This window comes from Celeribacter neptunius, assembly GCF_900113955.1.
Lineage (GTDB): Bacteria > Pseudomonadota > Alphaproteobacteria > Rhodobacterales > Rhodobacteraceae > Celeribacter > Celeribacter neptunius.
The window spans coordinates 1-394,197 of sequence record NZ_FORH01000004.1; the positions used below are offsets into that span (position 1 = coordinate 1).

Sequence of the window (394,197 nt, forward strand, 5' to 3'; positions counted from 1 at the left end):
TACCGAAGACCGACAAACAGTGAAGCTGACACTCCATAATCGAACCCGAAAGTCCTAGGAGTGCGATATACAGACGTTCTTGTCGTTAAGACCAAACCGCCCACATATCTCTTCGTTCATCTATCAATTTCAAAGAGCAAGAGACAAAAACCAGACCAGTGCGCCCTAAACTTAACGGCGCGCCCGCCCAGATCTACCTCAGATTTTCTTCCAGACCCTCCTTCAAGAACCTCGCTTCCGCGCCATCCCGTCCGTCCGATCCGTCCCGCCGTGCGCCTCAGCGCCGCCGGTGAAGGGGGTTCTAAGGCCAGTAACACAGACCCGCAAGCGGTTTTTGAAGGAAAAATGACGGTCGCGGTATATTTTACAATAAGTAATTGTTTTTGAATGATTTATTTTGTTATTTTTTTCATCTACCCGCGCATCAGAGCACCATTCGCGCGTTGCCTTGCCGCCGCCAGCGCAATGAATGCCTGTTACCCACAGGAGATCACGCAACATTTGGTATGGAGCGAGCAAATCACCCCAAATCACCTCCGGAATCAGCGGTGATTTGGGGTGCGCGCGCGAGTCAGGCTTTGGACAGAGTCGCAAATACCGATGTCAGAGCGCGCAGGACTTGCGACGGCGAAGCAGACCCAGAGCGGCAACGCCGCCGAGCAACAGCGGCGCCCCGGCCGGCAATGGCACGGCGGGCAAGCTCGTGGCTGTGAAGTCAAGCGCCTCGAAGACGGCAGAGGCGTAGATGGAACTTCCGGAGAGCGCCCCGAAATCGACCACGAAGCTCAAGGTCGACCCGGCCTCCAGAGCAATCGGAGTGCCGCCGAAGTCGTAGGTTTCATCGCTTGCCGATGCGAACATGAAATCATCGATCAAAGAGACCCCGTCGCGCGCGATGTCAAAGGGCAGCTGCCCGGCATATCCGGTCAGGGAATGACCATGGCCGGAAAGACTCTCGACGGTGATGTCCTGATCGGCCGTGAAAGCGACGGAATACATGCCATTGCCAGGCACGCCGAAGCCGAGCCCGCCGCCAAAGGCCTGACGATAGCCATCGACTCCTCTTGCCGTGGCAGAGAAAGAAAAGAGAACGCCGTCGGTGCTGTAGGTGGTGGCGCCGATCCCGTCGAAGGTCGAAGCGAAGGCGCTGTCGGAAAAGTCGATCGTGGCGGCCTGCGCGCCGGCGGCGAAGGACAGAAGGGCGGCGCTCAAAACGATATGTTTCATTGGGTACTCCATAACTCGTAAACATGTGCACATTGCACAGGATGGAGTTTGAAGCCGCCGCCCCCGCTGTCAAGACATCCTGAACCGCTTTTGCGGCACCTTTCGGGGAAACCTGACCAAAAGGACAAGAACCGCGATCAAAAGATAGGCAAGGGGTTCAATCTGCCAGCCCTTGCGCAGCATCACGAAATGCACGCCGCCCAGAAGCACCGCCGGATAGACCAACTTGTGCAGCCTGCGCCAGTTCTTGCCGAGTTTGCGGATCGCGGCATTATAGGAGGTCGCGGCCAGCGGGATCATCAGGGCGAACCCCGCCATGCCGATGGTGATATAGGGACGCTTGTAGATATCCGCGATGATCTGGCTCGGGATCTGCACATCGAGCACGATCCAGACGAGGAGATGCAGCGCGATATAGAAGAAGGCGATGAGCCCCAGCGCACGCCGGAACTTCAACAGGTTCAGCCCGAGATATTTGCGCAGCGGCGTCACACAGAGCGAGGCGATCAGGATCTGCAGCCCCAGAAGCCCGATCTTGTGCTCCATCGCTTTCACCGGATCGATGCCGAGCCGGCCGGTCACCGCCGCATAGAAATACCATGCGGGCGGCAGAAGAGCCGCGAGATAGAGCGGCCAGGTCGGGACTTTGCGCAGGGCGCGGTTGAGCGCGTCGATCATCAGTAGTTCTTCGACAGGTCCATGCCGCGATAGAGATCGCCGACCTGCTCCTCATAGCCGTTGAATTTCACCGTGGCGATGCGCGAGGCAAAGACCCCCGCCCCGATCCGCCGTTCGCTGGCCTGAGACCAGCGCGGGTGGCTGACCTCGGGGTTCACATTGGAATAGAACCCGTATTCGCGGTGGTTCGTGGCTTTCCAGGTGTTCACAGGCTGCTTTTCCTGCAACGTGATCTTGACCACCGATTTGATCGATTTGAAGCCGTATTTCCACGGCACCACCAGACGCAGCGGCGCGCCGTTCTGATTGGGCAGTTCCTTGCCATAGAGCCCGGTCGCCATGAAGGTCAGCGGGTGCATGGCCTCGTCGAGCCGCAGCCCCTCGACATAGGGCCAGTCGAGAATCGGACTGCGTTGGCCGCGCATTTCCTCGGGGCGGAACAGGGTTTCGAAACGGACATATTTGGCGGAGGGTTGAACCCCCGCCAGTTCCAGGAGCTGCCGCAGCTCGAAACCGTTCCACGGGATCACCATCGACCAGGCCTCGACACAGCGGAACCGATAGACCCGCTCGTCGATATCCATTTTCGCAAGGATGTCGCCGAGACCGTAGGAGCCGGGACGCTCCACCAGCCCGTCGATCTCGACCGCCCACGGATCGGTGGTCAGGGCCGAGGCATAGCGCGCCGGGTCGTCCTTGCCGGTGCCGAATTCGTAGAAATTGTTATAGCCGGAGATCTCCTCGAAACTGTTCGGCTCTTCCGTGGTATCGAAACCCTTGATGTCGAACTGCGGCATTTGCTGCGCGCGCGCACCGGAGGCGGCCATGAGACCGGCCCCGGCCATGCCGGCCATCAGGCTGCGGCGGTTGAGATAGCTGCGTTCCGGTGTGATCTGCGAATGAGGCAGGCTGTGGCGTGTGGTCATGGGTCTCTCTCCCGGGGTCGTCCGTTTGCGTTTCCCCGAAGGTAAACCGCCGGCCCCGCGCCACAAACCAAACTCATCTCACAACTGCGTTGGAACCTTGTAACTTTCGGCCCAGGGCGCATCCTCATCGTATTGATGATCCTCGCGATGATAGCTCGGTACGATCCGGTTCAGCGGAATCGACGTGCCGTCGGCCTGCACGATCCGCACATGGCGCCGCCGCATCTGCCGCGGTTCGAGCACCCCGACCGAATGGGCAATCATCTCCAGCTCTTTCTCTGTGGCCTTGGCATAGGCCGCGACCTTTTTATACTTGTCCTGCACCACGAGACCGGCCTGAAGATGCGGGTCATGGGTGGTGATGCCGGTCGGACAGGTGTTCTTGTTGCATTTGAGCGCCTGGATACAGCCCAGCGAAAACATGAAGCCACGCGCCGAGGTGACGAAATCCGCCCCGGCGCAAATCGCCCAGGCCACATCCGCCGGGTTCACCAGCTTGCCCGCCGCAACAATGCGGATACGATCATGCAACCCGAACTTGTCGCGCAGATCAACGATACGGATGAGCGCTTCCTTGATCGGCATGCCGACAAGATCGATCAGCGGCATCGGCGCCGCGCCAGTGCCACCCTCGCCCCCGTCGATGGTGATGAAGTCCGGCGCGCTTTCCGGGCCGCGTTTCTCGATCAAGGCAAAGAATTTCGCCCAGGGCCGCGAAGAGCCGACGACGAATTTGAATCCGACCGGCTTGCCGGTGACGTCACGGATGTGATTGATGAAATCCAGCAGATCCTCGAAATCATCCACCTCACGGTGACGGTTCGGCGAGACCCCGTCTTCGCCCGGACGCAGACCGCGAATGGCGGCGATTTCGGGCGTGATCTTGGCGGCGGGCAGGATGCCGCCCTTGCCCGGCTTGGCCCCCTGGGAGAGTTTGATCTCGAACATCTTGACCTGTTCATGCGCGGCGATCGCGCGCAGCTTGTCATCGTCGAGATTGCCGTCCGCATCGCGGATACCGTATTTCGCCGTGCCGATCTGATAGACCAGATCCGCGCCACCTTCGAGGTGGAAGGGCGACAGCCCGCCTTCACCGGTGTTGAGCCAGATCCCCGCCTCTTTCGCGCCTTTCGAGAGCGCCTGAACCGCGGGTTTCGAAATCGCCCCGTAGGACATGCCGGAAATGTTGAAGATCGACTTGGCGGTATAGGGCACCCGACAATGTTGACCGATCACCATCGGATCGGTCTGGGTGAACTGATCATCGAGCGGCGGAAAGGCCGCGTTCATGAAAATCGGTGTGCCCGGCAGCGCCAACGAGCGGGTCGAACCGAAGGCGACCGTATTGCCCTTGCCGTCGGAGGCCCGGTAGATCCAGTCCCTCTGGGCCCGGTTGAACGGCATTTCCTCACGGTCCATGGCAAAGAAATACTGGCGAAAGAATTCGCCCAGCGTCGAGAACCAATGTCGGAAATGGCCAATCACCGGATAGTTGCGCAGGATCGCATCCCGGGTCTGCCGCTTGTCGATCACATAAAGCGCCAACGCGATCAATGCGATCACGCCGATTGCCACCACGAAGATCAGCGCCAGAACCTGCAGCGCCATCATTGCCCAATGCCAGAAGGTCATATGTGCCTCTCACCTTTGCACGTCCGTTTGGCCCGACCCTGACAGATGATCGCCAGAACACAACCGTAATTCTGCGCCCGACGGGGGGGAAATATTCGGCTGGCTCCACCGGACTGCCGATCCTGCAGCGCAGCGTGACAGCGGCGGGAGAATGTGCCTAGGCTCGACATATAAAAAGGGAGGAATACATCTATGTTACGCACACTCGCCGCCTGCGCGGCCCTCACACTCATGTCCGGAACTGCGATGACCGACGCGGCCCGCGCCGAAGGCGTCAGCCACAAGATCGCGATCCATGTCGACGACAGCGACATGCGAGTGATGAACATGGCGCTGAACAATGCCGAGAACGCCCGCAGCTATTTCGCATCGATCGGGGATACCGTCGAACTCGAACTCGTCGCCTATGGGCCGGGACTGCAGATGTTCGTGAAAGACCAGAGCCCGGTGGCCGCACGCATCGCCGCCATGTCTCTCGAATTCGAGGAAATCCAGTTTTCCGCCTGCGGCAATACGATCAAGAACATGGCCAAGAAGCTCGGCCATGAACCGGTTCTGATCGAAGAGGCCGAGGTGGTGCCCTCAGGCGTGGCGCGTCTCGTAGAGCTGCAGGAAGATGGCTACAGCTACATCCGACCATAATTACATCCGGCCATAATAAGGAAAGGGCGACCTCTCGGGGCCGCCCTCCTTCATTGTTTCGACGCTCTTTTAGTGAACGACCGCGTCATCCGGTTTCGGCCGATGCGAGGCGCCACTGCGCTCGCCGATGATCAGCCCGTCGCTGCCGGAAGAGACCGGGATCACATCGCCGTCCTTGACGTCGCCCGCCAGCAAAAGCTCGGCCAGCGGGTCCTGCAAGGCGCGCTGGATCACGCGTTTCAGCGGACGAGCCCCGAACACCGGATCATAGCCCTCGTCGGCCAGCCAATGTTTCGCGCCATCGTCAATCGCCAGCGAGATATTACGTTTCGCCAGACGTTTCTCGAGAAGCGCCAGCTGGATCTCGACGATGCCGCCCATGTCGTGACGGCCCAGACGGTCAAAGATGATCGTCTCGTCCAGACGGTTGAGGAATTCCGGGCGGAAATGCGCCCGCACCGCATCCATCACGTCACGTTTGGCCGCCGAGCTGTCAGCGCCATCCGGGAGCTGGCTCAGCGCCTGCGCACCCAGGTTCGAGGTCAGGATGATCAGCGTCTGTTTGAAGTCCACGGTACGGCCCTGACCATCGGTCAGCACACCATCGTCGAGGACCTGCAACAGCACGTTGAAGACATCCGGGTGGGCCTTTTCGACCTCATCGAACAGCACGACCTGATAGGGCCGGCGCCGCACGGCTTCGGTCAGAACCCCGCCCTCGTCATAGCCGACATAGCCCGGAGGCGCGCCGATCAGACGGGCCACCGCGTGTTTCTCCATGAATTCCGACATGTCGATGCGGACCATCGCGCTGTCGTCATCGAACAGGAACTCGGCCACGGCCTTGGTCAGCTCGGTCTTGCCGACACCCGTCGGCCCGAGGAACAGGAAGCTGCCCAGCGGACGGTTCTCGTCATTGAGCCCCGCGCGCGCGCGCCGCACCGCATTGGCGACGGCATGGACGGCGGCCTGTTGACCGATGACGCGCTTGTGCAGCCCGTCTTCCATCCGCAGGAGCTTGTCACGCTCGCCTTCGAGCATTTTCGACGTCGGAATCCCGGTCCAGCGTTCGACCACCTCGGCGATCTGTTCCGGACGCACGGCTTCCTCGACCATCAGCTCGCCATCGGCTTCGGCCTCGGCGGCTTCGGCTTCGGCCAGTTGTTTCTCGAGCTGCGGAATCACGCCGTAGCTGAGCTCACCGGCCTTGGCCAGATTGCCTTCGCGCTTGGCGATTTCCAAAGCGGCGCGGGCTTGATCAAGCTGTTCCTTAAGATCCCGCGCGCCTTCGAGTTTCTGGCGCTCGGCTTCCCATTTCGCGGTCATCGCATCGGATTTCTCCATGAGATCCGCCAGTTCTTGCTCAAGCTTGGCAAGACGATGCTTGGACGCCTCGTCATCCTCTTTCTTCAGCGCTTCGGCTTCGATCTGCAATTGCAGGATCGAGCGATCCAGAGCGTCGAGTTCCTCGGGCTTGCTGTCCACTTCCATGCGCAGGCGCGAGGCGGCCTCGTCCACCAGGTCGATCGCCTTGTCCGGCAGGAACCGGTCGGTGATATAGCGATGGCTGAGCGTCGCCGCCGAGACCAGCGCACTATCAGAGATCCGCACCCCGTGGTGCAGCTCGTATTTCTCCTTGATGCCGCGCAGGATCGAGATCGTGTCCTCGACCGTCGGCTCCTCGACCATCACCGGTTGGAACCGCCGCGCCAGAGCCGCGTCTTTTTCGACATATTTGCGGTATTCATCGAGCGTGGTGGCGCCGACACAATGCAACTCGCCGCGGGCCAACGCCGGTTTGATCAGGTTGGCGGCATCCATCGCGCCGTCGGATTTACCGGCGCCGACGAGCGTGTGCATCTCGTCGATGAAGAGAATGATTTCGCCAGCGGCGGCCTCGATCTCTTTCAGGATGGATTTCAGACGTTCCTCGAATTCACCGCGGTATTTCGCACCGGCGATGAGCGCCCCCATGTCGAGCGCCAGAAGACGTTTGTTCTTCAGGCTCTCGGGCACGTCGCCGTTGATGATGCGCAGGGCAAGCCCCTCGGCAATCGCGGTTTTACCGACGCCCGGCTCACCAATGAGAACAGGGTTGTTCTTGGTGCGGCGCGAGAGCACCTGCATCGAGCGGCGAATTTCCTCGTCACGGCCAATAATAGGGTCGATCTTGCCCTCTTCGGCGGCCTCGGTGAGATCGCGCGCATATTTCTTCAGCGCCTCATAGCCCTCTTCGGCAGAGGCACTGTCGGCGGTGCGGCCCTTGCGAATGTCATTGATCGCGGCGTTGAGTTTCTGCGCGCTCACGCCGCCCTGATCCAGCGCCTCTTTCGCGGCGGATTTGGTGATCGCCAGCGCGGTCAGAAGCCGTTCGACCGGCACGAAGGAATCCCCCGCCTTCTTGGCGAGTTTCTCGGCCTCGTCGAGGACCTTGGCGGTTTGTTGATCGAGATAGGTCTGGCCAGCATCGCCGGAGACCTTCGGGATCTTGTTGACGGCGGCCTCCACGGCCACACGCACGGCCTTGGCATCGCCCCCTGCATTCGAAATCAGGTTGGCGGCAAAGCCTTCTTCATCGTCGAGCAAAGCCTTCAAAAGATGTTCGGGTTTCAGAGCCTGATGGCTTTCCCGCATCGCAATCGTCTGCGCAGCCTGAAGGAACCCGCGCGACCGTTCGGTGAACGTCTCCATGTTCATACCGTCTCTCCTTTTCCAAAGCGCCCCATGAGATATTTCCGTAAATCGCGACGCCCGCTCTGCGGCACGTCCCCTGGCTGGGGCCTCCAGACCTAGATGGGGATTGAACCCCCGGGCGGCAAGATCACCTGTTGCAAAATTACGACAAATTTTGCCCCTCCCGGATCGCACCAAAGCGTCCCCTACCACAGGCAAGCCCACAGACAAGATCGAGACAAGACAGTCTGGGCCTTGACCCTTTCCCCGCTTTGCGCGCATGGAAGGGCCAAGCAGAGAAAGGAAGCCAGATGACCGCCACATCCCCCACATCCCATAGTGATGACCGCCTGATCGTTGCCCTCGATGTCCCGAATGTGGTGATGGGGATGGAGCTTGCCACCCGCATCGGCGATGCCGCATCCTTTTACAAGATCGGCCTGGGCATGCTGACCGGCGGCGGGCTGGCGCTCGCCAATGAGCTCAAGCAGGAACATGGCAAGAAGATCTTTCTCGACATGAAATTCTTCGACATCGGCGCCACCGTGGAAAACGCGGTGCGCGGCGTGGCGCAATATGACATGGATTTTCTCACCGTGCATGGCGACCCTTACGTGGTGAAAGCCGCCAAGGAAGGCGCCTCCGGGTCGGACATGAAAATCCTCGCCGTGACCATCCTGACCTCACTCGACCGTACCGATCTCGACGGCGCGCTGATCAAAGAGGGCGAGATCCGCGATCTGGTGCAGGAACGCGCCGGCAATGCCTTTGCCGCCGGGGCCGATGGTGTCATCGCCTCGCCGCAGGAGGCCGCGATGATCCGCGCCCTGCCCGAAGCGACCGGCAAATTGATCGTCACCCCCGGGGTGCGCCCGGCCGGTGCGGCATTGGGCGACCAAAAACGCGTCGCAACCCCGGCCCAGGCCATTCGCGACGGGGTCGATCATATCGTCGTGGGGCGTCCGATCTGGCAAGCCGAGGACCCGCGCGAAGCGGCGCTGCGCATCCAGCACGAGATCGCCAACGCGACGACCTGGAACAACTGATCAGAGCCCGAGCTCACAGCCCGAGCGCCGCGAGCGCCCGGGTCAGCCTTTGGCGCAGCGAGATCACCGCATCTTCGCGGGTGATATATGTGCGGGCCGGCATCCAGTCCCAGCGCTGGCCTTCGTCGCCCAGACGGATATGGGCGTCGGACAGATCCTCCCAACGCGCGACAAAGAAATGCACTTTCATCGTCGGATCGGAATAGCCCTCCTCGATCACATGGTAGATCACCTGCTCCGGGGCGATCTCGACAGAGAGCTCTTCGAACAATTCCCGCGCGGCGGTTTCAAAGGGCGTCTCATCGCCCTCGCGCCCGCCGCCGGGCAAATCCCAGTGATTTGGATAGGGAATATCCGGAATATCGTCACGCAGCAGGGTCAGGACATGATCACCGCGCAGAATCGCGATCTTCGCCCCATTAAACGGAGTCCCGTCAAAGGGGCGAAGCGCCTCAGACATCGTCGTTGATGTCCTTGTCCCAGACCTTCACCTGACCTTTGCGGATGCCGAAGATCTGCCGCATGGCGAACCAGCCAAGCAGTGAGAAGACGGCAAAAATCAGCATCAGAACGGCGATATTCGAGCCGAACAGGCCCAGCGCCAGCAAAAGCGCAACGATCCCGGCGCCAAGACCGAAGCCCAGGAAAATGAACCCGGGGGCGAGCACCTCGAGCCCCATCAGCGCGATGGCGGCCACGGCCCAGACCCACCACTGCTGCAACAGCGAGATTTGATCGATGGTCACGCTGTCCATCAGGATTTCCCACCAAAGAGTTTGAACGCGTTGCTGAAGGCCTCAAGCGCCGCGGCCGGTACGACGATGGTCTGTTGCCCCTGCCCGCCGCCAAGCGCCGTCAGAGCTTCAACCTGTTTCAGCGCCACCTGGTATTGCGCGGATTCGATGCCGTGATCGGTGATCGCCTCGGCCACCACGGCGGTGGCATAGGCTTCCGCCTCGGCCTGGACGCGACGCGCCTTGGCGGCCTGTTCCGCGGCATAGAGCTGGGCATCGGCATTCAACTCGACCGAGCGTTTCTCGCCCTCGGCCTCGGTCACGGCGGCCCGACGGGCACGCTCGGCGTTGAGCTGTTGCAACATGGCGGCGCGGGTCGCTTCGTCGAGATTGACGTCGAGCACCTCGGCGCGGGTCACCTCGATCCCCCAATTGTCCACCGCATCCTCGACCGAAGCCTTGATGGTGGAGATCAGTTGCGAGCGATTCGATTGCACCTCGTCGAGTTCCATTTTACCGATCTCCGCGCGCACGATGCCGGCCACGGTGGTGGCGATCGCGGCATCAACGTCTCTGATCCGGTAAACGGTCTTTTCCGGTTCGGTGATGCGGTAGAACACCGAGGTTTCGACCTTGACCAGCACGTTGTCGGAGGTGATTGCATCCTGCAGCGCATTCGGCAGCTGACGTTCGAGAATCGAGATCTTATGCGCCACCACATCGATCAGCGGCACGATGAAATTGATCCCCGGGCCAAGCACCGTGCGCAGACGCCCGAAGCGTTCGACCACGAATTTCTCGGACTGCGGCACGATCCGCACACCCTTGAGCACCAGCAGGATCACAAAGGCGGCCAGCGCCAGGGTGACAATATTGCCGCCCGTCAAAAACTGAATTGGATCAATGGAATTCATCGGAAACCTTCCCCCGGAACTGATATTGCAGGGCAAGGATAGCCCCTCATTTCAGATGGGTATAGGATATGAGCGTATCAAGGAAGTGAATGATGCCTGCGCTTTGTCGTGACTGTCTCGCCACATTCGATCACGGGACGCGCTGCCCGTCCTGCGGGCGGCCGCGGGTGCTCACGCATCCGGAGCTTTTCAGCCTGTCGATCGCACATATGGATTGCGACGCGTTTTATGCCTCGGTCGAGAAACGCGACAATCCCGAGCTTCGTGACAAGCCGGTGATCGTCGGCGGCGGCAAGCGTGGCGTGGTGACCACCGCCTGTTACATCGCCCGGATCAAGGGGGTGCGCTCGGCCATGCCGATGTTCAAGGCCTTGGCGCTCTGCCCCGAGGCCGTTGTGGTGCCGCCACGGATGGAGGCCTATGTCGCCGCATCCCGCGAGATCCGCGACATGATGGCGGAGCTGACGCCGGATGTGGAACCTCTGTCGCTCGATGAGGCCTTCATGGATCTCACCGGCACGACAAAGCTCCATGGCCACCCGCCCGCGGTGATGCTGGCGCGGCTGGTCAAACGCATGCGCGAGGAACTGCATCTCACCGGCTCGATCGGCCTGTCGCATAACAAGTTCCTCGCCAAGATCGCCTCGGATCTCGACAAGCCGCGCGGGTTCTCGGTGATCGGCGCAGCGGAGACGATGGATTTTCTCTCTGAGAAACCAGTGTCGCTGATCTGGGGCGTCGGACGGGCAACGCAGGCCGCGCTGGACAAGGCGGGGATTCGCACATTCACCGATCTCAGACGCTGGGAGAAAGACGATCTCCATCACCGGTTCGGCGCCATGGGCGACCGGCTCTGGCATCTGGCGCGCGGCCAGGATGCGCGCCGCGTCTCCGCCGACCGGCCGATCAAATCGATCTCCAACGAAACCACGTTCAACGAGGATATCGGCATGCTCGAGCCGCTCGAGGGGCATCTCTGGCGACTGGCGCAAAAGGTCTCGGATCGGGCCAAGGCGCGAGAGATCGCGGGCCGGGTGGTCACATTGAAGCTCAAACGCGCCAATCACGCGACGCTGACCCGGCGTGTGACACTTCACGAGCCGACCAATATCGCCGACCGGATGTACCGCAATGCACAGGGCCTGCTCACCCAGGCGATGGATCAGGGGCCGTTTCGACTGATCGGCATCGGCATCGCCGATCTGCTGCCGGCAAGCCAGGCCGATCTCTCACCCGACCTTCTGGACCCGGATGCGGTCAAACGCGCAAAGGCGGAACAGGCCGGCGACGAGATCCGGCGCAAATTCGGAACCGATGCCATCGTCAAGGGACGGTCTCTCAGGTAGGGCGCTCGGGTAGCAGGGCTGGCGCGTTACTCCGCCGCCAACGGCAGGGTCTCGCGACCGATCTCGCTGATCGTCTTCGCCGCCGCCGCGATCCGGGCGCGAAACGCGCCGAAATCCTTGCGCGGCTCCAACGTGCGCTCATTCATATAGAGCGAGCGATCGATCTCCACCTGAATCGCATGGCATTTGCGCGAGGGCTGACCATATTGCTGGGTCACGAAGGCCCCGGCAAAGGGCACGTTGCGCGACACGGTGAAACCCTGGGCCCGAAAGGCCAGCTCGACCTCCGCCGTGATCCCCGGCGCGGCCGAGGCCCCGTAACGATCCCCGATCACGATATCCGGACGTTTGCCACGCCCGGTCTGGATCGCGGCCAGCGCCTCGCGCGGCATGGAATGGCAATCGATCAGAATCGCCTGGCCGAAAAGCGTCAGCGATTCGTCGAGCACCGCTTTCAACAGGTGATGATACGGCGTCCAGACCGTGTTGATCCGGGCCTGCGCCTCCTGCCGCGAGATCTTTCCACGATAGATATTGCGCCCCCCGGCCACCACCCGCGGAATGACGCCCAGCCCGGAGGCGATGCGCGGATTGAGTCCGACCCGCGGCACATCGGCGATCAGCGCCGGGTCGAGCTCATCGCTGCGCCGGTTGAGATCGACCCAGGCACGGGGATAGACGGCCGAGAGCAACAGGGCGCCAAAGCGCGGCACATCGGAGAACAGGCGATCGACATGGGCGTCTTCGGACGAGCGCAATTGCAACGGATCGAGCACGGCCGCCGCCACCATCTCCGGCGGGTAATACCGGCCGCTGTGCGGTGAGGCAAAGACCACCGGCGATGTCCGCTGATCCGGTCTTTGCAACAGATAGGGGGTCTTGCGCATCGGCTCTCCTCTCACCTTGAAAACTATAGAGGGTTTTCCGCCAGATCGAAGAGATTTCCTTGCGTTGAAGCTGTGGTAAAATACAGGGCTGTCGCCCCGGTCTTTCCGGCCATTTTGACACCGGCTTTGACAAGAAACATGCCAAGCATCGATTTTCTCTCTCAAAAGCCCTTGAACAATCATCCGACTCCTTTTATACGCCTGCGAACTGACGCGGGAAATGCCCCGCGTCTTGTTCTTTCCACCGCGATGGTGCGATCGATCAGGGCGCGAATTTCCTACGGACGGACGGGCGTATAGCTCAGTGGTAGAGCACTTCGTTGACATCGAAGGGGTCACAAGTTCGAACCTTGTTACGCCCACCATCCGACCGGTCAGAATGGTTTTAACTGGCGCACGCAGGCGCCGCGACAAGGAGAAAGAACATGAAAGTTCGTAACTCGCTCCGCTCGCTGAAAAACCGGCACCGCGACTGCCGCGTCGTGCGCCGTAAAGGCCGCGTGTACGTGATCAACAAGACGCAGCGCCGTTTCAAAGCCCGTCAGGGCTGAGATCAGCAGCGATCCAATGAAAAGACCGCTTGGGGCAACCCAGGCGGTTTTTTTATGCGCCCGCCCTTACGCGCGGCGGCGTCTTGCCCCGTGTTTGCGCAGGGTCATGAGCCAGAGATGGACCATGGCACCGGCACAGAACACCAGCACAGCAAAGCCGATGAGCCCGGTCATCCCGAACCGGTCGACCAGCCAGAGCAGGAGCGGCGTGCCGATGAGATTGCCGGCATTGCCGGTCTGCGCCAGCGCGCCATTGGCCAGCGACTGATCCTCGGGCGTGGTGTTGAGCATGGGAATCGAGGCAAAGCTGCCGGATTGCACCAACCCCAGGGCGCCGAGCATCGCCACCGCGACCCAGGCCCGCGCCGGCCCGAGGCTCTCGCCGAAGCTCAGGCACAAGGCCAGAACCGCGGCAAGGACAAAGCCCGTGATCAGCACCGTCACCGGCGAGACATGGCGCAGCAAGCTGATCCCCAGCGTCATCGACACGGAGAGCGCCGCCAGAGGCATCACCCCGGAAATCACCCCGCGCTGCGCATCGGGCAGGAAATCCGGAAACACCGTGACGATGGCGACGAAAGACATGGCGTAGAACAGCCAGCCCGCCGCCGGCGCCGCGATAGAGGGCGAGGAATAGGCCGCGACATGTTTGGCGATGATCTCGCGCAGCGTGAGCGGCGGCAGCCTCTCTGTCCGCGGGCGTATCGGCAGGACACGCGACAGAATCAGCGCCATGATCCACAAGAGCAGCCCGTGCAGGATCATGAGCATCGGCAGGCCAAAACTCTGGGCCAGCGGCAGACCGAGCCAGGAAAACAGCGCGAAAGCCACGGCAAACACCGTGCTCCAGAGCGCCATCGCCGTATTGCGCCAGGAGGGCGGCGCGATCTGGCCGATCAGGGTCGGGGCGGCCACCACGATCATCAGATGCGCGGCGCCTTCCAGCGCCCGGCTGATCAGCATCAAACCGAATCCCGGCAGGCTGGCCTGCAGGAGCGAAAGCGCACCGCCAAAGCTCAGAGCCAGCAAAAGAATGCGACGAAACCCGAGGCGCGACAGAATCATCCCGGAGAACAAGCCGAAGATTAGACCCATCAGGCTCAGCGCCGAGACCAGAAAGCCGAGCGTGGGGCCGAACCCCGGATAGGCCTCGCGAAACAGCGGAAAGGTGACCGCGACCTTGGCGAATTGCCCGGCCGCCAAGACCCCCGCCAGCCAGAGCAAAAAGATGGTCAGCCGCACAGAGCGTCCCGGATCGGTCTCAGATGATGTTGTCATGGGGCGAAAATGCGTGGCGCCCTGCCCCGAGGCAAGGCGCATTCATGCACAGCCGATCCGCCGGGCCAACGGGCGGCCCGGCCTCGGGAGCCGTCAGACCTTGCGATAGATCTCGTCTTCGATCTCGGAAGTGTCGACCCCGAGGCTTTCCAGCGCATCTTCGAGGTAATCGGCCAGAAGCGGGATTCCCATCAGGTATCTTTCGGTCGGACCGATGGCCTCCTGTTTCGCGGTCTCATAGGCCTCGTCATAATCATCGAACGTATCGCGTCCGATCCACATGAGGGCGACAAGCGCGGCTTTCTCATCCTCGTTGAGATTGCGAATGAAACTCGTGAGTTCGCGCTCGGTTCCGTCCGAGGGGCGGGATTCAAGGATCGTGTCGGCATCGGCATCGTCCGTCGGGCGATCCCAACGACCAACTTTCACCCCAAGCTCGCGCGCGCGCACGATGACAAAGGCAACTTTGTGCGGGCTGATGTCCATGGTGGTGTCCTCCAATCAGGTCTGACTGAGTGTGTATCTTACACACAGATCGGCACATGACCTAAGTCAAAGAATCGGGATCGCAGGGCACTGTCTTACGATTTTTGCACAAGGACCGCGGGAGATTGTGCGGAAGACGGCTCGGGGGTGGCCTCCGCCAGTTCCTCGAAATCGAAATTATCCAACCGATGCGCCCGCTTGCCGGCCTTCTCGGCAGAGATCTTGATGTCTTCGAGATCCTTCGCCGCCTGGCCGAAATGCCGGTCGAGATTGCCGACGCGCGTGCCCAGACGTTCGACATCGGCATAGAGCATCGACAGCTCCTTGCGAATGGCCCCGGCCTGTTCGCGCATGCGGGCATCCTTGAGGATCGCCCGCATGGTGTTGAGCGTCGCCATGCAGGTCGTGGGCGAGACAATCCAGACCCGTTTCTCGAACCCTTCGCGCACCAGTTCCGGGAAATTCGCGTGCAACTCGGCATAGACTGCCTCGGAGGGCAGGAACATCAGCGCGCCATCGGCGGTTTCGCCCTCGAGAATGTATTTCTCGGAAATATCCGCAATGTGCTTCTTCACCGCCTGTCGCATCAGTTTCGCGGCCTCATTGAGTTCCCATTGCGTGTCGGCGCGCCGGAGCGCCTCATAGGGTTCCAGTGGAAATTTGCTGTCGATGGCAATCGGACCCGGCGGATTCGGCAGGTGGATGAGACAATCAGCGCGGCGACCATTCGAAAGCGTCGCCTGCAAAGTATAGCTGTCTTTCGGCAGCGCCTTGCCAACGATATCGTTGAGCTGGATCTCACCAAACGCCCCGCGGGTCTGTTTGTTCGACAGGATGTCCTGCAGCGAGAGCACATTGCCCGAGAGTTTCTCGATATTGGCCTGCGCCTTGTCGATGGTCTCCAGCCGCTGCTGCAATTCGCCAAGGCTTTTCGCCGTGCGCTGCGCCGAGCCCTGCAGGTTGACGTTCATCGCCTCGGACACCGTCGCGAGGCGCTTTTCCATCAGCTCGAGCATTTTCGATTGCGACGCCACCTGGGCCTCGGAGACATGGGTCAGCCCACCGGCGAGTTGTTGTTGCCCGTCCGAGAGCATCTGCACCCGCTGGCCGAGCTGATTCATCTGCTGCGCAATCGGCAGCGCCATGCGCGCCGCCTCGCCGGAGCGTTTCAGCACCGTGAGGAGCAGAATGAAAAACACCAACAGGATCGCGCCACCGATCACGGCGGCCAGGGTCAGCGGATCATTGAAATCGAGGGTCATGTGCGTCCAAACAGGCGTTCGATGTCGGAGAGCTTCAGCTCGACATAGGTGGGGCGGCCGTGGTTGCACTGGCCGGAATGCGGTGTCGCTTCCATTTCGCGCAGGAGCGCGTTCATTTCATCGGCCTGCATGCGGCGGCCCGAACGGATCGAGCCGTGACAGGCGACGCGGCTCAGCACCGCTTCGATCCGCGCCTGCACCGTGAAACTGTCGCCCAAGTCCGCCAGCTCATCGAGAATGTCCTCGATCATCGCCTTGGCCGCGACGCGACCGAGAATCGCCGGGGTCTCGCGCACGGCGATGGAACCGCCCCCGAAAGGCTCGATCACCAGACCGAGCTTGGCCAGATCCTCGGCCATCTCCAAGAGCATTTGCGCATCATTGGCGGAAAGATCGACGATCTCGGGGATCAGCAGCGCCTGCGATTTGACGCCGTGTTCGGCCATCTGATGTTTCAGCTTTTCATAGACCAGCCGCTCATGCGCCGCATGTTGATCGACGATGACGATGCCGCGCTCGGTCTGGGCGATGATGTAATTCTCATGCACCTGCGCCCGCGCCGCGCCCAGGGGCAGCGCCTCGGTCTCCGGCTGGGCCTCGACCTGTTCCATGCGGGCAGACGGCTGGGACATTTCGGCGAAACCCGGGGTTTCCATCGGCGCCGGGCGTTCCGGCGCCTGCCAGTCGTAGCTTTGCTCCATCACCTCTTGCGACGGGCGATAGGGGGCGGAATAGCTCGAGCCTAGCGACGGCCCCGTTGAAGCCCTGTCCATCTGATAGACGCGCGGCGGCTCCGCCCCGGTCGGCTCGGGCCGCATCGCGCCCAAGGTGGCATTGGCCACCGTGGTCGAGGCGCGGTGCCCGGCCCCGGCCAGCGCATGGCGTAGCGCCGAGACGATCAGCCCGCGGGCGATCCCCGGCTCGCGAAACCGCACCTCGGATTTCGCCGGGTGCACGTTCACATCCACCAGATGCGGGTCGCAGGTGATGAAGAGACAGGCCGCCGGATGTCGGTCGCGCGACAGGAAATCGAAATAGGCGCCTCTGAGCGCGCCGACCAGAAGCTTGTCGCGCACCGGACGGCCATTGACGAACAGGAACTGCGCCACGGCGGAGCCGCGCGAATAGGTCGGCAGCGCCGCGTAACCGGTGAGCGTCAGCCCCTCGCGTTCGGCATCGATGGCAAGCGCATTCTCGGCGAATTCCTTGCCCAGAATCGTGGCGAGCCGTCCATGCAGCGCGTCGAACATATCGCCCGATTGCGGATCGGCACGGAAGGTCACCCGACCTTCGCCGCCGCCCGAGACATCGCGCAGTGTGAAGCCGACATAGGGCTCGGCCATGGCGAGGCGTTTGATCACATCCGTGATCGCCTGCGCCTCCGCCCGGTCGGTGCGCAGGAACTTGAGCCGCGCCGGCGTGGCGTAGAACAGATCGCGCAGCTCGACGACCGTGCCCCGGCTGAGCGCGGCGGGCTTCACCGGCTCCATCTTGCCCCCCGAGACAGAGAGCGTGACGCCGTCGGCACCGGGGGCGCGCGAGGTGAGTTTCAGCCGCCCGACAGCCCCCAGCGAGGGCAGCGCCTCGCCACGAAACCCGAATGTGTGGATGTCCAGGAGATCCGAACCGTCGATCTTCGACGTCGCATGGCGCGAGAGCGCCAGCGGCAGGTCGTCAGCGGTCATGCCACAGCCATCGTCGGTCACGCGAATGAGCGTTTTGCCACCATCGGCATAGTCAACCTCGATCCGGCGCGCGCCGGCATCGATGGCGTTTTCGACCAGTTCCTTGACGGCGGAGGCAGGCCGTTCGACCACCTCGCCCGCGGCAATACGGTTGATCGCGCCCTCGTCGAGCTGACGAATGGTGGGACGCGGCGTTTCTTGGCTTATTTTGCGGCTCGGGGAATTCATGCCACTAGGAGTAGCATGAGATTTCCCGATTCGACCATGAGGAAATCCGGGGGAAATGCACCCCCGGATCGCAGGATCCCTCAGTTGGTCTGCAAGCCTTCGGGCTGACCGACCACGACGAATGTGAGCTGTTTCGGGTCATAGATCCGCTTGATCGCCGCGTTGACCTGATCGAGCGTCACCGCATTCACCATGTCATTGCGGGTCTTCATATAGTCCTTTGACAACCCGTCCATCTGCATGCCGACGAGGATGCGCGCGATCGGGCCATTGCCGTCGAATCTGAGCGCATAGGCCCCGGTCAGATAGGTCTTGGCCATGTCGAGCTCATCCTGGGTGAGGCCGGTTGCGGCGAATTTTGCCCATTCGTCCTTGACCACATCGATGGCCTCGGCAACCGAGGCATTGCCGGAAGAAAACTGCCCCATGACCAGTTCGGAATGATCGAAGGCGACGAGGTACGCACCGATGCCGTAGGTCAGACCGCGTTTCTCACGCACCTCATCCATCAGCCGGGATTCGCCATGACCACCGAGGATCTCATTGGCGATATAGGCCGGGATGAAATCCGGGTCGTCACGGGTGATGCCTTTCTGGCCGAAGAGGACGACGGATTGCGGCGTCTGGAACGGCACCACGGTAAGATCTCCCGGCAGGGTCGGTTCGACCTGCGCCGGCAGGTCCGGCCCGTTTGCCGGCAATTCGCCCAGAAGATCGTCGAGCAGGTTCGACAGCTCTTCGGCGGTGATATCGCCGACCGCCCCGACATAGAGCCGGTCGCGGGTCATCACCCGATCCTTGGCCGCGAACATATCCTCGCGGGTCAGCCCGGCGACGCTCTCGGGTGTGCCATTGTCATTGCTGCCATAGGGATGGTCACCAAATGTCTGGGCATAGAAGGTCTCCGAGGCGATATCGCCCGGATCGGTGGCCTGCGAGCGCAGGATCGACATGACCTGCCCCCGCACCCGATCCACCGCATCCTGATCGAATCGCGGCTGCATCAGCGCCGCGCGCAACAGCGCCACCGCCTGATCGCGATTCTCGGTCAAAAACCGCGCCGAGATGGTCACCGAATCCATATAGGCATCGAAACTGTAGCTTGCCGCCAGATCGTCACGGGCATTGGCAAAGCCTTGTGCGTCGAGATCGCCCGCGCCCTCTTCGAGCGTTGCCATCATCAGATTGACCTCACCGCGTTTGCCGGGGCGATCCATCGCGGTGCCACCGCGAAACCGGATTTCCAGCGCGGTGAAAGGGATGGAATGTTCCTCGACCAGCCAGGCCTTGATCCCGCCGGGGGTCTCGATGTCCTGGACCTCGACCGCGGCCAGAGCCGGCAGGGTGAGCATGATCAGCGCGGCGGCGGCGATAATGAAGCGTTTCATCCTTCGGCTCCTTCCGTGACCGTATCCGTTGCGGCAGCCGGGCTGAGCCAGCCGGTGACCGCCCGACCGCGGTCAAAGACCTCTGCGGCGGCCGCCATGACATCCTCGGGCGTCACCGATTGCAGAATATCGGGCCAGGCTTCGACATCTTCGAGCGTGAGCCCGATGGCAAGCTCGGCACCATATTGGCGGGCCAGCCCCTCGATATTGTCCTCGGCATAGATGCGGCCTGCGCGCAGCTGGGTCTTGAGCCGCTCGAACTCCGTCAGATCGACGCCGTCCTTGAGGAATTGCGCCAAAGTGGTATCGAGCGCGTCTTCGGCCTCTTGCATCGAGACCCCGGGCGTCGGCACCATCACCAGGTTGAAGGTCGTGTCGTCGATCGCCGCCCCGTCATAATAGGCCCCGACATAGATCGCCTTGGCGTCGTCGAATGCGAGATGGCGGGCGAGATAGGAGGTGGTGGAATTGCCCCCCAGAAGCGAGGCGAGAATTTCCAGTGCCGCAGCCGTCTTCTGATCTCCCGGATCGCGTTCGGGCGCGAGGTAGCTGCGGGCGATCGAGGGCTGCGAGACCCGCGGGTCGGACATGGTCAGCCGCCGTTCGGCGAGCTGCGGCGGCTCCTGCGGACGCGCACGCGGCGCCAGATCCGGCGTGGGTGCCACCGGGCCATAATATTGCTTCGCCAGGTCGAAAACCTCATCCGGATCGACATCGCCGGCGACCACGAGGATGGCGTTATTGGGCGCATAATAGCGGTGGTAGAAATTGAACGCATCGTCGCGCGACAGCTGTTCCATCTCCTGTCGCCAGCCGATGATCGGGATGCCGTAAGGATGGTTGAGATATTGCGCCGCACGGGTCTGTTCGCGGAACAGCGCGCCCGGATCGTTGTCGGTGCGCTGGTTGCGTTCTTCCAGAATGACCTGACGCTCGGTTTTCACATCGTCCTCGGTCATCTCGAGATCGCGCATCCGGTCGGCTTCCATCTTCATCATCAGCCCGAGACGATCCGCCGCGATGCGCTGATAATAGGCGGTGTAATCCCAGGAGGTGAAGGCGTTGTCGGAGCCGCCGTTGCGGGTCACGGTCTCGGACAGCTCGCCCGAGGCCAGATCGTCGGTGCCCTTGAACATCAGATGTTCGAGGAAATGCGCGATGCCGCTTTTGCCGGCCGGTTCATCGGCGGCACCGATCTTGTACCAGACCGTATGGGCCACGACCGGGGCGCGGTGATCCTCGAGCACCACGACCTCCATCCCGTTGTCCAATTGATAATGGCTGACTTCGGCGGCCAGGGCCGCGGTCACGGGGGTCACAAAGACAGAGGAAGGCAGCGCGACCAGCGCCGCCATCAATGCGTTTCTCATAAGGGCACCTTTGTCGATCACATCAGGCTTCAGTCAGATCATAGTTGCGCCAAAGCGAAGCACAGCACAACCGACATGACGGGGAAGTGAAGCGGTGCGAGCGCCCTCCCTTTGGGCGCGGCATCCGACGCGCCCGGAGAGCGTCTTTCGGGGCCGAGTTACTCTGCCGGGGCAGAGGGCACGGTCACCCCCATCGCGCGCAGACGCAGCCATTCCTCATAGGCATCGAGGGCAAAGCGCTTGTAAGCGCGCTCATAGCTACCGCGACCGGTGCGACGTCCTTCATCCGCCTTGGAGAGATCGGCACGAATCGCCGGATCGACGCCATAGCGCGAGGCATAGGAGACGATGCCCCCATCGACACCGCCTGTCGGCACCCGCCCGCCGAGCGCCACGATGGCATCGGCCTTCGGTGTCGCATCGGTCAGATTGGCCCCGCCCGGGGTCGGCGCCGGCAGATCGGTGTAATTCGCCGGTTCCTGCAGCGGTTTGCCCGGGACGATGGAGAACTCATCCGGCCCGGTCTTGACCCGGTTGGGCGTGCGCGGACCGCTCTGGCCACAGGCCACGAGAGCGCCCAGTGCCAAGAGGCACACACCTGTCCGGAGCACATTCGAGACCATGAAACCTTCCCTTCGCCTGAGCGTTGCGCCAAATCGCGTCAGAGCATGTTTAGACCAGACGACAGCCGAGGTCACGCCCGGTTTTTACGCTCGCCGGTGAAAAGAATGAGACCGAAAGCACCGGCGAAAATCATGATATCGGCAATATTGAAAGAATAGGGGTTGGAAAAGCCGCAACACGACATGTTGAGGAAATCCGCCACGGCGCCATAGGCAATGCGATCCACGGCATTGCCAAGCGCACCACCGATCAGGAGGCCGGCACTCAATTTGCCGAGCCAGGACATCGGCTCGCGCCGCACCCAGATCAGGATACCCGCAGAGATCGCCACGGCGAGCACCACCCAGCCCCAGCGCAACAGGTCGCCATGACCGGACAAGAGCCCGAAATTGGCGCCGCGGTTCCACGCCATGTGGAACACGAGATAGGGGGGCAGAACGTCGATCTGCCCCACCGTCTTGAGATCCATGACCTGGACCACGGCCCATTTCGAGAGCTGGTCGATCACGAATGTGATCAGCGCTGCAAGTGCCGTGATCCGCATCTGTACCTCCTAGTGACGGAAGTGGCGCATGCCGGTCAGCACCATGGCCAGACCCGCCTCATTGGCCGCGTCGATCACCTCCTGATCGCGCATCGAGCCGCCCGGCTGGATGACACAGGAGGCACCGGCGGCGGCCGCTTCGAGCAGACCGTCGGCGAAGGGGAAGAACGCATCGGACGCCACGGCGGAGCCCTTGGTCAGAGGTTCATCGAGCCCCATGGCCTCGGCCATGCGTTCGGCTTTCTTGGCGGCGATCAGGGCCGAGTCGAGACGCGACATCTGACCGGCGCCGACACCGACGGTGGCCTGATCCTTGACGTAGACGATGGCGTTGGACTTGACGTGCTTGCCGACTTTCCAGGCAAACAGCAGGTCTTTCATCTGTTCCGGGGTCGGGGCTTTCTCTGTGACGACTTTCAGATCGTCCATGCCGATGAACCCCGCATCCTTGTCCTGGAACAGGTAGCCGCCAGCAACCTGACGGATCGTGTTCGGCTTCGCCAGAACATCCGGCAGACCCTCGGTGGTCAGCAGACGCAGGTTCTTCTTGGCGGCAAAGATTTCCTTGGCCTCGTCGGAGGCACCCGGCGCGATGACGACCTCGGTGAAGATTTCGGTGATCGCCTTGGCGGTCTCGGCATCGAGTTTCTGGTTCAGCGCCACGATGCCACCAAAGGCCGATGTGCGGTCGCAATCGAACGCCTTGTTATAGGCTTCAATGAGAGTCGCACCTTTCGCCACACCGCAAGGGTTGGCATGTTTGATGATCGCCACGGCCGGGGTCTCCGCCGGATCGAACTCGGCGACCAGCTCAAACGCCGCATCGGTGTCGTTGATGTTGTTGTAGGACAGTTCCTTGCCCTGATGCTGCACGGCGGTGGCAACGCCCGGACGCTCCGAGCCGTCGACATAGAAGGAGGCGGACTGGTGCGGGTTTTCGCCGTAGCGCAGGGTTTGCTTGATCTGACCGGCGACAACGCGACGACGCGGGGCCGCCTCACCGATGGCATCGGCCATCCAGTTCGACACGGCGGCATCATAGGCGCCGGTGCGGGCGTAGGCGATCTGCGCCATTTTCTGACGGAACGCATAGGAGGTCTGGCCGTCGTTGGCGTCGAGCTCGGCGATCAGCGCGTCGTAATCTTCGACATCGACGATGGTGGTGACGAACCCGTGATTCTTCGCCGCCGCGCGGATCATCGCCGGACCGCCGATGTCGATGTTCTCGATCATCTCGTCATACGCGGCACCACGGGCCAGCGCGGCTTCGAACGGGTAAAGGTTCACAATCAACAGGTCGATGCCACCGATCTCATGCTCTTCCATGGCTTTGACATGTTCGGCATTGTCGCGCAGCGCCAGAAGCCCGCCGTGCACACGCGGGTGCAGGGTTTTCACGCGCCCGTCCATCATTTCCGGGAAACCGGTGACATCGGCCACGTCCTTGACCGCGAGCCCCGCATCGCGCAGCGTCTTGGCCGAACCACCGGTGGAGAGCAGTTCGACGCCCTTGGCAGCGAGCGCCTTGCCCAGCTCGATGAGGCCGGTTTTGTCGGATACGGAAAGAAGCGCGCGCTTCACGGGATAAAGATCGGTCATGGTGGCAGTCCCCAGATGATCGAGCAAAGAGGCTCGATGGCAGTCGTTCAGCTCAGGGTCTCGTTGTCCATCTCAAGGTCGCGGAGCGTCGTCGGCGTCTCCTGCGCCTTGGCCAATGTCCAACGGACACGGGTCGCATAATCCATTGCCGCCGCAGATAGAACCACTTGTTTCGCCGCACGGGGCTTTAATCGGTTTTTTTCCAGATAAACTGAGCGCTCGAGGCTCAATTTCGCGCGACCATCGTGCCGGAACACCCAGATCTCGCCGGATTTGAGCGCCAGCGACACCGCGGTGCCGCCCATGTCAAGCTCCGCATCGACATCCGGATGCAGGTGGAACCGCACCTGAAACGGGATGCCCTGGAGCTTGAGCCGGTCCATCATCCGGTCGAATTGCCGCTCGTCCTCGGCGGTGATCGTCGCCAGCGTGTCCTCGCCGGCAATGCCGCGCCCGTCTTTCGACAGTTCGATCTGGCGGATATGGGTGAGCCCATGGGTCGGCGTATAGCCGTTGTGACCGGCGACAAAGCCGCCGCCATCATCCCCCGCACGCAGTTCGAGCCGCACATCGTCGGGCACGTCCACGAGCAATTCGCGCAGATGCCCGCCGATCATCTTTTTCGGCCCGAGCCGCGATGACGAGAATCCTTCGATCCCCAGGGTCGAATGCGACGGCGTCGCCCGGCCTGCACGGCGCCAATCGGCCCCGAAACTGCTGCCGGCGCCGCAATTGACGATCAGCGGCCGACGTCCCGAGGTCAGTTCAAACGCCAGAGTCGAGGCATGGGCATTATAGGAAGCTTCCTGACGCGGCGGCGGCGCGGCATCGACGATGATCGAACTGCGCCCGGCCGAGAGCCGCAGAAACCCCATGTGAAGCGCCTGCCCCGGCGGCGTCTTGTTGCCCGAACTGGCCAGCGCGTGATCGAGCCGCCCCTCGGCGCCGCGCCCGCCGCCATGGAACCGCGCCAGCCCGCCGTCGGAATGGCGCAGCGCCCGCAGGGTCGGCGCAATGCGCTCGATCGCCTCGAGATGCGCCGTGTCGGCGATTTTGCCAGCTTCCGAGAGCGCCGCCGCCGCCCAGGTCAGGAGCGTGAAGACTTCCAGAAGCTCTTCCGGATTGCGGGTCGGAATGCCGCCCTCTTCGTCAATCTCCGCCGCGCATTCATGAGCCAAGGCTTTGACCGCGGGGGCGACATGCTCCTCCATGCCGACCAGCGACAGACCGGCATAGATCAGCCCGGTGAGCGCCTCGAACCGGGGCAGGCCGGGGCTCGCTGTCTGCCAGCGCCGCGACAGGAAAATCGTCTGCTGCCCGAGCGTGCGGTAAAAGGCGTTGGAAACCTCGCTCTCCTGGCCGGAGAGGAAAAACAGCGCGTGATGAATCCAGCGGATGAGCCGTCGCCCGGTCAGATCCGGGGTCCAGCCGGGACCTGTGCCGCGCGCGTAGCGCTCCATCCAGAGCTTGATCCAGTCCTGCGCCCGATGCCGCGCATTGAAATCGCCCACGGCCGCCAGATCGTCGAGCCAGGCAAAACCATGAATTTCCTCGACAAATCCGGATGCGGGGGCTTCGAGATCCCAGATCGACGTATTCGGCGCCTCGACCAGATAGCCGGCGAACAGGAAATTGCCGCCGATGAGTTGCCGCCCACGGGCAAAGGAGCCGATGGATTTCGGTTCCGGTTGCGACACGAATCCCATGGCCGGTTTCGCACGCGCGGCGCGCCACGCATGATACCTGTTCATGCGGCGAATATTTCTTACGCGCCAATCCTCGCTCTGCGACATGCCGGGCCTGCCCCACCCTGTTTTCCGGGTCATTTTCGTTTGCCCTGAAAGATAGCGAGCGGGAGGACCGCTGTCATTCGGAAATGCCCGCTCAAGCCCCGGGTCTCAGCACCGTGATGAAGAATCCATCCATGCCGCCGAGATCGGGCCAATAGTCGGGCCGGGTTCTGAGCCCCTCTTCGCCGATCCAGTCGGAATCAATCCCCGGGATGCGCAGTGCTTCGAGATCGACGGTCAGGCCGGGGTGACGTGCCATCGCGTCGCGCACCTGTTCCTCGCCCTCGTCGATGAGCAGGCTACAGGTGCAATAGACCAGCTTTCCGCCCGGTTTAAGCATCCCCAAAGCCCGGTCGATCAGATGTTCCTGCAACTCGAAAAGACCCGGAAAATCCGATCCGTCTTTCACATGCGGCAAGTCGGGGTGCCGACGGATCGTGCCCGTCGCCGTGCAAGGCGCATCGAGCAGGATCGCATCAAACGGCCCGCCCTCGTATTCCAGCGCATCGCCGACGGCAATTTCCGCCGACAGGCCACAGCGAGCGAGGTTTTCCCGCACCCGCGCCATCCGCGATTCGGAAATGTCGAGCGCGGTGACCTCGGCCCCCATGGCCGCGAGCTGCATGGTCTTGCCGCCCGGCGCGGCGCACATATCGAGCACACGGGCGCCTTTCTCGGGCGCAAGGATTCGCGCCGGCAGGCTGGCGGCCGCGTCCTGCACCCACCAGTCGCCTGCCGCGAACCCGTCGAGCTTGGTCACCTGTACCGCGGCATCCAGACGGACCGAACCGGTGGGGAGCACCGTGCCGCCGAGCTTTTCGGCCCAGCCTTCGGCATCCGATTTCACGGTTGATTTCACGGTCAGATCCAAGGGCGCACCCTTGGCCTGTGCCGCCTCCATCGCCGCCACGCCGGCCTTGCCGAAATCCGCCACCAGCGGCTTGCGCAGCCATTTCGGCAGCATCGGCGCCGGCAACCCGTCCCATTTCGCCTTTTCCGCGTCGATCTTGCGCAGGACCGCATTGACCAGCCCTTTGAAATGGCTGGATTTCGGGCGCTCCTGCATCAGCGTCACATAGGCGTTCACCACACCGTGAGCGGCCTCCTGCATGGCGCAGATCTCGAACACCCCCATGCGCAGGGCATTCATCACATGCGGCGCGGGGCGTTTCGAGAGATGCGGCCCGAGCATGCGGTCGCAGCGATCGATGACGCGCAGCGCCTCGGTCACGAGCCGCTGGGCGCGGGCGCGATCCTCGGGCGAGAGATCTTTCGTGCGATTGAGCAGCACTTCGGACAGGAGCCGTTTCTCCACGAGCACGGCGTCCAGAAGGGCCAGAGCGGCCCGGCGGGCGGCAAGCCCGGCGACATCAGATGATCTTGTTTTCATGGTCCGACCCCGTATATCAGTTGGGGAAGCCGGACAAGAAAATCCGAAGGACACACCAAGGACATGGCCATGAGCGATCAGCCCGTACATAAGACCGAGGAACGCGACATCTCGCACCTGCCCGCCGCTGCCCAGCGCGCGCTTCAGGAGGCAGAAGACCGCCGCAAGGCCCGCGAAGAGGCGGTCAAGGCGATGCCGACCGAGCTTGGCGGGCGCGACGGGCCGGAACCGGTGCGCTATGGCGATTGGGAGAAAAAAGGCCTCGCCATCGATTTCTGACATCGACCGTCAGGCAACAAGGAAAAACCCGCGTCCTCTCGAACGCGGGTTTTCTTTTGCTTCATCTGTCGCTCGGCTCAAAGGCCCAGCACATCCAGCATGTCATATTCGCCGGGTTTCTTGCCCTGCCCCCAAAGCGCGGCTTTCAAGGCGCCCTTAGCAAAGAGCGAGCGATCGGAGGCGACATGGCGCAGGATGATCCGCTCTCCCTCGCCCGCGAACATCACATCGTGCTCACCGACGATATCGCCGCCACGGATGGCAGAGAAGCCGATGTCGCCCGGTTTGCGAGCGCCAGTGATGCCGTCGCGCCCCGAGTCGCGCACCTCCTCGAGCTTCACCCCACGCCCCTCGGCGGCGGCCTCGCCCAGCATCAGCGCGGTGCCCGAAGGCGCATCCACCTTGCGGTTGTGATGGGCTTCGATGATCTCGATATCGTAATCGGCGTCCAACGCGGCAGAGACCATTTTGGTCAGCTTGGTCAACAGGTTGACGCCAAGCGACATATTGCCGGCGCGGATGATCGTGGCATGGCGCGCGGCGGCGGTAATCTTTGCGAGATCTTCCTCGGTCATGCCCGTGGTGCCGATGACATGGACGCAGCGGGCCTGCGCCGCGAGCCCGGCGAATGCAATGGTCGCGGCAGGTGCGGTGAAATCGATCACCGCCTGCGCTTTCGCGAAAGCGTCCAAGGCGTCATCCGTGACGGTGACGCCCAGCGCCGCCCCGCCCATGGCCTCGCCGATATCGCGCCCGATCCAGTCATGGCCCGCGCGCTCGACCACGCCGACAAGTTTGCATTTGTCAGAGGCCACAACGGTTTTGATCAGCATCTGGCCCATGCGGCCGGAGGCGCCGGTGATGACAATGCCGGGAAGCTCGCTCATGTCTTTGGTCTCCTGAAATATCCTGCGGGCGAGCTTTAACCTGTGCGCGGGGTTTTGGCAAAGCCCGCTTGCAAGACTCTCTTTGGAGGACTATCTGGCCCCCATGGCAAAACGTTCTCATTCCGGCGGCCCCTCGGGGTCGCACCGTACCCTTCGCGTGGGCGAGGCCATCCGGCGTCGCCTTTCCGAAATCCTGAGCCGTGGCGAAATCCACGACCCGGATCTGACAGCCCTGTCGATCACGGTGGGTGAGGTGCGCGTCAGCCCGGATTTGCGGGTGGCGACGGCCTATGTGTTGCCTCTGGGTGGCAAGGACGCGGAAGAGGCCTTGCAGGCGCTCAGACGGAACCGCGGCGAGATCCGGCACCAAATGGGCAAGGCGCTTGGTATCAAGCACACGCCGGAGATGCGCTTTGCGCTCGACGACACATTCGACCGGATGGACGCGACGCGGCGGATGTTCGCGGATGAGAATGTCCAGCGCGATCTGCACAAAGACGATCGCGAAAGCGACGAGGAAGAGTAATGGCCCGACGCAAGAAGGGGCGCGCGGTTCACGGCTGGCTGGTCGTGGACAAGCCCGCCGGCATGACCTCGACCGCCGTTGTGAACAAGGTGCGCTGGGCTTTCGATGCGCAAAAGGCCGGCCATGCCGGTACGCTCGACCCGGAGGCGACCGGGGTTCTGGCCGTGGCGTTGGGCGAGGCGACCAAGACCGTGCCCTATATCACCGAAGCGCTGAAATGCTACCGCTTCTCGGTGCGTCTCGGACAGGCGACCAACACCGACGATGCCGAGGGCGAGGTGATCTCCGAGAGCGATGCGCGCCCGACAGATGACGAGATCGACGCGGCTCTGGCGCAGTTCGAAGGCGATATCATGCAGGTGCCGCCGAAATTCTCCGCCGTGAAGATCGACGGGGAACGCGCCTATAAACGCGCCCGCGACGATGAGGATTTCGAGATTGCCGCCCGCCCGCTCTATGTCGACGAGCTGAAATTCATCGAACGCAAGGATGCGGATCACGTCATTCTGGAAATGGTCTGCGGCAAGGGCGGCTATGTCCGTGCGATTGCCCGCGATCTCGGCGAGGCTCTGGGATGCTACGGCCATGTCGAATGGCTGCGCCGGGAATGGTCCGGGCCCTGGGATGCCGACGAGGGCGTGTCGCTCGCGGAAATCGAAGAGCTGGCAAAAACCCCGGAGATCGACCAATTCCTGCGCCCGGTCGAAGAAGGTCTCGCCGATCTCGACGAGGTGATGTGCAGCCCCGATGGTGCGATGCGTCTGAGAAACGGCAACCCCGGCATGGTCTACCCGGCCGATGGCGTCGAATATGGCGACGAGGTCTGGGGATCGTTCGAGGGCAAGCCGGTCGCCGTGGGCCAGTACAAGGGCGGGGAATTACATCCCTCGCGCGTGTTCAACCTCTGAACCCGCCATATCTTGCCCTGATCGCTTGAAAGCTCGGGGTAAAACCGGCATTCAAAGCCCATGATCACACGCACCCATACCAAGGGCGACGCGCCCTCCACCGCCGTCTACTCCGATTGCGAACACTACCGTTATTCTCTGGTCCGGACCTGGGAGCCCGAGGGGCGCAAGGCGCTCTTCGTCATGCTCAACCCCTCGACCGCCACGGAAGTCCAGAACGATCCGACGGTGGAACGCTGTGAAAGACGGGCGCGGGCCCTGGGCTTCGGCGCCTTCTGTGTGACCAATATCTTTGCCTGGCGCGACACCGATCCGAGAAAGATGCGCGCCGCCACCGATCCGGTCGGGCCGGAAAATGACGCGGCGATTGCGGATTGGGCGCAATGGGCGGATCAGATCGTTTGTGCCTGGGGCACCCATGGCGCGCATCTGGGTCGCGGCGCGGCGGTGGAGACGCTGCTGCGCGGCACCGGGCGGGATCTCTATCACCTCGGCCTCTCGAAAGCCGGGCATCCGAAACACCCGCTCTATATCGCCTATAGCCAACAGCCGGAGCTCTGGCCCTGATCGGACTGGATCGGATCAGGAGGTGAGCGCGGAAGGGCTGATCTCGACCAGAACATCGTCGACGGTGGCATGGGGCGAGCCGTAGAGCACCGCGACCACATCGCCATTGACGATCACCTGGCTCGAGGCCCCATCCACGGTCTGGCTCACCTCGACATCGAGCGTGCCGGTGTAACTGTCATTCGGATCGAGCGTGATTCGCAGGAAATCTTCGCCCTCGGAGAAATCGGTGATCTGGGCATGGCCGACGCCGGCATTGGCGTCGTAATAGAGCCAGAACGTGTCATCCCCCGCACCGCCGGCTGCGGTGTCCTCGCCATCCATGATCAGCGTGTCGTCGCCATCGCCGCCATAGAGCCGGTCGGCCCCATCATCGCCCGAGATCACATAGTCGGAGCCCGTGTCATCGCCGGCGTAAATCAGATCATCGCCGGCCCCGCCCGCGAGATAGGCCGTGCCGTCGCCGCCATAGATCACGTCATTGCCATCGCCGCCATCGACAATCGCCGCGTCATCGCCGGTGGCGATCACATCGTCCCCGGCCCCACCGGTGACGAGATTGAGCGTGCCTTCGGTGTCGATATGTGCCGTGCCGCCCTCGTCCAGTGTGAGGGTGGCATCCGTGCCGCCCTGCATCGTGTCATCGGCCAGGACCAGCGTCTCCCCCGTATCGGAAAGCACATGCTCAACGGTCTCGCCGGTGGTTTCGCCCGTGGCCGCGGGAGTGTCATCGTCATTCGGCGCGATCGCGCCGAAATCGCCCAGCTCGTTCAAGGCATAGAGCGTCGTTTCACCGCTCTCGGGATCGAATATCGAGACCGAAATATCATCGGCGGGCAATGTATCATGCCCCAGGAAGGACAGGATGGTTTCGTCCTCGTCGGTGGCATAGGAAAGCGAGGTGCCGATCTCGGCCCCCTCCGCGTCGACCAGCGGCTCGACGATGAATTCGCCGGCGCCGCCATCGTTGACGTTCAAGGTGACGTGGTCGACATCCGCCTCGAAATCCGCGAACAAAGTCTCGCCGGAACCGAGCACGACCTCGTAATCATCCCCCGTCCCGGCATCGGTTTCCGCCGCATCCGCATCATCGACGGTCTCGCCGGTTGCAGTGTCGTCAGAGAGGAGATCGGTCTCGCCTTCATCGCCGGATGCATAGTCGAGCACATCGCCCGCGCCCTCGGCCGCCTGGCTGTCGTCGAAAGCCGCGTTCCCGGTCTCTTCGGACGCGTCCTCCTCCTCCGGCGTCTTGTCACCAAGCGCTGCGATATCTCCGATTGCGAATGCTGCCGGAACCAGTCCCAAGAGCGCCAAGGCCCATAACATTTGCCCACACCTCACACAAATCCATCCAAGTGTACCCTAAATGTTCTCTCTAGTTTGGAAAGGTAAATCTCCGGACAAGTTAATCTAAATATCTGTTAGGAAACATTAATTTTCAATCTCCAAGATTCGGTGTAGAAGGGAGTCGGGGGAGCGGCCCCCAATGACACCACAGCAAAGAGGCAGCCATGGCGGAAGATCATTTTTCGCAGGATATCAAGGACCTGAAGGCGGAATTGGAGCGGCTGAACGGGCATCGTTTCATCCGGGTTCACAATTCCACCTGGCGGTTGGTCTGGTTTCAGTTCCTGCGCGGGCTGGCCTTCGGTTTCGGCTCCGTGGTGGGCGCCTCGATCGTCGTGTCGATCGTCGGCTTTATGCTCAACCAGATGGAAGTGGTGCCGATCATCGGCGACTGGGCGAAACAGCTGGCCGGTGAGATCATGCAGGATGCGCAGCAGATGGGCGCGGGTCAGTAAGACCGACCACAAGACCACCAAGGCGGGCATCCGCGCAGACAAAAGGCTTTCTTTTCCACAAGAATCCGGTTAAACGCGCGCATTCCTTGACCCCATGTCAGGGAATGACTCTCCAAGGGCCCTGCTGGACGACATCCCGGCTTGCGCCATAACCCTTTGTTTTCGAAAGGAGACCCCGATGTCGATCACTGCTGAAGAAAAAGCCCGCCTGATCAAGGAATTCGGTACCAAAGAAGGCGACACCGGTTCGCCCGAAGTTCAGGTTGCCATCCTGTCCTCGCGGATTGCCACGCTCACCGAGCACTTCAAAACCCACAAAAAAGACAACCACGGCCGTCGCGGCCTGCTGATGATGGTTGCCCAGCGTCGTAAGCTGCTGGACTACGTCAAAGGCAAAGACCAGGCACGCTACCAGTCCCTCATCGAACGTCTGGGCCTGCGTCGCTAAACTCTTTTCGCAGCGCAGATCCGCTCTGCAAAGCGATGTGTGTTTGAAGATCCTCCGGGAAACCGGAGGATTTTTGCTTTTCCGGGCACCTTGGTCGGGAAGCTCGCCCAGACCTCGATACCAGACGCTCAACGCGCCTTGTCGATCTGACGGATAAGATCGGCCAGTTTCTCTCCGATCACCCGGGAGCCCTTCTTCGACGGGTGGATCATGTCCACCCCGTGAAAGCTGCGGTCCCCCTCGGGCACGAGACGCGACAGGTCGAGGAAATAGACCCCGTCACTCTGCGCCGCCATGGCGGACACCCGGGCTTCGAATTCGTCGCCCAGATCGCGGCAGGCATCGATCATGGAATCGACGCCGGGGCTGCGCAGATAGCCGAGATAGACGACATTGGCGCCGGTCTGACGGATCTGATGCACCAGTCTCGGGATCTCGCCGCGCGTGCCGTCGGCGGCAATCATCCGCGCCATTTTGCGGTCGCATTTGTGACAGCCGCAGCCGAGCCAGAGATCGTTGCCACCGCCATTGATCACCACCCAATCGACCTTGTCGCCCCGGTACTGTTTGGAGATCTTCATCCCCATGGCGCCGGTGATCGGCAGGCCATAGATGATCCGGGCGCCGCCGATGGCGCGATTTTCCACCGGCTCGCCCAGAACAACGGAGAGCACATCGGCGATCGAGGCCCCCGACACCCCGTGCCAGGCCATCATCGAATCCCCCAGCGTCAGAATGCGTGCGGTCGCAGCCGCCGACGCCGCCGGAGCGCCCTGGCTCTCCTGCGCTCCGTGTGCCGTCTCTGCCGTCTCTGCCACCTGTGCGGCCTCGCCGGCCCTGAGCGGATCTCCGATCAGGCTCACCGCCAGGGCGAGCACCAGGAACAGGGTCGAAAGCCCCCCCGGGAACCGCCCAGAAAACAGCCCAGCAAACCGCGACGGCATCGGGAAAAACGCGGAGGACAGTTTTGGCCACACGCGACGCTTGCGGGATTGCACGGCAGTCACCTCATCTCTCAAATGCGGCGGGACCGGAACAGGTGTTCCCCACCACAGGGTCTTGAATTGCTAAGCCCGGCCGCCGGTTCAGACGGCACAGCCCCCGGAAATCATGCCGGGTCTCATGGTCGCCGCCGGATCATCTCTGGAATTCCACCCCGCGAGCGCCGAGAGAAATACCCGGGATCGGCCGGAAAATCCCCAATGCTTTGCGGCGCACGAAGTCTTTTACAAAACCCCGGAATTCCTGTATGGGCCAGTGCATCTGAGACGTAACGCAAAGACCCCGGCGTTGTGAATAGAAGATATGGGGTCGGCGGCAATGGGGCCGCCACGCAAACGGGAGACGCGGGAGGGCCCGCGAGTGCTCCCAAACAGGATACGCTGAATGTTCAACGAAGTTAAAAAATCGATCCAGTGGGGCGAAGAGACCCTCACGCTGGAAACGGGCAAGGTTGCCCGCCAGGCCGATGGCACCGTCATCGCCACCCTTGGCGAAACCTCGGTGATGGCCAACGTCACCTTCGCCAAGCAACAGAAAGAGGGCCAGGACTTCTTCCCCCTCACTGTTCACTACCAGGAAAAATACTATGCCGCCGGCAAGATCCCGGGCGGCTTCTTCAAACGCGAGGCACGCCCGACCGAGAAAGAGACGCTCACTGCGCGTCTGATCGACCGTCCGATCCGCCCGCTGTTTGTCCCCGGCTTCAAAAACGAAGTTCTGGTGATGTGCACCGTGCTCAGCCACGATCTGGTCAATGACCCGGATGTGGTGGCGATGATCGCCGCCTCTGCCGCCCTGACCATCTCGGGCGCGCCCTTCATGGGTCCGATCGCCGGTTGCCGCGTCGGCTTCGAGGATGGCGAATACATCCTGAACCCGACCGTCGATGACATGCAGGGCCTGCGCAACAATCCGGACCAGCGTCTGGACCTCGTCGTCGCCGGCACCAAAGACGCCGTGATGATGGTCGAATCCGAAGCCTACGAGCTGACCGAAGAGGAAATGCTCGGCGCCGTGACCTTTGCCCATGAGCAGATCCAGCCGGTCATCGACTGCATCATCGATCTCGCCGAAGAAAGCGCGAAAGAGCCGTTCGAATTCTCCGCGCCGGATTATTCCGCACTCTTCGAAGTGGTGAAAGCCGCCGGTGAAGAGCAGATGAAAGCCGCTTACGCGATCCTCGACAAACAGGAACGTGTGGCCGCCGTCTCTGCCGCCAAGGAAGCGATCAAAGCGACCCTGACCGAAGAGCAGCTCGAAGACGCCAACCTCGGCTCCGCGCTCAAAAAGCTCGAATCCACCGTGCTGCGCTCTTCCGTTGTGAAAGAGGGCAAGCGGATCGACGGTCGTGCATTGGATCAGGTGCGCCCGATCACCTGTGAGACCGGCCTTCTGCCGCGCACCCACGGTTCCGCCCTGTTCACCCGCGGTGAGACCCAGGGCCTCGTGGTCACCACGCTCGGCACCGGCGACGATGAGCAGATCATCGACGCGCTGCACGGCAACTTCCGCTCCAACTTCCTGCTGCATTACAACTTCCCGCCCTACTCGGTCGGTGAGGTTGGTCGTGTCGGCTCCCCGGGGCGTCGTGAGATCGGTCACGGCAAACTGGCATGGCGCGCCCTGCAGGCCGTTCTGCCCGCTGCCACCGACTTCCCCTACACGATCCGCGTGGTCTCCGAGATCACCGAATCGAACGGCTCCTCCTCGATGGCCTCCGTCTGCGGCGGTTCGCTGTCGATGATGGACGCCGGTGTGCCGCTCAAATCCGCCGTGGCCGGTGTGGCCATGGGCCTGGTGCTCGAAGACGACGGTGAGTTCGCCGTTCTGACCGACATCCTGGGCGACGAGGATCACCTCGGCGACATGGACTTCAAAGTGGCAGGGACCGAGAACGGCATCACCTCGCTGCAGATGGACATCAAGGTGCAGGGCATCACGCCCGAGATCATGAAGCAGGCTCTCGCTCAGGCGAAAGAAGGCCGCATGCACATCCTCGGCGAGATGAACAAGGCGCTTTCGGGTGCCGGCGAATTCTCCGCCCACGCCCCGCGCATCGAGACCATGCAGATCCCGACCGACAAGATCCGCGAAGTGATCGGCTCCGGCGGCAAGGTGATCCGCGAGATCGTCGAAACCTCCGGTGCGAAAGTCGACATCAACGACGAGGGCATCATCAAGATCGCCTCCGCCAATGGTGAGGCGATCAAGAAGGCTTACGACATGATCCACTCGATCGTGGCCGAGCCGGAAGAAGGCGTGGTCTACAAGGGCAAGGTCGTGAAACTCGTCGATTTCGGCGCGTTCGTGAACTTCTTCGGCAAACGTGATGGCCTTGTGCACGTGTCTCAAATCGAGAACCGTCGCCTGAACCATCCGTCCGACGTGCTCAAAGAAGGTCAGGAAGTCTACGTCAAGCTTCTCGGCTTCGACGATCGCGGCAAGGTCCGCCTCGGCATGAAAATGGTCGATCAGGAAACCGGCGAAGAGGTTGCTCCGGAGAAAAAAGAGGACTGATCCTCACTCCATGGAAATAAGAAAGCCCCGCTTCTGGCGGGGCTTTTTGTTTGGCCCTGTACGAGGGGCCGATCGCATGGGTCTCAGCTCTCCAAATACCACCGTTTCGCCGCCAGATCCTCGACGCTTTCGGCCTCGATCTGATCGACCTTGCGCATCACGCGGCGGTAGTGGTCCTTGGCGTCCTGGGTCATGTTCGAACCACGGGTGATCTTGGACATCAGCTCGGCATTCGAGCGGGTGTAATAGTGGTTCAGCTGGATGTGTTTTGCCGAGTAGAAAGACGGTGTCTTCCGGTCGCCGGCGGAGAGCCGATGCCCCCTGTCATTCGCGCTGCGCGTCGATCCGTCCGTCTCGATCGAATGCACCTTGATCGCGGTGACATGGCAAGGGTCCACGATCATCTTGAAGTTGCACATGCCCTTCAGGGGACTCATCGGGTCCGGGTGACGGCGGGTGTAATTGGCGATGATCCCGCCCTCCGGCGGGTCCTCGAAACCGTTGCGGCCGAACATGTGCCAAGGCAGGGAAATATTCACCTCGCCCTCGAGATGCGCGAGGCAGTCGAGCAGCGTGCCCCCGGATTTCGGCACCAGGAATTCGTCGACGTCGATAAAGGACATCCAGCGGAACTGATCGCCGAAATTGCGCACCGCATGGGCATAGGCCAGAACCTGATTGTGGATCTCGGCGCCGGTGACGCCATCGCGAAGCTTCTGGTTCCACGGGATCACCGTGACGTTCTGAACCCCGACGGCCGCGACCAGTTGCACCAGCGTGCTGTCGGTCGAGCCATTGTCATAGACGTAGAAATGCCGCACCCCGGCCTTGCGATGGAACCGCGCCCATTCGGCGATATGGTCCTCTTCGTCGCGCACGATGAGCACGATCGCCAAGCCCTCCCGATCCGGCAGGGCCTTGGGCGGGTCAAGCGCGATACGCGAGATCGATTTTGTGCGGCGCAGGAAGGAAAACATGAAAAAACCCCATTCGCGAACAGCTTAGAAAAGTTTTCCGTCCGCGAACAGGGTGATTTTTAGCGAGCGTTAACGCTTACTTCGGGTCTTTGACGAAGCGCAGATAGGGCAGTTTCACTTCGACGTCGCCGAATTTCGCGGCGGCTTCATCGTCGGTGAGCGACAGGGCGGCGATCACGTCCTGACCCGTGGTCCAGTTCGCCGGCGTGGCGAGCGGCACACCATAGGTTTTCTGCAGACCGTCGAGCGCGCGCAGCACTTCGGCGAAGTTGCGGCCCACCGACATCGGGTAGGTCATGATCAACTGCACTTTCTTGTCCGGCGAGATGATGAAGACCGAACGCACGGAAGCGGAATCCGCGGCGGTGCGGCCATCCGGCAGATAGGCTTCGGCCGGCAGCATGTCGAAGGCCTTGGAGACGGCCAGATCGGTGTCGGCGATGATCGGGAAACCGGCTTTGGCGCCCGCGAAACCTTCGATATCGGCTTTCCATTCGACGTGCTCTTCAGCACCATCCACGGAGAGGCCGATCACCTTGGTGCCGCGCTTTTCCCACTCAGCCGCAAGTTGTGCCACGGCGCCGAATTCGGTGGTGCACACCGGGGTGAAATCTTTCGGGTGCGAGAACAGGATGGCCCAGCTGTCACCGATCCAGTCGTGGAAGGTGATCTCGCCCTGATCGGTCATGGCGGTGAAGTTCGGGACGATGTCGTTAATGCGAAGACCCATGGTCAACTCCTTTGAAAAAGTGCGTAGTCCAAGAAGTTAGATACATTCTAAATTCTGGATTTCCACCCTGTTTCCGGTAACCGCGACAAATTTGCTCGGGTTTACCCGCCTGGGCGTTTCTCAGAACGGGCATTTCGCGGTAAAGGACAGGCCGGCACCGCCATCCGGATGACGAAAGCGCAATTGTTCGGCATGGAGCATCAGCCGCGGGGCGTTCCGCGCCGCGCCCGTGGCATAGAACGGATCGCCCATGATCGGGTGACCGATGGCCAGCATATGCACGCGCAGCTGATGCGAACGTCCCGTCTTGGGCATGAGGCGCACTCGCGTCTGATCGCCCTCGTAACGCACCACACGCCAATCGGTAACGGCGGGCTTGCCGGTCTCGTGACAGACCATCTGTTTCGGCCGGTTCGGCCAGTCGACGATCAGCGGCAGATCCACCGTGCCGGTCTTTTCGGCGATATGGCCATGCACCCAGGCGACATAGGTCTTTTTGGTCTGACGTTTCTCGAATTGCAGCCCGATATGGCGCTGTGCATGCGGCGTCATGGCAAAGACCATGACCCCGGATGTGTCGCGATCGAGCCGGTGGATCAGAAGCGCCTCGGGAAAAGCCGCCTGAATCCGCGACATCAGGCAATCGGCAAGATGCGCGCCCTTGCCCGGCACGGAGAGCAGCCCCGAAGGCTTGTCGACCACGAGGATCTCATGATCCATATGCAGGATCTTCAGCGGTTCTTGCGGCGGATTATAGGCGTCACTCATGGCGGGCGGATATCACGCACGGGTCACATTGGCAAAGACCGTATCGAGGATCCCGGTGAGGGCCAGGGCATCGTCTTCGGTGAAGGCGTCCGGCAGATCGCTGTCGAGATCGAAGACGCCCAAAAGCTCCCCTTTTGCATTTTGCACAGGGAGGACCAGCTCGGACCGGGTCGAGGAGGCACAGGCAATATGGCCCTCGAAAGCCTCGACATCGGGCACGAGCTGCACCGCACGCGTGCGGGCACAGGCGCCGCAGACCCCGCGCGAAAACGGGATCACAAGACAGCCATGCCCCCCCTGGTAAGGCCCTATCTTCAAGAGATCTTTTTCGACGGTCCGGTAGAATCCGGTCCAGTTGAAGCGGCGATCCGACTGATGCACTTCGCAGGCGACGGTGGCCATGAGCGCGATTTCATCCGTCTCCCCTGCGCAGAGGGCCGCAATCCGCGCCGACAGGCCAGCATAGTCACACATTATTTTCTCCACTTTCCTGATCTCAAAAACCCATTGGTAAGATTTGGCCCCTAGGATCAAGCCCAAGAGAGCAACAAAGGTACGACATATGAAACTGGAGCATCAGGATTTTGATGACGTAAGAGTCGTAAGCGTCGGTGAAAACCGGATCGACGCGGCCTGCGCCATTCAATTCAAGGATGAAATGCGCGCCCTCAGCGACAGCGGTCCGGCCCGGATCGTTCTCGATCTGGGCAATGTCGAGTTTCTCGACAGTTCCGGGCTGGGCGCGGTGGTGGCCGCACTCAAGGCCGTCCGCAACGGCCAGCAGCTTGAACTGGCGGCGCTGCACCCGACGGTGCAACGCGTGTTTCGCCTGACCCGCATGGACACGGTCTTCAAGATCCACACCAGTGTCGCCGACGCCGTAGAGGGGATCGCGAATGCGTCATGAGGGCAATCTCAATTCCCTGCGGAACTGGGAGAAGGCCGGACATCCGAGAGACAATGAGTTGAGAATCATCATCCCAGCATCATTAGGCGCGGTCAGACGTGGCCTCGAGAACATCAAGACCGGGCTGGCGCCGTTCGGTTTCTCCGCCGACGAGCTGTCGAGCCTCGAGATCGTGCTGGCGGAAGCGCTCAACAATATTGTCGAACATGCCTATACGGAGGCCGACAATGGGCTGATCGAAGTCAGCCTGACGCAAATCCCCTGTGGCCTGGCCTGCACCATCATCGACAACGGCAAGATGATGCCCGGCGGTGAGCCGCCGCTTGGCCTGCAGGCCAATCTCGACTGCGACCGCGCCGATCTGCCCGAGGGTGGCTTTGGCTGGTTCCTGATCCGCGAACTGGCGCATGAGCTGGACTACCAGCACATCGATGGCCAGAACAAACTGAGCTTCCGCCTGGCGATCGGCGAGATGAGCTGAACGCCCGCGGGGGTTCCAAGACGACTCTGCCGCTCAGGCGCAGAGCAGATCGTGCAATCAATTCATCTGAAAATGCAGCGGATAGGCGCCGTCCTCGAACGGGCCGAAGAGATCCGAGAGATCGGGATGCTCGACCGGCATGCCGGAATAATCCGCCACCAGATTCTGTTCCGAGACATAAGCCACGTAATAGCTCTGATCGTTTTCCGCGAGCAGATGATAAAACGGCTGATCCTTGTCGGGGCGCACATCCTCGGGAATGGCGGCATACCATTCCTCGGTGTTCGAAAACATCGCATCCACGTCAAAGACCACACCGCGGAAGCTGTGCTTGCGGTGGCGGACAACCTGTCCGAGATGATATTTGGCGCGTGTCTGCATCATGATGACATTGCAACCCCCATATATGGTTAGTAGACCGTAAAAACGGCGCATGTCCACGGGGGACGGCCAATCAATCGGGAAACAGACTGTGAACCTTGTTTTGACAGTGCTCGAAATCGTCGCGCCGGTTTTCATCCTGGCGCTGATCGGATTCACCTGGGTGAAGACGGGGCATGAGTACCGGCTGGAGTTCGTCACCAAGCTCACCATGACGCTGTCGGTGCCGGCGCTGATCTTTACCGCGCTGGTCAAGGCCGAGATCGACCCGACGGCGCTCACCGCGCTCTCCCTGGCCTCGGTCGCGGCCTATGGCGGGGTGACGATCGCCGCCTGGCTGGTCACCAAGGCCCTGCGCCTCGACACCCGCACCTATCTGGCACCGCTGATCTTTGGCAACACCGGCAATCTCGGCTTGCCGCTGGCGCTTTTTGCCTTTGGCGAGGCGGGGTTGAGCTATGCGGTGGTGGTGTTTGCCGCGATGGCGCTCTGGTCGTTCACCTTCGGGGTCTATGTCACGGCGGGCGGTGGCTCTCCGGCGAAGGCCTTCAAGGAACCGCTGGTCTGGGCGACGGCACTTGGCGGGTTGTTCCTGTGGCAGGGCTGGACCCTGCCGGAGGTGGCGATGAACACATTGGGGCTTCTGGGCCAGATCGCCATTCCGCTGATGCTGATCACCCTTGGCGTCGCCGTCGCCCGGCTGCATCCGCACGGGCTCGGCCGCGCCGCGCTGATGGCTTTGGGCAAGGCCGTGCTCTGCGCCGGCATCGCCGCGCTGGCCGGATGGTATTTCAATCTCGATGCCGTGCCTTTCGCCGTTCTGGTTGTGCAAATTGCAACGCCGGTGGCCGTCACCTCCTATATGCTGGCCGAAAAATACGGTGCGGATTCCGATGCGGTGGCAGCGCTCGTCGTCTCCTCGACGCTTCTCTCCGTGATCTACCTGCCGGTGCTTCTGGCGCTACTGATCTGACCCTGATCGGCAGTCCGCCGCACAGATTTCGATCCACGCGCAATAATCAGACATGAAAATGTCATCGCATCGATACGCCGATGCAACAAAGCCATCCAACAAGATTGACAGCGTGAACCCCTCGCCATCAGTCTGAAATGGTTGATTTTTGGAGATATTGCATGATGCGCCCCAGCCGCTTTGCCACCGCCGCGCTCGCCCTTTTTGCGGCACTTCCCCTGTCTGCTCAGGATGCACCGCTCGACACGCTGCCGACGCGCGACCGGCTGGCCTGGATGGCGGCGGCAAAGGCCGAGGGGCGCAGCGGCACCGCGCATAAAACCGCCGCGGTCGATGCCCGCCCCGCCGTGGCCGGTGAGGTGATCGTGTCCCGCATTGCCGGTCAGGGCACCGAGACGCAATCACCGCCGGCCGAAGCCGGCGACTGGGTGGTCCGCAACCGCTGTGATGCCAGCGGCAACGAAGAGATCCTCGTCTCCGCCGCCAAATTCCCGACCCGCTACGGCACGGCCCAGTCCGCGCCGGACGCGCAAGGCTATATGGAATTCCACCCGACAGGCGCTGAGATGATCTATGCCATCGTGCCCGCCCGCGACGGGGAGTTCGCCATCGAAGCCCCCTGGGGCGAATTGCAACGGGTTCTGCCCGGCGATGCGATGGCTCAGGTGGCAACCGACCCGAACGACACCTATCGGATCGAAAAGCGCGCCTTCGAGTGCACCTACGAAATCATCACTGCTCCGCGCAATCCCTAAGCCCCGCCCCGTAAGCTCCGGCGCGGCGGGCCCTCCGGTCGATTTCCCAGGCAGGGCCTGTGCCTTCCGCCTGCGGGCCAGCCTTCGTCCCCGACAAGAAACCGCAAGCTGCGCCATCTCGCCTCGGGCCTGTTCACGGGAAAGCCATTTCACAGGGCGTTGAAATCCGCTAATATCGGTCAAAATTCAGCGAGAGGCAGTTATGAGCAGACGTCTTCGCGCATTGGCATTGTTTCTTCTGGTGGCGGCCTGCGGCAGCGGCAATTTTTCCGCGCCCCGTAACCTCGACAACGCCTGCGCCATCGTATCCGAACGCCCGAAATATCTTCGGGCGATGAAGAATACCGAACGCAAATGGGGCATTCCGGTCTATGTACAGATGGCCACTTTCTATCAGGAAAGCAAATTCATCGGCGATGCCCGCACGCCGTTTCAATACGTTCTGAACGTGATCCCGATGGGGCGTCAAAGCTCGGCCTATGGCTATGCACAGGCGCTCGACGCGACGTGGGATGAATATCGCGATACCGAAGGCGGGCGTGGCGCGCGGCGCGACCGGATTCAGGATGCCACCGATTTCATGGGCTGGTACATGAACGGCTCGACGGAAATGCTCGGCATCTCCAAAACCGACGCCCGGGCCCAGTATCTCGCCTATCACGAAGGACGCGCCGGCTATCGCCGCGGTTCATACAACGCGAAACCCTGGCTCCTGCGTGTATCTTCCGAAGTTGCCGCACGGGCCAGCACCTACCGCAGCCAGCTCACCGCCTGCGGCAAGATCTGAGGCCCAAAGGACCGGCGCCATATGAGTGGCGCCCGGTCAGCCCCGGTCAGTCGAGCGGCGTACCGCGCCGCTTGGCTTCCGAACGGATGTTGAAGCTGCTGTCGGACACAGAGCCACCGAGCGTCATACGCGTCAGCTGAACCGTCGTGGTGCCGCCGCCCTGATCATGGATGACCCAGGCCTTCAAGACCGGCGTCGGACTGAAGATCAGATCGATATAGCCATAGTCCGGATTGTCCGGGTCCTGTGCCCGCACGATGGTGTCGCCGTTTTCCTCGCGATGCGACATCACCATTTTTGCGGCATTCAAATCGACATTGCGTTTCAGGATCACCGACAACGGTGTCTGCGACAGCGGGAAGCGTTGCGGCGGTTCGTTCGAGCCGGGATCGAAAATGCCCACCTGCCCGCCGGTCACCAGCACCAGCGCGTCATCCGCACCACCGTATTGGAGCCGCATCCGCCCTGGGCGCTTGATCGTCAGCTTGCCGGCGGAACGCGATCCGTCGTCATTGGTCTGGGTGAAATCCGCCTGCACCGTGCCAAGACCGTTGAGATAGTTGGACAGGGTCGAAAGAGACAGCTTCTCGGCCGCCGCGGGGACGGCCATGGTGAGAGCGACAAGGGCGGGCGCAACTGCGGCGAAAACTCGTTTCATGACTTGAGATATAAGCCGCCCTCGCGCCGCTTTCACCTCTCATCTTCTCACATCACGCGGAATTTTCGTGATGAAACATTTGCCTGCCGGCCCCGGTCGGTGCCGTACAGGCATTTGATATTGCGGCTTATTGCTCGGGCACCAGAATTTCGCGCTTGCCGACATGGTTGGCCGAAGACACCACGCCCTCATCCTCCATCTGCTCCACCAGACGCGCCGCCTTGTTATAGCCGATCGCCAGTTTGCGCTGGATGTAGGAGGTCGAGCATTTGCGATCCTTGATCACGATGGCCACGGCCTGATCGTAGAGCGCATCCTCGCCGCCAGTGTTGCCACCTGTGAGGCCCAAGACCGCGTCGATATCGCTTTCCTTGTCGGAATCCGGCCCCTCGACCACGCCGCCGACATAGTCGGGCGGACCATAGGCCTTGAGATAGGAGACGATCTTTTCGACCTCTTCGTCGGAGACAAACGGCGCGTGGCAGCGCTGGATCTTGCCGCCGCCGGCCATGTAGAGCATGTCGCCCATGCCCAGAAGCTGTTCCGCGCCCTGCTCGCCCAGAATGGTACGGCTGTCGATTTTCGAGGTGACCTGGAAGGAGATCCGGGTCGGGAAGTTCGCCTTGATCGTGCCGGTGATGACATCGACCGAGGGGCGCTGTGTCGCCATGATCAGGTGGATGCCAGAGGCCCGGGCCATCTGCGCCAGACGCTGGATACAGGCCTCGATCTCCTTGCCCGCAACCATCATCAGGTCGGCCATCTCGTCGACGATCACGACGATAAAGGGCAGTTTCTCGGGCTGGAACTCTTCCGTCTCGAAAATCGGATCGCCGGTCTCGTCGTCAAAACCTGTCTGCACGGTGCGCGAGAACATCTCGCCTTTCGAGAGCGCATCCTTCACCCGGCCATTATAGCCGTCGATGTTGCGCACGCCCATTTTCGACATTTTGCGATAGCGGTCTTCCATCTCTGCGACCACCCATTTCAAGGCCACCACGGCCTTTTTCGGATCGGTCACCACCGGCGACAACAGATGCGGAATGCCGTCATAGACGCTGAGTTCGAGCATTTTCGGGTCGATCATGATCAACCGGCAGTCTTCCGGCGTCAGACGATACAGAAGCGACAGGATCATGGTGTTGATCGCCACGGATTTACCGGAGCCGGTGGTCCCCGCGATCAACAGGTGGGGCATCTTGGCGAGGTTGGTGACGACCGGATCGCCACCGATATCCTTGCCCAGCGCCAGAGGCAGCGACAGCTTGCCGTCGCCATAATCGCGGGTCGAGAGGATCTCGCGGAAGGACACCATTTCACGATGATCATTCGGCAGTTCGATACCAATCACAGACCGCCCCGGCACGGTCGACACACGGGCGGAGAGCGCCGACATCGAACGCGCGATGTCGTCGGCAAGACCAATGACCCGCGACGCCTTGAGACCCGGTGCGGGTTCGAGCTCGTACATGGTCACAACCGGGCCCGGACGGACCGAGACGATCTCGCCCTTGACGCCGTAGTCATCGAGCACGCTTTCCAGCATGCGGGCGTTTTCCTCAAGCGCCTCATCCGAGAGCGTGTGGCGCACGATGTTGGTCGGGTTCTCCAGAAGCGACAGCGGCGGCACCTCGTATTCCGCCTCGCTCGGGTCGAATTTCAGGCTTGGCTGGGCTTCCGCCTGCGCCTGTTTCGACGGCGTCGGCGCCTTGCGCACGGGATGTTGCACCACGCGCTTCGGCTCCGGCACCGAGGGAGCCGCCGGCTCATAACGGGCCGGTTGCGGGTCGATATACTCGGGAACGTCCAGTGCCTCGTCGGCATAGGGGTCTGCGGGCTCTGCGTGGAAATCCTCGTCCGCATACTCCGCATAATGCTCCGGGACATAGCTGTCCCGCATCGGCTCTGCACCGAGTTCGGCCGGATTGGTGTCCAAAATCATCGGCGCCGGGCCTTTGCGATATTTTGCAACCGCCTTCTGGGTCGCGGTCAGAGGCGGTTCCGTCCGGGCGCCGGGCACGGTGCCACGCGGCACCGCACGGGCACGGGCGCTGATCGCCGAGGAGATTTTCGAGCGAATGCGATCGCTCTGGCCATCGCTCATATCGACATCGGGGGCGAGATCCGGCTCGATCAACTCGGGTTCCAGCTCCTCCGGCGCGCTGCGTTTCAACAGGCTCGGCATTTTCGACAGCAGCGAGGGTTTGACCTCGATTTCCGCAGAATTGGGCTCTGTTTCCGGCATCGGCGCCCGGATCACGCGGGAGCCATTCTGGGCCTCGGCTGGCTGCAATTGCGCGTCCAGCATGGCCTGTTCCTCGGCCAGAAGCCGGCGTTCCTCACGTTTGGCCGCGGCATTCTTGGCCATGCGCTGGCCCATGATGACGGAGCCCCGCGCGCCCTTGCCCATGAGATGCAGGACCAGCGCATAAAGCGACACCAGCCCCCAGAGCAGGAAACGACCGATGGATTTCAACTCGCGCAGCGTAAACCCGAGCGCGAACAGGGCGAGCGCCAGAGCCCCGAAAAAGGCGAGAAGCGCCAGCGCCTTGAGACTGAAGGCAGCGCCCAGCGGCAGGATCTGGATCAGCGCGGCCAGCACGGTATCGCCGAACAACCCGCCAAAGCTCTGCGGCGCGCTCGAGGCATGGGTCGAGGCATAGACCGCCGCCACCGCGATGGAAATCGGCACGAATACGGCCCGCGACAGGGCACGCTCCGCCCCGCGGTGCAACACGAAGCGCAACCCCCAGCCAGCAAATCCGATGGCAAAGCCCCAGGAGGCCACGCCGACGATGATCATCAGCGGAGAGGCGATCGCCGCCCCGAAATGCCCCAGGGCATTCTTGACCGGAGAATCCGTCGCCGAGAGCCAGCTCGGGTCCTCGGGCGAATAGCTGCCCAGCATCACGGCAAACAAAAGCCCGACGAGGATAAGACCGAGACCGATCAATTCCTTGCCGCGTCGTTCCAGGAGAACCTGCGTGTTTCTGTCGAAAAGCGGATCGCGACCACGTGCCTGATAGGATGCCATGCCTGCCTCTTACTTATCCGTACAAACAGTCGCGGAGCAGAGTGAGCCCGCGCTGTGTCTCTTCTTTTGGGGCCACCAGAGCGACCCGGATGTAATGTTTGCCGGGGTTGTCCCCGTTCACCTCGCGCGACAGATAGGCGCCGGGCAGGACCCGCACACCGGTTTCCGTCCAGAGTTTCATCGCCGCCTCTTCGCCGTCATTCACCGGCAGCCAGAGAAAGAATCCCGCCTCGGGCGCTTCGGCGCCCTGAATGCCGGAAAACACCGCGTCGGCCATGTCGAATTTTTCGACATATTGGGCGCGCGAGGCGATGACGTGATCTTCATCGGCCCAAACCCGGGCGGAGACCGCCTGAATCGGACCGGGCAGCGGCGCGCCGGAATAGGCCCGGAGCCTCCAGATGCGCAGCATGTTCTGCGGCCCGGAGGCCACGAAGCCCGAGCGCAGCCCCGGCAGGTTCGACCGTTTCGACAGCGAATGGAAAATCACCACGCGCTCCGGGTCCGCCCCCATCTCTTGCGCCACTTGAAGCGCGCTGACGGGCGGCTCTCCCCGGTAAATCTCGGAATAGCATTCGTCCGAAAACACTTTGAAATCGTATTTTTCCGCCAGGGCGATCAGATCGCGCAAATATGCCCGCGGCGCAATCGCCCCCTGCGGATTGGAAGGCGAACAGACATAGGCAATGGCTGTACGCTCAAGGATTTCGGGCGGCAGGCTGCTGTAATCCGGCAAAAACCCGTTATCGCGCGTGGCCGGCACGAAGACCGGCTCCGCGCCGATGGTCACGGCAGACACGGCATAGACCTGATAAAACGGGTTGGGCGTCAAAACGACCGGCTGTTTGCCGTTCTTGGTTTCCGGACACAGCGCGATACAGGCATTCATCAGCCCCTCGCGGGTGCCGTTCAGGGCCATGATCTCGCTCGCGGCATCGACGGTGACGCCGAAACGACGGCCGAGCCAGCCGGAGATTGCCCCCAGAAGCTCATCCGTGCCGTTGTTGTTCGGGTATTTGGCAAAGCCTGCGATGTTCTCGGCCAGCACCTCACCGACGAAAGACGGCATGGCATGGCGGGGTTCGCCGATGGTCATGTGCATGACCTCGCCGCCCGGCGCATGCGCGTCGAGAAGGCTCCGCAAACGCGGAAACGCATATTCCGGCAGGTTGGAAAACCGCTCAGGGAACGTCATGAAACTGCTACTGCCTCGTATTTCCGGATCTTTTGCCCGGGTGTTTGAGGTCAAGATAACCACGAAGGCCGATTTGGTCCAGCGAAAGACGTGCGCCTGCGCGCGGTTGTGACTTTTACGCCAAAGCGATCAGGAGAGAACCTGCTCCGCCGCCGCGCCGAGCCGCAGCAGAGCGGCCTCCTGCATCGGTGGCGCCTGCAGGATGATCCCGCAGGACGGCACACCGGTGGGAAGCGTCAGCGCGCACAACCCCATCAGGTTGCCGACCCGGGTGTTGCGCAGGGTCAGGAGGTTCTCGGTCACGTAATACTCCGCGTCCGTCAGCAGCCGCTCCGCCTTGGGCGGCAGGTTCGGCGCGGTCGGCAGGAGCACGGCGTCATAGCCCGCGGTCGCCCTGAGATACGCGGCCCGCAAATGTGTCAGCTTTTTCCAGCCGGCGACGAAATCTGCCCCATTATATGCGCCCCCCCCGCGGAAACGTTCGAGGATGCGCGGGTACATCGCGTCCGGCCGGGCCTCGATATAGTCGCGCCATTCGGCATAGGCCTCGGTGGTGAACAGGATGGCGGACAGATCCATCGCCTCGGTGACGGCATCGATAGGCGCCTGGACCACCTCGGCACCGGCGTCGCGGAATTTCTCCACCGCCGCCTTGAACGCCACGCGAGGCGCGTCGCGAATCTCGTCAAACACCACATTGTCGAGCACCAGAAGCCGCTTGCCTTTGAGCGTCGCTCCTTTGAGATCGGGGGCGGGAGAACCGTCGAGAATGGCGAAACTCTCCGCCGCATCCTCGACCGTCTTGACCAGAGGCCCGATGGTGTCGAAAGCGGCGGCCAGCGGTACCACACCGTCGAGCGGGATGCGCCCGGCGGTGGTTTTCAACCCCACGAGATCGTTCCAGGCCGAGGGGATGCGCACCGAACCGCCGGTGTCCGAGCCGATGGAACCGGCCGCAAGCCCGAAGGCCACGGAGGCCGCAGCACCCGAGGACGACCCGCCCGGCACGGCGTCCAGATCATTGATACAGGGTGGCGTGGCGGTGATCGGGTTCAGCCCCAGCCCGGAGAAGGCCAGTTCGGACATATGGGTCTTGCCCAGCGCCACGAGACCGGCCTGTGACGCCCGACGCAGCACCTCGGCATCGCGAGTCGGGATGCGGTCTTGCAACAGGGCGGAGCCGGCCTCGGTCGCCACCCCCGCCGTGTCGAACAGGTCTTTCCAGGACACCGGCACACCGTCCAGAAGTCCACGCCGCACACCGTTCTCGGCCCGCGCATGGGCGGCTTCGGCCTCGGCCATGGCGCGATCCTCCATCATCCGGGCGTAGATCCGCTCGGCGTAGGGGTGCACCCGCGCCTTGTCGAGATAGGCCGCCGCAAGATCGCGCGGATCGATCTCTCCCGCGCCGATCGCACGTCCCAGATCGCACATGCTCATCTCGGTATATTCGGCCATTTTGTCGCTCCCGTTCGCGCAATGTCAGTCGCAGTGCCTATCACCGCACCCTTCACCGCGCCAAGCTAGCGGCGCAACAACGCATGGACAATCCCGTGTGACGCGTCATATTGCGGCGCAAGCGTTTCACGAAGCGCGGCAAGGAGGCTTTCATGACCCAAGCGACAGATCTTCTCATCGTTGGCGGCGGGCTCAATGGTCCGGCTCTGGCGCTGGCGGCGGCCAATGCCGGGCTCACCGTGACCCTGATCGATGCGCTGCCGAAAACCCAGCGGGTCAGCGATCTGTTCGACGGGCGCGGCTATGCGCTCTCTCTGGGCTCGCAACGCCTGATCTCCGCCATCGGCATCTGGGACAAGCTGCACAGCCACGCCCAACCGATCCTCGACGTGAAGGTCACCGATGGCAAACCCGGCGAAGGCCCGGGACCGTTCATGCTGGAATTTCGCGACGGCGAGATCGACGAGAGCCCGATGGGCTATATGGTCGAGGACCGCTATTTGCGGCAGGCCTTTCTCGAGGCCTTGGACGCGCATGACAGGATCACCCAGATCGAGGGCCATGTGGTGGCGCAAGAGGTCGACGCCCATGGCGCGACACTGACGCTGGCGGACGGAACCCAACTCACGGGCAAGCTCATCATCGGCTGCGACGGGCGCAAATCCGGCACCGCGGAACGCGCCGGGATCAGCCGCACCGGCTGGGGCTACGGTCAGACCGCGCTGGTCTGTGCGATCCAGCATGAGCTGCCGCATCATGGCTGCGCGCATCAATATTTCCTGCCCTCCGGACCGCTGGCAATCCTGCCGCTGCCCGGCAATCAAAGCTCGATCGTCTGGACCGAGAAAGACAGGCTTGCGACCGAGATTCAGGCGCTCGATGACGACGATTATCTCGCCGTGCTGCGGCCGCGCTTCGGCGATTTCCTCGGCGAGATTTCCTTGGCCGGCAAACGCTTTGCCTATCCGCTCAACATCACGCTCGCGAATGCGTTCTTTGCTCCCCGCGTGGCGCTCGTGGGCGATGCGGCACATGGCATGCACCCGATCTCGGGTCAGGGGCTGAACGCCGGTCTCAAGGATATCGGCGCGCTGACCGAGGTGCTGATCGAGGCGCATCGGCGCGGCGAAGACATCGGGCGCGAGGATGTTCTGGCGCGTTATGCCCAGTGGCGGCGCTTCGATGTCGCCACGATGGCGCTGATGACCGACAGTTTCAACAAGTTGTTTTCGAACGACAATCCGGTATTGCGCTTTGCCCGCGACCTCGGCATGGGGATGGTGAATTCGCTCACCGGCCTGCGCCGCGCGGCGATCCGCGAGGCGGCGGGCGTCAATGGCGACGTGCCGAAACTCTGTCGTGGCATCGCGCTCTGAACGCGAAGCGTTTCAACGCCAAGATGATAGGGCCGCCGCGAACGTGCAGCGGCCTTTTTCATGCGACAGCCCGGGGCTCACTCTTCCCGGCGCTCACTCTTCGAGCGTGCGGGCCTCGTTCACCAGCATGATCGGGATGCCGTTGCGGATCGGATAGGCGAGCCCGGCGGTTTTCGAGATCAGTTCCTGCGCCTCGGCATCATAGGTCAGCACCCCATGGGTCTGCGGGCAGACCAGCGCCTCGAGCATCCGGCGATCGAACACCTGTTCCTGGGTCACACTCTTGTTTGTGCTGCTGTTTGCCGTCGTCATCACATCATATCCTCATTGGAGCCGCCATAGAGGGCGAACTCCATGAGGGTTACCAGAGTTTCGCGGCGGGTGGAAAGACATGGCGCCTCCAAAAGCGCCTGTTTGTCCTCTGGCGCGAAAGGACAGAGCATGGACAGCGAATTGATCAGCAACTCGTCATCCGCGTGACCGAGACTGCTCCAATCCGTCTGCAGCTCTTCCTCGCAGAAATAGCGTTTCAACAGCGACATGAAAGCCGTGCGTTTCAGCCCCGGGTCCGCCTCGGCCGGGCCAAGATCGGCGTGGAAATCGCGCCAATCGACGGTGAATTTGCGGTAGGGCGCAAAACCCGTGGTCTCTTCGCCCAGGCGGAATCGCGAGATCCCGGTGAGCGTGACCATGTAGCGCCCGTCCTCGGTCTCGGAAAAGGCGGTCAACCGCCCGGCACAACCGATCGTGTTGAGCTTGCCTGCGCCACCGCCGGAACAGGGCTGCACCATGCCGATGAGCCGCGTCGAGGTCTTCATGCAATCTTCGAGCATCTGCAGATAGCGCGGTTCGAAGATATGCAGCGGCAACCGCGCCCGGGGCAGCAGAAGCGCCCCGGGAAGCGGGAAGATCGGGATGGATTGCGGAAGATCGGCTGCGCTCAACATGGCTCTAATCTAGAGCAGGCGTGCGATCAGGCAAATAGCATCGAGGACAGCTTGCGCCGGCCGTTGAGAACGATCGGGTCGGAGGGCTTGAGACTGTCAAAGATTTTGAACAGTTGCTCCTTGATGGCACCGTCGTTCCAGTCGCGATCGAGTTTGAATGCGGCCAGAAGCGTTTCCACCGCCTCTTCCACCTTGCCATTGGCGTGCTGCGCCACGGCGAGATCCAGACGCGCCTGCATGTCACTCGGGTCGGCCTCGACCTTGGCCATCAGATCGGCCAGCGGACCGGCGTTTTCGGCTTCGCGTGCCAGCGTGATCTGGGCATGGACGGCCTCGACCGCGGCATCCCCCGACACGTCGGCGGGGACCCCGTTGATCACGGCTTCGGCCTCATCGACCTCGCCCTTGGCGAGATGGCATTTTGCCAGACCGGCATAGGCCCCGGCCAGCTTGTCGTCCTCCTCGAGGATCGCGGCATAGGTCTGGGCCGCATCGTCGATCTCGCCCGCCTCGAACATTTCATCGGCAGCGGCGACGGCATCGGCGAGGCTTTCGTCGACATTGAGCGCGGCGATCTTGGTCACGAATTCCTTGACCTGCGAGGGCGGAAGCGCGCCCTGAAAGCCGTCGACCGGCTGGCCCTTGAAAAAGGCATAGACCGTCGGGATCGATTGCACCCGGAGCTGACCGGCGATGCCCTGGTTCTCGTCGACATTGACCTTGGCCATCTTGACCGCACCACCGGCAGCCTCGACCTCGGCCTCCAGAGCCGGGCCGAGCTGACGGCAGGGGCCGCACCACGGGGCCCAGAAATCGACGATCACCGGGGTCTCCTGCGAGGCGTCGATCACCTCCGCCATGAAATCGGCTTCGGAGACATCTTTCACGAATGCGCCATGGGCGGCGCCATTGGTTTGACCGAGATCCATATCGGTTCTCCTCTATCTGCTTGCTTGCCGCATATATGCGCCTTTGCGCATGGTTTTTAAAGCATTTCGCGAACAGATGTCGCATCGATTGCTGCAAAACCCGTTTGCCGCCACCTCATCCATCCCGGTTGTCCCGGTGTCGTCCTTACAGATCGAACGTGGCAAAGACCGGCGCGTGATCCGACGGCTGTTCCCAACCGCGGGCCTCGCGCAGGATCTTTGATCCATGCCCGGCATTGGAAATATCCGGCGTCGCCCAGATGTGATCGAGACGACGGCCCTTGTCGGCGGCATCCCAATCCTTGGCGCGATAGGACCACCAGCTGTAGAGCAGCCCCTCGGGAATATCCTGACGGGTGATGTCGACCCAGCCCCCGGCCTCCTGGGTCTCGGCCAGATGGTCCACCTCGATCGGCGTGTGCGAAACGATTTTCAGAAGCTGCTTGTGATTCCACACATCATCCTCGCGCGGGGCGATGTTGAGATCGCCCACGAGGATGGATTTTTCCGGCTTGTCGGCACGAAACGCGTCGCGCATCTCGGTCAGGTAGTCGAGCTTCTGACCGAATTTCTCGTTGATCTCGCGATCCGGCTTGTCGCCGCCCGCCGGCACGTAGAAATTGTGGATGGTCACGCCGTTCTCGAGCTTGCCCGCGATGTGACGCGCATGGCCGAGAGAGGCGTAATCCTCGGCCCCGGCCTCGACCATCGGGATTTTCGAGAGGATCGCGACGCCGTTATAGCCCTTCTGCCCGCGCGCCACCATGTGGGTGTAGCCCAGCGCCCGGAAGCCCTCCATCGGGATTTTCTCCACCGGCGATTTGCACTCCTGAAGGCACAGCACATCGGGGGCTTCCTGTTCCAGAAGCTTCAGCACGATCGGTTCGCGCAGCCGCACGGAGTTGATGTTCCAGGTGGCGAGGGTAAAGGGCATGGGCAGGTCTCCATTGTGTCAGGCGCGAGCATAGTCATCCCCGCGCCCGACGACCAGCCGGGTTTTGGCATGCCCCCTGTTCTTCAATCGTATTGCACGACTTCGAATTCGATGCCGTCGTGATCGCGGAAATAGAACCGCCGCCCCGGCTCGTAATCGGCGTGGTTGACCGGGGTGAACCCGGCCTCGGAGACCCGCGTTTCCACCGCATCGAGATCGCCGACCACCACGGCCAGATGGTTCAATCCGTTGATATGGGTGTAGCTGTCACCGCCCTTTGTCGGCGCCTCTTTCGGGCCGTAGAGCGCGATATAGCTGTCGGGTTCGCCCATATGGATCGACCGGCCCTGATGGATCGCGCCGCCTTGCCAACGGATGTTCCAGCCGAACACCTTGTTCATCCAACGGGCCGTCCGCTCCGGGTCGGACACCGTGATATTGGCATGCTCCAAACGTACGTGTGTCATGATTTTCTCCATCATTGCGTTTTGATGGCAAGCGGTATAATTTCTAAACCTAACTTTAGGTCAAGGTTTTTCTGAGGGGACGATGCCCGCACATGAACTCACCATCGGACAGGTGGCCAGCCGCACCGGGCTGAGCGTCTCGGCGATCCGCTATTATGAGAAAGAGGGGCTGGTCTTTGCCCATCGCAACGCCGGCGGTCAGCGCCGGTTTCCACGCAGCGCGCTCCGCCGTCTGTCCTTTGTCATCGCGGCGCAGAAATTCGGCTTCACCATCGCCCGCATTCGTGACGTGCTGTCGGAACTGCCGGAGGATGAGGCGCCCAGCGCCAAGGCCTGGCACGCGGTCGCACTGGAATTTCGTGCCGATCTCGACCGCAAGATCGCCGCACTCGAAGCGCTGCGCGACAATCTCGAGGGCTGTATCGGCTGCGGCTGCCTGTCGATGAAGAATTGCAAGATCTACAACCGCGACGACGAGGCCGCCCGCGAAGGCCCCGGCCCGCGCGTCTTGCGCGGGATCTAGCCCCCCCTGGCGGGACACGAGCGGGACCGGCGCGCGCGGCCCGAAAAAGCCCGGCGCAACCGCCGGGCCATCTCTTTTGCAACCGCTGGGAAACCCGGCTCCAGCTCAGGAGGCGAGACGATAGCCGCCAGCCTCGGTCACCAGCAGACGCGCATTCGAGGGATCGGGTTCGATTTTCTGCCGCAACCGGTAGATATGGGTCTCCAGCGTGTGGGTGGTCACCCCGGCATTATAGCCCCAGACCTCGTGCAACAGCACATCGCGCGGCACCACGCCTTCGGTGGCGCGGTAGAGGAATTTGAGAATATTGGTCTCTTTTTCCGTCAGGCGGATTTTCTTGTCCTCATCGGTGACAAGCATCTTCTGCGCCGGTTTGAACGTATACGGCCCGAGCTGGAACACCGCCGCTTCGGATTGTTCATGGGTGCGGAGCTGGGCGCGGATGCGCGCCAGAAGCACCGGGAATTTGAACGGCTTGGTGACATAGTCATTGGCGCCGGAATCAAGCCCGAGGATCGTGTCTGCATCAGTGTCATGCCCGGTCAGCATCAAAATAGGCGCCTTCACGCCCGATTTGCGCAGGCGTTTGCACAATTCGCGGCCATCCGTGTCCGGCAGGCCCACATCGAGGATGATCAGGTCGTAATGGCCTTCCTTCGATTTCTCGACCGCCCCGGCGCCACTGTCGGCTTCGAAGACATCGAAATCCTCGGTCATCACAAGCTGCTCGCTCAGAGCTTCACGCAAATCGTCATCGTCATCGACGAGCAGGATTTTCTTGAGAGTGGCCATCACATGGACCTCCTTGGTTTGTGCATTGAACGTGATGTGCGCCCGACCATGGCCGGAAACAAGATTTGCAACAAAACGCTCACGCAAGCGTGTCAACACCCCCGGAAATGTTTCACTTTGTGACAGAAATGGCTACATGAGAGGCCTGTTATCACATTCGACCGAAGACGGATCGCCCATGAGCCTCGCCCCCAGCCTTTCCGAGATGATCGCCCGCGCACGCTCCGACATGCGCATGGGGGTGCCTGTGGTGCTGCGCTCCGGGGCCGGCGCCGCATTGGCCGTGGCCGCCGAAGATGTCTCGCCCGAGCGGCTTTCGGATCTGCGCAACCTCGGCACGCCCTATCTGGCAATCACCGCCCGGCGGGCAGAGACCCTCTCGGCCCGGGCTTACGATGGCGATCTGGCCCGTTTGGCGCTGCCCTCCGACGTCGATGTCGACTGGATCGAAGCCGTGGCCAATCCGGCGGATGATCTGACCCACCCGATGAAAGGCCCGTTTCAATCGGCACGGGGCGGCGATGCAATCTGTGCCCGGGCGGCGATTGCGCTGGCGAAATCCGCACGGCTCCTGCCCGCCGCCGTCATGGTCGATGTGACCAACGCGCTGGAGATCGCCGCCACCCACGGGCTGACCGTCCTGCCGGTCGAACCCGCCCTGCCGCATATGGCCGATCTGGCGCCCTTGCAGGATGTGATTCACGCCCGGGTGCCTCTGGTGGCCTCGGAGAAATCCCGCGTGCATGTGTTTCGCCCCGATGACGGTGGCGAGGAGCATTTCGTGGTCGAGATCGGTCGCCCGGATCGCGCGAAACCGGTTCTGGCGCGGCTGCATTCCGCCTGTTTCACCGGCGATCTCATGGGATCGCTGAAATGCGATTGCGGACCGCAGCTCAACGCCGCGCTCACCCAGATGGGCGAAGAGGGGGCGGGCATCCTGCTGTACCTCAATCAGGAGGGCCGCGGCATCGGCCATGCCAACAAGATGCGCGCCTATTCACTGCAGGATCAGGGCTTCGACACGGTCGAGGCCAATCATCGGCTCGGCTTCGAGGATGACGAGCGCGATTTCCGCATTGGGGCGGCGATCCTGAAAGAGATGGGGTTTTCCGCCGTGCGGCTTCTGACCAACAATCCGAACAAGATCGCCCGGATGGAAGATCAGGGGATCAAGGTCACCGAACGCGTGCCACTCAAGGTGGGTGAGAATCGCTACAACGAAGCCTATCTCGCCACCAAGGCGCGCAAATCGGGGCACCTTCTGTAATGATCAAGGCCACTGACATCGTGGTCACCCGCTGGGGCGCGCGCTTCATGGGGCTGCGTTTCCCCTGTGCCATCGGCAAGGGCGGCATCACCGACAATAAACGCGAAGGCGACGGCGCCAGCCCGCGCGGCATGCATCATCTGCCGCGGCTCTATTACCGCGCCGACCGCATTCCGGCGCTTGACGGGGAAAAGATCAAACCCGGCGATCTCTGGTGCGATGCCGGCGATCATGCCGATTACAATCATCTGGTGCGCGCGCCTTTTAAGGCGAGCCATGAGAGAATGCGTCGCGCCGACCGGCTTTACGATCTGGTGCTGATCAGTGATTGGAACTGGCCCATGGCGACGCCCGGCAAGGGCTCCGCCATCTTTGTCCATCGCTGGCGCAAACCGCGCCATCCGACCGAGGGCTGCGTCGCCTTTCGCGCCGATCACCTGCGCTGGATCGCGGAACGAGTGAGCCCCGCAACCCGGCTGATCATTCGTTGAGAACAGCCTCTCAAAACCTGCCCGACAAAAGTCCGACAGAAATCCGACGCTTTGCCGACCACGCGACTCCTCAGGAATAATCCCGTTCGCCAAAGATCGCGGAGCCGACCCGCACATGGGTCGCGCCTTGGGCAATCGCGCTCTCGAAATCGCCGGACATGCCCATGGACAGGCCTTTGAGGCCGTTGCGATGGGCGATCTTTTTCAGAAGCGCGAAATGCAAAGACGGCTCTTCCTCGGCGGGTGGGATACACATCAACCCCTCGATCACGAGCCCCAGATCGCGGCATTCCTTGATGAACCCGTCCGCATCGGCCGGTAAAATGCCAGCCTTTTGAGGTTCTTCTCCAGTGTTCACCTGAATGAACAGCCGCGGGCAATGCCCCAGCTCCCCGGCCAGACGGGCGATGGTCTTGGCCAATTTCGGACGGTCCACCGTGTGAATCACATCGAACAATTCCATCGCCTGGCGCGCCTTGTTCGTCTGCAAAGGCCCGATGAGATGCAGCTCGACGCCCTCGAATTTCTCCTTGAACCCGGGCCATTTGCCCGCGGCTTCCTGCACCTTGTTCTCCCCGAAAACCCGATGCCCCTGTTCAAGAACAGCCTCCACCCGATCATTGGGCTGAACCTTGGAAACAGCAATGAGAGTCACACTCTCCGGCGCCCGCCCGACACGTTTTGCTTCCGCCACGACGCGATCCCTGATCTCTGCAAGCCCCATATCTGCCTCCTATATGCACATGCCCCACTCATTATGGGTTTCTTAGGATGTGGCCCGCATGCTGTGCAACAGGTGTGTGACCAAGTTGCATCATTTTCCGAGAGAGCGCACCCGCATCCCCGCCTTTGCTTGACCCAAAGCGCGCTTCGGCGCATTCCAATGCCCATGTGTCGGGTAAGCCGGCATGCCTGATATTCATAAAATTCCACGAGGGAAAAAAATGAAAAAGATCCTTCTTTCTTCCGCAGCCCTGACCCTGCTCGCAGGCGCCGCTGCCGCTGAAATCACCTGGTCCGGCTCCGCCACCATCGGCTACAATGACGACTACTCCGACGGCGTCTTTGTTGACTCCGACGTCGACATCAACGCAACCGCCGAACTGAACAACGGCTGGACCGCGTCCCTGACCTACGGCATCGAGCTCGACAACTTCGACAACAACGGTGCCACCGACAACTACTGGTCCGAAGACGAGAACCTGACCATCTCGGTTTCTAACGACATGTACACCCTGACCTACGGTGACACTGAGTACGCTGCTGTTTCCTACTGGAATGGCGTGTCCGACATGGCGTTCGACGGCTTCTCCGAAGTTGACGACGAGCAGGTTCTGAAACTCGACGCCAAATTCGACATGTTCTCCGCTGGCCTGTCCACCGCTGTTGACCGTGATGGTCAAACCTACCAGCTCGGCTTCGGCGCAACCGCGACCCTTGGTATGGTTGACCTCTCCGTTGCCTACCAGGAAGAAGATGCCGCTCCGGCCACCGGCGACATCGCTGCTAACGGCGACTACAACGGCAACGAAATCTTCGGCATCTCCGCTGGCACCTCCTTCGGTGGCGCAGACATTCTCGTTGCTTACGCGAAAGACAACACTGCTGATGAAGATTCCATCGGCATTCAGGTTTCCTACCCGGTTGGCCCGGTGACCCTCACCGGTTACTACGTGTCTGAAAGCGTTGCTTCCGCAACCTACGGTGACGACTACACCTACGGTCTGACCGCCGCTTATGCTGACGGCCCGATCGAAATTCTCGCCCACTACGAATCCGCTCGCGGCGAAGAAGAGTACAACCTCGAAGGTTCTTATGACTTCGGCATGGGTCTGGTTGTGACCGCCGGTTACATCGATGGCGATGACGACACCGACAACGACTTCGCCTCCTACATCGTGGCTGAGTACGACCTCGGTGGCGGCGCGTCCTTCCTCGCTTCCTACGCCGATGCGAACTCCACTGCTGCTGAGATGACCGACGACATCGACACCGGTCTTGGCGGCTACGAGCTGTACTCCGGCGCCACGCTGGCTCTGTCCCTGTCCTTCTAATTCATAGAAGTTCAGAACAAATTGGAGGGGCCGCTCGTCAAGAGCGGCCCTTTTCTTTTGCCACTGCCTGCGCGACAGAGATTTGCGCTTAGCTCTTGTCCCTCGCCGTCCCGGTGGCTACGGTTGCCGCGATATCTTGCGAGGGAGCCATCGATGTTTCGCCCACCCTATATTCTGGTCACGACCGTGGCCGCTTCTCTGACGCTTTCGGGCTGCGGTGCTTTTGACAGCCTTGGCTCCGTCGGGGACAGCCTCGGCTCCCTGCCCTTTTCCGGCGGAAAATCGGAAACCGTCGTGACGACGGATGGCGAAACCCAGGCGGTCGACACGAAATCCACCGGTCAGGTGGTCGAGATCCCGAATGGCGAAACCATCGTCATCGAACAGCCCAAGCGCCGGACAATCTTTGGCGGCGGGCGTGGGTCCGTGTCCGACACGGTTCAGGTCAACAAATACATCTGGAACGCCGCACTTGATGTGCTGTCCTTCCTGCCGGTGCAGGAAGCCGATCCGTTCACCGGCGTGATTATCACTGGCTATGGCACACCGCCGGGTGGCGGGCGCGCCTACCGCGCGGTGATTCACGTCACCGACCCGGCGCTTGATGCCCGGACCCTGAACATCTCGCTCTACACCCGTGGCGGAGCCGTGAGTCAGGAGACGGTAACAGCCGTCGAAGACGCGATTCTGACCCGTGCACGACAGTTGCGCACCGGGAAGTGAACGCAAGGAAACAAGGCCTCTGGACCCCGGAGAGCCAAGGATTTATGACGACGCCGGGCCTTTACGATGCCCGGCGTTTTTCTGAAAGCGTTTCCACATTTCGTTGAAGCACAGCGACATGTGGAAACGTCTAAGACAATAGGATGTTGCACGCGTTTCCAGCCCCGTCGTGTTCCGACATACACTGGAAACGCTCTGACGAAGGAAGAGAACATGAGCCGCTACGCGCCCAGCGAGATCGAACCGAAATGGCAGGCCGCCTGGAATGAGGCGGATGTGTTCCTCGCCAAACGTGACGAGAGCAAGCCGAAGTATTACGTGCTCGAGATGTTCCCCTACCCTTCGGGCCGCATCCATATCGGTCACGTGCGCAATTACACCATGGGAGACGTGGTGGCGCGCTACAAATCCTCGACCGGGCATAACGTCTTGCACCCGATGGGGTTCGACGCGTTCGGCATGCCGGCGGAAAACGCGGCGATGGCCTCTGGCGGCCACCCGAAGACCTGGACCTACGGCAATATCGACACGATGGTCGATCAGATGAAGCCGCTGGGCCTTTCGATCGACTGGACCCGGATGTTCGCCACCTGCGACCCGGAATATTACGGCCAACAGCAGGCGATGTTCATCGACATGCTGGAAAAGGGGCTGGTCTATCGCAAGAACGCCACGGTGAACTGGGACCCGGTCGACATGACGGTTCTGGCCAACGAACAGGTGATCGACGGTTGCGGCTGGCGCTCCGGCGCGCCGGTGGAACGCCGCGAGCTGACCCAATGGTTCTTCAAGATCTCGGACTATTCCGAAGACCTATTGAACGCCATCGACACGCTGGATGACTGGCCCGACAAGGTCAAAACCATGCAGCGCAACTGGATCGGCAAGAGCCGCGGGCTGCAATTTGCCTTTTCCATCGTCGACGCGCCGGCGCATCACGACCGGATCGAGGTCTACACCACCCGTCCTGACACGCTGATGGGCGCGTCTTTCGTGGGCATTTCCGCCGATCACCCGCTGGCCAAGGAGTTGGCCGCCGGGACCCCGGAGATTGCCGCGTTCTGTGAGGAATGCCGCAAGGGCGGCACCACCGAGGAAGCCATCGAGAAGGCTGAGAAGCTCGGCTACAACACCGGGTTGACCGTGCGCCACCCGTTCGACACCTCGGTCGAGCTGCCGGTCTATATCGCCAATTTCATCCTGATGGATTACGGCACCGGCGCGATTTTCGGCTGTCCGGCGCATGACCAGCGCGACTTCGACTTCGCGACGAAATACGACCTGCCGATCACCTTTGTGTTCGAGCCCGCCGAGGGCGAACTCGACACGTCGGAGGCCTATACACCGCTCAAATCCGAGAAGGTGAACTACACCCGCGGTTTTGCCGGCGAGGCGCTGCAAACCAGTGAGGAGGGCGTGAACAGCGCCATCGATTTCTGCGAGGCCAATGGCGTCGGCCACGGCGTGACCAAATTCCGCCTGCGCGACTGGGGCCTGTCAAGGCAGCGCTACTGGGGCTGCCCGATCCCGGTGGTGCATTGCGAAAGCTGCGGCGTGGTGCCGGAGAAGAAAGAGAATCTGCCGGTCGAGCTGCCCTTTGACGAGGATGGCAAGGCGATCGATTTCTCGGTGCCGGGTAACCCGCTCGACCGGCATCCGAGCTGGCGCAATTGCGCCTGCCCGAACTGCGGTGGCGCGGCGCTGCGCGAGACCGACACGATGGACACATTCGTCGACTCGTCCTGGTATTACGCCCGCTTCACCGCGCCGCGTGCCACCACGCCAACCGTGGCCGAGGATGCCGAGTATTGGATGAACGTCGATCAGTATATCGGCGGCATCGAACATGCGATTCTGCACCTGTTGTATTCGCGCTTCTTCGCCCGGGCGATGAACGAGACCGGGCATCTGCCGGAGAAGAGCCGCGAACCGTTCAACGCGCTGTTCACCCAGGGCATGGTGACCCATGCGATCTACGAGAATGCCGAGCGCAAGGACGAGAACGGTCGGTCGATCTATCATTACCCGGAACAGGTCGAGGAACGCGACGGCGGGGTCTTTGTGCGTGAGACCGGCGAGAAGGTGAACGTGATCCCCTCCGCCAAAATGTCCAAGTCCAAGAACAACGTGGTGGACCCGGTGGCGATCATCGAACAATACGGCGCCGATACCGCGCGCTGGTTCGTGCTCTCTGACAGCCCGCCCGAGCGCGACGTGGAATGGACCGCCTCGGGCGCCGAAGCCGCGAGCAAGCACCTCGCCCGCGTCTGGCGTCTGGCCGCCGAGGTGGAGAACGCCCCGGAGACCGGCACAGGCGACGAGGCGCTGTTGCGCGCCACGCATAAGGCGATGTTCGAGGTCACCCAGGGCATCGAGAGCTTTGGCTTCAACAGCTCGATCGCGAAACTCTACGGTTTCACCAACACCGTGTCGAAATCCAAGGCCGGTCGCGAGGCGAAACGTTTCGCGCTCAAGACCATGGCCCAGCTGATGTCGCCGATGACCCCGCATCTCGCCGAGGATATGTGGGCCATGCTCGGAGGCGTTGGCCTGATCGCGCAAGCGGCCTGGCCGGTCCCGGATGAGGCGATGCTGGTCGAGGATACGGTGACGCTGCCGATCCAGATCAACGGCAAACGCCGCGACGAGATCTCGGTGCCGAAAGACATGCCGAAGGAAGAGGTTGAAAAGCTCGTCCTCGAGAGTGATGCTGTGAAAAAGGCGCTCGATGGCGGGTCGCCGAAAAAACTCATCGTCGTCCCGGGCCGCATCGTCAATGTCGTCATTTGATCGCCGCAAATTCCTGATTTCCAGCGCCTCTCTCGGGGCGCTGGCAAGCTGCGGCTTCACCCCGGCCTATGCGCCGGGTGGACGGGCCGCCGCGCTCAGAGGCCGGGTCGAAATCGATGTCCCGAGTGATCGCGAAAGCTACACGCTGGTCAACCGGTTGACCGACACATTCGGCACACCCTCGGACCCGCTCTATCGCCTGAGCTACAAGGTCGCGACCGCCCAGAACCAGATCGGGATCACCCGCGATCAGGAAATCACCCGCTACCATATTACCGGTCAGGTCAGTTACACGCTGCTCGATCTCGCCAGTGGGCAGGCGCTGATGTCGGACAAGACCTCGGGTTTCACCGGCTATTCCGCCACCGGCACAGCCATCGATTCGCTCACCGCCTCGCGTGATGCCTATGCCAGGCTGATGGTGATCCTCGCGGATCAGATGGTCAGCCAGATCATCGCAAAAACGAAACGCTGAGCATGAAACTCGCCGCCCGTGATGCCATTTCCTATTTCGCCAAACCCGATCCGGGCAAGGCCGGCGTACTGCTCTATGGGCCCGACGCGATGCGGATCGCACTCAGGCGTCAGGAGGTGATCGAGGGGCTCATCGGCAAACAGGGCGAAGAGGAAATGCGGCTGACCCGTATCTCCGGCGCCGAACTGCGCAAGGACAAGACGCTCCTGATGGACGCGCTCAAATCCCAAGGCTTCTTCCCGGGGCCACGCGCCGCCTTTGTCGAGGATGCCACCGATCAGGTCAGCGAGCTGGTCAAGGACGCGCTGTTCGACTGGCAGCCGGGCGATGCCCAGATCGTCGTCACCGCCGGCCAGCTCAAGGCCAGCTCGAAACTGCGCAAACTGTTCGAGGGCCATCCCTCGGCCTATGCCATCGCCATCTATGCCGACCCGCCCTCGCGCGCCGAAATCGAAGCCACTTTGGCGAAAGCCGGGATCAAGGATATCTCGCGCGAGGCCATGGCGGATATCGAAGCCCTGTCGCGGGTGTTGGACCCCGGCGATTTCCGCCAGACGCTGGAAAAGCTCTCGCTCTACAAACTGGGCGACGCCACCCCCGTGTCGAGCGAGGATGTTCAAAACTGCGCCCCCGCCACCACCGAGGCCGAGGTGGACGATGTGCTCAACACCGTGGCCGAGGGCAAAGCCCAGGAGCTTGGCCCGCTGATGCTGAAAATCGCCGGACAGGGCATCGACCCGGTCGCCCTGTCGATTTTCACCATGCGCCATTTCCGTGCGCTGCATGCCGCCGCCTCCGATCCGGGCGGGGCCGCATCCGGCATCGCCCGTGCGCGCCCACCGATCTTTGGGCCGCGACGCGACCGGATGACCCGTCAGGCCTCGAATTGGGGCATGTACAAGCTCGAGACCGCATTGGACATTCTCACCGAAACCGACCTGACCCTGCGCTCTGCCTCGAAGGCGCCCGCCATGGCAGTGATGGAACGGGCGCTCATTCGCCTTGCCATGCTTGCGCAACGCCGCTGAGCGAAAAGCCATATTGCCCTCCGGCTCATCCGACCCACATTGGATCGAAAGGAGCCGCACATGATCCCCTATTCCCTTCTCGATCTCTCCCCCGTGCCCGAGGGCGTCTCGACCGCCGATGCGCTGAAACATTCCGTCGATCTGGCGCAACATGCCGAAGGCTGGGGTTTTACCCGCTATTGGCTGGCCGAACATCACAACATGCCGGGCATCGCCTCCGCCGCAACCGCCGTGTTGATCGGCCATATCGCCGGGCACACCAAAACCATGCGGATCGGTGCCGGCGGGATCATGTTGCCGAACCACGCGCCGCTGCAGGTGGCCGAGGCCTTCGGCACGCTGCGCGAGCTCTACGGTGACCGGATCGATCTCGGGCTCGGTCGTGCCCCGGGCACCGATATGCCGACCGCACGCGCGCTCCGGCGCAATCTCACACCGGGGCACGCCAATGGCGAGACCTTCCCACAGGATGTGCAGGAGGTCATGGCCTATCTCGGCGACATGCCCGAGGACGCCGCCGTACGGGCCTTTCCGGGCACGGGCACCCATGTCCCGGTCTGGATGCTCGGTTCCTCGACCTATGGCGCAGAACTCGCAGCGCTTCTGGGCCTGCCCTATGCCTTTGCCTCGCATTTCGCGCCGGCGGCCTTGGATCAGGCGGTGAAGATCTACCGCGATCTCTTCCGCCCCTCCGAATATCTCGACAAGCCGCATTTCATGCTCGCCACCAATGTCTTTGCCGGCGAGACGGAAGAGGAGGCAATCTATCTGCGCAGTTCGATGATGCAGACCTTCGCCAACCTGCGCATGGGCAAACCCGGCAAATTGCCCCGGCCGGTCGAAGATATTGCCACCGTCGTGCCCGCGCGGTTCCTGCCCGCGCTCGAAGCGATTTTCGAGGTCTCCGCGACCGGCACGAAAGATATGATCGAAACAAAGATTCAGTCTCTAATCCAGCGCTATCAGCCCGATGAGATCCTCTTTGCCTCGAACATTCATGACCATGGGAAACGTCTGAAGAGTTTCGAGGTGGCGGCCCAAATCACGCAAGGGATCTGAGCGCGCCCTCGGCGGCCAGGCGTCCGGTGGCGAGGCAGGCGGTCAGCAGATAGCCACCGGTCGGCGCATCCCAATCGAGCATCTCGCCCGCGAAAAACCAGCCCGGGCGGGCTTTGGCTTCGAGATCACCGGTCAGCGCCTCGAAACGCACCCCTCCGGCGGTTGAAATCGCCTCGTCCATCGGCCGCAGCTCCGCGCCCGTGATCTCCAGCGCCTTGAGGCTCCGTGCCAGATCCTTGGACTGTGGCCCTGCAAATTCCATCAACAGCGCCAGCTTTTCCGGCGGCAGCCTGAACGCGCGTTTGAGAAACTTACTGAGGGTTTCTTTCGATTTACGCTGGATTAGGGTCTGTTTGACTCGACCTTCCGACCAATCCGGCAGCAGGTCGATCAGCAAGGGTGCGCCCTCGCGCAGCCCGCGCGACACGGCATAGATGCCACCGCCCTCAAGACCACGGGCCGAGATCACGCATTCACCCCGGCTCTCATAGGCCCCTGCGGTCACATGGATACCTTTGACCGGTGTCCCGAAATGCCGGGTCATATGCGACGACCAATCGATCGAAACGGCGACATTGGACGGCGCAAAAGGCGCCACATCAAGCAGAGGAGACAGCAGCTCCACCCAGTCACCATTCGACCCCAATCTGGCCCAACTTGCCCCTCCGAGCGCAAAAATCGTGAGACGTGGCTTGAGCTGTTTCACCCCCTTCGGGGTTTCAAAGCCAATTGTGGCGTCAGCCGAGATCATCCGCCAATTGCGGCGCAGCTCGACGCCTTGCGCCGAGAGGCGCGCCAGCCAGTTGCGCAAGAGCGGCGAGGCTTTCATCGCTTTCGGAAACACCCGCCCGGAGGAGCCAGTGAACATCTCCTGTCCCAAAGCCTCGGCCCAGGCAATCACCTCCTCTGGCCCGAAGCCTTCCAGCGCATCGCGCAGGGTCTCGGGGATCGGTGCATAGGCGGCCAGGAATCGCTCCATCGGCTCGCTTTTCGTCAGGTTCAGACCCGATTTCCCGGCCATCAGGAATTTCCGCGCCGGCGAAGGTTTGGCCTCCGCAATCACCACGTGATGACCTGCTGCCGACAGGATATCCGCCGCCATCAGCCCGGCAGGTCCGGCACCGACGATCAGGACTTCGATGGCTTCGATCTCTGTACTCACGGGTGGATCAGCGCCTTGATCCCGGCGATATGTTCCGGGCTCGCAGCCAGTGCCGCTTCGGCCAGAGAGGCCACGGCCTCGGCCTGCTCGGCCGCTGGCACGAGACGGTCAACAAGACCCCAATCCAGCGCATCTTGCGTCAAAATCTTTTGCCCGGCCATCAGGATCATCTTCGCGCGCGCCGTACCGATCAGCGCCGCCATGCGTTTCGGATCGGAAGGCTGCGGCAGGAAGCCCAGTGCCATCACCGGGTAAAAGAATTTCGCCCCCGGATCGGCCATGCGCATGTCGCAAGCCAGCGCCATGCCGAACGCGCCCCCCGCCAGAGTCCCGTTCAAAGCGGCAATGGTCAGACAGGGCAGCGCAGCGATCTTACCCGAGAGCTCCTCCCAGAGCGGCGAGGTGGCGAGCCCGGCACGCGCCTCATCGAGATCGGCGCCGGCGGAAAACACTTTTCCCGCCCCGGTGAGCACCAGCACCTTGGCCTGCCCGGCAGCTTCGTCGACGATCTCGATCAATCGAGCCAGCATGTCGGAGGTGAGAGAATTGGCCTTTTCAGGCCGGTTCAGGGTCACAGTCCAGAGATCGCCATCGCGGCTCAGCTCAATCATTCGATCAATCCAATCTTGCGGCGCAGATCATCGTCGCGCAGTTGCAATTCCTCGCCCAGATGCGCGTCTGCCTCAGCCCCGCACATCCAGAGCAAGGCCCGGGCCGGCCATTCCGGCGGGATATGATCGGACCAGTCGAGCTGGCTCACCGCATTCACGCCGGAGGCCTTGATCTCGCGTTGCATCTGGGTGGCGACCGTTCCCGGAGACAGGCCCATGGCGCGGATGCCATGCCCCCGTTCTTCGAGATCGAGCATCTCGGTGAGCATGGCCGCACCGGCTTTCGAACTGCAATAGGCACTCCAGCCCTCGATGCCACGATGCGCCGCGCCGGAAGACACCGTCAGAACCGTGCCAGCACCACGTTCGACCATGTTGGGAACGATCCGGCGCATGGCGTAGAAGACGCCTTTGACATTGATGTCGATGAGCTTGCTCCAAGCCTCCGGATCGGCCCCGGACAGGGGCGCGATCGGTTCGATGACACCGGCATTGTTGATCAGGATATCAATCTGCCCGAACCGCGCCTCAACGGCGCTCGCGGCCGCATCGATGGCTTCATAGGAGGAGATGTCACAGGGCACAGCCAAGGCCTTGTCACCGATCTCGCTCGCAAGTGTGGTGATCGCTTCCGCACCGCGGGCGATCAGCGCCACATTGGCGCCCTCCGCGGCAAACAGACGCGCACTCGCCGCGCCGATACCGCGGCTCGCCCCGGTGATAAACACGGTTTTCCCATTGAGTTTCGGCATCATAGCGCTCCCTGTCCTGGCCCCTCATCATCCTGCGAGAGCTTATGCGTTGAATGCCAAAGGTTCCAGTCTTGACCCTCGCCGGAAAGCACGAAACTGTGTCGGCAAATTTTCCGAGGAGATTTCTCATGCGTTCCCAGTTTTTAGCCGTCGCGCTGACCACCACCTGCCTTGCCGCGGCCCCCATCTATGCCGATATCAGTCCCGAAGAGGCCTGGCAGAGCTATCAGGACATGATGTCGAGCATGGGCATGGCGCCCACCGCCGAGGTCAGCCGTGATGGCGATACGCTCGTCGTGCGCAACATGATCTATTCGATGCAGATGCCCGCTCCCGGCATGTCCAATGTCTCGACGGCGCCGGAGGTTCGGTTTCAGGAACGCTCGGGGGGCACCGTGGCGCTTTGGTTCACCGAACCCGTGACCACGATCGTGACCGCTCCGCTCGATCCGGAACTCCCGGATGAGACACTCGAAACCCGGTCGAGCATCTCCTATGAGGGCGAGGTGGTCATTTCCGGTACAGCGGAAGATCAGCTTTACACCCTGGATGGCAATTCGATGGTGATGTCGACCGCGCCGATGGTGATCGATGGCAAAACGATGCAGCCCGGATTGACCGCAACGCTGAGCGGCGTATCCGGCACCTATTCGCTCCGGAAGGAAGACGATGCCCTTGCCTCGGAGATGGATATCAAGGGCAGCTCTCTGATCTATGACATCGACCCGGTCGAAGGCGAAGACGGCACCGTCGAGATCGGTTTCGAAGCCCATGATCTGGCCATGACCGGGACGGTCAACATGTCGGCGCAGATGAGCGAGGATGTTTTGGCAGCCCTCTTCGGCCACAGCGATCTCGATATTCAGATGGGGCTTGGCACCAGCGCCATGTCCCTGAAAGTCCTGGGCGACACCCCGGAGAGCAACATGGATGTTCAGGCGAACACGGGAGGCTCGACCCTCGATATCTCCGTCCATGGCGGCACGGTGGGATATGATGCCACCGCCAATGACATCAACCTTACCCTTGCCGGGGCACAGATCCCTGGCGGCGCAGCGGAAATCACCCTGAAGAGCTATTCCGCCGGCTTTCTCTTTCCGCTCGCCGCCTCGGATGCGCCTCAGAGCTTTGAGGGCAAGATCGGTCTCGAGGCGCTGAGCCTGCCGGATATTGCCTGGATGATTGCCGATCCGACCGGACAATTGCCGCATGACCCGGCCACGTTCCGTCTGTCGCTGAACGGGACATTGACCAGCGGCATCGATCTCTTTGATGCCAAGGCGCTTTCCGCACTCGAAGGCGGTGAAACAAACCTGCCGATCGACCTGAAGACGCTGAACCTCGCCGAGATCTACCTGGCGCTGGCGGGCGCTTCGATCTCTGGCGAGGGCGCGGGATATGTGCTCGACAAAGAGCCCGCGACGCCGGGCGGTTTGCCGCCTTTCGCCGGCACGCTGTCCCTGGACCTGATCGGCGTGACCGATCTCATCGACAAGCTCTCCTCCACCGGCATTCTGCCGCCGGAACAGGCGATGTCGGCACAGATGATGCTCGGCTTGTTCGCACGTCCGGGCGACACGCCCGGCGAACTCGTCTCCGAGATCGAAATGCTTGAGGACGGCAGCATTCTGGCCAATGGGCAACCGCTACCGTTCTGAACGAAGCACGGGCCGCTTGCGCTTTCGCGACAGGCGGCCTAGTTGCATCAGCGAGATGACCAAGACGATTTAGGAGGAGCACCATGGCCCGGAACCTAGCAGAGCTGACCGAGGCGCTTCTCGATGCCGCGAAAAAGGCCGGTGCCGAGGCCGCCGATGCACTGGCGATCGACGGCACCTCGCTGTCGATCAATGTCCGGCAAGGCGCGCTGGAACAGGCGGAACGTTCCGAAGGCGTGGACATCGGGCTGCGGGTGCTGATCGGGAAACGGCAGGCGTCTGTGTCGGCCTCCGACACCCGCCCCGAAACTCTCGCCACCATGGCCGAACGCGCCGTCGCCATGGCCAAGCTCGCCCCCGAAGACCCGACGGCCGGATTGGCGGACCCGTCGCAGATCACCGATCAAACCGATACCAGCGCGCTCGAGCTTTTCGATCCCTCCGAGGAACCCTCGCCGGACATGCTCAAGGACGATGCCCTGCGCGCCGAAGCGGCTGCCGGGGCCTTCGACGGCATTTCCCAGATCGATTCCGCAGCAGCCGCCTATGGCCGTCGTCGCATTCATCTCGCCGCCACCAACGGGTTCAGCGGCGGGTATGCCCGTTCGGACCGAATGATTTCCACCGTCGCGATTGCCGGCGAAGGCACCGGGATGGAGCGGGACTATTGCGGGGAAAGCCGGATTTTCGGCACCGACCTGCCGTCGCCCGAAGAGATCGGTCGCATCGCCGCCGAGCGGACCCTGGCCCGGATGAACCCGCGCAAACCCAAGACCGGCGCCTACCCGGTCCTCTATGATGAACGCGTGTCCTCCTCGCTGATCGGGCATCTGCTCTCGGCGATCAACGGCATGGCAATTTCCCGCGGCGCGAGCTGGTTGCGCGATGCCATGGGCGAGATGGTCCTGCCCGAGACGCTTTCGGTGATCGAGGATCCGCATCGTGCGCGCACCTCCGCCTCGCGGCTGTTCGATGCCGAGGGGCTGGCGACACAAAAACGCGCCCTCGTCGAAAACGGGGCACTTAAAAGCTGGGTGCTCGATCTTGCGACGGCCCGGAAACTGGGGCTCGAGAGCACCGGCAATGCCTCGCGCGGTGTCTCGTCGCCGCCCTCTCCGAGCGCCGGCAATATCGCCCTGACCCAGGGCAGCAAAAGCCGCGAGGATCTGATCCGCGAGATGGGCACCGGTCTGCTGGTGACCTCGATGATCGGCTCCTCGATCAATCCGACCACCGGCGATTATTCGCGCGGGGCGAGCGGGTTCTGGGTCGAAAATGGCGAAATCGCCTATGCCGTCAATGAATGCACCATCGCAGGCAATCTGCGCGAAATGCTGATGACGCTGATCCCGGCCAATGACGCGCGTCCGCATCTGAGCCGCGTGGTGCCTTCCTTGCTGGTGGAAGGGATGACACTTGCAGGCGACTGACGATCTCGAACTGTTGATCGAGGCCGCGCGCAATGCCGGCGAGATTGCACGGCCCTATTGGAAGGCAGATCCGCAGGTCTGGGACAAAGGCGGCGGGCAAGGCCCGGTGACCGAGGCCGATCTCGCCGTCGACCGGATGCTACACGAATATCTGCTCTCCGAACGCCCCGATTATGGTTGGCTCTCCGAGGAGACGCTCGACACGACATCGGAGCGTTTGGGCAAGAATCGGGTCTTTATCGTCGATCCGATCGACGGCACCCGCAGCTTCATCCATGGTGATCAGAACTGGGCGCATTCACTGGCCATCGCCGAAGACGGCGAGGTGATCGCCGCCGTGGTCTTCCTGCCGCTGCGGGATCGCCTGTTTTCCGCCGTCAAAGGCGGTGGGGCGGAGCTGAACGGAGAGAGTTTGCGCGCCAAATATCGCTGTGATCTCGACGGCGCCACCGTCTTGGCGCCGCGGCAACATCTGAGCGATGAGCATTGGAAGGGTGGTTCGCCGAAATTCATCCACAATTTCCGCCCTTCGCTGGCCTATCGGCTCGCGCTGGTGGCGCAAGGCCGCTATCACGCGATGTTTTCCTTCCGAGCGACCTGGGAATGGGATGTAGCGGCGGGCACGCTGATCCTCTCCGAGGCCGGCGGGCAGGTCACCGACCTCAAGGGGCGCAAGCCGCAATTCAATCAGCCGACACCGCAGCTTGACGGCTTGGTCGCGGGATGCCCCGATCTCGCCGATGGCATCCTCGCGCGCCTGAAATAGACCCCAAAGCGGCTGAACTTAGCTATATTCTGCCATATCCTCGGCCACGGCCCGGGTCATCGAGGCAATGATATCCGGGTCGGCGGAATGCACCCGCGACCAGTTCGGGATGAAAGGCGTCTCCATCGGATTGTCCAAGAACACAGACCCCGCGAGGATGATGTTATTGGCAAAGAGCTCGACGGCTTTCTCCTCGGCATGGCGATCGACATGCAGCCCGTTCATCCGGGCATCGTTGAAATAGGTCTCGATGAGATCGAGCGCACCGCGATAATAGGTGGCCTTGATCGAGCGAAAGATCTCTTCGGAAAACACCGTGCCATCGGCGGCGAGCTTGCGATAGAGCGCCTTGCAAATGTCGACCGACATGCGTGACAGGCCGGTCTTGGCGTCTTCTTCGCTCAGGTCCTGATGCTTGTGATCGTAACGGTCGGAAATTTCGACCTGACAGACCGCACGCGGGCTGAGGTTACGCCAGGCCTCGGAGAGAAGCCCGATCTCGAGCCCCCAATCCGAGGGAATACGCATATCCGGCAGGATCGAGGTGCGCATGGCAAACTCGCCGGCGAGCGGGTAACGGAAATCGGCGAGGAAATCGAGATAGTCGCGCGGTCCCAGAACCTTGGCCAGCGCCTGAATGATCGGCGAGACCAGCAGCCGCGTCACCCGGCCATTGAGCTTGCCATCCGCGACCCGCGGGTAGAAGCCCTTGGACATCTGATAGGGAAAGGTCGGGTTGGCCACCGGATAGACCAGACGCGCCAGCATTTCCGCCGAATAGGTCACCACATCGCAATCATGCACGGCGACCACCGCGCTGTCGGCACGCGAAATCGTGTAGCCCATGCAGAACCAGACATTGCGACCCTTGCCCGGTTCTGACGGCGACAGATCGAGCTCTTTGAGCCGCGCATCTACAGCTTGAAGGCGCGGACCGTCATTCCACAAGACCACGTGATCAGCTTTGAGCACCGAGAAGAACTTCAGCGCATGCCGGTATTGTTCTTCTGTGGCGCGATCGAGCCCGATCACGATGCGATGGATGAAATCCACCTTGTTCAACTCTTCGAGGATGTTGGGCAATGCCTCGCCCTCAAGCTCGGAAAACAGGGACGGCAGGATCAGGGTGATTTTCCGACTGCTCGAGAAGGCGTTCAGCTCGCGCTTGAGATCCTCCTCACCATTGATGCGCAGATTGTGAAGCGTCGCGACATGCCCGCCTTGGTGGAAATCAGCCATTTCTCAGCCTTCCTTCTCTTCTTCGTATTCCTGTGCGATGCGCTCCAGCACCGCGAGGCGCCAGCCTTCCGGCCCCGGTCTCTGCGTCCGCGTGATCCGCCCGCTCTTCTCCCCTGGCAGTGCGGGGATACCCGGACCGTGTGAATTCCTGACGACAACGCCATGGTCGGCCATGGCAATCATTTCGACATCGTTCGGCGCATCGCCCAGCGCCATGGTGACCGGATGAGACCTATAGTCGGCGGTGATTTCCGCCATCCTGTCGGCCTTGGTCGCCCCGAAGGACAGTGTCAGATAGCGCCCGCCCTGACGCGCCTCGATCCCTTTCGCCTGCAAAGCCGCTTCGAAAGCGCGGCGCCCCGCGTCAGATCCCGTCCACAGGCCCGGTTCGGAAAACTGGCGACGCGCCGCCAGTTCAGCCTGCGCGGGGGACAGCCCGGTGTGCTGTGCCACCTCGGCAACCGACCAATCGGAAAAGCCGGTGAAACCCTGACGCAGCGCTGCGGGCAGTTCCGCCAATGCCGCCCGGATCTTCTCATGCGCACTCCGATCGTTCAGTGCACCGGCGCCGGGCGCGAGAACGCCCGCGCCGTTTTCCACGATCGCGGGCGCATGATCGAAGCCCATCTCGGCGCGCAGCTCGGCGATTTCCGCCGCGGTTTTCGAACTGGCCAGAATCAATGGTATTCCCAGCGCTCTCATCCGCCCCAAGGCCGGCTCCGCTGCGGCCCAGGAATAGCTGTCATGATCGAGCAAGGTGCCGTCGAGATCCGAGAATACGATCAGGCGCGGCCCGGACGGGCGTTGGGGTGGCTGGTAGTCCGTCGTCATGCAACCATGATGACCGCTGGGCGTGCGAAGGAAAACAGCTGATCTGAAAAAATCGTGCACATCTGCTGCAAATTGCCCAAGAATTAAACAACATCCGCTGGCCGCTTGACCCCCCTCGCGATTGGATTAGGTTGCAGCCACACCATCCGGAGAGATTTCATGGCACAAAGATTGCACCTCGTGTTTGGCGGCGAACTCATCGACCCGTCCAAGACCGTGTTCCGTAACGTCGATGACATTCACATCGTGGGGATTTTCCCCAATTACGAAAGCGCGCACAACGCCTGGAAAGCCGAGGCGCAACGCACGGTGGACAATGCCCATATGCGCTATTTCATCGCCCATCTTCATCGCCTTCGCGACGAGGAACAAGACGCCTCGCCGACCGAAGAGCTTGGGGCATGAGGTAGAGGCCAGATGGCCCGACCCTTTCCTTTTCTGCTCTATTCCGGCCTGACCCGACGCAGTGCGCGTCGCCATCTCGACCGGCTGGACCGTCTGGTCACAGCCGGCGAGGTGACGGAGGAGATGCGCAATGCGCGTCTAGCCCAGGGCCTGCCGAAACGTCCGAAAGGACCGCTTCTTTGGCTTCATGCGGCGACCGCTTTCGCGCTGCGTCCCGCGAGCGAATTGTTTTGCCGCATTCGGGATGACCGCCCCGATCTCAACGGGCTCATCACCCTGGGCCACGGGGTTGAGCTGCCTCCCGGGCTGTCGCTCGACGGCGGGTTGCTCGCCGCCACCCCGGAAGACGATCCGAATATCGTGCGACGATTCCTGACCCACTGGGACCCGGATGAGCTGATCTGGATCGGCGGCCGGTTCCGTCCGACCCTGTTGCGCGCAGTTGAAGAACGCGGCCTGCCCGCGATCTCCATCGACGCCCCGAAAAGCCCCGCGACGCTCGACACCCATATCCCTGTGCCCGGTTTGCGCTCCGCCGTGCTGAATTGTTTCGATCATGCGATCACCGCCTGGGAGGAAACCACGATGATGTGGTATCGGGCGGGATTTGGCTCTGATCAGGTCGAAAAACTCGGTTTTCTCGAAGAGGGCGGTATCGCCCCTTCGCTCGACGAAGAGGAGCTCTCCCGGCGCCTTGAAGAGCTCAAAACCCGCCCTGTCTGGTTCGCCACACGTATCGCCACGGCCGAAGTCGGTGACGTGATCCGGGCCCATAAACGCGCGCTTCGCCGCGCGCACCGGCTGTTGCTCGCCGTTTCTCTGAGCGACAACGCCCCGCTGGAAAGCGTGCGGGCACAATTCGAGGGCGCAGGCATCGATGTCATGGTCCTGGGTCAGGACAGCCCGATTTCGGAATCCGTACAGGCCGTGCTGCTGCCTCCGAGCGGCAATGAGCGCAGCCAGGACGGGCTCTGGCATCGCATTGCGCCGATCAGCTTTCTCGGTCGTTCCATCGCCCCTTTTGGCGGCGTCGATCCTTATCCGGCTGCAGCCATGGGATCGGCCATCCTGCATGGACCCCATGTTGAGAGCTACGCCACGGCCTATGCGCGCCTGACCTCAGGCAAGGCCGCGCAGGACGTGCGCGACGGCTATGAGCTCGGTGACGAGGTCAGACGGCTCATGGCGCCCGATCAGGCGGCTCTGATGGCCAGCTCCGCCTGGGAGATCTCCTCTACCGGCGCCGAGGTCACCGATCGGGTCGCCGATCTGGTACAGGATTTCCTCGACCTGCGCGAAAGGCTGGACGCATGAAACCGCCACTGTTCTGGTCCAATTCGGCAGCGGCTCCGGGCTGGCAGGCATGGCTGTTGTCGCCGCTTGCACGGCTCTACGCCCATGCCACCGCCCGCCGGGTCGCGCAAAGCGGATATCGCGCCCAATGCCCGGTGATCTGTGTCGGCAATATCAATGCCGGCGGCACCGGAAAGACCCCCACGACCATCGCGCTGGTGCAACATCTCATGGCCCGGGGCCATCGCCCGCATGTGGTCTCGCGCGGCTATGGTGGCCGGCTCGAAGGCCCGGTTCGGGTCGAGGAAGGCCAGCACAGCGCCGGTGAGGTTGGCGATGAACCCTTGTTGGTTGCCGCCTTTTGTCCGGTCTGGGTGGCCAAGGATCGGGCCGCCGGGGTACGCGCGGCCGAAACCTCCGGGGCGGATGTCGTCATCCTCGATGACGGAATGCAGAACCCCACGGTGCAAAAGGATCTGACCCTGGTGGTCGTGGATGCCTGGCGCGGTTTCGGCAACGGCTGCGTTATCCCTGCCGGCCCGTTGCGTGAACCTGTGACCAAGGGGATGGCACGTGGCGATGTGCTGATCTCCATCGGGGACGCTCGCGCGCAGGCGCGATTTGAAGCGAATTGGGGCGGATCAGTCTCGATATCTCATCTGAAAGCAGAATTGAAACCCCTGCAAATGGGGTTCGAATGGGACGGTCAGAACGTCCTGGCCTTTGCCGGCATCGGACATCCGGAAAAGTTTTTTCAAACCCTGACCGGGCTCGGCGCAAACCTGTTGCGCGCCGAGGCGCTTCGGGACCATCAGCCCCTGTCGACATCTCTGATGACACGGCTCGAAATCGACGCCCTCGCGCTCGATGCCCAGCTCGTGACCACAGAAAAAGACGCGGTGCGTTTGCCCCGCGCCTTTCGCACCAAGGTGATCACATTGCCAGTCAGGCTCGAGATCCCCGACTGGCGTTCAATTGATGCGCATCTCAGCCGTCTCGGGCTGGATTAGAGCCTCATTCGGAGGTCTTGACCTCTTCCGCGGCATCTGTGGTCTCGGAGGTTTCTGCGGCAGGGGCGGAGATCTCCGCGAGCTTTTCATCGAGGATCTCTTTCAGATCCGCGTAGCTCATGTTCGAGTGAAGCTCGCCGTCGATCACCAGGCTCGGGGTGCCCTTGATGTCATATTCGGCCATTTCCGCGGTGAACTTGGCATAGAGTTTCTGGGCCATGTCACCATCATTGAGGCAGGTATCGAGGTTCTCATCCGTCAGCCCGGCGCGTTTGCCGATCTTGCGCAGGTTCTCGACGATTTCCATCGTGTCCTTGCCGCCGGCAATCCAGTCTTTCTGCTCGTCATAGAGCATTTTCTGAATGCCGAAATAGCGCATATCGCCACCGCAACGTGCGACCATGGCGGCCCAAAGGCCAAATTTGTCGAAATAGACTTCGCGGTAGACGAAGCGCACCTTGCCAGTGTCGATATAGTCTTTCTTCAGCTGCTCGAAGACGGCCGCATGGAAGGTCGCGCAATGCGGGCAGGTGTAGGAGGCGTATTCGATCAATTCGATGGGTGCCTCCGAATCGCCCAGCACAAGATCCGGAATATCGCTCGTGTCGACCGGCGCCGCATCTTCGGCCCAGGCCGGGGTGACGATGAATCGCGTCATGGCAGAAGGGTCAAGCGCAAGGCCAAGCCCGAGGCTCGCCATAGCCGTTGAGATCATGAAAGTGCGGCGGTTCATTTGTCTTCCTTTGTTTGATTTTTCTGCCGGGTCAGAAAGGTCCCGGCGAATGTTTCGAGAGCACGGCGCAGAGCCTCATCCTCGACCCCTTGCGACAGGCTGCGTGCCGTCTCGCGGGTCTCGGCGGAAATTTCCGGCTTTGGCGCGGGTTTCGGATCGGAAAAAGCAACCTGCCCCTTGGCAAAGCCGATCGGCGCCGTTTGCGTCACATGGATACGGCTGATCGCGTTATAGCCATAGACGGCATTCACCCGGTCGCGGATTTTAGGCAACTCGGCCTGCAGCATCGGCGCATAGGCCCCGGTGGTCAGAAGCGTGAGCGTGGCGCCGAAACCACCCTTGGCATAGGAGACCTTGACCGGTCGGGACATGGCGGCGGTGGCCTCGCCCACGATGTCTTCCCAATGGGTCAGCAGACGGGATTCGGAAAAACCACGTTCTTCCGAGACCTCGCGAATGCGGGACTGCATCAGGCCAGAGGCCCTCTCGAACCCCCGTTTCCGCCGTTTCCCACCTGTCTGCGTCTCTGCCATCATCCTGGACCTTGGTTCCTTCCGGGGTTTCCCGCTGGTCTATCTCCATCTTCTGCCTATTTTAGAGGGCGCGACGCAAGGCGCCAGAAGAAAGCAGATGACGGGACCTAAAGATTGCGTGACGGGATGAAACAAGACGGCAGCTCGGCAGCCTTGCTGGCGTGGTATGATGCGCATGCGCGGGAGCTGCCCTGGCGGATTTCTCCGATGGAGCGGCGGAACGGCGTTGCCCCGGATCCCTATCGGGTCTGGCTCTCGGAGATCATGTTGCAGCAAACCACCGTGGCCGCGGGGAAATCCTATTTCGAGCGCTTCACCGATCTCTGGCCGACGGTCACCGCGCTGGCCGATGCCGAGGATGAGGTGGTCATGGGCGAATGGGCCGGCCTCGGATATTACGCCCGGGCCCGCAATCTGCTGAAATGCGCCCGGGTCATTCGCGATGAGCATCAGGGAATATTCCCGCGGACTCGGGTCGAGTTACAGGCACTTCCGGGGGTCGGCCCCTATACATCCGCCGCGATCTCCTCGATCGCTTTCGACCAATCGGAAACCGTGGTGGACGGCAATGTCGAACGGGTCGTCTCGCGGCTGTTCCGGGTCGAGACCCCGCTGCCGACGGCGAAGCCCGAGCTCACCGAGTTGGCGACACGCCTGACGCCCTCCGAACGCCCCGGCGACTATGCCCAGGCGATGATGGACCTCGGCGCGACGATCTGTACACCGAAATCCCCGGTTTGCAGCCTTTGCCCCCTCCAAGATTTTTGCGAGGCGCATGCCGCCGGGGATGCGTCTCGATTCCCGCTGAAACTGCCCAAAAAGCCCAAACCCACCCGCCATGGTCACGCCTATGTCGGACGCAGTGCACGCGGCGAATGGGTGTTGCAAAAGCGCCCCGAGAAAGGGCTCCTGGGCGGTATGCTCGGCTGGCCCGGCACCGAGTGGCAAGACCCGCATCCCAAACGGGCCCCCTATGAGGGCAACTGGCAAGAGGTCGGCGAGGTGCGTCACACCTTCACGCATTTTCATCTGATTCTGACGGTTCATGCCGCGGCGGATGTCGAGCGCACGCCGGACAGCCTGACACTGCGCGGTCAGAACGCCTTTCGCGCCTCGGATTTGCCAACTGTGATGCGAAAGGCATTTGACCTTGCCTACGCCAAGTTGGAAGGTTGACGCAGAACGCGCGGGCATTTTGGAGAGTGTAATCCTATGAACATGGCCCAGATCAGTTTCAGAAACGCGATGCCCTTCTGGCTGTCGCTCACAGTGGTTCCCTTTCTCTGGCTCGGCGCTTTTGTCGGAGGTTGGACCGTGCTCATCGTGCCGCTCTATGCCTGGTACATGTTCGGGTTCCTCGACGGGCTTCTCGGTCTCAACACCGACAATCCAGACCCGAACACGGCGGAAAGCGAGCTTTTCTGGTATCGCGCCATCACCATGATCTGGTTTCCGGTACAGGCGGCGAATATCTTTGGCCTGATCTGGTTCGTCACCCATACGGATCATCTCTCGATACTTGAAACCGTGGTGCTGTTTTTTGGCCTCGGCGTCTCTTCCGGCTCCACGGGCATGGTCTATGCCCACGAGCTGGCGCATCAGCGCAACAATCTCGAACGCTGGCTTGGCGATCTGTTATTGGCTTCCGTGCTCTATTCGCATTTCCGCACCGAGCATCTTCTGGTGCATCACAAACATGTCGGCACGCGGCGCGATGCGGTGACGGCGCTCTATAACGAGGGGTTCCATCGCTATTTCTTTCGCGTCCTGCGGGAATGTCCGCGCTCGGCCTGGGCAGCGGAAAAGGCGCTTCTGGCGCGCAAGGGGCTCTCGCCCTGGCACCCGCGCAACCCGCATTTCCGCTACTGGGTCCTGCAACTCTTGATGCTGATCGCAGCCACGCTGATCGGCGGGGTTCCCGGACTGTTGCTTTTCATCTGGCAGGCGATCGTGGCGATCTGGCAGCTCGAGCTGACCAATTACGTCGAACATTACGGGCTGACCCGCCGGCACTTGGGGGATGGCAAATACGAACATGTGATGCCGCATCACAGCTGGAACGCGGCGCATATGGCAACGAACTGGCTGTTGATCAATCTTCAGCGCCATTCGGATCACCATTACAAACCGGACCGGCGTTTTCCGCTGTTGCAGAATTACGATGAGAATGAAGCCCCGCAGCTGCCCTATGGCTACACTGTGATGGGGGTCGCGGCGATGGTGCCGCCCCTGTGGCGCCGGATGATGAATCCCAAGGTGAAACAATGGCGTAAACGCTATTACCCGGATCTCGCGACATTCGAGGATTGGGAGCCTTACAAGAACGGCACCAATCCGTTGCCCCGCTTGTAACCAGACCGACCGGCCACGAAAAAAGCCCCGCTGATCAGGCAGCGGGGCAGTATATGGTGCCGCGTAGTCAGGCCGCAGGCACCAGGCGGTAACTTTGAATTTCGAGAAATCGTGCTGTCGGACTTCTGGCGGACAAAGGTCGGACTTCCGTCGGACCTTTGTCCCAGTTTCCCAGCGTCGCGCTTATGGCATCACTTATTGCATTTCCGCGCGGATCTGTTGGCGGAGCACGTCGATCGGGACGTTCTTGCCATCGCGTTTGAAGGTCCAGTAGGTCCAGCCATTGCAAGAGGGCGCGCCTTCGAGATGGGCGCCGACCTGATGGATCGAACCTTTGACATCGTTGGACACCAACGTGCCATCGGCGCGCACCTTGGCGGTGCTGCGCCCGTTCATCGAGACGAGCTCTTCGCCCGGGCGCAGCATGCCACGCTCGACAAGCTGACCGAAGGGCACGCGCGGCTCGGCGCGTTTCGAGGTGGAGACGCGCAGCGCATCCTTGTCGAATTTGCGCACGGAGGCGATGCGCTTCTCGGCGACCTTGCGGTATTTCTCTTCGCGCTCGATGCCGATGAACTCGCGGCCGAGCATCTTGGCCACAGCACCGGTGGTGCCGGTGCCGAAGAACGGGTCGAGGATCACGTCGCCCGGATTGGTGGTGCCGAGTACGATACGGTGCAAGAGGCTCTCGGGCTTCTGCGTCGGATGCGCCTTGTCGCCATTGTCGTCTTTCAGACGTTCACCGCCATTGCAGATCGGCAGCACCCAATCGGAGCGCATCTGAATGCCTTCGTTGAGGGCTTTCAGCGCTTCGTAATTGAAGGTGTATTTCGCGGCTTCGTTCTTCGACGCCCAGATCAGGGTCTCATGGGCGTTGGTCAGGCGCTTGCCGCGGAAATTCGGCATCGGGTTGGATTTGCGCCACACCACGTCGTTGAGAATCCAGTAGCCCTGGTTCTGCAACTCGGCGCCGAGACGGAACACATTGTGATAGGATCCGATCACCCAGATCGCACCATTCGGCTTGAGGATGCGACGCGCGGCCTTGAGCCAGTCGCGGGTGAAATTGTCGTAGACCTTGAAACTGTCGAACTGGTCCCAGGCATCGTCGACCGCATCCACTTTGGAATTGTCGGGACGATGCAGGTCGCCGCGCAGCTGCAGGTTATAGGGCGGATCGGCAAAGATCAGATCGACGCTCTCCTCAGGAAGAGCGTTCATGACCTCGATGCAATCACCGGCCAATATCTCATTGATCGGGAGCGAATTCGCCCCCTTGCGGATGGTTTTATTCATGTTCTGCCTCATATCGCGCCCCTTGTGGGACGTCGTTTTAACGCGCCGTTTTCGGCGTCATTTATGGGGTCAAAGATGAGTCATCCGGGATTCCCAGTCAATTTCTTTTTCGAATCAGCCACTTACGTTTTTATCTTGATACAAGATATTGTGGACGGGTTTGAAGGAACGTCTATGGTGTGGGGTCACACCGAAATTTCGGAGCCCGTCGAGATGCGCTTTGGTGCCGTAGCCGGCGTTTTTCTCCCAGGCGTATCCCGGATAGTGTTGCGCCAAATCCACCATCAGCCGATCACGCCATGTCTTGGCGACGATCGAGGCCGCAGAAATCGAGAGCGAGCGCGCATCGCCTTTGACGATCGCCTCGGCATCCAGCCCGAAGGCGGGCGGGATTTTGTTGCCATCCACGAGCACATAGTCGGCCGCCTGTTTCAGCCCGGCCACGGCACGTTCCATGGCACGCAAAGAGGCCTGTAGAATATTGATTTCGTCGATCTCCTCGACCGTGCAGGAGGCGATGGAAACATCGGCCACCGCGAGGATTTCGTCGTAAAGAGATTCGCGTTTCTTCGCCGTGAGTGCTTTCGAGTCGTTGAGCCCCTCCGGAATGCGCGCCGGGTCGAGCCAGACGGCGGCGGCCACAACGGGTCCGGCGAGCGGGCCGCGCCCGACCTCGTCCACGCCGGCAATGCGGGCATAGCCGCGCCGGGCGGCCGCTTCTTCAAAGGAATAATCGGGGGTCGGTTTGGGATCTGTGTTTGCCATACCCCTGTGAAGCCGAAGCCTCTGGCCGGTGCAAGGGGAAAGCGGCGCCAGAAAAAGACGGGTGGGACGCATGACCCACCCGTCCAGTGACGCGGCACATCGGGACATGAAGCCGCGCATCTGCTCGATTATGAAAACTCAGTCATGCGACCGCGTGGAAATGCGGGTGCTGTTGCGATGGTTCCAATCGGAACGATCGGCCTGGCGATTGGCGGTGACGCGATAGCCGAAGTTGCTCAGGCAGGTGACATCATATGCGTCGCGCCAGTGGCTATCGGTCCTGACCCGGGTTTCGCAGGCGCGCGGCAGGTCCACGTTGCGACGGGCCTCGCGCTCGATACAGGTTTCGAAGGCGACAAGACGTTGCGATCCGCTGCGGCCGGCGCTCAGAACGCATTGGTTCGGAATGCTCTGGCCGGCATAGCGGTCGCGATAGCGGTCCTGCTCCCGGTAGCGATCCCGGTCCTGAACGCGCGGCTGCGGTTGCGGCGCAGGCGCCCGACTCACGGTCGCCTTGTCCTTTTGATCCTCGATCGCCTTGCCGATGACGAAGAGCGTCAGAAGCCCGCCCAGCGCGAGGGCGGTATCTTTCTCCGAGGCCCGAGCGGGAGCAGCGGAAATTCCAGCCGTTGCGAGGGAGAGCGCCAAGAGGCCAGCGGTGAATTTGGTCAGTTTCATCCTGCGTCCTTTCAGGTCCTGGACCCCGGGGCGGGGCACATGAGGTGATGGGACGGTGATGCGGCAGGGGGACGAAATCGCTCAATAACAGCCGGATGTCATCGGATAACAGGCGATGATCTCGGCTTTGCTATTGAATAGCAGCGGCCAAACTCACAGGATCGCGAGCATGAAACAGCATCTTCTTCTCCCGTTTGTCTTTGCAATGGCCGCCCTGCCGGGACTGGCCAATGCCGCCTGTTACGCCAGCTACAAGGCGAAGCAGGACGATCCGCTCAAACTGCATTTCGGCGTCGCCGAGGTGAGCGGCGCGCAATGTACCAAAGACGCAGCCGCCGCATCGCTTGGTCCCCGCTTGGCGAAAGAGGGCTGGCAACTTCTGCAAATCGTCGCGATGATCCCGGAAGAGAAACTGGACGAGGTCAAAGCCGATGCTGGCGCCTATTTCCTCCGATACTGACAGCCGCAAGGTCTCGCGCGTGGCCATCCTCGGTATCGTGGCGATTGTCGCGATCCTGTTGGTCGCGGCCGTGTTGTTGTTCGTGAACCTGCCGGATGCCAATGCGTTCAACGCGCGGGTGGAACAGATTTTCGTCGAGAACGATCTGACCACCCAGGCCGAAATCAAGCTGTTGGAAATCCTGGCACAATCAGGCACCAGCTTTGCCGAGACGCTGACCTCCTACCGCATGGTGATTTTCGTGCTGCTGGTCTTTGCCACGGCGCTTCTGGTCGCAGCGCTGGTGTTTCTGGTGACGATCATTGCGCTCAACCGCCGGATGTCGGAAATCGAAAAACGCGGCATCGAGGTCTCGTCGCTGCTGATCTCGCGCGCCGAGAACACCGTCTATCTCAACAACATGGAATTCAAGCTGACGCCCGCGGCGATCGAAACCCTGTCGGTTCTGGCCGAAGCGAGGCTCGACGATGATGTCATGTCCGGGGCAGAGATCGAAGCGGTGATTTCCGGCCGCAATGCCTCTGACTGCGACGAGGCCGCCGGCGCCACCAGGATCAAACGGCTGCGCGACACGCTGGGCAATCAGATGGTCAGCGAGTTGCTGGTGAAAAACATCGCCCGCAAAGGCTATATGCTGTCCTGCCCGCGCGACGTGATCAAGATGGTCTGAAGAGAGGGTCGAGGTTCCCCGCCGCCGGCTCCCGAGCCTTGCCTGCTTGACCCAAAGTCACCCTGAAGACCCGGCTGAGATTCGCAGTCTATTAAGGGATCTGTGCGAACTATACCCCGATTTCTCTTTGGAGTTCGCATATGAACATCTCTTTGAAGACCGTCTCGGGTCAGCTCATCCTCGCAGCAGGTGTGATCATCTCAGTCATCGTTGTCGGCATCACCGCCTTCAACGGCTGGCGCACCTCGGAGAAGGTGAACAGCCGGATTCTGCAACAGGCCACCGATCGGGCCGAGTGGGCCGCGGATCAGGTCAGTTTGCTGGTGACCGAAGCCACGTCGACGGGCCTGGCGCTGAGCGGTATGATCGAAGGCTATATCGGGACGGATCAGGCGCAGGGCGCCGAGATCATCTCGATGCTCGAAGATGTTCCGATGCAATTCGACAATCTCTTTTCTTCCTGGATGTCCGTCATTCCCGGGAGCGCGGCCTCGACCCTGATCCACGGTGAGGAGGGTTTGAACCCCGCCGGTTTCTTCACCCCCTACTGGACCAAGAACGCTTCGGGCGGTCTCGATTTCCAGACGTTCGAGGTCGACGAGTCGCAGGAATGGTTCGCCGAGCCGGTCCGCACCGGCAAGAGCCTGATCACCGAACCCTATCGCACGAACGAAGGTCGGTTGATGACCTCCGTCTCGGTGCCCGTGCGCCACAATGGTGAAATCATCGGGGTCGCCGGGGTCGATATCACGCTCGCGCATCTGACGGATCTTCTGACGAATATGAAGATTTTCGGCGATAGTCGGATGGCCCTGGTCGACAGCAACGGCAAATGGCTCACCCATCAGACTCCCGAGCGGCTGATGCAACTCTACGAAGGCGTCGGCACGCAAGAGGTCAAAGCCGCGCTCGGTGACGGCCAGGTGCGGATCATCCGGGGACTGCCGGATGGCGTGACCCGATTGGTCTACCCGTTCAGCGCCAATGGCATGAACCGCACATGGGCCATGATCCTCGATGTCCCGCGCGACGTCTTCGCCGCCCCGGTTCGCCAGGAGGTCTTGCTGAATGTTGTCACCGGCGTGCTGATCCTAGTGCTGACCTTGGGAACGATTTTCATCTCGTCGCATCGCAAGGTGCGCCTGCCGCTGGCCGCGATGCTCGAGGATGTGAATGCGCTGGCTGACGGCAATTACGAACAGGACGTCTCCGGCACGGAACGTCGCGACGAGATCGGCACCATGGCGCATTCGCTCGAAAGTCTCCGGCAGACGCTCTATGCCAATCGCGGCCTGGAAAAAGAGCAACAGCGCCTGCGGGACGAGGCCGAACAGGCCCGGGCGCACCGTCTGGCCGAAGAGGACCGTCAGCGTGAAGACGCCGCAGAACGTGCCCGTCAGGAGCAGATCCGCGAGCAACAGGCCCGCGACGCCAAAGAGGCCAGCCGGCAACAGGAAGAGGCCGAGCGCGCTGCGCGTGCCGCCGAATTGTCCCGCGTGATCGATTTCCTCGCAAATGCGCTTCAGGGCCTGGCCGAAGGCAATATGGATGTGAAGATCGCCGAACGTTTCAACGCGGCATACGATCCGCTCCGGATCAATTTCAACCAGACCGTCGATCAGCTTTCCGAGCTTGTGTTTTCCATCGGCAACGCCACCGGTGAAATCAACGATGGCGCGCAACAGATCACCGGAGCGATCTCCGACCTGTCGCGACAGACCGAAGGCAATGCCGCCACGCTGGAAGAGACCGCGACCGCCTTGAACGAATTGACCGCATCGGTGCAATCCGCAGCACAGAATGCGCATCAGGCCAACACGCTGGTGAGCGAAACCTCCAAACAGGCACAGAACACATCGAAAGTGGTCGAAGATACGGTGATGGCGATGGAAGAGATCAAGTCCTCGTCCACGCAGATCTCGAAAATCATCTCGGTGATCGACGACATCGCGTTCCAAACCAACCTGCTGGCGCTCAATGCCGGCGTCGAGGCCGCCCGCGCCGGCGAGGCCGGTCGTGGCTTTGCCGTGGTGGCCTCCGAAGTGCGCGAATTGGCACAGCGCTCCTCCGGGGCAGCGCGCGAGATCAATGATCTGATCGTCAAATCGGGCAATCAGGTGCTCAACGGAGTCGAAAAGGTCACGACAACCGGCGAGTCCCTGCAGGCAATCTTCCAATCGATTGCGACAATTTCCGATCTCATTCGCGATATTGCCGCCTCGTCGAACGAACAGGCCTCCGGCATTTCCGAAATCAACGAGGCCGTGAACCAGATCGACCGGGCGCAGCAGCGCAACGCGGCGACATCGGAAGAGACCACCTCCGCCTGCACTATTCTGAGCATGCAGGCAGATGCGCTTTCGGATCTCGTGGCGAAATTCCAGACCGGCAAATCGAACCCGGCCGTCAGCTCTGGGCTGGGCTGACGCCAAAACGCGGACGTCGGCCCATCGGGATTTCCTCGGGCGACAAGGGGCGGACCCCGTCAGGCTTCGCCGCCCCGCCGCGGTAGGCCTGGCGATCCCGCCAGAACGGGGCGAGCCAGGAAGTTACAGCGAGCTCAAGGGAACAGTTCCAAATCGCGCCATCACAAATCCCAATGGCTTACACGGCGCGGTTCCCATTTTGTGGCTCACCTTTTGTGGCTCACAAGGATCGCTGCAGTGTTCTTTGCCGTATCACTGCGTTCTTTGAGAGGATGTCCGGATCAGGAGCCTGATCAGGCATATCTGGATGACAAAATGCGAATAGAGATCCCCTAGATCAAAGCGGTCATGACCTCCGCTGCGATCTCGAAAGAGCGGATGCGCGCCGCTTGATCATGGATCATCCCCGTCACCATCAACTCATCAGGCTGGTAGCGCTCAATCAGCGCCGTGATCTGCGCATGCACCGTGTCGCGCCCTCCGACTGCCGCGCAGCTGAGCATGCGGTCCACCTGAGACCGCACCGGAGAGGGCATGTTGGTCACGTTTTCGAGTGACGGCTTGGGCAATTTACCCCGATTGTTGGTCACAATGTTGGCAAAGGCCTGCAGCTGCGATGATCGCAAATACGTCGCCTCCTCATCGCTCTCGGCGGCGCAGACGCTGGCCGCCATGACCGCATAGGGTTCGGCGAGCGCGTCCGAGGGCTGAAACGTGCTGCGATAGACATGCAGCGCTTCGCCCAGCATGTCCGGGGCGAAATGTGATGCGAAGGCGTATGGCAGACCGAAATGCGCGGCGAGTTGTGCACCGTAGAGGCTCGACCCCAGAATCCACACCGGCACGTGGGTGCCCATACCGGGAATGGCCCGCACCGGCGCGCGTTCGGGCATATCACCCAGGTAAGAGATCAATTCCTGCACATCCTGCGGGAAGGTGTCGCCCTGTTGCATGTTCCGGCGCAGCGCGCGGGCGGTCAACATATCCGTGCCCGGCGCCCGTCCGAGGCCCAAATCAATCCGACCGTTGTTCATCAAGGACAGCGTGCCGAATTGCTCAGCCACCATCAGCGGGGCGTGGTTGGGCAACATGATGCCTCCCGCCCCGACCCGCATCGTCTTGGTCGCCGCTGCGATCTGACCAATCAGGACCGCCGTGGCGGAGCTTGCGATGCCGATCATGTTGTGATGCTCAGCCACCCAATAGCGGTGATACCTCGCCTCTTCCGCCGCCACGGCAAGGGCCACGCAATTGGCCAGCGCCTCATCGACACCATGGCCTTCGGCAACTGGGGCAAGATCGAGGAGCGAATAGCGTTTCATGATGGATGTCCTGACGTTTTCATTCGGTGTTTCATTCATAAGCGTTGTGACGAAACCCGGTGTCGCAAACAATCGCACGCCGGGTCTGCGGGATCTCTCAACCGCGCGTTTCAGGTCGTGAGCGGGGCAATGTCGCGAAACGCCTCCAACGCCTCCGGGTTGGCCAGCGCGCCGATATTCTTGGCCGCCCGGCCTTCGATGACATCCCGCACGGCCAGTTCCGAGACCTTGCCGCTTTTGGTGCGTGGAATATCGGTGACCGCGAGGATCAGTGCCGGAACGTGGCGCGGCGAAGCCCCGCGCCGGATCGCGGTCTTGATCTCACGGATCAGCCCATCGTCCAACACAGCCCCCGCGCCCATCACCACGCATAGCACCACGCGCACATCATCCCCGGTCGACTGACCGACAACGACGGCCTCCTCGATCTGGGCAAAACGCCCGACTTCGGCATAGATTTCCGCCGTGCCGATCCGCACCCCGCCCGGGTTGAGCGTTGCGTCCGAGCGCCCGTGGATCACATAACCGCCGCCGTCGATCTGCTCGGCGAAATCGCCCTGGCACCAGACGCCGGGAAAGCGGTCGAAATAGGCGGCTCGGTATCGCGCGCACCCTGCGTCATTCCAGAACCCCAGAGGCATAGTCGGAAACGGCTTGGTACAGACCAGTTCGCCTTTTTCACCGGGGACAACCGGCTTGCCCGCATCGGACCAGACCTCGACAGCGAGGCCCAGCCCCGCCGACTGGATCACCCCGCGCGCAACGGGACGAGTCGGGTCCCCCAAGACGAAGCAGGACAGAATATCCGTCCCGCCCGAAATTGACGCCAAATGCAGGTCGGGTTTCAGCACCTGATACACGTAATCATACGCCTCGCCCAAAAGCGGCGCACCGGTGGAGAGCATCGTGCGCAATGCGGAGAGGTTATGATCCGGCCCCGGAGCGAACCCGGCGGAGCGCAACCCGTCGAGATATCTCGGCGAGGTCCCAAATTGCGTCATTCTCTCGTCGCGGGCGTAGTCGAACAGCACGCCCGGGCCGGGATGGAATGGCGAGCCATCGAACAGCAAAAGCGTCGCCCCCCGCGCCAATCCGGACACCAGCCAATTCCACATCATCCAGCCCAGCGTGGTGAAATAGAACATCCGATCGCCGGGGCGCAGATCCACATGCAGCGCGTGTTCCTTGAGGTGCTGCAACAACACGCCGCCCGCGCGGTGCACGATGCATTTCGGTGCGCCGGTCGTACCGGAGGAAAAGGTCACATAGAGCGGGTGGTTGAACGGCATCGGCACGAACTCGCAAGGCTGCGCCTCAAAAGCAGCCTCGAAAGCATCGAAACTTGTGGCCTTTGGCAGCGCTGCGGCGGTGGCCTCTGCGGTCCCGAGATAGTCGATGATCACGCAGGCCTTGACCGTCTCAAGCCCGGCCATCGTCTCGGCAAGCTTGTCGGCAATGGCAAAGGGTTTGCCCGCATACCAATAGCCATCACAGGCAAAGAGCACCTTTGGCGCGATCTGACCGAACCGGTCCAGGATGACACGTGGCCCGAAATCGGGTGAGGCCGAGGCCCAGACCGCCCCCAGCGAAGCGGTGGCGAGCATGGCGGCGACCGCCTCGGGCCGGTTCGGCAACAGACCCGCGACCCGATCCCCCGGACCGACGCCCGCGGCCCGCAAGGCCAGTTGAAGCCGCGACACATGTGCCTCCAGATCGTCCCAGCTCCAGCGCAGCGCAGATTTGTCCTCTCCTCGAAACACCAGTGCATCGCGGCGCCCGTCGTCGGGCCGCGCCAGATGCAACAGGTTCTCCGCAAAGTTCAGCGTGGCGTTGGGAAAAAAATCCGAGGACGCCATGTCCTCTCCGACCAGATAGGGCCCGTCGCCCTTATCGCCGATGACGTGAAAAAAGTCCCACAAGGCCGACCAGAACCGCGCCGGGTCTTCGAGCGCGCGGGTTGTCAGAGCCTCGGTGTCCGACAGGTCTGCGCCGGTTTCATGGGCAAAATAGGCCCGAAATCGTGCCATTTCGCTCTCATGGGCGCGGTCATCGCCCGGCTCCCAAAGGATATTTGACATCAGCGTGTCTCCGCTTGGGCGGCGCGCCGATCAGGCGACCGCATCGATATAGGCCTGCCAGATCAGCACGAAGCTGACGAAAAACAGGATCAGGGTGATGATCAGGTTGAAGGCACGCGGATCGACGTAGCGCACCAGCCGCGATCCGGCCCAGCTTGAGGCCACAGCCAGCGGGATGAAGAACAGGCTGAGATGCACGGTTTCCCGATTGTAGAAGCCCAGGGCGGCGAAACTCGGAAGCTTCATCAGGTTCAGCGCGGCAAAGAACATCACGCTGGTGCCGACATAGATCTCTTTGCGCAGGTGCTTGGGCATCACGTAGATCTGGAACGGCGGCGACCCGGCATGCGCGATGGCACTGGCAAACCCGCCCGCGGCCCCCGCCCCGATACCGATCAGCGTGTCGTGGCGGGGCTGGGCCGGAATATCGGGCAGCCCCCGTGACATCAGCACCGCCTGCCAGATCGAGAACAACAGGGACACGCCACCCAAGGCCGCCTTGATCACCCATTCCGGCACGCTCGACGCCAGAAGATAGGCCGCGAGCACCCCGATGATACCACCCGGGATCATCTTTTTCAGGATCGTCTTGTCGAATTCGAACCGGTAGAGATAGACCGCGACCACATCCTGCACGATCATGATCGGCAGCATCAGCGCAACCGCCGTCAAAGGGTCGCTGAAGGCCGCCACCAGGGGCGTGCTGACCATGCCGATGCCGGCGAAGCCGCCCTTGGACAGGCCAAGTATGGTCACGGAGATCGTCAGCACGATCAGGAATGTCAGATCAGGCGTCATGTTCTGTCTTGACCGCAATCCGACGCGGATGCGTCAGGACAGCCCCCTCACACAGTGCGGCTCAACGAGAAAAGTCGAGATTTCCGCAATGAATTCCTTGGCATGCATCATCGTCGTGTTGCCGATGTCGGATTGAAAGGCGCTGTCGATCGTCTCGCCGTCCGGGAACCAGAGCTCGACCATCCCGTCGACCATCATGTGCCCGTCTTCGTCGCGCGGCCCGTCAAGCACGAGGTTCTGGCGATAGCCCGCAAGCCCCGGCAGGCGTTTGACCAAAAGGCCGTGCAACTCGAACCATTGCTTTTGAAACTCCTCGCTCGACACATCCGGGCGTTTGCGCAGGATCGACATCCGCTTGAGCCCCTGCCCCAGGACGGGCGGTTCGACCACGGTGTTTTGCAGGCAGAGGATCGACTGCATCTCCGCCACCAAAGGCCCCGGCAGCCCCATGGACAGGTTGAAACTGCCCATCGAGGCCGCCGTCATACTGGCGGAAATGTCGGGAAAGAAAAACTGCGTGATCGCATCCAACTCCACCCCGCCACGGGCGTAAGAGATGCCCTTTTGACTGTTGTCGACAACGCGGTTGAACACGCCCCCCAGACAGAGATCGCCGACACCGCGGCGCATGGCCTCTTCGTTGTCAAAGTAGCTGGTCTCGGAAAGATCGGTCGCGGTCTGGATCAGACCCATTACGGTAATCACGAAAGCACCTCGTTTGGTCTCGATTGTCTAGGAGGTGGGCCGCCCGAACAGGGGAGCGGACGGCCCGCTGGGATCACGGCCGACCGAAATACTCGGGGATATGACGCACCGCGACAGCAATGATAATGGCCAGCGCCTGCACGAGGAGCTGCACGGAGGTTCCCGCACCGAGCGCGAGCACCATCTGGCCAAGCTGGGTCATGAAGAGGGCGGCGACACCGCTGGCGATCACGCTGCCGCGCCCGCCGTTAAAGGGCGTGCCGCCGACCACCACCGCCGCGATGGCAGGCAGGAGGTAATCGACACCGGCGGTTTGCGAAGCAGAGCCGATGAAACCAGTGAAGAGCATGCCCGCGACGGCGAAACACAGCGAAGCGATGGCATAGGTCGCCACCTGATAGCGCAGGATCGGGATACCCGCCGCCGTCGCCGCCGCCGGATTGGCGCCCACCGCGACAAAGCGACGGCCCGGGATGGTGCGCTTGGTCACGATGCTGATCACGATAATGAAAAGCATGGCGAGAATGAGCGTCATCGGCACACCGAAGAGCTTCGCATGCGAGAACTCGGCCAGCTCGGCAGGCGCGGTCATCGGGCTACCGCCGGACACGGCGCGCACGGCCCCCATCAGGATGGCATTCGTTGCCAGCGTCGTCACGATCGGCGTGATGTTGAGTTTCGCCACCAGCAAACCGTTGACGATGCCGATACCCAAGGCGATGGCCAGCGTCAGCGGCACCGCCAGAAGTGTCGAACCGGTGGTAAACCCGATCTGGGCGAACAACAGGCCGGCGATGGTCATCATGCCCGGCAGGGACATATCGAGACCGCGTTGCTGGATCACGATGGTCATGCCCACCGCCGTGATCGCGAGGATCGCGGCAAACGGCAGCATCGAACTGATCGCGGCAGGGCGCACAACGCCCGGCGCAACAAAGCTGCACAGGATGAAAAGCGCAATCGTCCCACCCCAGATCCACGAAAATTCATTGAAGACCGTGGACTTGATCTGTTGGCCAAAGCTGGGCTGGGTCATGGTTTTTCTTTCTGTCGTCAGGGTCATGGTCATGCCTGCACCACTTTCTCACGGCTCTTCGAGTAGAGCGCCACGGAGGCGAGGATGAGGAACCCGAGGAGATATTGCTGCCATTCCTGACTCAGGCGCAGGAAGACGGTGACCGAGTTCACCTGGGTGATGAAAATCGCGCCTAGAAGTGCGCCGATGAAGGACCCGCGCCCGCCAAAGAGGCTGGCGCCCCCGATCACCACCGCCGCGATGGAGCCCAGCGTGTAGCTGATGCCAGCGCGCGGATCGCCGATGCCGACCTGTGCGAACATGGTGATGGCGGCGAGACCGGCAAAGATCGAACAGCCGACATAGGCAATCAGGCGCACCATGACCGGACGAATCCCGGCGGTGCGCGCCGCTTCCTGACGCGACCCGAGACCGCGCATCGAAACGCCGAGGCTACGCCGGAACAGCACATATTCCATGACCAGCGCCAGCACGACAGCGGCGATGAAGGTCACGGGCACGATGCCCACCTTGGTGTTCAGCGCGTTCATCAACTGACCGTCCAGCATGCCTCCGGGCACCGGACGCAGGAACAGGGACACCGCCTGAACCGCCATGAAGGTTGCGAGCGTGGCCACCATCGGGTGCAACCGCAGCCCCTCGACCAGCAGCCAGTTCACAAAGCCGACCACGGCCGCCACGACCAGCACGAGCATCCAGCCCAAGGCCTGATCCCCGCCCGCCGCGCCCGAGAGCAGGAAGAACGAGGCGACCACCTGCACCAGCCCCATCGTGGGCCCGACCGACAGGTCGATGCCACTGACGAGCATCAGGAATTGCTGGCCATAGGCGACGATCGCCAAAGTTGCAGCAAGCGTCATCATGTTCGAAAGGCTGCGCGGCGAGAGGTAGTACGGGTTCCACGCCCCGGCCACGGCGCCCAAGAGCGCAATCGCGAGGCCGACCATGATCAACGGCGCGCTGTTGCCCGCGGCCCATTTCCAGAAGGCGCCCAAGGATTTGTGATGCTTGTCACGCTGCTCGGTGGATTTGAGCACCGAGGCGGTGATGTTGTCCTCGGTCACACGATCGCCTGTGAGCATTTCCACCACGCGCCCGCGCGAGAAAATCGCCACATGATCGGACAGCCCGGCGACCTCCTGTTGGTCCGAAGACACGAGGATGACGGCGACACCGGCGCGGGCCGCCTCGCGGATCACGCGGTAAATCTCCGCCCGCGCGCCAACATCGACGCCCTGGGTCGGTTCATCGACCAAAAGCACTTTCGGCTTCATCGCCAGAACACTCGAGAGCACAACCTTTTGCTGATTGCCGCCAGAGAGCGACTGGATCGGGGTTTCGCCGTTCGGCGTCTTCACCGCGAATTGCCTGATCGCCTCGCGGGTCCGCCCCTGCTCAACACGGCTGCTGACCAGGCCCAGACGGGTGTCCTCATGCGCGCTGCGGATCGAGAAATTCTCGCGGATCGACAGTTCGGGAAAAATCCCCTCGCGATGGCGATCACCCGGCAGGTAGCTGATGCCAAGCGCCTTGGCGCCCTGGCTCGACCGGATCTGGATGTCCTTGCCGCTGAGCGTCAGATGGCCATGGCCGCGATGGATGCCCGCAAGCGCGCGCATGAATTCGCGTTGCCCGTTGGCGTCGATCCCGGCAAGGCCGAGGATCTCGCCCGCCCGCACCTGAAGCGAGACATTGGAGAACCCCGGACCGGAGAACTCCTGCGTCGCCAGAACCGTTTCGTGATGACCGGGGGTGGCCTTGTCGGGGAAGGTCCGGTCGAGATCGCCACCGACGATCAGAGAAACGATCTGATCTTCGTTCAACTCGCGGGCGGGATAGGTCCCCTGCCCCTCACCGTCGCGCAGCACCGTCAGACGGTCGGCGATGGCCTGCACTTCGCGAATGCGGTGCGAAATATAGACCACAGAGGCACCCCGCGCCGTCACCTTACGCACGCGATCAAAGAGACGTTTGACGTCCTCGGTCGCGAGGTGTTCGGTTGGCTCGTCGAGCACAAGAACCTTCGGCTCACATTCCAGCGCCTTGACGATTTCGACGATGAACCGCTGTTCCGGGTTCAGCGTCGTGATGTGATCGCGCGGGTCGATGGAGACATCGTCGCTCCAATGCAAAAGCAGCTTGCGCGCCCAGTCATTGAGCCCCGACAGGGAGGGTCTGCGCGCATGGGGCAGGCCGAGATAAAGGTTTTCCGCCACCGACAGATCCGGCATCAAGGCGGGTTCCTGGCGCACAATCGCCAGACCCAGCTCACGCGCCAGATCCGGGTCCGCCGACACTTCAGTGCCGTCGATGCGCACCGTGCCTTCGGTCGCCTGCAAGGCCCCGGAAGCGACGCCCATCAGCGTGGATTTGCCCGCGCCGTTTTCCCCGACCAACCCGTGCACCTCACCCGCCCGAACGTCGAACGTGATCTCGTGCAGCGCGCGAACGCCCGGGAAATGCTTGGAAACGCCCTGCATCTCCAGCAAAAGCTTCTCGCTTTGCATAAATTTCCTCCCCTGTACGTGACGCCCGAATGCGTGCCACGCGCCCTGCTCGCCGATGCGAGAGGGTCGCCCAAGCGAGCCGGTGCGTCTTCTCCTTCCGAAGGTGTTCCACGACTGGCGTGATCACCAAATTCTCCTCCCTTAAAATTTCCCTATAGCAAATAGATTTGTCAATATAATATAGCATGTGGAATGATATTTTCGCCGAATACAGAGAATTATTCTTAGGAATCAGGCCTTTAATTTCCCCAAAACAGCTTTGCCTATGATCATGTTGCGCCCGCAAAGAGAGTTTTTACTTGGCATCATGCATAAATTTGCTTAAATCAAACTTATTCGCTATTTCCAAATATGAGATTCTGCGAGGAGCAGAGCCTGTTTGGACAACCTTTAGGGAGGGATCATGGAGGGAATCACAGGAGCGGTTGCCGTCGTCACCGGCGCGGCGCAGGGCAATGGGCGCGCCATTGCTCTTGGGCTCGCGGGCCAGGGCGCCAAAGTTATCGCATGCGACATTCAACAAGAGGCCGTTGCCAAAGTGGCCCAGGAGATTGTTGATGCCGGCGGAGAGGCCATCGGCGTCGCACTCGACATCACAGATCGCGCGAGCTGTCAGGCCGCCGCCGAGGCGACCCGCGCCGCCTTTGGTGCCCCTGCGTCGATCCTGATCAACAACGCGGGCATTATTCGCCGCACCCTGCCGGACAGCGACACGTTCGAGGCCGACTGGGACGCCGTGATGAATGTCAACGCAACCGGCCAGATCAACATGGTGCAGGCACTCCGGACCCAGCTCATCGAGAGCAAGGGCCGCATCGTCAACCTCGGCTCGATCATGTCGGTGGCGGCCAACCCGGGCCTCGTCGCCTATGCCGCCTCGAAAGGCGCCGTGCTGCAGATGACCCGCGCCCTGGCCCATGATCTGGCCGAGCACGGCATTCGCGTGAATGCGCTCGCGCCCGGCGTCATCGAGACCCCGATGACCGTCGCCACCCGCGACAACCCCGAAGCCATCGGCCGCTTCATGGCGCATACGCCCATGAAACGTCCGGGCAAACCCGAAGAACTCGTCGGACCGGTGCTGTTTCTCGCTTCTGACGCATCCAGCTACGTGACCGGGGCATTGCTGCCGGTCGACGGCGGCTATCTCGCCGCCTAACGGAGGACCCCATGAAACATCAAGAAGTAGATGTCCTTGTCGTCGGCTCTGGCGCCGGCGGACTTTCCACCGCCGTCTCTGCGGCCCATCGCGGTCTCAAGGTGATCGTGGCCGAAAAGGAATCCGTCTTTGGCGGCACCACGGCGCGCTCCGGCGGCTGGAGCTGGATTCCCAACAACGCCCCCGGCAAACGCGCGGGCGTCGAGGACAGCGTGGACAAGGCCCGCGCCTATCTCAAGCACGAAACCGGCGATCATTACGATTCCGCCAAGGTCGAAGCCTTCCTCGAAGCCGGCCCGAAAGCTGTCGATTTCTTTGAAAACAAGACCGCGCTGCAATTCGATCTCGGCCCGACATTCTCGGATTATCACCCGACGGCCCCCGGCGGCCTCGACGGCGGTCGCTCGATCGTGGCCCGGCCTTTTGATGGGCGCGATCTTGGCAAGGAAATCAAACGCCTGCGTCCGCCCCTTCGCGAAATCACCGTGCTCGGCATGATGATCGGCTCGGGCAAGGAATTGCTGCATTTCTTCAACGTAACGCGTTCGCCGATCTCGGCCCTGTTCGTCACCGGGCTGGTGGCGAAATTCGCCCGCGACGTGACCTTTCACGGCCGCTCCATGCGTCTGATGAACGGCAACGCCCTGATCGCGCGTCTGGCGAAATCCTGTTTCGACAAGAATGTGCCGATCTGGACCTCTTCACCGGTGAAATCGCTTCTGCGCAATGACGACGGCAGCATCAAAGGCGCCATCGTGAACCGCCCCGACGGTCCGGTGGAGATCATCGCCCGCAAGGGTGTGGTTCTGGCCGCGGGCGGCTTTCCGCAGGATGCCGTGCGCCGCAAGGAGCTTATGCCGCATGCGCCCTCGGGCCACGAACACGTTTCCCCCGCCCCTCCGGGCAACACCGGCGACGGGCTGCGTCTGGCGGAAAGCGCCGGCGCGTCGATCAAGACCGACCTGCCGAACTCCGCCGCCTGGGTGCCGGTCTCACGCCCGCCGATGGGCAACGGACTTTTGGGCACCTTCCCGCATTTCGTGGACCGCTCCAAACCGGGTGTGATCGCCGTGACCCGCTCGGGCAAACGCTTCGTAAACGAGGCGCAGAGCTATCACGACTTCTGTCAGGCCATGGTCAAGCGGTGTCGCGAAGAGGATGGCCCCGACGGCGAGCTGGCCGCGTGGTTCGTCGCGGATCACCGCACCTTCCGCAAATACGGTCTCGGTTTCGCGAAACCCGCGCCGGTGCCCTATAAATCGCTGATCAAACAGGGCTATCTGATCCAGGGCAAGACCATCCGTGATCTGGCCGAACAGATCGGTGCCGATCCGGCGCAGATGGAGCGCACGGTGGCCGAGTTCAACAAACATGCCGTCAAAGGCGAGGACCCGGAGTTCGGCAAGGGCTCGACCGCTTACAACCGCTCACTCGGCGACCCGGATCACAAGCCGAACCCCTGCGTGGCGCCGGTCAAAAAGGGCCCGTTCTACGCGGTGCGCCTCTATGTCGGCGATCTCGGCACTTTTGCAGGCATGAAGACCAACGAGTACAGCCAGGTGCTCAGCGAAGACGGCAAGCCCATCGGTGGCCTTTATGCGGCTGGCAACGATGCGGCCTCGATCATGGGTGGCAACTACCCGGGTGGCGGCATCACCCTCGGGCCGGCTCTGACCTTTGGCTATATCGCGGCACGCCATATGGCCGGCGCGAACAGCTGACGCCGCCAAGCTACCTCCCACAAAGCCCCGCCGAAGACATTCGGCGGGGCTTTTTTTGTGTTCTGCACGTCGCCAGGGCAAACACGGGAACAAAAAACAGGCGCAGTCTCCCGCGCCTGTATGCTCCGCACAAAGCTATCTGAAGCTCAACTGTCTTCAAATTCCTTGGCATGCAACCAGTCGGCATGTTTCGGCGCTTTCTTGGTCTTGCTCCATTCTTCGAGCATGTCCCATTTCACCGCATCGAGACGTTCGAGGTTCTTGTCCTGCTCCGGGTTCGGCGCCGCCAATTCGACACGATGGCCGTTCGGGTCGAAGAAATAGATCGAGTCAAAGATCGTATGATCCGTGACCCCCAGAACCTCGACGCCGTTGGCTTCGAGATGCTCCTTGAACTCGACCAACGTGTCGCGATCCTTCACCTGGAAGGCGATGTGCTGCACCCAGATCGGCGTGTTCTCGTCGCGGCCCATTTCCGGCTTCGTCGGCAGTTCGAAAAACGCGAGGATATTACCGTCGCCCGCATCGAGGAAAAGGTGCATATAGGGGTCCGGCTCGTGGGTCGAGGGCACCTGGTCCTCGGCGATGGCGAGGATGAAATCCATATTCAGCATCTTGGTGTAGAATTCGACCGTCTCCTTGGCGTCTTTACAGCGGTAGGCGACGTGGTGAATGCGTTCGACTTTCATGGTCCGATCTCCATTAGTTGCATATGCAACTAATTTACAGAAGCGCCCCGTCGCCCCATTTGACACAGATCAATTTGCCAAAAATAAATCAGTTCGCATTTAGCAAATAAAAAACGGCACCCCGGCCCGGGATGCCGTTAGAAATTTTGTTAAAACAGGCGGTTCTGGAAGGGCCTGCCGACGATGTCGCCCCCCCCCCTTACCCAGAGCTCCGCCCACTCGGCGCTCGGACCGTCCACAGGACGGTCCAGTCACACCTCAGCCCTGAAGCTCTTCCCACATCTCGCGGTCGCGCTCTGCGGTCCAGACGCGCGGCGTGTCGATGCCACGCGCTTCGTCATAGGCGCGCGCGACGTTGAACGGCAGGCAGTGCTCGTAGATCGCGTAATCGCCGAACTTCTCGTCACAAGAGGCGCGCACAGCATCCCAAGCCTCTTTCAGAGAGCCGCCGCGCGCCACGATCCGGGCGACAGGTGCATAGGTGCTGTCGACGAAATCGCGGGTTGCGGCAATCGCCTTGCTCACCATCTCTTCGCCAACCAGCGCGTCGCCACGGCCCGGCGCGATGCTCTTCGGCTTATAGGCCGCGATGGCGTCGAGCGTGCCACCCCAGTCGCCGAAATGCCCGTCGCCGCAGTAGCAGGCCGAGTGATATTCGACGATGTCACCGGTGAACATCACCTCCTGATCCGGCACCCAGATCACCGCATCGCCCGCCGTATGCGCACGGCCCAGCGTCATGATATCGACCCGGCGTTTGCCGAGGTACACGGTCATCTTGTCACGAAACGTCGTGGTCGGACGCGTCAGGCCGGGGATTTCCTCATGGCCCTGAAACAGGCGCGGGAAGCGACCGAACTCGCTGTCCCAGTCTTCCTGACCGCGCTCTTCGACCATCCCGGCGGCTTTTTCCGACATGATGATCTCGCGCGCGCCATAGGCGCTGGCGCCCAGCACCCGCACGGCATGATAGTGGGTCAGAACAACGTGGCTGATCGGTTTATCGGTGACCGTGCGGACACACTCGATCACCTTGCGGGCGAGACGCGGCGTGGCCTGGGCCTCGACAATCATCACGCTCTCGTCGCCGATGATGACGCCGGTGTTCGGATCCCCCTCGGCGGTGAAGGCATAAAGCCCCTCACCCACCTCGGTGAAGCTCACCGTTTTTTCTTCCAAGTCACCTTGGCTTGCGAATGCTTTCGCCATGTATTTTACTCCTAATGTTTTCAGTGCGTTATCGGACGAGCCGGTTTCAATGTGCCGATACAGTCGCCAAAGCCGATCTGATATCCGTCGCCATGGGCCGCGCCCGTGAGCGTCAGTGTGTCGCCATCCTCGATGAAGCTGCGAGTCTCGCCGGTGTCGAGCGTCAGCGGCTCCTTGCCGCCCCAGCTCAGTTCCAACAAAGAGCCACGGTTGCCCTTTTCCGGCCCGGAAATCGTCCCGGAGCCCAAGAGATCGCCCACCCGCATCGGGCAGCCCGAGGTGGTGTGATGCGTGAGCTGCTGCGCGGCGGAATAGTACATCTCATTGTAATTCGTGCGGCTGATGACCGTCGGCGCCTTGCCTGCAGGGGCCATCGTCACCTCGAGATCGATGTCATAGAGCATCGGTTCCGGTTCCTTGAGATAGTCGAGCAGCGGCACGTCGCGATCCGGCCCGGAGGTGCGGAACGGCTCCAATGCGGCAGCGGTGACGATCCACGGGCTGATGGTGGTCGCGGTGGCTTTCGCCTGGAACGGCCCGAGCGGCTGATATTCCCAGGCCTGAATGTCGCGCGCCGACCAGTCGTTCAGCAGGACATAGCCGAAGATCGCGTCATAGGCCTCGGAAATGGAAATCGGACCGGTCGAGGGCGTGCCGACGATGGCGCCCATTTCCAGTTCGATATCAAAGCGTTGCGAGGGGCCGAAGCGCGGCATCTCGTCGTTCGGGCCTTTGAGCTGACCGTTCGGACGCACCACCGGCGTGCCGGAGAGCACCACAGACGAGGCGCGGCCGTTATAGCCGATCGGAATGTGCAGCCAGTTCGGCGGCAGGGCGTTTTCCGGGCCACGGAACATGGTGCCGACGTTGAACGCATGGTGACGCCCGGCGTAGAAATCGGTGTATTCCGTGACGTTGAACGGCATGTGCAGCGTGGCATCTTTCTGCGCCACGAGATGCGCTTTGAGGCGGCTCTCGGCCGCCGCGCCTTCGGCCAAAAGCCCGGTCAACTCGGCGCGCAAACGATCCCAGGCAGGCTTGCCCAGCGCCATGAACGCATTCCAGCTCCCGGTCTTGAGCGTCCCGTCAAAGCCCAGCACACCGGCCTCTTCGAGCGCCGCGAGATCGAGGATCATCTCGCCGATAGCCGTGCCACAGCGGGGCGCACCGCCTTGGATCGAGAACGCGCCATAGGGCAGGTTGTTGAGCGGGAATGGGCTGTCGGCGCTGTTCGCGCTGTCGACCCAGGAGCGTTTCAAGTCAGTCATTTCAAGTCCTTCGTCCATTTTCGGCCGTCAATTTGCGTCGGGCTGCGCCTCGGGGCGTGCCGCGGCAAAAGCAGGAAGCGCGAGGCAGCGCGCTTCGATCTCGGTGAGACGCGCGAAGGGCGTCAGATCCGCCCCCCAACGATGCGCGTTGTAAAGCTGTGGCACGAGGCAGATGTCCGCGAGCCCCGGCGTGTCGCCAAAGCAGAACGGCGTGTCGGGCCGGATCAGCGCCGCGAAAGCCGCGAAGCCCTGCTCCATCCAGTCGTTCATCCAGGCGACGGTCTCGTCCTGACTGTGGCCCATCTGTTTGAGCCTTTGCACGACCCGCAGGTTGTTGACCGGATGCACATCCGTCGCCAGTCCCAAAGCCGCCGCCTGTACCAAGGCGCGCTCAAACGGGTCGTCGGGCAAAAGCGCCGGCTCCGGGTAGGTCCGGTCCAGCCACTCCAAAATGGCCATGGATTGCGTCAACACGCGCCCATCGTCCAGAACCAGCGTCGGCACCCCACGCGCAGGATTGAGCGTGGCGTAACCCTCCGCCCGTTGCTCCCCCGCGACGAGGTTGACGGGGATCGGCTCGTATCCGACCCCCTTCAGATTGAGCGCGATCCTGATCCGGTAGGAGGTCGTCGAGCGCCAGTAGGTGTAGAGCTTCATTTCGTCCCCGGCGTGCCGTCGAACTTCTTCTCGAGACTGTCCCAACAGTCGATGTAATCGTCCTGGAGCGGCGCCTCCTTGCCCGCGAATTCGGTCAGATGCTGCGGGAAGCGGGTCTCGAACATGAAGGACATCGTGTTCTCGAGCTTCTCCGGCCCGAGGTTCGAATTCGACGCGCCTTCAAAGGCGTTCTTATCCGGCCCATGCGGCAGCATCATGTTGTGGAGCGACATGCCCCCCGGCACAAAGCCTTGCGGCTTGGCGTCATACTGACCGTAGATGTTGCCCATCAGCTCGGACATGATGTTCTTGTGGTACCACGGCGGGCGGAAGGTGTTCTCGGCCACCATCCAGCGGTCGCGGAACAGAACAAAGTCGATATTCGCGGTCCCCGGCACCCCAGACGGCGCGGTCAACACGGTGAAGATCGACGGGTCCGGGTGATCGAACAGGATCGCGCCGACCGGGCAATAGGTCCGCAGATCGTATTTGTAGGGCGCGTAGTTGCCATGCCAGGCGACCACGTCGAGCGGGCTTTGCGCGATCTTCGTTTCGTGGAACTGGCCGCACCATTTGATGGTCAGCGTCGAGGGCACTTCGCGATCTTCATAGGCCGCCACCGGTGCCTTGAAGTCACGCGGGTTCGCGAGCGCGTTGGCGCCGATGGGCCCGCGCGCGGGAAGCTCGAATTTCTGACCGTAGTTCTCGCAGACAAAGCCACGGCACGGCCCTTCGAGCACCTCGACGCGGTAGACAAGACCGCGCGGAAGGATAGCGATTTCCTTGGGCTCGAGATCAATGATCCCAAGCTCGGTGGCAAAGCGCATCTTGCCCTCTTGCGGCACCACCAACAACTCGCTGTCGGCGGAGTAGAAATAGGCATCTTCCATCGACTTGGTGACGAGGTAGACATGCGCGGCCATGCCGACCTGGGTGTTCACATCGCCCGCCGTGGTCATCGTGCGCATCCCTGTGAGCCAGGTCAGCTCTTCGCCGGTCTGCTCCACCGGGTCCCAGCGGTACTGCCCCAAGGAGGTCACATCCCCCAGAACATGCGGCGCAGATTTCCAGTAGGGCAGATCGATCCGCTCATAACGCGCGGAATGTTTCACCGACGGGCGGATACGGTAGGTCCAGGTGCGTTCGGGCGGGTTGGCGGTAAAGGCCGTGCCGGAAAGCTGTTCGCCATAGAGCCCGTAGTTGCACTTCTGCGGGCTGTTCATCCCCTGTGGCAAAGCGTTTGGTAACGCCTCGGTTTCGAAGTCGTTGCCAAAGCCCGGCATGTAACCTTCATGGGTCCCGGTCGTGCTGGTGGCGCGGATCATGCCTTTAGGCAAATCAAATGCAGTCATGGTCAGATTCCCTGTTCAGCGTCTTCTCGTATCTCATCACAAAAACGTTGCACACGCAACTAATTCGACGAATAAATTCTCCATAGACGAATTTAATTCATATTTTTGGCAGACTCCCCGGATTGCCTCACCCGTCGTTCTTTTGCACTTGCGCCCACCGCCCGGATCAAAACACTAGGGGCATCCCTCCGATGTCAGACAGGCGACGCAGTGACCTCATCAAGCCCCACACAGACCTCCGCATCCTCCGAGACCGAAGCCCGTTTCGAGCTCGAAACCTTCCTGCCCTTTCTTCTCAACAAGGCGGCGGAGGCGACCAGCCAGGCGTTTCAACCGGCCTATCGCGAGGGCTATGGCCTGTCGCGCATTCAGTGGCGCGTCCTCGCCATCACCGGTCGCTATGGCGCCATCACCGCGCGCGACATCTGTGCCATCGCGCATGAGGAAAAGAGCAAGGTCAGCCGCGCCGTCAGCACCCTCACAGAGGCGGGTCATCTCACCAAGACACTCGGCGAGACGGACAAACGCACCGAAGTGCTCGCGCTGACCGAAAATGGCACCGCGCTCTTCGAGGCGCTTGGCCAATCTGCCCTGCAATTCGACCGCGACCTGAAAGCCGCACTCACTCCGGAGAAAGAAGCGCAGTTTCGTGCACTCCTGTCCGATCTGGAAGCTGCATTGGCGGCGCGCGCGGGACGGCAGGACAGCTAGCTCACGCCCCGCGCACCCCTGCCACATCACGGCGCCCCCCGAAGAGGCGCCGCGGCAGATCAGCCGAGATTGACCGCCACCGATTTGGTTTCGGTGTACATCTCGATCGCGTCCTTCCCCATTTCACGCCCCCAGCCGGACTGTTTGTAGCCGCCCCAGGGCATGTTGGCGTCGCTCTGGTTGTGGGTGTTGATCCAGACAATCCCGGCCCGGATCCGCGCCGCGAATTTATGCGCACGCGACAGGTCCCTGGTCCAGATCGACGCGCCCAGACCGTATTCGGTGTTGTTCGCCTCGCGGGCTAGGTCCTCGATATTGTCATCGCTGAATTTCATCGCACTGATGACCGGGCCGAAGATTTCCTGTTTGTAGACCGTCATATCGGGCGTCACATCACGCAGAAGCGTCGGCTTGAGGAAATAGCCCGCCCCGTCAGCTTTGCCGCCGGTGACAACCTTGGCACCCTCGGCGACCCCGGCGTCGAGCAGGCCGGTCACGCGGGTGTATTGCTTCTCCGAAACAATCGGCCCCATGTTGGTCTCAGCATCGAGGCCGTGACCGAGCTTGAGCTTCTCGGAATAGGCCGCAACACCTTGGAGCACCGCCTCATAGACGTCCTCGTGGATGTAGAGGCGCGAACCGGCGGTGCAGGCCTGACCGCTGTTGAGGAACACGGCTTCGGCGACGCCCGGAATGGCGGTTTCCAGATCGGCATCGGGGAACACAAACACCGGGCTCTTGCCCCCCAGCTCGAGGCTGACGCGTTTGAGATTGCCGGCGGAGGCGCGCACGATGGCCTGCCCGGTGGCGGTGGAGCCGGTAAAGCCGATCTTGTCGACATCGTTGTGATCGACCAGCGCGGAACCCACACGACCATCGCCGGTGACAATGTTGACCACGCCATCGGGAATGCCAGCCTTGCGGCAAATCTCGACAAAGCGCATGGCGGAGAGCGGCGTGTCTTCGGCGGGTTTGACGATGACGGTGCAGCCGGCGGCCAGCGCCGGCGCCAGTTTCCACGCCAGCATCAGGAACGGGACGTTCCACGGCAGGATTTGCGCCACCACACCCACAGGCTCGCGAGTGGTGTAAACATGCCAGTCGCCGTCCATGTTGACCGGCAGGGTCGCGCCATCGATCTTGTTGGCCCAACCTGCGAAGTAACGGAAATGATCCGCGCCAAGGCTGATATAGAAATTCTTGACGATACCGTAAGGCGAGCCTTCGTCGAGCACGTCGAGCTCGGCCAGTTCGACCGAGGCCTCGTCGATCAGCTCAGCCACCCGCCACAGAATCTTCATCCGCTCATTGGGTTTGAGGCCCGACCAGCGGCCGTCGTCAAAGGCGGTGCGCGCGGCGGCGACAGCCAGATCGACATCGGCGGCGGTGGCGTCGGCGACATTCGAAATCACCTGACCCGTGGCCGGATCGACAACATCGCGCCGCCCGCCTTCAACCGCATCGCGGCTCTCACCACCAATGAAAAGCTGGTGCTTCTGGCCGAGGAACGTGCGGGTTTCCCCGCTGACATGATCCAGGACCGCGTCCATAGAGAAAGGTTTGTTCATTTCGTGTCTAGCTCCAAAAGAGAGGGTGACCCGATCGCAAAAGGATCGGGTCTTTGGGTGTGCTCAGACCGCCAAGGGCTTAGCGGTTGAAGAGAGAAAAGAGTTTCTCTTCATCCATCAGAGAGGACAGATCCGCGTCCGGCGGGGCGATGTCCGAACATTTCGGCACAATGTTCTGGGTGCTGTCGGCGTAGACATAGGGCACCACGCCAAGCGGCTCGTCCCATTCGATGCCATTATGCGCAGCAAGAGCGGCGCGCAGCGCAAAGCGCACGTCGCCGGTCGACCCATCGACCGCGAGGTAAGGCCATGCGGTGCCATCTTCGAGGCCGGCATTGTAGAGACAGCTCAGCTCATTGCTGGTCGCGATGGTCGCCATGGCCGGCACTTCGACGCCCGCCTGGTTGAAAGCCTTGATCGTCGCCAGCGTGGTCACACCAAAGTCCGACGCGATGCCGTCGATGGTGTCGCCATACTTGGCGATGAGACCGGCCGCCGCCTTTTGCGCATCCGCCGGGTTCCAGTTGGTGGAGATGAAATCATCGTCCAGCAACTTGAGACCCGGATGGTTGGCGAGACCCTCTTTGAAGCCTTTGAGGAAGGAACTGGAAGAGGACGCGCCCGGAGGCCCACCGAGCATCAGCACATTACCTTCGCCATCGAGCGCCTTGGCCATCCATTCGGCATATTGATTGCCGATCGCGATCGAGTCCTGATACGGGTTCACGGCGTAATCCACACCATCCGTACCGGGAAGATCGGTGAAATAGGGCACCATGGTCGTGCCATTGCCATTGGCCATGCGGTAGGTCGGCATCGCCGCCTCGCCGAAATCGGTGAAGGCAAGGATGATCTCATAGCCCTGCGTCGCATAGCCGTTGATCGCCGCATTATAGGTCTGTTGGTCGCCGCCGGCATCCGTGTGGTCCTCGGCCGTCACATTCGGGCATTTCGAGGCTTCGTCCTGAAGTTCGGCAAAGGTGATCTTGCGCCAGGTGTCGCCGCCCCAGCCATCGACCAGCGCCACGCGGATCGGATCGGACCCGCAAAGCTCGGTGATATCGCCACCCTGATCGACGCGGATCGTGTCTTGTGCCATCGCCATCGAGCCCAAAAGCGCGACAGCCGCAGCCGTCCCGGCCAGGCGCGCAAATTGCGTAAACTTGGTTGTGCGGGTCATGATTTCCTCCCTAGACCTACAGTATGATGCTGTATTCTTGCCCCTCACCTGCGGGTCTCATGCCCGCATCAGGTGAGAGGTATTCTTGAGGCCTTTGACGGGCCTTTTTGTCTCAGGCCGCAGCCAGGATCATGTCGGATGCTTTTTCCGCGATCATGATCGTCGGCGCATTGGTGTTGCCGCTGGTCAGCGTCGGCATGACCGAGGCATCGACCACGCGCAGGCCGCTCAGCCCGTGCACGCGCAGCTCGTCATCGACCACCGCCATATCGTCGGAGCCCATCTTGCAGGTGCCGACCGGGTGGTAGACGCTGTTGCAATCGCTGCGGATATAGTCGTCGAGCTCGGCATCCGACTGCATGTTGACACCGGGCGCATATTCTTCGCCGCGGATCGCGTCGAACGCCGGCTGCGCGATGATCTCGCGGTGCATCCGAAGCGCATCGCGCAGCACCCGCAGATCGTCCGGCACCGACAGGAAGTTCGGGTCGAGCTCCGGCAGCTGGAACGGATCGGCGGATTTCGCCATCACCGTGCCACGGCTCTGCGGGCGGGAGATGTTGAAATACGGCATGCAGCCTTCGACATTGATGATCTCACGACCGTGGTCGCGGTACATGATGTTGTTGAAGTGGGTCTGTACATCCGGCGCAACGAGGTCTTCGCGCGTCTTAAGAAAGGACATGACCTCCACACCATGACCGGCGACCGGGCCTTTGCCGGTGGTGTAATATTGCAGGAGCGCAATCGCCGCGGCGTAGGGTTTGGTCTGGCCCAGAAGCGACACCGGTTTCGACAGGCCTTGTTTCACCGTGCCCGCAAGGTGGTCCTGGAGGTTGCGCCCGACACCCGGAAGTTCATGTACCGTGTTGACGCCGATGCGGCTCAGGTGCTCGGGATCGCCGATGCCGGAGATCTGGAGCAGATGCGGCGAGTTGAACGCGCCGCCGCAGAGGATGACCTCTTTATCCGCATAGATCGTCTTTTTCTGGCGGCCTTGGACGAATTCGACACCAACCGCGCGCCCGCCCTTGACGATGATGCGGGACGCCATCGCCTTGGTGTAGAAGGTCAGGTTTTTGCGCTTCTTGATCGGGGTGATGTAACAGCGCGAGACGCTCGAACGAATGCCGTCGCGCACGGTGCCGTCACAGGGACCGACGCCGTATTGTTCGCCGCCGTTCAGATCCTCATTATAAGGAATCCCCATCTGGATGCAGGCATCGCGATAGGCGACGCAGGGCTCGGCCTCGATCGGGTTGCGCGTGGTGGCCAGCGGACCGTCATAGCCGTGGACCTCCTCATCGCCGCCGCCGCCCCAGTTCTCGGCCCGGCGGAAATACGGCAGGATGCTTTCGTAATCCCAACCCTTGTTGCCCATTTGCGCCCAATGGTCGTAATCCGTGCGGTGGCCGCGGGTGTAGATCATGCCGTTGACCGTGGTACAGCCACCGATACTTTTCGCGCGCGGCACGAACATCACCCGGTTGTTCACGTGTTTTTGCGGCACCGTATGATAGCCCCAATCGAGCTGCAGCGTCTGCATCAGACGGAAATAGCCCATCGGCATATGAATCCAGGGGCTTTTGTCCCAATCGCCGGCCTCGATGACGGCCACTTCAACATTCGGATCTTCGCTCAAACGATTGGTGAGCACCCCGCCGCCGGAGCCGGCGCCAATAATAATATAGTCGGGCATGAAACTGCCTCCTCCACCTTGGCGCCTCTCTCAGACACCAGCCTTCCCTTGCGTCCAGGCACCACAGCGCCCAGCGTCCTCCACATTAGGTTTGTCATGTGCTAATTGTTTAGTCAATCATAAATTATTTTCGCGCAAGATATCCCGCACTCACACCGGACCAAAATCGCTCCTGCAGCGGCCCTCTCTCCGACTTCAAATCCCCTATACGGGGTAAGAACTCGGAGCGAATCGCATGAAACCCGCTCAACGAAGCAGAGAAAAACGTTCTGGTATTGGAGGCAAAAACCATGGAAATCCGGAGACTTGCCGCGCGTGCAAAGGTCCAATTGAGAGCCTTTTAGCGCCGTGATACACACAGGTGTCTTGCGCGATTGAGCTTCGTCGAATTAGACTAATACATATGCAAATATCAAACTTATGCCCAAGATAGGGGCAAACAATAAGAGCGGGAGGGCTCTGGTATGGCCGAGGGTTCGAGGGGTATCCAGTCCGTAGAGGTGAGCGGCCGCATCCTGCGCGCTTTCGTGAAAACCGCCGAGCCGATGATGCTCAAGGATCTGGCCGAGCTGGCGGATCTCAAACCCGCGCAATGCCACGCCTATCTGACCAGCTTGAAAAATGTCGGGCTGGTCCATCAGGACTGGGCCACCGGCCATTATTCTCCCGGCCCGTTTGCACTGCGCCTCGGTGTCAGCTGGCTCAGAGGCAATCCGCAAACCGCCCGCGCCATCGAAGGGCTCAAGGCGCTGACCGAGACCTTCGGGGTGATGTCACTCATCACTGTCTGGGGCGAGCTCGGGCCCACCATCGTGCACACCTATGCCGGGCTGACCCAAGCCACATTGAACCTCAGGCAGGGGTCGATCTTTTCCGTCACAGGCACCGCGGCAGGACGGCTGTTCGCCGCCTATGGCACCGCCCCGCAAATCATGGAACTGGCCGAATCGGAGATTGCACGGACATCACAGAATCAGGCGATCGGCGAACACATCAACCGTGACGCTTTCGCAGAGCGGCTCAAGGAAGTGCGCGAGCGGGGCTACGCCCTTGCCGAAAGGCGGCCAATCCCCGGGATCAACGCCATTGGCGTACCTGTATTTTCGGAAACGGGAGAGCTGGCCTTTACCATCTCCCTGATCGGCAAGGCGGAAGCCCTTGCCACGGACCCGAACTCCGAAGCGCTTGCCGGCCTGCGCGCCCTGGCCGGGCAGCTCACCCCCGAGAACATCAATAAAGAGGTAATCGCATGAGCCTTGCCACCACGAAACGTCGCGGCGCCGAGCACAAATCCGAGGGTCGGGGCGTCCAGTCCATCGAGCTTGGCTCGCGCCTTTTGCAGGCGCTCTGCCAGGAAGCCGAGCCAATGATGCTCAAAGACCTCGCCAAGGTGGCAGGCTTTGCCCCGGCACAGGCACATGCCTATCTCGTCAGTTACAAAAAGATCGGTTTTGTCGAACAACACCCGGAAACCGGACGCTATTCGCTCGGCCCCTTTGCAGTGGACCTCGGCCTCACCGCCATGCACACCACCGACCCGATGGAACTCGCGCATGACACGGTCCAGGAACTCTCCGCCGCGACCTCGCTCAACGTGGCGCTGGTCGTCTGGGGGTCGTTTGGCCCGACCGTCGTCCAGGTTCAGGAAAGCGGCAGCCAGATCAACATGAACACCCGCCCCGGCACAGTCTATTCCATGTCCGGAACGGCAAGCGGCCTCGTCTTCTCCGCCTTCTTGCCGGAAAAAGAGGTGAAGGACTCCGTGGCACGGGAAAAGCGCGACCCGTCAGGTTCTGGTCGCGTTGGCGTCTCACGATTCGTTCCACGGCGCGAAATCGAACAAATTCGCGAACAGGGATTCGCGACGGTGGACCCCCCGCCCGTTCCCGGTATTCACGCCTATTCCGCACCGGTTTTTGACCATACCGGCCAAATCGTCTTGGCCATCACCATCATCGGCCAGGATCACTACCTCGAACCGAGCGCAGAGTCGGATTTCATCCCTGCTCTCCTTGAGGCAACCCGGACGCTTTCGGTCAATCTGGGACATCGAATCACCTCCTGATCCCAGCGCTTCTCAAAGGCGGAGCCACTGCGACACGGGCTTGCCGCCAACGGGAAGCAAAAGGTCGAGCGCGCCCGGAGCCGCCGTACAGATCAGATCGGACCCGTCTTTTTAGACAAGACTCCGCACACCGCGCGCGTCACACCACGCGCTCACAACTTCATGTACAACCACGGTTTTGGGACATTCGGCCGCAGAGCCGCCGCTTGACATTGCGGCTTTAGGCGCGCCGAAAACTGGCGCCCACGCAATTAACTCATTGCAAGCTTGTTTGCCATTAACTAACCTTAAAGCCAGGGAACGCGGATCGGAGGAGACCGCCCCGAAACGCAATGGGAGGAACCATCAATGAATTTCATCAAGACAGTCGTCGCAGCGACTTTGGCGGCGGGCCTGACGGCCGGCGCAGCCAGCGCCGACACCTATGAGCTGCAAAGCACCTTTGGCCTGAACGTTCCGTCGATCGGCCCGAGCCCGCAAAACTTCGCCCGCATGGTCTCGGCCATGACGGACGGGGAGGTCGAAATCAACGTGCATGGCGCAGGCGATTTCGTACCGCCCTTCGAAGTGTTCGGCGCCGTCAGTTCCGGCGCGCTCGACATGGGGTTCGACTGGAGCGGCTATTGGAGCCAGCAAATCCCGGTCGCCAACATCGTCGGCTCGATGCCCTTCGGCCCCTCGCCCGAGATCGCGCTTGGCTGGATGTATTACGGCGGCGGTCAGGAGATCATCCAGAAAGCCTATGACCCGTTCAACGTGCATTTCCTGCCCTGCCACCTGGTGATCGCCGAAGCGGGTGGATGGTTCAACAAGGAGATTACCAGCCTCGACGACTTCCAGGGTCTCAACATGCGCATCGCGGGCCTTGGCGGGCTGGCGCTGGCGAAACTCGGCGCCAACACGCAAACGGTGCCGGCGGGCGAGATCTATCTCAGCTTGGAGACCGGTCGCCTCGACGCCGCCGAGTTTTCCGCCCCCTCGCTTGATGTCGGCATGGGCTTTCAGCGCGTGGCGAAATACTACTATTTCCCCGGCTGGCAACAGCAATCCGCCTGGGATTCGATCATCGTGAACAAGGCGGTCTGGGACGATCTGGGCGAAGAAAACCAGACGATCATGGAGGACGCCTGCCGCGCCAACATCGCCTTTAACCTCGCCGATCAGGTGAACACCCAGGCCCCGGCGATCGCGCAGATCCGCGAAGCCGGTGCGGAAGTGCGCCGTTTCCCCGATGAGGTGCTCGTCGGTCTGCGCAAAGCCGCCTACGAGGTGATGGATGAGCAAGCCGCGAAAGACCCGCTCTTTGCCGAGGCTCTGGAATCGCTCAAAGCCTACATGGTGAGCGTGGGCGAATGGCCCGAGCTCCAGAACTTTCCGCCCGCAAGCGAATAAGCTCTGACGAAATTTCGGAGGGCACCAAGACCTGAGCGCCCTCCGCACCGCATCGCCAAACGCGCCAAAAGACGCGTAGGATGCAACGTTACGCACAAAAATGGGGCCCGATATGTCTCGGATACTCTCCTTTGCCCGCGCCTTGCTCAGCTTGCCGGGCAAGATCGTCGCATGGCTGATCATCCCGCTGATCCTCTCCATCGTCCTCTCGGTCATCGCCGCCCGCTTCGGCTGGTCGACGCTCCTGGATTGGGACGGCAGCATCCCGCTTTTCGGAGAAGCACTCACCGTCAACAGCCTCGTTGACCTGCAATGGTACATCTTCTCGTTGATCGTGCTTTTCGGCGGCGTTTGGGCCTATTTCGACGAACGCCATGTCACCGTCGATTTCATCGCGCTTTCGCTGAAACCCAGAACCCGCGCCTATATCACGCTGTTCGGTGATCTCTTCCTGCTCTTGCCGCTTTGCATCCTCGTGATCCGCTACGGCTCGGATTTCGCCGCCATCGCCTGGCGCACCGGCGAAGGTTCGAACCAGGGCGGCCTGGCTGCGCATTGGCTGATCAAGGGCGCCCTGCCCACAGCCTTTGGCCTTCTGGGTCTCGCCGCACTGACCAATGCCCTCCGAACGCTGTGCGAACTGCGCAAAGGCACCTTCCACGAAACGGAAATTCACCATGATAGCTGACTACATCTGGCCCATCTCGATGCTGCTCGCACTCGTGCTCTTGTTGTTCAGCGGCTATGCGGTGGGCTTTGTCCTCGCCGGTGTCGGCATCGCCTTTGCGCTTCTGGCCGATGTGCCAACCGTGTTCCTGTCGATGGGGGTTCAGCGCATCTATTCGGGCACGTTGACCAACTGGCTTCTGGCCGCCATTCCCTTGTTCGTCTTCATGGGGCTGATGCTGGAAAAATCCGGCATCGCCGAACGGCTGATGCGCTCTCTCGCAGCACTCGCCGGACGCCTTCCGGGGGGCTACGCCTTTGCCGTGGTGGTGATCGGCGTCGTCATGGCCGCCTCTACCGGGATCATCGGCGCCTCTGTCGTGCTGATGGGGATGATGTCCCTGCCCGCCATGCGCGCGGCGGGCTATGACATGCGACTTGCGACCGGGCTTGTGGCAGCGTCTGGCACGCTGGGCATCCTGATTCCGCCCTCGATCATGCTCATCATCTTGGGCGATCAGCTCCGCGTGCCGATCGGCGATCTGTTCATGGGCGCGATCTATCCCGGCCTGATCCTGTCCGGCCTCTATTTCACCTATATCGTCCTCAACGCGATCTTTCGTCCCTCGCATATGCCCGCGCCACCGCAAACCGACGGTGTTCCGGTGCTCCACGCGGTGCTGTCGCTGGCGCGCGATCTGGTGGCACCGATGCTTCTGATCCTTTCCGTTCTGGGCACGATCATCACCGGCGTGGCGACGCCAACAGAATCCGCCGCCATCGGCGCGCTTGGTGCGACGCTTCTGGCCGCGCTCACCGGCGGGTTCAGCTTTGGCGCCTTCCGCCATGCGGTCTTTGAAACCACGAAAACCACCGCGATGATCGCCTTTGTGATGATCGGCGCGACCGTGTTCAGCCTGGTGTTCCGTCGCCTGGGCGGGGATGCGATGGTCGCCGATCTGTTCCATTTCGAGAACGTCAGCCCCTATGTCACCCTCGCCATGATCATGGCGCTGATCTTCGTGCTGGGCTTTTTCCTCGATTGGGTCGAGATCAGCCTCGTGGTGATCCCCATCGTCGCCCCCATCGTGGCCAGTCTCGATTTCGGCATGCCCACCTCCGACGTGATCCTGTGGTTCGCCATCGCGCTGGCCGTCAATCTCCAGACCTCGTTTCTCACGCCCCCCTTCGGCTATGCGCTCTTCTACCTGCGCGGCGTTGATCCGACGATCCCGATCGGCACGATCTATCGTGGTGTGATCCCCTTTGTGCTGATCCAGATGGCGGCGCTCATCCTCGTGATCGCGATCCCGAGCATCGTGCTCTCCCTGCCACATTCCATGCGATAGGCCCCTTCATGACCTCTTCGACAGACACAACCGCTGACTTGCTGCAGCCCCTCACCCTGCGTGGGCGGACCTTCAAGAACCGCATCACCATCTCGCCCATGTGCCAACATGCGGGCAAGGATGGCTATGTCACCGACTGGCACCTCGTGCATTACGGCAAATTCGTCCTGGGCGGCGCCGCTTTGGTCCTGACCGAAAGCACGGCGGTGGCCTCGGATTCGCGCGTCGGCGTGGACGATCTCGGCATCTGGTCCGACGATCACATCCCCGGCCTGAAGCGTCTTGCCGAGTTTGCCCATGACAATGGCGGCATGATGGGCGTGCAACTCGCGCATTCCGGACGCAAAGCCTTTTCGCAGCCGCTCTGGCATGGCGGTCAGGCGATGACCCCGGCGGAAATCGACGCTGCCGGCATCGACTGGCGCAGGGTCGGACCGAGTGCCATTGCGGCGAGTTCCGAATGGAGCACGCCGGAAAAACTCAGCATCGAAGACATCGCCGAGATCCGTCAGCAACACGTTGACGCCGCGCGGCGCGCCGATGCCGCCGGGATGGATGTGGTCGAGCTGCATTATGGCCACGGCTATCTCGTGGCGAGTTTCCTCTCGCCCATCGGCAACACCCGCGACGACGCCTATGGCTGCGACCGCGCCGGCCGGATGCGGATCGCCATCGAGATCGCCCGCGACGTGCGCGCGGTCTGGCCCGAGGACAAACCGCTTTTCGTCCGCCTGTCCTGTGTCGATGGCGCCGAGGGCGGTTGGAACATGGACGATACGGTGGTTTTGGCCGAAGAACTCAAAGCCGTCGGCGTCGATGTCATCGACTGCTCCTCAGGCGGGCTGTCAGAGACCACCCGGCGCAGCAACGTGCCCCGCGGTTTCGGTTTTCAGGTGCCTTTCGCGGAGCGTGTCCGCCAGGAGGTCGGCATCCCGACCCAGGCCGTGGGTCTCATCACCTCCCCCGCGCAGGCCAATGCCATCGTCGCGGAGGGCAAGGCGGATCTCGTCGCCATCGGCCGCGCCGCTCTGGAAAACCCCTATTGGCCGGTTCAGGCGCAGCGCGCGCTGAGCGAGGGCGAAGGGTTTGCGACCTGGCCGGAACGCCACGGCGCCTGGCTCGACAAACGCGAACCCGTGCTCCAGCAGCTAATCGCGGAACAGGACGAGCGCGCGGAGGGAGACCCGACATGATCGCCAGATTTGGACTTTTACAGAAAGCGCCAGACCTCTCGGAAGAGGCGTTCGATGCGCATTGGAAAGAGGTGCACGGGCCGCTGGCCTCGAAAATGCCCGGGCTGCGCAACTACTGGCAGCACCGCGTGGTGGACAAGGAACAATTCGGCATTTCCCACGCCCGCGGGCCCTGGGATCTCGACGGGATGTCAGAGCTGCATTTCGACAGTCTGGAGGCGATGAAACAGGCCGTCGCCGCCCCGAGTTTCGCCGATGCTCTGGGCGATGAGGACGGGTTTCTGGCCGATGTGCATCTTGTCGCCTGCGAAAAGCATGTCGTCGTGCCCTTTGACGCCAAAGGCGGGCCTTTCGTGAAACGCATGACCTTGCTGCGCAAACTGGACGGCATGTCGGACGAACAATTCCGCCACGAATGGCTCAAGGTTCACGCCGACTGGGTGCGGCAATGGCCCGATGTTCTGGGCTATACGCAGAATATCGTTGTGGACCGCTATCACGCCTCGCGCGAGGACAGTGCGGATTACGCCGATGTGCCCGTCGATGGCATCGTCGAATTCTGGTTCCGCGACACGGAGACCGCTGCAAAGCTCTACGCCAGCGACATCGTCACTCGGACGCAGGAGCACGCCAAAGAGTTCCTCGCCGAGATCACCCCCTATTTCGTGCAGACCCGCCAGATCGTCTGACCGGAAAAACCAAAGCACAAAAAAGGCCCCGCTCTCGTCAGCGGGGCCGTTCTTCTTTTCCCGGATGGAGTTTTATTCCGGGAATTTGCTCATCAGATGCTCTTGTACCAGTGCCAGAATGGCCGCCTCATCCGAGCGGTCGATCTCGGCAAGCCGGGCCGTCCAATCCGCTTGCAACTGGGTATACTGATCGAACACCGCTTGCGGATTGTCGACCGTGCTCGCCTCCGCGATCAGGTTTTCGATCACGCCCGCCTTGAAGTCGGCAACATGGGCCGACAGATCCTCGCCCGCGTCATGCAGCACGATGCCCCGGCCAACCGCATCGTCGAAGGCCGCTTGCGCATCGGAGGCGAATTGCATTTGTGTGCGCACCAATGCCAAAGCCATCTCGTCCTTGAGAAGCTGCTTTTGCTCGGCGCTGAAGTCCTCCCACGTGTCCTTGGCAATGACCCAATCCGCGCCGGTCACAACGCCAAGCGAGATGGTCGTGATGTCGCTCACCACCTCGTTGAACGAAGCGCTGACAAGGTTGGTCGGATCGGCCACGATACATTCGAGCGAGCCGCGCTGCATGCCGCTATAGGCGTCTCCAATCGGCACCGACACCGCCGTGCCACCAAGGGAGTCGACCAGAGAGGTGAACGACGCCCCCGCCGTGCGCATCCGCATGCCCTTGGCCTCTTCCAGCGTGGTCACGGGCTGGTTGCACATGAAATGATAGACCGGCGTCGAAAACGCCCCGGTGAAGATCACGTCGAACTTGTCCCATTCGGCCAGCGCGGCAGGATCGGTGAAATTGAACTCCGTATAGGCCAACGCCACGGCGAGGGAATCGTCGCTCACAAAGCTCGTGTTGTTCAGAAGCGCCTGAACCGGCAGCTCTGCAGGCATGTAGCCCGGGTAGACAAAGCCGAAATCGGCCACCCCGTCGCGCACCCCTGTCAGGGTCGTCTTGGCCGGGAGAAGTGCGCCGCTGTAATGCACCTCGACGTCGATCTCGCCCCCCGTCGCCTCACGCACCCGGTCGAACAGGCCGGCATAGGCGTGAACGGATTGCGGGTAGCTCGGCGGCAACCAGGTGCTCGCCTGATAGGTCTCGGCAGAGGCGCTCATGGTGAGCGACGTGAGCGCCAGAACCGCAGATGCGGCCAGTTTCATAGATGTTTTGTGCATTGCTTCCTCCTCTTGAGCAATTGCGGGTGAATTCAGTTCGCCATCTCAGTTCGCCACGGCGGGCAGCCAGAGCGACAGGATCGGAAAGCCGATGATCAGGGCGAGGGTGACAAAATCGGACAACAGAAATCCGAACGTCCCGCGGAAGATCTGGCCCAGCGTGACCTCATCGCCCAAAGCGCCTTTGACGACGAAAATGTTGAGCCCCATGGGGGGCGTGACCATGCCCATCTCCAAAAGTTTGACCGCAATGACGGCAAACCAGATCGGATCGATGCCGAAATGCTGGAGCACGGGCGTCAGGACCGGCAGGGTCAAAAGCATGATCGACACAGGTTCGAGAAAACAGCCCATGACCAGATACAGCAAAGAGATCGCAAGGATCACGCCGAGCTGGGTCTGGAACTGGGTCGCGACGAGATCGGAGAAATAGCCCGCGATCCCGGTCAGCCCGAGCATGCGCTGAAACAGCGCGGCCCCCACCACGATGATGAAGATCGAGGCCGTGCCAGTCGCAGTTCGCCGGATCGCATCGGCAAAGCTCACCCGGGTCAGGGACCGGCGCACCAGCGCCAAAAGAATGGTCAAAGCCGCGCCCACCGCCCCCGCTTCGGTCGGGGTGAACAACCCGACAAAGATGCCACCGATCACGCAGAGGATGATGAGCGGCAAGGGCCAGACATCGCGGAAGGCTTCACGACGCTCGGCCTTGGAAATCTCCTCGGTCGCCTTGGGCGCGAGGGACGGATTCAGCCAGACCCGGATGGTAATGTAGAGAATGAACACCACCGCCGACAAAAGCCCCGGAATAAGACCCGCGAGGAACAGGCTGTTGATCGATTCCGACATGGTGATGCCATAGACGATCATCAGCACGGAGGGCGGGATCAGCGCGCCCAAGGTTCCGGCCGCCGCGACCGACCCGGTGGCCAGCCCCGGGTGGTAGTTCATCCGCATCATCTCCGGCACGGCGGTGCGGGAAAAGGCGGCGGCGGTCGCCACGCTCGATCCGCTGGCCGAGGCAAAGAGCGCCGCCGAGATCACTGTGGCCGAGGCCAGCCCGCCCGGCATCCAGCCCAGCGTGATGCGGGCGGATCGAAACAGGTTCTTGGTCAGGTCCGACGAGGCAGCAACATAACCCATCAACAGAAACATCGGGATGGCCGACAGGTTCCAGTCCCCCACCATCTCAAACGGCACGGCGGTCAGGATGCCCAGGCCCGCCTTGAGACTTATCGCCACGGAAATCCCGCCGAAGGCCACAACCCCCATCGCGATCCCCACGGGCACGCGAATGGCCACGAGGAAAAGGACGAGTGCGGTGCTCAGCGCACCAATCAATTCACGCTCAGACATCTCACACCGGCTCCGAATAATCGTGGGTGGCCGCTTTCGAGCCGGACACGAGCGCCCGGACGGCCTGTTCAAGCTTGGCCAGCGCCGCAAGCGCCGCGACGAAAAGACCGAGCGGCATGAGAATGCGCGCGGGCCAGATCGGCACATTCCAGGTGCCGGTGACATATTCCTTGATCTCAAAGGCCTCGACGGCGACCTTGAAATAGAGCCAGCCCAAAAGGACATAGAAGCCGACCGCGAGAAGATGCCCGACGATGTCGAACACATCTTTCACGGCGTCCGGCACCTGATCGCGCAGGATGTCCACCGCGATGTTTTCATCCAGAAGCTGCAACAGCCCCAGCGGCAGAAAGATGGTCGCGACCATCAGATATGAGGCGACAATCGTGTCGATCCCCGGGATCGCGACATTGAACACCGCGCGCCCCAACACATCCGCCACGACCAGCACCAGCATCGCGAGAATGCCAACCCCCGCGAGGCCGATCATCGCCCGGCTGATCCAGTTTACGAACCTTTGCATCGGCTCCCTCCCTTCCTCAGCTTGCGGACTGGCCGGAAGCATGCAGCCCGGCGATGTATCCGAAGGTCATGCCCGGCCCGAGTGTGATCCCGCCGCCGGAGTAGTTGCCGCCCAGCACACTCGACATGTCGTTGCCCGCCGCATAGAGCCCGGCGATGGCCTGACCGTCCTCATCGAGCACACGGGAGTTGCGGTCGGTGCGAATGCCGCTGAATGTCCCGATGGTGCCGGGAATGACGCGCACCGCGTAGAACGGCCCTTGCGCAATCGGCGCGAGACAGGGGTTCGGCGTGACACTCGGGTCACCATGGAACCGGTTATAAGCCGTGCTGCCGCGTCCGAATTCCGTATCCGTCCCCGTCGGCACATCGGCGTTGAACCTTGCCACGGTGTCCGTGAACGCAGTCGCCTCAAGCCCTACATTGCGCGCCAACTCCTCAAGCGTCTTGCCGGTCATCAGATAGCCCGACTTGATCGAGGGGCCGAGCGGCAGAGGCGCGGGTTTGACATGGCCGAGACCATATTTGCGAATGGTCCGGTGATCGCAGATCAGGAAGCCTTCGGCAGGTTGCCCGTCCGGCGTCGCCCGCTCCAGCCCCTGCACGAAATCATGATAACTGTTCGCCTCGTTGACAAAGCGGCGCCCATTTCGCGTGACGGCGATCACACCGGGTTTGCCCCGGTCGATGAAATGCGGGAACGGCCCCTTGGTGCCATCGGGACGCGGCACAAGGCTCACGGGTGCCCAGGCCCCGGCATTGGGGTAATCCATCTGGGTCGCGGCGCCGATCCTTTCGGCAAGGGCCACACCATCGCCAGTGTTGCCCGGGCTGGCCGCAGAGACATGTTCGCCCTCATTGGCCACATGTTTGTACAGCTTTTTGCGTCGCGCCACGTCCTGCGGAAAGCCGCCACAGGCCAGAACGACACCCTTCTTGGCCTCGATCCGGCGCAGCCCCTGCGGGGTGAGGACGACCGCGCCGGTCACCGCCCCTGTTTCGTCGCGCAACAGTTCCTTCACCGGGCTGTCGAGCATGACCTCGACCCCGAAATCACGGGCCGACCGATAGAGCCGCGCCGCCAAAGCATTGCCGTTGGTCAACAATTGCGACCGCCCGGTCAGCGCCTTGTCCAGGCCGAATTTGGTCAGGCGGCGGCTCACATAGGCAAAAGACACCGGCGATTGAAACGCCCGGTAAAAGTGCCAAAGCTCCTTGCCAGAGCCGATGGCCAGACCGAAGAGGGTCAACTCCTTGCGCGGCGGGCGCAGCTTTTCGATGTCTGCTCCGAGGATCGAGGCCTTGACCGGTTTGGTCAGGATCGAGCGCCCGCCCGGCACACCGCCCGGCGCATCGGGATGATAGTCGGAAAAGGCGGGCGAAGCCTCGAACCGCACATGGGTGTTGCGCTCCATGAAATCGATCATCTCAGGTCCCGCATCCAGAAACGCTTCGGCGCGCTCGGCATCGAAATAATTGCCGGCCTCGTGACGGATATAGGCGTTGGCCGCCTCTTTCGTGTCCTCGACACCGGCCTCTTTACTGACCGGGTTGTTCGGCACCCAGAGATAACCACCCGACAGCGCGGTGGTACCGCCAAAGACCGGCTCTTTCTCGGCCACGATGACCTTGAGCCCGTGTTTTGCCGCCACGATCGCGGCACTCATGCCGCCCGCGCCGGAGCCCGCGACCAGAAGATCACAGGACAGAGTTTGCATAGCCGTATCGGCGAGAGGTGCGTTTTGCATTGTACCACTCCGGTTTGAGAATTGAATTTTGAAGATCGGGGCGATCAGTTGGTCAGGTAACCGCCATCGACCGGCAGCATGACACCCGTGACATAGCTGGACAGCTTCGAGGCCAGGAACAACACGGGGCCGACCAGTTCCTCTGGCGTCCCAACACGTCCCATCGGCGTGTGGGACATGAACCGCTCCATCGCCTGCGCATTGGCACGCGTGCCCTCGGTCATGGGCGTCGCGATAACGCCCGGCGCGATGCCGTTGACACGAATGCCACGGCCAGAGAGATCACAGGCCAGTGCCTTGGTCAGTTGAATGACCCCACCTTTCGAGGCCGCGTAACTGGCGGAATTCTTGTAGGCCACGAATGAGGCAATCGAGCCGAGATTGACGATGCGACCGGCCGTGGCCTCCAGTTGATCCAGAAGCGCGACCACCATATGGGCCGAGCCCTTGAGGTTCACGGAAAGCTGCGCATCGAGATCGTTCAGAAAGCTCGGCTCCTCCGGGGCGGTGCGTCGGGTAATGCCCGCGTTGTTCACAAGGATCGACACGTCGCCAAAGACCGCTTTGGCCTCTTGTGCAAAACCCGCGCAGGCATCCCTATCGGAGACATCAAGCGCAAAGCCCCGCGCCTTGCCGCCCGTCGCCTCAATTTCGGCGGCGACTGCTGCGGCTCCCTTCCCGTTCATGTCACACAAAAGGACCGCAGCCCCCGACTCGGCCAGCCCTTTGGCAATGGCGGCACCATTGCCCTGCGCCGCGCCAGTGACCACGGCAACTTCCCCGTCCAGCAGGCCTGGAACACGTATATCCATAAATTTTCTCCTCCCGATCCCACCGCGCTCAATTGCATTGAAAGAGCGTCTTGTAAGATTTATTACGTATTACGTAGCAAGCAACGCATAGAGAAATGTTGCATGCGCAACGAGTATGTGTCAACACTCTTTTGGAGACCTCAAGACGCCCCGGCGAGGAACGGAAGATGGACGGACAGTCAACAGCCTTGGATAAGCCAGGAAAATCGGCCCGCGGTGGCGTTCAATCCGTTGAAGTGGCAGGGAAACTCCTGCAGGTGCTGTTGCAGTCGGACGGTCCGATGAAACTGGCCGAGATCGCTGCAGAGGTGGAAATGCCCTCAGCCAAGGTGCATCGCTACCTCGTCAGCCTGATCCGCACCGGCTTTGTCCAGCAATCCAAGGAATCGTCGAAATACGACCTCGGCCCCATCGCGTTTCAGCTTGGGCTCAAGGGATTTGCCCGGTTTGAACCGCTGAAACTGGCAGAGTATATGTTGCAGGAACTGGTGGAGCTGGTCGGCGAAACCGCCGCCCTCGCCGTCTGGACCGCCAAGGGCGCGACGATGATCCGAGTCATCGAGGCAAGGCATGATTTCGCCACCACCATCGCCCCCACCCATCATTGCCCGATGACCTTTTCCGCGACGGGTGTGCTGTTTTCCAGCTATGAGGACGAGGTCCGCACCGAGCCGCTGATCGAGCGCGAGTTGGAACAGAACCGGATCAGCGGCCGCCCCAACTCGCCCCTTGATCGTGCGGAGCTGGACGCCATGATCGGCGCCACGACCGCACGCGGCTATTCTTGCATGACGGATGGCGGCGGCGATGGCTTTGGGGCGGTGAGCGCGCCGGTGTTCGATGTGACCGGCAAGCTGGTGATGGCGGTCACCGTCTTTGGTCGCAGCAACCGTGTGGATGCCACGGCGGATGGCACGCTGGCCCGGATCGTGGCGCGGACGGCGGCGAAAATCTCAGCGGCCTTTGGCTATGTCACACCGTAACCGCGCGGCTCAGGTGTCAATGCCCTGAAGGTCCATTGCCGAGCGGGGCCGAGCCAAAGGATCCTCATCCAGCGCAGCATGCATCTTTTCCATGACCGCGTAGAACATCGCCAGTTCCTCGGGCGAGATGGTTTCGAGCAAGGCGCGCTCGACCTGCATCGCCTCCGGCAGGATGCTGTCGAGTGCCTCCACACCTTTTGCCGAGAGCGAGATCTCGACCAGGCGGCCGTCTGAGGCCCCCGGCACCTTCGCCACAAGACCCGCGTTTTCAAGCCGTGTGACGGCGCGGCTGACCCGCGATTTTTCGAGGTTCACGCAGTTGTGGATTTCCCGCACGGACACCCTTTCGCAGCGATTCAGGTGCACCAGAACGCGCCATTCGGCGACCGACAGGCCCAGCGGCTTGTCATAGGCGACCGAAACGCGCCGACTTGCGCGCTCTGACAAAACCGCCAGCCGATAGGGAAGAAAGGCCGAGAGATCGAACTCAACAGACTGCATCGCAAAATCCTCACTTATTGCACCGACAATGATATTGACTTTTGTTGCGAGCGCAACAATCAATGGACTCATTGCACTTGCAACGAATCAACAAAAGGGAGGACGCGCGGTACCAGAACGGAACGCGCGTCACGGGCGGTGCAAGACAGCGCGCGTCAGCCCCGCCCCGTCCCCGCCTGTGGAGACGCGCGAAGGATGAGGGGCAAAATCAGGAGGAGGAAACATGTTCGACGACAGATACGCACTGGCCCACAAGGTCTACCCCTATGAAAAATCGCCGGATCAGGACCTGCCACAGGCCGTCCGCCACCCGGTCGTCGTGGTCGGCGGCGGTCCGATCGGGGTCGCCACGGCGCTCGATCTGGGCCAACAAGGCATTCCCGTGGTGATCCTCGACGATCACGAGGGCATTGGCATGGGCAGCCGGGCGATTTGCTTTTCGAAACGCACGATGGAAATCGCAGACCGCTATGGATGCGGCCAGCCGATGCTCGACAAAGGCGTGATCTGGAACCTCGGAAAAGTGTTTCACCGTTCCGAAAAGGTATTCGAGTTCAACCTCTTGCCGGAAAAAGGCCACAAATACCCGGCCTTCATCAACCTGCAGCAACCGTATTTCGAACACGACATGATCGACCGTTTGCGCGCGCTCCAGGCCGAGGGTGCCCCGATCCAGCTCCGGGGCAAAAACCGGGTCGATGCAATCGAGGTCAAAGACGACCATGTCGTGCTCGACGTGATGACCCCGGACGGCCCCTACAAAATAGAGGCCGACTGGCTCGTGGCCTGCGACGGGGCCAACTCGCCGCTACGCACCATGCTGGGCCATGATTTTTCCGGCAAAGTCTTCGAGGACAGTTTCCTGATCGCCGACATCAAGATGAAAGAAGGCGCCGAGTTTCCGACGGAGCGTTGGTTCTGGTTCGAGCCAGATCACGGTCAGGGCGCCTCGGTTCTGTTGCACAAACAACCGGATGACGTCTGGCGCGTGGATTTCCAGATCGGCTGGGACGTGGACCGCAAGGAAGAGTTGAAAGAAGACAACATCCGCCGCCGCCTCGACGCCTTTCTCGGCCGGGACGATTATGAAATCGTCTGGTCCTCGATCTACACGTTTCGATGCAAGCGCATGGAGCGCTTTCGCCACGGCCCCGTCTTTTTCGCCGGGGATGCAGCGCATCAGGTCTCGCCCTTCGGCGCGCGCGGGGCAAATTCGGGGATGCAGGACGTCGACAATCTCGGCTGGAAACTGGGTCTCGTGATCCAAGGTAAAGCGCCCGAAGCCCTGCTCGACAGCTATTCCGAAGAACGGGTCTATGGGGCGGATGAAAACATCCTGAACTCGACACGGTCGACAGATTTCATCACGCCAAAATCCGAGATCAGCAAGACCTTCCGCAATGCGATCCTCGGCCTCGCGCAACAGACGGCCTTTGCCCGCCCGCTGGTCAACTCCGGTCGTCTTAGCGTGCCCTGCGTCTATGACGGCTTGTCGTTGAACGGTCCCGATGCCTTGCCCGGCGGCCCGGAACAGACCCGCGTCGGCGCGCCGATGGTGGATGCGCCGCTCGATGATGGCCAGGAGGAGGGCTGGCTGCTCGACCGCATCGGCGGTGCATTTCAACTCATGACAATCGACGCCGACGCGCCCGAGACTCTGGAGATCGACGGCATCCCGGTGACCCGTGTCACGCTGACCGCCGAGGGCCATCCCGAGCTTGCAGCACGGTATCTGGGGGAGGCCATCTCCGCCGTCTACCTGATGCGTCCGGATCAACATGTGGCCGCCCGTTGGGCGCGCTTCGACGAGGACGCGCTGCGCGAGGCGCTCAAGATTGCAACCGCAAAAGCCTGAGGAGGAGCCGCAGATGACCACAGTGAACACTGCCCCGAACATTGCCAAACCCGACGATTTCTATGCCCGGCTTCTGGCCGCGCATGAGGGAAAATCCAAAGCCGAGAGCGACGAGATCAACGCCCGCCTCGCCCTGATCCTGAGCAATCACATCGGCGATATGGAGGTGCTTGAGGAAGCAATCGAGCTGGCCTCCAGAGCTTGATCCTGACGATGTGCCCCCATTGGCGGGGCACATCACAATTCAAAACGATTGCCCGACACAGGCGGGTTGGGCCGCCGGCCGCGCGCGCCACAATACCAACAACACGGAAGGTGCTGGCGATCCCGACAGGATTCGAACCTGTAACCTGCCCCTTAGGAGGGGGCTGCTCTATCCAGTTGAGCCACGGGACCGCACGGCCTTCTCTTAGCCGGGCGTGAGGTCCCGGCACAAGAGGCAAGGTCGTTTTGTCAAAGGAAGCGGTTCCGCGACGGCGCGCGCGCAGGGCGGCATGTGGCACGTGCGTAAGACTGGAAAGCGCGTAAAACAGGAAAAGGGGGAGCGTTTTGGCCCACCACTCCCCCTTTTGACATCCGAAGCAGCGGGACCGCACAGGTCACGACCACTCCGGAGATTTGCATACGGCCCGCCCTCAGCCTCCCTGAAGAGGCGCGAAAAGAGCCGTTAGCGATAACATAACCGCATTGCAACACATGGACAAGGTGGTTTTATGATGTAAACTGAGGCACATATTAAAGCATGCAGGAGGGTACGGTCATGTCGCAGGGTTCCGGGAAAACGCCAGCCAAAAGGCCATTGACCCTACGTGACGTGTCAGAAGCCTCCGGCGTCTCGGAAATGACCGTCAGCCGGGTGTTGCGCAATCGCGGCGACGTCTCGGAAGCGACACGGACAAAGGTGCTCGAGGCCGCGCGTGAACTGGGCTATGTGCCCAACAAGATCGCCGGCGCTCTGGCCTCCTCGCGGGTCAATCTGGTCGCGGTGATCATCCCCTCGATGTCGAACATGGTTTTCCCCGAAGTCATGACCGGGATCAACGAGGTGCTCGAGGGCACCGAATTGCAGCCCGTCGTGGGCATCACCAATTACAAGCCGGAACGCGAAGAGGCGGTGCTTTATCAGATGCTGTCCTGGCGCCCGTCCGGCGTGATCATCGCGGGGCTCGAGCATACCGAAGCCGCCAAGGCGATGATGGGTGCCGCAGGCATCCCGATCGTCGAGATCATGGACACGGATGGCGAGGCGGTCGACTCGGCCGTGGGCATTTCGCACCGCCGTGCCGGTCGCAAGATGGCCCAGGCGATCATCGACGCCGGTTACAAGCGGATCGGCTTTCTCGGCACCAAGATGCCGCTGGATCACCGTGCCCGCAAACGCTTCGAGGGCTTCACCGAGGTGCTGGCGAAGGCCAAGCTCGAGATTGCCGACAGCGAATTCTATTCCGGTGGCTCCGCACTCAAGAAAGGGCGCGAGATGACCGAGGCAATCCTCAAGCGCAATGAAGAGGAACCTCTGGATTTCCTCTATTATTCCAATGACATGATCGGCGCTGGTGGGTTGATGTATTGTCTCGACAACGGCATCGATGTGCCGGGCGACATCGGGCTTGCCGGGTTCAACGGTATCGAATTCCTCGACGGCTTGCCGCGCAAGCTGGCGACGATGGATGCCTGCCGGGTCGAGATCGGTCGCGCCGCCGCCGAGATCATCGCCAAACGGGTCGAGGATGAGAAGGCGCCGACGGGCGAGATTATCACGCTCGAACCCTCGCTCGACTATGGCGAAACTCTGAAGCGGAAAAAGAAACCGCTCTGATCCGCGGGCGTTCCGGTAAGATTATTCATCCTCGCACAGGCCATCGTGACTGGAAATGTCGCGCTGAAAGCCTTATTGAACGGCAACCCCGTGCCGCTGGCCCCGTGCCCGCGACGCGGGCCAAGTGACGTTACAGAAACGAAAGCCAACACCATGCCCCATTACAGATCCCGCCGCTCCACCCATGGCCGGAACATGGCCGGTGCCCGCGGCCTTTGGCGCGCGACCGGCATGACCGACGGAGATTTCGGCAAGCCGATCATCGCGGTCGTGAACTCGTTCACCCAATTCGTGCCGGGCCACGTGCATCTCAAGGACTTGGGCCAGATGGTCGCGCGTGAGATCGAAAACGCCGGCGGTGTGGCAAAGGAATTCAACACCATCGCGGTGGATGACGGCATCGCCATGGGCCATGACGGCATGCTCTATTCCCTGCCCTCGCGCGAGGTGATCGCCGACAGCGTGGAATATATGGTCAATGCGCATTGTGCGGATGCCATGGTCTGCATCTCCAACTGCGACAAGATCACCCCCGGCATGATGATGGCGGCGATGCGGCTCAATATCCCGGTGATCTTCGTCTCCGGCGGGCCGATGGAAGCGGGCAAGGTGCAGATCGGCGATCTCGATCGTGCGGTCGATCTGGTCGATGCCATGGTCGCCGCCGCCGATGACCAGTACACGGATGAAGAGGTCGATGCGTTTGAGCAGAATGCCTGCCCGACCTGCGGCTCCTGTTCCGGCATGTTCACCGCCAACTCGATGAACTGTCTCGCCGAGGCGCTGGGTCTCGCTTTGCCGGGCAACGGTTCGACGCTCGCCACCCATGCGGATCGCAAGAACCTGTTCCTGGAGGCCGGGCGCAAGATCGTCGAGATCACCAAACGTCATTATGAGGGCGAGGAACAGGGGCTCCTGCCGCGCGAGATCGCGACGTTCGAAGCCTTTGAGAATGCCATGTCGCTCGACATCGCCATGGGCGGGTCCACGAATACGGTTCTGCACCTTCTGGCGATTGCCCATGAGGGCGAGGTCGATTTCACCATGCAGGACATCGACCGGCTGTCGCGCAAAGTGCCCTGTCTCTGCAAGGTCGCGCCGAACATTCACAACGTTCATATGGAAGACGTGCACCGCGCGGGCGGCATTTTCTCCATTCTGGGTGAAATGCAGCGTGGCGGCTTGCTCCATGGCGATGTGCGCACGGTACACAGTGACAGCATGGCGGCAGCGATTGCCAAATGGGACATCACGGTCGCGAACAACCCCGAAGCCGAGCAGCTTTTCAAGGCAGCGCCCGGCGGCGTGCGCACGACGCAGGCGTTTTCGACCGAGAACCGCTATAAGGAGCTCGACACCGACCGTGAAGGCGGGGTGATCCGCTCCTGTGAACATGCGTTCTCGAAAGACGGCGGTCTGGCGGTGCTGTTCGGCAATATCGCCGAGCGCGGCTGTATCGTGAAAACCGCGGGCGTCGATGACAGCAACCTGACGTTCAGCGGCAAGGCGCATGTGTTCGAGAGCCAGGACGATGCGGTCGAGGGGATTCTCACCCGCAAGGTCGAGGCCGGCGAGGTGGTGATCATCCGCTACGAGGGGCCGCAGGGCGGGCCGGGGATGCAGGAAATGCTCTACCCGACTTCGTATCTGAAATCCAAAGGTCTGGGCAAGAAATGCGCGCTCTTGACCGACGGGCGGTTCTCCGGCGGCACTTCCGGGCTCTCCATCGGCCATGTCTCGCCGGAAGCGGCGGAAGGCGGGTTGATCGGTCTGGTGGAAGATGGCGACATCGTCGAGATCGATATCCCGAACCGGACGATCAATCTCGCGGTCGATGACGCCACGCTGGCGGCACGGCGCGAGGCCAAAGGTGCCCTGCCATGGAAACCGGCGGCAGAGCGCCCGCGTGCGGTGTCCACCGCGCTCAAGGCCTATGCCATGTTCGCCTCCTCGGCGGACAAGGGCGGGGTGCGCATCCTGCCGGACTCTGCCAAGTAATTCGGGCCGAGCAATCCGGGCAAGTGATCCGGTTAAATAAGGCTCTGATCCAGCCGAAAAGACACCAGACGCCGCTCCATTCGGGGCGGCGTTTTTGTCAGCGCCGCGCGGTGATCACCGCCTGATCAAGACTGTAAAGAACCAGCGCGCCGGTCTCGTCGATATCGAACCGATCGACGGATTGCAGAGCCGAGAGATAGCGTGTCTCCTGCGCCATCAGCGCCTCAGGACACATCATTCTGGTGCTGGCCAGAGGGCCAATGTCGAGCCCCTCGCCGGTCAGCCCCATCTGCCCCATGTAACGGTTGCAGCTTGCCTTGCCCGATAGATGACCATCGGCACCGACCAGAAGCGTTGTCTGACTGTTGTCCACCACCCCCTGCCCCATGATGTCTTCGATGCGCCATTCGCGCCCGGTCAACAGGTCCATCGTATTCCCGGCACAGCCGCGCAGGGTCGTGCCCTCGAGATCCAGCATGACCTGTTCCGGGTAGGGCCGCCCGGTCATGTCGTCATGGCAGAGCGCCTTTTCGACGGTGATCTCCATCTCCGGCAGGTCGTACCACAGCGCGCCGTCGCGCAGTTCCGCCTCCGGCGGGGTCAGTTCCAGCTCCCGTGTGCCATACTCCAACAGAGCTTTAAGCCTTCCGTCCGCAACGGTGATAAGCCAGCCCGGCTCATTGCCACGCGCCACCCATGGCCGTTGCGTCAGGGTACAGGATTGGGACGCGCCCCCGATCTCGAGGCTGGCCGCATCGCCCTTGATCCAGAATTCGACATCCCCCTCACCGCTCACATAGCGCGCACCGGAGGCTGAAATGGCCTGTGACAGGGGGATCTGATCCTCTCCGAGGGCGAGCACAGCCACCTCTTTCGCGAAACCGACAACGCCATGCTGCGCATCGCAGGCGACCCTGGTCGAAAACCCGAAGGGAACCTCCGCCACGGCGGGCGCGGCAAGCAGAGTGAAAATAAGGATATGCGAAAAACGGACCATGGGTCACCTTCCTGTCAAACAATGCCTTGAGGAGGACAGGCGGCCCGCTCGCTGTCAACCAACGTTCATGCGAGCAATTGCGTGTCCGACTTGCCAGTGATCAGAGCGCGAAGGATCGCGCCCTCCTCCTGCGGCGTCGCGAAAGAGACTTCGGTGAATTGCTCCGTCCGGCCCATATGCGGGTTTTCCATTAGGATCACATGCTCACGACCAATCTGGGCCTGCAAATGCTTTTGCACCTGGGCATCGCCAGCGGCACGCAGACGGGCCGCACGCTCCTTGATCGCCTTGCCATTGACCTGACGCGGGATTTTCGCGGCCGGTGTGCCCTCGCGTTTCGAGTAGGGGAAGACATGGAGCCAGGTCAGATCGCAATCGGTCACCAGTTTCAGCGAGTTTTCGAACTGCGCCTCGGTTTCGGTCGGGAATCCGGCGATGATATCGGCGCCAAAGGTCATCTCGGGCCGCAGCTTGCGCGCCTCTTCACAGAATCGGATCGCATCGTCGCGCAGATGCCGCCGGGCCATACGTTTGAGGATCAGATCATCGCCATGCTGCAAGGAGAGGTGCAGATGCGGCATCAGACGCGGCTCGGTCGCGATCGCCTGCATCAGCATCTCGTCGGCCTCGATGGAATCGATGGACGAGATCCGAAGGCGCGGCAGGTCCGGCACGAGTTTCAGAATGCGCATCACTAGATCGCCCAGGCGCGGCGTCGCCGGCAGGTCCGCGCCCCAGCTGGTCAGATCGACCCCGGTGAGCACAACCTCGTTGAAGCCCTTGTCCACCAGACGCTTGATCTGATCGACCACAACCCCGGCGGGCACGGAGCGGGAATTGCCGCGCCCGTAAGGGATGATGCAGAAGGTACAGCGGTGATCGCAGCCGTTCTGCACCTGAACATAGGCGCGGTGACGCCCGAATCCGTCGATCAGGTGACCCGCGGTCTCGGTCACCGACATAATGTCATTGACCTGAACGCGTTCAGTGTCGCCGATGAAATTCGGACCCATGCTCTGCCATGTCTCGGGCTGCATCTTTTCCGTGTTGCCGATCACCAGATCGACCTCGCCCATGGTGGCGAAGGTCTCCGGCTCGGTCTGGGCGGCACAGCCGGTGACGATGATCTTCGCCTCCGGATTGTCGCGGCGAAGCTTGCGAATCTCCTGACGCGCCTTACGCACCGCCTCGGCCGTCACGGCACAGGTGTTGACCACCACGGCATTCTCGACGCCATTGGCTTCGGCCAATTCCTTCATCGCCTCGGTCTCATAGGCGTTGAGGCGACAGCCCAGTGTCGCAAAGATTGGCGGATTGGCGGACATCAGACGCGCTCCAGAAAAGACGTGTCGAACTCGGCCTTGAAAACGAGCTGAGTCGGGCCGGTCATCCAGACACCGTCATCGCGCCACTCCAGCGTGAGCCAGCCGCCATCGACCTCCATCCGCACTTTCTTGTCGGTGAGCCCGCGCAGCGAAGCGGCCACGGCGGTGGCACAGGCGCCGGAGCCACAGGCCAGCGTGATCCCGGTGCCGCGCTCCCAGACCCGCATACGAATCTCGTCACGCGACCGGATCTCGGCGAATTCCACATTGGTGCGCTGCGGAAACAGCGGATCGAATTCGACCTTGCGGCCCCAGCCGGGCACATCCACCGCTTTGATGTCCTCGACAAAGAACACCGCATGGGGATTGCCCATGCCGACGGCCACGGGTTCGCCCTCGAGCGGCAGAAATTCCGTATCGACCGGGTGCGACAGCGGAACCTCGTCCCACATCAGCTGCGGATGCCCCATATTGACCGAGACCTCGTCGCCCATATCGCGGGCAATGAGAATGCCGCGCTCGGTGCGGATCGTCACCTCGTCACGCCCGAGCTCATCAAGCATCAGTCGTCCGACACAGCGCGTGGCATTGCCACAGGCCCCGGCCCGCGAACCGTCGGAATTCCAAAAATCGAGATCGATATCCGCCGCCTCCGAACTGCGAATCTCCGCAAGCTGGTCGAATCCCACGCCGCAATGGCGATCGCCGATGGCTTTGGCGAGATCGGGGGTGACCACAGCATCGCGCCCCCGTGAATCAATGATCACGAAGTCATTTCCCAGCCCGTGCATTTTCAGAAAGGGCAGGTTCGGAGGGGGCGTCTGTTGTTGCATGGCCGGGCATATAAACCTTGTTGCGACCTTTTCCAAGAAATTCTCTTTTCTGCTTGACGCCCCCGCTCAGCAACTGTAGTTCCCCCCGCACAGCCTCTCGGGGCTGACAGAGAGTGGGCCGTTAGCTCAGTTGGTAGAGCAACTGACTTTTAATCAGTGGGTCGCAGGTTCGAATCCTGCACGGCTCACCACTTTCTTCCAGTAAGATCAAATGGTTAGGGGCAAAGACGCCCTATCACATCAGTTCCTGCTTTCTTTTCCGGAAGCAATAAGGAAGCATGCACAGGGAAGAAGCTGTGTGGCGAGGGAGCAACGGTGCCTCCATCTGGAATTCAGAGCGGCAGATACTCTGTCGCTCGACCGCGCTTTCCAAATTCTCAAATGACTATTTCGAGCGTTGTCTTGAATGCGCTCTTATTGAAGTTGATCGGAGTCGCTTCCTTGTCCGTCCTCAAGTTGGACCGGGTTCTAGTCGGCGGTGGAAGAAAAAACCGTGACCGGTGAGTAGAATTAACGACAAGCCATAACTGTTGCGCCCCCGCAACATAGTAACCATTTTGCTCAATCTGCGGAAAGATCGTTTTCTTGCAACCCATACTTGTCCGTATACAATCCATACTAATTCGTATAGTCGCATAAGTGGGGCCGTATTTGGCCCCTGTCATGTTCGTTTAGATTTATGCTGGTTACTCTTAACGCACAAAACGTTCCCAGTTCATGGGAAGAACACTCGCGGGGGATCAAATGAACCTTAAAACTCTGAAACTTCAAACCTGTGCGCCCTTGGCCATTTGTACTCTGATCGGTACGTCGGCATTCGCCGGATCGTTCGACACGGTGCCGGTGATCGATGTCACCGGGGACGGCTATGTTTTTGCCGATCCTGCGGAGGGCATTCTCGAACCCGGCATTCAATCTTTCACGGAGGAGCCGGGCGCGGAATATTCCAACACAGGGAATTCAAATGGTATCTTGAACTGCCTCATGGCCTATAATCCGGACCTTGAAGGCTGCGATGCCCCGCGAGGCTCCGGCAAAAGGATCAAAACCCGCCTGACTGGCTCTGACGGTATGGATATTCGCCTGAGTACGCAAAGCACGGGCGACGTGACCGAATATTACGTGTTCGGCAAGACGTCCAACCTCGCCGGCGCCCGCATGCTGGGCTTTCAATTTGAACTCGGCACCGGCTCAGGCAGCGACTTTGTCGCTTTCGATACGACGGACCCGACTTATGCCGCCTTGTTTGATGTTGAATTCACCGACGGCAAATTCAATCTACCGGACGGCTTGTTCGGCAATGGCGGAAACGAGAGCGACACCGGTTTCTTCGACGACACGTCGGCGGTCATGAGTACGGATCAGTTGACGGCCGCGCTGATCGAGCTTGGCGCAATTTCCAGCAGCAGTACATATACGGACCTTTTCGGCGACGGGTTCTTGGACGATACGCAAGTCCCTGACGGGTTCTTTTTCGATATGTCGAGCTACGATGAGACCGCGGACGAGCCAGCACTCATCGCTTGGTACAATGTCAGTGCCGGTGCGTGGGTCTACGGCAATGTGGATGCAGATGCGATCACTGCACTGGAAACCGAGCTGGGTATGTCTGTCGGCTACTCTGCCGAAAGTGAACTGTCCGACGAAGTCGTGGCGGCGATGCAAGCCAACGGCCTAATCAGCGTCGATATCATCGAAGATCTGCGCAACATGAACCTGAACTTCATGATCGAGCTTGGCGATGTTGACGGCAATGAGGTCACTCTACGACTCGTTCCGGTCTTCTCCGATATCGTCAATGAGACCTACACAGAATATCAGTTCAAGGTTGCGGGTATGCTCGATGGCGCGGCTGAGATCCCTTACCTCGATCTCGGTAACGCTGCGCTGTATCAGGCTGCGGTCAGCGAAATCCTTGCACTCGATGAAGCGGATCAATTGGCCGCACTGGAAAGTGTCGGCTTTAGCTTCCTCGGCAGCTTTAACTCGCTCTCCTACGAATTGGGCCGCGCAATGACGGCAGCCATGCCGGAGGGTGGGGTTAATCGCAGTTCCTCTGGGGCAACACTTTCGACAAAAGGCATGCCGAACGGCTGGTCGCTCGGAGAGAATGTCTCTGGCTTCGTGACGGCACGGGGGGGAGCAGCCAGTTATGACCGTACGACCAATGGGACCGGCTATGACGTCGACACTTATGCCTTTGCTGCGGGGGCCGAATGGCAGCTCGATCCGACCTTGAGCTTCGGCGTCATGGTCGGCGGCGGTACGGGCAAGGCTGACGCGCAGTCCGGACTTGGCTCGGTTGACGCAGACGCCCTGTCGATTGCAGTTTTCGGACGCAAAGCCTTTGGCGAAGGCGGGAGCATCAGCGCCGTCCTTGGCTATCAGGACCTGTCTTTCGATAGCACGCGCAACGTATTGGACGAAACAGCCGTTGGCGAGACGGACGGTTCTCAGATTTTCGCCGCACTGAAAGCGAAATACCTGTTCCAGAATGGTGCTTTCACTTATGGACCGCGGGCCTCGGTTGAATATTTCAAGCAGAAGGTTGACGGTTTTGAGGAAACTGGCGCCGGAGCGTGGAACCTTGCCATTGGCGATCAGGATGGCGATGTGGTCATCGCTTCTGTCGGCATCATGGGCGAATATGCCCTACCGCAGTCCACGCAAGAGACCCTGTTGACTGGTGCGCTCTCGCTGACCAGTACGTCTGGTGACGATCAGTTGATTGAGACAGGTTTCGTTGGTCTGCCCTCGACCACTGTGCCCGTCGATGGGTTCGATGATCAGTGGATTGATTTGGAACTTGGCTTCTCCAGCGTGCTTAGCGCAACTTCCAGTGCGCAAACCACATTGCGTGGCGGATATCATGGTTCCTTTGGTGACGATTATGAGAGCCACGCACTTCAGCTTTCCGTGAATTTCCAATTCTGATTGAGTTCATCAGAGAGAGAACAGGAGACAGCGCATAAAATATGCGCTGTCTTTTTTCTTTCTGCACGTCAACCATTGACGATCTCTCGCGTTTCTAAAGACTATCAAACATCTATTGCATTGAAAAATGCTACCCACCCACATCACCCGACAAACCGATACCGTTCCTTGGCCTTGCTGAGCTTGTTCGCGGCGCGCTCGGGGTCGGCTTGGATTTCCGTCCGTAGCCGCTCGCCCATATCCTGCATGTAGCCCTGTAGATCGTCGCTCTCGACGCCCTCAAGGGCCGCTAGGGTGGTGCAATTGCCCAAGGCGAGGGCGAGGATCATTTTGATTTGATCGGCCTTGTGCACCTCCTTCACGGCGCTGGCGCCCACATGGCTGCGCAACTCGGTCAGGTCTTCGTCGGCGTCCACCTTGGCTATGTCCCAAATCTCATGGTTCGGCCAGCGGGCGCGGTTCGTGTCTGTCGGGTCGGGTTCGCAGTAGCGGATTTTCTCAAAGGCTTCCGCGATCACGTCGCCGAATTTGGCGTCGAAATCCTCCCATGTGGTGATGCCCCAGCGGTCTTTCATGATCCGCTTGCCCGCCCGCACCTCCACGCGCCAGATCCGGCTCTCAGAACGGTCTTTCGGGTCCAGAGGCGGCAGGCCCTCGGCTTTACGGGTCTCGTTCCAGATGTCCCACCAGATCGGCTTGCGCTTGTCGGTGACTTCCAGCCGCTTGTCGTAGATGGTGACCTGTCGCCCCGGCATTTTGCCAACGGTGACGGAGGTGAACCGCCCGGATTTGCCATTGCTCAGCGTGTGGTCCTCCGGGGTCAGGTGATCGGCGCGGTTCGAGTGGCTATGGATCACAAAATTCTCCGGCGTCAGCTCAAAATCCGGGGCCAGAATATCGACGCAAAAGTCGGTGCGCCCGATGCTGACCTGACGCGGGCCATAGCGCACGCCCAGCCGTTCCAGCGTGTTCGCGATGTGGGTCCGGACATAGCCCAGCCCTCGGGTGGCGAGCATGAGCGAGCCGACAACAATGCGGATGCCCCAAGGATCGCGGGCATTGGGCTTCTTGAAGAACCATGTGACCGGCAGAGGCCCGCTTTGCAGGATAAAGCGATAGCCCTGCACGCCATGGGGCAGCAGGTCAAATTCCGCCCCGCCATAGCTCACAGCGCGGCTCTCTCGGGCGTCCTCGGCCTCTTCGCGGATCGGGTCGAGATATTCGAACAGCTCGGGCGGAATATTGGCCTCAATCGACAGTTCCAGACGGTCAAAGCCACGGTGAAGGATGTTCATTGTTTTACTCTTTCTCTTTGGCGGACGGTATTTCCAGAGGGGGGTGCTACAATCACCCCCCTCATTCGGCGGATGCCGCGCGTAATTTCTAAAGTTGTTTTGGAAGTGCGGGCGCTTGCGCGCCCTTTAACGGTGCCTCCGGCGGGGCAGCGATTGTTTTGGGGCCGGGCTGAACGCCCGGCGCTCCAATTAGCTGTTGGCCGCAAGCTGCTTTGCGATCCAGCTTTCGGCCCGTTCCGCGCATTTGGAGAGGTTCAGCAGGTCATTGTGACCGAAGCTCGCGGTGTTGCGCCAATCGCCCTCTTGCGTCTTGTAGGCGCGCGTCAGATCGACGGAATAGAACCCGTCATTGTTCCAGATGGTGGCGGTGATCAGGCCGATTTTGAACCTGTAAGCGGGTTGATTGGACATGGTGATTTCCTTTCTGTGCCAAGTCATTTCAGGGGCGGCAACGGGTATAGAAAGGGCGCGAGGTGACGGTGTCGCCCCGCGCCCCTAGAGCCATCCGGCCCCAAAATCCCGCTCGTTGCTGCCAACTCCGAACGGGCAAAACTCTCGTGATTTAGGAAGGTGCGCTGGTCGTGTTGGCGACGCGCTTGGCGCTGATCCAGTCTTGCAGGTCGCGGCGCGTGTAGCGCACGGAGCGGCCCGAGACCTTGATGAACAAAGGCCCGCCCCCGCGCACACGCCAGTTCTGCAAGGCGCGCACGGAATAGCACAGGTAGCTGGCCGCGTCCTTCTCGTCGATCAGGCGGTCGTAGTAGTCAGGATCAAGTTGTGTTTGCATGTTGCCCTCGCTGCATGTCGTTGCGTTGAGAACAATATGAGGCGTATTGCGAATCGCTTCTAATGGCGGAAATGGACGCGTTTTGCGCCATTAACGCCATCGCCTTATTTTCTTAGGTTAAACGCGCGTCTGGCCGTGTCCCCGAGCACATGGCTGGTCGGGTTTTCCTGCCCGTACATCGACCAGAAAACGAGGTGCAGGAGATCGAAGAACGGGCCGTGATAGACTTGAGCGTCATCAATCCCGTTCCAATCGTCGAAGCGATAGCCCGTCATCGGCTCCTGCCCGGTGTATTTTTTGAAAACGTATCCGAGTTCCTTGATCGTGTCGGAAAGGGTCTCGTTCTGTTTGGGTTTGCCTTTGGGCTTGTCGTGAACGCGCCTCGCCTCGTCGAGAATATCCGAGAAGGTCGCGAGACGATCTATCAGGAGATGAATGTGGTAGCCGCCGAAGCTCAGGCCTTCGTAGTCTTCCGGTAGGGTCGCTTCGAAATCTTCCGGCTCGACGCCGGTGCTGGCGGCGTCAATTTCCCAAACGATATGGTCGTGCATCTCGTCCAGTTGGTCTTGCAGGCTGGCAATCGTCTTTTCGAGCTTGCGATAGATCGGCGTCCGCGTCTTGGCGTCGAGTGACACCTTTTGATCCGGGCCGGGGGAATAGAAGCTCATGGCCTCGGCAAGGTCGGCCTCGAAGGTGGCGGGGCAGTCTCCCTCAACACCGAGTGTCCGCCATGCTTTCGCAAGGTCCAGACGCGCGAAGGCTGCGGCCCGCTCCGCGATACGTCTGCGTCCGGCGTCTGAGAGGTGAATGTCGTCGTCCATTGGTTTTTCTCTGGCTGCTCTCGATACGTTCGCTACGTAATGCAACCGGCGGCAGAATACCCGCCCGTATCGTAGCGATACGTTACGTTAGGCATGAGCCGGGCGAAACGCCCGATACGTAGCCTATCGAACCACACGCAACGCGGGGCCGTCCTGCCTGTCCCTGCTACGTACCGCACGAGCAAGACGCGCGGCGACAGACCCGGCAGCTTTTTGAACCGCGTCATCGGCGAGGTGCGCATAACGCAAAGTTGTGGTCAGGTTTTTGTGGCCCAAAATCTCCTTCAGCGTGAACGGGTCGATCCCGTCTTTCATCGCGACGGACGCATAGGTGTGACGCAGATCGTGGATACGCACGTCATTCAAACCGGCCCGTTCCCGAATGCGCCGCCACGGCTTTTGCAGGTTCACCAAGGGCTGCCCCTCAACATCGCCCAAGATCACGTAGGGATTGCCCTCTTCTCGCGGCAGTTCCATCAGAATCTCGTAGGCCTCACGGGGGAGGGGGATGCGCCGCCGCCCGGTCTTGCTGTCCGGCAATTCCAAATGGTGGCTCGTCACATAGTCCCATCGCAGCGTCAGAATCTCGTTGAGGCGACATCCGGTGTAAATCAACAGGAGGATTGCCGAGACTACGTAGACGCTCTCTGAGCCTTCTTCCAGCGACTCTGCAAGGACTTCACCAAGACGGATTTGCTCATCGTCGGAGAGATAGCGTTTCTTTTCTTCCTCGCGGAATTTCTTGATCCGTCGCGCGGGGTTCGATCCGGCCTGACGCAAGCCCCAGTCTTCGGCCAGATTGAAGAGTTTGGACAACATGCTGGCGGCGCGATTGGCCTGATAAGGCGTGTCCCGCAATTCGTGGTGAAACGCGACCACGTCGGCGCGACTTACTTCGGCGATTGCGATAGGGCCGAGTTTGGGCCGAATGAAACGCCGGATAATGCTGTGATAGTCGCGGGCAGTCGTCGGCTTGCAATGCTGATCCACATATTCTTCCAGAAAGCGATCACACAGCCCCGCAATCGTCGGAGCATGACGTTTAGCACGTCGCTGGGCCGAAGGGTCTTCCCCGCGTGCAACAGAGGCTAGAAGCTGCTTGGCCTCATTGCGCGCTTCCTCGGTCGTCAAAACACCATGCTGACCGATGGTGACGCGCCGTGTGCGGTGACCGGCACGATATTGCACGAGGTAGGTCTTCTTGCCGGAGGGATAGACCCGAATGCCAAAACCGCGCATGTCACGATCCCAGACAAAATAGTCCGCTGTTTCGACCTCGAGCCCTTCCACGGACCGTTTCGTCAGTTTGAACATTTCCAGAACACTCCCTGCTTCCGTTTTGCTTCCGGAAGCTATACGGAAGCAAATTGCGGTGAATTATGGCGTAACTGATGAAACGCCGGAGCGGTCGAGTTCAAGATAAATAATTGTTTATAATGCATTTTTGGAAATGCAGCGCAAACTGGCGAAATGCGTGAAAATCGCTCTGGCCGTTCTTTTAATCAGTGGGTCGCAGGTTCGAATCCTGCACGGCTCACCACTCTTTCCTCAAAACGCTGAAATCCACCGCCGCGCAATCGCGAAGGCGGGTCACCCGTCGGTCTGGTGCGGCCTGACAATCAGAATTCCTTAGTGATTTCGATGGGTTTCGAGATTGCGCACCGAATGCGCATCGGCTCGCGACATGTTAGCGAGCATAGATAAATCTGAGATATATCTTAGATGTCCCTGAGAGGCCACACCGCGACAGATCGCGCGTCTTCACAATCGATTGAATGCTAGACGCAAGGGCAATGGCTCGCTAAAAGCGCCTGCGAAGGGCTGCGGGAAACTGCGGCCTCTCAAGCATTGGCCGGGGAGACCGGCTTGAGAAAATGGAGAATTGCCGTGTCCCACGTAGACGAACACGAAGGCACCCGCCGCGATTTCCTGTACTACGCCACGGGTGGCGCAGGTGCAGTAGCCGCAGGTGCCGCAGTCTGGCCGCTGGTCAACCAGATGAACCCCTCCGCCGACGTTCAGGCGCTCAGCTCGATCCGGGTTGATATCAGTGGTGTCGAGACCGGCACGCAGCTGACCGTCAAATGGCGCGGCAAGCCGGTGTTCATCCGCCGCCGTACACAAGAAGAGATCGACATGGGCCGCGCGGTTCCGCTCGCCGATCTGGTCGACCAGAATGCAGAGAACGCGAACATCGCCGCCGATGCGGACGCCTCCGATCAGAACCGCACCCTGGACGAAGCCGGCGAATGGCTGGTGATGATGGGGGTTTGCACCCACCTCGGCTGTGTGCCGCTGGGCGATGGCGCCGGTGACTTCGGCGGCTGGTTCTGCCCTTGCCACGGGTCGCATTACGACACCGCAGGCCGCATCCGCAAAGGACCGGCCCCGCGCAACCTCGATATCCCGGTCGCCGCCTTTGACGGCGACACCGAGATTGTTCTGGGCTGAGGGAGGAACTTATGTCTGGTATTCCGCACGACCATTACGAACCGAAGACCGGTATTGAAAAGGCGATCAATTCCCGCCTGCCGATCATCGGCCTGATCTATGACACGCTCATGATCCCGACCCCCAAGAACCTCAACTGGATGTGGATCTGGGGCATCGTCCTTGCCTTCTGTCTCGGACTTCAGATCGTCACCGGCATCGTCCTGGTGATGCATTACACGCCGCAGGTCGACCTGGCCTTTGCCTCGGTCGAACATATCATGCGTGACGTGAACGGCGGCCATATGCTGCGCTACCTGCACGCCAATGGCGCGTCGCTGTTCTTCTTTGCCGTCTATCTCCATATCTTCCGCGGTCTCTACTACGGCTCCTACAAGACGCCGCGCGAGATCACATGGATCATCGGCATGATCATCTATCTGCTGATGATGGCCACCGGTTTCATGGGCTATGTTCTGCCCTGGGGTCAGATGTCCTTCTGGGGCGCGACCGTGATCACCGGCCTGTTCGGCGCCATCCCGTTCATCGGCGAGCCGATCCAGACCTGGCTTCTGGGCGGGCCGGCCGTGGACAATGCCACGCTGAACCGCTTCTTCTCGCTGCACTACCTGCTGCCCTTCGTGATCGCGGGTCTGGTGATCGTCCACATCTGGGCCTTCCACCACACCGGCAACAACAACCCGGCGGGTATCGATGTGCGCAAAGGCTCGAAAGCCGAAGCCGAGAAAGACACCCTGCCGTTCTGGCCGTATTTCGTGATCAAGGATCTCTTTGCCCTGGGCATCGTCCTGATCGGGTTCTTCGCGGTTGTCGGCTTCATGCCGAACTTCCTCGGCCACCCGGACAACTATATCGAAGCCAACCCGCTCTCGACCCCGGCACATATCGTGCCTGAATGGTACTTCCTGCCGTTCTACGCGATCCTGCGGGCCTTCACCGCGGATGTCTGGGCCGTGCAAGCCGTGTCCTTCCTCACCGGCGGCATCGTCGATGCGAAGTTCTTCGGTGTGCTGGCGATGTTCGGTGCGATCATCGCAATGGCTCTGGTTCCCTGGCTGGACACCTCTTCGGTGCGCTCCGGCAAATACCGCCCGAGCTTCAAATGGTGGTTCTGGCTGCTGGCCGTGGACTTCGTCGTGTTGATGTGGGTTGGCGCCATGCCGACCGATGGCATCTACCCGTATATCTCGCTGATCGGTGCGACCTACTGGTTCGCCTACTTCTTCGTGATCCTGCCGCTTCTGGGCGTGATCGAGAAACCGGCGCCGTTGCCGGCCACGATCGAAGAAGATTTCGCGTCGCATTACCCCGGCGCGGCTGAGTGAGAAAGGAAACAGGGACTATGATCAAGCAACTTACCCTCTCCGCCCTCACCGTTCTGGGCCTGACCGCTGGCGCGATGGCATCCGAAGGCGGCAGCACCCATGACGTGGACTTCTCCTTCGAAGGCCCGTTCGGCAAATACGACCAGATGCAGCTTCAGCGCGGCCTTCAGGTCTACACCGAAGTGTGTTCGGCCTGTCACGGCATGAAATTCGTGCCGATCCGGACGCTTGCCGATGAAGGTGGCCCGCAGCTCCCCGCGGAGCAGGTCCGTGCCTATGCGGCCCAGTTCGCGGTGAATGACGAAGCCTCGAACATGCATCTCTTCGACTATGACGAAGGCGCTGCGCGGCCGTTGACCGAGAATGACCATTTCCCGGCCAACAATTCGCAGAACGCGCCGGACCTGTCGCTGATGGCGAAGGCCCGCGCGGGGTTCCACGGACCCTACGGCACCGGGATCAACCAGTTCGTCAAAGGCATTGGTGGCCCCGAGCACATCGTCGCCATCCTGACCGGCTACACCGGTGAGGAGAAGACCGAAGCCGGCACCACCTATTACGAGAACACCGCGTTTTCGACCGGCTGGATCGCCATGGCCCCGCCGCTCTACGGTGAGGACGTGGAATATGCCGACGGCCATTCCAACGAGATCCACCACGAGGCCGAAGACGTCGCGGCCTTCCTGATGTGGGCCGCCGAGCCGAAGATGATGGCGCGCAAGAAAGCCGGCTTTGTCGCCGTGGCCTTCCTTGTCGTCCTCACCTCGCTTCTGTTCCTGACGAACAAGAAGCTCTGGGCGCCGCACAAAGGCAAAAAGACCACGCTCTGAGTGAGCTCAGTCTGACCAAACAGAAAGCGCCCCGGTTCCGCCGGGGCGCTTTTTTCATGCGAGGAGCATTGCCGGGCTCAGCTGCCGAGATAGTCCGTCAAACCCTGCGGCGGATCGGCCTTCATTTCGGCCCAGACGCGCGGCGGCTGGCAGAGGCCACCCTCGACCCAGATCACCAGATCGGCGAAGCGATCCACGTCGGCAATGTCATGGGTGACCATCAGCATGGTGGCAGACAGCCGGTCGGAGACCTGGATCGCCTGATCGATCATCTCGCCGCGCATGGCCGGCCCCAGGGCCGAAAACGGCTCGTCCAGGAGGATCAGCGGCTTTTCCTGCACCAGCACACGCGCGAGCGCCACACGGCTCTGCTGCCCGCCCGAAAGCTCGCCCGGACGACGCGCCTCCATGCCTGACAGGCCGACCGCCGCCAGCGCCTCGGCAACCCGTGCTTTCTCCGCGCGGCTCAGGCGCAGATTGGGACGGATGCCCAGCCCGACATTCTCGGCCGCCGTCATATGCGAAAACAGATTGTTGTCCTGAAACAGATGCGCGATCGGGCGTTGATGCGGCAGGGCCCGGGTCATGTCCCGCCCCTGCCAGCGGATCGCCCCCCGATCCGGCGCTTCGAACCCGCCGATCAGCGATAGAAGCGTGGATTTCCCGGCGCCGGACGGGCCAATCACCGCGACGCGCTTGCCCACCGGAATGGTGAAATCGGCAGAGAGGGTGAAGTCGCCAAAGCTCGGATCCCCCTGTGTCAGGCTCAGATGATCGAATTCAAGCACGGCGGCGCCCCCAGAGATCAAAGATGTAGAACAGGCTCAGGCTCAGCCCCAGAAGCAGCAAGGCCGCCCCCATGGCCTGATCCATACGGTATGACCCCATGAGTCGGTAGATCTGCAGTGGCAGGGTCGCCGCCTCGGGGCGGGCGAACAGGGTGATGACCCCGAGATCCCCCATCGAGAGCGCCGCCGCCAGACCCGCGGAAAACCCGATCGGGGCCTTGAGCCGTGGCAGAGTCACCAGCCGCAGCCGCGCCCAGCCGGTCAGACCGAGACTGTCGGAGAGGCGGCCATAATCCCGCTCGACAGCCGCCAGCGCCGGGCTCAGCGCGCGCAGGATGAAGGGCAGGGACATCACCGCATTGACCAAGGCGGTGATCAGGAGCGCCCACTCCGCCGGATCGGTCACGGCGAACAGGACGATATAGAGGCCGGTGCCCATCACCAGCGGCGAAGCGGCGATGGAGGACATGCCGATCACCTCCAATCCACGCCAGCGCAGGGCCGACAGCGCGAGCGCGAGCGACAAGAGGATCGCCAGACCGGCAGAACCCAGAGCGGTTGCGAGCGAGCGCAGCGCGGCGGACCAGACGGAAGCCGGCAGATCCGAGATCCCCGCCGTGCCCCGGAGGAGGATCGCCAGGAGCGGCGTCAAAAGGAACAGGCTGACCGTCCCGATCCAGAACAGATCAAATGCGAGACCGCGGATCGTGCGGGCATCGAAGCGCTGCACCACCCGGTCCAACCCGCCCTGCCCCATTTGCGGCACACGAAATCTGAGCGAGGTCAACGCAGCCACGACGCAGATCAACACCTGAATCAGTGCCAGAAGCGAGGCTTTGCCCAGGTTGAAATCGTATCGAAACGCTTCGTAGATCGCGAGCTCCACCGTGGTCGCTTTTGGCCCGCCGCCAAAGGTCAGGGCCACGGCGAATGAGGTCGTGCAAATGAGAAAGATCACCGTGAAAGCCCCCGGCACGATCTCTTTCAGCATCGGCAGCTCGATATGACGAAAGATGTCGCCGGGGGCGAAATGCAGCGCCGAAGCCAGCCGAAACCGCTCCGCCGGGATCGCGCCCCAACCTTGCAATAGAAGCCGGGTTGCCAGCGGCAGGTTGAAGAACACATGCGCCAGTACGACGCCATGAAATCCGTAGATCGAAATCGGCTCTAATCCGGCCCAACTTAGCAAAACCGAGACAAAACCCGTCTTGCCGAACACGGCGGTCAGACCGAGGATCGCAACGATGGTCGGCAGGATGAAAGGCGCCCCCAGAAGGGTGATCAAGAGACCCCGCCCCGGGAAGCTCCGGCGCGCCAGCGCGCGTGCGGCGGGGATGGCGAAGAGCACGGAAAGCGCGGCGGAGAGCGCCGCCTGCACCACGGTGAAACGCACCGCCAGCCAGTCGAAACGCGAGAGGGCAGAGAAGCTTTCCGCCCGCAAGGCCACGGCGCCCAATGTGCCGAGGCTCAGGGCGGCGACAAGCGCCGCCGCGAGAAGCCCCGGCCAGAGCGACCGAAGGCGGTTTATTGCGAAAACGCGCTGCGCCATTCGGTAATCGCCTCATCCCGCAGGGCGTCGGCCGCATCTTCATCCAGGAAGATCGCCTTTTCCGGGTAGTTGAGCTCCGAGAAGGCCTCCGGCCACTGGTCCTTCGGCAGGGCCGCCGGATAGGACCAGTTGGCGGTCGGAATGATTTCCTGGAAGGTCGGAGAGAGGATGAAGGCCATGAAGGCGTCGGCCAACTCCGGCTGATCGGTTCCGGCCAGTTTTGCGGCGGATTCGACCATGAAATAGTGGCCTTCCTCAAAAAGTGCCGCGGATTTCGTGTCGTCCTCTTCGGCGATGATGTGATAGGCGGGCGAGGTCGTGTAGCTCAGCACCATGTCCACCTCGCCATCGGTGAACAGACCATAGGCTTCGGACCAGCCCTTGGTCACCGTGGTGACCTTCGGCGCAAGCTTGGCCCAGGCGTCTTCTGCCTCATCGCCGAAGACTTCCCTGCCCCAGAGCACCAGGGCCAGCCCGGAGATCGAGGTCCGCGGGTCCTGGATGGCAATGGACCAATCCTCGTCGGAATTCACCAGCTCATGGAAGGATTTCGGCGGGTTTTGGATCTTTGTATTGTCGTAGATGAAGGCCGTGTAAGACCAGTTGAACGGCAGGAACGTGTCATCCGTCCAGTCGATCGGCAGGGTCAGGGGCGAAAGATCCTGACCATGCGGAGCGAAAAGCCCGGTCTCGCGGGCTTTTTTCATGACGTCGGAATTGAAACCGATGGCCACGTCGGCCTTGGTGCGATCGCCCTCGAGCAAGAGCCGGGGCAGCAGGTCGCCGGTGACATATTCAATCTCGCACGCGCATTCGTCCTCGAAGGCCGCCTTGATCGCCGGACCCGGGCCCCATTCGGAGGCGAAATAATCGGGGGCATAGATGGTGAGAGGATCTGCTTGCGCAGTGGTTGCGGTCAGCAGCGCCGCAAATGTAAGTCCATATTTCATGGCTCGCTCCATATGACATGGGCGAAGAAAAAGGGCAGCGGGTCTGCAAGGATAAGCCAGATCAGCCGATACCTTCCCTCCGCCGGTGTTAGCCGGTTCAGGTTCAACGGGTTCGCATGGCGCATCTCAGCCGTGTCGGGCACGGGCACCCCGAGGTGAGGGCCAACTTAGCGTGGATTTCGTGCGGTGCAAGACCCGGTCTTTTCGAAGCGGCCCGGAGAGGTTATGGAGAGACGATCAGGGAGACGCCATATGAGCATGAACACATTCGGACATCTTTTCCGCTTCACCACCTGGGGGGAAAGCCACGGCCCCGCTTTGGGCGCGACCGTCGATGGCTGCCCGCCCGGCGTGGAGATCAATGAAGAGATGCTTCAGGTCTGGCTCGACAAGCGCAAACCCGGCACCTCCAAGTTCACCACCCAGCGGCGCGAACCCGATCAGGTGGAAATCCTCTCGGGCGTGTTCGAGGGCAAGACCACCGGCACACCGATCCAGCTGATGATCCGCAACACCGATCAGCGCTCCAAGGATTATGGCGAGATTGCCCAGGCCTTCCGCCCGGGTCACGCCGACATCACCTATTACCAGAAATACGGCATTCGCGATTATCGCGGCGGTGGCCGGTCTTCGGCGCGCGAGACCGCGGCACGGGTCGCCGCCGGCGGCATCGCCCGGGCGGTTTTGGCCGAATTCGTGCCTGATCTCGAGATCAAAGGCTATATGACCCAGATCGGTCCGCATGGCATCGAGGGCGCACGCGACATGGCGGAGATCGACAACAACCCATTCTGGGTGCCCTCGGCCAAGACGGCGGAGACCTGGGCCGACTACCTCGGCGAGATCCGCAAAAAAGGCTCGTCGGTGGGCGCGATTGTCGAGATCACCGCCAAAGGTGCCCCGGCCGGGCTCGGCGCGCCGATCTATGCCAAGTTGGACACGGATCTCGCCGCGGCGATGATGTCGATCAACGCGGTGAAAGCGGTCGAGATCGGTGAGGGCATGAATGCCGCCTGTCTGACCGGCGAAGAGAATGCCGACGAGATGCGGATGGGGCCGAATGGACCTGAGTTCGGGTCTAATCACGCCGGCGGCATCCTTGGCGGGATTTCCACCGGGCAGGATCTGGTGGTGCGTTTCGCGGTGAAACCGACCTCGTCAATCCTGACCCCGCGCAAGACCGTCACCAGATCGGGTGAGGACACCGATCTGATCACCAAGGGCCGCCATGATCCCTGCGTCGGCATTCGTGCCGTGCCGGTGGGCGAGGCGATGATGGCCTGTGTCATCCTCGATCACCTGCTGTTGCATCGTGGCCAGGTCGGCGAGGGGCTGCGCGGCAAAATTGGCTGATATCCTCACCATTTTCGGGATCACTTTCCCGATTTTTGCCATGGTCGCGATCGGCTATGGCACGGTCGCCAAAGGCGTGTTTCGACCCAAGGACATGGGAGTCCTCGGCGGATGGGTGATGAATTTCGCCTTGCCGGCGCTGGTCTTTGGCGCGATCTCCTCACGCCCGATTTCCGAGGTGGTACATCCGGACTACATGGTCATCTATCTCCTGACCGGGATTCTGACCGCCGGAATGACCTTTCTCTGGTTTTCCGTCAGCACCGACCCGAGCCGTCGGGGTGTGGCGATGATGATCTCTTATTGTCCGAACACCGGGTTTATCGGCTACCCGATGTTTCTCATCCTGGCACCGGATCACGCAGGCATCATTCTGGCGATGAACTTCCTCGTGGAAAACATCATCTTCATCCCGCTCGCGATGATGGTGATTGATGCCGGCAAACCGCAGGATCAGCGCCAGAAGAATCTCATCCGACAATTTGCCGCCATGCTCAAAGGTCTGATCAAACGTCCCTTGATCATCGCCATCCTTCTCGGTTTCCTCATTTCCGCCATGGGCCTTAGCCTGCCGGAACCACTGCGCCATCTGATCCAGCTCATCGCCAATTCCGCTTCGGCCGTCGCCCTGTTCGTCATCGGCGGCTCTCTCGTGGGCCTGTCGTTTGAAGGCAATCTGCGGCTCGCCAGCCAGGCCGCTGTCGGCAAGCTGCTCGTCATGCCACTCTTCGCGGCCCTCGTTATGTTCGTGATGCAGCGCGCGGGCATCACGCTGGACCCGGATTTCCGCACAGCCGCTTTCGTTTCCGCAGCACTTCCCACCATGGCTGTCGCGGCCATTTTCGCTCAGGAAGTCGGCCGTGGTGCATTGGCCTCCCTCTCGATCCTGATCAACACGCTCGGCGCTTTCATCACACTCAACCTGGTGTTGCTTTTGGTGGTTTAGAGCCGCTTTTTGATCCTGAACCCGCGCATGAAAAAAGGGCCGCCCAAGCGACCCTTTCTCAAACCAGGCGACCGGTTCAGCCGTTGACGCTGTCTTTCAGCGCTTTGGCGATGGTCATCTTGACGACCTTGTCCGCTTCTTTCTTCATCTGCGCGCCGGTCTGCGGGTTGCGAACCATACGCTCGGGGCGTTCACGGCAGTAGATTTTGCCAACACCCGGAAGGGTCACGGCACCACCGGCGGACACTTCTTTGGTGATGATGGCGGTGACAGCTTCGAGAGCGGCACCAGCGGATTTCTTGTCAGAACCCATCTCTTCTGCGAGTGCAGCCACGAGCTGGGTCTTGGTCATCGGTTTCGTCATGTCTGTATACTCCTCGTACATCCCCCATGGATTAGGGGGTTATTGCGCATTTCTAAGCGAATATTGAGGGGCCGCACAACGCCTAGTGTAACGATCCAAGGCATTTTCGCGCATTTTGGGCGAAAAAGCTCCGTTCAAAGGAAGGCAGTTTCCTCGAAAGAGCGCAATTTCCGGCTGTGAATGCGTTCGATCGGCATCTCACGCAGGATTTCCATCGACCGAATTCCGATCAGCAAATGCCGCGAGACCTGTGATTTGTAGAAATCCGAGGCCATGCCGGGCAGTTTCAGCTCGCCATGGAGCGGCTTGTCGGAGACGCATAGAAGCGTGCCATAGGGGACGCGGAAACGGAACCCGTTGGCGGCAATCGTGGCGCTTTCCATATCGAGTGCGATCGCCCGCGATTGGCTCAGGCGTTGCACCGGGCCGGATTGGTCCCGGAGCTCCCAGTTGCGGTTGTCGATCGTCGCCACCGTGCCGGTGCGCATGATCCGTTTCAGATCGTAGCCACCCAGCTCGGTGATCTCCTCGACCGCCGCCTCGAGCGAGGTCTGGATCTCGGCCAGCGCCGGGATCGGCACCCAGACCGGCAAGTCATCGTCGAGCACATGGTCTTCGCGCAGATAGGCGTGGGCCAGAACGAAATCGCCCAAGCTCTGGGAATTGCGCAACCCGGCGCAATGGCCGACCATGATCCATGCATGCGGGCGCAGCACGGCGATATGGTCGGTCGCGGTTTTGGCATTCGACGGGCCGACGCCGATATTCACCAGGGTGATGCCGGAGCCATCTGCACGCTTGAGGTGATAGGTCGGCATCTGCGGCATTTTCGGCGAGGACGGGATCGCAGTGTCCGCATCGGTGATCTCGACATTACCGGTCGAGACAAAGCTCGTATAGCCGCTCGTCGGGTCGGCGAGCTGGGTACGGGCATAGGCCTCGAATTCCGACACGTAGAACTGGTAGTTGGTGAACAGCACATGGTTCTGGAAATGGCAGGCATCCGTCGCCGTGTAATGCGACAGGCGCGCCAGCGAGTAATCGATGCGCTGTGCGGTAAAGGGCGCAAGCGCGCCGGAGCCGTCCTCATGCGCATAACCGAACCCGTTGACGATATCGTCATGGGTCGTGGTCAGATCCGGCACGTCGAAAATATCACGCAGCGGATAGGCCATGGCGCCTTCCTGCGGCACGGTGATATTCTCGTCATTGGCGACCGCGAAATGCACCGGCATCGGTGTTTGAGAGGCACCAATCTGCACCTCGACCCTATGGTTCTGGACGATCTGGGTGATCTGTTGTCGCAGGTAATTGCGGAACAGGTCGGGCCGGGTGATAGTGGTCGAATATTCACCGGGTTTCGCCACATGGCCAAAGGACAGGCGGCTGTCCATCGCGGCGTAGGATGTCGTGATCACCCGGATTTCGGGGTAAAAGGCCCGGTAGCGCGCCGTCGGCGTGTTGCCGCTGGCGATCCAGGAAAACTTTTCCGTCAGGAAAGAACAGGCCTCGTCATAAAGCTCTTCGAGATAGGCGACCGCGGCGGCCGGGTCGGAAAACATCCGGGCCTCGCGCGCGATCGGTGTTTCAAGGGTCAGGCTGTTGAGCGCGTTATTCATTTTTATATCCTCTGATCAGCTTGCGGATCTTCTTTGGCATCCCTGCTCATTTCCGCTTGTCATCTCGTGGTGACCTCGTCACTCAATTGAGACCATGTCAGAGAAATGCGCAAGAGAGGCGACAGGGGGAAAGAAATGACAGAGGCGAGATTGTTTTCCTTCGGCCACGGCTACAGCGCGCAGGCCCTCGCACAGCGCCTGATCGCGAAAGGCTGGACCGTTTTCGGCACCACGCGCCATGCGGAGAAAGCCGCCGCCATTGCGGCAACTGGCGTACAACCGGTCTGCCTCGAAACAGATCCAATTCCAGCGGAACTCGGCCAGGCGACGCATCTTTTGATCTCCGCCGCACCAGATGTGACACGCGACCACGACGTCGATCCGATGCTCCGCGACTATCGCGAGGCGCTGATCGAGGCGGCCCCCAATCTGCAATGGGTGGGATATCTCTCGACCACGGGCGTCTATGGCGATCATGGCGGAGGCTGGGTGGAGGAGGACACGCCGCTCACCCCGAGCACGACACGCGGATCAGCCCGGGTGCGCGCCGAGGAAGAATGGCAGAGATTTGCGCAGGATTTGGGTCTGAATCTGTCGGTTTTTCGTCTCGCGGGCATCTATGGTCCCGGGCGCGGCCCCTTTGCCAAGGTGCGCGCCGGCACCGCCCGCCGGATCATCAAGACGGATCAGGTGTTTTCCCGCATCCATGTCGAGGATATCGCTCAGGTGCTCGAAGCTTCGATGGAACGACCCGAGGACAGCGGGATCTATAATGTCTGCGACGACCTGGCCGCCCCACCCGAAGATGTGATCGGTTACGCCGCCGAGCTACTCGGCTTGCCCATCCCACCGGCGGAAGATTTCGACACGGCCGAAATGAGCCCGATGGCACGCAGTTTCTACGGCGAGAGCAAGAAGGTGCGCAACGACCGGATGAAACAAAACCTTGGGATCGAACTCATCTACCCGGATTACAAGAGCGGGCTGAAAGCGCTTCTTGCGCAGGATCAGGGTCTTATTTCAAAAGATCAATAGCTGCCCTGCCAGTTGCGGCGCTGGTCCCAAAGCGTCACCGCATAGAGCAACACGCCGGCGAGTGTCAGCGCCGCCCCGACATAGCCCGACGAGGGAAACCCGTAGCCGCGGGCGATATAGATCGAGGCGACGAAGGGGCCCAAAGCATTGGCCGCATTGAAAGCCGCATGGTGCAGTGCGGCGGCCAAGGATTGCGCATCACCCGCCACAGTCATCAACCGGGTCTGCAACAGGATCGGCAAGCCGTTGGCAATGCCCATCGCCAGCACCAGCGCCACCAGGGCATAAGCATGCCCGGCCACGACGGGATAGAGCATCAGAAGCACGATATTGGCGAAAAGCATCACAAAGACCGAGAGGTTGAGCGCGCGATCCGCGGCCCAGCCGGCCAGCAGGGCCCCGAGGGTCATGCCACCGCCCATGATCGCCAGATAGATCGGAATATTGCCGTCGCTGATCTTGGTCACCTCGATCAGCGTCGAAGCCAGATAGGTATAGAAGGCAAAGAAACCGCCGAAACCAATCGCCCCGGTCAGCAATGTCAGAAGCACCTGACGATTCTTGAGCGCACCGAGTTCCTGCAGCGCGTTCGAGCCGGAGCCTTCTGTGGTTTGCGGCGCGAAGATCAGGATCATCATGGCCGTCGCAGCGGACAGGACCCCGACCAGGGCAAAGGCCCATCGCCAACCGACGGTCTGCCCGAGCACATTGGCGAAAGGTACGCCGACAACCGTGGCAATGGTCAGCCCGAGCATCAGCTTGGCCACGGCGCGACCACGTTGACCGGGTCCGGCCAAGGAGGCGGCCATCAGTGCCGCAACCCCGAAATAGGCGCCATGTGGCATACCGCTCAGGAAGCGCGCCAGAAGCATGGTCGGATAGCTCGCGGCCAGTGCCGACAGGATATGGGTCAGGCAGAACATCAGCATCAACCCGATGAGGACAAGCCGCCGCTCGATTCTGGCCGCGGCTACGGCGATCAGCGGCGCTCCAACCACCACGCCCAGCGCATAGGCAGAGATCAACCGGCTGGCCGTCGCCTCATCGATCCCAAGCCCCTCTGCCATGAAGGGCAAGAGGCTCATGGTGGCGAATTCGGTGGTGCCAATCGCGAACCCGCCCATGGCGAGCGCAAAAAGGACAATACCCGGTCGCGAGCCGGTGTGGGTGGGGGTCGCCACGGCCATGGTTGGATAATCCTGTGAGGAGTGTTCGCTTTGACTCATCCCCCATTCGGGGATGAGGATCAATATCGCAATCGCGCGGCTTTGCTCATATCCGCCTTGCGCAAACGACAGAGCGGAGAGCGGCGGAATCCACGATCAGGCGCGTTTGCTGGACAAATCCGCCACACCCAGCACGGCCAACACCTTGGCTTCGATATCCGGCACATTGAGACCCGCGGTCGCGTACATCGCCTCGGGGCTGGCCTGATCGATGAACGTGTCCGGCAGGGTCATAGAGCGGAATTTAAGCCCATGATCGAACACGCCCTCTTCGGCGAGAAAATCGGCCACATGCGAGCCGAAACCGCCGATTGCGCCCTCTTCGAGCGTGATCAGCGCCTCATGGTTCGCGGCCAGATCGCGGATCAATCCGTGATCCAGAGGCTTGGCAAAACGCGCGTCCGCGACGGTGCAGGAAATCCCCTTGGCCGCGAGGTTTTCGGCGGCTTTCAAGGCGGGTTCGAGACGCGTCCCGAAGGAGAGAAGCGCCACGCGGCTCCCCTCACGCACGATCCGGCCCTTGCCGATCTCGAGCACCTCGCCATGTTCCGGCATCTGCACGCCGACGCCTTCGCCACGCGGGTAGCGGAAGGCGATCGGACCGTCGTTATGCGCGGCGGCGGTGGCGACCATATGGACGAGTTCCGCCTCATCGGCGGCGGCCATGACCACCATGCCCGGCAGGTTGGCCATGAAAGCGATGTCGAAAGACCCGGCGTGCGTCGCGCCATCGGCACCGACGAGCCCGGCACGGTCGATGGCAAAGCGCACCGGCAGGCGCTGGATCGCCACATCATGCACGACCTGATCGTAGCCGCGCTGCAGGAAGGTCGAATACATAGCACAGAAGGGTTTCATCCCACCGGCCGCGAGACCGGCGGAGAAAGTCACCCCATGCTGCTCGGCGATACCGACATCGAAACAACGCGCCGGAAAGCGTTCGGCGAAAAGATCGAGCCCGGTGCCATCCGGCATGGCCGCAGTCACGGCGACGATCTTGTCATCGCGTGTCGCCTCGTCGATCAGCGCCTTGGCGAAGACCTTGGTATAGGAGGGCGCGTTGGACTTGGCCTTTTTCTGTTCGCCGGTGACCACGTCGAACTTGGCGGTCGCGTGTCCCTTGTCCGGGCGTCCCTCCGCCGGGGCATAGCCTTTGCCCTTTTTGGTGATCGCGTGGATCAGGATCGGCCCGGTGGCGCGCTCCTTCACGGTGCGCAGCACATTCAGGAGCTGGTCCATGTCATGACCGTCGATCGGCCCGACATAGGAGAAGCCGAGCTCTTCGAACAGCGTGCCGCCAATGGTCATGCCCTTGAGCATTTCCTTGGCGCGTTTGGCGCCTTCCTGGAACGGATGCGGCAGGAGCGACACCGCCCCCTTGGCAGCGGCTTTCAGCTCCTGGAACGGTTCACCGGCATAAAGACGCGTCAGGTAAGACGAGAGCGCACCGGTCGGCGGGGCAATCGACATTTCATTGTCATTGAGGATGACGATCAGACGCTTGCCCAGATGGCCGGCGTTGTTCATCGCCTCGAAAGCCATACCTGCGGACATGGAACCATCGCCGATCACCGCGATCGCATCGCCGATTCCGTGTTCCGGTGCACCACCGAGATCGCGCGCCACGGCAAAGCCCAAAGCGGCCGAGATCGAGGTGGAGCTATGCGCCGCGCCGAACGGGTCATAGGGGCTTTCCGAACGTTTGGTGAAGCCGGACAGCCCGCCCTCTTGCCGCAGTGTCCGGATGCGGTCGCGACGACCGGTGAGGATCTTGTGCGGATAGCATTGGTGCGAGACGTCCCAGATCAGCCGGTCTTTCGGCGTATCAAACACCGCATGCAGCGCCACGGTCAGTTCGACCACGCCGAGCCCTGCGCCAAGGTGACCACCGGTGACAGAGACCGCGGCAATGGTTTCCTGACGTAGCTCATGCGCCAGACGTTTCAATTCAACGTCGGACAGCGCCTTGAGATCGGCGGGGACATTCACGCGATCAAGGGTCGGAGTGGCTGGTCGGTCGGACATGGCGTCTCGCTTTCTCAGGTTTCCCGCGAAATAACGAAACGGGCGAGGTCCCGCAAGGACTCTGCCCGGGTTCCATAGGGGCTCAATGCCGCACAGGCGTCATCGACCAAAGAGCTAGCACGCATCTTGGCGCCCTCAAGCCCCAGAAGCGACACGAAGGTCGCCTTGCCCGCATGGGCGTCCTTGCCGACGGCTTTGCCGGTTTTCTCGATATCGCCCTCTACATCGAGAATATCGTCCTGGATCTGGAACGCCAGGCCCAGCGCCTTGGCATAGGCGCCGAGCGGCTTCGGGTCACCGCCGCCGAGGATCGCACCGGCGCGCGCGGACCATTCAATCAGGGCGCCCGTCTTGTTGCCTTGCAGCTCGGTGATCTCAGCGAGATCGAGCGGACTTTCGGCAGTCTCTGCGGCGATATCCTGCGCCTGTCCCAGCACCATGCCGGAAATGCCGGCGGACCTGGCGAGAGAGGCGATCAATTCGACCCGAACCTGGCTCAAAACGTCCATTTCAGGCCGGGTCAACAGCTCGAACGACAGGGTCTGTAGCGCATCGCCGACGAGCACGGCCGTGGCCTCGTCCCAGCGTTTGTGCACGGTCGGCTGACCCCGGCGCAGGTCGTCATCGTCCATACAGGGCAGATCGTCATGCACGAGACTATAGGCATGCAGCGCCTCGATCGCGGCGGCGGCCCAGACCGATTGCGCGGCGGGGATGCCATGGAGGCTCGCCCCCTCCATCACCAGAAAGGCCCGAAGCCGCTTGCCGCCCTGAAGCGCATAGCGCAGACCTTCCTCGACCGGCATGGCGCCCAGCGGCTCCAGAACCGTGTCGAAACAGGCGGAAACCGCCTCTTTACAGCGCTGCAGATGGTCCTGCATCAGACACCTTCGGCTTTGGTCGTCCCGGCGGCGGCGCCATCGGGCCCGACGGTGATCTTTTCGACCTTTTCCTCGGCCTCTTTCAGCTTGGCCTCACAATGCGCCTTGAGCGCAGCGCCGCGTTCATAGAGCGCGATACTGTCCTCGAGCGCGACATCGCCCCGCTCCAGCTTGCTCACGACCTCATTGAGTTCGGCCATGGCGGTTTCAAAGGACATCTCGCTGACCGGTGTCTCGCTCATCTGTCTCTCCCGATTGCTTTGCCCCCTGCATATAGGAAAATGGCGGGGATTGACCAGTTCGAGTTTCCGGACAATCCGCACGTCCCGCTGCGCTCCGGGCGGGTTATTCCGGCGTCAGCATATAGCCCGCGCCGCGCACGGTTTGCAGATAGCGAGGCTGACGCGGGTCGTCCTCGAGTTTGCGCCGCAGACGGGTGATTTGCACATCGACAGCGCGCTCCTGCGCCTGACCGCCATCGCGGCCCAGTCGTTCGACCAATTCGCCGCGCGATACAGGTTCGCCGGAGGCGGCGACAAAAATCCGCATCAATTGCGACTCGGTGCCGGTCAGGCGGACAACCTGATCGCCCTGCCACAGCTCGCCGCGTTCGACATCGTAGCGAAACCGCCCGAGATGCAGGAATTTCGGCCCGGCTTCGGTCTCTTCCACCTGCGGCATGCGCCGCAGCACGGCATTGATGCGCAACAGCAGCTCTTTCGGCTCGAACGGTTTCGGCAGGTAATCATCGGCGCCAGCCTCCAGCCCCAGGATGCGCTCCTCGGTCTCACCCTTGGCGGTCAGGAGCATGATCGGCGTGGCGATATCCTGACGCAGCGCCTTGGTCAGGCTGATGCCGTCCTCGCCGGGCATCATCACATCCAGAACGATGAGATCGAATTCCAACCCGGCCAAAAGCCGGCGTGCATGGGCGGCATCGCGGGCCGCTGTGACGCAAAACCCATGACGGATCAGGAATTTCTGCAACAAACCGCGGATGCGCTCATCGTCATCCACGATCAGAAGATGGATCTCTCCGCTCACCCTTTACTCTCCCCTGTTCGTCATGGCGTTGAAATACGCCGCCTGGTCCGGGTCCATCATCGCCTCCAGCACGCGCCGGAACCCCGCCACGGCCTCATGACCCGCCTCCCGATAGGCCACCCGCATCCGCGCCCGCTGCGCCTCCGACAATTCCGCCTCGAGCGCCGTGCCGGTCTCCGAGAGGTAGAGGTGACGTTCCCGTTTGTCTTGTACGCCAATTCGGCTCTCGACCAAACCATCCTCGATCAAAGTGCGCAACACCCGGTTCAGCGACTGTTTGGTGACACCCAAGATGCCGAGAAGGTTGTTCACATTGGTCCCCGGTGCCCGGCCGATGAAATGCAGTGCCCGGTGATGCGCCCGACCATAGCCGTATTTCTCGAGAATACGGTCCGGATCGGCGGTGAACCCGCGATAGGCAAAGAACATCGCCTCGATGCCTTTCCGGAGCTGCTCGTCCGTCAGAAAGAGCAGCGCCTGCCCGCCTTTGGTTCCGCCAGCCTTGCCGTCCGCCATATCCGCCTCATTTCTCAAAATGCATAATTTACACTCACTTTAAGTCAGCCATGTTGACATTCCAAGATTGAATTGATAGCGAAACCGGGATTTCGCGCAACAATCGTCCCAAATATCGCCAGATCGCGCAATTTCATGAAAGCTACGGCGCCTGCGGGACAGGACAGAAAAGGAGAGCCCCATGGCGGGTAGCTACGAAGATCGTGACGGCTATATCTGGATGGACGGCGCGCTGGTCGATTGGCGCGACGCCAAGGTGCATATCCTGACCCACGCCATGCATTACGCCTCCTCCGTGTTCGAGGGCGAGCGTTGCTATGAGGGCAAGATTTTCAAATCTGTCGAACATTCCAAGCGCCTGCTCGAATCCGGCAAGGCGCTCGACATGCCGATCCCCTACACGGTCGAAGAGATCGAAAAGGCCAAGTACGATGTGCTCAAGGCCAATGGCTGGGACAATGCCTATGTGCGCGTGGTGGCCTGGCGCGGCGCCGGCGAGGACATGGGCGTTGCCGCCAACAGAAACCCTGTGCGCATGGCCGTCGCGGCCTGGGAATGGGGCGCTTACTATGGCGACGCCAAGATGAAGGGCGCCAAGCTCGATATCGCGAAATGGAAACGGCCCTCGCCGGAGACCATTCCGACCGCGGCCAAGGCCGCCGGTCTCTACATGATCTGCACCATGTCGAAACATGCCGCCGAGGCGAAAGGATGTTCGGATGCCTTGTTCATGGATTATCGCGGCTACGTGGCCGAGGCGACCGGCGCGAATATCTTTTTCGTCAAGGATGGTGAAGTGCACACGCCGATCCCGGACGCCATCCTCAACGGCATCACCCGTCAGACCGTGATCGGCATGCTGAAGGACAAGGGTATCACCGTACATGAGCGCCGGATCATGCCCGAGGAGCTCGACGGGTTCGAACAGTGTTTCCTCACCGGCACCGCGGCCGAGGTGACGCCCGTCGGCCAGATCGGGGAGTATATGTTCGAGGTCGGTGCCCTGACCCGCGACATCGCCACCGATTACGAAAAGCTGGTCCGCAGCTGACAATGGTGCCGCTCTTGCGAGAGGGGGCGGCATTTCGCAAATCGCTTTAACCTAGAACTAAGAGCTTTCTGCCAACTTCCTCCCGTGTGTTGGCAGGAGGCTGTCCCTTGGTTAGAAAAGATACGATCGTCATCGGTCTCATCACGGTGTTCATTGTCACCCCGGCAGTGCTTGCCCTGACCGCCTATTTCATCACGAAAAACCCGTCTTTGCGGCCTCTGGGCATTACCGTCGACCGACTCTCCGAAGCCGGTCAGCTGGAAAACAACGGGTTGATTATTGCCGTGGTGGACATCGGCAGCGAGTCGCGAAAAGCGTCGAGCAAAACACAATACGAGGCCGCCATCGAAAAGGCGTTTAACCAGCTGAACGCCGAGGTTCGGGTGAAGTTCCGCACCATTCCTGGCAGCAATGTCAATGTCACCTATCTGGTCGGCGAAAGCCGTATCGGCCCTTTCCCCGCATCCCGCGCCTCCGAAGGCATCCTCCCGGCGATCGAAGCGGAAAAGATGGTCGTGGCCCATCGCAAGGCCACGGTGAAGGAACAGGAACGACGCGCCACCGTCCGGCGCGATGGTTTCTGGGACTGGGTCTTCGACTGAACTCCGACCCTCACCTCTTCGCCCTCAAAGCGCGTCGGCACGTTTGCGCTTGGCCGCGCTCAGGCCCAACGCGCGCTCTCTCAGGATGATCACCACCCCGGCCGAGATGACGATGCTCGCCCCCAGCAACATCGGCAGGGTCGGCACATCGCCGAACACAACGTAGCCAATGACCAGGGCAAAAACCATCGAGGCGTAATCGAAGGGCGCCAGCAGCGAGGCATCGGCGTAGCGATAGCAGGAGGTGAGAAACACCTGCGCCAGCCCGCCGATCAAACCGCCAAGTGTCAAATACAGCGCAACCAGAGGGCTCGGCACCACCCATTGACCCAGAGGCAGGGTCATCAGGCCTGCAACGGTACAGGACATCGAGAACCAGAACACGATCGAGCTGGTGGATTCGCTGCGCACCATGTTGCGGACATGCAATTGCACGATCGCGGCCAGACAGGCACCGCCCAGCGCCACCATCGCCCCGAGCTGCTCGCGCGGGTCCGGCGTGCCGTTGAACACGGTGATCCGTGGCATCAGCACGATGATCACCCCGACAAGCCCCGCGAAAACCGCGGAGAGGCGGAACAGACGCACCTCTTCCCCGGCAAACATCGCCGCAAAAATCACCAGAAGCAAAGGCGCGGCATAGCCGATCACCGTTGCTTCGGGCAGCGGCAACAGGGCCAGAGCGTAGAAGTTGAGAAACATCGCACTCGCCCCGATCATGCCGCGCCAGACATGCCCCATGGGGGATTTGACCCGCAACCCGGAAAGAAAACCCTGCTTGCTGCGCGCCAGCCAGATGAAGATCACCGGCAGGGCGAAAAACGACCGGAAAAATACCGCTTCACCGGGGGGCACCTCGTCGCTCGCCGCTTTGACGAGGGCGGCCATGACGACAAAGCACACGACCGAGGCAAGCTTGAGGCCAATGCCCCGAAACGGCTCCATTCTCTGCTCTCCGAACTGGATGGGAACGGGCCTATGGTTTCATTCACGAGAGAGACGCGCAACGGCCCATTCAGCGGCATCACGCACGACGGCATCCGCATCTTCGCACAGAGAAACCGCCACGTCGCGCAAATCCGATGAGCCCGAATTGCCGATGGCGTAGAGCACATTGCGGACAAAGCGATCGCGTCCGATACGTTTGATTGGCGAGCCGGAGAATTTCGCCCGGAACGCCGCATCGTCCAACGCGGCCAGCTCGCGCAAGGACGGATCGCGCAGATCGTCGCGCGCGGCGTAGCGCAGCTCCTGCGCCGCCACCGCGAACTTGTTCCAAGGGCAGGCCGCGAGACAATCGTCGCAGCCATAGATCCGGTTGCCGAGTTTGGAGCGAAGCTCAGGCTCGACCGGCCCGTGATGCTCGATCGTCAGATAGGAGATACAGCGCCTAGCGTCGATCTGGAACGGTGCCGGAAAGGCATCGGTCGGACAGGCATCAAGACAGGCACGGCAAGAGCCGCAATGCTCGTTTTCCGCCGGATCTGGATCGAATTCATGGGTGGTGAAGATCGCGCCCAAGAAAAACCAGCTGCCGAGATCGCGAGACAGGAGATTGGTATGCTTGCCCTGCCAGCCAAGCCCGGCCTGCATCGCCAACGGTTTCTCCATCACCGGCGCGGTGTCGACGAACACCTTGATCTCCGTCCCCTCGCCCGCCTGTTCAATGAGCCAGCGCCCGAGCCGTTTGAGCCGTTTCTTGACGATGTCATGATAGTCACGATTGCGGGCATAGACCGAAATTGCGCCGGATTCGGGTCTGCTTATAACCGCCATCGGATCTTCATCCGGGGTATAGCTTTCGGCCAGCATGATCACGGATTTCGCCTCTGGCCAAAGCGCCGCCGGATCGCCGCGCCAATTCATCCGCTCGGCCATCCAGCCCATCTGACCATGGCGGTCCATTTCGACGAAGCTTTCGAGCCGAGCCATGGCGCCGGGCAGGATCGGACGACCGAAAGCCGCCTTGGAGAATCCCTCCTCCAGGGCGCGGGCCCGCACGGACTCCTTGTCCGGTCCGGTCGCTTTGTCGCTGTGAGGCGTATCTAATCCAGCCAAATTGATCCCTTTCGGGCCAGTCTATCTCAGAAATCGAGATCGGTATAATGCGCCGGCGGCGGAAAACCCGAAACCTGATCCGCCAAGAGAGAGCGAAACGCCGGGCGCGATTTGATCTTGGCATACCAGTCCTTCACCACCTCGTGGCGGTTCCAGTCGACATCCGAGATATAGTCGAGCGAAGACAGATGCGCGGCGGCGGCGAAATCCGCCAGAGTCATCGCATCACCTGCGAGCCAGCGCCGGCGATCCAGCAGCCAGGCCATGTAATCGAGATGATATTTGATCGCTTTCGAGCCGGCTTTGACATTGGCCGCCACCGGGTAGCCGGTCTTCATCAGTTTGCGATTGACCCGCTCGTAAAGCAGTTTCGAGGTGACCTCTTGATGAAACTTGTCATCGAACCAGCAGACCAGCCGGCGCACCTCATATTTTCCTTCGGGATCCTTGGGCATCAGCGGCGGCGACGGGTAACGATCTTCGAGATACTCACAGATCGCCGCGCTTTCCGCGAGATGCATGTCATCGATCCGCAAGACCGGCACCTTGCCGGCCGGGTTGCGGCGCATGAAATCCGGGTCTTCTTCCCAATAGCGCTCTTCGACGAGCTCGACCTCGAGCTTCTTTTCCGCCAAGCACAGGCGGACCTTGCGGCAAAAGGGAGAGAGGGGGACGTGGTACAGTCGGATCATGCTGGCTACTCGCGGGTTTTCTCTCTACTTGCCGCATGCGCTCCGGCAGTTCAATCCTCGAAACAGGCGCTTCGGCCATCTCGCGCGATTGTGGCCGCGCCATCGACGATCTGAGCGGCTCTTCGCCGCACGAAAGGCCCGGGCGTGCCTGCATTGCGATCCTTTGGCGCCGGCAGGACGGCGGCCAGTTGTGCCGCCTGCCGGGCCGTGAGTTCTTCCGGCCCGACCCCGAAATAGTGGCGCGCCGCCGCTTCCGCGCCAAAGATCCCTCTATCGAATTCAGCAACGTTCAAATAGACCTCCAGGATCCGCCGCTTGCTCCAGGTCAGTTCGACCAGCGGGGTGATCAGCGCTTCCAGGGCCTTGCGGGGCCAGCTCCGCCCCTGCCAGAGAAAGGCGTTTTTCACCACTTGCTGCGAGATGGTCGAAGCGCCACGCTGTCCCCCCTCGGAGATCGCCGCGCGGATCGCTGTGAGATCAAACCCCCAATGGTTGCAGAAATTGGCATCCTCGGCCGCCACAACGGAGCGCGCCAGAGCCGGCGAAATGCGCTCCATCGGGGTCCATTGATAGTCGACCCTGACGCCCTGACGCCCGCTTTCCGCCAGCATGTAGAAGGTCCCGGGCAGCGGCAGAACGGAATAGGCGAGAATCCACAGAAACAGCAGGGCAACAATCACCAGAACAGCGCGGATCGCGCGTCGGCGCAGGCGCCGGAACAGGCCCGGGCGCGCCGCCTGCGGTTTCGGTTTTGTTTTTCGCGTGGTTTTGCGTGCCGTCTGTTTTGCCATGGAACTGAGGAACCACGGGCCCGGCACTGAGGTCAAGCCCGTGCGCTATCCTTTGCAGCTCCTGAATATGAAAAAGCCCCCGGGGTCGGGGGCTTTTTGCTGAATTCGGGTCGAAACCGGTGCTTCGATCACTCGGCCGGGATGGCGCCCTTTTCGAGTGTCAGCGGCACCGGCAGATGCACCAGCATCTCTTTCGGGCAGACCTGAAGGAAGTTGGATTTCTCCTCTTCCCAGTTGCTCAGGATGTCCTTGGCCTTGATCGAATTGGTCTCATTGGCGTGACGTTCGATCAGGGCTTTCAACTCACCTTCCCAGTGATCCACGGTGACCGGGCAGGTCACGAGGGTCTCCGGGTTGATCAGGTTGAGCGAGGTGCCTGCCGGATCGTAGAGATAGGCCATACCGCCGGTCATGCCGGCACCGAAGTTGGCACCGATCGAGCCGAGGATCACCGCGATACCGCCAGTCATGTATTCACAACCGTTGGAGCCACAGCCCTCGATCACCACTTTCGCACCGGAGTTGCGCACGGCGAAACGTTCGCCCGCGCGGCCCGCCGCGAAGAGATAGCCATCGGTGGCACCGTAGAGCACGGTGTTGCCGATGATCGTGTTCTGATCGGCGGTGAGCGGCGAATGCATCGGCGGACGCACCACGACGGTGCCGCCCGAAAGGCCCTTGCCGACATAGTCGTTGGCATCGCCGGAAACCTCGATCTTCAGACCCGGGGCGGCAAAGGCGCCCAGAGACTGACCGGCGGAACCGGTGAGTTTCACCGTCAGGTGATCGGGTTGCAGGCTGTTGCGCATGCCGAATTTCGACACGATATGCGACGAGGTGCGGGTGCCGATGGTCCGAAGCGTGTTCTGCACCGCATAGGAGAGCTGCATCTTCTCGCCATCGTTGAGGAAGCGCGCGGCATCCGAGACGATTTGCGCATCGAGCGTCTCCGGCACCGCGTTGCGCGGCTTGGAGCGGTCGTAGACGATCTTGTCCGCGCCATCGACGGAGATCAGCAGCGGGTTCAGATCGAGATCGTCGAGATGCGCCGAGCCGCGCGAGACCTGGGTCAGAAGATCGGCACGACCGATCACCTCGTCCAGGGACCGTGCGCCGATGGAGGCCAGAAGCTCCCGCACTTCCTGAGCGTAGAAGGTGATCAGGTTGACGACCTTGTCGGCATTGCCGGTGAACTTGTCACGCAGGCGCTCGTCCTGGGTGCAGACACCCACGGGGCAGGTGTTCGACTGGCACTGACGCACCATGATACAGCCCATGGCGATCAGAGCCGCGGTGCCGATGCCGTATTCCTCGGCGCCGAGCATGGCCGCCATAACCACATCGCGACCGGTGCGCAGACCACCGTCGGTGCGCAGCGTCACACGATCGCGCAGGTTGTTCATGGCGAGCACCTGATGCGCCTCGGTGAGACCCATTTCCCAGGGCAGACCGGCGAATTTGATCGAGGTCGCCGGAGAGGCGCCGGTGCCACCATTGTGACCCGAGATCAGGATGATATCCGCTTTCGCCTTGGCCACACCGGCAGCGATGGTGCCGACACCGGAGGAGGCCACGAGTTTCACCGTCACCTTGGCTTTCGGGTTGATCTGTTTCAGGTCGTAGATCAGCTGCGCCAGATCTTCGATCGAGTAGATATCGTGGTGCGGCGGCGGCGAGATCAGGGTCACACCTTTGGTCGAGTGACGCAGCTTGGCGATGAGGTCGGTGACCTTCATCCCCGGCAGCTGACCGCCTTCACCGGGCTTGGCGCCCTGAGCGACCTTGATCTCCAGCTCTTCGCAATGCAGCAGGTATTCCGCCGTCACGCCGAAGCGGCCAGACGCCACCTGTTTGATCTTCGCCGAGGCGTTGTCACCGTTGGGTTCCGGCGTGAAATCATCGGGGCTCTCGCCGCCTTCGCCGGAGTCGGATTTCGCACCGATACGGTTCATCGCAATCGACAGCGTGCGGTGCGCCTCGGGCGACAGCGCGCCCAGCGACATGCCCGGGGTCACGAAGCGTTTGCGGATCGAGGTGATCGATTCCACCTCTTCGATCGGCACGGGTTTCCCCAAGGGTTTGAAGTCCAGAAGATCGCGCAGATGAATCGGCGGGTTGGCCTGCATCTTGGCGGAATACTGTTTCCACATCTCGTAGGACGCACGGTCACAGGCCGATTGCAGCATGTGCATCGACTGGGCTTCCCAGGCGTGAGTCTCGCCGGATTTGCGCGACTTGTAGAAGCCGCCGATCGGCAGGGTGTTACCACCGAGCCAGCCCTGTTTGTGCACGGCTTCGAGTTTCTTCTGGATACCACCAACCCCGATGCCGGAAATCCGCGAATGCATGCCCGGGAAGAAATCCGCCACCATGGCGCGCGACAGGCCCACGGCTTCGAAGTTCAGACCACCGCGGTAAGACGAGATCACCGAGATCCCCATCTTCGCCATGATCTTCAACAGGCCGGCATCCACCGCCGCACGGTAGCGGGACATCGCCTCGGACAGGGTGCAATCCAGGAGACCACGCTCGATCCGGTCGGCGAGGCTGTCCTCGGCCAGATAGGCGTTGACGATGGTGGCACCACAGCCGATCAGCACCGCGAAATAGTGCGGGTCGATACATTCGGCAGAGCGCACGCCAAGCGAACAGAAGGTCCGAAGCCCCTTGCGGGTCAGCCAGCTGTGCACGGCAGAGGTGGCGAGGATCATCGGCATGGCGATTTTTTCTTCGCTCTGCTTCTTGTCGCTCAGGATGATGTGACCACCGCCGGATCGCACGGCTTCCTCGGCCTCGGCCCGGATACGAGCCAGCCCGTCGCGCAGTGCGTTCGGCCCGCCATTCACCGGGAAGGTACAATCGATCTCGGTCATCGGCGCATTGAAATGCGATTTCAGATCCTCGAATTGCGCGTTGCCGACAAAGGGGCTTTCCAGCACGAGAATTTCGGTCTGGGAGCTGTCTTCATCCAAGACGTTCTTGAGGTTGCCAAAGCGCGTCTTGAGGCTCATCACGCGATATTCGCGCAAGGAGTCGATCGGCGGGTTGGTGACCTGAGAGAAGTTCTGACGGAAGAAATGCGAGAGCGGGCGGTATTTCTCGGAGAGCACGGCCGAGGGCGTGTCGTCGCCCATGGAGGCGAGCGCCTCTTTGCCATCCTCGGCCATGGGCGCGAGGATCTGTTCCAGCTCTTCGATCGTGTAACCGGCAGCGATCTGACGTTTTTTCAACTCGGCGCCGGTGAAGATCGGCTCTTCGGTCAGGCCGGATAGCTCCTCTTCGAGATCGACGATCTTGCCAACCCATTCGCCAAAGGGCTGGGCATTGGCCAGGCGGTCCTTAATTTCGGTATCGTGGTAGAGCTTGCCCTCGGACATATCGACCGCGAGAAGCTGACCCGGGCCCAGCGCACCTTTTTCGACCACGGTGGCCTCATCGGTCGGCACCATGCCGACTTCGGAGCCTGCAATCACCAGACCGTCACCGGTGACGACATAGCGCATCGGGCGCAGACCGTTGCGGTCAAGCCCGGCGCAGACCCAGCGGCCATCGGTCATGGCGAGCGCGGCGGGACCGTCCCAGGGCTCCATCACGGAGTTCACATAGGAATACATGTCGCGCCAGGCTTCCGGCAGTTCCTCGGCGTTTTTCGACCAGGCTTCCGGCACCAGCATGGTTTTCGCCATCGGTGCCGAGCGACCAGCGCGCACCAGGACCTCGAACACGGCATCGAGCGCCGCGGAGTCGGATGCCCCCTGCGGGATGATCGGTTTGATATCCTCGGCCATCTCCCCGAAGGTGGTGGAGGCCATGCGGATCTCGTGCGATTTCATCCAGTTGCTGTTGCCCTGAATGGTGTTGATCTCACCGTTATGGGCCAGCATGCGGAACGGCTGGGCCAGCCACCATTGCGGGAAGGTGTTGGTGGAATAGCGCTGGTGATAGATCGCGAAAGCGGATTCGAAACGCTCGTCCATCAGGTCCGGGTAGAACACGGCGACCTGTTCGGCGAGCATCATGCCCTTGTAGATGATCGAGCGGCAGGACAGCGAGCAGATGTAAAGTTCACGCACGCCGGCGGCCTGCGCAGCTTTCTCGATCCGGCGACGGATGACGTAGAGCTCACGTTCGAAGGTTTCCTCATCCACACCCTTGGAATTGGAAATCAGGATCTGTTCGATCTCCGGGCGCGTGGCGTTGGCTTTCTCACCGAGGCATTCGGTGTTCACCGGCACATGGCGCCAGCCATAGATGTAATAGCCCATGCGCAGGACTTCGGTTTCGACGATGGTGCGGCAGGTTTCCTGCGCCCCGAAATCCGTGCGCGGCAGGAAGACCTGACCCACGGCCAGAAGCTCGTCTTCGCGGGCAACGTGGCCGGTGCGACGGATCTGATCGCCAAAGAAGTGATGCGGGATCTGCACATGAATGCCGGCGCCATCGCCGGTCTTGCCATCGGCATCGACGGCACCACGGTGCCAGATCGCTTTCAGCGCGGTAATGCCGTTTTCCACGACCTTGCGGGATTTGGACCCATCGACGGAGACCACGAGGCCCACACCGCAAGAGGAATGCTCATCCTCTTCGCGAAACAGCGAGTGCTCGGTCATCCATTCGCGTTTGGCAGCTTCCTGTGCCGCCCAGCTTTGGTCAAACTTGGTCATATCGGTACCTTTCAGATCAAAGGCGGAGGAGACCTCTCCCCTCCTTTACAAATCAGATTATTCAGCGGCCACGGCGGCGGATTGGTCGATATAGTCGATCATCGCATCGGCGGCTTCGCGACCATCGCGGATCGCCCAGACCACCAGAGAGGCCCCGCGCTGAATGTCGCCACAGGCATAGACACCTTCGAGCGAGCTGGCATGGGTCTTGAAATCGGCCATGATGGTGCCCCAGCGGGTCACTTCCAGGCCTTCGACACCCCAAAGCTGCGGCAGCTCTTCCGGCTCGAAGCCCAGCGCCTTGATCACCAGATCGGCCTCTTCGACATAGTCGGCACCCTCGATCACCTCGGGGGACTGACGACCGGAGGCATCGGGGGCACCGAGGCGCATTTTCTGCACCATCACGCCGCTCACCGGATCGCCGGCAAAGCCTTTCGGGGCGGAAAGCCAGACGAACTCGACGCCTTCTTCCTCGGCGTTCTGGGTCTCGCGCTGCGAGCCGGGCATATTGGCGCGGTCGCGACGGTAAAGACATTTGACCGAGGTCGCGCCCTGACGGATCGCGGTGCGGACACAGTCCATGGCGGTGTCACCGCCACCGATCACCACGACCTTCTTGCCCGCGGCATTCAACTCGCCGCTCTCGTATTCCTCGACCTCGTCGCCGAAACCGACCTTGTTCGAGGCGGTGAGATAGTCGATCGCCTTGACGATCCCCTCGGCCCCGGCCCCCGGCCCTTTCAGATCGCGGGATTTGTAGACGCCGGTGGCGATCAGCACCGCATCGTGCTTGCCCCGGATCGCATCAAAGGAAATGTCTTCCCCGACATTGCAGTTCATCACGAATTCGACGCCCGAATCCTCGAGCTGTTTCACGCGACGCAGCACGATGTCCTTTTCGAGCTTGAACCCGGGAATACCGTACATCATCAGCCCGCCGGCGCGGTCGGAGCGCTCGTAAACGGTGACCTTGAGACCGGCACGGCGCAGACGGTCGGCAGCGGCCAGGCCGCCCGGACCGGAGCCGATGATGCCGACGCTTTCCTCACGCTCGACCGCCGGGGCGAAGGTCTCGACCCAGCCGTTTTCCCAGGCCGTGTCGGTGATATATTTCTCGACGGAGCCGATGGTCACCGTACCGTGACCGGAATTCTCGATCACGCAATTGCCTTCGCAGAGACGGTCCTGCGGACAGATGCGACCGCAGATCTCCGGGAAGGTGTTGGTCGCCTGAGAGATCTCATAGGCCTCTTTCAGACGGCCCGTCGCGGTCAGACGCAGCCAATCGGGAATGTTGTTGTGCAGCGGGCAATGGGTGTGGCAGTAGGGCACACCGCATTGCGAACAGCGCGAGGCTTGCTCTTCGGCTTTCGCCTCGACGAATTCGCCATAGATTTCGTGAAAATCGTCTTTCCGATCTTCTGCGGACCGCTTTTCCGGCATGTCCCTGCCTACGGTCACAAATTTGAGCATCGGCTCTTTCGCCATGACACCACATCTCCGAAGGTTGGTATTGAGTTGTTGCCTCATTATAAGGACTCTCCGGAAAAGAAAAGTCAGAAAAGCTGTCCTATTTTTCGTTTTTTCCAGGGCGCTCGTCACAAGATCGGGGCGCACACAAGGATTTTACGACAGCATTGCTTACCTATATGCTTTCTTCTTATTGATTTCAAAAACGTTTATGTCTTAGCGTATCTCAGGTCACTTCGGAGTTCCCATGAGCCTCTTTTATCTCTTAATCGTCGCGATTGTTCAGGGGATTACCGAATTCCTGCCAATCTCCTCTTCCGGCCACCTGATTCTCCTGCCCTATCTGCTCGGCACCCAGGATCAGGGGCAGGCCATCGACGTCGCCGTCCACATCGGCACTTTGGGCGCCGTCATCCTGTATTTCTGGCGCGATGTGAAAGTCGGGCTGGCCGGGTTGCCGCGCCTGATGACCGGACGCACGGATACGCCCGGCTCAAAGCTTGCCTTCCTGCTCGTCATCGCCACCATCCCGGTCATCCTGATCGGGTTGATCCTGAAAGAAACCGGCCTGTCGGACATGATGCGCTCGCCCGCCGTGATCGGCTGGACCATGCTGATTTTCGGCCTCGTGCTCTATTGGTTCGATCAGAAGAGCCCGGCGGAAAAGACCGAGACGGATTGGAACATCAAGGATGCGATCAAACTCGGGCTTTGGCAGGCGGTGGCGCTGATCCCGGGCACCTCACGATCCGGCATCACCATCACAGGCGCCCGCGCCATGGGCTATACCCGTCATGACGGTGCAAAGATTTCCATGCTGATGTCGATCCCGACGATCATGGCCTCCGGCATTCTTCTGGGGGCCGAGGTGATCGGCGAGGCGAATTGGGCCATGATGAAAGATGCGGCCATCGGCGCAGTCTTTGCCTTTGGCGCGGCACTTCTGGCGCTCACATTGATGATGCGCCTGCTGCGCTCGGTGAGCTTTACGCCCTATGTGATCTACCGGGTGATCCTCGGGGTGGTGCTTTTGGGCATTTCCTACCTCTGATGCCCGACAACCATCCCCGCAAAACAAAAGCGCGCCCAGATGGGACGCGCTTTTTTGATTTCCTATCCGCTGGCTGATCCGCCCGGCGAAACTCAGGTTTTGCCGAGCTGTTTGCCGCTTTCGCGAATCGCGTCGTACTGACCGGAGGGGCGATAGACCCACATGTAATCCGGCAGAACCGCCTGCAATGCGGTGGGCTTGATCCCGAGATCGGCAAAGCTCTTGGTCCCTTCGGACACCACATTGTCAACTTTCAGATTGGCCACCTGATCGCGGGTCAGGATCGAATTGTGGAACAGGCCAAGCGTGAGCGCCTGCGCCACACCGAAGCCGGTCGCCATCAGCTTGCCGATCCAGAACGGCAGGTTGATCACGATGCGCTCGCGGTGCACCGCTTTCAGCACATCGCCCATCAGGCCTTTGAGCGTATCCACATCCGGACCGCCCAGCTCGTAGATGCCAGCACCGGCCTGGCCCAGCACGGCTTTGACGGCGGCCTGGGCCACATCATCGACATAGACCGGCTGGAATTTCGTATTGCCGCCGACCAGCGGCACAACCACGTTCTTTTCCGCCATCTTGCCGAAACGGTTGAAGAACCCGTCCTCAGTGCCGAAAATCACCGAGGGGCGCAGGATCACGGCACTCGGGAAGGCGGCAAGGATCTTGGCCTCGCCCTCGGCCTTCGTGCGCGCATATTCGGAGGCGGCATTGGCGTCGGCGCCAATCGCCGAAAGATGCACGAGCTGGCCCACACCCTCTTCGGCGGCGATGCGGGCGATGCGCCCGGCGCCTTCGGCCTGTACGGCGGCAAAGCTGTTCTTGCCGCGCTCGGTCAGCACGCCCACACAGTTCACAACCGCGTCAGCCCCTGCCATCGCGGCACGCACGGAAGCGTCGTCACGAATATTGCAGAACACCGGCTCGACCTGACCGACCGCGCCATAAGGTTTTACATGAAGCGACTCATTCGGACGGCGTACGGCAACGCGGACGCGCCAGCCCTCCTTTGCCATACGACGGGCGATATACCGCCCGACAAAGCCAGCGCCGCCATAGATGGTGACCAGTTTCGTCATCTGCATCTCCAATGCCAAATTGCCGCTATTGCTTAGCTTTTAGAGCAGAAATGAACAAGACGCTATTGCAGGAACAAAAAACCTTTCAAATGGCCGTTGACACCGGCCGCAAGGCCTATTACATCGCGGCCTCACGACATCGTGCCCAGATGGCGGAATTGGTAGACGCGCTAGCTTCAGGTGCTAGTGTCCGTATGGACGTGGAGGTTCGAGTCCTCTTCTGGGCACCACTATCCCCCTCATATCTCGATGAAACCGAAAGAAAACAGGTATCTAGCCTGTTTTTGGGACCATTTACTGGACCGCTTTCAGGACCACTTTGAGATCTGCTCGGTAAATTTTACGAGCATTTTGTAGCGCCTCTGGTTATGTTTCGCGCGAATAAGTGAGATGGATCAGATGGCCGAAAAGCTACCCAAATACGTCTTCAAGCGCCCCAATGGCAGTTACAGATACAAGCGCAATGTTCCCAAGGACTTACGCAGAGTTATCCCGAAGGCCACTGTCTACCGCAAGCTCGGCAATACCTATCAAGAGGCAATAGCAGCACTGCCAGTCGCTCATGCCGAAATCGAAGCTCTTTTTGACCGAGAACGTCGGACTTCCGATGAACACCGCGCCGCAATGCTCGTTCGAGAACGTTTGGGCAAGTCGACCTATAATGCTTATCGAGATGGCGTTATCGATATCTACTGGCAGGAATACGACGATCTTTTGGAGCTCGCAGAAGACACTGAGGGGAACGTCCCGCCTGGCGTGACTAACGCTTTGAATAGGGCAAGATATATAAAGCCGTCAGTCACGTTCGATCAGGCGCTCAGAGAGTACGAAGAGTTTCTGCGTGAAGACGGGAAAGACGATAGCGGCCTCAAAGCTCGTATGGCGCGGATAAAGCGAGATCTTATTATTTGCCTTGGCGACAAGCTGTTCGAACAAGCTGATCTCAAATTGATTACCCGAGCGAACGCAAATGCCTTTCGCGACATGTTGCTCGCACGAATGTCCCCTAACTCTGTCCAACGCAACGTCGGTGTCGTCAAAGCAGCCCTCAACCATGCTATCCTTGAACACGACCTCGACATCAAGAACGTGTTCCAGGCCCTAAAGATCAAAGGGGCGGGCAGCAGCAAAACAGATCGCCTTCCAATCACGGACGAACAGCTCAGAGACATCTGGCCCGCCTTCAAGAGCAGCACCACTGCACTATCCCTGTTGCTCCTCCTCACCGACACTGGAGCACGGCTGTCGGAAATCACGGGTTTAGCAACTGGAGACATCGATCTAGAGGCAGGTATCCTTCATATCAGAGAGAACAGTTTCCGTAGCCTTAAGACCAAGACATCAACCCGAGACGTTCCGCTCTCCCAGAGAGCCACGGACTGCCTCAGAGAGCTTACTAAGAGCATGCCGGATGGGTCTCCCATCTTTTCGAGATATGCCGTTCCTCGCGGCAATGACAAAGCCTCTGCCATGCTAATGAAGCGGCTTCGAAGTGTTATCTCGGACAAGAAGATCACGATCCACTCTCTGAGGCATCGAATGAAGGACAAGCTTCGAAACACGGGCTGTCCCGAAGTGCTCTCGATGGCCATTTTGGGACACAGCACCAACACCGTGGCAGCGAATTATGGTTCGGGCTATGCGATCCAAACCATGAGGGATGCGATGGCAAAGGTTTGGCCAAGCACGCCCAGTTAATCCAGCAAATTCAGGCGATGGCAAATCGACCAAAACAGTCAAAACTGCCGTCATATAACTTGTTGTTTTTAACCATATAAATATTACCTCCGACTATAGGTAGAAGGCTATTGATGATCACAGTCAAAAGAAATGCTTGATTATTGATATGCCCTCAAATCGAAGAAGAGGATGGGGCGCACCCATACCCTTACCTATTACCTATTACCTATTACCTATATATTGTTATTATTTATCAATTACTTATGAGGAAATATGAATCATTCAACAAGCTATATTGACCCGAAATTCTTCAACGCAAACCTCTCTCAATACCAAGGCTACCACCTCCAAGTATTTCGTGCAGGTCGCGCCAAGATTAGTCTGCAGGCCGAAACCCAACAGAAGCACGAATATTTTGCACAGCGGCCCAAAAGGGACCTTGAGGGCTACGGACGTCAAAAAGCCCGTTCACGCGATAATTCAAAGGAACATTTTCGGATCGTTGATCGTTTGCTTGCCGATAACACCGATGCGAAGGTGTATCGTCTGTATGCTAAAGGAAACAATAACGAAACGGCAGACAACGCGCATCTGATTGCGTCGGTGGCGAAGAAAACCATTTGGCTCGTCATGGGAACTATCACACATCGCTGGATCGTGCTCTCAGCGGTTGTTGAATGGCTTGTTTCTGGGAAGGGCGCGCGCACAGGTGAGCAGAGCCTATTTAACGAATACATGCCATCGTACGAGCACGACTGGCAGGATGCTTCCTTTCTGCCCGAAGACTACAAGCATGAAATAAGAGACAATGTCTTTGAACTTAACCCTCAGCACTCTAGCAGAACCAATACGACGCAGGGTAGCTATGAAGTCGACGAGAACGGAACCATATTTTAGGCGCTCCCGCATCTATAATATGGCTGTCTCACTTTGAATATAGATGTATATTTTCAATATGATAACGTAAAATCTTACCAGAGATTCGATACCTAAGCGTCCTGCAGACATTGATTAAGTGCAGCACCCTTTGGCTGTGTGCTAAACACCAAAGGCTGTGAGTGTGATCGACCACACCACGTCTTGCAACACAAAAGCAGAACCAAGTCGATTGCACCTCGCATTGCCCAGCAAACTGAGAAACTTCGGGCATCTATGATGGTAACCAACCATCATGGAGACAAACAATGTTTACCTCATTCACGCTGCTCGCACTTGCGGGTGGCGCTTTTCGCTTTGGCACGGGCTTGCTTCTCGCCCGCAAGTGGAACCTCACCATCAGCCTACCTCAACTGTTTGCTGTGGGGCTCGTTGTCCTTGCGGCTCTACCTGACCTCATCAAACCCCTGCCCTTCCCCTTTCCTCTCGGACTGACCTTGGGCTTCGTCCTTCCGGACCTGATCATTGCGAGGCGCTCATGACAATCAATGACACCTTGCTCACTCCCGGCGCAATCGTCGTAATCGCCGGTTTTGACGACATCCCCTCACACCTCTTCCAGATCGATGAAGTCTACGAAGATGTTGTGACCGGCATTGCTCTCACTGGCCCGCTTGAGGGCGAATACGGAGAGCCGGACAAGAGCCTAATCCAGCGGATTTGGCCAAATGACACACAAGAGGCCTCTCAGGGATCATCGTAAACCCTGAGCCCCTCTGATCTTTCTCGGAAAATCTCACATCAGACACAAAACCGGGGCGTTTGCCCCGGAAAGGAGACCCTATGTCTGCCAAGATCAAGTATGCCTATCTGCGGCACAACACATGGATTTATCGCAGAACCTACCCCAAGCCTCTGCAACCTGTCTTGGGCTCCGCGCTCAAGCGCTCCCTTCGCACCTCTGACGCTAGAACCGCCCAGTCCCGTGTGAAGGACCTCAACGCCACCTATGACCGCATTGTCATGGAGGCAGAGAATCAACTCAAGGAAGCCAACCAAGAGCCCTCCGATCGGCTCGATGTCACTTTGCCCCGCTTCAAGCGTCTCAGGCTCATTGGCGAACAGGAGGTGGGAGCGCTTGCCTCTACCTATCTGGCTGCCGCTTATCAGCGCTTGCGTCCCGGCAGCTACAAGTCGGTTCGCTTCGCCATGGAGTTGCTGTCCTCGCATCTGGGAGCGCAGAAGATCGGGGAACTCTCACCAAGCACCGGACGGGAGGTACTTGCTCTCATTGGGCAGCTCTCTCCCAACATCCGCAAGTATGCGGAGGCACAGGGTCAATCCCTGAGCCAGTTGGCAGAGCTCTCTCAGACCCTCGAGGGAATATCCCTGACCCCGCAGACCCAGAGGCGGATCTGGGAGCAGATGTCTGCCTTCCTAGACTGGTGTGTAGAGCAAGGCGAAAGCGATACCAACCCGTGGGAAAAGCTCAAGGTCAATGCGCCACCCGAGCCGGACCCGCACCGGGTTCTGACAGATAAGCAGGTCGTCATATTGCTGGCGGAGAAAGACAGGGCACTTCACGGTGCCCTTCTTTTTGGCCTACTCACAGGTCTTCGCTCTGGTGAAATCTGTGGTCTCATGGCTGAGGATGTCACGCAGAAGGGCAACCTCGGGTGGTTTGTCATGGTCAGGCCCAACGCGGTTCGCTTGCTGAAGTCAAAGGCGGCGGAACGGGAAGTGCCTCTTCATCCTGTCCTGGAACAGTATCTGGATGGATCTTACGGACGACAGGGGCGGCTTTTCCCGAGCCTCTCGGTCGATCGGGTGGTGAAGTCTTATGCCAAACTCCGGTCACTGCATCCCGAGCTCTCCGGTACAGTGTTCCACTCCACCCGCAAGTGGTTCGTCACCCAATGCGAGCGCACAGGTGTGCCTGAGCACTTCACAGCAGCACTGGTGGGGCATCAGTCGGCACGGTCACAAAACCGGCTCACCTACGGGCTCTACTCTGCCGGGATCAATGATGAACAAAAGCGAGAGATCATCGATCAACTGCGGCTACCAGTGGAGGTGTCGCCATGACTCCCCGCCCCCACATCATCCCCGATATCGAGGCCTTCGAGGAGAGAGCTGCCATTGCCGAGTATGATGGGTGGCTGTCACGCAAACAGGCTGAAGACCTCGCGGCCCGCGCTCAAGGCTTCGTGAGTGCTGATCAGTATTGGGAAGTTCTCGCCGACTATGTCATCAACAGACGCTTCACGTAGATGGATCATGCCCCCGTCCGGTTGCCTTCATTGGCGATTGGGCGGGGGAAAGCCTTTGAATATCTCTTTTCACCCACTATGCTGCTTTTCGGCATAAAGCGTTTCAGTCATGGGGCTTCAATGTCCGCCAATTCAGGCATTCGCTGCGTCAGTGCGATTGGAGACTGCTCGAAGTCACATTGCTCGGGAGGCCCTGCTTTAGATGGCTTTGCATTACGCGTCCGTTTCGTCATCGTGCGCCCCAGTCTTAATTGTAGCAGTCACATATTGGAGACCCCATGACCTTTAATCTCAGCTTCCCGACACAGAGCGCCAATTTCGCCAATATGCAGCTACACGCAGGTGAATTGATCTTCGTATTGGGCGCGAATGGCACTGGCAAGTCGAGCCTTATGCATCTTTTCGCAAGCCGCAATCAGAACAACGTTCGCAAGATATCTGCTCATCGGCAAACGTGGATGAACTCGAATGCCTTGGACATGACGCCCGCGAACAAGTTACAGACTGAGGCACATCTTAAGACGGATGACCGCAGGCAGGAATCTCGCTACAAAGACCCCTACGGGGCGCAACGGGCAAGCATGACTGTATATGAATTGATCAACGCGGAAAACGTTCGTGCAAGGTCGATAGCTGCTGCAGTTGATGCGAACGATAGCGAAGCTGTTAACGAAGCCAAGAAGGTCGAAGCCCCGATTACCGTCATTAACGAACTGCTACGTGAGTCGAATATCCCGATCAAGATTACAGTTCGTGCAGATGAACGGGTAATGGCGAGCAAGGACGGCGGCCCAGAATACAGTGTAGCTGAGTTGTCAGATGGAGAGCGCAATGCTCTCTTGATTGCGGGCAACGTGCTGACTGCGCCTAAAGGAACTCTGCTGATCATCGATGAACCAGAGAGGCACCTACATCGTTCGATTATTGCTCCACTGCTGAGCCTGCTATTTGAACAGCGCTCTGACTGTGGGTTCGCCGTCTCTACGCATGACCACGATCTGCCTCTCGAAGTGCCCGGAGCTAGAACGCTTCTAATTCGTGCGTGCAGCTTCAATGGCCAACATGCGCAAATTTGGGAGGCTGATGAACTGCCTGCGGAGGCGCCGATCGACGATGTCCTCAAACGCGATCTTCTCGGCTCGCGTCGGAGGATGTTGTTCGTCGAAGGAACCGAAAGCAGCTTGGATAAGCCCCTCTACAGCTTGATCTTTCCCATGGTGTCAGTGATTCCGAAAGGTAATTGCCGAGAAGTCGAGAACGCGGTTTCCGGCAGTCGTTCTGGTGAAAGCTTCCACTGGCTTAGAGCGTTCGGTATCGCTGATGGTGACGGCTACAATGAAGAACAGATTGAATCTAAACGACAACGAGGCGTATATGCACTTCCGTTTTATTCCGTTGAAGCCATATATTTCCACCCTGAGATAATAAATAGGATCGCTGCTCGAAAAGCGGAAGTGGATGGTAGTGACGCAGTCAAGGTTGCAGAGCAAGCCATCTTGGGTGGCGTCATAAGCGTTTCTGATCACACTGACCGCCTCAGCAAAAACGCTGCAAAGAAGGCTGTGCGCAAACTGATCATGGATCAGCTTCCGAATGATGACGATCTTCTTAACGGACAAGAAATCACATTCACGAATTGCGGCCCTCAAATTCACGCAACGAGGAAAGCAGAACTTGATGCTGCGGTCGAAGACAATGACTGGATCACGATTCTTAATCGGTGTTCCATTCGGGAGTGCGGGGCGCGCAATAGCATCATCGAGGCACTTGGGTTCCGTACGATAGCTGATTATGAGAAAGCTGTACGTCATTTGCTTGTCGTCGATGATGATGCGCTCACGTTTGTGCGTGGCCTATTCGGACAACTTCCCGCAGACTTGGAAATTTGATCCTAATTTGCACCGGACTTGGCCATATCGGCTTTTGCAAGAGTGAGAGATCCTGTTGGCTTCTGCAGCGAACGTTCGCATCTCGCGCAAATAGGATATTTACTCGTATTGTGACGACAATCTTCTCACAACCCTACGATCCGATAAGGTCCATTATGAGAACAAGTCTAAAATAAACGTGTTCCAACTAGTCCTTGCGATACCATCGCATATTTTGAGCATCACGACCCTCGTCACTGATACGCCCCTCTAAAAATGAGGGGATTACCATCTCAAGCCCACTACTGAGGACACTCTAAGTCGAGGTCCATGCGAAAACCTAGATCACTCGGTGTAAATTGGCAGGAAATCGTTGCTAAAGGTGTGCCCAATACCTGCTCGTAAAACACCTACTGCTTGCTCTGCAGGTTGTCTGTGGCGTAAGCGAGACAGTTCATCTGATGACACAGCCCTAACGACGTGGAAATAGCATGTCGCAAACTAAAGTTGGTTATACTTTATTGTTTCCCATTCCTTAATGACCGAGATTTCAGCCGCCGGTTGCTCTGGCAATCCCACTATGGATATAATCTGAAACAGCGGCTATATCTGGGCTAGGCTGCTGCAACTTCATCTCTGCTTCTTCGAGACGGTTTTTGAGCAGTTGAATCCTCGATTCTAATAGAGACACTGCTTCATCAGTGTCGACCTCAAGCTGGCTAAATGCGCTTCGTGCCTCACGCCCAGCAAACCCCTCAACGACATACAACTGCCCATCGACGGTGAGATTGAACACTTGTTCGAAAGACACCTCACACTGAATGCCTTTCCACTCAGCAGTGCTAAAGCCGAGGATGCGTCCGGTGTAGCGCACATCAAATTCGTCCACTTTACGTGCGGAATACGCCTCAACCGCTTCAATACACGCTAAAATATTTCCAGCATCACCGGCTCTTACGGCACTTGGACTTGCCGAGATGACCCCAGCAAGAAGTGGAATGACAATGAAAGCTTTCATCTTTTCCCCAAAGAATAGATTTGAATATGTGGCTACAGTATTGCACCCGCACATACTGTCGGCGCAACCCCCGAGAGTGTTGGGTGGTTTGTAGAGGTTGCCTTCGCCGCTTAAGCATGAAGAAATTCGGCGCATAAATATAGAGGTATATTTGGACCATTTTTAGGACCACTATCTCAAAATTATATATCATAAGTACCTATGAATAAATAGAATATTAAAGTTTTCGATTGCCTCTTCTGGGCACCATTACCCCCCCTTGATATCCGATGCTCTGACACGAAGATCTCGCGAAACGAGGGGCCGGTACCCGCGTGCGCAGACTTGACTTACAGCCCCGCCGATTCCCATATGAGAGCGGCATTGCCAGATCAGAAAGGCGAGGACGGGCCGCTGTCATTCGAATTTTCCAACCATGTCATCGGCCACCTCGCCGGGACTCGACCCGGCCCCGGCATCAGCGATGGTGATCTGGCCCTGTCGCCCATGCGCGCCACGCGTCGCTGAGCCATGGCCTCCGACCCACAGACGACTCATCGAGCAATGCCGCGCCCCAAACCCCGTGCCTGGCCGAAATCTCTGATTCTGCTTCTCATGCTCAATATCCTGCCTGAGCTGGTGTTCGATCTTTTCGTCCTCAGCTCTCAGGATGGATTGGCGGCCATCCTGCGGACGCGTCTCTATCAATATCTGGCGTTTTGGCCCAGCCTTCTGAGCGGCGCGCATGCCGGTTACCCCGGTCAGGCTCTTTTCATGTTCCTGACCTATGGGTTCCTGCATGCCGGGCTGGCGCATCTGACGATCAATATGATCACATTGGTCTCACTGTCCCGTCCACTACTGGAATCCCTCGGCTCACGCCGGTTCATGTCGCTCTACCTCATCGGGATCATAGGTGGAGCCGGCGGCTACGCGCTGCTCGCGACGCAGCCACAACCCATGGTCGGCGCGTCGGGCGCCCTGTTCGGGCTGGCCGGTGCGCTTCTTTGGGAACGCGCCGTCGAAGACCTGCGCGATCTCGGGCTTTGGGAGACCCTCAGGGGGCTCGCATTCCCGCTCCTGTGGCTCGTTCTGATCAATGTCGTGATGTATGTGGCCTTCAACGGGCATCTGGCCTGGGAGGCGCATCTGGGGGGCTGTATCAGTGGCGCAATTGCCATGGCCTGGCTCATGCATCGGCGCAAAGCACAGGGCACCGATTGAGCCCCGCGCCCATCGCGCGACGATAGCAGGTAATCGATACCCCGGCTGTGGCTTCTCAGAGCACGAAATGCACTATTCCGGAATGTACTCCGGAAGCTTTTGCAGCGCCTGCGCCATGAAGGTCTGCATCCGCTGCTCCGCCTCCTGAACGGTCTCGCCTTCGCCGATCTTGGTCACGAAACGCACAATGCCACCATCCGTACGGCCTTTGGTCAAACCGTCGCGCAGCACGGTCAGCTTGGCCGCGAAGTCATTGGTCATCCGGACACCACGCTGTTCGAACCAATAGTAGACCAATTGCTGTTCAGTTTGCTTTTCGATGATCGCACGGTTGACGGTAAAACTTCCGTAGACCGTGTTCGGGAAGCTGACCTGGGCTTTCTCCAAAGAATGAATTTCCCAGCCGCCGGACGGCAGACACACTTCGGGTGAGTGAATGCCCTGCCCTTCGGTCTGGCTCGCATACCAGGCCGAGAAAAACTCAACCGGTTCCCTTTGGTCCGGGCTGGTATAGAGGCTCATGATATAGTCATTGGCGCCCAGGACACGTTCGACATCGTCATCGAGGATCATGGTCTGGCCACGCCAATTCTCGATCGTGCGCGGGAAAAGGGCAAAGACCTCCCGGACCAGCGGCGGGGCGTCAGGCCGGAGAGCCGGCACCAACACGGCCGAGGCCGCGGTGATGAGCACAGCAGCGACCATCGGAACCACGGAAGCGCGCAGCCGGAAAACCCGGCCCAGATGCGGCCCCATCCCGCCGAAGTCGAAATCCACGGTTTCGCTCAGGGTCTTCGGGTTGGTGGTGAACCGTTGCAGGAGCATTGCGAACAGAAACAGGATCGCGACACAGGTTCCGAAAATCACCCAACCTTCGAAATAGTGCAAAAATCCCTCGGCCTGTCCGATGCCGTAATAATTCACCAGTACACCGATCATGCCGATCCGGAAGGAATTCATCAGCACGGCCAGCGGCGCGGCCAGTGCAAAGATCAGGACCTTGTGCGCATAGGGACCCCGATAGAGAATCGCCACGAGATAGCTGAACGACAGGATCGGGAAGAGATAGCGCAGCCCGGAACAGGCTTCGGCCACCAAGAGCTGATAGGGGCCAAGATCGATGACATTGCCATCAAGGAACACCGGGATGCCGAAGAGGTTGATCACCCAAACGCCGAACTCGGAAGACACACCCTGAAGAAAGGTGTTCATTTTCCAGTACATGTATTGTGGCAGCGGCAGCATGAAAACGAGGTGCAGGACCGGAAGCTGATGTCTCTTGCCTTGAGCCCAACCCATGAAGACCAGAACGACGCCCGAGACCCAGATCACAAAGCCATAGGTCACGACATCCGGGATCTGCGCCAGATTGCCGATGATCGCCACCAGAGCGGCAAACAGCATGACGGCAAGGCCGGGACCTCTCTTAAGCGCCCCCTCCGCCGGACGCGGATGATGGTCCCGCAGCTCGCGCAGGAACAGGTAGAGTGAGATCAGCGGGATCAGCGGCCCGTGACTATATTCCGGCGTAATCCAGGCCCGCCCCAACGACACGAAGCCGAGCCAGAACAGCGGGATCGACACGAGGACGAGCCCTGCGAGCCAAAAGAAGCCACTCCGCACGAATGGCGCTTGCTGGGTATTCTCCGGGGGGAAGGTATCGACGGAAGTCATAGGGCACTCTTTAATAGGTTCAACGGTACGTGGACTGGATCATGCAATCGAATCTATCATGCGGCGAGAGGAGGCCTCGATCAACTCTGCGTCAGAGATCTCCCGATCAAAGGCGACCTTGCCAGCTGCGACCGATGTTAAAATAGACAGCTTCGGATGTGGCGCGATCGCTTCCGGTTTCAGATCGCGTCGTCGAGCTGAGACCCAGCGAAAGTTGCCAGTTCTTGTCGAGCTGATGATTCAGCTGCACGCTGGCAGAGAAGCTTTCCGTGTCGTCATCCGTCAGAAGACTGTTTTCGTCGGCATAGACACCCGCCAAGGACAGCGACGACAGCGGCGACAATGCGAGATCGAACCCCGCCACGGCCGCGGTCGTCACGACGACATCGTTGTCCGACGTGTCGGTCACCGAGGAATTCAGGGAAAGGCCCAGTTGTGCCGTCGACGTGAGCCGGGCGTCATAGCTCAGCCGCCCGGTGAGTTGCGTGTCGAAATCATCGGAAAAAGTCGCACCGACATCCAGGCTCAGCTGGCTCGTTTTTGTCGGAGAGATGGCGAGGCCAGCACTGAGACTATAGCGCTCGCTGGTGTTTTCCGGGTCCGCATAGGCGAGCGAGCCCCGCAGCGAAAGAGCGTCAGACTGAATGGCGGTCAGGCTCAGGCCGAAATTGGTCGTCGCAGCGGCTGCCGTGCTGTCGGATTTCCGATGTGCGTAGGACAGCTGACTGTCCAAGCGAAGGGTCGGCGTCAGGTCGAAATGCGCGTTCAGGGCGGATGTCCAGTTCGAGCTGTCTTCCAAACCGGAGGAGCTGACATTGGAGTATTTCAGCTCGTTCCCCGACAGGGTGACGCCCCAGCCGAAGGCCTGATCCTGATCGAATTGGGCGGTCAGACGGTACGAGATATTCTCGCGCGTCCCGGTGCCCTGCAGGCTGGCAAGGTCCTCCGGAACGACAATCACGCCATCCTCATCGGCCACAAGCTCGGCGGCATTCAGATAAGAAATGTCGTCCGTGAGATATTGCGCATAGGCGCTCAACTCTGCACGCGGGGCAATATGCGCGTAGCGCAGCACCGCGTTCTTGCGGTCCAGCGAGAATTCTTTATTGGCGCTGTCCACATCTCCGAACGGATAGTTCAGACGGCCGGCGGCAGTCAGGGAAAACGTCGACTGGCGGCTCACGGAATGCAAGGTCGCACTCAAATCCGTCTTCAGCAGATAGCGCACGTCGCTATCGTCTGCGGTCAACGTCGGGTTGCGCGTGGCTTCAAAGCCCTGGCGCAGGCTGAACTCTTGCGTCAGCCCACCCCGTTCCTGACCCAAGGCGGGCGAGATCGCAGCGATACAGATGACTGCCGTTGAAACGCTTGTCCGAAGCGAATTAGACCGTTTCTTCATTTTCGTGCCCGCCCCCTGCAGCTTCGGTTACTCGAACAACCGACGCGCCGGCACCACGATGACATCGCCGTCCTGCATTTCGGAAAGAGCAACGCCGGCTTCGCCGTTCAGAACCCGTTTGTAGTTCAGTTTTGCGACCGTCTCGCGACCTTCAACAACACGGCGCAGCTGGACGCGTTTCTCCGCGGCAAAGTCGGTGAACCCACCAGCCTGGGACAGAGCCTGAAGCAGCGTCGAACCGCCGGCGATGCTCAGCATGCCCGGGTTGTTCACTTCACCGATGACGTAGATATCGATCGTCGAGGGGGTCGCGACCGTATCCGGACGCAGCTGCAACAGGGAAACAACCACGGTCGGGCGGGTTGCAAAGTTGCTCGCGAGACCGTCTGTCACGCGGCGCTGTGCTTCCGGAATCGAGGCACCGGATACGCGAATGTTGCCGGCCAGCGGCAAGGAGATCCGACCATCGGGGGCCACCAGAACCTCGCGGTTGATGGTGGAATCTTCGAGCACTTCAACCCGCAACAGATCGCCCGAACGGATACGATAGCCCTGGGCGTTTGCCATGGAAGCGAAAGTCGTCGCAACCAGGATCACGAGCGAGGCGAGAATAGAGAAATAGCGTGTAGATGTCATTTTATAACGTCCAGACTTCAAAGGATTCACATCATGCATCCGCACAATTGTGCATTGCGGTTTCAGTATCACAGAACAGAAATTCACCCTAGGTAAACGATAGGGTTTGGCCCTGTTATGTGGCTTGTAGGCGACAGTTATTGGCTCGCCTCGGCGGCAAGCATGTCATATTTGGCTTTCGCCATGTCAAGTTTCTGCACATTTTGCCCGCCTTCGGCGAGACGGAAGCCACGTTCATATTCGGCCATGGCCTCGTCTTTGCGATTCGCCGCCGTGTAAGCTTCGGCAAGATTGAATGCGACGGTCGGATTATCGGGCAAGCCACGCGCCGCAGCTTCGAGATTCAGAACCGCCTCGCTTACCCGCCCCTGACGCAGCCTGACATATCCGACCGTATCAAGGATGGCCGGGAAATTGCTGGCGGAGAGGACATTCGCGATCTCTGCCGCTTTTGCGAGAGAGGCTTCATCGTCCTTATAATAGACAAGCATGCTGGCATAATTGTTCGCCACGGTCAGGTTGTTGGGATTCAGCACGTAGAGCTTTTCGTAACTTGCCAGAGCCGCATCGATGTCGCCCTCCTGTTCGAGCTCAAAGGCACGCAACAGAACCAGCTGCTCGGAATCCGGCTTCCGTTCAAGCGCAGACGAAAGCAGCGCCTGCGCCTCTTCCTTTCGGCCATCCTGCTGCAACAGCGCGTAGAGACGTTGGATAACGACGATCTGATCCGGCTCTGCCGCGGACAAGGCCTTCAGAAGCTCAATTGCCTCCCCCATCTTGCCTTGCAAAGAGAGCAGATTGGCTTCGATCACTTTCAAAGCGATCGTTTCGGGGAAACGATCCTGAAGCTCCTTGAGATGTTTGGACGCATCCTCATAACGGCCCGACATCACCTCGATCCGCAGGATTTGCAGCTCGCCGCCAAGCTCATCGACACCCTCACCATTCTCATCGAGCGAATTCCGCAAGAACGCGAGGCTGTCGTCGACGCGATTCTCCTGAAACAGAATGTTGGCTTGCAGGTTTCGTATCAGCTCGGACGCCTCCGGGTTCTTGCTGTCGACCAGGCGATTGAGCAAGGCACGGGCACCATCGAGATCACCGCGCTGAAACTGCAGTTTCGCCAGCTGCGAAACCAGCGGCATATTGTTGATATTCCTGGCGACACTGTCTTGCAGCACACGTTCGGCCGCGGCCAGGTTGCCGCGCGCCGCCTGGAAATGCGCATAGGGAATCGCCGCTTTCGGCGACGAATCGCTGACTTCGACCGCCTGCGCCAAACGCTGTTCGGCAAGCTGCTGATTGCCAAGCCGCTGTTGCGTCTCTGCCAACATCAGCATGGCATCGACGTTGCGCGGCGCCTGGCTTAGCACGGTCCGCAGATCCGTCACCGCATCGGTGAGCTCACCGGCCCGGATAAAGCGGGAGGCCCGCGTCAACAGCGCGTCAATATAATAGGGGTCCGTATCGAGAATCTCGGTGAGCAACGGCGTGGCGCTGTCGGGGTCACCGAGATCCGTATACATTTTGACCAGTGCCATGCGGCCATCGTTTTTCTGACCCTCGTCCTGAATGGCCTCGACAATGCCCTTCATCACCGAGACGTCTCGATCCTGACCGTTGGTGAAGCGAAGATACGCGGCCTGAGCCGCATAGCGGCGGCCAAGATCGGTTCCCTCGTTTGCGGTTGCCAGACGGTCGATCTCCTCGAGCGCGACATCGTCACCCTGAGTTTCGCGCAGCAAACGCACCAAGGTCGCATGACCCTCAAAGGGCGCATCGTCTGCCCCGGCCCGTTCCCGCAGAAAGGCTTCGGCTTCGGCCATTTCATTGCGCGAGAAATACCACCCCAAAAGCAGATCTGCGGCCTGCTCGCTTTCCGGGAAGGTATCATACATCTTGCGCAGACGATCACCGACGAGCTCGTCTTCCCCTCCGGCATCCAGTGCGCGCAGCTCCGCCATCATCAAGGATTGCGATCTCGGATGACGCGCGAGGAGGCGCTGAACATAGGGCAATGCGCTGGCGGGCTCCGGGCCCGTGGACGTCCAGTCGATCATCAAGCGCAACGCCGTATCCAGATCCGGATCCTTTTCGAGCAGCGCGCGGGCCTCTTCGACCTGACCAGCCGCGGCAAGCATGTCATCGCCCTTCTTGGCCTCAAAATAGGCCAGGATCACCCCGAGGGCCTGCCCCCGCAGATTGTCCGGTTCCAGCTCCAGTGCCTTTTGACCATGGCGCTCTACCTCATCCCATGAATTTGTGTCGAGCGCGATTTCCGCGAGGCGCCGCCGGATTTCGGCATCGTTCGGATGTTGCTCCGAGAGGATATTAAACTGCGCATAGGCGCGCGGAATATCGTCCTCTTGCAAAAGCAGCTCGCCATAGAGCTCACGGGCTTCGCGATGGAATTTGTTGTTCTTGAGCGCATTGCGCAGCTCGATAATGGCGCGCGACGTGTCGCCTTCGTCCCGAAGCTCCAGCGCTGACGCATAGAATTTCTCCGCGCGCTCCTCTTTATCAATACAGCCCGTCAAAACCGACGCGCACACAAGAAACAAAATTCCAACACGGACAATCACGACACCGACCTCTCAAAAGACACCCAAACGGTGTTCATTTAACATATATGAGCCACGAGGACACGCAGTTTGTCTGGCCTGACGATGACGCTGAAACCGCTTTGCAGGTGCGGAAAAGGGGGTCGGGCGCGTTTCTCTGGTCATATGCGAGCCGCCCGCCGCACTGGATTTCACACCAATGTCGCGGACAATCAAGTGAAACGAGAGCTGTTGTCCATAAGATGTTATATTTCAGGCATTTTCATGCTTGAACACCAGTCAATTTCTAAAAACATTGCCTCAGTATTTTAGGGTTCATATACTCACGGAGGGAGGATAGAGTGACCGTGCACCAACGCAGCAATGCGTGCACGGACTTTGGGTATGAGAGTAGGTTAATGAACTTTTCCTTGCAAAACGTGCTGGATCACTTTGGCTTGTCCGGGCGCCCCTTCACGCTGGTACCTGATCCAGGTTTTTTCTTCATGTCAGAGCAGCACAGGTACGCACAGGCGTCGCTTGCTTATGGCATCATGTCCAGAGCCCCGATCACGATGCTCACCGGCGACATTGGCGCCGGCAAGACGCTTATCTTGCGCGATCTTCTCCTGAATCAACAAGATGAAGATATTACGGTGGGTCTCGTCGCCAACGCCGCGCCCGCCGATCGGGTCGAAATGTTGCGCCTCGTGCTTTATGCCCTGGGTGAGGACGTCCCCGAGACAGACAGTTACGCGAAGCTCTACGCGCAACTTGAGGCCTTTTTGGTCGACAGATACCGCGCCGGCCAGCGCGTTGTGCTGATATTTGATGAAGCGCAAAATCTCGATCGCGATTCGCTCGAGCATTTGCGCATGCTGACCAATATCAACTACGGCGAGCATGAGCTTGTTCAGCTGGTCCTGATCGGCCAACCGGATCTGCGCGACATGATCGCCCGTCCGGACCTGCGTCAGTTGGCTCAGCGGATCTCGGCCAGCGCCTATATCTCGCCGCTGTCGAAAGATGAAATCGGCGCCTATATCGAATACAGGCTACAGGTGGTCGGTCGCGAAGACCCGCTTTTCTCGTCCGACACCTATGAGATGATTTACGATCACACAGGCGGCGTTCCGCGCCTGATCAATCAGCTCTGCGATTACGGGCTGCTCTATGCCTTTGGCGGCAACGAGCAAATCGTGACCTGCGAAACGCTCGCTTCCGTCGTAGAAGACAATTTTCTGATGAGCGGCGAACGCGCCGTTCCGCTTCGCGCCTTGCCATGAGGCAAAAGCCCCCTTCGAACGCACAATACAGTACTGAGGCCGAGTGATGGATTTTTCTTTTTATTGGCAGTTGTTCAAGCGCCGTCTGCCGCTCGTGATTGTCTTGGCGATCATCGGCGCCATTGCCGGGGCGACACTGGCCCTGCGCATGCCGACAATCTTCAATTCGCGCGCGGTCTTGATCGTGCAAACCGCGCAGATCCCCGACGAACTGGCCGCAAGTACCGTGCGCACGGGCGAGATGGAAGCCCTGCAGATCATTCGGCAGCGTATCCTGAGCCGCGAGGTTTTGCTCGATCTGGCCAACAAGCTAAAGATCTACGACTCCAACACGCTCATGGGGCCGGATAGCAAAGTCACCAATATGCGTGACCGGATCACCATCGAAACAGAAGGCGGGCAACGCACACGGTTTGGTCCGCGAGACGCAACCATCATGCAGGTTGGCTTTGCCGCCGACAACCCGAAGCTGGCCGCAACTACCGCAAATGAGCTCGTCACGCTGATCATGCAGACCAACCTGGAGATGCGGACGGATGTCGCCCAGCAAACGCTGGATTTCTTCTCTCAAGAAGTTGATCGCTATGAGGCACAGCTCAACAAACTGAGCGCGCAGCTGCTCGACTTTCAGGAAAACAACCTCGGCGCCCTGCCCGACAGTCTGGATTTCCGTCGGGATCAAATCGCGCGACTGCAATCGAATCTCGAGGATTTGAAACGCAGCGAGGCCACACTCCAGGACCGTCGCGCACAGCTTGTGAGCCTGTTCGAATCCACCGGGACCACGCAGCTTGACGCCGCGAAACGGCAAATTCAGGCCTTGCCGCAACGCACGCTGCGCCCGGCCGAACAGCGGCTCGCACAATTGCAGGCGGAATATGAGGCACAGGTCGGTGTCCTGTCCGAAAACAACCCGCGCATGGTCTTCCTTCGCAGTCAGATTGAATCCGCCAAAGAGCGCGTTGCCGCGCTGCCGCCGATTGAAGACGGCAACACCGGCGAAGAAACCGCGAAAGAACAGGCCTCCTCGGTTTTCAACATTCAACTGGCCGATATTGACGCGCAGATCGCCTATGTCGAGGACCAAAAGCTATCGACCCAGGAGCAGATCACCGATCTGAACCGTTCGATCGAAGCCACACCGGGCAATGCCGTGACCCTTGCCTCGCTGCAACGCGCCTATTCGGCGGCTCAGGAACAGTACAATCAGGCAGTGTCCAACAAGGCGCAAGCTCAGACCGGCACCATCATTGAATCGATGTCGCGCGGTCAGCGCATCAGCGTGATCGAACAGGCGGTTCCGCCCGAAAAACCGGCGAGCCCGAACAGGCCGCTGATTTCGATCGCAGGTCTGGGGGCGGGTGCCGGGCTTGGGCTGCTGATCATTCTGATCGGCGAGCTTTTGAACAAGACCATTCGCCGACCGGAAGATCTCAAGAACCAGCTCGGGATCGAAACCTTCGCGACAATTCCCTATATCATGACGCCCAATGCGATCATTGCCCGCACGGTTCGAAGCCTTCTCATCGCTGTTCTGGCGGTCTGCATCGTCAGTGCCGCGCTCTGGTTCGTGAACAGGAACGTCACGCCCCTTCAACCCCTTCTCGAACGTCTCCTCTCGGCAGCGTCGCTGATCTAACGGTAAGGTAGCACCATGGAACGACTTCAAGCAGCGATCGAAAAGGCACGTAAAGGTTCTCCGGGAGGCGGCCAGCGAGGCCAGAAACATCAGAGCCTGCAAGAGAAATGGAACGCCTTGGAGCCACTTTCTCTCTCCGCGCCGACGCTCAAGAAGAATCTCATTTTCGCCCATGAAGCCACGCATGAGGCCGTATCGTTTGATATCCTGCGCACCCGTACCTTGCGGTTCATGCAGCAACGCGGCTGGACCCGGGTGGCGGTGACCTCTCCCAGCCCCGCCTGCGGCAAAAGCACGGTGTCGCTCAACCTTGCCTTCGCGATGGCGCGTCAGCAGAACACACATACGATCCAAATCGAACTGGATATGCGGCAACCCAGCCAGGAAAGGCTGCTCGGGCTGGCCAAGAGGAACACCACGACCACGTCGAGCAACGACTTGGAGGAATTATTGTCCGGCGAAACGCCTTTCTCGCAAGTGGCGCGCCGTCACGGTGACCGTTTGGCTCTGGCCACCAATGGAAATGCGGTTTCCAATGCCTCTGACCTGCTCCTCGGCCCGCAGGTCGGCGATGTGCTTCAGAAGATCGAAGACGAGTACAAACCCGATATCATGATCTTTGACATGCCGCCCATGCTCGCCAATGACGACATGATCGCCTTCACCCAGCATGTCGATTGCGTCTTGCTGATTGCCGCGGCCGAAAACACGACACTGGAACAGATCGAGCGCTGCGAACGCGATCTCGCTGAGCAAACCAATGTCTTGGGCGTGGTCCTGAACAAATGCCGTGTGACGCCCGCGGATGGGCGCTACGGCTACAACTATTCCTACGGTACTTGAGACGGCGCCGCTGACGATCGGCGGGCCCCGTTCTCAACTCAATAGTGCCACGCGGGCGTGAGCCTGGCGCGCTGTCGCGGTTCGCGCACCCTCATGCAAGTTCTCGGATCCGACAATGAAAAAGGGCGACCCGAAGGCCGCCCGAATTCTTAGGTCGCAAAACGTCTGGCTTAGGCAGCAGCAGTCGTCTTGGAGCGACGGCGAGTAACGCCAGCCACGCCCAGAGCGGACAAAAGCAGAAGCGCACCAGCCGGAAGCGGCACGGCCGAGAAACGTGCGCCGATTTGCTCACCGCGGCTGAGCGCATCGTAGAACACGGTCAGGGTCGCGGTTTGGCCTGCGGCCATGGCAACGGCAAACGGAGCGGTCGCGGAGATGACTTCGGTGCCGAAGTCGATGCTGTAACCGGTCAGAGTGCTGCTGAAATATTGTCCACCAAAGTCAAAGACCCAAGTGCTGGCAGCGTCGTTGGTCACGTCGAAGGAGAAGCTGCCAGCAGCTTCGTCATCGATCGCCACGGCAACAACCCGGCCGGTCTTGTCGGTCATGTTGAACGTGTCGCCGGGGGCGACACCTTCGCTGTAGAAGGAAAGTGCAGAGGCGGAGATCGGTGCAAGGGCAAGTGCCATTGCGCAAACCGCGCCTTTCAGGAATTTGTCCATAATAATCTCTCGTCAGGATCAGAGGTTGATGTTTGTAAGTTTGGTATTATTCATTATTAACCAGTTTTTTGCCGCTCAAGGCAAGGAATACATGGGTTTTACGAACTTATTAACCCTAACGCGTATCAAAAATTAGGATGTTTTTCGCGTTTTGAGATGAAATCATGGACAATCTGACATTTGAACCGAAATGTTTACTGAACAAGGACAGTGGGCATGTTGCTCTGCAGCATTTTGAACCGAATCGTTTGATCTGAGGGCATATCCTTGCGCGGCCTCATGCCGTGTCGCGCGGTCCCGGACTGCCAGAAACGTTCTTCCCAAGCTTCACGTCACATCCGTGCCGGTCTTCCACTCATGGCCGTTGATCTGCACAGCCGTGCCCGCGATGACGCGATAGGCGTCGGCAATATCCGGCGCAGAGCCATCGGCACTGCAGCTATTCCAGAAGGCGGCGTGACCGAACGCGCCGGTATAACGCCCATTGAACAGCCGGTAGACGGATCGTGCCAGAACACCGTTGCTCACGATCCCAGTCGCGGACCACAAAAGCGCCCCCGCCCCATCGCGCAACCACATCTTGCCATCAGCCGGGTCGGAGAAGTCCACTGCGAAGGTGAGCGTCGTCTCGACGCCAAAGGTCACGGTGTGAGCATTGATTACGATGAGGCCTGTATCGTTCGAGGCCCGCGCCCGCACACGCACCCGGCCGTCCGTCTCGTGCAAGGACAGGCTGACCGGATCAAAAGTCCCGTAGCCGATCAGAACATTGAATGTCGCATTTCCCGCAAAACCTGCGACCGGCGTGAAGCGGATCTGCATCGTCAACTTGTTGTCCACGCCAGACCACGGGGTCGCGGTGCTGTCGGGGTAGAAATTATCCACGAACTCGGTCGCCGTCGCCGCGACAGTGACGCTGCCGCCCGGCAGCGCGAGCGGGTTCGCAAAGACCGTTTCCCAATCCATCACCGGTTCGAGCGCGATCCCGGGGTTGGTATCCCCGGCGGCGTTGTAGGCGCCGCCAAAGCTCATCGGCACCATCGGCCAGCGCTTCCAGATTTCCCGGGCAATGTCGTCGATATAGGTGATGACGCCAGAGGCGCCGCCCATGCCGAAGCGCAGCGTATCGCCAATGCCAAAGGCGCCATCCGGGTGATAGACGCGGATCTTGCCTGCGACAATTTCGGCCGGCGCCGGTCGCCCGGACACTTCGAACCCCGCCACCTCCGCTGAAGCATCGCCCTCCAACAGCGCTACGGTGGAGAGCGTCTGTCCGATGTCGATCTCAATATGCGCGCCGGTTGGTTCCCACGTCACATGCCCGGCCTCGATCTTGGGCGGTGTCCATGCCGACCAGCCGAGCATCTGACCGATGATGTAGGCATTTTGCTGCGCCCAGAGCGGCAGGCCCTGATTGTTGTCGAGCTTGCCGGGATGAGCATAGTCCGACCACGGGATGATCGAGGCCGCGTCACCGGTACGGTAAAGCAGCGGGGAAGCCCCTTTGGGCCAGAAATTGCCCGGTGCATAATCCTTGAACATCGCCATGCTTTGGCGGGTCATGCGCTTCAAGGCCATCGGACCGATGAGCGCGCCGGTCTCGTCAATTTCGGCCGACTGAAACACCTGCTGCGGCCCATCCGGGACACTGGCAGCGGTTTCCGTTGCAAACAGATGTGGTCCATAATCCAGGACAGGCACATCCGGATCGAGATCGGCCCAGTAGTGATCATAGGTGATCGTGTCGGACCCGTGCTCGGCGGAATAGGTATCGCCCGCCACCATTGGCGTCCCATCTGGCAGCTTCTTGGTGAAGAACCGCCCGAAGGTCTGCGCGTAATCCGTGCCCCAGGTCCCGGGACCTGCCGTCCAGTCGAGCGCGACCCATCCGAAACCGGTGATCTGCCCCCCCGTACCCTTGTTGATCGTGTCGAGATCGTAGGACCACGACCGCGACAGATCCGCATCATTGGCCAGCTGCATGAGTTTGGTCGCGCCCTTGGTCTGGAACACCACGGTGAAATGATCATCGGGGCGCATATCGCTGAGCGCGTTTGCCATGGCGGCCACCGCCGGGCTGTGCGGGGTCGCGTTTCTGACCACCGTCCATTCGACCGGCTCGGTCTCGGTGTTCGGGCGCCACGCCACACGAACGCGGCCTTCGGAGGCGACAACCGGGGGGGTAAGCGCGGCCTGCTGGTTGCCGTCGCCGATGCGCTGATGCTCGGACTGACCGATAATGACCATGACATGGCCGACGGCGCAGACCGTGGTCATGTGCGCTGCGGGCTGGCTCGTGCCGACAACCCGCACCTCGATCTGGTAGCGCGAGGCATTGCGCGGCAGGAGCATGTTGCCGCTCCATGTGGTCGCGCCGGAGAGTGCCGTCCCGACGTTCTGCCAGGCCGTGGCGCCAGAGCCGTCAACATAGGTCGCGCGGGCTTCGATGGTCGCATCCGCCGTGATCGCTCTGGTGCCGTCGCTCTCGGTCACACCGCCGGAGATTGGGATCAGGGCAGAATTGCGATCCGTCCGCCCGGTCCCGCGCACCACACCGCTGTCAAAGACGAGATCGTCGGTCGGGAAGTCAATGAGCGTCGCGAGGCGGGAGTTGACCGGTTGCGGCGGGGTGATCGGCCCTCCGGCGCTCAGCATCGCCTGGCCCAGTCCCAGCTGCAGTGCCAGAGAAGCCATCAGATCAATCCTACGATGCCGTTGGCGTCGGTCCCGGTGGCCCAGACACGCGCCACACGCACCGGGAAAGGAGCCCCCGCGGCGACATAGATATCGGCCAGACTTCCGTCGACCGTGGTCACCCGCACGAGACCGGAACTGGTCACGGCAATGCCCCGCACATAGGTGCTCAGGTCATTGCCATCGTCAGGAACGATTGAAATCAGTTGCGTCGCGGGCGCGGTCAGACCGGATTGGCGGTCGGCAAAGGGATCTGGCATGTTTCGGTCTCCTGAGTGGATCAGGGTTCCGCTCTCGAAACCCCGGAGACAGAAAAACAGCAGAGGAATAATCTCTCGTCGCCAGAGCGTACGTTGCCCCTCAGCGCCCGCGCGTCCAGCTGGTGACGGATTTGCCGCCGGCTTTCACCATCACCATCACAGAGACATAGACCGTGTAGCTCAGCGGCGCCCGCAGGAACAGGCGCAGATGATCGCGCGCATGCATGGGCGGCTTCGATTCATTGGCCATGATCTCGGGGAATTTCTCGGCCAGTTCACGGACCCCGGCATCCTGCCTGCGCCGCACGTGGACCAGCCTGCCGAACCCTTCGACCATCGGCCAATGATAGACCGCATCCACCTTGACCCGCTCGTCAGGGGCAAACATCAACCGCACGAACCCGTCATCGGCGATAATATCCGGAAACCTGTCCCAGCGGGCACGCCCCGCGCGGTTCACGGCAAAAAGACCCGCGCCCTGGACGTTGGTGGTCATAAAGGGCAGCATTTGCCAGATCTTGGCAAACCGCCGGGTGACCCAGCTTCGTGCCGGGGCAACCGACAAATGCCCGCTGGCATAGCGCGGGCTATCTGTGTCGAGCGCCGCGATGAGTGCCGCGGTCATCGACGGTTCGATGATCACATCCGCGTCCAGATAGGCCAGAACGCGCCCTCGGGCCTTGGCCTCGGCGGTATTGAGCGCGTTGAGCTTGCCCGGTGTCGCGATATCCAGAACCACCAGCTCCAGCCCCGCCGCTTCGAGTGCAGTGCGTTCGGTCTCGGCCTCCTCCAACGTCCGGTCCTTGCAGGCGTTGGCGGCCAGAATGACTTCGACCGACTGCGGCGGTAGCCCGGTCAGATCCTGCACCGCCAAAGCGCGCAGACAGGGGCCGATATAGCCCTCTTCGTTATTCGCAGGGATGATGATGCTGAGAAGGATCTGCGTGTTCATGGATCAGCCTTTGGCAAACACGACGGATCGGATTTTCGTGGTCAGGCTTTCCTCGGCAAAAAGGCTGAGTTCGACCCGCTCGGGCTTTTGCGCGAGAAGAGTGTCGATGGCCGCAGCCATCTCCGTATCTTCATGCACGATATGAATGCCGCTGCGGTTCTTGAAATGCGCGGCGGTGGCCATCTGATGGTCGTTGCGATGCTCGCCCAAGGCGCCTTTGCGCGGCATGGCAAGGATCGGCGTCCCTACCGTTTGCGCCTTGATGAACGAACCGGTGCCGGCATGGGCAATGATCAGCCGCGCGTCACGGCACATCTGATCGTACTCCGCCGAGGGCATACTCGCCCGGCTTTCCATGTGTTTTGGGTGATACCCCTCGGTGCCCACGGCACCGATCTGGGCGACCACAGTCATATCCGGATGGGTAGCGGCCCAGTCATCGACAGAGCGCACGAGACGGTCAAACGGCAGCTGGGTTCCGACAGTCAGGAAAATCACATTACGGCTCCCGCATATTCTGCCCCGGTTTCCTTCGCCAGATGCGGCCATTGGCTCAACCAGAGATCACAATGCTTTCGCGACAGATTCGCCGAAACCGACATTTCTTCGGCATTGGCGATACTATCGACCCAGATAGTGCGTGCACCGAGCATCTTGCCAAACCGTATGGCAAAGTAGCCCGGCGCTGCGCCGGTCGAAATCACCACATCGGGACGCACGCGCAAGACCACGAGAAACATCTTCAGCGCCAATTGCAGCAGGCGGATTCGATGCGTCGCATTGGCGTCTCGCACAGTGAAAAACCGATAGTCTGTTTCCGCCGGATCAGAGTCCAAATCAGCCTTGTAGGCCACGTCGGTCACCACATAGCTGACCCTGGCCCCTTCCCAGGAAGGGCGCAATCTGCGCAGCTCGCTCCAATGTCCGCCACCGGAAGAAACGGCGAGTACTTTGGGTCTCTCGTTTTGTTCTGACATCGGGCTCTCTACAGCTCTCGTCTCGATCCTGTCGCTCTCGTTACACCAGCTACATCACAAATGGACAAATGTCGCCCAGAATGAGTTGCTTTTGCACAGATTACACACAGATGCCGGAATATCGGGCAGAACGCTCTGCTTGATGATTGCCCATAGGTCATCGGCATGCCATTACCGAAGCGAGTTTACGAAAGACGGGATACTCATGGTGAGCCTATTGCACAATCCTGCCGTCCGTGAGCGGCTGCGCAGCCTTCGACCCTATTACAACAAGATTTTTCGACGCCAGCGCAATTACGCCAAGCTGCCGAGCCAGAAGGACTATCTCGAACAGATGCAGGGCAGAGGCGTCTTTCTGCTCTGTTTCGGACGGTCCGGCTCGACTGTTTTCGCAGATTTCCTCGGCACCCATCCACAGGTCATGACCTTTGGCGAGGTTCTGGGCGAGGAAAGTTATTACTCCTATTTTCAGTGGCTCAGCCGCGGCGTTCTGCGCCTCTGGCCATTGCGCCCGACACTGATGGCGCGTGAGTTCTATCGGTTCTGCGCACAGTTGGTGCGCCGCAAGCCGGGCATGCGCTGCCTGTTCGACATCAAGATCGAAAGCCTGCATCTCATCGACGGGAACTGGCGGATGCCCGGCCCCGATTTCCACCTTTTTCACCATTTGCGCGATGCCGGTGTGCCGGTGATCCTTCTGACCCGCAAAGATCTGGTGGCACGCTATGTCTCCGGGCAGGTAGCCGAACAGCGCGGCGCCTATCATAGCTACCACGGCGCCTCAAAGGAGGTGAACCCGTTCGAGATCGACCTCGCAGCGATTCGGGCGCAAGTGGCTCAGATCGACGCCACCCATGAGGTGATCCGTCGGGTCTTCGAGGGGCAGGAGAATTTCGTGGAATTGGCCTATGAAGATCTTTTCGTTCCCGACGGCAGCTCTGGCAACACGCGTTTCGCGCCCGGGCTGTCCGAGCGCATGGCCAAGCTGATGGCCGTCGAGGATCGCTTTGATTCCGTGCCGCGTCTTCAGAAAGTGTCCGGCGACAAAGGCTATGCCTCGGTCATCACCAACTGGGATGAGGTCGAGACCTATCGTGTCGAGGTTCTGGCCCGATAACGCCTGGCCAGCAGCGCGCCGCAAAACGCGCCTGCGGTGTTCAATATGAGATCGTCAACCTCGAAGGTGCGATATGGGCAGGGATAGAGGCCAAAAGTGCCGGTGAGCTGGCAAATCTCGACCGCGAGGCTCAAACCGAATCCCGCCAACGTGATCTGACCGACACTGCGCAAAAACCGGGAAAACCCGATCCCAACGAGCACGCAAAGCGCAAAGTTGAGCACCGTCGCCTGCACCACCTTATGGCCGATCCAATGACGCCAGTCGGCTCCGACACGCGTCACCAATCGGACAAAATAGTCCATCACGGCAAAGGGGCGCAGAATCGGCGCGACACCTCCCTGAGAACAATCGAGACTGGCCGGGTCGGGAAACGGGTATTGCGTGAGAATGACAAAGAAGAAGGCGGGGAAAAGCGCGATGACATCCCGAAAGGCGACACCACCGCCGCGCCAATACCACAACAACCCCCAGGCAATCAGAGCCAAACCCAGCGCGTAGGTCGAGCCAAGCCCGAGATAAGAGATGAGCTCAGCGAGGCTCATGCCACAGGGATCCCGTTGGGTTCAGCTCTCAGTCCCCCATCTCCAACGCTTTGGACGCCTCATTTGCATCGGCTTCGGGCAGGCGGCCATATTGACCAAGCGACATACCAGAGCGCAAAACCCGTGCCGGGTTGCCTGCCGCGATGCTGCCGGAGGGAATGGACCTGGTCACGACGGACCCCGCTCCGATGACACAATCGTCGCCAATCTCGACGCCCGGCATGATGATGCTCGAACCGCCAATGAAACAGCGCTCACCGATGCGCGTATCGGTAAACAGCCCGCGCGGCATGTCGTGGGACAGAATGCGCACCTCAAAGGCGATATAGCTGTCCGCGCCGACATGGACGCCCTTTGGCCAGGTCTTGTCGAATTTGGTCGACAGGGAAAACTGGCAGCTCGGGTGCAGATCCATGCCCCAGACACGTCGGTAATACCACCGCACCGCGTCGATGATCGCGTAGCGCAGGCGATGCAGACGATTCAGCCCCGCTCTCTTTACCTTGCGCGGCGCAGCTTCGGTCGCCTCTGCGGTCATAATGCACTCCTCATTGAAATCAGCGTGTTTCAGGATATAGAAAGCTCTGCATTTCGCCAGTCAAAACCAGGCCATCGCGGCGGGTCACAAAGCCGGTTCGGCAGGTTTCTCACCACCAGACTCGCCGACCTTGCCTTGCATTTCTTATCCGCAGTCATGGAGTTCGCGATTCCGAGAGAACGGTCAAGCATCGTCGCGCAGAGAGAGATCATAAGACCCTCGTCAGTGACGCGCGGCCTGTTTTTTAGGCCCTCTGCCCGGGATGAACCCGTCGCCATGACGAAATCCCGCGATCGACATTGCGACGGTCAAAACCATTGGCCCCAACCCTAAGACCGACTACAGTGGTGATGTCCAGATCAGCTGCAATGGCCCCATGTCCCAAGAGAATCCGAACGTCTCCCCCGAGCGCCCCGATCTGACGGTTATTATTGTCAGTTTCAACACCCGTGATCTTACCCTCAAAGCCCTCGAAACACTCTATGACACGACGAAAGAGACATCGTTTCAGACCGTTGTGTTCGACAATGCCTCGAGCGACGGATCGGCAGAGGCGATCGCCGAAGCCTTTCCTCAGGTCGCGCTGATCGCGTCGACAGAAAACCTCGGTTTCGCCAAGGCCAACAATCTCGTCGCGGCCGAGGCGACGACCGATTGGATCCTGCTGCTGAACCCGGACACGGAATGTCATGCAGGCGCGGTTGATAATCTCATGGCATTCTCGAAAGCCAATCCACGGGCCGGCATCACCGGCGGGCGCACGGTCTTTCCAGATGGCTCGCTCAACATCGCGTCGTGCTGGATGCGGATCACACCCTGGTCGGCCTTTTGCAACGCGGTCGGGCTCAGTTCCATCTTTCCCGGGTCGAAGCTGTTCAACTCCGAAGCGATGGGCAGCTGGCAGCGCGACACCGTGCGTGAGGTCGACATCGTCGTCGGCTGTTTCATGATGTTGCCGCGAGCCCTGTGGGATCAGCTCGGCGGGTTTGACCTAAGGTACTTCATGTATGGCGAGGAGGCGGATTTGTGCCTTCGGGCCAAAGCTCTGGGCTATCAACCCATGGTCACGCCAGACGCCGAAATCATGCATCTGGTGGGCGCCTCGTCGAAAGCCCAGGCCCGCAAATATTCGATGATCGCCAAGGCCCGCATGACCCTGATTCAGGATCATTGGCCCCCCGCGGCCGTGCCTTTTGGCCGCGCCATGCTGCAACTTTGGGCTGGATCCCGTGCGGCTGCACTCGGGTCTATTGCGAAGCTCTCGGGCAAGAAACGTGACTCAGCCCAGAAATGGATCGAAATCTGGCAAGATCGCAAAGACTGGCGGCAAGGATATTAACCGTGACACTCAAGACACAAGGCACGGCCACCGAGGGCGTTCAAAAGGTTCGCAAATCGCGCACACAACGCTTGCTGCGGTTGATTTTGGCAACCATCGATCCGCGAGCTTGGGCGCATTTTGTCAAAGTGATGAATTTCTACAATTACACCCATGTGCAGGAATTGCGCAAAGCCAAGGTCTCTCCCACCGCCAATATCGCCCCCAATGCGGGCTTCGCAAATGCGCAAAACATCGAGATTGGCGACAATGTGACGATTGGCGCTTATTGCCAGATCTGGGCCGGGCCGGAGCGCGCAAAAGTCGTGATCGGCAAAGACGCGCTCTTTGCCCCGGATGTCATGGTGACCGCCACAACCTATCGCTACAATGAGGGCGCTCCGGTCACGGATCAGGCCATGGATGAGGCCGATATCCTGATCGGCGCAGATTGCTGGCTTGGGCGCGGCGCGACCATATTGGCGGGCACAGTGCTCGGAGAAGGGTGTATCGTTGGCGCACATGCCGTCGTGCGCGGCGAGTTTGCCCCCTATTCCATTCTCGTCGGCAATCCGGCCCGGGTGGTCAGCGAACGCAGGTTGCCCGAAGCCTAAGTTTACTCTGTCAATCGGCCCGAAATCGCCAATGCAGTGGCACAACTGATTTTTTTTCCGGCACGTTCCTAAAAATTAGGCCTTGGCCTTGCCTTTGCCCGGGGAAACATTGCACCTGTTACAGGAATTTCGCACTCTTCGATCAGAGTGTTCCCAAAGACAAAAGACAGGTTGTTATGATTTTCCCGACTACGCTCGAGGGCGTTGCCCTCATTACGCCGCCGCGGTTTGGCGATCATCGTGGTTTTTTCTCGGAGAGCTGGAACAAGAAGCGTTTGGCGGATGCCGGGCTGGATCTTCCGGAATTCGTTCAGGACAACCATTCCCTGTCGCGTGAGGTCGGCACGGTTCGGGGTCTGCATTTCCAAAGCCCGCCGCATGCCCAGGGCAAGCTCGTGCGCTGTGGTCGGGGGCGGATTTTCGACGTGGCCGTCGATATCCGCGAAGGCTCCGAGACCTACGGTCAATGGGTGGGCGAGGAATTGTCGTTTGAGAATGGCAAGCAGCTCTGGATCCCGGCGGGGTTCCTGCACGGGTTCATGACCTTGGAGCCGGACAGCGAGATCATCTACAAATGCACGGACTATTACGCGCCGGAGTGTGACGGGGCGGTGAAATGGGACACATGCGGCATTGACTGGCCGCTGGATGGGATCACGCCGGTGATCTCGGAGAAGGACGAAAAGGCACAGACATTCGCCGCGTTCGAGACGCCGTTTACAAAGGAATTCGCATGAAGTTGTTGGTGACAGGTGGCGCGGGCTTCATCGGCTCCGCTGTGGTGCGGCTTGCGGTCTCGCGCGGGCATGAGGTGGTCAATGTCGATGCGCTGACCTATGCGGCCTGCCTCGACAATGTGGCCCAGGCGGCACAGAGCCCGCTTTATGCGTTCGAGCAGGTGGATATTCGCGATCGGGCCGGATTGGACACTGTTTTTGCCAAACATAGGCCCGATGCGGTGATGCATTTGGCGGCCGAGAGCCATGTGGACCGCTCGATCGACGGGCCGGGCGATTTCATCGAGACCAATATCACCGGCACGTTCAACATGCTGGAGGCGGCGCGCAAATATTGGGTCGAGAGCGGCAAGCCGGAAGGGTTCCGCTTTCACCATATTTCCACCGACGAGGTGTTCGGCTCGCTGCCGGCGGACAAAACGGTGCAATTCACCGAGGACACCGCCTATGACCCGCGCTCACCCTATTCGGCCTCGAAAGCCAGTTCGGATCATCTGGTGCGGGCCTGGCACGAGACCTATGGTCTGCCGGTGGTGCTGACCAATTGCTCGAACAATTATGGCCCCTATCATTTCCCGGAAAAACTCATTCCGGTGATCATTCTCAATGCGCTCGCGGGCAAACCGCTGCCGATCTATGGCGACGGCTCGAACATTCGCGACTGGCTCTATGTCGAGGATCACGCCGACGCGCTGCTTTTGGTGGTCGAGGAGGGCGAGATTGGCCGCAGCTACAATATCGGTGGCGAAAACGAGCGCACTAACCTCGAACTCGTCGAAACGCTCTGCGCCATTCTCGATGAAAAGCGACCCAAATCCAGCGGAAGTTACGCCGATCAGATCACCTTCGTCACCGACCGGCCGGGCCATGATGCCCGCTATGCCATCGACCCTTCGCGGATCCGCGACGAGCTCGGCTGGCGCCCCTCGGTCACGGTCGAAGAGGGGCTCGCGCAAACCGTGGAGTGGTATCTCCAAAACGAAGCCTGGTGGCGGCCTCTGCAAGAACGTCATGGCGTTGGCCAACGGCTGGGGGTAAAAGCGTGATCCTCGTTTTCGGCAAAACCGGTCAGGTCGCAACCGAGCTGCAAGCTTTGCTTCCCGAAGCGACGTTCCTGGGCCGTGCGGAGGCGGATCTGGCCGATCCGATGGCTTGCGGACAAAAGATCCGGGACTTGAAACCCGAAGCTGTCATCAACGCGGCGGCCTACACAGCCGTCGACAAGGCGGAAGAAGAGACGCTCTTGGCAACATTGGTCAATGCTGCGGCACCGACGGAAATGGCCGAGACCTGCGCCGAGCTGGGCATCCCCTTTGTCCATATCTCAACCGATTACGTGTTTGACGGCTCCGGCGAGACCCCCTTTGCGCCGGACCACCCAACGGGTCCGCTCGGGGCCTATGGGGAAACCAAGCTCGAAGGCGAGAACGGTGTTCGTGCAGCCGGGGGGATTTTTGCCATTCTTCGCACCTCCTGGGTGTTCTCAAGCCATGGTGGCAATTTCGTCAAGACCATGCGGCGGCTCGCCGAGACACGCGACAAGTTGACCGTGGTGGCCGACCAAGTCGGCGGGCCGACACCGGCGCGCGATATCGCGAAAGCCTGTGTCGAGATTGTCGATCAGCTCAAAACAGACCCGAACAAGGCCGGAACCTATCATTTCTCTGGCGCTCCGGATGTCAGCTGGGCCGATTTCGCGCGAGAAATTTTCGCCCAATCCGGCAAAGAAATGGCGGTCGAAGACATTCCAACCTCTGCCTACCCGACCCCCGCGAAACGCCCCGCCAACAGCCGGATGGATTGCAGTACGCTTGAGGCTGTATTCGGGATCGAGCGTCCCGACTGGAAGGCCGGACTGGCCGAGGTATTGAGTGATTTGGAGAGACATACATGACCCAAACCCAGCGCAAAGGCATCATTTTGGCGGGCGGATCTGGGACGCGGCTGTATCCGCTGACGATGGCAGTGTCGAAACAGCTCATGCCGATTTACGACAAGCCGATGATTTATTACCCGCTCTCGGTTCTTATGCTTTCAGGGATCCGTGAGATCGCGATGATCACCACCCCGCAGGATCAAGATCAGTTCAAGCGCCTCTTGGGCGATGGCAGCCAGTGGGGCCTGTCGCTCACCTATATCACCCAGCCTTCGCCCGATGGTTTGGCGCAGGCCTATATCCTGGCCGAAGATTTCCTTGATGGCGCAGCCTCCGCAATGGTTCTGGGCGACAATATTTTCTACGGCCATGGCCTGCCGGAGATGCTCTTGGCAGCGGATGCCAAAACGGTCGGCGGAACGGTGTTCGGCTATCATGTGGCCGATCCCGAACGCTACGGGGTCGTGAAATTCAACAGCGAAGGCACGGTCGAGGAAATCATCGAAAAACCCGAGGTCCCGCCGTCAAACTATGCGGTCACCGGGCTCTATTTTCTCGATGGAGACGCCCCGCGCAGGGCGAAAGAGGTCAAACCATCGGCGCGCGGAGAACTCGAGATTGTCACCCTTCTGGAGAGCTATCTCGCGGATGGAACACTCTCCGTCGAACGTATGGGGCGAGGTTACGCCTGGCTCGATACCGGCACACATGGTTCCCTCCTGGACGCTGGCAACTATGTCCGCACGCTCTCGATGCGCCAAGGCATGCAATCGGGCTGTCCGGAGGAAATCGCCTATCAGAACGGCTGGATTGATGACGCAAAAATGCGCGAGCATGCCGAGACCTTCAAGAAGACCGATTACGGGAAATATCTTTTGGGTCTGATCGCTCTAAAGGGAAACTAGGCTTCAGAGCCGTTGAGACTTGGCAGCCGGCATCCGATGCATCGCGAGCGTTTTCCAAGGGCATCTTGAACCGCGGTTAGAAGGACGTTCCTGACGCGGCCTGACCCTGTCCACAAATCAGGGTGCAAGGTGGTTTTAGCCGGTCCTGAAGACCTTCGCTTGGCTGATTCGGGTGATATCGCCGGATTTCCGACGATATCGAATTACCGAAATCTTAAACTACCCTGCGCGCGTTTGCAGATCGAAAATTCAGCCTGAGATAAACGCGCCCCAAACGGGTAGAGTTTTCTTAACAGCGCCCTAAATCGCCACAAAGTCGGTCATATTTAGTCAAAATTCACTGACATTCACTACCATGGAACTGATGTTCATAGGTGGGACATGTCTGGTAAATTGTGGAATACCAACAAGCTCTATGGCTTGGCGCAAGTAACGCTCCGAGCCGCGGGGATCGCTGCTATCTTACTCGCTCCGAACACGGCCCAAGCCGCAAAGCCCAGATCCACACAAGAGCAGAGCCAGCAACAGGACGCCGCGGCGATAGCCTCATCCATCCCATATATCGTGCCAACGGATTATGGCGGATCGGTCAAAAAACGTCTCTCGGACATTTATGCCTTGCGAAAGTCTGCGCGGAAGGTGGAGATCACCGGCGCTGCCTGCATGTCGAGCTGCACAATGCTCTTGGGATTGGAAAACACCTGTGTCGATCCCAAGACCGTTTTCGGGTTCCACGGCCCGTCACGCAATGGCCAGCCGCTGGAACCCGCCCTGTTCGACCAAGTGTCCAAGATCATTTCCCGCCACTACCCAGCAGAGCTTCAGGTGTGGTACATGACCGTCGCCCGCTACAACCTGAGCGGTATCAATACGATGACGGGCGCCGAACTGATCCGGCTGGGCGCGGCTAGAAGCTGTGAAACGAACGCTTCCGCCATCCGCTCGCCAAGGCCGAAACTCCGGCCATCAAGCTGAGCGCCAACAGCAAAAGCACATTCGCAGCGGGCAGAGGCACCGTATTCGTCGTCCCGGTGGTTGTGGTCGTTGCGCCTGTGGTTGAGACCGTCGGGAATGTCGGCGGGCCGAAAACCGGCCTTTGACGCGCAATCCCAGGCGTCCCTGTGGCCCCTGTTCCTCCCCCCGCTGCCCCGGCACCGGTTGCAGAAAGAAATGCCCCGGTCACAAAGGGTTGGAACCCGTTGATCGAGGCTGGGTTCAGAGGATTGAAAAGGTTGGTGATGTCAGAGCCGAGACCGTTGAAGGCGAACTCGTTGGTCGGACAATCCAATGCGCCAAAGGAACATGTGCCGAAAATCGTGCCATTCTCAGACAGGGCAAATCTTGGTTGTTCTGTCACATCAGGCACAGAGGCAAAAACTTCGCCGATCACTTTCGGCATATAGAGCCCACCCGCGTCAGGATCCGGGGTCAGCGTCACCAGATGCACCGCCCCCGTGCCAGACACCGCCGTCCCGACAATTTCACCCGCATTGTTGATGTCTTCGGCATCCAACAGGGTGAACCCATCCGGCAAGGGCGCGGAAAGCTTTTCCGCGAGCGCGACAGATTGCCCGTCCGGCCCCCACAAAACGGCCTTTGCAGGGTCATCGGCACTTGCTCCGACGACTTGGCCCGCGTCGTTCAGACCCGTTGCCCTGGAACCATTGCCATCGAGACCCGGCAAGACCCGCACGGAGCCGTCGGACAGCAAGATCGCCGCCATATCCGGCGCGCCCGGTTGGGCAACCTGACCGATGACGTCACCACGATCCGACAGGGCGCCCACCGATATCAGCTTGCTTCCGTCTTCCGGCTCAAGCCGTTGCACCGGCGCGCCTTTGGTCCAAAGGAAGAATGCGCTTTCGCCGCTATCGCCAACGCGCGCCTCAAGAAGGGTCTGTCCGGCAGGGTTCACATCCCTGACCGCAGTCACCGTGACGCCCTCCGGCAGGGCCATATCCGCGACTAGCGCCTGAAGGTCTTCGGCGTTCCAGACGACAACACGGGCTTCCTTGCCGTATGTCGACCATTGCAGCGGCGACGCGAGGCCGGAGCCCGGTTTGTAGCTCGCGGGCACAAGGCCAAGATCAGGATCCCACCTGAACTCTTTGCCCGGGGTATCCGTCCCGGCGAAGCCCACGAAGGTGGCCGACCCGGTGATATCCGATGTCAATGTAACCGGGGCAAACCCCGCCGTCGGCGACCAGACGAAATCCTGGTCGTTGTTCACAAGCGGCGCCTCGCCTGCCAGATCCGCCGATGGGGATTGCGGCAAAGCCAGCGCGGCCGTGGCAACTGTGTTCAATAGAACAATCGTCAACAATCTTGTCATGGTTCCCCCGCAACTCTTGAAGCACTCTCGGCACTGCTGTGCACATCACTCGGCATTCAAACTCTTGTACCTTCGCGGAAGATATACCAAATCGACCCCGCATTGGCAAAAATATGCCCGTTTATTTACAATACGGCTGTTCTATTGTGTTGTTTTTGCACAAAAACTCTTAACCATTCTGGTTAAGAGTTTGCTAACAAGAGGAAAATAGCTTCGCCAGGCTCCTCAGCGGCACTCGCAACAAATCCGCGCAATTCTTAACTTTGTTAAGCATTTAGTGACAATTAACCAAAGACTCACGCGGCGAGACCGGTTGTCAGCTTCCTGTGCGGCGCACCACCACACCCACAGTTTTCCAAATGTAGAAGAGATCACTCTTCAGGGTCAGCTTGTCACAATAGAACGTGTCGTATTTCACCCGATCGGTGAAACTGGTCTCGCCGCGCCCAAAGACTTGCCAAGGTCCGGTGATGCCCGGACGGACGGTGTAATAGGCACGGCCTCCCGCGGCGACATAAAGGAAATCCTGGTCGTCCATAAAGGGGCGCGGACCGACAAAGCTCATATCCCCGAGAAGGATGTTCCAGATCTGCGGCAACTCATCGAGACTCGAGGCGCGCAGAAAGCGGCCAATCTTTGTGATCCGCGGGTCATTGGCCAGTTTCTGATTCCGGTGCCATTCCTGAGCCAGTTCGGGATCTGCATCACACATCTCACGCAACACGGTATCTGCGTCCATGATCATGGTGCGCAATTTCCAACAGCGGAATTCACGGCCACCCACACCAATGCGGGTCTGAGAGTAAAAGCCGGGGCCACCGTCGGCACGCACAAACGCCCAGAGAATGAAAACGACCGGCGCAATGATCGGTAGGGTCAGCACGGCCATCACCAGATCAAAAAGCCGTTTGCCGCCATTCTGATAAAGTTTGCCCGGCTTTCGAAGTGCAACATCGAACCGACCGGATCGATCAGCCGCAATCGCGCTCATTTCAACACCAACAACACTTGAATCTTTCATGCGTACCCCCCCCGGGCTTCGTCGCAATACCATGGTCAATTCTACGAACGCTCGGCCCCCGGCTTTCAGTCCCTGGGAGACGCTTTCATTGACCTTGGGTCACTCGTCCTATGAATGACAGCTTGTTGGCATTGGGCCCGGCCTGTCGAGTCAAAATTAATCTTGTTGTCAGAAATCACAAAAAGGCCCCAAAATGGCAGGTTTTATTGCACATTTCGACACGTTTCCATTTTGAAAATGGAAACAATATCTTTCATTTTTAGAATTGTTGCCATGTCGTGGATCGGAATCCACGAACTCTCGAATCAAAGTTAAGACCCGATCAACGCAAGCGCCGGTTCATTCCGGGCGGATGCATGCGGTTTTCACGCGGGATGGGTTTCGTCAAACCCGCTCATCGAATGAAACTGTTTCGAAACGCAAATCGCCCTCATCGATCAAGGCGACGGTCAAGCGGCCTGTCGCATAGGCCCCGGTGTCAATTGAGATGCAGCGTTTGTGCAGATTGGGCAGGCCGGTAATCGCGTGGCCGCGCACCACCCAGATGCCATCTTTCCTCAGCTTTCGGCCGAACTTCGGGTGCCCCCACAGGAGCACCTGCCGCTCCTGCTCCTCGAAGGGCAGACGAGGGTCCGCACCGGCATGGACAACGCCCAGATTGCCGCTGAGCCACTGCAGCGGGAGTTCACGCAGCCACGTGATCATCTCGGGTCCCATCCTGTCGGCCAAAAAATCGCGCAAGGCGATCAGCTCCTCTTCAGAGACCGGTGGTTCCGCAAGGCTTTCTCCGTAGCTCTCCAGCGTCGACAACCCGCCGTGCTTCAGCCAGCCGGGACCGGCCTTGAGCGGCTCATCGAGAAAGCGCAGCATCATCTCTTCATGATTTCCCGCGAGACTGATGATATCAGTGCGATCATACAGAATGTCGAGAACCGCTGCGCTGTCTGGTCCGCGGTCGACATAGTCGCCGACACAGATGATCTGACGATCTTCGGCGATGGTCAGGGCCCGCTCAAGCAAATCTGCACGGCCATGGATGTCCCCGATGACGGCCAAACTCCGGTCAGGGCGCAGGGTTGCGGGATCGGAGCTTTTCCAAAAGTGTCGCAGCATATCAGTCTCGTATTCGGTCCACCGCATCGCGGTGACGCATCATGTCTCTATTTCGCCTCGCGCATCAACCAGCAATGGGAATTGCCCCTGATCGGCGGGCGCTTCGAGCGCTCAAAACGACTCTGCGGCCAGTTTGCTGTTCCCAATTGACAGCCCGCCCTTCCGGTCTTTTCCTACACGCTGGAGCACGATCATCAACAATCGGCTCTCGATCGGCAGGGTGCCGAGATCGAATTCCATCCTGGCGCCGTCTTTGACATCGCCCTGCCAGCGGATCAGTTCGGTGGGTTCTCCGCCCAGCGCCCGCACCACGACCCGGAGCTCGGTGGCCTTGGTCGCGTCAAGACCGACATCGAATGAGAACCGATAAGCATAGCCGCCCTGCACCGGCAATGTCTCGGACAGCTTGAGTTGCGTCGCAGTCCCTGTGGTCTCGGTTGCGGTACCATCCCGAGCCACTTGCCAGGCGGCATTCGGCGCCCATTCGACCGGCATGTCGGTGATGACCTCGCCCGTCGAGGTATGCGCCAGAACGGTAGCGCCTGTCATCGGACCGGTCATGCCAAGCTTGAGCAATGGATCGTATGCAGCCGCCGCCTCCCGCAGCACAAGCGCCTTCGGGGCAGCTGTGATGTCTTGTCCGACATAGGCCTGAGCCCCCCACCAGTCGGCGTCATTGGTCCGGCTGTGGGACATGAAATGCATATATTCGGAGAGACCGTTTTGACTCATGGTCTGCAACCAGCGTGCCAGCACATAAGCCCCGGCCCTACCTTCGTTGAACGCCTCGTACATGTCAAAGCCACCCTTCACGGGATAGGCGACATGGCTGCCTCCTTCGTAAGCAACGAAATTCAGGCCCAGCGCCCGCGCGTAATCGGCATGGGCCTCGAGGCGAAATTTCTCGCTGATATAGAGCCCGGAGCGCAGGCCCGGGAAGATTTCGCCAAAGAGCTGGTTGCCATAACCGACGAGCTGGGTGGCAGAGATCATCTGCGCCAGAGAGCGGCTCGGTGTGCGGTCGAAGACCAGAACATCGGTCCAGCGCGACGCCCGCCGGCCTTTGTATTGCAAAACATTTCCCTGCAACCGCAGCACGTGATCAAGCTCTGTCAAAGGGTCGAGCCCGGCTTGAATATCCTTCCAGATCAGCTCGGTCACACCGATATCAAGCGTCTCGGACCAGGGCATCTGCAACGGGGTATCGAGCTGTGCAGGGGAAAGCCGGGCAAGGCGATCTTCATCTGCCCCGAACAGGATCCATCGGGCCAGCGTGTCGGCCTGCGCCTCTGCGCCTTTCACCGTTTTCAGAACATGATCGGCCACCGCCGCATCTGGCCGCCCATCGGCCAGGGTGCCGCCGAAATACATTGCCACGCTGTAATCCGTCACGACATCCAGCGGCAAAGGCGTCCCATCGCGCATTTTGCGCGATTGCTCGGCCCGAAAGTAGCGCACCAGATAGCCATTGGTCAGGCTGCCGTCCGGGCGTAGCGAGCCCGAAAACGCCCAGCCTGGCGCCACGAACCGCGCCTCCCGTCCATGATCATCGAACGCGTGGTCGAGGATCTGATAGAGGTGAGGCCCCCGGTAGGCGGCCCATTCCGCCGCCGCGACCGGCCCGTCTTCGTGATAGCCCTTGAAGACCGTATGCGCCTCCCGCAGCGCGTAACGATAGCCCTCAAACCCGCGCGAAGTGTTGAAAAGCTCATTGCCGTATTCCCAGCGCGGCACCAGATCCGGATCGAGATGCTGCGCCACATAAGACCCGAGCCTGGCCGCCCGGTCGTCGGTGACATCCACCGGCAAATTGATCCAGGGATCGGCCTCGGTCTCATTGGCCAGTTCCACCACATATTCGATCGGCGCCGAGACTTCGAAGCGGCTCTCATTCTTGGCGCCGCCCGCGATGTTGTTGAACGTGTAATACTCCGGCGAGACATAGCGTTGCTCGGGATTTGGCGAGGTCCAGTCGGACCCCTCTTTGCGCCAGCCATCGCCATCTTCTTCGATACGATTGGCGCGCATCCAATCCATCAGCCGCAGCGCCTCATAGTGTTGCAGATCCTTGATCAGCTCCGGCGCGAAAACCTCGCCCGCCCGAAAGGCCTTCAAATGAGACTCATGCACCAATGAAAGCGCGTGCAGGTGCTCCCCCTGACGGAGCGAGTAGATCAACATGTTGAGCTTGGCGATCTGTTCCGTGCCAACCTCGAAATCGACATCGACATACCAATAGGAGACACCGCCGATTTCCTCGCTGGGCAAATAGGCGGTATTCACCTTCTGCGCGAGCGTTCCCTGGCTGCTGCTGGTCAGCGAAAAGAGCCCAATGCCCTGACCATAGAGCCGAAACCGGCCGGTATGTGGCGCAATGCCCGCCACGTCCTGAGAGCGCAGCAAAAGCGAGGACACGACATATTTGCCCGGCACGTTGGTCGGATAGCCGTTCTCGTCGAGCACCATCCGTCCGGTATTGTCCGGATCATCCCACGGCCGCGCCCCTTTGAGCTGGTTGATGAAGATCACCAGATTGTTGGCGCCACTTGGCGAAAACCAACCAACATTCGCCCCGATCCGGGTCGCTGACGCCTGTTGTTCAAAGGCTGGCAAAGAGGCATCGAAGGCGAGCGCCTGCGCCAAATCACTATCCATGAGCATCATCTCCCGGGCAGACCTGGTCGATCCGTATCATATCGTCGTTGCGCTGTAACATGGCTTGTCCGAATTGACGCCGCCTCGGCGGAAGATTGTATATCTGCCACCAAACGGCACTGAAATCTCGGGTCTCGCTGTTTTTCTCAGCAGGGTTCTGCCGGAAGGGCGGTGGGCTAAACCGTTGAATTTCAATTTATGCGTTCTTGATATATACCGAAGCTCGGAGGGCTCACGAATGCAAGAACGCGCTCTTCAATTCTACATTTCAATTCTGTGTTCTTTCACATTCGGTTGCAACCAAACTGTTCTCTGACAATTCCGGTAGGTCTCAATGCGCTCAAAAAACATCCGGGACACCGTAAAGACGATGGTTTTGAAGACGGTGGTTTTGACCGGCCTGGTTGCGCTGGGACTTTTCGGCGCATTCTGGCACTGGGCAGAGGCATCGCCGGCCCGTGAGCTGAAAATCGTGATCTTCGGCGGCCAATCGCTGGCCTTCGGCGCAACCGGCCGGGACTGGGTCACAACACAGGCGCAATTCCCCAATTCCCTCATGCTCGATTTTGACGATCCTCAGAATGGAGCGCGCGGCTGGGAAACCGCGCCGGTCGATTCGAACGCATTCCATGGGTTCGTTCCGCGTTTCGAAGTTAGCCAAGAATCCCCGGCCACGGGGACGATGAACATTCTGGCGCGCGCGCATCCAGAGATCGACTTCATCAGCCTGCATTACGGCAAATCCGGTGAATCTCTCGATTTTATTCGCGACAATACGCTTGCGGGCCTGTTTGGGCAGTTGGAGCTCATCAAATCTTACGCAGATCAGCAGGGCTATCGGATCGATCCGGCGATCGAACTGGCCTGGATACAGGGGCAGTCGGGTTCAGAGAGCGACTATTCCGAGTCCCTGTCGCAACACCGTGCAGAGGTCGAGGCGCGCGTCAAAGAGATCTTTGGAGAGCCATTCGGGGTCACGCTTTACACCACGATCACCCGTGGTTTCGGCGGAAAAACGGTCACAGGCGAACAGTTTCAGGCCATTCGCACGGACAAACATATTCTGTTGGGCAGCACCGAAGTTGTCTTCAACGCGCAATACCCGGCCAATGGCAAAGCCGCAAACGCCCACCTCACCGGCGAAGGTTACTACATGATGGGAGCACAGATCGGCACACATATTCTTGCGAAAATGAATGGCAAACCGATCGCGCCGATTGCCGTCGAAAAAATCACGCAACTGGCCCCAGACCGGTTCCTGATTACCTTCTCTGGTGTCCTCGGCCATTTGCAAGAGGACGATTCCGTCTTTGCCGATGACGATTTCACCGGCGTGCCGGCGCATTTCGGCATCGACATCTACCGGACCAACGATGGGCGCCTGCCCGGCGACATCGTGTCGAGCCGGATTGTCGATGCGAACAGAATCGAGATCGTGTTCAGCAAACCCTTGTCGGGCGCGTTTCGGCTCTGGGTCGGCCGCAGCGAATCCAAGGGCTGGATGGTGGGCGGCGGTGGTGCGGGCTTTGGCGGCACCACGCTTTGTGACAGCGGACAGATCTATAGCGCCGTGCCGCCGACGGGCGGTAGACCCCTTCGCAAAGACCAGCTTTGTGAATTCGTGCCGCAGCAATATTTCGATTTCACAATGCGCTGAATACACCCCGTGAAGCGCGTGTTCAGACCGCTTTGCGCATTTCTTCCGCCATCAGATCGGTGTATTTGTCCAAACGCTCATCGACCCGGGTCAGGGCCGCGTCGATCTCGGCGCTCAGCGCCGCGCGGTCGTTAAACCCGGCCTCGATTCCGGCCATGATCTCATCCGCCGTGTCGCTTTTGCAATCCACCGAACGGTCGTAGCCCAGCGTGCCGAACACGCCGCGGAATTTACGACTATAGGCCATCGGGACCACCGGCACACGCGAGGAAAACGCCGCGATGGTCGCATGCATCCGTGCGCCCATGAAGAAATCCAGCCCGGCGATATAGGACTTCGCCTCGATCGGTGATTTGAAAAAGGGCGAGACGATGATGCCGGGAAACTCCTCGGCCAGCGCCTCGTTCACGCGGTGATCATCCTCGACCGCGATTTCATGCGACTGAACATGCCCGACCAGATGCAGCTCGACATTTTCCTGATCCTGGAAAAAGCGGATAATCCGGCGGATCAGCTCAGGATATTCCGCTTTCAGCCCGAATTGGTTGGACTTTGTGTAGCCGCCGTTGAACAGAAGCCCGGAGACATTGAGCCCGACCTTGATCGGGCCGCCTTCGGGGCGCGGTGCCGGCGGATCATAGGGCAGGCGCATCGCCACATCCGTGGCTTCGAGCACGTTTTCCGTCACCCCCATTTCGGTCAGGAATGCCGTGGTCGGCGCGTCGCGGCTGACCACCAGTTTCGACTTTTTCAGCGACCATTTCGCGAGCGCCTTGGCCCAGCCTGTGTCAAAGGGCCCAACGGTCTGTGGCGAGAGAATCAACGGCTTGCCCATGCGCAGCGCATGAAGCTTGGTCGCCCAGATGGTGAAGAAACGCTTGGGGCCATAGATGTCGGTGAAACTGTCACCACCACCAATATCGACAACCATATGCGCGCGACGCAGCCCGTTGGCCAAAGGCCCCGACGGAAGGGGAATATGGCGGGTACGGAAATGCAGATTTTCGATATCGTCCCATTCGCCATATTCGGGGCGCGGATCCTGCCAACTCATCGCCAGAAAATGTGGCTTCACCCCCGCTTTGGCCGCCGCGGATCTGAGAATTTCGGCGTTACTGAGGGTCAGAGCACCAACGCCCAAATTGTCGGAGTTCATCGAATGCCATAACAAAGCAAGTGTAATTGTACGCATGATTCTCAGTGTTTTTGCTTGGGTTCGAGGCCAGTTTTAATCACTTGATAGCGTATTACAAAGCCAATATGTTGCATTGCAGAAATTAGTATGTCTGCCATGAAACTTGCGGTGATGATCGTGGCACTAACGCCTCAGAGTTTAACAGTTTTGCAGACACGGATTGCCCATGATCGGTAAGGTCCTGGTGCTCTTGTCCGGCAATGCCGCAGCCTCCGTCATGCTGCTTGCGCGCAACCTGATCGTTGCGCGCCTCATCCCCGTCGAAGATTACGGGATCGCGGCAACCTTTGCCGTGACCATGGCCCTGATCGAGATGTCGACGCAGTTCGGCCTGCAACAGCAGATCGTGCAAAGCAAAGAGGGCGAGGACGATCGGTTTCAAGCCGCGCTACAGGGGTTCCAGCTCATGCGCGGGGTCCTCGCCGGGATCATCATGTTTGTGCTGGCCAACCCGATTGCCGCATTCTTGAAAATCCCCGAGATCGCCTGGGCCTATCAGGTGATGGCCATCATGCCGGTGCTGCGCGCTTCGCAGCATTTCGATATTCACCGGCTCAATCGCTCGCTGCGCTACGGACCGATGATTCTGACCAGTGCCGTGCCGGCGCTGATTTCCCTGATTGCGGTCTTTCCTCTGGCCATCTGGCTGAAAGACTACCGTGTGATGCTCTTTGCCCTGGTGCTGCAAGAGGGTCTGGCGGCGCTCACCAGCCATGTGTTGGCGGAACGGAAATATCGTCTCGTGCTTGATCGCGACATCATCACCAGATCGCTGGGATTTGGCTGGCCGTTGCTGCTGAACGGCGCCCTGTTGTTTCTGGTGATGCAGGGCGACAAACTTCTGGTCGGGCGTGAACTTGGCATGGCATCCTTGGGTTTGTTTGGCATGGGGATCACCCTGACCCTGACACCAACCCTGATCCTCGCAAAATCGACTCAGAACTTCTTTTTGCCGCAACTCTCGGCCGCCTCGAATTCGGGCGACCATCAGGCATTCGACACCATGGCGCGGGCCGCCTTTCAGGCCGGGCTCTTGAACGGCATGGTGATGCTGTTGGGGGTTTTCGCCCTGGGCGTTCCGCTGATCGAGATTCTGCTCGGTGACAAATACGCGCCGCTGCAACCGCTGTTGATCTGGCTTGCCGCCCAGCAGGCAATTCGCGTGTTCAAAAGCGGACCCTCTACGGCGGCCGTCGCCTGCGCTCAGACATCCAATGCGCTCTATCCCAACCTGCTACGGGTCCTGGGCCTGCCGGTCGCGTGGTGGATCGTGCTGCACGACGGCGGGCTCTGGCATGTTATCGTCGTGGCGCTCGTGGCCGAAGGACTGGGTTACGCTCTTGCCCTCGCTCTCGCACATTGGCGGCTCAACATCGATCTGCGCCCGCTCGTTCCCAGCGTGATCGCGATCTCGCTGGTGATCGCGGCGGCGCTTGCCCAACCAGCCCTGTTCAACGGTGCGCCGCGCATGTGGACAGGATTCGCCCTCCTGATCCTCGGGCCGCTCCTGGTCATCGTTTCGATGAAGGACCTTCGCACCTACGCCCGCAATCATCTCCGACCCACCACTTCCAGAAAAAAGGTGTAAGCCGTGTCAGATGCTGCCCGCATTCTCCTCCACGTCGGCTATCATAAGACAGCCACCACCTGGATGCAGAAGCATCTGTTCATGCCAGCACATGGGTTTCGTCAGCTGCTCGACCATCAGGAAATTTTCGATCTGATCGTCAAGCCTCACGGGTTGCGTTTCGACCCGGAACCTGCCCGAACCCTGATTGCCGAGAGATTGCAGGCGCTGGAGCCCGGCGAGGTTCCCGTCATTTCCTCGGAAGTGCTCTCGGGGCACCCTTTTCAGGGCGGCCACGAAAGCGACGTCTATGCCGAACGTCTGGCCCGGATCGCGCCGGGCTCCAGGATCCTGCTCTCGATCCGGGACCAGATGCATATCATCCCCTCGGTCTACATGCAGTATCTGCAGCGCGGCGGGACCATGCCTTTTGACCAGTTCTTCGAGGGGACAACGCGGCCCGGCTATTTTGGCTTTACCCCAGAGCATTTCGAATACGACCTGTTGGTGGCGCATTATCAGACCTTGTTCGGGGCCGAGAGCATCTACATGCTGACACAAGAGTCGCTCAAGCAAGACATGGACGCCGCGGCTACCGCCCTCGCCGAATATGTCGGTGCGACCGGGTTTCACGGGTTGCAGGCCTCTGCACGAAAGGTACACGCGGCGGGCTATCCGGAATATTCCGCACCGTTCTTGCGGCGCGCAAACCATGTGCAAACCAGTACGCTCAACCCCTGCCCGATCCTGTCCTTTGGCGAAACGCCCGCCGGGCTCTACCGGCTGGCCGGTGGATTATCACGGCGCTGGCCCGTGGCGCCCTTCATGAAAGGGAAACGCCCGGTGAGCGCCTATGTAGCAAAACGTTTCGCCGGTCGTTACACTGAGAACAACAGGAGACTGGCGAAGATCATTCGCCATCCTCTGGATTTGAGCCAATATTGCTGAACACGAAGCGCAGAAAGAGGTCAGCGTTGTGAGTATTGCCGACATATCGCCCTCGGGTCGCGTCGCGCGGGTGGCCCGTGTCAAAGAAGACAAGCTGTCGCCTCTGGTGACGCTCTATATCTTCTGCGTCGTGATCCCGATCTATTTCTATGTCGGACCGCTGTATCTCAATACGCTCCGCGCCATGTTGCTCATTCTCGTTGTTCCCTTGTGGGCGCGTCTCCTGATGGGCCATTTCGGCCGCGTCATCGCGACCGACTGGCTGCTTCTGCTCTACTTCCTTTGGACCATCCCCGCCCTATGGGTGAACAACCCGGACCAGGTGGTCCAGCAATCCGGGTCGACCGGCGCCGAGTTCCTTGGGGGTTATCTCGTCGGGCGGGCCTATGTGCGCAGCAAAGGCGCGTTTCTCACCCTGTGTCGGCAACTCTCGCTCATCGTGTTGCTGCTTTTGCCCTTTGGTCTGGTCGAGGCGCGGACCGCCGATCCGATCATTCCCGATCTGATCCGGCGTTTGCCGGGGGTGTTCTCTGTTCCGGACGTCGATATTCCGGGGCGGATGGGGCTCAACCGGGTGCAAAATTCGTTCAACCACCCGATCCATTACGGCCTGTTCTGCTCGGTCGTGTTCTCGCTCAATTTCATCGCGCTGAATGGCAAGATCGGGACCGCCTGGAGATGGATCTCCAGCGCCCTGATCGGGATGGGCTGTTTTCTGGCGCTCTCTTCCGGCGCGCTTTTGGCCCTGCTCCTGCAGCTTGGCCTGATCACCTGGGCCTTCGTCTTGCACAAGGTCGAAAAGCGCTGGTGGATTTTGCTCGGGCTTTTTGTCCTGGCCTATATCACGGTTGATCTGCTCTCAAACCGGACACCAATCCGCGTTTTCCTAAGCTATGCGACCTTCTCCGCGCACACCGCCTATTGGCGGTCCCTGATTTTTGAATACGGTTTTCAAAACGCGCTCGACAATCCGCTCTTCGGCATCGGCCTCAATGACTGGGAACGGCCGGACTGGATGTATGGCGACAGTATGGACAACTTCTGGCTGGTGGTCGCCGTGCGTTTTGGCTTCCCGGCCGCGATCTTCCTGATCGCAGGCTATCTCTATGCCCTGTTCAAGGTGATGTTCCGGGATCTCGACAGCGACCCCGATCTCTGGAAAATCCGACGCGCCTGGGTGTTCAGCTTTGTCGGCCTGACCTTCACGCTCTGCACCGTTCATGTCTGGGCGAATATCTATTCCTTCGTCTTTTTCATCTTCGCCGCCGGCATATGGTTGATGGACGTAAAGCCGAAAGATGACGACGAGCGAACGGCCGAGGCAGATCGCGATACTGGAACCTCATTGCCCTATTCGCGTTTTGCCCATGTATCGCGGCAGGACCGTCAGCTGAAACGCGGCTGAGGCTCATAGAGAGATTATTGCGAGGGAAAGAACGGACTTACGCGCGCTTCCAGAGGCCGCGTTTGAGAATCCTGCGCAAAGTCCCAACCGTCGAGGCCAGTTTTTCCTTGGGGGACAGCGCCATCCACGGCGTAAACAGATCCAGGCCCTTGAACCTGGTGTTCGGCATGCCCATCACACGATGTGCAAGCCGGCGCCCCCAGACCGACCCTTTCTTCCTGAGCAACCCTTCCTGTGACTTGTCGAGCTTCCAGGTCTCGGCCGGCGTGGCCGTCAGATAGCCTTTCGCGATCGCCCCTTCGATGATCTCTTTGCCAAGCTTCGTGCGGGCGACAATGAGGGAAAACCCGGGGTTCTCGCCATCGGGTTCCTCGTACCAGGGATCGCCACAGGAAATATCGGCCAGCTCCCCCGCCCCGTCAGGCCAGAGATGCGCGGACCAGGGGCGGAACCCCTGAAGATAGGCCCAGGCACGCTGATAAATCCAATGCTGGCGTGGCGCCTCACCTGCGTTGCGGGTGGTGAAATAGCCCGGCCAGCCATAGCCGCGATACCGCAATGTCTCCAGCCCTTCTTCGGGGACACCATGTTCGGCCATCAGGCGCCGGGTCGCCTTTGTCGGCGGAGTTTCGGCACAAAAGAACGACAGGGTCACCCCGACTTTTTCCGCAAGTGCGGGGCGCAAGGCCATGGCGTTGCGCGTAGCGGCGATCTCGACCGGCTTGCCGATAACGACACAGGGTTTGGGCGCAGCCTCCACCCCTCCGAGGCCATCGCACACGGAGGCCGGCGAATAACGGGACCCAACGGCGGCCAGCAATTCGTCACGCGTGTGGGACAGTCGGGTCTTGTTGCGGATCGGATCATCGGGATCTTCGCCGGTATGCAACGCCGCGTGGTAATCGAGCTGTTCGAGACAATATTGCGCAATCGCGGTCAGTGCGCCACCGGAGCTGCCCTTGAACCGGAGTTCCTCGTCGTTGGCGTAGCCTTCCCAGATCCCGGTGATCGCCCCCCAGTTGGTCTCGGTCTTTTTGTCGACCGAAGCCACATAGTCATCGCGGTCCTTGAGCTGTCCGTAATCAGACGTGATCGTCGGGCAAACCGCGCAGGCTTCGCGGATCAGCGCAGGCGCGATCCCGTCCGAGAATTGCGGTCTCAGGCCCACATGATCGATATCGACCATGGCAACCTTGTCCGGGGAACAGATGTAGGAGCACGCCCCACAGCTGAGACAGAACCGGGTATCCGTGATGCGTTTCAAATCAGCTTGAAGGCTCATATAGGGTACGTCCGCGAATGATTTCTCCTCCCCCCTGATTGGCTTGTATCTTCCGTGCGATCAAGCCTTCAGCCCGCATATTCTCATCTATTCGCGATCCCTTGCCCGGAGCGCCATATCGGTGATCAATCCTGGTGATCCGGGTCGGGTATTTGAGCCTTTTGCGGCTTGGGACTTTTCAGAATGCAGCCGACGGTTTCACGGGCAACCCGCACCAGCGCCTGTGCCCGCGATTCCGAGGCGGACTGTGCATAGATTCGAAACTCCGGCGCATTACCGGAGGGGCGCAGATGCAGCACCTCGCCGCTTGTAAACGTCACACGCAGCCCATCCGTCAGATCGGCACTCGAGATCTCGCCAAGGGAGGCAAAGAACGCTGCTCTTGCCGTGCGATCTTCGATCAACTCCGAGAGGAATGCCCTGGCCTTGTCGAGATCGACCCGCTGCAATCGATCAGACACGCTGACACAGGGCGGCAGCCCGGCGACCAATTCCGCGAGACTGCAATCTGCCCGCTTTGCCGCCAGAAGCGACCCAAGGATCGGCAACATCGCGTCACGGGTCGGCAAGGGGGCAAGCGGGCCGAAAACTGTCGCCTCGAAACCCAGGATGAAGCCGCCATTGGCCTCGAACCCGACGACCTCGGCGTGTTTTGCCTTGGCCATGGCTTCGAGCACAAAGGGGGAGCCAATCTTGGTCAGTATCACCTCTTCGAACATCGGGAGACGCCGCACCATGTCATTCGAGGACACAGGCGTCACCACCGACTTGGCTTTCAGGATTCTGGCGGTCAGAACACCGAGGATATCTCCAGAGATGAGTTTTCCCGTGGCATCGGTGAGCATCGGTCGGTCCGCATCGCCATCGCTCGAAACGATGGCATCAAGGCGGTGATTTTGACTCCAATCCCGCAGATTATAGGCCGTTTTCCGATCTATCGCCTCGGTGTCCACCGGCACAAAGACCTCTGAATGACCCAGCTCGACCACCTCTGCGCCAAGGCGCTTCAGGATCTGCCCAAATGTGTCGCGGGCGACCGATGAATGTCGATAGACGCCAAGTCTGAGCCCTTTCAATGCTCCCGGACCGAAGCCCGTGACATAGCGCGCGACATAGTGGCGTTCAGCCGACATATCGCTCCGGATTGTTCCCGACCTTGCGGCTTTTCGCCGGGACCCGTTGACATAGGCCGCGCCGATCTTCGCCTCGTCGGCTTTCAACACCTCGCCATCGGGCAGGTAGAATTTTAACCCGTTACGGTCGGCGGGAACGTGGCTACCGGTGACCATGATCGCGGCAGCGCCGGCCGCAAGCGACGAAAACGCCAGTGCCGGCGTGGCGATCGTCCCGCAATCGACAACCTCCACCCCGGCCTCCGATGCCGCCCGACAAACCGACCGCACAATCCCGGGCGAAGACGGGCGCAAATCGCGCCCGGCATAGAGCCTATCACAGCGAACCGTGGTCAAAAACGCATGGGTGTAATCCGTCACGAGGGAAGCGCTCAACTCGCGCACGAGGCCGCGCAGCCCGCTGGTGCCAAATTTTGGTGCCATACACACCTTCCCTGCCTTCATCTGAACTGGTCACGGTCATCCGTTGATCCGCTCAACACCCCGCGTCATGCCTCGTCGCAAGACCCACGGGCATAGATGTCGCCGTAGCGGATGATGTCATCTTCGCCGACATAGGTCCCGGTCTGCACCTCGATCAGAACCATTGGCACCTTGCCGGGATTTTCCAGCCGGTGCATCGCGCCGAGCGGGACATAAACGGATTGGTTCTCCGTCACGAGTTTCTCCTCCCCATCGACGGTCACCCGCGCCGTCCCCTCGACCACGATCCAATGTTCGGAACGGTGGAAATGGCTCTGCAGGCTGAGCGCCGCGCCCGGATGGACATAGATGCGTTTGACCTGGAATCGCCCGCCAATAACCAGACGCTCGAACCAGCCCCAAGGGCGATGGTCCTTTGGGAAATCGGTGGCTTGTGCCAGACCTTTCTGTCGCAGGGCGGCGACCGCTGTTTTCACATCCTGAGCCCGTGCCATGTCCGCCACGAGCACGGCATCGTTCATAGCGATTGCCATGACGTTTCTCAGTCCGATCCCCACCATTTCAAGATTTTCACTTTCGGCACGGATCAGGCTGTTTTCACAATCGATCACGGTCGCCCCTCCGGCGGTCACGACACCATCTGCATCCGGATCTGTCTCTCGCCACACGGCGTCCCAAGCACCGAGATCCGTCCACCCGCCTTCGAAAGGCACAACCGCGAGATTGTCCGCTTTCTCCATGATCCCGGAATCGATGGACATATCCTCGACATCCGCCCATGCCGCCGGGTCGAGGCACAGGAAGCCGAGATCAGATTTCGCTGTCGAGACAGCGTTGGTCACCGGGGGCATCAGATCGGGCGCATAGAGATCGAATGCCGCGAGAATATCTTTCGCTTTGAACAGGAAGATGCCGGAATTCCAGAGATAAGTCCCTGTTTCAAGCATCTCGATTGCGCGTGCCATATTCGGCTTTTCAACGAATTTCTCGAGATCCACCGCCGCGTCCAACCTGTTCGGCAGGGTCGCAAGCTCAAGGTAGCCATAGGCGGTTTCCGGACGCGTCGGCTTGACACCGAATGTGACGAGCTTGCCCGCTTCCACAGCGGCGAGACCCTTTTTCACTGCGGCATGAAATGCCACAGGGTCCTGCAGAACATGATCAGAAGGCGCCACGAGCAGGATTGTTTCAGGATCTGTCTCGGCGAGATAGTGCGCCGCGGCCAGTATCGCCGGGGCGGTGTTTCGGCTCTGCGGTTCGATCAGGATCGTTCCCGGATCGATCCCGATCTGGGCCAGTTGTTCCGCAACAATGAACCGGAAGTCGGATGCCGTCACGATCGTCGGGGCCAAAAAGTCGATCCCGTCGAAACCTTCGGACAGACGGATGACCGAGTCCTGAAACAATGTGTTGTTGCCAACCAGAGGGACGAATTGTTTGGGATAGCTTTGACGTGACAAAGGCCATAGCCGCGTCCCCGAGCCTCCGCACAGTATAACAGGTGAGACCAAATACATATGTCCCCCGGAAGAATGTAGAATTGGCCCCTCAACCATAGATTGTATTGAAATGCCGGTTGTGTCCAGTGCCTTGACGGTCACGCCGCCACCAACCGACACACCAACAAAAACGATTATTTTTAAATGAACCAGAATTCGCGCTGAACCTCGACATTTTGCACAATCGGTGACAATGCTAGAAGAACAGCCAAAATTCAGTGACCTCTGACCCTATGACCATTCCTTCGCCCCTTGATACCGGCCGCCCGTCCAATCCGGAGACAACGCCGGAGAACAGCAAGAAGACCGCCATCGAGACGGTCCATGAACAGATCCGCGAGAGGGTCATCTCCGGTGAGATCGGGCCCGGCGAGCGGCTGCATGTCGACAAGCTTCGGCTTGAATTCGGGGTTTCCACCTCGACCATGCGCGAGGCGATCTCGCGGCTTCTGATCGACAATCTGGTCACCTCCGAACAGCAGCGCGGCTTTCGCGTCGCACCGCTGTCGCTCAAGGATTTCCGCGATATCACCGATGCCCGCAAACTGATCGAGGCGCAGGCCCTGCGGATCTCTCTGGCCAATCGCACCGAGGCCTGGGAAGCCGATCTGGTCGCCGCCTATCATCGGCTGTCGCGGATCGAAGAGCGGCTCGTCGGCGAGGAAAAGAACGAATATGCCCATGACTGGGACGAGTGGAACGCCAATTTTCACGATTGTCTGGTTCAGAATTGCGACAATGCCTGGCTCAAACGGTTCCGCCGCACCCTGCACCAGCATTCCTATCGCTATCACCGGCGGCTGATCGGTGATCACTCGCTACGGCGCGATGTCCGGGTGGAGCACAAGGCGATTTTCGACACTGCCATCGCCGGCGATGTCGCGGCCTGTGTCGCCGAGGTCGAGGCGCATATCGAGAAATCCTATACCGATCTCATCGAACAGCACGATCTGAGCTGACGGCGCTCCGCGCGCTCAGGCGAAAAGCCAGTTGCGCAACAGCTTCGTCACTTTCGGCATCAGGACATAGGTCATCAACAGCACCTGGGTGATGGCGATGGTCAGGGTCTTGCTCCAATGCGGCCAGCCTTCCATCAACGGCAACATGATGAGCTGCAGCGGGTAGACCACGACAAAGACCACAACGATCAGCACGATGGCCATTTTCCACTGCGGCGCATGTTTCGCCACCGGCACGTCGGGCAGGTCGAACCAGGCCTCGAGCCCGGTCACGCGTTTGCGCTCGCCCTCGCCTTCGACCAGATCGCCAAGCCGGCCGACCCAGAGCTTGCGGGTCTCCGAGTCTTCCCAGGCCTGACAATGCGCCCATGTGTCGAAGCGGTAGATCAACACATAGCGCCCGTCGGTCGCCCCGGACGGCTTGAGGATATTCACCCCCATATGGCCGGGAAAGTCAGAGGCCGCGGCAATGATGCCATGCAGCCAGTCTTCGTATTGCGCCTCGCAGCCGGGCCTGACCCGACGCGAGATCGAGATGGTGACCGGGCCTTCCTGGCCCGGTTCCACGAGGGTTTCGGACATGGTGTCCTCGCACTTCTAATCTTTGGTGACGAATTTCTGTTTGCCGGCGACACCCCAGTTTTCCTTGGGCACCTCGCGGATACAGACACGAATGGCTTCGATCGGAGCGCCGATGGCCTCGACGGTCGCCTCCGTCACCTTTTCAATCAGCCTGGCTTTCATCTCCGGCGTGCGGCCTTCGACCAGCGTCACTTCGATAAAGGGCATGGCTCACTCTCCGATGTTGAACCCGATCTGACCGAGCTTCTCGACCTCGAGCAGCACCGATTGCCCCGCTGCCATCGGGATCGCGGCGGTGGCCCCGCCGGCAAGCACGATGTCGCCCGCCTTGAGTTCCTCACCCGCTGAGGCGACCATCCGCGCCGCCGAGACGAGCGAGCGCACCGGATTGCCGAGGATCGCAGCGGAGGAGCCGATTTCACCGGGCCGGCCATTGATCGACAGCACCATGCCGAGGTTCGAAATATCGATCTCCGGACTGTGCCAGGTGCCAAGGGCGAAACCCGAAGAAGACGAGTTGTCCGCAATCACGTCGCCCACATCGAATTTGAACGCCTTGTAGCGGCTGTCGATGATCTCGAGCGCAGGGGCCACCGCCTCCACGGCCGACATCGCCTCCAGCGCAGAGACATTTCCAGACAGGGGCTTCTTGATCAGAAAGGCGATCTCCGGCTCGACGCGCGGGTGGACGTATTTGGCCATCGAAACGACCCCGCCCTCTTCTTCGCGCATCGCGTCGGTGAGACGGCCCCAGACCACATCGGACACACCGACCTGAATCATCTTGGCCCGGGACGTCAACCCCATCTTGATACCGATCCGCTTCTCGCCACGGGCATAGCGGCGCTGCATCGACAACGCCTGCACGGCATAGGCATCCGCCACACTCAGCGGCGTCTTATCGGAGATTTGCGGGATTTCGGTGGCGGTGCGGGCCGCCTCGTCCACATATTCGGCAAGTTGAGCGAGATCCATCATTCCGCCGCCTCTTTGGCTTTGACCATGTCGAGGGCCACGTCGACGATCATGTCTTCCTGACCGCCGACCATATGGCGTTTGCCCAGCTCCACCAGGATCGCACGGGTGTCGAGCCCGTACATATCGGCGGCACGTTCGGCGTGGCGCAGGAAGGAGGAGTAGACCCCGGCATAGCCCAGCGTCATGGTTTCGCGGTCGACGCGCACCGGACGGTCTTGCAGCGGACGCACCAGATCCTCGGCGGCATCCTGTAGTTTGAACACGTCACAGCCATGCTCCCAGCCATAGAGATCGGCCACGGCGGCAAAGGCCTCAATCGGCGTGTTGCCGGCGCCCGCGCCCATACCGGCGAGCGAGGCGTCGACCCGGTAGGCGCCATGTTCGACGGCCACGACCGAGTTCGCCACCGAGAGTGACAGGTTCTCGTGCATATGCGCGCCGATCTGGGTTTCCGGCTTCAAAGCCGCTTTATAGGCCTCCATCCGGGCGGAGACATCTTTCATGGTCAGGCGACCGCCGGAGTCGGTGCAATAGACGCAATCAGCGCCGTAGCTTTCCATCAGGACCGCTTGTTCGGCCAATTTCTCGGGCGGGTTCATATGCGCCATCATCAGGAAGCCGGACACGTCCATACCCATCTCTTTCGCAGCGCGAATGTGTTGGGCGGCGACGTCGGCTTCGGTGCAATGGGTCGCCACGCGCACGGAGGTGACCCCGGCATCGAATGCCTTTTTCAGATCTTCGAGCGTGCCGATCCCCGGCACAAGAAGGCAGGTAAGCTTGGCGTTCTTCACCACTTTCGCGGCCTCGGTGATCCATTCCACATCGGTATGGCGACCAAAGCCGTAGTTGAAAGTGGAGCCGGCGACACCGTCGCCATGGGTCACCTCGATCGCATCGACACCGGCCTCGTCCAGCGCCTGGGCAATCGCCCGCACCTGACCGAGATCGTATTGGTGACGCATCGCATGCATCCCGTCACGCAGAGTCACGTCCTGAATATACAGCTTGGTCATCTTATGCGGCCTCCTGGACCCAATTGCGTTTGTGAACGAGGGCTTCGGCGGTTTTCATCGCCGCGGACGTCATGATGTCGAGATTGCCGGCATAGGCCGGCAAATAATGCGCCGCGCCTTCGACTTCGAGGAAAACCGAGACCTTGAGCCCGGTGAACGTGCCGCCGCTTTCCGGGATGGTCAGCGGGTTGTTATCCCCGAAATGTTCGAACTGAATCTCCTGTTTGAGACGGTAGCCCGGCACATAGGTTTTCACCTCTTCGACCATATCGAGGATCGATTTGCGGATCGCCTCCTGATCGGCTTCTTCGCAGAGGCAATAGACCGTATCGCGCATGATCACCGGCGGTTCAGCCGGATTCAGGATGATAATCGCCTTGCCGCGCTTGGCCCCGCCGACCGCCTCGATGGCATGGGCCGTGGTCTCGGTAAACTCGTCGATATTGGCGCGCGTGCCGGGGCCTGCCGATTTCGACGAGACCGAAGCAACGATTTCACCGTAGATCACCGGCGAGACGCGGTTCACCGCGGCTACCATCGGGATCGTCGCCTGCCCGCCACAGGTCACCATGTTGACGTTCATCTGATCGAGATTGGCATCGAGGTTCACCGGCGGAATTGTGAAAGGGCCGATGGCGGCGGGGGTCAGGTCGATCACCTGTTTGCCGTCGCGTTGCAGCACCTCATTGTGACGCTTGTGCGCGCCCGCCGAGGTGGCGTCGAAGACAATGCGGATATCCTTGTATTCCGGCAGTTTTACCAGACCGTCGATGCCCTCATGGGTGGTGGCCACCTTGAGCCGTGCAGCACGGGCGAGACCGTCAGAGTTGGGGTCGATCCCGACCATCGCGGCCATTTCCAGCACTTTCGAGTTGCGCATGATCTTGATCATCAGATCGGTGCCGATATTGCCCGACCCGATGATCGCACATTTGATCTTTTCCATTGTCTTATTCCTTTGCGAAAGCAGCACGAACGGAGCCCAGACCGTTGATCCGGGCTTCAAACACATCGCCGGGTTCGGCGGTGACGAAGGGGCCGAGCGCCCCGGAAAGAATGACATCGCCCGGCCCGAGCGGGCGACCGGCCGCCGCCATGGTCCGGGCAAGCCAGAGAGACGCGTTGAGCGGACTGCCCATACAGGCCGCGCCAGCACCGACGGAGACCGGTTCGTTGTTCTTGGTCATCACCATGCCACAGAGACGCGGATCGAAATCACCCGGGCGCTTCGGCGTCTGACCGAGCACATAAACCCCGGACGAGGCGTTGTCGGCCACGGTGTCGGTGATGCGGATGTCCCAATCCTTGACGCGTGAGCCGACGATTTCGAGCGCGGGCACCACGTAGCCGATGGAGGCCATCAGATCGACCATGGTGATATGCCCGCCGGTCAGAGGGGCGGCGACCACATAGGCGATCTCAGCCTCGACCTTCGGCTGTTGCACGGCGGACATCGGGATTTCCTCGCCGTCCATATATTCCATATCGGCAAAGAGCATGCCGTAATCCGGCTGATCGACGCCGAGTTGTTTCTGCACCGCGACCGAGGTCAGACCGATCTTGCGACCCGAGAGCACCCGCTCCTCACCGCCGAGCCAGCGTTTGGTGTTGATCTCCTGCACGGCATAGGCCGCCGCAACATCGCCCTCGTCGAGAAGGTCGCGGATCGGCCCACCCGGCACGCCACTTTCCCAAGCCTTCCAGAGCTGGTCTGCGGCCTTTTGGATATTCGCTTCGCTTGTCATCTATCTGTCCTTCAGAGTTTCACGCAGACATTGGTCAGCTCAGAATAGAACTCGAGACCATGCACCCCGCCTTCGCGTCCGATGCCCGAATGTTTCGCGCCGCCGAAGGCCGTGCGCAGATCGCGCAGGAACCAGGAGTTGACCCAGGCGAGACCGACATCGATCTGACGCGCCACCCGGTGCGCCTTCGTGAGGTTCTCGGTCCAGATCGCGGTGGCCAGACCGTATTTCGTATCGTTGGCCAGCTTGATCACCTCCTCTTCGCTGTCGAAGGGCGCGATATGGCACACCGGGCCAAAGATCTCTTCCTTGATGCAACGCGCATCTTCCGAGAGGCCGGTGAAAATCGTCGGCTGGACCCAGGCGCCGCCTTTCAGCGCGTCGGGCATCTCGGGTTCACCGCCGCCAGTGACTACGGTCGCGCCCTCTTCCACAGCGAGCTTATAATAGGACATCACCTTGTCCTTGTGCTCTTGTGAAATCAGCGGCCCCATGGAGGTTTCCGGGTCCTCGGAGGGCCCGAGCTTCATCATCTCGACGCCTTGCTTCAATCGCGCGACGAATTCGTCAAAGATCGGTCGCTCGACATAGACCCGCTCGGTGCCGAGACAGACCTGACCACAATTGGCGAAAGCCGAACGCAACGTGCCTTCGATCGCCTTGTCCATATCCGCATCGGCAAAGACGATCCCGGCATTTTTGCCACCGCATTCCATCGATACCTGACGCAGACCCTTGGCCGCAGATTGCATGATGATCTCACCGGTGCGCGTCTCGCCGGTAAAGGTGATCGCATCGACATCCGGATGGGCGGTCAGGAAGGCCCCCGCACTCTCCGGGCCGAACCCGTGCACCACGTTGAACACGCCTTTCGGAATGCCCACGGTGTTCATCACCTCGCCCAGAAGCGTGGTGGTCAAGGGCGTCTCCTCGGAGGGTTTCACGATGACCGTATTGCCGGAGGCGAGCGCCGGACCGACCTTCCAAGTCATCAAGAGCAGCGGCAGGTTCCACGGGCTGATCACCGCGATCACGCCCTTGGGCTTGCGCACGCCGTAGTTCACCGCACCGAACCCGTCCGGCGTGTCAAGCATGAAGCTCTCGGTCGGGACGTTCTTCACCAGATCGGCAAAGATTTTGAAATTCGCCGCGCCGCGCGGGATATCGACGTGAGAGGCAAGCCCCTTCGGCTTGCCGGTATCGAGGATCTCCGCCTCGAGAAAATCATCGAAACGGCGGTTGATCTCATCGGCCACGGCATGCAGCAATTCGGCACGTTCCGCCATCGGCATATAGCCCCAGGGCCCGTGCAGCGCCGCGCGTGCGGCCTTGACTGCCGCGTCCACCTCGGGTTGCAGACCTTCATGCACGATACCGATTTTCTTTCCGGTCACCGGCGAAATATTGTCGAAGGTCTTGCCCGACATGCCCGGGGTAAATTCCCCATCGATAAAATGCATCGCCTCTTGCGTGAAGGTCATTAGCCCGTCTCTCATCTCTTTCATCCTTGTTCCTGTTCTGGGCCCGTAACCAGACCGATGGCCGCGAGACCGGCCTTTGCGCAGATGTCATCCTGTTCGGCGGAGGCGCCCGATACGCCGATGCCGCCAATCAGCTCACCGTCCGAGCGGATCGGCAGCCCGCCGGGGAAGGCCGCGACATGCGGTTGTCCGGTGATCCCCGAGAGCACATCCGGTTTGCCGGACAGCGCCCGATAAAAATCACCGGTCGGCATGCCGAAACCGACGGCGGTATAGGCCTTATCCCGGGCGATCTGGCCCGAGGGCAAAAAGGCCCCGTCCCCCCTGAGAAAGGCAATCTCTCGCCCGCCGGCGTCCACGATGCTGACGTTGACGGCAACGCCGAGTTCCTCGGCCCGGGACACCGCGGCCCGGACCGCCTCATGCGCGGCCATAGCGGTCAATTTTCGGGTGGGACGGGTTACTTCCATATCAGGTCACCACCGACAGGAAGGCGTCGTTCATCTGGCGTTCGTAGTAGAAGATGCCGCGGCCCACATGGTTGCCGTCCCAGATCCGCGTCGGGTGATCCTTGTAGGCGGTGTAGCCGCCACAGAAGACTTCGTTGCGGTTGCCCGAGGGATCGAAGAAATAGATCGTCTGACCGCGGGTGATGCCGTGGCGGGTCGGGCCGATGTCGCGCGAGATATCGTAGCGCGTCATCACATCGGCAGCGTGACCGATGTCATTCCAATCCTCGAGATAGAAGGCGACATGGTGCAGCTTCCCGGGTTCAGGATGGTTCACGAAAGCGATGTCATGCGCCTTGTTCGACACGGTGAGCCAGATCGCCAGGGTGCCGTCCGGCAGGTCGACACGTTCCGGGATGTGGAAATCGAGCACTTCGGTGAAGAACTTTTCCACCTCCGGCAGGTTCGGACCGTAGAGCAGGCAATGATCAAGGCGCTGGGCGCGCATGCCGCGCGGCTCCTCCTTGTAGATATAGGGGTTGTGGGTTTCCGGCGCCGTGTCGGAGAGATCCATATCGGCGTAGAGCTCGATCCGGTGGCCAGAAGGGATGTTGAAACCGATGCGCTTGCCGGTGCCCGGCATCTCGCCGGCGTCCACGTCATCGACAGCGACACCATAGTCTTCGACCCGCTTGCGGAACCCATCAACGGCATCCTGACCGTCCGCCTTGAAGGCAAAGAAATCAATGCCGGCACTATCGGCTTCGCGCAGCACCACGGAATGGCGGTGGAACTCGTCGAATGCCTTGAGATAGACGCGGCCATCGGCCTCGGTCGACACGAGATCAAGCCCGATCCGGTCGCGGTAATGGGTAATCGCTTCGTCCATGTCCAGCACCCTCAGCTGGATGATACCCGGACGCAGAAGTCCTTCTTGTGACATAGGTGTTCCTCCTCTTTAACCTATCAAGACTTAATCGCTCTTCGCGGCCGGACGGCGCGGGCCGAGAAATGCGGGTTCGATTTCGAGATCGCTCAGCGGTGTGATCCGGCACGCCAGCGCATAACCTTCCGCCGCTTCCTCTTCCGTCACATGGGTGCGGCTCGATTTGGCCGTGGAAAAGGTTCCCTTGGTCACCTTCACGCGGCAAGCGCCACATCCCCCCTTGCGACAGCCCACCCGCACCGGGCGCGGGTTGGGAATATGAATTTGCTGTTCCATAGCGAAGAGAACCTTTTGGTCTTCGGCGCATTGGATTTCGGTCTCACATCCTTTGATCCGGATGCTGTGCATGACCGAGAACGGGCTCCCGTCTGGCATTGATTTCCTCCTCCGCGACGCGTCCTCCACACGTCTTGGGTCAGATCATGGCGAGAATTAATCGTTGGTGTCAAATAAAAACGATATTTATTTGGAGATTGACTTTTAAAACGATTTTTCACCCAATGCAGACTGGAGAAATTCGGCCTCGGGATGCGCCTTCCCGACAGCGTGCCGGGAAGGATCACAAATGAGGATTTCCTTTGTAAGTGAATGGGTAACCAGAAGACGGGCTGACCAGAAACAGCGCTGCGGATCCGCCACCGACAGCGACATGATGTGCGAGTTGGCCAAATTGACGCAGCCTTGCTCCGGAGGCTGTCATAGCCCGGCGCAACGCCCCAATTTCTATGAAATCCCGTGTCCATTCGTCCCGATCTCGACGAATCCCACGCCACAGCTGTGGCGACACCTTATCGGAGGAGAGTATCCATGATTCATCACGTGTCCCCCGGCGCAGCCGCGCCCGCTTTGTCCTTCGAGACGCTCGCTCATGGCACCTATGATCTGGCAGCCGATGCTCCGCCCGGCGGCACCTTCGTGGCGTTTCACCGCGGCAGCCACTGCAAGTGGACGCGGTTCATGCTCAAGGAGCTCGACGACCGGATCGGCGATTTCGCCATTCGCGGGCTGCGAGTCGTGGCTGTCGGCTGCGAGACCCGCGAAGCAACCGCCGCACTGCAGGACCGGATGCAATTGATCCGCCTGCCCCTGGGCTATGGGCTCGATCCGGAGATTCTGGTGAAGGATTGGGGGCTGTCCCTGACCCGCGACAGTTCTGAAGAAGGCGCCCCGGCGATCCATATCGAACCCGGCCAGTTCTGGGTCAAAAGCGATAGTACGATCGGGCTGTCGGCGATTCAGACCGGCCCCAGCCTCTGGGCCGATGCGACCAACATTCTGCGGGCGATCGACAATACCGGAAAGTTTCCCGAACGTGACCAAGGCTGACCACCGCGGCTTCGGTCTGACTCGATCGGGAGGGAAAGAAGTGGTGCCGGTGATAGGACTCGAACCTACGACCCCATCATTACGAATGACGTGCTCTACCAGCTGAGCTACACCGGCACTCTTCCCGCTGAAAGTCGCCTTTCAGCGTGCAGCGGTCTTTATCACCCTCTTTCGAGGGTGTGTAGTCCTAATTTGCTGCCTTTTCGCTTTCCTTGTTCGGTTCTTCCGACTCGTCGCCGTCCGCCTCCGGTTCCGCGGGGGTGACATCGACCATGCTCGGCATCTCTTCCGGCTCTGCAGGTTCGGCCTCAGCCACATCCGCAACGGGTTCCGGCATCGCCCCGACGATCATCGGCAGCATTTCCGTACCGGCAGGCATCGCCACCTCGGAATGCGCCGGCTTGCGCCAGCTCAGCGTGTCGAAACCGCCGCATTGGGTACAGACCGGCGCCCATTCGGCGTGGATGGTCTGGCAATTGTCGCAGACCCATTGTGGGCCGCGCGGCGCGGTGAGCGCCCGGGTCAGCCAGCCACGCACCACGACATCTTCGGCGCCTTCGCCGCGCTCGATTGCCGCCAGAATGGTCAGGCTGCGCGACGTCGGGTTGATCTCGGCCAGATCGCCCAGCGCACGGCGTGCGGCCGGAAAATCCTCTGCCGCAATGTAAAGCTCGGCCAGAAGCATCTTGGTCTCGGAATTGTCCGGCTGGATCTTGGTCAACGCCCCGAAACGCTTGATCCGCTGGGCCGGGGTCTCCTCCGGTTCGATCCGGGCGAAGGCGGCGGCGAGATCCGGGTGCGGCTGCGCCTCCCAGGCTTTCTTGATCACCCGAGCGGCCTGACGGCCCTTGCCTTCGGCGACATATTCGTCCGAGGCCATGACGGCGGCCGGGATGAGATCCGGGGATTTCTTGTTGGCCTCGATCGCGGCCTCACGGCTCTCGATACTCGCGCCTTTCTCGAACACGCCCTTGGCTTGCGACAGCGCCAAAACCGCGTCGCGACGCTTGTGCACGTCACGCGGGATGGCACCATGTTTCAGCTTGGCCGAAAGCGTATTGCGCGCCGCCGACCAGTCGCCCTTCTCGGCCTGAAGCCGCAAAAGGATATCCTGGGTCTCGACATGTTTCGGTTTCAGCGCAAAGGCCTTCTCGGCCAGTTTCAGCGCGGTCTCCGTATCGCCGGCTTCGAGCTTCTGCTTCATGATCCCCTGCACACCGACGAACCGGGTGCGCTCATCGGCAACCAGCTGTTTGAAGGCACGCTCCGCGACGCGTTTGTCGCCATTCATCACTGCGGCTTGCGCCTTGAGCAGGTTGGTCAGCTCAGGCTTTTGCAGATATTTCTCGGCTTTCGAGGCTTTGGCCAGCGCTGTGCGCCCGTCGCCGGAGGCCAGCGCCATGATGCCGTCGGTGACGGCTTCGATGCCCTTTTTCTCACGATTGCGATCGAAGTAGCGCGAGATTGCGGTCTCATCGCCCAAGAGGAATTTCACCACCGCCAGAAGCAGCCCGATCAGCTTGATCGCCACATAGATCGCGACGATCAGGGCGATCAGCGCCAAGACGGTTTTCAAGGGTGTCAGGGTAATCTCGAAGCCACCAAAGGTGAGCTGAGCGCCACCTTCGACCTCCATGAGCAGCATGCCACCATAGGCGAGCGCCGCGACGATGACGACGAAAAGAACGATTTTGACGAGGGACCAAAGCATCTTGTTCCTCCCTTACTGACCAAGAAATTCATCAAGGGCAGTCATCACATCCACCCGTTTCTGTGCCTGAGCGATCCAGCCCTGCATTTCTGCCTTGCCCGCCTCGGGCAAACTATCCAGTGTGGCGATGGCCTTCGCGAAAAGCCCGTCCCGCACGGATTGTTCGGCGCGCGACAGCACCGCATCGGCACCGTCGCCCTCTTTCGGCGTGGTCGAGCGCAGACCGAGCTGCGTTCTGAGCGCCGTCTGGAACCAGCCCTGTTCGCCCGCGTCATAGGCGGCTTTCGAGGCCGCAACCAGAGCGGCGCGGGCCGCCGTCGCGTAACCCTCTTGCAAGCTGCTGACGCTCGGGATGCCCTCGCCAGCGGCCGCGCTCAGCGCCGCCGGAACCTCCGTATCCATCTCGGCCAGCACCTCGGCGAAAGGCTCCCCGCCATCGACCTGCGCCTGCAAACGCGCCTTATTGGTCGCGATCCGGGCCGCGGTTTCCTCGGCGATGGATTTTTCCTTGGCCGTCTCAAGTCGGGCGATCTCGCTGTTCAACAGATCCTGCATCTGGGTCAATTGCCGCTCATAGGCGGCGGTGGCTTCGGGTGAGACGATAGCTTCGGCCACGGGACGGGCTTCGATCTCGGTCATACGATCCTCGAACCCGCCGAGCTTTTCGCCAAGTGCAGCCAGTTGCGCGCTCGGGTCCATCGCCGTCAGCTCCGCTTCGAGATCGCTGCGCAGCGTCGCATTTGCGGTTTCCTGTGCACCGGAGATCTCAGCCGTCGCGCTTTTCAGATCGGCCAATTGTGCTTCGAGTTCGGTGACTTTCTGGGACAATTCCTCGGTATTCGTGCCCGGGAAGGGCCAGCCCGAGGGTTTGACGAATTGCGCCCCGGCATAGCCCAGCGCCAGGCAGACAACGCCTCCCAGAACCATCGGCACAAAGCCACCGCGCTTCACGGCCTGTGGCGCCGGGGGTGGCGGTGGCGGCGCTTCGGATATGACTGCGTCTTCCGTTTCAGGAGCCTCTTCAAGCGCCTCCTCGGATACCAGAGTAGACTCGTCTTCGGGTTCCTCGTGGTTGGCGCTTTCCTGCTCATCCGCCAAAGCTTCGGTCTCGGAGACCTCCGTGGCGTCTTTCATGGGGTCGCCCACCATGTCAGACTCGGCAATGGTTGTGGCCTCTTCAGTCGCAACCTCTTGTTCCTGAATGTCCTCCGCCTCGTTTTCGACAGTCTTCTTCGGAGTTTCCTTGTCACCTGACACGAGACCAACCTTTCGAATCCAGAACCATTTTCACAATTGCACAGGAAACTTAGACCCTGCGGCGGCCCCTCTCAAGCAGTGATCATGGTAACTGCGACGCAATGGCCATTTTCATCGCCGCCCCATCCGGACGCGCGGCTACCACAGTCGTCACAGGTACCGGCCCTGTCCAGCCCTCGAGACAGGCCTCGGATAGACCGACCAAGGTCAGCTTTCCGGTGAAACCCGCAAGGTTTTCCGCCACCAGACGGGCAGACCGCGGTGAGTAAAGCGGCAGGATCAAAGCCGACTGTGCCATAATCTCCTCACAGATTTGTGGCGGCCAGTCGCAGGCGACCTGGTCATAAACGACTCGGTCCTCGGTCGCGATTTCGGCGGAATTCAGCCGTTCGGCGAGACGTCCCCGGGTGTGGCGGCCGTGCAGGTAGAGCGCTCTCTGGCCCGCATAGGGCGCAACCCCCGCGAGCAGCGCCTCGGCATTGGCGAAAACCGATGGGGTTTCGAACCCCGCCTCACGCGCCGCCTGCGCGGTGGCTTCGCCGACACAGAGCGCTGGCAGTCCTTGGTAGGATTGCGCCGCCGCGACGGCGTGGCGCGACGTCAACACCAGAAAATCGAACGCCCTATCAGGCAGTTCAAACGCAACAGACCGAATTTCCATCACCGGCGCCAGGATCACCCGCGGATGCAGTGCCATGGCACGCAACTCCTGTATGAGTTTCGATCCGTCTGCTTCGGGGCGTGTGATCAGGAGGGCTGGGTTCAATATCGGTCTCGGGATTGTCTGAGGTCTCTCAGGGTGATACCTCCCAAGAGGCGACAGAACAACGATTTGCGACCGCCAGAGCGAAAGGGAGACATGGATCGTGGGTGAGATTTCAGTCCTCGGTGCCGGGGCATTCGGAACCGCACTTGCCATTTCGCTTGCCGCCACCGGTCGTGACGTCACGCTCTGGGCCAGAGATGCCGAGGCGGCGCAGGTCATGCAAGCCAATCGGGAAAACGCCCGACGGTTGCCCGGCAAAGCCTTTCCCACGTCTCTCACAGCAACTTCGGACCTTACAAAGGCCTGTGAGGGCAGGGTGCTCTTGCTCGCCGTGCCGATGCAACAACTTGCCGGATTTTGCGACACAAACAAGAGACTGATCCAGCATAAAACGCTTGTATCCTGCTGCAAAGGTGTCGATCTCACTTCTGAGCGCGGGCCCTTGGCGGTGCTCGAAGACACGGTGCCGGACGCGGATGTGGCCATTCTCTCGGGGCCGTCCTTTGCGGTCGATATTGCCGATGGGCTGCCCACCGCGCTGACGCTTGCCGGGCGAGATCAAGCCACGGTGGATCACCTGCAAACCTTGCTGACCACTGCCAATATCAGGCTCTATTCCAGCCTCGATCCCCTGGGCGTCGAATTCGGCGGTGCGCTCAAGAACGTGATTGCCATCGCCTGTGGTCTGGCCATCGGTGCGGGGCTTGGCGAAAGCGCCCGCGCCGCGCTGATGACCCGCGGCTTTGCCGAAATGCAGCGGCTGGCGCTCCGGCTCGGGGCAGAGCGTGACACGCTTGCCGGCCTGTCGGGGTTTGGTGATCTGGTGCTGACCTGCACCTCGGAGAAATCGAGAAATTTCTCGCATGGGCTCAAGCTCGGACGCGGTGCGAAGATCGATCCCACGGTCACGGTCGAAGGCGTTGCCACGGCGAAGGCCGTGGCACATTTGTCTCGCAGCCTCGAAATTGATATGCCGATCACGACCACGGTGACACAGATCCTGAACCGTGACATCTCCATCTCCGAAGCGGCGGAGAGCCTTCTCTCGCGCCCATTGAAAAGGGAATAACCTATGAAATTTGCCGTCATTTCAACCGACAAACCCGGCGGGCTTCAGATCCGTCTCGACACCCGCCCGGACCATGTCGACTATCTCAAAAGCTGCGGCGTGGTGGAACGCGCCGGCCCGTTTCTCAATGCCGAGGGCGAGATGTGCGGCTCGCTGGTGATCATCGAGGTCGAGGATCTGGCAGCGGCGCAGGACTGGGCGGCCAATGACCCCTATGCGAAGGCGGGTCTGTTCGAAGATGTTCGTATCGAAGCATGGAAACAGGTGATCGGCTGATGGCATACTGGCTTTTCAAATCCGAAGCGGAAGTCTGGTCCTGGGATCAACAGGTTGCCAAGGGCGAGACCGGCGAAGAATGGGACGGGGTACGCAACTACCAGGCACGCAACAACATGCGGTCGATGAAACTCGGTGAGCGTGGTTTCTTTTACCATTCGCGCAAGGAAACCGAGATCGTCGGCATCGTCGAAGTCTGTGCCGAGGCGCATCCGGACAGCAAAGCCAATGATCCGCGCTGGGAATGTGTGGATATCAAGGCCGTGCGCCCGTTCAAAACACCGGTGACGCTGGCCATGTGCAAAGAAGACGCCCGCCTGAAGGATATGGTTCTGGTGAACAACAGCCGCCTGTCGGTTCAGCCGGTGACCGATGAAGAATGGAAGATCGTCTGCGAGCTTGGTGAAACGGATCCGTCCTGAACCTGCGCAATGCTCCAAAGAAAAGGAGGGTTCCGACCCCCCGGAACCCTCCACCACCCCACGTGCTCCCTAGCACCACACGTGTTCGAATATCTTGGGTCCGGGCCGTCCTGGTCCGTACATTGAACCTAGGGGATTCCGCGCCATCACGCAAATCCGAAGTAATTCAGTTTGAAGGCGAATTTGTAACCCGCGCTTAACACCTATGCCGCGGCTCGACATGCGAAAGCCGCCCCGGTGACGAGACGGCTTTGCAAAACATCGGCGCTTGGCGCAATCAGCCGTAGATGGCTTCCTTGCCGAAATGCTTGACCAGCAGATAGTAGAACACCGCGCGGTATTTGTTGCGCTCGGACTGGCCGTAGGTCTGGATCGCCGCCTGAATGGCTTCCATCAGCTCCGGGCCATCGGCGAGGCCGAGTTTCTTGATCAGGAAGTTTTCCTTGACGGTTTCAAGCTCGCTCTCCTGAGAGGCGGCAACGGTGGACGCATCGTCATTGTAGATCGCCGGACCGCAGCCGATGGTCACTTTCGTCAGCAGATCCATATCCGGCTCGATACCGCACTTGGATTTCAGATCTTCGGCATATTTGGCGATCAGATCGTCACGTTTTCCCATTTTATTCTCCCACCGTTCAAAGGGTTGTATGGCTCATATTTCAAGCCCCCGAGGGGCTTGGCCAGAGCCTAGTGGGATCGCCGCGCAATACAAAGGGAAATCTTTATACAAAGACTCCCCCCAATCGCCGGATCGGAGGGAGCCTCGATGTTTGAGCAATACCTGCGGCTGATGACGCCGATCAGTAGCGGTAATGTTCCGGCTTGAACGGGCCTTCGATGGTCACACCGATATAATCGGCCTGCTCTTTCGAAAGCGTCGAAAGCTTCACGCCGATCCGACCCAGATGCAGACGCGCGACTTTCTCGTCGAGATGTTTCGGCAGGATATAGACCTCGTTCTTGTAAGCCTCGCCATTGGTCCAGAGTTCCATCTGGGCCAGCACCTGGTTGGTGAAAGAGGCAGACATCACAAAGGACGGGTGGCCGGTGGCATTGCCGAGGTTCAGCAGGCGGCCTTCGGACAAGAGGATGATCTTGTTGCCCGAGGGCATCTCGATCATGTCGACCTGATCCTTGATGTTGGTCCATTTGTGGTTCTTGAGGGCTGCGACCTGAATCTCATTGTCGAAATGGCCGATGTTGCCGACGATCGCCATGTTCTTCATCTCGCGCATGTGCTCGATGCGGATCACGTCGCGGTTGCCGGTGGTGGTGATGAAAATATCGGCATTGGCGGCCTCGTCCTCGAGTGTCACCACCTCGAACCCGTCCATCGCCGCTTGCAGGGCGCAGATAGGATCGACCTCGGTCACTTTCACCCGGGCGCCGGCCCCGCGCAGCGAGGCGGCGGAGCCTTTGCCGACATCGCCATAACCACAGACCACGGCGACCTTGCCGGCCATCATCACGTCCGTGGCGCGGCGGATGCCGTCGACGAGGCTCTCTTTACAGCCGTATTTGTTGTCGAACTTGGACTTGGTCACCGAGTCGTTGACGTTGATCGCCGGGAAGGGCAGCTGGCCCTTTTTCACCAGATCGTAGAGACGGTGCACACCGGTGGTGGTTTCCTCGGAGACACCTTTGATCTGGTCGCGCATTTTGGTGAACCAGCCCGGAGATTGTTCCATCCGCTTGGCGATCTGGGCCTTGATCACGGCTTCTTCCTCAGAGGTCGGCACCGGGATGACATCCTCGCCGGCCTCGGCACGGGCGCCCAAAAGCACGTAGAGCGTGGCATCGCCACCGTCATCGAGGATCATGTTCGGACCGTCTTCGAACTGGAAGGAGCGATCGAGGTAATCCCAGTGCTCTTCAAGCGACTGTCCCTTGATCGCGAAGACGGGGATCCCCGCGGCGGCGATTGCGGCGGCGGCGTGATCCTGGGTCGAGAAAATATTGCACGACGCCCAGCGCACATCGGCACCGAGTTTCACCAGCGTCTCGATCAGACAGGCGGTCTGAATCGTCATGTGCAGGGAGCCGACGATGCGCGCACCCTTCAAGGGTTTGCTGTCACCATATTCTTCGCGCAGCGCCATCAGCCCCGGCATTTCGGTTTCGGCAATGTCGAGCTCCTTGCGACCAAATTCGGCGAGGGAGATATCTTTGACAATATAGTCAGTGCCCATTGGTGTGGCTCCTGCATAAACATGGGTAATTCGCGTGCTGGTTATCAGCTTGCCCCCGTCCTTACAACGCAGAGCTATTTATTTCGGATTAAGCCGGGGAGAATCGTGGAATCTCGCGCCATGCCGTTTTACCTAAACCGGCGACAGGAACGGCGAGGACACCCCATGGCAAAGGCACCGACAAAAGCGCGCGCATGGCAGAGGATGCTTTCGGGACGGCGGTTGGATCTCTTGGACCCGACCCCGATGGATATCGAGATCGAGGACATCGCCCACGGGCTCGCTTTCGTTGCCCGCTGGAATGGTCAGACCATCGGCGATTACGCCTATTCGGTTGCCGAACATTCGATCCTGGTCGAAGAGATCTTTCGCCGGCTCTATCCGAACGAACCGGTCAAATGGCAATTGGCCGCGCTTTTGCACGATGCGCCGGAATATGTCATCGGTGACATGATTTCCCCGGTGAAAGCCGCCATCGGTCCGGATTACGGCGAGTTGGACGACCGGTTGACCGCGGCGATCCACATCCGTTTCGGCCTACCGGCAAAACTCCCGGCGGCAATCAAGAAGAAGATCAAGAAGGCGGACAAGGTGTCCGCCTGGCTTGAGGCGACGCAGATTGCGGGGTTTTCCGTCGAAGAGAGCGACAAGTTCTTCGGCAAGATGAATCCCGATCTGGTCCGGGACCTTGAACTCCACCTGCGCCCGCCCGTGGAAACCCGCGAGGCATTTACCTGCCGTCACAATGAATTGCTACAACTCATGTAAGCCTAGCTACGGTCTCGGGCGGTGCAGCTGATGTAAAATTTCCTCTTCCAACTTTCGGCGGCGCGCCTCTTCCCGATCCTTCCAGGAATCCGTCGAGTGACAGGAATTGCGCGTATTTGTCCGTGTTGCGGTCCGAAACGCCGCGTTGAAAATGCCGAACATGATGATCTCCTTTCGCGATACCCTGTCCTCGTTCTAAGCAGAGTCTGCGGGAGAACGTGACTCTTGAAAAATTCGAGCTTGTTAGTATTACTTACATCATGGATTGGCGTGACATCCCATCACTCGCGGCGCTGCGTGCTTTCGAGGCCAGTGCAAGGCTGAACAGCTTCTCGGAGGCCGCCCGGGAACTGAATGTGACCCATGCCGCCATTGCCCAGCATATCCGGACACTGTCAGATCATTATGGTCTTGTTCTCATGGAACGACAGGGCAATCGAATGATACCCACCAGCGAGGGACAAAGGCTGGCCGCCGGTCTGAGCGAAGGATTTCTGCGCATCGCCGAGGCCTCGCGCGATCTTAGCCACAGCCATGAAACCCGCCCCCTGACAGTCACCACCACGATCAATTTCGCGGAGAACTGGATCATGCCGCGCCTGTCGCGGTTCTGGTCCGAACATCCGGATATTCCGCTGACGATCAAGGTCGACAATACCGTGCTCGATCTGCGTCAGAACGGGTTCGACATGGCCATTCGCTATGGTCGCGGGAATTGGCCCGGCCAGGAAGCGCAGATCCTTGTCCCGGCCGATTTCTCGATCGTGACATCGCCGGAATATCTTCAGCATCATCCCGAGATCGGCGAAGACGACTATCGGAACGCAACCTGGCTTTTTGAAGAGACCCATCTGGAGGCACAACAATGGGTCGAGGAAACCGGATACGTTTCCGATACAACACCAATGCAAATCCTCCCGACATCCGGAAGTCTGCGGGCCGCCTTGAGCAGCGGCGCCGGCGTGGCGCTTTTGTTCACACCGATGCTGGGGCGAGATCTCGAAAACGGTCAGCTTCACGTCCTCGAACGCGTCCCACAGGACGGGTTGGGATATTACATCATCTCGCGCGCGGGCGGCTCCACCCGCGCCCAGACAGAATTCATCAAATGGCTCAGAAAAGAAGCCGCCTCCTAAAACGATTTACGCAAGGTACCGGGACGGCGGCGCTTCGGGCTTTGGCCTGATACCCGGCTGCGCGCGTTGCGCCAGGGGCCAATTTCAACGATGCGGCGCAGCCCCGCCGCCACACGGGCGCGCCATGCGGCCCGGGCGGATCGGGCAGCCTGTCGCCGCCGCATCATGATCACACGACGATGCTGTAACTCGGGGTGGTTTCCCCCCCGGTCCCGCATCAGTTCAACAGCCATAATATGTAACATGAGATTTCTCCCGAATAGCTCGACAGGGTTTGAATTTACCACCTATAATGCGTCATACCTACTCAGGGATTTTTTGGATCTGTAAACAAATCTTACACATGACCGATATCGACTGGCGCCGTATTCCGTCACTTTCCAGCCTCAGAGCCTTTGAAGCGAGCGCCCGGTTCGGCAGCTTCACTGCGGCCGGGAATGCGCTGAATGTCACCCATGCAGCCATCACCCAGCAGGTGCGCGCCCTTGAAAAGGATCTCGGAATGACATTGCTGCAAAGAGAGGGGCGATCCATGGTGTTGACCGAAGCAGGTCAGCAATTGGCCGAGGCGCTTTCCGACGGGTTTTCCGCGATCGCCGAGGGGATCGAGCGGTTGCGCGAGGGGCCGGCGTCGCGCGGCTTGCGCGTCACCTGTACCCCGGCTCTGTCGCACGCCTTCATCATTCCGCGGCTGGGACAATTCTGGGACTCACATCCCGATATTCCGGTATCTCTGACCCCCTCCGTTTCGCTCGACGATCTGAGGCATCGGCACTTCGATCTGGGCATCCGAACCGGCAAGGGCGATTGGCCCGACGTCGATGTCGAACCGCTCTGGACCACCCGGGTGATCGCCATCGTAAGCCCGATTCTGATCGCAAAACACGGCGGGGATGTGAACAATTTACCGCTGCAATCGATGCCCTGGATTCGGTCGCAGGCCCATGCGGACGATCTGGAGTTAATGCGACAATGCGGGGTGGATGGGGCGACGGTCCCGGCGATTTTCATCGAAGGTCAATCCGACTCGATTCAGGCCGTGCTCCGTGGTCTGGGAATGACTTTCGTATCAGAGATTGCCGTGAGCGATGATCTCGCCTCTGGCGCCTTGGTTCGGCTGCCCTTTGATCTCGAAGATGCGGAATTTTCCTATTTCGCCGCCAGGCCGAAGGGGGTCGAGCATCCTTCGACTCGACTCTTCATCGACTGGCTCAAGACATTGGACCCGAAAACTCGATAAACAAAAGACCCGCCGAAGCGGGCCTTTGTTGCTGCTGATTCATATGCATCATAGGCTGATACGCCGGTTCATGTGAAAGTTGAGCTGATACTCGAGATCACGGCGTTCTTGATCGCTCATCTGCCCGGCAACACCCGGTTCACCGAGCGTTTTCGGGTGCGGCTTGCGCGTCTTATGGGGTCTTTTGGCAAAAATACTCATGGTCACTCTCCTTCACGACCTCCTCAGTTGGCCATGCAAACAGCAAAATCCAAAGTCAGGAATTTTGTTGCCCTGTAAGTTGAGGTAACATAGGCGCATGAGCTGGTCCGACATCCCCTCGCTCTCGGCGCTCCGCGCGTTCGAGGCCACCGCCCGTCTGGGGAGCTTCTCCGCCGCCGCGCGCGAGTTGAACGTGACTCATGCCGCCATCTCGCAGCATGTCCGCGGGCTCGAGACCTTCTTCGGAGAAGCGCTGTTGGACAAGGCCCCCAGAGGTTTCTTGCTGACCGAACAGGGGCAGATCCTCGCTCGCGCGCTGGCAGAAGGGTTCTCGACGATCAAACACGGGGTTCGCCTGATCGAGAAATCCCATTCCGACCGGCCGTTGCGGATCTCAACGACGAGCGGCTTTGCCGAAAAGTGGTTGATGCCAAGGTTGAAAGCGTTCTGGGAGCTCCATCCGGACATCGATGTCGTATTGGAATCTTCCGCGGTGCGCGATCACATCGGCGCGGGCGGGCTTGATCTGGCGATCCGCTATGGCACGGGGGACTGGGAGGGGCTGAGCGCGGCGCCGCTTTTGGAAAGCCCGTTTCACGTCGTCGCCTCGCCGCAATATCACGCGGCCGGAACGCTTGACGATCTCGGCCCCCTGGACAGGCTGATCTGGGTCTTCTCGCAATATTCGATCGAGCAATTCACCTGGGGGCCCGTCCTGGGTCTCGATTTCAAAACCGTGCCGTTTCGGAGCCTGAACACCAATGCCATCGCGCTTTCGGCAATCCGCTCCGGCCTCGGCATCTCGCTTCAGGTCGAGTTGCTGATCAAAGAGGACCTCGAAAGCGGCCAGATGGTCTCGTTTTTCCGCCATGACCCGATGGGGCTCGGGTATCACATCGTCACACCCCCGGGCGCGCTCTCGCCCAAGGTCAAGACCCTGCGAAACTGGCTATTGAAGGTGGCGCAACGCGCGGCTTAGCGCGGCGAACGCTTGGCCAGAATACGCTGCAGCGTGCGACGGTGCATGTTGAGACGCCGCGCGGTCTCGGAGACATTGCGATCGCAAAGCTCATAGACCCGCTGGATATGTTCCCAACGCACACGGTCGGCCGACATCGGATTTTCCGGCGGCGGCGGCAATGCATCGGTGCGCGCCAAAAGCGCGTTGACGATGTCATTGGCGTCGGCGGGCTTCGAGAGATAATCGGTGGCACCGATCTTGACCGCAGCCACGGCGGTGGCGATCGCGCCATAGCCGGTCAGAACGACGATCCGGCTGTCCGGACGTTTCTCGCGCAGCAATTCGACCACGTCGAGACCGCTGCCATCCTCGAGCCTCAGGTCGATCACCGCAAAGGCGGGCGGTCGGGCGGTGGCGATGGCCTTTCCGGCAGCAACGGACCCGGCCGTTTCGACCTCGAAGCCGCGCTTTTCCATGGCCCGGGCGAGACGTCGCAGAAACGGCTCGTCGTCATCCACCAACAGGAGCGATTTGTCCTCGCCAAGGTCGATCATCTCATTTCCGGTCATGGAACCCCTCTCCCACTATTCACGTATTCGCGTGGATTCATGCGACCTTAGAGCGCAGACGAGGGAGGGTCAATTTCTACGCTGCGGAAGTTTTGGGCTTCCGACCTGTCGATGATCGAAAAACCTGCATTCGTAAGTTTACTTTGCCGCGTCGATGAAACAGGCCACCCGATCCGCCATTTGTTCCGGCGTGTCCTCGCGTTTGAAGAAATCGACGAAACCGATCTCCGGAAACACCAGATAGGCGAAGGTGGAATGATCGACGAGGTAATATTCGGGATCGCCGTCCTGCTTCTTGTAATAGGTCTTATAGGCCATGGAGGCGGCTTTGACCTGTTCCGGCGTGCCGGTCATACCGATCATGTTCTCATGGAAAAGATCGGTGAACTCCTTGACGATCTCGGGCGTGTCACGCTCCGGGTCGATGGAGATAAAGGCCGCCTGTGCATCATAGCCGCGCTCATCGAGGAGGCGCAGCGCGTCAGCATTGCGCATATTGTCGAGCGGGCAGACATCGGGACAGAAGGTATAGCCGAAATAGAGAATAGTCGGTTTGGTGAAGACATCCTTGTCGGTCACCGTCACACCATCTTCGCTCACAAGTTCGAAAGGTCCGCCGATCGACGCTGACCCTGTCGCAACCCGACTGGCGCGGCATCCATCAAATGGATCCTCAGCCTGATCTCCAGCTTTCCCACTCAGTACCACAATTGGTCCTTTGCTTAGGATGAGTGTTGCGTTCGGTACGAAGGCAAAGATCCCCACGACGACAAGAAATAAAACTGCAGCAACAGACGCAATTATGGTGAGTGTTCGTGTTGTCATGGTATTCTCCTTTTCACCGCATTGATCGGGGCAAACGCAGGGACTAACAAGGGTCTTAATGACGCAGCGGGATAAAAAACTTGTCAGAGGCAGATAGTAAAAACACGCTTTTCACCGGGGAGCGCCGGTCAAATTGGGTCCGGCTGCGGACCCTGGTGGCGCTGCGCTGGATCGCCATTATCGGCCAGATTGGCAGTATCCTTGTGGCATATCTGGTGTTCGGGCTGCGCTTTGAGCTCGGTGGGTTCGCCGTTGCGATCGGCGCCTCGGTGATCCTCAATATCGTCGCCAGCTTCATTTATCCGGAAAACACACGCTTGAGCGAACGCGGGGCCACTCTGATGCTGCTGTTCGACATCGCACAGCTTTCGGCGCTGCTGTATTTTTCTGGTGGGCTCAACAACCCGTTCGCGATCCTGATCCTGGCGCCGGTCACGATTTCCGCCTCCGCTCTACAGCCGAAATCCTCGTTTCTGACCGGTGGCGCGGCGATCGCGCTGGTGAGTTTTCTGGCATTGCACCATGTGCCTTTGCACACGGAAACCGGCACGATTCACACCATGCCCGATATTTTCCTGCTCGGAAGCTGGGCCGGCATCGTGATCGGCGTGGTCTTCATGGGCGTGTTCTCCTGGAAGGTTGCCTCCGAAATCAATTCCATGTCCGAGGCCCTGCTGGCCACCCAGATGGCGCTGACCCGCGAACAGAAACTGACCGATCTCGGCGGTGTCATTGCCGCCGCGGCGCATGAGCTCGGCACGCCTCTGGCAACGATCAAGCTGGTCTCCAGCGAATTGGTCGACGATCTTCAAGGCCAGGCGGAGCTCTGTGACGATGCCAGGTTGATCAATGAACAGGCGGACCGCTGTCGCGACATCCTCCATTCCATGGGGCAGGCGGGCAAGGATGATCTTCACATGCGCACCGCCCCGCTTCAGGCGGTCGTGGAAGAAGCCGCACAACCGCATATGAATCGCGGAAAAACAGTCAAGATCGAGGTGCTCGGCGCCGAGGACCGAACCACGCAACCCTTTGTCTATCGCCGGCCGGAGATCATTCACGGTTTGCGCAATCTGGTTCAGAACGCTGTGGACTTCTGTGAAACCACGGTCTGGATCGATATTTCCTGGAGCCATCAAGATATCAGGTTGAGGATCATTGACGATGGCGCCGGCTTCCCGGCCTCGGTCATCGGGCGTATCGGCGATCCGTTCATGCGCCGCAAACGCACCGAGCGGGATCAGGAAAAACGCCCGGGATACAATGGCATGGGGCTGGGGCTCTTCATCGCCAAGACATTGCTCGAACGCACCGGGGCAGAGATCACCTTTGCCAATGGCTCCGACCGTCACGATCTCCACCTGCATGCGGGACGACGGTCCGGCGCGATCGTCGAGCTTGGATGGCAAAGAGAACTGATCAGCCTCGCGGAGGGGGAAGAGAACCGGGCGCTTGGAGAAAATACGCCCTTCGCGACATAATTTCGCCATATTTCCTGCCGCATTTAACGGTGCGTTAACCAAGCTTACTCAAACTGAACCCATCGCAATCGCGCCTATTCTGATGGGAATCACAATGTCACCGGAGCTTCTGTTCACACTCGCCACGCTCGCCCTGGGTAGCCTCGGGGCTGCCTTCTTTGCGCTTTACGGTCTCGCCTGGCTGGCATCCCGCAAGGATCACGATGTGGCGATCACCCTGAGTTCTCAGGACAATGACATCGTCTTTCTCTTTGATGACGAAAAGCTGGTGAACGCCACCCCCGCGGCACAGAGCATCATGGCAGCCGCGGCGAATGTCGGTTCCGACTGGTCCCGGCTGCTGTCGGTGATGATCTCCAAATTCCCGACCCTGCAGCGTGATATTTCGGAACTGGCGGATTGCGGCAGCATGGCCATCGAATCCCGGGACGAAAGCGCCGTGATGAAATGCGAATGGCGCAACGGCCTGGCCCGGCTGACCCTGTTCGACCGGGAAACCGAACAGGCCCATCTCGATCTCGACCGGCATTCGCTGATGGCGATGGAGCAGGAACTCGAAACCCTGCGCGCCACCACCGAACATGTTCCCTTTCTGGTCTGGCGCGAAAACGAAGACGACACCATCACCTGGGCCAACAGCGCCTATATGTCGCTCGCAGACAGCCTCTCTGACGAGGCGGAAACCCAAAGCTGGCCGCCGGTCTCGCTGTTCAATACCCAACTTCTGGCCAATGCCGGAAGCAAGGAATCCCGCCGTCTGCGTCTGAAAGATGCCGCTGGCGAAGATCATTGGTATGACGTGTTCCGCTACAAGCTCGGCAAGACCACGCTCTACACGGCGAACTCTGCCGATCGCACGGTGAAAGCCGAGGAAACCCTGCGCGAATTCACCCAGACCCTGACCAAGACATTTTCCCACCTCACCATCGGTCTGGCAGTGTTCGACCGCAATCGTCAGCTGGCGCTGTTCAATCCGGCGCTCTCGGATCTGACGACTCTCTCCGCCGAATTCCTGATCACCCGTCCGGCGCTCACCACATTTCTCGACCGTCTGCGCGACAGCCAGATGATGCCGGAACCCAAGGATTACAAATCCTGGCGCCATGAAATGGCCGAACTGGAGAACGCCGCCGAAGACGGCACTTACGAGGAGATCTGGACCCTGCCCGGCGACAAGACCTATCGCGTCTCCGGTCGTCCGCATCCGGATGGCGCCATTGCCTTCCTGTTCGAGGATATCTCCGCCGAAATGTCCCTGACCCGTCGGTTCCGCTCGGAAATCGAAACCGGGCAGGCCGTGCTCGACAGCCTCTCGGAAGCCATCGCGGTGTTTGCCAGCGACGGGCATATGGTCATGTCCAACTCTGCCTATACCAGCCTGTGGAACGTGACCCGGAAGAACGACAGTGCAGAGATCAGCATTTCGGACGCCACCCGCGTCTGGAACGCCAAATGCGCCCCGACGCCGCTTTGGGACAATATCCGCGATTTCGTCCGCGCCAGCGGCGAGCGCAACGAATGGATCGGCCAGACCCGGCTCTGGGATGGTCGTCGGCTGAACTGCCGCTTCGTGCCGATGCCCAACGGCCAGACGCTTGTCGGTTTCATGCCGGAATCCCGCACCCAGACCATGCGCCCTGTACTCAGACCCCAAGCCAGCAGCAGCCATTACGTCGAGATGTGAGCCGCTCCCAACTGCGCGGCCGGTCACAGGAGACCTTGTGTCCGGCGCGTGGCCGCCTAAAGTCGGGCGACACTCGTTCGATCCGAAAGGCTCACCTCCGTGACTTCCCGACCTGGCGCGCCAAGCGCCGCAGATGACCGCGCTCAAGCTCTGGAGACCTTCGTCTCCACCACCGACTGGGCCGGCACGCAGACCACGGCTCTTGCCGGGGATGCCTCCCGCCGCCGCTATTTTCGCCTGACCGATCCGACCTCTGGTCGCACGGCCATCCTGATGGATGCGCCACCCGATGCCGGTGAAGATGTGCGCCCTTTTCTGAAAGTCGCCGCCTATCTGCGCAACTTGTCTCTCTCGGCACCGGACATCTACGCCGCCGATGAAGAACAGGGTTTTCTCATTCTCGAAGACTTCGGCAATGATCTTTATGATCAGGTCTGTGCCCGCGACGCGTCGCTCGAGCCGGCGCTCTACGATGCTGCGGTCGATGTCTTGGTGGCATTGGCACAGGCCCCGGCGATGGAAGGGCTCGCCGAGTACGGCCCGCTGATGTCGGATCTCGCCCTGTCCTGTTACCGCTGGTATGCCGAACCGATCCTTGGGCAGGCCATGGGTGATGCATGCGAAGAGGCCCGGTCCGTGCTAAACCCGCTTCTCTCCGCACTCGGCCCCGGTCAGACCACGATCCTGCGTGATTATCATGCCCAGAATCTGCTGTGGTTGCCCGATCGTGGCGGTCCGGCAAAGGTCGGGCTGCTGGATTTTCAGGACGCCATGCTGGGTCCCGTCGCCTATGATCTGATCTCGCTGACCACCGATGCGCGACGCGATGTGCCCGAGGCAATTCAATCCCGTTGCATGGACCGTTTCGTCGCTGGACTGGGCCTAAACCCCTCTGATTTCTCGCGCGACGCGGCGATCTGTTCGGTCCAGCGCAACCTGCGCATTCTGATGATTTTCGGTCGGATGTCGCTGCATTTCGGGAAACCGCATTATGTCGACCTGATCCCCCGGGTCTGGGGGCATTTGCAACGCGATCTCGACCATCCCGAACTCGGCGATCTGGCCGCCATCGTCCGACGCCATCTCCCGGAACCAACGCAAGCATCACTCAACATCCTGAAGGCAAAATGCGGCACCATCCCAACTCTGCAATGATCTTCTGCGCCGGCCGCGGCACGCGCATGAAAGAGCTGACGGAAACCCGTCCGAAGCCGATGATCGAGGTCGCGGGCCAACCGTTGGTCGATCATGCTCTGGCCCAGCTCGACGGGGTCGAGACCCGGGTCGCCAATCTGCACTACCTGCCAGATCAGTTGGAGAAGCACCTGAATTTGGCTGGATTAGAGACTGTTTTCGAACCAGAGTTGCTGGAAACCGGCGGTGGCTTGAAGAACGCGCTGCCGCTGCTCAATGGTGACAGCGTTTTCACCATGAACACCGACGCGGTCTGGAAAGGTCCACAGGCTTCCAAGGTGCTCGCCCAAGCCTGGCAACCCGAGATCATGGACGCGCTTTTGCTTATCGCGCCGAAATCCCGCGTGCATGCCCATCTGGGCAAGGGCGATTTCGATCTGGGTGAGAGCGGGCAAATCTCGCGCGGACAGAGCTACATCTACACCGGCGCGCAAATCATCAAGACCGCTCCGCTGGCCGAGATCGAAGCGCGTCATTTCTCGCTCAACCTCGTCTGGGAAAAGCTGTTTGAGCTGGGTCGTATCTATGGCGTGACCTATCCCGGTCACTGGTGTGATGTCGGGCATCCTGATGGTATAGACGTGGCGGAAGCCATGTTGAGGGAGGTCTGATGTTCGCATCAGCGGGAAAGCCCGGATTGTTCGGCGTGCCCTGCGGCACCAACTATCCCGATGCCATCGCACACGGGTTGTTGCGACGGCTCGACGGCATGCCGCCGGAAGTACTGGCAAAGACGGAAATCTTTGTGAACACCTCGCGAATGAAGAAGGACATTCAGGTGGCCTTTGAGACGGGGAAGACACGTTTCCTGCCAAGAACCCGTCTGCTGACCGAGATCGGGCTTGATCCGGGATTCATGGACCTGCCGGTGCCGGTCAGCAGCTTGCGTCGGCGACTGGAACTGTCACAACTGGTGCGGCATTTCCTCCGTCAGGAGCCGCAATTCGCCATTCGCTCTTCTGTATTCGATCTCTCCGACAGTCTTGCACAGCTTCTGTCCGAGATGCAGGACGAGGGCGTCACCCCGGAGGATATTCGCAATCTGAAGGTTCAGGATGCCTCGGGGCACTGGCAGAAATCGCTGCAATTCCTGTCGATCATTTTCGAATTTTTCGGACCTGAAGTCGCCCGCACCCCGAGCCCGGAAGATCGCCTGCGCCAGATCGTGGATCGGTTGGAAGCGCAATGGGCAAAGAGCCCGCCGGATCATCCGATCCTCGTCGCCGGCTCGACCGGCTCACGCGGTACGACAGCCCGTTTCATGTCGCTTGTCGCCCGGCTGCCCAACGGCGCCGTGATCCTGCCCGGCGTCGATTTCGACATGTCGGGATCGGTCTGGAACGCGATCCGCACCCCGGATCATGCCGCCTTTGAGCATCCGCAGGAACGCATGGCGCGTATCGGCGAGAGGCTCGGCATCTCGCCGAGAGAAATTGCGCCATGGGACGAGGTTCAGCCCCCGAATGCGATCCGAAACCGGCTGATCTCCCTGGCTTTGCGCCCAGCACCGGTGACGGATCAATGGATGCGCGAAGGTCCGGCCTTCAAGGATGTCGAGACAGCGACAGAGGCGCTGAGCCTCATCGAAGCTCCGGATATGCGGATCGAATCCAATGCCGTGGCGCTGATCCTGCGTCACGCGGCCGAGACCGGCAAGAAAGCGGCTTTGATCACCCCCGATCGCGATTTGGCCCGCCGCGTGACGGCGCTTCTGGACCGTTGGGACATTGCTCCCGATGACAGTGCCGGCATCCCGCTCAACCAGACTCCGCCGGGGCGATTGCTCCGGCATCTGGTCGGCTTCATGGGGCAAAGCCTGTCCGCCGAAGACCTTCTGGTGCTGTTGAAACATCCGCTCTCGGCGCGAGGCTCCGAAGGCGATGAGGGCCGGGGGTATCACCTGTTGTGGACCCGTGAGCTCGAGGTTCATCTGCGCCGCCACGGCCCGGCCTTTCCCGAGCGCGACGACCTGCTGCATTGGGCCATCAAATCGGGCGAGGACAAGGAGGACAAAGACGCGCGCTATCACTGGGCCGGTTGGGTCGCGGATGTGAAAGAGGTTTTGACCGAGGCACAGGAGCGCCCGCTTGGCCAACATGTCGATCACCTTGTCGAGCTGGGCGCCATTCTGGTCAAGGGCCCGAAAGGCGAAGACGACAGCGAGCTCTGGGCGCAAAATGCCGGGCGAGAGGTGCTGCGGCTGATTCACGATCTGCGACAAGAGGCGGAGCATGGTGGTACGCTCACCGTGCTGGAATTCGCCGATCTGTTTCGGGCCGTCTTGGGCCGCGGCATCGCGCGCGACCCGGAACCGAAACACCCGGAAATCATGATCTGGGGCACCTTGGAAGCCCGCGCACTCAATGCCGATCTGGTCATTCTCGGCGGGTTGAACGAAACGGTCTGGCCACAATCCGTTGGTCAGGACCCCTGGTTCAGCCGCGATATGCGCAAGCAGGCCGGACTTTTGTCGCCGGAACAATCGACGGGGCTCGCGGCACATGATTTTCAACAGGCGATCGGCGCGCCCGACGTGGTGATAACCCGGGCCAAACGCGATGCCGAGGCGGAGACCGTGGCCTCGCGCTGGCTCATTCGTCTCACCAATCTCATGGCGGGCATGTCGGACGAGGGGCGTGCCGCACTCGCGGCCATGCGGGAGCGCGGTCAAAAGTGGATCGATCTGGCCGAAGAGATCGACAGACCCGATTTTACCCTTCCTGCGGCCAGACGCCCGAGCCCGCGCCCGCCCGTCGAGGCGCGTCCGCGACAGCTTTCAGTGACCCGGATCGAGACCCTGATCCGCGATCCTTATGATATCTACGCCAGCCGTATCCTGCGCCTGAGCAAACTCGATCCGTTGAGCCGCGACCCCGACGTGCGCGAACGTGGCACCGCGCTTCATGCGATCATGGAAGCCTATCTGTCGCAGATTGCCGATGAGTCCCATGAGGCTGCGGTCGCACGGTTTCTCTCCGTGGCCGAAGATGTGCTCGAACGCGAAGTGGCCTGGCCTTCGGCAAGACGTGTCTGGCTCGGTCGCATCCGGCGCGTCGCCAGTCAGATCATTCAACGCGAGAGCGCCTTGCTGACCGAAGGCCAGCCTGCCGGGATCGAGGCCAAGGGCGCGATGCATATCCCCGAGGTGGATTTCTCGCTGACCTGCAAAGCGGATCGGATCGACCGGCTCGAGGACGGAACTTTCGCCATTTATGACTATAAATCCGGCTCGCCGCCGAGCGAGAAACAAACCCGCTATTTCAACATTCAGCTGCATCTCGAGGCGGCGATGATGGAGGCCGGCGGCTTCGACGACGTGCCCAGGGGGCATGTGTCGAAAATTGCCTATCTCGGTCTCGGCACGAAACTCACCGACACCACGCTGCCGTTGGAGCCCGGAGAGGACGTGAAGATCCGCAAACGCCTCGCCGATTTGATCAAGGCCTACGACACGGTGGAACAGGGCTATTCGGCGCGGCGCATGATGGCCTCTGTGCGGTACACGACCGATTTCGAACATCTGTCGCGCTATGGCGAATGGACCGATTCGGATGAGCCGGTGCCGGAGGATCTGGCATGACTGAGATGAACGAAGCCACCCGCCGTCAGATCATGGCCGCGCGCCCCGATGTCTCCACCTGGGTCTCGGCAAATGCCGGGTCGGGCAAGACCAAGGTGCTGACGGATCGGGTGGCGCGACTGTTGCTCGATGGCACGCCGCCGCAACACATCCTCTGTCTGACCTATACCAAGGCCGCCGCCGCCGAGATGCAGAACCGGCTGTTCAAACGCCTGGGCGATTGGGCCATGCTGCCCGATCCGGATCTGATCAAGGAGCTGACCGCTCTGGCGCCGGACAAGGCGCTCGACAGCGATGTGTTGCGTCAGGCCCGGACGCTCTTTGCCCGGGCGATCGAGACACCGGGCGGGTTGAAAATCCAAACGATCCACTCGTTTTGTAGCGCCTTGTTGCGGCGCTTTCCGCTCGAAGCCGGCGTGTCGCCGCAGTTCAAGGAAATGGATCCGCGCCAGTCGCGTCAAATGCTCGCGGATATTCTCGAGGAGATCGCGCTTGGCCCGAAACGCGAAGTGATCGATGCTGCGGCCGCCTATGTCAGCGATCTCGATCTGACCGATCTCGCCGAGAAACTCATCGCCAAGCGCGAGTTGCTCATACCGGCGCGGGGCCGCTCGGAGATCTGGTCCTGGTTCGATCTGCCGGAGGGATATTCCGAAGAGTTGCTTCTGGGGGACGTCTTCCTCGGCGGCGAGGCAGAGATGTTTCGCGACGCCGCCATCTTGATGGAGGGATCGAGCAAGGCCGATCAGAAACTGGCACCAATTTTCCGAAATTGGGCTGGATTAGAGCCTGATTTGGCGCTGGTTCACGACTGCTGCAACCGGCTTCTGGCCGGTGAAAAAAGCAAGACACCGTTTCAATCGAAATTCTACGCGCAATATGCCAGCCTGCCGACCCGCAAGCTGATCGACGCGCATCCGGAGGCGTTTCATCGGCTCGAGGCCTTCATGAAGCGGATCGAGGCGGTGCGGCCCAGGCTTTCGGGCCTGTTGGACGCGCGCAAAACCGAAACGCTGCATCGCCTGGCACAGGAGGTCTTGCCGCCCTATCTCGAACGCAAGGCCCAACTCGGGCTTCTGGATTTCGACGATATGATCCGCCGCGCGCGCGATCTTTTGTCGATCTCCAACGTGTCGCAATGGGTGCTCTACCGGTTGGACGGCGGCATCGATCATATTCTGGTTGACGAGGCCCAGGACACCAGCCCGGACCAATGGCGCGTCGTGCAGCTTCTGGCCGGTGAGTTCACCGCGGGCGAGGGAGCCCGTGCGGATGTCACCCGCACCATCTTTGTCGTCGGCGATCACAAGCAATCGATCTATTCCTTCCAGGGGGCAGCGCCGGAAGCCTTCGACCTGATGAAAGGTCATTTCGGCGCACAACTCGGTGCCGTGGAGCAACCGCTACAAGACCTCGCGCTGCAATACTCCTTCCGCTCCTCGCCCGCGATCCTGAGCGCCACCGACGCGGTTTTCGCACAGAGCGACGGGGTCGGGGTCGGGGGGGCGCCGGAACATATCGCGTTTTTCGAGGACATCCCCGGGCGTGTCGACCTCTGGTCTCTGGAAGAGCCGGAAGCCACGGAAGATGATCCCGAAAACTGGGAAGATCCGGTCGATATCATCCGCCCGGAACATCACAACGCCCGGCTGGCGCGGCGGGTCACGGAATTCGTCGCCGATCTGCTTGAGAATGGCGCCTTGCCGGGCAAGAATGGTGCGGGCAGGGCGGTCGAGCCCGGCGATATCCTGATCTTGGTGCGCAGCCGTTCGGAATTGTTCGGGCGCATTCTGCGCAGTCTGAAATCTCATCCCGCCCGCATTCCCGTGGCCGGCGCCGATCGGATGACGCTTGGCGACGAGATGGCGGTCAAGGATATCTCGTCGCTTCTGGCCTTTCTGTCGCTGCAGGATGACGATCTTGCGCTGGCCGAAGTGCTGAAATCACCGCTGTTCAACTGGTCGGAACGCGATCTCTATCAGCTCGCACATGGGCGCACCACGATCACGCTCTGGCGGGCGCTTTATGAGCGGCGCGCGGACTGGCCCGAGACCTTCGAAATCCTTGAGGATCTGCGGCAGGTCTCCGACTTCCTGCGCCCTTACGATCTGATCGAAAGGGTGCTCATCCGCCATGACGGCCGGCGCAAATTCATCGCGCGATTGGGCAAGGAAGCCGAGGACGGATTGGACGCGCTGCTGCATCAGGCCCGCGCCTATGAAACCGGCGAGACGCCGAGTCTCACCGGGTTTCTGGCCTGGCTCGAAGCGCAAGAGATCCAGCTCAAACGCGTGCTCGACGAGAATTCCAATCTGGTGCGGGTGATGTCGGCGCATGGCTCGAAAGGGCTCGAGGCACCGATCGTGATCCTGCCCGACACGTTGAAACCGCTGCGCGAGACGCGCGAGGAATTCATCGAGCCTGCGCCCGGACAGTTGATCTGGAAAGGCGCGAAGGAACAGCGCTCCGATCTGACAAATTCGACCCTGAACCGGCTGAAACAGGCAGATTTGGAAGAAGATCGGCGATTGCTCTATGTGGCGATGACCCGGGCGGAAAAATGGCTCGTGGTCTGTGGTGCGGGCGAGGAGAAACCGGACACATGGTACGATCTGATCCGGAAAGGCTTGGAAACCTTGCCGACAGAGGCCTGTGAACTTGCCGGCACTTTGGGGCGACGCTATGCGCACGGCACCTGGCCCGACAGCGGCGCAGGAAAAGACAACACAGAAAAGGCCGCAACCCTCCTGCCGCATTGGTGCCACTCGCCCGCCATTCCGCCGGACACGACAGTGGAGAGGATAAGCCCCTCGGATCTCGGTGGTGCAAAGGCTTTGCCCGGTGAAGCCGCGCTCCTGGATAAGGACGTGGCCATGCGGCGTGGTCGGCAATTACATCTGCTGATCGAGCTCTTGCCGGAAATTGCAGCGAAAGAGCGGGAAGATGTCGCCCGCTTCCTGCTCACGCGTGGAGAAGATCCCGCGCTTGACGATGAGATCCCCGAACTGATCGAAGAGGCTTTGTCGGTGATCGGCGGACGATATGACTGGGATATTTTCGGGCCGGGCTCTCTGGCCGAAGTCCCTTATACGTCGCAGCTTTTCGGCAAGTCTCTGAGCGGCATCATCGATCGGCTCATCGTGTCGCCGGACCGCGTCCGGATCGTCGATTACAAATCGAATGCCATCGTGCCGGATCGCCCGGAGGACATCCCGGAAGGGCTGCTGCGTCAGCTCGGTGCCTATGCGACGGCCTGTCGGGAGATTTACCCGGAGCGCGAGATCGAGGTGGCGATCCTGTGGACGAAAACGGCAAAGCTGCAACCGGTGTCTCTCGACATCGTGATGTCTGCATTGCGTCGTACCGCCACATCTTGACCGCCACGGGCACACGCCCTAGATTTTCGCTCAAGTTACAGCATTCAGGAGAAGCCCTATGGCAACCGTCCAAGTCAGCGACGACACGTTCTCGTCCGAAGTCCTCGAATCCGATATCCCCGTTGTGGTCGATTTTTGGGCCGAATGGTGCGGCCCGTGTAAACAGATCGGCCCGTCGCTCGAAGAACTGGCCAAGGAGCTCGACGGCAAGGTGAAGATCGCCAAGGTGAACGTCGATGAAAACCCGAACGCGCCGGCACAATTCGGTGTTCGTTCGATCCCGGCCCTGTTCATGTTCAAAGGCGGCGAAGTCGTCTCTGCCAAGATCGGCGCAGCCCCGAAAGCGGCTCTCGCCAACTGGATCGCCGAAGAATCCTGATCCCGATTGGGATGACGTGAATTGGGGCGCCTCAGGGCGCCCTTTTTCATGCGCCGGTTGCACAGGACCCGCCATGGTCACATATAGAGGGCCAAGCGAAAGGAAATCCGAATGTCGAAAGAAGAATTCCCCGGCTGGCATGGCACGACGATCATCGGCGTGCGGCGCGGTGGTGAGGTTGTGGTTGCCGGCGACGGGCAGGTGAGTCTCGGTCAGACCGTGATCAAGGGCACGGCTCGCAAAGTGCGGCGGTTGAGCCCCGGAGGGCGCGAGGTGGTCTGTGGATTTGCCGGTTCCACCGCCGATGCCTTCACGCTTCTGGAACGGCTCGAAGCCAAGTTGGAAGCCACGCCGGGTCAACTGGCACGGGCCTGTGTCGAACTGGCGAAAGACTGGCGCACCGACAAATATCTCTCGAAACTCGAGGCCATGCTGATCGTCACAGATGGCGATGCGCTCTTGGTGGTGACCGGCGCCGGCGACGTGCTGGAGCCCGAACATGACATTGCGGCCATTGGTTCAGGCGGCAATTTCGCACTCGCAGCCGCGCGCGGCCTCATGGAGACAGAAAAATCTGCCGAAGAGATCGCCCGCGCAGCGATGGCCATCGCCTCCGACATTTGCGTTTACACCAATGGCAACCTGACGGTTGAGAAGATTTCGACATGACTGACCTGACTCCCCGTGAAATCGTATCCGAACTGGACCGTTTCATCATCGGCCAGAAAGACGCCAAGCGCGCGGTCGCCGTGGCGCTGCGCAATCGCTGGCGCCGCAAGCAGCTCTCCGACGAGCTGCGCGATGAGGTTTATCCGAAGAACATCCTGATGATCGGGCCCACCGGCGTCGGTAAGACCGAGATTTCCCGCCGTCTGGCGAAACTCGCCAAGGCCCCCTTCGTCAAGGTGGAAGCGACGAAATTCACCGAGGTCGGCTATGTCGGTCGCGACGTCGAACAGATCGTGCGAGATCTCGTCGATGGCGCAATCACCCAGACCCGCGAATACATGCGCGAGGATGTGAAGGCGAAGGCCGAAGCCGCCGCCGAGGAACGCGTGATCGAAGTGATCGCCGGCTCGGACGCCCGCGAACAGACCCGCGAGATGTTCCGCAAGAAGCTGCGCAGTGGCGAGCTCGACAACACGGTGATCGAATTGGAGCTGCAGGACAGCGCAACGCCGACGGGCATGTTCGAGATTCCCGGCCAGCCGCAGATGGGTGGCGGAATGATGAACCTGGGCGATCTGCTCAAGGGCTTTGGCGGCCGGACCGTCAAGAAACGCATGAGCGTCGCGGACAGCTATGAGGTTCTGGTCAATGAAGAGGCCGACAAGCTTCTGGATGACGAGACGGTCACCCGCGCGGCGCTCAAGGCGGTCGAAGAAAACGGCATCGTGTTCCTCGACGAGATCGACAAGGTCTGTGCCCGCTCGGACGCGCGCGGTGGCGATGTGTCCCGTGAAGGGGTGCAGCGCGATCTGCTGCCGCTGATCGAGGGCACCACCGTGTCGACCAAATATGGCCCGGTGAAAACCGACCACATCCTGTTCATCGCCTCTGGCGCGTTCCATATCGCCAAACCGTCGGATCTGCTGCCGGAGCTTCAGGGCCGCCTGCCGATCCGCGTCGAACTTCGCGCGCTGGAAGAGGGCGATTTCGTCCGCATCCTGACGGAGACCGACAATGCGCTCACGCTGCAATACACGGCGCTGATGGAGACGGAAGAGGTCAAGGTGACATTCGCCGAAGACGGCATCGCCGCGATCGCCAAGCTCGCCGCCGAGGTGAACAGCACGGTCGAAAACATTGGTGCACGGCGGCTTTACACGATCATGGAGCGGGTGTTCGAGGAGCTGTCTTTTGAAGCTCCCGACAAATCCGGCGCCGAGATTACCGTCGACGCCGCCTATGTCCATGCCCATGTCGACCAGCTGGCCAAGACCACGGATGTCAGCCGTTACATGCTGTAATCGACGTATTATTCATTTTTGGCGGCGCAGGTAGACGTAATAGGCTCCTGTGCCGCCATGTTTGAGATGGGCCTCGGAGACCTGCAACACCGCCTCGCGCAAAGGCGAGCTGTGCAGCCAATGCGGCACCTGATGTTTCAACACGCCCTTGCGCACCGGGATCGGTCCGCCTTCGTCGCGATGCTTGCCCTTGCCGGTGATCACCAAAACCAGCCGCCGCTCCATCGCCCAGGAATTGAGGATGAACCGCGTCAGCGCCGGATGCGCCTGGGCCAGCGTCATGCCATGCAGGTCGATCCGGGCCTCGGGCACCAATTGCCCCTTGCGCATCTTGCCGAATTTCTTGCGGTCCATGCGCATTGGCGCCTGCGTCAAATGATCCGAAATCGTCGGGGCGAGATCATGGGCGCGGGAGGCTGTCGCTGCATGACGCCCGATTTCGAGATCCAGGTTGAGCGAGGGTTTCCCCGGTGCTTTCCGCTGTACCGGTTTCACCTCCGGTATCCCTGGCTTTTCAGGCCGGGCAAGGGGGGCCGCCGGTCGGTTGGGGTGCAGCGGCGTCGTGGTCTTGCGCACGGAGTCCCAAAGATCCTTGTCTTCCCCGGACAGGGTCTTTTTGCGCCGGCTCACCCTTCCACCCTTTCCTCAAAAGCATAGGCAAGCTGGATCGGCATGAGCACGATCATCCGTCCCGGATCGCGGATTTTTCCGGCCTGATCTCCGGCAAAATGGCCCGAACCGAAAAAGATATCGGCGCGTTGCGCGCCCTTGATCGCGGATCCGGTATCCTGTGCGATCATCAAGCGCTGCAAGGGTTCCGCACCGTCTTTTTCAATCCAAACGGGCGCCCCCAGGGGGGTGAATTTCGGATCGACCGCGATCGTGCGCATCGGCGTGATCGAACGATGCATGGCACCAATCGGCCCCTTGTCTGCGGACAGGCTCGGGAGTTCCCGAAAGAACACATAGGAGGGGTTGGTATTCAAAAGCGCATCGCCCTCGACCGGGTTGCGCCGCACCCAGTTCTGGATGACTTTTGCGGAGACCTGATGCGCATCGTAAATACCGCGGCGGATCAGCTCCTGTCCGATGGAACGATAGTTTCGGCCGTTGTGGCCGGCATAGCCGATACGCATCACCGAGCCGTTTTCCAACCTGATCCGGCCTGACCCTTGTACCTGAAGGAAAAACAGCTCGACCGGATCATCGACCCAGGCAATCTCAAGGTCTCGACCGGCGAGCGCGCCATCGGAAATATCCTGACGCGACAGGTAAGGTGCGCCGGAAACGACATCGGGAGGCAGACGATAGAGCGGGTAGCGATAGCGGGCCGTCTGAGACCGCGACCCCCGCAGTTCCGGTTCGAAATAGCCGGTGAAAAGCGGCTCTTGCCCGTCTTCGATCAGCACCGGCCGAAAGAACAATTCGAAAAAACTGCGGGCATTGGGGGCCTGTTTGGCAAGCGCACAGAGCTGTGGCCATTCTGCCCCCTCGATCAGATCGCAGGTCTCGGCAAAAACGGAAAGGGCGGCGGATTGATCATCCGCAGCCCAGCCGTTCAGCTCATCGAAGGAAAGGACGCGCGCCATGAGATCATCCTGAGATGATGCCGGCGCGGTCAGGGCCAGCAAACCTGCAACCGCAGTGCCTGCCATTCGTTTCCACATCAGGCACCGGTGGCGACGAGTTGCCAGTTCGGATCGTTGGAACCAAGCACGCGGGCAAAGGTCCAGATGTCCTTTTGCCGTTTGATATCCTTGGCGTCACCTTCGACAATATCCCCTTGGGCATTGCGCACGACAGACGTCGTTTCGCCAACGAAGCGGATCTTGATTTCCGCCTCATCGCTGGCGCGGTCAAAATCGGCATCTATGATCTGCAGTTCGCGCAGACCAACGAACTGGCTCTCGATGGTCAGGCCTTTGGCCTGGCGGTCGGCCACCACTGAGGCGAAAGCCTCATGGACATCCTCGGAAAGGAAGTCCTTGATACTGTCGAGATCGTCATGTTCGAAAGCCATGAGGATCATCTCATAGGCACCGCGGGCACCGGAAAGAAACTCGGCCACGCTGAACGAGGGCTCGACGCGTTTGATCGCGGCTAGATTCTCGGCGGCACGCGTGCCGGCTTCGACATTGTCGACAATGTCATGGTCCACACCGCCTTCGATCACCTCGAAATCGCGCTTGACCTGCGTGGCCTCCTCAGGCCCAGGAAATTCCGCACGGGGTTTTTCGAAACCTTCGCGAGTCCCCAAAACACTGCGCAGGCGCAGGATCAGAAAAATGGCTATGCCCGCGAGGACAAGAATGGAAAGAAGGGAGTTCCCCATCGGCGATCAATCTCCGTGCATCATGGCAAAAGTCGTCTACCGACCTTATGTAGGTGACGCATCCCGCCAAGTCTACCGGTGGGCCGGAGAATAGAAAGAGGTTCCCATGTGGCTTTTTGCGCTTTTTGTCGCTGTTCCGATCATCGAGATTGCCCTGTTCATCCAGGTGGGCGGGTTGATCGGTCTATGGCCAACGCTCTTGATCGTGATTGTGACAGCCATTCTCGGCACGACGCTGGTGCGGCAGCAGGGAGCTTTGGCCATGTCACAATTGCGTCAATCCTTCTCGGAGCTGAACGATCCCTCCGAACCCCTGGCTCACGGGGCGATGATCCTCCTGTCGGGCGCGCTGCTACTGACACCCGGGTTTTTCACCGATACCGTCGGGTTTCTGCTGTTGATCCCCGGCTTTCGCAGCTTTGTCCTGAAAGAGCTGCGCAAACGCATTCAGGTCCAGAGTTTCGTGATGGGGCAACAGAGCATGCACCAGACCCGCGATCCCTTTACCGGTGATCCGCGCGGCGGGCGTGGCGATGGTCCGGATGTGATTGACGGTGAATTCGAAGAAATTGATCCGGAAAGCCGTAAAAATCGCGGGCCTTCGGGCTGGACTCGCCATTGAGGCAAGCGCGACAACCTGATACAAAACCACGAATTTCATTTTTCGAGGACGAAACTCATGGCCGAAAACGGCGCTACCCCCCAGACCGATGAGGCGGCTCAGCCGGCACCCGTCAAAATGCAAACCCTTGGCCAGTACATCCGGGATATGTCGTTTGAAAATATCCTCGCCCAGAAGGGTCTGAAGGTTGAAGGCCGCCCGGCGATCTCCGTTCAAGTCGCGCTTGATGCGAAAAAACGCGACGAGGACAATCAGTTCGAAGTCGCCACCAAGGTGAAGGTCGAATCCAAGACCGAGAGCGGCGATGCGACCCTGTTCATTCTCGAACTGGACTATGCTGGCGTCTTCCTGATCGAGAACGTGCCGGACGAACAGATGCACCCGTTCCTGATGATCGAATGCCCGCGCATGCTCTTCCCGTTCCTGCGCCGCGTCGTGCATGACGTGACCCGCGACGGTGGCTTCCCGCCGCTGAATCTGGACAATATCGACTTCGTCCAACTCTATCGCCAGGACATGGCGCGCCGCGCCGAAGCGCAACAGGCCGCTGCTGCTCCGGCAAACTAAGTCTCTATCTTAGCTGAATTTATTCCAAATCGCGCCGTCGCCCAGACCTTCAACGAATGAAGCATGGGCGGCGGCTTCTTCGTCTGTGATCCGGGGCGGGAGCGGGGCAGGGCGCCGGGACGGCCGCCAATTGTCCTCGGCCCCCGCCGCAGCGGCGCTGTCCTTTTTCTCGCTGACAGGGGCCAGCACCAGATCCGGCTGCCGCCCGCCAATGAGCTCGAGATAGACTTCCGCCAGAATTTCCGAGTCGAGCAACGCGCCGTGCAGCGTCCGCGAGGAGTTGTCGATGCCAAAGCGGCGGCATAGCGCGTCGAGAGTGGCGGGAGAGCCGGGAAATTTCTTGCGCGCCATGGCAAGCGTATCGACAGCTCGGTCATAGGGAATTTCCGGCAGGCCGATCCAGCTCAGCTCGGCATTGAGGAATTTCATGTCGAAACTGGCATTGTGGATCACCAGCTTGGAATCCGGTCCGATGAAATCGAGAAAGGCCTGTCCCACCGCTTTGAAAAATGGTTTGTCGGCGAGGATCACCTCGCCATCTTTCGGTGGGCGTGGCGGTTGCAACAAGTCGGGACCGATGCCGTGCACCCCGAACGCCCCGTCCGGCATATGTCGATCCGGGTGAATATATTGGTGATAGGTGTTGCCCGAGGGCATGTGGTTGATCAGCTCGATCGCGCCGATTTCCACGAGGCGGTCGCCACTAAAGGGGTCAAACCCGGTGGTTTCGGTATCGAGAACGATCTCACGCATGTTCAAGCTGGCTCCGTATCTGTGAAAGCACATCCTGCACTTGCCGGCGGGCGGCTTCAAGGCTTGTGGTCTCGATCACGTAATCGGCGCGGGCGCGCTTTTCGGCATCGGGCAGCTGTTTCGCCAGAATGGTCTGAAAATGCACCTCGGTCATGCCGGGACGGGCAAGCACACGCTCGGCCTGAGTTCTCGGATCGACGGAAACAACGACAACGGTGTCGACCGCCTTGTCGCCGCCGGTTTCGAACAGCAGCGGGATGTCGACCAGTATGATCGGGGCGGCGGAGGCTTGAATGAACTCCGTGCGGTCTTGTGCCACGAGCGGATGCACGATGCTCTCGATCTCTTTCAAAGCACCCGGAGTTTCGGAGATGATCTTTTTCAAAAGTTCCTTGGACACCGCGCCATCTTCGATTGCAGCGGGAAAAATCGCAGAGATTGCTGCAACCGCTTTCCCGTCTTTTGCATAAAGTCGCGCCACGGCCTCGTCGGCATCCCAGATCGGCACGCCTTCCTCGGCAAACATGCGTGCCGTTGTACTTTTTCCCATACCGATAGAGCCCGTGAGACCAATCAGATGCGGCCGTTGTGTTTTGGAGTTCGTCATAGGGACAGGATATGCGCTCGGGTGGCTTCATCGATCTCCGGACGCTGGTCGAACCAGCGCTCGAAGCCAGGAGCCGCCTGATAGAGCAACATCCCGAGGCCATCGACGATCTGACAGCCCTTATCCGCCGCGCGCACCAGAAAGTCCGTGTGCAGCGGGGTATAGACGATATCCGTCACGACCGCGTCCGGGCTCAGGTGTTCAAAAGAGATCTTGAGCTCCGGCTGCCCCTCCATCCCGAGAGAGGTGGTGTTCACCACCGTGGTTGCCCCCTTGAGCATCTCATTGGCATTGACCCATTCAACCACGGAAATCTTGGTTCCGAATTCGGCCCTGAGCGCATCGGCGCGCGCCCGGGTACGGTTTGCAAGCCGGATTTCCGGCACGCCAACCTCAAGAAGCGAGGCGATGACCGCACGGGCAGCGCCACCAGCGCCCAAAACCGCGGCCGGGCCGGATTTCGGGTCCCAATCGGCATTGGAACGCAGATTTTCCACAAAACCATAACCATCTGTATTATCGGCATAAAGCTTGCCATCCGGCCGGAATATCAGCGTATTCGCCGCCCCGATCAGGGCGGCCCGATCGGTCACGATGTCGGCCAGCGCCAGGACGGATTCCTTATGTGGGATCGTCACATTCGCCCCGACAAAGCCCATTTTCGGCAGGGTTTTCAAAACCTGTTCGAGATCGATTTGTTCGACATGGAGCGGCACATAGTGCCCTTTGAGACCATAGCGGTTCAGCCAATAGCCATGAAGCGCCGGCGACTTGCTATGCGCAACCGGCGCGCCGATGACACCAGCCAGGGGAATTTTGGCACTCATGATGCGATGACCTTTCGTTCCGAAAGATATGACAGAAGCGGCAGCAGCGGCAAACCCAGCACGGTAAAATAGTCGCCATCAATCCGCGAAAACAAGCGCACGCCTTCGGCCTCGAGCATGTAAGACCCGACACAATGTCGAACCTCGTGCCAGTTGCGCGCAAGATAATCGTCGAGATAGTCATCCGAAATCCGGTTCATCTCAAGGCGCACCTCACCGACATGACGCCATTTCGGCTCGCCATTTTCATAGATGACCGCGGCGGAGAGTAGCTTGTGCCGCTCACCGCGCATCTCACCGAGGATCTCCCGCGCTTCCTCTATATCGCGAGCTTTGGAAATCAACCGGCCTTTGAAGGACAGGGTCTGGTCACAGCCGATGACCATGGCATCAGGATGTTTCATCGAGACCTTGCGGGCTTTGCCCTCGGCCAGCGCATCCGCAATCTCGCGTGGGCTGGCACCTTCGCTTTGAAGCGTATCTCTGATCGCCTCTTCATCAATGCGACCGACAACAACATCAAAAGAAACACCGGCGTTGCGCAGCAAGGATTGGCGAATGTCGGACCCGGAGGCCAGGATCAGGTTGCGCGGGTTGTTCATAGACTTGTTGAAAACTCCTGTGTGAGTTGGTTGGTTTTTCCGTTCATAATCGCTGCGATCGCGATCCTTGGGATAAACCGGCCTTTCCGCGAATTCCACACCTCGAGTTATCTGCGTGGGAAAGAGAAAATTCCATTGCAGGGAAAAGTAACATGTTCCCGCAACAGGTGCCATTCATCCTCTCTTCTACCACCTGAAATATCAATCAATATATTGTAATTATACACTTTATTTCATTTTATGCGCAGCTGTGGATAAGAAGATCAAAAGTTTTCAGAGCGTAGAAAACTCTGTGGAAAAGTAATTAATCCAGACTATCCACAGGCCCTACTAAATCATCATCCTTTTCTTTTTCTTTTATTATTTTATTTAGGAAGGAATTCAGAAAGGGATCTCATGGGCGATATACTGGCGACGATTTATCCATGGACGAAATCCATGCATGTGATTTCCGTGATCGCCTGGATGGCGGGACTGTTCTATTTGCCGCGCCTCTACGTGCGTCACACCGAAAGCGTGACGCAAGGAACGGAAACCGATCTCCTGTTTCAGGACATGGAGAAAAAGCTTCTGAAAATGATCATGAACCCGGCGATGATCTCGAGCTGGATTTTCGGTCTCTGCCTCGTGTTTACGCCCGGGATCGTCGACTGGAGCGCTGGCTGGTCCTGGATCAAAGCTGGGAGTGTCTTAGGCATGACATGGTTTCACATGTGGTGTGCCGCACGCAGACATGATTTCATCAATGGCACGAACACTCGAAGCGGGCGTCACTACCGGATGATGAACGAGTTGCCGACGCTTTTGATGATCTTCATCGTCGTGATGATTATCGCCAAGCCTTTTTGATCCGTGTTCGTCTCAGAAAGATTGACTTAAGCGATCCCTGTTTCTATCTATGCGCAAACCCCTGCCGTCCGGCAAAGGGATTCTCCAGTGATACATGACTGAAAAGACCCGCATGCAATGCCGGTCCGAATGGATTTTCTATGAGTGATGAAACTCTCAATCTGGCTGACCTGAAAGCCAAGAGCCCAAAAGACCTTCTCGCCATGGCGGAAGAGTTGGAAATCGAAAACGCCTCGACCATGCGCAAGGGCGAGATGATGTTTTCGATCCTCAAGGAACGCGCCGAAGATGAATGGATCATCTATGGCGACGGTGTTCTCGAGGTTCTGCAAGACGGGTTTGGTTTTCTGCGCTCTCCCGAGGCCAACTACCTGCCGGGTCCTGACGATATCTATGTTTCGCCCGATGTGATCCGCCAATACGGGTTGCGCACCGGCGATACCGTCGAAGGTGTGATGCAGGCGCCGAATGACAACGAGCGCTATTTCGCGATCACCAAGGTCACGCAGATCAACTTTGAAGAGCCTGAAAAAGCTCGTCACAAGATCAACTTCGACAACCTGACGCCGCTTTACCCGGATGAGCGGCTCAAGATGGAAATCGAGGACCCGACGATCAAGGATCGCTCGGCCCGGATCATTGACCTGGTGTCTCCGATCGGCAAAGGCCAGCGCGCCCTGATCGTGGCGCCGCCGCGCACCGGTAAAACCGTGCTGCTGCAAAACATTGCCCATTCGATCGAGACCAACCATCCCGAGTGCTATCTCATCGTTCTGCTGATCGATGAACGCCCGGAAGAGGTCACCGACATGCAGCGGAGCGTGAAAGGGGAGGTCGTCTCCTCGACCTTTGACGAGCCGGCGCAGCGTCACGTTGCCGTCTCCGAAATGGTCATCGAGAAAGCCAAGCGTCTGGTCGAGCACAAGCGCGATGTGGTGATCCTTCTCGACTCGATCACCCGTCTTGGCCGCGCCTTCAACACCGTTGTGCCGTCCTCCGGTAAGGTGCTGACCGGTGGTGTGGATGCGAATGCTCTGCAGCGTCCGAAACGCTTCTTCGGGGCTGCCCGGAACATTGAAGAGGGTGGCTCTCTGACCATCATCGCCACCGCGCTGATCGACACCGGTTCGCGTATGGACGAGGTGATTTTCGAAGAATTTAAAGGCACCGGGAACTCCGAGATCGTTCTGGATCGCAAAGTCGCCGACAAGCGCGTCTTCCCGGCGATGGACATCCTCAAATCCGGCACCCGGAAAGAGGATCTTCTGGTCGATGCCAAAGATCTGCAAAAAACTTACGTGCTGCGCCGTATCCTCAACCCGATGGGGACCACGGATGCGATCGAATTCCTGATTTCCAAGCTGAAACAGACGAAAACCAACAGCGAGTTCTTCGATTCGATGAACGCATAAGGGAAACGCGAGGATCGCGATGGATACGATCTACGCCTTGGCAAGTGCCCGCGGCAAAGCGGGTGTCGCAGTGGTCCGGATTTCCGGGCCGCTTGCGTTTTCGGCTGTCGAAACCCTCGCCGGCGATGTGCCCGCGCCGCGACGGACCGCGTTGCGCGCGTTGAGGACCGCGGATGGCGTGATGCTCGATGAAGCTCTGGTGATCTGTTTCGAGAAGGGCGCATCTTTCACTGGCGAGCAAAGCGCTGAGCTGCAGCTTCATGGCTCTGTCGCCATCGTCAATGCGGTGCTGCATGCGCTGTCCGACATGGATGGGTTGCGACTGGCCGAGGCAGGGGAGTTCACCCGGCGCGCGCTTGAGAACGAGCGTCTCGATCTGGCGCAGGTCGAAGGGCTTGCCGATCTCATCGAGGCGGAAACTGAAGCTCAGCGACGTCAGGCGTTGAAGGTTTTCTCCGGCGCGCTTGGTGAAAAAGCGGAACGCTGGCGGGCTGCGCTTTTGCGCTCTGCGGCATTGATCGAGGCGACGATCGATTTTGCCGATGAGGAGGTCCCGGTCGATGTTTCTCCTGAGGTGCTCGAACTGATCGCCACAACCATGCTTGAGCTCGAAAGCGAGATTGCCGGCTCGAAAATGGCTGAACGTATTCGCGACGGGTTTGAAGTCGCTATCGTAGGTCCACCAAATGCAGGAAAATCCACTCTTTTGAATGCCTTGGCAGGACGTGAAGCGGCGATTACCTCGGAAATCGCCGGTACGACCCGCGATGTGATCGAAGTTCGGATGGAGCTCAAAGGTCTGCCCGTCACCTTGCTTGATACGGCCGGTCTGCGTGAGACCGAGGATGTCGTGGAAGCCATCGGCATCGATCGGGCGCGCAGCCGGGCAACGCAGGCTGATCTGCGGGTGATCCTTTTGTCGGACGCCGGGAGCGTGCCAGAGATTGAGGCGCAAGAGGGCGATCTGGTGTTGATCGGCAAGGATGATATCGGGCAATTCGAACATTCTGTCTCTGGCAAGACCGGCCAGGGCATTGATGCGATGGTCGCCCATATTTCCTCGACCCTGGCGTCGAGAGCTTCCGCCGCCTCGAGCGCGATCCGGGAACGTCATCGCGTTGCAATTCGTGATGCGCTTCGCTCTATGGAATCGGCGCGCAATGAGGTATTGCTCGGGGCAGATCGCAGCGAATTGGCGGCCGAAGAGTTGCGGCGCGCCGTATATGCGCTGAACTGCCTTGTCGGGCGGATCGATGTGGAAAATATCCTTGGAGAGATCTTCTCCAGTTTCTGTATCGGAAAGTGAATTAGACGCGAGGAGTGTTTCACGTGAAACATTGCGACTTCGATGTTGTCGTCGTTGGGGGCGGCCATGCGGGATGTGACGCCGCTGCGGCCGCCGTACGGGCCGGGGCGCGAACGGCGCTTGTCACGCTGAAACGTGACGGCATTGGTGTGATGTCCTGTAACCCGGCCATCGGTGGGCTCGGGAAAGGCCACCTGGTGCGAGAGATTGATGCGCTTGATGGCGTGATGGGACGCATCGCGGATAAGGCGGGGATTCAATTCCGCCTGCTCAATCGCCGCAAAGGGCCGGCGGTGCAGGGACCGCGTGCCCAGGCGGATCGTAAAATCTACCGGACCGAGATGCTGGCCGAGCTCGAGGCAACCGAAGGACTGAGCATCATCGAGGCGGAGGTCTCTGATCTGTTGCTCTCTGGTGAACAGGTTTATGGTGTCATTCTTGGCGATGGTTCCGAGATCAAATCCGGTGCGGTGGTCCTGACCACTGGGACTTTCCTGAACGGGCTCATCCATATCGGCGATGAAAAGCGCCCAGGCGGACGGATGGGCGATAAGCCCTCTGTTGCTTTGGCGGAGCGCCTGTACGGCTTTGATCTTCCGATCGGGCGTTTGAAAACCGGCACGCCGCCGCGTTTGAACGGTAAGACGATCAATTGGGATATTCTCGATGAGCAGCCGGGTGATGACGATCCGGTGGTCTTTTCCTTCCTGAATAGCAAGCCGTTTGCACGTCAGGTTTCCTGTGGCATTACCCATACCAACGAGAAAACCCACGACATCATTCGCGAAAACCTGTCCCGATCCGCCATGTATGGTGGTCATATCGAAGGCGTCGGGCCGCGCTATTGTCCGTCGATCGAAGACAAGATTGTCCGCTTCTCCGATAAGACCTCGCATCAGATTTTTCTCGAGCCGGAAGGGGTGGATGACGACACCGTCTATCCGAATGGTATTTCCACATCTCTGCCCGTTGAAGTTCAGGAGGCCTATGTCCGTTCTATTCAGGGCTTGGAGGGGGTTGAAATCCTGCAACCAGGCTATGCGATCGAATATGATTATGTCGATCCGCGTGCGCTTCGCCTGACCTTGGAACTGCGCGATGTGCCTGGGCTTTTCCTGGCGGGGCAGATCAATGGGACAACGGGTTACGAGGAGGCGGCGGCACAAGGTCTTGTGGCTGGAATGAATGCTGCCCGCAAATCTTTGGGTCAGGAGGGGATGAGTTTCACTCGCTCCGACAGCTATATCGGGGTGATGATCGACGATCTCACCACCCGGGGGGTGAGCGAACCTTATCGCATGTTCACATCGCGGGCTGAGTTCCGTCTATCTTTGCGCGCCGACAATGCGGATCAACGTCTGACACCTCTCGGGACAGAACTTCATCTCGTTGGCGAGAAACGGAAACGGGCTTTCTCCGAGAAAATGGAAACTTTGAGCAGGGGCAGGGCGCAGCTTGAACGTGAAAGCTATACGCCAAAAGAACTGAGTGCGGCGGGAGTCGCGGTGAGTTCTGATGGCGCGCGTCGCACGGCCTATGAGATCCTCGCTTTCCCGGATGTGAGTTTCGAGAATGTCCTGCGCCTGAACCCGGATCTCTCAGAGATTCCTGGAAATATCCAGGAACAGCTCTCTCGCGATGCGCTCTACGCCAATTACATTGAGCGTCAGAAACGCGACGTTGAAGCGATGAAACGCGATGAGCAGCAGGTGATCCCGGATGATTTTGACTATTCGGCATTGAATGGGCTCTCGAATGAATTGCGCAGCAAGTTGACGTTGGCACGACCGCAGACGGTATCTCAGGCCAGCCGGGTTGAGGGAATGACGCCCGCGGCCACAACCCTGATTTTGGCGCGTCTGCGTCAGGTTCAGAAACAAAAGGCGTCCTGATGCGATCGGAAGAATTTGGCGGTCTTAATGTTTCACGTGAAACATTGGAACGGTTGGAAACCTATCATGAGCTTCTGAAAAAATGGAACCCGGTGATCAACCTCGTCGCGAAATCCACCATAGACAGTGCTTGGGAGAGGCATTTCCTCGATTCGGCGCAGGTGTTTTCCCTCGCGCCACAAGGGGTTCGAAAATGGTGCGATCTCGGCAGCGGTGGCGGTTTTCCCGGACTTGTCTGCGCAACGCTGGCGGCAGAGTTTTCACCCGAGACTGAATTCACCCTGGTCGAATCGGATCAACGCAAGGCGACCTTCCTGAGAACTGTTGCCCGCGAGCTCGGTTTGAAGGTGACTGTTCTTTCCAAGCGGATAGAGCAGGTGGAGCCGCTCGGGGCCGATCTGATTTCCGCGCGGGCGCTGGCGGCGCTGCCGAAGCTGTTGGAATTCACCGAACGTCACCTCGAACCGGGGGGATATGCGCTGTTTCAAAAAGGGGAATCTTTTCGCAAAGAGCTCTCCGAATCCCTTGAAAGCTGGCGCTTCAGCCATGAAGAATACCCGAGTATCACGGACGCATCGTCCGTCATCCTGCGCCTTGGAGATATAGAACGTGTCTGACCCTTCACGCCCGAATGGCCCGAAAATCATCGCGGTTGCAAACCAAAAGGGGGGCGTTGGCAAGACCACAACGGCCATAAACCTGGCTGCTGCCCTTGTGAAAGAGGGGCTTCGTGTGCTGGTAGTCGATCTCGACCCACAGGGGAATGCGTCGACAGGGCTAGGTATTGATCCCGAGGCGCGTGGCTACACAACATACGATCTGATTCTCGGAGATATCGATCTCCATGAGGTGATTCAAACCACGGAATTCGAGGGGCTTTGGATTTCGCCCGCAACGGTCGATCTCAGCTCTGCGGATATCGAAATGGTCGCAAATGAAAAGCGCAGCTTCCTTTTGCATGATTCTCTGCGTCAACATGCGATCGATGATTTCAAATTCGACTTTATCCTGATCGACTGCCCGCCTTCGTTGAGCCTTTTGACGGTGAACGCGATGGTCGCGGCGGAATCGGTGCTTGTGCCACTTCAAAGCGAGTTTTTTGCTCTCGAAGGCCTGTCACAACTGATGTTGACGGTGCGCGAGGTGCGCCAGACAGCGAATTCGAACCTGAGGATCGAAGGCATCGTGTTGACGATGTACGATCAGCGCAACAACCTCTCGCGACAGGTCGAGCAGGATGCGCGGGAAAATCTCGGAGATCTGGTATTCAATACCGTGATCCCGCGGAATGTCCGAATCAGTGAGGCGCCGTCTTTTGCCTTGCCGGTTCTGGATTATGATCCGCATTCTAAGGGCGCTTTGGCCTATCAGGCGCTGGCCAAGGAAGTCATCGCGAAAAAAGGACGATAAAAATGGCGACACCGAGCAAACCGAAGAACAGGGGCCTGGGGAGAGGTCTGTCCGCCTTGATGGCGGATGTGACGCAGGAGACGGAAGAAGTGGGGAGCTCTGCGGAGCCGCGTCGACCGGATATGATGGTTCCGATTGAAAAGATTGCGCCGAATCCGGATCAGCCGCGTCGGACCTTTGAGCCGGATGCGCTTGAGGAATTGGCAGAGTCGATCAAGGAAAAGGGCGTTATCCAGCCCCTGATCGTGCGGGAAAATCCGCGCGCCGAAGGTGAATATGAGATTGTCGCCGGTGAGCGCCGTTGGCGCGCATCGCAAATGGCGCGTTTGCACGAGTTGCCGGTTTTGATCCGTGACTATACGGATACCGAAGTGCTCGAAGTCGCCATCATCGAGAATATCCAGCGCTCCGATCTGAACGCGATCGAGGAGGCGGCCGGTTACAAACAGCTGATGGAGCGTTTCGGTCACACCCAGGAAAAGCTATCCGAAGCCCTGGGCAAGAGCCGGAGCCACATCGCCAATCTTATGCGGCTTTTGAACCTGCCCGAGGATGTGCGCGCCCTTGTCATTGATGGTGCACTGTCTGCCGGCCATGCACGCGCGCTGATCACCGCAGAGGAACCGTCAGCGCTGGCGAAAAAGATCGTTCAGGGTGGTCTGTCTGTGCGCGATGCAGAGAAGCTGGTGAAGCTGGAAAAGACCCCGATCAAGCCAAAACCCGCGAAAATGAGCACATCTGTCGAGAAAGATGCCGATACGCGGGCGCTCGAAGGCGATCTCTCGGCGAGCATCGGCATGAAAGTCAGTATTGCGCATAAGGAAGGCTCTGAGAAAGGCGCTCTGACGATCTCTTATGAGAGCTTGGATGAGCTCGATGCGCTCTGTGGTTTGTTGTCCCGGGGCGTTTAACCCTCGGGGATCAGCTCACGAATGATGGAATTCAGAAGCGGGCGGCCTTTCGCAGTGACCGAAAGCCGTCCGTTTTCGGTTTTGACGAAACCATCTTCTTCTAAATATTTGTTTTCAATACTGAACTTTCGGCCTAGGATCGTCGAAATGCGCTCAAGATCGATGCCTTCGCTGATCCGCAGCCCCATCATCAGATATTCGGTCGCCTGATCGTAACTGGACAGGGCGATGGGGCCGTTTTCACCGGTGCCGTGTTTCGCGACGGATTGCAGCCATTGCACCGGGGAGAGCGGTGTGTCGATCGCATATTTCTGTCCGCCGAGGGTCAGTCGCGCATGGGCGCCTGGGCCGATCCCGGCGTAATCGCCGTAGCGCCAATAAATCAGGTTGTGGCGGCTCTCGAGGCCGGGTTTGGCGTGATTGGAGACTTCATAGGCGGGCATTCCGGCCTTTTCGCATTCTTCCTGAGTGACAAAATACATGTCCGCAGCGCTGTCGTCGGAGGGCAGATCCCGTAGAAGCCCCCGACTGTAGCGATCTCCGAAAGCGGTGCCTTCTTCAATGGTGAGCTGATAGAGCGAGAGGTGATCGATGGTCATGGACAGGGCTTCGCGCAATTCGGTGCGCCATGCTTCGATTGTTTGACCCTGTCTTGCATAGATCAGATCGAAACTTACCCGGTCAAATGTGTTGCGCGCGATGTCGAAGGCCTTGCGGGCCTCGGTAACCGAGTGCAAACGCCCGAGTCGTTTCAGATCTTCGTCATGGAGAGACTGAATCCCCATGGAGATACGGTTCACGCCAGCTTCGCGGTAGCCCTGAAACCGCCCGGCCTCGACCGAGGTCGGATTGGCTTCGAGCGTGATTTCGATATCGTTAGCGAGGGTCCAACAGTCTCGAACCTTGCCCAAAATGGCATTTACAAGCTCAGGATCCATCAAGGACGGCGTGCCGCCGCCAAAAAACACAGTGTTGAGAAGCCGGCCTTGGGTCTGTTGCGCGACCCGTTCGATTTCGGAGAGATAAGCGCGCTCCCATGCCGCCTGATCGATGGTCGCGGCGACATGAGAGTTGAAATCGCAATAGGGGCATTTTGAGAGGCAAAACGGCCAATGAATGTAGAGGCCGAAGCCGCCATTTTGCCAGTCTTCAGCCATCAGCCTTTGAACGCCGTGATTTCGATTTCGATTTTCATCTCCGGTTTGATGAGATCGGCGACCACCATGGTGGCGGCGGGGCGGATCTCTGCGAGGAACTGACCCAAGGCCGGAACGACCTCGTCGACCAGAGCCGCGTCGGTGATCGTGTATTGCACGCGCACCGCATCCTTGAGCGAGAAGCCTTCGCCCTCGAGGACACCGGAAATGGTTTTGAAGCAGTTCCGGGCCTGATCGGCGATGCTCTCGGGCATGGTCATGGTGGTATAATCATAGCCGGTGGTGCCGGAGACGAAACACCAATCGCCCTGAACGACGGCACGGGAATATCCCATCACCTTTTCAAAATCAGAGCCGGAAGAGATCAGTTTGCGGGTACTCATTTTGCGAGATCCTTGAAGGGTCCGGAGACCAGTTTACGAAATGCATCCGCGCGGTGGCTCATCGCCTGTTTGCGCGCGTGGTCCATCTCTCCGAAGGTTTCGGATTCGCCTTCGGGGAGGAACATCGGGTCATAGCCAAAGCCATGCGGGCCGCGGGCGGGCCAGACAATCCGGCCTTCAACGATACCCTCGAAGATCTCGTCATGGCCATCGGGCCAGGCAAGGCAGAGCGTGCAGCAAAAACGTGCGGTGCGCGGTTCTGCTGCGTTCACCTCTTCGAGACGGTCCCAGACCTTTTGCATGGCCATGGGGAAATCGCGTCCATCGGGGGTTTCGGCCCAGTCGGCGGAATAGACACCCGGCGCGCCATCAAGTCCGTCCACCGACAGGCCGCTGTCGTCGGAGAGGGCAGGGAGGCCACTTTCCTTGGCAGCGAAATGCGCCTTGATCCGTGCGTTTCCGGCAAAAGTATCTTCGGTCTCTTCCGGTTCTTCGAAACCAAGATCGCCGGCCGAGATCACCTCGATGCCGAACGGGGCGAGAAGCTCCGCGATCTCGCGCAGCTTGCCCTTGTTATGTGACGCAAGAACCAGCTTTTTTTCAGCAAAGGCGCGCATCACGCCACCGCCGCATTCTGAGACGCGACCAATTCGGCGACGCCTTTTTCAGCGAGATCGAGAAGCTCGTTCATCTGGGGGCGGGAATAGGTGGCACCTTCGGCGCTCATCTGGGTTTCGATCATTTGACCATTGGCGAGCATGATGAAATTGCCATCGACGCCGGCCTCGGAATCTTCCGGATAATCGAGATCCAGGACCGGTTGTCCGGCGTAGATGCCACAGGACACGGCTGCGACATTGGAAATCAGCGGGTCAGAGATCAGCGCACCGGATTTGAGCAGTTTGTTGACCGCGAGGCGCAGAGCAACCCAACCACCGGTGATCGAAGCACAGCGGGTGCCGCCATCGGCCTGAATCACGTCGCAATCCACGGTGATCTGACGTTCTCCCAGAGCGACACGATCGACGCCGGCGCGCAAAGAGCGTCCGATGAGACGCTGAATTTCAACGGTGCGGCCGCCTTGCTTGCCTTGGGTGGCTTCGCGGCGCATCCGGGACGAGGTCGAACGCGGCAACATACCGTATTCGGCGGTGACCCAGCCCTGACCGGAATTGCGCATAAACGGCGGCACACGTTCCTCGATTGTCGCGGTGCAGAGCACATGGGTGTCGCCACAGCGGATCAGACACGAGCCCTCGGCGTGTTTTGTCACACCGGTCTCGATTGAAATCGGCCGCATTTCGTCTAAATTTCTTCCCGAGGGGCGCATGATAAATCCTTCCGCATGAGTTGCGGCAGACATAACGAAGAGCGGCGCAAAGGCGCAAGCCTCATTGACCCTCATGCCCGATGCCTTTTAATTGCACAGGGTCTTGAATTGGGCCTCATAAGACGCAGGTAACATGTCCGAACGAGCAAATCTCATCGCCGAAATGAACGACCGGTCCCGGGAAGTCTTCCGCCGTGTGGTTGAAGGCTATCTGGATAGTGGCGGCCCTGTCGGTTCGCGGACGCTCACACGGACGATGAGCGAAAAGGTTTCCGCTGCGACTGTGCGCAATGTGATGCAGGATCTCGAGTATCTCGGGTTGCTGGACAGTCCGCATGTCTCCGCCGGGCGGGTGCCGACGCAGTTGGGTCTGCGTTTGTTCGTTGATGGCCTACTCGAGGTCGGTACCGTGACCGACGATGTGCGCGAGAAGATGGAATATACGGTTCGCAACGAGCATAGCGACGTGGGCGGGATGCTTGATCGCGTCGGGTCTGCGCTTTCCGGTCTGACCCAAGGGGCGAGCCTCGTTTTGGCCCCGAAACACGAAGCCCCTGTGAAACATGTGGAATTCGTCAATCTCGCGCCTGATCGTGCTCTGGTCGTGCTGGTCTTTGCCGATGGTCAGGTGGAAAACCGCATTTTCACCCCACCGGTGGGGCAGACGCCTTCGTCGCTGCGGGAGGCGACAAATTTCCTGAATTCTCTGGTCGAGGGGAAGACACTTGGTGAATTGCGCTCCACGGTAGAACGCGAGATCAAGCTGCGGCGTCAGGAGCTCGACACGCTCGCGGCGGATCTGATCGAAAACGGGTCTGCCTTTTGGGAAGGCGAGGGATCGAATTACGAGCGCCTGATCGTGCGTGGCCGGTCCAATCTCTTGGGAGAAAGCGCCGAAGCCGAAGAATTGGACCGGATCCGGAGCCTGTTCGATGACCTGGAAAAGAAACGCGACATCGCCGAATTCCTCGAATTGACCGAGGATGGCGAGGGCGTACGCATTTTCATCGGCTCAGAAAACAAACTTTTCTCGCTTTCGGGTTCCTCTTTGGTGGTTTCTCCATATATGAACGCTGAACGAAAAATAATCGGTGCCGTGGGTGTCATCGGACCGACTCGTCTGAACTATGGGCGGATCGTTCCGATTGTCGACTACACGGCCCAGCTTGTCGGGCGCATTCTGTCCGGCAAGGCGTGAAAGGTGAAACATGACGGATTCTAGGAAAGACATGTCGCAAGAGTTCGAAAAAAAGATCGAAGAAGAGATGATCGACATCACCTCTGAAGAAGCGCTCGAAGACCCGGAGGACAGCAATGTCTCTGCCGAGCTGGATCAGCTTCGCGCAGAGCGTGATGAATTCCGGGATCGCTTCATGCGGGCCGTGGCCGATGCGGAGAATTCCCGCAAGCGCGCGGATCGTGATCGTCGCGAAGCCGAGAATTACGGCGGCTCGAAGCTGGCGCGCGACATGCTGCCGGTATTCGACAATATGAGACGTGCGATCGAGGCGATTGCCGAGGATCAGCGCGAGGCCCAGGCCGCCCTGATCGAAGGGATCGAGTTGACGATGCGCGAACTTTTGAGCGTGTTCAACAAACATGGGATTGTGATCATTTCCCCCGAGATGGGCGAGAAATTCGATCCGCAGATCCACGAAGCCATGTTCGAAGCTCCGGTGCCCGGCACCAAGGCCGGAGACATCATTCAGGTGATGAATGTCGGCTTCATGATCCACGACCGGTTGTTGCGCCCGGCGCAGGTGGGTGTTTCCTCCACGCCGGCGTAATCCTGCTCTGATTTCTTCGTAAAATCTGTTAGAAAGCCCTCGTGATTTGCGGGGGCTTTTTCGTGCGTGTCTTTCTGTTTCTGTCGATGTTTCTCTGCGCCGTTCCGGCAATGGCACAGGACTACCCCGACTACAGCGAAATCTATGTGAACGATTTTGCCGATCTGTTGGGAGAGGCGGTCGAGGAGGATATTCGTGAGCGTCTCAAGACGCTGCGCCGCGAGACCGGGGTTGAATTCACCGTCGTCACAATCGGGGCGATGTCCGATTACGGTCATCACGGCGAGATCGAACCCTTTGCCACCGGTCTGTTCAACAGCTGGGGCGTCGGCGATGCCGAGAAGAACGACGGGCTGATGATGCTCGTGTCCCGTTGGGATCGCAAAATACGCCTCGAAGTCGGGTCTGGCTACGGCACATCCATGAACGCGCCGATGCAACAGGTGATCGACGGCGATATCCTGCCCTACTTTCGGAAAGACCGATATGAAGAGGGGATTTCAAACGGGGTAGACCGTACGATCCTTGCCGTCACGGGGAGCTGGCCCGGAGAATATGATTTTGACGCACCGCAAAGGCTTTTCGGCTCATTTAGCCGCTTCATCACCGGGCTCGGCAATTGGATCTGGGCGATTTTGGCTGGATTTGTGCCATTTCCGTTGATGATCTATCGCCGCTGGAAACGCAACACACCGCGGATTTGTCCCAATGACGGGATGAAAATGACCCGGCTTGATGAGGTCTGGGATGACAACCATCTGCAAAAGGGCCAGATCACCGAGGAAGAGCTCCGTTCCGTCGATTACGATGTCTGGCAATGCCCCAAATGCGAGCACGTGAAAATCGAAGGATACCGTGCATGGTTCAGCCAATATTCGATCTGCCGAAACTGCGGGTACCGGACCGTTGAAGGCGACACCACCATTCTCGAATCCGCCACCACCACTTCGACCGGGCGCAAGCGGATCGACTATCATTGCCTCAACTGTGGAGACGAATATTCAGTGACCCGCACCATCCCGAAGGTGAGCAAAAGCTCGTCTTCGGGTGGTTCCTTTGGCGGTGGGTCGAGCAGCGGCGGCGGCGCCAGCGGCAGCTGGTGATCAGGAAAGCTTCGCCTTCAGATCGTAGAGCGCCTGGAGCGCTTCACGTGGAGAGAGATCATCGGGTGTGATCTCGGCGAGTGCTTTCTCGACGTCGCTTTCCTTGGCTTGTGGTTTTGGTGGTTCCGGCGGGATCGCGGCGAAAAGCGGCAGATCGTCAATGATCGCCTGCGGATTGGCGGCATTTTCCGCCTGACCTTTTTCCAGCGCTTCCAGAACGGATTTGGCCCGTTCGACCACGGCGTCGGGTAGACCGGCAAGGCGGGCGACCTGGACCCCGTAGGAACGGTCGGCCTTGCCCTTGATCACCTCGTGCAAAAAGATCACCTCGCCTTCCCATTCCTTGACCGAAACCGTGGCGTTTTCCGCCCCGTCGAGCTTGTCCGACAGGCTGGTCATCTCATGGTAATGCGTTGCGAAGAGCGCGCGGCATTTGTTGACGTCATGCAGATGTTCGAGTGTCGCCCAGGCAATCGACAGCCCGTCATAGGTTGCCGTGCCGCGACCGATCTCGTCGAGAATGACAAGTGCCCGGTCGTCTGCCTGATTGAGGATTGCGGCGGTTTCGACCATCTCGACCATGAAGGTCGAGCGCCCGCGTGCCAGATCGTCGGAGGCACCGACGCGAGAAAACAATTGCGAGACCACGCCAATATGTGCGCTCTCGGCCGGCACATAGGAGCCGGCTTGCGCGATCAGCGCGATCAGCGCGTTCTGGCGCAAAAAGGTCGATTTACCCGCCATGTTCGGCCCGGTCAAAAGCCAGATCGCTGCGCCCTCGCGCCCGTCCGAGAGATCACAGTGGTTGGCGACGAATTTCTCACCGCCCTGTTTGCGCAGCGCCCGTTCCACCACCGGGTGACGCCCGCCTTGAACAAGGAATTCGCGACCCAAATCCACCTTGGGACGGGTCCAGCCTTCGCTCTGCGCCAAATCGGCCAGTGCGGTGATCAGATCCATTTCGGCCAGCGCGCCGGAGGCATCGTTGATGACGGGCGCGCGTTCCAGAATTGCCATGCGCAGGGTCTCGAACAGACGTTTTTCGATCTCGAGCGCCCGGCCACCGGCATTGTGGATTTTGGTTTCAAGCTCCGAAAGCTCGAGCGTCGTAAACCGCACCTGATTGGCGGTGGTCTGACGATGGATGAAGGTCTCCGACAGCGACAGCATCTTTTCCGCATGGGTCGCGGTGGTCTCGATGAAATAGCCGAGCACGTTGTTGTGCTTGACCTTCAGAGAGGTGATCCCGGTCGTCTCAGCATATTTCGACTGCAGCGAGGCGATCACCCCACGTCCTTCGTCGCGCAGCGTGCGGGATTCGTCGAGCTCCTCGTCATAGCCGGGGGCGATGAAACCGCCGTCTCGGGCGAGAAGCGGCGGCTCGGCCACAAGGGCCGCGTCCAACAGGTCGATGAGCTCGGCGTGACCGATTAAAAACTCCATATTCCGCTGGATCAGGGTCGAAACAGGAGCGTTTTGCAGGCTCTCATGAATGAGTTCGGCCTGCGAGAGACCATTGCGGATGGCGGCGAGATCGCGCGGGCCGCCCCGATCCAAACCGATGCGAGAAAGCGCGCGCTCCATATCGGGAACCTTGCGCAGGGCTTCGCGCAGATCGCCGGCGAGATGGGCGTTGGCGATGGCAAAATCGATCGCGTCGAGCCGGTCGGTGATGATCTCGACATTGCGCGACGGGCTGGCGAGGCGCCGTTCCAGAAGACGTCCGCCGGCGGCGGTGACAGTGCGATCCATGGTGGAAATCAATGAGCCTTCGCGCCCACCCGAAAGCGCATGCGAGATTTCGAGATTGCGCCTCGTGGCGGCATCGATCTGCATCGCACCACGCAGGGATTCCCGTACCGGACGCCGCACCAGCGGCAGTTTGCCTTTCTGGGTGATGTCGAGATAGTCGATGATCGCGCCCATGGCGGAAATCTCCGACAGGGTGAATTGTCCGAAGGCTTCCATCGAGGAGACTTTAAACAGTTCCGTCAGGCGCGTTTGTGCCGATGTACTGTCGAAAGAGCTGCGCGACAGCGGTGTCATCCGATCATGAAAATCAGGCACAAACTCGGCCCAATTCTCTTCATGCGCTTCGGAAACCACGATCTCGGAGGGGTTCAGCCGGGCAAGTTCAGGACCCAGACCGACGAGCGGGCAGGGCATGACATGAAAGGCACCGGTGGAAATATCGACCCAGGCCAAAGCCCCCTCTTCGCGGATCTCGGCATAAGCTGCGAGATAATTGTGACGACGCGCGTCGAGAAGGCTGTCTTCGGTCAGGGTGCCCGGGGTGACGAGACGGACGACATCGCGTTTCACGACGGCTTTCGAGCCGCGCTTTTTCGCCTCACTCGGGTCTTCGAGCTGTTCACAGACCGCGACCTTGAAGCCTTTGCGAATGAGATTGAGCAGATAGGTCTCGGCCGCATGCACCGGCACGCCGCACATCGGGATGTCGTCGCCCGCATGTTTGCCACGTTTGGTCAGTGCGATATCGAGCGCCTCGGAGGCGGCGACGGCATCATCAAAAAACATCTCATAGAAATCGCCCATGCGATAGAACAGCAGCGCGTCACGATGGCGTGCCTTGATTTCGAGATATTGTGCCATCATCGGCGTTGCGGCGGGCGTTTGCGAGGCCACTTTGCTCTCCCCGGATTTCGTTTCGGGGTAACTTAACCGCAGGGCGTGGGACGTAAAGGTGCGTTCGCACTCTTTTTGTTGAGACTGGGGGCGGGGAGGGCTAAGTAGACCCGACAGCCGACGAGGAGGCCCACCCGCATGTCCAAGACCAAACAGACCCGTGAAGAAGCGCTCGCATTCCACATGGAACCGCGCCCCGGCAAGTTCGACGTCGCGCCGAGTGTGCCGATGACGACCCAGCGGGATCTGTCGCTGGCCTATTCTCCGGGGGTTGCCGTGCCTTGCGAAGAGATCGCGAAAGCGCCGGAGACCGCGTACGATTACACCAACAAGGGCAACCTCGTGGCGGTGATCTCGAACGGCACCGCGGTCCTGGGTCTCGGCAATCTCGGCGCGCTGGCCTCGAAACCGGTGATGGAAGGCAAGGCGGTGCTGTTCAAGCGTTTCGCCGATGTGAATTCCATCGATATCGAATTGGACACCGAAGACCCGGAAGAGATCATCCGGGCGGTTAGCCTGATGGGGCCGAGCTTTGGCGGCATCAACCTCGAGGACATCAAGGCGCCGGAATGTTTCATCATCGAGCAGCGGCTCAAGGAAATGATGGATATCCCGGTGTTCCACGACGACCAGCACGGCACGGCGGTGATCTGTGCGGCGGGCCTGATCAATGCGCTGCATATTTCCGGCAAGAAAATCGAAGAGTGCAAGATCGTGCTCAACGGGGCGGGTGCTGCCGGGATCGCCTGTCTCGAGCTGGTCAAGGCCATGGGCGCCAAACACGACAATTGCATCATGTGCGACACCAAGGGTGTGATCTATCAGGGCCGTCAGGAAGGCATGAACCAGTGGAAATCGGCTCATGCCGCCGTCACCGATGCGCGTACATTGGGCGAAGCCATGGTGGATGCCGATGTGTTCCTCGGTGTTTCCGCCAAGGGCGCGGTGACGCAGGAGATGGTCAAGAGCATGGCGCCGAATGCGGTGATTTTCGCCATGGCCAACCCGGATCCGGAGATCACCCCGGAAGACGCCCATGCGGTGCGCGACGATGTGATCGTGGCGACCGGGCGTTCGGATTATCCGAACCAGGTCAATAACGTGCTGGGCTTTCCCTATCTGTTCCGTGGTGCGCTCGACATTCATGCCCGCGCGATCAATGACGAGATGAAAATCGCCTGTGCCGAAGCTCTGGCCGCGCTGGCACGCGAGGATGTGCCCGATGAGGTGGCTCTGGCCTATGGGCGCAAGCTGAGCTTCGGTCGCGATTACATCATTCCGACGCCGTTCGACCCGCGCCTCATCTACACCATCCCGCCCGCCGTGGCGCAGGTTGGTATGGACACCGGTGTGGCGCGGCGTCCGATCATCGACATGCAGGGCTATGCCCAGGATTTGCAGGCCCGGATGGACCCGTCGGCGCAGATGCTTCAAGGGCTCTATGCCCGGGCGCGTCAGGCACAGGCCACCATGGTCTTTGCCGAAGGCGACGATGCGCGGGTGTTGCGTGCCGCCGTCGCCTATCATCGGGGCGGCTTCGGGCGTGCGTTGGTTGTCGGACGCACCGAGGACATCCGCAAGAAGCTGGAGGAAGAGGGGCTGGGCGAAGCGATTTCCGAGATCGAGATCGTCAACGCGGCCAATACCCGTCACCTCGCGGAGTACAAGGATTTCCTCTACAAGCGTCTGCAGCGTTCCGGTTTCGACCAGAAGGATATTCACCGTCTGGCGGCGCGGGATCGTCATGCGTTCTCCGCCTTGATGCTGGCGCATGGTCATGCCGACGGTCTGGTGACCGGGGCGACGCGCAAATCGGCTCATGTGCTCGACCGGATCAATTCCGTTTTCGACGCCAAGGCCGAGGATGGCGCGGTGGGTGTCACCGCTGTGCTGCATAAGGGCCGGATCATTTTCATCACCGACACGCTGGTGCATGAATGGCCGGAGGAGGAAGACCTCGCCGATATCGCCACCGCCGCCGCCGCCGTTGCCCGCAAGATGGGGATCGAACCGCGGGTGGCTTTCGTATCCTTCTCGACCTTTGGCTATCCTGTGTCGGAACGCGCCGAGAAAATGCATATCGCGCCGCAGGTGCTCGACCAGCGCGGGGTCGATTTCGAATATGATGGCGAGATGACCGTGGACGTTGCGCTCAACCCCGACGCCATGGCGGCTTACCCGTTCTGCCGCCTCTCCGGTCCGGCCAATATCCTGGTCGTTCCGGCGCGCCATTCGGCCTCGATTTCGGTGAAACTGATGCAGGAGCTTGCGGGTGCCACCGTGATCGGTCCGATTTTGACGGGCGTCGACAGACCTATTCAGATTTGTTCAACTGTTTCGACGGTAAATGATATTCTGAATATGGCAGTTCTTGCCGCCTGCAAGGTGGGTCAGACCAAGTAAGCCAGACCAAACACGCAAAGAACGCGCGGGAGACATGTATGGCGATTTTCAATCTCGGTTCGGTGAATATCGATCATTTCTACATGCTTCCGCATTTTCCCGAGCCGGGGGAAACGCTCAGTGCGACCGGTCACAAGCTCGGGCTTGGCGGTAAGGGAACGAACCAATCCGTGGCGGCTGCGAAAGCCGGTGCGGAGGTGTTCCATATCGGTGCGATCGGCAAAAAGGACCCTTGGGTGCGTGAGCGCATCGAATCCTACGGGGTGAATTGCAAATTCCTGCGCGAAGTGGACGGAGAGACCGGCCATGCGGTGATCTATGTCGATCAGCAAGGCGAGAACATGATCGTTCTCGACCCGGCGGCGAATGTGAAACAGGACAGCGAATTTGTCATCGAGGCGATCGATCAGGCCAAACCGACCGATACGTTGTTGATGCAGAATGAAACCAATCTGCAACCCCAGACCGCGACCTTTGCCCTGGTCAAAGGCATGCGGGTGATCTATTCCGCCGCGCCGTTTTCCATTTCGGCGGTGAAGGATCTGATCCCCGATGTGTCGATCCTGGTGATGAACTCGATCGAAGCGGCGCAATTGTGCTCGGCGATGGGGGTATCGCTCGAACAAATCCCGGTGCCGCAGGTGATGGTGACGCTCGGCAGTAAAGGCGCAATGTGGCGTTCCAATGAGACCGGCGAGACGATCGAGGTCAGCTCTCCGAAAGTGACGCCGGTCGACACCACGGCGGCAGGCGACACCTATATCGGCTATTTCGCTGCCGGTCTCGATCTCGGCATGCCGGTCAAGGCCGCAATGGAATGGGCGGTTCAGGCGGCCGCGCTGAAAGTCACACGAGCCGGCACCGCCGATGCCATCCCCTCGGCCAATGAGGTGAAAAGCTTCCGCGCGGCGTGAGCGTTTCATGTGAAACTGGAAAAGAAAAGGGCGCCCACCGAGGCGCCCTTTCTGATTCTGTATCGTTTGCCGTTACTTGAGGCGGCGGTTGCGCGCAGCCAGAAGTTTGAGGCGCAGGGCGTTCAACTGGATGAAGCCTGCCGCATCTTTCTGGTCATAGGCGCCGGCGTCGTCTTCGAAGGTCACATGGGCCTCGGAATAGAGCGAGGCTTCGGACCAGCGGCCGACCGTATGGGTTGCGCCCTTGTAGAGCTTGAGACGCACGGTGCCGGAAACATGCTCCTGCGACTTGTCGATTGCGGCCTGGAGCATTTCGCGCTCCGGCGAGAACCAGAACCCGTTGTAAATCAGTTCGGCGTAGCGCGGCATCAGGCTGTCTTTCAGGTGGCCTGCACCGCTGTCGAGCGTGATCTGCTCGATGCCACGGTGTGCAGCCAGAAGAATCGTGCCGCCCGGGGTCTCGTAGATGCCGCGGGATTTCATGCCGACGAAGCGGTTTTCCACCAGATCGAGCACGCCGATACCGTGTTTGCCGCCAAGCTCGTTGAGCTTGGTCAGGAGCGTCGCGGGGGACATGGCTTCCCCGTTGATCGCGACCGCATCGCCCTTTTCAAAGGTGATCTCGATATACTCGGGTTCGTTCGGCGCCTGTTCGACCGGCACGGTGCGTTGCAGCACGTAATCCGGAGCTTCCTCGGCCGGGTTTTCGAGCACGCGACCCTCGGACGAGGTGTGCAACAGGTTGGCGTCGACCGAGAAAGGTGCTTCGCCGCGTTTGTTCTTGGCGATCGGGATCTGGTTCTTCTCGGCGAAGTCCAGGAGTTTGGTGCGCGACGACAGGTCCCATTCACGCCAGGGGGCGATCACCTTGATGTCGGGGTTCAGCGCGTAAGCGGAGAGCTCGAACCGTACCTGGTCGTTGCCCTTGCCTGTGGCGCCATGGGCGACGGCATCGGCACCGGTGGCTTCGGCGATCTCGACCAGACGCTTGGAAATCAGCGGCCGGGCAATCGAGGTGCCCAGGAGGTATTCACCTTCGTAAAGCGCATTGGCGCGGAACATCGGGAAAACGAAGTCACGCACGAATTCCTCGCGCACGTCTTCGATGTAGATGTTGTCCGGTTTGATGCCCAGAAGCTCAGCCTTTTGTCGTGCCGGCTCAAGTTCCTCACCCTGACCGAGATCGGCGGTGAAGGTCACAACCTCACAACCGTATTCGGTCTGAAGCCATTTCAGAATGATGGAGGTGTCGAGACCACCGGAATAGGCGAGAACCACTTTTTTGGGCGCAGACATGAGACTTTCCTTTTTCGGACACGCAGGCGCGATTATCGGGTTTTCGGGCCAAGAGCAAGGTTTGCCACCGAAGATTGCTTTAGCTTGGGCCGGAAAACCACTAAACCTGCGCAGAGAACAACCAAAATAGTTATGCGAAAAGGCTCATCATGACGGGGTTCATTCTATTTCGAAACGCGGTCTTGCGGGTTATCCGTCATATTGACGAGGCCTTGGCCGTCTCCGGTCTGATCTGGATCGCGATCCTGATCGTACAAATCCTCGTCTTTGAGGTGCTGAAAACGCAGGATTTCGCCGCCGGCGAGGGGGGGACCTTGTCGGGGCCGGTGATCCTGTTTCTGATCCTGTCCTATATCGTGATGTTTGTCGGTCCGAGCTGGATCGCGGTGGAATGGCATCGCTTCACCCTCGAAGGCAAACGTCCGACCTCGGCCTTCCCGCGTTGGAACGGTGGGCGTGTCTGGAGCTATCTGTTCCTCTCCATTGTCATGGGGGTTTTCATCGGTGTGATGATTGGGGTCGCGATCGCCGTGCTGGGATTGCTTTTCGGGAGCCTGTTCATGCAACCGGTCGGGGTCCTGTTGCTCAGCGCTCTGGTCGGTTTGCCAGCGGTCTATGTCTTTTTGCGGATGTCACCGGTTCTGCCCGGCGTGGCGCTGGGCGACAAGATTTCCTTCGCGACGGCGTGGAAGGCGACGCAACCGCATTCCGCCGTGATTTTTCAGGCGGGTATTCTTACGATTGCCGCCTTTCTGCTCATGCAATTTCTATCGCCCCTCTTTGGCAGCGGGTTCATCGGCCTGCTCTACGAGCTGGCTGCTGGATGGGTGCTTCTGATGATCAATGTCAGCCTCTTGTCCGCGATCTATGAGCTTGCGATGAAAGGGCATCTCGATGACTGACACAGATACGGACGGTTTTGCGAAACATGCACGTGAGGCCGAAACGCTGGTGCGGCGGCTGTTCGATCCGACGCCCTGCATGCGCAATGATCACCTGTCGAAGATCTACGACTGCGATGTCTGGCTCAAGCGCGAAGACTTGACGCCGGTACGTTCCTACAAGCTGCGCGGGGCCTGGAACGCGATGATCAAGGCGCGGGAGAAAGATCCGGCGATCTCGCTTTTCGTCTGTGCCTCTGCCGGCAACCATGCCCAGGGCGTGGCCTTTGCCTGTCGGCAATTCGGAGTGCGCGGTGTGATCTTCATGCCGGTGACGACCCCGCAGCAGAAAATCGACAAGACCAAGACCTTTGGCGGCGAAATGATCGAAATTCGCCTGATTGGGGACTATTTCGACAATACGCTGGAGGCCGCGCGGGCCTATTGCACCGAAGAGGGTGGGCATTTCCTCGCGCCGTTCGACGATCTCGACGTGATCGAGGGGCAAGCCACCGTTGCCGTCGAATTCATGCGCCAGATGGTGCCCGATGTCGTGGTCCTGCCGGTCGGCGGCGGTGGGCTTTCCGCCGGAATCGTCTCTTATCTCAAAGAGACAGCGCCCAAGGCCGAGATCTATTTCGTCGAACCGATGGGCGGGCGTTCCCTGAAAGCCGCCGTTGAGGCCGGGGAGCCGGTCACGCTCAGCGATGTCGACAGTTTCGTCGACGGCGCCGCCGTGGCCCGGATCGGAGAGATCCCCTTCGGTATTCTGAAAGACATCGCGCCCGACCATATTCTGGCCTGCCCGGAAGATCGCATTTGTTCCACGATGATCGACATGCTCAATGTCGAAGGGATCGTGTTGGAACCTGCCGGCGCCCTCTCCGTCGATGCCCTGCAAGACATTCGCGACAAGATCCGTGGCAAACATGTGGTCTGTGTGACCTCTGGCGGCAATTTCGATTTCGAACGCCTGCCCGAGGTCAAGGAACGCGCTCAGCGGTTCCGCAATCTCAAGAAATATTTCATCCTGCGGATGCCGCAACGCCCGGGAGCGCTGCGCGAGTTTCTCGATATGCTGGGGCCGGCGGATGACATTGCCCGGTTCGAATATCTGAAGAAATCCGCTCGAAACTTTGGTTCGGTGCTCATCGGTATCGAAACCGATGATCCGGGCAATTTCGCACATCTGTTCGAGAAAATGGATGCCGCCGGTCTGGTTTATCGCGATATCACCACGGATCAGGCATTGGCGGAATTCGTGCTCTGAGGCACGGGATCAGGCGGTCGCCTTCTCAATAAAGGCTGACCGCGATTTGGCATAGGCGTCGAAGATCGCCGGCAGATCGATCTCATCGCCGCGCCCGGTCCGTGCGGCGATCTCGCCGGCCTGGCACAGGCTCGAGAACGAGGCAAAGCCGAGGTTCAGGGAACTGCCTTTCAGGAAGTGCAGATCCTGTTCGAGGCGGGCGGTGTCCGGTTGCGCCTTCAGCCGTTCGATGACTTCATCCACCTCTTCGAGAAAGAGATCGACCACTTCGTGGAAATCTTCTGCGCCGACCTCGTCGCGCAATTCATCTACTCGGTTCCAATCAATCATGGTGCGCTCCTTTTGGTAAATAATAGGCTGCAGATCGTTACCCAAAGGTGAGTAACCAAAGAGAAAGCATGAAAACGGTCGGAAATTTCTAAAAAATTTTAGATTTAAGGGGGCATTAAACCGAGTGACGCATGTTCCACCTCATACGTGGTTTGAGAGGACACTGGTTTGGCCATCGCTCAGGAAAAACACCCCTATCTCCAGGCTGCACCGGAACGAGGGGTGGTGAATAATGTATTGATTGTGGACGATTCCCGGGCTCAAAGACGCATTCTGTCCTCCTATCTCGGGCGTTGGGGTTATGAGGTTTTCGAGGCGGCTTCCGGCGAGGAGGCGATGGAGGTCTGCCAGAGGGAAGCCATCGACCTGGTGGTCTCCGACTGGATGATGCCCGGCATGAGCGGTCTCGAATTCTGTCAGGCTTTCAGACAGTTGGACCGTGTCCACTATGGCTATTTCATTCTTCTCACCTCGAAATCCGACAAGGCGGAGATCGCCCAGGGGCTCGATATCGGTGCCGATGATTTTCTCACCAAGCCCGTGGCCGGGGACGAGCTTCTGGCGCGGATCCGGGCCGGGGAGCGGATCTTGCGGATGGAGCGCGAGCTGACGGAAAAGAACCGCCTGGTGAGTTCGACCCTGTCGGAGATTTCGGCGCTGTATGATTCGCTCGATCGCGACCTGGTCGAGGCGCGGAAATTGCAGCAATCTCTGGTGCGCGAGCGCTACCGCGATTTCGACACGGCACAGATTTCCCTGCTCTTGCGGCCAAGCGGCCATGTTGGCGGCGATCTTGTCGGGTTCTTTCCGATCAATGACCGCCAGTTCGGCATTTTTTCCATCGATGTCTCGGGCCATGGCATTGCCTCGGCCCTGATGACCGCGCGATTGGCAGCCTATTTGACGGGGTCGACTCCGGAGCAAAACCTGGCAATCAGCACCGACAAGGACGGCAATTACATTCCGACCGATCCCTCTGCGGTGGCGAAGACGCTCAACCGTCTGATGCTGGAAGAAATGGAGACGGATCTCTATTTCACGATGATCCTCGGGCATTTCGATCGCTTGAGTGGCGAATTCGTGATGACGCAATGCGGCCACCCGAACCCGGCGGTGCAATCCGTAGATGGCCATGTCACCTTCTTCGGCGACGGTGGTCTGCCGGTGGGGTTGATCCCGGCCGCCGAATACGAGGATGTGCGCATCACCCTGTCGCCCAAGGATCGCATTCTTGTGTTCTCCGATGGTGTGACGGAATGCCCCGATGGCGGCGATGGGATGTTGGGGGAAGAGGGTCTGGTCGAAATGTGCCAGCGGATTTCAACAGAGACCGGCAACGCTTTCTTCGATACGTTCCTCTGGGATCTGAACGACTTCAATAAGGATCAGGATTTCCCTGACGACATCTCGGCGATCCTGCTGGAATTTCCCGGTCAGAACACGGCGTGAAGAAACGCCCGGTCGCCGGGGTTTCCGAGGCTGATCGCGGCCTGTTCCGGGCTGGCCCAATGGGCGCTGTGATCCTGTTCCGGTGGTTCCGCCAGTTTTCGCACGGGCAGGGCACGATAGATGTGACAGATCTTTTCCGCCCAAAGCTCATACTCCGGCATGAAAACGAAGCGGCGAAAGGCGCCGAGATAGAGCGGCTTTGAAATCCGCCAGCCGGTTTCCTCATAAACTTCGCGATGCAGCGCCTGCACCGGGCTTTCCCCCGGATCGATCCCGCCACCGGGCAGCTGGAACTCATGATGAATGCCGGCCTGATAGGTCAGAAGCACGCGGCCGTTTTTCGGCAGAACCGCGTAGGCTCCGGCCCGCGTGCGATAGGGTTTGCCTGAAATTCTGGGGTCTCCGTAACGCCGCATCCCGCCTCTGCCTTTCATCACTGGTTGTTCCGCCTATATGAACAGGATATGCCAGCGCCGAACCTCAGGGGAAGCCAAAATGCTCGGATCCAAAATCGCTTGGGATGATACCGTCCTGCCATTTCAACTCGACGCCTCCGACATCCGCGGACGTGTCGTGCGGCTCGATGGCGTGCTCGACACGATCCTGTCGCAACATGCCTACCCGCCGGAGATCGAAGCTCTGGTGGCCGAGATGGCTTTGCTCACGGCGATGATCGGTCAGACCATGAAGCTGCGCTGGAAGCTCTCGCTTCAGGTCCGTGGCGATGGTCCGGCGCGTCTGATCGCGACCGATTACTATGCCCCCACGGCAGAAGGCGAACCGGCCCGGATCCGCGCCTATGCGTCTTATGACGCCAATCGGCTGTTGCCGCGGGTGGATCCGTTCTCGCAGATCGGCAAGGGATATTTCGCCATTCTGATCGATCAGGGTAAGGGTACGACCCCCTATCAGGGGATCACGCCGATCTCCGGCGGTTCGCTGTCGGCCTGTGCCGAAACCTATTTCGCGCAATCCGAACAACTGCCGAGCCGTTTCGCAACCACATTCGGTCGCTCGCAGCTGGCCGGCGGTCCGGAAAGCTGGCGCGCCGGCGGTGTGATGTTGCAGAAAATGCCGAAAGCCTCTCCCTTTGCACCCAAGGACGAGGCGGATGACGACGGTCTTCTGCGTGCGAAAGACATTCTCAACGAGGATGATTTCGAAGATTGGAACCGCGCCAATATCCTGCTCGACTCGGTCGAGGACATGGAGCTGATCGGGCCGCAGATTCACCCGACCGACCTCTTGGTACGGCTGTTCCACGAGGATCGCCCGAGAGTGTTCGATCCGCAATCGGTCGAGTTCGGCTGTAATTGTTCCGAAGAGCGGGTGCGCAACAGCCTGTCGATCTATTCGGCCAAGGATATTGCGCATATGACCACCGATGACGGCGTGGTCACGGCGGATTGCCAGTTCTGTGGCGCGCATTATGTTCTTGATCCGAAGACGGTCGGGTTCGAGGCGGGGGATGACACGGATGGTGATGCCGATTGATCGAGAATCTCTCGTCAACATGCTGAGAAATCCGGGGGTGCCCTCCTCGGATTTCGATTTGAACCGTGCGTTTCAGCCCAAATCCACAACTCCGCTGCGTCCGGCCGGGGTGTTGATCCCGATCCGGGAAACATCGGAAGGGCTCCGGCTGATCCTCACCAAACGCTCCTCGGCGCTCAAACATCATCCGGGTCAGATCGCCTTTCCCGGTGGGCGGGTAGATCCGGGAGATCGCAATCACATCGATGCGGCACTGCGCGAAGCCCATGAGGAAATCGGTTTGCCTGCCGCACAGGTGGAAGTTCTGGGTGAATTGCCGACCCATCAGACGGTCACCCAATTCGAAATGTTCCCGGTGTTGGGCTGGGTGTCCGGTGATTTCACGGCTGTGGCTGAACTCGGTGAAGTGTCGGAGATCTTCGATGTGCCACTCGCCCATGTGTTGAACCCGGAGAATTTCCGGATTCAGTCACGGCGTTGGCGCGGGCAGATGCGGTCTTTCTACACCGTGCCCTACGGGCCCTATTACATCTGGGGCGCGACGGCGCGGATCTTGCGCGGTCTCGCGGAACGGGCGGTGCAGGCATGAAATTGACGGCTCCCTGGCTCGACGCCGATCACGCGCAACGTCTCATGGCGATCTTTGCCGAGGCCGGAGAACAGGCTTATTTCGTTGGTGGATGCGTGCGCAACAGTCTCCTGGGTGTACCTGTCAGCGATCTCGATGTCTCGAGCTCGGCACGACCGGAGAAGACTATGGAGCTCGCAAGGGCGGCAGGTCTCAAAGCGGTTCCGACCGGCATCGAACATGGTACGGTGACCGTGGTGGTCGAAGACGAACCCTTTGAAATCACCACCTTTCGTCACGATGTCGAAACCGATGGCCGGCGTGCCGTGGTGGCTTTCTCGGAACATGTCGAAGACGATGCGCATCGGCGGGATTTCACCATGAACGCGCTTTATGCCGCCGCCGATGGCGAGATCATCGACCCGTTGGGTGGGCTGGCGGATCTCGAGGCGCGGCGGGTGCGGTTCATCGACGATGCGGATCAACGCATTCGCGAAGATTACCTGCGCATCCTGCGGTTCTTCCGATTTCATGCCTGGTATGGCGATGACACGGCGGGGCTGGACCCGGAAGGCTTGGCCGCCTGTGCCGCGAATTTGGCTGGATTGGAGACGCTTTCGCGCGAACGCGTCGGGGCGGAGATGGTCAAACTCCTTTCAGCGCCTGAACCGGATCTCGCGCTGGGCGCGATGGATCAATCGGGCGTTTTGAATGCCCTTCTGCCCGGTGCCTCGACGAAAGCCTTTTTCTTGCTGACTTCGATGGAACAGGCGCCGGATCCGATTGTCCGTTTGGCGGCGCTGGGGGCATTCGATGTCGCGGATCTCTTGCGCTTGTCAAAGAGCCAGACCCGGCAATATGCGGCGTTGCGTCGATATGCGGAGGAGGCGCAGTCGATTGCCGAGATCGCTTATCGCGACGGCGCAAAAATGGCCTTTGATGTGGCGATCCTGCGGGCCGCTTTCTTTGAGCAGCTTCTGCCCGGGGGGCTTCAAGACGAAATCAAAGATGGGGAAGAAGCGTTGTTTCCCTTGAAAGCCAAGGACCTGATGCCGGATTTCGACGGGCCTGCGCTCGGGTCGATGTTGCGGCAGTTGGAACAGGATTGGATCGACAGCGGTTTTGCATTGGACCGGTCCGCGCTTTTGGCGCGTGCCAAGGAGGCATGATGGAACGGTTTGAAGTTGTGCGTCTCGGCCACAAGGGCGATGGCATCACGACGGACGGAGTCTTTGTCGAGGGGGCTCTGCCCGGCGAGATTGTCGAAGGTACGGCAGAGAATGGTCGTGTCCGAGGGGCGAAGATCGTCGCCCCCTCAGCCGATCGGGTGAAGCCGGCCTGTCGCCATGCCAAAGCCTGCGGCGGCTGTGCGCTTCAGCATGTCTCCGACGAATTTGTGGCGAAATGGAAGTCTGATTTTGTCGCCTCCGCGCTGGAACATCAGGGAATTTCAGCCGAATTGGAGTCAATTTTGGCCTCTCCTCCGCAAAGCCGGCGTCGGGCCATTTTTCACGGTCGCCGGACCAAGAAGGGGGTGATGCTCGGGCTTCATGCGCGGGCGTCCGACAGTCTGGTGCCGGTGCCGGACTGTATCCTGATGGTGCCGGAGATCATGGTGGTCTATCCGAAACTGGAACAGTTGGTGCTCCTGGGTGCCTCGCGGCGTGCGGAGATGGATATCACCGTGATCGCGACGGAGACGGGGCTCGATATTTCGGTCGAGAACGGGAAGGAACTCACGCTCGATATGCGGGTCGATTTGGGGCAGTTTGTGCGGGATCTTGGTCTTGCGCGGCTCTCCTGGAACGGTGAAGATCTGGCTGGTGAGGCACAGCCCTATCTGCGCTTCGGTCAGGCCCGTGTGGTTCCGCCACCGGGGGCCTTCTTGCAAGCCACCAAGGCAGGCGAGGCCGCGCTTGTCGCGCTGATGCGGCGGGCCGTTCAGGGATCGGATCGGGTGATCGACCTTTTCGCGGGCTGTGGAACCTTTTCGCTTCCTCTGGCGGAGGAGACAGAGGTCCATGCGGTGGAGGGCCTGTCCGATATGCTCGACGCGCTGATGGCGGGATGGCGCCGTACCGAGGGGCTCAAGCCAATGACGATTGAAACCCGGGATCTGTTTCGACAGCCGGTGCGGCGTGACGAGTTGAACCGCTTTGATGCGGCCATTGTCGACCCGCCACGTCCGGGGGCCTTGGCGCAATGCGAAGAGATCGTCGAAAGCAGGCTGAAGACTCTGGGCTATGTCTCTTGCAACCCGATCACCTTTGCGCGTGACGCGAAAACGCTGATCGAGGCGGGGTTCGAAATCGAATGGATCGTGCCGGTGGATCAGTTTCGTTGGTCGCCGCATGTCGAGCTCGCGGCCTGTTTTCGACGGCGCTGAAGCTAGAAAATATTGCCCTGAATCGCCGTTCGGGTGTATCTAGTCCGAAAAAACAGATCGGGTAGTATTATGAAACGGCGGGCATTCCTGACCTCGGCAATTGCAGCTCTGGCGTCGCCTCTCGCGGCCTGGGCACGAACACTTAAACCCTATGAAGGGCCGGAGATTACGCGTGTCGTCATCTATAAGGGGCGTCGCAAGCTTTATCTCATTCACGGCCAAGAGGTTGTCGAGAGTTTCAAGATCGGCCTCGGCGGCAATCCGGTCGGACCGAAACGGTTCCAGGGCGACGGTAAGACGCCCGAAGGCAGCTATATCATCGATCGCAGGAATCCGAATTCTTCCTACCATTTGTCATTGGGGATTTCCTACCCGAATGCCGAGGATGTGGCCTATGCCAAGGCGCATGGGCGCAAGCCGGGAGGAGATATTTTCATCCATGGCCGGGCGGGCGAAAACCGCGGCAAGGGCAAGGATTGGACCGCGGGCTGTATCGCAGTCCGGGATCGGCATATCGAGCGGATCTACACGATGGTGGCAAACGGAACCCAGGTCGACATTGTTCCCTGACCTCCGTTTTCAACTCATGAGTGCAATGCCTTGGCGCTTCATTGCGGAAGCGTCATCGCACCGTGGCTCGAGCCGATCACAAGGGTCCACCAAAGCTTTCCGGTGCCTTCCTGATACCAGGAAAAGCCGATGTCGGTGGCTTTCGGATCGAGAATGATGTCGCGCGTGTCGCTTTCCTCCATCCAGGCGGAAAGAGTTTCGAGTTCGGTCTCATAGGTCTCGGAAATGTTTTCACCGAGCAACAGGCCCTGATAGCCGGAACGTGCGACGCGATCGAGCGGCGAGGAACCGTCGGAGCCGAAATGCCAGGGCCGGTTCTGCACATGCATATCGCGCGAATGGGTGGCGGCTGCAGCATTCAGATTGGCATTGAGCGCCACCTGAGGTGCGCCGGACGCCGTGCGCAGAGCATTGATGGAATCAAGCATGCGATATTGGATCTTCGCTTCGTCCCGGGCATTGATGCGATAAAGATGCGGAAGCGGTTTTCCATCGGGGCCGAGCTTTTCGGTCGGGGTGTCGCAGGCGCTCAATCCGATGAGGGCCACCATGAGGATCATGATAATCCGGGGCATTCCAGGTACTCCATAACTGTACCCGGATGCAGTAAACGCTTTGACATCCGGGATCAAATCATGTTCGCGAGATTTCGCCGGGAATGACGGTTTGATTTGCGACTGCGGCAAACGCGCCATATAAGACCTATATCCGCGGACATATCATGAATGGCCTATCCCTATGAGTAATACACCTGTTTCCAAGGTTTCCCGACGTGCTTTCGTCGCCGGCGCAACGGCGCTTTTGTCAACGCCCGCGCAGGGGCAGACAGAGGGGACGACAGAGATCGAGGGGGATATCTCCACGGTTGTCCGCCGGAATATTTCGAGCTTCCGGTCGCTGAGCTGGCAGCCCTATTTCAACTCGCTTCGCAACGGCGCCATTCTTGTGGATACCACCTCTCGGGCCTTGCATTACTGGAGCGAGGACGAGGCGATCTACAAGCTCTATCCGACCTCTGTACCGCTGACCGAGGACCTGACCCGTCGCGGTCGTACCGAGGTGATCCGCAAGGTGGAAGGGCCGAGCTGGGCACCAACACCGGCGATGAAAGTCCGTAATCCCGAATGGCCGGATTTTGTCGGTCCGGGGCCGAACAACCCGCTTGGTACCCATGCGCTCTACCTGTCGTGGAAATATTACCGCATTCATGGCACCCATGACACGCGCAAGATCGGGCGGCGGTCCTCGAACGGCTGTATCGGCCTCTACAATGAACACATCAAAGAGCTGTTCGGGTTGGCCAAGGTCGGCACGCAAGTGTTGCTAATATGACGCCTGAGCGGGGAAATCCGATATGCGTCATTTCGAGGAATTGCCTTTTCCGATTATTGTTCCCTATAAAAACTGCGTGAAACTACCTGCCAGTTGTTGCAGGGCTCTTCAGGAGGACTGAAATGAAAAAAATCGCTGTTGCTGCCGTATTCGCTCTGGCCGGGACCGCTGCCTTTGCTGGTGGCTATTCTGAGCCGGTTATCGAAGCTCCGGTTGTTGTTGAAGAAACCTCTTCTTCTTCCGCTGGTGGCTATGTTGTTCCGCTTCTGATCGTGGCTCTCGTGGCTGCGGCTGTTGCTGCCGACTAAGCGCTGACAAAGCACAAAAATTGGAAGGGCGGTCCATCGGGCCGCCCTTTTCATATCGTTGATCTGCTTCTCGTGGATGTCAGACCCAACCGGACAGGTTCTTGCGAATTTGTCCGACCAATGCCTCGATATGCAGCGGATCGGCATTGAGACAGGGGATGTAGAGAAAGGCTTCGCCACCGGCGTGTTCAAAGCTTTCCTTGATCTCTTCATTGATTTCTTCAAGCGTTTCGATGCAATCGGCGGAGAAGGCCGGGGCACAGACCGCGATGCTTTTGTTGCCGGCTTCGGCCTGTCGTGCGACCTCTTCGACGGTATAGGGTTGAAGCCAGTCTTCGGGACCGAATTTCGACTGAAACGTCGTCATGATCTGGGTGTTGTCCCAGCCCAACCGCTCTTTCAGCAGACGTGTGGTTTTCTGACATTGGCAATGGTAAGGATCGCCGCCCTCCTTGAGGTAGCGTTCCGGCAACCCGTGATAGGAACAGATCAGGATATCCGGCTTGCGCTCTGCGGCCACATAGGCACGCTCCACCGATTGTGCCAGCGCCTCGATATAGGCGGGATCGTCGAAATAGGGCGGCACGGTGCGGCTCGCCGGTTGCCAGTTTTCCTCCATCAGGGCGCGGAAAAACTGATCATTCGCGGTGGCTGTCGTGGCCCCGGCATATTGCGGGTAGAGCGGGAAGAACAGGATCTTGCTACAACCTTCCGCGACCAGCTTTTCCACCTTGGATTTGGTCGAAGGATTGCCGTAGCGCATGCAGAAATCGACCATGACGCGATCGCCGTACTCGGCTTTCACGGCACGCTCGATCGCGGCCACCTGTTCCTTGGTGATCGTCATCAGCGGGCTTTCATCCGCATCATTGTTCCAGATCGATCGATAGGCCGCTCCGGATTTCGAGGGCCGAAAGGTGAGAACGATGCCTTGCAGGATCGGCTGCCATTTCCAGGACGGGTAATCGATCACCCGCTTGTCCGACAGAAATTCATTGAGATAGCGCCGCATCGACCAGTAATCGGTATCGTCCGGCGTGCCGAGATTGGCCAGGAGGATGCCGATCTTTTCTTGCGGAACCTTCGGATGGTCTTTCGGCGCATGCACCGGACAGGTGGCATCCGCCGCGTTCGAGTTCATCCGCGAAGGTTTCATCAGTCCCATATGTCTTCCCCAATTTGTGGCGTTTCAGGCATAGGTGATCCCGAGATCAGGTCAAGGGTATGTTTAGCCGTCCGGCAGTTTGAATTCTTCGGTTTTGAGCGCCTCGGAGAGCCGCATTTTGGCGGATCCCGGCATCAGCGGTTTCGGCTGGCTCGCGTCCGGCGCCCAGCCGGTCAGAAAGACCAGATCGAAGGTCGCGGTGAGGCGGTCACCGTCCGAGAAATGCGTGCGGTAAAGCTTCTCGGCCTGGTCGAACAGCGCTTTCTTTCCGGCCCTCTTGTGACGTGCGGAGAGGGCATTGCCTTCGCCCATGGCACGCAGATCCGAGGCGAGGCGTTTGAGCGACGGGTAGGTGACCATGCGCACGCTCTTGTCGGCGACCGGGAGGGCAAAGGAGGCGCGTTGCAACAGCGCGCCGAGATCGCGCAGCTCACCCATTGGCAAAACCCGGGGCGACAACCCGCCGCTGATCATCGTCTCGGCCTGGCCGAGGCAGGCGCGTAGCTCGTTGAGGCTCTGATCCCCGAAAAACACCGCGATCATCAACCCGTCGGGTTTGAGTGCGCGGTTGCACTGGATGAGCTGTCCGACAGGGTCATTGGCCCAATGTAGGCTCATCGCATGGATCACCAGATCATGCGCATTTTCCTCAAGCGCGAGAAAATCCTCGTCCGAGACCACCTTGGCCTCGGGAAACCACTCTTGCCAAAGAGCCGGGAAACCTGTGACGATGGCGGGAGACGAGAAGGACTTGGTCACCATTTCGAGCCGATCCTCGATCTCGAACCGGGCTTCCTCATGCAGGAAAAAATCCCCGGACATGCGAACCGCACGGCGGCGATTGCGGGACAATTGATCCCGATCGACCAAAGGGGCGGTGTTTGACATGGCTGTTTTGTCCCGTGTGAAGTGATGCGTGACGGACAATGTAGAAAGTCGAACGGGAAATGCAAAGACTGCTCAAGCTGGTTTACCCGGCGCAATGTCTGACCTGCGACGAAATGATCGAGGTAGAGCGCGGTCTCTGCCCGACATGCTGGGCCGATACGCCTTTCATCATCGACCCACCCTGTGACGCCTGTGGACGGCCGTTGATCGGGGATGCCGAGGAGGGAGACCTATGCGACGATTGCCGGACCCATCCGCGTGTCTGGACCCGCGGGCGGGCGGTGATGCTCTATGCCGGCAACGGGCGCTCCATCGTGTTGCGGTTCAAGCATGGGGATCGCACCGATCTCGCCTATGCGGCGGGGCAATGGCTCGCCGATGCCGCGGCGCCGCTGATCACGGCGGACATGGTCGTCGCGCCGGTGCCGCTGCATTGGCGCCGGATTTTGTTCCGACGCTACAATCAGGCTGCGCTCTTGGCGGCACGGCTGGCGAAGCTGCACCATCTCACCTATGTGCCTGATCTACTGCGGCGGGCGAATGCGACGCGCAAGCTTGATGGTATGACGGCCGCGCAACGAGCAAAGACCGTGACCGGAGCCATTCGACTCAGCGGGCGACGAGCCGGGGACATCGAAGGCCGCCGGGTGTTGCTCATCGATGACGTGATGACCACCGGCGCCACTTTGACGCAATGCGCGGAAGCCTGTTTGGCCGGCGGCGCCGCAGGAGTTGATGTCGCGGTACTGGCCCGCGTGGACAGAAAGCCCTAAATCCGTATAGTCGCCGCAAGACAAAGGATTTCCCATGCAACCAGTCACACTCTACACCACCCCGATCTGCCCCTTTTGTGTCGCCGCCAAACGGCTGCTGACGTCGAAAGGGGTTGAGTACACCGATATCGACGTGATGGCCGACCCGTCGCGTCGTGCCGAAATGATGCAGAAAGCCCATGGCCGCCACACTGTGCCGCAAATTTTCATCGGCGCTACCCATGTGGGGGGCTGCGATGAGCTGCACGCCTTGGAGCGTGCTGGCAAGCTGGACCCGCTTCTGGCGGGCTGAACGATGACAAAAATCGGCCTCATCACCCTCAATTCAAGCGACGATCCGCGCGCCAATCTTGGCGTCACCCGAGAGCTTGTGATCAAGGCGGCGGATGCGGGGGCAGAATTCGTTCTGACCCCCGAGGTGAGCAATTGCGTCTCCTCGTCGCGGGCGCACCAAAAACAGGTTTTGTTCCGCGAGGAAGAGGATCCGACCCTCGCCGCGCTGCGCGAAACCGCGCGTTTGCGCGGGATTTGGCTCTTGATCGGCTCTCTGGGTCTCAAGACCGACGATCCGGATGGGCGGTTTGCCAATCGTTCCTTCCTGATTTCGCCGGAGGGAGAGATCAAGGCGCGGTATGACAAGATCCACATGTTTGACGTGGATGTCAGCGAGACGGAAAAATATCGCGAATCCGATGGCTATCGCCCTGGGACAAAAGCCGTGGTGGCCGAGACGCCCTTTGGCAAGATCGGCATGACGATCTGTTACGACCTGCGATTCCCGAAGCTGCATCGCGCGCTGGCCAAGGCCGGGGCGCAGATCCTCGTGGCGCCCGCCGCCTTTACTGCAGTCACCGGCGAGGCGCATTGGCACAGCCTGTTGCGGGCGCGTGCGATCGAGACCGGTTGTTTCGTTTTGGCGCCGGCGCAGACCGGGCATCATGCCGAAAAAGTCGACGTGAACCGGCGGACCTATGGTCACTCCTTGGTGATTTCGCCTTGGGGCGAGGTTCTGTTCGATGGCGGCGTTGAGCCGGGTTTGGGTCTTGTCGATATCGATCTCGACGAGGTCGCCAGGGCGCGCAAACGCATCCCCAGCCTCCTGCATGACCGCGATTTCGAGGTTGACGCATGAGCGATCGCCCGAACACCGATGCCCTCTCGGTTGCTCTGTTTTCCGAGATATTCATGGCGGATCAGCTGGCCCGCAACCGGCTGACCAAGGCCCTGCCAAAAGGTATGGAGATCAGCCATTTTTCGGTGTTGAACCATCTGGCGCGGGCGGGGGAAGAACGCTCTCCGGCACAGCTGGCGCGGGCCTTTCACGTCACGCGCGGGGCGATGACCAACACCTTGAACAAGCTGGAATGGGCCGGACATATTCATATCCGGCCGGATTGGGACGATGCCCGGCGCAAATTCGTGTCGATCTCGCCCGCCGGGACCCGGGCGAGGGACGCGGCCCTAGCCGCCATCGCGCCGATTCTCTCGGATATCGTCGAGGCAATCGGCACGGAACGCGTCAAGGCCGCTCTGCCGGTCCTGCGTGAAATGCGCATCCGTCTTGAAGATGAGAATTAGGGGGGGATTAGACCCTATTTCGGCTTGATCGAGGCGGTCACGTAATTGACCGACAGGTCGCGCGCCGAGATTGACCAGCTCCAGAGGATCGGGTTGAAGACGAAGCCCTTGCGATCAACGACGGAGAGCCCCGCGTTGGTGATCAGATCGACCAGCTCATCGGGGGTGATGAACTTGTTCCATTCATGGGTGCCGCGCGGCAGCCAGCGCATCACCACCTCGGCGCCGAAAATCGCCATGGCATAGCTTTTGGGATTGCGGTTGATGGTCGAGCAAAGCATCAGCCCGCCGGGTTTCAAAAGCTGCTGGCAGGCGGTGAGATAGGCCAGCGGGTCGGCCACATGTTCGACCACTTCCATGTTCAACACGACATCGAATTGCTCGCCCGCTTCGACCAGCGCTTCGGCGGTGATGTGACGATAATCGATCTCAAGACCCGATTGTTCGGCATGGATACGCGCCACCGGTAGGTTTTTCTCAGCCGCATCGGCACCGATCACGGTGGCACCCAGGCGCGCCATCGGTTCGGACAAAAGTCCGCCACCGCAGCCGATGTCCAAAAGACGAATACCTTCGAATGGCTTGTCGGCGGACAGGTCACGCCCGAACTCGGCGGCGATCTGCGCGGTGATATAATCGAGCCGCACCGGGTTCATCATGTGCAGCGGTTTGAACTTTCCGGTCGGATCCCACCATTCCGCGGCCATGGCTTCGAATTTTGCGACCTCTTGCGGGTCAATGGTGGTTTGCATGATCGCGTCCTTCATGTTCAAATCCCTCTGCCGGGACATCAGCTCCTGCCCGCGCTATATAGGATTTCCATGGACAAGGTCACAGGCCAAAAGAGCGCATATTCGTATCTCTACCCCCAAATCGCGGTCTATGACCACAGGATGTTGGATGTCGGAGATGGGCATCAGCTTTACGTGGAGCAAAGCGGGAATCCGGCGGGCATTCCGGTCGTGGTTTTGCATGGCGGACCGGGCGGCGGGTGCAGCCCTTATATGCGGCGCTATTTCGACCCTTCGCGCTATCGCATTATTCTGTTCGATCAGAGGGGCTGCGGGCGTTCAAAGCCTTTTGCCTCGGTCGAGGCCAATACCACCTGGCATCTGGTGGCGGATATCGAGAAAATTCGGCGCGCGCTCGGCATTGATCGCTGGATGGTCTTTGGCGGCAGCTGGGGCGCGACCCTGGGTCTGGCATATGCACAAAGCCATCCGGACCGGGTGCTGCATCTGGTGTTGCGCGGGGTCTTCACGGCGCGGCAAAGCGAGCTCGATTGGTTCTATGCCGGCGGCGCCGGGCGGTTCTGGCCGGATCTTTGGGCGGAGTTTCGCGATGCGATCCCGCTGGCGGAACAGGGCGACCTGATCGCCGCCTATCACAAACGCTTGTTCAGCGGCATCTATCGCGAAGAGGTCACCTATGGCCGGATCTGGTCGCGATGGGAAAATGCGCTGGCGGCGATCGGCTCCGATGGTGCGGTGGGCGATGCCAACCCGGATTACGCCCGGACTTTCGCACGGATCGAGAATCACTATTTCCTGAATCGCGCGTTTTTCGAGCAGGACGGGGAATTGCTCTCGAATATCGATCGCATGTCGGATGTGTCCGGGACCATCGTTCAGGGCCGGTTCGACATGATCTGTCCGCCACAGACTGCCTATGACCTGCATCGGGCCTGGCCCAGATCGCGGCTGGTCATGATCGGACAGGCGGGTCATGCCCTGTCCGAGCCGGGCATTACCCGCGCGCTGGTGATGACGACGGACCGGATCGCGGCCGAAATGGGATAGGGCTTGCAGTTCCGCTGTTTGGCGCGTATAGGACATGCCAACAGCGGCGCTGTCGGGAGTTCCCGAAGCTCCACCGGGAAAGATCGACGGGCCGCGTGCCCGTTTTTTTGTGCCCCTGTGGGGCAATGTAATGTCTGAAAGGCAACCCGGAAATGTCCGAACTTATTGCCAAGACCGCGATTGATCGCCGGATGGCGGAGATCGTCGGCCCCGTCATCGAAGGGATGGGGTTCGAGCTTGTGCGTGTGCGTCTGATGTCCTCGACGAAATCGAAGACCCTGCAAATCATGGCCGAACGTCCGGAGGGCGGTATCGAAGTGGATGAATGCGCGGAGATTTCCACCGCCGTTTCTGCTATTCTCGATGTCGAAGATCCGATCGAAGATGAATATACGCTCGAAGTGTCGAGCCCGGGGATCGACCGGCCTCTGACCCGTTTGAAGGATTTCGAGACCTTCGACGGCTATGAGGTCAAGATCGAGACCACCGAAATGATCGACGGTCGCCGCCGTTTCAAAGGCGTGTTGGCCGGTGTCGAGGGTGACGATGTGCTTCTGACCATTGAGAACAATGGCGAAGATGTCACCATCGGGCTGAATTTTGACTGGCTGTCGGATGCCAAGCTCGTGCTGACCGATGAGCTGATCCGTGAAATGCTGCGCCAACGGAAATCCGATGGCGCAATCGACGAAACCCAATTTGACGAAATCCAGACCGACGACGGGTCTTCAGAGGATTGAGAGAGGACTGAGTAATGGCAATCACCTCTGCAAACCAGCTTGAGCTGTTGCAAACCGCCGAGGCCGTGGCCCGCGAAAAAATGATCGATCCCGAACTGGTGGTCGAAGCGATGGAAGAGAGCCTCGCGCGCGCTGCAAAGTCGCGCTACGGCTCCGAAATGGACATTCGCGTTTCCATCGACCGCAAGACCGGTCGGGCGACGTTTACCCGTGTGCGCACCGTCGTCGAAGACGAAGAGCTCGAGAATTACCAGGCCGAGCTGACCGTGGAGCAGGCCAAGCAATATATGGCCGACCCGCAAGTGGGGGACGAGATCAAGGACGAAGTGCCGCCGGTCGAGCTGGGCCGGATTGCCGCGCAATCCGCGAAACAGGTGATCCTGCAGAAAGTGCGTGAAGCCGAGCGGGATCGTCAGTTCGACGAATTCAAGGACCGCGTTGGCACCATCATCAACGGTGTGGTGAAACGTGAGGAATACGGCAATGTGATCGTCGATATCGGTCGTGGCGAAGGCATCCTGCGCCGCAACGAGAAAATCGGCCGCGAAGCCTATCGTCCGAACGACCGCATCCGCTGCTTCATCAAGGATGTGCGCCGCGAAGTGCGCGGTCCGCAGGTCTTCCTGTCGCGCACCGCGCCGGAATTCATGGCCGAGCTGTTCAAGATGGAAGTGCCGGAGATCTACGACGGTATCATCGAGATCAAGGCCGTGGCCCGCGATCCGGGCTCTCGCGCGAAAATCGCCGTGATTTCCTATGACGGCTCGATCGATCCGGTCGGCGCCTGTGTCGGTATGCGCGGCTCGCGCGTGCAGGCCGTGGTGAACGAGCTTCAGGGTGAGAAAATCGACATCATTCCCTGGAATGACGATCAGCCGACCTTCCTCGTGAACGCGCTGCAGCCGGCCGAAGTGAGCAAAGTGGTGCTCGATGAGGATGCTGGCAAGATCGAGGTTGTGGTGCCCGACGAACAGCTGTCGCTGGCCATCGGCCGTCGCGGTCAGAACGTGCGTCTGGCGTCGCAGCTCACCGGTCTCGACATCGATATTCTGACCGAGGCCGAGGAATCCGAGCGCCGTCAGGCCGAGTTTGCGGCCCGCACCAAGCTGTTCATGGAAGCGCTCGATCTCGATGAATTCTTTGCCCAGCTGCTGGTTTCCGAAGGCTTCACCAATCTCGAAGAGGTCGCCTATGTCGATGTCGACGAGCTTCTGGTGATCGACGGTGTCGATGAAGACACCGCCAACGAGCTTCAGGCCCGGGCCCGCGACGTACTGGAAGAGGCACAGCGCAAGGCGCTCGAACATGCCCGTGAACTGGGCGTTGAGCAAAGCCTCATTGACTTTGAGGGTCTGACGCCCCAAATGATTGAAGCGCTGGCCGAAGACGGTGTGAAATCGCTCGAAGATTTCGCGACCTGCGCAGACTGGGAGCTTGCCGGGGGCTGGACCACGGTGAATGGCGAACGGGTCAAGGACGATGGCGTGCTTGAGAAATTCGACCTCTCCCTTGAAGAAGCACAGAACCTGGTGATGACCGCACGGATTCAGCTGGGCTGGGTCGACCCCGCCGATCTTGAAACCGAAGAAGACGTTGCCGAAGGCGATGTGGCGGAAGAGGAAAGCGAGGCCTGATTTCAGGCCTTGCAACACTGAGCACTGAGCAATGACCCGAGGCGGCATGACGAAGACCAGAGATGAAGCGGAACGGCGCTGTATCGTGACCCGCGAGGCCGAGCCTCGCCGGGGCCTCATCCGTTTTGTCATTGCCCCCGATGGGCTTGTCGTGCCGGATCTGGCCGAAAAGCTGCCGGGTCGCGGGATCTGGGTCGCGGCCGATCGCGCGGCTCTGGACGAGGCGGTGAAGAAAAAGCTCTTTGCCAAGGCGGCGCGCGCTCAGGTGACAGTGCCCGATGGGTTCGTCGATATGATCGAGGCGGGGCTCGCGGATCGGGTGGTGCATCTCGTGTCCCTGGCACGAAAGGCCGGAGACGCGGTCTGCGGATTTGAAAAAGTGAAGAGCTGGTTGTCTGAGGGGCGGGCGAGAGTCCTGCTTCAGGCCTCCGATGGCTCGGAACGCGGCAAAGGCAAGCTCTGGACACCCGAGGGGGGCCGTTGGTTCGGCCATCTGACGAGTTCCGAATTGGGTTTGGCTTTTGGCCGCGAAAGTGTGATACATGGCGCGCTCGCAGGTGGCGGACTCAGCAAACGTGTTGTAGAGGAAGCCAACCGCCTTATGGGCGTGCGCGAGACAATCGGTGGAGAGGGCTCCGCCGGGAAGGGTAAGACGACGAAATGAGCGAGAATGACGGCAAAAAAACCCTCGGGGTTCGGGGTGGTCCTGGGTCTGTGAAGCAGAGCTTCTCCCACGGGCGCACGAAGAACGTCGTGGTGGAAACCAAACGCAAACGTGTCGTGGTACCGAAGCCCGGAGCCGCGAAATCGGGTGCGTCTGGGGCCGGAAAATCCCATCTTGGGGATCCCTCCAAGCGTCCGGCCGGGATTTCCGATGCGGAAATGGAACGTCGGATGAAAGCGCTCGCTGCTGCGAAAGCGGCGGAAGCCGAAGAGGCGAAACAGCGCGCGGCCGATGAAAAGGCCCGCGAGGAAGAGCGCGAGCGTCGCCGCCGCGAGGCCGAAGAAAAGGCCCGTGAAGAGGCGGAGCGCGAAGCCGCGCTGAAAGCCAAGGAAGAAGAGGAAGCCCGTCAGAAGCGTGAGGCCGAAGAGGCCAAGCAACGCGCGGCGGAAGCCAAGAAGAAACCGGCCGCTGCCGCGAAACCGAAGCAGGACGATGATCCTGCCGCGGCGCAGGCGGCGCTGCAGAAACAGCAGGAACGTGGCGGCCGTGCGGCTCAGCCGACGCCCCCGCGTGGTCGCGAGCGTGAAGCCGATGATCGCAACAACCGCGGCAAGGGGGGCGACAACCGTCGCTCCGGCAAGCTGACCGTGAACCAGGCGCTGTCTGGCGGTGAAGGCGGGCGTCAGCGCTCCATGGCCGCGATGAAGCGCAAACAGGAACGCATGCGTCAAAAGGCGATGGGTGGCAATGAATCGCGTGAAAAGGTTGTGCGCGACGTTCAGGTGCCGGAAACCATCGTTGTTTCCGAACTCGCCAACCGTATGGCGGAACGGGTTGCCGACGTGGTCAAGTCGCTCATGAAAATGGGCATGATGGTCACCCAGAACCAGTCGATCGACGCCGATACGGCCGAGCTGATCGTCGAGGAATTTGGTCACCGCATCGTGCGTGTGTCCGATGCCGACGTTGAGGACGTGATCCAACAGGTCGAAGACGCACCGGAAACGCTGCAGTCGCGTCCGCCGGTGATCACCATCATGGGCCATGTGGACCATGGTAAAACCTCGCTGCTCGATGCGATCCGCCATGCCAATGTGACCTCCGGCGAGGCCGGCGGCATTACCCAGCATATCGGTGCCTATCAGGTGAAAACCGAATCCGGGGCCGTGTTGAGCTTCCTTGATACGCCGGGCCACGCCGCCTTTACCTCGATGCGGGCACGTGGTGCTCAGGTGACGGATATCGTGGTTCTGGTGGTGGCGGCCGATGACTCGGTCATGCCGCAGACGATCGAGGCGATCAGCCACGCGAAAGCCGCAGGTGTGCCGATGATCGTGGCGATCAACAAATGTGACAAGCCGGAGGCCGATGCGATGAAGGTGCGCACCGAGCTCTTGCAACATGAGGTGATCGTCGAAGAGATGTCCGGTGATGTGCAGGACGTCGAAGTCTCCGCCAAGACCGGCAAGGGGCTCGACGAGCTGTTGGAAGCCATCGCACTTCAGGCCGAAATCCTCGAGCTCAAGGCCAATCCGGATCGCGCCGCCGAAGGTGCCGTGATCGAAGCCCAGCTCGACGTGGGCCGCGGCCCGGTTGCCACCGTTCTGGTGCAAAAAGGGACGCTCAAGCGCGGCGATATCTTCGTCGTCGGTGAGCAATGGGGCAAGGTCCGTGCGCTGGTCAATGACAAGGGCGATCGCGTCGATGAGGCCGGTCCGTCGGTTCCGGTCGAGGTCCTGGGTCTCAACGGTACGCCGGAAGCCGGTGACGTGCTGAACGTGGTCGACACCGAGGCGCAAGCCCGTGAGATCGCCGAGTATCGCGAACAGGCCGCCAAGGACAAACGCGCCGCAGCCGGTGCCGCAACCACGCTCGATCAGCTTCTGGCGAAAGCCAAGGCGGATGAGAATGTCTCCGAGCTTCCGATCCTGGTGAAAGCCGATGTGCAGGGTTCTGCCGAGGCGATCGTCCAGGCGATGGAAAAAATCGGCAACGACGAGGTGCGCGTGCGCGTGCTGCACTACGGTGTGGGTGCGATCACCGAGAGCGATATCGGTCTGGCGGAGGCCTCCGGCGCGCCGGTGATCGGCTTCAACGTCCGTGCCAACGCGCCGGCCCGGAACTCTGCCAACCAGAAAGGCGTCGAAATTCGCTACTATTCCGTGATCTACGACCTCGTGGATGACGTGAAAGCGGCGGCTTCCGGCCTCCTGTCTGCGGAAATTCGCGAGAACTTCATCGGTTATGCCGAGATCAAGGAAGTCTTCAAGGTCTCCGGCGTCGGCAAGGTGGCGGGCTGTCTCGTCACCGAAGGTGTGGCGCGGCGTTCCGCCGGTGTGCGCCTGCTGCGCGACGATGTGGTGATCCACGAGGGCACGCTGAAGACGCTCAAGCGCTTCAAGGACGAGGTCAAGGAAGTGCTGTCCGGCCAGGAATGCGGTATGGCATTCGAGAATTACGACGATATCCGCCCGGGCGATGTCATTGAGATTTTCGAACGCGAAGAGGTCGAGCGCAAGCTCGACTGATCCCGGATCGGGTCATCCCGGTCGCGACCTTCGGGGGGCGGCCGGGCTGGCCAAAAACCGGAGAAAACAGACATAGAAAAAGGCGCGCCGGGTGGCGCGCCTTTTTAGCTGTATAACGTGGAACTCAGGCCGCTTTGGAGTGGGAAACGGGTTTGCCGACAAAGGTTTTGTCGCCAACGCGGACCTGAATCTTGCCATTCTCGGTTTCGCCGATGTACTGGCCCTGAACGGAAATGTACTTTCCGAGCGTGATAGAACGCATCATGTGGCTTGCTCCGGTTTGAACCTTATTAGGGTTAATTTAACCGAAAATTCGTTAAAAAACATTTACGAAATTGAGACAAACCCGTTTTTTCTGCGCAAATGTTGAGCAATTAGGGGTTAATCCTACAGCATATGCTGTTTCTGCTTTGCGGCATTTCACAAGAGATCGCGCAGGATGGGAATCAGCGGAATATCCGCGGGCGGCATCGGGTAGTCGCGCAGCTCGGAGGCTTTCGCCCATTTCAGCACCTGTCCTTCGCGTGGGCTCGGGATGCCGTTCCATTTGCGACAGGCAAACAGCGGCATCATCAGATGGAAGTCGTCATAGCTGTGCGAGGCGAAGGTCAGCGGCGCGAGACAGGAATTCCAGGTCTCGATCCCGAGCTCTTCGTGAAGCTCTCGGACCAGTGCCGCCTCAGGCGTCTCTCCGGGCTCGACCTTGCCACCCGGGAATTCCCAGAGACCGGCCATGCTCTTGCCCTCGGGGCGCTGCGCCAAAAGCACACGCCCCTCGACATCGATCAGCGCGACGGCGGAAACCAGAACGATCTTCACGAGCGGTAATCCGCGTTGATCGAGATATAACCATGAGTCAGGTCGCAGGACCAGACGGTGGCGGTGCCATTGTCGAGGCCGAGATCGACGCGAATGGTGATTTCGGAATTCTTCATGTAGGCGGCGCCGGCCTCCTCGGTATAGGAGGGCGCGACCCAGCCGTTCTCGGCCACGAGGATGTCGCCGAACCAGATGGTCAAACGGTCGCGCTCGGCGCGCTCGCCGGCCTTGCCGACGGCCATGACGACACGGCCCCAGTTCGGGTCCTCGCCGGCCACGGCGGTCTTGACCAGCGGCGAATTGGCGATGGCCATGGCGACGCGATGGGCGGGGCCGTTGGCATTGGCGCCGGTGACCTGCACCTCGATGAGCTTGCTGGCGCCTTCGCCGTCACGGGCAATCTGGATTGCCAGATCCTTCATTACCGCATGCAGCGCGTCGCGGAACACCCGCACCCGAGGATCGGCGAAATCGGTGATCGGCGCCATATCGGCCTTGCCGGTGGCGGCGACCAGAACCGTGTCCGAGGTCGAGGTGTCGCCATCGACGGTGACGCAGTTGAAGGTCGAGGCATTGTCGAGCCAGAGGCACTGTTGCAGCACTTCACGCGAAATTGCGGTGTCGGTGAAGATATAGCAGAGCATGGTTGCCATATCGGGCGCAATCATGCCGGAGCCTTTGGCGAAACCGGCGATCTTGACCTCGACCCCGTCGAGCGTCGCGGTCTGCGTGGCGCCTTTCGGGAAGGTGTCCGTGGTCATGATGGCGCGGGCCGCCTGTTCCATGGCGCCTTCTTCGAGGCTCGCGCTCAGCTCGCCGATCTTGGCGGTGATCCGCTCCCATTTGAGCGGCTCGCCGATCACGCCGGTGGAGGCGGTGAAGACGCGGTTTTGCTCGATGCCCATTTCCTCGGCCACGGCGGCGGTGATCTTGGCCACCGAATCGAAACCCGATTGACCGGTGAAAGCGTTGGAATTACCGGAGTTCACCAGGATTGCGGCTTTGCCTTCGAGATCCTCAGTGATCTTCTCCTGACAATCGAGCACAGCGGCCGAGCGTGTGGACGAGCGGGTGAAGACGCCGGCAACCGCCGTGCCCTCACAAAGCTCGGCCAACATGAGATCCGTTCGTCCAGAGTAACGTACCCCGGCCTCAAGTGCGGCAAAACGCACGCCGCCGATCACGGGAAGCTCGGGGAATTTTTCCGGCGCGAGCGGGGAAACATGTTCAATCTTGGCCATCTGTGTCGTCCTTGCCTGAACCCGGGGTTACTGGGCCAACAGATCGTCTTGCCGCAGTGCGGCCGGGTCAATCCCTTCGACCATCTCGATCGTGGCTGCATCGGTCAGCTCTTCGATCTTGCTGCGAATGGCTTTTTCCTGAATATCGGCGGTCAGCTCGTCTTGCACTTCCTCAAGCGGCGGCACAGAGGCCAGGCGTGTTTCCATCAATTTGATGACATGCCAGCCGAATTGGGTCTGAACCGGGGCCGAAACATCGCCCTCTTTCATCTCGACCACGGCTTTTTCAAACGGTTCGACCATCATGCCGAGACCGAACCAGCCGAGATCGCCACCATTCGGACCCGAGGGGCCGGTGGATTTTTCGCGCGCCAGACCGGCGAAATCGGCCCCGTCATTCAGTTCGGCTTCGATCGCTTTCGCCTCTTCCTCGGTTTCGACGAGAATATGCGCGGCGTGGTATTCGCGGCCCGGCTCGAATTCGGCGAATTTTGCATCATAAGCGGCTTTCAGAGCTTCCTCGCTCACCGCCGCCTTGGACATGGTCTCGAGCATATTGCCGGCGATCAACACGCGTTTCTCATTGTCGATCTGGTATTTCAGCGCCTCTTCCACATCGCCTGCGGCCTGGGACAGCAGCTCCTGCTGGACAATCTGGTTCACGATGCCGTCAAAAAGCTGTGCATCGGTCAGGCTCTGGTACTGCGGCGGCAGCGATTGCCGGGCCGCGATCATGTGACCGAGGGTGATTTCCGTGTCGTTGACCCGGGCGACCACGGTTTCTGCACTCAAATCCTCTGCCATGACGGGCGCGGAGGCCATGAGAGCCACGGAAAGCAGGGCTGCGGCGGTGGGAAAACGGTATTTCATCGAGAAAATCCTTCCTGTCGGCGCCATTCCGGGACCCGACGTTGACACTGATGATGTGGCCCCTTACATCCCGATAGGTCGTTGCAGAGGAGCCTTTACGCCTGTTTCTATGGGCAGAGTGGCAGCGGGGCAATCCCTCCTCTCACACGATCCTGTCAGGACGCATCGAGCGGAGAGAATATGCTGGGCATCGGTACACTCGCGAAGAAGGTTTTCGGAACACCCAATGATCGCAAGATCAAGGCGACCCGACCGATCGTGGCAAAGATCAACGCGCTGGAGCCGGAGTTCGAAAAACTCGATGACGCCGGACTGATCGCCAAGACCGAAGAATTCAAGAAACGCGTGGAAGGTGGCGAGAGCTTGGACGCCATCCTGCCCGAGGCTTTCGCCAATTGTCGCGAAGCGGCCCGCCGGGCGCTGGGTCTCAGAGCGTTCGACACGCAGCTGATGGGGGGCATCTTCCTGCATCAGGGCAATATCGCCGAGATGAAGACCGGTGAGGGCAAGACGCTGGTCGCGACCTTCCCGTCCTATCTCAATGCGCTGACCGGCAAGGGCGTGCATGTGGTGACGGTGAACGAATACCTCGCCAAACGCGACGCCGACTGGATGGCCAATGTGTTCGAGGCGCTGGGCATGAGCTGTTCCTCGATCTACAGCCAGCAGCCCGAGGACGAGAAACGCGCGGCCTATGCCTGTGACGTGACCTATGCCACGAACAACGAGCTGGGCTTCGATTATCTGCGCGACAATATGAAATCCGAGCTCAAGGACATGGTCCAGCGTGGGCATCATTTCGCCATCGTCGACGAGGTGGACAGCATCCTGATCGACGAGGCGCGGACGCCGCTGATCATTTCCGGTCCTTCGGATGACCGGTCCGAGCTCTATCTCACGATCGACAAGCTGATCCCTTCTCTCACCGAAGAGCATTTCGAGATCGACGAAAAGGCCCGTCAGGTGACCTTCACCGAGGCCGGCAACGAATATCTCGAAGAGATCCTGCATCAGGCCGGTTTGCTGTCCGAAGGTCAGACGCTCTACGATCCGGAAAGCACCACCATCGTGCACCATGTGAACCAGGGTCTGCGGGCGCATACCCTGTTCCAGAACGGTGTGCATTACATTGTGCGCAACGGCGAAGTGGCCCTGATCGACGAGTTCACCGGCCGGATGATGTCCGGACGTCGTCTTTCCGAAGGTCTGCATCAGGCGATCGAGGCGAAAGAGGGCGTCGAGATCAAGCCCGAGAACATCACCATGGCCTCGGTGACGTTCCAGAACTATTTCCGCCTCTACGAGACGCTCTCGGGCATGACCGGGACCGCGGCCACCGAGGCCGAGGAATTCATGGAAATCTACAAGCTCGGCGTGGTCGAAGTGCCGACCAACCGGCCGATCGCCCGGATTGACGAGCATGACCGGGTTTACCGCACCGAGGCGGAAAAGCTCACTGCCGTGGTCGAGTCGATCCGGAGTGCCAATGCCAAGGGCCAGCCGGTTCTGGTTGGCACCACTTCGATCGACAAATCCGAACAGCTCTCGCAACTGCTGACCAAGGAAGGCATCAAGCACAATGTGCTCAACGCCAAGCAGCACGAGATGGAAGCCCAGATCGTCGCCGATGCCGGCAAATTCGGTGCGGTGACCATCGCCACCAACATGGCCGGTCGCGGCACCGACATCAAACTTGGCGGCAATGTCGAAATGTCGGTGATGGAGGCCCTGGCCGCCAATCCCGAGGCCAACCCGGACGAGATCCGCAAACAGATCGAGGCGCAGCACGCCGAGGAAGAGAAAAAGGTTCTCGAGGCCGGCGGTCTCTATGTGCTCGCCACCGAGCGCCATGAATCGCGCCGGATCGACAACCAGCTGCGCGGCCGCTCGGGCCGTCAGGGCGACCCGGGGCGCTCGTTGTTCTTCCTGTCGCTCGAAGACGATCTGATGCGCATTTTCGGCTCCGAGCGTCTCGACAACATGCTCTCGAAAATGGGCATGAAAGAGGGCGAGGCGATCGTGCACCCCTGGGTCAACAAATCCCTGGAGAAAGCGCAAGCCAAAGTCGAAGGTCGCAACTTCGACATCCGCAAACAGCTTCTGAAATTCGATGACGTGATGAATGATCAGCGCAAGGTGGTCTTCTCCCAGCGGCGCGAGATCATGGAATCCGAAGATGTGAACGAGATCGTTGCCGATATGCGCCACGAGGTGATCGACGATCTCGTCGGCGAGACGATTCCGCCGAAATCCTACCCGGATCAATGGGATGTGGATCGGCTTCATGACAGTGTCGTTGAAGCGCTCAACATGGATCTGCCGGTCAAGGACTGGGCCGAGGAAGAGGGGGTCGATGATGAGGCGATCATCGAACGGATTTCCGATGCCTCGGATGCGATGATGGCTGAAAAGGAAGAGGCTTTCGGTGCGGAGCAAATGCGCCAGATCGAAAAGCAATTCCTCCTGAGCACCATCGATTCCAAGTGGCGCGAGCATCTTTTGACGCTTGAACATCTGCGCTCCGTCGTGGGGTTCCGGGGCTATGCCCAGCGGGATCCGCTCAATGAATACAAGAACGAAAGCTTCCAGCTGTTCGAGACCATGCTCGACAGCCTGCGCAGTGAAGTGAGCCAGAAACTTTCCCGTGTGCGCCCGATGACCGAAGAAGAGCGTAACAGCATGCTGGCGCAGCTCGCGGCTCAGCAGGCTGCGGCGGTCGCAGGGGCGCAACCCAACCCGGTTGGCGAACCGGAAGAGGGGCATCCGAATGCTGTGCCGGGCTTCGATGAAAACGATCCCTCGACCTGGGGCAATCCGGGACGCAACGATCTTTGCCCCTGTGGCTCCGGCAAGAAATTCAAACATTGCCACGGCGCTGTTTGATCCGCTTGTGAAAATGGCCCGCATCGTCTGAGCGCTGCGGGCCTTTTCTTTCTGATTTCAGGTTGAAAAATTTGCGCCCAGGACGGAAAGTCCCGGAAAGCCAATCTGTCACAAAGGCGTGGAGCCCATGTTGAAAGCCGCTGCGGCCCGTTTCACCGCCTTTGTCCTGTTGATCCTGTTCCCCGCCTCAGTTCTGGCACAGGACGTCAATCTCCTGTCGCGCGATGGTTCGATCTCGATCACCGGCAATTTCCTGAGCTTCGACGGTGAATTCTATCGGGTCGAGACCGATCTCGGCGTGTTGACGGTGGATGGTTCGGGGGTGCGGTGCGAGGGGCCGGGTTGTCCCGATCTCGAGGGCTATTACGCCCAGATCCGCATGTCTGGCGAGGCCAAGGGCATGCGGACGCTGATGCCGGCGCTGATCACCGCCTTTGCCATGCGTAATGGCTATGCCGTGGCCACCAATTCGCTGAGCGAAACCATGCGCTCGATGGTTTTGACCGATACGGTCAACGATCTGACGGTGGGCGAATTTCTCCTGACCGAGAGCACCAGTGCCGAAGGTTTCGCCGATATGATGGCCGAGGCCACAGATGTCGTGTTGTCCCTGCGCAAGGTGGCGCCGCGCGAGCTGGCGCTGGCCTTCGAGTCCGGTGTGGGCGATCTTTCCGATCCGCTCAGGGCGCGGGTGGTGGCGCTCGATGCGCTGGTGCCGATGGCGTCCCGCTCGAACCTGGTGGAGGCCCTGTCGCTCTCCGATCTTGCCGGGATTTACACGGGACAGTTCAGCAATTGGACGGAGCTCGGCGGCGGAGACGCCCCGATCGTCGCCCATCTGATGCGCGAGGACCTGAATGAGGGCAGCGAGTTTCGCAAATTCATTCTGGGCGCCAAGGTGACCCCGCCGGAGGGGGCAATCACCCTGCATGACAGCTATGCTGATGTGGTGCAGGCCATTGAGGAGGACCCCTATGCCATCGGGCTTGGGCGGCTCTCGGAAGGCGGCGCCATCAAATCACTGGGCCTGCGCGGGGCCTGCGGTTTCGAGGCGCGCGCCATGTCCTCCGATATCAAGACCGAAGATTATCCGCTGACCCGCCCGGTCTTTCTCTACACGCCCGCTCGCAGACTGCCGAAACTGGCGCGTGAGTTCCTGGGTTTCGTTTTGTCGCCAGCGGCGCAGGTGGTCCTGGCCCGCACCGATTTCGTCGATCAAGGGGTCGATACCCTGTCCTTTCGCGATCAGGGGCGGCGCTTTGCCAATGCCATTTCCCATGCCGGCGCGGACACCACCTTGGACGATCTGAAGAGTGTCACAGAGGCGCTTCAGGGCGCCAAACGGCTGACGCTGGGCTTTCGGTTCCAAGGGGGCTCGACCACGCTCGATGCGCAGTCGCGTTCGAATGTGCATCTCCTGGCGGAATTGGTCGAGGCCGGAGTGTTCGATGGCGACACATTGCTCTTTGCCGGGTTCTCCGACGGGCAGGGCGCCGCGGGCATCAATCGCACCCTGTCGAAACGCCGGGCGGAAACCGTCTTGCGCGCCGTGCAGCAAAGCCTGGGGGAGGCGTTCGAGGCGGATCGCGTGTCGCTCTCCGTGGCGGGGTTTGGCGAGGCCATGCCGCTGGCCTGCGATGATATCGCCTGGGGCCGCTCGCTCAACCGTCGTGTCGAGGTCTGGGTGCGCGAGCGGAGATAGACCTTGCTGATCGCGATCACCTCGCAAACAAAGTTCGCGAGATCTGCCGCAGATTTGACTCTCATCATAATAAAATACTGAGATGTCTGGTATTCTGGTGGGATGAAACGGCGCTTTTGGCGACCGGGATGATGGATTGGCCTGCCCATGAGCGCCTCTGCTGTAGGAGCGATGCTATGGGACAACTTTCTTCAAAGCCCATTCTGCGACACAAGTTCAACGCTGTCTGGCGCAATACAATTCTCGGCCTGGCTGTCGTGGTCGGCGGCACGGTGATGGCCGGGGCGGAGGCGGGCGATCCGACCTACCGTCAGGGCGAGGATATCTTCATCGAAACCGGAGTCGAAGCGCCCGACCGTAGCCCGACCTGGTACGCACCGATGGCGGGTAAACCCTATGCGCCGAGTTTCGAGATGCTGGCGACCCGGGGTACGCAAGGCCGGTACTACCCCTATACCTATCCGGCGACGCTCAAGGACATGATCAAGTTCCATGGCCATGATTGCGAGGGGACGATCCATGCCGCGAATAACGCGCGTATGGCTTTCGATATCCTGTTCCCCGATGGGATCATCGATCGCAGCGTGCTTTGGGGCCTCTCGGGCACCTCGCCCTGTTGGTCCGATGCCGTCGCTTTCCTGACCGGTGCGCGGCTGCAATATGGCAATCTCGGGTATTTCAAGGATACGCGCTATTCACACGCCATCCTGCTCTATCGCGAGGATACCGGCGTTGCCGTCCTGGCCACTTGGAAAAAGGGGATCAACAATATCCCGGGCGAACCGGTGATGCTTCCGGGAGTGATCGACTGGCAAACCAAGGTCGATACCGACGCGGTGATGAAACTCAAGTTGGATGTGAAGACGGCAGGTGGCACACCGACGCCCTATCAGGTCGATCAGCTGCGCTATTTCCAATATCTGCACGTCAATGACATCCTCGAGCATCCGCTCGAGATGAGCTATCAGGCACAGGTGATCGAGGATTTCCAATGGGACGACTGGATCGATCCTGAAAAGGCCGTCGCCAAGCCGCATGCCCGCGGGGATATTCGGCTGAAAAACTACCCGTATCGAGACCGACCGATTTCGGGGCCGGAGGCGACGCAATAGGCCTCTGCCGGCTTGGGTGATACTGAAAAAGGGCGCTGAGGCGCCCTTTTCTCTCATGCTCGGGTTTGTTCCTCGCTGCGCGTCAGAGATAGCCGTCGCTGCGGAAACTGAGTTCACGGTTTTTCCCGACGATCAGGTGGTCGTGCAGCTGGATGTTCAGCGCCTCGGCCGCGTCGCGGATCTGTTGCGTCATCGAGATATCGGCATCCGAAGGTGTCGGATCGCCTGAGGGGTGGTTGTGCACGAGAATGAGTGCCGAGGCGTTGAGTTCGAGGGCGCGTTTCACCACCTCGCGCGGATAGACCGGGACATGGTCGACCGTGCCGCGGGATTGTTCCTCATCGGCGATAAGGATGTTCTTGCGATCGAGATAGAGCACACGAAAATGTTCGGTCTCGCGATGCGCCATGGTGGTGTGGCAATAATCCAGAACGGCATCCCAGCTCGAGATCACCGGACGTTCGAGAATACGGGCCCGGGCCAGACGGTGGGCGGCGGCCTCGACGATCTTGAGCTCCTGTGCCACGGCGAGATCCACACATTCGACTTCCAGGAGACGCGGGATCGGGGCTGAGATGACCCGGTTGTAATCCCCAAATGTCTTGAGCAGGGCAGCGGCGATGGGTTTGACATCGGCACGCGGCAGGGCGCGGTAGAGAATGAGCTCGAGCAGCTCGTAATCCGGCATCGCCTGGGCCCCGCCGGCGAAAAAGCGGTCCTGCAAATCCTTGCGGTGATTGCGCAGATAACTCGGCGGGCGGGACGGCAGGGCGACCGGCCGCGCCTCTTCGAGATCGAAGAGCCAATCGGGCATTTCCCGAAAGGAACCGGGTGAGGCGGGCGATGTGGTCATGACCGAGTCATCCCACGATTCGCCGAAAAAGGGGTTAATGAGGGATTAATTCAGGGCCGGGTCTGATGCGCATCGCGCAGCAAAAAGGGCGCCGGAGCGCCCTTTGGTATTTCTTAGCTGGGCTTGACCCCATCCCAGAAGCTTTTGACTTTCTTGAAGAAAGACGAGCTCTCCGGGTTGTTTTCATCTTCTCCGAGCTTGTCGAATTCTTGCAGAAGCTCTTTTTGCCTGGCGGTCAGATTCACCGGGGTTTCAACCGAAAGCTCGATGAACATATCGCCCTGTCCGCCACCGCGGAGCGCCGGCATGCCTTTGGAACGCAGGCGCATCTGGCGGCCGGATTGGCTGCCCGCCGGGATTTTTACCCGGCTGCGGCCACCGTCGATGGTCGGCACTTCTATGTCGCCACCCAGCGCCGCCGTGGCCATTGAGACCGGAACCGTGCAATGCAGGTGAATGCCGTCGCGTTCAAAGATCGGATGGGCCCGGACCTCTATGAAAATATAGAGATCACCCGTGGGACCGCCGCGCAGCCCGGCCTCACCTTCGCCGGCGAGGCGAATACGTGTGCCGGTTTCGACACCTGCCGGGATGTTCACCGACAGGGTGCGCTCTTTCTCGATCCGCCCGGCGCCGTGACAATCATTGCACGGATCCTTGATCGTCTGGCCCAGACCGCCACAGGCGGGACAGGTACGTTCGACGGTAAAGAAGCCCTGTTGCGCGCGCACCTTGCCCATGCCGGAGCACGACGGGCAGGTTTGCGGTTCGGCACCATTCGCAGCCCCCGTGCCATTACAGCTGGTACAGGCCACGGAGGTCGGGACATTGATGGTCTTCTGCGCGCCGTTATAAGCCTCTTCCAAGGTGACGCGCATGTCATAGCGCAGGTCGGAGCCGCGTTGCGCGCGCGAGCGTGCGCCGCCGCCCCGGGGGCCACCCATGAAATCGCCGAACAGATCGTCGAACACATCGGAGAAGGCCGAGGCGAAATCGCCCTGACCATGCCCGCCGCCGAAACCACCGCCCGGACGACCGCCCATGCCGCCTTGCTCGAAAGCAGCGTGACCGAAGCGGTCATAGGCGGCTTTCTTGTCGGCATCCTTGAGCGTGTCATAGGCCTCGTTCACTTCCTTGAACTTGGCCTCGGCTTCCGGGTTGTCCTTGTTGCGGTCGGGGTGAAATTCCATCGCTTTCTTGCGATAGGCTTTCTTCAGCTCCGCGGCATCCGCGCCTTTCTCGACGCCCAGCACCTCGTAGTAATCGCGTTTTGCCATGGATCTATTCCTTCATCAGGACCATATATGCGGACCGGCCCAAAGGGCCGGCCACGTCGGTCCTAGAGACTTGCGACTTACGAACGCTTGTCGTTGTCAAGATCCTCGAAATCGGCATCGACGATGTCGTCGTCCACGGAGGACGGACCTTCGTCCATATCGACATCATCGGCGTCACCGGCAGAGGCCTGTTCGGCCTTGTAGATAGCTTCGCCCAGTTTCATGGCCGCATCGGTCACGTTCTGAATGCCGGAGCGGATTTTGCCCGCGTCCTCGGTTTCGAGCTGATCCTTGAGCGCGGCGATGGCGAGCTCGATGGCCTCGATCGTGGTCGGGTCAACCTTGTCGCCATGCTCTTCCATCGACTTCTCGGTCGAATGGATGAGGCTCTCGGCCTGGTTCTTGGCTTCGACGAGCTCTTTGCGCTCCTTGTCCGCCTCGGCATTGGCCTCGGCGTCCTTGACCATCTGTTCGATGTCGTCGTCGGAGAGACCACCGGAAGCCTGGATCGTGATCCTCTGCTCTTTGCCGGTGCCTTTGTCCTTGGCGCCCACTTCGACGATACCGTCGGCGTTGATGTCAAAGGTCACTTCGATCTGCGGCATGCCGCGCGGTGCCGGCGGGATGCCTTCGAGGTTGAACTGACCGAGCATCTTGTTGTCGGCAGCCATCTCGCGTTCGCCCTGGAAGACGCGGAGCGTCACGGCGGACTGGTTGTCTTCGGCAGTGGAGAAGATCTGCGACTTTTTGGTCGGGATCGTCGTGTTGCGGTCGATCAGGCGGGTGAACACGCCACCCAGGGTCTCGATCCCCAGGGAAAGCGGGGTCACGTCGAGGAGCAGAACGTCTTTCACGTCGCCCTGCAGCACGCCGGCCTGAATGGCGGCGCCCATGGCCACGACCTCATCCGGGTTCACACCCTTGTGCGGCTCCTTGCCGAAGAATTTGGTCACCTCTTCGATGACTTTCGGCATACGGGTCTGACCGCCGACGAGCACGACTTCGTCGATGTCGGAGGTGGAGAGACCGGCGTCTTTCAGAGCCGCCTGACAGGGCTTGATCGAATTCTTGATCAGATCGGACACGAGGCTCTCGAGCTTGGCACGGGTCAGCTTGACCACGAGGTGCAAGGGCGTGCCGGAGTTCGGATCCATCGAGATGAACGGCTGGTTGATCTCGGTCTGCGACGAGGACGACAGCTCGATCTTGGCTTTCTCGGCGGCTTCTTTCAGACGCTGCAATGCCATCTTGTCTTTGGTCAGATCGACGTTGTGCTCTTTTTTGAACTCCTCGGCGAGGTAGTTCACGATGCGCATGTCGAAATCTTCACCGCCCAAGAAGGTGTCACCATTGGTGGCCTGCACTTCGAAGACGCCATCGCCCAGCTCGAGGATGGTCACGTCGAACGTGCCGCCGCCGAGGTCATAGACGGCGATGGTCTTGGTTTCTTCCTTGTCGAGGCCATAGGCCAGCGCGGCGGCGGTCGGCTCGTTGATGATGCGCAGCACTTCGAGACCGGCGATCTTGCCAGCGTCCTTGGTGGCCTGGCGCTGAGCGTCGTTGAAGTAGGCCGGAACCGTGATCACGGCCTGGGTCACTTCCTCACCGAGATAGGACTCGGCGGTCTCTTTCATCTTGCCAAGGATAAAGGCGGAGATTTGCGAGGGCGAATATTTGTCGCCGCGCACTTCAACCCATGCGTCGCCATTGCCGCCATCGACGATGGCGTAGGGCACGAGTTTCTTATCTTTTTCGACGGCGTCGTCGCCCATGCGACGGCCGATCAGGCGTTTCACCGCGAAAACCGTGTTTTCGGGGTTGGTCACGGCCTGGCGTTTGGCCGCTTGGCCAACGAGGCGTTCATTGTCGGTGAAACCGACGATGGAGGGCGTCGTACGCGCCCCTTCTGCGTTTTCGATAACCCGGGGTTGCGACCCATCCATGATGGCGACGCAGGAGTTGGTGGTCCCGAGGTCGATACCGATGACTTTGGCCATGCTCAAAATCCTCTCTTAGGCGATGTTGTGACGAAGGGCCCGCTTAGGCACCCGCCGCCGATCCCAGTATTTCCAACCGGTCCGATTTGCGAGCCGATTGATGCTTCCCGGCGTATATAAGGACGGGTTTTGGCCCCTGCAAGTTGTGCAAGTGGGGAGAGACGTGGAAAAATGGAGTCATTTCCGGGGGAAATGCGAAAGGATTGGGAAAATGCAGCTGTCTGAGCCCGAGGATATGCGTGGCATGTCGCTTTACCGCGACCTGCTCTCTGTCGGGGAACAGGCCGCGCTGGTGGTGGAGCTGCGCGAGATCGTGCGGCAGGCGCCGCTGTTCACCCCGGTGACCCCGTCCGGAAAACCGATGTCGGTGCGCATGACATCGGCGGGACGCTTTGGTTGGATTTCTGATCGGAAAGGATATCGTTACAGTGCGACCCATCCCGATGGCATGCTCTGGCCGGCGATCCCCGACATGGTGCGACGGGTTTGGGATCAGGTCGCCGGAATGGCGCGGGAACCGGAATGCTGCCTGATCAATTTCTACGGTGAAGAGGCCAGAATGGGCCTGCATCAGGACCGCGACGAGGCGGATTTTTCCCAGCCCGTGGTGTCGATCTCTCTGGGTGACGAGGCGCTGTTCCGGGTCGGCAACAGAACCCGGGGCGGAAGCACGCAAAGCACCTGGCTCAGATCCGGGGACGTGTTGGTGATGGCGGGCGAGGCACGGCTGCTCCATCACGGAATCGATCGTGTGAAACCGGGGAGCAGCATGCTTTTGCCGAAGGGAGGGCGGATCAACCTGACTCTGCGTGTGGTCAGCTGAGTCAGCGGGCGCCCCAGCTCAGAGAGATGCGTTTGCGGGTGAAGAATTCGGCCAGAAGGCCAATGGTGATGAAAGTCAGGGTGAAATAGACCGGGTAGGTGATCGAGCTGTTGTGCGGATTGTAGTTCACGAAGGTGAAGCCGCGGGCCTGATCGATGGTGTGAAACAGCGGGTTCCAGCTGAACATCGCGAGCATGTAGCCGGGGGTCTGGTTCGCCACGAACATCTTGCCGGAGGTAAACATGTTGGCACGCATGTAAAGCTGCTGGATGATGCCGACAAAGCCTGGCGCCCAGGGTTTGGCGGCCAGAACCACCATTCCGATCGAGGCGCCGGAGGCCCAGGCCAGCAGGAGCATGCCGAAGGCGCCGACCATGTTTTGAAAGGTCACGCCACCCCATCCCAGCGAATAGCCGACGAGAATGACCGTGACCGAAAGCACCTGAATATAGAGCGAGCTGAGGGCCGCGGAGGCAATGGCAATGGCGGTATTCATCGGAGCGTGCTGCATCATCGGGGAGCTCGCCCCCTCGGCGCCTGCGACGGCACCCAGAGCCTTGTTATGGGTCAGAAAGAGGAAGATGCCGGACATGATGTAGAGGATGAAATTGCCGCGGATGGCCGTCCCTCTGACCCCGAGAATCGAATACATGAAGGTGAAAACCACCACGAGGACCATCGCCTGGGAAATATTGACGATGAGGCCGATGAGGGGATTGCCATTCGATTTACGGACATGGCGCACCGTGTTCACGAAAATCAGCCGAAGGATTTGAAACGCTGCAGAGAACCCGTTCTGGCTTCTGGTTTGGTAAAACATCGGTTGAATCCTGATTTGGAGTAACGCCCGCCGTGCAGGGACTTCTTGCCGTTCCCATAAGGGCATAGCATAAGGTTGTTGAAGCTTTCTTTCAATGTAAACGCAGTGCTGGTGCGATTTAGGAGTGAACTTATGGATTTTGACAAACTCATCCCGGTGATGCGCAGCCTGGCGATCGAGGCGGGCGAGAAAATTCTCGAGATCTACAACGCGGATGATTTTGAAGTTAAAACCAAATCCGACGATAGCCCGGTGACAGAGGCCGACGAGGCGGCCGATGCGCTGATTTCGGCCGGGCTCAAGGCGGCGTTCCCGGATGTCACCCTGATCACCGAGGAGCAAGCGGCGTCGCATGCATTGAAAGCCGACACATTCCTGATCGTCGATCCGCTCGACGGCACCAAGGAATTCGTCAAGCGCCGGGGCGATTTCACCGTCAATATCGCCTATGTCGATAAAGGTGTGCCGGTGCGCGGCGTGGTCTATGCGCCGGCCAGGGACCGTCTGTTCATCACCGACGCGTCCGGCCAGTCCTATGAGGAAATCGGTCCGTTCAAGGCGGACGCCCAGGGCGAGATGAAGAAAATCTCCGTGTCTACGCCGGACAATGAGGCGTTGATGATCGTGGCCTCCAAGTCTCACCGGGATCAGGCGACCGAGGACTACCTCGCCAAATACAAGGCCAAAGATAGCAAATCCGCCGGGTCGTCTCTGAAATTCTGCCTTGTCGCCACGGGTGAGGCGGATCTCTACCCGCGTGTCGGACGCACCATGGAATGGGACACCGCGGCCGGCCATGCAGTGCTTATGGGGGCGGGCGGCGATGTTGTCCGTTTCGACGACCACAGCCCGCTGACCTATGGCAAGGAGGATTACGCCAACCCGTTCTTCATTGCCTATGCGCCCGGGGTCGAGCTGAAGGACGCCTGATGCCTGTCCTCATCGTTATTCCCGCCCGTTTCGCCTCGACCCGTTATCCCGGAAAGCCGCTTGTCGAGCTGGCTGGGGCGAGTGGGGAGAAAAAGTCCCTGATCCAGCGGAGCTGGGAAGCGGCCGTCTCGGCCAGTGGCGTGGACCGTGTCGTGGTCGCGACCGATGACGACCGGATTCGCGCGGCAGCCGAAGCCTTCGGGGCAGAGGTGGTGATGACATCGGAAAGCTGTGCAAACGGCACCGAACGTTGTGCCGAGGCTTTGGAAAACCTCGGTGGCGGCTATGACATCATCGTCAACCTGCAAGGCGATGCGCCGCTGACCCCCGCCTGGTTTGTCGAAGAATTGGTCGAGGGGCTGCGCGCCCATCCGACGGCCGAGGTCGCGACGCCGGTCCTGCGCTGCGATGGCCGGGCATTGAACGGCTTTCTCGAGGATCGTCGCGCCGGACGTGTTGGCGGAACCACCGCCGTGTTCGGCTCCGACCACAAAGGGCTCTATTTTTCCAAGGAAGTGATTCCCTATACCTCGGAAACCTATGCGGACACGGATCAGACGCCGGTGTTCCACCATGTCGGGGTCTATGCCTATCGTCCCTCGGCGCTGGGCGCCTATCCGAAATGGCCGATGGGGCCGTTGGAGCGGCTTGAGGGGCTGGAACAGCTCAGGTTCCTGGAACAGGAACGCCCCGTCCTCTGTGTCGAGGTCGAAGCGCGTGGCCGGCAGTTCTGGGAGTTGAACAATCCCGAAGACGTGCCACGCATCGAGGCGATGCTGAAAGAGATGAATGTCGGTTAACGGATAATTTTCCCCCTGCCCAATTTTTGCTCAATTCATTACGCATTTGTCCGCGGAGTTGCAAAACTGTGCCATTCATGTGCGAATGGTTGTGGCTGATGCTGACCCGCTGGGTGTCAAAGCCTATGGTCATGCCGAGCGTTTGAAATTGGCGGCCCGGAGTATGGGCACGAAGGAGTACAGATGACACGTAAAGTGACCAAAGCGATTTTCCCTGTGGCTGGGCTTGGGACGCGGTTTTTGCCGGCAACCAAATCCATCCCGAAAGAAATCATGACCTTGGTCGACCGCCCGTTGATTCAATACGCGATTGATGAGGCGCGCGCGGCTGGGATCAAGGAATTCATCTTTGTCACCTCGCGCGGCAAAGGTGCTCTGGAAGACTATTTCGACCATTCTCCGGTGCTCGAACAGGAGCTGCGGAAAAAGGGCAAGGACAAGCTGCTCGAGGTGCTCAAGGGCACGAATATGGACAGCGGCGCGATCGCCTATATCCGTCAACACAAGGCGCTCGGCCTCGGCCACGCGGTTTGGTGCGCGCGGCGTCTTCTTGACCCGAAAGAACCTTTTGCGGTGATCCTGCCGGATGACGTGATCGCGGCGGATAAACCCTGTCTGCAGCAGATGGTCGAAGCCTATGAGGAAACCGGTGGCTCCATGGTTGCGGCGATGGAAGTTCCGGCGGACAAAGTGTCGGCCTATGGTGTTCTGGACGTCAAAGAGGACATGGGCAGCAGCGTTTCTGTCAAAGGCATGGTCGAGAAACCGGCACCGGGGACCGAGCCGTCGAATCTCGCCGTGATCGGGCGTTATATCCTCGATCCGAATGTGATGAAGAACCTGAACAAGATGAAGTCCGGCGCCGGCGGGGAAATCCAGCTGACCGATGCGATTGCCGACGAGATCGAGACGGATCGCGGCGTCTATGGTTTCCGCTTCGCCGGTCAGCGTTTCGATTGCGGGTCCAAGGCGGGTTTCCTGCAGGCGACGATTTCCTTTGGCCTGTCGCGCGATGATCTGCGCGATGAGTTGCAGGAATATCTTGACGAACTGTCGGCCATGCGTGCGGCCGCTCAGTAAGGACCTGAAATGAGCAAATCTGTTATTGTGACCGGCGGTGCCGGTTATATCGGCTCGCATGCGTGCAAGGCGCTGCGGGCCGCGGGCTATGAGCCGGTGACTTTCGACAACCTGTCCACCGGCTGGGAAGATGCGGTGAAATTCGGCCCCTTCGAGAAGGGCGATCTTCTGGATCGCGCGCGGCTCGATGAGGTCTTTGCCAAATACCAGCCCGTTGCCGTCATGCATTTTGCGGCTTTCTCGCAGGTCGGTGAAAGCATGAAGGACCCGGGGAAATACTGGCACAACAATGTGATCGGGTCACTGACCCTGATCGAGGCGGCGGTCGCTGCGGGGTGCCCGAACTTCGTTTTCTCCTCAACCTGTGCCACCTATGGCGATCAGGACAATGTGGTGCTGGATGAAGCCTCTGTGCAGTTGCCGATCAATTCCTATGGTGCCTCGAAACGTGCGATCGAGGATATTCTCGAGAATTTCGGTGCCGCTTACGGGCTGAACCACGTGATTTTCCGCTATTTCAACGTTGCCGGTGGCGATCCGGAGGCCGAGGTCGGTGAGTTCCATCAGCCGGAGACGCATCTGATCCCGCTGATGCTGGATGCGATTTCGGGCAAGCGCGACGCGCTGACCATTTTCGGCACGGATTACGACACGCCGGACGGGACCTGTATTCGCGACTATGTCCATGTCTGCGATCTGGTCGATGCCCATGTTCTGGGCCTGAAATGGCTCGAAGAGGGCAGGGGCAGCCGGGTCTTCAATCTCGGCACCGGCAAGGGGTTCTCTGTGCGCGAGGTGATCGATCATTCGCGTGCGGTGACCAACAAGGATGTGCCCTATGTCGAGGGCGATCGACGTCCCGGCGATTGCACCAAGCTGGTGTCTGGCTCCGAGCGTGCGATCCATGAGCTGGGCTGGACCCCGGATCGCTCCAATCTGGCGCAGATGATCGGCGATGCCTGGAAATGGCATCAGACTGGCCACTATGACAAATGAGACATTCGGTCTAATCTGCGCCTAACGTGACGGAAGGGGTAGGTTTGGGCCGGATTTGGCAAAGATACAGGTTGCGCCTGTTGCGGCGGCATCTGCTGTGGCGCGCCATCCGTGCGCGTCATTGCCTGCGTCCCGTGTCGGATAAAACCGCCGCAATTGGGCGGGATTCGACCCTTTGCGTCAGCTGTGTGCGCAATGAGGCGGTCCGGCTGCCGTTCTTTCTCGCGCATTACCGTCGTCTGGGTGTGACCCATTTCCTCTTTGTCGACAATGACAGCGACGATGGCACGGCGGCGCTGTTGGCCGCGGAACCGGATGTCTCGCTCTGGTCGACGGGTGAGAGCTATAAGGAGTCGCGCTTCGGGCTGGACTGGACCACCTGGTTGCAGATGAAATATGCCCGTGGGAAATGGTGTCTCTCCGTCGATGCTGATGAATTGCTGGTCTATCCGGGTCATGAGACCCGAAACCTGCTGGATTTGACCCTGTTTCTGGATCGAAACGGGATCAGGGCCATGGGGGCGCTGATGCTGGATCTCTACCCGAAAGGACCGATCGGGGACGTCTCCTACAGGCCTGGTCAGGACCCGGTGGAGGTGCTCCCCTATTTCGACAGTGGCCCTTACCGCGCCACGCGTCAGCTTCCGAAGGACAATCTCTGGGTGCAGGGCGGGGTACGCGAGCGGGCCTTTTTTGCGGACACACCGCAACGTGGCCCCACGCTCAACAAATTGCCGCTGGTGAAATGGCATTGGCGTTATGTCTACGTCAACTCGACTCATGCCATGCTGCCACGCGGGTTGAACCATGCCTATAATGGGCCGGGGGATGCGCGCCTGTCCGGCGTCTTGCTGCACACCAAGTTCTTGCCTGTGGCGATCGAGAAATCGGCAGAGGAGAAGCTCCGCAAACAGCATTTTGCCGAACCGGAGGCATTCGGTGACTATTACGATGCGGTGATCGCCAGCCCGGTGCTCTGGCATCAGGAATCCCGCGCCTATGAGGGCGGGGAGCAGCTTGAAGAACTGGGGCTGATGCACCGCGGTGGCTGGGCAGGCTGATTGGAGGGGAAACGCACCATTGGTAAGGCTGTTTAAACAGTTTTGCTATTTAATCTGAATTGTTTACGTTTCATACGTAAACCCGTAAATTGCACCATAGTTTGCTCTGAAACTTGCAGAACCGTTTGGAACGCTTCACGTTTTAGGGTGCGGGGGATGTAAGGGGATCTGGTGAGCAGGGTCTTGCAATATAGGATGCGGCTGCGGCGCAAACGTGCGCTATGGCAGGCCTTTCGGGCCCGTCATGAGCTGAGCCTTATTCAGGATAACACCGGTCGTATCCGGCCCGATGATCTCTTGCTGGTCTGCACGCTCAGAAACGAACGCGTGCGGCTGCCGTATTTCCTCCAATATTATCGCGACATGGGGGTGAGCCATTTCCTGTTCATCGACAATGACAGCGATGACGGATCTCGCGACTTCCTGCTTGGTCAGGATGACGTTTCGATCTGGCACACCACGGCGAGCTATCGAAAATCGCTTTTCGGCGTGCATTGGATGAACTGGATTGCGCGCAAATATTGTCACGATCATTGGATGCTCACGGTCGATGTCGATGAGTTTCTGGTCTTTCCCTTCTGCGATACGCGGCCGATCCCGGCGCTCACCGATTGGCTCGACAATTCCGGCATTCGCAGTTTCTCGGCGATGCTGATCGATATGTATCCGAAGGGACCGGTCGACGGGCAGCCTTATCTCGAAGGTCAGAACCCGTTCGAGATTGCAGAATGGTTCGACAGCGGAAATTACATGATTTCCATCAATCCGGAGTATTACAATCTCTGGATTCAGGGCGGGCCGCGGGCCCGGCTGTTCTTCAACGATGACCCGTATAATGCGCCGTCGCTGAACAAGATCCCACTGGTCAAATGGCATCGCGACTACGCCTATATGCAGTCGACCCATATGTTGCTGCCGCGCGGGCTCAACTATGTCTACGAGACCGAAGGCGGGGAAAAGGCCTCCGGTGCGCTCCTCCATGCCAAGTTTCTCAGCACTTTCGTGCAGAAGACCGAAGAGGAATTGCAGCGCCGTCAGCATTACGCCGGCTCGCGCGAATATCTCGCCTATCACGACCGGCTCAAGGACGATCCGGAGCTTTGGTGCAACTGGTCGGAAAAATACATCAATTGGCGCCAGCTCGAGATATTGGGTCTCATGTCCAAGGGGAATTGGGCATGACGGTCGGGTTCGTGATGCTGGTGCATACGGCTCTGCATCGGGCGGAGCAGGTGGCGCGGCACTGGGCGACGCATGGCTGCCCTGTGGTGATCCATGTCGATCGCCGGGTGAAAAAGGAAAATTACCAGCCCTTCGTCGACAGCCTCTCGGATCTCGACAATGTGGTGTTCTCGAAACGCCACGCCTGCGACTGGGGCACCTGGTCCCTGGTGGCGGCCTCTCAGGATGCTTCCGAGCTGATGCTGTCGCGCTTTCCCGAGGCCCGGCATGTCTACCTGTCTTCCGGTTCCTGCCTGCCGTTGCGACCGGTTGAGGATCTGAAACAATATCTGGCGGCGCGGCCGATGACCAATTTCATCGAGAGCGTGACCACCGAGGACGTGCCCTGGACCGTGGGCGGTCTCGATGCCGAGCGCTTCACCCTGCGCTTTCCGTTTTCCTGGAAAAAGCAACGCCGGCTGTTCGACAAATATGTCGCCTTCCAACGCAAGATCGGCTACCGGCGGAAGATCCCGGATGGGCTGGTGCCGCATCTCGGGTCGCAATGGTGGTGTCTGACGCGGCAGACGCTTTCCGCCATTCTCGAGGACCCGGAGCGCAAGACCTATGATGCCTATTTCAAAAGGGTCTGGATCCCTGATGAAAGCTATTATCAGACCCTTGTGCGGATCTATTCCAACAATATCGAAAGCCGGTCCCTGACCCTGTCGAAATTCGATTATCAGGGCAAACCACATATTTTCTACGACGATCACCTGCAGCTTTTGCGGCGCTCCGACTGTTTCGTGGCGCGCAAAATGTGGCCGAAGGCAGAGCGGCTTTACGCGACCTTTCTCAACACGGATGTCAATCCGATGAAGGGGGCGGAGCCGAACCCGGGCAAGATCGACCGGATCTTTTCCAAGGCGGTGGAGCGGCGCGTCATGGGCCGTGAGGGGCTCTATATGCAGAGCCGCTTGCCGAGCCATGGCAAGGGGCATGGCAAGACCTCGGCCCCCTATTCGATCTTCGAAGGGTTCACCGATCTGTTCGAGGATTTCGATCTCTGGCTGACCCGGGCCGTGGGGGCGCGGGTTCACGGTCACCTCTTTGCCCCCGAGCGAGCGGAATTCTCTGGCGGACAGAAACTGTTTTCCGGGGCCCAGTCCGATCACGCTGCCTTGCGGGATTACAACCCGCTCGGGTTTCTGACCTCGTTGATCTGGAACACCCGTGGCGAGCGCCAATGTTTCATGTTCGGGCCACGTGACAATCAGGCAATCAGCTGGCTGGTGGCCACCGACCCGAATGCGCAGATCTCTGTGATCACCGGGGCCTGGGCCGTGACCCTGTTCCGCTCGAACCGGTCCTTTACCGAGATCCGCCGGGAGGCCGCACGGCTGCAAAAGATCGAGGCCGAACATATCGAGATCCTGCGCTCGCAACATGTGAAAGCCCGGGTGCGGATCTGGACCATGGCCGATTTCATCGAGAGCCAGATGGAGCCTTTGCAGGCCATTATCGACGAGATCGGTCCGCGCAATGTCCGGCGGCTCACCGAGGCGCCCAGAATGCGCGATCTCACCGGGTTCAGCCAGTTTCTACAGAATTTGAAAAATCAGGGGATGAAGCCGCATCTCATGGGGGATTTCCCCGTGGGAAGCGAGCCGGATACCCATCCTCGCGAGCGCAAACGCCCCTATCTCGTGAAATAAGATTGGTAAACAGACATGGCCAAGCCCTTTGACTACTTCGTGATTTTCGCCGAGATGCGGACCGGCTCCAATTTTCTGGAGGAGAATGTCAATTCCTACCCGGGGCTGAAATGCTGGGGCGAGGTGTTCAACCCGGTCTTTGTCGGAAAATCCAATCAAGAGGAGATGTTCGGCATCTCCATGGTGGAGCGGGAAGCAGATCCGCTTCCCTTGCTCAAGGCTTTGCAGGGTGCCACCGATGGGCTCGCCGGATTTCGGTTCTTTCACGATCACGATCCGCGCATTCTGGCAAAGGTGCTGGACGATCCACGCTGTGCCAAGATCATCCTGACCCGCAACCCGCTCGACAGCTACGTTTCGCTCAAGATTGCGGGGGCGACCGGGCAATGGCGTCTGGGGGATTTCAAGGATGCGAAATCGGCGAAGGTGCGGTTCGAGCCGCGGGAATTCCGGGAAATGCTCGACGCCCTGAAGGGATTTCAGTTCAAAATCCAGAGGCGGCTACAGACGACCGGGCAGACCGCCTTTTACATCAACTACGAGGACATTCAGGATATCGAGGTGCTCAATGGTCTGGCGCGCTATCTCGGGGTGACCGAGGAGCGCAACAAGGCCAGTCAGAAGACCAAGGTACAGAACCCGGCGCGGCTCGAGGACAAGGTACTGAACTACGCGGAAATGGTAGCGGATCTGGCCAGTGTCGATCATTTCAACCTGTCCAGCACGCCGAATTTCGAACCGCGCCGCGGGCCGGCCGTGCCGACCTATCTCGCCGCCGATTCTGCCCGGCTGCTCTACATGCCGGTGCGCAGCGGGCCAGAAGAGGGGGTGCGAAGCTGGATGGCAGCGCTGGAACAGGGCGGGCAGGAGGCACTGTCGCAGGGCTTTACCCAGAAGACCCTCAGGCAATGGAAGCGCAAACACAAAGGCCATCGCAGCTTCACGGTGATTTCCCACCCAGTGCAGCGCCTGCATCGCGCCTTTTGCCAGCATATTCTGAACATCTCCGGCCAGACCTTTAGCGAGATCCGCGACAGCCTGCGCGCAACCTACAAGCTGCCACTGCCAAGCGGCGCCCCGGGCGACAGCTACACGGCAGAGCAGCATCGCGAGGCTTTCATCAAATTTGCGGATTTCGTGCGTGGCAACCTGAATGGCCAGACCTCGATCCGGGTCGATGGCGCCTGGGCCTCGCAATCCGAGGTGATCAAGGGATTTGCCGATTTCTCTTTGCCCGATCTGATCATTCGCGAGGAAAGCCTGGCGGCGGATATGGCGTATCTGTCCAAGGGGCTCGGGCTCAAGTCACCGAAGCTCGCGGCCGAGGCGCCAGAGACGCCTGTTGCGCTTGCCGAGATCTACGACGCAGAGGTCGAAGAGGCCGTGAAAGCGGCCTATCAGCGTGATTACATGATGTTCGGGTTCAAGCCCTGGGGCAAGTGACGGGCGCAGGGGACACAAGGGATACATGCCGCCGAGACCGGCTGCCGTGATCAGGTGGCTTTGATCAGGCGGCTTTAATCGCCGGGCTTTCCGTCAGAATGGCGTGCAGCGTCGCCGGATCATTGTTCGAGCGCAGCTTGGCACAGATGTCGGCATCCCGCATGGTGCGCGAGACGAGCGCCAGCGCCTTGAGATGATCCACACCGGATTCGGCGGGGGCGAATAGGGCAAAGACCAGATCGACCGGCTGACGGTCGACAGCGTCGAATTCCATCGGGCTTTCCAGACGCATGAAGGCGCCGACCACACGGCTCAGCCCTTCGATGCGGGCATGCGGCAGCGCGACGCCATGGCCCACACCGGTGGGGCCAAGGCTTTCGCGTTCCTGCAGGGCGTCGAACGTGTCTTCGAGACACAATTCATAGGCGCCTGCAGCGATCTCGGCGAGATCCTGAAACAGACGTTTTTTGCTCGTCATTTTGCCCACAACCTTGATGGCCTGTGGTTCCAAGATCTTCGAGATATCCATAAGAAAACTACCCGCCCCGACCCGTCGAGGCGGGCCGGTTCCATTAAGTCGCGTTGCTAGGGTCGATCCAGCCGATATTCCCGTCCGGGCGGCGGTAGACCACGTTTACACCGTTCTTTCCTTCCATGTGGAACACCTGGACCGGAGCCCCGGCAAGTTCCATCTGCATCACGGCTTCACCCACCGTCAGCGTCGGGATCGACGCTTCCATTTCGGCGATGATCATCGGCTGCAGGCTGTCAGGTTCCTGATCCTCGTCATGTTCAGACGCGGCGAGGATATACTGGGAAGCGCCGAAGAGTTCAACCGGCTCCGAACGTTCCTTGTGGTGATCTTTCAGCCGGCGTTTGTAGCGACGAAGCTGTTTGTCCATTTTCTCGGCGCAGGTGTCGAATGCGCCGTAAATGTCATGGGCGTGTGCGCTGGCCTGTGCCGTCAGCCCGGTGGACAGGTGTACCACGGACTCGCAATTGTATTCAGCCCCACTTTTGGAAAAGACGACATTCGCATCTGTCGGGCGTTGCGCATATTTTTCAAGGACGGAGCCAAGCTCGGTTTTCACATGCGTCTGAAGCGCTGCACCGATGTCGATTTGTTTTCCGCTGATTTGGTACCGCATAGATACCTCCTTCTTTCTTCAGACCTCTTTGTTCTCGCCTCCTCCGGCGAAGATCCTGGGTCTTGGGTTCTTGTTTGAAGCGGGATTTTGATGCATGCGCTTTTGAGTGAACCCGGACTGGGTGTCGGGGTGTTGCACAGGCGCCCGGTGGCTTTTTCGTGCCTTGGCGCAGAGTGTCATTCGCACGTCATGCATCACCTGTATTTGGCGCCAGAATCCGGTCGATTGTCAATCGAAACCCGCGTTTAAATCCGGAAATTGTCACCAAGGTAAACACGGCGCACGGTTTCGTCGGCGACGATGTCTTCCTTGCTGCCCGACATCAGCACATGGCCGTCGTGCAGAATATAGGCGCGATCGATAATTCCCAATGTTTCCTGAACGTTATGGTCGGTGATCAAAACTCCTATGCCGCGTTTCTTGAGATCGGACACAAGTCCGCGAATTTCTGCGACTGCAATGGGATCGACGCCAGCGAAGGGCTCGTCGAGGAGCACATAGGCCGGATCCGAGGCCAGACAGCGGGCAATTTCGACTCGCCTGCGTTCGCCGCCCGAAAGTGACAGGGCCGGCGCCCGGCGCAGATGCGCAATCGAGAATTCAGAGAGCAGATCCTCGAGCTTCTCGCGCCGCAGCAGCGGGTCGTGTTCCGAGACCTCGAGGATGGCGAGAATGTTGTCCTCGACACAGAGGCCGCGAAACACCGAGGCCTCCTGAGGCAGGTAGCCGATGCCCAATTTGGCGCGGCGATACATCGGCAAAAGCGTGATGTCACGCCCGTCGACAATGACCTCGCCGCCCTCGGGCATGACGAGCCCGGCGATGGAGTAGAAACATGTTGTCTTGCCGGAGCCGTTGGGGCCCAGGAGCGCCACGACCTCACCGCGCTCGAGATCGAGCGAGACGTCGCGGATCACGGTGCGCTTGCGATAGCCTTTGCGCAGATTGCGGATTCTGAGCCCGGTGGTGTCGCTCATCACTCTTTCCCGGATTGCAGGATCGTTTTCACCCGTCCGTCCATCCGCCCGGTGCCGGTGTTGAGATCGATCACCATGCGATCGCCCGAGAGCGCGCTGTTTGTCTGGGTCAGAAGCACATTGCCGGTGAGCACGACCGTGCCTGATTCGAGGTCATATTCGGCCTGGGAGGCTTCGGCCGCTTCGCCGGCATTGACCAAGGTGACGCCGCCACTGGCCATGAGGCGGGAAATATCGCTGCTCTCCTCGGCATAGACCACTTCGACGGTCCTGGCGGTCAGCCGCATCGTGCCCTGGCCGATGATGACATTGCCGGTAAAGACGGCCTTGCCGGTGGCTTGATCGACGCTGAGCTGATCGGAGGTCACCTCGATCGGCAGGGAGCTGTCGTGTTTCAGCCCGCCAAAGGCGACCTGGGTGCCTTGTGCCGTTGCCGGAACGCCATGAAAGCTCAGCGCCAGAAAAAGCGCGAGAGTGATAGAAAAGATCCGGATACTGGGCACGTGTCTGTCCTCGAAAGTCAGGGCTGATATATCAGAGATACACCGCCCTTGAAAACCAGAAGGTAGCTCTCGTTCGTCGGGTCCTGAGAGATTTCCATCGACCCGGCGGTCAGGTGGCCCGCAGGACCATCTGCCTCGACCGTCCCGGGGCTTTCGATCTTCGAAATATCGAGCTGGGTCGCAATCCTCTCCGAGGTGATCGTGTAGCCGGTTGAGGTGGTGACTTCGACATGGCCGGACAGTTCCGCGATCTGGCTTGGCCCATCGATGACCGCGTCATCGGCGACCAGTGACACCGTCCCATTTCCGGGAATGCGCAGGGTGCCGTCGACCTGTGAGGAGTTGATCACGTCAGGGGTGGACAGGTCGGGACGGACCAGATCCGCGGAAAGCTCCAGCTCGGCCCCGTCCCTGGTCACCGTGGCATAGGACGGACCTTCGACGCGCTGTTCCCGGGCGAGCGTTTCGATGTCGACCTCGGCATAGGGGATCGACATGCCGATCTCACGGCCACGGGCGAACAGAAACAGCGTGGCCAAAACCGCGAGGCTGGCCAGGGGCAATGCGATTTTCGCGAATGCCACGAATTTGGAATAGCTGTTGTCGAAGCGCGCCATGAGCCCGTCTTACACGACCCCGGCGCGAAGACAGTCCTGAATTTTCAAAATTCCGCAGGGCCGCCCGTCCTCGGCAGAATCCCGCACAAAAAGACAGGTGATCGCGCGCTCGTCCATCTGGGCGACCGCCTTTTCCGCCAGGGCGTCCGAGGCGATGGTCAGCGGAGATGCGGTCATGATGTCACCGGCATTCTTCTCAAGCAGCCCGTCGATATGGCGGCGCAGGTCGCCATCGGTGATGATGCCGACGAGCTGGCCTTTCGGATCGATCACGCCGGCGACACCGAATCCCTTGTCTGAAATGACGCCCAGAGTGTCGCGCATCGGCGTCTCGGCCGAGACCAGCGGCATGTCCTCATGCATCAGATCACGCACTTTGGTGAGGCGCGAACCGAGTTTTCCGCCCGGATGCAGCACCCGGAAACTGTCGGCGTTGAACGCATGATGCTCCATCAGCGCCACGGCCAGAGCATCGCCCAGCGCCAGGGTCATCGTGGTCGAGGTGGTCGGCACGATGCCATGGCCACAGGCCTCGGCGGCTTTCGGCAGGATCAGTGCCACATCGCTGGCGCGAATGAGCGAGCTGTCCGGGTTCGAGGCCACGCCGATCATCGGGATCTTGAAGCGCCGGGTATAGGCGATGAGATCGGCCAATTCCGGTGTCTCACCCGAGTTCGACAGGACGAGACAGACATCCGTGCTGCCGATCATGCCGAGATCACCGTGGCTGGCTTCTGCCGGATGCACGAAATGCGCCGGCGTGCCGGTCGAGGCCAGTGTCGCCGCGATCTTGCGGGCGATATGGCCGGATTTGCCCATGCCGGTGACGATGGTGCGGCCGGTGGCGCCGAGGATCAGATCAATGGCCTGATCGAAATTCTCGCCAATGCTCTCGGCCAGAAGCTCCAGCGCTTCGGCTTCCTGACGGATGACGCGTTGCGCGGTGGTGCGGAAATCGCCTGTTTGGGTCATGAATGTCCTCTCAACGCCCGGCTTTCGGGCTGGGTCTCAGTGGGCGAAAATGTCGATCTCCGGCCAGCCTTCGAGATCGAGTTTGGCGCGTGTCGGCAGGAAGGTGAAACAGGATTGCGCGATCTCCATCCGGCCTTCGCGCTCCAGCATCATGTTGAGCTTGTCCCGGAGCTTGTGCAGATGCAGCACATCGGAGGCGGCATAGTCGAGCTGGGCATCGGTCAATGTCTCGGCACCCCAGTCGCTCATTTGCTGATATTTCGAGATGTCCACCTTCAGCAGCTGATCGAGCAGATTTCGCAGCCCGTGGCGATCGGTGAAAGTGCGCACCAGTTTCGAGGCGATCTTGGTGCAATAGACCGGTTCGGCCAGAGTGCCGAAGGTGTTGTACATGGCAGCAATGTCGAAGCGCCCGAAATGGAAGAGTTTGAGGACCTCGGGGTCGGCAAGCATCTTGCAGAGGTTCGGGGCTTCGGTCTGGCCGCGCGCCACCTGAACCATATGGGCATTGCCGTCACCGCCCGACATCTGAATCAGGCAGAGCCGGTCACGATGCGGGTTCAACCCCATGGTCTCGCAATCGATGGCGACGATGGGACCGAGATCGAGGTCGTCGGGGAGATCGTTCTGATACAGAAAATTCGCCATGGGTCCCTCGCTGTCCTGTCCCTTTGAGTGCAATCCGGCTGTTGAATGCGGTCCGATGATGCAGAAAGTCCATAAGCCTTCGCCCCGGTCTGGGCAAGAGAGGCGAGGGAATGTCCTGGGTTGATGCCTGTTTCGGGCTATGGTTGTAGGGCCTAGTGCAGACGATCCATCTCCGGCGTCAGGGGCTGGATCGGTGTTGCCGGATCGTAGAGCGTCTGTGGCAGGCTCGGCCCGCCGGCCCATACGGCCCGGTTGCGCCCGCGTTCCTTGGCCTTGTAGAGCGCCTTGTCGACCCGCGTCAGCACGTTGAAAAAGCTTTCGGTCGCAGGATCATAGGCACAGACCCCCATGGACGAGGTGATATGAATCTCGAAGGGCGCATGCGTGCGCACCGGCAGATTGGAAATGGCGTCACAGAGGCTTTGCGCCAGCTGCATCAATTCCGTGCGTTGCGAGGCCTGGGTCAGGATGATGAATTCCTCGCCGCCCCAGCGCCCCAAAAGCTCGTTCGGAGTGAGCCGGTTCTGCAGCATCGCGGTCATTTCCTTGAGCACGAGATCGCCGGTGGTGTGGCCGAAGCGGTCATTCACGGTCTTGAAGTGATCGAGGTCGAGAAACAGGATGCCAATCGGCTCCTGGCAATATTTGATCGATTTCTCGATGCCGAACCGGTTCAGAACGCCGGTGAGCGGGTCAAAATAGGCGGCGGATTCGAGTTCTTTGTGGAGCCGGGACTGGATCACGCCAATGGTGAGGATACAGGCGGTCAACAGGATGCCGATGACGCCGAAAGTGATATCCAGCGCGTAGACCTGATCCGGGAAAAGTGCGGTCATCGACGAGAGGCGCAGGCCGATCAGCCAGGGTGCAATCTGTACAGCCAAGAGCAGGCTGCGCACGATCAGGCTCACCTTGCCGTTCACGAAAAGCGGATGAAATGGCGGCAGGTTCCAATAGCGCATCGACAGGCCAATGACGCTGAGGATCATCAGGGAGATTGAAAAGAAGGAAAGATCCAGATCGAGCAGGAAAAGGTGTAGCACGAATTGGTAGGTTGTGAACGTGGCGACGGCGAGGGCAAAGAGTGCAAACCCCACGGCGAGCCGTTGGTTGTGCCGTTCTGCCAGAAGCGCACCATGCAGCCCGAGCAGACCAAGCGCGGTCTGGGCCGAAAAGCGCCCGTTGAAACTGACGTCAAACCCATGTCGGGTGAAGATTTCCGAGGTCACGAGCTGTGGCCATTGCGGCATGATACATTCGAGACTGCGCTGCAGCGAGACGATCACGATCACGCTGGAAATTGCCGCCGCGGCATTGGCCGCGCCCACCGTGTAATACTGCGCATAGAGAAACACCGCAAAACTGGCGTAGCCGATCGCGGAGATCGGATGCAGGGAGGCGCTGCCGAAGAGATTGGGGCGTTGCGAGAACAGGAGGTTATGGGTCTCTCCAAGGAGAGCGATCAGAAGCAGGACGACCACCAGAGCGCTGCTGCGCTGCGTGAAACGTGTTGTGGCGGAGGAGACGCTTTTGAGCATTTGCCCTTGTTTCGAACCATTAAGATTGGTTAACCATAAATCAAACGAGACATGCTTTCCGCAAAAAAGTTTCTCAAATTATCATATAAGACTACTTTTATGGAATGTTAGCGCGCACAGTGCGACAACTCACCACCCCTTTTGGGCCTCAGCGACAGATCTGTGGTCGGGTTGCGCTCAGCCAGTCTCGTTCAACCTGTCTCGTTCCGCCTGCCGCGGAAAAGCGCTTCTGCGGAGGTCGGATTGGCGTGGGGGCTTCGGTCTTCCTGTCCGGTTCCGTGCCGAGCGCCTGTGATGCCCGTGTGAATGCCCTCAATTTTAGGGGTTAAGCTGGCGTTCATCCCTCTTTGATAGGCCTGAGTTCGGGTGAAAAATGAGGTGGTGGTATGAGCGGCAAAGGCAACGCTCCGATTATCATCAAGAAGAAGAAAGTCATTCAGGGTGGCGGCCATCACGGCGGTGCCTGGAAGGTGGCTTATGCCGACTTCGTGACCGCGATGATGGCGTTCTTTCTCTTGATGTGGTTGTTGAACGCGACGACGGAAAAACAGCGCAAGGGTCTGGCGGATTATTTCAATCCGACCATTCCGGTGAACCGTATTTCCGGTGGCGGAGACGGTGCCTTCGGTGGCGATTCCGTCTTTACCGAGGAAACCCTGTCGCAAAACGGCACGGGGGCGTCGAGCGAACATACCGCAAGCGACAGCGGCTCTGCCAAATCCGACAGTTCCACGGATGAGGATACGGCAAAGGCGCTCGAGGCCAAGGCCTTCTCCGAAGTTCAGGAACTCCTCACGGCGTTCAGCGGCGAAAGCATGGCGGCGGACAAGGCGATGCGCCATATCGTGACCCGGGTCACCGACGAAGGTCTGATCATCGAGCTTTACGATGTCGGGGATGAATCCCTGTTCTCATCGCGTTCGGACGAGCCGAATGAGGTTCTGGACCTGCTGGTGCAGATGCTCGCCGAAGTCATCAAGATCGTCCGCAACGATATTGCCGTGAATGGCTATGTCCGGTCACAGCCCCTGGTCGTCGCGGACAATCCGGTCTGGGACCTGTCGACGAAACGGGCGGACCGGGTGCGGTTGCTCCTGGAAACCAACGGGACGCCGGCCAAGCGCATTCAACGGGTGACGGGGTACGCGGATCGCAAGCCTGCCATCGGCAATCCGATGTCCACGCGGAACAACCGCGTCGAGGTGATCCTGTTGCGCAACCAGATCAAGAAATAGACAGCATTTTAGGCGTTAGGCCGCCGTTAAGTCTCTTTGTGCATGCTGAGTCCAGATCCCTCGGGTCTCAGCAGCAGAAAGGCGCTACCCCTATGTCTATTTCTTCCTCGCTTAATGCTGGCGTGGCTGGTCTTGCGGCCAACTCCACCCGCCTTGCGACCATTTCCGACAACATCGCAAACTCTGGTACCTACGGTTACAAACGTGCTTCGACCGACTTCGAATCATTTGTGATTTCGAACTCGGCCAATACCGGCACCTACACCGCCGGTGGTGTGCGTGCGACGACAACGCGTTTGATCAGCGAACAGGGCCCCCTGATCTCGACATCGAACGCAACAGATATCGCCGTGGCCGATGGCGGTTTTCTCCCGGTGACGACCGAAGTGTCTCTCGACAACATGGGTGATCAACCCTTGATGATGACCACCACCGGCTCGTTCCATACCGATGCCGATGGTATCCTGAAGACATCTTCCGGTCTCGTGCTTCTCGGTTGGCCTGCCGAGGCAGATGGTTCGATCGCCACTTACGCGCGTGACACGATGACGGGGCTGGAACCCGTCGTTATAAATTCCAACCAGACGGCAGGTGACCCGACCACCAAGATCAACTTGGGGGTGAACCTGCCGGCGGAAGGCGACGCCGCAGCCACCACATTGCCGGCCTCGGTTGAATATTTCGGCAACCTCGGGACCTCCGAAGCGCTGGACATCACCTTCACGCCGGATCTGGCCAATGACAACACCTGGACCATGTCGATCACCGACACGGCTTCCGGCGGTGCGATCATTGGTGAATATGTTCTGGTGTTCGATGATACCCGTGGCGCGGGCGGGACCTTGTCGACGGTGACGCCGACGGTGAACAACCCGGTCGGTGCGACCTATGATTCGGCGGCCGGCACCCTGGCCCTGACCGTGGATGGCGGCCCGATCGAGATGACGATCGGCAAACCCGGCGACACCAACGGCCTGACCCAGCTGTCCGACCAATATGCCCCGACGTCAATCACCAAGGACGGTTCACCTGTTGGTAACCTTACCTCGGTAGAAATCGACAAAGGTGGCTATATCACGGCAACCTATGACACCGGTTTCACGCGGCGAATCTATCAGATTCCGCTCGTGGACGTACCGAATGCCAATGGTCTGAGCTCTCTGGGCAACCAGACCTATCAGGTCTCGCCGGACTCGGGTTCCTTCTTCCTCTGGGATGCGGGTGACGGTCCGACCGGCACGGTCGAAGGGTTTGCTCGTGAAGGCTCGGCAACGGATGTGGCTGCGGAATTGACAGACCTCATCCAGACACAGCGGGCCTATTCGTCGAACGCGAAGGTCATCCAGACGGTCGATGAAATGCTTCAGGAGACCACGAATATCAAACGGTAACGGCTAGAATGGCCTTGGGGGCAGGAGAATAGACTATGAGTATCTCGAATGCTCTGGCGAACGCGTTGACGGGGTTGAATGCCGTCTCTCGCGCGGCCGACGTCGTGTCGTCCAATGTCGCCAATGCTATGACCGAAGGCTATGGACGGCGCGATATCGAATTGACATCGCAACAATTGGGACGGACCGGCTCAGGTGTATCTGTTGTCGGTACGACCCGCTACTACGACCCGGTGACGACCGGAGAACGCCGCGACGCAGATGCCGGGGTGGCGCTCGAAAATACGCGCGCAGATTTCTACGACACCTATGCCTCGGCCATGGGGCAAGCCGATGAGGCCTCCTCGATTGCGGGGCAGATCACCGGCTTGGAAACCGCGTTGATCGAGGCGGCGAGCCGTCCCGATTCCGATGCGCGGTTGAGTTCGGTCCTGACCTCTGCGCAGAACCTGAGCGAGCGGATCAATTCCGCTTCCGACAAGATTTCGGACACGCGCATGGCCGCCGATGCCGAGATTGCGACGACGGTCGATTATCTGAACAAGTCTCTGCAACAGGTTGTGGATCTGAACGTCGCCATTCAGGCGCAGGTCACCCAAGGCTATGATGCCAATGCGTTGAAAGACCAGCGTCAGGTTCTTGTCGACAATATTGCGAAGCTCGTTCCGATCAACGAGGTCCCGCAAAAAAACGGGATGATCTCGCTCTATACCTCCGGCGGCGTGTTCTTGGTGGATTCCAAGGCGGCGACGCTGGAATTCAACCGGACGCCGACCATTACCCCGGACATGACCGTCGAGAGCGGCGCATTGTCCGGGCTCTCGATCAATGGCCATCCGGTGACGACCGACGCGGAACGCGGTCAGATCGCCGGTGGCGAACTCGCCGGGCTGTTCGAGGTCCGCGATGAGCTGGCACCACAGGCACAGGTCGAACTGGATGCTCTGGCCCGTGATCTCATCGAACGTTTCCAGACCACCGATGCTGACCCGACCCTTCCGGCCGGTGCGGCGGGCCTCTTCGCCGACGGCGGTGCCGCTTTCGATCCTGCGAATGAGGCGTCACTGGCCGGTCGTATTTCCGTCAACACGCTCGTCGACCCGTCCCAGGGCGGCGACCTGTGGAAATTGCGCGATGGTCTCGGCGCGACTGTGGAGGGGGATCAGGGCGACGCCACGATTCTCAATTCTCTGACCGAAGCGCTGCAGGCGACACGGGTCGCCGCGTCCGGTGGCATGACCTCGGTCGAGCGTTCGGCGCTCGGCTTTGCGTCAGAAGTCTATTCGCTCGCGCAGACCAGTCAGCTCAATGCGGAGGCGAATCTCAGCTATGTGTCCGCGCAGCAGGAGACCCTTGTGGGGATCGAACAGGCCCATGGCGTCGATACCGATTACGAGATGCAACAACTGCTGATCATCGAGCAAAGCTATGCCGCGAATGCCAAGGTGATTCAAACGATCCAGACTCTCATGGATCAGTTGATGGGGATCTAAAATGACTTCAATTTTCTTCGGAGATATGGCAGCGGCCACCCGCAACATGCGGATGACGACGCAGGTCAAACAGAATCTCGATCAATACACCTATGAGGTGGCCAGTGGACAGAAATACGATCTGGCCGCCGCGGTTTCCGGTGACTTTTCACCCTTGGCGTCGATCGAAAGATCTCTGCGCACGCTGGAATCCTACGATCTCAGCATCCGTGAGGCGGGGCTTTTTGCAACTTCGATGCAGTCCGCTCTGGAGACCGTGTCGGGCCATGTCGAAGAGGCCTCGACCGATCTTGTCGTCGCGGCGGACCGCGGGGACGCGACGAGCCTCTCGGTGGCCGCCACCGATGCGCATACCCGTTTCGACTCCGTCGTTGCGACGCTCAATACCCGGATCGGGGATCGTTCCCTGTTCAGCGGGGCCGCGACGGGCAAGACATCGCTGATGTCCTCAGATGAGATGATCACCGAATTGCAGACGGCCCTGGTCGCTGCCGGTGCGTCCAGCGTGGCCGATGTCGAGGCGGTGGTGGATGACTGGTTCATGTCCGCCGGTGGCGGGTTTGAAACCGTCGGGTATCGTGGCTCGGATACGCCCCTGTCTGCCTTCAGCCTCGGGGATCAGGATTCGGTGCAGGTCAAGCTCACCGGCGACGATGACGTTCTGCGCAAGACCCTCAAAGGGCTGGCCATGGCGTCCCTGGTTGACGAGGGTCTTTTCAGCGATGATGTGACCGCGCGGGCGCAGGTCCTGCACAATTCGGGCGAAGCCCTGATGGGCGCGCGCGCCGGCGTCGCCGACCTGCAATCGCAAGTGGGCAGCATCGAATCCCGCATTGAAGAGGCGAAGGTCGGCAACAGCACCATGACCTTTTCTTATGAAACGGCGAAATCCGAAATTGTCGCAGCAGATCCCTACGAGGCCGCCTCGTTGCTGCAGCAAACCGAAACCCAACTCCAACTGATTTACACGCTCACAGCGCGTATGTCGCAACTCAGCCTTGCGGATTACATTAGATGATCAGAACTTTCATCGCTCTACTCCTCGCAATTTGCCTGACCGGTGCAGCCTCGGCGAATCCCATTCGAATCAAAGATTTGGTGGAATTCGACGGGGTGCGCGGCAACGATCTCGTGGGCTACGGCCTCGTGGTCGGTCTGAATGGCACGGGGGACGGTTTGCGGAATGCACCGTTCACCGAAGAAATCATGTCCAACATTCTCGAACGCCTCGGCGTGAACGTGACCGGCGAGCAATTCCGGCCGAAGAACGTGGCCGCCGTCTTCGTGACCGCGACCCTGCCGCCGTTCTCGCGCGCAGGCGGCCAGATCGACGTGACCGTGTCGGCTATTGGCGATGCCAAGAGCCTCTTGGGCGGCACGCTGGTGATGACGCCGCTGAATGCGCCCGATGGCGAAATCTATGCGGTGGCCCAGGGCACGGTGATCGCCGGTGGCGCCTCGGCCCAGGGCAATGGCGCCTCGGTGGTGCAAGGGGTGCCGACCGCCGGGGTGATCCCCTCGGGCGCGCGCGTCGAACGCGAGATCGATTTCGATTTCACCAAGCTGAAATCCGTCCGGCTCGCCCTCCGGAACCCGGATTTCACCACCGCCGAACGGATCGAAAATGCGATCAATGCCGATTTCGGTCGGGTGGTGTCGCGCATGCTCGATGCCGGCACGGTCATTCTCGACGTCAAGGCAACGAAAGAACTGTCGCCAGCCCACGCGCTGGGCCGGGTTGAAAACATCTCGGTCCAGCCCGAGATCAAGGCCCGCGTGGTGGTGGATCAACGTTCCGGCACAATCGTGATGGGGCAGGATGTCCGGATTTCCAATGTCGCGGTCAGTCAGGGCAATCTGACGCTCAGGATCGAGGAAGAGCCGCTGGTGGTGCAACCCAATCCCTTCTCGGATGGTGGCACGGTGGTCGTCCCGCGGACCCGCGCCTCGATTCAGGAAGAGCCGGGGATCGGGCTGGCCGAGATTCAGGAGGGGACCTCGCTCTCCGAGGTGATCGCCGGGCTCAACGCGCTGGGTGTCGCGCCGCGCGACATGATCGACATTCTCAAAAGCATCAAGGCCGCCGGTGCGCTGCATGCGGAGTTCCTGGTGCGCTGATCGCGAAAGGGGGCCTTCCGTTCAGGGGCCACCGAAGCGCAAAGCGCACGAAGTCAGGCAAGATAAATCAGGCAAGATTCTGAGAGGCACGTTGGGGGACCCCAGCGTGCCTTTTCTTTTGCCGCCTTCTGTGGAGGGGGCAGGGAAGGTGGCATCTGTCTTGGCCACGCCGCGCATATGGCTTTGCGAGCTTGGCGGCTGCCTCCGGGACGTGTCTTGCCGGGTGGATCGACACCGCCGTGGAACGGTACCGCCCTGAGACGGGGTCCATCTCTCCGTCAGAATCGTCTGGATGAGCGCTCTGAAGCGCTGAACCGATCGGCTGCGCCTGATCTGGGAGCTCTCAGAGGGAGGTCGAGTGCGATGTATACGCAAAGGAAAACCGCAGGGAAGGCCCCCTGCGGTTCATCGATCTGTGCCTGTTCGATCTGGAGAGAGTTGAAAATTCAGAAGTAACTTCGCACGAGCGCGCTCGAAATCAGGGCCCAGCCATCCGCGACCACGAAAAACGCCAGTTTGAAGGGCAGAGAGACGATCGCCGGCGGCACCATCATCATCCCCATCGACATCAGGATCGCCGAGACCACCAGATCGATGATCAGGAAGGGCAGGAAGATCAGGAAGCCGATCTGAAACGCCCGGGCCACTTCCGACAACAGGAAGGAGGGAATGAGCAGCGACAGCGGTGCATCGCGGGTCACGCCCTGGACATCGGCGAAATCGGTTCGCAGATCCTGAAGTTCGGCAAACGTGTCCGGGTCGATCCGGTTGGCCATGAAGCCACGGAAAGGGTCGACAACCAGCGGAAAGGCTTCCTCGAGCGTCACCTCATTGTTGACATAGGGCTGAACGCCGGTGTCCCAGCTCTGCATGAACACCGGTTCCATGACGAAATAGGTGAGGAACATGGCGAGGCTGACCATCAACATGTTCGGTGGCGATTGCTGTAACCCGATCGCCTGTCGCAGGATCGACAGCACCGTCACGATGAACGGGAAACAGGTGAGCGTCACCGCGATGCCGGGCACGATGCTCAGGACCGTGACCAGGATCAGGATCTGTACCGAGCGGGTGGCGAGAGAACCGTCATCACCCAGGTTCAGGGTGACATCCTGCGCCAGGGCAGCCTCACTCAGGCCCAGAACAAGGAGGGCCGCCGTGAGGAGCAGAAGGAAAGGTCGCATGACGCCTCACAAGCCGTTTTTGAGATCGGCAACCTCGGTCAGGCGCACGGCCAGCTGACCGGCCTGTCCACCTTCCATTTCCTGCAATTCGCCGCGGGCGATGAGCTTGTCCCCGACATAGAGCTCGACCGGGTCCTCGACATTGCGATCGAGGGGCAGAATGCTGTCGTTCTGCAGCTTCAGCAGATCCTTGACCAGAGGACGGGCCTTGCCCACCGAGATGGTGATTTCGATCGGCACCTGGGAAAAGGGATTCGCGTTGCCGTCGTCAGTATGCTCAACCATGTTTCATGGCCTCCTCATTCAAGGCATAGACCGCATTGATGGCCTGACCGATCTTTTCCACGGCGGCATCCATATCGATCTTTTTCTCCAGCTCGCCCATCCGCAGATAGACCTGACCTTCTGCCAGGCTGGGTTCTTCGACAATTTCCAATGGTATGGTTAACGAGTCGTCAATGAGACGCTGAATTGCTGGGCGCGAGGCCGGCGCGAGTACGATTTGGATCGGCGCGTCGGAAACCTCTTCGGCCAGAGGCAGCAATTCCTCGATGATCGTCTGGCCCAGAGTGTCCGAGACCAGCTGCGGCAGGACCTTGGTCACCATTTCCGACAAAAGCGGCTCAAGCGCTTTCATGATATGAGAGCGCGCCTCGTGAAATGTGAATCCGAGATCCTGAAGATTGCGGGCAAACTCCGCGCCGATTCGCGACTGGTCTTCGCCCTCTGCGCGGGTGGCGTCGTCCCAGCCGGCCTTGTAGCCCTGTTCATAGGCCGCCATGCGATTGGCTTCGATTTCTTCCGGCGTCGGACCTGCGGGCACTTGCGGTGCGCCCACTGGCGCCGATTGACGGTGGCTCCGCGGATCCTTGCGGGGCGCGGCCCCGAAATCTTCAAGGGAAAAGCGCGCGGTCATCAAACATTTTCCTCCGTGTCTTCCATCCAGCTGCGTAGGATTTCAACGGTTTCATCCTGGCGGTCCTCGATCATCTTTTTCAGACGCTTGACCGGATCGTTGGAGATGCCGATCTCGTCATCCCCGAGGTCGAAATCGGAGACCACCCCCATGGTCGGCAGTTCAAAGCCGCCATTGGAAACCTCCCCATTCAGAGCAGGCAGCGACGATTGCGGCAGATCGGGAACCGGGATCGTGGCAGGCAGGTTTTGTGCCTCGCCCTGTGGAGCAGGCGCCGGGGCGGGCAGGGCGGTGGCTGGTTTCGACAGAATCGGGCGCAGCACGAAAAGACCCAAAACCAGCGTCACCACGGCCAAAACGGCCAGTTGAATGATCGACATGAGGTCGAGGTTGATCGCAGAGATCAGAGAGCTTTGCACCGCGGTGCCTTCGACCGGAACCGGTTGGAATTCCATGGTCTTGAGCGTGATCTGGTCGCCGCGCGCCTCGTCGTACCCGATTGCCGAGGCGACAAGATCGCGCAGCGCGTCAAGTTCTTCCGGGCTTCGGGGCGCCCAGCTGGCGGTCTGGGTTGTCGGGTCCACGGTGGTGATGCCATCGACCAGGACCGCGACGGTCAGGCGTTTGATCGCGCCGGGGCCGCGCTGGATCTCGCGACGGGTCTCGGAGACCTCATAGTTGAAGCGTTCGCGGGTCTCGCTGTTGTTCGAGCTCGAATCGCTGCCACCGGCCCCGGCCCCATTGGGCAGATTCGAGGCGACGGTGACCGAACCGCCGCCGCTGTCTTGTGAGGAGTTCGTGCGGGATTCCGTTTCCGAGCTGATCGCCACGCGGCTGTCGGGATCGAACTTGCGCTCGACGATCGATTCCTGATCGGTCATGGTTTCGAGCGAAACCTCGACGACGGCCTTTCCGGGACCGACACGCGCTTCGAGAAGCCGTTCGACATTCTTGCGCAGCTCTTCGCTCCGGTCGGAATTGGTGGTGGCCCCGGTTTCAGCCTCGTCTCCCGACACGACGACACCGGTCCGGCCATCGATCACGGCCACCTCTTCGGGGGTCAGCCCTGCGACGGCGGAGGCGACGAGATAGCGAAATGCCTTGGCCTGTTCCGAGGAAATCGGGCCACTGATCGCGGTCACCGTGACAGAGGCGGAGGCGGCGATCTGACGTTTGAACGGTTGTGAAGACGGGTTGGCAATATGCACACGGGCGGAACGGATCTGTTGCGACGAGACGATGGTGCGGGCGATCTCACCTTCTTTGGCGCGCCAATAGGCTGCATCGAACATCTGGGAGGTGGTGCCGAAGCCGGAAAGCGAATCGAGCAGCTCATACCCGCCGGTGGAATTGGCCGGCAGACCTTCGGAGGCGAGCGTCATGCGCAGCTCATCGCGCTGGTTGCCGGGAACGAAAATGGCACCGCCGCGAATCTCATAGTTGACGCCCTGGGCCTCGAGCGATTGCACAACTTCGCCGGCTGGGCCGCTCTCCAAACCCGAATAAAGCAAGGCCATGGAGGGTTTGGTCGCCAGACGCGACAGTCCGAGAATGGCCGCGAACATAAGGACAGTCGCGCCCAGCACGATAATGCGGCGTTTGGGGTCGAGATTAGACCAAACCGAAAAGATCTGTTGCAAGACGACACTCCTTGGATGTGCGGGCTTCTGCCCCCGTCCGTATTAGAAATGTCTGATCAGCCTTAACAATCGGTTAGCTACCTTGCGGATAAAAGGGATTCGGAAAGAATTTTTCTGGATGGACCCATGGCTGAAGAAGAACAGCTGGAAGAAGAACCAAAGAAGAAGTCGAAATTGCCCCTGATCCTCGGGGTGGTCTTGATGTTGGTTTTGGGCGGCGGCGGATTTTTCGCTGTCTACTCGGGCATGTTGTTTGCCCCAGCAGAAGTACATGAGGAGACGGATCTGGCCACCATGGCCGAGGAACCTGTGGCGCCGCTGCCCAGTGTGGCTTTCGTCTCCGTGGAACCTTTGATCGTCAATCTCATTGATACGACCGGGCGCGGGCGCCACCTGAGGTTTCAGGCCCAGCTCGAGGTTCCGATGCAATATGAACAGGAAGTCATCACACTTCTGCCACGTGTGGTCGATGTTCTGAACGGGTACCTGCGTGCGGTCGATGTGGCCGAGCTGGAAAATCCCTCCGCTCTGGTGCGTTTGCGCGCACAGATATTGAGACGTCTTCAAATTGTGGCCGGTGAAGGCCGGGTGAAAGACGTGCTCATCATGGAATTCGTGATCAATTGAGGAGACGGACATGGAAATGATTGCAGATATCCTCATGATTGCCGGGACGATTTCGGTGGCCATCTATTGTGTGGTTCTGGCCCGGCGGTTGAGCCGTTTCACCGATCTTGAAAAGGGCGTCGGCGGTGCGATCGCGGTCCTGTCGGTCCAGGTGGATGATATGACCAAGACCCTGACCCAGGCTCAGAAAACCGCGGGCGGTTCGGCCGTGAAGCTGGAAGAGCTCACCCAGCGTGCCGAAGACGTGTCGCGGCGTTTGGAGTTGTTGATCGCATCGATGCACGATCTGCCGGAAGCGTCTGCACCGAAAGCGCCCTCTGCCTCCGCGCAAGCGGCGGCCCAGGCGACAGCGGACCGCGCCGCCGAAGAGGCGCTCGACCGTGCCTTTGAAGCTGAGACCGTGTTTCTGAGCAAAAGAAACCGTGTGGAGGCCGCAGAATGACCAAAGCCGCTGCCCAATCCAAAGAGGCGAAAGCCAAATCGAAACCGAAAGTGAAGCGGAAGCTGCGGTCCGGGCGTGGCGCGCTCTGGATCATCGCGCTTGTACTGGGTTCCTCGGCGGTCATTCGCCTGGCCTCGGGGACCGGCGCGGCAATTGCGCGTGAAATGTCGGAATTGTCGCATGGGGATATGCCCCAGGAACAGGTGGCAACCGCGGCCTTGTGCAAAACCGATGAGGAAACCGCGGCCCTGCTCGAGTCGCTGATGAGGCGCGAGCGCGATGTCGAGGACAAAGAGCTTCTGATCGCGCAAAAGATGAAAGCGATCGAAGTGGCGCGTGCCGAGGTGCTCTCGAACATGAACGCGCTGAAAGAGGCCGAAGCGAAGCTCGAATCGACGATGGCGCGGTCGCAAAATGCTGCCGAAGACGATCTGGCCAAGCTGACCTCGGTCTACGAATCGATGAAGCCGAAAGACGCGGCAGCCCTGTTCGAGGCGATGTCGCCGGATTTCGCCGCCGGCTTCCTCGGCCGGATGCGTTCGGATGCGGCAGGGGCGATCATGGCAGGTCTGAAGCCTGAAACAGCCTATACCATTTCCGTCATTCTGGCTGGCAGAAATGCCAAGGCCCCGACCGAATAATGGTTAATGTGGCAAACTTTCTTAAGATTTTCATGGCAGGTTGACGCTGTTTGCAGCCAGATATTGAGGACTAAAACATGATCGGTATCGTCGGTATTCTACTGATCTTCATCATGGTGTTTGGCGGCTATATCGCGGCCGGCGGGAAGCTCGGAATCATCCTTAAGTCCCTGCCTTTCGAATTCATGATGATCGGCGGCGCGGCGGCCGGGGCTTTCGTGATTTCCAACGATATGTCCGGCATCAAGCATACGCTCAAGGACATCGGCAAAGTCTTCAAAGGGCCGAAATGGAAGCCGGAGGATTACAAGGATCTTCTGTGCCTTCTGTTCGAGCTCATCCGGCTGGCGCGTCAGAACCCCGTCGGTCTCGAAGAGCATATCGAGGCGCCGGAAAATTCGTCGATCTTCACCAAATATCCGAAGATTCTCAGCGACAAGGAAGCGGTTGCGCTGATCTGTGACACGCTGCGTTCCGCCTCGATGAACTATGACGATCCGCATCAGGTCGAGGAAGTGCTCGAAAAGCGGCTCGAGGCCAACCTGCATCATGCGCTGCATAGCTCGCATGCGATGGCGGCGATTGGCGACGGTCTGCCGGCACTCGGTATCGTGGCCGCCGTGTTGGGCGTGATCAAGACCATGGCCTCGATCGACCAGCCACCCGAGATCCTTGGTAAAATGATCGGTGGTGCCCTTGTCGGGACCTTCCTCGGGGTGTTCCTCGCCTATGGCATCGTTGGTCCTTTCGCCGGCAAGATGCAGACGGTGATCGAAGAAGACGGGCATTTCTACCAGCTGATCCGTGAGGTGCTGATCGCCAATCTGCACAATCATGCGACGAATATCTGTATCGAAGTGGGTCGCCAGAACACGCCGGGCCATTGCCGTCCGAGCTTCTCCGAACTCGAAGACGCTCTGAAAGAGGTCAAGTCGGAGGCAGCATGATCAGGCTCTTAACTCTTCTTCTCGCCCTCAGTCTGACGCCCTTTGCGTCAGCGCGCGCGGAAGTGGTCGACGTTCTCTCCGGAGAACATGTCGACTTTTCGCGTTTGGTGATGCAATTCCCGACGGCAGTCGACTGGCAATTCGGTCGCACCGCTGATGGCAGCTATGCGTTGCGTGTGGACGCGCCCGACGTGAGTTTCAACACCACCGGGGTGTTCAACAAAATCCCGCGCAGCCGGGTCGAAACCCTGTCCTCGGGCGCTTCGGAACTGATCGTGACGGTTCCGGGAAATGTCCATGCCGACGCGTTCGAACTGCGTGCGGGCCGGATCGTCATTGATATCAAGGATGGGCAACCGCAGGCGAATGCGGCCTTTGAAAAGATCCTGGATGCGACGGCGCGGAATGCTCCGACGCCCGTGATGAGGACGCCGCTGGCCAGGCCGGTCGACCCGGAGGCCGGGCAGGAGACTGTCGTTGCCGACATGGCGCCACAGACGGTCACGGCACCCGATCCGGTGACGGAAGAGGTCATGCCGAGTGCAACCACCGAGGACCCTGGCAGCGACGTGCTGATGTCCGGCGCAGGACAAGAGCATGTTGGTACAGTGGTGCGCGAGGGGCTGGACCCGCTCGACCGGGTCGAGTTCCCGATCATTATGCCCGGGAGCATGCCGAATGGCGGTGCGGAGACGGCTCCGATTTCGGTTGGCAATGCCGCGCTGGACGAGGAATTGGTACAGCGGTCCGAACATGTCGAGGAGTTGCAGAAACAGCTTCTCGAACAAATCGGTCGTGCCGTGTCTCAGGGTCTTCTGGATGCGGATATCACCAAGACGGAGCAGGCCGTTGAAGAGACACAGGCCTATCAGTCTGAACAGGAGGCAGGTGCAGCAGCCGCGGCGCAGCAAGCGGCGGTGGAAGAGCCGCTCTCCGCAGAGGACCGAAGCCATATTCGCATCCAATCCTCGATCGATCGGGAACAGAAGAATCGCGATGAAGAGAGCCGGGTCGATGATCGCGGCACCCAATGCCTGAGCAGCGGGATGATCGATGTTGCCGCTTGGGGCGGGGCTCTGGAAGACGGTTTGGAGTTGCCCGCCCTGCGCGCGGCGACGATCGGTGAGTTCGACCTGCCGAACCCGGACGGGGTCAAGCAACTTGCCCGTTACTACATCTACCTGACCTTCGGGGCCGAAGCGAAATCCGTTCTGAAGGATTTCGGCGTGACGGTCGAAGGTCATGACATTCTTTGGACACTCGCCGACATCATGGACAAGGGCTATGCCGAGAAGCCGGGTCGCCTGGCCAATCAGTTCCGCTGTGATGGCGCCGTGGCCTTCTGGTCGGTGATGGCCAAGGAAAAGCTGAACGACTGGGAAGAGTATAATATGGACAGTGTCCTGGGGACCTTCTCCGCCCTTCCCATTCATCTGCGCCGGTTCCTCGGCCCGAAACTGTCGGAGCGTTTTCTGGCGATCGGTGACGAAGACAGCGCCAAGAATATCCAAAGTGCCATCGCCCGGGTCGAAGGTGACCACGGGGATGCATTCGCCCTTCTGGATGCGGAGCTCAAACTCGCGGACGGTGATGTGCCGAGCGGGGTGGGCCAGCTCGAGCTCATCGTCGGGGAAAACGGCCCCAAAGCGCCTGAAGCGCTGGTCAAACTGATCGCGACCCAGGCGGCGGAAGGCGGTCCCATCGATCGCAGGACGGCCGAGAATGCCGAAGCCATGTCGGTCGAATTCCGTGGCAGCGATTATGAGGCGACATTGCGCAAGGCCGCCATCGTCGCCCGGATCTATTCCGGCGATGTGGATATGGCACTGCGTCAGGTTCTGTCGCTGCGCGCCGATGAGATCGGGGATGCCGGCGATGTTTCTGCGCTTCTGTCGCAATCTCTGGAAGTGCTGGCCGGCGATGCGGATGATCCGACCTTTTCGAAACTGGCGCTGGGGCATCTCGATGAGATTTCCCATGCCGCGATCACCGATGACGCGCGTCTGAAGGTTGCGGAACGGCTTGTCGACATGGGATTCTTTGATGCCGCCCTGTCGCTCATGTCCAGATATTCCGATCAGGATGACGCGGCTGCCAAGATGACCCTGGCGCGTGCCTTCTACGGCGAAGGGGAAATGGAGGCGGCCATCCGTTACGCCGGTCAGGTCACATCTGATGATGCGAAACGGCTGATGTCGAAGGCCTATTTCCAGCTCGACGATCCGAAAAAGGCGGTGGAGGCGCTCGACGGGCTTTCCGCCGATGCGCAAAGCGATGCCCTGTCTCTGGTTGCCGAGGACTGGGGCCGCCTGGAACGCTCCACCGAGCCGAGCCTCGCCGGTCTGGCCGATGTGGTGACCAAGGACACAGCGGCGCCGCAGACCGATGAGAATGGCGTTCCGAGCCTGTCGAGCGTCGAAGATCTCCTGTCGAACAGCCGCGAGATGCGCGATGCGCTGGAAGCGGTGCTTAACTAAATTTACGTTTCCTCAAGGACCTGTATACACTTTGTAAACCACGCCCGTCGTATTCTGGACTCCATAGGAGCAAGAATTGCGACGGGTGATGGAAATGCGAAGTGATTCCATGATGTTGATCCGCTGTCTCATCCCATTGGGATTGGAGCGCGGATTTTTTTCGGATCGGTCGGAAGGCTGTGATCCGTCCCGCCGCGAAAGCGTCATCGCCCCTATGACCGGGGTGCATCATGACCAGGTGCAGCTGCGATGAAATTCAACATTTCCGATATTTTCAAACCGACGATCATGCTGGCGCTGGCGCTGATGGTGGTGATTGTCATGATGGTGCTTCCGGTGCCGTCATGGATTCTCGATCTGGGTCTTGCCACCAGTTTTGCCCTCGCCATCCTGATCTTCACGGTGACGCTGTTCATCGAGCGGCCTTTGGATTTCTCGGCTTTTCCGACCATCCTTCTGGCGAGCCTCATGCTGCGCCTCTCGCTCAACGTATCCTCGACCAAGCTGATCATCGGCCAGGGGCATACGGGCACGGCGGCGGCGGGTCACGTGATCGAAGGCTTCGCCAATTTCGTGATGAGCGGCTCGGTGCTCCTGGGCGTCGTGGTCTTCACCGTGCTTCTGATCGTGAACTTCATGGTGATCACCAAGGGTGCCGGGCGCATGGCCGAAGTCGGCGCGCGCTTTGCCTTGGACGGGATGCCGGGTCGCCAGCTTGCCATCGACGCGGACCTCTCCGCCGGCGCGATCACCCATGAACAGGCCAAGGCCCGCCGGGAAATGGAACTGGCCGAGACCACCTTCTTCGGCTCGCTCGACGGTGCCTCGAAATTCGTCAAAGGCGACGCGGTCGCGGGCCTTCTCATTACCATGCTCAACATCGTCATGGGGCTGGTGATCGGCATCGCCGTCCATGGCATGCCGCTGGGCAAGGCCTTCGAGACCTATTCGATCCTGACTGTCGGCGACGGGCTGGTCAGCCAGATCCCCTCTGTGATCATCTCGATTGCCGCCGCCTTGCTTCTGGCCAAGGGCGGCACCAGTGGCTCTGCGGATCTGGCACTGTTCCGCCAGCTCGGGAAATACCCGCCGGCGCTCTACACCGTGTCCGTCCTGATGGCGCTGTTCGCCTTCGTGCCCGGGCTTCCCTTCCTGCCCTTTATCGGCGGTGCGATCGGGCTGGCCACGGCCGCCTATTTCGTCAGCAAGAAAATGCAGGAGGAAGAACAGCAACAGGCCAAGATAGAGGCCGCAAAACCCGCTGTTGCCGAGGAAAAGGAATCCATGGGGGATATTCTCGATCTCGACGATATCCATGTGGAGTTTGCCCCCGATCTCGTCTCTATGGTGCTCGACCAACAGACCGGCCTGGACGCGCGCATCATCAATATGCGCAATCACGTGGCCTCGGTCTTTGGCATCATCCTGCCGGAGATTCGCCTGACCGACGATCCGAGCCTGTTGCCCGGCACCTATGTGGTGCGCATCCAGGGCGTGGAACAGGCCCGCGACCGGTTGCGTCAGGACAAGGTGCTGGCGCTCGTCTCGGGCGACACCTCGGGCCTGCCGCTGGGCGAGGACGTGTCCGAACCGGTCTATGGCGCCCCGGCGCGCTGGATCGATCCCTCCCAGAAAGAGGATGCGGCGCTGATGGGATGCACGGTGGTCGGCGCCACCGAAGTGCTGGCCACCCATTTGCTCGAAGTGATCAAGCGTAACTTCCCGCGGCTTCTGACCATGAAATCCCTGCGCCGGCTGCTCGACGAGATGACCAATCTCACCGACAAGGCCCGCGCGGAAGCCAACCAGAAACTGTTGAACGAGCTGATCCCGGATCGCGTGCCCTTGGATCTGCTGCTTTCCGTGTTGCGCCTCTTGCTCGAAGAGCGTGTTTCGATCCGCAATATGTCGCTGATCCTCGAATCCATTTCGGAAGCGCGCGGGGCCCATGCCACGGCCGAGTCGATTTGCGAACATGTGCGTCAGCGGTTGGGATTCCAGCTGATTTCGGAGATCAAACGCGAGGATGGCACGCTGCCGCTTCTGCAACTGTCGCCGGAATGGGAAGAGCGGTTCACCACCTATCAGGTCGACGGAGAACGCGGAAATTCCGATATCGCCCTGCCGCCGGATCAATTCAACAAGCTTGCCAAGACCATGGCGGACAAGATCGCCAAGGCCGGCGAAAGCGGCATCTATCCGGGGATCGTCACCTCGACCCGGCGACGGCGTTTCCTGCGCACCGTGCTCTCGGCCCAGGGTATTCAAAACCCGGTCTATTCCTTCGAGGAAATCGGAACCGACGGCAAACCCTCTCTGGTCGGGCTGGTGACGGCATGACCGAGGGGCTCGCCGAGTTGATGGGGATGAGCCAACGCGGCTTCGCGGTCGCGTTTCTCGTCTTTCTCAGGGTCGGCGCGATGATGGCCGTGGTGCCGGCTTTCGGCGAACAATCCATCCCTCAACGTGTACGGCTTGTGCTGGCGCTGTGTTTTACCGTGGTCGTCTTCCCGGCGGTCGCACCGCAGCTCGACGGGCTGGCGACGGATTTTTCCGGGATTGCACGCGGGCTGCTCACCGAGGTGCTCGCCGGGCTGATGCTCGGGCTTGTCCTGCGTCTCTTCATCATGGTGTTGCAGATTGCCGGGTCCATGGTGGCGCAATCCACATCGCTGTCGCAGATTTTCGGCGGCGGATCGGTCGAGGCGCAGCCGGCCATCGGTCATGTGTTCTTCGTCTCCGGTCTCGCGCTGGCGGTGATGATGGGGCTGCATGTGCGGATTGCCGAGCTGATCATCCTGTCCTACAGCTATTTCCCGGCCGGGGTGTTCATCCCGCCGCAGGACGCGATGGTCTGGGGCGTCGATCATATTTCAAAGGCCTTTGCGCTGTCCTTCAGCCTGGCCGCACCCTTTGTCATCGCCTCGCTGATCTATAACGTCGCGCTTGGCGTGATCAACCGCGCCATGCCGTCGCTCATGGTCGCCTTCGTCGGCGCGCCGGCGATCACCATGGGCGGGCTGTTGTTGATGTTCGCCGCCACCCCACTGTTGCTTGAACTTTGGCGCGCCGGTTTCGCCAAGCTGTTGCTCGATCCGTTCGGAGGTCCGTGATGGCCGAGGGTGACGACGACGATGACAAGCAATATGAGCCATCACAGAAACGGCTCGATGATGCCCGCAAGAAGGGCGAAATTCCGCGATCGAACGATCTGACCACGGCGGCGGCCTATTTCGGATTCATCGCGACGGCGACGGCGCTTGGCGCGGCCAGTCTGCAAAGGATGGCCACCGCGCTTCAGTCCCTGTTGGCCAATGCCGATCTGAATGCCGAGGCCTGGTTCGAGGGCTCCGGTCGGCCCTGGACCATGGGGGTGATGCAGGCGATCGGTGGCGGGCTTTTGCCCTGGTTCATGATCCCCGCGCTGCTGGCGCTGCTGGTGATCTTCGCGACGCGTTCTCTGGTCTTCGCGCCGAGCAAGCTCGAGCCGAAACTGTCGAAAATCTCGCCGATCTCCAATGCCAAGAACAAGTTCGGTCGATCCGGCCTGTTTGAATTCGGCAAGAGCTTTTTCAAACTGTCGATCTATTCCATCGTTCTTGGCGTTTATCTTTACACCAAATTGCCGATGATCATGTCGACCATGTCGCTGAGCCCGGGGATCGTTGCGGCGACACTCGTCAAGCTCACGGTCGGGTTCATGGTCATCGTGTTGATGATCTCTCTGGTGATCGGTGGGGTGGACTACCTGTTCCAATACAATGAGCACATGCGCAAGCACCGGATGTCGCGCAAGGAAATGGTGGATGAATCCAAGGAGCAGGAAGGCGATCCGCATTTCAAACACAAGCGTCGCCAGAAGGGCTACGACATCGTCATGAACCAGATGCTCAACGACGTGAAAGAGGCGGATGTCGTCATCGTCAACCCGACCCATTACGCGGTCGCGCTGAAATGGGACCGTATGAATGGCGGGGCACCGATCTGTGTTGCCAAGGGGGTCGATGAGATTGCTGCGCGTATCCGCGAAGTGGCGAATGAAAACAACGTGCCGATTCATCGCGATCCGCCGACGGCGCGGGCGCTCTATGCCGCGATCGAGATCGGCGAGGAGGTCTTGCCTGAACATTATCGTGCGGTTGCGGCCTCCATCCGCTTTGCCGAGCAGATGCGCAGCAAGATGAAACAGCAGTTCGGGAAGTGAGCATGACGAAGAGGTTTGCACAGCTCAAACGGTTGCAGGAGGTGGCGGAGCTCGCCCTGAATTCCGAATTGGCGAAGCTCGCGGACATCAAACGCGAGGAAGAAGGCCCGCGTGCCCGCTTGCGACAGATCGAAGAGGCCCGTGCCGAACGTGCGGCGGCGTTGAGCGCAGCCGACGGTTTTGACATGGCGAGCCTGATGGGGGTCGATCGGGCCTGGGACAAATGGGCGGACCAGGAAAAACGTCAGGCGCTGCGCGATTTGGCGCGGGTCGCGGAACGGCGCGAGGCGCAACTGGAACTGACCCGCAAGGCATTCGGTAAAAAAGATGCGCTGAGCCGCCTGGCCGAACGCGATCACTAGAGCGCTGGTGACACCACAGGTGCATCACGCTCCGGGCTGGAAACGGCGCTGCAGCAGAATGTAAAACGCCCTTGGCAGGTCTTCGCTGCCAAGGGCCGTTCGCTTTTCTCGGTTGTGGATCTGTGAAGACTTTAACCGATGTCCTGCCGCACGATATCGATCACCAGCACATCGTTGATCTCCGGGCCGAGGATCTTCTGCGCCACTTCCAGAAGGGCCTGACGCAGCGAGTTCATCGTGCTGCTGTCGGTAAAGGCGCCTTTGAAACCACCGGTGTTGGCGTGATCGAACAGAACCTGCAGGAAGGCGTCGCGCAGCTTCGGTTCCCGGGCATAGATGTTCTCACGGCTGCCGGTCTTGGCCTCGAGACTCAGGGAGAGCACGATCATCGAGATCACCCGACCGCCTTCCAGATCGGGGATCACGAACTGGTTGTTGAGTTTGACATATTCATAGGCCGAGGCGGCGGGGGCGCCCTCGCCATGTCCGTCCTCGCCATGCGCATCGGCCGTGGCGATCACATGGGCATCGCCGGTCTCCGCCGTGCCGGTGTCGCCGCAGGGATCGATGGAGACGACTTCTGGGGCGGGGCGTAGCATCAGCCCGCCGCCGACGCCGGCGCCGAGACCGACAACGGCCAGCAGGATCGGGAGAAGTTTCTTGATCACGAGAGCCTCCTATCAGAATGGCAGAACGATATCGGCGATCTGCTGACCGTAGCGGGGCTGTTGCACCTGGGTGATCTGCCCGCGCCCGCCGTAGGAAATCCGCGCCGAGGCGATCTTGTCATAAGTGATTTCATTCTGGCGCGAGATGTCTTCGGGGCGGACATAGCCCTCGACCAGAAGCTCGCGAATCTCGTAATTCACGCGGACCTCCTGCGAGCCCTGAATATGCAGCACCCCGTTGGGCAGCACGTCAACGATGGTCGCGGCGACCATGAGTTGCAGCTTCTCATTGCGCTTCACGCTGCCATTGCCGGACGAGGAGGACGAGGAATTCGTCGACACCGCCGAGTCCATCGTCGCCCCGTCCGGCAGGGCCTTGTTGAGCTGCTGCGGGATGCCGAGCAGGGACGGGATGCCCATGCTCTCGGAGCCGGAGCGGCCGCGGGCCGAGGTGTTCGACATTTCCGCGCTGTCATCGATCTCGATCACCACGGTCAGGATGTCGCCCCGCTCAACCGCGCGGCGGTCGCCCAGAAGCGATTGCCGTGACGAGGTCCAGAGCGAAGCCCCGTCCGCCGGGCTGCGGACATCCGATTGCACCGGCAATGACGGATTCTCCATCGCGGTGGTTTCCGACGAGCTGGTGATCGGCGTGAACTCCGGCAGGCGTCCGACCTCTTTGAGATCGGTGCAGGCCGACATGGCGGTCAGGGCGATGAGGCCGGGGAAAAGGAGATGAATACGCATGGTCAATCCTGATTAATGAGTGGCGAGACCGCCGACATGAATGGTTCCGTCCGCGGCGACGACGCCGGACACCGTTGTTTTGGAAGAGAGGTTCATGACCCGAACGACATCGCCGACGCTGGCGCGGTCGAGCGCACGGCCATCGGCCGCAATCCTCAGCCCGCCGTGGCTGTAGATCAGCGGTACGATCTGATTGCGTTCGATGATGGCGGCAGGACCGATATCGTTGATCGAAACCGGGCGACCGGAATAGAGCATGACGCGCGCTTCCTGGCCGATTGCCTCCTCGATCGATGACAGCGTACCGGGGAGGTCCTCCTCGATGGTGCTGAGATCGCCGGCTGTGAGCACGGTCTGGGCGCGAATCGTCCGGGCGGCCACCACGGTCTCCGCCAGGGCCGGTTGCGCCATGAGCACGATGGCACAGCTTATGAGAAGGTGCTTGATCATCTGATTTGTGTCGTGGCCGAGAGCATCTGGTCCGCCGCCGTGATGACTTTGGCGTTCATTTCATAGCCGCGCTGGGCCTGGATCAGCTCCGTGATCTCGCGGACCGCATCGACGGAGCTTTCCTCGAGATAGCCCTGACGCACCGTGCCGAGACCATCGACGCCGGGGGTGGAGACGGTCGAGGGACCGGAGGCTTCGGTCTCGAGGAACAGGTTGGAACCAATCGCCTCGAGCCCTTTCGGGTTGGTGAAATTGGCCAGGGTGAACTGGCCCAGGAGCTGCGGTTCGACCTGATCGTTGAAATAGGCATAGACCTCGCCATCGCCGCTGATCGAGACCGAACGGGCATCGTCGGGAATGGTGATGTCCGGGGCGACGGGATAGCCGTCGGAAGTGACGATCTGGCCATCGGCGCTGCGTTTCAGGCCGCCGTCACGGGTATAGGCCGACTGGCCGGAGGGCAGGGTCACTTCGAGAAATCCGAGCCCTTCGATTGCAAGATCGAGATCGCCGCCGGTTTGCGACAAGGTACCTTGCGCCATTTCCATGGTCACCGAAGAGGGCCGCACGCCGAGGCCAAGCTGTACGCCGGTGGGCAGGACGGTGCCATCGGCAGAGTTGATCGTGCCGGGGCGCGAGGCCTGTTGATAATGCAGGTCGGCAAATTCGGCGCGGCGGGCGTTGTAGCCGGTGGTGCTCATGTTCGCGAGGTTTTGCGAGATGGTTTCCACCCGCATCTGCTGAGCACTCATGCCCGTGGCTGCAATCTTGAGAGCGCGCATATCAGGCTCCTTCCTTAGCGTCCGAGGGTTGAGATGACGGATTTGATCCGCTCATCTTCTTGTTCAACGAATTTCACGCCCATCGTGTAGGCATGTTGCACCTCGATCATCCGGGAGACTTCGGTGATCGGGTTGACGTTCGAGTTTTCGACATAGCCCTGCAGGATGACGGCATCTTCCTGCGGCACGACACCGCCTTCGGTGAAGAAGCGCACGCCATCGCTGCGGCTCATGCTGTTGGGATCATCCGGCAGGTACAGGCCGATCTGGGTCAGCGGCTGACCGTCCGCGGAAATCGTGCCATCGGCCGCGACCGAGACATTCTGTGCATCGGAGGGCACAAAGATCGGTGCGCCGCCATTGTCGAGCAGCCGGTAACCGTCATGCGTGGTCAATTCGCCCTGCTCGTTGGGGGTAAAGGCACCGGCGCGGGTCAGGGCCTGGCCATTCGGCGTGTCGATCAGAAAGAACCCATCGCCTTCGATGGCGAAATCGAACGTGCCGCCCGTGGGGGTCAGCGGGCCCTGCGCGTCATTGGTCACGCGGACATTGCCATCGGCCATCGACAGGCTGTCCTCGCCCTTGCCGAGCGCGGTGATATATTCGGAGAACAACATGCCTTCCTTGCGGAACCCGGTGGTCGAGGCGTTGGCGATATTGTTCGCAATGGTCTGCATCTCGCGATTGAGACCGACCGAGCGGGTCAGGGCGGTATAGCCGGCATTGTCCATCACAAACCTCCGATCAAGGGAATGATGCGGTCACGGAAAAAGCTGGTCAGGGTTTCGGTCATGAACCCCATCGACATCCAGAACACGATCAGGATCGCGACCAGTTTCGGCACGAAGGTCAGGGTCATTTCCTGAATGCTCGTGAGCGCCTGAAACAGGCCGACGGTGACACCGGCGACAAGCGCGACCAGCAGGATCGGCGTCGAAATCATCGTCGCGATCCAGAGCGCCTGTCTCAGAGTGTCGTAAAAAACCAGCTCATCCATGGCTTACACCGGCATCCTGAGGATTTCCTGATAGGCCTCGACAACCTTGTCACGCACGGTGACGGCGGTCTCGACCGCCAGCTCGGTTTGCGCCAGCGCCTGCACCAGCGATTGGCTGTCGGCCTTGCCGGACATGGCGGCCTGCGCCACCTCTTCGCCCTGCTGCAGCGTTTCGGCAAAGCTCGCGGCGGCCTTGCCAAAGGCGCTCTGGCCGGCCTGTTCGGAATTTTCCGGCTTCGGGGCCGTGGCCGGGCGGGTGGCGGCATAGCCCTGAGCGGCGAATGTTGATCGGATATCCATTCTGGTCTCCTAGTGAAATGCGCGGCGTTCTACCGGCGCAGAAGGTCAAGTACTGACGAGGACATTTGACGGGCCTGGTCGAACATTTTGAGGTTGGCTTCGTAGCTGCGCTGCGCCTCGCGCGCGTCGGCGATCTCGATCATCAGCTCGACATTCGAGCCGTCGTAAAACCCGTTCTCGCCGGCCAGCGGATGGCCCGGGTCATAGATTTCGGTGAGCGGGGATTGATCCAGCTCCACCTTGCCGGTGGTCACGGCACCGGTTTTGACGCCCTGATCCATGACGGCTTCGAATGAAACGGTCTTGCGGTGGTAGCCGGGCGTATCGGCATTGGCGATGTTCTCGGAGACATGGCGCAGGCGCGTGGCTTGCGCATTCATGCCCGAGGCCGAGAGATTGAGGATGTTTTGCAGATCAGCCATTCAGTTCTCCCTTATTTCCGACCGAGCGAGGTGCGCAGGATGTTCATGGAGCTCTTGTAGACGGCCAGCGCCATATCGTGCTCATGACGCACCTGCGCCGATTTCATCATCTCGCCCTCGAGCGAAACCGTGTTGCCATTGGGCGAGCTGGCGCCTGGCGTGTCGATCAATCTGTAGTCAGAGGTGTTTTGCTGAGACTCGAGAACATGGCCCGCACGCGTCGCGCGCAGGGAGGTGTTGGAAGTGTCGGCGCGATATGTGTCTTCGAAAGACGCAATATCCTTGGCCCGATACTCGGGGGTATCGGCATTCGCGATATTCTTCGCGACCACTTCCTGGCGTGAGATGGCATGACGTGCCATGCCACTGGCCATTTTGAAAATATCCAAGTTCTGGAACATCGGGGTTTCTCCTCCGAGTTATCTCAACCAAGACTTAACCCTGATTCCTTACGAAAGAGTTGAACGACACGGAGGACCCGATGAGCGGCGTAGGATTCGAATTGCTTTTGGCTGAGGTTGCAGCGGTGAAACCGGTGCAATCTGTCGGACGCGTGATCGAAGTTTCCCGCGGGGTCCTGACCGTGTCGGGGCTGAGCGGCATCGCGGCGCTGGGCGATCTCGTCGAGATCGGCCATGGCGATCAGATCCGTCGCGGCGAGGTGCTTCAGCTCGACAAGAAAACGGTGACGGTTCTGCCGGATGGCGGTCCGGACGGGCTATCGATTGGTGATGCCGTCGCGCATGTTGGCAAAAACCATATTGCGCCGGACGACAGCTGGATCGGACGGGTCATCGATCCGTTTGGGAAATCCCTGGACGGAAAGCCTATTCTTCAAGGAAATCAATCACGTGCCCTTCGAGGTGAGCCGCTGAACCCGACCGAGCGCCGGGCTCTGGGCGGGCGTTTGGAAAGCGGTCTGGCGGTGTTCAACACGCTTCTGCCGATCGTGCGCGGTCAGCGGGTCGGCCTGTTCGCGGGCTCCGGCGTCGGCAAGTCCACGCTTCTGGCCAAGCTCGCCACCGGGTTGCAGGCCGATGTCGTGGTCATTGCCATGGTCGGGGAGCGTGGCCGCGAGGTGCGCGAATTCATCGATCGCGTGCTCGGTCCGGCGGGGATGAAACGCTCCGTCATCGTCGCGGCCACTTCGGATCAGTCGCCGATGGTGCGCCGCCGCTGTGCCTGGACGGCAATGTCCGTGGCCGAACATTTCCGCGACAAAGGCAAGCAAGTGTTGTTCCTCGCCGATTCGGTGACGCGTTTTGCCGAGGCGCATCGCGAGGTGGCGCTGGCGACGGGGGAGTCGAGTTCGCTGCGCGGCTTTCCGCCCTCGACTTCGCATCTGATCACCACGCTCTGCGAACGTGCGGGGCCGGGCATCGGCGATATGGGCGATATCACCGCGGTCTTCTCGGTGCTCGTCGCCGGCTCCGACATGGAAGAACCGATCGCGGATATTCTGCGCGGGGTGCTCGATGGCCATATCGTGCTGGATCGTCAGATTGCCGAACGCGGGCGTTTCCCGGCCATCGATCTGTTGCGATCCGTGTCGCGCGCTTTGCCCTTTGCGGCGACGGATGAAGAGAATGCGCTGATTTCCAGGGCGCGGCGGCTCTTGGGGATTTTCGATCGCTCGGAAATGATGATTCAGGCCGGGCTCTATTCGAGAGGAACGGACCCTTCGATTGATGAGGCGATCGAGACCTGGCCGAGACTGGACCAATTCCTGGCGCAATCCGAGCCGGATGGCACACAAGAAAGTTTCAACCGCCTCGCAGCCTGTTTCGTGCCGGACAAACCGTCGTAAGACGGGGCCTCAGGGTAATGATCCGACCACAGTTTGTATCGGGCAGCGCCTTGTATCAGCCAGCGCCACTGAGCAGGGTCAGTGCGTTGGAGGCGGCGGAATAGCTGTTCGTGGTGCCATTCGCCAATTCCGACCGGATCAGAAAGAGTTTTACCAACTTGTCCTGTTTTTCCGGATCAGAGAATTGCGAGATTTCGGAATCGCCAAGATATTGATCTGCCTTGTCCCGGAACATCGACAGCTGTTGATCGAGATCGAGGGTGCCGAAAGAACTGGGCAGGCCCAGAGCGGTTTCGAACACGGTGCGGAGCGCCGGGTTGCCCATGACAGAGTACCAACGTCCATTGTCGGACGTGTCCTTGTTCACGAGGCTGGTCAGCTCTTCGTCGAGGTTGAGGGCGAGGCGCATGTCCTCATTCTGTTCACCGACAGCCACCTGGAACTGCTTTTCCTGATAGGCGGAAATGATCTTGTCGGGAAAATCGCTGATTACGGTGCTCGGGACACTGAAATTGCCGAATCCGAATGCCTCGGCCAGTTTGAAATACCGTTTGTCGGACAGTTTGTTGGCCAGAGCATCGCTATTCAACGTCCCCTCATCGAGCACTTTTTCGATGAAGAACTTGTTGTTGATGTCGTCGTCCAGACCAAAAGCCCCCAAGGCGACCTTGAGCATGCGGTAATCAGACACAAGATCCTCTGCCGTGGTGATCTTGCTGATGTTCTCACGGAAATAATCCGTTTCACGCTGCATCTCGGCCGACTGGTTGAAGGCCTCTTGCTGATTGTCTTTGGTTCTTTGCAGGACGACCCATCCGGCGTAACCGCCGAATGGGACAACAGGTTGATAGCTCATTGGACCTGTGCGGCCGACAGCAGCCGCTCTTCTCTTGGCAGCAGCGCTCTCAGGGCCTTGAGGGCCTGATAGTACTGACCGTTTTGGATTTCGCTGGTGGCGTTGTTGAGAATCTTGCGGCTGTCGGAGTCGGTGAGGACCTGACTGAGCTGTTCGATGCCACGCATCAGCTGGAGTTTCGCCTCTGCCGGGTCGGCATCGCCGGACAGGACGAGCTGGGCGATGTAGCACACACGGCGAACAGGGGTGTTGACCTCTTCCGGGTGAATGGCATCGCGCAGACGCAGGATATTGGCATTCGGTGTCACGATGGAGAGACGAGAACGACGATCTCCGTTTTCGATGACGGCACCGTTGATGAGAACCCGTTCTTTCGGGCCGAGCTTGAGAACCAGACCGCTCATTTATTTGCCCTCCCGGTGGAGGCCACGCATGATGGCGGTGTTGATTTCGATCAGGGCCGTTTCGTCGGCTTTCTTGGCGAGAATATCGGCGGTGTGCTTTTCGGTGAACTCGGCCAGGTAAAAAATCTGGGCGCGTAGTTCTTTCGGGAGCTGGTTGTCTTTGTCGGCGACATTGGCCGCGAGCAAGGTCCAGAGGCGGCGGTTGTCGTAGAGCGCTTTGACATAAGCAGCGTAGCCAAGCTTTTTGTCTTGGGCTGCTTGACGAAGGCGATGCGTAATTCTTGCAAAAGCTTCGTACTCTGTGCCGCGTGGGGTCATGATCGGTGCGGCGGTATTGGAATAGGCCGTTCGGGCCATATGAAGAGCGTTCACGTCGTATCCTTCCGGTGACAATGAATTTCAACGCGCGGTTTTTTACCGCGGGGAAATCCGGGCGCCGAAAGGCGCCCGGATCAAAGCTCTTAGCGGAAGAGCGACAGGACCGTTTGCGGCGCCTGGTTGGCAATCGAGAGCGACTGCACACCGAGCTGCTGCTGCACCTGAAGGGCCTGAAGTTTGGCCGAGGTTTCTTCCATGTCGGCGTCGACCATCGAACCGATGCCGGATTTCAGCGAGTCGGTCAGGCTGGAGACGAAGTCGGCCTGCGATTCGAGACGACCAGCAGCGGAACCGAAGCTCGCAGCGGCGTTCACGGCGGTGTCGATGAGACCGCTCATTTTCGCCAGAGCGCCGGAAGCGTCCGAGGTCACGTCGATCGAGGACAGGGCACCAAGGCCACCGGAACCAACATTGGTGAAGGAGGCGGTGATGGCCGTATCCTTGCCAATGGAGCTAACGCTGTCACCGTCGGTATCCGCAACGCGGAAGTCGAGAGTCGAGGCGCTGGTGCCGGAGACGCCAGCGGTGAATTCGACTTCGAGATCGGTAATCCCGAGCGCATCGATTGCGGATTTCAGGCCAGCTGCGATCTGGTCGGTCTGTTGCGTACCGGACAGAGCGGCAACATCTGCCGAGATCTGATACGAAACGGTTTGATCACCGATCGAAACGCTGACTTTGTCGCCGGCCGCGAAACCAGCATCGATACCGTCGGCAGTCCCGGTCGCATCGTCGAATTCGAGCGTCACGCCGGTCGTGTCGCCAGCCGCGAGGCTGGTGGTGAAGACGTCACCGGCAGTGGATGCGCCGGAAGCGTTGCCGCCGAAGACGTCCTGAGCCGTGTAGCCACCGACGTTCAGGTCAGCACCCGAAACATTGATGGATTTCGCGGTCACGTTGCCGGAGGCATCGCGGTCCAGAGAGGACAGGATGGAAATGTCGCCCGAACCATCAACCAGGTTTTGACCGTTGAACTGAGCGGCGGAGACCACAGATTTGATCTGTTCGGTCAGACCGTCGATGTCAGCCTGGATTTTGGTCGTGTCGGCGCCCGGGACGTTCGCGTTGACCACTTTTTCCTGCACTTGCGTCAGAAGATCAGTGACGGTCTCAGCGGCGTTCGAGGCAACAGACAGGGTCGACTGACCGACGGCGATCGAGTCGGAGATTTGCTCAAACCCTTTCACGTCGGCTTCCATCACTTTCGAAATCGCCCACACGGAAGCGTTGTCCTTGGCGGACGCAACTTTCTTGCCGGTCGAGATCATCGACTGGGTATCGGCCAGGTCGGAGTTGATGGATTTCAGGGTTTGCAGCGCAACCATTGCGCCGTTGTTGGTCAGAATGCTGGACATAGCATTGTTTCCTTTGATCTTGGGACGCGTTTTGCGCCACATGAGTTTCGAGATCCGCCCCAAGGGGCGGTTTCAGGATCGTCATTCTGACTGATTACGGATGACCGCTTCCCGGCCGACCGTGCCACCCTCTCGGGATGCACTCTGATCTTTGGAGCTTAAAGGCTAAAAGTTTCCTAAGCTGCGTTTGGAAGATGCTTTCAATTTGAGGCAAAAATTGGGCAGATCCTCAGGCTTTTCTCTTCATGGTTAACGACTTACGAGCAATCGAGGTGGTCGCACCCGCCGGCCCGTAAGCCGTGAACTCCTTGGTCTCCTTGTTGAGATTCAACAATCTTTCCCGTGCTGTGCGAATGCCTTTTGCCGAGGCCAGAAGCAGGCGTCGATTGTGATCCGCGCGACGTTGCAGATCTTTCAGAGAGCGCTCGGGGAGTTGCGCACGCGCGACTTGTCCCATGAGAGATTCTTTCGATTTTGCGAGTGTCTCGAGGGTGGAGAAATCGCTTTTGAGGATCGCCTCCTTTTCCCGGTCGAGCAGTTTCGAGAGCGCGGCGGCGGGACGGAATGCATCAAGAAATGCCATCGGCTTTCTCCTTCAGGGCGTTGAAAATCTGTTCGGAGAGGCCGATTCCGCCGGCTTTCACCATGTTTTCGGCCTGGGCTTGCACCAGAAAGGAAGAGAACTGGTCTTCGCCTTCCCCACCGCCAAAGGCTTCCGGAGCTTTGCCGAAACCGGCGGATTTCAGCATTTCCGCGAGAAAGGTCGCCTCCAGGCTGTCGGCGGCTTCGCGCAGCTTCTCGTCCTGCGAGGGTTTCGCAGGCAGAGAGGTCTGCGGGGTGCTTTGCGAACTCAGCGCCGCGTTGATCGCTGACATGGACATGGAACGGTCCCTCCAATTGGAAGTATTTTTCCTGTCATAAATGCAATCAGGTAAAGAACCGGTAACTCTCTCGGATCATATTGGCATCACGGCGAAAGAAATCCCGGATGCAAGAAATGCAATTACAGATGTTAGACTTCGCGGTTGCGACGACAACCGATACACAGGCCCGCTCCAAAGGCATGGGGCCTGTGGCGCCGAGTTATTCAGAGGCGGCCGGCACCGCTCCCCAAATTCCTGGCAAAACACCTGGGGCGTCACCGGCGCAGGGAGCCGAGAAGACGCCGAGCGGGGCGGAAAAACATCCTTTTGCACAGCTGTTTAGCCAACAAGATGGGGCAAGCAAGGCGTCGCAATCCGGCGCCGCAGGAGAAGGGGGTGCCCAGGTTGCCGAAGGCGCCGGAAACATCGCGCAAACAATGGCCGGTGCTCAGACGAAATCTGCTGCGAAATCGGCCGTGAAATCGGCTGGACCCATGGCGCAGGGATCGGCCCAAGCCGCCATCGAAAACGCCTTGGGCGAGGGCAAAGCAGCTGATTCTGTCGAGCCCCTCACGGGGGACAGTTTTGTCGGTGTGACGACCGAAACTCCGGAAACTCCCGAAAACAGAGACAGCACCGTGACAGCCGATTCGGAACAGGATCAGGCCGAAACGGATCAGATCGATGCGACATCTCAACTGCCTTCGGAAGAGGCGCAGACCGCTTCGAAACAGATCGCGCCGGATGCGCAGGCGATGCCAAATCTCGTCAAAGCTGAGCTGTCGTCGGCTGAAAACACCGCATCTGACACGGCCGAGACGCCGGAGGGGCAGGTCGCAACCGAACGCATGCCTTCGAACAAAACCGGGGCACAGTTTCAGGTGGCTCAGGCCTTGCAAGGTGAGAAGACGGTCGGGAAAGTGGCCGTGGCCGTGGCCCGTGGCGAGGCCGGCCCGGAAACGGGGGCGGTCGGGCGTGACAGGCCCGTTCTTCCCGGCCAGAACGGTACGACCGCAGCCCCGGCGGGGGATGCAAGCGCAGGGGATACCGAGATTGCCCAAGAGGGGCAGGATGGCGCGGCTGTTTTGCAAGGGCGCAGCGCCGGGGATGTCCTGGGCCTTTCCGGCCTCTCCGGTTCCTCCGGCCAACCGGGGCTTGGTCAGTTCTCTGATGGCAAACTCACCGGCAACAAGGCGGTCGGGGCAGACGCGGTGCAACAGGCCGTCGCACAGGTCGCCGTACAGGCCAGTTCTCAGGCCGGCTCTCCGGCAAAACCTGCAATGGAGACCCTTCGAGGATCAGCGACACACCCCGCCGAACACGCTTTGGCGGAAGGCTTGATTGCCACTGAGACGGCGACGGCGCAAGGGGCCGGAACCTCTGGCCCGAAAACAGATGACGCCGGCGCGACGAAGACTGTCGCGTCTCCCGCCGGGGCGGCGGCAGGCCGGGATACGAATGCGGCGCTGTTGTTCCAGATGGGGCGCAACTTCACCTCGGCAGAACAGGGGCCGGACACGGCAGATGTGCCGATCGAGGGCGATGATGCGCAGGCTACGGATGTGACATCGCCCGATCCGGTGATGCGCGCTGAGCCAAACGCGACGCGCGCAAAGGTTTCCGCAGATGTTGCGGCGGCCGTGACGGAACAGGGCAAGGTCGCCAACTCTGTTGCGGGTAAACCGGAGCTGACCGGTCCGGCGGGCACCAGTGAGGTATCGGGTCAGGTGGATGGCAACGATGCGACGGCAGCGGTGGAACCGCCTGTCGATCTTCAGCCAAGCCCCACCGTGCAACAGAACCAAACCCAACCGCAGCCCCAAACCGCGGCCCTCACCGGGGCCATGACCGGTGTCGTGGCTGGCGCGGGGCCGCTGGCGACATCGCAGGGCGAGGTGGGCAAAGAGGAGGCACTGGACCCGCTGGCCGGTCTCGATGATTTGCCGCCGGGGGTCACGTCCCGTGCAGAACATGAGGCCGCGAAGGCCGCCGCCTCGCCGACCAGCGCGGCAAGCCGGGGCGAGCTTCCGACACGAGTGGCGATGCAGATCGCCGATGCCGCGCGGCAGCTTCCCGACCGACCGATGGAGATCACGCTGAGCCCGGAGGAACTCGGTAAGGTGAGGCTGTCTTTCCACGTCTCGGAGACCGGTGCGATGCATGTCGTGGTCGCCGCCGAACGCGTAGATACGCTCGATCTCATGCGCCGGAATATCGACAGCTTGATCGGCGAATTCCGCGATCTCGGGTATTCCGAGAGCGGGTTCAGCTTCGAGAGTTTCGACCAGGGTGGTCAGGAACATCAGGACGACAAGCGCTCGGGCTTCGGTGGCTTCGGGGCGGGGGGCGTTTCTGGCCCCGGTGACATAGAGGCCCCTGCTTCGCCGACACCCGTGCGTCTGTCTCTCGGCAATTCTTCCAGTATGGATCTCAGGCTTTAAAAGGAGCAAACGATGGTAGATTCAGTCACGGCTTCGACGGCCGCAACGACGACGACCAGCAGCAGCACAAGCAGCAGCAGTTCGACCAGCGAGGAGGCGAGCAGCGGAATCAGCTCTGATTTCGAGACCTTCCTGAAAATGCTGACGGTGCAAATGCAGAACCAGGATCCGCTCAATCCCATCGAATCGTCGGATTATGCGACCCAGCTCGCCACCTTCTCCGGGGTGGAACAGGCGGTTCAGACCAATGACCTGCTCAAGGATCTCTCCTCGCAACTCGGCCTTATGGGCTTTTCCCAGCTTTCGGGCTGGGTCGGGATGGAGGCGCGCAGCGAATCGGCCGCCTATTTCGACGGAGCTTCGCCGGTGACGTTGACGGGTGAATTCGCCAGTGCTGCGGACAATGCCAAACTGATCGTGCGCGATGCCAGCGGGACCGTGGTGCAAGAGCGCAGCATGGAGCCGACCGAAGGCAGTTTCGAATGGGATGGCCTCGATGACGATGGCGAGCCGTTCGAGGCCGGGAATTACAGTTTCGAGATCGAAAACTATTATGGAACGGATCTTCTCTCGACCACCTCGGTCGAAAGCTATTCGCGGATCGTCGAGGCGCGTTCGGATAGCGGAAATATCGTTCTGGTGCTCGAAGGCGGCAACGAGATCGCTTCCGAAGATGTCACGGCGCTGCGCGATCCGGCCTGATCGCCTTCTGCGAGACAGGCTTCGGTTCTTTTCGAGCGTCGGACGCTTTCGGATCGGCTCGCAACAGTGTTGCACCCCAATTCTGTGTTTCAGCTTTGGGGTCGAAGGCTTTAAACTCGGGTGATCCAAACCCAAGGCCCAGCCATGTCCCGTGTTTCTCCGCAATCTGTGCCACAAGAGGTGCAGAGCTATTCCGAGCGAGACGCTCCGGGTCCGCAGCAATGGACAGAGTTGCCCGGCGGGCGCAGCAACCGCATCTGGCACGTGCACGACGGGCTGGGCGAGCGGATTTTCAAACTGTTCGACGCGACGCGGGCCAATCCGCTTTTCCCCAATGAGCCCGAGGCCGAGGCCCGGGTTCTCGCCGCCTTGCGCGGTCAGGGGCTCGCGCCCGAGCTGCTCGCGGCCTTCGAGACAGGAAACGGGCCCTGTCTTGTCTATGACTATCTTCCGGGACAGGCTCTGGAGCATGTCGATCCGGACACGATCCTGGCGCTCGGTCGGGTTCATGCGTTGCGCCCCCAGATCGCGCTGCGCAGGATCGAGAGCACACCGGGGGCCCTGTTGCGCTCGGGGATGTGGTTTCTTTCGCAGGTGCCATTGGCGCAGGCGGAGCCGCTGATCGCACGTGCCCCTTCGGAACGGGAGATCGCGCCGGGCCCAAACGTTCTGCTGCACGGTGATCCGGTGCCGGCGAATGTGATTGCGGCGGGGGCGACACGGCGTTTCATCGATTGGCAATGCCCGGCGTGGGGCGATGCCACGGCCGATCTGGCGATTGCGCTGTCGTCCGCCATGCATCATGTCTATGGCCGCGTGCCCCTGAGCCGGGCCCGTGCCGAAGAGGCGCTTCTGGCCTATCCCGCCCCGGAGGTGAGAGACCGCTACCGCGCCTTGGCGCCCTATTATCATTGGCGAATGGCGGCCTATTGCGTCTGGAAAGCGGCGCATGGTGAAACCATTTATGAAGCGGCCGGCGCTTTGGAGCTTGCCCGGCTCAGCTGAGCAGCAGCACGACCAGAGCCCCGATCGCCGCGGAGCCCGCCCCGCCGAGCAGGAGCCAGAGCGCATGCCAACGTCGCCCGGCATCATCCTGTGCCTGTGCACCCTGGGTCTGGGAGATGAGCAGGCTCTCGGCAATCTGCGGCAGGCGCGGACCGAAGCGCGACAGCACCATGGCGGTGCGCCACAGGTCGCGGGTCAGGGCCTTCGGCCCGATGCTGGATTTGATGTAATCCTCGACCACCGGCTTGGAGACTTCCCAGATGTTGATATGCGGATCGAGCGAGCGCGACACGCCCTCGACCACCACCATGGTGCGCTGCAACAGGATCAGCTCGGTGCGGGTCTGCATGCCGAATCTCTCGGTCACCTCGAACAGGTAGGACAGGAGCCGCGCCATGGAGATCCGGCTGGCGTCCATGCCAAAGATCGGGTCGCCGACGGCGCGGAGTGCGCGGGCAAACTCATCGACATCGCGGTCGGCGGGCACATAGCCCGCTTCGAAATGCACCTCGGCGACGCGTTTATAGTCTTTCTTGATGAAACCGTAGAGAATCTCGGCGTAGACGCGTCGTGTATATTCATCGAGCGCGCCCATGATGCCGAAATCCAGCGCGATGATATCGCCATTCGGGGCAATCTTCAGATTGCCGTGATGCATGTCGGCGTGGAAATATCCGTCACGCAGCGCGTGGCTGAGGAACATGCGCAACACCCGCTGACCCAGCAGCGCGCGATCATGCCCGGCGGCGATGATCTGATCGATGTCGGAGGCGGTGATCCCCTCGACCCATTCGAGTGTCATCACCCGGCGCGAAGAGAGCGCCCAGTCGACGGCAGGCACATTGAAACCTTCGTCATTCGCAGTGTTGGCGGCAAATTCGGAGGCCGAGGCGCTTTCCAGCCGCAGGTCCAGCTCGCCCTGCACCACGCCTTCGAAATGCGCGACGACATCGCTCGGCCGCAGGCGCCGCGAGGCGGGGGAGAGTTTCTCGATCATCCAGGCGATGAAATAAAACGCATCGATATCGGTGCGGAAGGCGCGTTCGATACCGGGGCGCAGCACCTTGACCGCGACCGGCTGGCCGGTGTCAGACCGCACGGCCTTATGCACCTGGGCGATCGAGGCGGCAGCGACCGGTTCGGAAAACTCGGAGAAAAGCTCCGCCATCGGTTGGCCCAGCTCGCTCTCGACCGTTTTGATCGCAACATCGCGCGGGAAGGGCGGCAGCTTGTCCTGCAGGATCTGCAGTTGCGTCGCCAGATCGGCCCCGACCACATCGGGACGGGTCGATAGAATCTGGCCGAATTTGATATAGGCCGGGCCCAGGGCGGTCAGAGCGCGGGTCACCGGCGGCTGGCTGGCGTCGCCCTTGTAGCCCAGCCATTGAAACGGCCACAGGAGCGTGCGGGCCAGAATGCGCAGGCCGCGCGGGGCCTCCATCGCATCCATCGCCTGTTTCATCGCCCCGGTGCGCTCCATCGTCGCCCCGGTGCGCATGAGCCGCCAGATATTGTGAGGTCCGCGCATCAGATTTTCCACCCGGAATGCAGTGCGGCGATGCCGAGGCTCAGGTTGCGGTAAGAGACATTGGCAAAACCGGCCTCGCGGATCATCCGGGCAAATGTCTCCTGATCGGGGAATTTGCGGATGCTCTCGACGAGGTACTGATAGCTGTCGCGGTCGCCGGCGATCAACTGCCCCATTTGCGGAATGACGTTGAAGGAGTAAAGGTCATAGGCCTTTTGCATCATCGGGTTCGGCAGTTGCGAAAACTCGAGCACCATCAGCCGCCCGCCGGGTTTCAGCACCCGGTAGGCTTCGCAGAGCGCGTCCTGGATGCGGGTGACGTTCCGGATGCCGAAAGAAATGGTGTAGACATCGAACTGGTTGTCTTCGAAGGGCAGGGACATGGCGTCGCCAGTGACCCAGTCGAGATGATCGGCCATCTGTTCGGCTTCGGCGCGTTTGCGGCCCTCGACCAGCATCGACTCGGTCATGTCGAGCACCACCGAGGAGGCGCCGGGGGCGCGTTTCAGGAAGCGGAATGAAATATCGCCGGTGCCGCCGGCAACGTCCAGAAGCCGCTGACCGGGGCGCGGGGCCAGCCAGTCCATCATCGCGTCTTTCCAGACCCGGTGGATGCCCATCGACATGACGTCGTTCATGATGTCGTATTTCGAGGCCACCGAGGTGAAGACCCCGTGCACCATCCCCGCCTTTTGATCCTCGGCGACATCCTTGAAACCGAAATGCGTGGTCTTTTGGTCCGGGTTGCTCATTGCTCTTGCACCTTTGTCGAAACTCACCCTTCTTATAGGCCTCACGCCGGGCGTGACAATCGCATGTCGCCACAGCAGGGGGGTAAAATGCCGGAATTGCCAGAGGTCGAGACGGTTCGTCGCGGGCTGGAGCCGTCGATGGCGGGGGGGCGGATTGCGCGGGCCGAGGTCAACCGGCCGGATTTGCGTTGGCCCTTTCCAGAGCGGATGGCAGAGCGGCTCACCGGGGCGGAAGTGTTGCGGCTCCGGCGGCGCTCGAAATACATCCTGGCCGATCTCGACACATCCGAGACGCTGCTCATTCATCTGGGCATGTCCGGGCGGATGACCGTGTCGGGCGATCCCCTGGGGCAATTCGTGCATGACCACCCGGCGGCGCAGAAACACGACCATGTGGTGTTTCACATGGAAAACGGCGCGCGGGTGACCTTCAACGATCCGCGGCGCTTCGGGGCGATGGATCTGATGGCGACGGGGACGGAGGAGACCCATCCGCTTCTCGCCAAGCTCGGGCCGGAGCCGTTGGGCAATGGCTTTAGCGAAGATCATCTGGTTGCTGCGCTCAAATCCCGCAACACGCCGATCAAGACGGCGCTTCTGGATCAGCATGTGGTGGCGGGGCTGGGCAATATCTATGTCTGCGAAGTGTTGTTCCGGGCCGGCATTCATCCGGCGCGCAAGGCGGCGCGTATTTCGGAGGCGCGCATCGCTGCATTGGTGCCGATCATTCGCGCGGTGCTTGCAGAGGCCATCGAGGCCGGGGGCTCCTCTCTCAAGGATTTTCGGCAGGCCGATGGCGAGCTTGGCTATTTTCAGCACAGTTTCCGGGTCTATGGGCGCGAAGGCGATCCCTGTGTGACGCCCGATTGTGCATCCGTAGTCAAAAGGATCACCCAGTCCGGGCGCTCCAGCTTCTTTTGTCCAAGCTGTCAAAGATGACTTGATCCCTTTGGGGCAAATGTTAGGACTCCGGGGAACCAACGCCCGGACCCGGAGATGGACATGGCCTATAAGACGCTTCTCATCGAGATCAAAGACAATGTCGAGCTGGTCCGGTTGAACCGCCCCGAGGCGCTCAATGCGCTCAATTCCGAGCTGCTGGCCGAATTGGCCGACGCGCTGACCAAGGCCGATGCCGATCCGAAAGTCCGGGCGATCGTCCTCACCGGGTCCGACAAGGCCTTTGCCGCCGGCGCCGATATCAAGGAGATGTCGGACAAGAGCTATGCCGACATCGTCACGGAAAACCTGTTTGCCGACGATGCCGACCGGATCACCGCCACCCGCAAACCGGTGATCGCCGCCGTGGCGGGCTATGCACTGGGCGGTGGCTGTGAGCTGGCCATGCTCTGCGATTTCATCCTTGCCGCCGACAATGTGAAATTCGGCCAGCCGGAGATCAACCTCGGTATCATTCCCGGAATTGGCGGCACCCAGCGGCTGACGCGGTTCGTCGGCAAGTCGAAAGCCATGGAAATGACTCTCACCGGGCGGTTCATGGAGGCGGAGGAGGCCGAGCGCATCGGGTTGGTCTCGCGCATTGTGCCGTCGAAAAAGCTGATCGAGGAAGCGTTGAGTGTCGCCGGTAAGATCGCCGAGAAAAGCATGATTTCCGTGGCGGCGGCGAAGGAAGCGGTGAACCGGTCCTACGAGACGACGCTCTCCGAAGGGGTTCGATTCGAGCGCCGGACATTTCAGGCGCTGTTTGCGACCGATGACCAGAAAGAGGGCATGGCGGCCTTTCTCGAGAAGCGCGAACCGCAGTTCCGCGATAAGTGAGATGAAATTCGGGCTTTCCTTTTGTCCGATTCTCGCCTAAAGGGACGCCTTACATGCGCGTGGAGCCCGCTTTAGGCTATGATGATCCTCCCCGAAAGGGTGGCGAGGCCGTTCGTGCAAGCGAAATTGAAACACGACCTCGAAGAGGAAAAAGATCATGGCAAATTCGCCCCAGTCCAAGAAGCGCGCCCGTCAGGCCGTCCGTCGCAACGACGTCAACAAAGCCCGTCGTTCCCGCATCCGCACTTACCTGCGCAAAGTCGAGGAAGCCATTGCTTCCGGTGACAAAGCCGTTGCTCAGGACGCTCTGAAAAACGCTCAGCCGGAGCTGATGCGCGGCGTCACCAAAGGTGTGGTTCACAAGAACACCGCAGCGCGCAAAATCTCCCGTCTGGCGGCACGCGTCAAAGCCCTCGGCTAAGACCAAGATTTTGAATTGAAAAGAAAACGCGCCTTCGGGCGCGTTTTTTTATTGTCTGGATTTCGGGCGTTTCGGCGCAAATTTTCGCGGCTCTGCAGCGAATCTCACAGGGGGGCCGCGGCTAGCAAATCTCGCGCAGATCTGACAATTCCCGAGATCAAAAAAATCCCGGATGTCCTGTCGATTGAGACAAAATCGCCACGTCTCATACAGAGTCATTGAGCTTTTCGGATTCGGTTTTGGGAAAGACAGAGTCAAGCGCGAAGATCGATTGCGACTCTGCTCTCAGGGTTGCTAGCTTACATGTGCGATTCACGTCGTCTTGGGGGGACATTCAAGGAACGTGTCGCTTTCGACGGTAAAGGGTTTAACGGGAAAAGCATGCCACTTTTCCAAAGGGTTTCCTTTTGTCGATTGCGTGCGTCTTTGAGGCTCATTGCTGGATAGGGGTATCCGGCAGAGAGCTGTCTGAACATCGAGCCTTGGCCTCTGGCTGAGACCGTGTTCGGTCTGTCCATCATACCCGTGCCGCAGGTTGCGGAGTCTTCATGTTCGAAAGGGGGAGGCCTTTTTGAGCGCGAAGAGTCTTTAGCCTGTGCACAAGATCGAATGGGGCTGGTGTAGGCCAAACTGCAACTTTGTGAGGGTGTTGCAGGGTCAGCACCTTTGTCTGTCCCATTCGTGACCCGAGACGGTTTGAGGCGCGAGAGCCGTGGTCTTTGCGGGCATCTGCCGAGACCCGATGTCGAGAAAAATCGGCATCGCATAACAACGATAATGGGTCGAAGAAACAAAATGAAAAACGATACGTGGGGACGTGTTAAGCAGCAACTTCTCGAAAGCGTGGGCCGCAATAACTACGCGAACTGGATCGAGCCGCTGGACTTGAAGAAAGTGGACAATGGCGTGGCGGTGTTCTCGGTGCCGACGAGCTTTATGGCGAATTGGGTGTCGCGCAATTTTTCCGAAACCATCCTGTCTCATCTGAAGGCGGCCAATGCATCGGCCTCGCGGGTTGAATTCACGGTCGAGCCGCATCAGAGCCGTGGCGCTGCGGCGCCGGCGTCCGTGCCGGTTCAGACCCAGAAGGCAAGCCCCGCTCCCAAGGTGAAAGAGGCGGCGCCCGAGATGCCCGATCTCCCTGCCGCCGATCTGCCCGGTGCGCCGCTCGACCCGCGGTTCACCTTTGACAATTTCGTTGTCGGCAAACCCAACGAGCTGGCCCATGCTGCGGCGCGCCGTGTCGCCGAAGGCGGTCCGGTCACGTTCAATCCGCTGTTTCTCTATGGTGGCGTCGGCCTCGGGAAGACCCATCTGATGCACGCCATCGCCCATGAAATCCGTCAGCGCGATCCCGAGCTGCGTGTGCTCTATCTGTCCGCCGAGCAATTCATGTATCGCTTCGTCCAGGCGCTGCGCGATCGCCAGATGATCGATTTCAAGCAGATCTTCCGCTCGGTCGATGTGCTGATGGTCGATGACGTGCAATTCATCGCCGGCAAGGACAGCACCCAGGAAGAGTTCTTCCACACGTTCAACGCGCTCGTGGATCAGAACAAACAGATCATCATCTCCGCCGACCGCGCCCCGGGCGAGATCGTCGGGCTCGAGGACCGGATCAAATCGCGTCTGCAATGCGGTCTCGTGGTCGATCTGCACCCGACCGATTACGAGCTGCGGCTCGGCATTCTGCAGACCAAGGCGGACAGCTATCGCGGCCAATATCCGGATCTGAAATTCGCCGACGGGGTTCTCGAATTCCTCGCCCATCGCATTTCGACCAACGTGCGTGTGCTCGAAGGCGCGCTGATGCGGCTCTTTGCCTTTGCCTCGCTCGTCGGGCGCGAGATCGATCTCGACCTGACCCAGGAATGTCTCGCCGACATCCTGAAAGCCTCCGAGCGCAAGGTCACGGTGGAAGAGATCCAGCGCAAGGTGTCCGAACATTACGCCATTCGTCTGTCGGACATGATCGGGCCGAAACGGGTGCGCTCGATCGCCCGGCCGCGTCAGGTGGCGATGTATCTTGCCAAGCACATGACCACGCGTTCCTTGCCGGAAATCGGCCGTCGCTTCGGCGGGCGCGATCACACCACCGTCATGCACGGGGTCAAGCGGATCGAAGAGCTCAAAGGCACCGACAGCCAGATCGCCGACGATCTGGAGATGCTGCGCCGTCTGCTCGAGGCCTGAAGCGAATTTCCCGAACCGGGTCAGATTGATTCAAAAGCGCCGCACCGCCGCGACAAATGTCGTTGGCGGTGCGCGCGTCTCTTGACGATCTGGGCTGTAAACAACACAGTCAGACCAAACAAACTATTGCGCCCGGCGAAGGATCGTTTACCTTCTGCGTCCCGGCTCAAGAGACATACGAGGGTGGTATGAAAATCAGCATCGAACGCGGCACGCTTTTGAAAGCCGTCGGTCAGGCGCAATCTGTCGTCGAGCGCCGGAACACCATTCCGATCCTGGCCAATGTGCTGATCGAGGCGGAGGGTGACACCGTGTCCTTCCGCGCCACCGATTTGGACATCGAAGTGGTCGACAAATGCGCCGCCATGGTCGAGCGCGCCGGGGCCACCACTGTCTCTGCCGTGACGCTCCATGAAATTGTCCGCAAACTGCCCGACGGCGCGATGGTTCAGCTCACCGACGATGGCGCCAACGGACGCCTGACGGTCGAGGCCGGGCGGTCGAATTTCTCGCTCGCCACCCTGCCGAAAGAAGATTTTCCGGTCATGGCCTCGGCCGAATATGACAGCAATTTCGCGGTGCCCGCACCGGTGCTGCGTCGGCTGTTCGACAAGTCGAAATTCGCCATTTCGACCGAAGAGACCCGGTATTACCTGAACGGTGTCTACATGCATGTCGCCGACAGCGAGAATGGCAAGGCGCTGCGATGCGTTGCCACCGATGGTCACCGTCTGGCACGGATCGATGCGGCGCTGCCGCCGGAGGCCGGCGATATGCCCGGCGTGATCGTGCCACGCAAGACCGTGGGCGAGCTGCGCAAGCTTCTCGATGACGACGAGATGCAGATCGCCGTGTCCGTCTCCGAGGCGAAAGTGCGTTTCGCCACGCCGGAGATCACGCTGACCTCGAAAGTCATCGACGGCACGTTCCCCGATTACACCCGGGTCATTCCGGTCGGCAACACCCGCCAGCTCGAAGTCGATGCCGCCGAATTCGCCAAGGCGGTCGACCGTGTGGCCACCGTGTCCTCCGAACGGTCCCGCGCGGTGAAGCTGACGCTCGAGGAAGACAAGCTGACGCTTTCCGTCAACGCGCCCGATAGTGGCGCCGCCGAGGAAGAGCTCGCGGTCGCCTATAATGACGAGCGTCTCGAGATCGGCTTCAACGCCAAATACCTGTTGGAGATCGCCTCGCAGGTGGATCGCGAAAACGCCGTCTTCCTGTTCAACTCCTCGGGTGACCCGACGCTGATGCGCGAGGGCAATGACACCTCCGCCGTCTATGTCGTCATGCCGATGCGGGTGTGAGCCTGTCCCTGCAATATTTTGCGAGTGAGGCGCGATGGGTGGCCTGTTCATAGAAGAGCTGAGCCTGTCGCATTTCCGCTCCCACAGGGCCGCACGTCTCGAACTGGACGGGCGGCCTGTCGCCATTTGGGGGCCGAATGGCGCGGGCAAGACCAATATTCTCGAAGCCGTGTCGATGCTGTCGCCGGGGCGGGGTCTCAGACGCGCCAGCCCCGATGAGATTGCCCGCAAGCCCGAGGCTCTGGGCTGGAAAATCCGCGCCGATCTGCAGTCGCTGCATCAGGTGCACGAGGTCGAAACCTGGGCCGAGCCCGGCACCTCACGCTCTGTCCGCATCGATGGCAAACCGGCCGCGCAGGTGGCGCTCGGCCGCATTGCCCGGGTGGTCTGGCTCATTCCGGCGATGGACCGGCTCTGGATCGAGGCGCCGGAGGGGCGGCGGCGGTTTCTCGACCGTATGGTGATGTCATTCGAGCCACGCCACGCCGAGGCGGTTCTGGCCTATGAAAAGGCGATGCGGGAGCGCAACCGGTTGTTGAAGGACATGGTGCGCGATGCCCATTGGTATGCCGCGCTCGAGACGCAGATGGCCGAACATGGCGCCCTGATCATGGCCAACCGCCTTTCGGCCCTGCATCGTCTCGCCGAGGCGCAGGACGGGGCGGAGACCGCCTTTCCTTCCGCCGAGCTGACGCTCCGGGCCTCCGACGATGCGGAGCTGCCGATTGCCGAGGGCGATCTGCTGGCCGCGTTCCGGGATGGGCGTCCGCGCGATCTGGCAGCGGGCCGGACGTTGATTGGCCCGCACCGTGCCGATCTGGCGGCGATCTACACGAAAAAGGGCGTGCCCGCGGATCAGTGTTCGACCGGTGAGCAAAAGGCGCTGCTGATTTCGCTCATTCTCGCCAATGGCCGGGCATTGGCCGAGGATTTCGGCGCCGCGCCGATCTTGCTTCTCGATGAGGTCGCCGCACATCTCGATGCCACCCGCCGCGCCGCGCTCTATGACGAAATCTGTGCACTTGGGGCGCAGGCCTTCATGACCGGCACCGGGCCGGAGCTCTTTGCCGAGCTGGGTCCGCGCGCCGCGGCTTTCGAAGTCTCCGACGCGGATGGCGCTTCGCGGGTAAAGGAACACCTATGAGCATTTCCATCGGCGATCTCGGCCTCTATGCCTTTGCGCTTCTGATCCTGTTCCTGACCCCGGGTCCGGTGTGGCTTGCCATGCTGGCACGCGCGCTTTCGGGCGGGTTTCAGGCCGCCTGGCCTCTGGCCCTGGGCGTGGTGATCGGCGATGCGCTCTGGTCGCTGCTGGCCATTCTTGGCGTCTCCTGGATCCTCTCGGAATTCGCGGGGTTTCTGACCGTGATGCGCTGGATCGCGGTGGTGATGTTCATCGCCATGGGGGCGCTGCTCATTCGTCATGCCGACAAGACCATCGCCGCCGACAGCCGTCTCACCCGCCCCGGCATGTGGGCCGGGTTTGTCGCCGGGCTGATCTGTATCTTGGGCAATCCGAAAGCGATCCTGTTCTACATGGGGTTCCTGCCGGGGTTCTTCGATCTGTCATCTCTGAGCGTGCCGGATATCGTCGCGATCTGTGCGATTTCCGCTGTGATCCCGCTCATCGGCAATCTGATCCTGGGCGCCTCCGTGGGGGCGGTGCGGGCGATCATGACCTCTCCCAAGGCGCTCAGACGAATGAATATCTCGGCCGGGAGCCTGCTCATTTTCGTGGGTCTGATCCTGCCGTTCGTGTGAACCGGACCGCCCGGGTTTTCCACAGGGCGACTCGCGGGATTTTTCCGTGTCATTCACGTGACATCCCTGCCGTGCTCGCGTATAAATTACGCAGGAAATAACAAGGATTTTCGAATGTCCGAAGACACGCAGCAGCCCTCCGAATACGGCGCAGATTCCATCAAGGTTCTCAAAGGCTTGGAGGCCGTACGCAAACGTCCCGGGATGTATATCGGGGACACGGATGACGGTTCCGGTCTGCACCACATGGTCTATGAGGTCGTGGACAACGGCATCGACGAGGCTCTGGCGGGCCACGCCGACTATGTGACGGTGAAAATCCACAAGGACAGTTCGGTTTCCGTGCGTGACAACGGCCGCGGAATTCCGACCGATATGCATGCCGAAGAGGGCGTCTCGGCGGCCGAGGTCATCATGACCCAGCTGCACGCCGGCGGCAAATTCGACAGCAACTCCTACAAGGTCTCCGGCGGTCTGCACGGGGTGGGCGTCTCGGTGGTGAACGCGCTTTCCGAATGGCTCGAACTCAAGGTCTGGCGCAATGGCAAGATCCACAAGGCGCGCTTCGTCAAGGGCGAGACCTCCGAGCATCTCGAAGTGATCGGCGATGCCGGTGACGAGACCGGCACCGAGGTGCGCTTCCTCGCCTCTGCCAAGACCACCGATCCCGAGGGCACGTTTTCGAACCTGGACTATTCTTTCGAGACGCTGGAGAAACGCCTGCGCGAGCTGGCCTTCCTGAACTCCGGGGTGCGGATCATCCTTGAGGACGAACGCCCGGCGGAGCCGCTGCGCACGGAGCTCTACTACGACGGCGGCGTGAAGGAATTCGTCAAATATCTCGACCGTCACAAGACCTCGATGATGCCGGAGCCGATCTTCGTCACCGGCGAGCGTGACGATATCGGCGTCGAAGTGGCGATGTGGTGGAACGACAGCTACCACGAGAACGTCCTGCCCTTTACCAACAACATTCCGCAGCGCGACGGTGGCACGCACCTCGCGGGCTTCCGCGGCGCGCTGACCCGGACGCTGACGAAATACGCGCAGGAGAGCGGCATCGCGAAAAAGGAAAAGGTCAATTTCACCGGTGACGATGCGCGCGAAGGCCTGACCTGCGTGCTCTCCGTGAAAGTGCCCGATCCGAAATTCTCGTCCCAGACCAAGGACAAGCTGGTGTCTTCCGAGGTGCGCCCGGCGGTGGAGAACCTCGTCGGCGAAAAGCTCACCGAATGGATGGACGAGAACCCGAACGAGGCGAAGATGATCGTCTCGAAGATTGTCGAGGCGGCGCTGGCCCGCGAGGCGGCGCGCAAGGCCCGCGAACTCACCCGGCGCAAATCGGCGCTCGATGTGAATTTCCTTTCCGGCAAGCTCAAGGATTGTTCCGAAAAAGACCCGTCCCAGACCGAAGTCTTTCTCGTCGAGGGTGATTCTGCCGGTGGCTCCGCCCAGACCGGACGTGACCGCCGCACGCAGGCGATCCTGCCGCTCAAGGGCAAGATCCTCAACGTCGAACGCGCGCGTTTTGACCGGATGCTCGGCTCGCAGGAGATCGGCAACCTGGTGATGGCTCTGGGCACCGGCATTGGTCGCGACGAGTTCAATCTCGACAAGCTGCGCTACCACAAGATCGTCATCATGACCGACGCCGACGTCGACGGCGCCCACATCCGCACCCTGCTTCTCACCTTCTTCTTCCGGCAGATGCCGCAGCTCATCGAGGCGGGGCATCTCTTCATCGCCCAGCCGCCGCTCTACAAGGTCGCGCGCGGCAAGTCCGAGGTCTATCTCAAGGATCAGGCGGCGATGGAGGAATACCTCATCCAGCAGGGCGTCGAGGGGGCCGTGCTGCGGCTCAAATCCGGCGAGGAGATCGCAGGCGCCGATCTGTCCCGTGTGGTCGAGGGCGCGCGCAGCTTCAAACGCATTCTCGAGGCCTTCCCGACCCATTACCCGCGTCACATCGTCGAGCAGGCGGCTTTGGCCGGGGCGTTTGAGCCGGGCCGGGTGGACGCCGACCTGCCGGGCACGGCAGAGGCGGTGGCGCGCCGTCTCGACATGATCGCACTCGAATACGAGCGCGGCTGGACCGGGCGCCCGACGCAGGATGTCGGTATCCGTCTGACCCGCGTGCTGCGCGGTGTCGAAGAGGTTCGCACGCTCGATGGCGCGATCCTCAGAGGTGGCGAAGCCCGCCGGATCAATCAGGAAGTCGTCGCCACCGAGGGGCGCTACAAGGAACCCTCGAGACTGGTGCGCAAGGATCGTGAGACCGCGATCTACGGTCCGATCGATCTCTTGAATGCCATCTTGGAGGAGGGCGAAAAGGGCCTGTCGATCCAGCGCTACAAAGGCCTGGGCGAAATGAACCCCGATCAGCTCTGGGAAACCACGCTCGACCCGGAAGCCCGCACGCTGTTGCAGGTGAAAGTCGAGGACTTCGCCGAGGCGGACGACATTTTCACCAAGCTGATGGGCGACGTCGTCGAACCGCGCCGCGAATTCATCCAGGACAACGCGCTGAACGTGGAAAACCTGGACGCTTAAAGGTGTCTCTCAGAGTAAAATCAAAGAATGCCGCGCCTTTGGGTGCGGCATTCTTTTGTGTTCCGGAGTTTGGCACGCGGTGTGTACAACAGGCTGAATCATGATCCACGCCGCATCTCTTGGACAGGATTTGGCATAATTAAAGCTGCTCGACGTACCTGCCGATCGGGCTGGTTGATATCCTTTTCTGCCAATGGGCCAGCGCCGGTGGCTTGCCGCCGAGGGCTGAGTGAGGGCGCTGATGGTTGTGGAAGGTCCTCCGGTTCCGAATGGCCGCCTTTGTCGAGGAACCGGCCTTTTCCATTCCTCCATCGCCGAGAGGGAGATCCGCACGCCAGACCGGCGGAGCCGATCCGTCCAGGCGAAGGACGTGAACCGGGGTCCTCGGGCAATATTCATGATCTCGGGCGGTCTGAACTTGTGAATGGCCTCGTTCAGTGCGTCGACGTAGAAGTCTGCCTCCACTCGACCATCGTCCTCGGACCGATGGCGGACAAGGTCCCAGTCTCCTTCTCGTCGAAGATCAGCAGACTTCAAATCGTAGCATATATGAGGGTCCGAAATTCGGGGAGCGAGCTCACCCCACCAAAACCCGTTGGGTATGAACAGTAGGATAGTGTCCGCCCGTATAAAAGGAACATTTATGCAAGTGCCGATGTTGTGTAGTCACTGAAGCCAAGCTGTGTCAATTCGCGCTGTAGACTGCCCTAAGCAGGATAAGCCCCAGCGCGGCAAGGGCGAGCGGCGGGCCAAAAATGTAAGTGAGAGAGATAAAATTTGCATCATAGCTGGGATAGAGGCCGCGTCTCATCAAGCCGATAATATGTACGAGCGGGTTGAACCAAAGCAGTTTTTGGAAAGCAGCAGGTGTGCTTTCAAATAGGAAAAAGACAGATGAAATCAGAAACATCGGCCTATTCAGGATGCCCCAGATTTGATCCCAAACTGGAAATTTCTCAAACAAAAATGCGTTGAAGGTTCCCACCCCGAAGGAAAATACAAAAACCCCACTCAACGAGAGAGCCATGATCCCAGGGTCAAGTTGGCGCAAGGGGATCTTTCCGAAAATCAAAATTGCGCCGAGCAGAATGACAAAGATTACCATTTGTGTGAAGGCGTTGAGGAAAAGGCGTGCGAGGATCGCATCCGCATGGGTTACCATCGGGTAGGTGAGCAACTTTTCACTGAACGACACAGAGCGACCGATCTTTGCAGACAGATCCTTGTACATTGTGAATGGCAGGATGCCTGAGGCATAGAACAGAGGGAAATTGTCCCCGATCGGGGGTTGTCTGAGGACAAAGGAAAACAACAGCGTGATCAAAGCGATGCCGGCGATCGGCTCGAGAATGGCCCAGATGTATCCGCCTGGAGCACGACCATAATTTGTCGACATTTCACGAAGCATCAGAGCCGAAATTGTCCGGCCTGCATAGACGAGAGTCGCCTGTCTCTCAATGCGCTTCATGTCAACCTTCGTTGTTTATGTTCGTTTGAGTTGTATCACAGAACCAGATGTGGTGGATATAGTTTTGCAGCAGAATGGCCGCATCGAAAACCACCTGGAGCAGAAAAATTGAGCGGGAAGCTAGCAATTCGGCCTGATCGGTCCAGTACTCCGTCGGACGGCCGGACGCCAACTGTGATCCGGCCTGCAGCGAAACCTGCAAAACGGAAAAAACGACATAACCTGCTTCTCGTCTCTTTTGTGATATGTACTATTTTCCCAGTTATGCTGTCACTGATCTACCTGTCATTTTTTGCTCGGGATCAATATGCATCAAGGGTGAGCTTTTCTGTTCGTAGCGCTGAAACGACTCCCGCGCTGGAATTTCTGGGAGGCGTCAGCCAGCTGGGTGGGGCGGATAGCCTTGATTCCGAAATTTTGGCTGATTTCGTTCACAGTCAGACACTTGTCGAAGAGCTAGATCGTCAGCTTAATTTGAGTGTGCTTTACGGCTGCCCAAGCGGGATTTTCGATTTTCTTTATTGCCTGAAACGCGATGCGACCATCGAGGAGCTGGTATCCTATTGGAACCGCATTGTCTCGGTGACCTATGATGGCGGCGCAGGCATTCTCGAGATTGAAGTGCGCGCTTTTGATCCGAAGACAGCGCGGCTTATTGCAACTGAATTGTTCGATCTGAGTAGCAAGATGATTAATGAGTTGACATCGAGCGCACGCGATGACGCGACGCGATACGCACGCGTCGAGCTCGCACAGGCGGTCGACCGGTTGAAAGAGGCGCGCAGTAATCTTGCTAAGTTTCGAAGTACGACACAAATAATTGATCCGGAAGCCGATCTGAGCGGGCAAATGGGCGTGATCTCAAACCTGCAGGAACAGTTGACGCAGGCGTTGATCGATCGTGGGATGATCGAGATGACGACGGCTCGTCCAGATCCTCGTATCGATCAATTGGACAGAAAAATTGAAGTGATTGAGAGGCAAATCTTGCTTCAAAGGCAAAAATTCGGCAATTCTGCTGAGAATGGTGGAAACAACTATGCCAAGTTGATTGGCCAATTTGAAGAACTGAGTGTCGAGGTCGAATTTGCAGAGAAGAGCTATCTCCAAGCACTGTCTGGACTGGATGCAGCAATTGCAGAAGCCGCGCATCGCAGCCGCTATTTGACTGCGCATGTGAAGCCTACCCTCGCGGAAGGCCCAGAATATCCCCGCAAAATTCGTGATATTGGTCTTGTGCTGTTCTTTTCGCTATTTATCTGGCTAATAGGCGTTTTGATCTACTATTCGCTCCGGGATAGACGATAAATGCTGCACCTTGAGAACCTTACTAAAGCCTACCGGACGGGGCGGTCGCTCAAATACATCGTCAAGGATGCGAATCTTGACATTCCCAACAGGCGTAGTGTTGCGCTTCTGGGCAGGAATGGTGCGGGAAAATCTACACTTTTGGGCATGATTGCAGGCAGTCTGAAGCCCGATATGGGCAGGATACGAATTCACGGGTCTATTTCTTGGCCGGTAGGATTTTCGGGCTCCTTTCACGGAGCCCTCACCGGTGCCCAAAACACTCGATTTGTGGCCCGCGTCTATGGTGTTGATACAGACGAGCTATATAAATTTACTGAGGACTTCTGTGAACTTGGCGAGCATTTCCATATGCCCGTGCGTACCTATTCATCGGGTATGAAAGCGCGATTGGCATTTGCTGTTTCAGTCGGGATAGATTTTGATACGTATATCATCGACGAAGTCACGTCTGTCGGGGATGCTTCATTCCGACAGAAAAGTAGTGCGCTCATGCATGACCGACTTCGAGGTAGTGGTGCGATTGTCGTGTCACACAATATGCGAATGCTGACCGATCTGTGCGATTGCGGTGTTGTGCTGGAACACGGAACGTTGACGTTCTTTGAAGATGTGAAGGAAGCCGTTGAACGGCATGAATTCAACATGAAGGCGCGTGATTACAGGTAGTAGGAAATCCACCGACGCTTGTATTTTTCGGTGACAAAGAAGAAAAAAGGACGACACGGTTGCTTGATGTTCTCATCCCGCATTTTAACGATGCTGAGGCCCTTGATCTTTCACTGCGATCGGTTGCGGCACAGACATGGCGTGGCAAAGTGCGGGTTATCGTTGTGGACGACGGTTCCCCCTCAGATGAATTGAGGCGTGCAGAAGCGATTATTAGTAGCTGCGATCTTGATATAGAATTGATCAAGCAGCCAGAGAACCGTGGTCGTCCAGCCACACGGAACACGCTATTGTCAGCTTCAGACGCGCGCTTCATTGCGTGGCTTGATGCCGGAGATACCTGGTACGAGAAGAAGCTCGAAACACAGTTCAACACGCTCTACAAACAAGTCTATGATGGGCAAGACCTGAGCCGGATCTGGGTCACCTGTAATTATGACTGGCAATGGGTTGGTGGTAGGCGACGCAAAGTCACCCAGACGACCTCGGGTGATCAGTTGAAACATCTTTACGTCGGGGATCGGTTACGGGCGTATCTCTGGACCTTGCTCGGCACACGCGAAGCCTTCAACCTCGTTTCCGGTTTCGATGAACGCTTGCCTCGGCTCCAGGACTTAGACTATTTTATCTCCTTCGTACGGGGTGGGGGGCGCTTAATTAGTGCTGAGAGTTCCGATGCGCTTTGCTGTTATTTCAAGAGCGATGTTGGACGCAATGCGCAAGAAATTCGAGATTGCTACGAGACGATATTTTCTAAGCATGGACCTTCTTTGAACCGTTTTGGTGTCAAATTTGTGCGTCGTGCAAAAGCAAAAGCGGATTTTGTCGCAGCACGTTTTGCTAAGAACAACAGAACGCCGTTGGTGTCGTTAGGATTTCGTATGCACGCATTCGGAATGGACCCCCGATATACGCTATACCGGGCAAAAAAATCGCTTAGGAATGGGTAAGGCATGGATTTGATTATCGTTATGGGGGAGAGCCGTGCTCTACTGCCACACCATTGCGAACCGGGTGAATTGGAACAGATTCTCCCAAAGAATGCGTTTGTATTCACGATGCCATGGTACTCTCGGACCGCAGGCCGATATTATCACAATCGGCTACTGGATTTTGAAGAGGACCTGAGGCTTCAGGCGGCGGCCTTTGCGCTTGTGACCGAGAGTTCTTCGGGTCTTAGGCCTGCACTTATCTTTCCGGATGCAGGACATGATGATGCGGTTCAGCGGCGTTTGATGGAGATGCTTGTGAAAATCGCTAGTCTGATCGACCAGCCGCTTACCCTGCATCCCTACATGATATCTACATCTGCGCACACAGATATCGATAGAGCCTTCGGAAATGAGAATTTGGAGCGACTGTTGCAGGCGGGGCTAACGATTGAAGCACCGATCTTTTTATCTTCTGAAACGATTGCCCCTGCCGTCATGGAAAAGGTTTTGGGCAATAAATGGATCAATGACAATATTCCGCTCTTCATGTCCGCAATGTTTGAAAACGGGCTATTGGTCGAAAGATCGCGGGCATGCGATTTACTTTCGAAATGTTGCGAAATGGCTCGAAAAAATGATCTGCAATTGGCATCAAAGAATGCCGAAAATGTAATCGCGATGTTGGTCCGGAAGCAGCTGGAGCACGTGGTTGGCTTGCGTTGACGCTCGACGCGCGGGAGATGTTATCATGCGTCAAACCAAACTCTGTTTCGTAATTGACAGGCTTGCCTTGCGGAGTGGCGGCGCCGAGCGCGTACTGATCGAGACAGCGAATGCGCTGCACGACGCCGGTTACTCTATTGAAATCGTCACTCATGAGCAGCGAGGAAAGCCACCTTTCTATCCTTTGCGCCCCGGTATTTTGAGAGCCAATCTGCGTCCAGCGAATGAGCAACGCGGGCGTATCCGTCGAATGATCGACCGTTTGCGTATGAAGTGGCATCGTTCCGAATGGCTGCCCTACGGTTTGCGTCGCCTGAAATGGCTGAGTATGCATGGTGGGTTCAAATCGCGACTTGGTCGACATATAGATGCGACTCAACCGGATGCAGTGATCGCATTTTTGCCGCCATCAGTAACGGCGCTTGGGCTTGCGCGTTTCACCCATCGCCCAAGGCTCTTTGCTTCCCTGCACAATGTCCCATCGCAGGATTTCGACAATCCTCAGCGGTGGGATCCAAACCCGGTGGACCGGTCCTTCAGACGTGCTGCGCTTGATCGATACGACGCGATTGGTATCCTGTTGCCCGAGTTCCAGGATTGGTTCCCTGAGCATTTGCGTGCGCGTTTGTTGGTGGTGCCGAATGCCGTGCAACCGGTGCGGAGCGATTTGGTGAGACAGGCCATACGCGATAATACAGTTATCTCGGTTGGGCGGTTGGCCGAGGTCAAACAGCACCGTCTGTTGATCGAGGCCTGGGCCTACCTCAAGGACGACTTCCCAGATTGGACGTGCAAAATCTACGGCATCGGGCCCATGCAGGAGGAATTGTCCGAACTCATATGCAAGCTCGGCTTGACGGGTCATGTCTCACTGATGGGCGATACGCGTGAGATTGAAAAGGTCTATCTGTCGGCGTCAATCCTCGCCCATCCGGCGAAGTTCGAAGGGTTCGGATTGGTCATCACTGAAGCGCTTGCGCATGGCGTCCCCGTGGTTGGTTTCGAGGACTGCTCGGGTTTTAATTTCATCGTTAAGGACGGCACTAGTGGTTTGTTCGTGAATGGAGAGGGAGACCGCGCACGTAATTTGAGCAAAGTTCTGGCCAGACTAATGTGTGATCCACGGCGGCAGGAAAACCTGCGTGCGGGTGGATTGCGTGAGGTCGAGCGCTTTGCTCCAGAGCGTATTCTGGCACTCTGGAAGTTGGCAATACATGGCCCAACGGAGCACGCCGCTGCCAAATTCCAAGGAGAAGATTGATGGGTCGCCTGATCCTGCACATTGGTACACATAAAACCGGAACGACGACAATTCAGCGGGGTTTGTCACGCAATCGGGAGCTCCTTGAAGAGCGGGGCGTATTCTATCCTTCTTATGACCTGATCGGACTGCCAAACCATTATGCTCATTTGGGTATAGTCAATGCATTTTCGAAGGCGCATCGGCAAATGACGCGCGATCATGCGATTCGTTTCTTCGGAGAGGTTTCAAAACGAGCTGCCGATTACGACGTGACGATCATCAGTGCTGAACCGTTCTTTCGCCATGTCGGTTTAGGGAGCGACGGCAAGCTGCGTCGAACTCCAGGAAAACCCGAAAGCTATTGGCCCGCCCGCTTAGATTATATCCGCGACGTGCGCGCTCATTTTCCTTTTGAGAACGTAGAAATCGCAATGGTGGTTCGGCGCCAGGTTGAGTACGGTGTCTCACTCTACCAGGAGCATGTGAAGTCGAACCGATATGGTGTTGATTTTACTGGTTTTCGAGAGAATTTTTGGTACCGCTTCGATTATCTGCGTCAGGCCAGAGCCTGGGCTGAGGTGTTCGACAAAATGCATGTGCTGCGTTTCGAGGACCTAATTTCTTCGAATAATATTCTGGATTCGTTCGGACGGGCGCTGAATATACCTTTTGGTGAGTTGTCGAGAGTGAAAGCGGAAAACATTTCTTTTCCACCAGATGTCGTAATTCTTAAGCGCTTGCTGGCACGAGGCGGAAACACGGATGACGCGATCCGAAAGCGCCTTGATCGAATTCTGAACGGGGAGTTTGGTGCGGCTCTCCGCAGACTACCCAAACGCTCGCTCTATCGGGATTTCGACGATATGCGTGCCTTTCATGATAGTTTCTCCGATGCAAATGAATTGTTGAAACGGGACTTTCTCCCGCATCTGGCGGAGTGCACTCCAATGTTCTCGACGGACCTTGATGAGACTTTGGCGTTTGGAGACGAGATGTCTCCGGAATTTTTGGAGCTTGTCCTTTCTCGACTTGAGACGGCTTCGTAATGAGTGGCGCTGAGGAACGATCTGGTTTGAAGATCTGCCTTTTCGCGGGAGCACTCAGTCGGGGGGGAGTCCGGCGCGCATTTCTTGATCTAGCTAGCGGTTTTCGTGATCTCGGCCATTCGGTGGATCTGCTTGTTCTTGATGACGCAAAAGATGAAATTGTGATCCCAGAAGGTGTGAACCTTACCCGGGTCGGCAAAAGGTCACGTCAAGCGTTCTTACCGCTGATCGCTTATCTTCGGCGAAACCCTCCCGATTTGATGATCACGGCCCGTCCCTATGTCGATATCGTGTCTCTGCTCGCTCGGCGGCTCTCCGGTGCGCGGCAGACAACTTTGGTTTGGACATTTCACACGTCTCAAAGTCATGAGGCGGTTCAGAGGTCGTTTTTCCGACAAGTACTCTACCGTATCGCTTTTTTGATGAGTCACCAAGTCGAGCACCTCGTTGCCGTTTCAGATGGAGTGGCTCGGGACCTTGAACACTCGCATTTGCCCAAAAGCCCGACGAAACGAGCACGACACGTCGTGACGATTCCGAATCCAATTCCCATTGTAAAACTTGAGGGAATGCCCATACCTCATCCTTGGCTGGCACCGGCGCAAGGGAGACCTTTTACGATTGTGTCCTGTGGCCGGTTGGTTCCGCAGAAAGACCATGAAACTCTTCTTGCGGCTTTCGCGCTGCTGAAGCTGCCACAATCCGCGCGTTTGCTCATACTCGGCGATGGGCCGTTGAAAGAGCAGCTTCAACTTCAAGCCGTTGATCTAGGTCTCGAAGGCCGTATTAATTTCTGCGGTCATGTCAAAGCGCCTAAAGCCTACATGCAGCATGCTGATCTTTTTGTATCGAGTTCGCAATGGGAGGGTTTTGGTCTGGCGATTGCGGAAGCATTGACTGTTGGGTGCCCGGTAGTCGCGACAGACTGCCCGTCGGGTCCCGCCGAACTTCTAGATCATGGGAGATATGGGCTGATGGTTCCGCCAAAAGATCCTGTGGCGCTAGCCAAAGCGATGAAAGATACTTCAGATGGTGAAGTGCCGGTCTTTCTCCAGCAGGAGCTTGATGAGGCACTCATGTGTTTTGCTCCGCGCGCAATTGCACAATCCTATATCGAACTATTGCGTATGCGCGCTCCTGAAGGCAAAGGGCTATGCTCGGCGAGGAAAGATGGTTTTGGGGAGTGAGGAGAGGCAGATAATCGATGTCGTTGTTCCTGTCTACAGGCACTGGCAAGATCTTTACGGGTTGCTCAACGCATTCGACCAACAGACATTGGATCAAACGGGCTTCACAATCAATATTGTCGCGAATGAGCCCGTGCCTGAGGGCGTGAAGGGGCAGGAATGGCTTCGAAATGCAAAGCTTGTCGAATGCCTCAAGCCGGGCTCCTACGCTGCGCGGAATTTTGGGGCCGCATTGGGTGTTGGCCGACTATTGTATTTTACGGATGCGGATTGCCGGCCCCACCCCGACTGCCTGAGCGTCTTGCTACAGGCGCATAAGGCACAGCCGGGTGCAATATTGGTCGGGCAGGTCCAGATGGTGGAGCCGAAACGGGAAACGCTCTGGTCCACGCTCGATATGGTGCGCGGTATTCCGCAAGACCAATATGTTTCGCGCGGTTATGGTGCAGGGGCGAGCCTTGCCATCCCACGTGAGATATTCACACAATTTGGCGGTTTCGATACGCAGCGCTTTTCGGGTGCGGATGCGGAATTCTGTCGACGTGTGCCAGTGCCGGTATGCTACGTGCCCGAAGCGATCGTGTCCCATCCTTGTCGGGCCAGCTTTCATGAACTGTTTCGGAAAGCAAGGCGCCTGCGTGGTGGACAGCTTCTTGCAGGTGCCCCGGGGCGCCGCATTGCATGGGGTCTCCTGTCTGTTCTTCCGCCGGTGAGGGAAATGTACCAGCTTTGGCAGAGGCCTTTTTCGGTTGGCAAGAGGATTAGGGCTATTGTCGCCCTCAATTTGATCTGGGGGTTGCTGGTCATTGAAACCATGAGGCTATTGGTCGTTGGGCGGCCAGAACGTCAGTAGAAGTGACTACTGAAGGCCTTATATGTAGTTCTTACCAAATAGTTGGCGTAGCTTTGTAGAGCCCGTCTGCGTGAAAGGCTCGGGAGAGATTTGTAAACTTGCCACGTTGCTTTTGCTGCCTTCAATTTGTTGGCCGAAAGCGAAGCTCCATGCCGTCGGTATCGTGTTAGTGTTGTATTGAGGCCCGAACATGTCGCTGCACCTGAGAGAAGTTGTAGCCATAGCGCAAAATCTTGCCGCAATGCGAGATCTGGAAACCGGTGCTTTGAGAGAAATGCCCGGCGCAGCATGACAGTCGATGTGCCGATCGTATTGTTGTTCAGGAGCCGAGAGAAATCGACTTCTTTTGGTACTTGGCGCCTGCCGATACGCATCCCCTTTGCGTCGCAGAGTTCGTATGCAGTGCAGGAAAATGCGCTTTCTGCTTCATCCATATGAATGAGTTGCATTGAAAGTTTTTCCGGTAGCCAGAGATCATCAGCATCCAGAAAGGCGATATAGTCACCCTGAGCCATTTCGATGCCGCGATTGCGGGCCGCCGCCGCGCCCTTCGGGGAGGTATGGCTCGCCAACTCGATCCTTTGATCCGCGGAAGCCCAATGTCGCAAGAGATCAAAGGTGGCGTCGGTTGAGCCGTCATCCACAATGCAAATTTGGAGATCGGACTCGTTTTGTTGCACGACGCTCTGCAGGCATTCTTCTATAAAATCTTCTGCATTATACGCCGGTATGATCACCGATATTTTCGTCATCTTGGAACCTTCGGAACTGGCGTACCTAAGATCCCTTTGTAGCGAATGAACATTCTGCGATGGAAGTTCAAAATTGAATTTCCTTAAAAGCACACGGCCGCTCCAACCCGGGTGCGTGCTCTCCTTCAATATTAGGGGATCTGCAACTTTGTTCCTGTAATGTTCTTGCTTGATGGAGGTGGAAATGAGAAGCTTTATATATCGAAGCCATATGATTGTCGGTTCTCCGGTTTTTGATTTCGGTATCCGAGAGCTTCTATTTCTGGACATGCCGCACGGACCGGTGGCAATTGCTCTGAATGGTGCGAGCGGGGGAATCGCGAGCTATGCGATTTCCTCGTCGGGCGTGTTGGAACTTCTGAGTGCGCGGGCGTTTCTTTCGGGCATGATCGATGCCGGCATGCGGCAAAGCGCAGGTCTCTCACTAGACGGCCAGAACTATATCCTGACCGGTGGCACGGGTGCGGGTGACTTCTACGCATACCCGATCTCTGCATCCGGGGAGATCGGTTCACTAACGATGCTGCAAAGTAGCGCTCAAGAGATTTCTGAATTGAGTGGCTTTCTTGTTCTTCCCGACGACGTCGATTCTGCGCGTATTTTGACGACCGGTACCGAAGGAGAAGTTTCCCTTCACTGGGCCGCCTTGACCAGTAGTTCGCTCGGTAACAAGCAGTCCGTAGTTTTAAACAACGTGGTTTGTGCCGATCTCGAACTCGTCGATACGGCGTTTGGCCAGTTCTTGGTGCTGGCAGATCGCGCGACCTCAGATATTGTTGTTTATGATGTCGATCTCGGGTCGGTTCAGATGACAGAAATAGCCCGGAGCGGCGCATCGCAAGGTATCGGTATCAACACACCCAATGCCTTCACTTTGATTGACCACGGCGACCTGCGCTATCTGGTGCTTGCTAGCGGCTCGAATGCCGGAACTTTGACAGTGTTTCTGCTTGAAGACGATGGCGCATTGACGCCGGTAGATCATGTGCTCGATACGTCGAACACTCGGTTCGAGGCGGCCAGCTTCGTCGATTCATTTGAAGTTGCAGGCTCACATTTTCTTATTGCTGGGGGCGGAGACGAAGGTTTTAGCCTCTTTCTTCTTTCCGAGTCAGGCAGACTGGTATTGATCGAAACCATCGGAGTCACCGACGCTCCGTTGCTTGCAGGAGCAGATGGCCTTGCTCTCACCCAAGATGAAGAGAGGATTAACCTCTATACAACTTCGCGCGTTGATGGCGGTATCTTTCTCTTCTCGTTCGAGGTTAGCGCTTGGGGGCAGACGCTTTGGGGTAGCGCAGCTTCTGACACTTTGGTGGGAACTGGTTTCAACGACGTGCTTTGCGGCAAAGCGGGGAATGATATTTTGCTTGGAGAAGATGGTGACGATCTCCTTTTCGACGGGATGGGATCAGATGTTCTGACCGGTGGCAACGGGAGCGATGTCTTCGTACTTGCCGCTGATGGGGCTACGGATCGGATCACTGATTTCAAACCCGGGGAAGACCGTCTCGATCTCTCCGACTACGCGATGATCTACACTGCGGATCGGGTCGAAACCTTTGCTCTTGCGGGGGGCGTCGGCCTCGTTTTGAATGGCGACATTCTCGAGATAACCTCGACGACAGGATATGATCTGACGAAAAATCAGGTCCTGCAGAATGCTTTTATTACCCCCAATCGCCCTGCGCTCCGTTCCGCTGGTGTCATTGATGGGACAGCAGTAGCCGATATTCTTTATGGCTCTGATCTTGTCGATAAAATCGCAGGCAAGGATGGGGACGACCGCGTATTTGGCGAGGCCGGTGATGATTGGATATCGGGAGGTCTCGGGGACGACCGCCTGAGCGGAGATGGCGGCGCAGACATGCTTTATGGCGACGACGGGTCGGACCATCTCTATGGCGGAAGCGAAGACGACCTTCTTTTTGGCGGGAGACATCGGGACCGCTTGTATGGCCAAGACGATGATGATCGCCTGTTTGGCGGCGATGGGCTCGACCGGCTCTATGGAGGTTCAGGCAACGATCGCTTGCACGGCGATGAAGGCGATGACCGACTGTTTGGCGATCTCGGGTCGGACTATCTCTACGGCGGCACGGGGGATGATACGATCGCAGGCGACAGCGGCAATGATCGTCTCTACGGCCAGGATGGTAACGACATCCTTTCCGGGGGTGTTGGGGACGACCGTCTCTACGGCGCCGCGGGCAACGACATCGGCGACGGCGGTGGCGGCGATGATCGCCTGTTTGGCGGCGCGGGTGATGACATTCTGAACGGTGGAGATGACAATGATCGAGTGCATGGCGATGAGGGCTCGGATGAGCTCTCCGGTGGAGAAGGCTGGGATTATGTATTTGGCGGTGTCGACGATGACGCGATCTACGGTGCCTCCGGTAATGACCGTTTGTATGGACAGGACGGCAATGACCTTCTTGATGGCGGCACCGGCAATGACCGGCTTTACGGGGGCGCTGGTGCGGATCGTCTGATTGGGAATACCGGGCAGGATATACTCT

The 394,197-nt window shown here is 60.0% G+C and carries 376 protein-coding genes, 5 tRNA genes and 1 riboswitch; of the genes, 187 read left to right on the top strand and 194 right to left on the bottom strand.

The window, feature by feature from the left end; translation table 11 throughout:
* Positions 1 to 603: 603 nt before the first annotated feature.
* The 4 genes from BM151_RS10990 to BM151_RS11005 all read right to left on the bottom strand — a co-directional run bounded on the left by BM151_RS10990 (position 604) and on the right by BM151_RS11005 (position 4,463).
* Positions 604 to 1,227, bottom strand: a complete 624-nt coding sequence (locus BM151_RS10990; protein ID WP_245781183.1) for a VPLPA-CTERM sorting domain-containing protein — start codon at positions 1,225 to 1,227, stop codon at positions 604 to 606.
* Positions 1,228 to 1,296: 69 nt separating this feature from the next.
* Positions 1,297 to 1,905: a protein-methionine-sulfoxide reductase heme-binding subunit MsrQ gene (msrQ, locus tag BM151_RS10995; RefSeq protein ID WP_090060782.1), complete on the bottom strand. Its 609-nt coding sequence runs from the start codon at positions 1,903 to 1,905 to the stop codon at positions 1,297 to 1,299.
* Positions 1,905 to 2,831: a protein-methionine-sulfoxide reductase catalytic subunit MsrP gene (gene msrP / locus BM151_RS11000; protein ID WP_090060783.1), complete on the bottom strand. Its 927-nt coding sequence runs from the start codon at positions 2,829 to 2,831 to the stop codon at positions 1,905 to 1,907. Before msrP ends, msrQ begins: the two co-directional genes overlap by 1 nt.
* A gap of 78 nt (positions 2,832 to 2,909) precedes the next feature.
* Positions 2,910 to 4,463 carry an FMN-binding glutamate synthase family protein gene (locus BM151_RS11005; RefSeq protein ID WP_090060784.1) on the bottom strand — a complete coding sequence of 518 codons (1,554 nt, stop codon included), beginning with the start codon at positions 4,461 to 4,463 and terminating at the stop codon, positions 2,910 to 2,912.
* Positions 4,464 to 4,655: 192 nt separating this feature from the next.
* On the opposite strand from BM151_RS11005, the gene BM151_RS11010 reads away from it, so the two are divergent.
* Positions 4,656 to 5,105 (top strand): DsrE family protein, encoded by a 450-nt coding sequence (locus BM151_RS11010; RefSeq protein WP_245781184.1) that lies wholly within the window; start codon positions 4,656 to 4,658, stop codon positions 5,103 to 5,105.
* Positions 5,106 to 5,174: 69 nt separating this feature from the next.
* Here BM151_RS11010 and clpB read toward each other — a convergent pair whose 3' ends face one another.
* On the bottom strand, positions 5,175 to 7,802 hold the full coding sequence (clpB, locus tag BM151_RS11015; RefSeq protein ID WP_090060785.1) for an ATP-dependent chaperone ClpB: 2,628 nt from the start codon (positions 7,800 to 7,802) through the stop codon (positions 5,175 to 5,177).
* A gap of 287 nt (positions 7,803 to 8,089) precedes the next feature.
* On the opposite strand from clpB, the gene pyrF reads away from it, so the two are divergent.
* Positions 8,090 to 8,824: an orotidine-5'-phosphate decarboxylase gene (pyrF, locus tag BM151_RS11020; RefSeq protein WP_090060786.1), complete on the top strand. Its 735-nt coding sequence runs from the start codon at positions 8,090 to 8,092 to the stop codon at positions 8,822 to 8,824.
* A 13-nt stretch (positions 8,825 to 8,837) separates the two neighbouring features.
* On the opposite strand, the gene BM151_RS11025 is transcribed toward pyrF, so the two are convergent.
* From BM151_RS11025 to BM151_RS11035, 3 genes are read right to left on the bottom strand one after another with little or no spacing between them, the layout of a single operon-like run.
* Positions 8,838 to 9,284, bottom strand: coding sequence for an NUDIX hydrolase (locus BM151_RS11025; protein WP_090060787.1), 447 nt, complete (start codon positions 9,282 to 9,284; stop codon positions 8,838 to 8,840).
* Positions 9,277 to 9,579, bottom strand: a complete 303-nt coding sequence (locus tag BM151_RS11030) for an NfeD family protein (RefSeq protein ID WP_177213108.1) — start codon at positions 9,577 to 9,579, stop codon at positions 9,277 to 9,279. The genes BM151_RS11025 and BM151_RS11030 overlap by 8 nt, the downstream gene beginning before the upstream one ends.
* On the bottom strand, positions 9,579 to 10,472 hold the full coding sequence (locus tag BM151_RS11035) for an SPFH domain-containing protein (protein WP_177213109.1): 894 nt from the start codon (positions 10,470 to 10,472) through the stop codon (positions 9,579 to 9,581). Before BM151_RS11035 ends, BM151_RS11030 begins: the two co-directional genes overlap by 1 nt.
* 92 nt (positions 10,473 to 10,564) lie before the next feature.
* Here BM151_RS11035 and BM151_RS11040 point away from each other — a divergent pair, with 92 nt between their 5' ends.
* On the top strand, positions 10,565 to 11,818 hold the full coding sequence (locus tag BM151_RS11040; protein WP_090061128.1) for a DNA polymerase IV: 1,254 nt from the start codon (positions 10,565 to 10,567) through the stop codon (positions 11,816 to 11,818).
* Positions 11,819 to 11,844: 26 nt separating this feature from the next.
* On the opposite strand, the gene BM151_RS11045 is transcribed toward BM151_RS11040, so the two are convergent.
* Positions 11,845 to 12,705: an N-formylglutamate amidohydrolase gene (locus BM151_RS11045; protein ID WP_090060788.1), complete on the bottom strand. Its 861-nt coding sequence runs from the start codon at positions 12,703 to 12,705 to the stop codon at positions 11,845 to 11,847.
* A 290-nt stretch (positions 12,706 to 12,995) separates the two neighbouring features.
* Between BM151_RS11045 and BM151_RS11050 the strand changes: the two genes are divergently transcribed.
* Both BM151_RS11050 and ykgO read left to right on the top strand, forming a co-directional pair.
* Positions 12,996 to 13,070: transfer RNA gene (locus tag BM151_RS11050), tRNA-Val, on the top strand.
* A gap of 60 nt (positions 13,071 to 13,130) precedes the next feature.
* A complete protein-coding gene (gene ykgO / locus BM151_RS11055; RefSeq protein WP_005850168.1) occupies positions 13,131 to 13,256 on the top strand; it encodes a type B 50S ribosomal protein L36 in 126 nt (41 codons plus the stop codon).
* A 66-nt stretch (positions 13,257 to 13,322) separates the two neighbouring features.
* On the opposite strand, the gene BM151_RS11060 is transcribed toward ykgO, so the two are convergent.
* The 11 genes from BM151_RS11060 to BM151_RS11110 all read right to left on the bottom strand — a co-directional run bounded on the left by BM151_RS11060 (position 13,323) and on the right by BM151_RS11110 (position 26,900).
* Entirely contained in the window at positions 13,323 to 14,534 is a 1,212-nt protein-coding gene (locus BM151_RS11060; RefSeq protein ID WP_177213110.1) for an MFS transporter, read from the bottom strand.
* Positions 14,535 to 14,627: 93 nt separating this feature from the next.
* Positions 14,628 to 15,020 carry a DUF3775 domain-containing protein gene (locus BM151_RS11065; protein WP_090060790.1) on the bottom strand — a complete coding sequence of 131 codons (393 nt, stop codon included), beginning with the start codon at positions 15,018 to 15,020 and terminating at the stop codon, positions 14,628 to 14,630.
* Between the two features lie 95 nt (positions 15,021 to 15,115).
* Positions 15,116 to 16,282 carry a DNA recombination protein RmuC gene (locus BM151_RS11070; RefSeq protein ID WP_090060791.1) on the bottom strand — a complete coding sequence of 389 codons (1,167 nt, stop codon included), beginning with the start codon at positions 16,280 to 16,282 and terminating at the stop codon, positions 15,116 to 15,118.
* Positions 16,279 to 18,195 (bottom strand): DNA mismatch repair endonuclease MutL, encoded by a 1,917-nt coding sequence (mutL, locus tag BM151_RS11075; RefSeq protein WP_090060792.1) that lies wholly within the window; start codon positions 18,193 to 18,195, stop codon positions 16,279 to 16,281. Before mutL ends, BM151_RS11070 begins: the two co-directional genes overlap by 4 nt.
* Positions 18,196 to 18,275: 80 nt before the next feature.
* Entirely contained in the window at positions 18,276 to 19,583 is a 1,308-nt protein-coding gene (locus BM151_RS11080) for a M16 family metallopeptidase (protein WP_090060793.1), read from the bottom strand.
* Positions 19,580 to 20,953: a M16 family metallopeptidase gene (locus BM151_RS11085; protein ID WP_090061129.1), complete on the bottom strand. Its 1,374-nt coding sequence runs from the start codon at positions 20,951 to 20,953 to the stop codon at positions 19,580 to 19,582. The genes BM151_RS11080 and BM151_RS11085 overlap by 4 nt, the downstream gene beginning before the upstream one ends.
* 158 nt (positions 20,954 to 21,111) lie before the next feature.
* Positions 21,112 to 21,549, bottom strand: coding sequence for a DUF3035 domain-containing protein (locus tag BM151_RS11090; RefSeq protein ID WP_245781200.1), 438 nt, complete (start codon positions 21,547 to 21,549; stop codon positions 21,112 to 21,114).
* A gap of 98 nt (positions 21,550 to 21,647) precedes the next feature.
* A complete protein-coding gene (lspA, locus tag BM151_RS11095; protein WP_090060795.1) occupies positions 21,648 to 22,121 on the bottom strand; it encodes a signal peptidase II in 474 nt (157 codons plus the stop codon).
* 9 nt (positions 22,122 to 22,130) lie between these two features.
* A complete protein-coding gene (purH, locus tag BM151_RS11100) occupies positions 22,131 to 23,720 on the bottom strand; it encodes a bifunctional phosphoribosylaminoimidazolecarboxamide formyltransferase/IMP cyclohydrolase (protein ID WP_090061130.1) in 1,590 nt (529 codons plus the stop codon).
* A gap of 47 nt (positions 23,721 to 23,767) precedes the next feature.
* On the bottom strand, positions 23,768 to 25,471 hold the full coding sequence (locus BM151_RS11105; protein ID WP_245781185.1) for a heparinase II/III family protein: 1,704 nt from the start codon (positions 25,469 to 25,471) through the stop codon (positions 23,768 to 23,770).
* Positions 25,472 to 25,604: 133 nt separating this feature from the next.
* Complete coding sequence (locus BM151_RS11110) at positions 25,605 to 26,900, bottom strand: RsmB/NOP family class I SAM-dependent RNA methyltransferase (protein ID WP_090060797.1); 1,296 nt, start codon at positions 26,898 to 26,900, stop codon at positions 25,605 to 25,607.
* Between the two features lie 69 nt (positions 26,901 to 26,969).
* On the opposite strand from BM151_RS11110, the gene BM151_RS11115 reads away from it, so the two are divergent.
* Positions 26,970 to 27,179 (top strand): DUF1674 domain-containing protein, encoded by a 210-nt coding sequence (locus tag BM151_RS11115; protein ID WP_090061131.1) that lies wholly within the window; start codon positions 26,970 to 26,972, stop codon positions 27,177 to 27,179.
* 77 nt (positions 27,180 to 27,256) lie between these two features.
* Here the strand turns inward: BM151_RS11115 and dapB are convergent, their stop codons facing one another.
* Positions 27,257 to 28,066, bottom strand: coding sequence for a 4-hydroxy-tetrahydrodipicolinate reductase (gene dapB, locus BM151_RS11120; protein WP_090060798.1), 810 nt, complete (start codon positions 28,064 to 28,066; stop codon positions 27,257 to 27,259).
* Between the two features lie 103 nt (positions 28,067 to 28,169).
* Between dapB and rbfA the strand changes: the two genes are divergently transcribed.
* Genes rbfA through BM151_RS11135 form a run of 3 tightly spaced genes read left to right on the top strand, consistent with a single transcriptional unit; the run spans position 28,170 to position 30,067 of the window.
* Positions 28,170 to 28,592 (top strand): 30S ribosome-binding factor RbfA, encoded by a 423-nt coding sequence (gene rbfA / locus BM151_RS11125; protein WP_090060799.1) that lies wholly within the window; start codon positions 28,170 to 28,172, stop codon positions 28,590 to 28,592.
* Entirely contained in the window at positions 28,592 to 29,500 is a 909-nt protein-coding gene (gene truB / locus BM151_RS11130; RefSeq protein WP_090060800.1) for a tRNA pseudouridine(55) synthase TruB, read from the top strand. The genes rbfA and truB overlap by 1 nt, the downstream gene beginning before the upstream one ends.
* A gap of 60 nt (positions 29,501 to 29,560) precedes the next feature.
* The gene (locus tag BM151_RS11135; RefSeq protein ID WP_090060801.1) at positions 29,561 to 30,067 is read left to right on the top strand and encodes a DUF1643 domain-containing protein; all 507 of its coding nucleotides are present in this window, start codon (positions 29,561 to 29,563) and stop codon (positions 30,065 to 30,067) included.
* Between the two features lie 15 nt (positions 30,068 to 30,082).
* Here BM151_RS11135 and BM151_RS21960 read toward each other — a convergent pair whose 3' ends face one another.
* Positions 30,083 to 31,393 carry a calcium-binding protein gene (locus BM151_RS21960; protein ID WP_143093086.1) on the bottom strand — a complete coding sequence of 437 codons (1,311 nt, stop codon included), beginning with the start codon at positions 31,391 to 31,393 and terminating at the stop codon, positions 30,083 to 30,085.
* 185 nt (positions 31,394 to 31,578) lie between these two features.
* Between BM151_RS21960 and BM151_RS11145 the strand changes: the two genes are divergently transcribed.
* Together BM151_RS11145 and rpsO are read left to right on the top strand one after the other, a co-directional pair.
* Positions 31,579 to 31,869: a DUF5665 domain-containing protein gene (locus BM151_RS11145; protein WP_090060803.1), complete on the top strand. Its 291-nt coding sequence runs from the start codon at positions 31,579 to 31,581 to the stop codon at positions 31,867 to 31,869.
* A 178-nt stretch (positions 31,870 to 32,047) separates the two neighbouring features.
* A complete protein-coding gene (gene rpsO, locus BM151_RS11150; protein ID WP_090060804.1) occupies positions 32,048 to 32,317 on the top strand; it encodes a 30S ribosomal protein S15 in 270 nt (89 codons plus the stop codon).
* Positions 32,318 to 32,445: 128 nt separating this feature from the next.
* On the opposite strand, the gene BM151_RS11155 is transcribed toward rpsO, so the two are convergent.
* Positions 32,446 to 33,315: an SGNH/GDSL hydrolase family protein gene (locus tag BM151_RS11155; protein WP_245781186.1), complete on the bottom strand. Its 870-nt coding sequence runs from the start codon at positions 33,313 to 33,315 to the stop codon at positions 32,446 to 32,448.
* A gap of 388 nt (positions 33,316 to 33,703) precedes the next feature.
* Between BM151_RS11155 and pnp the strand changes: the two genes are divergently transcribed.
* On the top strand, positions 33,704 to 35,836 hold the full coding sequence (pnp, locus tag BM151_RS11160) for a polyribonucleotide nucleotidyltransferase (protein WP_090060805.1): 2,133 nt from the start codon (positions 33,704 to 33,706) through the stop codon (positions 35,834 to 35,836).
* An 83-nt stretch (positions 35,837 to 35,919) separates the two neighbouring features.
* Here pnp and BM151_RS11165 read toward each other — a convergent pair whose 3' ends face one another.
* The 4 genes from BM151_RS11165 to BM151_RS11180 all read right to left on the bottom strand — a co-directional run bounded on the left by BM151_RS11165 (position 35,920) and on the right by BM151_RS11180 (position 38,785).
* On the bottom strand, positions 35,920 to 36,813 hold the full coding sequence (locus BM151_RS11165; protein WP_090060806.1) for a glycosyltransferase family 92 protein: 894 nt from the start codon (positions 36,811 to 36,813) through the stop codon (positions 35,920 to 35,922).
* A gap of 76 nt (positions 36,814 to 36,889) precedes the next feature.
* Entirely contained in the window at positions 36,890 to 37,543 is a 654-nt protein-coding gene (locus BM151_RS11170) for a peroxiredoxin (RefSeq protein WP_090060807.1), read from the bottom strand.
* Between the two features lie 120 nt (positions 37,544 to 37,663).
* On the bottom strand, positions 37,664 to 38,311 hold the full coding sequence (locus tag BM151_RS11175; RefSeq protein ID WP_090060808.1) for an RluA family pseudouridine synthase: 648 nt from the start codon (positions 38,309 to 38,311) through the stop codon (positions 37,664 to 37,666).
* Between the two features lie 12 nt (positions 38,312 to 38,323).
* Positions 38,324 to 38,785: a GAF domain-containing protein gene (locus tag BM151_RS11180; RefSeq protein ID WP_090060809.1), complete on the bottom strand. Its 462-nt coding sequence runs from the start codon at positions 38,783 to 38,785 to the stop codon at positions 38,324 to 38,326.
* 88 nt (positions 38,786 to 38,873) lie between these two features.
* Between BM151_RS11180 and BM151_RS11185 the strand changes: the two genes are divergently transcribed.
* Both BM151_RS11185 and BM151_RS11190 read left to right on the top strand, forming a co-directional pair.
* Complete coding sequence (locus BM151_RS11185; protein WP_090060810.1) at positions 38,874 to 39,218, top strand: STAS domain-containing protein; 345 nt, start codon at positions 38,874 to 38,876, stop codon at positions 39,216 to 39,218.
* Between the two features lie 58 nt (positions 39,219 to 39,276).
* A complete protein-coding gene (locus BM151_RS11190; RefSeq protein WP_245781187.1) occupies positions 39,277 to 39,699 on the top strand; it encodes an ATP-binding protein in 423 nt (140 codons plus the stop codon).
* Between the two features lie 57 nt (positions 39,700 to 39,756).
* Here the strand turns inward: BM151_RS11190 and hspQ are convergent, their stop codons facing one another.
* Entirely contained in the window at positions 39,757 to 40,083 is a 327-nt protein-coding gene (gene hspQ / locus BM151_RS11195; RefSeq protein WP_090060812.1) for a heat shock protein HspQ, read from the bottom strand.
* A gap of 88 nt (positions 40,084 to 40,171) precedes the next feature.
* Between hspQ and BM151_RS11200 the strand changes: the two genes are divergently transcribed.
* The 3 genes from BM151_RS11200 to BM151_RS11210 all read left to right on the top strand — a co-directional run bounded on the left by BM151_RS11200 (position 40,172) and on the right by BM151_RS11210 (position 42,595).
* A complete protein-coding gene (locus tag BM151_RS11200; protein ID WP_090060813.1) occupies positions 40,172 to 41,053 on the top strand; it encodes an AEC family transporter in 882 nt (293 codons plus the stop codon).
* 161 nt (positions 41,054 to 41,214) lie between these two features.
* Positions 41,215 to 41,808 (top strand): hypothetical protein, encoded by a 594-nt coding sequence (locus tag BM151_RS11205; protein ID WP_218151358.1) that lies wholly within the window; start codon positions 41,215 to 41,217, stop codon positions 41,806 to 41,808.
* Between the two features lie 202 nt (positions 41,809 to 42,010).
* A complete protein-coding gene (locus tag BM151_RS11210) occupies positions 42,011 to 42,595 on the top strand; it encodes a transglycosylase SLT domain-containing protein (protein WP_090060814.1) in 585 nt (194 codons plus the stop codon).
* A 46-nt stretch (positions 42,596 to 42,641) separates the two neighbouring features.
* On the opposite strand, the gene BM151_RS11215 is transcribed toward BM151_RS11210, so the two are convergent.
* The 4 genes from BM151_RS11215 to BM151_RS11230 all read right to left on the bottom strand — a co-directional run bounded on the left by BM151_RS11215 (position 42,642) and on the right by BM151_RS11230 (position 48,940).
* On the bottom strand, positions 42,642 to 43,253 hold the full coding sequence (locus tag BM151_RS11215; protein ID WP_090060815.1) for a LolA family protein: 612 nt from the start codon (positions 43,251 to 43,253) through the stop codon (positions 42,642 to 42,644).
* Positions 43,254 to 43,380: 127 nt separating this feature from the next.
* Positions 43,381 to 46,287: a DNA translocase FtsK gene (locus tag BM151_RS11220; protein WP_090060816.1), complete on the bottom strand. Its 2,907-nt coding sequence runs from the start codon at positions 46,285 to 46,287 to the stop codon at positions 43,381 to 43,383.
* Positions 46,288 to 46,300: 13 nt separating this feature from the next.
* Positions 46,301 to 47,482, bottom strand: coding sequence for an aminotransferase class I/II-fold pyridoxal phosphate-dependent enzyme (locus tag BM151_RS11225; protein WP_090060817.1), 1,182 nt, complete (start codon positions 47,480 to 47,482; stop codon positions 46,301 to 46,303).
* 129 nt (positions 47,483 to 47,611) lie between these two features.
* Positions 47,612 to 48,940: an amidase gene (locus BM151_RS11230; protein ID WP_090060818.1), complete on the bottom strand. Its 1,329-nt coding sequence runs from the start codon at positions 48,938 to 48,940 to the stop codon at positions 47,612 to 47,614.
* 152 nt (positions 48,941 to 49,092) lie between these two features.
* Here BM151_RS11230 and BM151_RS11235 point away from each other — a divergent pair, with 152 nt between their 5' ends.
* Entirely contained in the window at positions 49,093 to 50,316 is a 1,224-nt protein-coding gene (locus BM151_RS11235) for a UbiH/UbiF/VisC/COQ6 family ubiquinone biosynthesis hydroxylase (protein ID WP_090061134.1), read from the top strand.
* 93 nt (positions 50,317 to 50,409) lie between these two features.
* On the opposite strand, the gene BM151_RS11240 is transcribed toward BM151_RS11235, so the two are convergent.
* From BM151_RS11240 to BM151_RS11260, 5 genes are all read right to left on the bottom strand, one after another.
* Complete coding sequence (locus BM151_RS11240) at positions 50,410 to 50,628, bottom strand: Trm112 family protein (protein ID WP_090060819.1); 219 nt, start codon at positions 50,626 to 50,628, stop codon at positions 50,410 to 50,412.
* A complete protein-coding gene (locus tag BM151_RS11245) occupies positions 50,628 to 51,263 on the bottom strand; it encodes an LON peptidase substrate-binding domain-containing protein (protein ID WP_090060820.1) in 636 nt (211 codons plus the stop codon). The genes BM151_RS11240 and BM151_RS11245 overlap by 1 nt, the downstream gene beginning before the upstream one ends.
* Before the next feature lie 26 nt (positions 51,264 to 51,289).
* Entirely contained in the window at positions 51,290 to 52,192 is a 903-nt protein-coding gene (locus BM151_RS11250) for a thioredoxin family protein (protein WP_090060821.1), read from the bottom strand.
* A 145-nt stretch (positions 52,193 to 52,337) separates the two neighbouring features.
* Positions 52,338 to 53,126, bottom strand: a complete 789-nt coding sequence (locus BM151_RS11255; RefSeq protein WP_090060822.1) for an exodeoxyribonuclease III — start codon at positions 53,124 to 53,126, stop codon at positions 52,338 to 52,340.
* 83 nt (positions 53,127 to 53,209) lie between these two features.
* Entirely contained in the window at positions 53,210 to 53,593 is a 384-nt protein-coding gene (locus BM151_RS11260; protein WP_090061135.1) for a VOC family protein, read from the bottom strand.
* 82 nt (positions 53,594 to 53,675) lie between these two features.
* Between BM151_RS11260 and soxR the strand changes: the two genes are divergently transcribed.
* Positions 53,676 to 54,116, top strand: coding sequence for a redox-sensitive transcriptional activator SoxR (gene soxR, locus BM151_RS11265; protein ID WP_090060823.1), 441 nt, complete (start codon positions 53,676 to 53,678; stop codon positions 54,114 to 54,116).
* A gap of 105 nt (positions 54,117 to 54,221) precedes the next feature.
* Here soxR and BM151_RS11270 read toward each other — a convergent pair whose 3' ends face one another.
* Positions 54,222 to 54,908 (bottom strand): response regulator transcription factor, encoded by a 687-nt coding sequence (locus BM151_RS11270; RefSeq protein ID WP_090061136.1) that lies wholly within the window; start codon positions 54,906 to 54,908, stop codon positions 54,222 to 54,224.
* Between the two features lie 178 nt (positions 54,909 to 55,086).
* On the opposite strand from BM151_RS11270, the gene ribA reads away from it, so the two are divergent.
* Positions 55,087 to 56,175 (top strand): GTP cyclohydrolase II, encoded by a 1,089-nt coding sequence (ribA, locus tag BM151_RS11275; RefSeq protein WP_090060824.1) that lies wholly within the window; start codon positions 55,087 to 55,089, stop codon positions 56,173 to 56,175.
* Positions 56,175 to 56,666, top strand: coding sequence for a L,D-transpeptidase family protein (locus BM151_RS11280; RefSeq protein WP_425429548.1), 492 nt, complete (start codon positions 56,175 to 56,177; stop codon positions 56,664 to 56,666). The genes ribA and BM151_RS11280 overlap by 1 nt, the downstream gene beginning before the upstream one ends.
* Positions 56,667 to 56,736: 70 nt before the next feature.
* On the opposite strand, the gene BM151_RS11285 is transcribed toward BM151_RS11280, so the two are convergent.
* The gene (locus BM151_RS11285; RefSeq protein WP_090060825.1) at positions 56,737 to 57,390 is read right to left on the bottom strand and encodes a YggS family pyridoxal phosphate-dependent enzyme; all 654 of its coding nucleotides are present in this window, start codon (positions 57,388 to 57,390) and stop codon (positions 56,737 to 56,739) included.
* A 220-nt stretch (positions 57,391 to 57,610) separates the two neighbouring features.
* On the opposite strand from BM151_RS11285, the gene BM151_RS11290 reads away from it, so the two are divergent.
* The 6 genes from BM151_RS11290 to BM151_RS11315 all read left to right on the top strand — a co-directional run bounded on the left by BM151_RS11290 (position 57,611) and on the right by BM151_RS11315 (position 64,795).
* Positions 57,611 to 58,720, top strand: coding sequence for a porin (locus BM151_RS11290; RefSeq protein WP_177213111.1), 1,110 nt, complete (start codon positions 57,611 to 57,613; stop codon positions 58,718 to 58,720).
* Positions 58,721 to 58,873: 153 nt separating this feature from the next.
* Positions 58,874 to 59,443 (top strand): DUF3576 domain-containing protein, encoded by a 570-nt coding sequence (locus BM151_RS11295; protein ID WP_090060827.1) that lies wholly within the window; start codon positions 58,874 to 58,876, stop codon positions 59,441 to 59,443.
* 213 nt (positions 59,444 to 59,656) lie between these two features.
* Complete coding sequence (leuS, locus tag BM151_RS11300; RefSeq protein ID WP_090060828.1) at positions 59,657 to 62,233, top strand: leucine--tRNA ligase; 2,577 nt, start codon at positions 59,657 to 59,659, stop codon at positions 62,231 to 62,233.
* Positions 62,220 to 62,708: an LPS assembly lipoprotein LptE gene (gene lptE, locus BM151_RS11305; protein WP_177213112.1), complete on the top strand. Its 489-nt coding sequence runs from the start codon at positions 62,220 to 62,222 to the stop codon at positions 62,706 to 62,708. The genes leuS and lptE overlap by 14 nt, the downstream gene beginning before the upstream one ends.
* A gap of 2 nt (positions 62,709 to 62,710) precedes the next feature.
* On the top strand, positions 62,711 to 63,736 hold the full coding sequence (gene holA, locus BM151_RS11310; protein ID WP_090060830.1) for a DNA polymerase III subunit delta: 1,026 nt from the start codon (positions 62,711 to 62,713) through the stop codon (positions 63,734 to 63,736).
* 60 nt (positions 63,737 to 63,796) lie between these two features.
* Entirely contained in the window at positions 63,797 to 64,795 is a 999-nt protein-coding gene (locus BM151_RS11315; RefSeq protein ID WP_090060831.1) for an LLM class flavin-dependent oxidoreductase, read from the top strand.
* On the opposite strand, the gene BM151_RS11320 is transcribed toward BM151_RS11315, so the two are convergent.
* The 3 genes from BM151_RS11320 to BM151_RS11330 are packed head-to-tail and all read right to left on the bottom strand — an operon-like array spanning position 64,779 to position 67,320.
* A complete protein-coding gene (locus tag BM151_RS11320; protein WP_281245307.1) occupies positions 64,779 to 65,957 on the bottom strand; it encodes a TIGR03862 family flavoprotein in 1,179 nt (392 codons plus the stop codon). The genes BM151_RS11315 and BM151_RS11320 overlap by 17 nt on opposite strands.
* A complete protein-coding gene (locus BM151_RS11325; protein ID WP_090060832.1) occupies positions 65,954 to 66,568 on the bottom strand; it encodes an enoyl-CoA hydratase/isomerase family protein in 615 nt (204 codons plus the stop codon). Before BM151_RS11325 ends, BM151_RS11320 begins: the two co-directional genes overlap by 4 nt.
* Positions 66,565 to 67,320 carry an SDR family oxidoreductase gene (locus BM151_RS11330; RefSeq protein WP_090061139.1) on the bottom strand — a complete coding sequence of 252 codons (756 nt, stop codon included), beginning with the start codon at positions 67,318 to 67,320 and terminating at the stop codon, positions 66,565 to 66,567. The genes BM151_RS11325 and BM151_RS11330 overlap by 4 nt, the downstream gene beginning before the upstream one ends.
* 128 nt (positions 67,321 to 67,448) lie before the next feature.
* On the opposite strand from BM151_RS11330, the gene BM151_RS11335 reads away from it, so the two are divergent.
* The 3 genes from BM151_RS11335 to BM151_RS11345 all read left to right on the top strand — a co-directional run bounded on the left by BM151_RS11335 (position 67,449) and on the right by BM151_RS11345 (position 71,174).
* Positions 67,449 to 68,978: a hypothetical protein gene (locus tag BM151_RS11335; RefSeq protein WP_090060833.1), complete on the top strand. Its 1,530-nt coding sequence runs from the start codon at positions 67,449 to 67,451 to the stop codon at positions 68,976 to 68,978.
* Between the two features lie 83 nt (positions 68,979 to 69,061).
* Complete coding sequence (locus BM151_RS11340; RefSeq protein WP_090060834.1) at positions 69,062 to 70,408, top strand: TldD/PmbA family protein; 1,347 nt, start codon at positions 69,062 to 69,064, stop codon at positions 70,406 to 70,408.
* Positions 70,395 to 71,174 carry a 3'(2'),5'-bisphosphate nucleotidase CysQ gene (locus BM151_RS11345; protein WP_090060835.1) on the top strand — a complete coding sequence of 260 codons (780 nt, stop codon included), beginning with the start codon at positions 70,395 to 70,397 and terminating at the stop codon, positions 71,172 to 71,174. Before BM151_RS11340 ends, BM151_RS11345 begins: the two co-directional genes overlap by 14 nt.
* A gap of 18 nt (positions 71,175 to 71,192) precedes the next feature.
* Here BM151_RS11345 and BM151_RS11350 read toward each other — a convergent pair whose 3' ends face one another.
* Together BM151_RS11350 and BM151_RS11355 are read right to left on the bottom strand one after the other, a co-directional pair.
* On the bottom strand, positions 71,193 to 72,413 hold the full coding sequence (locus BM151_RS11350; RefSeq protein WP_090060836.1) for a glycosyltransferase family protein: 1,221 nt from the start codon (positions 72,411 to 72,413) through the stop codon (positions 71,193 to 71,195).
* Between the two features lie 3 nt (positions 72,414 to 72,416).
* Positions 72,417 to 73,244: an HAD-IIB family hydrolase gene (locus tag BM151_RS11355; protein WP_090060837.1), complete on the bottom strand. Its 828-nt coding sequence runs from the start codon at positions 73,242 to 73,244 to the stop codon at positions 72,417 to 72,419.
* A 159-nt stretch (positions 73,245 to 73,403) separates the two neighbouring features.
* Here BM151_RS11355 and BM151_RS11360 point away from each other — a divergent pair, with 159 nt between their 5' ends.
* Genes BM151_RS11360 through lpxK form a run of 3 tightly spaced genes read left to right on the top strand, consistent with a single transcriptional unit; the run spans position 73,404 to position 75,952 of the window.
* The gene (locus tag BM151_RS11360; RefSeq protein ID WP_090060838.1) at positions 73,404 to 73,649 is read left to right on the top strand and encodes a DUF4170 domain-containing protein; all 246 of its coding nucleotides are present in this window, start codon (positions 73,404 to 73,406) and stop codon (positions 73,647 to 73,649) included.
* Positions 73,650 to 73,661: 12 nt separating this feature from the next.
* On the top strand, positions 73,662 to 74,963 hold the full coding sequence (locus BM151_RS11365; protein WP_090060839.1) for a 3-deoxy-D-manno-octulosonic acid transferase: 1,302 nt from the start codon (positions 73,662 to 73,664) through the stop codon (positions 74,961 to 74,963).
* Entirely contained in the window at positions 74,960 to 75,952 is a 993-nt protein-coding gene (lpxK, locus tag BM151_RS11370; RefSeq protein ID WP_090060840.1) for a tetraacyldisaccharide 4'-kinase, read from the top strand. The genes BM151_RS11365 and lpxK overlap by 4 nt, the downstream gene beginning before the upstream one ends.
* 4 nt (positions 75,953 to 75,956) lie before the next feature.
* On the opposite strand, the gene BM151_RS11375 is transcribed toward lpxK, so the two are convergent.
* Both BM151_RS11375 and BM151_RS11380 read right to left on the bottom strand, forming a co-directional pair.
* A complete protein-coding gene (locus BM151_RS11375; RefSeq protein ID WP_090060841.1) occupies positions 75,957 to 76,685 on the bottom strand; it encodes a DsbA family protein in 729 nt (242 codons plus the stop codon).
* Positions 76,682 to 77,155 carry a DUF721 domain-containing protein gene (locus tag BM151_RS11380; protein ID WP_090061140.1) on the bottom strand — a complete coding sequence of 158 codons (474 nt, stop codon included), beginning with the start codon at positions 77,153 to 77,155 and terminating at the stop codon, positions 76,682 to 76,684. Before BM151_RS11380 ends, BM151_RS11375 begins: the two co-directional genes overlap by 4 nt.
* A gap of 189 nt (positions 77,156 to 77,344) precedes the next feature.
* Between BM151_RS11380 and mutY the strand changes: the two genes are divergently transcribed.
* Together mutY and BM151_RS11390 are read left to right on the top strand one after the other, a co-directional pair.
* On the top strand, positions 77,345 to 78,394 hold the full coding sequence (gene mutY, locus BM151_RS11385) for an A/G-specific adenine glycosylase (protein ID WP_090060842.1): 1,050 nt from the start codon (positions 77,345 to 77,347) through the stop codon (positions 78,392 to 78,394).
* A 36-nt stretch (positions 78,395 to 78,430) separates the two neighbouring features.
* Positions 78,431 to 79,570 (top strand): alkane 1-monooxygenase, encoded by a 1,140-nt coding sequence (locus BM151_RS11390; RefSeq protein WP_090060843.1) that lies wholly within the window; start codon positions 78,431 to 78,433, stop codon positions 79,568 to 79,570.
* A 195-nt stretch (positions 79,571 to 79,765) separates the two neighbouring features.
* On the opposite strand, the gene BM151_RS11395 is transcribed toward BM151_RS11390, so the two are convergent.
* The 3 genes from BM151_RS11395 to BM151_RS11405 form a co-directional block, all read right to left on the bottom strand.
* Complete coding sequence (locus tag BM151_RS11395) at positions 79,766 to 80,866, bottom strand: site-specific DNA-methyltransferase (protein WP_090060844.1); 1,101 nt, start codon at positions 80,864 to 80,866, stop codon at positions 79,766 to 79,768.
* 114 nt (positions 80,867 to 80,980) lie between these two features.
* Complete coding sequence (locus BM151_RS11400) at positions 80,981 to 81,631, bottom strand: ribonuclease HII (RefSeq protein ID WP_090060845.1); 651 nt, start codon at positions 81,629 to 81,631, stop codon at positions 80,981 to 80,983.
* A 138-nt stretch (positions 81,632 to 81,769) separates the two neighbouring features.
* Positions 81,770 to 82,309 carry a hypothetical protein gene (locus BM151_RS11405; protein ID WP_090060846.1) on the bottom strand — a complete coding sequence of 180 codons (540 nt, stop codon included), beginning with the start codon at positions 82,307 to 82,309 and terminating at the stop codon, positions 81,770 to 81,772.
* 169 nt (positions 82,310 to 82,478) lie between these two features.
* Between BM151_RS11405 and BM151_RS11410 the strand changes: the two genes are divergently transcribed.
* The 3 genes from BM151_RS11410 to BM151_RS11420 all read left to right on the top strand — a co-directional run bounded on the left by BM151_RS11410 (position 82,479) and on the right by BM151_RS11420 (position 85,865).
* Complete coding sequence (locus BM151_RS11410; protein WP_090060847.1) at positions 82,479 to 82,769, top strand: hypothetical protein; 291 nt, start codon at positions 82,479 to 82,481, stop codon at positions 82,767 to 82,769.
* On the top strand, positions 82,741 to 83,439 hold the full coding sequence (locus tag BM151_RS11415; RefSeq protein WP_090060848.1) for a winged helix-turn-helix domain-containing protein: 699 nt from the start codon (positions 82,741 to 82,743) through the stop codon (positions 83,437 to 83,439). The genes BM151_RS11410 and BM151_RS11415 overlap by 29 nt, the downstream gene beginning before the upstream one ends.
* Before the next feature lie 140 nt (positions 83,440 to 83,579).
* Entirely contained in the window at positions 83,580 to 85,865 is a 2,286-nt protein-coding gene (locus tag BM151_RS11420) for a methyl-accepting chemotaxis protein (RefSeq protein WP_090060849.1), read from the top strand.
* Between the two features lie 332 nt (positions 85,866 to 86,197).
* Here the strand turns inward: BM151_RS11420 and BM151_RS11425 are convergent, their stop codons facing one another.
* The 6 genes from BM151_RS11425 to BM151_RS11450 all read right to left on the bottom strand — a co-directional run bounded on the left by BM151_RS11425 (position 86,198) and on the right by BM151_RS11450 (position 94,311).
* The gene (locus BM151_RS11425) at positions 86,198 to 87,187 is read right to left on the bottom strand and encodes an LLM class flavin-dependent oxidoreductase (protein WP_090060850.1); all 990 of its coding nucleotides are present in this window, start codon (positions 87,185 to 87,187) and stop codon (positions 86,198 to 86,200) included.
* 110 nt (positions 87,188 to 87,297) lie between these two features.
* Positions 87,298 to 89,265 carry an acetoacetate--CoA ligase gene (locus BM151_RS11430; protein ID WP_090060851.1) on the bottom strand — a complete coding sequence of 656 codons (1,968 nt, stop codon included), beginning with the start codon at positions 89,263 to 89,265 and terminating at the stop codon, positions 87,298 to 87,300.
* Between the two features lie 30 nt (positions 89,266 to 89,295).
* Positions 89,296 to 90,063: a sulfite exporter TauE/SafE family protein gene (locus BM151_RS11435; RefSeq protein WP_090060852.1), complete on the bottom strand. Its 768-nt coding sequence runs from the start codon at positions 90,061 to 90,063 to the stop codon at positions 89,296 to 89,298.
* A 33-nt stretch (positions 90,064 to 90,096) separates the two neighbouring features.
* Entirely contained in the window at positions 90,097 to 90,768 is a 672-nt protein-coding gene (locus BM151_RS11440) for an EthD family reductase (RefSeq protein ID WP_143093087.1), read from the bottom strand.
* Between the two features lie 73 nt (positions 90,769 to 90,841).
* Positions 90,842 to 91,804 carry an ABC transporter permease gene (locus BM151_RS11445; protein ID WP_245781188.1) on the bottom strand — a complete coding sequence of 321 codons (963 nt, stop codon included), beginning with the start codon at positions 91,802 to 91,804 and terminating at the stop codon, positions 90,842 to 90,844.
* Positions 91,805 to 91,833: 29 nt separating this feature from the next.
* Positions 91,834 to 94,311, bottom strand: a complete 2,478-nt coding sequence (locus BM151_RS11450; protein WP_090060855.1) for an ATP-binding cassette domain-containing protein — start codon at positions 94,309 to 94,311, stop codon at positions 91,834 to 91,836.
* 403 nt (positions 94,312 to 94,714) lie between these two features.
* Here BM151_RS11450 and BM151_RS11455 point away from each other — a divergent pair, with 403 nt between their 5' ends.
* Complete coding sequence (locus tag BM151_RS11455) at positions 94,715 to 95,470, top strand: SDR family NAD(P)-dependent oxidoreductase (protein WP_090060856.1); 756 nt, start codon at positions 94,715 to 94,717, stop codon at positions 95,468 to 95,470.
* Between the two features lie 11 nt (positions 95,471 to 95,481).
* Positions 95,482 to 97,191 carry an FAD-dependent oxidoreductase gene (locus BM151_RS11460; protein WP_090060857.1) on the top strand — a complete coding sequence of 570 codons (1,710 nt, stop codon included), beginning with the start codon at positions 95,482 to 95,484 and terminating at the stop codon, positions 97,189 to 97,191.
* 146 nt (positions 97,192 to 97,337) lie between these two features.
* Here the strand turns inward: BM151_RS11460 and BM151_RS11465 are convergent, their stop codons facing one another.
* The 5 genes from BM151_RS11465 to hmgA form a co-directional block, all read right to left on the bottom strand.
* Positions 97,338 to 97,880, bottom strand: coding sequence for a VOC family protein (locus tag BM151_RS11465; RefSeq protein WP_090060858.1), 543 nt, complete (start codon positions 97,878 to 97,880; stop codon positions 97,338 to 97,340).
* Positions 97,881 to 98,138: 258 nt separating this feature from the next.
* Positions 98,139 to 99,089 carry an MBL fold metallo-hydrolase gene (locus tag BM151_RS11470; protein ID WP_090060859.1) on the bottom strand — a complete coding sequence of 317 codons (951 nt, stop codon included), beginning with the start codon at positions 99,087 to 99,089 and terminating at the stop codon, positions 98,139 to 98,141.
* A gap of 20 nt (positions 99,090 to 99,109) precedes the next feature.
* Complete coding sequence (gene fahA, locus BM151_RS11475; protein ID WP_090061141.1) at positions 99,110 to 100,357, bottom strand: fumarylacetoacetase; 1,248 nt, start codon at positions 100,355 to 100,357, stop codon at positions 99,110 to 99,112.
* 27 nt (positions 100,358 to 100,384) lie between these two features.
* Positions 100,385 to 101,014: a maleylacetoacetate isomerase gene (gene maiA / locus BM151_RS11480; RefSeq protein WP_090060860.1), complete on the bottom strand. Its 630-nt coding sequence runs from the start codon at positions 101,012 to 101,014 to the stop codon at positions 100,385 to 100,387.
* Positions 101,011 to 102,366, bottom strand: coding sequence for a homogentisate 1,2-dioxygenase (gene hmgA, locus BM151_RS11485; RefSeq protein WP_090060861.1), 1,356 nt, complete (start codon positions 102,364 to 102,366; stop codon positions 101,011 to 101,013). The genes maiA and hmgA overlap by 4 nt, the downstream gene beginning before the upstream one ends.
* 210 nt (positions 102,367 to 102,576) lie before the next feature.
* Between hmgA and BM151_RS11490 the strand changes: the two genes are divergently transcribed.
* Positions 102,577 to 103,077 carry a MarR family winged helix-turn-helix transcriptional regulator gene (locus BM151_RS11490; protein ID WP_090060862.1) on the top strand — a complete coding sequence of 167 codons (501 nt, stop codon included), beginning with the start codon at positions 102,577 to 102,579 and terminating at the stop codon, positions 103,075 to 103,077.
* Positions 103,078 to 103,136: 59 nt separating this feature from the next.
* Here the strand turns inward: BM151_RS11490 and BM151_RS11495 are convergent, their stop codons facing one another.
* The 3 genes from BM151_RS11495 to BM151_RS11505 form a co-directional block, all read right to left on the bottom strand.
* Positions 103,137 to 104,645, bottom strand: coding sequence for an aldehyde dehydrogenase family protein (locus BM151_RS11495; RefSeq protein ID WP_090060863.1), 1,509 nt, complete (start codon positions 104,643 to 104,645; stop codon positions 103,137 to 103,139).
* A 79-nt stretch (positions 104,646 to 104,724) separates the two neighbouring features.
* Positions 104,725 to 105,825, bottom strand: a complete 1,101-nt coding sequence (locus BM151_RS11500) for a substrate-binding domain-containing protein (RefSeq protein ID WP_090060864.1) — start codon at positions 105,823 to 105,825, stop codon at positions 104,725 to 104,727.
* Between the two features lie 112 nt (positions 105,826 to 105,937).
* Positions 105,938 to 107,524, bottom strand: coding sequence for a GMC family oxidoreductase (locus tag BM151_RS11505; protein WP_090060865.1), 1,587 nt, complete (start codon positions 107,522 to 107,524; stop codon positions 105,938 to 105,940).
* Positions 107,525 to 107,988: 464 nt separating this feature from the next.
* On the opposite strand from BM151_RS11505, the gene BM151_RS11510 reads away from it, so the two are divergent.
* The 7 genes from BM151_RS11510 to BM151_RS11540 all read left to right on the top strand — a co-directional run bounded on the left by BM151_RS11510 (position 107,989) and on the right by BM151_RS11540 (position 114,878).
* A complete protein-coding gene (locus BM151_RS11510) occupies positions 107,989 to 108,777 on the top strand; it encodes an IclR family transcriptional regulator (RefSeq protein ID WP_090060866.1) in 789 nt (262 codons plus the stop codon).
* Positions 108,774 to 109,589: an IclR family transcriptional regulator gene (locus BM151_RS11515; RefSeq protein WP_090060867.1), complete on the top strand. Its 816-nt coding sequence runs from the start codon at positions 108,774 to 108,776 to the stop codon at positions 109,587 to 109,589. The genes BM151_RS11510 and BM151_RS11515 overlap by 4 nt, the downstream gene beginning before the upstream one ends.
* A gap of 348 nt (positions 109,590 to 109,937) precedes the next feature.
* Positions 109,938 to 110,981, top strand: a complete 1,044-nt coding sequence (locus BM151_RS11520; RefSeq protein WP_090060868.1) for a TRAP transporter substrate-binding protein — start codon at positions 109,938 to 109,940, stop codon at positions 110,979 to 110,981.
* Positions 110,982 to 111,093: 112 nt separating this feature from the next.
* Positions 111,094 to 111,669 (top strand): TRAP transporter small permease subunit, encoded by a 576-nt coding sequence (locus tag BM151_RS11525; RefSeq protein ID WP_177213113.1) that lies wholly within the window; start codon positions 111,094 to 111,096, stop codon positions 111,667 to 111,669.
* The gene (locus tag BM151_RS11530) at positions 111,659 to 112,996 is read left to right on the top strand and encodes a TRAP transporter large permease (protein ID WP_090060870.1); all 1,338 of its coding nucleotides are present in this window, start codon (positions 111,659 to 111,661) and stop codon (positions 112,994 to 112,996) included. Before BM151_RS11525 ends, BM151_RS11530 begins: the two co-directional genes overlap by 11 nt.
* An 8-nt stretch (positions 112,997 to 113,004) precedes the next feature.
* Positions 113,005 to 114,189 (top strand): NADH:flavin oxidoreductase/NADH oxidase, encoded by a 1,185-nt coding sequence (locus tag BM151_RS11535; protein ID WP_090060871.1) that lies wholly within the window; start codon positions 113,005 to 113,007, stop codon positions 114,187 to 114,189.
* On the top strand, positions 114,186 to 114,878 hold the full coding sequence (locus tag BM151_RS11540; RefSeq protein WP_090060872.1) for an EthD domain-containing protein: 693 nt from the start codon (positions 114,186 to 114,188) through the stop codon (positions 114,876 to 114,878). The genes BM151_RS11535 and BM151_RS11540 overlap by 4 nt, the downstream gene beginning before the upstream one ends.
* A gap of 72 nt (positions 114,879 to 114,950) precedes the next feature.
* On the opposite strand, the gene BM151_RS11545 is transcribed toward BM151_RS11540, so the two are convergent.
* The 5 genes from BM151_RS11545 to BM151_RS11565 are packed head-to-tail and all read right to left on the bottom strand — an operon-like array spanning position 114,951 to position 120,492.
* Entirely contained in the window at positions 114,951 to 116,054 is a 1,104-nt protein-coding gene (locus BM151_RS11545) for a C4-dicarboxylate TRAP transporter substrate-binding protein (RefSeq protein ID WP_090060873.1), read from the bottom strand.
* Between the two features lie 45 nt (positions 116,055 to 116,099).
* Positions 116,100 to 117,410, bottom strand: a complete 1,311-nt coding sequence (locus tag BM151_RS11550) for a TRAP transporter large permease (protein ID WP_090060874.1) — start codon at positions 117,408 to 117,410, stop codon at positions 116,100 to 116,102.
* Position 117,411: 1 nt separating this feature from the next.
* Positions 117,412 to 117,933, bottom strand: a complete 522-nt coding sequence (locus tag BM151_RS11555; protein WP_177213114.1) for a TRAP transporter small permease — start codon at positions 117,931 to 117,933, stop codon at positions 117,412 to 117,414.
* A gap of 16 nt (positions 117,934 to 117,949) precedes the next feature.
* Positions 117,950 to 119,680 (bottom strand): FAD-dependent oxidoreductase, encoded by a 1,731-nt coding sequence (locus BM151_RS11560; RefSeq protein WP_245781189.1) that lies wholly within the window; start codon positions 119,678 to 119,680, stop codon positions 117,950 to 117,952.
* A gap of 44 nt (positions 119,681 to 119,724) precedes the next feature.
* Entirely contained in the window at positions 119,725 to 120,492 is a 768-nt protein-coding gene (locus tag BM151_RS11565) for an SDR family NAD(P)-dependent oxidoreductase (protein WP_090060877.1), read from the bottom strand.
* A gap of 188 nt (positions 120,493 to 120,680) precedes the next feature.
* Here BM151_RS11565 and BM151_RS11570 point away from each other — a divergent pair, with 188 nt between their 5' ends.
* Positions 120,681 to 121,475, top strand: a complete 795-nt coding sequence (locus BM151_RS11570) for an IclR family transcriptional regulator (RefSeq protein ID WP_177213115.1) — start codon at positions 120,681 to 120,683, stop codon at positions 121,473 to 121,475.
* A 9-nt stretch (positions 121,476 to 121,484) separates the two neighbouring features.
* Here the strand turns inward: BM151_RS11570 and BM151_RS11575 are convergent, their stop codons facing one another.
* A complete protein-coding gene (locus tag BM151_RS11575; protein WP_218151359.1) occupies positions 121,485 to 122,039 on the bottom strand; it encodes a MarR family winged helix-turn-helix transcriptional regulator in 555 nt (184 codons plus the stop codon).
* A 160-nt stretch (positions 122,040 to 122,199) separates the two neighbouring features.
* Between BM151_RS11575 and BM151_RS11580 the strand changes: the two genes are divergently transcribed.
* The gene (locus BM151_RS11580) at positions 122,200 to 123,831 is read left to right on the top strand and encodes an FAD-dependent oxidoreductase (protein ID WP_090060880.1); all 1,632 of its coding nucleotides are present in this window, start codon (positions 122,200 to 122,202) and stop codon (positions 123,829 to 123,831) included.
* 13 nt (positions 123,832 to 123,844) lie between these two features.
* On the top strand, positions 123,845 to 124,036 hold the full coding sequence (locus tag BM151_RS11585) for a DUF2783 domain-containing protein (protein ID WP_090060881.1): 192 nt from the start codon (positions 123,845 to 123,847) through the stop codon (positions 124,034 to 124,036).
* A 114-nt stretch (positions 124,037 to 124,150) separates the two neighbouring features.
* Here the strand turns inward: BM151_RS11585 and BM151_RS11590 are convergent.
* Positions 124,151 to 124,227, bottom strand: a tRNA-Arg gene (locus BM151_RS11590).
* 364 nt (positions 124,228 to 124,591) lie between these two features.
* Here BM151_RS11590 and BM151_RS11595 point away from each other — a divergent pair.
* Together BM151_RS11595 and ilvD are read left to right on the top strand one after the other, a co-directional pair.
* The gene (locus BM151_RS11595) at positions 124,592 to 125,650 is read left to right on the top strand and encodes a LacI family DNA-binding transcriptional regulator (protein WP_090060882.1); all 1,059 of its coding nucleotides are present in this window, start codon (positions 124,592 to 124,594) and stop codon (positions 125,648 to 125,650) included.
* A gap of 153 nt (positions 125,651 to 125,803) precedes the next feature.
* Positions 125,804 to 127,648, top strand: coding sequence for a dihydroxy-acid dehydratase (ilvD, locus tag BM151_RS11600; RefSeq protein ID WP_090060883.1), 1,845 nt, complete (start codon positions 125,804 to 125,806; stop codon positions 127,646 to 127,648).
* A 97-nt stretch (positions 127,649 to 127,745) separates the two neighbouring features.
* Here the strand turns inward: ilvD and BM151_RS11605 are convergent, their stop codons facing one another.
* The 3 genes from BM151_RS11605 to dapF all read right to left on the bottom strand — a co-directional run bounded on the left by BM151_RS11605 (position 127,746) and on the right by dapF (position 130,803).
* A complete protein-coding gene (locus tag BM151_RS11605; RefSeq protein WP_090060884.1) occupies positions 127,746 to 128,645 on the bottom strand; it encodes an META domain-containing protein in 900 nt (299 codons plus the stop codon).
* A 65-nt stretch (positions 128,646 to 128,710) separates the two neighbouring features.
* On the bottom strand, positions 128,711 to 129,970 hold the full coding sequence (mtaB, locus tag BM151_RS11610; RefSeq protein WP_090060885.1) for a tRNA (N(6)-L-threonylcarbamoyladenosine(37)-C(2))-methylthiotransferase MtaB: 1,260 nt from the start codon (positions 129,968 to 129,970) through the stop codon (positions 128,711 to 128,713).
* Positions 129,970 to 130,803 carry a diaminopimelate epimerase gene (dapF, locus tag BM151_RS11615; protein ID WP_090060886.1) on the bottom strand — a complete coding sequence of 278 codons (834 nt, stop codon included), beginning with the start codon at positions 130,801 to 130,803 and terminating at the stop codon, positions 129,970 to 129,972. Before dapF ends, mtaB begins: the two co-directional genes overlap by 1 nt.
* 115 nt (positions 130,804 to 130,918) lie before the next feature.
* Here dapF and BM151_RS11620 point away from each other — a divergent pair.
* Positions 130,919 to 130,994 (top strand) — tRNA-Lys (locus BM151_RS11620).
* A gap of 553 nt (positions 130,995 to 131,547) precedes the next feature.
* Positions 131,548 to 133,737 (top strand): choice-of-anchor F family protein, encoded by a 2,190-nt coding sequence (locus BM151_RS11625; RefSeq protein ID WP_177213116.1) that lies wholly within the window; start codon positions 131,548 to 131,550, stop codon positions 133,735 to 133,737.
* A 143-nt stretch (positions 133,738 to 133,880) separates the two neighbouring features.
* Here BM151_RS11625 and BM151_RS11630 read toward each other — a convergent pair whose 3' ends face one another.
* The 5 genes from BM151_RS11630 to BM151_RS11650 form a co-directional block, all read right to left on the bottom strand.
* Complete coding sequence (locus BM151_RS11630; RefSeq protein ID WP_090060888.1) at positions 133,881 to 135,032, bottom strand: hypothetical protein; 1,152 nt, start codon at positions 135,030 to 135,032, stop codon at positions 133,881 to 133,883.
* A 189-nt stretch (positions 135,033 to 135,221) separates the two neighbouring features.
* Positions 135,222 to 135,443 carry a hypothetical protein gene (locus BM151_RS11635; RefSeq protein WP_090060889.1) on the bottom strand — a complete coding sequence of 74 codons (222 nt, stop codon included), beginning with the start codon at positions 135,441 to 135,443 and terminating at the stop codon, positions 135,222 to 135,224.
* Positions 135,444 to 135,594: 151 nt separating this feature from the next.
* Complete coding sequence (locus BM151_RS11640) at positions 135,595 to 135,819, bottom strand: helix-turn-helix transcriptional regulator (protein WP_090060890.1); 225 nt, start codon at positions 135,817 to 135,819, stop codon at positions 135,595 to 135,597.
* Between the two features lie 104 nt (positions 135,820 to 135,923).
* A complete protein-coding gene (locus BM151_RS11645) occupies positions 135,924 to 136,640 on the bottom strand; it encodes a hypothetical protein (protein ID WP_090060891.1) in 717 nt (238 codons plus the stop codon).
* 123 nt (positions 136,641 to 136,763) lie between these two features.
* A complete protein-coding gene (locus BM151_RS11650) occupies positions 136,764 to 137,954 on the bottom strand; it encodes a site-specific integrase (RefSeq protein WP_090060892.1) in 1,191 nt (396 codons plus the stop codon).
* Positions 137,955 to 138,527: 573 nt separating this feature from the next.
* Between BM151_RS11650 and petA the strand changes: the two genes are divergently transcribed.
* Genes petA through BM151_RS11665 form a run of 3 tightly spaced genes read left to right on the top strand, consistent with a single transcriptional unit; the run spans position 138,528 to position 141,246 of the window.
* Complete coding sequence (gene petA, locus BM151_RS11655; RefSeq protein ID WP_090060893.1) at positions 138,528 to 139,091, top strand: ubiquinol-cytochrome c reductase iron-sulfur subunit; 564 nt, start codon at positions 138,528 to 138,530, stop codon at positions 139,089 to 139,091.
* Between the two features lie 11 nt (positions 139,092 to 139,102).
* Positions 139,103 to 140,416: a cytochrome b gene (petB, locus tag BM151_RS11660; RefSeq protein WP_090060894.1), complete on the top strand. Its 1,314-nt coding sequence runs from the start codon at positions 139,103 to 139,105 to the stop codon at positions 140,414 to 140,416.
* Positions 140,417 to 140,433: 17 nt separating this feature from the next.
* Positions 140,434 to 141,246 (top strand): cytochrome c1, encoded by an 813-nt coding sequence (locus tag BM151_RS11665; RefSeq protein WP_090060895.1) that lies wholly within the window; start codon positions 140,434 to 140,436, stop codon positions 141,244 to 141,246.
* 77 nt (positions 141,247 to 141,323) lie between these two features.
* Here the strand turns inward: BM151_RS11665 and BM151_RS11670 are convergent, their stop codons facing one another.
* The 3 genes from BM151_RS11670 to thiB are packed head-to-tail and all read right to left on the bottom strand — an operon-like array spanning position 141,324 to position 144,533.
* Positions 141,324 to 142,034: a thiamine ABC transporter ATP-binding protein gene (locus BM151_RS11670; RefSeq protein WP_090061142.1), complete on the bottom strand. Its 711-nt coding sequence runs from the start codon at positions 142,032 to 142,034 to the stop codon at positions 141,324 to 141,326.
* Positions 142,027 to 143,583, bottom strand: coding sequence for a thiamine/thiamine pyrophosphate ABC transporter permease ThiP (locus tag BM151_RS11675; protein WP_090060896.1), 1,557 nt, complete (start codon positions 143,581 to 143,583; stop codon positions 142,027 to 142,029). The genes BM151_RS11670 and BM151_RS11675 overlap by 8 nt, the downstream gene beginning before the upstream one ends.
* Positions 143,559 to 144,533: a thiamine ABC transporter substrate binding subunit gene (gene thiB, locus BM151_RS11680; protein WP_090060897.1), complete on the bottom strand. Its 975-nt coding sequence runs from the start codon at positions 144,531 to 144,533 to the stop codon at positions 143,559 to 143,561. The genes BM151_RS11675 and thiB overlap by 25 nt, the downstream gene beginning before the upstream one ends.
* A gap of 57 nt (positions 144,534 to 144,590) precedes the next feature.
* Positions 144,591 to 144,696, bottom strand: a riboswitch (TPP riboswitch).
* An 89-nt stretch (positions 144,697 to 144,785) separates the two neighbouring features.
* On the opposite strand from thiB, the gene aroC reads away from it, so the two are divergent.
* A complete protein-coding gene (gene aroC / locus BM151_RS11685) occupies positions 144,786 to 145,886 on the top strand; it encodes a chorismate synthase (RefSeq protein ID WP_090060898.1) in 1,101 nt (366 codons plus the stop codon).
* A complete protein-coding gene (locus BM151_RS11690; RefSeq protein WP_090060899.1) occupies positions 145,879 to 146,832 on the top strand; it encodes an AEC family transporter in 954 nt (317 codons plus the stop codon). Before aroC ends, BM151_RS11690 begins: the two co-directional genes overlap by 8 nt.
* A 76-nt stretch (positions 146,833 to 146,908) precedes the next feature.
* Here the strand turns inward: BM151_RS11690 and BM151_RS11695 are convergent, their stop codons facing one another.
* A complete protein-coding gene (locus tag BM151_RS11695; protein ID WP_090061143.1) occupies positions 146,909 to 147,196 on the bottom strand; it encodes an HU family DNA-binding protein in 288 nt (95 codons plus the stop codon).
* Positions 147,197 to 147,330: 134 nt separating this feature from the next.
* A complete protein-coding gene (locus BM151_RS11700; RefSeq protein ID WP_090060900.1) occupies positions 147,331 to 148,815 on the bottom strand; it encodes an AMP nucleosidase in 1,485 nt (494 codons plus the stop codon).
* A gap of 135 nt (positions 148,816 to 148,950) precedes the next feature.
* Here BM151_RS11700 and BM151_RS11705 point away from each other — a divergent pair, with 135 nt between their 5' ends.
* Positions 148,951 to 149,850, top strand: a complete 900-nt coding sequence (locus BM151_RS11705; RefSeq protein ID WP_090060901.1) for an SDR family oxidoreductase — start codon at positions 148,951 to 148,953, stop codon at positions 149,848 to 149,850.
* Here the strand turns inward: BM151_RS11705 and BM151_RS11710 are convergent.
* From BM151_RS11710 to BM151_RS11735, 6 genes are all read right to left on the bottom strand, one after another.
* Positions 149,844 to 151,037, bottom strand: coding sequence for an MFS transporter (locus BM151_RS11710; protein ID WP_090060902.1), 1,194 nt, complete (start codon positions 151,035 to 151,037; stop codon positions 149,844 to 149,846). The genes BM151_RS11705 and BM151_RS11710 overlap by 7 nt on opposite strands.
* 135 nt (positions 151,038 to 151,172) lie before the next feature.
* The gene (dxs, locus tag BM151_RS11715) at positions 151,173 to 153,101 is read right to left on the bottom strand and encodes a 1-deoxy-D-xylulose-5-phosphate synthase (protein ID WP_090060903.1); all 1,929 of its coding nucleotides are present in this window, start codon (positions 153,099 to 153,101) and stop codon (positions 151,173 to 151,175) included.
* Positions 153,102 to 153,115: 14 nt separating this feature from the next.
* A complete protein-coding gene (locus tag BM151_RS11720) occupies positions 153,116 to 153,982 on the bottom strand; it encodes a polyprenyl synthetase family protein (RefSeq protein WP_090060904.1) in 867 nt (288 codons plus the stop codon).
* Positions 153,982 to 154,224 carry an exodeoxyribonuclease VII small subunit gene (locus BM151_RS11725; RefSeq protein WP_090060905.1) on the bottom strand — a complete coding sequence of 81 codons (243 nt, stop codon included), beginning with the start codon at positions 154,222 to 154,224 and terminating at the stop codon, positions 153,982 to 153,984. Before BM151_RS11725 ends, BM151_RS11720 begins: the two co-directional genes overlap by 1 nt.
* 103 nt (positions 154,225 to 154,327) lie before the next feature.
* Positions 154,328 to 155,026, bottom strand: coding sequence for a response regulator (locus BM151_RS11730; protein ID WP_090060906.1), 699 nt, complete (start codon positions 155,024 to 155,026; stop codon positions 154,328 to 154,330).
* A 3-nt stretch (positions 155,027 to 155,029) separates the two neighbouring features.
* Entirely contained in the window at positions 155,030 to 155,542 is a 513-nt protein-coding gene (locus BM151_RS11735; protein WP_090060907.1) for a MarR family winged helix-turn-helix transcriptional regulator, read from the bottom strand.
* Positions 155,543 to 155,723: 181 nt separating this feature from the next.
* On the opposite strand from BM151_RS11735, the gene BM151_RS11740 reads away from it, so the two are divergent.
* Both BM151_RS11740 and BM151_RS11745 read left to right on the top strand, forming a co-directional pair.
* Positions 155,724 to 156,593, top strand: a complete 870-nt coding sequence (locus BM151_RS11740) for a branched-chain amino acid aminotransferase (protein ID WP_090060908.1) — start codon at positions 155,724 to 155,726, stop codon at positions 156,591 to 156,593.
* A gap of 107 nt (positions 156,594 to 156,700) precedes the next feature.
* Positions 156,701 to 157,195 carry a hypothetical protein gene (locus tag BM151_RS11745; protein ID WP_090060909.1) on the top strand — a complete coding sequence of 165 codons (495 nt, stop codon included), beginning with the start codon at positions 156,701 to 156,703 and terminating at the stop codon, positions 157,193 to 157,195.
* A gap of 24 nt (positions 157,196 to 157,219) precedes the next feature.
* Here BM151_RS11745 and BM151_RS11750 read toward each other — a convergent pair whose 3' ends face one another.
* The 6 genes from BM151_RS11750 to BM151_RS11775 all read right to left on the bottom strand — a co-directional run bounded on the left by BM151_RS11750 (position 157,220) and on the right by BM151_RS11775 (position 166,891).
* Positions 157,220 to 158,140: a DMT family transporter gene (locus BM151_RS11750; RefSeq protein WP_090060910.1), complete on the bottom strand. Its 921-nt coding sequence runs from the start codon at positions 158,138 to 158,140 to the stop codon at positions 157,220 to 157,222.
* A gap of 39 nt (positions 158,141 to 158,179) precedes the next feature.
* Positions 158,180 to 159,196 (bottom strand): tRNA epoxyqueuosine(34) reductase QueG, encoded by a 1,017-nt coding sequence (queG, locus tag BM151_RS11755; RefSeq protein WP_090060911.1) that lies wholly within the window; start codon positions 159,194 to 159,196, stop codon positions 158,180 to 158,182.
* 83 nt (positions 159,197 to 159,279) lie between these two features.
* Entirely contained in the window at positions 159,280 to 159,945 is a 666-nt protein-coding gene (fzlA, locus tag BM151_RS11760; RefSeq protein WP_090060912.1) for an FtsZ-binding protein FzlA, read from the bottom strand.
* Between the two features lie 50 nt (positions 159,946 to 159,995).
* The gene (gene mtgA, locus BM151_RS11765) at positions 159,996 to 160,736 is read right to left on the bottom strand and encodes a monofunctional biosynthetic peptidoglycan transglycosylase (RefSeq protein ID WP_090060913.1); all 741 of its coding nucleotides are present in this window, start codon (positions 160,734 to 160,736) and stop codon (positions 159,996 to 159,998) included.
* 128 nt (positions 160,737 to 160,864) lie between these two features.
* Complete coding sequence (gltB, locus tag BM151_RS11770) at positions 160,865 to 165,400, bottom strand: glutamate synthase large subunit (protein ID WP_090060914.1); 4,536 nt, start codon at positions 165,398 to 165,400, stop codon at positions 160,865 to 160,867.
* Positions 165,401 to 165,457: 57 nt separating this feature from the next.
* Positions 165,458 to 166,891, bottom strand: a complete 1,434-nt coding sequence (locus tag BM151_RS11775) for an NAD(P)-dependent oxidoreductase (protein ID WP_090060915.1) — start codon at positions 166,889 to 166,891, stop codon at positions 165,458 to 165,460.
* Between the two features lie 229 nt (positions 166,892 to 167,120).
* Between BM151_RS11775 and BM151_RS11780 the strand changes: the two genes are divergently transcribed.
* On the top strand, positions 167,121 to 167,924 hold the full coding sequence (locus BM151_RS11780) for an undecaprenyl-diphosphate phosphatase (RefSeq protein WP_090060916.1): 804 nt from the start codon (positions 167,121 to 167,123) through the stop codon (positions 167,922 to 167,924).
* A gap of 92 nt (positions 167,925 to 168,016) precedes the next feature.
* Here the strand turns inward: BM151_RS11780 and BM151_RS11785 are convergent, their stop codons facing one another.
* On the bottom strand, positions 168,017 to 169,003 hold the full coding sequence (locus tag BM151_RS11785) for a complex I NDUFA9 subunit family protein (RefSeq protein ID WP_090060917.1): 987 nt from the start codon (positions 169,001 to 169,003) through the stop codon (positions 168,017 to 168,019).
* Positions 169,004 to 169,146: 143 nt separating this feature from the next.
* Here BM151_RS11785 and BM151_RS11790 point away from each other — a divergent pair.
* From BM151_RS11790 to BM151_RS11825, 8 genes are all read left to right on the top strand, one after another.
* Positions 169,147 to 169,233, top strand: a tRNA-Leu gene (locus BM151_RS11790).
* 160 nt (positions 169,234 to 169,393) lie between these two features.
* Positions 169,394 to 170,701, top strand: coding sequence for a site-specific integrase (locus BM151_RS11795; RefSeq protein ID WP_090060918.1), 1,308 nt, complete (start codon positions 169,394 to 169,396; stop codon positions 170,699 to 170,701).
* A 255-nt stretch (positions 170,702 to 170,956) separates the two neighbouring features.
* A complete protein-coding gene (locus BM151_RS11800; protein ID WP_090060919.1) occupies positions 170,957 to 171,580 on the top strand; it encodes a hypothetical protein in 624 nt (207 codons plus the stop codon).
* A gap of 287 nt (positions 171,581 to 171,867) precedes the next feature.
* A complete protein-coding gene (locus BM151_RS11805) occupies positions 171,868 to 172,101 on the top strand; it encodes a hypothetical protein (protein WP_090060920.1) in 234 nt (77 codons plus the stop codon).
* The gene (locus BM151_RS11810; protein ID WP_090060921.1) at positions 172,098 to 172,322 is read left to right on the top strand and encodes a hypothetical protein; all 225 of its coding nucleotides are present in this window, start codon (positions 172,098 to 172,100) and stop codon (positions 172,320 to 172,322) included. The genes BM151_RS11805 and BM151_RS11810 overlap by 4 nt, the downstream gene beginning before the upstream one ends.
* A gap of 80 nt (positions 172,323 to 172,402) precedes the next feature.
* Positions 172,403 to 173,644 carry a DUF6538 domain-containing protein gene (locus BM151_RS11815; protein ID WP_090060922.1) on the top strand — a complete coding sequence of 414 codons (1,242 nt, stop codon included), beginning with the start codon at positions 172,403 to 172,405 and terminating at the stop codon, positions 173,642 to 173,644.
* Entirely contained in the window at positions 173,641 to 173,829 is a 189-nt protein-coding gene (locus BM151_RS11820) for a hypothetical protein (RefSeq protein WP_090060923.1), read from the top strand. The genes BM151_RS11815 and BM151_RS11820 overlap by 4 nt, the downstream gene beginning before the upstream one ends.
* 278 nt (positions 173,830 to 174,107) lie before the next feature.
* Positions 174,108 to 175,718 (top strand): AAA family ATPase, encoded by a 1,611-nt coding sequence (locus BM151_RS11825; protein WP_090060924.1) that lies wholly within the window; start codon positions 174,108 to 174,110, stop codon positions 175,716 to 175,718.
* A 529-nt stretch (positions 175,719 to 176,247) separates the two neighbouring features.
* Here the strand turns inward: BM151_RS11825 and BM151_RS11830 are convergent.
* Positions 176,248 to 176,715: a hypothetical protein gene (locus BM151_RS11830; RefSeq protein WP_090060925.1), complete on the bottom strand. Its 468-nt coding sequence runs from the start codon at positions 176,713 to 176,715 to the stop codon at positions 176,248 to 176,250.
* Between the two features lie 363 nt (positions 176,716 to 177,078).
* Here BM151_RS11830 and BM151_RS21640 point away from each other — a divergent pair, with 363 nt between their 5' ends.
* Both BM151_RS21640 and BM151_RS11835 read left to right on the top strand, forming a co-directional pair.
* Positions 177,079 to 177,222, top strand: coding sequence for a hypothetical protein (locus BM151_RS21640; RefSeq protein ID WP_177213117.1), 144 nt, complete (start codon positions 177,079 to 177,081; stop codon positions 177,220 to 177,222).
* 36 nt (positions 177,223 to 177,258) lie between these two features.
* Positions 177,259 to 177,918: a rhomboid family intramembrane serine protease gene (locus BM151_RS11835; protein WP_177213118.1), complete on the top strand. Its 660-nt coding sequence runs from the start codon at positions 177,259 to 177,261 to the stop codon at positions 177,916 to 177,918.
* A 72-nt stretch (positions 177,919 to 177,990) separates the two neighbouring features.
* Here BM151_RS11835 and xrtD read toward each other — a convergent pair whose 3' ends face one another.
* The 4 genes from xrtD to BM151_RS11855 form a co-directional block, all read right to left on the bottom strand.
* Positions 177,991 to 179,592 (bottom strand): VPLPA-CTERM-specific exosortase XrtD, encoded by a 1,602-nt coding sequence (gene xrtD / locus BM151_RS11840; protein ID WP_090060927.1) that lies wholly within the window; start codon positions 179,590 to 179,592, stop codon positions 177,991 to 177,993.
* Positions 179,593 to 179,698: 106 nt separating this feature from the next.
* Positions 179,699 to 180,991: a TonB-dependent receptor gene (locus tag BM151_RS11845; RefSeq protein WP_143093088.1), complete on the bottom strand. Its 1,293-nt coding sequence runs from the start codon at positions 180,989 to 180,991 to the stop codon at positions 179,699 to 179,701.
* A gap of 27 nt (positions 180,992 to 181,018) precedes the next feature.
* Positions 181,019 to 181,627 carry a polysaccharide biosynthesis/export family protein gene (locus BM151_RS11850; protein WP_090060929.1) on the bottom strand — a complete coding sequence of 203 codons (609 nt, stop codon included), beginning with the start codon at positions 181,625 to 181,627 and terminating at the stop codon, positions 181,019 to 181,021.
* Between the two features lie 137 nt (positions 181,628 to 181,764).
* Positions 181,765 to 184,164, bottom strand: a complete 2,400-nt coding sequence (locus tag BM151_RS11855) for a tetratricopeptide repeat protein (RefSeq protein ID WP_177213119.1) — start codon at positions 184,162 to 184,164, stop codon at positions 181,765 to 181,767.
* 422 nt (positions 184,165 to 184,586) lie between these two features.
* On the opposite strand from BM151_RS11855, the gene BM151_RS11860 reads away from it, so the two are divergent.
* The 3 genes from BM151_RS11860 to BM151_RS11870 are packed head-to-tail and all read left to right on the top strand — an operon-like array spanning position 184,587 to position 187,935.
* Positions 184,587 to 185,453, top strand: coding sequence for an ExeA family protein (locus tag BM151_RS11860; RefSeq protein ID WP_090060931.1), 867 nt, complete (start codon positions 184,587 to 184,589; stop codon positions 185,451 to 185,453).
* Between the two features lie 46 nt (positions 185,454 to 185,499).
* Positions 185,500 to 187,092: a GumC family protein gene (locus tag BM151_RS11865; protein ID WP_090060932.1), complete on the top strand. Its 1,593-nt coding sequence runs from the start codon at positions 185,500 to 185,502 to the stop codon at positions 187,090 to 187,092.
* A gap of 15 nt (positions 187,093 to 187,107) precedes the next feature.
* On the top strand, positions 187,108 to 187,935 hold the full coding sequence (locus tag BM151_RS11870) for a tyrosine-protein kinase family protein (RefSeq protein WP_090060933.1): 828 nt from the start codon (positions 187,108 to 187,110) through the stop codon (positions 187,933 to 187,935).
* Positions 187,936 to 188,105: 170 nt separating this feature from the next.
* Here BM151_RS11870 and BM151_RS11875 read toward each other — a convergent pair whose 3' ends face one another.
* The 6 genes from BM151_RS11875 to BM151_RS11900 form a co-directional block, all read right to left on the bottom strand.
* Entirely contained in the window at positions 188,106 to 188,564 is a 459-nt protein-coding gene (locus BM151_RS11875; protein ID WP_177213120.1) for a VPLPA-CTERM sorting domain-containing protein, read from the bottom strand.
* Between the two features lie 360 nt (positions 188,565 to 188,924).
* The gene (locus BM151_RS11880) at positions 188,925 to 191,291 is read right to left on the bottom strand and encodes a hypothetical protein (protein ID WP_090060935.1); all 2,367 of its coding nucleotides are present in this window, start codon (positions 191,289 to 191,291) and stop codon (positions 188,925 to 188,927) included.
* Positions 191,291 to 191,551, bottom strand: a complete 261-nt coding sequence (locus tag BM151_RS11885; protein ID WP_090060936.1) for a spike base protein, RCAP_Rcc01079 family — start codon at positions 191,549 to 191,551, stop codon at positions 191,291 to 191,293. Before BM151_RS11885 ends, BM151_RS11880 begins: the two co-directional genes overlap by 1 nt.
* Positions 191,552 to 191,651: 100 nt before the next feature.
* Entirely contained in the window at positions 191,652 to 192,503 is an 852-nt protein-coding gene (locus BM151_RS11890) for a glycosyltransferase (RefSeq protein ID WP_090060937.1), read from the bottom strand.
* Positions 192,504 to 192,506: 3 nt separating this feature from the next.
* Positions 192,507 to 193,001, bottom strand: a complete 495-nt coding sequence (locus tag BM151_RS11895; protein ID WP_177213121.1) for a glycosyltransferase — start codon at positions 192,999 to 193,001, stop codon at positions 192,507 to 192,509.
* Entirely contained in the window at positions 192,998 to 193,480 is a 483-nt protein-coding gene (locus tag BM151_RS11900) for a glycosyltransferase family protein (RefSeq protein ID WP_090060939.1), read from the bottom strand. The genes BM151_RS11895 and BM151_RS11900 overlap by 4 nt, the downstream gene beginning before the upstream one ends.
* Positions 193,481 to 193,685: 205 nt before the next feature.
* On the opposite strand from BM151_RS11900, the gene BM151_RS11905 reads away from it, so the two are divergent.
* A complete protein-coding gene (locus tag BM151_RS11905) occupies positions 193,686 to 194,597 on the top strand; it encodes a response regulator (RefSeq protein WP_090060940.1) in 912 nt (303 codons plus the stop codon).
* Here the strand turns inward: BM151_RS11905 and BM151_RS11910 are convergent.
* Positions 194,570 to 195,142, bottom strand: a complete 573-nt coding sequence (locus BM151_RS11910; protein ID WP_090060941.1) for a VanZ family protein — start codon at positions 195,140 to 195,142, stop codon at positions 194,570 to 194,572. The genes BM151_RS11905 and BM151_RS11910 overlap by 28 nt on opposite strands.
* A 28-nt stretch (positions 195,143 to 195,170) precedes the next feature.
* Positions 195,171 to 195,680 carry an acyltransferase gene (locus tag BM151_RS21965; RefSeq protein WP_090060942.1) on the bottom strand — a complete coding sequence of 170 codons (510 nt, stop codon included), beginning with the start codon at positions 195,678 to 195,680 and terminating at the stop codon, positions 195,171 to 195,173.
* A 376-nt stretch (positions 195,681 to 196,056) separates the two neighbouring features.
* Here BM151_RS21965 and BM151_RS11920 point away from each other — a divergent pair, with 376 nt between their 5' ends.
* The 7 genes from BM151_RS11920 to BM151_RS21455 all read left to right on the top strand — a co-directional run bounded on the left by BM151_RS11920 (position 196,057) and on the right by BM151_RS21455 (position 202,105).
* The gene (locus BM151_RS11920; RefSeq protein ID WP_090060943.1) at positions 196,057 to 197,019 is read left to right on the top strand and encodes a glycosyltransferase family 2 protein; all 963 of its coding nucleotides are present in this window, start codon (positions 196,057 to 196,059) and stop codon (positions 197,017 to 197,019) included.
* 2 nt (positions 197,020 to 197,021) lie between these two features.
* Positions 197,022 to 197,612, top strand: coding sequence for an acyltransferase (locus BM151_RS11925; protein WP_245781190.1), 591 nt, complete (start codon positions 197,022 to 197,024; stop codon positions 197,610 to 197,612).
* Positions 197,613 to 197,788: 176 nt separating this feature from the next.
* Complete coding sequence (gene rfbC, locus BM151_RS11930; protein ID WP_090060945.1) at positions 197,789 to 198,349, top strand: dTDP-4-dehydrorhamnose 3,5-epimerase; 561 nt, start codon at positions 197,789 to 197,791, stop codon at positions 198,347 to 198,349.
* The gene (gene rfbB / locus BM151_RS11935) at positions 198,346 to 199,395 is read left to right on the top strand and encodes a dTDP-glucose 4,6-dehydratase (protein ID WP_090060946.1); all 1,050 of its coding nucleotides are present in this window, start codon (positions 198,346 to 198,348) and stop codon (positions 199,393 to 199,395) included. The genes rfbC and rfbB overlap by 4 nt, the downstream gene beginning before the upstream one ends.
* Positions 199,392 to 200,243, top strand: a complete 852-nt coding sequence (gene rfbD, locus BM151_RS11940; RefSeq protein WP_090060947.1) for a dTDP-4-dehydrorhamnose reductase — start codon at positions 199,392 to 199,394, stop codon at positions 200,241 to 200,243. Before rfbB ends, rfbD begins: the two co-directional genes overlap by 4 nt.
* Entirely contained in the window at positions 200,240 to 201,130 is an 891-nt protein-coding gene (rfbA, locus tag BM151_RS11945) for a glucose-1-phosphate thymidylyltransferase RfbA (RefSeq protein ID WP_090060948.1), read from the top strand. Before rfbD ends, rfbA begins: the two co-directional genes overlap by 4 nt.
* A 381-nt stretch (positions 201,131 to 201,511) precedes the next feature.
* Positions 201,512 to 202,105 carry a hypothetical protein gene (locus tag BM151_RS21455; RefSeq protein WP_143093090.1) on the top strand — a complete coding sequence of 198 codons (594 nt, stop codon included), beginning with the start codon at positions 201,512 to 201,514 and terminating at the stop codon, positions 202,103 to 202,105.
* On the opposite strand, the gene BM151_RS11950 is transcribed toward BM151_RS21455, so the two are convergent.
* From BM151_RS11950 to BM151_RS11965, 4 genes are all read right to left on the bottom strand, one after another.
* Positions 202,038 to 203,462: a hypothetical protein gene (locus BM151_RS11950; RefSeq protein ID WP_143093091.1), complete on the bottom strand. Its 1,425-nt coding sequence runs from the start codon at positions 203,460 to 203,462 to the stop codon at positions 202,038 to 202,040. The two genes, BM151_RS21455 and BM151_RS11950, sit on opposite strands and share 68 nt — an antisense overlap.
* Before the next feature lie 316 nt (positions 203,463 to 203,778).
* Positions 203,779 to 204,483, bottom strand: a complete 705-nt coding sequence (locus tag BM151_RS11955; protein WP_090060950.1) for a sugar transferase — start codon at positions 204,481 to 204,483, stop codon at positions 203,779 to 203,781.
* A 384-nt stretch (positions 204,484 to 204,867) separates the two neighbouring features.
* Positions 204,868 to 205,596 (bottom strand): metallophosphoesterase, encoded by a 729-nt coding sequence (locus BM151_RS11960; RefSeq protein ID WP_090060951.1) that lies wholly within the window; start codon positions 205,594 to 205,596, stop codon positions 204,868 to 204,870.
* Between the two features lie 111 nt (positions 205,597 to 205,707).
* Complete coding sequence (locus BM151_RS11965; RefSeq protein WP_090060952.1) at positions 205,708 to 208,251, bottom strand: hypothetical protein; 2,544 nt, start codon at positions 208,249 to 208,251, stop codon at positions 205,708 to 205,710.
* 370 nt (positions 208,252 to 208,621) lie between these two features.
* On the opposite strand from BM151_RS11965, the gene BM151_RS11970 reads away from it, so the two are divergent.
* Positions 208,622 to 209,908 (top strand): hypothetical protein, encoded by a 1,287-nt coding sequence (locus BM151_RS11970; RefSeq protein WP_090060953.1) that lies wholly within the window; start codon positions 208,622 to 208,624, stop codon positions 209,906 to 209,908.
* A gap of 22 nt (positions 209,909 to 209,930) precedes the next feature.
* Here the strand turns inward: BM151_RS11970 and BM151_RS11975 are convergent, their stop codons facing one another.
* Positions 209,931 to 211,064, bottom strand: a complete 1,134-nt coding sequence (locus BM151_RS11975) for a polysaccharide pyruvyl transferase family protein (protein ID WP_245781191.1) — start codon at positions 211,062 to 211,064, stop codon at positions 209,931 to 209,933.
* Between the two features lie 205 nt (positions 211,065 to 211,269).
* On the opposite strand from BM151_RS11975, the gene BM151_RS11980 reads away from it, so the two are divergent.
* From BM151_RS11980 to BM151_RS11990, 3 genes are read left to right on the top strand one after another with little or no spacing between them, the layout of a single operon-like run.
* On the top strand, positions 211,270 to 212,691 hold the full coding sequence (locus BM151_RS11980) for an oligosaccharide flippase family protein (protein WP_090060955.1): 1,422 nt from the start codon (positions 211,270 to 211,272) through the stop codon (positions 212,689 to 212,691).
* A gap of 3 nt (positions 212,692 to 212,694) precedes the next feature.
* Positions 212,695 to 213,618: a hypothetical protein gene (locus tag BM151_RS11985; RefSeq protein WP_143093092.1), complete on the top strand. Its 924-nt coding sequence runs from the start codon at positions 212,695 to 212,697 to the stop codon at positions 213,616 to 213,618.
* 28 nt (positions 213,619 to 213,646) lie between these two features.
* Positions 213,647 to 215,023: an O-antigen ligase family protein gene (locus BM151_RS11990; RefSeq protein WP_090060957.1), complete on the top strand. Its 1,377-nt coding sequence runs from the start codon at positions 213,647 to 213,649 to the stop codon at positions 215,021 to 215,023.
* A gap of 37 nt (positions 215,024 to 215,060) precedes the next feature.
* On the opposite strand, the gene BM151_RS11995 is transcribed toward BM151_RS11990, so the two are convergent.
* The 3 genes from BM151_RS11995 to BM151_RS12005 form a co-directional block, all read right to left on the bottom strand.
* Positions 215,061 to 216,305, bottom strand: a complete 1,245-nt coding sequence (locus BM151_RS11995; RefSeq protein WP_090060958.1) for a Coenzyme F420 hydrogenase/dehydrogenase, beta subunit C-terminal domain — start codon at positions 216,303 to 216,305, stop codon at positions 215,061 to 215,063.
* Positions 216,306 to 216,430: 125 nt separating this feature from the next.
* Positions 216,431 to 217,861 (bottom strand): phosphohexomutase domain-containing protein, encoded by a 1,431-nt coding sequence (locus tag BM151_RS12000; RefSeq protein WP_090060959.1) that lies wholly within the window; start codon positions 217,859 to 217,861, stop codon positions 216,431 to 216,433.
* 65 nt (positions 217,862 to 217,926) lie between these two features.
* On the bottom strand, positions 217,927 to 219,378 hold the full coding sequence (locus BM151_RS12005) for a mannose-1-phosphate guanylyltransferase/mannose-6-phosphate isomerase (protein WP_090060960.1): 1,452 nt from the start codon (positions 219,376 to 219,378) through the stop codon (positions 217,927 to 217,929).
* A gap of 215 nt (positions 219,379 to 219,593) precedes the next feature.
* On the opposite strand from BM151_RS12005, the gene BM151_RS12010 reads away from it, so the two are divergent.
* Positions 219,594 to 220,319, top strand: coding sequence for a GntR family transcriptional regulator (locus BM151_RS12010; protein WP_090060961.1), 726 nt, complete (start codon positions 219,594 to 219,596; stop codon positions 220,317 to 220,319).
* 15 nt (positions 220,320 to 220,334) lie between these two features.
* On the opposite strand, the gene BM151_RS12015 is transcribed toward BM151_RS12010, so the two are convergent.
* The 10 genes from BM151_RS12015 to BM151_RS12060 are packed head-to-tail and all read right to left on the bottom strand — an operon-like array spanning position 220,335 to position 227,891.
* Entirely contained in the window at positions 220,335 to 220,901 is a 567-nt protein-coding gene (locus tag BM151_RS12015) for an antibiotic biosynthesis monooxygenase (RefSeq protein ID WP_090060962.1), read from the bottom strand.
* A 15-nt stretch (positions 220,902 to 220,916) separates the two neighbouring features.
* Positions 220,917 to 221,108, bottom strand: coding sequence for a 2-hydroxymuconate tautomerase (locus BM151_RS12020; protein ID WP_090060963.1), 192 nt, complete (start codon positions 221,106 to 221,108; stop codon positions 220,917 to 220,919).
* 3 nt (positions 221,109 to 221,111) lie between these two features.
* Positions 221,112 to 221,879 carry a 2-keto-4-pentenoate hydratase gene (locus tag BM151_RS12025; protein ID WP_090060964.1) on the bottom strand — a complete coding sequence of 256 codons (768 nt, stop codon included), beginning with the start codon at positions 221,877 to 221,879 and terminating at the stop codon, positions 221,112 to 221,114.
* On the bottom strand, positions 221,876 to 222,895 hold the full coding sequence (gene dmpG, locus BM151_RS12030; RefSeq protein WP_090060965.1) for a 4-hydroxy-2-oxovalerate aldolase: 1,020 nt from the start codon (positions 222,893 to 222,895) through the stop codon (positions 221,876 to 221,878). Before dmpG ends, BM151_RS12025 begins: the two co-directional genes overlap by 4 nt.
* Before the next feature lies 1 nt (position 222,896).
* Positions 222,897 to 223,841 carry an acetaldehyde dehydrogenase (acetylating) gene (locus BM151_RS12035; RefSeq protein ID WP_090060966.1) on the bottom strand — a complete coding sequence of 315 codons (945 nt, stop codon included), beginning with the start codon at positions 223,839 to 223,841 and terminating at the stop codon, positions 222,897 to 222,899.
* A gap of 4 nt (positions 223,842 to 223,845) precedes the next feature.
* On the bottom strand, positions 223,846 to 224,640 hold the full coding sequence (locus tag BM151_RS12040) for a 2-keto-4-pentenoate hydratase (RefSeq protein ID WP_090060967.1): 795 nt from the start codon (positions 224,638 to 224,640) through the stop codon (positions 223,846 to 223,848).
* 11 nt (positions 224,641 to 224,651) lie between these two features.
* Positions 224,652 to 226,145 carry a 2-hydroxymuconic semialdehyde dehydrogenase gene (locus BM151_RS12045; protein WP_245781192.1) on the bottom strand — a complete coding sequence of 498 codons (1,494 nt, stop codon included), beginning with the start codon at positions 226,143 to 226,145 and terminating at the stop codon, positions 224,652 to 224,654.
* Positions 226,142 to 226,591: a GlcG/HbpS family heme-binding protein gene (locus tag BM151_RS12050; protein WP_090060969.1), complete on the bottom strand. Its 450-nt coding sequence runs from the start codon at positions 226,589 to 226,591 to the stop codon at positions 226,142 to 226,144. The genes BM151_RS12045 and BM151_RS12050 overlap by 4 nt, the downstream gene beginning before the upstream one ends.
* A 1-nt stretch (position 226,592) precedes the next feature.
* Complete coding sequence (locus tag BM151_RS12055; RefSeq protein ID WP_090060970.1) at positions 226,593 to 227,513, bottom strand: catechol 2,3-dioxygenase; 921 nt, start codon at positions 227,511 to 227,513, stop codon at positions 226,593 to 226,595.
* 30 nt (positions 227,514 to 227,543) lie between these two features.
* Positions 227,544 to 227,891, bottom strand: coding sequence for a 2Fe-2S iron-sulfur cluster binding domain-containing protein (locus tag BM151_RS12060; RefSeq protein WP_090060971.1), 348 nt, complete (start codon positions 227,889 to 227,891; stop codon positions 227,544 to 227,546).
* A gap of 432 nt (positions 227,892 to 228,323) precedes the next feature.
* On the opposite strand from BM151_RS12060, the gene BM151_RS12065 reads away from it, so the two are divergent.
* Positions 228,324 to 228,842 (top strand): redoxin domain-containing protein, encoded by a 519-nt coding sequence (locus BM151_RS12065; RefSeq protein ID WP_090060972.1) that lies wholly within the window; start codon positions 228,324 to 228,326, stop codon positions 228,840 to 228,842.
* Between the two features lie 41 nt (positions 228,843 to 228,883).
* Here BM151_RS12065 and BM151_RS12070 read toward each other — a convergent pair.
* The 4 genes from BM151_RS12070 to BM151_RS12085 all read right to left on the bottom strand — a co-directional run bounded on the left by BM151_RS12070 (position 228,884) and on the right by BM151_RS12085 (position 232,507).
* A tRNA-Thr gene (locus BM151_RS12070) sits at positions 228,884 to 228,959 on the bottom strand.
* Positions 228,960 to 229,029: 70 nt separating this feature from the next.
* Entirely contained in the window at positions 229,030 to 230,553 is a 1,524-nt protein-coding gene (locus BM151_RS12075) for a heme biosynthesis protein HemY (RefSeq protein ID WP_090060973.1), read from the bottom strand.
* A 12-nt stretch (positions 230,554 to 230,565) separates the two neighbouring features.
* Complete coding sequence (locus BM151_RS12080) at positions 230,566 to 231,810, bottom strand: COG4223 family protein (RefSeq protein ID WP_090060974.1); 1,245 nt, start codon at positions 231,808 to 231,810, stop codon at positions 230,566 to 230,568.
* Positions 231,811 to 231,892: 82 nt separating this feature from the next.
* On the bottom strand, positions 231,893 to 232,507 hold the full coding sequence (locus tag BM151_RS12085) for a uroporphyrinogen-III synthase (RefSeq protein WP_177213123.1): 615 nt from the start codon (positions 232,505 to 232,507) through the stop codon (positions 231,893 to 231,895).
* Between the two features lie 169 nt (positions 232,508 to 232,676).
* Here BM151_RS12085 and BM151_RS12090 point away from each other — a divergent pair, with 169 nt between their 5' ends.
* Genes BM151_RS12090 through BM151_RS12100 form a run of 3 tightly spaced genes read left to right on the top strand, consistent with a single transcriptional unit; the run spans position 232,677 to position 234,343 of the window.
* The gene (locus tag BM151_RS12090) at positions 232,677 to 233,645 is read left to right on the top strand and encodes an NAD(P)H-dependent glycerol-3-phosphate dehydrogenase (protein WP_090060975.1); all 969 of its coding nucleotides are present in this window, start codon (positions 232,677 to 232,679) and stop codon (positions 233,643 to 233,645) included.
* 3 nt (positions 233,646 to 233,648) lie between these two features.
* Positions 233,649 to 233,921, top strand: coding sequence for a YciI family protein (locus tag BM151_RS12095; protein WP_090060976.1), 273 nt, complete (start codon positions 233,649 to 233,651; stop codon positions 233,919 to 233,921).
* Positions 233,921 to 234,343, top strand: a complete 423-nt coding sequence (locus BM151_RS12100; protein WP_090060977.1) for an EVE domain-containing protein — start codon at positions 233,921 to 233,923, stop codon at positions 234,341 to 234,343. Before BM151_RS12095 ends, BM151_RS12100 begins: the two co-directional genes overlap by 1 nt.
* 277 nt (positions 234,344 to 234,620) lie before the next feature.
* Here the strand turns inward: BM151_RS12100 and BM151_RS12105 are convergent, their stop codons facing one another.
* Complete coding sequence (locus tag BM151_RS12105; RefSeq protein WP_090060978.1) at positions 234,621 to 234,962, bottom strand: DUF2853 family protein; 342 nt, start codon at positions 234,960 to 234,962, stop codon at positions 234,621 to 234,623.
* A 181-nt stretch (positions 234,963 to 235,143) separates the two neighbouring features.
* Positions 235,144 to 236,532, bottom strand: a complete 1,389-nt coding sequence (gene ahcY, locus BM151_RS12110; protein ID WP_090060979.1) for an adenosylhomocysteinase — start codon at positions 236,530 to 236,532, stop codon at positions 235,144 to 235,146.
* 165 nt (positions 236,533 to 236,697) lie between these two features.
* Here ahcY and BM151_RS12115 point away from each other — a divergent pair, with 165 nt between their 5' ends.
* The 3 genes from BM151_RS12115 (at position 236,698) to BM151_RS12125 (ending at position 239,676) form a co-directional block, all read left to right on the top strand.
* Positions 236,698 to 237,300: an HD domain-containing protein gene (locus BM151_RS12115; RefSeq protein ID WP_090060980.1), complete on the top strand. Its 603-nt coding sequence runs from the start codon at positions 236,698 to 236,700 to the stop codon at positions 237,298 to 237,300.
* Between the two features lie 218 nt (positions 237,301 to 237,518).
* Positions 237,519 to 238,436 carry a LysR substrate-binding domain-containing protein gene (locus BM151_RS12120; RefSeq protein ID WP_218151360.1) on the top strand — a complete coding sequence of 306 codons (918 nt, stop codon included), beginning with the start codon at positions 237,519 to 237,521 and terminating at the stop codon, positions 238,434 to 238,436.
* A gap of 343 nt (positions 238,437 to 238,779) precedes the next feature.
* Entirely contained in the window at positions 238,780 to 239,676 is an 897-nt protein-coding gene (locus BM151_RS12125) for a LysR substrate-binding domain-containing protein (RefSeq protein ID WP_177213124.1), read from the top strand.
* A gap of 48 nt (positions 239,677 to 239,724) precedes the next feature.
* Here the strand turns inward: BM151_RS12125 and BM151_RS21645 are convergent, their stop codons facing one another.
* Positions 239,725 to 239,877, bottom strand: a complete 153-nt coding sequence (locus BM151_RS21645) for a hypothetical protein (protein WP_177213125.1) — start codon at positions 239,875 to 239,877, stop codon at positions 239,725 to 239,727.
* A gap of 97 nt (positions 239,878 to 239,974) precedes the next feature.
* Between BM151_RS21645 and BM151_RS12130 the strand changes: the two genes are divergently transcribed.
* Complete coding sequence (locus BM151_RS12130) at positions 239,975 to 240,856, top strand: LysR family transcriptional regulator (protein ID WP_090060983.1); 882 nt, start codon at positions 239,975 to 239,977, stop codon at positions 240,854 to 240,856.
* Here BM151_RS12130 and BM151_RS12135 read toward each other — a convergent pair.
* Both BM151_RS12135 and BM151_RS12140 read right to left on the bottom strand, forming a co-directional pair.
* Positions 240,853 to 241,407: an ActR/PrrA/RegA family redox response regulator transcription factor gene (locus BM151_RS12135; protein ID WP_090060984.1), complete on the bottom strand. Its 555-nt coding sequence runs from the start codon at positions 241,405 to 241,407 to the stop codon at positions 240,853 to 240,855. The two genes, BM151_RS12130 and BM151_RS12135, sit on opposite strands and share 4 nt — an antisense overlap.
* 138 nt (positions 241,408 to 241,545) lie before the next feature.
* Entirely contained in the window at positions 241,546 to 242,232 is a 687-nt protein-coding gene (locus tag BM151_RS12140) for an SCO family protein (protein ID WP_090060985.1), read from the bottom strand.
* Positions 242,233 to 242,312: 80 nt separating this feature from the next.
* On the opposite strand from BM151_RS12140, the gene regB reads away from it, so the two are divergent.
* From regB to hslU, 9 genes are all read left to right on the top strand, one after another.
* Positions 242,313 to 243,713 (top strand): sensor histidine kinase RegB, encoded by a 1,401-nt coding sequence (gene regB, locus BM151_RS12145; RefSeq protein WP_090060986.1) that lies wholly within the window; start codon positions 242,313 to 242,315, stop codon positions 243,711 to 243,713.
* Between the two features lie 94 nt (positions 243,714 to 243,807).
* Entirely contained in the window at positions 243,808 to 245,397 is a 1,590-nt protein-coding gene (locus BM151_RS12150; RefSeq protein WP_177213126.1) for a PAS-domain containing protein, read from the top strand.
* A gap of 99 nt (positions 245,398 to 245,496) precedes the next feature.
* Entirely contained in the window at positions 245,497 to 246,552 is a 1,056-nt protein-coding gene (locus BM151_RS12155) for an aminoglycoside phosphotransferase family protein (protein WP_245781194.1), read from the top strand.
* Between the two features lie 26 nt (positions 246,553 to 246,578).
* The gene (locus BM151_RS12160) at positions 246,579 to 247,202 is read left to right on the top strand and encodes a nucleotidyltransferase family protein (RefSeq protein ID WP_342714567.1); all 624 of its coding nucleotides are present in this window, start codon (positions 246,579 to 246,581) and stop codon (positions 247,200 to 247,202) included.
* Positions 247,202 to 250,171 carry a double-strand break repair protein AddB gene (addB, locus tag BM151_RS12165; RefSeq protein WP_090060989.1) on the top strand — a complete coding sequence of 990 codons (2,970 nt, stop codon included), beginning with the start codon at positions 247,202 to 247,204 and terminating at the stop codon, positions 250,169 to 250,171. Before BM151_RS12160 ends, addB begins: the two co-directional genes overlap by 1 nt.
* Positions 250,168 to 253,548 (top strand): double-strand break repair helicase AddA, encoded by a 3,381-nt coding sequence (gene addA, locus BM151_RS12170; RefSeq protein WP_090060990.1) that lies wholly within the window; start codon positions 250,168 to 250,170, stop codon positions 253,546 to 253,548. The genes addB and addA overlap by 4 nt, the downstream gene beginning before the upstream one ends.
* Positions 253,549 to 253,606: 58 nt before the next feature.
* Positions 253,607 to 253,927 carry a thioredoxin gene (trxA, locus tag BM151_RS12175; RefSeq protein ID WP_090060991.1) on the top strand — a complete coding sequence of 107 codons (321 nt, stop codon included), beginning with the start codon at positions 253,607 to 253,609 and terminating at the stop codon, positions 253,925 to 253,927.
* A gap of 111 nt (positions 253,928 to 254,038) precedes the next feature.
* Positions 254,039 to 254,596 (top strand): ATP-dependent protease subunit HslV, encoded by a 558-nt coding sequence (gene hslV / locus BM151_RS12180; RefSeq protein ID WP_090060992.1) that lies wholly within the window; start codon positions 254,039 to 254,041, stop codon positions 254,594 to 254,596.
* Positions 254,593 to 255,897, top strand: coding sequence for an ATP-dependent protease ATPase subunit HslU (hslU, locus tag BM151_RS12185; protein ID WP_090060993.1), 1,305 nt, complete (start codon positions 254,593 to 254,595; stop codon positions 255,895 to 255,897). Before hslV ends, hslU begins: the two co-directional genes overlap by 4 nt.
* A 12-nt stretch (positions 255,898 to 255,909) precedes the next feature.
* Here the strand turns inward: hslU and BM151_RS12190 are convergent, their stop codons facing one another.
* Genes BM151_RS12190 through BM151_RS12200 form a run of 3 tightly spaced genes read right to left on the bottom strand, consistent with a single transcriptional unit; the run spans position 255,910 to position 258,229 of the window.
* On the bottom strand, positions 255,910 to 256,527 hold the full coding sequence (locus tag BM151_RS12190; RefSeq protein WP_090060994.1) for a Smr/MutS family protein: 618 nt from the start codon (positions 256,525 to 256,527) through the stop codon (positions 255,910 to 255,912).
* Complete coding sequence (mltA, locus tag BM151_RS12195) at positions 256,524 to 257,564, bottom strand: murein transglycosylase A (protein WP_090060995.1); 1,041 nt, start codon at positions 257,562 to 257,564, stop codon at positions 256,524 to 256,526. Before mltA ends, BM151_RS12190 begins: the two co-directional genes overlap by 4 nt.
* On the bottom strand, positions 257,564 to 258,229 hold the full coding sequence (locus tag BM151_RS12200) for a Tim44/TimA family putative adaptor protein (RefSeq protein WP_090060996.1): 666 nt from the start codon (positions 258,227 to 258,229) through the stop codon (positions 257,564 to 257,566). Before BM151_RS12200 ends, mltA begins: the two co-directional genes overlap by 1 nt.
* A gap of 106 nt (positions 258,230 to 258,335) precedes the next feature.
* Here BM151_RS12200 and BM151_RS12205 point away from each other — a divergent pair, with 106 nt between their 5' ends.
* Together BM151_RS12205 and secB are read left to right on the top strand one after the other, a co-directional pair.
* Complete coding sequence (locus BM151_RS12205; RefSeq protein ID WP_090060997.1) at positions 258,336 to 258,851, top strand: FxsA family protein; 516 nt, start codon at positions 258,336 to 258,338, stop codon at positions 258,849 to 258,851.
* 57 nt (positions 258,852 to 258,908) lie between these two features.
* Positions 258,909 to 259,418, top strand: coding sequence for a protein-export chaperone SecB (secB, locus tag BM151_RS12210; RefSeq protein WP_090060998.1), 510 nt, complete (start codon positions 258,909 to 258,911; stop codon positions 259,416 to 259,418).
* A gap of 9 nt (positions 259,419 to 259,427) precedes the next feature.
* Here the strand turns inward: secB and dnaQ are convergent, their stop codons facing one another.
* Genes dnaQ through BM151_RS12230 form a run of 4 tightly spaced genes read right to left on the bottom strand, consistent with a single transcriptional unit; the run spans position 259,428 to position 262,381 of the window.
* A complete protein-coding gene (dnaQ, locus tag BM151_RS12215; RefSeq protein ID WP_090060999.1) occupies positions 259,428 to 260,171 on the bottom strand; it encodes a DNA polymerase III subunit epsilon in 744 nt (247 codons plus the stop codon).
* Positions 260,164 to 260,778: a dephospho-CoA kinase gene (gene coaE / locus BM151_RS12220; RefSeq protein WP_090061000.1), complete on the bottom strand. Its 615-nt coding sequence runs from the start codon at positions 260,776 to 260,778 to the stop codon at positions 260,164 to 260,166. The genes dnaQ and coaE overlap by 8 nt, the downstream gene beginning before the upstream one ends.
* Positions 260,775 to 261,605 carry a shikimate dehydrogenase gene (locus BM151_RS12225; protein WP_090061001.1) on the bottom strand — a complete coding sequence of 277 codons (831 nt, stop codon included), beginning with the start codon at positions 261,603 to 261,605 and terminating at the stop codon, positions 260,775 to 260,777. The genes coaE and BM151_RS12225 overlap by 4 nt, the downstream gene beginning before the upstream one ends.
* Positions 261,602 to 262,381, bottom strand: a complete 780-nt coding sequence (locus BM151_RS12230) for a Maf family protein (protein WP_342714568.1) — start codon at positions 262,379 to 262,381, stop codon at positions 261,602 to 261,604. The genes BM151_RS12225 and BM151_RS12230 overlap by 4 nt, the downstream gene beginning before the upstream one ends.
* A gap of 222 nt (positions 262,382 to 262,603) precedes the next feature.
* Between BM151_RS12230 and hemJ the strand changes: the two genes are divergently transcribed.
* From hemJ to BM151_RS12265, 7 genes are all read left to right on the top strand, one after another.
* A complete protein-coding gene (hemJ, locus tag BM151_RS12235) occupies positions 262,604 to 263,056 on the top strand; it encodes a protoporphyrinogen oxidase HemJ (protein ID WP_090061003.1) in 453 nt (150 codons plus the stop codon).
* A 140-nt stretch (positions 263,057 to 263,196) separates the two neighbouring features.
* Positions 263,197 to 264,468 (top strand): transcription termination factor Rho, encoded by a 1,272-nt coding sequence (gene rho / locus BM151_RS12240; protein WP_090061004.1) that lies wholly within the window; start codon positions 263,197 to 263,199, stop codon positions 264,466 to 264,468.
* A 19-nt stretch (positions 264,469 to 264,487) separates the two neighbouring features.
* Positions 264,488 to 265,774, top strand: coding sequence for a tRNA uridine-5-carboxymethylaminomethyl(34) synthesis GTPase MnmE (gene mnmE, locus BM151_RS12245; RefSeq protein WP_090061005.1), 1,287 nt, complete (start codon positions 264,488 to 264,490; stop codon positions 265,772 to 265,774).
* 23 nt (positions 265,775 to 265,797) lie between these two features.
* Positions 265,798 to 267,666 (top strand): tRNA uridine-5-carboxymethylaminomethyl(34) synthesis enzyme MnmG, encoded by a 1,869-nt coding sequence (gene mnmG, locus BM151_RS12250; RefSeq protein WP_090061146.1) that lies wholly within the window; start codon positions 265,798 to 265,800, stop codon positions 267,664 to 267,666.
* Positions 267,666 to 268,283 (top strand): 16S rRNA (guanine(527)-N(7))-methyltransferase RsmG, encoded by a 618-nt coding sequence (gene rsmG / locus BM151_RS12255; RefSeq protein WP_090061006.1) that lies wholly within the window; start codon positions 267,666 to 267,668, stop codon positions 268,281 to 268,283. Before mnmG ends, rsmG begins: the two co-directional genes overlap by 1 nt.
* The gene (locus BM151_RS12260; RefSeq protein WP_090061007.1) at positions 268,276 to 269,076 is read left to right on the top strand and encodes a ParA family protein; all 801 of its coding nucleotides are present in this window, start codon (positions 268,276 to 268,278) and stop codon (positions 269,074 to 269,076) included. Before rsmG ends, BM151_RS12260 begins: the two co-directional genes overlap by 8 nt.
* A gap of 2 nt (positions 269,077 to 269,078) precedes the next feature.
* Positions 269,079 to 269,987, top strand: a complete 909-nt coding sequence (locus BM151_RS12265; RefSeq protein WP_090061008.1) for a ParB/RepB/Spo0J family partition protein — start codon at positions 269,079 to 269,081, stop codon at positions 269,985 to 269,987.
* Here the strand turns inward: BM151_RS12265 and hemW are convergent.
* The 4 genes from hemW to rph are packed head-to-tail and all read right to left on the bottom strand — an operon-like array spanning position 269,984 to position 272,857.
* Entirely contained in the window at positions 269,984 to 271,144 is a 1,161-nt protein-coding gene (gene hemW, locus BM151_RS12270) for a radical SAM family heme chaperone HemW (RefSeq protein WP_090061009.1), read from the bottom strand. The genes BM151_RS12265 and hemW overlap by 4 nt on opposite strands.
* A complete protein-coding gene (locus BM151_RS12275) occupies positions 271,144 to 271,527 on the bottom strand; it encodes a RidA family protein (RefSeq protein ID WP_090061010.1) in 384 nt (127 codons plus the stop codon). The genes hemW and BM151_RS12275 overlap by 1 nt, the downstream gene beginning before the upstream one ends.
* Positions 271,524 to 272,144 (bottom strand): RdgB/HAM1 family non-canonical purine NTP pyrophosphatase, encoded by a 621-nt coding sequence (gene rdgB / locus BM151_RS12280; RefSeq protein WP_090061011.1) that lies wholly within the window; start codon positions 272,142 to 272,144, stop codon positions 271,524 to 271,526. Before rdgB ends, BM151_RS12275 begins: the two co-directional genes overlap by 4 nt.
* A complete protein-coding gene (rph, locus tag BM151_RS12285; RefSeq protein ID WP_090061012.1) occupies positions 272,144 to 272,857 on the bottom strand; it encodes a ribonuclease PH in 714 nt (237 codons plus the stop codon). The genes rdgB and rph overlap by 1 nt, the downstream gene beginning before the upstream one ends.
* Before the next feature lie 133 nt (positions 272,858 to 272,990).
* On the opposite strand from rph, the gene hrcA reads away from it, so the two are divergent.
* The 3 genes from hrcA to BM151_RS12300 all read left to right on the top strand — a co-directional run bounded on the left by hrcA (position 272,991) and on the right by BM151_RS12300 (position 275,747).
* Positions 272,991 to 274,055, top strand: coding sequence for a heat-inducible transcriptional repressor HrcA (hrcA, locus tag BM151_RS12290; protein WP_090061013.1), 1,065 nt, complete (start codon positions 272,991 to 272,993; stop codon positions 274,053 to 274,055).
* A 67-nt stretch (positions 274,056 to 274,122) separates the two neighbouring features.
* Complete coding sequence (locus tag BM151_RS12295) at positions 274,123 to 274,644, top strand: nucleotide exchange factor GrpE (protein WP_425429551.1); 522 nt, start codon at positions 274,123 to 274,125, stop codon at positions 274,642 to 274,644.
* A gap of 62 nt (positions 274,645 to 274,706) precedes the next feature.
* Positions 274,707 to 275,747 (top strand): TPM domain-containing protein, encoded by a 1,041-nt coding sequence (locus BM151_RS12300; protein ID WP_143093094.1) that lies wholly within the window; start codon positions 274,707 to 274,709, stop codon positions 275,745 to 275,747.
* On the opposite strand, the gene mutS is transcribed toward BM151_RS12300, so the two are convergent.
* Positions 275,748 to 278,363 carry a DNA mismatch repair protein MutS gene (gene mutS / locus BM151_RS12305; protein ID WP_090061147.1) on the bottom strand — a complete coding sequence of 872 codons (2,616 nt, stop codon included), beginning with the start codon at positions 278,361 to 278,363 and terminating at the stop codon, positions 275,748 to 275,750.
* 168 nt (positions 278,364 to 278,531) lie between these two features.
* Here mutS and BM151_RS12310 point away from each other — a divergent pair, with 168 nt between their 5' ends.
* Entirely contained in the window at positions 278,532 to 280,796 is a 2,265-nt protein-coding gene (locus BM151_RS12310) for an NADP-dependent malic enzyme (protein WP_090061016.1), read from the top strand.
* Positions 280,797 to 280,834: 38 nt separating this feature from the next.
* Positions 280,835 to 281,710, top strand: a complete 876-nt coding sequence (locus BM151_RS12315; protein ID WP_090061017.1) for a ribokinase — start codon at positions 280,835 to 280,837, stop codon at positions 281,708 to 281,710.
* 72 nt (positions 281,711 to 281,782) lie between these two features.
* Here BM151_RS12315 and BM151_RS12320 read toward each other — a convergent pair whose 3' ends face one another.
* Positions 281,783 to 283,006 carry an argininosuccinate synthase gene (locus tag BM151_RS12320; RefSeq protein ID WP_090061018.1) on the bottom strand — a complete coding sequence of 408 codons (1,224 nt, stop codon included), beginning with the start codon at positions 283,004 to 283,006 and terminating at the stop codon, positions 281,783 to 281,785.
* A 149-nt stretch (positions 283,007 to 283,155) separates the two neighbouring features.
* Between BM151_RS12320 and BM151_RS12325 the strand changes: the two genes are divergently transcribed.
* Together BM151_RS12325 and ilvA are read left to right on the top strand one after the other, a co-directional pair.
* Positions 283,156 to 283,908 (top strand): hypothetical protein, encoded by a 753-nt coding sequence (locus BM151_RS12325; RefSeq protein WP_143093095.1) that lies wholly within the window; start codon positions 283,156 to 283,158, stop codon positions 283,906 to 283,908.
* Positions 283,901 to 285,157 (top strand): threonine ammonia-lyase IlvA, encoded by a 1,257-nt coding sequence (gene ilvA / locus BM151_RS12330; protein WP_090061020.1) that lies wholly within the window; start codon positions 283,901 to 283,903, stop codon positions 285,155 to 285,157. Before BM151_RS12325 ends, ilvA begins: the two co-directional genes overlap by 8 nt.
* A 9-nt stretch (positions 285,158 to 285,166) precedes the next feature.
* On the opposite strand, the gene BM151_RS12335 is transcribed toward ilvA, so the two are convergent.
* Positions 285,167 to 285,487, bottom strand: a complete 321-nt coding sequence (locus BM151_RS12335) for an Hpt domain-containing protein (protein WP_090061021.1) — start codon at positions 285,485 to 285,487, stop codon at positions 285,167 to 285,169.
* A gap of 168 nt (positions 285,488 to 285,655) precedes the next feature.
* On the opposite strand from BM151_RS12335, the gene BM151_RS12340 reads away from it, so the two are divergent.
* Positions 285,656 to 286,936: a PP2C family protein-serine/threonine phosphatase gene (locus tag BM151_RS12340; protein WP_090061022.1), complete on the top strand. Its 1,281-nt coding sequence runs from the start codon at positions 285,656 to 285,658 to the stop codon at positions 286,934 to 286,936.
* Here the strand turns inward: BM151_RS12340 and BM151_RS12345 are convergent.
* Positions 286,921 to 287,352 (bottom strand): NUDIX domain-containing protein, encoded by a 432-nt coding sequence (locus tag BM151_RS12345; RefSeq protein ID WP_090061023.1) that lies wholly within the window; start codon positions 287,350 to 287,352, stop codon positions 286,921 to 286,923. The two genes, BM151_RS12340 and BM151_RS12345, sit on opposite strands and share 16 nt — an antisense overlap.
* 79 nt (positions 287,353 to 287,431) lie before the next feature.
* Here BM151_RS12345 and hslO point away from each other — a divergent pair, with 79 nt between their 5' ends.
* From hslO to BM151_RS12370, 5 genes are all read left to right on the top strand, one after another.
* Positions 287,432 to 288,430 carry an Hsp33 family molecular chaperone HslO gene (gene hslO / locus BM151_RS12350; RefSeq protein WP_090061024.1) on the top strand — a complete coding sequence of 333 codons (999 nt, stop codon included), beginning with the start codon at positions 287,432 to 287,434 and terminating at the stop codon, positions 288,428 to 288,430.
* Positions 288,414 to 289,019 carry a CoA pyrophosphatase gene (locus BM151_RS12355; RefSeq protein ID WP_090061025.1) on the top strand — a complete coding sequence of 202 codons (606 nt, stop codon included), beginning with the start codon at positions 288,414 to 288,416 and terminating at the stop codon, positions 289,017 to 289,019. Before hslO ends, BM151_RS12355 begins: the two co-directional genes overlap by 17 nt.
* A complete protein-coding gene (locus BM151_RS12360) occupies positions 289,016 to 290,167 on the top strand; it encodes a CCA tRNA nucleotidyltransferase (protein WP_177213127.1) in 1,152 nt (383 codons plus the stop codon). The genes BM151_RS12355 and BM151_RS12360 overlap by 4 nt, the downstream gene beginning before the upstream one ends.
* Positions 290,167 to 291,384: a class I SAM-dependent RNA methyltransferase gene (locus tag BM151_RS12365; RefSeq protein WP_090061026.1), complete on the top strand. Its 1,218-nt coding sequence runs from the start codon at positions 290,167 to 290,169 to the stop codon at positions 291,382 to 291,384. Before BM151_RS12360 ends, BM151_RS12365 begins: the two co-directional genes overlap by 1 nt.
* Before the next feature lie 69 nt (positions 291,385 to 291,453).
* Positions 291,454 to 291,954, top strand: a complete 501-nt coding sequence (locus BM151_RS12370; RefSeq protein WP_090061027.1) for a L,D-transpeptidase family protein — start codon at positions 291,454 to 291,456, stop codon at positions 291,952 to 291,954.
* A gap of 38 nt (positions 291,955 to 291,992) precedes the next feature.
* On the opposite strand, the gene dalA is transcribed toward BM151_RS12370, so the two are convergent.
* The gene (dalA, locus tag BM151_RS12375; protein ID WP_090061028.1) at positions 291,993 to 292,529 is read right to left on the bottom strand and encodes a divisome-associated lipoprotein DalA; all 537 of its coding nucleotides are present in this window, start codon (positions 292,527 to 292,529) and stop codon (positions 291,993 to 291,995) included.
* A 163-nt stretch (positions 292,530 to 292,692) separates the two neighbouring features.
* Between dalA and BM151_RS12380 the strand changes: the two genes are divergently transcribed.
* Together BM151_RS12380 and BM151_RS12385 are read left to right on the top strand one after the other, a co-directional pair.
* Positions 292,693 to 293,286 (top strand): L,D-transpeptidase, encoded by a 594-nt coding sequence (locus BM151_RS12380; RefSeq protein ID WP_090061029.1) that lies wholly within the window; start codon positions 292,693 to 292,695, stop codon positions 293,284 to 293,286.
* A gap of 122 nt (positions 293,287 to 293,408) precedes the next feature.
* Positions 293,409 to 293,594 (top strand): hypothetical protein, encoded by a 186-nt coding sequence (locus BM151_RS12385; RefSeq protein ID WP_090061030.1) that lies wholly within the window; start codon positions 293,409 to 293,411, stop codon positions 293,592 to 293,594.
* Positions 293,595 to 293,673: 79 nt separating this feature from the next.
* On the opposite strand, the gene hemH is transcribed toward BM151_RS12385, so the two are convergent.
* The gene (gene hemH, locus BM151_RS12390) at positions 293,674 to 294,759 is read right to left on the bottom strand and encodes a ferrochelatase (protein WP_245781197.1); all 1,086 of its coding nucleotides are present in this window, start codon (positions 294,757 to 294,759) and stop codon (positions 293,674 to 293,676) included.
* Between the two features lie 63 nt (positions 294,760 to 294,822).
* Positions 294,823 to 295,581 (bottom strand): methyltransferase domain-containing protein, encoded by a 759-nt coding sequence (locus BM151_RS12395; protein WP_425429550.1) that lies wholly within the window; start codon positions 295,579 to 295,581, stop codon positions 294,823 to 294,825.
* A gap of 125 nt (positions 295,582 to 295,706) precedes the next feature.
* Here BM151_RS12395 and BM151_RS12400 point away from each other — a divergent pair, with 125 nt between their 5' ends.
* Genes BM151_RS12400 through BM151_RS12415 form a run of 4 tightly spaced genes read left to right on the top strand, consistent with a single transcriptional unit; the run spans position 295,707 to position 297,998 of the window.
* Entirely contained in the window at positions 295,707 to 296,420 is a 714-nt protein-coding gene (locus tag BM151_RS12400; RefSeq protein ID WP_090061033.1) for a ComF family protein, read from the top strand.
* 34 nt (positions 296,421 to 296,454) lie between these two features.
* On the top strand, positions 296,455 to 296,712 hold the full coding sequence (gene grxC, locus BM151_RS12405; RefSeq protein ID WP_090061034.1) for a glutaredoxin 3: 258 nt from the start codon (positions 296,455 to 296,457) through the stop codon (positions 296,710 to 296,712).
* 3 nt (positions 296,713 to 296,715) lie between these two features.
* Positions 296,716 to 297,552, top strand: coding sequence for a carbon-nitrogen hydrolase family protein (locus BM151_RS12410; protein WP_090061035.1), 837 nt, complete (start codon positions 296,716 to 296,718; stop codon positions 297,550 to 297,552).
* A complete protein-coding gene (locus tag BM151_RS12415; RefSeq protein WP_090061036.1) occupies positions 297,549 to 297,998 on the top strand; it encodes a MarR family winged helix-turn-helix transcriptional regulator in 450 nt (149 codons plus the stop codon). The genes BM151_RS12410 and BM151_RS12415 overlap by 4 nt, the downstream gene beginning before the upstream one ends.
* A gap of 14 nt (positions 297,999 to 298,012) precedes the next feature.
* Here the strand turns inward: BM151_RS12415 and ubiG are convergent, their stop codons facing one another.
* A complete protein-coding gene (ubiG, locus tag BM151_RS12420) occupies positions 298,013 to 298,750 on the bottom strand; it encodes a bifunctional 2-polyprenyl-6-hydroxyphenol methylase/3-demethylubiquinol 3-O-methyltransferase UbiG (protein WP_090061149.1) in 738 nt (245 codons plus the stop codon).
* A 69-nt stretch (positions 298,751 to 298,819) separates the two neighbouring features.
* Between ubiG and pip the strand changes: the two genes are divergently transcribed.
* From pip to infB, 5 genes are all read left to right on the top strand, one after another.
* The gene (gene pip / locus BM151_RS12425) at positions 298,820 to 299,797 is read left to right on the top strand and encodes a prolyl aminopeptidase (RefSeq protein ID WP_090061037.1); all 978 of its coding nucleotides are present in this window, start codon (positions 298,820 to 298,822) and stop codon (positions 299,795 to 299,797) included.
* 152 nt (positions 299,798 to 299,949) lie between these two features.
* Positions 299,950 to 300,537 carry a ribosome maturation factor RimP gene (gene rimP / locus BM151_RS12430; protein WP_090061038.1) on the top strand — a complete coding sequence of 196 codons (588 nt, stop codon included), beginning with the start codon at positions 299,950 to 299,952 and terminating at the stop codon, positions 300,535 to 300,537.
* Between the two features lie 14 nt (positions 300,538 to 300,551).
* Entirely contained in the window at positions 300,552 to 302,171 is a 1,620-nt protein-coding gene (gene nusA / locus BM151_RS12435; RefSeq protein WP_090061039.1) for a transcription termination factor NusA, read from the top strand.
* A 31-nt stretch (positions 302,172 to 302,202) separates the two neighbouring features.
* On the top strand, positions 302,203 to 302,835 hold the full coding sequence (locus BM151_RS12440; RefSeq protein WP_090061040.1) for an RNA-binding protein: 633 nt from the start codon (positions 302,203 to 302,205) through the stop codon (positions 302,833 to 302,835).
* Entirely contained in the window at positions 302,832 to 305,363 is a 2,532-nt protein-coding gene (gene infB / locus BM151_RS12445; protein WP_090061041.1) for a translation initiation factor IF-2, read from the top strand. Before BM151_RS12440 ends, infB begins: the two co-directional genes overlap by 4 nt.
* A gap of 124 nt (positions 305,364 to 305,487) precedes the next feature.
* Here the strand turns inward: infB and BM151_RS21650 are convergent, their stop codons facing one another.
* From BM151_RS21650 to BM151_RS12465, 4 genes are all read right to left on the bottom strand, one after another.
* A complete protein-coding gene (locus BM151_RS21650; protein ID WP_090061042.1) occupies positions 305,488 to 305,628 on the bottom strand; it encodes a hypothetical protein in 141 nt (46 codons plus the stop codon).
* Between the two features lie 155 nt (positions 305,629 to 305,783).
* Positions 305,784 to 306,182: an 8-oxo-dGTP diphosphatase MutT gene (mutT, locus tag BM151_RS12455; RefSeq protein ID WP_090061043.1), complete on the bottom strand. Its 399-nt coding sequence runs from the start codon at positions 306,180 to 306,182 to the stop codon at positions 305,784 to 305,786.
* A complete protein-coding gene (argJ, locus tag BM151_RS12460) occupies positions 306,179 to 307,423 on the bottom strand; it encodes a bifunctional glutamate N-acetyltransferase/amino-acid acetyltransferase ArgJ (RefSeq protein ID WP_090061044.1) in 1,245 nt (414 codons plus the stop codon). Before argJ ends, mutT begins: the two co-directional genes overlap by 4 nt.
* Positions 307,424 to 307,450: 27 nt before the next feature.
* Positions 307,451 to 308,293: a peptidylprolyl isomerase gene (locus BM151_RS12465; RefSeq protein ID WP_090061045.1), complete on the bottom strand. Its 843-nt coding sequence runs from the start codon at positions 308,291 to 308,293 to the stop codon at positions 307,451 to 307,453.
* Positions 308,294 to 308,473: 180 nt separating this feature from the next.
* On the opposite strand from BM151_RS12465, the gene secA reads away from it, so the two are divergent.
* The 3 genes from secA to BM151_RS12480 all read left to right on the top strand — a co-directional run bounded on the left by secA (position 308,474) and on the right by BM151_RS12480 (position 313,990).
* Positions 308,474 to 311,176, top strand: a complete 2,703-nt coding sequence (secA, locus tag BM151_RS12470) for a preprotein translocase subunit SecA (RefSeq protein ID WP_090061046.1) — start codon at positions 308,474 to 308,476, stop codon at positions 311,174 to 311,176.
* Positions 311,177 to 311,303: 127 nt separating this feature from the next.
* The gene (locus tag BM151_RS12475; RefSeq protein WP_090061047.1) at positions 311,304 to 312,878 is read left to right on the top strand and encodes a phosphate ABC transporter substrate-binding/OmpA family protein; all 1,575 of its coding nucleotides are present in this window, start codon (positions 311,304 to 311,306) and stop codon (positions 312,876 to 312,878) included.
* A gap of 176 nt (positions 312,879 to 313,054) precedes the next feature.
* On the top strand, positions 313,055 to 313,990 hold the full coding sequence (locus tag BM151_RS12480) for a formylmethanofuran dehydrogenase subunit E family protein (RefSeq protein WP_218151361.1): 936 nt from the start codon (positions 313,055 to 313,057) through the stop codon (positions 313,988 to 313,990).
* Positions 313,991 to 314,072: 82 nt separating this feature from the next.
* Here the strand turns inward: BM151_RS12480 and radC are convergent, their stop codons facing one another.
* The 3 genes from radC to dnaK form a co-directional block, all read right to left on the bottom strand.
* Positions 314,073 to 314,843 (bottom strand): RadC family protein, encoded by a 771-nt coding sequence (gene radC, locus BM151_RS12485; protein ID WP_090061048.1) that lies wholly within the window; start codon positions 314,841 to 314,843, stop codon positions 314,073 to 314,075.
* A gap of 113 nt (positions 314,844 to 314,956) precedes the next feature.
* A complete protein-coding gene (gene dnaJ, locus BM151_RS12490; protein ID WP_090061049.1) occupies positions 314,957 to 316,120 on the bottom strand; it encodes a molecular chaperone DnaJ in 1,164 nt (387 codons plus the stop codon).
* 77 nt (positions 316,121 to 316,197) lie between these two features.
* The gene (gene dnaK, locus BM151_RS12495; RefSeq protein WP_090061050.1) at positions 316,198 to 318,117 is read right to left on the bottom strand and encodes a molecular chaperone DnaK; all 1,920 of its coding nucleotides are present in this window, start codon (positions 318,115 to 318,117) and stop codon (positions 316,198 to 316,200) included.
* 235 nt (positions 318,118 to 318,352) lie between these two features.
* Here dnaK and BM151_RS12500 point away from each other — a divergent pair, with 235 nt between their 5' ends.
* Positions 318,353 to 318,940: an alpha-ketoglutarate-dependent dioxygenase AlkB family protein gene (locus tag BM151_RS12500; protein WP_090061151.1), complete on the top strand. Its 588-nt coding sequence runs from the start codon at positions 318,353 to 318,355 to the stop codon at positions 318,938 to 318,940.
* Between the two features lies 1 nt (position 318,941).
* Here the strand turns inward: BM151_RS12500 and BM151_RS12505 are convergent, their stop codons facing one another.
* Positions 318,942 to 319,760: an ABC transporter permease gene (locus BM151_RS12505; protein WP_090061051.1), complete on the bottom strand. Its 819-nt coding sequence runs from the start codon at positions 319,758 to 319,760 to the stop codon at positions 318,942 to 318,944.
* 132 nt (positions 319,761 to 319,892) lie between these two features.
* Here BM151_RS12505 and cysQ point away from each other — a divergent pair, with 132 nt between their 5' ends.
* The 8 genes from cysQ to BM151_RS12545 all read left to right on the top strand — a co-directional run bounded on the left by cysQ (position 319,893) and on the right by BM151_RS12545 (position 328,946).
* Entirely contained in the window at positions 319,893 to 320,690 is a 798-nt protein-coding gene (cysQ, locus tag BM151_RS12510; RefSeq protein WP_090061052.1) for a 3'(2'),5'-bisphosphate nucleotidase CysQ, read from the top strand.
* On the top strand, positions 320,690 to 321,490 hold the full coding sequence (locus BM151_RS12515) for a 3-deoxy-manno-octulosonate cytidylyltransferase (RefSeq protein ID WP_090061053.1): 801 nt from the start codon (positions 320,690 to 320,692) through the stop codon (positions 321,488 to 321,490). The genes cysQ and BM151_RS12515 overlap by 1 nt, the downstream gene beginning before the upstream one ends.
* Positions 321,491 to 321,673: 183 nt before the next feature.
* Positions 321,674 to 322,570 carry a UTP--glucose-1-phosphate uridylyltransferase gene (locus BM151_RS12520; RefSeq protein WP_090061054.1) on the top strand — a complete coding sequence of 299 codons (897 nt, stop codon included), beginning with the start codon at positions 321,674 to 321,676 and terminating at the stop codon, positions 322,568 to 322,570.
* 9 nt (positions 322,571 to 322,579) lie between these two features.
* Positions 322,580 to 323,566: a UDP-glucose 4-epimerase GalE gene (galE, locus tag BM151_RS12525; RefSeq protein WP_090061055.1), complete on the top strand. Its 987-nt coding sequence runs from the start codon at positions 322,580 to 322,582 to the stop codon at positions 323,564 to 323,566.
* Between the two features lie 134 nt (positions 323,567 to 323,700).
* Positions 323,701 to 324,627 carry a glycosyltransferase family 2 protein gene (locus tag BM151_RS12530; protein ID WP_342714570.1) on the top strand — a complete coding sequence of 309 codons (927 nt, stop codon included), beginning with the start codon at positions 323,701 to 323,703 and terminating at the stop codon, positions 324,625 to 324,627.
* A gap of 195 nt (positions 324,628 to 324,822) precedes the next feature.
* Positions 324,823 to 325,809, top strand: coding sequence for a glycosyltransferase family 2 protein (locus BM151_RS12535; RefSeq protein ID WP_090061057.1), 987 nt, complete (start codon positions 324,823 to 324,825; stop codon positions 325,807 to 325,809).
* Entirely contained in the window at positions 325,806 to 327,503 is a 1,698-nt protein-coding gene (locus tag BM151_RS12540; RefSeq protein WP_090061058.1) for a DUF5927 domain-containing protein, read from the top strand. The genes BM151_RS12535 and BM151_RS12540 overlap by 4 nt, the downstream gene beginning before the upstream one ends.
* A 15-nt stretch (positions 327,504 to 327,518) precedes the next feature.
* Entirely contained in the window at positions 327,519 to 328,946 is a 1,428-nt protein-coding gene (locus BM151_RS12545) for a sulfotransferase family 2 domain-containing protein (RefSeq protein ID WP_090061059.1), read from the top strand.
* Between the two features lie 64 nt (positions 328,947 to 329,010).
* Here the strand turns inward: BM151_RS12545 and BM151_RS12550 are convergent, their stop codons facing one another.
* From BM151_RS12550 to BM151_RS12585, 8 genes are all read right to left on the bottom strand, one after another.
* Positions 329,011 to 329,475 carry a PTS sugar transporter subunit IIA gene (locus BM151_RS12550; protein WP_090061060.1) on the bottom strand — a complete coding sequence of 155 codons (465 nt, stop codon included), beginning with the start codon at positions 329,473 to 329,475 and terminating at the stop codon, positions 329,011 to 329,013.
* A 43-nt stretch (positions 329,476 to 329,518) separates the two neighbouring features.
* Positions 329,519 to 330,094 (bottom strand): ribosome hibernation-promoting factor, HPF/YfiA family, encoded by a 576-nt coding sequence (hpf, locus tag BM151_RS12555; RefSeq protein ID WP_090061061.1) that lies wholly within the window; start codon positions 330,092 to 330,094, stop codon positions 329,519 to 329,521.
* 245 nt (positions 330,095 to 330,339) lie between these two features.
* A complete protein-coding gene (lptB, locus tag BM151_RS12560) occupies positions 330,340 to 331,071 on the bottom strand; it encodes an LPS export ABC transporter ATP-binding protein (RefSeq protein ID WP_090061062.1) in 732 nt (243 codons plus the stop codon).
* On the bottom strand, positions 331,071 to 331,565 hold the full coding sequence (lptA, locus tag BM151_RS12565; protein WP_425429552.1) for a lipopolysaccharide transport periplasmic protein LptA: 495 nt from the start codon (positions 331,563 to 331,565) through the stop codon (positions 331,071 to 331,073). Before lptA ends, lptB begins: the two co-directional genes overlap by 1 nt.
* Before the next feature lie 26 nt (positions 331,566 to 331,591).
* Entirely contained in the window at positions 331,592 to 332,191 is a 600-nt protein-coding gene (lptC, locus tag BM151_RS12570) for an LPS export ABC transporter periplasmic protein LptC (RefSeq protein WP_090061064.1), read from the bottom strand.
* 9 nt (positions 332,192 to 332,200) lie between these two features.
* Positions 332,201 to 333,163 carry a KpsF/GutQ family sugar-phosphate isomerase gene (locus tag BM151_RS12575; protein WP_090061065.1) on the bottom strand — a complete coding sequence of 321 codons (963 nt, stop codon included), beginning with the start codon at positions 333,161 to 333,163 and terminating at the stop codon, positions 332,201 to 332,203.
* A 36-nt stretch (positions 333,164 to 333,199) separates the two neighbouring features.
* Positions 333,200 to 333,811, bottom strand: a complete 612-nt coding sequence (locus BM151_RS12580) for a ribonuclease D (protein WP_090061066.1) — start codon at positions 333,809 to 333,811, stop codon at positions 333,200 to 333,202.
* A 152-nt stretch (positions 333,812 to 333,963) separates the two neighbouring features.
* Positions 333,964 to 335,349: a GGDEF domain-containing protein gene (locus BM151_RS12585; protein WP_090061067.1), complete on the bottom strand. Its 1,386-nt coding sequence runs from the start codon at positions 335,347 to 335,349 to the stop codon at positions 333,964 to 333,966.
* Positions 335,350 to 335,735: 386 nt separating this feature from the next.
* Between BM151_RS12585 and BM151_RS12590 the strand changes: the two genes are divergently transcribed.
* From BM151_RS12590 to BM151_RS12610, 5 genes are all read left to right on the top strand, one after another.
* Positions 335,736 to 336,584: an OmpA/MotB family protein gene (locus BM151_RS12590; RefSeq protein ID WP_090061068.1), complete on the top strand. Its 849-nt coding sequence runs from the start codon at positions 335,736 to 335,738 to the stop codon at positions 336,582 to 336,584.
* A gap of 92 nt (positions 336,585 to 336,676) precedes the next feature.
* A complete protein-coding gene (locus BM151_RS12595; protein WP_090061069.1) occupies positions 336,677 to 337,975 on the top strand; it encodes a flagellar hook protein FlgE in 1,299 nt (432 codons plus the stop codon).
* A gap of 35 nt (positions 337,976 to 338,010) precedes the next feature.
* Positions 338,011 to 339,468 carry a flagellar hook-associated protein FlgK gene (gene flgK / locus BM151_RS12600; protein ID WP_090061070.1) on the top strand — a complete coding sequence of 486 codons (1,458 nt, stop codon included), beginning with the start codon at positions 338,011 to 338,013 and terminating at the stop codon, positions 339,466 to 339,468.
* A 1-nt stretch (position 339,469) separates the two neighbouring features.
* A complete protein-coding gene (locus tag BM151_RS12605) occupies positions 339,470 to 340,486 on the top strand; it encodes a flagellin (RefSeq protein WP_090061071.1) in 1,017 nt (338 codons plus the stop codon).
* Positions 340,483 to 341,586, top strand: coding sequence for a flagellar basal body P-ring protein FlgI (locus tag BM151_RS12610; RefSeq protein ID WP_090061072.1), 1,104 nt, complete (start codon positions 340,483 to 340,485; stop codon positions 341,584 to 341,586). Before BM151_RS12605 ends, BM151_RS12610 begins: the two co-directional genes overlap by 4 nt.
* Positions 341,587 to 342,032: 446 nt before the next feature.
* On the opposite strand, the gene fliP is transcribed toward BM151_RS12610, so the two are convergent.
* From fliP to fliF, 4 genes are read right to left on the bottom strand one after another with little or no spacing between them, the layout of a single operon-like run.
* Positions 342,033 to 342,770, bottom strand: a complete 738-nt coding sequence (gene fliP / locus BM151_RS12615) for a flagellar type III secretion system pore protein FliP (RefSeq protein ID WP_090061073.1) — start codon at positions 342,768 to 342,770, stop codon at positions 342,033 to 342,035.
* 6 nt (positions 342,771 to 342,776) lie between these two features.
* Positions 342,777 to 343,055, bottom strand: a complete 279-nt coding sequence (locus BM151_RS12620) for a FliM/FliN family flagellar motor switch protein (RefSeq protein ID WP_090061074.1) — start codon at positions 343,053 to 343,055, stop codon at positions 342,777 to 342,779.
* Entirely contained in the window at positions 343,048 to 343,686 is a 639-nt protein-coding gene (locus BM151_RS12625) for a FliH/SctL family protein (protein WP_090061075.1), read from the bottom strand. Before BM151_RS12625 ends, BM151_RS12620 begins: the two co-directional genes overlap by 8 nt.
* Positions 343,686 to 345,326: a flagellar basal-body MS-ring/collar protein FliF gene (gene fliF, locus BM151_RS12630; RefSeq protein ID WP_090061076.1), complete on the bottom strand. Its 1,641-nt coding sequence runs from the start codon at positions 345,324 to 345,326 to the stop codon at positions 343,686 to 343,688. The genes BM151_RS12625 and fliF overlap by 1 nt, the downstream gene beginning before the upstream one ends.
* Before the next feature lie 126 nt (positions 345,327 to 345,452).
* Between fliF and BM151_RS12635 the strand changes: the two genes are divergently transcribed.
* From BM151_RS12635 to BM151_RS12675, 9 genes are all read left to right on the top strand, one after another.
* Positions 345,453 to 345,953: a flagellar basal body-associated FliL family protein gene (locus BM151_RS12635; RefSeq protein ID WP_090061077.1), complete on the top strand. Its 501-nt coding sequence runs from the start codon at positions 345,453 to 345,455 to the stop codon at positions 345,951 to 345,953.
* 10 nt (positions 345,954 to 345,963) lie between these two features.
* Positions 345,964 to 346,395: a hypothetical protein gene (locus BM151_RS12640; RefSeq protein ID WP_090061078.1), complete on the top strand. Its 432-nt coding sequence runs from the start codon at positions 345,964 to 345,966 to the stop codon at positions 346,393 to 346,395.
* Positions 346,392 to 347,036, top strand: coding sequence for a MotE family protein (locus tag BM151_RS12645; protein ID WP_090061079.1), 645 nt, complete (start codon positions 346,392 to 346,394; stop codon positions 347,034 to 347,036). The genes BM151_RS12640 and BM151_RS12645 overlap by 4 nt, the downstream gene beginning before the upstream one ends.
* Positions 347,037 to 347,113: 77 nt before the next feature.
* A complete protein-coding gene (gene motA, locus BM151_RS12650; RefSeq protein ID WP_090061080.1) occupies positions 347,114 to 347,983 on the top strand; it encodes a flagellar motor stator protein MotA in 870 nt (289 codons plus the stop codon).
* A gap of 62 nt (positions 347,984 to 348,045) precedes the next feature.
* The gene (locus BM151_RS12655) at positions 348,046 to 350,460 is read left to right on the top strand and encodes a tetratricopeptide repeat protein (RefSeq protein ID WP_143093096.1); all 2,415 of its coding nucleotides are present in this window, start codon (positions 348,046 to 348,048) and stop codon (positions 350,458 to 350,460) included.
* A 249-nt stretch (positions 350,461 to 350,709) separates the two neighbouring features.
* Positions 350,710 to 352,800, top strand: a complete 2,091-nt coding sequence (flhA, locus tag BM151_RS12660) for a flagellar biosynthesis protein FlhA (RefSeq protein ID WP_090061082.1) — start codon at positions 350,710 to 350,712, stop codon at positions 352,798 to 352,800.
* Positions 352,797 to 353,573 (top strand): flagellar biosynthetic protein FliR, encoded by a 777-nt coding sequence (locus BM151_RS12665; RefSeq protein WP_090061083.1) that lies wholly within the window; start codon positions 352,797 to 352,799, stop codon positions 353,571 to 353,573. Before flhA ends, BM151_RS12665 begins: the two co-directional genes overlap by 4 nt.
* Positions 353,573 to 354,664, top strand: coding sequence for an EscU/YscU/HrcU family type III secretion system export apparatus switch protein (locus tag BM151_RS12670; RefSeq protein WP_090061084.1), 1,092 nt, complete (start codon positions 353,573 to 353,575; stop codon positions 354,662 to 354,664). Before BM151_RS12665 ends, BM151_RS12670 begins: the two co-directional genes overlap by 1 nt.
* 2 nt (positions 354,665 to 354,666) lie before the next feature.
* Entirely contained in the window at positions 354,667 to 355,026 is a 360-nt protein-coding gene (locus BM151_RS12675; RefSeq protein ID WP_090061085.1) for a hypothetical protein, read from the top strand.
* A 131-nt stretch (positions 355,027 to 355,157) separates the two neighbouring features.
* On the opposite strand, the gene BM151_RS12680 is transcribed toward BM151_RS12675, so the two are convergent.
* Genes BM151_RS12680 through BM151_RS12720 form a run of 9 tightly spaced genes read right to left on the bottom strand, consistent with a single transcriptional unit; the run spans position 355,158 to position 359,793 of the window.
* Entirely contained in the window at positions 355,158 to 355,694 is a 537-nt protein-coding gene (locus BM151_RS12680; RefSeq protein ID WP_090061086.1) for a flagellar basal body-associated FliL family protein, read from the bottom strand.
* A gap of 12 nt (positions 355,695 to 355,706) precedes the next feature.
* A complete protein-coding gene (gene flgH, locus BM151_RS12685) occupies positions 355,707 to 356,441 on the bottom strand; it encodes a flagellar basal body L-ring protein FlgH (RefSeq protein ID WP_090061087.1) in 735 nt (244 codons plus the stop codon).
* A 12-nt stretch (positions 356,442 to 356,453) separates the two neighbouring features.
* On the bottom strand, positions 356,454 to 356,891 hold the full coding sequence (flgA, locus tag BM151_RS12690) for a flagellar basal body P-ring formation chaperone FlgA (protein WP_090061088.1): 438 nt from the start codon (positions 356,889 to 356,891) through the stop codon (positions 356,454 to 356,456).
* Complete coding sequence (flgG, locus tag BM151_RS12695) at positions 356,888 to 357,673, bottom strand: flagellar basal-body rod protein FlgG (protein WP_090061089.1); 786 nt, start codon at positions 357,671 to 357,673, stop codon at positions 356,888 to 356,890. Before flgG ends, flgA begins: the two co-directional genes overlap by 4 nt.
* Before the next feature lie 14 nt (positions 357,674 to 357,687).
* Positions 357,688 to 358,404, bottom strand: coding sequence for a flagellar hook-basal body complex protein (locus BM151_RS12700; protein WP_090061090.1), 717 nt, complete (start codon positions 358,402 to 358,404; stop codon positions 357,688 to 357,690).
* Positions 358,404 to 358,670: a flagellar biosynthetic protein FliQ gene (locus BM151_RS12705; RefSeq protein WP_090061091.1), complete on the bottom strand. Its 267-nt coding sequence runs from the start codon at positions 358,668 to 358,670 to the stop codon at positions 358,404 to 358,406. The genes BM151_RS12700 and BM151_RS12705 overlap by 1 nt, the downstream gene beginning before the upstream one ends.
* Positions 358,671 to 358,673: 3 nt before the next feature.
* Positions 358,674 to 358,970, bottom strand: coding sequence for a flagellar hook-basal body complex protein FliE (fliE, locus tag BM151_RS12710; protein WP_090061092.1), 297 nt, complete (start codon positions 358,968 to 358,970; stop codon positions 358,674 to 358,676).
* A 29-nt stretch (positions 358,971 to 358,999) separates the two neighbouring features.
* A complete protein-coding gene (flgC, locus tag BM151_RS12715; protein WP_090061093.1) occupies positions 359,000 to 359,392 on the bottom strand; it encodes a flagellar basal body rod protein FlgC in 393 nt (130 codons plus the stop codon).
* Positions 359,393 to 359,403: 11 nt separating this feature from the next.
* Entirely contained in the window at positions 359,404 to 359,793 is a 390-nt protein-coding gene (locus BM151_RS12720; protein WP_090061094.1) for a FlgB family protein, read from the bottom strand.
* 80 nt (positions 359,794 to 359,873) lie between these two features.
* On the opposite strand from BM151_RS12720, the gene BM151_RS12725 reads away from it, so the two are divergent.
* Complete coding sequence (locus BM151_RS12725; RefSeq protein ID WP_090061152.1) at positions 359,874 to 361,199, top strand: FliI/YscN family ATPase; 1,326 nt, start codon at positions 359,874 to 359,876, stop codon at positions 361,197 to 361,199.
* Between the two features lie 55 nt (positions 361,200 to 361,254).
* On the opposite strand, the gene BM151_RS12730 is transcribed toward BM151_RS12725, so the two are convergent.
* The 6 genes from BM151_RS12730 to BM151_RS12755 all read right to left on the bottom strand — a co-directional run bounded on the left by BM151_RS12730 (position 361,255) and on the right by BM151_RS12755 (position 365,073).
* Entirely contained in the window at positions 361,255 to 362,055 is an 801-nt protein-coding gene (locus BM151_RS12730; RefSeq protein WP_090061095.1) for a DUF1217 domain-containing protein, read from the bottom strand.
* Complete coding sequence (gene flbT / locus BM151_RS12735) at positions 362,052 to 362,459, bottom strand: flagellar biosynthesis repressor FlbT (protein ID WP_090061096.1); 408 nt, start codon at positions 362,457 to 362,459, stop codon at positions 362,052 to 362,054. The genes BM151_RS12730 and flbT overlap by 4 nt, the downstream gene beginning before the upstream one ends.
* Positions 362,460 to 362,831 carry a flagellar biosynthesis regulator FlaF gene (gene flaF / locus BM151_RS12740; protein ID WP_342714571.1) on the bottom strand — a complete coding sequence of 124 codons (372 nt, stop codon included), beginning with the start codon at positions 362,829 to 362,831 and terminating at the stop codon, positions 362,460 to 362,462.
* Positions 362,832 to 362,920: 89 nt separating this feature from the next.
* Positions 362,921 to 364,192, bottom strand: coding sequence for a flagellin N-terminal helical domain-containing protein (locus BM151_RS12745; protein ID WP_090061098.1), 1,272 nt, complete (start codon positions 364,190 to 364,192; stop codon positions 362,921 to 362,923).
* A 229-nt stretch (positions 364,193 to 364,421) separates the two neighbouring features.
* Positions 364,422 to 364,775, bottom strand: coding sequence for a hypothetical protein (locus BM151_RS12750; RefSeq protein WP_090061099.1), 354 nt, complete (start codon positions 364,773 to 364,775; stop codon positions 364,422 to 364,424).
* Positions 364,762 to 365,073, bottom strand: a complete 312-nt coding sequence (locus BM151_RS12755; protein ID WP_090061100.1) for a rod-binding protein — start codon at positions 365,071 to 365,073, stop codon at positions 364,762 to 364,764. Before BM151_RS12755 ends, BM151_RS12750 begins: the two co-directional genes overlap by 14 nt.
* A 620-nt stretch (positions 365,074 to 365,693) precedes the next feature.
* On the opposite strand from BM151_RS12755, the gene BM151_RS12760 reads away from it, so the two are divergent.
* The 3 genes from BM151_RS12760 (at position 365,694) to BM151_RS12770 (ending at position 369,203) form a co-directional block, all read left to right on the top strand.
* Entirely contained in the window at positions 365,694 to 367,496 is a 1,803-nt protein-coding gene (locus BM151_RS12760; protein WP_177213128.1) for a flagellar hook-length control protein FliK, read from the top strand.
* A gap of 12 nt (positions 367,497 to 367,508) precedes the next feature.
* Positions 367,509 to 368,198 carry a flagellar hook capping FlgD N-terminal domain-containing protein gene (locus tag BM151_RS12765; protein ID WP_090061102.1) on the top strand — a complete coding sequence of 230 codons (690 nt, stop codon included), beginning with the start codon at positions 367,509 to 367,511 and terminating at the stop codon, positions 368,196 to 368,198.
* A gap of 144 nt (positions 368,199 to 368,342) precedes the next feature.
* The gene (locus tag BM151_RS12770; protein ID WP_090061103.1) at positions 368,343 to 369,203 is read left to right on the top strand and encodes an aminoglycoside phosphotransferase family protein; all 861 of its coding nucleotides are present in this window, start codon (positions 368,343 to 368,345) and stop codon (positions 369,201 to 369,203) included.
* Here the strand turns inward: BM151_RS12770 and ubiB are convergent.
* Both ubiB and ubiE read right to left on the bottom strand, forming a co-directional pair.
* Positions 369,196 to 370,731: a 2-polyprenylphenol 6-hydroxylase gene (gene ubiB, locus BM151_RS12775; protein WP_090061104.1), complete on the bottom strand. Its 1,536-nt coding sequence runs from the start codon at positions 370,729 to 370,731 to the stop codon at positions 369,196 to 369,198. The genes BM151_RS12770 and ubiB overlap by 8 nt on opposite strands.
* Positions 370,731 to 371,483, bottom strand: a complete 753-nt coding sequence (ubiE, locus tag BM151_RS12780) for a bifunctional demethylmenaquinone methyltransferase/2-methoxy-6-polyprenyl-1,4-benzoquinol methylase UbiE (RefSeq protein ID WP_090061105.1) — start codon at positions 371,481 to 371,483, stop codon at positions 370,731 to 370,733. The genes ubiB and ubiE overlap by 1 nt, the downstream gene beginning before the upstream one ends.
* A gap of 87 nt (positions 371,484 to 371,570) precedes the next feature.
* Here ubiE and mutM point away from each other — a divergent pair, with 87 nt between their 5' ends.
* From mutM to gyrB, 8 genes are all read left to right on the top strand, one after another.
* On the top strand, positions 371,571 to 372,422 hold the full coding sequence (gene mutM / locus BM151_RS12785; RefSeq protein ID WP_090061106.1) for a bifunctional DNA-formamidopyrimidine glycosylase/DNA-(apurinic or apyrimidinic site) lyase: 852 nt from the start codon (positions 371,571 to 371,573) through the stop codon (positions 372,420 to 372,422).
* Positions 372,423 to 372,485: 63 nt separating this feature from the next.
* The gene (locus BM151_RS12790; protein ID WP_090061107.1) at positions 372,486 to 373,262 is read left to right on the top strand and encodes an enoyl-CoA hydratase; all 777 of its coding nucleotides are present in this window, start codon (positions 372,486 to 372,488) and stop codon (positions 373,260 to 373,262) included.
* A 157-nt stretch (positions 373,263 to 373,419) separates the two neighbouring features.
* A complete protein-coding gene (rpsT, locus tag BM151_RS12795) occupies positions 373,420 to 373,683 on the top strand; it encodes a 30S ribosomal protein S20 (protein ID WP_090061108.1) in 264 nt (87 codons plus the stop codon).
* Between the two features lie 795 nt (positions 373,684 to 374,478).
* Positions 374,479 to 375,876: a chromosomal replication initiator protein DnaA gene (gene dnaA, locus BM151_RS12800; RefSeq protein WP_218151362.1), complete on the top strand. Its 1,398-nt coding sequence runs from the start codon at positions 374,479 to 374,481 to the stop codon at positions 375,874 to 375,876.
* A gap of 188 nt (positions 375,877 to 376,064) precedes the next feature.
* Positions 376,065 to 377,183 carry a DNA polymerase III subunit beta gene (gene dnaN / locus BM151_RS12805; protein ID WP_090061110.1) on the top strand — a complete coding sequence of 373 codons (1,119 nt, stop codon included), beginning with the start codon at positions 376,065 to 376,067 and terminating at the stop codon, positions 377,181 to 377,183.
* A 34-nt stretch (positions 377,184 to 377,217) separates the two neighbouring features.
* Positions 377,218 to 378,327, top strand: coding sequence for a DNA replication/repair protein RecF (gene recF, locus BM151_RS12810; RefSeq protein ID WP_090061111.1), 1,110 nt, complete (start codon positions 377,218 to 377,220; stop codon positions 378,325 to 378,327).
* Positions 378,324 to 378,944, top strand: a complete 621-nt coding sequence (locus BM151_RS12815) for a LysE family translocator (protein ID WP_090061112.1) — start codon at positions 378,324 to 378,326, stop codon at positions 378,942 to 378,944. Before recF ends, BM151_RS12815 begins: the two co-directional genes overlap by 4 nt.
* A 114-nt stretch (positions 378,945 to 379,058) precedes the next feature.
* Entirely contained in the window at positions 379,059 to 381,494 is a 2,436-nt protein-coding gene (gyrB, locus tag BM151_RS12820) for a DNA topoisomerase (ATP-hydrolyzing) subunit B (RefSeq protein WP_090061113.1), read from the top strand.
* A 685-nt stretch (positions 381,495 to 382,179) separates the two neighbouring features.
* Here gyrB and BM151_RS12825 read toward each other — a convergent pair.
* Entirely contained in the window at positions 382,180 to 382,962 is a 783-nt protein-coding gene (locus tag BM151_RS12825; protein WP_090061114.1) for an ABC transporter permease, read from the bottom strand.
* 174 nt (positions 382,963 to 383,136) lie between these two features.
* Between BM151_RS12825 and BM151_RS12835 the strand changes: the two genes are divergently transcribed.
* From BM151_RS12835 to BM151_RS12875, 8 genes are read left to right on the top strand one after another with little or no spacing between them, the layout of a single operon-like run.
* Positions 383,137 to 384,270, top strand: a complete 1,134-nt coding sequence (locus BM151_RS12835; protein WP_177213129.1) for a KpsE/RkpR family capsule polysaccharide export protein — start codon at positions 383,137 to 383,139, stop codon at positions 384,268 to 384,270.
* Positions 384,271 to 384,939, top strand: coding sequence for an ABC transporter ATP-binding protein (locus BM151_RS12840; RefSeq protein ID WP_090061117.1), 669 nt, complete (start codon positions 384,271 to 384,273; stop codon positions 384,937 to 384,939). It begins immediately after the preceding gene.
* Positions 384,940 to 384,998: 59 nt separating this feature from the next.
* The gene (locus BM151_RS12845; RefSeq protein ID WP_090061118.1) at positions 384,999 to 385,889 is read left to right on the top strand and encodes a glycosyltransferase family 2 protein; all 891 of its coding nucleotides are present in this window, start codon (positions 384,999 to 385,001) and stop codon (positions 385,887 to 385,889) included.
* Positions 385,890 to 385,892: 3 nt separating this feature from the next.
* Complete coding sequence (locus BM151_RS12850) at positions 385,893 to 386,594, top strand: hypothetical protein (RefSeq protein ID WP_090061119.1); 702 nt, start codon at positions 385,893 to 385,895, stop codon at positions 386,592 to 386,594.
* A gap of 25 nt (positions 386,595 to 386,619) precedes the next feature.
* The gene (locus BM151_RS12855) at positions 386,620 to 387,855 is read left to right on the top strand and encodes a glycosyltransferase (RefSeq protein WP_090061120.1); all 1,236 of its coding nucleotides are present in this window, start codon (positions 386,620 to 386,622) and stop codon (positions 387,853 to 387,855) included.
* On the top strand, positions 387,855 to 388,883 hold the full coding sequence (locus BM151_RS12860; RefSeq protein WP_090061121.1) for a hypothetical protein: 1,029 nt from the start codon (positions 387,855 to 387,857) through the stop codon (positions 388,881 to 388,883). Before BM151_RS12855 ends, BM151_RS12860 begins: the two co-directional genes overlap by 1 nt.
* A 26-nt stretch (positions 388,884 to 388,909) precedes the next feature.
* Entirely contained in the window at positions 388,910 to 390,070 is a 1,161-nt protein-coding gene (locus BM151_RS21460) for a glycosyltransferase (RefSeq protein ID WP_177213130.1), read from the top strand.
* Positions 390,054 to 390,923, top strand: a complete 870-nt coding sequence (locus BM151_RS12875; protein WP_218151363.1) for a glycosyltransferase family 2 protein — start codon at positions 390,054 to 390,056, stop codon at positions 390,921 to 390,923. Before BM151_RS21460 ends, BM151_RS12875 begins: the two co-directional genes overlap by 17 nt.
* Here the strand turns inward: BM151_RS12875 and BM151_RS12880 are convergent.
* Positions 390,917 to 391,675 carry a glycosyltransferase family 2 protein gene (locus tag BM151_RS12880; RefSeq protein ID WP_177213132.1) on the bottom strand — a complete coding sequence of 253 codons (759 nt, stop codon included), beginning with the start codon at positions 391,673 to 391,675 and terminating at the stop codon, positions 390,917 to 390,919. The two genes, BM151_RS12875 and BM151_RS12880, sit on opposite strands and share 7 nt — an antisense overlap.
* A 184-nt stretch (positions 391,676 to 391,859) precedes the next feature.
* On the opposite strand from BM151_RS12880, the gene BM151_RS12885 reads away from it, so the two are divergent.
* Positions 391,860 to 394,197 (top strand): calcium-binding protein (locus tag BM151_RS12885; protein WP_177213133.1); only part of this gene is annotated, 2,338 nt, incomplete at its 3' end.

Coding starts and splice junctions, on each gene's coding strand:
- BM151_RS11795 (WP_090060918.1), top strand. CDS start 169,394: ATGGATCAGATGGCCGAAAAGCTACCCAAATACGTCTTCAAGCGCCCC.
- BM151_RS12580 (WP_090061066.1), bottom strand. CDS start 333,811: ATGGCGAATTTTCTGTATCAGAACGATCTCCCCGACGACCTCGATCTC.
- ilvA (WP_090061020.1), top strand. CDS start 283,901: ATGACTGACACAGATACGGACGGTTTTGCGAAACATGCACGTGAGGCC.
- BM151_RS12010 (WP_090060961.1), top strand. CDS start 219,594: ATGACCATTCCTTCGCCCCTTGATACCGGCCGCCCGTCCAATCCGGAG.
- ribA (WP_090060824.1), top strand. CDS start 55,087: ATGAGCCTCGCCCCCAGCCTTTCCGAGATGATCGCCCGCGCACGCTCC.
- BM151_RS11340 (WP_090060834.1), top strand. CDS start 69,062: ATGGCCCGGAACCTAGCAGAGCTGACCGAGGCGCTTCTCGATGCCGCG.
- BM151_RS11700 (WP_090060900.1), bottom strand. CDS start 148,815: ATGAATAACGCGCTCAACAGCCTGACCCTTGAAACACCGATCGCGCGC.
- BM151_RS11430 (WP_090060851.1), bottom strand. CDS start 89,265: ATGTCAAATATCCTTTGGGAGCCGGGCGATGACCGCGCCCATGAGAGC.
- BM151_RS11085 (WP_090061129.1), bottom strand. CDS start 20,953: ATGAGAAACGCATTGATGGCGGCGCTGGTCGCGCTGCCTTCCTCTGTC.
- BM151_RS11460 (WP_090060857.1), top strand. CDS start 95,482: ATGAAACATCAAGAAGTAGATGTCCTTGTCGTCGGCTCTGGCGCCGGC.
- BM151_RS12380 (WP_090061029.1), top strand. CDS start 292,693: ATGAGTAATACACCTGTTTCCAAGGTTTCCCGACGTGCTTTCGTCGCC.
- BM151_RS11580 (WP_090060880.1), top strand. CDS start 122,200: ATGTTCGACGACAGATACGCACTGGCCCACAAGGTCTACCCCTATGAA.
- BM151_RS11835 (WP_177213118.1), top strand. CDS start 177,259: ATGCCGCGCCCCAAACCCCGTGCCTGGCCGAAATCTCTGATTCTGCTT.
- fahA (WP_090061141.1), bottom strand. CDS start 100,357: ATGACTGACTTGAAACGCTCCTGGGTCGACAGCGCGAACAGCGCCGAC.
- rfbA (WP_090060948.1), top strand. CDS start 200,240: ATGACCCAAACCCAGCGCAAAGGCATCATTTTGGCGGGCGGATCTGGG.
- BM151_RS11250 (WP_090060821.1), bottom strand. CDS start 52,192: ATGGATCTCGGTCAAACCAATGGCGCCGCCCATGGCGCATTCGTGAAA.
- BM151_RS11965 (WP_090060952.1), bottom strand. CDS start 208,251: ATGGATAGTGATTTGGCGCAGGCGCTCGCCTTCGATGCCTCTTTGCCA.
- BM151_RS12850 (WP_090061119.1), top strand. CDS start 385,893: ATGGATTTGATTATCGTTATGGGGGAGAGCCGTGCTCTACTGCCACAC.
- dapB (WP_090060798.1), bottom strand. CDS start 28,066: ATGAGCGAGCTTCCCGGCATTGTCATCACCGGCGCCTCCGGCCGCATG.
- BM151_RS11645 (WP_090060891.1), bottom strand. CDS start 136,640: ATGGACGACGACATTCACCTCTCAGACGCCGGACGCAGACGTATCGCG.
- BM151_RS11820 (WP_090060923.1), top strand. CDS start 173,641: ATGACTCCCCGCCCCCACATCATCCCCGATATCGAGGCCTTCGAGGAG.
- BM151_RS12625 (WP_090061075.1), bottom strand. CDS start 343,686: ATGACCGCGCGCTTTTCCCTTGAAGATTTCGGGGCCGCGCCCCGCAAG.
- mutS (WP_090061147.1), bottom strand. CDS start 278,363: ATGATGGCACAATATCTCGAAATCAAGGCACGCCATCGTGACGCGCTG.
- dalA (WP_090061028.1), bottom strand. CDS start 292,529: ATGCCCCGGATTATCATGATCCTCATGGTGGCCCTCATCGGATTGAGC.
- BM151_RS11725 (WP_090060905.1), bottom strand. CDS start 154,224: ATGAGCGAGACACCGGTCAGCGAGATGTCCTTTGAAACCGCCATGGCC.
- BM151_RS11115 (WP_090061131.1), top strand. CDS start 26,970: ATGAGCGATCAGCCCGTACATAAGACCGAGGAACGCGACATCTCGCAC.
- BM151_RS11535 (WP_090060871.1), top strand. CDS start 113,005: ATGACCTCTTCGACAGACACAACCGCTGACTTGCTGCAGCCCCTCACC.
- BM151_RS11995 (WP_090060958.1), bottom strand. CDS start 216,305: ATGAGCCTTCAAGCTGATTTGAAACGCATCACGGATACCCGGTTCTGT.
- BM151_RS11735 (WP_090060907.1), bottom strand. CDS start 155,542: ATGGCGGACGGCAAGGCTGGCGGAACCAAAGGCGGGCAGGCGCTGCTC.
- gltB (WP_090060914.1), bottom strand. CDS start 165,400: ATGACCAAGTTTGACCAAAGCTGGGCGGCACAGGAAGCTGCCAAACGC.
- hrcA (WP_090061013.1), top strand. CDS start 272,991: ATGTCCGAACGAGCAAATCTCATCGCCGAAATGAACGACCGGTCCCGG.
- BM151_RS12400 (WP_090061033.1), top strand. CDS start 295,707: ATGCAAAGACTGCTCAAGCTGGTTTACCCGGCGCAATGTCTGACCTGC.
- BM151_RS12355 (WP_090061025.1), top strand. CDS start 288,414: ATGGTGATGCCGATTGATCGAGAATCTCTCGTCAACATGCTGAGAAAT.
- BM151_RS12075 (WP_090060973.1), bottom strand. CDS start 230,553: ATGCTTTGGTCCCTCGTCAAAATCGTTCTTTTCGTCGTCATCGTCGCG.
- BM151_RS11270 (WP_090061136.1), bottom strand. CDS start 54,908: ATGGCCACTCTCAAGAAAATCCTGCTCGTCGATGACGATGACGATTTG.
- BM151_RS11605 (WP_090060884.1), bottom strand. CDS start 128,645: ATGGTCCGTTTTTCGCATATCCTTATTTTCACTCTGCTTGCCGCGCCC.
- BM151_RS21455 (WP_143093090.1), top strand. CDS start 201,512: ATGTCTGGTAAATTGTGGAATACCAACAAGCTCTATGGCTTGGCGCAA.
- BM151_RS11960 (WP_090060951.1), bottom strand. CDS start 205,596: ATGCTGCGACACTTTTGGAAAAGCTCCGATCCCGCAACCCTGCGCCCT.
- BM151_RS11245 (WP_090060820.1), bottom strand. CDS start 51,263: ATGTTGAGCGCAGCCGATCTTCCGCAATCCATCCCGATCTTCCCGCTT.
- BM151_RS12045 (WP_245781192.1), bottom strand. CDS start 226,145: ATGAAAGAGATGAGAGACGGGCTAATGACCTTCACGCAAGAGGCGATG.
- BM151_RS12370 (WP_090061027.1), top strand. CDS start 291,454: ATGAAACGGCGGGCATTCCTGACCTCGGCAATTGCAGCTCTGGCGTCG.
- BM151_RS11910 (WP_090060941.1), bottom strand. CDS start 195,142: ATGAGCCTCGCTGAGCTCATCTCTTATCTCGGGCTTGGCTCGACCTAC.
- BM151_RS12000 (WP_090060959.1), bottom strand. CDS start 217,861: ATGGCACCAAAATTTGGCACCAGCGGGCTGCGCGGCCTCGTGCGCGAG.
- hslU (WP_090060993.1), top strand. CDS start 254,593: ATGACTGACCTGACTCCCCGTGAAATCGTATCCGAACTGGACCGTTTC.
- BM151_RS11675 (WP_090060896.1), bottom strand. CDS start 143,583: ATGGCGCAGCGCGTTTTCGCAATAAACCGCCTTCGGTCGCTCTGGCCG.
- BM151_RS11775 (WP_090060915.1), bottom strand. CDS start 166,891: ATGGCGAAAGAGCCGATGCTCAAATTTGTGACCGTAGGCAGGGACATG.
- BM151_RS11110 (WP_090060797.1), bottom strand. CDS start 26,900: ATGAAAACAAGATCATCTGATGTCGCCGGGCTTGCCGCCCGCCGGGCC.
- BM151_RS11500 (WP_090060864.1), bottom strand. CDS start 105,825: ATGACCCGCACAACCAAGTTTACGCAATTTGCGCGCCTGGCCGGGACG.
- ykgO (WP_005850168.1), top strand. CDS start 13,131: ATGAAAGTTCGTAACTCGCTCCGCTCGCTGAAAAACCGGCACCGCGAC.
- BM151_RS11080 (WP_090060793.1), bottom strand. CDS start 19,583: ATGAAACGCTTCATTATCGCCGCCGCCGCGCTGATCATGCTCACCCTG.
- BM151_RS12815 (WP_090061112.1), top strand. CDS start 378,324: ATGAGCATTTCCATCGGCGATCTCGGCCTCTATGCCTTTGCGCTTCTG.
- cysQ (WP_090061052.1), top strand. CDS start 319,893: ATGGATTTTGACAAACTCATCCCGGTGATGCGCAGCCTGGCGATCGAG.
- pip (WP_090061037.1), top strand. CDS start 298,820: ATGGACAAGGTCACAGGCCAAAAGAGCGCATATTCGTATCTCTACCCC.
- BM151_RS12540 (WP_090061058.1), top strand. CDS start 325,806: ATGACGGTCGGGTTCGTGATGCTGGTGCATACGGCTCTGCATCGGGCG.
- BM151_RS11005 (WP_090060784.1), bottom strand. CDS start 4,463: ATGACCTTCTGGCATTGGGCAATGATGGCGCTGCAGGTTCTGGCGCTG.
- BM151_RS11470 (WP_090060859.1), bottom strand. CDS start 99,089: ATGGCGAAAGCATTCGCAAGCCAAGGTGACTTGGAAGAAAAAACGGTG.
- BM151_RS12225 (WP_090061001.1), bottom strand. CDS start 261,605: ATGAGTGCCAAAATTCCCCTGGCTGGTGTCATCGGCGCGCCGGTTGCG.
- BM151_RS11705 (WP_090060901.1), top strand. CDS start 148,951: ATGACAGAGGCGAGATTGTTTTCCTTCGGCCACGGCTACAGCGCGCAG.
- BM151_RS12095 (WP_090060976.1), top strand. CDS start 233,649: ATGAAATTTGCCGTCATTTCAACCGACAAACCCGGCGGGCTTCAGATC.
- BM151_RS11630 (WP_090060888.1), bottom strand. CDS start 135,032: ATGAACATCCTTCACCGTGGCTTTGACCGTCTGGAACTGTCGATTGAG.
- BM151_RS11365 (WP_090060839.1), top strand. CDS start 73,662: ATGGCCCGACCCTTTCCTTTTCTGCTCTATTCCGGCCTGACCCGACGC.
- BM151_RS11955 (WP_090060950.1), bottom strand. CDS start 204,483: ATGAAAGATTCAAGTGTTGTTGGTGTTGAAATGAGCGCGATTGCGGCT.
- BM151_RS11175 (WP_090060808.1), bottom strand. CDS start 38,311: ATGAGTGACGCCTATAATCCGCCGCAAGAACCGCTGAAGATCCTGCAT.
- flgA (WP_090061088.1), bottom strand. CDS start 356,891: ATGATCAAGCACCTTCTCATAAGCTGTGCCATCGTGCTCATGGCGCAA.
- truB (WP_090060800.1), top strand. CDS start 28,592: ATGGCCCGACGCAAGAAGGGGCGCGCGGTTCACGGCTGGCTGGTCGTG.
- rfbC (WP_090060945.1), top strand. CDS start 197,789: ATGATTTTCCCGACTACGCTCGAGGGCGTTGCCCTCATTACGCCGCCG.
- BM151_RS12840 (WP_090061117.1), top strand. CDS start 384,271: ATGCTGCACCTTGAGAACCTTACTAAAGCCTACCGGACGGGGCGGTCG.
- coaE (WP_090061000.1), bottom strand. CDS start 260,778: ATGACGAACTCCAAAACACAACGGCCGCATCTGATTGGTCTCACGGGC.
- hemH (WP_245781197.1), bottom strand. CDS start 294,759: ATGGGACTGATGAAACCTTCGCGGATGAACTCGAACGCGGCGGATGCC.
- BM151_RS11210 (WP_090060814.1), top strand. CDS start 42,011: ATGAGCAGACGTCTTCGCGCATTGGCATTGTTTCTTCTGGTGGCGGCC.
- BM151_RS12205 (WP_090060997.1), top strand. CDS start 258,336: ATGTGGCTTTTTGCGCTTTTTGTCGCTGTTCCGATCATCGAGATTGCC.
- BM151_RS11890 (WP_090060937.1), bottom strand. CDS start 192,503: ATGAACACGCAGATCCTTCTCAGCATCATCATCCCTGCGAATAACGAA.
- BM151_RS12040 (WP_090060967.1), bottom strand. CDS start 224,640: ATGACAAGCGAAGCGAATATCCAAAAGGCCGCAGACCAGCTCTGGAAG.
- BM151_RS11025 (WP_090060787.1), bottom strand. CDS start 9,284: ATGTCTGAGGCGCTTCGCCCCTTTGACGGGACTCCGTTTAATGGGGCG.
- BM151_RS12230 (WP_342714568.1), bottom strand. CDS start 262,381: ATGGCACCTGTTGCGGGAACATGTTACTTTTCCCTGCAATGGAATTTT.
- BM151_RS11785 (WP_090060917.1), bottom strand. CDS start 169,003: ATGACGAAACTGGTCACCATCTATGGCGGCGCTGGCTTTGTCGGGCGG.
- BM151_RS11880 (WP_090060935.1), bottom strand. CDS start 191,291: ATGGCTTCTCTGGCACTGCAGCTGGGACTGGGCCAGGCGATGCTGAGC.
- rph (WP_090061012.1), bottom strand. CDS start 272,857: ATGCGCCCCTCGGGAAGAAATTTAGACGAAATGCGGCCGATTTCAATC.
- dnaA (WP_218151362.1), top strand. CDS start 374,479: ATGAAAAACGATACGTGGGGACGTGTTAAGCAGCAACTTCTCGAAAGC.
- BM151_RS11220 (WP_090060816.1), bottom strand. CDS start 46,287: ATGGCATCCTATCAGGCACGTGGTCGCGATCCGCTTTTCGACAGAAAC.
- BM151_RS11360 (WP_090060838.1), top strand. CDS start 73,404: ATGGCACAAAGATTGCACCTCGTGTTTGGCGGCGAACTCATCGACCCG.
- BM151_RS12275 (WP_090061010.1), bottom strand. CDS start 271,527: ATGAGTACCCGCAAACTGATCTCTTCCGGCTCTGATTTTGAAAAGGTG.
- BM151_RS11565 (WP_090060877.1), bottom strand. CDS start 120,492: ATGGATATACGTGTTCCAGGCCTGCTGGACGGGGAAGTTGCCGTGGTC.
- BM151_RS12050 (WP_090060969.1), bottom strand. CDS start 226,591: ATGGAAGTAACCCGTCCCACCCGAAAATTGACCGCTATGGCCGCGCAT.
- BM151_RS12515 (WP_090061053.1), top strand. CDS start 320,690: ATGCCTGTCCTCATCGTTATTCCCGCCCGTTTCGCCTCGACCCGTTAT.
- infB (WP_090061041.1), top strand. CDS start 302,832: ATGAGCGAGAATGACGGCAAAAAAACCCTCGGGGTTCGGGGTGGTCCT.
- BM151_RS11950 (WP_143093091.1), bottom strand. CDS start 203,462: ATGACAAGATTGTTGACGATTGTTCTATTGAACACAGTTGCCACGGCC.
- BM151_RS11105 (WP_245781185.1), bottom strand. CDS start 25,471: ATGAACAGGTATCATGCGTGGCGCGCCGCGCGTGCGAAACCGGCCATG.
- dnaJ (WP_090061049.1), bottom strand. CDS start 316,120: ATGGCAAAACGCGATTACTACGAGGTGCTGGGCGTCGAGAAAGGCGCG.
- BM151_RS12605 (WP_090061071.1), top strand. CDS start 339,470: ATGACTTCAATTTTCTTCGGAGATATGGCAGCGGCCACCCGCAACATG.
- BM151_RS21645 (WP_177213125.1), bottom strand. CDS start 239,877: ATGAGTATTTTTGCCAAAAGACCCCATAAGACGCGCAAGCCGCACCCG.
- BM151_RS11465 (WP_090060858.1), bottom strand. CDS start 97,880: ATGAAAGTCGAACGCATTCACCACGTCGCCTACCGCTGTAAAGACGCC.
- BM151_RS11010 (WP_245781184.1), top strand. CDS start 4,656: ATGTTACGCACACTCGCCGCCTGCGCGGCCCTCACACTCATGTCCGGA.
- BM151_RS11180 (WP_090060809.1), bottom strand. CDS start 38,785: ATGTGTGACTATGCTGGCCTGTCGGCGCGGATTGCGGCCCTCTGCGCA.
- BM151_RS12465 (WP_090061045.1), bottom strand. CDS start 308,293: ATGAAATACCGTTTTCCCACCGCCGCAGCCCTGCTTTCCGTGGCTCTC.
- BM151_RS11290 (WP_177213111.1), top strand. CDS start 57,611: ATGAAAAAGATCCTTCTTTCTTCCGCAGCCCTGACCCTGCTCGCAGGC.
- BM151_RS11720 (WP_090060904.1), bottom strand. CDS start 153,982: ATGCAGGACCATCTGCAGCGCTGTAAAGAGGCGGTTTCCGCCTGTTTC.
- BM151_RS11545 (WP_090060873.1), bottom strand. CDS start 116,054: ATGCACAAAACATCTATGAAACTGGCCGCATCTGCGGTTCTGGCGCTC.
- BM151_RS11865 (WP_090060932.1), top strand. CDS start 185,500: ATGGATTTTTCTTTTTATTGGCAGTTGTTCAAGCGCCGTCTGCCGCTC.
- holA (WP_090060830.1), top strand. CDS start 62,711: ATGAAACTCGCCGCCCGTGATGCCATTTCCTATTTCGCCAAACCCGAT.
- maiA (WP_090060860.1), bottom strand. CDS start 101,014: ATGAAGCTCTACACCTACTGGCGCTCGACGACCTCCTACCGGATCAGG.
- flgK (WP_090061070.1), top strand. CDS start 338,011: ATGAGTATCTCGAATGCTCTGGCGAACGCGTTGACGGGGTTGAATGCC.
- rimP (WP_090061038.1), top strand. CDS start 299,950: ATGTCCGAACTTATTGCCAAGACCGCGATTGATCGCCGGATGGCGGAG.
- BM151_RS12520 (WP_090061054.1), top strand. CDS start 321,674: ATGACACGTAAAGTGACCAAAGCGATTTTCCCTGTGGCTGGGCTTGGG.
- BM151_RS12620 (WP_090061074.1), bottom strand. CDS start 343,055: ATGGTTGAGCATACTGACGACGGCAACGCGAATCCCTTTTCCCAGGTG.
- BM151_RS11375 (WP_090060841.1), bottom strand. CDS start 76,685: ATGAACCGCCGCACTTTCATGATCTCAACGGCTATGGCGAGCCTCGGG.
- BM151_RS12335 (WP_090061021.1), bottom strand. CDS start 285,487: ATGATTGATTGGAACCGAGTAGATGAATTGCGCGACGAGGTCGGCGCA.
- BM151_RS12200 (WP_090060996.1), bottom strand. CDS start 258,229: ATGGGGAACTCCCTTCTTTCCATTCTTGTCCTCGCGGGCATAGCCATT.
- BM151_RS11045 (WP_090060788.1), bottom strand. CDS start 12,705: ATGCGCAAGACCCCCTATCTGTTGCAAAGACCGGATCAGCGGACATCG.
- BM151_RS11350 (WP_090060836.1), bottom strand. CDS start 72,413: ATGGCTGATTTCCACCAAGGCGGGCATGTCGCGACGCTTCACAATCTG.
- BM151_RS12295 (WP_425429551.1), top strand. CDS start 274,123: ATGATCGACATCACCTCTGAAGAAGCGCTCGAAGACCCGGAGGACAGC.
- BM151_RS11285 (WP_090060825.1), bottom strand. CDS start 57,390: ATGGGGCTTGCAGAGATCAGGGATCGCGTCGTGGCGGAAGCAAAACGT.
- BM151_RS12535 (WP_090061057.1), top strand. CDS start 324,823: ATGCGGCTGCGGCGCAAACGTGCGCTATGGCAGGCCTTTCGGGCCCGT.
- BM151_RS11380 (WP_090061140.1), bottom strand. CDS start 77,155: ATGCAGTCCCGCATTCGCGAGGTCTCGGAAGAACGTGGTTTTTCCGAA.
- dnaQ (WP_090060999.1), bottom strand. CDS start 260,171: ATGCGTGAGATCGTTCTCGATACCGAAACCACCGGGTTTGACCCCTTT.
- BM151_RS12500 (WP_090061151.1), top strand. CDS start 318,353: ATGCGTGGCATGTCGCTTTACCGCGACCTGCTCTCTGTCGGGGAACAG.
- BM151_RS12085 (WP_177213123.1), bottom strand. CDS start 232,507: ATGGCACTGCATCCGCGGGTGATCCTGGCGCCGGTGATGGAAATTCGG.
- BM151_RS12640 (WP_090061078.1), top strand. CDS start 345,964: ATGGAAATGATTGCAGATATCCTCATGATTGCCGGGACGATTTCGGTG.
- BM151_RS12035 (WP_090060966.1), bottom strand. CDS start 223,841: ATGGAAAAGATCAAATGTGCGATCATCGGGTCGGGCAATATCGGCACC.
- BM151_RS11800 (WP_090060919.1), top strand. CDS start 170,957: ATGAATCATTCAACAAGCTATATTGACCCGAAATTCTTCAACGCAAAC.
- BM151_RS12140 (WP_090060985.1), bottom strand. CDS start 242,232: ATGACAACACGAACACTCACCATAATTGCGTCTGTTGCTGCAGTTTTA.
- hspQ (WP_090060812.1), bottom strand. CDS start 40,083: ATGATGCAGACACGCGCCAAATATCATCTCGGACAGGTTGTCCGCCAC.
- mnmE (WP_090061005.1), top strand. CDS start 264,488: ATGGATACGATCTACGCCTTGGCAAGTGCCCGCGGCAAAGCGGGTGTC.
- rbfA (WP_090060799.1), top strand. CDS start 28,170: ATGGCAAAACGTTCTCATTCCGGCGGCCCCTCGGGGTCGCACCGTACC.
- rsmG (WP_090061006.1), top strand. CDS start 267,666: ATGCGATCGGAAGAATTTGGCGGTCTTAATGTTTCACGTGAAACATTG.
- BM151_RS12410 (WP_090061035.1), top strand. CDS start 296,716: ATGACAAAAATCGGCCTCATCACCCTCAATTCAAGCGACGATCCGCGC.
- BM151_RS11415 (WP_090060848.1), top strand. CDS start 82,741: ATGCTGGCGCCTATTTCCTCCGATACTGACAGCCGCAAGGTCTCGCGC.
- BM151_RS12150 (WP_177213126.1), top strand. CDS start 243,808: ATGTCACCGGAGCTTCTGTTCACACTCGCCACGCTCGCCCTGGGTAGC.
- BM151_RS11805 (WP_090060920.1), top strand. CDS start 171,868: ATGTTTACCTCATTCACGCTGCTCGCACTTGCGGGTGGCGCTTTTCGC.
- fliP (WP_090061073.1), bottom strand. CDS start 342,770: ATGCGACCTTTCCTTCTGCTCCTCACGGCGGCCCTCCTTGTTCTGGGC.
- BM151_RS11885 (WP_090060936.1), bottom strand. CDS start 191,551: ATGCCAGATCCCTTTGCCGACCGCCAATCCGGTCTGACCGCGCCCGCG.
- BM151_RS11625 (WP_177213116.1), top strand. CDS start 131,548: ATGAACCTTAAAACTCTGAAACTTCAAACCTGTGCGCCCTTGGCCATT.
- hmgA (WP_090060861.1), bottom strand. CDS start 102,366: ATGACTGCATTTGATTTGCCTAAAGGCATGATCCGCGCCACCAGCACG.
- ubiE (WP_090061105.1), bottom strand. CDS start 371,483: ATGAGCAACCCGGACCAAAAGACCACGCATTTCGGTTTCAAGGATGTC.
- BM151_RS11185 (WP_090060810.1), top strand. CDS start 38,874: ATGAAACTGGAGCATCAGGATTTTGATGACGTAAGAGTCGTAAGCGTC.
- BM151_RS11635 (WP_090060889.1), bottom strand. CDS start 135,443: ATGTCCAATCAACCCGCTTACAGGTTCAAAATCGGCCTGATCACCGCC.
- BM151_RS11530 (WP_090060870.1), top strand. CDS start 111,659: ATGATAGCTGACTACATCTGGCCCATCTCGATGCTGCTCGCACTCGTG.
- BM151_RS12020 (WP_090060963.1), bottom strand. CDS start 221,108: ATGCCCTTTATCGAAGTGACGCTGGTCGAAGGCCGCACGCCGGAGATG.
- BM151_RS12005 (WP_090060960.1), bottom strand. CDS start 219,378: ATGTATTTGGTCTCACCTGTTATACTGTGCGGAGGCTCGGGGACGCGG.
- BM151_RS12360 (WP_177213127.1), top strand. CDS start 289,016: ATGAAATTGACGGCTCCCTGGCTCGACGCCGATCACGCGCAACGTCTC.
- BM151_RS11405 (WP_090060846.1), bottom strand. CDS start 82,309: ATGAAACTGACCAAATTCACCGCTGGCCTCTTGGCGCTCTCCCTCGCA.
- BM151_RS12440 (WP_090061040.1), top strand. CDS start 302,203: ATGACCCGAGGCGGCATGACGAAGACCAGAGATGAAGCGGAACGGCGC.
- BM151_RS12345 (WP_090061023.1), bottom strand. CDS start 287,352: ATGCGGCGTTACGGAGACCCCAGAATTTCAGGCAAACCCTATCGCACG.
- secB (WP_090060998.1), top strand. CDS start 258,909: ATGGCCGAAAACGGCGCTACCCCCCAGACCGATGAGGCGGCTCAGCCG.
- mltA (WP_090060995.1), bottom strand. CDS start 257,564: ATGTGGAAACGAATGGCAGGCACTGCGGTTGCAGGTTTGCTGGCCCTG.
- BM151_RS11165 (WP_090060806.1), bottom strand. CDS start 36,813: ATGTTTTCCTTCCTGCGCCGCACAAAATCGATCTCGCGTATCGCGCTT.
- BM151_RS12720 (WP_090061094.1), bottom strand. CDS start 359,793: ATGTTCCAGAACTTGGATATTTTCAAAATGGCCAGTGGCATGGCACGT.
- mtaB (WP_090060885.1), bottom strand. CDS start 129,970: ATGTCCGCCAATCCGCCAATCTTTGCGACACTGGGCTGTCGCCTCAAC.
- grxC (WP_090061034.1), top strand. CDS start 296,455: ATGCAACCAGTCACACTCTACACCACCCCGATCTGCCCCTTTTGTGTC.
- BM151_RS12880 (WP_177213132.1), bottom strand. CDS start 391,675: ATGACGAAAATATCGGTGATCATACCGGCGTATAATGCAGAAGATTTT.
- BM151_RS12025 (WP_090060964.1), bottom strand. CDS start 221,879: ATGATGGATCTCGCTCAACTTGCCGAATATGTGGACGAGGCGGCCCGC.
- ubiG (WP_090061149.1), bottom strand. CDS start 298,750: ATGCAAACCACCATTGACCCGCAAGAGGTCGCAAAATTCGAAGCCATG.
- hslV (WP_090060992.1), top strand. CDS start 254,039: ATGTCGAAAGAAGAATTCCCCGGCTGGCATGGCACGACGATCATCGGC.
- mutL (WP_090060792.1), bottom strand. CDS start 18,195: ATGAATTCCCCGAGCCGCAAAATAAGCCAAGAAACGCCGCGTCCCACC.
- BM151_RS12860 (WP_090061121.1), top strand. CDS start 387,855: ATGGGTCGCCTGATCCTGCACATTGGTACACATAAAACCGGAACGACG.
- dnaK (WP_090061050.1), bottom strand. CDS start 318,117: ATGGCCAAAGTCATCGGTATCGACCTCGGGACCACCAACTCCTGCGTC.
- xrtD (WP_090060927.1), bottom strand. CDS start 179,592: ATGACTTCCGTCGATACCTTCCCCCCGGAGAATACCCAGCAAGCGCCA.
- BM151_RS12160 (WP_342714567.1), top strand. CDS start 246,579: ATGAAAGAGCTGACGGAAACCCGTCCGAAGCCGATGATCGAGGTCGCG.
- BM151_RS11325 (WP_090060832.1), bottom strand. CDS start 66,568: ATGATTGAGCTGAGCCGCGATGGCGATCTCTGGACTGTGACCCTGAAC.
- BM151_RS12550 (WP_090061060.1), bottom strand. CDS start 329,475: ATGGATATCTCGAAGATCTTGGAACCACAGGCCATCAAGGTTGTGGGC.
- rho (WP_090061004.1), top strand. CDS start 263,197: ATGAGTGATGAAACTCTCAATCTGGCTGACCTGAAAGCCAAGAGCCCA.
- BM151_RS11665 (WP_090060895.1), top strand. CDS start 140,434: ATGATCAAGCAACTTACCCTCTCCGCCCTCACCGTTCTGGGCCTGACC.
- BM151_RS12590 (WP_090061068.1), top strand. CDS start 335,736: ATGAGCGGCAAAGGCAACGCTCCGATTATCATCAAGAAGAAGAAAGTC.
- BM151_RS11920 (WP_090060943.1), top strand. CDS start 196,057: ATGTCCCAAGAGAATCCGAACGTCTCCCCCGAGCGCCCCGATCTGACG.
- BM151_RS11215 (WP_090060815.1), bottom strand. CDS start 43,253: ATGAAACGAGTTTTCGCCGCAGTTGCGCCCGCCCTTGTCGCTCTCACC.
- dapF (WP_090060886.1), bottom strand. CDS start 130,803: ATGCAACAACAGACGCCCCCTCCGAACCTGCCCTTTCTGAAAATGCAC.
- ahcY (WP_090060979.1), bottom strand. CDS start 236,532: ATGGGCACTGACTATATTGTCAAAGATATCTCCCTCGCCGAATTTGGT.
- secA (WP_090061046.1), top strand. CDS start 308,474: ATGCTGGGCATCGGTACACTCGCGAAGAAGGTTTTCGGAACACCCAAT.
- flhA (WP_090061082.1), top strand. CDS start 350,710: ATGAAATTCAACATTTCCGATATTTTCAAACCGACGATCATGCTGGCG.
- petB (WP_090060894.1), top strand. CDS start 139,103: ATGTCTGGTATTCCGCACGACCATTACGAACCGAAGACCGGTATTGAA.
- BM151_RS11560 (WP_245781189.1), bottom strand. CDS start 119,680: ATGCAAAACGCACCTCTCGCCGATACGGCTATGCAAACTCTGTCCTGT.
- hemW (WP_090061009.1), bottom strand. CDS start 271,144: ATGGCTGAAGACTGGCAAAATGGCGGCTTCGGCCTCTACATTCATTGG.
- BM151_RS11815 (WP_090060922.1), top strand. CDS start 172,403: ATGTCTGCCAAGATCAAGTATGCCTATCTGCGGCACAACACATGGATT.
- flgC (WP_090061093.1), bottom strand. CDS start 359,392: ATGGCTGATCTGCAAAACATCCTCAATCTCTCGGCCTCGGGCATGAAT.
- thiB (WP_090060897.1), bottom strand. CDS start 144,533: ATGAAATATGGACTTACATTTGCGGCGCTGCTGACCGCAACCACTGCG.
- BM151_RS11280 (WP_425429548.1), top strand. CDS start 56,175: ATGATCAAGGCCACTGACATCGTGGTCACCCGCTGGGGCGCGCGCTTC.
- BM151_RS11455 (WP_090060856.1), top strand. CDS start 94,715: ATGGAGGGAATCACAGGAGCGGTTGCCGTCGTCACCGGCGCGGCGCAG.
- ilvD (WP_090060883.1), top strand. CDS start 125,804: ATGCCCCATTACAGATCCCGCCGCTCCACCCATGGCCGGAACATGGCC.
- BM151_RS11240 (WP_090060819.1), bottom strand. CDS start 50,628: ATGACGACGGCAAACAGCAGCACAAACAAGAGTGTGACCCAGGAACAG.
- BM151_RS11295 (WP_090060827.1), top strand. CDS start 58,874: ATGTTTCGCCCACCCTATATTCTGGTCACGACCGTGGCCGCTTCTCTG.
- mutY (WP_090060842.1), top strand. CDS start 77,345: ATGAAACAAGACGGCAGCTCGGCAGCCTTGCTGGCGTGGTATGATGCG.
- pnp (WP_090060805.1), top strand. CDS start 33,704: ATGTTCAACGAAGTTAAAAAATCGATCCAGTGGGGCGAAGAGACCCTC.
- BM151_RS12725 (WP_090061152.1), top strand. CDS start 359,874: ATGAGCGGCGTAGGATTCGAATTGCTTTTGGCTGAGGTTGCAGCGGTG.
- BM151_RS12545 (WP_090061059.1), top strand. CDS start 327,519: ATGGCCAAGCCCTTTGACTACTTCGTGATTTTCGCCGAGATGCGGACC.
- BM151_RS12585 (WP_090061067.1), bottom strand. CDS start 335,349: ATGCTCAAAAGCGTCTCCTCCGCCACAACACGTTTCACGCAGCGCAGC.
- BM151_RS11845 (WP_143093088.1), bottom strand. CDS start 180,991: ATGAAGAAACGGTCTAATTCGCTTCGGACAAGCGTTTCAACGGCAGTC.
- BM151_RS11520 (WP_090060868.1), top strand. CDS start 109,938: ATGAATTTCATCAAGACAGTCGTCGCAGCGACTTTGGCGGCGGGCCTG.
- BM151_RS11585 (WP_090060881.1), top strand. CDS start 123,845: ATGACCACAGTGAACACTGCCCCGAACATTGCCAAACCCGACGATTTC.
- BM151_RS11640 (WP_090060890.1), bottom strand. CDS start 135,819: ATGCAAACACAACTTGATCCTGACTACTACGACCGCCTGATCGACGAG.
- msrQ (WP_090060782.1), bottom strand. CDS start 1,905: ATGATCGACGCGCTCAACCGCGCCCTGCGCAAAGTCCCGACCTGGCCG.
- BM151_RS12705 (WP_090061091.1), bottom strand. CDS start 358,670: ATGGATGAGCTGGTTTTTTACGACACTCTGAGACAGGCGCTCTGGATC.
- BM151_RS11555 (WP_177213114.1), bottom strand. CDS start 117,933: ATGCAAAGGTTCGTAAACTGGATCAGCCGGGCGATGATCGGCCTCGCG.
- aroC (WP_090060898.1), top strand. CDS start 144,786: ATGAGCATGAACACATTCGGACATCTTTTCCGCTTCACCACCTGGGGG.
- leuS (WP_090060828.1), top strand. CDS start 59,657: ATGAGCCGCTACGCGCCCAGCGAGATCGAACCGAAATGGCAGGCCGCC.
- fzlA (WP_090060912.1), bottom strand. CDS start 159,945: ATGATCCGACTGTACCACGTCCCCCTCTCTCCCTTTTGCCGCAAGGTC.
- BM151_RS12645 (WP_090061079.1), top strand. CDS start 346,392: ATGACCAAAGCCGCTGCCCAATCCAAAGAGGCGAAAGCCAAATCGAAA.
- BM151_RS11905 (WP_090060940.1), top strand. CDS start 193,686: ATGGTGAGCCTATTGCACAATCCTGCCGTCCGTGAGCGGCTGCGCAGC.
- BM151_RS11435 (WP_090060852.1), bottom strand. CDS start 90,063: ATGACGCCTGATCTGACATTCCTGATCGTGCTGACGATCTCCGTGACC.
- BM151_RS12480 (WP_218151361.1), top strand. CDS start 313,055: ATGGGACAACTTTCTTCAAAGCCCATTCTGCGACACAAGTTCAACGCT.
- BM151_RS11255 (WP_090060822.1), bottom strand. CDS start 53,126: ATGCCCTTTACCCTCGCCACCTGGAACATCAACTCCGTGCGGCTGCGC.
- BM151_RS11135 (WP_090060801.1), top strand. CDS start 29,561: ATGATCACACGCACCCATACCAAGGGCGACGCGCCCTCCACCGCCGTC.
- BM151_RS11650 (WP_090060892.1), bottom strand. CDS start 137,954: ATGTTCAAACTGACGAAACGGTCCGTGGAAGGGCTCGAGGTCGAAACA.
- BM151_RS11040 (WP_090061128.1), top strand. CDS start 10,565: ATGCCTGCGCTTTGTCGTGACTGTCTCGCCACATTCGATCACGGGACG.
- BM151_RS12125 (WP_177213124.1), top strand. CDS start 238,780: ATGACCGATATCGACTGGCGCCGTATTCCGTCACTTTCCAGCCTCAGA.
- BM151_RS11420 (WP_090060849.1), top strand. CDS start 83,580: ATGAACATCTCTTTGAAGACCGTCTCGGGTCAGCTCATCCTCGCAGCA.
- BM151_RS11205 (WP_218151358.1), top strand. CDS start 41,215: ATGATGCGCCCCAGCCGCTTTGCCACCGCCGCGCTCGCCCTTTTTGCG.
- BM151_RS12635 (WP_090061077.1), top strand. CDS start 345,453: ATGGCTGAAGAAGAACAGCTGGAAGAAGAACCAAAGAAGAAGTCGAAA.
- BM151_RS12415 (WP_090061036.1), top strand. CDS start 297,549: ATGAGCGATCGCCCGAACACCGATGCCCTCTCGGTTGCTCTGTTTTCC.
- BM151_RS11975 (WP_245781191.1), bottom strand. CDS start 211,064: ATGAACTCCGACAATTTGGGCGTTGGTGCTCTGACCCTCAGTAACGCC.
- pyrF (WP_090060786.1), top strand. CDS start 8,090: ATGACCGCCACATCCCCCACATCCCATAGTGATGACCGCCTGATCGTT.
- BM151_RS11065 (WP_090060790.1), bottom strand. CDS start 15,020: ATGGACATCAGCCCGCACAAAGTTGCCTTTGTCATCGTGCGCGCGCGC.
- BM151_RS12765 (WP_090061102.1), top strand. CDS start 367,509: ATGGTAGATTCAGTCACGGCTTCGACGGCCGCAACGACGACGACCAGC.
- lspA (WP_090060795.1), bottom strand. CDS start 22,121: ATGCGGATCACGGCACTTGCAGCGCTGATCACATTCGTGATCGACCAG.
- BM151_RS12675 (WP_090061085.1), top strand. CDS start 354,667: ATGACGAAGAGGTTTGCACAGCTCAAACGGTTGCAGGAGGTGGCGGAG.
- BM151_RS11235 (WP_090061134.1), top strand. CDS start 49,093: ATGACCCAAGCGACAGATCTTCTCATCGTTGGCGGCGGGCTCAATGGT.
- BM151_RS12505 (WP_090061051.1), bottom strand. CDS start 319,760: ATGTTTTACCAAACCAGAAGCCAGAACGGGTTCTCTGCAGCGTTTCAA.
- BM151_RS11810 (WP_090060921.1), top strand. CDS start 172,098: ATGACAATCAATGACACCTTGCTCACTCCCGGCGCAATCGTCGTAATC.
- BM151_RS11550 (WP_090060874.1), bottom strand. CDS start 117,410: ATGTCTGAGCGTGAATTGATTGGTGCGCTGAGCACCGCACTCGTCCTT.
- BM151_RS12365 (WP_090061026.1), top strand. CDS start 290,167: ATGGAACGGTTTGAAGTTGTGCGTCTCGGCCACAAGGGCGATGGCATC.
- BM151_RS11595 (WP_090060882.1), top strand. CDS start 124,592: ATGTCGCAGGGTTCCGGGAAAACGCCAGCCAAAAGGCCATTGACCCTA.
- BM151_RS12825 (WP_090061114.1), bottom strand. CDS start 382,962: ATGAAGCGCATTGAGAGACAGGCGACTCTCGTCTATGCAGGCCGGACA.
- BM151_RS21650 (WP_090061042.1), bottom strand. CDS start 305,628: ATGATGCGTTCTATCACGCTCGGAAAGTACATTTCCGTTCAGGGCCAG.
- lptB (WP_090061062.1), bottom strand. CDS start 331,071: ATGAGCGACACCACCGGGCTCAGAATCCGCAATCTGCGCAAAGGCTAT.
- BM151_RS11505 (WP_090060865.1), bottom strand. CDS start 107,524: ATGCCCGACTATATTATTATTGGCGCCGGCTCCGGCGGCGGGGTGCTC.
- BM151_RS11825 (WP_090060924.1), top strand. CDS start 174,108: ATGACCTTTAATCTCAGCTTCCCGACACAGAGCGCCAATTTCGCCAAT.
- BM151_RS12595 (WP_090061069.1), top strand. CDS start 336,677: ATGTCTATTTCTTCCTCGCTTAATGCTGGCGTGGCTGGTCTTGCGGCC.
- BM151_RS12610 (WP_090061072.1), top strand. CDS start 340,483: ATGATCAGAACTTTCATCGCTCTACTCCTCGCAATTTGCCTGACCGGT.
- BM151_RS12665 (WP_090061083.1), top strand. CDS start 352,797: ATGACCGAGGGGCTCGCCGAGTTGATGGGGATGAGCCAACGCGGCTTC.
- BM151_RS12730 (WP_090061095.1), bottom strand. CDS start 362,055: ATGAGCTATCAACCTGTTGTCCCATTCGGCGGTTACGCCGGATGGGTC.
- rfbB (WP_090060946.1), top strand. CDS start 198,346: ATGAAGTTGTTGGTGACAGGTGGCGCGGGCTTCATCGGCTCCGCTGTG.
- lptE (WP_177213112.1), top strand. CDS start 62,220: ATGTCGTCATTTGATCGCCGCAAATTCCTGATTTCCAGCGCCTCTCTC.
- BM151_RS11425 (WP_090060850.1), bottom strand. CDS start 87,187: ATGAAACGCTATTCGCTCCTCGATCTTGCCCCAGTTGCCGAAGGCCAT.
- BM151_RS11830 (WP_090060925.1), bottom strand. CDS start 176,715: ATGAAAGCTTTCATTGTCATTCCACTTCTTGCTGGGGTCATCTCGGCA.
- BM151_RS11390 (WP_090060843.1), top strand. CDS start 78,431: ATGAACATGGCCCAGATCAGTTTCAGAAACGCGATGCCCTTCTGGCTG.
- BM151_RS11315 (WP_090060831.1), top strand. CDS start 63,797: ATGATCCCCTATTCCCTTCTCGATCTCTCCCCCGTGCCCGAGGGCGTC.
- purH (WP_090061130.1), bottom strand. CDS start 23,720: ATGACCGATCTTTATCCCGTGAAGCGCGCGCTTCTTTCCGTATCCGAC.
- dmpG (WP_090060965.1), bottom strand. CDS start 222,895: ATGACCAAGCTGTATATTCAGGACGTGACTCTGCGTGACGGGATGCAT.
- BM151_RS11970 (WP_090060953.1), top strand. CDS start 208,622: ATGGTTTTGAAGACGGTGGTTTTGACCGGCCTGGTTGCGCTGGGACTT.
- BM151_RS12015 (WP_090060962.1), bottom strand. CDS start 220,901: ATGTCCGAAACCCTCGTGGAACCGGGCCAGGAAGGCCCGGTCACCATC.
- BM151_RS11395 (WP_090060844.1), bottom strand. CDS start 80,866: ATGAATAAAACCATCCGCAAGGGGGCGAATTCGCTCCCGATCAATGAG.
- BM151_RS11035 (WP_177213109.1), bottom strand. CDS start 10,472: ATGAATTCCATTGATCCAATTCAGTTTTTGACGGGCGGCAATATTGTC.
- rpsO (WP_090060804.1), top strand. CDS start 32,048: ATGTCGATCACTGCTGAAGAAAAAGCCCGCCTGATCAAGGAATTCGGT.
- ubiB (WP_090061104.1), bottom strand. CDS start 370,731: ATGCGCGGACCTCACAATATCTGGCGGCTCATGCGCACCGGGGCGACG.
- clpB (WP_090060785.1), bottom strand. CDS start 7,802: ATGAACATGGAGACGTTCACCGAACGGTCGCGCGGGTTCCTTCAGGCT.
- BM151_RS11030 (WP_177213108.1), bottom strand. CDS start 9,579: ATGGACAGCGTGACCATCGATCAAATCTCGCTGTTGCAGCAGTGGTGG.
- BM151_RS11780 (WP_090060916.1), top strand. CDS start 167,121: ATGAGCCTCTTTTATCTCTTAATCGTCGCGATTGTTCAGGGGATTACC.
- radC (WP_090061048.1), bottom strand. CDS start 314,843: ATGACCACATCGCCCGCCTCACCCGGTTCCTTTCGGGAAATGCCCGAT.
- BM151_RS12115 (WP_090060980.1), top strand. CDS start 236,698: ATGGCAAAGGCACCGACAAAAGCGCGCGCATGGCAGAGGATGCTTTCG.
- BM151_RS12475 (WP_090061047.1), top strand. CDS start 311,304: ATGTTGAAAGCCGCTGCGGCCCGTTTCACCGCCTTTGTCCTGTTGATC.
- trxA (WP_090060991.1), top strand. CDS start 253,607: ATGGCAACCGTCCAAGTCAGCGACGACACGTTCTCGTCCGAAGTCCTC.
- BM151_RS11145 (WP_090060803.1), top strand. CDS start 31,579: ATGGCGGAAGATCATTTTTCGCAGGATATCAAGGACCTGAAGGCGGAA.
- soxR (WP_090060823.1), top strand. CDS start 53,676: ATGCCCGCACATGAACTCACCATCGGACAGGTGGCCAGCCGCACCGGG.
- BM151_RS12755 (WP_090061100.1), bottom strand. CDS start 365,073: ATGTCCATGTCAGCGATCAACGCGGCGCTGAGTTCGCAAAGCACCCCG.
- motA (WP_090061080.1), top strand. CDS start 347,114: ATGATCGGTATCGTCGGTATTCTACTGATCTTCATCATGGTGTTTGGC.
- hslO (WP_090061024.1), top strand. CDS start 287,432: ATGCTCGGATCCAAAATCGCTTGGGATGATACCGTCCTGCCATTTCAA.
- hpf (WP_090061061.1), bottom strand. CDS start 330,094: ATGCGGTACCAAATCAGCGGAAAACAAATCGACATCGGTGCAGCGCTT.
- flgG (WP_090061089.1), bottom strand. CDS start 357,673: ATGCGCGCTCTCAAGATTGCAGCCACGGGCATGAGTGCTCAGCAGATG.
- BM151_RS12770 (WP_090061103.1), top strand. CDS start 368,343: ATGTCCCGTGTTTCTCCGCAATCTGTGCCACAAGAGGTGCAGAGCTAT.
- recF (WP_090061111.1), top strand. CDS start 377,218: ATGGGTGGCCTGTTCATAGAAGAGCTGAGCCTGTCGCATTTCCGCTCC.
- BM151_RS11980 (WP_090060955.1), top strand. CDS start 211,270: ATGATCGGTAAGGTCCTGGTGCTCTTGTCCGGCAATGCCGCAGCCTCC.
- addB (WP_090060989.1), top strand. CDS start 247,202: ATGTTCGCATCAGCGGGAAAGCCCGGATTGTTCGGCGTGCCCTGCGGC.
- mtgA (WP_090060913.1), bottom strand. CDS start 160,736: ATGGCAAAACAGACGGCACGCAAAACCACGCGAAAAACAAAACCGAAA.
- BM151_RS11260 (WP_090061135.1), bottom strand. CDS start 53,593: ATGACACACGTACGTTTGGAGCATGCCAATATCACGGTGTCCGACCCG.
- BM151_RS11495 (WP_090060863.1), bottom strand. CDS start 104,645: ATGAACAAACCTTTCTCTATGGACGCGGTCCTGGATCATGTCAGCGGG.
- flbT (WP_090061096.1), bottom strand. CDS start 362,459: ATGAGCGGTCTGGTTCTCAAGCTCGGCCCGAAAGAACGGGTTCTCATC.
- BM151_RS12790 (WP_090061107.1), top strand. CDS start 372,486: ATGGCCTATAAGACGCTTCTCATCGAGATCAAAGACAATGTCGAGCTG.
- BM151_RS12875 (WP_218151363.1), top strand. CDS start 390,054: ATGGTTTTGGGGAGTGAGGAGAGGCAGATAATCGATGTCGTTGTTCCT.
- BM151_RS12065 (WP_090060972.1), top strand. CDS start 228,324: ATGATTCATCACGTGTCCCCCGGCGCAGCCGCGCCCGCTTTGTCCTTC.
- BM151_RS11400 (WP_090060845.1), bottom strand. CDS start 81,631: ATGGCAAACACAGATCCCAAACCGACCCCCGATTATTCCTTTGAAGAA.
- BM151_RS12325 (WP_143093095.1), top strand. CDS start 283,156: ATGACGGGGTTCATTCTATTTCGAAACGCGGTCTTGCGGGTTATCCGT.
- BM151_RS21965 (WP_090060942.1), bottom strand. CDS start 195,680: ATGACCGCAGAGGCGACCGAAGCTGCGCCGCGCAAGGTAAAGAGAGCG.
- BM151_RS12750 (WP_090061099.1), bottom strand. CDS start 364,775: ATGGCATTTCTTGATGCATTCCGTCCCGCCGCCGCGCTCTCGAAACTG.
- nusA (WP_090061039.1), top strand. CDS start 300,552: ATGGCAATCACCTCTGCAAACCAGCTTGAGCTGTTGCAAACCGCCGAG.
- BM151_RS11900 (WP_090060939.1), bottom strand. CDS start 193,480: ATGTCAGAACAAAACGAGAGACCCAAAGTACTCGCCGTTTCTTCCGGT.
- BM151_RS12105 (WP_090060978.1), bottom strand. CDS start 234,962: ATGGGAAAACGTGACGATCTGATCGCCAAATATGCCGAAGATCTGAAA.
- dxs (WP_090060903.1), bottom strand. CDS start 153,101: ATGTCCGACCGACCAGCCACTCCGACCCTTGATCGCGTGAATGTCCCC.
- BM151_RS12060 (WP_090060971.1), bottom strand. CDS start 227,891: ATGCCAGACGGGAGCCCGTTCTCGGTCATGCACAGCATCCGGATCAAA.
- BM151_RS11445 (WP_245781188.1), bottom strand. CDS start 91,804: ATGACCCAGCCCAGCTTTGGCCAACAGATCAAGTCCACGGTCTTCAAT.
- galE (WP_090061055.1), top strand. CDS start 322,580: ATGAGCAAATCTGTTATTGTGACCGGCGGTGCCGGTTATATCGGCTCG.
- BM151_RS11225 (WP_090060817.1), bottom strand. CDS start 47,482: ATGACGTTCCCTGAGCGGTTTTCCAACCTGCCGGAATATGCGTTTCCG.
- rpsT (WP_090061108.1), top strand. CDS start 373,420: ATGGCAAATTCGCCCCAGTCCAAGAAGCGCGCCCGTCAGGCCGTCCGT.
- hemJ (WP_090061003.1), top strand. CDS start 262,604: ATGGGCGATATACTGGCGACGATTTATCCATGGACGAAATCCATGCAT.
- BM151_RS12670 (WP_090061084.1), top strand. CDS start 353,573: ATGGCCGAGGGTGACGACGACGATGACAAGCAATATGAGCCATCACAG.
- BM151_RS11750 (WP_090060910.1), bottom strand. CDS start 158,140: ATGGAGCCGTTTCGGGGCATTGGCCTCAAGCTTGCCTCGGTCGTGTGC.
- BM151_RS11170 (WP_090060807.1), bottom strand. CDS start 37,543: ATGGGTCTTCGCATTAACGACATCGTCCCGAACTTCACCGCCATGACC.
- msrP (WP_090060783.1), bottom strand. CDS start 2,831: ATGACCACACGCCACAGCCTGCCTCATTCGCAGATCACACCGGAACGC.
- BM151_RS12315 (WP_090061017.1), top strand. CDS start 280,835: ATGGCGATTTTCAATCTCGGTTCGGTGAATATCGATCATTTCTACATG.
- BM151_RS12100 (WP_090060977.1), top strand. CDS start 233,921: ATGGCATACTGGCTTTTCAAATCCGAAGCGGAAGTCTGGTCCTGGGAT.
- BM151_RS11515 (WP_090060867.1), top strand. CDS start 108,774: ATGAGCCTTGCCACCACGAAACGTCGCGGCGCCGAGCACAAATCCGAG.
- BM151_RS11355 (WP_090060837.1), bottom strand. CDS start 73,244: ATGACGACGGACTACCAGCCACCCCAACGCCCGTCCGGGCCGCGCCTG.
- BM151_RS12320 (WP_090061018.1), bottom strand. CDS start 283,006: ATGTCTGCGCCCAAAAAAGTGGTTCTCGCCTATTCCGGTGGTCTCGAC.
- BM151_RS12575 (WP_090061065.1), bottom strand. CDS start 333,163: ATGACCCAAACAGGCGATTTCCGCACCACCGCGCAACGCGTCATCCGT.
- BM151_RS11860 (WP_090060931.1), top strand. CDS start 184,587: ATGAACTTTTCCTTGCAAAACGTGCTGGATCACTTTGGCTTGTCCGGG.
- flgH (WP_090061087.1), bottom strand. CDS start 356,441: ATGCGTATTCATCTCCTTTTCCCCGGCCTCATCGCCCTGACCGCCATG.
- BM151_RS11335 (WP_090060833.1), top strand. CDS start 67,449: ATGCGTTCCCAGTTTTTAGCCGTCGCGCTGACCACCACCTGCCTTGCC.
- BM151_RS11450 (WP_090060855.1), bottom strand. CDS start 94,311: ATGCAAAGCGAGAAGCTTTTGCTGGAGATGCAGGGCGTTTCCAAGCAT.
- BM151_RS11875 (WP_177213120.1), bottom strand. CDS start 188,564: ATGGCACTTGCCCTTGCACCGATCTCCGCCTCTGCACTTTCCTTCTAC.
- BM151_RS11525 (WP_177213113.1), top strand. CDS start 111,094: ATGTCTCGGATACTCTCCTTTGCCCGCGCCTTGCTCAGCTTGCCGGGC.
- BM151_RS11695 (WP_090061143.1), bottom strand. CDS start 147,196: ATGACGAAACCGATGACCAAGACCCAGCTCGTGGCTGCACTCGCAGAA.
- BM151_RS11230 (WP_090060818.1), bottom strand. CDS start 48,940: ATGGCCGAATATACCGAGATGAGCATGTGCGATCTGGGACGTGCGATC.
- BM151_RS12385 (WP_090061030.1), top strand. CDS start 293,409: ATGAAAAAAATCGCTGTTGCTGCCGTATTCGCTCTGGCCGGGACCGCT.
- BM151_RS12135 (WP_090060984.1), bottom strand. CDS start 241,407: ATGACCGGAAATGAGATGATCGACCTTGGCGAGGACAAATCGCTCCTG.
- dnaN (WP_090061110.1), top strand. CDS start 376,065: ATGAAAATCAGCATCGAACGCGGCACGCTTTTGAAAGCCGTCGGTCAG.
- BM151_RS11330 (WP_090061139.1), bottom strand. CDS start 67,320: ATGCCGAAACTCAATGGGAAAACCGTGTTTATCACCGGGGCGAGCCGC.
- mutM (WP_090061106.1), top strand. CDS start 371,571: ATGCCGGAATTGCCAGAGGTCGAGACGGTTCGTCGCGGGCTGGAGCCG.
- BM151_RS12310 (WP_090061016.1), top strand. CDS start 278,532: ATGTCCAAGACCAAACAGACCCGTGAAGAAGCGCTCGCATTCCACATG.
- BM151_RS10990 (WP_245781183.1), bottom strand. CDS start 1,227: ATGAAACATATCGTTTTGAGCGCCGCCCTTCTGTCCTTCGCCGCCGGC.
- BM151_RS12745 (WP_090061098.1), bottom strand. CDS start 364,192: ATGTCCAGCATTCTGACCAACAACGGCGCAATGGTTGCGCTGCAAACC.
- BM151_RS12395 (WP_425429550.1), bottom strand. CDS start 295,581: ATGTCCGGGGATTTTTTCCTGCATGAGGAAGCCCGGTTCGAGATCGAG.
- addA (WP_090060990.1), top strand. CDS start 250,168: ATGACTGAGATGAACGAAGCCACCCGCCGTCAGATCATGGCCGCGCGC.
- BM151_RS11060 (WP_177213110.1), bottom strand. CDS start 14,534: ATGACAACATCATCTGAGACCGATCCGGGACGCTCTGTGCGGCTGACC.
- lpxK (WP_090060840.1), top strand. CDS start 74,960: ATGAAACCGCCACTGTTCTGGTCCAATTCGGCAGCGGCTCCGGGCTGG.
- BM151_RS11740 (WP_090060908.1), top strand. CDS start 155,724: ATGGCGGGTAGCTACGAAGATCGTGACGGCTATATCTGGATGGACGGC.
- BM151_RS11540 (WP_090060872.1), top strand. CDS start 114,186: ATGATCGCCAGATTTGGACTTTTACAGAAAGCGCCAGACCTCTCGGAA.
- gyrB (WP_090061113.1), top strand. CDS start 379,059: ATGTCCGAAGACACGCAGCAGCCCTCCGAATACGGCGCAGATTCCATC.
- rdgB (WP_090061011.1), bottom strand. CDS start 272,144: ATGCGCGCCTTTGCTGAAAAAAAGCTGGTTCTTGCGTCACATAACAAG.
- lptC (WP_090061064.1), bottom strand. CDS start 332,191: ATGGCGCGCTTCGACAACAGCTATTCCAAATTCGTGGCATTCGCGAAA.
- BM151_RS11410 (WP_090060847.1), top strand. CDS start 82,479: ATGAAACAGCATCTTCTTCTCCCGTTTGTCTTTGCAATGGCCGCCCTG.
- BM151_RS12265 (WP_090061008.1), top strand. CDS start 269,079: ATGGCGACACCGAGCAAACCGAAGAACAGGGGCCTGGGGAGAGGTCTG.
- BM151_RS11850 (WP_090060929.1), bottom strand. CDS start 181,627: ATGACATCTACACGCTATTTCTCTATTCTCGCCTCGCTCGTGATCCTG.
- BM151_RS21960 (WP_143093086.1), bottom strand. CDS start 31,393: ATGTTATGGGCCTTGGCGCTCTTGGGACTGGTTCCGGCAGCATTCGCA.
- BM151_RS12055 (WP_090060970.1), bottom strand. CDS start 227,513: ATGTCACAAGAAGGACTTCTGCGTCCGGGTATCATCCAGCTGAGGGTG.
- BM151_RS12700 (WP_090061090.1), bottom strand. CDS start 358,404: ATGGACAATGCCGGCTATACCGCCCTGACCCGCTCGGTCGGTCTCAAT.
- argJ (WP_090061044.1), bottom strand. CDS start 307,423: ATGGCCAAGATTGAACATGTTTCCCCGCTCGCGCCGGAAAAATTCCCC.
- BM151_RS11870 (WP_090060933.1), top strand. CDS start 187,108: ATGGAACGACTTCAAGCAGCGATCGAAAAGGCACGTAAAGGTTCTCCG.
- BM151_RS11710 (WP_090060902.1), bottom strand. CDS start 151,037: ATGGCCGTGGCGACCCCCACCCACACCGGCTCGCGACCGGGTATTGTC.
- BM151_RS12130 (WP_090060983.1), top strand. CDS start 239,975: ATGAGCTGGTCCGACATCCCCTCGCTCTCGGCGCTCCGCGCGTTCGAG.
- BM151_RS11070 (WP_090060791.1), bottom strand. CDS start 16,282: ATGACCCTCGATTTCAATGATCCGCTGACCCTGGCCGCCGTGATCGGT.
- BM151_RS12855 (WP_090061120.1), top strand. CDS start 386,620: ATGCGTCAAACCAAACTCTGTTTCGTAATTGACAGGCTTGCCTTGCGG.
- BM151_RS11510 (WP_090060866.1), top strand. CDS start 107,989: ATGGCCGAGGGTTCGAGGGGTATCCAGTCCGTAGAGGTGAGCGGCCGC.
- fliE (WP_090061092.1), bottom strand. CDS start 358,970: ATGGATATCCGATCAACATTCGCCGCTCAGGGCTATGCCGCCACCCGC.